The organism is Bifidobacterium sp. LH_426, from assembly GCF_056356875.1.
Map to the genome: position 1 here is coordinate 57,672 of NZ_JBKEVB010000002.1, position 375,664 is coordinate 433,335.

General features: G+C 65.9%; 270 protein-coding genes, 9 tRNA genes, 2 pseudogenes and 2 riboswitches (1 of these 283 running past the window's edge). Of the genes and pseudogenes, 201 read left to right on the forward strand and 80 right to left on the reverse strand.

What is annotated here, in order from left to right; all coding sequences use genetic code 11:
• Nucleotides 1-60: the 3' portion of a serine--tRNA ligase gene (serS, locus tag AC1AYD_RS02600; protein WP_476544645.1), read on the forward strand. Its footprint begins 1,227 nt before the window's first position; the window shows 60 of its 1,287 coding nt (coding positions 1,228-1,287); its start codon lies beyond the left edge, outside the window; the stop codon is at nt 58-60.
• A 247-nt stretch (nt 61-307) separates the two neighbouring features.
• Nucleotides 308-392: transfer RNA gene (locus AC1AYD_RS02605), tRNA-Ser, on the forward strand.
• 154 nt (nt 393-546) lie between these two features.
• Here AC1AYD_RS02605 and AC1AYD_RS02610 read toward each other — a convergent pair.
• The 4 genes from AC1AYD_RS02610 to AC1AYD_RS02625 form a co-directional block, all read right to left on the reverse strand.
• Entirely contained in the window at nt 547-2,739 is a 2,193-nt protein-coding gene (locus tag AC1AYD_RS02610; protein ID WP_476544646.1) for a DUF6541 family protein, read from the reverse strand.
• 52 nt (nt 2,740-2,791) lie between these two features.
• Nucleotides 2,792-4,045 carry an acyltransferase family protein gene (locus AC1AYD_RS02615; RefSeq protein ID WP_476544647.1) on the reverse strand — a complete coding sequence of 418 codons (1,254 nt, stop codon included), beginning with the start codon at nt 4,043-4,045 and terminating at the stop codon, nt 2,792-2,794.
• The gene (locus AC1AYD_RS02620) at nt 4,046-4,744 is read right to left on the reverse strand and encodes a LuxR C-terminal-related transcriptional regulator (protein ID WP_476544693.1); all 699 of its coding nucleotides are present in this window, start codon (nt 4,742-4,744) and stop codon (nt 4,046-4,048) included.
• A 92-nt stretch (nt 4,745-4,836) separates the two neighbouring features.
• Nucleotides 4,837-6,186, reverse strand: coding sequence for an ATP-binding protein (locus tag AC1AYD_RS02625; RefSeq protein WP_476544648.1), 1,350 nt, complete (start codon nt 6,184-6,186; stop codon nt 4,837-4,839).
• Nucleotides 6,187-6,299: 113 nt separating this feature from the next.
• On the opposite strand from AC1AYD_RS02625, the gene AC1AYD_RS02630 reads away from it, so the two are divergent.
• The 3 genes from AC1AYD_RS02630 (at nt 6,300) to AC1AYD_RS02640 (ending at nt 11,212) form a co-directional block, all read left to right on the forward strand.
• Nucleotides 6,300-8,204, forward strand: coding sequence for a PspC domain-containing protein (locus AC1AYD_RS02630; RefSeq protein ID WP_476544649.1), 1,905 nt, complete (start codon nt 6,300-6,302; stop codon nt 8,202-8,204).
• Nucleotides 8,197-9,069, forward strand: a complete 873-nt coding sequence (locus AC1AYD_RS02635) for a hypothetical protein (RefSeq protein ID WP_476544650.1) — start codon at nt 8,197-8,199, stop codon at nt 9,067-9,069. The genes AC1AYD_RS02630 and AC1AYD_RS02635 overlap by 8 nt, the downstream gene beginning before the upstream one ends.
• Nucleotides 9,070-9,346: 277 nt before the next feature.
• The gene (locus AC1AYD_RS02640) at nt 9,347-11,212 is read left to right on the forward strand and encodes an alpha/beta hydrolase family protein (RefSeq protein WP_476544651.1); all 1,866 of its coding nucleotides are present in this window, start codon (nt 9,347-9,349) and stop codon (nt 11,210-11,212) included.
• A 394-nt stretch (nt 11,213-11,606) separates the two neighbouring features.
• Here AC1AYD_RS02640 and AC1AYD_RS02645 read toward each other — a convergent pair whose 3' ends face one another.
• From AC1AYD_RS02645 to AC1AYD_RS02665, 5 genes are all read right to left on the reverse strand, one after another.
• Nucleotides 11,607-12,362 carry a DUF4125 family protein gene (locus tag AC1AYD_RS02645; RefSeq protein ID WP_476544652.1) on the reverse strand — a complete coding sequence of 252 codons (756 nt, stop codon included), beginning with the start codon at nt 12,360-12,362 and terminating at the stop codon, nt 11,607-11,609.
• Between the two features lie 21 nt (nt 12,363-12,383).
• Nucleotides 12,384-14,711 (reverse strand): DUF4037 domain-containing protein, encoded by a 2,328-nt coding sequence (locus tag AC1AYD_RS02650; protein WP_476544694.1) that lies wholly within the window; start codon nt 14,709-14,711, stop codon nt 12,384-12,386.
• Nucleotides 14,712-15,134: 423 nt separating this feature from the next.
• Complete coding sequence (locus tag AC1AYD_RS02655) at nt 15,135-18,779, reverse strand: 5'-nucleotidase C-terminal domain-containing protein (protein ID WP_476544653.1); 3,645 nt, start codon at nt 18,777-18,779, stop codon at nt 15,135-15,137.
• A gap of 169 nt (nt 18,780-18,948) precedes the next feature.
• On the reverse strand, nt 18,949-20,136 hold the full coding sequence (locus tag AC1AYD_RS02660) for an MFS transporter (protein WP_476544654.1): 1,188 nt from the start codon (nt 20,134-20,136) through the stop codon (nt 18,949-18,951).
• 206 nt (nt 20,137-20,342) lie between these two features.
• Nucleotides 20,343-20,416, reverse strand: a tRNA-Pro gene (locus AC1AYD_RS02665).
• Nucleotides 20,417-20,631: 215 nt separating this feature from the next.
• Between AC1AYD_RS02665 and lysS the strand changes: the two genes are divergently transcribed.
• From lysS to AC1AYD_RS02680, 3 genes are all read left to right on the forward strand, one after another.
• Complete coding sequence (lysS, locus tag AC1AYD_RS02670) at nt 20,632-22,317, forward strand: lysine--tRNA ligase (RefSeq protein ID WP_476503087.1); 1,686 nt, start codon at nt 20,632-20,634, stop codon at nt 22,315-22,317.
• 244 nt (nt 22,318-22,561) lie between these two features.
• Nucleotides 22,562-23,626 carry a 1,4-dihydroxy-2-naphthoate octaprenyltransferase gene (menA, locus tag AC1AYD_RS02675; RefSeq protein WP_476544695.1) on the forward strand — a complete coding sequence of 355 codons (1,065 nt, stop codon included), beginning with the start codon at nt 22,562-22,564 and terminating at the stop codon, nt 23,624-23,626.
• Nucleotides 23,627-23,875: 249 nt separating this feature from the next.
• Nucleotides 23,876-24,616, forward strand: a complete 741-nt coding sequence (locus tag AC1AYD_RS02680) for a phosphoglyceromutase (protein ID WP_034525883.1) — start codon at nt 23,876-23,878, stop codon at nt 24,614-24,616.
• Nucleotides 24,617-24,924: 308 nt separating this feature from the next.
• Here the strand turns inward: AC1AYD_RS02680 and phoU are convergent, their stop codons facing one another.
• Nucleotides 24,925-25,605, reverse strand: a complete 681-nt coding sequence (gene phoU / locus AC1AYD_RS02685) for a phosphate signaling complex protein PhoU (protein WP_034525951.1) — start codon at nt 25,603-25,605, stop codon at nt 24,925-24,927.
• A 225-nt stretch (nt 25,606-25,830) separates the two neighbouring features.
• Between phoU and AC1AYD_RS02690 the strand changes: the two genes are divergently transcribed.
• Nucleotides 25,831-27,141 (forward strand): sensor histidine kinase, encoded by a 1,311-nt coding sequence (locus AC1AYD_RS02690; RefSeq protein WP_476544655.1) that lies wholly within the window; start codon nt 25,831-25,833, stop codon nt 27,139-27,141.
• A 4-nt stretch (nt 27,142-27,145) separates the two neighbouring features.
• On the opposite strand, the gene AC1AYD_RS02695 is transcribed toward AC1AYD_RS02690, so the two are convergent.
• Both AC1AYD_RS02695 and serC read right to left on the reverse strand, forming a co-directional pair.
• Nucleotides 27,146-27,400 carry a DUF2530 domain-containing protein gene (locus AC1AYD_RS02695; protein WP_476503128.1) on the reverse strand — a complete coding sequence of 85 codons (255 nt, stop codon included), beginning with the start codon at nt 27,398-27,400 and terminating at the stop codon, nt 27,146-27,148.
• 85 nt (nt 27,401-27,485) lie between these two features.
• Complete coding sequence (gene serC / locus AC1AYD_RS02700) at nt 27,486-28,628, reverse strand: phosphoserine transaminase (RefSeq protein WP_476544656.1); 1,143 nt, start codon at nt 28,626-28,628, stop codon at nt 27,486-27,488.
• 244 nt (nt 28,629-28,872) lie between these two features.
• Between serC and AC1AYD_RS02705 the strand changes: the two genes are divergently transcribed.
• From AC1AYD_RS02705 to AC1AYD_RS02715, 3 genes are all read left to right on the forward strand, one after another.
• On the forward strand, nt 28,873-29,883 hold the full coding sequence (locus AC1AYD_RS02705; RefSeq protein ID WP_476503090.1) for a CHAP domain-containing protein: 1,011 nt from the start codon (nt 28,873-28,875) through the stop codon (nt 29,881-29,883).
• 134 nt (nt 29,884-30,017) lie between these two features.
• Nucleotides 30,018-30,779 carry a C40 family peptidase gene (locus AC1AYD_RS02710; protein WP_476544657.1) on the forward strand — a complete coding sequence of 254 codons (762 nt, stop codon included), beginning with the start codon at nt 30,018-30,020 and terminating at the stop codon, nt 30,777-30,779.
• A 349-nt stretch (nt 30,780-31,128) separates the two neighbouring features.
• The gene (locus AC1AYD_RS02715) at nt 31,129-32,157 is read left to right on the forward strand and encodes a universal stress protein (RefSeq protein WP_476503092.1); all 1,029 of its coding nucleotides are present in this window, start codon (nt 31,129-31,131) and stop codon (nt 32,155-32,157) included.
• 202 nt (nt 32,158-32,359) lie between these two features.
• Here the strand turns inward: AC1AYD_RS02715 and AC1AYD_RS02720 are convergent, their stop codons facing one another.
• Nucleotides 32,360-32,773, reverse strand: a complete 414-nt coding sequence (locus tag AC1AYD_RS02720) for an OsmC family protein (protein WP_034525863.1) — start codon at nt 32,771-32,773, stop codon at nt 32,360-32,362.
• 281 nt (nt 32,774-33,054) lie between these two features.
• On the opposite strand from AC1AYD_RS02720, the gene AC1AYD_RS02725 reads away from it, so the two are divergent.
• The 5 genes from AC1AYD_RS02725 (at nt 33,055) to AC1AYD_RS02745 (ending at nt 42,120) form a co-directional block, all read left to right on the forward strand.
• The gene (locus AC1AYD_RS02725; RefSeq protein ID WP_476503093.1) at nt 33,055-33,930 is read left to right on the forward strand and encodes a thymidylate synthase; all 876 of its coding nucleotides are present in this window, start codon (nt 33,055-33,057) and stop codon (nt 33,928-33,930) included.
• 44 nt (nt 33,931-33,974) lie between these two features.
• Nucleotides 33,975-34,640, forward strand: a complete 666-nt coding sequence (locus AC1AYD_RS02730) for a dihydrofolate reductase (protein ID WP_476503094.1) — start codon at nt 33,975-33,977, stop codon at nt 34,638-34,640.
• Between the two features lie 13 nt (nt 34,641-34,653).
• Entirely contained in the window at nt 34,654-35,187 is a 534-nt protein-coding gene (locus AC1AYD_RS02735) for a low molecular weight protein-tyrosine-phosphatase (protein ID WP_476503095.1), read from the forward strand.
• Nucleotides 35,188-35,460: 273 nt separating this feature from the next.
• On the forward strand, nt 35,461-35,892 hold the full coding sequence (locus AC1AYD_RS02740) for a hypothetical protein (RefSeq protein ID WP_476503096.1): 432 nt from the start codon (nt 35,461-35,463) through the stop codon (nt 35,890-35,892).
• A 45-nt stretch (nt 35,893-35,937) separates the two neighbouring features.
• The gene (locus AC1AYD_RS02745) at nt 35,938-42,120 is read left to right on the forward strand and encodes an Ig-like domain-containing protein (protein WP_476544658.1); all 6,183 of its coding nucleotides are present in this window, start codon (nt 35,938-35,940) and stop codon (nt 42,118-42,120) included.
• A gap of 194 nt (nt 42,121-42,314) precedes the next feature.
• Here AC1AYD_RS02745 and nagA read toward each other — a convergent pair whose 3' ends face one another.
• From nagA to trmB, 3 genes are all read right to left on the reverse strand, one after another.
• Nucleotides 42,315-43,724 carry an N-acetylglucosamine-6-phosphate deacetylase gene (nagA, locus tag AC1AYD_RS02750; protein WP_476503098.1) on the reverse strand — a complete coding sequence of 470 codons (1,410 nt, stop codon included), beginning with the start codon at nt 43,722-43,724 and terminating at the stop codon, nt 42,315-42,317.
• A 530-nt stretch (nt 43,725-44,254) separates the two neighbouring features.
• A tRNA-Glu gene (locus tag AC1AYD_RS02755) sits at nt 44,255-44,326 on the reverse strand.
• A gap of 78 nt (nt 44,327-44,404) precedes the next feature.
• Nucleotides 44,405-45,181 (reverse strand): tRNA (guanosine(46)-N7)-methyltransferase TrmB, encoded by a 777-nt coding sequence (gene trmB / locus AC1AYD_RS02760; RefSeq protein WP_476503129.1) that lies wholly within the window; start codon nt 45,179-45,181, stop codon nt 44,405-44,407.
• 342 nt (nt 45,182-45,523) lie between these two features.
• On the opposite strand from trmB, the gene galE reads away from it, so the two are divergent.
• The 4 genes from galE to AC1AYD_RS02780 all read left to right on the forward strand — a co-directional run bounded on the left by galE (nt 45,524) and on the right by AC1AYD_RS02780 (nt 47,653).
• Entirely contained in the window at nt 45,524-46,537 is a 1,014-nt protein-coding gene (gene galE, locus AC1AYD_RS02765) for a UDP-glucose 4-epimerase GalE (RefSeq protein WP_476503099.1), read from the forward strand.
• 219 nt (nt 46,538-46,756) lie between these two features.
• Nucleotides 46,757-46,830 (forward strand) — tRNA-Asp (locus AC1AYD_RS02770).
• Between the two features lie 45 nt (nt 46,831-46,875).
• A tRNA-Phe gene (locus AC1AYD_RS02775) sits at nt 46,876-46,951 on the forward strand.
• A 261-nt stretch (nt 46,952-47,212) separates the two neighbouring features.
• Nucleotides 47,213-47,653, forward strand: coding sequence for a nucleoside 2-deoxyribosyltransferase (locus tag AC1AYD_RS02780; RefSeq protein ID WP_476503100.1), 441 nt, complete (start codon nt 47,213-47,215; stop codon nt 47,651-47,653).
• 75 nt (nt 47,654-47,728) lie between these two features.
• Here the strand turns inward: AC1AYD_RS02780 and AC1AYD_RS02785 are convergent, their stop codons facing one another.
• On the reverse strand, nt 47,729-49,033 hold the full coding sequence (locus AC1AYD_RS02785) for a class I SAM-dependent methyltransferase (protein ID WP_476503101.1): 1,305 nt from the start codon (nt 49,031-49,033) through the stop codon (nt 47,729-47,731).
• A gap of 319 nt (nt 49,034-49,352) precedes the next feature.
• Between AC1AYD_RS02785 and fucO the strand changes: the two genes are divergently transcribed.
• A complete protein-coding gene (gene fucO / locus AC1AYD_RS02790; RefSeq protein WP_476503102.1) occupies nt 49,353-50,504 on the forward strand; it encodes a lactaldehyde reductase in 1,152 nt (383 codons plus the stop codon).
• A gap of 292 nt (nt 50,505-50,796) precedes the next feature.
• Here the strand turns inward: fucO and AC1AYD_RS02795 are convergent, their stop codons facing one another.
• Nucleotides 50,797-51,720: a glycosyltransferase family 2 protein gene (locus AC1AYD_RS02795; RefSeq protein ID WP_476503103.1), complete on the reverse strand. Its 924-nt coding sequence runs from the start codon at nt 51,718-51,720 to the stop codon at nt 50,797-50,799.
• 123 nt (nt 51,721-51,843) lie between these two features.
• Here AC1AYD_RS02795 and AC1AYD_RS02800 point away from each other — a divergent pair, with 123 nt between their 5' ends.
• From AC1AYD_RS02800 to AC1AYD_RS02880, 17 genes are all read left to right on the forward strand, one after another.
• A complete protein-coding gene (locus AC1AYD_RS02800; protein WP_476503104.1) occupies nt 51,844-53,307 on the forward strand; it encodes an AI-2E family transporter in 1,464 nt (487 codons plus the stop codon).
• Nucleotides 53,307-54,530: a glycosyltransferase family 2 protein gene (locus tag AC1AYD_RS02805; protein ID WP_476503105.1), complete on the forward strand. Its 1,224-nt coding sequence runs from the start codon at nt 53,307-53,309 to the stop codon at nt 54,528-54,530. Before AC1AYD_RS02800 ends, AC1AYD_RS02805 begins: the two co-directional genes overlap by 1 nt.
• Nucleotides 54,531-54,646: 116 nt before the next feature.
• Nucleotides 54,647-56,086 carry a D-alanyl-D-alanine carboxypeptidase/D-alanyl-D-alanine-endopeptidase gene (locus AC1AYD_RS02810; RefSeq protein ID WP_476503106.1) on the forward strand — a complete coding sequence of 480 codons (1,440 nt, stop codon included), beginning with the start codon at nt 54,647-54,649 and terminating at the stop codon, nt 56,084-56,086.
• 55 nt (nt 56,087-56,141) lie between these two features.
• Nucleotides 56,142-56,705 carry a hypoxanthine phosphoribosyltransferase gene (gene hpt, locus AC1AYD_RS02815; RefSeq protein ID WP_476503107.1) on the forward strand — a complete coding sequence of 188 codons (564 nt, stop codon included), beginning with the start codon at nt 56,142-56,144 and terminating at the stop codon, nt 56,703-56,705.
• Nucleotides 56,702-58,798: an ATP-dependent zinc metalloprotease FtsH gene (ftsH, locus tag AC1AYD_RS02820; RefSeq protein WP_476503108.1), complete on the forward strand. Its 2,097-nt coding sequence runs from the start codon at nt 56,702-56,704 to the stop codon at nt 58,796-58,798. The genes hpt and ftsH overlap by 4 nt, the downstream gene beginning before the upstream one ends.
• A 231-nt stretch (nt 58,799-59,029) precedes the next feature.
• Entirely contained in the window at nt 59,030-59,635 is a 606-nt protein-coding gene (folE, locus tag AC1AYD_RS02825; RefSeq protein WP_476503130.1) for a GTP cyclohydrolase I FolE, read from the forward strand.
• Between the two features lie 142 nt (nt 59,636-59,777).
• Nucleotides 59,778-60,650 carry a dihydropteroate synthase gene (folP, locus tag AC1AYD_RS02830; RefSeq protein WP_476503109.1) on the forward strand — a complete coding sequence of 291 codons (873 nt, stop codon included), beginning with the start codon at nt 59,778-59,780 and terminating at the stop codon, nt 60,648-60,650.
• 185 nt (nt 60,651-60,835) lie between these two features.
• Nucleotides 60,836-62,368 carry a 2-amino-4-hydroxy-6-hydroxymethyldihydropteridine diphosphokinase gene (gene folK / locus AC1AYD_RS02835; RefSeq protein ID WP_476503110.1) on the forward strand — a complete coding sequence of 511 codons (1,533 nt, stop codon included), beginning with the start codon at nt 60,836-60,838 and terminating at the stop codon, nt 62,366-62,368.
• A 66-nt stretch (nt 62,369-62,434) separates the two neighbouring features.
• On the forward strand, nt 62,435-63,001 hold the full coding sequence (locus AC1AYD_RS02840) for a DUF3180 domain-containing protein (protein ID WP_476503111.1): 567 nt from the start codon (nt 62,435-62,437) through the stop codon (nt 62,999-63,001).
• A 654-nt stretch (nt 63,002-63,655) separates the two neighbouring features.
• A complete protein-coding gene (locus AC1AYD_RS02845) occupies nt 63,656-65,128 on the forward strand; it encodes a DHA2 family efflux MFS transporter permease subunit (protein ID WP_476503131.1) in 1,473 nt (490 codons plus the stop codon).
• 272 nt (nt 65,129-65,400) lie between these two features.
• Nucleotides 65,401-65,673 (forward strand): ACT domain-containing protein, encoded by a 273-nt coding sequence (locus AC1AYD_RS02850; RefSeq protein ID WP_034525826.1) that lies wholly within the window; start codon nt 65,401-65,403, stop codon nt 65,671-65,673.
• 30 nt (nt 65,674-65,703) lie between these two features.
• The gene (locus tag AC1AYD_RS02855) at nt 65,704-67,068 is read left to right on the forward strand and encodes a DUF711 family protein (RefSeq protein ID WP_476503112.1); all 1,365 of its coding nucleotides are present in this window, start codon (nt 65,704-65,706) and stop codon (nt 67,066-67,068) included.
• A 676-nt stretch (nt 67,069-67,744) separates the two neighbouring features.
• Nucleotides 67,745-68,416 (forward strand): tRNA (cytidine(34)-2'-O)-methyltransferase, encoded by a 672-nt coding sequence (locus AC1AYD_RS02860; RefSeq protein ID WP_476503113.1) that lies wholly within the window; start codon nt 67,745-67,747, stop codon nt 68,414-68,416.
• Nucleotides 68,417-68,459: 43 nt separating this feature from the next.
• Nucleotides 68,460-69,461: an HhH-GPD family protein gene (locus AC1AYD_RS02865; protein WP_476544696.1), complete on the forward strand. Its 1,002-nt coding sequence runs from the start codon at nt 68,460-68,462 to the stop codon at nt 69,459-69,461.
• A 40-nt stretch (nt 69,462-69,501) separates the two neighbouring features.
• Nucleotides 69,502-70,149 carry a hypothetical protein gene (locus AC1AYD_RS02870; RefSeq protein ID WP_476503114.1) on the forward strand — a complete coding sequence of 216 codons (648 nt, stop codon included), beginning with the start codon at nt 69,502-69,504 and terminating at the stop codon, nt 70,147-70,149.
• Between the two features lie 162 nt (nt 70,150-70,311).
• Nucleotides 70,312-73,875 (forward strand): DNA-directed RNA polymerase subunit beta, encoded by a 3,564-nt coding sequence (rpoB, locus tag AC1AYD_RS02875; protein ID WP_476503115.1) that lies wholly within the window; start codon nt 70,312-70,314, stop codon nt 73,873-73,875.
• Nucleotides 73,876-73,922: 47 nt separating this feature from the next.
• The gene (locus tag AC1AYD_RS02880) at nt 73,923-78,059 is read left to right on the forward strand and encodes a DNA-directed RNA polymerase subunit beta' (RefSeq protein WP_476503116.1); all 4,137 of its coding nucleotides are present in this window, start codon (nt 73,923-73,925) and stop codon (nt 78,057-78,059) included.
• A gap of 163 nt (nt 78,060-78,222) precedes the next feature.
• On the opposite strand, the gene AC1AYD_RS02885 is transcribed toward AC1AYD_RS02880, so the two are convergent.
• The gene (locus AC1AYD_RS02885) at nt 78,223-79,614 is read right to left on the reverse strand and encodes a hypothetical protein (protein ID WP_476503117.1); all 1,392 of its coding nucleotides are present in this window, start codon (nt 79,612-79,614) and stop codon (nt 78,223-78,225) included.
• A 266-nt stretch (nt 79,615-79,880) separates the two neighbouring features.
• On the opposite strand from AC1AYD_RS02885, the gene AC1AYD_RS02890 reads away from it, so the two are divergent.
• From AC1AYD_RS02890 to galK, 9 genes are all read left to right on the forward strand, one after another.
• Nucleotides 79,881-80,927 (forward strand): 3-isopropylmalate dehydrogenase, encoded by a 1,047-nt coding sequence (locus AC1AYD_RS02890; RefSeq protein WP_476503118.1) that lies wholly within the window; start codon nt 79,881-79,883, stop codon nt 80,925-80,927.
• A 92-nt stretch (nt 80,928-81,019) separates the two neighbouring features.
• Nucleotides 81,020-82,228, forward strand: coding sequence for a lipoate--protein ligase family protein (locus AC1AYD_RS02895; protein WP_476503119.1), 1,209 nt, complete (start codon nt 81,020-81,022; stop codon nt 82,226-82,228).
• A 191-nt stretch (nt 82,229-82,419) separates the two neighbouring features.
• Nucleotides 82,420-83,115 carry a Crp/Fnr family transcriptional regulator gene (locus AC1AYD_RS02900; protein WP_034526722.1) on the forward strand — a complete coding sequence of 232 codons (696 nt, stop codon included), beginning with the start codon at nt 82,420-82,422 and terminating at the stop codon, nt 83,113-83,115.
• A 106-nt stretch (nt 83,116-83,221) separates the two neighbouring features.
• A complete protein-coding gene (locus AC1AYD_RS02905) occupies nt 83,222-85,501 on the forward strand; it encodes a transglycosylase domain-containing protein (protein WP_476544659.1) in 2,280 nt (759 codons plus the stop codon).
• 487 nt (nt 85,502-85,988) lie between these two features.
• Nucleotides 85,989-87,050 (forward strand): NADH:flavin oxidoreductase/NADH oxidase, encoded by a 1,062-nt coding sequence (locus AC1AYD_RS02910; RefSeq protein ID WP_476503133.1) that lies wholly within the window; start codon nt 85,989-85,991, stop codon nt 87,048-87,050.
• A gap of 19 nt (nt 87,051-87,069) precedes the next feature.
• Entirely contained in the window at nt 87,070-88,221 is a 1,152-nt protein-coding gene (locus tag AC1AYD_RS02915) for a quinone-dependent dihydroorotate dehydrogenase (RefSeq protein ID WP_476503121.1), read from the forward strand.
• Between the two features lie 204 nt (nt 88,222-88,425).
• Nucleotides 88,426-89,235, forward strand: coding sequence for a DeoR/GlpR family DNA-binding transcription regulator (locus AC1AYD_RS02920; protein ID WP_476503122.1), 810 nt, complete (start codon nt 88,426-88,428; stop codon nt 89,233-89,235).
• A gap of 2 nt (nt 89,236-89,237) precedes the next feature.
• Nucleotides 89,238-90,488, forward strand: a complete 1,251-nt coding sequence (gene galT / locus AC1AYD_RS02925) for a galactose-1-phosphate uridylyltransferase (protein WP_476544660.1) — start codon at nt 89,238-89,240, stop codon at nt 90,486-90,488.
• A gap of 52 nt (nt 90,489-90,540) precedes the next feature.
• Entirely contained in the window at nt 90,541-91,791 is a 1,251-nt protein-coding gene (gene galK, locus AC1AYD_RS02930; protein ID WP_476503124.1) for a galactokinase, read from the forward strand.
• A 222-nt stretch (nt 91,792-92,013) separates the two neighbouring features.
• Here the strand turns inward: galK and AC1AYD_RS02935 are convergent, their stop codons facing one another.
• Entirely contained in the window at nt 92,014-92,916 is a 903-nt protein-coding gene (locus tag AC1AYD_RS02935; protein ID WP_476503125.1) for an acyl-CoA thioesterase, read from the reverse strand.
• Nucleotides 92,917-93,221: 305 nt separating this feature from the next.
• The gene (ettA, locus tag AC1AYD_RS02940; RefSeq protein WP_034526667.1) at nt 93,222-94,901 is read right to left on the reverse strand and encodes an energy-dependent translational throttle protein EttA; all 1,680 of its coding nucleotides are present in this window, start codon (nt 94,899-94,901) and stop codon (nt 93,222-93,224) included.
• Between the two features lie 271 nt (nt 94,902-95,172).
• Between ettA and AC1AYD_RS02945 the strand changes: the two genes are divergently transcribed.
• The 5 genes from AC1AYD_RS02945 (at nt 95,173) to AC1AYD_RS02965 (ending at nt 100,189) form a co-directional block, all read left to right on the forward strand.
• Nucleotides 95,173-96,021 carry an HAD family hydrolase gene (locus AC1AYD_RS02945; RefSeq protein WP_476502534.1) on the forward strand — a complete coding sequence of 283 codons (849 nt, stop codon included), beginning with the start codon at nt 95,173-95,175 and terminating at the stop codon, nt 96,019-96,021.
• On the forward strand, nt 96,018-97,298 hold the full coding sequence (locus tag AC1AYD_RS02950; RefSeq protein ID WP_476502533.1) for an MFS transporter: 1,281 nt from the start codon (nt 96,018-96,020) through the stop codon (nt 97,296-97,298). Before AC1AYD_RS02945 ends, AC1AYD_RS02950 begins: the two co-directional genes overlap by 4 nt.
• 71 nt (nt 97,299-97,369) lie before the next feature.
• The gene (locus AC1AYD_RS02955; RefSeq protein WP_476502532.1) at nt 97,370-98,887 is read left to right on the forward strand and encodes a DHA2 family efflux MFS transporter permease subunit; all 1,518 of its coding nucleotides are present in this window, start codon (nt 97,370-97,372) and stop codon (nt 98,885-98,887) included.
• Nucleotides 98,888-98,967: 80 nt separating this feature from the next.
• The gene (locus AC1AYD_RS02960) at nt 98,968-99,942 is read left to right on the forward strand and encodes a hypothetical protein (RefSeq protein ID WP_476502531.1); all 975 of its coding nucleotides are present in this window, start codon (nt 98,968-98,970) and stop codon (nt 99,940-99,942) included.
• Between the two features lie 170 nt (nt 99,943-100,112).
• A tRNA-Asp gene (locus tag AC1AYD_RS02965) sits at nt 100,113-100,189 on the forward strand.
• A gap of 156 nt (nt 100,190-100,345) precedes the next feature.
• Here the strand turns inward: AC1AYD_RS02965 and AC1AYD_RS02970 are convergent.
• Nucleotides 100,346-101,293, reverse strand: a complete 948-nt coding sequence (locus tag AC1AYD_RS02970) for an ROK family glucokinase (RefSeq protein ID WP_476502530.1) — start codon at nt 101,291-101,293, stop codon at nt 100,346-100,348.
• 520 nt (nt 101,294-101,813) lie between these two features.
• On the opposite strand from AC1AYD_RS02970, the gene AC1AYD_RS02975 reads away from it, so the two are divergent.
• The 20 genes from AC1AYD_RS02975 to AC1AYD_RS03070 all read left to right on the forward strand — a co-directional run bounded on the left by AC1AYD_RS02975 (nt 101,814) and on the right by AC1AYD_RS03070 (nt 131,650).
• A complete protein-coding gene (locus AC1AYD_RS02975; protein WP_476502529.1) occupies nt 101,814-102,824 on the forward strand; it encodes a sugar kinase in 1,011 nt (336 codons plus the stop codon).
• Between the two features lie 101 nt (nt 102,825-102,925).
• Complete coding sequence (gene eda / locus AC1AYD_RS02980) at nt 102,926-103,609, forward strand: bifunctional 4-hydroxy-2-oxoglutarate aldolase/2-dehydro-3-deoxy-phosphogluconate aldolase (RefSeq protein WP_476502528.1); 684 nt, start codon at nt 102,926-102,928, stop codon at nt 103,607-103,609.
• A 20-nt stretch (nt 103,610-103,629) separates the two neighbouring features.
• The gene (locus tag AC1AYD_RS02985; protein ID WP_476502527.1) at nt 103,630-104,469 is read left to right on the forward strand and encodes a sugar phosphate isomerase/epimerase family protein; all 840 of its coding nucleotides are present in this window, start codon (nt 103,630-103,632) and stop codon (nt 104,467-104,469) included.
• Between the two features lie 157 nt (nt 104,470-104,626).
• A complete protein-coding gene (gene bglB, locus AC1AYD_RS02990) occupies nt 104,627-105,730 on the forward strand; it encodes a beta-galactosidase BglB (protein WP_476502526.1) in 1,104 nt (367 codons plus the stop codon).
• Nucleotides 105,731-105,818: 88 nt separating this feature from the next.
• Nucleotides 105,819-106,625 (forward strand): gluconate 5-dehydrogenase, encoded by an 807-nt coding sequence (locus AC1AYD_RS02995; RefSeq protein WP_476502525.1) that lies wholly within the window; start codon nt 105,819-105,821, stop codon nt 106,623-106,625.
• A gap of 15 nt (nt 106,626-106,640) precedes the next feature.
• Nucleotides 106,641-107,279 (forward strand): RpiB/LacA/LacB family sugar-phosphate isomerase, encoded by a 639-nt coding sequence (locus tag AC1AYD_RS03000; RefSeq protein ID WP_476502524.1) that lies wholly within the window; start codon nt 106,641-106,643, stop codon nt 107,277-107,279.
• Nucleotides 107,280-107,408: 129 nt separating this feature from the next.
• Nucleotides 107,409-108,482, forward strand: a complete 1,074-nt coding sequence (locus AC1AYD_RS03005; protein WP_476502523.1) for a LacI family DNA-binding transcriptional regulator — start codon at nt 107,409-107,411, stop codon at nt 108,480-108,482.
• Between the two features lie 360 nt (nt 108,483-108,842).
• On the forward strand, nt 108,843-110,147 hold the full coding sequence (locus tag AC1AYD_RS03010; RefSeq protein ID WP_476502522.1) for an ABC transporter substrate-binding protein: 1,305 nt from the start codon (nt 108,843-108,845) through the stop codon (nt 110,145-110,147).
• Nucleotides 110,148-110,343: 196 nt separating this feature from the next.
• A complete protein-coding gene (locus tag AC1AYD_RS03015) occupies nt 110,344-111,324 on the forward strand; it encodes a carbohydrate ABC transporter permease (protein ID WP_476502521.1) in 981 nt (326 codons plus the stop codon).
• A 6-nt stretch (nt 111,325-111,330) separates the two neighbouring features.
• Nucleotides 111,331-112,236, forward strand: coding sequence for a carbohydrate ABC transporter permease (locus AC1AYD_RS03020; protein WP_476502520.1), 906 nt, complete (start codon nt 111,331-111,333; stop codon nt 112,234-112,236).
• Nucleotides 112,237-112,391: 155 nt separating this feature from the next.
• Nucleotides 112,392-113,039, forward strand: a complete 648-nt coding sequence (locus AC1AYD_RS03025; protein WP_476544697.1) for a DUF624 domain-containing protein — start codon at nt 112,392-112,394, stop codon at nt 113,037-113,039.
• Nucleotides 113,036-114,025: a LacI family DNA-binding transcriptional regulator gene (locus AC1AYD_RS03030; RefSeq protein WP_476502519.1), complete on the forward strand. Its 990-nt coding sequence runs from the start codon at nt 113,036-113,038 to the stop codon at nt 114,023-114,025. Before AC1AYD_RS03025 ends, AC1AYD_RS03030 begins: the two co-directional genes overlap by 4 nt.
• A gap of 201 nt (nt 114,026-114,226) precedes the next feature.
• Nucleotides 114,227-114,721 (forward strand): rhamnogalacturonan lyase family protein, encoded by a 495-nt coding sequence (locus tag AC1AYD_RS03035; RefSeq protein WP_476502518.1) that lies wholly within the window; start codon nt 114,227-114,229, stop codon nt 114,719-114,721.
• Nucleotides 114,682-115,098 (forward strand): rhamnogalacturonan lyase family protein, encoded by a 417-nt coding sequence (locus AC1AYD_RS03040; RefSeq protein ID WP_476502517.1) that lies wholly within the window; start codon nt 114,682-114,684, stop codon nt 115,096-115,098. The genes AC1AYD_RS03035 and AC1AYD_RS03040 overlap by 40 nt, the downstream gene beginning before the upstream one ends.
• Nucleotides 115,099-115,545: 447 nt before the next feature.
• A complete protein-coding gene (locus tag AC1AYD_RS03045) occupies nt 115,546-120,228 on the forward strand; it encodes a carboxypeptidase regulatory-like domain-containing protein (RefSeq protein ID WP_476502516.1) in 4,683 nt (1,560 codons plus the stop codon).
• Between the two features lie 103 nt (nt 120,229-120,331).
• Nucleotides 120,332-123,733: a rhamnogalacturonan lyase family protein gene (locus AC1AYD_RS03050; protein WP_476502515.1), complete on the forward strand. Its 3,402-nt coding sequence runs from the start codon at nt 120,332-120,334 to the stop codon at nt 123,731-123,733.
• Between the two features lie 102 nt (nt 123,734-123,835).
• Entirely contained in the window at nt 123,836-125,518 is a 1,683-nt protein-coding gene (locus tag AC1AYD_RS03055; protein ID WP_476502514.1) for an InlB B-repeat-containing protein, read from the forward strand.
• Between the two features lie 30 nt (nt 125,519-125,548).
• Entirely contained in the window at nt 125,549-130,309 is a 4,761-nt protein-coding gene (locus AC1AYD_RS03060) for an Ig-like domain-containing protein (RefSeq protein WP_476502513.1), read from the forward strand.
• 79 nt (nt 130,310-130,388) lie between these two features.
• Nucleotides 130,389-130,769, forward strand: coding sequence for a glycerophosphodiester phosphodiesterase (locus AC1AYD_RS03065; protein ID WP_476502512.1), 381 nt, complete (start codon nt 130,389-130,391; stop codon nt 130,767-130,769).
• A 161-nt stretch (nt 130,770-130,930) separates the two neighbouring features.
• Nucleotides 130,931-131,650: a hypothetical protein gene (locus AC1AYD_RS03070; RefSeq protein ID WP_476502511.1), complete on the forward strand. Its 720-nt coding sequence runs from the start codon at nt 130,931-130,933 to the stop codon at nt 131,648-131,650.
• A gap of 126 nt (nt 131,651-131,776) precedes the next feature.
• Here AC1AYD_RS03070 and AC1AYD_RS03075 read toward each other — a convergent pair whose 3' ends face one another.
• Complete coding sequence (locus tag AC1AYD_RS03075; RefSeq protein ID WP_476544661.1) at nt 131,777-132,199, reverse strand: glycerophosphodiester phosphodiesterase; 423 nt, start codon at nt 132,197-132,199, stop codon at nt 131,777-131,779.
• Nucleotides 132,200-132,572: 373 nt separating this feature from the next.
• Here AC1AYD_RS03075 and AC1AYD_RS03080 point away from each other — a divergent pair.
• The 9 genes from AC1AYD_RS03080 (at nt 132,573) to AC1AYD_RS03120 (ending at nt 140,605) form a co-directional block, all read left to right on the forward strand.
• Nucleotides 132,573-132,646 (forward strand) — tRNA-Ile (locus AC1AYD_RS03080).
• A gap of 150 nt (nt 132,647-132,796) precedes the next feature.
• Nucleotides 132,797-133,009 carry a 50S ribosomal protein L31 gene (gene rpmE, locus AC1AYD_RS03085; RefSeq protein ID WP_476544662.1) on the forward strand — a complete coding sequence of 71 codons (213 nt, stop codon included), beginning with the start codon at nt 132,797-132,799 and terminating at the stop codon, nt 133,007-133,009.
• A 138-nt stretch (nt 133,010-133,147) separates the two neighbouring features.
• Complete coding sequence (prfA, locus tag AC1AYD_RS03090) at nt 133,148-134,236, forward strand: peptide chain release factor 1 (protein WP_476544663.1); 1,089 nt, start codon at nt 133,148-133,150, stop codon at nt 134,234-134,236.
• Nucleotides 134,237-134,238: 2 nt separating this feature from the next.
• Nucleotides 134,239-135,156, forward strand: a complete 918-nt coding sequence (gene prmC, locus AC1AYD_RS03095; protein WP_476544698.1) for a peptide chain release factor N(5)-glutamine methyltransferase — start codon at nt 134,239-134,241, stop codon at nt 135,154-135,156.
• Nucleotides 135,157-135,586: 430 nt separating this feature from the next.
• Nucleotides 135,587-136,765: an ABC transporter substrate-binding protein gene (locus AC1AYD_RS03100; RefSeq protein WP_476502508.1), complete on the forward strand. Its 1,179-nt coding sequence runs from the start codon at nt 135,587-135,589 to the stop codon at nt 136,763-136,765.
• 236 nt (nt 136,766-137,001) lie between these two features.
• The gene (locus AC1AYD_RS03105; protein WP_476502507.1) at nt 137,002-137,928 is read left to right on the forward strand and encodes a branched-chain amino acid ABC transporter permease; all 927 of its coding nucleotides are present in this window, start codon (nt 137,002-137,004) and stop codon (nt 137,926-137,928) included.
• Nucleotide 137,929: 1 nt separating this feature from the next.
• The gene (locus AC1AYD_RS03110; RefSeq protein ID WP_476502506.1) at nt 137,930-139,030 is read left to right on the forward strand and encodes a branched-chain amino acid ABC transporter permease; all 1,101 of its coding nucleotides are present in this window, start codon (nt 137,930-137,932) and stop codon (nt 139,028-139,030) included.
• A gap of 1 nt (nt 139,031) precedes the next feature.
• Nucleotides 139,032-139,901 (forward strand): ABC transporter ATP-binding protein, encoded by an 870-nt coding sequence (locus AC1AYD_RS03115; RefSeq protein WP_476502505.1) that lies wholly within the window; start codon nt 139,032-139,034, stop codon nt 139,899-139,901.
• Nucleotides 139,901-140,605, forward strand: a complete 705-nt coding sequence (locus tag AC1AYD_RS03120) for an ABC transporter ATP-binding protein (RefSeq protein WP_476502504.1) — start codon at nt 139,901-139,903, stop codon at nt 140,603-140,605. Before AC1AYD_RS03115 ends, AC1AYD_RS03120 begins: the two co-directional genes overlap by 1 nt.
• Before the next feature lie 64 nt (nt 140,606-140,669).
• On the opposite strand, the gene AC1AYD_RS03125 is transcribed toward AC1AYD_RS03120, so the two are convergent.
• The gene (locus AC1AYD_RS03125) at nt 140,670-141,272 is read right to left on the reverse strand and encodes a sugar O-acetyltransferase (RefSeq protein WP_476502538.1); all 603 of its coding nucleotides are present in this window, start codon (nt 141,270-141,272) and stop codon (nt 140,670-140,672) included.
• Nucleotides 141,273-141,536: 264 nt separating this feature from the next.
• On the opposite strand from AC1AYD_RS03125, the gene AC1AYD_RS03130 reads away from it, so the two are divergent.
• From AC1AYD_RS03130 to guaB, 3 genes are all read left to right on the forward strand, one after another.
• Nucleotides 141,537-142,184: an L-threonylcarbamoyladenylate synthase gene (locus tag AC1AYD_RS03130; RefSeq protein ID WP_476502503.1), complete on the forward strand. Its 648-nt coding sequence runs from the start codon at nt 141,537-141,539 to the stop codon at nt 142,182-142,184.
• The gene (locus tag AC1AYD_RS03135) at nt 142,181-143,371 is read left to right on the forward strand and encodes an MraY family glycosyltransferase (protein ID WP_476502502.1); all 1,191 of its coding nucleotides are present in this window, start codon (nt 142,181-142,183) and stop codon (nt 143,369-143,371) included. The genes AC1AYD_RS03130 and AC1AYD_RS03135 overlap by 4 nt, the downstream gene beginning before the upstream one ends.
• Before the next feature lie 110 nt (nt 143,372-143,481).
• Nucleotides 143,482-145,032, forward strand: a complete 1,551-nt coding sequence (guaB, locus tag AC1AYD_RS03140; RefSeq protein WP_476502501.1) for an IMP dehydrogenase — start codon at nt 143,482-143,484, stop codon at nt 145,030-145,032.
• A 138-nt stretch (nt 145,033-145,170) separates the two neighbouring features.
• Here guaB and AC1AYD_RS03145 read toward each other — a convergent pair whose 3' ends face one another.
• Nucleotides 145,171-146,253 (reverse strand): LacI family DNA-binding transcriptional regulator, encoded by a 1,083-nt coding sequence (locus AC1AYD_RS03145; protein ID WP_476502500.1) that lies wholly within the window; start codon nt 146,251-146,253, stop codon nt 145,171-145,173.
• A 376-nt stretch (nt 146,254-146,629) separates the two neighbouring features.
• Between AC1AYD_RS03145 and AC1AYD_RS03150 the strand changes: the two genes are divergently transcribed.
• The 5 genes from AC1AYD_RS03150 (at nt 146,630) to AC1AYD_RS03170 (ending at nt 154,373) form a co-directional block, all read left to right on the forward strand.
• The gene (locus AC1AYD_RS03150; RefSeq protein ID WP_476502499.1) at nt 146,630-148,360 is read left to right on the forward strand and encodes a glycoside hydrolase family 13 protein; all 1,731 of its coding nucleotides are present in this window, start codon (nt 146,630-146,632) and stop codon (nt 148,358-148,360) included.
• A gap of 127 nt (nt 148,361-148,487) precedes the next feature.
• Nucleotides 148,488-149,753, forward strand: a complete 1,266-nt coding sequence (locus AC1AYD_RS03155) for an MFS transporter (RefSeq protein WP_476502498.1) — start codon at nt 148,488-148,490, stop codon at nt 149,751-149,753.
• A 418-nt stretch (nt 149,754-150,171) separates the two neighbouring features.
• Entirely contained in the window at nt 150,172-150,828 is a 657-nt protein-coding gene (gene orn / locus AC1AYD_RS03160) for an oligoribonuclease (RefSeq protein WP_476502537.1), read from the forward strand.
• Between the two features lie 22 nt (nt 150,829-150,850).
• Nucleotides 150,851-152,296, forward strand: coding sequence for a DEAD/DEAH box helicase (locus AC1AYD_RS03165; RefSeq protein WP_476502497.1), 1,446 nt, complete (start codon nt 150,851-150,853; stop codon nt 152,294-152,296).
• Between the two features lie 535 nt (nt 152,297-152,831).
• Nucleotides 152,832-154,373, forward strand: coding sequence for a polysaccharide deacetylase family protein (locus AC1AYD_RS03170; protein WP_476502496.1), 1,542 nt, complete (start codon nt 152,832-152,834; stop codon nt 154,371-154,373).
• A gap of 19 nt (nt 154,374-154,392) precedes the next feature.
• On the opposite strand, the gene amrS is transcribed toward AC1AYD_RS03170, so the two are convergent.
• The 3 genes from amrS to AC1AYD_RS03185 form a co-directional block, all read right to left on the reverse strand.
• Nucleotides 154,393-155,523 carry an AmmeMemoRadiSam system radical SAM enzyme gene (amrS, locus tag AC1AYD_RS03175; protein ID WP_476502495.1) on the reverse strand — a complete coding sequence of 377 codons (1,131 nt, stop codon included), beginning with the start codon at nt 155,521-155,523 and terminating at the stop codon, nt 154,393-154,395.
• Nucleotides 155,510-157,375, reverse strand: a complete 1,866-nt coding sequence (gene amrB / locus AC1AYD_RS03180) for an AmmeMemoRadiSam system protein B (RefSeq protein ID WP_476544664.1) — start codon at nt 157,373-157,375, stop codon at nt 155,510-155,512. The genes amrS and amrB overlap by 14 nt, the downstream gene beginning before the upstream one ends.
• Before the next feature lie 604 nt (nt 157,376-157,979).
• Nucleotides 157,980-160,475, reverse strand: coding sequence for an SCO7613 C-terminal domain-containing membrane protein (locus AC1AYD_RS03185; RefSeq protein WP_476502493.1), 2,496 nt, complete (start codon nt 160,473-160,475; stop codon nt 157,980-157,982).
• A gap of 751 nt (nt 160,476-161,226) precedes the next feature.
• On the opposite strand from AC1AYD_RS03185, the gene AC1AYD_RS03190 reads away from it, so the two are divergent.
• The 3 genes from AC1AYD_RS03190 to AC1AYD_RS03200 all read left to right on the forward strand — a co-directional run bounded on the left by AC1AYD_RS03190 (nt 161,227) and on the right by AC1AYD_RS03200 (nt 164,841).
• The gene (locus AC1AYD_RS03190) at nt 161,227-163,029 is read left to right on the forward strand and encodes a proline--tRNA ligase (RefSeq protein WP_476544665.1); all 1,803 of its coding nucleotides are present in this window, start codon (nt 161,227-161,229) and stop codon (nt 163,027-163,029) included.
• A gap of 166 nt (nt 163,030-163,195) precedes the next feature.
• On the forward strand, nt 163,196-164,086 hold the full coding sequence (locus AC1AYD_RS03195; protein ID WP_476544666.1) for an aldo/keto reductase: 891 nt from the start codon (nt 163,196-163,198) through the stop codon (nt 164,084-164,086).
• A complete protein-coding gene (locus tag AC1AYD_RS03200) occupies nt 164,083-164,841 on the forward strand; it encodes an HNH endonuclease family protein (protein ID WP_476544667.1) in 759 nt (252 codons plus the stop codon). Before AC1AYD_RS03195 ends, AC1AYD_RS03200 begins: the two co-directional genes overlap by 4 nt.
• 25 nt (nt 164,842-164,866) lie before the next feature.
• Here AC1AYD_RS03200 and AC1AYD_RS03205 read toward each other — a convergent pair whose 3' ends face one another.
• The gene (locus AC1AYD_RS03205; protein WP_476502489.1) at nt 164,867-166,240 is read right to left on the reverse strand and encodes an ATP-binding protein; all 1,374 of its coding nucleotides are present in this window, start codon (nt 166,238-166,240) and stop codon (nt 164,867-164,869) included.
• 552 nt (nt 166,241-166,792) lie between these two features.
• Here AC1AYD_RS03205 and AC1AYD_RS03210 point away from each other — a divergent pair.
• Complete coding sequence (locus tag AC1AYD_RS03210; protein ID WP_476544699.1) at nt 166,793-168,088, forward strand: Nramp family divalent metal transporter; 1,296 nt, start codon at nt 166,793-166,795, stop codon at nt 168,086-168,088.
• 582 nt (nt 168,089-168,670) lie between these two features.
• Here the strand turns inward: AC1AYD_RS03210 and AC1AYD_RS03215 are convergent.
• Nucleotides 168,671-169,594 (reverse strand): hypothetical protein, encoded by a 924-nt coding sequence (locus AC1AYD_RS03215; RefSeq protein WP_476544668.1) that lies wholly within the window; start codon nt 169,592-169,594, stop codon nt 168,671-168,673.
• Between the two features lie 418 nt (nt 169,595-170,012).
• Between AC1AYD_RS03215 and AC1AYD_RS03220 the strand changes: the two genes are divergently transcribed.
• The 11 genes from AC1AYD_RS03220 (at nt 170,013) to AC1AYD_RS03270 (ending at nt 182,592) form a co-directional block, all read left to right on the forward strand.
• Complete coding sequence (locus tag AC1AYD_RS03220; RefSeq protein ID WP_476544669.1) at nt 170,013-172,373, forward strand: autotransporter outer membrane beta-barrel domain-containing protein; 2,361 nt, start codon at nt 170,013-170,015, stop codon at nt 172,371-172,373.
• 58 nt (nt 172,374-172,431) lie between these two features.
• Nucleotides 172,432-172,599: a hypothetical protein gene (locus AC1AYD_RS03225; RefSeq protein WP_476502485.1), complete on the forward strand. Its 168-nt coding sequence runs from the start codon at nt 172,432-172,434 to the stop codon at nt 172,597-172,599.
• A 606-nt stretch (nt 172,600-173,205) separates the two neighbouring features.
• On the forward strand, nt 173,206-175,113 hold the full coding sequence (locus tag AC1AYD_RS03230) for a hypothetical protein (protein ID WP_476502484.1): 1,908 nt from the start codon (nt 173,206-173,208) through the stop codon (nt 175,111-175,113).
• 22 nt (nt 175,114-175,135) lie between these two features.
• The gene (locus AC1AYD_RS03235) at nt 175,136-175,309 is read left to right on the forward strand and encodes a hypothetical protein (RefSeq protein WP_476502483.1); all 174 of its coding nucleotides are present in this window, start codon (nt 175,136-175,138) and stop codon (nt 175,307-175,309) included.
• A 20-nt stretch (nt 175,310-175,329) separates the two neighbouring features.
• Nucleotides 175,330-175,737, forward strand: a complete 408-nt coding sequence (locus tag AC1AYD_RS03240) for a hypothetical protein (RefSeq protein WP_476502482.1) — start codon at nt 175,330-175,332, stop codon at nt 175,735-175,737.
• 223 nt (nt 175,738-175,960) lie between these two features.
• The gene (locus AC1AYD_RS03245) at nt 175,961-176,761 is read left to right on the forward strand and encodes a hypothetical protein (RefSeq protein WP_476531453.1); all 801 of its coding nucleotides are present in this window, start codon (nt 175,961-175,963) and stop codon (nt 176,759-176,761) included.
• A 211-nt stretch (nt 176,762-176,972) separates the two neighbouring features.
• Nucleotides 176,973-178,274 (forward strand): hypothetical protein, encoded by a 1,302-nt coding sequence (locus AC1AYD_RS03250; protein ID WP_476531455.1) that lies wholly within the window; start codon nt 176,973-176,975, stop codon nt 178,272-178,274.
• 9 nt (nt 178,275-178,283) lie between these two features.
• A complete protein-coding gene (locus tag AC1AYD_RS03255) occupies nt 178,284-178,457 on the forward strand; it encodes a hypothetical protein (protein WP_476531456.1) in 174 nt (57 codons plus the stop codon).
• A gap of 100 nt (nt 178,458-178,557) precedes the next feature.
• Complete coding sequence (locus AC1AYD_RS03260; RefSeq protein ID WP_476531458.1) at nt 178,558-179,070, forward strand: hypothetical protein; 513 nt, start codon at nt 178,558-178,560, stop codon at nt 179,068-179,070.
• An 8-nt stretch (nt 179,071-179,078) separates the two neighbouring features.
• A complete protein-coding gene (locus AC1AYD_RS03265; protein ID WP_476531460.1) occupies nt 179,079-180,863 on the forward strand; it encodes an ABC transporter ATP-binding protein in 1,785 nt (594 codons plus the stop codon).
• A 178-nt stretch (nt 180,864-181,041) separates the two neighbouring features.
• Nucleotides 181,042-182,592, forward strand: coding sequence for a sugar transferase (locus AC1AYD_RS03270; RefSeq protein WP_476531462.1), 1,551 nt, complete (start codon nt 181,042-181,044; stop codon nt 182,590-182,592).
• Between the two features lie 232 nt (nt 182,593-182,824).
• On the opposite strand, the gene AC1AYD_RS03275 is transcribed toward AC1AYD_RS03270, so the two are convergent.
• Nucleotides 182,825-184,015: an ATP-binding protein gene (locus AC1AYD_RS03275; RefSeq protein ID WP_476531464.1), complete on the reverse strand. Its 1,191-nt coding sequence runs from the start codon at nt 184,013-184,015 to the stop codon at nt 182,825-182,827.
• Nucleotides 184,016-184,634: 619 nt separating this feature from the next.
• Here AC1AYD_RS03275 and AC1AYD_RS03280 point away from each other — a divergent pair.
• From AC1AYD_RS03280 to AC1AYD_RS03335, 12 genes are all read left to right on the forward strand, one after another.
• A complete protein-coding gene (locus AC1AYD_RS03280; RefSeq protein WP_476532289.1) occupies nt 184,635-185,873 on the forward strand; it encodes a nucleotide sugar dehydrogenase in 1,239 nt (412 codons plus the stop codon).
• Between the two features lie 24 nt (nt 185,874-185,897).
• Entirely contained in the window at nt 185,898-186,368 is a 471-nt protein-coding gene (pssD, locus tag AC1AYD_RS03285) for a PssD/Cps14F family polysaccharide biosynthesis glycosyltransferase (RefSeq protein ID WP_476531466.1), read from the forward strand.
• A 25-nt stretch (nt 186,369-186,393) separates the two neighbouring features.
• A complete protein-coding gene (gene pssE / locus AC1AYD_RS03290; protein WP_476531468.1) occupies nt 186,394-188,016 on the forward strand; it encodes a PssE/Cps14G family polysaccharide biosynthesis glycosyltransferase in 1,623 nt (540 codons plus the stop codon).
• Nucleotides 188,003-188,533 carry an acyltransferase gene (locus tag AC1AYD_RS03295; RefSeq protein ID WP_476531470.1) on the forward strand — a complete coding sequence of 177 codons (531 nt, stop codon included), beginning with the start codon at nt 188,003-188,005 and terminating at the stop codon, nt 188,531-188,533. The genes pssE and AC1AYD_RS03295 overlap by 14 nt, the downstream gene beginning before the upstream one ends.
• Before the next feature lie 19 nt (nt 188,534-188,552).
• Entirely contained in the window at nt 188,553-189,608 is a 1,056-nt protein-coding gene (locus AC1AYD_RS03300) for a glycosyltransferase (RefSeq protein ID WP_476531471.1), read from the forward strand.
• A 513-nt stretch (nt 189,609-190,121) separates the two neighbouring features.
• Complete coding sequence (locus tag AC1AYD_RS03305) at nt 190,122-190,991, forward strand: hypothetical protein (protein WP_476531473.1); 870 nt, start codon at nt 190,122-190,124, stop codon at nt 190,989-190,991.
• 2 nt (nt 190,992-190,993) lie between these two features.
• Nucleotides 190,994-191,719 carry a glycosyltransferase family 32 protein gene (locus tag AC1AYD_RS03310; RefSeq protein WP_476531475.1) on the forward strand — a complete coding sequence of 242 codons (726 nt, stop codon included), beginning with the start codon at nt 190,994-190,996 and terminating at the stop codon, nt 191,717-191,719.
• A 5-nt stretch (nt 191,720-191,724) separates the two neighbouring features.
• Nucleotides 191,725-192,804, forward strand: coding sequence for a glycosyltransferase family 4 protein (locus AC1AYD_RS03315; RefSeq protein WP_476531476.1), 1,080 nt, complete (start codon nt 191,725-191,727; stop codon nt 192,802-192,804).
• Nucleotides 192,791-193,819 (forward strand): glycosyltransferase family 2 protein, encoded by a 1,029-nt coding sequence (locus AC1AYD_RS03320; protein ID WP_476531478.1) that lies wholly within the window; start codon nt 192,791-192,793, stop codon nt 193,817-193,819. Before AC1AYD_RS03315 ends, AC1AYD_RS03320 begins: the two co-directional genes overlap by 14 nt.
• On the forward strand, nt 193,819-194,448 hold the full coding sequence (locus AC1AYD_RS03325; RefSeq protein ID WP_476531480.1) for a serine O-acetyltransferase: 630 nt from the start codon (nt 193,819-193,821) through the stop codon (nt 194,446-194,448). Before AC1AYD_RS03320 ends, AC1AYD_RS03325 begins: the two co-directional genes overlap by 1 nt.
• A gap of 20 nt (nt 194,449-194,468) precedes the next feature.
• The gene (locus AC1AYD_RS03330; RefSeq protein ID WP_476531482.1) at nt 194,469-195,644 is read left to right on the forward strand and encodes a glycosyltransferase family 4 protein; all 1,176 of its coding nucleotides are present in this window, start codon (nt 194,469-194,471) and stop codon (nt 195,642-195,644) included.
• 15 nt (nt 195,645-195,659) lie between these two features.
• Entirely contained in the window at nt 195,660-196,757 is a 1,098-nt protein-coding gene (locus AC1AYD_RS03335; protein WP_476531484.1) for a polysaccharide pyruvyl transferase family protein, read from the forward strand.
• Here the strand turns inward: AC1AYD_RS03335 and AC1AYD_RS03340 are convergent.
• Nucleotides 196,724-198,103 carry a hypothetical protein gene (locus tag AC1AYD_RS03340; RefSeq protein WP_476544670.1) on the reverse strand — a complete coding sequence of 460 codons (1,380 nt, stop codon included), beginning with the start codon at nt 198,101-198,103 and terminating at the stop codon, nt 196,724-196,726. The genes AC1AYD_RS03335 and AC1AYD_RS03340 overlap by 34 nt on opposite strands.
• Nucleotides 198,104-198,116: 13 nt before the next feature.
• On the reverse strand, nt 198,117-199,658 hold the full coding sequence (locus AC1AYD_RS03345; RefSeq protein WP_476531488.1) for an oligosaccharide flippase family protein: 1,542 nt from the start codon (nt 199,656-199,658) through the stop codon (nt 198,117-198,119).
• A 152-nt stretch (nt 199,659-199,810) separates the two neighbouring features.
• Between AC1AYD_RS03345 and AC1AYD_RS03350 the strand changes: the two genes are divergently transcribed.
• The 4 genes from AC1AYD_RS03350 (at nt 199,811) to AC1AYD_RS03365 (ending at nt 204,946) form a co-directional block, all read left to right on the forward strand.
• The gene (locus tag AC1AYD_RS03350) at nt 199,811-200,851 is read left to right on the forward strand and encodes an acyltransferase family protein (RefSeq protein WP_476531490.1); all 1,041 of its coding nucleotides are present in this window, start codon (nt 199,811-199,813) and stop codon (nt 200,849-200,851) included.
• Nucleotides 200,852-200,943: 92 nt separating this feature from the next.
• A complete protein-coding gene (locus tag AC1AYD_RS03355) occupies nt 200,944-202,242 on the forward strand; it encodes a nucleotidyltransferase family protein (protein WP_476544671.1) in 1,299 nt (432 codons plus the stop codon).
• Between the two features lie 168 nt (nt 202,243-202,410).
• Complete coding sequence (locus AC1AYD_RS03360) at nt 202,411-203,592, forward strand: hypothetical protein (protein ID WP_476531495.1); 1,182 nt, start codon at nt 202,411-202,413, stop codon at nt 203,590-203,592.
• A gap of 115 nt (nt 203,593-203,707) precedes the next feature.
• A complete protein-coding gene (locus AC1AYD_RS03365; protein ID WP_476531497.1) occupies nt 203,708-204,946 on the forward strand; it encodes a Fic family protein in 1,239 nt (412 codons plus the stop codon).
• 141 nt (nt 204,947-205,087) lie between these two features.
• Here the strand turns inward: AC1AYD_RS03365 and AC1AYD_RS03370 are convergent, their stop codons facing one another.
• Nucleotides 205,088-205,522, reverse strand: a complete 435-nt coding sequence (locus AC1AYD_RS03370; RefSeq protein ID WP_476502456.1) for a hypothetical protein — start codon at nt 205,520-205,522, stop codon at nt 205,088-205,090.
• A 189-nt stretch (nt 205,523-205,711) separates the two neighbouring features.
• Between AC1AYD_RS03370 and AC1AYD_RS03375 the strand changes: the two genes are divergently transcribed.
• The 3 genes and pseudogenes from AC1AYD_RS03375 (at nt 205,712) to AC1AYD_RS03385 (ending at nt 208,759) form a co-directional block, all read left to right on the forward strand.
• Nucleotides 205,712-206,929: a nucleotidyltransferase family protein gene (locus tag AC1AYD_RS03375; protein ID WP_476544672.1), complete on the forward strand. Its 1,218-nt coding sequence runs from the start codon at nt 205,712-205,714 to the stop codon at nt 206,927-206,929.
• 216 nt (nt 206,930-207,145) lie between these two features.
• A pseudogene (locus AC1AYD_RS03380) lies at nt 207,146-207,436 on the forward strand (Wzz/FepE/Etk N-terminal domain-containing protein); the annotation flags it as partial.
• A gap of 339 nt (nt 207,437-207,775) precedes the next feature.
• Complete coding sequence (locus AC1AYD_RS03385; RefSeq protein WP_476532290.1) at nt 207,776-208,759, forward strand: CpsD/CapB family tyrosine-protein kinase; 984 nt, start codon at nt 207,776-207,778, stop codon at nt 208,757-208,759.
• A gap of 118 nt (nt 208,760-208,877) precedes the next feature.
• Here the strand turns inward: AC1AYD_RS03385 and AC1AYD_RS03390 are convergent, their stop codons facing one another.
• The gene (locus AC1AYD_RS03390) at nt 208,878-209,426 is read right to left on the reverse strand and encodes an arsenate reductase/protein-tyrosine-phosphatase family protein (protein WP_476531501.1); all 549 of its coding nucleotides are present in this window, start codon (nt 209,424-209,426) and stop codon (nt 208,878-208,880) included.
• An 87-nt stretch (nt 209,427-209,513) separates the two neighbouring features.
• On the opposite strand from AC1AYD_RS03390, the gene AC1AYD_RS03395 reads away from it, so the two are divergent.
• Entirely contained in the window at nt 209,514-211,409 is a 1,896-nt protein-coding gene (locus tag AC1AYD_RS03395) for a DUF4012 domain-containing protein (RefSeq protein WP_476531503.1), read from the forward strand.
• A gap of 24 nt (nt 211,410-211,433) precedes the next feature.
• Here the strand turns inward: AC1AYD_RS03395 and AC1AYD_RS03400 are convergent, their stop codons facing one another.
• Complete coding sequence (locus AC1AYD_RS03400; protein WP_476531505.1) at nt 211,434-211,724, reverse strand: hypothetical protein; 291 nt, start codon at nt 211,722-211,724, stop codon at nt 211,434-211,436.
• A 292-nt stretch (nt 211,725-212,016) separates the two neighbouring features.
• Between AC1AYD_RS03400 and AC1AYD_RS03405 the strand changes: the two genes are divergently transcribed.
• The 3 genes from AC1AYD_RS03405 (at nt 212,017) to AC1AYD_RS03415 (ending at nt 213,482) form a co-directional block, all read left to right on the forward strand.
• Nucleotides 212,017-212,598 (forward strand): hypothetical protein, encoded by a 582-nt coding sequence (locus AC1AYD_RS03405; RefSeq protein ID WP_476531507.1) that lies wholly within the window; start codon nt 212,017-212,019, stop codon nt 212,596-212,598.
• A gap of 129 nt (nt 212,599-212,727) precedes the next feature.
• Nucleotides 212,728-212,994 (forward strand): PqqD family protein, encoded by a 267-nt coding sequence (locus AC1AYD_RS03410; protein ID WP_476502450.1) that lies wholly within the window; start codon nt 212,728-212,730, stop codon nt 212,992-212,994.
• Nucleotides 212,995-212,999: 5 nt separating this feature from the next.
• Nucleotides 213,000-213,482, forward strand: coding sequence for a S24/S26 family peptidase (locus AC1AYD_RS03415; protein WP_476531509.1), 483 nt, complete (start codon nt 213,000-213,002; stop codon nt 213,480-213,482).
• Nucleotides 213,483-213,526: 44 nt separating this feature from the next.
• Here the strand turns inward: AC1AYD_RS03415 and AC1AYD_RS03420 are convergent, their stop codons facing one another.
• On the reverse strand, nt 213,527-214,534 hold the full coding sequence (locus AC1AYD_RS03420) for an aggregation-promoting factor C-terminal-like domain-containing protein (RefSeq protein ID WP_476531511.1): 1,008 nt from the start codon (nt 214,532-214,534) through the stop codon (nt 213,527-213,529).
• A gap of 220 nt (nt 214,535-214,754) precedes the next feature.
• Between AC1AYD_RS03420 and AC1AYD_RS03425 the strand changes: the two genes are divergently transcribed.
• Nucleotides 214,755-215,525: an HdeD family acid-resistance protein gene (locus tag AC1AYD_RS03425; protein ID WP_476531513.1), complete on the forward strand. Its 771-nt coding sequence runs from the start codon at nt 214,755-214,757 to the stop codon at nt 215,523-215,525.
• Nucleotides 215,526-215,577: 52 nt separating this feature from the next.
• On the opposite strand, the gene AC1AYD_RS03430 is transcribed toward AC1AYD_RS03425, so the two are convergent.
• The 3 genes from AC1AYD_RS03430 to AC1AYD_RS03440 are packed head-to-tail and all read right to left on the reverse strand — an operon-like array spanning nt 215,578 to nt 216,308.
• Nucleotides 215,578-215,799 carry a hypothetical protein gene (locus AC1AYD_RS03430; RefSeq protein ID WP_476544673.1) on the reverse strand — a complete coding sequence of 74 codons (222 nt, stop codon included), beginning with the start codon at nt 215,797-215,799 and terminating at the stop codon, nt 215,578-215,580.
• Nucleotides 215,792-216,064 (reverse strand): DUF4160 domain-containing protein, encoded by a 273-nt coding sequence (locus AC1AYD_RS03435; RefSeq protein WP_476502445.1) that lies wholly within the window; start codon nt 216,062-216,064, stop codon nt 215,792-215,794. The genes AC1AYD_RS03430 and AC1AYD_RS03435 overlap by 8 nt, the downstream gene beginning before the upstream one ends.
• Nucleotides 216,048-216,308 carry a hypothetical protein gene (locus AC1AYD_RS03440; RefSeq protein ID WP_476502444.1) on the reverse strand — a complete coding sequence of 87 codons (261 nt, stop codon included), beginning with the start codon at nt 216,306-216,308 and terminating at the stop codon, nt 216,048-216,050. The genes AC1AYD_RS03435 and AC1AYD_RS03440 overlap by 17 nt, the downstream gene beginning before the upstream one ends.
• Nucleotides 216,309-216,558: 250 nt before the next feature.
• Here AC1AYD_RS03440 and map point away from each other — a divergent pair, with 250 nt between their 5' ends.
• A complete protein-coding gene (map, locus tag AC1AYD_RS03445) occupies nt 216,559-217,335 on the forward strand; it encodes a type I methionyl aminopeptidase (protein ID WP_476531517.1) in 777 nt (258 codons plus the stop codon).
• 264 nt (nt 217,336-217,599) lie between these two features.
• A complete protein-coding gene (locus AC1AYD_RS03450) occupies nt 217,600-218,892 on the forward strand; it encodes a citrate synthase (RefSeq protein WP_476531519.1) in 1,293 nt (430 codons plus the stop codon).
• Between the two features lie 395 nt (nt 218,893-219,287).
• Here AC1AYD_RS03450 and dapD read toward each other — a convergent pair whose 3' ends face one another.
• The gene (gene dapD / locus AC1AYD_RS03455; RefSeq protein WP_476502441.1) at nt 219,288-220,307 is read right to left on the reverse strand and encodes a 2,3,4,5-tetrahydropyridine-2,6-dicarboxylate N-succinyltransferase; all 1,020 of its coding nucleotides are present in this window, start codon (nt 220,305-220,307) and stop codon (nt 219,288-219,290) included.
• Between the two features lie 188 nt (nt 220,308-220,495).
• Here dapD and AC1AYD_RS03460 point away from each other — a divergent pair, with 188 nt between their 5' ends.
• The 14 genes from AC1AYD_RS03460 (at nt 220,496) to garR (ending at nt 235,604) form a co-directional block, all read left to right on the forward strand.
• Nucleotides 220,496-220,630, forward strand: a complete 135-nt coding sequence (locus AC1AYD_RS03460) for a hypothetical protein (protein WP_476502440.1) — start codon at nt 220,496-220,498, stop codon at nt 220,628-220,630.
• Nucleotides 220,631-220,813: 183 nt separating this feature from the next.
• On the forward strand, nt 220,814-221,944 hold the full coding sequence (prfB, locus tag AC1AYD_RS03465; protein WP_476531521.1) for a peptide chain release factor 2: 1,131 nt from the start codon (nt 220,814-220,816) through the stop codon (nt 221,942-221,944).
• A gap of 79 nt (nt 221,945-222,023) precedes the next feature.
• Nucleotides 222,024-223,478 (forward strand): cell division ATP-binding protein FtsE, encoded by a 1,455-nt coding sequence (ftsE, locus tag AC1AYD_RS03470; protein WP_476531523.1) that lies wholly within the window; start codon nt 222,024-222,026, stop codon nt 223,476-223,478.
• Nucleotides 223,475-224,398: a permease-like cell division protein FtsX gene (ftsX, locus tag AC1AYD_RS03475; protein WP_476531525.1), complete on the forward strand. Its 924-nt coding sequence runs from the start codon at nt 223,475-223,477 to the stop codon at nt 224,396-224,398. The genes ftsE and ftsX overlap by 4 nt, the downstream gene beginning before the upstream one ends.
• Nucleotides 224,399-224,541: 143 nt before the next feature.
• Complete coding sequence (locus AC1AYD_RS03480; protein WP_476532291.1) at nt 224,542-225,924, forward strand: CHAP domain-containing protein; 1,383 nt, start codon at nt 224,542-224,544, stop codon at nt 225,922-225,924.
• Nucleotides 225,925-226,076: 152 nt separating this feature from the next.
• Complete coding sequence (smpB, locus tag AC1AYD_RS03485; RefSeq protein ID WP_476531527.1) at nt 226,077-226,556, forward strand: SsrA-binding protein SmpB; 480 nt, start codon at nt 226,077-226,079, stop codon at nt 226,554-226,556.
• A 126-nt stretch (nt 226,557-226,682) separates the two neighbouring features.
• Complete coding sequence (locus AC1AYD_RS03490; RefSeq protein ID WP_476531529.1) at nt 226,683-227,630, forward strand: ABC transporter substrate-binding protein; 948 nt, start codon at nt 226,683-226,685, stop codon at nt 227,628-227,630.
• 228 nt (nt 227,631-227,858) lie between these two features.
• Complete coding sequence (locus AC1AYD_RS03495) at nt 227,859-228,797, forward strand: ABC transporter substrate-binding protein (protein ID WP_476502434.1); 939 nt, start codon at nt 227,859-227,861, stop codon at nt 228,795-228,797.
• A 25-nt stretch (nt 228,798-228,822) separates the two neighbouring features.
• Nucleotides 228,823-229,806, forward strand: coding sequence for an amino acid ABC transporter permease (locus AC1AYD_RS03500; RefSeq protein ID WP_476502433.1), 984 nt, complete (start codon nt 228,823-228,825; stop codon nt 229,804-229,806).
• A 19-nt stretch (nt 229,807-229,825) separates the two neighbouring features.
• A complete protein-coding gene (locus AC1AYD_RS03505; RefSeq protein ID WP_476502432.1) occupies nt 229,826-230,644 on the forward strand; it encodes an amino acid ABC transporter ATP-binding protein in 819 nt (272 codons plus the stop codon).
• Nucleotides 230,645-230,839: 195 nt separating this feature from the next.
• Entirely contained in the window at nt 230,840-232,732 is a 1,893-nt protein-coding gene (gene glmS / locus AC1AYD_RS03510) for a glutamine--fructose-6-phosphate transaminase (isomerizing) (protein WP_476502431.1), read from the forward strand.
• Nucleotides 232,732-233,481, forward strand: coding sequence for a pseudouridine synthase (locus tag AC1AYD_RS03515; RefSeq protein ID WP_476531531.1), 750 nt, complete (start codon nt 232,732-232,734; stop codon nt 233,479-233,481). Before glmS ends, AC1AYD_RS03515 begins: the two co-directional genes overlap by 1 nt.
• A 20-nt stretch (nt 233,482-233,501) precedes the next feature.
• Nucleotides 233,502-234,644, forward strand: coding sequence for a glycerate kinase (locus AC1AYD_RS03520; RefSeq protein ID WP_476531533.1), 1,143 nt, complete (start codon nt 233,502-233,504; stop codon nt 234,642-234,644).
• A gap of 66 nt (nt 234,645-234,710) precedes the next feature.
• Complete coding sequence (gene garR, locus AC1AYD_RS03525) at nt 234,711-235,604, forward strand: 2-hydroxy-3-oxopropionate reductase (RefSeq protein ID WP_476532292.1); 894 nt, start codon at nt 234,711-234,713, stop codon at nt 235,602-235,604.
• 198 nt (nt 235,605-235,802) lie between these two features.
• Here the strand turns inward: garR and AC1AYD_RS03530 are convergent, their stop codons facing one another.
• Nucleotides 235,803-236,792: a LacI family DNA-binding transcriptional regulator gene (locus AC1AYD_RS03530; protein WP_476502535.1), complete on the reverse strand. Its 990-nt coding sequence runs from the start codon at nt 236,790-236,792 to the stop codon at nt 235,803-235,805.
• Nucleotides 236,793-237,005: 213 nt separating this feature from the next.
• Here AC1AYD_RS03530 and AC1AYD_RS03535 point away from each other — a divergent pair, with 213 nt between their 5' ends.
• From AC1AYD_RS03535 to AC1AYD_RS03555, 5 genes are all read left to right on the forward strand, one after another.
• Nucleotides 237,006-237,938 carry a carbohydrate ABC transporter permease gene (locus AC1AYD_RS03535; RefSeq protein WP_476531535.1) on the forward strand — a complete coding sequence of 311 codons (933 nt, stop codon included), beginning with the start codon at nt 237,006-237,008 and terminating at the stop codon, nt 237,936-237,938.
• On the forward strand, nt 237,935-238,936 hold the full coding sequence (locus AC1AYD_RS03540) for a carbohydrate ABC transporter permease (RefSeq protein WP_476531537.1): 1,002 nt from the start codon (nt 237,935-237,937) through the stop codon (nt 238,934-238,936). The genes AC1AYD_RS03535 and AC1AYD_RS03540 overlap by 4 nt, the downstream gene beginning before the upstream one ends.
• 415 nt (nt 238,937-239,351) lie before the next feature.
• Nucleotides 239,352-241,430: a beta-galactosidase gene (locus AC1AYD_RS03545; protein WP_476502541.1), complete on the forward strand. Its 2,079-nt coding sequence runs from the start codon at nt 239,352-239,354 to the stop codon at nt 241,428-241,430.
• A 276-nt stretch (nt 241,431-241,706) separates the two neighbouring features.
• The gene (locus tag AC1AYD_RS03550; protein ID WP_476531539.1) at nt 241,707-243,047 is read left to right on the forward strand and encodes an ABC transporter substrate-binding protein; all 1,341 of its coding nucleotides are present in this window, start codon (nt 241,707-241,709) and stop codon (nt 243,045-243,047) included.
• Nucleotides 243,048-243,180: 133 nt separating this feature from the next.
• Nucleotides 243,181-244,608, forward strand: a complete 1,428-nt coding sequence (locus tag AC1AYD_RS03555; protein ID WP_476531540.1) for an ABC transporter substrate-binding protein — start codon at nt 243,181-243,183, stop codon at nt 244,606-244,608.
• A 55-nt stretch (nt 244,609-244,663) separates the two neighbouring features.
• On the opposite strand, the gene AC1AYD_RS03560 is transcribed toward AC1AYD_RS03555, so the two are convergent.
• Nucleotides 244,664-245,428, reverse strand: coding sequence for a type III pantothenate kinase (locus AC1AYD_RS03560; RefSeq protein WP_476502544.1), 765 nt, complete (start codon nt 245,426-245,428; stop codon nt 244,664-244,666).
• 68 nt (nt 245,429-245,496) lie between these two features.
• Nucleotides 245,497-246,855, reverse strand: coding sequence for a bifunctional phosphopantothenoylcysteine decarboxylase/phosphopantothenate synthase (locus tag AC1AYD_RS03565; RefSeq protein WP_476531542.1), 1,359 nt, complete (start codon nt 246,853-246,855; stop codon nt 245,497-245,499).
• Nucleotides 246,856-247,013: 158 nt separating this feature from the next.
• Between AC1AYD_RS03565 and AC1AYD_RS03570 the strand changes: the two genes are divergently transcribed.
• From AC1AYD_RS03570 to AC1AYD_RS03605, 8 genes are all read left to right on the forward strand, one after another.
• Nucleotides 247,014-250,910: an SNF2-related protein gene (locus tag AC1AYD_RS03570; protein ID WP_476531543.1), complete on the forward strand. Its 3,897-nt coding sequence runs from the start codon at nt 247,014-247,016 to the stop codon at nt 250,908-250,910.
• Between the two features lie 185 nt (nt 250,911-251,095).
• Entirely contained in the window at nt 251,096-251,851 is a 756-nt protein-coding gene (dapB, locus tag AC1AYD_RS03575) for a 4-hydroxy-tetrahydrodipicolinate reductase (protein WP_476502547.1), read from the forward strand.
• Between the two features lie 58 nt (nt 251,852-251,909).
• A complete protein-coding gene (dapA, locus tag AC1AYD_RS03580) occupies nt 251,910-252,815 on the forward strand; it encodes a 4-hydroxy-tetrahydrodipicolinate synthase (protein WP_476531545.1) in 906 nt (301 codons plus the stop codon).
• Nucleotides 252,816-253,008: 193 nt separating this feature from the next.
• Nucleotides 253,009-254,874, forward strand: coding sequence for a ribonuclease J (locus AC1AYD_RS03585; RefSeq protein WP_476502549.1), 1,866 nt, complete (start codon nt 253,009-253,011; stop codon nt 254,872-254,874).
• A 103-nt stretch (nt 254,875-254,977) separates the two neighbouring features.
• On the forward strand, nt 254,978-257,587 hold the full coding sequence (gene pepN / locus AC1AYD_RS03590) for an aminopeptidase N (protein ID WP_476544674.1): 2,610 nt from the start codon (nt 254,978-254,980) through the stop codon (nt 257,585-257,587).
• A 109-nt stretch (nt 257,588-257,696) separates the two neighbouring features.
• Nucleotides 257,697-258,566: a sulfite exporter TauE/SafE family protein gene (locus AC1AYD_RS03595; protein WP_476544700.1), complete on the forward strand. Its 870-nt coding sequence runs from the start codon at nt 257,697-257,699 to the stop codon at nt 258,564-258,566.
• 265 nt (nt 258,567-258,831) lie between these two features.
• Nucleotides 258,832-260,220 carry a phosphoglucosamine mutase gene (glmM, locus tag AC1AYD_RS03600; protein ID WP_476502551.1) on the forward strand — a complete coding sequence of 463 codons (1,389 nt, stop codon included), beginning with the start codon at nt 258,832-258,834 and terminating at the stop codon, nt 260,218-260,220.
• Nucleotides 260,221-260,263: 43 nt separating this feature from the next.
• The gene (locus AC1AYD_RS03605) at nt 260,264-260,917 is read left to right on the forward strand and encodes a peptide deformylase (protein WP_476531548.1); all 654 of its coding nucleotides are present in this window, start codon (nt 260,264-260,266) and stop codon (nt 260,915-260,917) included.
• A 111-nt stretch (nt 260,918-261,028) separates the two neighbouring features.
• Here the strand turns inward: AC1AYD_RS03605 and AC1AYD_RS03610 are convergent, their stop codons facing one another.
• Both AC1AYD_RS03610 and trxA read right to left on the reverse strand, forming a co-directional pair.
• On the reverse strand, nt 261,029-262,564 hold the full coding sequence (locus AC1AYD_RS03610; RefSeq protein WP_476531550.1) for a hypothetical protein: 1,536 nt from the start codon (nt 262,562-262,564) through the stop codon (nt 261,029-261,031).
• Nucleotides 262,565-262,699: 135 nt separating this feature from the next.
• Entirely contained in the window at nt 262,700-263,062 is a 363-nt protein-coding gene (trxA, locus tag AC1AYD_RS03615; RefSeq protein WP_476502554.1) for a thioredoxin, read from the reverse strand.
• Between the two features lie 220 nt (nt 263,063-263,282).
• Here trxA and AC1AYD_RS03620 point away from each other — a divergent pair, with 220 nt between their 5' ends.
• From AC1AYD_RS03620 to AC1AYD_RS03650, 7 genes are all read left to right on the forward strand, one after another.
• The gene (locus AC1AYD_RS03620; protein WP_476502555.1) at nt 263,283-263,909 is read left to right on the forward strand and encodes an NUDIX hydrolase family protein; all 627 of its coding nucleotides are present in this window, start codon (nt 263,283-263,285) and stop codon (nt 263,907-263,909) included.
• Between the two features lie 17 nt (nt 263,910-263,926).
• Nucleotides 263,927-264,772 (forward strand): alpha/beta fold hydrolase, encoded by an 846-nt coding sequence (locus AC1AYD_RS03625; protein WP_476531552.1) that lies wholly within the window; start codon nt 263,927-263,929, stop codon nt 264,770-264,772.
• A complete protein-coding gene (nudC, locus tag AC1AYD_RS03630) occupies nt 264,769-265,899 on the forward strand; it encodes an NAD(+) diphosphatase (protein ID WP_476531554.1) in 1,131 nt (376 codons plus the stop codon). The genes AC1AYD_RS03625 and nudC overlap by 4 nt, the downstream gene beginning before the upstream one ends.
• 198 nt (nt 265,900-266,097) lie before the next feature.
• Nucleotides 266,098-267,735 carry a L,D-transpeptidase gene (locus tag AC1AYD_RS03635; protein ID WP_476531556.1) on the forward strand — a complete coding sequence of 546 codons (1,638 nt, stop codon included), beginning with the start codon at nt 266,098-266,100 and terminating at the stop codon, nt 267,733-267,735.
• A 111-nt stretch (nt 267,736-267,846) separates the two neighbouring features.
• Nucleotides 267,847-268,251 carry a glycine cleavage system protein GcvH gene (gene gcvH / locus AC1AYD_RS03640; RefSeq protein WP_476502559.1) on the forward strand — a complete coding sequence of 135 codons (405 nt, stop codon included), beginning with the start codon at nt 267,847-267,849 and terminating at the stop codon, nt 268,249-268,251.
• A gap of 68 nt (nt 268,252-268,319) precedes the next feature.
• Entirely contained in the window at nt 268,320-269,570 is a 1,251-nt protein-coding gene (locus AC1AYD_RS03645) for an App1 family protein (RefSeq protein WP_476532294.1), read from the forward strand.
• A gap of 108 nt (nt 269,571-269,678) precedes the next feature.
• Nucleotides 269,679-272,201, forward strand: coding sequence for a S9 family peptidase (locus tag AC1AYD_RS03650; RefSeq protein ID WP_476531557.1), 2,523 nt, complete (start codon nt 269,679-269,681; stop codon nt 272,199-272,201).
• A 102-nt stretch (nt 272,202-272,303) separates the two neighbouring features.
• On the opposite strand, the gene AC1AYD_RS03655 is transcribed toward AC1AYD_RS03650, so the two are convergent.
• The 8 genes from AC1AYD_RS03655 to AC1AYD_RS03690 all read right to left on the reverse strand — a co-directional run bounded on the left by AC1AYD_RS03655 (nt 272,304) and on the right by AC1AYD_RS03690 (nt 286,706).
• Nucleotides 272,304-272,846 (reverse strand): FHA domain-containing protein, encoded by a 543-nt coding sequence (locus tag AC1AYD_RS03655; RefSeq protein ID WP_476531559.1) that lies wholly within the window; start codon nt 272,844-272,846, stop codon nt 272,304-272,306.
• 14 nt (nt 272,847-272,860) lie between these two features.
• A complete protein-coding gene (locus AC1AYD_RS03660) occupies nt 272,861-273,439 on the reverse strand; it encodes a variant leucine-rich repeat-containing protein (protein ID WP_476532295.1) in 579 nt (192 codons plus the stop codon).
• Nucleotides 273,432-274,358 carry a PP2C family protein-serine/threonine phosphatase gene (locus tag AC1AYD_RS03665; RefSeq protein ID WP_476532327.1) on the reverse strand — a complete coding sequence of 309 codons (927 nt, stop codon included), beginning with the start codon at nt 274,356-274,358 and terminating at the stop codon, nt 273,432-273,434. The genes AC1AYD_RS03660 and AC1AYD_RS03665 overlap by 8 nt, the downstream gene beginning before the upstream one ends.
• Nucleotides 274,355-276,793: a transglutaminase TgpA family protein gene (locus AC1AYD_RS03670; protein ID WP_476531561.1), complete on the reverse strand. Its 2,439-nt coding sequence runs from the start codon at nt 276,791-276,793 to the stop codon at nt 274,355-274,357. Before AC1AYD_RS03670 ends, AC1AYD_RS03665 begins: the two co-directional genes overlap by 4 nt.
• Nucleotides 276,790-278,001 (reverse strand): DUF58 domain-containing protein, encoded by a 1,212-nt coding sequence (locus AC1AYD_RS03675; RefSeq protein ID WP_476531562.1) that lies wholly within the window; start codon nt 277,999-278,001, stop codon nt 276,790-276,792. The genes AC1AYD_RS03670 and AC1AYD_RS03675 overlap by 4 nt, the downstream gene beginning before the upstream one ends.
• 91 nt (nt 278,002-278,092) lie before the next feature.
• Nucleotides 278,093-279,235, reverse strand: coding sequence for an AAA family ATPase (locus AC1AYD_RS03680; protein WP_476544675.1), 1,143 nt, complete (start codon nt 279,233-279,235; stop codon nt 278,093-278,095).
• Complete coding sequence (locus AC1AYD_RS03685; RefSeq protein WP_476544676.1) at nt 279,232-285,165, reverse strand: Ig-like domain-containing protein; 5,934 nt, start codon at nt 285,163-285,165, stop codon at nt 279,232-279,234. The genes AC1AYD_RS03680 and AC1AYD_RS03685 overlap by 4 nt, the downstream gene beginning before the upstream one ends.
• A 119-nt stretch (nt 285,166-285,284) precedes the next feature.
• Nucleotides 285,285-286,706, reverse strand: a complete 1,422-nt coding sequence (locus AC1AYD_RS03690; protein WP_476502566.1) for a serine/threonine-protein kinase — start codon at nt 286,704-286,706, stop codon at nt 285,285-285,287.
• A 233-nt stretch (nt 286,707-286,939) separates the two neighbouring features.
• Here AC1AYD_RS03690 and AC1AYD_RS03695 point away from each other — a divergent pair, with 233 nt between their 5' ends.
• From AC1AYD_RS03695 to AC1AYD_RS03720, 6 genes are all read left to right on the forward strand, one after another.
• Nucleotides 286,940-291,178, forward strand: coding sequence for a PD-(D/E)XK nuclease family protein (locus AC1AYD_RS03695; protein WP_476502621.1), 4,239 nt, complete (start codon nt 286,940-286,942; stop codon nt 291,176-291,178).
• Nucleotides 291,175-295,317 (forward strand): ATP-dependent DNA helicase, encoded by a 4,143-nt coding sequence (locus AC1AYD_RS03700; protein ID WP_476502567.1) that lies wholly within the window; start codon nt 291,175-291,177, stop codon nt 295,315-295,317. Before AC1AYD_RS03695 ends, AC1AYD_RS03700 begins: the two co-directional genes overlap by 4 nt.
• 201 nt (nt 295,318-295,518) lie before the next feature.
• Entirely contained in the window at nt 295,519-296,247 is a 729-nt protein-coding gene (locus AC1AYD_RS03705) for a GNAT family N-acetyltransferase (protein ID WP_476544677.1), read from the forward strand.
• Nucleotides 296,248-296,354: 107 nt separating this feature from the next.
• On the forward strand, nt 296,355-297,590 hold the full coding sequence (locus AC1AYD_RS03710; protein WP_476544701.1) for an MFS transporter: 1,236 nt from the start codon (nt 296,355-296,357) through the stop codon (nt 297,588-297,590).
• Between the two features lie 70 nt (nt 297,591-297,660).
• Nucleotides 297,661-298,890 carry an aminotransferase class I/II-fold pyridoxal phosphate-dependent enzyme gene (locus AC1AYD_RS03715; RefSeq protein WP_476502569.1) on the forward strand — a complete coding sequence of 410 codons (1,230 nt, stop codon included), beginning with the start codon at nt 297,661-297,663 and terminating at the stop codon, nt 298,888-298,890.
• A gap of 100 nt (nt 298,891-298,990) precedes the next feature.
• Complete coding sequence (locus AC1AYD_RS03720) at nt 298,991-299,959, forward strand: Ppx/GppA phosphatase family protein (protein WP_476502570.1); 969 nt, start codon at nt 298,991-298,993, stop codon at nt 299,957-299,959.
• A 117-nt stretch (nt 299,960-300,076) separates the two neighbouring features.
• Here AC1AYD_RS03720 and AC1AYD_RS03725 read toward each other — a convergent pair whose 3' ends face one another.
• Nucleotides 300,077-300,874, reverse strand: coding sequence for a DUF4391 domain-containing protein (locus AC1AYD_RS03725; RefSeq protein ID WP_476502571.1), 798 nt, complete (start codon nt 300,872-300,874; stop codon nt 300,077-300,079).
• Nucleotides 300,875-301,095: 221 nt separating this feature from the next.
• Between AC1AYD_RS03725 and AC1AYD_RS03730 the strand changes: the two genes are divergently transcribed.
• Nucleotides 301,096-301,266: a hypothetical protein gene (locus AC1AYD_RS03730; RefSeq protein WP_476502572.1), complete on the forward strand. Its 171-nt coding sequence runs from the start codon at nt 301,096-301,098 to the stop codon at nt 301,264-301,266.
• A 76-nt stretch (nt 301,267-301,342) separates the two neighbouring features.
• On the opposite strand, the gene AC1AYD_RS03735 is transcribed toward AC1AYD_RS03730, so the two are convergent.
• Nucleotides 301,343-301,415: transfer RNA gene (locus tag AC1AYD_RS03735), tRNA-Arg, on the reverse strand.
• 579 nt (nt 301,416-301,994) lie between these two features.
• On the opposite strand from AC1AYD_RS03735, the gene AC1AYD_RS03740 reads away from it, so the two are divergent.
• The 8 genes from AC1AYD_RS03740 to AC1AYD_RS03775 all read left to right on the forward strand — a co-directional run bounded on the left by AC1AYD_RS03740 (nt 301,995) and on the right by AC1AYD_RS03775 (nt 316,530).
• Nucleotides 301,995-302,984: an endonuclease/exonuclease/phosphatase family protein gene (locus tag AC1AYD_RS03740; protein ID WP_476502623.1), complete on the forward strand. Its 990-nt coding sequence runs from the start codon at nt 301,995-301,997 to the stop codon at nt 302,982-302,984.
• Nucleotides 302,985-303,033: 49 nt separating this feature from the next.
• The gene (gene xseA, locus AC1AYD_RS03745) at nt 303,034-304,392 is read left to right on the forward strand and encodes an exodeoxyribonuclease VII large subunit (protein ID WP_476502573.1); all 1,359 of its coding nucleotides are present in this window, start codon (nt 303,034-303,036) and stop codon (nt 304,390-304,392) included.
• A gap of 115 nt (nt 304,393-304,507) precedes the next feature.
• Nucleotides 304,508-304,879, forward strand: a complete 372-nt coding sequence (locus AC1AYD_RS03750) for an exodeoxyribonuclease VII small subunit (RefSeq protein ID WP_476502574.1) — start codon at nt 304,508-304,510, stop codon at nt 304,877-304,879.
• A 428-nt stretch (nt 304,880-305,307) separates the two neighbouring features.
• Nucleotides 305,308-307,707, forward strand: coding sequence for an anaerobic ribonucleoside-triphosphate reductase (gene nrdD, locus AC1AYD_RS03755; RefSeq protein ID WP_476502575.1), 2,400 nt, complete (start codon nt 305,308-305,310; stop codon nt 307,705-307,707).
• On the forward strand, nt 307,707-308,438 hold the full coding sequence (gene nrdG / locus AC1AYD_RS03760; RefSeq protein ID WP_476502576.1) for an anaerobic ribonucleoside-triphosphate reductase activating protein: 732 nt from the start codon (nt 307,707-307,709) through the stop codon (nt 308,436-308,438). Before nrdD ends, nrdG begins: the two co-directional genes overlap by 1 nt.
• Before the next feature lie 348 nt (nt 308,439-308,786).
• Complete coding sequence (locus tag AC1AYD_RS03765; protein WP_476502577.1) at nt 308,787-313,784, forward strand: acyl-CoA dehydratase activase-related protein; 4,998 nt, start codon at nt 308,787-308,789, stop codon at nt 313,782-313,784.
• A gap of 129 nt (nt 313,785-313,913) precedes the next feature.
• Nucleotides 313,914-315,191, forward strand: coding sequence for a glutamate-cysteine ligase family protein (locus AC1AYD_RS03770; RefSeq protein ID WP_476502578.1), 1,278 nt, complete (start codon nt 313,914-313,916; stop codon nt 315,189-315,191).
• Between the two features lie 103 nt (nt 315,192-315,294).
• Nucleotides 315,295-316,530, forward strand: a complete 1,236-nt coding sequence (locus AC1AYD_RS03775; protein WP_476502579.1) for a glycoside hydrolase family 5 protein — start codon at nt 315,295-315,297, stop codon at nt 316,528-316,530.
• 53 nt (nt 316,531-316,583) lie between these two features.
• Here AC1AYD_RS03775 and AC1AYD_RS03780 read toward each other — a convergent pair whose 3' ends face one another.
• Complete coding sequence (locus AC1AYD_RS03780) at nt 316,584-317,174, reverse strand: TetR/AcrR family transcriptional regulator (RefSeq protein WP_476502580.1); 591 nt, start codon at nt 317,172-317,174, stop codon at nt 316,584-316,586.
• Between the two features lie 205 nt (nt 317,175-317,379).
• Here AC1AYD_RS03780 and AC1AYD_RS03785 point away from each other — a divergent pair, with 205 nt between their 5' ends.
• The 4 genes from AC1AYD_RS03785 (at nt 317,380) to AC1AYD_RS03800 (ending at nt 324,515) form a co-directional block, all read left to right on the forward strand.
• Nucleotides 317,380-319,626 carry an exo-alpha-(1->6)-L-arabinopyranosidase gene (locus tag AC1AYD_RS03785; protein WP_476544678.1) on the forward strand — a complete coding sequence of 749 codons (2,247 nt, stop codon included), beginning with the start codon at nt 317,380-317,382 and terminating at the stop codon, nt 319,624-319,626.
• 367 nt (nt 319,627-319,993) lie between these two features.
• Nucleotides 319,994-320,578: a MarR family winged helix-turn-helix transcriptional regulator gene (locus AC1AYD_RS03790; protein ID WP_476544679.1), complete on the forward strand. Its 585-nt coding sequence runs from the start codon at nt 319,994-319,996 to the stop codon at nt 320,576-320,578.
• Nucleotides 320,579-320,637: 59 nt separating this feature from the next.
• Nucleotides 320,638-322,503: an ABC transporter ATP-binding protein gene (locus AC1AYD_RS03795; RefSeq protein WP_476544702.1), complete on the forward strand. Its 1,866-nt coding sequence runs from the start codon at nt 320,638-320,640 to the stop codon at nt 322,501-322,503.
• Nucleotides 322,500-324,515 carry an ABC transporter ATP-binding protein gene (locus AC1AYD_RS03800; protein ID WP_476544680.1) on the forward strand — a complete coding sequence of 672 codons (2,016 nt, stop codon included), beginning with the start codon at nt 322,500-322,502 and terminating at the stop codon, nt 324,513-324,515. The genes AC1AYD_RS03795 and AC1AYD_RS03800 overlap by 4 nt, the downstream gene beginning before the upstream one ends.
• A 301-nt stretch (nt 324,516-324,816) precedes the next feature.
• Here AC1AYD_RS03800 and AC1AYD_RS03805 read toward each other — a convergent pair whose 3' ends face one another.
• Both AC1AYD_RS03805 and dapF read right to left on the reverse strand, forming a co-directional pair.
• On the reverse strand, nt 324,817-325,533 hold the full coding sequence (locus AC1AYD_RS03805; protein WP_476544703.1) for a vitamin K epoxide reductase family protein: 717 nt from the start codon (nt 325,531-325,533) through the stop codon (nt 324,817-324,819).
• A gap of 130 nt (nt 325,534-325,663) precedes the next feature.
• A complete protein-coding gene (gene dapF, locus AC1AYD_RS03810) occupies nt 325,664-326,560 on the reverse strand; it encodes a diaminopimelate epimerase (protein WP_476544681.1) in 897 nt (298 codons plus the stop codon).
• A gap of 165 nt (nt 326,561-326,725) precedes the next feature.
• On the opposite strand from dapF, the gene murI reads away from it, so the two are divergent.
• The gene (murI, locus tag AC1AYD_RS03815; protein WP_476531591.1) at nt 326,726-327,520 is read left to right on the forward strand and encodes a glutamate racemase; all 795 of its coding nucleotides are present in this window, start codon (nt 326,726-326,728) and stop codon (nt 327,518-327,520) included.
• A gap of 140 nt (nt 327,521-327,660) precedes the next feature.
• The gene (locus tag AC1AYD_RS03820; protein WP_476544682.1) at nt 327,661-328,512 is read left to right on the forward strand and encodes a patatin-like phospholipase family protein; all 852 of its coding nucleotides are present in this window, start codon (nt 327,661-327,663) and stop codon (nt 328,510-328,512) included.
• 112 nt (nt 328,513-328,624) lie between these two features.
• Here AC1AYD_RS03820 and AC1AYD_RS03825 read toward each other — a convergent pair whose 3' ends face one another.
• Both AC1AYD_RS03825 and AC1AYD_RS03830 read right to left on the reverse strand, forming a co-directional pair.
• The gene (locus AC1AYD_RS03825) at nt 328,625-329,611 is read right to left on the reverse strand and encodes a D-2-hydroxyacid dehydrogenase (RefSeq protein WP_476544683.1); all 987 of its coding nucleotides are present in this window, start codon (nt 329,609-329,611) and stop codon (nt 328,625-328,627) included.
• 35 nt (nt 329,612-329,646) lie between these two features.
• A complete protein-coding gene (locus tag AC1AYD_RS03830) occupies nt 329,647-330,558 on the reverse strand; it encodes an SPFH domain-containing protein (protein ID WP_476502588.1) in 912 nt (303 codons plus the stop codon).
• A 128-nt stretch (nt 330,559-330,686) separates the two neighbouring features.
• Between AC1AYD_RS03830 and AC1AYD_RS03835 the strand changes: the two genes are divergently transcribed.
• Nucleotides 330,687-331,571: a PHP domain-containing protein gene (locus AC1AYD_RS03835; RefSeq protein ID WP_476502589.1), complete on the forward strand. Its 885-nt coding sequence runs from the start codon at nt 330,687-330,689 to the stop codon at nt 331,569-331,571.
• 18 nt (nt 331,572-331,589) lie between these two features.
• On the opposite strand, the gene AC1AYD_RS03840 is transcribed toward AC1AYD_RS03835, so the two are convergent.
• Nucleotides 331,590-331,814, reverse strand: coding sequence for a DUF3107 domain-containing protein (locus tag AC1AYD_RS03840; RefSeq protein ID WP_034530082.1), 225 nt, complete (start codon nt 331,812-331,814; stop codon nt 331,590-331,592).
• A gap of 90 nt (nt 331,815-331,904) precedes the next feature.
• Nucleotides 331,905-333,929, reverse strand: a complete 2,025-nt coding sequence (locus AC1AYD_RS03845; RefSeq protein ID WP_476544704.1) for a phosphotransferase — start codon at nt 333,927-333,929, stop codon at nt 331,905-331,907.
• An 87-nt stretch (nt 333,930-334,016) separates the two neighbouring features.
• Between AC1AYD_RS03845 and AC1AYD_RS03850 the strand changes: the two genes are divergently transcribed.
• Nucleotides 334,017-335,540 carry an ATP-dependent helicase gene (locus AC1AYD_RS03850; RefSeq protein ID WP_476544684.1) on the forward strand — a complete coding sequence of 508 codons (1,524 nt, stop codon included), beginning with the start codon at nt 334,017-334,019 and terminating at the stop codon, nt 335,538-335,540.
• Here AC1AYD_RS03850 and AC1AYD_RS03855 read toward each other — a convergent pair whose 3' ends face one another.
• Nucleotides 335,541-337,214: a zinc-dependent metalloprotease gene (locus AC1AYD_RS03855; protein WP_476544685.1), complete on the reverse strand. Its 1,674-nt coding sequence runs from the start codon at nt 337,212-337,214 to the stop codon at nt 335,541-335,543.
• Nucleotides 337,215-337,323: 109 nt separating this feature from the next.
• On the opposite strand from AC1AYD_RS03855, the gene AC1AYD_RS03860 reads away from it, so the two are divergent.
• A complete protein-coding gene (locus AC1AYD_RS03860; RefSeq protein ID WP_476544705.1) occupies nt 337,324-338,211 on the forward strand; it encodes a YlbL family protein in 888 nt (295 codons plus the stop codon).
• A 124-nt stretch (nt 338,212-338,335) separates the two neighbouring features.
• Complete coding sequence (locus AC1AYD_RS03865) at nt 338,336-338,752, forward strand: DUF3052 domain-containing protein (protein ID WP_476502592.1); 417 nt, start codon at nt 338,336-338,338, stop codon at nt 338,750-338,752.
• 60 nt (nt 338,753-338,812) lie between these two features.
• Here AC1AYD_RS03865 and AC1AYD_RS03870 read toward each other — a convergent pair.
• Nucleotides 338,813-338,886 (reverse strand) — tRNA-Val (locus AC1AYD_RS03870).
• A 139-nt stretch (nt 338,887-339,025) separates the two neighbouring features.
• Here AC1AYD_RS03870 and AC1AYD_RS03875 point away from each other — a divergent pair.
• The 6 genes from AC1AYD_RS03875 (at nt 339,026) to AC1AYD_RS03900 (ending at nt 346,854) form a co-directional block, all read left to right on the forward strand.
• The gene (locus AC1AYD_RS03875) at nt 339,026-340,891 is read left to right on the forward strand and encodes a DivIVA domain-containing protein (protein WP_476544686.1); all 1,866 of its coding nucleotides are present in this window, start codon (nt 339,026-339,028) and stop codon (nt 340,889-340,891) included.
• Nucleotides 340,891-342,072 (forward strand): 1-deoxy-D-xylulose-5-phosphate reductoisomerase, encoded by a 1,182-nt coding sequence (gene dxr, locus AC1AYD_RS03880; RefSeq protein WP_476544706.1) that lies wholly within the window; start codon nt 340,891-340,893, stop codon nt 342,070-342,072. Before AC1AYD_RS03875 ends, dxr begins: the two co-directional genes overlap by 1 nt.
• The gene (gene ispG, locus AC1AYD_RS03885) at nt 342,072-343,292 is read left to right on the forward strand and encodes a flavodoxin-dependent (E)-4-hydroxy-3-methylbut-2-enyl-diphosphate synthase (RefSeq protein WP_476502594.1); all 1,221 of its coding nucleotides are present in this window, start codon (nt 342,072-342,074) and stop codon (nt 343,290-343,292) included. Before dxr ends, ispG begins: the two co-directional genes overlap by 1 nt.
• A gap of 68 nt (nt 343,293-343,360) precedes the next feature.
• On the forward strand, nt 343,361-345,121 hold the full coding sequence (locus AC1AYD_RS03890) for an alpha/beta hydrolase family protein (protein ID WP_476544707.1): 1,761 nt from the start codon (nt 343,361-343,363) through the stop codon (nt 345,119-345,121).
• Nucleotides 345,122-345,241: 120 nt separating this feature from the next.
• A complete protein-coding gene (gene recO, locus AC1AYD_RS03895; RefSeq protein WP_476502595.1) occupies nt 345,242-346,057 on the forward strand; it encodes a DNA repair protein RecO in 816 nt (271 codons plus the stop codon).
• A 5-nt stretch (nt 346,058-346,062) separates the two neighbouring features.
• A complete protein-coding gene (locus AC1AYD_RS03900; protein ID WP_476502596.1) occupies nt 346,063-346,854 on the forward strand; it encodes an isoprenyl transferase in 792 nt (263 codons plus the stop codon).
• Between the two features lie 12 nt (nt 346,855-346,866).
• On the opposite strand, the gene AC1AYD_RS03905 is transcribed toward AC1AYD_RS03900, so the two are convergent.
• The 3 genes from AC1AYD_RS03905 to AC1AYD_RS03915 form a co-directional block, all read right to left on the reverse strand.
• On the reverse strand, nt 346,867-348,063 hold the full coding sequence (locus AC1AYD_RS03905; RefSeq protein ID WP_476544687.1) for a nucleoside hydrolase: 1,197 nt from the start codon (nt 348,061-348,063) through the stop codon (nt 346,867-346,869).
• Between the two features lie 187 nt (nt 348,064-348,250).
• A complete protein-coding gene (locus AC1AYD_RS03910; RefSeq protein ID WP_476531606.1) occupies nt 348,251-349,309 on the reverse strand; it encodes an ABC transporter substrate-binding protein in 1,059 nt (352 codons plus the stop codon).
• A 316-nt stretch (nt 349,310-349,625) separates the two neighbouring features.
• Nucleotides 349,626-350,465: an ABC transporter permease gene (locus AC1AYD_RS03915; protein ID WP_476502601.1), complete on the reverse strand. Its 840-nt coding sequence runs from the start codon at nt 350,463-350,465 to the stop codon at nt 349,626-349,628.
• 377 nt (nt 350,466-350,842) lie between these two features.
• On the opposite strand from AC1AYD_RS03915, the gene AC1AYD_RS03920 reads away from it, so the two are divergent.
• Nucleotides 350,843-354,937 (forward strand): bacterial Ig-like domain-containing protein, encoded by a 4,095-nt coding sequence (locus AC1AYD_RS03920; protein WP_476544688.1) that lies wholly within the window; start codon nt 350,843-350,845, stop codon nt 354,935-354,937.
• Between the two features lie 118 nt (nt 354,938-355,055).
• A complete protein-coding gene (locus AC1AYD_RS03925) occupies nt 355,056-358,778 on the forward strand; it encodes a glycoside hydrolase family protein (RefSeq protein WP_476502603.1) in 3,723 nt (1,240 codons plus the stop codon).
• Nucleotides 358,779-358,941: 163 nt separating this feature from the next.
• Here the strand turns inward: AC1AYD_RS03925 and AC1AYD_RS03930 are convergent, their stop codons facing one another.
• The 5 genes and pseudogenes from AC1AYD_RS03930 to AC1AYD_RS03950 form a co-directional block, all read right to left on the reverse strand.
• Nucleotides 358,942-360,519, reverse strand: a complete 1,578-nt coding sequence (locus tag AC1AYD_RS03930) for a glycoside hydrolase family 32 protein (RefSeq protein ID WP_476502604.1) — start codon at nt 360,517-360,519, stop codon at nt 358,942-358,944.
• Between the two features lie 176 nt (nt 360,520-360,695).
• A pseudogene (locus tag AC1AYD_RS03935) lies at nt 360,696-362,062 on the reverse strand (oligosaccharide MFS transporter).
• A gap of 592 nt (nt 362,063-362,654) precedes the next feature.
• Complete coding sequence (locus AC1AYD_RS03940; RefSeq protein WP_476502606.1) at nt 362,655-363,701, reverse strand: LacI family DNA-binding transcriptional regulator; 1,047 nt, start codon at nt 363,699-363,701, stop codon at nt 362,655-362,657.
• Nucleotides 363,702-363,737: 36 nt separating this feature from the next.
• Entirely contained in the window at nt 363,738-365,507 is a 1,770-nt protein-coding gene (locus tag AC1AYD_RS03945) for a pentapeptide repeat-containing protein (protein WP_476502607.1), read from the reverse strand.
• Between the two features lie 372 nt (nt 365,508-365,879).
• Nucleotides 365,880-366,029 (reverse strand): hypothetical protein, encoded by a 150-nt coding sequence (locus AC1AYD_RS03950; protein ID WP_476502608.1) that lies wholly within the window; start codon nt 366,027-366,029, stop codon nt 365,880-365,882.
• 25 nt (nt 366,030-366,054) lie between these two features.
• Between AC1AYD_RS03950 and AC1AYD_RS03955 the strand changes: the two genes are divergently transcribed.
• Nucleotides 366,055-366,420, forward strand: coding sequence for a phage holin family protein (locus AC1AYD_RS03955; protein WP_476502609.1), 366 nt, complete (start codon nt 366,055-366,057; stop codon nt 366,418-366,420).
• 66 nt (nt 366,421-366,486) lie between these two features.
• Here AC1AYD_RS03955 and ribH read toward each other — a convergent pair whose 3' ends face one another.
• The 7 genes from ribH to AC1AYD_RS03990 form a co-directional block, all read right to left on the reverse strand.
• Complete coding sequence (ribH, locus tag AC1AYD_RS03960; RefSeq protein ID WP_476502610.1) at nt 366,487-366,996, reverse strand: 6,7-dimethyl-8-ribityllumazine synthase; 510 nt, start codon at nt 366,994-366,996, stop codon at nt 366,487-366,489.
• Nucleotide 366,997: 1 nt separating this feature from the next.
• Entirely contained in the window at nt 366,998-368,311 is a 1,314-nt protein-coding gene (locus tag AC1AYD_RS03965) for a bifunctional 3,4-dihydroxy-2-butanone-4-phosphate synthase/GTP cyclohydrolase II (RefSeq protein WP_476544689.1), read from the reverse strand.
• A gap of 57 nt (nt 368,312-368,368) precedes the next feature.
• Nucleotides 368,369-369,055: a riboflavin synthase gene (locus AC1AYD_RS03970; protein ID WP_476544690.1), complete on the reverse strand. Its 687-nt coding sequence runs from the start codon at nt 369,053-369,055 to the stop codon at nt 368,369-368,371.
• Nucleotides 369,036-370,151: a bifunctional diaminohydroxyphosphoribosylaminopyrimidine deaminase/5-amino-6-(5-phosphoribosylamino)uracil reductase RibD gene (gene ribD / locus AC1AYD_RS03975; protein ID WP_476544691.1), complete on the reverse strand. Its 1,116-nt coding sequence runs from the start codon at nt 370,149-370,151 to the stop codon at nt 369,036-369,038. The genes AC1AYD_RS03970 and ribD overlap by 20 nt, the downstream gene beginning before the upstream one ends.
• A gap of 246 nt (nt 370,152-370,397) precedes the next feature.
• Nucleotides 370,398-370,527: riboswitch (FMN riboswitch) on the reverse strand.
• A 138-nt stretch (nt 370,528-370,665) separates the two neighbouring features.
• The gene (gene ilvD / locus AC1AYD_RS03980; RefSeq protein WP_476531638.1) at nt 370,666-372,531 is read right to left on the reverse strand and encodes a dihydroxy-acid dehydratase; all 1,866 of its coding nucleotides are present in this window, start codon (nt 372,529-372,531) and stop codon (nt 370,666-370,668) included.
• A gap of 261 nt (nt 372,532-372,792) precedes the next feature.
• Complete coding sequence (locus AC1AYD_RS03985; protein ID WP_476502615.1) at nt 372,793-372,921, reverse strand: hypothetical protein; 129 nt, start codon at nt 372,919-372,921, stop codon at nt 372,793-372,795.
• Nucleotides 372,922-373,055: 134 nt separating this feature from the next.
• Nucleotides 373,056-373,181 carry a hypothetical protein gene (locus AC1AYD_RS03990; protein WP_476502616.1) on the reverse strand — a complete coding sequence of 42 codons (126 nt, stop codon included), beginning with the start codon at nt 373,179-373,181 and terminating at the stop codon, nt 373,056-373,058.
• A 412-nt stretch (nt 373,182-373,593) separates the two neighbouring features.
• On the opposite strand from AC1AYD_RS03990, the gene rpoZ reads away from it, so the two are divergent.
• On the forward strand, nt 373,594-373,923 hold the full coding sequence (gene rpoZ / locus AC1AYD_RS03995; RefSeq protein WP_101622037.1) for a DNA-directed RNA polymerase subunit omega: 330 nt from the start codon (nt 373,594-373,596) through the stop codon (nt 373,921-373,923).
• Between the two features lie 181 nt (nt 373,924-374,104).
• A riboswitch (SAM riboswitch) is annotated at nt 374,105-374,174 on the forward strand.
• A complete protein-coding gene (gene metK / locus AC1AYD_RS04000; protein ID WP_476502617.1) occupies nt 374,170-375,396 on the forward strand; it encodes a methionine adenosyltransferase in 1,227 nt (408 codons plus the stop codon). Its footprint overlaps the riboswitch before it by 5 nt.
• Nucleotides 375,397-375,664 lie beyond the last annotated feature (268 nt).

A 375,664-nucleotide genomic window follows, 5' to 3' on the forward strand; every position in this document is an offset into this window, starting at 1 on the left:
GCCATGCGTCCCTACATGGGCGGCAAGGAAGTCATCGAACCCACCAAGTGGGAGGCGTGACGCCCTCGCAGGCGTGACGCCCGCCTAGCCCGCCCCACACCCCCATGGTGCGGTAACACACAATCTCCATAACGTTGGAAAATGGCCGTTTTGGCCTACCGCACCATGGGGATTTCACCGCACCATGGGATGTCGGGGGCGGTTTATTGGTGCGGGGCGCGCCGCCGTGAAGGCGGAAGGACGTGTTCCGCACCTTCTGTATAATGAATCGTCGTGCATGCGGCCGAAACGGGGTGTGCGCGTATACGGGTAGATGTCTGAGCGGTCTAAAGAGACGGTCTTGAAAACCGTTGAAGGGCAACCTTCCGCGAGTTCGAATCTCGCTCTGCCCGCCGTAACGAAACGGGGCTTCGGGAATGTCCGAAGCCCCGTTTCGCGTATCCGCCGACTTCCTGTCGCCCGTCGCCTATGTCGCCCGTCGCCTATGTCGCCCGTCGCCTATGTCGCCCGTCGCCCCGCGTCTACGTCGCCCCGCACCTACTTCCCCTACTTCGCCGGGCAGGCGAGCTGATAAAGCGCCCAGTCCTTGGCGTGCGGGCCGTATGTGGTGAGGTCGAGGCCGGAGACCGGCTTCAGCGCGCCCGCCTTCACGTAGGCGTCGATCAGCTTCTCGTCGTGGAACTGGTAGAACTGCGCCCGGTAGGTGAACATCTGCAGGCTCGGCGCCTGCGGCCCCATCGTGAGGAAGTACACCGGTTTCCCGGGCGTGACCGAGCATGGCGAGGCGAGCATCGTCGCCGGGTCGCCGGACGCGAAGTCGAGCTCCACCTGCTTGAAGATCGCGCCGTTGAGCGTGTCCTGCGGGTTGTAGACCGGGTACAGCATGTTCGCGTCGAGCAGCGCCGTCGCGTACATCGACCCGTTGAGCGGGTCGGAGATGATGAGCGAGTCGGTGCCGACCTTGTCCACCACGCGGGTGAGCGCGTCGAGCTTGTCGCCGGTCAGCTGTTCGGTCGGGTCGACCTTGTCGAGCCGGGCCGCGTCGGTCAGCGCCGCGCGCATCTCGGTCTTGACCGGGCTGTCCGCCTGGGCGGCGACCATCGCGACGGCCAGCAGCACGGCGCCCGCCGCTGCGACGCCGCGCGTCAGGCGGTTTCGGCGTCGCGTCTTCGCCGCGCCGGAACCGGCCTCGCGCGCGTCGGCGGCCTCGTCTTGCGTACCGGCGTCGGTCGCGGTCGTGTCCGTCGTTTCGGTTTCGGTTCCGGCGCCTGCCGCCGCTCCGTCCGACCCGTCGATTGTGGTCGTATCGGCATCCGGCGCGATGATCGCGGCGGCCACCTTGGCTTCGGCATCGTCCGCATCGTCCGCGCCGATCCACGCGTCGAGCCGCGCGGCGGCGAACGCGATGAGCGGGAGGATGACGTAGGGCAGGAACGTCATCGTGCGCACTTCGTTGCGGTACCAGACCGCGGTGACGATGTTCGGAATCGCGCCGGTGAACGTCGCGCTGCATTCGAAGACGAACAGGACGAACAGGAACGACAGGATCAGCGACAACGCGATTTTGCCGGTGCGACGATCGTCGACGACGACGTGCCCGTGCCCGCGACCGTACCCGCGCCACCAGCGCGCCACCGCGACGCCCGCGACCGCGATCGATCCGATGAGCAGGATCATCATCGCCCAGCCGGCCACGGTCGGCACGTCGAACGAGACCAGTCCGTTCGCCGGATCGCCGGAGACCATGCCGTCGGTGAACGCGTAGGTGAGCGACGTCTTGAGGCTCATGTCCGGCTTGTGCGTGTGGAACCAGCGTTCCGGATGGAAGTACTTGTCCGATTTGATGAACGTGAACGCGTAGACGAAGAACGCGACCGCTCCCACGGCGAGCGCCGCGAACACGCCGGCGATCAGCCTCCACGGCATGCGCACCAGCACGAACGGCAGCATGATGAGGATGTACGTGAAAATCAGCTTCGGCTGCGTGGCCGCGACGAGGAATCCGGCCAGCGCGGTCAGGGCGAGCGTGCGCAGCAGCCGCGCGCGAAGCGCCGCCGGCAGCCGCCGCTTCGCGCCCTTGCCCGCGTTGCCCAGACCGGCGCCGCCCGCGGCAGCCGCCGCCCGTGCCTCGAACACGTCCACCAGTGCATCCAGCAGATGCAGCGTGGCGAGCAGCAGGAAGGGCAGCAGGTTGCTGCCCAATCCGTAGGCGAGCAGCGGCCCCGCGTACAGCATCTGGTACGGGTTCGTGCCGGACGAGACCGCGAGGATCGGCATGACGAGGTTCAACGCGCATCGCGTGCCGAGCGACGCGTCGCGCAGGAAATAGCCGCACAGCAGCGTCATGCCGAGCGGCCACAGGAGCCCCGCGCCGAGGATCCACACGCAGTTCACCGCGACGACGACCGCCAGGTTCCCGGTGAGCGCGGGGATGCCGAGCGCCCCGCCGACCTTCACGATCAGCGCGGCGAGCGTGTGGAACAGCGGCGGGTAGAAGCCGTCATGCGGCTGCAGCGTGAGCAGCACGCTCGGCCCGCGGTTGAGCAGTTTGCGGATGAAGTAGTAGTGCGACGGCGCGTCGATGCCCTGGATCGGCTTGTCCCACACGGCCGTCGGGAACCAGGCGAGCACGATGCAGAACGCGGCGATCACGCCCAGCAGTCCCGCCACGGCCGGCGCCCATCGGATGATGCGGTCGCGTTGGCGGATCCGCTGGTGGATCATCGAAATCTGAGTCATGGAAACCAATCCCCGATCGTCTTTGGAATCGTCGTCTCAATCGCGCAACAGTCTATCGCAGCAACCGCATCACACGCAGCAGCGGCTGGCGCGTGAACCGGTCCACCACCGTCACCACGAGCACGAACGCCGCCGAGAACGCGACGCCGAACGCAATCGCGCCGGCGACGCCCGCGCCGCCGTGCGCGGCGAGCGACGTCATGAACGACGTGCACGCGTCATGCCACAGGCCGTTCATCAGCGATTGCGCGATGTAGAAGCCGAGGATGCCGGACGCGAGGGCGGCCGCGAAACGCACGGCCGGACGCGGCCGCGCCGGACCGTCGCCGTCCGCGCGACCGGCGTCGCGACGCGCGTCGCCGCCGGTCGCCGCCGCCATCAGCGCGAACCATGCGGCGAGGAACGAGACGAGCGACGTCGATTTGAACGACATCGCCATCAGCAGCCCGCGCGCGCCGGTCACGGCGAACGCGGCCTCGAGCGCCGCCGTCACGGCGACGACCACGACCAGCGCGCGCCGCCAGAACCGCGGCGACGGCGCGCGGCCTGCACGCACGTCCATGCCGAGGATGCCGGCGAACAGGAACGTCGCCAGATACGTGACGGCGCTCATCAGCTTGCGCCAGTCGGTCAGTCCGCGGCCGCCCTCCGGCGCGACGAACGCGATGTACGCGTTCAGCGCGAACACGGCCACGAGCGCGAGCGCGGCGAGCGCGTGGCGGGTTCGCGCGTCCATGCGCGCGAACAGCCACGCCGCGGCCGGCGCGACGACGACGAACACGAGATACAGCCAGACGAATTCGAGACCCATGCCCCACCATCCCGCGGTGCCGAAGCCGGCGACCGGCGTGAACAGGTTGATCACGGCGCATATGGCGACGTAGAACAGCACGGACAGGACGATGATCGCGGCACGTCGCGCCGTCGCCGCGGCCTGCGCGCGCAGCGGCTTCGTCGCCGCGGACGGGATGAGATAGAACCCGGAGATCATGTAGAAGATGTGGTTGCCGCATGCGCCGAGCAGCGCGGTCATGCCGAGCACCCACATCGCCGCCGGACTCGCCGCGACCGGCTGCAGTTCCGCCGGCAGCCGGTCGATCGGCGTGGACGCGGCGACCACGGTGAACCACGGCTGGAACGTGTGGAACACGGCGATGCCGACGATTGCGGCGACGCGCAGCATCTCCACGCGCATGTTGCGCATGTTGCGCGCGCGGCGAGGGCGCGGGGATACGGGGGAAGCGGGAGATGCGGGGGATTGCGCGATCCCCCGCGTGGTCATCTGGACGGATTCGTCATCGGTCATTCACACGATTCTACGGTCGGCCGCCCACCGGGTCAGCTCGGTGCGGTTCGACAGCTGGAGCTTGCGCAGCACGGCGCTCATATGCGTCTCCACGGTCTTCACGGAGATGAACAGCTCGGCGGCGACCTCCTTGTACGTGTAGCCGCGCGCAATCAGGCGCATCACGTCCTGTTCGCGGCGGGAGAGGCGGTCGAGCTCCTCGTCGTGCGGAGGGTAGCCGTTCGTGCCGTTCGTGCCGAAGCCCGACCCCGCGGCGTCCATTCCGTCCGCGCCGGCACCGGCGCCGCCGCCGAACCCGCCGGCCGGCCCCGCGCCTTGGAACGCGGACAGCACGAATCCGGCGAGCTTCGGCGAGAACACCGCGTACCCCTCGTGCACCTGCTTGATCGACGAGATGAGGTCCGCGCCGGTGATCGTCTTGGTCACGTAGCCGCGCGCGCCGGCGCGGATCACCGCGCCCACGTCCTGCGGCGCGTCGGACACCGACAGCGCGAGGAACGCCGAGGCGGGGGAGTACGCCTTCGATTTGAGCAGAATCTCCGCGCCTCCGCCGCCCGCGCCGCCCGGCACGTGCACGTCGAGCAGCACCACGTCCGGCTTGGTCCGCGCGATCATCGCGATCGAGCCGTCCACGTCCGCGCCCTGGCCGACGATGTCGAATTCGGTGCGCAGCGTGGCGGTCACGCCCGCGCGGAACATCTCATGGTCGTCGACCACGGCCACGCGGATCCGCGCGCCGCCGCCCGTCGCGTTCGCCTCGCCGCCGCCCGTCGTCGCGTCGTCCTGTCCGGTCATCGTTCCTCCTTCTCCGTCGCGTGCGCGCCGCCGGTCGCGCCGTCGCCTCCCGGCGCGGCCGCGACCGGCATGCGCATGCGCACTTCCGTGCCCCACCCGGGCCGCGACACGATCTCCACTGTACCGCCGCGGCGACGCACGCGACCGACGATCGACTCGCGGATGCCGAGACGGTCCGGTGGGATCGCGTCCACGTCGAAACCGTCGCCATGGTCGCGCACGTACACCTCGACCGCCCGCGCGCCCGCCTCGCAGTAGACGGACACCGGCTCGCCGCCGTGCGTGACCGCGTTGACGAGCGCCTGCCGCGTCGCGTCGAGCAGCGCGTCCGTCGCGGCGCTCGGACGCGCGTCGCCGACGGTCACGACGTCGATCGGACGGCCGTGACCGTCCTCCACCTCGGCGGCGATCGCCTTCACGCCCGCGCTCACCGAACGATCCGACGTGACGCGCTCCTGATACAGCCACGCGCGCAACTCGCGCTCCTGCGCGCGGGCGAGCGTGAACACCATGTCCGGTTCCGCGCTGTGCAGTTGGATGAGGGCGAGCGTCTGCAGCACGCCGTCATGCAGGTGGGCGGTCATGTCGGCGCGCTCCTCCTCGCGCTCCTTCATCGCGCGCTCGGCGGTCAGCGTGCGCAGCGTCGCGCCCGCCCACGGCAGGATCGCGAGCACGACGCCGACGAGCATGAGAAAACCGGCGACGATGATGCGGCGGGGGAACGGTGTGCCCGAATACATGACGGTCGTCACGTACGCCACATAGGCGAGGAAGATGAGGATGAGGCCGACGACCATCGTCGGGATGCGGCCCTGCTTCGCGTCGAACCGCGACCACGCGGCGATGAGCCCGCACGCGGCGAGCAGCAGCGGCATGATGAGGTCGGCGTGGTCCGTACCGCCCAACGCGACGCTCATCGCGACGAGCGCGCTGCCGACGCACGCGACGAGCGTCGGCAGCGGGATGCGGCGGATCGCGGCGGCCACGTTCTCCGTCGAACCGTGCATCGCCTCGGCGGCCGATTCGGCGCGCGTGCGGCCGGTTGCCGTGTCGCGGTTGCCGGCGGCGAGCGGCGCGCTCGCGACCGGCGTGGCCTGCGCCTGGGCGGCCGCCGCGGCCGCGGCGAACGGATCGCCCACGGGGACGAACATCCACAGGAACAGGTAGGCGGCGACGCCCGCGCCCCACAGGAACGTGAGCGCGACGAACGCGAGCCGCACCCAGACGACGGGCACACCCAGATGCAGGGCGACGCCCCGGCAGACGCCGGCGAGCATGCGGCCGCGGGGCGGGCGCATGAGCGGGAGATTCGCCGGGCGCAGGGGCGGGAGATTCGGTGAGGTCATGCTTCCATTGTGCCCGCTTCGGGGTGCGGAATCAGGATTCCTAGCCGGGGTTCAGGGAAGAATCAGGGGTTTCCCCGACGGCCGTGCAAGCGCACGGCTGCTGTAATGGAGGCATGAACGAAAACAACAAGATTCTTTCCAAGGTGTTCGCCTGGTTCCGCGCCTCCGGCGTGGTGCGCGGCGACGACCGCTGGATCGGCGGCGTGTGCAGCGGCATCGCCGCCCGCCTCGGATGGAGCCCGACGCTCGTGCGGGCCCTGATGATCGTCTTCACCTTCCTGTTCGGCTTCGGCATGGCCCTGTACGCGTTCGCGTGGCTGATGCTGCCGGATGCGCGCGACGGGCGCATCCTCGCCGAGGAGCTCGTCGCCGGCAGGTGGGATTGGAACTGTCTGGGCGCGTTCGTGATGCTCGGCGTCACCGTGCTCATCGTCGGCACCGGATGGGTGGCGATCGGCGTCGCTGCCGTCGCACTGTGGGCCATCTGCCAGAGCGGCATGCGCCAGCAGCACGGCTACGGGTACGGCTATCGCAAGGAAGGGCCGAACGGGCCGTACACGCCGGTGCCGCCGCGCGGGTATCCGGGCGGACCTGCGGCCGGTGGCGCGTACCCGGGCGGGCCTGGACCCGCGTATCCGGGAGGATATGCGTACTCCGGCGGTCCCGCGGCCGGTCCCGTCCTCGGTACGGTGAACGGCCAGATGCCTCCCCAAGGCGCGCCGCACGCCCCCTTTCCGGCGGACTCCGGTAGCCCGGTGAATCCGGGGCCGGTGCCGGCGGGTACCGGTCCGGTCTATGCCGCGCCGGCAATGGCCGCTCCCGTCGCGCCTCCCGCGCCTGTTCCGGTCGCTCCCAAGCCGCGCCGCGTGCGCCGCAAGCCGGCCGGGCCGCTGCTCGTCCTGCTCGTCATGGGATTGTCGCTCGTCTCCGGCGCGGCCGTGATGCTCGCCATGGAGCACGGGTACGCCGACAGCCACACCGGCGAGAGCATCGTCAACGCGGTCACGATGATGACCGTGTGGATCTCCGCCGTGTGCATCGCGATGGGCGTGCTGCTCGTCATCCTCGGCGCCGTGGGACGTCGCTCCGGCGGACTCATCCCGCTCGCGCTCATCGCCGGATTCGTCGCCTGCTGCATGATCGTCGCGACCGGCGTCGCCGGCTACTCGACCTACGACATCAACAACGTCCGCAACGGCTACACCGAGGTGCGTCTGGGGGCCGGATTGAGCGCCGGATCCGAGAACGCATACGGGATGGTCGCCGTGCAGGCGCGTCTCGACGAGAACGCCGAGCACGACTACTGGTCCGCCACCAGCGGCCTCAACGCGAACATGAACTACTGGGTCGCCGATTCCAGTCCGCGGAACTTCCGCCGGCTCGAGCAAGGCGTCCACTTCCAAGGCGTCGACTACGACCTGAGCGTCGCGAACATCGACCTGAGCGAATACGGCAACTGGAACTACGGCGGCGGGCAGGTGAACAAGTACAAGGCCGGATGCCCGGCCGGGCAGATCGACCTGTCCGTGCGCAACGCGCACGTGTACGTGACGCTGCCCGACGGCTGCCCGTACGCGTTCGGCTCCGGCGGATTCGTCTTCATGCAGTCCGATTCGATGGGCGGCTACAGCCAGGTCGTGCGCAACAACGGCGCGACGACGCTGGAGGTCCCGTTCCTCGAGCGCATGGCCGGAGTCCGCGACAACCATGACGACAGCATGATGAACTCGGACGGCTACCAGCCGGACAACTACGACTGGCAGGGCAACGGCAAGACCGACGAAAGCTCGTTCCTCATCAACTTCACCTCCGGCGTCTCCGGCAAGGTGACCGTGCGCTACGCCTCCGAGACCGTGCTGCCCAGCTACGCCGACTTCGTCAAGCAGATCTCGAAGGGCGACGTCGCCTCGCTCGACCTCACGACCCGCGAACACTACGCCGTGCAGAACGGCACCACGACCGCCTCCAGCGATAACGGTTCCGGTGCGGCCGGCAAGAAGGAGCATTCCGATGACTGACGACAAGACTCTGGACACGACCACGAACATCCGGACGATGGACACGCAGGCCATGCCCGCGGGGCAGGCCGCCGATGACAAGGGATTCGACGACTCGCGCAACCACTCCCTGCAGGACATCGTCGACACGCAGGCCATGCCCGCGCCCGCCGGCGTCAAGCCGGACGTCGCCCCGCCCACCGAACAGGTCCTCGACAAGCCGATTCCCGCCGTCGACCAGACCGCCGACACCGCAGTCCTCGCCGAGACTGAGGCGACGGCCGGTACCGCGGCGACGGCGAAATCCGATGCGACGGCGAAGGACGACTCGGCCGCGAAGGATGACGCCACGCAGCCGGTCACCACGCCGTTCGTCGACCTCAACACCCCGCTCAGCCGCCTGATGGGCGTCTCCGACGACGAACCGGAACCCGAAACGAAGCCCGGATCGGCCCCGCGGAACGGCACAGCCTCCTCCGCGTCGGCTCGGCAGGATTCCACCTCCGCCGAGCCCTCGGCGGACGACTTCTCCGCGCGGTCCGCCCCGACGGACGCGACGGACCTCCATGCCGACGGCTTCCCGTCGAATGGGGCGGTGCCTGCTGCTGGGGTGACGCCTCCCGTCGGGGCGGTGCCACCCGCATCCGCGACGCTCGCCCCGACCGGGCCGAGCGTGCCGACCATCCTGTTCGGCGTCATCGGCATCCTCGTCGGCGCGTTCGGCGTGCTGCTCGGTCTGCGGCTGCCCGACGTCACCACCTGGATGGTCGCCATCGACCCGCAGACCCTGACCGCCCTGTTCTTCGGCGGCGTCGGCGTGGTCCTCATCCTCGTCGCCATCATCTGGGCCATCGCCAAAGCCGTAACCGGCCGCAACAAGCAGTAGCGCTGGTTTGGCCCCCTCAGTCGCGCTTCGCGCGCCAGCTCCCCCTAAAGGGGGCGCAAGATAGCGAAACGACCCATGGCGCTCGGCTCCTTGCGCCCCCGTCAGGGGGAGCTGTCAGCCGTAGGCTGACTGAGGGGGTCGCCATCCCACCCATGAAGGCGTGTCCTGCGGGGGAGGGAACTAGAGTGACGCACAGTGAAACCGGTGCAATCCGCGCCGGTGCAACCATGAGGTATCGCGGAGCAGCCAGTAGAGGATTAGAGGAAAGGAGCGGGCGATGGACGCGTGGCGCACGGTGGGTCGGATCGCCGGCGTCGCCGTCGTCCTGATCGCCGTCCTCGCCGCGCTCGGCATGCTGATGATGCCGCAGTGGCGGCCCGAACCCTACACCGACCACATCACGGTCGCATCCGCGGACACATCCATCATCGCGAATCCCTCTTCCATCCCCGCCGACAACGTCACCGCCGCCGCGAACTCGGCCGCACCCAACCCATCCCCGTCATCCTTCCTCGCCGACCACCAGGGCGCCTACCGCACGCGCACACGCGAACTCACCATCCACCTGGATGACGGCGACAGCGTGCCCGCCATCCTGCGCGAACCGGTCGACGCGCCCGGCAGGCGACCCGCGTGCCTGTTCATCCACGGCTCCGGCACCGGCACGGCCGACGACTTCGGCGACATCGCCAACGCGATGGCCTCCGCCGGCATCGTCACGCTCGTTCCCGCCAAACGCACCGCCGACTACACGCCGCTCCACCGCGACTACCAGCGATTCGCGCGCGACTACACGACCGCGCTCGACCTGCTCGAACTCATCCCCGGCGTCGACGCCGCGAAAACCGGACTGTACGCCGAATCCGAAGGCACGTGGATCTCCATGCTCATGACGTCGCAACGCCGCGACATTGCCTTCAGCATCCTCGCCTCCGCACCTGTCTACAAAGGCCGCGAACAGATGGCGATGGCCGTGAGCGCCTACGTGCGGCAGGCCGGCGCGCCACAGCCGATCGTCAAGGACGTCGCCAAACTCCTCTCCCTCGACTTCGCGCCGTTCGACCTGCGCTACGCCGACTTCGACGCCGACGCGGTGCGCGGGTCGCTCACCATGCCCGTGCTCGTCGACTACGGCGTCTACGACACCGCCATGCCGATCGAACAGGGCGCGCGCACCATCATCCACGACGCCGCGCGCCACGGCAACCGCAACGTGACCGTCCGCTACTACGCCGCCAACCATCAGATGCGCGCCGGCCGAGGCCTCTTCACCGCCGGCCTCCCGCTCGCCGACGGCTACACGCGCGACCTCGCCGACTGGGTGAACGGCGTCGCGGCGGGAACGCCGGCCGACGGCTGGACCACGCCGCGGATCGCCGGCGCGACACCGCACCAGCAGTACGTCGCGCCGCGCGACACATCGTCCGGCATCATCGGCTCGCTCGGCGTGCTCGTCGCGCTTACCGCCGCCTCGGTGCTCTGCTTCGCGGCCGTCATCGTCATGACGATCGGCTTCGGCTGCTTCGAGATCGCGCGTCGCCGCCGGCTCGCCGCACTGCGCGCGCAAGGCGCGGCGAACGTGGCCGGCGGCCTGCGAGGCAGGTTCCCCGCAATCGGACGGCGACGGGCGAACGAATCGCGCGCGCGTGACGGACGCGACTGGCGTGACGGACGTGACGGCCGCGGAATCCGGGACGGCCGCAGGACGGACGCCGCGCGGTCGTGGCCCGGCACAAGCCGTGCGTACGTGCGCAACGTCGGGTACTCGCGCGCATTGCGGCGGATCCTCGGCTGGGGAATCGCCGCGACGACGCTGACGCTCGTCGCGCTCGCCGCATATCTCTCCTACGTGGGCGTGAGCGCGTTGACCGTGAGCCGCGACTCGACGCTCATGGAGGCCGGATTCATCGCGCTGCGGGTCGGCGGCGTGATCTGCGCCGTGATGTGCGCATGGCTCATCGTGCGGCTGTGGGACGCGTGGCGCGTCCGCCGCGCCTACCTCGCGCACGGCCTCTACCCGACGGCGGGGCTCCACTCCACGTGGCTCGTCGGCCGCTGGCACTGGCTCGCCGCGTTCCTCGCGCTCGCCGGCATGCTGCTCGCGCTCGTCGTCATGGCCTTCTGGGGCCTGTTCACCCCGTGACGCCGGCGGGGCGTCCTTCGGTGCCTCTCGCGTCGCCCCGATTCGGGACGGCTGGCTTGTCTTTGGGGCCGATTGGACGGGATGGACCTGTTTGGACGCGTTCAGGCCGGCTCGGATGCGGCTATCTTCATCGAGAGGGGTACATCTCGCTCCGTCACGAAGGGCAACTGGCTTGAGAGGGGTACCGAGTGTGGTTGTTACGGGGTATTCGTGGCGGAACGACGTTGGTTATTGCCCGGATACGCCATTCGAGATACCCCTCGTAACGCGGATAGGTGTCTGCGGTAGGACGCGTGTACCCCCTGCAACGCAGATAGACCTTTGCGGGGTGATGCCTGGACGCACTGCCGCGCGCTCGCGATGGGTCGGGGCCAGCTGGCTCGCGGTGGGTGATTCATGCCGAGGCCTGCGCGGCCTCCGCCTCGTCGAGGCCCGAGAATCCGCCGAGCCGCACGGTGTGCAGCAGCGTCTCCTCGGTGATGTTCGCGATATGTTCGCCGCCGTCCGCCGCACTGGCCCCCTCTGACGAGGGGGCTGTCGGCGAAGCCGACTGGGGGAGAGACCCCGCCAGGGGCCAGTCACGGCCGCTGTCCGCCGCGCGTCCCGCGATCATCGCCTCGTACAGCGCGAACGTGCGGTCCGAATACGTGCCGAGCTCGCCGCGAAGATACGTCTCGAACGAAGTCGCCATGGGCGTGTCCTCGCTGGTGGTGAGCACGCGCATCGCCTCGCCGAGCCTCGGGTAGCGTGCGCGGAAGTCGCGCGCCCACGCGACCTGCGTCGCGATGACGCGCTCCTGCCGTGCGATGCGCCCCTCGGATAGCCGCGGAATGTACGGTTCGATGTTCCGCGCGTACTCGTCCGGCGCGGTCGAGACCATCATGCGCCCGTATTTCTCGGTGACGAGATTGCGTCCGATGCGGTCCGCCTCGACGAGGTCGTCCGCATAGGATTCGAGCAGCGGCCGGTCCCACGTGAGGAACTGGGCGAGGCGCATCTGGTGGAACACCGGCCAGTTGCCTTGGCATGCGGCGCGTCCGCCCTCGTTGTTCGTGCGTTGGAACTGGTCCCACTCCAATCGCACGATCCGCTCGCGCAGCACGGTGGTTTCGGTGGTGTCGGTTTCGGTGGTGTCGTTCGATTCGCTCATCGCTGATGCTCCTTACAGACCTCACAGACTATGCAGGCATGCGGCGCTGGATTCGATATGCTCCTCGACGTACGGCCGTTGCCATTCGAGGAAGGTCTCATCCGAGCGGGTGAGCCCGTCACGTCTGAGCTCCTTGACGATGGATGCCGCCACCTCCTCGACGAGGCGTTCGATGGACTCGGCCGCCGGCGCGGAGCCCTTGCCGCCTTCGCCGAAGCCCGCGCCGCCGTAGCAGGCGGCGGAAGCGAGACGCATCACCGATTCCAGATTGCCGCACACGTCGCCGAGGCGTGCGAACATGCCGCCGGACAGTTTGCGCAGCGCGGCGAACCGCCACTTGTAGTACGGCAGGTAGCCGGCGACCATCGGCTTGTTGACGAGGAACACGAGCGAAGCGGCCGCATCCACGAACTCGGCGATCGCAAGCCAGGCGGCCGCGCCGTCGCCGCGCTTGAGATTGCGCGGCAGATTGTATTGCCCCGCCTGCGCGATCATGCCGAGCCGCTTGGAAATCAGCGCGAGACGCACGTCCTCCGGCATGTCCTTGAACCCCTGACGTGCCTGCGAGAACGCGCCGAGCGGGTCGGCGAACACCTGGCCGTTCGTCGCGGCGGCGAGCGTCGCCTCGTCGAGCATCAGCCACTCGTGCGGCGCATCGGCCGCCGGGGCCTCGCGGTATCCGGTGATCGACTCGAAGAAATCGCCGATGCGGAACACGCCGTCACGCCGGAACGCGCCCTGCGCGCGCGGCGTGAGCGGCGAGGATTCGGCCGGATTGACCGTCGCGTCGGTGGTGGTGGCATCGTCGATGGTGGCGTTTGCCGTGTCCGTCGGCTCGTCCGCGGCGGCGGACGGACGCACGTAGCCACGGAAGTCGCGGGGGAGCGCATCGTAGTCGGCCTGCAATCGCGCGCCGATCGCCGCGTAGTCGTCGTCGGTGAGCCACAGGCAGAATCGCGGGCCGAAATCGTGGTCGTGCGAATACGTGTCGTCGAAGCCGTAACATTCCGATCCGTGCCCGACGAGACCGGCGGCGATGCGGTCCGCATACTCCGGGTATTTCGCCCGCACCATCGGACGCCCGATCTCCTCCCAGTACGCTTTCGCGAGTTTGAGGCCGGAGATGGGTGATTGCGACTCAGTATGTGGTGTGGTCGACGTTGCGGTTTGCGCCGTGATTGGCGTTGCGGTCGGCGTTGCGGTGGCTGCGTGGTCTCTTCCCCAGTCGCCTCCGGCGACAGCCCCCTCGTCAGAGGGGGCCACATCCCCGCTCCCGCCGGCGGAAGGCAGGGAAGAGGCTCCGTCTTGTTCCGCCTTGGCCCCCTCTGACGAGGGGGCTCCCGGCGTAGCCGGGTGGGGGAGAGACTCCGCCCCCGCCTTCGCCGCGGCCTCGTTGAGGTTCGCTTCGGTGATCCGGTAGTAGTCCGTGTCCGTGCCGTAACATTCCGCGATCACGGCGAGTGCGTGACGGTAGTACGCGACCGCGTCCGCGTACCGTTCCTGCGTGTACCGTACCTGCGCGAGTCCGGCCAGCGCGGACGCGTAGTGCGCCGAATGTTCGAGATGCCCGGCCGCGTAGATCTCCAGCGCCTTCGACGCGTGCCGGTCCGCCTCCTCCAGTTTGTGCTCCTCCAGCAGCACGAGCGCGAGATTCGTGTGTGACGAGGCCACGTCGATGTCCGCGTCCGGGTTCACGCTCGACGATTCGATGATGCGCAGCGCCTCGCGCAGTTCGGCTTCCGCCTTGTCGATGCGGCCGGTCTCGCTGTACAGCATCGACAGATTGTTGTGCAGCGCGGCGAGCCGCCGGTCGGTCGGATCGTAGTTGCGTTCCGCGCATGCCAGCGCCTGCCGGTACAGGTCCTCCGACTGGTCGTAATGTTTCGCGGCGCGCATCGCGGTCGCGCAGTTGATGAGCGTCGTCGCCCACGCTTCGGTGCCTTCGAGCCCCATGTGCAGGGCGAGCTCGATGGCCCGCTGCACAATCCACTGGTTCTCCTCGTGCCGGCCCTGCGACCGGTAGAAGCCCATCGTCTCGTTGAGCACGGTGAGCAGTCCCGCCTCGTCGCCCGCGTTCTCCGCGTCGATTGCCGCCTGTTCGAGGTACGGCCCGGCCTTCTCCGCCGCGTCGTGCGCCGCGAAGATCGCGTCCAGACCCTTGAGGAACCCGTTCACGTCGAACGGACGGGCGGCGGTGTCCTCGTCGCGCGCGTCATCGGATGCGTTGCCGCCTTCGTTCTGTGTGTTCTGCGTGTTCTGTGTGTTCTGCGTGTTGTCCTGCGGTGCGTCGAAATCGTGCGCGTGCTTCGCCGCCATCTGCTCCAGCGCCGCCTCCAGATCCGTGTTCATCGCGGCATTGTCTGCAAACGATTCCATCCCGTCGATCGCGTCGGCGTCCACTGCATCATCGGCCATCGATTTGTTCCCTCCATCGCGAATGTCGTCCATCACTGACTTCCAGCGTACTGTGACCGTTCCCGCCGCACGCTGTGAGTGTCGTTACACCGGGAGATTCCGGGCGGTCTTGCCATCCTACGGCGATACCGTTGCCGTCCTACCGCGATACCGTTGCCGTCTTGCCATGATGCGCCGCCGTGGTGTCCCGTTGTCGGGAAACAAGGCCATTGCTCCCGAATCGGGGACGCAAGAACGGGAAGAGCCCCGTATCTGCGGGGCTCTCCGGGAGATCGTGGTCCGGGCCTTGGAAGGTCCCGGCCAGCGGATTCGATTTCCGATTCAGTTTCGATGGAAACCGAATCACCGAAACCAGTGTCAGCGCTGCTGACGGCGACGCGCGGCGACGGTCACGCCGCCGGCGGTGGCCAGCAGCACGACCACCGCGGCGACGACCGCCACGGACGCGCCGGTGTTGGACAGGCCATTGCCCTTGGCGGTGTTGCCCTTGGCGGCGCCGTTCGCGCCGGTGCCGCCGTTGCCCTTGCCGGGCGTCGGGTTCTGCGGCGTATTGTCGCCTTGGCCGCCTTGGCCGCCCTGGCCACCGGGCTGGCCGCCTTGGCCACCGTTGGCGTGCGCCTTCTTGGCGGCGTCGATCTCGTCCTGCGTGTAGAGCAGCTGCGGGTTCACCGAAGCGACCGCGGTGCCGAACTTCGCCTGCTCATCGGCGGTCAGCGTCTTCGTCACCGTGAACTCGGAGGGCTTCGCCGAGCCGAGCTCGTTGACGCCGAAGTCCACGCCGTTGACGTACAGGCCGAGTGCGAGCGGCTTCGGGCCGTTCGCGTACACCGGCAGGGCGAACGTGAGCTTCGCGGTGTTCCCTTCGACGGACGAGGCCGTCAGCTCCACGCCGGCGGGCGACTCGTCGCCCTTGACGCCCGGATGGGCGCCCAGGTAGTCGATGAGCCCCTGCACGTCGACCGTGCCGGTCAGGCGCGGCGCGCCCTGCGCGGTGAATCCGGTGAACCCGTCGCCGCCGGAAAGCAGGAACGAGTTGGCGGCCACGGTGACCGTGTCGTCGTCCTTGATCGGCTTGCCGTCGACGAACACGTCGGTGACGGTCGCGACCGGCGCCTTGGTGTTCGCGTCGGGCGCGAGCGTGTAGACGAACGTCACGTTCGACGAGATGCCGAGGCGCGTCACGCTGGACTTGCCGTCCTTGATCTGCCACTGCTGGGCGAGCACCGTCTTGAGCTGCTTGCCGGTCAGGTCGACCACGCTGTTGTCGTTGCCGAACGGGAGCATGCTGTACGCCTCCTTGACGGTGATCTGCTTGTTGCCGTCAAGATCGAGGTTGTCGGTGCGCAGGCCGCCCGGGTTAATGAAGCCGATGGTCGCGTTCTTGCCGACTTCCGTCTTCTTCGCGGATTCGAGCGCCGCATCCGCGTTCAGCGTGCCGAGCTGGGTCTCGGCCGACCAGTCGCCCTTCGCGAAGTCCGCGGACTTGTCGATGGTGCCGATGACCTGCTCGCCGGCCGCGGCGGAATCCGCCTGGGCCTGCTTGTAGACCTTCGCGGCCGGACCGTTGTCGTCGCCCTCGAAGCCCTTGGACGGCGCGGTGCCGTCCTTGTTCGTCACGTACGTGACGGCGTACTGCGAGGCGTTCTGCACGGTGACCTTCGCATCCTTGCCGGAGCCGTCGATGTAGAGGTCCTGCGCGGCCGCGTCACGGCCGTAGCTGCCGGCCTCGATGATCGGCGCGCCGGACTTCGTGGTGGCGCCGGACTCGTTGCGATGGCTGTGGCCCGCGTAGACGAGGTCCACGTTCGCGTCGAACCCGTCGCCGTCGGAGGCGAGCGTGTCGCCGTCCTCGTGGACGAGCGCCACGACCGCGTCCGCCTCGCCGTTGGACTCGTCGCCGTCGGACAGCTGGTCGGCGACCTTGTTGACCGCCTGGACCGGGTCGGTCACGGTCACGCCCTGCATGACGCTGGGGGAGACCACGTTCTTGAGGTCGGCGGTGATGGCGCCGACGAACGCGACCTTCTTGCCGTTGATCGTCTTGATCGTGTACGGCTTGAGACGATCGGAGGTGAGCTTGCCGCCGGAGATGTTCGCGGCCACCCAGTCGACGCCGTACTGCGGGTCGGCGATGCGGTCGTTGAAGTCGCCCGTGCCCTTGTCGAGCTCGTGGTTGCCCAGCGCGCTCACGCTCAGACCCCACGCCTTCGCCATCTCAAGGGTCGGCTTGTCCTGGAAGTAGGAGGATTCGAACGGGGAGGCGCCCACGAGGTCGCCGCTGGAGACGAACACGCTGTTGCCCGGGTTGTGGTCGACGGCGAGCTTCTTGTACGCCGCCTCGATCCACTGGCCCGTCTCGATGTGGCCGTGGAAGTCGGTGATGTCGAACACGGTCACCTGCTTGGCGTCCTTGCCCGGCTGGTCGGGCTTGTCGGAACCGGAGCCGCCGTTGCCGTCGGAATCCGGGTGGCCGCCGTTGTCGGCGTACTGTTCGCCGATCACGCTCGGCGCGCTCGCGCCCGGCTCGACCTTGACGACGTCGCCGTTCTCGTTCAGCGTGACCTTCGCGCTCAGTGCGGCGGCCAGGTTGAGGCGCTGCCAGCCGTCGGACGTGGAGTCGAGCGGGTAGCCGCCGTCGATCGCGGTCTTCGTGAGGATCGCCTCACGCTGGTCGCGGTGCAGCTTCGGGTACGCGATCTTCAGCAGGTCGGCGGAGCCTTCCGGTGCCTTGAACTCGGTGCCGGCGGTGGTCTTCGCGAAGCCGTAGGTCAGTCGGTTCGTGTAGACACGCAGCGCGGAGGCGCGGTCGGTGACCGGCTCCTTGCTCACCACGTCGACGAACGCGTTCGTGTAGCCGTTCGAGGCGTTCGCGCCGAGGTTGCCGACGCACTCACTCACGGTCGCGTAGTCGGAGTCCTGCTTGGTGGCGTGTCCGTCCGCCACGCACTTGGCGGCGAGATACGACTGCAGCTGGTCGGAGGCCGGCTTCACGTACTTGTCGTAGTAGGTGCTCCAGTAGTAGCCGTTCGCGACCTCGCCGTCGATGCGGCCGCCCATGATGTCGAGCGGGTAGTGCACGCCGAGCACGATGCGGTTGTTGCCCGCCTCGGACGTGCGGGCGAGGATCTCAGGCGCGAGCTGCGGGAACATGCCGGCCAGCGCGACGCCCCACGAGTAGGCGCCGGTCGTGTGGCCGGACGGGAACGAGCCGGATCCGGCGAGGCCGTCGTATTCGGCGGAGTGCGTGTCGCCCTGCGCGTCGGTCCAGTCGGGCACGCGCTTGATGCCGGCGGAGATGTCGGTGATCTCGTTCCTGCCGCCGTCGGTGCGGTCCTCGAACGGACGCGGGTGCTGGAAATGCTTCTTCGCGGTCGAGGTGGAGATCGTGTCGTACTTGAAGATGTCGGACACCTTGTTCAGGCTGCCGTCGGCGAGTCCGTCGGAGAAGTACTTGCCGAGGACCGGTCCGAGCGAGTCGGGCAGCGTCTCGGCGGCGCTCATGTCGGCGTCGACGAGCGCGCGCTGCTGCTGCGGCGTAGCGGTCTTGCCGTCGCCGCCTTCCGCCGCCGCGTTGTTGATCTTCTGGACGAAATCGTCGTCGTGGTCGAGCACGGTCTTGTTCAGGACCTTGCCGCCGGCGTTTTCGGTGGCCGGCTGCCAGTATGCATCGTATTCGCCGAGCAGCTGGACGAGATTCGGCTTGACGGCGGCGCGCGTGGCACCGTCGGAGTAGACGGTCGCGTCGTCGCCGGCTGCGGCGGCGTCGTAGCGGCCTTCGCTGGTGGCCGCGTACTTCGCGGCGTCGAACGCGGCCGTCGCGCCGGCGACGTCGCTCGCGTTCGTCGCGGTCTCGCCCGCGGCGGCGGTCGCGACGCCGACGCCGGACAGCGTCGCCGCGGCGACCATCGCGGCGAACAGTCTCGTCGCGATATGCGTGTTCCTCTTCACTTGCTTCACTATGATGATTCCCTTCGTCATGTCCGTCGGGTTCCGTGCGGTCATGGAGCCCGATTCATCCGGACACGGCCCACGCTACGGCCGCGACATGGCCGGGGTGGGCGACGGGGAAGAACGGGAGGTGAACTTCCGTGAAGTGTGAGCAAGCGCACGCCGTCCACGCGCGGTGCGCGGGCGGCGTGACGTGTGTGAGTGGCGTGCGCGACGGCCGCTCTCACACGTGGACTTCGCGCAGACGGTGGATGGCGTCGGTGTCGGTCTCGTAGCGCCACGAGTAGATGGCGAGCAGGGCGACGCCGAGGATGCCGAGCGGCAGGCCGGCGAGACCGGTGAACCGGTAGTTCATCGCCAACGCGTTGAGCGTCATGCCGCCGACCGCGGAACCGACGGCGTTGCCGAAGTTGAACGCGATCTGCGCGGCGGCGCCGGCGATGAGCTCGCCGCCGCCCTGACCGGCTTCGGCCATGAGCAGCAGCTGGGGCGCGTTGACGAAGAACAGGCCGAACGCGATCCAGAAGGTGAGGATGGTGGTCGAGACGTGGTTGCCCGGCACGACGAGCACCATGAGCAGACCGAGGCAGGAGACCGACTGGCCGAGCGCGGCGGTGCCGGCGTGACGCCAGTGGTCGGTGACCCATCCGCCGGCCAGTCCGCCGAGGACCATGCCGAAACCGGCGAGCATCATGAACATCGGGACCAGGGAGGACTGCCAGCCGCCGGACTTCTGCAGCCACGGGGAGACATAGCTCCACCAGCAGAACACGCCCGCGTTGCCGGTGAAGATGGCCGCGATGATGAACCACGGGCCGGGCTTGGCGAGGAAGCGGAACTGCCCCTTGATGCCGGTGTCCTTGACCGGTGCGACGGCCGGGACCCAGGCGGCCACGAGGACGACCGTCATCGCGGCCCATGCGGCGAGGAAGCCGAACGTGAGACGCCACGAGAGGAATTCGGCCAGCAGCGTGCCGGCTGGCACGCCGAGCATGTTCGCGATGGTCTGTCCGGCCACCATCAGCGAGACGGATTGCGCCTCCTTGCCCTTGTCGGCCAGCGTCTTGGCGACGAATGTGGCGGTGCCGAAGAACGCGCCGTGCGGGAGCCCTGCGATGAAGCGCGTGACGAGCAGCATGGGCGCGTTGACGGCGAACGCGGAGAGCAGGTTGCCGGCGAACGCGATGACCATGAACAGGATGATGAGCCGCTTCGGCGGGGTCTTGCGGCCGACGACGAGCATCAGCGTGCCGAAGCACACGCCGAGCGCGTAGGAGGAGATGTAGTGGCCGGCGGTCGGGATATCCACGTTGGTGGCGGCCGCGGCCTGCGGCAGGATGCCCATCATCACGAATTCGGCGGCGCCGAGGATGAACGACCCGGCTGCCAGCGCGAGCAGACTTCTCTTCATGATTCCCCTTGGTGTACGAATAAGTTTGATAAACACGTTTTCTGAATACGTTTGCATCAAACGTTATACGCAACGCTACTCCTCACCCCATACCGGATTTGCGTATTTGGAGCGGCGGGCCTTCGGGGGCAGTGACAGTCAGGGAGGGAACCATGGCCAAAGAGAATAAAAAAGGAACCGCTGATTTCTCAGCGGTTCCTCAGTTGTCGGGCTGGCGGGATTTGAACCCGCGGCCTCTTCGTCCCGAACGAAGCGCGCTACCAAGCTGCGCTACAGCCCGTTTGGCAACGGGTGATATATTACATGTTTGGGCGAGCGATGCAAACGTCGGCGTGTCGCGCCGTTTTCCGCGCTTTTCCCTGCGCCCCCTCAGGGGGGAGCTGGCGCGCGGAGCGCGACTGAGGGGGTGATTCCGTGCGACCCCGTCGCACCCGCCCCATCCATTCATCCCCCTGCTCCCCGCCGTGTATCGCCTTCTCGCTAGACTGTGTGCCTATGTGTGAAACCCAAGAATCCCAAGCAAACGAGGACGAGAACGTCGAGAACGCCGTCCCCCAGATGACCACGGTGGAACGCGCGGAGATGCTGCTCAAGCAGGATGAGACCATCCGCGAGAAGATCAAGGGCGGCGCCACCCTGGACGAGGCCGTCGACCCGTCCAACAAGGAGTTCGGTCCGCTGGCCCACCCCGAGCAGGTGCAGATGCGCGTCGCCAAGCGCGCGATGATGCTCGAGTCCGGCGTCAACCCGTACCCGGTCCACCTCGATGTGACCGACACCATCGAATCCGTGCGCGCCAAGTACGACGGCAAGCTCGAACCCGGCCAGGAGACCGAGGACATGGTGGGCATCGCCGGCCGCGTCCTGTTCATCCGCAACGCGGGCGGCCTCAACTTCGTGCAGCTGTCCGCCGGCGACGGCACGAAGATCCAGGGCATGATCTCCAAGAAGGAGATCGGCGCCGATTCCCTCAAGCAGTTCAAGCAGCTCGTCGACCTCGGCGACCACCTGTACTTGAAGGGCCGCGTCATCTCCTCGAAGACCGGCGAGCTCTCCGTCTTCGCCACCGAGTGGGCGATCGCCGCCAAGGCGCTCCAGCCGCTGCCCGCCCTCCACAAGGAGCTCAACGAGGACACCCGCACCCGCAAGCCGTACATCGGCATGATCGCGGACGAGAAGATCCGCAACATGGTGCGCAACCGTTCCAAGGCGGTCGCCTCGCTGCGCCACACGTTCGCGAACCACGACTTCATCGAGGTCGAGACCCCGATGCTGCAGACCGTGCACGGCGGCGCCGCGGCCCGCCCGTTCACCACGCACATGAACGCGTTCGACCTGGACCTCTACCTCCGCATCGCGCCGGAACTGTTCCTCAAGCGCTGCCTCGTCGGCGGCATCGACCGCGTGTTCGAGATCAACCGCGACTTCCGCAACGAGGGCGTCGACGCCACGCACGCTCCCGAGTTCACGATGGTCGAGGCCTACCAGGCGTACGGCACGTACAACACGATCGGCCAGCTCGTCAAGGAGCTCGTGCAGAAGACCGCGATGGACGTGTACGGTTCGCACAAGGTGACGCTGCTCGACGGCACCGAATACGACTTCGGCGGCGAATGGCGCACGATCAGCATGTACGACTCCCTGTCCGAGGCGCTCGGCGAGGAGATCGTCCCGAACGGCGGCCCCGAGCATCCGGGCACCTCCGTCGAACATCTCGGCGCCATCGCCGACAAGCTCGGCGTCGAGCGCGACGAGGTCGAGAACCACGGCAAGCTCGTCGAGCACCTGTGGGAGCACTTCTACGAGGACAAGCTCTACGAGCCGACCTTCGTGCGCGACTTCCCGGTCGAGACCTCCCCGCTCGTCAAGGGCCACCGCTCCAAGCCGGGCGTGGTCGAGAAGTGGGACCTCTACGTGCGCGGCTTCGAGCTGGCCACCGGCTACTCCGAGCTCAACGACCCGATCGTGCAGCGCGAGCGTTTCGTCGCCCAGGCGAAGGACGCGCTCGCCGGCGACGAGGAGGCGTGCGACATCGACGAGGACTTCCTCGAGGCGCTCGGCGTCGGCATGCCGCCGGCCGGCGGCATGGGCATGGGCATCGACCGACTGCTCATCGCCCTGACCGGCGCGACGATCCGCGAGACCATCACCTTCCCGCTCGTCAAGCCCCTCGTCGCCTGATAGCATCACTTTCGGCCCCCTCGTCAGAGGGGGCCAATTCATAGATGGAGGAAACATCATGAATCGGGAATCATCGAACAGCGCGCACGCGTCACTGCGCCTCTGGCTGTCCGGTATCCGTCCGAAGACGCTGCCCGCGTCAATCGCGCCGGTGCTGGTCGGCGCGGCCTGCGCGTGGCAGATGCTCGGTTCGTCCGCCCGCAGCTGCATCTCGACCGACGAGGGCGTCTGGGCCGATATGGAGATGGCCAAAGGCCCGTGCTTCGACCCTTGGTACGCCTACGACGATGCGCTCGTCCGGTTCATCGGCATGACGCTGCTGTGCGTCGGCGTCGCCCTGTTCCTCCAGATCGCCGTCAATTTCGCGAACGACTACTCCGACGGCGTCCGCGGCACGGACGCGTCGCGCGGCGGCAGTGAGGCGGCGAGCGGCAAGCCGCGCCGCCTCGTCGCGTCCGGTCTGGTGCCGCCGAGACGCGTGCTCGCCGCGGCTGGCTGCGCCGCCGCGCTCGCCTGCGTGTGCGGTCTCGCCGTCGCCGTGTTGTCCGGGCAGTACTGTCTGATCGGCGTCGGCGCGTTGTGCGTCATCGCCGGGTGGTTCTATACCGGCGGCCGTCACCCTTACGGGTACGCGGGACTCGGCGAGCCGTTCGTGTTCGTGTTCTTCGGCCTCGTCGCCACGCTCGGCACGCAATTCGCGGTCGCGTGGAGTTTCGACGGTTTCGGCATGCCCGGCACGTGGCGGATCGCGTTCGAGACGCCGCTCACGGTGCCCGGTCCGATGGCCGCCGCCGGCTGGACCGTGGGTGCGATGCTGTGGACCGGCGACTACGGCGTCGACGGGACGGGGATCACCGCCGCCGTCTGCTGCGGCGTCAACGCGATGATGTTGCTCATGGTCAACAATCTGCGTGACATCGACGATGACCGCGTGCACGGCAAACGCACGTTGGCCGTGCGATTGGGTGCGAGGGGCGCGAGGATTCTGCTCGTCGTATGCGCGGCGGGGGAGTGGATCCTGTCGATGATCCTGTATCTGGGCCCGTGCATCGGCGCCTCCGACTGGGTGTCGTACGTTGCGACCGGGCATATCGGGCGTATGCGGGGGTTGGGATTGCTGTTCCTGACGGTCGTGGCCGTACTGGGGGCGGCGTTCCTCGCCGGCGTGGTGACGAACGTGTTCCGTGGCCGGTACGGCGCCGCGCTGCGGTTCGCCGGCATCAACGCGCTCTGGTTCGCCGTCGCGTTCGCCCTGCTCATGTTCCCCGCCGCCATCGCTCCCGACGGGAGCATCACCGCCGTCACCTGATCGGTGGGCCTTCGTATCCGTTACCCCCTCAGTCCGGCAAAGCCGGACAGCTCCCCCTGAAAGGGGGAGCAGAAAAAGGTCCGCGTTCGCGGGGTCCTCTCTCTTGCGCCCCCTTCAGGGGGAGCTGGCGGCCGGAGGCCGACTGAGGGGGTGTCCGCCCGACCATCCGCGCGATTGTTTACCCAAACGTTGCCGAGAAACGTGGGATTATTGTTCGTGTCTGGGCCGGACTGGCGGTAGACTGGCCGTATGTCTTACAAACTGGTACTGCTCCGTCACGGACAGAGCGCATGGAACAAAACCAATCAGTTCACCGGCTGGGTCGACGTCCCGCTGACCGAGCAGGGTGAAGCCGAAGCCAAGCGTGGCGGCGAGCTGCTCAAGGAGAAGAACGTCCTCCCGGACATCGTGTTCACCTCCCTGCTGCGTCGCGCCATCAACACCGCCAACATCGCGCTGGACGCCGCGGATCGCCTGTGGATCCCGGTCGAGCGCAACTGGCGTCTCAACGAGCGTCACTACGGCGCTCTGCAGGGCAAGAACAAGACGGAGATCCGTCAGGAGTACGGCGACGAGAAGTTCATGCTGTGGCGCCGCTCCTACGCGACCCCGCCGCCCGAGATCGATCCGAACGACGAGTACGCGCAGAACCACGATCCGCGCTACACCGGCGATCCGGTTCCGGAAGCCGAGTGCCTGGCCGATGTCGTCAAGCGCGTCGAGCCGTACTTCAAGTCCGCCATCGAGCCTGAGCTCAAGGCCGGCAAGACCGTCCTGATCGCCGCCCACGGCAACTCGCTGCGTGCCATCGTCAAGATGCTCGACAACCTGTCCGAGGAGGAGATCGCCAAGGTCAACATCCCGACCGCCATCCCGCTGCTGTACGAGCTGGACGAGGACTTCAAGCCGATCAAGCCGCGTGGCGAGTACCTGGACCCGGAGGCCGCCGCCGCCGGTGCCGCCGCCGTCGCCGCCCAGGGCCAGAAGTGAGCCCGACGATTCGTCACTGAATCACGGTAACGAGAGGGGACGCTCCGAGAAGGAGCGTCCCCTCTTCGCGTATGGGGAGATACCCCCTCAGTCGCGCTTCGCGCGCCAGCTCCCCCTGAAAGGGGGCGCATATGACGTGGCCTGCGCCCCCTTTCAGGGGGAGCTGTCCGGCTTCGCCGGACTGAGGGGGTGCTGAACCAGCCATCCGCATATAACAAAACGACGCAAGACCAATCAAGGCCATTGCGCCGTTCCGGGTCCTCCCTAGGGAGGAAATTCGTTATCCGTCCGGACAGCCGGACGGAACCTTACTCGATCGAGCCTTCCTCGTCACGGCTCGGCTCCTTCGACGGATCGAAACCGGAGACGATGAACACGACGCGACGCGCGGCCGAGACCGCGTGGTCGCCGAGGCGCTCGAGGAAGCGGCCGAGCAGCACGACGTCGATGAGCTGCTGACGGCTGATCTCCACGCTTTCGTCAAGCGCGAACTCGAAAGTCTTGTGGTGCAGGGCGTCGAGCTTGTCATCGTTGGCGATGATGCGCTCGGCGGTCTTGGCGTCGCGGTCGGCGAGCATGCTCACCACGTCGTCGGAGGTCTCGTCCAGGAAGTCCTGCATCTGCTGGAACGTCTCCTTCGCGCCTTCCGGCAGCGCGGAGGCGGGGTAGGCGCGGCGCGCGGTCTCGGCCACGTGCTTGGCGAGATCGCCCATGCGCTCGAACGTGGTGGCCAGACGCATCGTGGAGACCACGACGCGCAGATCGGTGGCGACCGGGTTCTGCTTGGCCAGCAGCTTCACGCACTGGTCGACGACGCTCTCCTCGAGGGCGTCCAGCTCGATGTCACCGTCGATCACGGTCTGGGCGGCCTCCACGTCCTGCTTGAGCAGGGCGTCGCCGGCGCCGCGGATGGACTTGCGCACACCCTGCGCCATGCGGTCAAGGTCGTCGGCCACGGCCTTGAGCTCTTCATTAAAGATAACGCGCATTGTCTTCAGCCTTTCATCTTTCTTCGGCCATGGACGGGCGACGGTCAGGCGTAGCCCGTACCTCACGGCAACCTCTCCCATTTTATGCGAGTACTCCCGCTTTCGCGACAACGTAGCGCAATCGCCATCTGCTGTTGGCTGCATGTTCACCACTACGTTCACCGGATATTCAACTACACGGCATGTCGCCGCTTCCGACACGCCCGGTGTGGGAGAATGGAGCGCATGTATGATTCCCCGGTGCCGTCGATCATCGTGTCGTCGGTCTTCGGCGTGATGGGTCTCGCCATCGCGCTCGCCGTCCTGTTGTTCATCATCGACCATGTCGAACCGATTGTGGAGCGTCTGCTGGGAGGTGCGTCGTTCACGGAATGGCTCGGCAACCTCATCGGACGCAAAACGCGCGGTCTGCGCAAACGCCGCGACGCCGCGGACGGCGACGACGATCTCGACGCGTCGACGGAGGCGCTGCTGTCGATCCTGCCGAGCGCGTCGCTGATCGTCGACCGCGACGGCGACGTGGTGCGCGCGAACCCGCAATCGTACCGTCTCGGCATCGTCCAGGACGACAGCATCGTCAACGAGAAGGTGGTGGAGACGGTGCGCGAGGTGTTCGCCACCGGCGGCAGGCGCCGTTTCGACCTGGAGACGGAAACGCCGGAACGGTTCGTCGCGTCGGGCGACGACGACGCGACGAACCGCTCCGGTGCGGGCGTCGCGCCGGGCGCGCGGCCCGGCGTGCGGCGCCCGAACTGGCTGAAGGTGACGGTCGGGCGCGTGGGGGAGCGATACGTCGTCGTCCTCATCGACGACGTGAGCGAGACGGTGCGGTTCGCGCAGATCCGCGACTCGTTCATCATCAACGTGTCCGAACAGCTGCTGGGGCCGACCGAGGCGCTGTCGCGTCTCGCCGACGATCTCGAGCACGACGGCGAGGACGGGAAGGGGCTCGACCGCGCCCGCATCGAGGCGGACGCGCGCGAGGTGCGCACGACCAGCAACCATCTCAACCACATGGTCTCCGACCTGCTGCTGCTCATCAAGGCGCAGGAGCCGATCGTGCCGTCCGCCGCGAACCGTCTCAATGTGATGGACGAGGTGCGTGCGGTGAAGGTGTCGCTTGCGCATGAGATCGCCGATTTCGGCGTGGACGTGAACGTGGAGGGCGACGATTCGCTCGTCGTCAACGGCGATTCCGGCCAGATCCGCACGGCCCTGACCAAGCTCGTCGAGAACGCGATCGAGTATTCGCCGTCAGGCGGGTACGTGGGCGTGTCCGTGGAGGCGGACGAGATGCGCCGTCACGCGGTGATCCGCGTGATCGACCAGGGCAAGGGCATTCCGAAGCGGGAGCAGTCGCGCATCTTCGAACGGTTCTACCGCGGCGCCGACCAGAGCGCGCGCACCGCCGACGGCGTGGGATTGGGATTGTCGATCGTCAAGCATGTGGCGCTCACCCACCACGGCACCGTCGCCGTATGGTCCGCGCCCGGCCAGGGCAGCACGTTCACCCTCACCCTGCCCGTCGCCCGCTGAGGCGTTACTGGCCGAGACGCCGGTAGTCCCAGCGGTCGAAATGCTCCCAGATGAGCATGAGCACGCCGACGACGACGCCAGCCGCGCAGATGATCAGCGGCGTGGCGACGTCGAATCCGAGCGCGTCGAGGACGAAGCATGCGATCAACGCCACGGACCACAGGCCGGTGCCGATGAGGAACACGGTGCGCAGATCCACACGCACCGGTTTGGGCGCCGGCCTGCGCACCGCGGGGTCGAGTATCGGGGCGAATCGCAATTTCACAGCGACCACCTTACCGCACGCCGCCGAGCATGCGCCGCGTGCGGTTCCGCCCCGGTCGCGCGGTTCCGGCCCGATTCGGCTACAGGTGTTCGACAACGTAGTCGATGCATCCGGTGAGCGCGGCGACGTCCGACGGTTCGACCGACGGGAACACGCCGACGCGCAGCTGGTTGCGTCCCAGCTTGCGGTATCCGGACGTGTCGACGATGCCGTTCTCGCGCAGCGCGGCCACGACGTCGGAGGCGGCGATCGCGTCGTCCAGGTCGATGGTGACGACCGAGTGGGAGCGTGCGCCCTCGTCGGAGACGAACGGTTTCGCGTAGTCGGAGCGTTCCGCCCAGGAGTACAGCAGCGACGCGGACTTGGCGCACCGCGCGGCCGCCCAGTCCATGCCGCCGTTGTCGTTGAGCCAGCGCACCTGGTTCTCCATCATGATGAGCGTGGCGACGGCGGGCGTGTTGAGCGTCTGGTCCTTGCGCGAGTTCTCCAGCGCCTTCGTGAGCGACAGGAACGGCGGCACCCAGCGGCTCGCGCCGGGAAGGCTCACGTTCGCCTCGACGCGTGCGGCGCGTTCGACGGCGGCGGGGGAGAGGACCGCGACCCACAGGCCGCCGTCCGAGCCGAACGCCTTCTGCGGGGAGAAGTAATAGGCGTCGGTCTGGCTGACGTCGACGGGCAGCGCGCCGGCGGCCGACGTGCCGTCGACCAGCGTGATCGAGCCCTGCTCGACGCTGCCTTCGACGCGGCGCACCGGGGCGGCGACGCCGGTGGAGGTCTCGTTGTGCGCCCAGCAGTAGGCGTCCACGTCCTCGGTGGGCTCCGGCAGGCGGTACGTGCCCGGCTCTCCCTGATAGGTGACCGGATCCTCGAGGAACGGCGCGGCCGCGGCGGAGGCGGCGAATTTCGCGCTGAACGATCCGTACGTGCCGAACGCGGCCTGACGGGTGATGAGCGAGGCGCAGGCGATCTCCCAGAAGCAGCTGGCGCCGCCGTTGCCGAGCGCGATCTCGTAGCCGTCCGGCACGTGGAAGAAGGATTCGAGGCCTTCGCGAATCGAGCCGACGAGCTGGCGCACCGGGGTCTGACGGTGGGAGGTGCCCAGTAGCGTGGTGGCGCCGGCGTCGAGCGCGGCGACCTGTTCGGGGCGGATCTTGCTGGGCCCGGAGCCGAATCGGCCGTCCTCGGGCAGCATGTCGGAGGGGATGTTCACTGTATTGGCCATGCGCACCACCCTAGCCAATCCTTCGGTGCTCAGGTCGCGTGCTCCATATATCGACCGCGCGGCGGCCGATGGGCGGACGCGGGGGGAGACGAGGGAGAGGTGCGGGAGGGGAGGGCTCGAACCGGTTCGACACCCCCTAGGGGATTTGCCTGAGGGCGGGGGTCGTTGTAGGGTGGCGAATTGTGACGGTGAAGGGTGCCGTCTGCAGAGGTGCCCTCCCAACCCACCAAGGAGCTGATACTGTATGAGGCATGCGGCACATAAGGCGGCCGGAACTTCCGCCAAGGGCAACGGATCGAACAGCCTGATGGGTCTGTTCTCCGGTTCCCGCGGCACCCACACGCGTGGCACCGTGATTGCCATGCAGATGGCGGGGAACAACGGCGCCGTGCTCGGTCTCGACGAGGCGGTGGCCGATAAGCTCAACGAACTCGCGCCGATGTCGCGCCGCGCCATCCGCGAGGCGGCCCGTGCGGCCGAACGTCGCAACTTCATCGTCGGCTCCGCGTCCCTCGCGGCCCTGGCCGGCACCGCGGCCACCGCGGTCGCCTTCGCCAGCCCCGCCGACGAAGGCCTGTCCGTCGCCGAGGACGCCGCGACGACCACCACGCAGATTCAGGCGGTCAAGGGCGCGGCCTCCCGTTCCGACGTGCGCACCCCGCTCACCGGCACCGGCGACACGGTCTCCAGCACCGTGGCCGGCAGTGACGCCACGCAGCAGTCCGACGCCGACGCGCAGACCCAGCAGACCTCCAACGAGGGCACCTGGTCGCTCGGCGACGCCAGCACCTCGATTGACCTCAAGCAGATGTCCAAGTCCCTCGCGAACAACGAGAACGTCGCCAAGCTCATGGACGAGGATTCCAACCTGCTGCCTGCCGGCTTCGACCCGAACCACGCCACCGGCGATGTCGGCAACGCCTATGAATTCAGCCAGTGCACCTGGTGGGTGTACGTGCGTCGTCATGAGCTCGGCCTGCCGGTCGGCTCGCACATGGGCAACGGCAACATGTGGGCCAACTCCGCGCGCGCCCTCGGCTACTGGGTCGACAACACGCCGCGCCACGTGGGCGACATCATGGTCTTCCGCGCCGGCCAGGAGGGCACCGACTCCACGTACGGCCACGTCGCCATCGTCGAGAAGATCAACGCCGACGGCTCCATCGTCACGTCCGAGTGCGGCTCCGTGATGAACGGCAAGACCTACTCGAAGACCTACACGAACGTCTCCGACTTCGAGTACATCCACTACTGATACGTCTGACTACTACTGATACGTCTGACCACTGATACGTCCGGTCTCCGATGCATCCGATGCATCGCCGGAGATTCCGCTTACCGATTCGCTTTCCGCTCCCCGGGCACCCCGGGTGCTACCGTAAGGTTCCGATGAAGAATTTGAAGCAAACCGTAATCGCATTCACCGCGGCCGTCGCAGCCTGCGCGACGTTCATCGCCGTCGCTCCGGCCGCCACCGCCGCCGATCAGACCTCCGGTGTGGTCACCTCCGAGCGCTCGTTCCCGAAGACCACGACCGCACGCAAGAACCTGCTCAAGGAATCCACCTCCACCGATGTGGAGTCCGATTCCAACTGGGGCGGCATCGAGTCCCTGAACGTGCCGCAGACCAAGTCCCAGGCCGAAAAGGACGCCGAGGCCAAGGCCGAAGCCGAGAAGAAGGCCGCCGAAGAGGCCGCCCAGGCCGCGGCCACCGCGCAGGCCCAGTCCCAGGCTGCCAGCCGTTCCGCCAGCCGCGACGCCTCCGTCGACACCTCCAGCCTGCCGACGCCGACCGGCAACGCGCAGGGCGTCATCTCGCTCGCCTTGGCCATCGCCGCCGACGACCGTTACGTCTACGGCGGATGCAACCCGCCGTACAACATGGACTGCTCCTGCTTCGTGCAGTACGTCTTCGCCCAGAACGGCATCTCCCTGCCGCGCACTTCCGGCGCGCAGGCCACCGTCGGCACCCCCGTGGCGAGCCTCGCCGAAGCCCAGCCGGGCGACATCCTCGCCAATGCGAACCATTCCGGCATCTACCTCGGCAACGGCATGATCGTCGACGCCGAGACCTACGCGGACGGCATCCGCACCAACGCCGTCGCCTACGTGTTCGCCGGTGCCAGCTACTCCATCCGCCGAGTCCTGTAATACCGACACCCGGCGGTTCGGTTACGGATCGCTTCGTTTCTTGGGAAAACGCGCCTCCCCCCGGGAAGGCGCGTTTTCCGTTTTCCTGGGCCTGTGGGGATCCCCTTGATGAGGGAGCTGGCCGCCATAGGTGGTCCGGGGGAGAGCCCGTGCGACGGATCCGGCTGTGTGGCTCCCTCTGATGAGGGAGCTGGCCGCCGCAGGCGGTCTGAGGGAGAGACCCGCGACACGAGTGAACTATTTCACTCGGATGACACGCGATATACGCCCATAACGGGGTATTGTGGAACGCACAGGGGGCGATGTCGCCACGGCATGACGGCATCGCGTATAACTCAAGGAGGTCGTCATGATCAACGACAAGGCCATACTCGTCGGCGTTGACGGGTCGAATGCCAGCTACAAGGCCGCTTGGTGGGCAGCGAACTATGCCAAGCATGCGGGACTGACGCTGCAGATCGTCTGCGCATACTCCCTGCCCAGCTACGCAGCCGTCAGCTTCGACGCCACGTACACCGCGATGGGCGACGACAACGCGGCTCATTCCGACGCGCAGGAGATTCTGTCCAAGGCGAAGGCCATCGCCGACGAGCAGGGCGTCCAGGCGGCCACACTGATCGTGACCGGCGACCCGGCGTCCGTGTTCGTCGAACTGTCGCGCAACTACAACCTCATCGTCATCGGCAACCGCGGCAAGGGCGGCCTCGCCGAGCGCCTGCTCGGCACCACGTCCTCCTCGCTGCCCGCCTACGCGTACTGCCCGATCGTCGTCGTGCCCTACACCGACGACGACGGCAACCTCATGCACCTCAACAACACGATCACCAAGGTGGCGGTCGGCTCCGACGAATCCAAGTGGGGTCTGAAGGCTCTCGACATCGCCGCCTCCTTCGCGCACGCGTGGGGTGCCGAGCTCGACGTCATCTCCGCGGCGGCGCAGGTCAAGGGCGCCGACGACGAGGTGTACGCCTCCTTCATGGACGATCTGGAGACGCGCGTCAAGCCGCTCGAGGAGCAGTACCCGGATTTGAAGATCGAGAAGCGCATCGTGCCCGGCTCCGCCGTGGACGCGCTCACCAAGGCCAGCTACGACCATGACGTCGTCGTCGTGGGCTCCCGCGGACGCGGCGGCTTCACCGGCCTGCTGCTCGGCTCCACCAGCCAGGGCCTGCTGCAGCACTCGGTCGGCCCCGTCTACGTCGTGCCGCGCAAGTACGTGGAGGCCGCCGAAAGCCGCCTCGACACCGTGCCGAGCTCGCCGGCCGAAGTGCCGACGAAGCCGCTCGACGACATCAGCGGCGTCAAGGAGGTCCCGGTCGAGCCGGCCAAGCCCGAGGTCGTCCAGCAGATCGAAAAGACCATCGATCCCGAACACTGATCCGATTGAGGTCGGCCGTAGGCCGTCCGTGATTGCGGCCGGGCTGTCCGCTCCTTCTTTGGCCCCCTCTGACGAGGGGGCTGTCCGCGTAAGCGGACTGGGGGAGAGATACCGGGAACCGTTACGTTCCAGCTATCTCTCCCCCAGTCTCACTGCGTTCGACAGCCCCCTCGTCAGAGGGGGCCGATTGCGTGCGATTGGTTTACTTCTTGATCGTCACTTCCATGCGGACGGGGGTCTCCTGCACGTAGGTGTGCTTGACCGTGCAGCCCTTGTCGATGTGACGGGTGATGCGCTCCTTGAGCTTGGCCGCGTCCTCGTCGCTCAGATCGGAGCCGGTGGCGTCCACGACGACCTGCTCGTCGAAGTTGATGTACGCGTCGTTGTCCGCGTCATAGGTGCCGCCGACGACGATCTTCGCGCCCTTGCCCTCGCCCAGCGTATGCTCGATCGCGAACTGGCTGGACAGCGCCGCGCAGCCCGCCAGCGCGATCTTCATCAGATCGCCCGGCGTGAACTGGCCGCGGTCCTTGCCGAACTTGATGTGCGCGCCGTCTTCGCTGAACGCGTCCCACGAACCGTCCTTGTTGCGTTCCACCCACAGTCGCTTGGCCATGATGACTCCTCGTCTATCCGTGCGGCGCGCCTGTCGCGTCGCGACCATCTCCAATCTAGCCGAAAACCGCCGCCTTCGCCGCAAATCGCCATCCGCCGAAGCGAACCCCCCTCAGCCGGCTTCGCCGCCAGCTCCCCCTAAAGGGGGAGCAAAGAGATGATATGCGCCCTTTCCGGGGAGCAGGAAGACGGCATGCGCCCCCTTCAGGGGGAGCTGGCCGGCCGGAGGCCGGACTGAGGGGGGCACGGGCTGACCGAGGGGGTCACGCTACACTGGTGCCCATGGCTTTGACCCCGGAACAACTCGCTGACATCCGCACCCGCATTCCCGCCCGTCCCGAGACGGACGTGCCCACCCCGTACGAGGATCTCGTGCGCACGATCCTCACCGAGGGCACGCTCAAGTCGGACCGCACCGGTACGGGCACGATCTCCCTGTTCGGCCGCCAGATCCGCTTCGACCTGTCCGACGGCACGTTCCCGCTGCTCACCACGAAGACAGTGTTCTTCAAGGGCCTCGCCTACGAGCTGCTGTGGTTCCTCAAAGGCTCCTCGAACGTGCGCTGGCTGCAGGAGCGCGGCGTGCACATCTGGGACGAGTGGGCGGACGAGAACGGCGACCTCGGTCCGGTCTACGGCGTGCAGTGGCGCAGCTGGCCGGCCCCGACCCCGGACGACCCGAACCGCACGATCGACCAGATCGCCAACGTGATGGACCTCATCAAGCATCACCCGGATTCGCGCCGCATGATCGTCTCCGCGTGGAACCCGGCCGAGGTCGAGCACATGGCCCTGCCGCCCTGCCACGCCCTCTTCCAGTTCTACGTGGCCGACGGCAAGCTCAGCTGCCAGCTCTACCAGCGCAGCTGCGACATGTTCCTCGGCGTGCCGTTCAACATCGCCTCCTACTCGCTGCTCACCCTGATGATGGCGCAGCAGGCGGGCCTCGAGCCCGGCGAGTTCGTGTGGACCGGCGGCGACTGCCACGTGTACGACAACCACATCGAGCAGGTCCTCGAACAGCTGTCGCGCGAGCCTTACCCGTACCCGAAGATCGCGATCGACAAGGCCGACTCGATCTTCGACTACGAATACGAGGACTTCCATATCCTCGACTACCGTCACCACCCCACCATCAAGGCGCCCGTCGCCGTCTGACATTACACTTCTGTTCCAGTCCAATCCCACTCAAGGAGTCCGAAATGGAGCATGACAGTAGCCGAAGCGGCTATCACGAACCCGAGCCCGGGGATGCCGGGCTCGACGAGACCGAGGACTGGGGCGACGATTTCCCCAAGACGTTCTCGGTGAACCTCATCTGGGCCGAAGCCCGCGACAAGGAAGGTCGTACGGGGGCCATCGGTCTGGAGGGCGGCATGCCGTGGCATCTCGCCGAGGATATGAAGCATTTCAAGGAGCTCACCGTCTCGCACCCGGTGATCATGGGTCGTCGCACTTGGGAGTCGCTGGACCTGCGTTACAGGCCCCTGCCCAACCGCGACAACATCGTCGTCTCCCATGACCACCAGTACCGTGCACCCGGCGCGACCGTGGTCGACAGTCTGGAGGACGCGCTCGACCTGGCCCGCCAGGAGGCGATTCCGGACGACGGTCTCGACCGTTCCGAGATCTGGGTGATCGGCGGTGCGCAGCTGTTCGAGGAGGCCCTGCCGCAGGCGAACAAGGTGTTCGTCACCCTGCTCGACGCGGCCGTGGACGCCGACACGTACGCGCCCGACATCGCCGCGCTCGCGGACGACGACCACGCCGGCTGGCAGGTCGCCGACCGTTCGCCGTGGCTGAAGCCGAAGAAGCCGGAATCCGGTATCGCCCGGTACCGTTTCATCAAGTATGTGCGTTCCCGTTAGCCGAAAGAGAAGTATGACCGACGAGAAGAAGTACACCGTCATGACCGTGTGCACCGGCAACATCTGCCGGTCGCCGATGGGCGAGATCATCCTGCGCCACTATTTCGACGAGCGCGGCCTGTCCGGTCGCGTGGACGTCGAGTCCAGCGGCGTCTCCGATGAGGAGTGGAGCCACCCGATCGACCCGCGCGCCGTGCATGTGCTGCGCGAGCGCGGCTATGGCGACGAGATCCCGCGCGACCATTTCGCGCATCGGATCAGCCGTGACGAGATCAACCGCACCGACCTGTTCCTGCCGATGACCGCCTCGCACATGCGCGCCCTGCTGCGCATGCTGCCGCCGGCGAAGCGCGCCGAGGTGCACATGTACCGCAGCTTCGACCCGAATCTGCCGAAGCCGCCGGCCGGCCGTGAAAGCGAGATCGACCTGGTCGATCCGTGGTACGGCGGTCCCCACGAGTTCGAGGTCGCCATCGACCAGATCGAGGAAGTCGCCCCCTACATCGTCGACTGGGTGGCCCAGCGCCTCACCGCCGCCGAACACTAACCCCCGTTCCCGCGCATATCCCGCGCACTCTCCCATGGTGCGGTAACACACAATCTCCATAACGGCGGAATCAAGCCGTTTTCGGCGACCGCACCATGGGGGTTTTACCGCACCATGGGATGGAGTGCGTGAGTGCGAGGGGGTGAGGTGTGGTGATACACCGGTTGACCAAGAGTCGGTTTCCATGCTATCCTGCGATGTTGTATGGTACACAGCTGTACCACTTGACGAGGGAGAGAGCCCGTCAGGTGTCGTAGAAGGATCGACAGGCCAATGAACGGAACACACCAGCAGAATCGTCCCGATGCCGGGCATCACGGTATCGGGCATCACAGTACCGGGCAACATGGTACCGGGCAGCACGCGCAACCGCGCACGGGGCATCGTGTCGCCAACATCGTCGGCATCACCCATCGCATCGTCGCCGGCATCGTCGCCCGCGTCACCCGCCGTGCGCGCGCCGCGGTGGCCGGCGTCGCCGCCGCGGCCATCGCGCTCGCGATGATCGCGACCGGCACGGCGGTCACCGCCACCGCCGACGTGACCAACACCTCGGCCGACGCGACCGTCCGCCCGGTGAGCAACATGGGCTTCGAATCGGGGCTGGACGGCTGGACCGCCAAAGGCGACGTCGCGACCGTCACCGGCGGCGCCTCGGAAGGCGACCGGTACGCGGACCTGCCCGCGGGCGCATCCATCACCTGAACCATCACCGGCATCCCGCAGGGCAGCTACTCGCTCAACCTGAACGTGAAGGGCGCGGCTGGCGGCAACACCGCCAACCTCACCGTCTCCGGCACGGGCGGCCCCGACTCCGTGCTGAAGCTCGACGCCTATCTCAAGACGGGCCAGTGGACCGCCACATCGCACCGCAACGTGCTCGTCTACAACGGGCGGATGACCGTCACCATCACCGCCGGAACGAACGCCCTCGCCGTCGACGGCCTCAACCTCCAACTCGACTCCGACGACGCCAACGCGCTCGCCAACTGGGACTTCGAACAGGGGACGGACGGCTGGACCACCACCGGCGACGTCGCCGTGGACGGCGCCAACGCCGACACCGGATCCAAGGCGCTCCGCCTCGCCGCCGGAGCCGCCGTGGCGCAGACCGTCACGGTCAAGCCGAACACGAAATACGTGCTCACCGCGCGCACTAAGGTCGACCGCCAGGACACGTTCTCCACCGAGACGCACAACAACTGGCGCGGTCAGGACGGTCTGCTCGTCAACCGCGAATCGACCGGCGACCGCATCAATATCGGCGTCAGGGGCGCCGACGGCACGGTGCTGCGGCAGGCGCCGTCCGGCACCACCGGATACTCGCTCGTCAGCGTCGTGTTCACCACCGGCGCGACCGGCGAGATCACCGTATACGCGAACACCGTGCACGACGAGGCCTATACGAAATCCGTCACGCTGCACCGGACCGACGGGACGTATGTGGAGGACCCGTGGACCGGCAACGGCCAGGACCACGCGTGGGTGGACGACGTCGACCTGTTCGAGATGCACGACGCCGGCGTCGCCAAGGGCGCGGACGTCTCGTTCCTGCCGCTCATCGAGGACAACGGCGGCAAGTATTTCGCCAACGGCGTCCAGCAGGATTGCCTGAACATCCTCGCCAATCACGGCGTCAACTCGATCACGAACATGATCTTCGTGCAGGCCGGCAACGACACCTACTATCCGAAGAGCCTGGCCAAGGTCTACCAGAGCTTCGACGACGCGAACGGCGATCCGATGCCCTACCGCATGCCCCAGGGCGGCTACTTCGACAAGGAACATTCCGCCGAACTCGGCGTGCGCGCCACCGAACTCGGCATGAGCTACCTGCCAAGCTTCCACTACTCGGACTCGTGGATCAGCGCCGCGAAGGCCTACACGCCGCTCGAATGGCTCAACAAGGCGTACGACGGCACGCTTTCCGAATCCGACCTGAGCCACATGAAGGCCATCGTGTACCACTACGTGCATGATTTCATGACCGAACTGGTGGACCGGCACGTGAACCTCGCCGGCGTGAAGACCGGCAACGAGCAGGACGGCGGCCTCATCCGCCCGATCGGCCAGGGCGCCACCAGCGTGGGCCATGCGGCCATCGTCGCCGCCTCCTACGACGCGATCAAGGACGTGGCCCCCGGCATCCCCACCTACGTGCACACCAACAACGGCTACGACGTGGACTACGCGTTCAACATGTTTGAGGGGCTGTCCGCCAACGGCGCCGAATACGACGGCGAGGCGCACTCCCTGTACGGCGGCCGCTCCAGCGGCAACATCATCAAGTTCGCGAACGCGATGAACGCGAGCGGGGAACACCGTTGGCGCGACTACGTGAACGTGGAGGCCGGCTACAGCTTCACCCGCTACAAAGCCACGTTCGACCAGCAGACCAGCCAGATGACCCAGGCCGCCTACGCGGGCAGCCCGAACGGCCAGTACAACTGGCTGCTCGACTACATGCAGGCGCCGCTCGACACCCCCGATCCGTACGGGCGCACGCGCGGCTTTTACTACTGGGAGACCGACTGGATCCCCACGCCGGGCGCGGCCAGCACCGAAGGCGGCTCCGCGGACGTCAACCAGCGCATCATGTTCAACAACGGCGACCCGGCCATCAAGGAGATGGGCAGCACCGAGGCCGGCAAGGCCGGCGACATGATGGATTCCATGTACGCGTACCTCATCCGCGGCGTCGCCAAGACGAAGACCGCGGACGTCGTCACGCCGCTGGGCAACGACAACGGCATCGCCGACGGCCGCTACGAGGTCGCCCCCGCCAAGCCCACCGCCATCGGATTCGAGGACGCGGACCTCACGCTCACCGCGGGCGGTATGTCCCGGCGGCTCAGGCCTACCGTCCAGCCCACCGACGCCGTGCTGTCCGACAGCGCGATCACGTACACGTCCAGCGATCCGGATGTCGCGACCGTCTCCGCGCAGGGCTTCGTGACCGGTGTGAAGGCCGGTACCGCGACGATCACCGCGCGTGTGGGCGGCGTGGATGGCGTGGATGGCGAAGGCGGCGTGTCCGCCACCGCGCGCGTCACCGTCAAGGCCCCGACGCAGGCCGCCGACGGCGACCTCGCCGTGACCGTCGGCGGCAAGCGGGTGCACGACGGCGACGTCATCGCCGCCAAGGCGCTCGACTCGGTGGACATGACCGCCACGTTGCCCAAGACCGTGAGCGACCAGCATGCCGTGTTCACCTCCTCCGACACCGGCGTCGCCACGTTCTTCGGCGAGACCTGGCAGACCGCCAAAGGCCGCATGGAACAGCGCACCGACGACGGTTCCGTCGTGCAGCTCGACGTGAAGCAGGCCGGCCGGACCGTCGTCACCGTCGCCTCCGCCGACGGCAAGGCGACGCTCACGTTCACCGTGGACGCCACCAAGACGCCCGTCGCCTCGGTCACGCTCGACAAGACCGACCCGATCACGCTCAGCCACGGCCGTTCCACGCAGCTCACGGCCACCGTGAACCCGAAGGACGCCACCCTGTACAAGGTCACGTGGAGCTCGTCGAATCCGGACGCGGTCAGCGTCGACCAGACCGGCAAGGTCACCGCCGTCGGCCGGGGCGACGCCGTCGTCACCGTCACCTCCGACGACAATCCCGCCGCCTCGGCCAGCGTGACCGTCCACGCCGTACCCGTGCAGGTGGAGGGCGTCTCGCTCGGCCGCGACAGACTCACCATCCAGAAGGGAAGCGTGAAGCGGCTCGACGTGCTCGTCACGCCGTCCGACGCCGACGACAAGTCCGTCACGTGGACGTCCGCGGACCCCGCCGTCGCCGGCGTGGACGCGGACGGCAACGTGACCGGCAACGCGATCGGCGAGACCACCGTCACCGTCACCACGGTGAACGGCGGGTACAGCGCGAGCGTCGCCGTCAAGGTGCAGAAGGACGCGATCGCGGCCACCGGCGTCACGCTCGACCGGCATGAGGTGTGGATCAAGTCCGATACGCTCGGCGCGCAGGGCGGCGACGGCGCGACGGTGCGGCTCAACGCCGCCGTCACGCCCGACGACGCCACCGAAACCGACGTCGACTGGAGTTCCGGCGACGAATCCGTGGCGACCGTCGACGCGTTCGGCACCGTCACCGCGCTGAAGCCCGGCGTCGCCGTCATCACCGCCGCCACCAAGGACGGACGATTCAGCGACAAGGCGACCGTGTACGTGCCGACCATCTCCGAAAGCTTCGACGGCATCGACGTCGGCGGCAACGGCGGATTCGGCAAGTACGCCAACTACGCCGGCCAGCTGGGCGCGAAGGTCGTCGACGGCGACGCGGGCGGCGGTTCCGGTTCCGGCCACGTGCTCGAGATTTCCGGCGGCGGCTCCGGCGGCCGCGCCACGGCCAGGACCTTCGCCCCGGCCGTCGCCAACGGCAAGGTCGTGTTCGACGTCGACTGGAACGTGGGCGCGCCCGCCGGCTCCAAAGGCGCGTTCCTCACGCTCGTGGACGGTTCCGACAACCGCTATCTGAGCCTGCAGACCAACGCGGACGCCGAACTCGTCTACAACACCGGCGGACGATCGTCCACCAAGGACACGAACAGCGCCCTGACCGGCACCACCGCCGTCGGCGACGGATTCAATCGGAACAACGCATGGTACAACGTGCACGTCGCGCTCGACTTCACCGCACGGAAGATCACGTTCACCATCACGTCCAAAACCGACGCGAAACTCACCGCCACCCACACCGTGCCGTTCGCCGACGGCGTCGACTACGACGGCACCCTCGCCGGCATCCAACTGTGGGGCACCCGCGGCACGGGCACGCTGAACTGGACCACCCGACTCGACAACCTCGCCGTCTACGCGGCCGAACCCTCCGCCAGCGCGGTCAAGGTCGACGCGACCAGCGTCAGACTCGTCCCCATCAAGGGCACGCTGAGCGCCACGCACCGGATCGCCGCGTCCGTGGAACCCGCCGGCTACAGCCAGGACGTGACCTACACCTCGCTCGACCCGGACACGGTCGCCGTGAACGATGACGGCGTGATCGCGCCCGTCGCCTACTACGACGACCTCGACGCGATCGTGCCCGCCAAGGGCACGGTGCGCGTCGCCTCGAAGCAATCGCCGAATGTGTACACGGACATCGCCGTGGACATCACCAAGACGCCGGGAGCCTCCGAGTTCTTCACCGTCACCGACGCGACGACGGGCGACGACCTGACCGGCGGCAAGACGACGCTCGACGCCGGCGGCACGCTGCGCCTCGCCGCGCGCAGCACCGGCGGCGACGGCGACGTGCTGCTCAAATCCGTCGCATGGACGTCCAACGCGCCCAAGGTCGCCACGGTGGGCGAGACCAGCGGCGTCGTCACCGCGCTCGCCGGCGGCACCGCCGTCATCCACGTGACCGCCATGCTGTACAACAGCGACACGCCGCTGGAAGCCGACGTGACCGTCACCGTGAACGGCGACGCGCCGGTCGCCGCCGACGCGATCGCCGTGACGAAGACGCCCGCGAAGACCTCCTACGTGATCGGCGACCGACTCGACACGACCGGACTCGAAGTCAGCGAAACGGCGGGCGGCAAGACCGTCGGCACGCTGGACGCGAGCCGGTACGAGCTGAGCGGCTTCGACGCCGACCTGCCCGGCGAGAAGACCGTCACCGTCACCTCCAAGAGCGACGACACGGCCGGCAAGACCGCCACGTTCGCCGTGACCGTGAACGACCCGGACCTGCCGAGCGGGAACCTCCTCGCCAACGGCGGTTTCGAAGACGGATTCGACTCTTGGACCGCCACGTGGAACAAGCCGCAGGGCTCGGTCGGCGTCAAGACCCAGAAGAAGGAATCCGACCTGCACGAAGGCAACAAGAGCCTCAACGCGTGGAACGCCGCCGCCATGGACTTCACTGTGGAACAGCAGGTGACCGGACTGGCCGAAGGCTGGTACGTGTTCTCCGGCTGGCTCACCGGCGACAGCGGCAAGAACGACGACATCCGCCTGTACGCGAAGGATGCGGGCGGTGCGGAGCTCGACGCGGCGGGGGAGAAGCTGCCGGGGGCGGGGTCGGCCGGTGCCGACGGTTCGGCTGGTGCCGGTGCCGCCGGCTATAAGTGGCTGAATCCGACGCTCAAGCCGGTGCACGTGGGCGCGGACGGCGTCATCACCGTCGGCTTCAGCGTCAAACAGGACGCGGGCGGCTGGGCCGTGCTCGACGACTTCAGCCTCGTGCGCGTCGCCGCCCCGGATTCCGCCGTCACCGGTCTCACGCTGGTCTCCGGTCCGTCCAAGACCGCATACGCCAAAGGCGAGGCGCTCGACACGGACGGTCTTGCCGTGCGCCGCCTCCTCGACGGCGGCACCACCGCGCCGTTGAACGAGACAGATGGCGAACTCGCGTTCACCGGCTACGACGCCTCCGCGCCCGGCCGCCAGACAGTCACCGTCTCCATGACCGTCGGCGGCGACACGTCCCACGTCGTCTCCACGACGTTCGACGTGACCGTCAAGGACGATGTGGAGCCGGAGCCGGATCCCGACCCGGAACCCACGCCGGATCCGGACAAGCCGGATAAGCCGGACAAGCCGGGGAACGGCTCGGACGGAGATGGCGGTGACGGCGGTAACAACGGTGGCAACGGTAACGGGAACGGCGGTTCCGATGGTTCCGGCGATAGCAGCGATACCGGTGGAAACAACGGCAACGGTTCCGGCGGCGATACCGATTCCAACGGTTCCGGTGACTCCGCCGGTTCCGGCTCTGGTGCTGGTTCTGGCTCTGGTACTGGCACCGCGCAGCGTCCGACCGGACAGTCGCCCGCGCAGACCAACGCCTCCGCCAAGTCGCCGCTCCCGGCGACCGGCACAGCCGTGGCCAGAGCGCTCGCGGTGACCATCCTCGCGCTCGCCGTCTGCGCCGTCGCCCTGGCCCTGCGCCGCCACCACATCCGCCGCTGACACGTGTTGTCGGTTCATTGACGGATTGACCTACCCCTACCTTCCCATTTCCCATGGTGCGGTAACACAAACTCTCCACAACGGCGGAATCAAGCCGTTTTGGGTGACCGCACCATGGGAGTTTTACTGCACCATGGGATGTGTGAGGGGCGCAGGGGAGTGTGGCGCAGTCGTTGGCGCGCAGTATTGCTTTCTCACCGCAGTCGGCGGCCGGCGCACCAGGTGTGACGGACGGTCCAGTCCGTCGCGTCGATCAGGTTGAAATCGGCGGCGTAGCCGGGGGAGAGCAGGCCGAGCGGCGCGCCGGTGATGGGATTGGGCCGGTCGAAGCCGAACGCGCGCGCCGGGGTGAGCGTGGAGGCCTCGACGACGTCGACCGGGCCGAGACCGAGCGCAACGACCGCGCGCCGGACGGCGGCTTCCATCGTGAGCGTGGAGCCGGCGATCGCGCCGCCGTCGGCGAGGCGCGCTCGGCTGGCGACCACGCTCACGTCGAGGCCGCCGAGACGGTACACGCCGTCCGGGCAGCCGGTGGCGGCCATCGCGTCGGTGACGAGCGCGATCCGGTGCGGCGCGAGCGTGAAGCCGAATCGCACCATCGGATCGTCCACGTGGAAGCCGTCATTGATGAGTTCGATGATGACGCGCGGGTTCTCGATCGCGGCCGGAATCGGACCGGGATCGCGGTGATGCAGACCGTTCATCGCGTTGAACATATGCGTCATGATGCCGGCGCCCGCGGCGAAGGCGGCTTCGGCGGTCGTGTAGTCGGCGTCGGTGTGGCCGATTGCGGGGACGACGCCGGCGGCGTGCAACCTGCTGATGGCGTCGAGGGCGTGCGGGAGTTCCGGGGCGATGGTGATCTGGCGGATACAGCCGGGGTGGTTCGCGGCGGAGGAGGCGGGTGCGCTGGGGCTGGTGGTGCTGGGGTCGGCGGCGTCGGTAGCGTCGGTACTGGCGGTGCTGGCGGTGCCGCGGTCGCCACCAGCCGCGTCGAGCAGTGCGTCGATGAGTTCGGGCGTCGGGTTCCGTAGGTGTTCCAGCGCGTGCGCGCCCTTGCGTTCCGGCGCGAGGAACGGGCCTTCCAGATGGCAGCCGAGGATGTCCGGTCGTCCGGAGCCCATTGCGGTGCGCACGATGCGGATGTTGCGTAGAATCACGTCCATCGGATTGGTGACGAGCGACAGCACCTGGCGCGTCGTGCCGTGCATCGCGTGACCGGCGCGCGCCGTGTCGATGCCGTCCGGCCCGTCGTCGAACGACGCTCCCCACGCGCCATGGGAGTGGATGTCCACGAATCCGGGCGTGAGGATCAGCCCGTCCGCGTCGATGATCGCGTCCGGCTCGGGGGAGTCCGGGGCGATGCCGACCGCGCGGCAGGCGCATCGGAACGCTGCTGTTCCGGAACCATCCGAATCGTCGTCATTCGAACCGCATGCCGCGATTACGCCGTGCGCATCCGCGACCACCCAATAGCCGCGCCGCTCGCCACGAGCATCCACTTTGTGCGCGCCGCGGATTGCGACCGGTCTCGACGTGTCCCTCAATGCCGCCGTCACCCGCGCGACGGTCTCCCGTCTGGTCTCGTCCGCCAAGTCCCTCATGTCTCCTCATGATAGATGCGACCTCGCTGCGACCGTGGCGCGGTTGCGCTGTAACCGTGGTGCGGCTACGTTACGGCCGCCATCGTGTAACCGTGGCGCAAATCGCGGTGCAAACCGCGTTCCCCCGGCGGCGGGTGCCCTCGTCGGCGGATGCCTCGGCGACAGATGCCTTCGGCGCAAGAAATCCCGGAAATCCGCCCTATCATCCGGGATTATTCGCACTGAGGCGGCGTCAACGCAAGAAATCCCGGAAACTCCTCCCATTTCCCGGGATTTCTTGTGCTGTGACGACGTCAGTGCAAGGAATCCCGGGCGGCGCGGTTCTTTTCCGGGATTTCTTGCGCTGGGACGGAATCAGTGCAACTTTTCCCGGATGACACGGTTCTTTGACCCCTTTGAGTCCTTATAGGGCGGCATTGGCCTAGATCCCCTGATGGTTCATTTCTGGGGGCCACCCGCGTGTGTCGCCCGTGTGGCCGGAAACGAAAAAATCCTTGGAAACTCGCGGTTTCCAAGGATTCCTGTGTGAGTACCCCCAGAGAGAGTCGAACTCTCGTTGTCAGATTGAAAGTCTGGTGTCCTAACCGTTAGACGATGGGGGCGTGACAACTTGCATAACGATACGCAAGTCGTCGGTGCTGCGCAAATCCGGCGTGTCGGCGTGTCGCGTGGCGGGCGTCTCACACCTTGCGGTAGGTGAAGTCGTGGATCACGCGGCCGGCGGCGAGGCCCTTCTTCTCGAAGTTGGTGAGCACGCGGCCGTCGTATCGCTCCGACTCGGTGAAGTCGGCGTGCGGCATGTCGGCCGCGAGGTCGGCGTTGCCTTTGCCCACGTGGCCGGTCGGCAGGCTCACGGTCACGTCGCCCGCGTTCTGCCAGCCGTCGAGCCCGTCCATCACCTCGTGCACGTGCAGCGCGTAGTCCTCGATGTCGGTGGCGATGCGCCACACGCCGCCGTCCGCCAGCACGCGGCGCACCTCGCCGGCCAGCTCCGGCTGTACGATGCGGCGCTTGTGGTGCTTCTTCTTCGGCCACGGGTCGGGGAAGAACGTCCAGACCTCGGCGGCCACGCCGTCGGCGGCCGCCTTGAACAGCTCCGGCGCGTTCACCTGTGCCACGCGGATGTTCTTCAGTCCGCGCTTGCCGGCGAGCAGCAGCGTGTGCGCGACGCCGGGATCGTAGACCTCGAGCGCGAGGAAGTTCGTGTCCGGATTCGCCTTGGCGGCCGCGACGATGTTCTCGCCCTGGCCGGAGCCGATCTCGATGACGAGCGGATTCGCATCGCCCCACGTGCCGCGCACGTAGTCCGCGTCGAACGCGAATCCGTCGCGCACGTCGAGCGAGCCCTCGCCGGCGTTGATGTCGAGCAGATAGTCGCCGGCGTAGTTGTCCCACGCGCGCTGGAGTCGCGCGTCGAGGCGGCCGGAGCGGCGCACGAACGAGAGCACGCGGTGCATCGGGTGCGTCGGCGCGGCCGCGGCCTGCGGCGTCGCGGCCGTCGCCTCCGTCGTTCCGTTCACGGCGTCCGTGTCCGTGATGTCGCCGTTGGTGATGTCGCCGTTCGCGGCGTGGTCGTCCGTCATGTGCGTTCCTTCCGGTGTCGTCTTGCGTTGTTCCATTATTCACCATGATTCCGTATGATTGGACCGTGCCGATTCGTGGAAACGCGTGTGTTCGTTCGTGTGCCGTGTTATACTCAAATTGTTCGAAAATATAACAAATGTGAGCAGAAGCGAACAGCGGCTCGCGCAGTCGAACCGCACGCCGCAAGGCTCTACAAGGCAATCGAAAGGCCAGATATGACAGTTCTCGTCACTGGTGGGTGCGGCTACATCGGCGCCCATGTCGTCCACGCTCTGCATGAGGCCGGTGAGAAGGTCGTCGTCGTCGACGATCTGAGCTACGGCAAGCCCACCCGCATCGAAGGCTCCCGCCTCTACGGCATGGACATCTCCGCGCCGGGCGCCGGCGAGCGTCTCGCCGAGATCCTCGACGCCGAAGACGTCGAGGCCGTCATCCACTTCGCCGCCCGCAAGCAGGTCGGCGAGTCCGTCGAGAAGCCGCTGTGGTACTACCAGCAGAACATCGGCGGCATGCTCAACGTGCTCACCGGCATGACCAAGTCCAAGAAGGCGAAGAAGCTCGTCTTCTCCTCCTCCGCCGCCACCTACGGCGTCCCGCCGGTCGACGTGGTCCCCGAGGACGTCGTCCCGATGCTCCCGATCAACCCGTACGGCCAGACCAAGCTGTTCGGCGAGTGGATGGCCCGCGCCTGCGAAGGCACCTACGGCATCCGCTTCTGCGCGCTGCGCTACTTCAACGTGGCCGGCTGCGGCCCCGTCGAGCTTGAGGATCCGGCCATCCTCAACCTCATCCCGATGCTGCTCGACCGCCTGAAGAAGGGCAAGGCCCCGCTGATCTTCGGCGACGACTACCCGACCCCGGACGGCACCTGCGTGCGCGACTACATCCACGTCTCCGACCTGGCCGACGCGCACCTCGCCGCCCTCAAGTACCTCGACCGCGACGAGCGCAAGTACGACGCCTTCAACGTCGGCACCGGCGAAGGCACCTCCGTGCGCCAGATCGTCGACGAGCTCAAGAAGGTCACCGGCCTTCCGTTCGAGGAGCACGTCCAGGGCCGTCGCGCCGGCGATCCGCCGCACCTCATCGGCTCCCCGAAGCGCATCAACGAGGAGATGGGCTGGCACGCCAAGTACAACGTGGAGGACATCGTCGAATCCGCGTGGCGTGCATGGCAGGCCAACCCGGAGCACCACATCGACGTCGAGAACTGGAAGCAGACCGACTGAGTCGCATGTGGCCGTATCGCGCCATCGTGTGGGGCGTGTCCGTTCGTCGGGCGCGCCCCACACGCGTTTCCGGGGCGGTTGCGTGTGCATTCGCCTGCGTGGGCGTCGTGTGCGGGTGGTTGAAATCGTTGCAATATAAGGCGACACGCCGTGATTTGCGCGATGCTTCGTTTCGAGTAATATATTCACTCGTTGCCTCACGGAAACGCGAGAAACAACGGCCGCGTAGCTCAGTTGGTTAGAGCGCCGCCCTGTCACGGCGGAGGTCGCCGGTTCAAGTCCGGTCGTGGTCGCTAGGATGATTAGGAGTCCGGTTTCGGGTTCATTGATTATCCAATGGCTCTGTAGCTCAGTTGGTAGAGCGAGCGACTGAAAATCGCTAGGTCAACGGATCGACGCCGTTCGGAGCCACCACGGAAACCCCGCAAGCACTGCTTGCGGGGTTTCGTTTATTTCTGTCTGAGGTTCCAGGGGTAGGCCTGGAATCCCCCTCAGTCGCGCTGCACGCGACAGCTCCCCCTGAAGGGGGAGCAAGGGGTTGGGGATGCGGGGAGCTTGATGACCGACGGGCGCTGCGGCGCGCCTGATTCCACATAGTGACCATATCGCGGTCGCTCGTCCGAAACGTGAACCGCATGGTGGTCGCTTGAACCGCCCCGCGTTTCAATGGTGGGCATGAGTGATACGAACAACGACGACGAACATATCGACTTCTATGTGGCGGGGCCGTTCTTCGACCCGGAACAGGCCCACAGCATGGAACGTCTCGAAGGCGTGCTGGAAAGCCACGGCAAGACGCTGTTCAAGCCGCGCTTCGCCAGTCAGATCGAGGAGGTCGGGCCGGAAGGCTGCTTCGCCGACGACATCAGGGGCATCGACGCCGCGGACGCCGTCATCGCGAACCTCATGGACGAGGACGCGGGCACGATGTTCGAAATCGGATACGCCTACGCATCGGGCAAGCCGGTGTACGGCTACCGTGACGAGCTGACGCCGATGGACCGCGTGAACCTGATGGTCGCGCAGGCCGTCAAGGCCGTGTTCAACGGCCCCGAGGATCTGGCGAAATACCTCGAGACCGGAGAACACGAGGAAGTGGACTACATCCAGTTCTGACGGGGCCGTTCTCTCCCTCAGTCAGCCTGCGGCTGACAGCTCCCTCATCAGAGGGAGCCAAGGGGAGGCCGAAGGTCACGCCTTCCACCAGGGGCGCAGCGGGTACCACTTGCCGTCCGGGTGGCCGGCGCGGTCCGGCCGCACGGCGAGGAACTGGTGGATCTGGATGCCGTCGAGCTCGAAGTTGAGCGCGCAGGCCGCCATGTACAGGCCCCACACCTTCGCCCGCTCGAAGCCGACCTGCTTCACCGCGTCCTCCCAATGCTCGGAGAGATTGCGGTTCCAATGGTGCAGCGTCAGCGCGTAGTGCTGGCGCAGGTTCTCCTGATGCACCACGTTGAACCCGGCGTCGTGGATGCACGATTCGATGAATCCGGGCGCGCCCAAGTCGCCGTCGGGGAAGATGTAGCGGTCGAGGAACTCGTCGGTGCCCGGCTTGCCGTCCGGCTTGTCGTGGCTGATGGTGATCTGATGGTTGAGCAGGCGTCCCATCGGCTTCAGGAGCTTGAACATCTCCTCGAAGTAGCTGCGGTAGTTCTTCACGCCCACATGCTCCATCATGCCGATCGAGCTGATGCCGTCGAAGTCGCGTTCGGGCACCTCGCGGTAGTCCTGCACGCGCACCTCGGCGAGGTCGGACAGGCCTTCGCGCTCGATCCATTCGTTCGCGTACGCCGCCTGCTCCTTGGAGAGCGTGACGCCGAGCGCCTTGATGCCGCGGCGTGCGGCCGCGATGACCATCGAGCCCCAGCCGCAGCCGATGTCGAGCAGACGCTGGCCGGGCTCCAGTCCGAGCTTGTCGAGGATCAGGCGCAGCTTGTTGGCCTGCGCGTCCTCGAGGCTCATGTCCTCGTTCTCGAACACCGCGCAGGTGTACGTCATCGAAGGCCCGAGGAAGTCCGCGTAGAACTCGTTGGACATGTCGTAGTGGAAGCTCACCGTCTTGGAATCGGCCTTCTCGGTGTGGGGGAGCAGCCCCTCTTTGATGCGGGCGAACTTGCTCGGCCCCTCGGTGGCCGGCACCGGCGGCCGCCTGAATCCGTGGCTCAGGATCCCGGCCGTCACGCGCGCCATCGAGACCGGCGTGATCGGCTTGACGTATTTCGCCATCGACACCATCGCGCGCATCGCCGGGTACGGGTCGGCGTAGTCGATGCCCTCCACGTCGAAGTCGCCGAGCACGTACGCGCGCACGACGCCGATCTCGTTCGGGTGTGCGAGCAGCTGGTACATGCAGTTCGGGCTGGCGATGCGCACCTTGAGCGCCGCATCGGCCGCGCCGAAATGCGAACCGTCGAACGCGTCCACCCTCACGGGCGCGTCGTCCCTCAGGAACAGTCCCACCATCTCGCCGACCGTCATCGATTTCCCGTTCGCCATGATTCACCTCCGGTACCGTGGCGGGAGATGGCGTCTCCCGCACGCGCGCTTGCGTCCGCGTGCACGCATAGTCGTGTGTCCGCGCGTCCTCGTGTGTCATTGCCGCACCATTCGAACCCCATGATGCAGCGCCCATGATAGTCCCGTGCGATGTGGCGGAAACGCCGGGGGAATGCATGGTTTCCGACGATGATGAGGAATCGTGCCCGGCAATGGTTGGGAACGCTCCCATCGGCGAGTACACTGGATGTCGTCGGGCGGTGCAGCGATGTACCGACCCACGGTAGTAAGGCAAAGACACAGCTTAAAGGAGAGCCTTATGGTCTATCGCATGATTTTCAACCAGACCGCGTACTTCGGTCGTGGCGCGATCAAGGAGATCCCGACCGTCGCGAAGCAGCACGGCTTCACGAAGGCGTTCATCGTCACCGATCCGGTCCTGCTCGAGACCGGCACCGCCGAGAAGGTCACCAAGGTCCTCGACGAGGCCGGCCTGCCGTACGAGGTGTTCTCCAACGTCAAGCCGAACCCGCCGGTCGAGTGCATCAAGGACGGCGTCGAGAAGTTCGCCGCCTCCGGCGCCGACTTCCTGATCGGCCTGGGCGGTGGTTCCCCGCAGGACACCTGCAAGGGCATCGGCATCATCACCGCCAACCCGGAGTTCTCCGACGTGCTGTCGCTCGAGGGCGTCGCCGACACGAAGAACCCGTCCGTGCCGATCTTCGGCGTGCCGACCACCGCCGGCACCGCCTCCGAGACCACCATCAACTACGTGATCACCGATACGGCCAACAAGCGCAAGTTCGTGGCCGTCGACCCGCACGACATCCCGATCGTCGCGTTCGTCGACCCGGATCTGACCGATTCGATGCCGCGCGGCCTCAAGGTCGCCACCGGCCTCGACGCCCTGACCCACGCGATCGAGGGCTACATCACGCCGGGCGCGTGGTCGCTGTCCGATTGCCTGTCGATGCAGACGATCCGCATGATCGCGAAGAACCTCGCCAAGTCCGCCGACGGCGACGTGCCGGCCGGCGAGCAGATGGCGTACGCCTCGTACATCACCGGCATGGCCTACTCGAACGTCGGCCTCGGCCTGGTGCACGGCATGGCCCACCCGCTGGGCGGCCGCCTGGGCGTCGCGCACGGCGTCGCCAACGGCATCCTGCTGGCCCCGGTCATGGAGTACAACAAAGACTACACGGGCGAGAAGTACCGCGACATCGCCGATGCGTTCGGCATCGAGGACGCCTACACGGGCGACCTCGAGAAGGTGCGCGAGGAGGCCGTGCAGGCCGTCCACAAGCTCACCGTGGATCTGAAGAACCCGACCAAGATCTCCGAGGTCGGCGCCACCGAGGCGGATCTCGCCCCGCTCGCCCATGACGCGTTCAACGACGTGTGCACCCCGGGCAACCCGCGCAAGGCCACCGAAGAGGAGATCCTCGCCATCTACAAGTCCCTGATGTGATGCGGCGCATAGGCCCCCTCTGACGAGGGGGCTCCCGGCGCAGCCGGGTGGGGGAGAGACAGCGGCCGCAGGCCGCGGGGAAACGGAATCGGCCTTCGGCCGATGCAATGTTCCCGCGGCCTGCGGCCGCTCTGCTTCTCTCCCTCCGTCATCGCTTCGCGATGACACCTCCCTCGTCAGAGGGAGGCAACACGGCTGGCCTCATATCGGCTCGCCTGTCGGCTCGCACATCGTCTGCAAACGCCTCAGGCGTTTGCTTCACGGCGATGCCCCGTCAGAGGGAGGGCCGGGACTACTCGTGCTTCTCGTCCCACTCCTCGTCGGTGGGGGTCTCGTCGTAGAGTTCGCGACCCTCCTTCTCGGCGAGCTCCATCTGCTCGTTGATCCACGCGGCTTCGGCCGGGTTGATGTCGGCCGAGTCGAGCACCTTCTGCCACACCGGGTAGAACAGGTGCATCGCCGGGTAGAGCGCGGTGAACAGGATCTCCGGCTTGTGCTTGCGCCAATGCTGCGGATGCGCGTCGAACGTGTTGCGGAACCGCTTCATGTAATTGCGGAACGACGAGAGCGACGTGTCCATGCGGCGCGCGCTCATGCCGGCGATCATGCGCGGCGAGTACACGGTCTTCAGGCCCTTGCCCATCAGATGCAGGGAGATGTCGATGTCCTCGTGCATCACGTCCGCCTTGTCGCGGCACACCTCGCCGGAGATCGCGCGCCAGGCGGAGGCGCGCAGCGCCATGTTCGAGCCGAACAGCAGCGGCTGGCCGCCGTCCGCCTTGTAGATGCGCCTGCGCAGCGAATTGTCGCCCTTCAATCCGAAATGGCGCGACGGCATGTCGTAGTACATGACCGGTCCGGTCGCGCCCATCGCCTCGGGGTCTTCGGTGAAGATGCCGGAGACGACCTCCACCCAGTCGGGCTTGATCATGCAGTCCGCGTCGAAACGGCCGAGCACGTCGCCGGTGGCATGGTCGAGGCCGTAGTCGCGCGTGGGGATGAGCCCCTGTTCGGCGTCCTGATGCATGAGCTTGATCGGCGCCTCGGGATGCTCCTTGATGAACCGTTCGACGATCTCGCAGGTGTTGTCGGTGGAACGGTTGTCCACGACGATGACTTCGTAGGGCATCACGGTCTGCCGGATCGTGTTGAGCAGGCAGTCGGCGATGCGTTCGGCCTCGTTCCAGGCCGGGATGACGATCGAGACGTTCAGCATGAAGCCCAAGGATAATGTCGCGGGCGTACACGGGCGGCGGCCGACGCGGCCATACACGCCGCCCGAAAGCGAACATCGGGTGAACGGTTCCGCCTATCGCACCCGACGCTACAATGGGGAGCCATGAATCAAAGCGTGCGTGACCATACCTCAGACGAGGACGCCGAACAGCGGTGGGATTTCGGTACCCTCTTCCCGTCGAAGGGGGACCCGCGCAAGCCTCCGGAATGGTTCAGCCGCGCGCTGCTCTACGTGGCCATCGCCGTCATCGCGTTCAACTTCTGCTTCCAGTCGTGGGGCAAGATCTCCTATCTCGTGCTCGACATCGTCATCTCGTTCTTCCTGGCGCTCGCCATCGAGCCGATGGTCGTCGCGCTCGTCAAGCACGGGTGGAAGCGCTCCGTCGCCTCGCTGGCCGGCCTGCTCACGGTGGCGCTCGTCATCGGCGTGCTGTTCTCCCTGTTCGGCAGCATGTTCCTCCAGCAGATGATCGCCATGATCTACGGCATCCCGGCCACCTACGAGCAGATCCGCTCGTTCGTCGTCGACCAGTTCTCGGTCGACATCCCGGACATGAACAATCTGGGCGCCGAACTGATGAAATCCGATCTGCTCAAGAGCTTCCAGACCTCGTGGGTGAGCGATTTCGCCGGCACCGCGATCAGCACGGTCGGCGGCCTGTTCTCGTTCCTGCTGCAGCTGCTCACCGTCGTGATGACCACCTACTACATCTCCGCCGCCGGCCCGAAGCTGCGCCGCTCGTTCTGCCAGTGGATGGCCCCCGGCATGCAGAAGCGGTTCCTGCTCGTGTGGACGGTCGCGCAGGACCAGATTTCCTCGTTCCTGTTCTCCCGTTCGATTCTCGCCCTGATCAACGCCACGTGCACGGCGATCTTCCTCGAAGTGCTCAACGTGCCCTACTGGCTGCCGCTCGCCCTGTTCTGCGGCGTGGTCTCCCAGTTCATCCCGACGGTCGGCACGTACATCGGCGGCGCGCTGCCCGTCCTGTTCGCCTGGGGCAACCGCGGGTGGACGTACGCGGTCGCGGTGCTCGTGTTCATCATTGTGTACCAGCAGATTGAGAACCTGATTCTCTCGCCGGTCATCTCCCGCCGCACGATGGACATCAACGAGGCGGTCGCGTTCCTCGCCGTGCTCGCGTTCGGCTCGCTGTTCGGCGCGCTCGGCGCGTTCCTCGCGCTGCCGGTCACCGCTTCGCTGCAGACCATCTTCCGCGTGTACACGCGCCGGTACGATCTGGTCGATTCGCCGTTGATGAACGATCCGGTGGGGCGTAAGTCGAAGGTGGTCGAGGCGTCCGAGGCGTTCAACGAGCACGTGCTGCACCCGATCGGCGAGCATATGCCGCGCGCCGCGAAGGGATCGACGAGCCGCGTGCCGATGAACGACGAGATCCGTCGCCTCCAGGAGCAGATCTACGCGATTCCGCACGACGGCGAGGACGGCGGCGACGGTCACGCGCGCACCGCCGACGAGGACGACTCCGCCACCGTGGCGATTCCGCAGGGCGTGCTGAAACCCGATGAACCCGATACCCCCGACAACCCCCGTGCGAGGTGGCGCTGATGGTCCTGCTCACCGTACTCGATATCCTGCTCGTCATCGTCGGCGGCGCCGGCATGGTCTACCAGGGGGCGTGCATCCTCATCTCCCTGTTCTCCAAGCCGGTCCGCTTCCCGGACGCCCCGATGGACAAACGCTACGCGGTGCTGATCTCCGCGCGCAACGAGTCGAAGGTCATCGGCAACCTCATCGACTGCATCCACGGGCAGACGTACCCGCGCGAGCTCATCGACATCTGGCTCGTCGCCGACAACTGCACCGACGACACGGCCGACGTGGTGCGCGCGATGGGATGCCACGTGGTCGAACGCCACAACGACAAGCTCATCGGCAAGGGCTACGCCCTGACCTACCTGCTCGACCACATGGTCGACGAGGGGCTGTCCGACACGTACGACGCGTACTTCGTGTTCGACGCGGACAACAAGCTCGACAAGCACTACTTCGAGGAGATGAACAAGGCGTTCCAGTCGGGCTTCCGCATCCTCACCTCCTACCGCAACTCGGTGAACCTCAACGACAACTGGGTCTCCTCCGGTTCGGCGCTGTGGTTCATCCGCGAATCGCGCTTCCTCAACAACTCGCGCATGCTGTTCGGCTCCAGCTGCCACGTGGGCGGCACCGGATTCATGTTCTCCAAGGAGGTCATGAAACGCAACAAGGGCTGGAAGTTCCACCTGCTCACCGAGGACCTCGAGTTCACGATGGACTCGGTGCTGCACGGCGACCGCGTCGGCTACTGCGGCACCGCCGTCCTCTACGACGAGCAGCCGGTCACGTTCGCGCAGAGCTGGCGTCAGCGCCTGCGCTGGAGCAAGGGCTTCCTGCAGGTGTTCCGGTACTACGGTCCGTCGCTGATCCGCCGCGCGGTGCGCGAACGCGACTTCTCCGCCGTCGACTTCACGCTGCTGCTGTGCCCGTTCACCGTGCTCGGCGTGGCCCGCGTGATCCTCGGCGCGCTGTTCGCCGCGTTCGGGTTCGTCTCGTGGTCGAGTCAGCTGGGCGCGCTCACCGGATGGGTGAACGGCATCGTCCTGTCCGTCCTCGGCATGATGGCGCTCGCCGGCCTGACGATCGTGGCCGAGCGCGGCCAGATCGGCGCGACCAACAAGGAGCTGTTCGCCTACGTGCTCGCGTTCCCGATCTACATACTCTCCTACGTCCCCATCTCCTTCCAGGCCATCTTCTCCAAAGCCCAATGGAAACCGATCCAGCACAAAGGCTGAGCCGTTAAGAAAACAGTCCGGTGGACTGTTTTTAGGCTCAGCCGAGCGGCGGCAGCCGCGAGGTGATGATGAGTCCGGCCGTAGGCCGGTCCATAATTGCTAATAAAAGGTGAGGTATGAACACGAACCCAGTCCGCAAGTCCCATCGCGTCGCCGTGTGCGCGACCTGCGTCGCGCTCACGCTCGCCGCGTGCGTCGGCTACACGGCCGCCGACGTGGCCGACGTCGCGCCGGGCCTGCTCACCTTCGCGCCCGTCGAGACGCGCACGTACCCCGACCCCGCCGCGACCGTCGCCGCCGGCACGGTCGTCGGCGACGTGGCCGTCGGCGCGACGATCGACAAGACGAAGGCCGAGGCGCTCATCAGGACGCTCGGCGAGGCGGACGGTGTCGGCGACGACTATTCGGTCGTGATCGCCGATGCGAAGGGGAACGTGGTCGCCGAGCATGAGGCGTCGACGCCGCGCCAGCCGGCGTCGACGACGAAGACGCTCACCGCGTTCGCCGCCGCAAGCACGCTGGAGATGGGGTCGACGCTCGACACCACGACCTACCTCACCCACGGATCCGACGATCCCACCGTCGTGCTCAAGGGCGGCGGCGACATGCTGCTCGGCGCGGGGGAGAGCGACGACACCCACGTCAACGGCCGCGCCGGTCTCGCGACGCTCGCGCGCGAGACCGCGGCCGCGTTGAAGGCGAAGGGCGTGACCTCGGTCGCGCTCGTCGCCGACGACACGTTGTTCGGCGACGACCGCACGCCGGACGGCATCGAGGAGAACAACGACGAGAACCGCTACTACACGCCGATCTCGTCGATGGCGATCGACGGAGGACGCGACTGGAGCGGCCTCAACGAGGAGGACGCCGACGATTTCGAGGAGTATCCGATGCTCTCCCAGGACACGGCGGCGGACGTGGCGGACACGTTCGAGACGCTCCTCGCCGGCGACGGCATCCAGGTCTCCGAATCGTCCGCCGCGACCGAATCGTCCGACCTGTCCGGCGCCACGCGTCTCGCCAAGGTGAGCTCGGCGCCGCTCAACGAGGTCATGGCGTTCATGATGCGCCATTCCGACAACACGCTCGCCGAGCTGTTCGCCCGTCTCACCGCGCTGAAGCTCGGCACCGGCGATTCGATCGACGGCGACGTCAAGGCCGTCACGAAGGTGCTCGCCGAACAGGGCGTCTCCACCGACGGCCTGCACATGACCAGCTGCTCCGGCCTCGCGCCCGGCACGACGCTCACCGTGAAGACGCTCGCCCAGGTGCAGTCGAAGTACGTCGATCCGGACGGCGGCGCGGCGGCCGCGTCCGAGGGCCTGGCGCTGCCCGGGCTCGTCGGCACCGTGAGGAACCGCATCGCCGATGATTCCGCGCTCGGGCTGCTGCGCGTGAAGACCGGTGCGCTGGGCGACGTGCGCGCGCTCGCCGGCAACGTGTCGCGCGTCGGCGGCGGCGTGCTCACGTTCGCGGCGATCGTCAACGATCCCGATGACGGCGCGGCCGCGAACAGCGCGCTCGACACGTTCGCCGCCTCCCTGACGAAACTCTGAATTCTCCCAGTTACCGCCAAGAAACACGTCACTCTCGTGTGCCAAGATGGGGTGCATGCGAATCGCTGACGTACAAGAAGACATCGACCACGAGCTGGTCAGTGCAGAGAAGATCCACGCCATCATCGAGCATGCCGCGGCGCAGGCGAGCGAGGACTACCAGGGGAAGGACCCGCTGCTCGTCGCCGTGCTCAAGGGGGCGGTGAACACGCTTGCCGCGTTCTCGCAGGCGCTCTCCATCCCCTGCCAGATCGACTTCATGAGCCTGTCCAGCTACGGTTCGGGCACCGTCTCCAGCGGCACCGTGACGATCCGCCAGGATCTGTCGACCGATGTTCGCGGTCGGCACATTCTCATCGTCGAGGATATCGTTGACTCAGGTCGTACGCTGGCTTGGCTGGTCGAGGAGCTGAAGCGGCGCGGGGCCGCCTCGGTGGAGATCTTCGCCCTGCTGGAGAAGCCCGCCCGCCGCGAGGTGGACGTGGACGTGAAGTACAAGGGGCTGGAGATCCCGGACGAATTCGTCGTCGGATTCGGCCTGGACTATGACGAGCGGTACCGCAATCTCGACTCGATCGCCGTGCTCAAGCCGGCAGTGTATCAAGGAGAACAGGCATGAGTTTCCCCCAGGGGCCCGGGCAGCCGAACAACGGCGGCAACGGCAACCCGTTCAACAATCCGTTCCGCCGCAACAACGATAACGGCAACAACGGCAACAAGCCGAACCGCAAGGGCGACAAGAACGGCGGCGACAAGCCGTTCTGGCAGTCCCCGTGGCTGTGGGGCGCCGTCGTGGTCGTGCTCGTCGCCATGATGTTCCAGATGTTCGCCGGCACCGGCGCGCAGACCATCGACACCAAGGACGGCCTGCAGCTGCTCAACGGCGGCCAGGTGACCTACGCGAAGATCGTCGACAACAAGCAGAAGGTCACGCTTGAACTCAAGAGCGACTTCAACAAGCAGGACCCGGACACCGGCAAGAACCACAACTACGGCGACAAGGTCCAGTTCTACTACACGTTCGCGCAGGGGCAGGATATCCTCAAGGCCGTCCAGAAGGCCGACCCGTCGAAGGGCTGGAGCGCCGACATCGAGCAGACCAGCATGATGAGCTACCTCATCACCTCGATCCTGCCGTTCGTGATCTTCTTCGCGCTGTTCTGGTGGCTGATGAGCCGCATGGGCGGCGCCTCCGGCATGCTCGGCATGGGCGGCAAGAAGAACAACGGCAAGCTGCTCGAAGGCCAGACCCCGACCACGAAGTTCTCCGACGTGGCCGGCGAGGACGAGGCGCTCGCCGAGGTCGAGGAGATCAAGGACTTCCTCAAGGACCCGTCCAAGTACAAGGCGCTCGGCGCGCGCATCCCGCGCGGCGTGCTCCTGTACGGCCCTCCCGGCACCGGCAAGACGCTGCTCGCGCGCGCCATCGCCGGTGAGGCGGGCGTGCCGTTCTACGCGATGGCCGGCTCCGACTTCGTCGAGATGTTCGTCGGTCTCGGCGCCTCCCGTGTGCGCGACCTGTTCGACGAGGCGAAGAAGAACGCCCCGGCGATCATCTTCATCGACGAGATCGACGCCGTCGGCCGCAAGCGCGGCTCCGGCATGTCCGGCGGGCACGACGAGCGCGAGCAGACGCTCAACCAGCTGCTCGTCGAGATGGACGGCTTCGACAACGACACGAACCTCATCATCATCGCCGCGACGAACCGTCCCGACGTGCTCGACCCGGCCCTGCTGCGCCCGGGCCGCTTCGACCGCCAGGTGGGCGTCGCCGCGCCGGACCTCGAAGGCCGCGAGGCGATTCTCAAGGTGCATGCGAAGGGCAAGCCGTTCGTCCCCGACGTCGACCTGCACATGGTCGCCGTGCGCACGCCGGGCTTCACCGGCGCCGACCTGGCCAACGTGCTCAACGAGGCGGCCCTGCTGTGCGCCCGCGCCGGCGCCCAGCTCATCGACAACCGCGCCATCGACGAGGCCATCGACCGCGTCCAGGCCGGTCCGAAGCGCAAGTCGAAGGGCATGGCCCTCGACGAGCTGCGCAACACCGCCTACCACGAGGGCGGCCACGCGCTCGTCGCCGCCGCGCTGCACAACACGGACCCGGTCACCAAGGTGACGATCCTGCCGCGAGGCCGCGCGCTCGGCTACACCGCCGTGATGCCCACCTCCGACCGCTACTCGCAGTCGCGCAACCAGCTGCTCGACCAGATGGCGTACGCGATGGGCGGCCGCACCGCCGAGGAGATCGTCTTCCACGATCCGACCACCGGCGCCTCCAACGACATCGAGAAGGCGACGAACATCGCCCGCACGATGATCACCCAGTACGGCTTCTCTTCGAAGCTCGGTGCGATCAAGTGGGCGGACGACGAGGACCAGAGCGGCGATCTGGGCAGCCTCGCGCCGCACAACTACTCGAACCGCACCGCCGAGGTCATCGACGAGGAGGTGCTCAAGCTCGTCGAGACCGCGCACACCGAGGCGTGGAACATCATCAACGAGAACCGTGACATCCTCGACGAACTCGTGCGCCAGCTGCTCGTCAAGGAGACGCTGAACGAGAAGGAGCTCGCCGCGATCTTCGCGCCGATCCGCAAGGCGCCGGTCCGCCAGGTGTGGCTGTCCGACGAACGTCGCCCCGACTCCGACCTGCCGCCCGTCGAGATCCCCGAATCGCTCAAGCGCTCGGTCGGCATGAAGCCGGGGGAGTGACGCATGGCCAGGCACGCGCAGAACATCTCCCTGCCGGACTCGCCGTCACCGGTCCGCGAGGTCTCCGACGCCAAGCCGTCCGGTGACGTCTCCCGCAAGCCCGGCATGGTGCAGGCGAGGCCGCACCACGCCGGCCACGGCGGACCGGGCGCCCCGGCGCAGGCGCAGTCCCGCGCCGCGCAGGACGGCTCCGCCCTGCAGGTCTCCCTGCCGCAGTCTCCCCGCGGGCATATCGCCGCGAGCCAGCCGCGCGGCGAGGCCGCGGCCGACGGTCCCGCCTACGACGAGGACGGCGTGCGCAAGGCCGTGCGCATGTTCCTCAAGGCGATCGGCGAGGATCCGGACCGCGAGGGGCTGGTCGAGACGCCGGACCGCATCGCGCGCGCCGGCCGCGAACTGTTCGCCGGACTCGGCGCGTCGCCGGAGCATGTGCTCGAGAAGCATTTCGACGTGGACACCGACGAGCTCGTGCTCGTCAAGAACATCGAACTGTATTCGGTATGCGAGCATCATCTGCTGCCGTTCCACGGCGTCGCCCACGTCGGCTACATCCCCGCCAAAGACGGGGTCATGGGGCTGAGCAAGCTCGCCCGGCTCGTCGAGGTGTACGCGCGTCGGCCGCAGGTCCAGGAGCGCCTCACCCAGCAGATCGCCGACGCGCTCGTCGAATACGCGGGCGCGCGCGGCGTGATCGTCGTCACCGAATGTGAACACCTGTGCATGTCGATGCGCGGCGTGAAGAAGTCCGAGGCGCGCACGGTCACGTCCGCGGTGCGGGGCCTCCTGCGCAACCCCGCCACCCGCGCCGAGGCCATGAGCCTCATCATGAGCCGCTAGGCGGTTCCGGGGGCGGCGGTACACCCCCTCAGTCGGCCTGCGGCCGCCAGCTCCCCCTCAAGGGGGAGCAGAATATTTTGTATATTGCTCCCCCCTTTGAGGGGGAGCTGTCCCGCGGGGCGGGACTGAGGGGGTAATCGCGATGACCATCGATCTCAAGGCGCTGCACGACGCCACGCACACGCTCGTCATGGGCGTGCTCAACATCACCGAGGACTCGTTCTCCGACGGCGGCCTCTGGCTCGACCCGCGCGCCGCCGCCGACCACGGCCGTGCGATGATGGCCGCCGGCGCGGACATCATCGACATCGGCGCCGAATCGACGCGTCCCGGCGCGAAGCGCGTGAGCGAGGAGAACGAGCTCGCGCGCATCACCGGTGCGGTCGAGGCGCTCATCCCGGCCGGTGCGACGCTGTCCATCGACACGACGCGCGCGACCGTCGCCGCCGCGGCGCTCGACGGCGGCGCGCAGATCATCAACGACGTGTCCGGCGGCACGCTCGACACGGAACTACCGCACGTCGTCGCCGACCACGACTGCCTGTACATCGTCCAGCATTGGCGCGGCTGGCTCGCCGGCTCCAAGACCGGCGCCCCCGACGCCGACACCTCGCATTACGAGCATGGCGTGCTCAAGGACGTACACGACGAGCTCATGCGCCAGGTCGACGCGGTGCTCGCCGCCGGCGTCGCCCCCGAACGCATCATCATCGATCCGGGTCTCGGATTCTCGAAGCCCGGCATCGCGCACAATCTGCCGCTGCTCGCCGGACTCGACCGGTTCCGCGCGACCGGCTACCCGGTGCTCATCGGGCAATCACGCAAACGCTTCGTCACCGCGATCCTCGACAATGCCGGATTCACGGACGTCACGATGGACGCGCGCGACGACGCCACCGCCGCGTTCAGCGCCCTGTGCGCGGAACACGGCGCGTGGGCGGTGCGCGTCCACGACGTCGTCCGCAGCCGCGCCGCCGTCGCCGTCGGCGACACGTGGCGCGAATACGCGAGGTGACCTATGCCCCCTCAGTCGGCCTGCGGCCGCCAGCTCCCCCCCCTGGAAGGGGGAGCAAAAGTATGTAACGACATGCTCCCCCTCAGAGGGAGCGAACGGCGCAACGATATGCTCCCCCTGAAGGGGGAGCTGTCCGACGGAGTCGGACTGAGGGGGTGCCGGAAGACGAGATGGAAGGAACTGACATGGACACGATCACTTTGACCGGTGTGCGGGCGAACGGGACGCACGGCGTGCTCGACTTCGAGCACGAGCGTGCGCAGCCGTTCGTCGTCGACGCGACCCTCCACCTCGACCTCGCCGCCGCAGGCCGCTCCGACGCGCTCGGCGACACCGTCGACTACGGCCGCGCCGCCAAGACGATCGTCGATGTCATCGAAGGCGACCACGTCGACCTCATCGAGAAACTCGCGCAGGATATCGCCGACAGACTGCTCGCCATCGATCCGATCCGCACGGTCGACGTGACCGTGCACAAGCCGCACGCGCCAATCACCGTGCCGTTCGACGACGTCGCCGTGAGCATCACGCGCACGCGCGACGCGGCAGATGCCGGCGTCGACGTGGCGGACGGTGCCGGCGCGGCGGCCGCCGCGGCCGCCGGCACCGACGCCGCAACGTCCGGCGCGGCCGCGTCGCATCGCGTCGTCATCGCGCTCGGCGGCAACCAGGGCGACGTCGAAGCGACGTTGCGTGACGCGGTGCGCCGCATCGACGCGCTCGACGGCACGCAGGTCACCGGCGTCTCGCCGCTCTACCGCACCGCCGCGTGGGGCATGGCCGACGGCACCCCCGACTTCCTCAACGCCGTGGTCGAGGCGACGACCACGCTCGACGCGCGCACGCTGCTCGACGCGCTCCAGCGCATCGAACGCGACCACGGGCGCACGCGCGAAACCCACTGGGCGAGCCGCACGCTCGACCTTGACATCATCGACTACGACGGCGTCGAATCCGACGCGCCCGACCTGACGCTGCCGCATCCGCGCGCATGGCAGCGGGCGTTCGTGCTCGTGCCGTGGGCGGTGCTCGACCCGCACGCCGACCTTCCCGGCCTGCACGGCGGCCCGGTGAACGAACTCGCCGAAGGGCTGCTCGCCGAGGCGGACGGCGACGAGCCGCCGGTCGAGCGCGTCACCAGCGACTGGATGAGCGGGACGCGGGACGGTGATTCCGGTGATGCCGGCGCATCCGACGCGGGCACGGGTGCCGATGACGCCGGAACCGGCTCCTCGGACGGCGCGACGGTGCCGCTCAAGGCCGTCATCTCGATGGACTCGACCTCCACCGACGCGGAACACCTGTTCCGCGAGGCGATCGTCGCCATCGACGGACTGCCCGGCAGCCAGGTCGACGGCATCTCGCCGCTCTACCACGTGAGCAGCTTCGACGGACCGGACGCGATGAGCGCCGTCATCCAGATCGAGACGAAGCTCGGCGCACGCGCGCTGATCGCCGCGCTCGGCACCATCGAAGGCACGCACGACGGCGCGATCGACCTCGACCTCGTCGACATGGAGCACGTGACCGCGGACGAGCCGGACTGCCGCGTGCCATGGCCGTCAGCCAAAACCCACGCCTCCGTGCTCGCGCCGTGGATGGACATGGACCCGAACGCCACGCTCGGTGGCGACCCGGTCTCGTTCCTGCTCGCGATGGCGCCCGACGCGGGCATGGTCGGTCAGCTGAGCGACAACTGGATCATCGGCGCGAAATGACGGGAAACGCCGGGGCGCGTGGATACGCGGGAACTCCCCGGTGACGGACGAACGGAAGGACACGAGATGAAGGCGCATAGGACACCATGGTGGCAGCCGGCGCTCGGATTGGCGCTGGGACTGGCCGCCGGCGCGGGCGTCGCCGTATTGGGCGAACGGTACGGGCTTACGCTGATCGGCGCGCCCTGGTTCGTCGCGGCGCTGCTCGTCGCCATCGGCGTGCTCGTGCTCGTGCTCGCCATCAACGTGCACAAGTACGCGACCACCGATCCGCGCAAACGGCCGCACACGTTCATCAACCCGACGATCGCGTTCCACACGCTCGTGCTCGCCAAGGCGCTGGCGTTGGCGGGGGCGGCGCTCGCCGGGTGGTATTTCGGCCAGATCATCCCGTCCATCGGGCACATGGAGGCCGAGTTCTACGCGCAGGCGGTGACCGAGTGCGCGGTGACCGGCGTGATCTGCCTCGCGGACATGATCGTCGGACTCGTGGGGGAGTGGCTATGCCAGCTGCCGCCCAACGAGGGACCGGAGAACCCGAAGATGAAGCAGGCCGCGCGCGAACGCGGCATCACCCCCGCCGCCGCGAAGACCGCGGAGAACACGGTGCGTGACGCCGGGCGCAGGCGGTGAGCGCGACGTTCTTCGGCCCCCTCTGACGAGGGGGTGTCAGCCGAAGGCTGACTGGGGGAGAGACAGCGGCCGCAGGGCGCGGGAAAAAACGAATCGGCCTTCGGCCGATACCGTATCTTCCGCGGCCTGCGGCCGCTCCGGTCTCTCCCTCCGTCATCGCTTCGCGATGACACCTCCCTCGTCAGAGGGAGGCGAAACGTCGGCGGACTGGGGGAGGTTCCCGCACGCGGGATTTTCCGCGACACGCCCGGCTCGCTTACGAAAAAACGGAAAACGTACTACGGTCACATCTCGACTTGATAACCGCATGCCTCCGGCGCATTCTCCGCCTTGGGGCATGCGGTTTTTCGTTGCCGTCGGGACCCGGACGTTAGGGGTTCTCGATTCCCCGCCGATGATGCCGCCGCCGTGCGTTTCCCGCGAAACGCGCGGCGTACGCGGTCATGTCTGCGGCATGCCGCCCATGTGTGGGAATCGCCCGGCGGCGACGTGTGGATACAGACAAGAAGAGGTTTTCCGTTGTCCGATCAGACAACCGTCCGCAATGATTCCGTTTCCGGTGGCCAGGCCGCCGGCTCCGTGGCTGGTTCCGTGGCTGGTTCCGCGACCGCCAAGCCGCATCTCGACCACGTCTCCTACGAGGTCGCGACCCCCGTGCCCGGCGGCGCCCCCGCCCCGCGCTTCGCGCATCCGCACCGCGTGATGCTCGGCCTGTACTTCGGCGCGTTCCTCGGCATGCTGTCCGAGACATCGATGAACATCGCCATCCCCGATCTGATGGACGAGTTCTCCGTCTCCTCCGGCACCGCGCAGTGGATGGTCGTCGGCTACATGCTCGCCATCGGCATCGTGCTGCCGTGCGTCGGCTTCCTGCTCAAGTGGGTCAAGGCGAAGACGCTCGTGCTGTTCGCGCTCGCCTGCTTCCTCGTCGGCGCGCTCGTGTGCACCGTGGCGACCACGTTCCCGGTGCTGCTCGCCGGCCGCATCGTGCAGGGCGTGAGCACCGGCATCGTGCTGCCCACCCTGTACGCCGCGATCATGCGCGTGTTCCCGCCGTCGAAGATCGGCGCCGCCAACGGCGTGGCCGGCCTCGTCGTCATGTTCGCGCCGGTCGTCGGCCCGACCGTCGCCGGCGCGCTCATCGGCGCTATCTCCTGGCGTGCAATCTTCGCCCTGTTCGCCGTGATCGCCGCCATCGCGATTGCCTGCACCGCGCTGTTCTTCGTCACGCCGATCGAACGCACCCGTCCGGCCGTCGACGTGCTCTCCATCCTCGCGTCCGCGCTCGGCTTCGGCTGCCTCGTCGCCGGCGTGAGCCTCGTGAGCGACATGGGCTTCTCGCCGGCCGTCATCGGACTGCTCGTCGTCGGCGTCGTCGTCCTCGCCTTCTACGCGCACCGCCAGCTCACCATCGCCACGCCGCTGCTCGACCTGCGCGCGCTCGGCATCGCGGCGTTCCGCACGCCGGCCATCATGGTCTCCTGCTCGTTCGCCTGCACGCTCGCGTTCATGTACCTCGTGCCGCAGGAGCTGCAGCGCGGCCTCGGCCTGAGCTCCACCGTCGCCGGCCTGCTCATGCTGCCCGGCGGCATCGTCAACGCGCTGTGCACGCTCGGCGCCGGCCGACTGTTCGACCGCCACGGCGCGCGTCGTCTCGTCTGGATCGGCGTGGCGATGACCGCGGTCGGCGGCGCGCTGTTCTTCGCGATTGGCGCCGGTTCGCCCGTCGCCCTGTTCCTCGCCGCGCATATCATCGTGATGGTCGGCATCCCGTTCATCCAGCAGTCCACGCAGTCCGCCGCGCTGAAGGCGCTGCCGGGCCGCATGGCCGCCGACGGCAGCACGATCCTCAACACGATGCAGCAGGTGTGCGGCGCCATCTCCACCGCCGTCGCCACCTGCCTGCTCGGCCTCGGCCAGGCGACCTACACGGCCGGCGGCGGCACCGATCCGGCGCAGGGCTTCGTGGACGGCTCCCGCTACGGCTACCTGTTCGGGCTCGCGCTCATCGTGCTCGTGCTCGTCTTCTCGTTCGCGCTGAAGGAGCGCGCCCGCCGCGAACCGGAGATGACCCCGGTCGAGGTCGACGAGGCCGTCGAAACCGGCGAGAAGAAGCTCGCCGCGTAGCGTCCTTGTTATGGCTCCCTCTGACGAGGGAGCTGGCCGCGAAGCGGACTGAGGGAGAGAAACCGTGGACTTCGTGCCGGGGTCTCTCCCTCCGCCGGCCCGACGGCCGGCACCTCCCTCGTCAGAGGGAGGCGATTCCGTCGTGGACGTTCCATGACGCACCAACGGGTGTTCACCTATACTGGTGAACACCCGTTTTTCGTATTCTCCGAGCCAATCCCCAAACCGGACCGGCATCACCGGACATCACACCAAACCATTCAGGGAGCGCCATGAACAAGGCAATCATCACCGTCGTCGGCCAGGATACGGTCGGCATCATCGCACGCGTGTGCACCTACCTCTCGCAGCACAACGTCAACGTGCTCGACATCTCCCAGACCATCATCGACGGCTACTTCAACATGATGATGATCGTCGACTACGCGAACTCCGATAAGGAGTTCAGCGCCATGGTCGGCAACCTCGAGGACCTCGGCGACGACATCGGCGTGCGCATCCGCTGCCAGCGCGAGGAGATCTTCACCAAGATGCACCGCATCTAGCCTCGCCGGACCGAGCCGAAAGGAAGAACCATGCTGAATATCATGGAGGTCCACGAGACCAATCAGATGATCGAGCAGGAGAAGCTCGACGTGCGCACCATCACGATGGGCATCTCGCTGCTCGACTGCGCGAGCGACGACGTCGACGAGACCTGCGACAACATCTACCGCAAGATCACCACGTACGCGAAGGACCTCGTCTCCACCGGCGAGGACATCGAACGCGACTACGGCATTCCGATCGTCAACAAGCGCATCACCGTCACCCCGATCTCGCTGGTCGGCGCGAGCTGCTGCAAGACCTCCGGGGACTTCGTCAAGATCGCCCACGCGCTCGACCGCGCGGCCAAGGAGGTCGGCGTCAACCTGATCGGCGGTTACTCGGCGCTCGTCTCGAAGGCGATGACCCCGGCCGAGGAGCTGCTCATCCGCTCCCTGCCGCAGGCGCTCTCCGAAACCGAGGTGGTCTGCTCGTCCGTCAACGTCGGCTCCACGAAGACCGGCATCGACATGAACGCGGTCGAGCTGCTCGGCCACATCGTCAAGGACATCGCGCACGCCACCGCCGACATCGACTCCTACGGCTGCGTGAAGTTCGTCGCGTTCTGCAACGTGCCCGACGACAATCCGTTCATGGCGGGCGGCTTCCACGGCGTGACCGAGGGCGACGCGGTCATCAACGTGGGCGTCTCCGGCCCCGGCGTCGTCTCGCGCGCGCTGGACGCCGCGAAGGGCAAGGACTTCGAGTTCCTGTGCGAGACGATCAAGCGCACCGCGTTCAAGATCACGCGCGTCGGCCAGCTGGTCGCGCAGGAGGCGTCGCGACGGCTGGGCGTGCCGTTCGGCATCATCGACCTGTCGCTCGCGCCGACCCCGGCCGTGGGCGATTCCGTCGGCGAAGTGCTCGAGAAGATCGGTCTCGAACAGGTGGGCGCGCCCGGCACGACCGCCGCGCTCGCGATGCTCAACGACCAGGTGAAGAAGGGCGGCATCATGGCGTCCTCCTACGTGGGTGGCCTGTCCGGCGCGTTCATCCCGGTCTCCGAGGACAAGAACATGATTGACGCGGCCGGCAATGGCTGCCTCACGATCGAGAAGCTCGAGGCGATGACCTGCGTGTGCTCGGTCGGTCTCGACATGATTGCGATTCCGGGCGACACGTCTGCCGCGACGATCTCGGGTATCATCGCCGACGAGGCGGCCATCGGCATGGTCAACCAGAAGACCACCGCCGTGCGCGTCATCCCGGTCGAGGGCAAGGGCGTCGGCGAGATGGCGAACTTCGGCGGACTCATGGGCTACGCGCCGATCATCCCGGTCAACCAGACCTCGTGCGAGGCGTTCGTCACCCGCGGCGGCCGCATCCCCGCCCCGATCCACTCGTTCAAGAACTGATCCGTACACGGGGAGACCGATTCGTTCGGGAACCGAAGTCATCCCCGCGAACGTACCGCCAGTCCTCCGTCTCCCCTTCCGGCGCAAGGAATCCCGGAAAACAACCGCTTCATCCGGGTTTTCTTGCGCCGGGGCCTGTCCCGGCAAGGCGGATTCTCTGGGCGGATTCCTCGGGGGTGGGGCGTCCGGTGTGAAAGCTATCTGCATTGGAAGGGGTGCTTCCGTCATGGCGCGGATCGCCATTTCTCTTACGAGGGGTACCCGCTGCGGCGTGAGGACGGGTATCGACAGTACAATTCCCCGGGATCGTGCCATTTTGGTAGTCCCTTCGCATGATCGGGTACCCCTCGTAAGCGAGATGTCTGTCGGTGGACGTCGCAAAGCACCCCTCGTAACGCAGTTTGATGCTGATTAGGTGCCGTTTCGATGCTGATTAGGTGCCGATATGCAAGCATCTCCGCAACGTCTGACGCACGCGTTTCCCGTAGCGTCCGGTTCCTTCGTCATGTGCAGTCATCCGTATCCGGCATGGCTCCGCCGGGGCCATGCCCGGCCTTCCGCCCGCCCGGCATCCGTGTCGGGCAGAGCATGCCCTATGCTCGATTGTCGGTCGCGATCCGCTAGGAGCGGCGCGTACGATCCGCAATCACGATGAACAAGGGATGACGGTGGCGATATGAGTGAAAACGGAAACCCGGAGGGAATTGCACCGGCCGCTTCGGAAAACCCGGAAGACAAAGTCGAGAAGATGTTCGAATACGGCTACCGCAAGTCGAACTACGGGCCGGACGAGCTCGTGACCGACGCGCACGGCAACCCGATCAGCGTGGTCGACGCGATGCTCACCGCGGAGAAGGCGGCCGAGGCGGAGACCGTCACCCCGCACCTGTGCTACTACAGCCCGCGCATCCCCGGCAACACCGGTTCCGCGATCCGCCTGTGCGCGGTGACCGGCACGATCCTGCACCTCGTGGAGCCGCTCGGCTTCAACCTGCGCGACACGAAGCTGCGCCGCGCCGGCCTCGACTACCACGACATGGCGCATGTGGTGCTGCATCCGAACTTCGAGAACCTCGTCGAGTCGATGCCGAACTCGCGCATCATCGCGTTCACCGCGCACGCCACGAAGCTGTACACGGAGATCGAATACAAGCCGACCGACATCCTGCTGTTCGGGCCGGAGCCGGGCAACATCCCCGATCCGATGGACATCATGGCCGGGCCGCACGTCGCCGAGCAGGTCAGGCTGCCGATGCGCCCGTCGCTGCGCAGCCTCAACCTCACGAACTGCGCGTCGATTGCGATCTACGAGGCCTGGCGCCAGCTGAACTTCGCCGGCGGCCGGTGACCTCGGCATGACCGATACTGTTGCCGTGGACTCGCCAGCCGGCATGTCCGCGTCCGCCCGTGCCGCGCGCGTCCGCCTGCGTCTCGCCGCATGGTGGGAGGCGAACGCCCGCGACCTGCCGTGGCGCTTCGGCCGCACGACGCCGTGGGGGATCCTCGTGTCGGAGGTGATGAGCCAGCAGACGCAGATGAGCCGCGTCGTGCCGTACTGGACCGCGTGGATGGCGAAGTGGCCGGATGCGGCCGCGCTCGCCGCCGCGCCGAAATCCGACGTGATCACCGCGTGGGGCCGTCTCGGCTACCCCCGCCGCGCCCTGCGCCTGCAGGAGTGCGCGCGCGTCGTCGCCGGTGAGTGCGGCGACGACCTGCCGCGCACGTACGACGCGTTGGTCGCGTTGCCCGGCGTCGGCGACTACACGGCGAGCGCGGTGATGAGTTTCGCGTACGGCGAGCGGATCGCCGTCGTCGATACGAACATCCGTCGCGTCCTCGCGCGCGTGTTCGCGGGGGAGGAGTCGCGTGGCGGCGCGGCGAGTGCGGCGGAACGCGCGCTCGCCGCCGCCGTCCTTCCGCGCGATGACGGAGGCGATCGTGCCGGAACCGATGATGATGACGGTGATGTTCCACGCGATGTTCCACGGGATTCCGGTGATGTTTCACATGACGTTTCACGCGACGTCCCGCGCATCCCCTCCGTCACGTGGAACCAGTCGGTGATGGAGCTGGGCGCGCTCGTGTGCACGGCGAAGAACCCGCTGTGCGACCATTGCCCGGTGCGCGACGACTGCGCGTTCCTCGCCGCGGGCCGGCCCGGGCTGGGGGAGCGGCGCACGCGGCCCCGGCAGCGGTTCCGGGGCACGGACCGCCAGGTGCGCGGCATCGTCCTCGACGCGTTGCGCAGGCTGCCGGCCGAGTCCATGTTGGAGCGTGCGACGGTCGAGACGTTGTGGAAGGACCGCGCGCAGCTCGACACCTGCGTGGCGGGCCTCGACGAGGACGGTCTCATCGAGATCCTCCCCGGCGGCGCGATCCGGCTGCCACGATAGACGCGATGGACGCAATGGACGCGATAGACTGAAAGGCACTATGGCACAAGGTGGAACGGGTATGGGCAAGCAGCGCAAACGCAAGCTGAACAAGCGGCAGCGTGCGATCTATCGTCGTCGTCGCATCGTCGTCGGCATCGTGCTGCTGCTCGCGCTCGCGCTCATCGTGTTCTGCGGGTACAGCCTGTCGCGCGGCGTCGGCGCGGTGTGGGGTGCGACGTACGGCAGCGTGAGCCGCGTCGCGCTGGAACGCGACGGGGCTCCCACGCCGCACCGCAGCACCGGCGTGCGGAACTGCTCCACGAAGGACACGCGTCTGACGCTCACCGCGAAGGCCGCGACCGTGGCGGTCGGCGGTTCGATCGACTTCGTCGCGACGATCGAGCATGAGGGCGCGGACTCCTGCCTCGTCGACGCCTCCGATTCGGGGCGCGTGCTCACGATCTCGTCGAACGGACAGACCGTGTGGAGGTCCGATTCGTGCCCGGCGGACGCGAGGATGCTGCTCATGGCGAAGGGCGACAAGGACGTGCAGACGCTCACGTGGGGCGCGAACCGCACGGGCTCGGAATGCGCGGAGAGCCAGGACGACCTGCCGAAGGTGGACCGCGGCGCGTACACCGCCCAATTGAGCCTCAAGGACGCCCCCAAGGTCGTCAGCGAGAAGGTCAACATCGAAGTGCGATGACGGTGCGATGAAAGTCCTTACATACCGCTATTCTTTGTAATTTGCATACGGTGTGTCATATTGCGGGCATGCCTCCACACAACGAAGCTCGCATAGGCATATGGTGGCCATGCGCGCTTCGACGGGGAAAACGAACACATAGCGAGCGATAAGGAACGTCCATTGGCTACTGAAGCTACGACGAACACCACCACCATCACCGCACGCGCCGACCAGCACGACATCGACCTGCACAAGGCGTCGGATCGCGTGAACTTCGGTTCCATCAAGGAACCCATCGACGTGCCCTACCTCCTGGGCGTCCAGACCGACAGCTTCGACTGGCTGATCGGCAACGAACGCTGGAAGGCGCGCGTCGCGAAGGACGAGGAGAACGGCACGGTCACCACGCCGCACGTCTCCGGCCTCGACGAGGTCTTCAACGAGATCTCCCCGATTGAGAACTTCGCGCAGACCATGTCCCTCACCTTCTCCGACCCGTACTTCGAGGAGCCGCGCCATACGGTCCAGGAGTGCAAGGAGAAGGACTACACCTACTCCGCCCCGCTGTACGTGAACGCCGAGTTCGAGAACGGCGAAACCGGCGAGATCAAGTCCCAGACCGTGTTCATGGGCGACTTCCCGCTGCAGACCGCGCACGGCACGTTCATCATCGGCGGCACCGAGCGCGTCATCGTCTCCCAGCTCGTGCGCTCCCCGGGCGTCTACTTCGACCGCCAGCAGGACCGCACCTCCGACAAGGAGGTCTTCGGCGCGAAGATCATCCCGTCGCGCGGCGCGTGGCTCGAGTTCGAGATCGACAAGAAGGACCAGCCGCAGGTGCGCGTGGACCGCAAGCGCAAGCAGTCCGCAATCGTGTTCCTCATGGCCATCGGCATGACCAAGCAGGAGATCCGCGAGGCGTTCAAGGACTACCCGCTGGTGCTCGACGCCCTGGAGAAGGAGACCCTCCAGACCCAGGACGAGGCCCTCGTCGACCTGTACCGCAAGATCCGCCCGGCCGACACCCCGACCCCGGACGCGGGCAAGAACCTGCTCGACTCCTTCTACTTCAACACGAAGCGCTACGATCTGGCCCGCGTCGGCCGCTACAAGATCGACCGCAAGCTGGGCCTGGAGAACGAGGTCAACGACCGTTCCCTGCACCGCGAGGACATCATCGCGACGATCAAGTACCTGTGCACGCTGCACGACGGCAAGGACACCTTCCCGGGCAAGCGCAACGGCGAGGACGTCGACCTGCGCGTCGACGTCGACGACATCGACCACTTCGGCAACCGTCGTATCCGCCAGGTCGGCGAGCTGATCCAGAACCAGCTGCGCACCGGCCTGTCCCGCATGGAGCGCGTCGTGCGCGAGCGTATGACCACGCAGGACGCCGAGGCGATCACCCCGCAGTCCCTGATCAACATCCGCCCGGTGAACGCCACCATCAAGGAGTTCTTCGGCACCTCGCAGCTGTCGCAGTTCATGGACCAGAACAACCCGCTGTCCGGCGTGACGAACAAGCGTCGTCTCTCCGCGCTGGGCCCCGGCGGCCTGTCCCGCGACCGCGCCTCCATGGAGGTGCGCGACGTGCACCCGTCCCACTTCGGCCGCATGTGCCCGATCGAGTCCCCTGAAGGCCCGAACATCGGCCTCATCGGCTCGCTGGCGACCTTCGGCCGCGTCAACCCGTTCGGCTTCATCGAGACCCCGTACCGCAAGGTCGTCGACGGCCACGTCACCGACGAGGTCGAGTACATGACCGCCGACCGCGATCTCGACCACGTGATCGCCCAGGCCAACCAGGAGCTCGACAAGAACGGCAACTTCGTCCAGAAGTCCGCCCTCGCCCGAGTCGGCGAGGAGGAGGCGGTCGATGTGCCCGTCAGCCAGGTCGACTACATGGACGTCTCCCCGCGTCAGATGGTCTCCCTCGGCGCCTCGCTGATCCCGTTCCTCGAGCACGACGAGGGCCACCGAGCGCTCATGGGCACCAACATGCAGCGCCAGGCCGTCCCGCTGATCGAGTCCGAGCGCCCGCTCGTCGGCACCGGCTCCGAGTGGCGCGCCGCCAACGACTCCGGCGACGTCATCAAGTCGGAGAAGGACGGCGTGGTCACCTACGTCTCCGCCGACATGATCCGCGTGATGAACGACGACGGCACGACCAGCTCCTACAAGCTGGCCAAGTTCCAGCGTTCCAACCAGACCACCTGCTACAACCAGCGTCCGATCGTCCACGACGGCGAGCGCGTCGAGGCCGGCACCGTGATGGCCGACGGCCCGGCGATCGAGAAGGGCGAGCTGGCCCTCGGCAAGAACCTGCTCATCGCGTTCATGCCGTGGAACGGCTACAACTACGAGGACGCCGTGATCATCTCCCAGCGTCTCGTCCAGGACGACACGCTCTCCTCCATCCACATCGAGGAGTACGAGATCGACGCCCGCGAGACCAAGCTGGGCGCCGAGGAGATCACCCGCGACCTGCCGAACGTCGGCGAGGACGCGGTCGCGAACCTCGACGAGCGCGGCATCATCCGCATCGGCGCCGAGGTCGAGGCCGGCGACATCCTCGTCGGCAAGGTCACGCCGAAGGGCGAGACCGAGCTGACCCCGGAGGAGCGCCTGCTGCGCGCCATCTTCGGCGAGAAGTCCCGCGAGGTGCGCGACACCTCGCTGCGCGTGCCCCACGGCGAGACCGGCACGGTCATCGGCGTCAAGGAGATCACCCGCGAGGACGCCGAGGAGGACGGCGACGAGCTGCCCAACGGCGTGAACCAGATGATCCGCGTCTACATCGCCCAGCACCGCAAGATCACGGTGGGCGACAAGCTCTCCGGCCGCCACGGCAACAAGGGCTGCATCTCCCGCATCCTGCCCGAGGAGGACATGCCGTTCCTCGCCGACGGCACCCCGGTCGACATCATGCTGAACCCGCTCGGCGTGCCGTCCCGAATGAACCTCGGCCAGGTGCTCGAGCTGCACCTCGGCTGGATCGCGCATTCCGGCTGGGACATCTCCCTCGACCCGGACCTCGAGGCCGAGTGGAAGAAGCTCGTCCCCTCCGGCGCCGAGAAGGCCGAGCCGGGCACCCCGGTCGCGACCCCGGTGTTCGACGGCGTCAAGCCGGACGTGCTCAAGGGCCTGCTGTCCACCACGCTGCCGAACCGCGACGGCGACCGTCTGGTCGGCCCGGACGGCAAGGCCACGCTGTTCGACGGCCGCACCGGCGAGCCGTTCGCGCGTCCGATCTCCGTGGGCTACATGTACATGCTGAAGCTCCACCACCTGGTCGACGACAAGATCCACGCCCGCTCCACCGGCCCGTACTCGATGATCACCCAGCAGCCGCTGGGCGGCAAGGCGCAGTTCGGCGGCCAGCGCTTCGGCGAGATGGAGGTGTGGGCCCTCGAGGCCTACGGCGCCGCGTACACGCTGCACGAGATGATGACCACCAAGTCCGACGACGTGGACGGCCGCGTGCGCGTCTACGGCGCGATCGTCAAGGGCGAGAACCTGCCGCCGGCGGGCATCCCCGAGTCCTTCAAGGTGCTCCTCAAGGAAATGCAGTCCCTGTCCCTGAACGTCGAGGTGCTCAACGCCGAAGGCCAGGCCATCGACATGAAGGACGAGGACGACGATCCGGCCGGCTCCTCCGACGACCTCGGCTTCAACATCGGCGCCCGCCCCGACGCGGCCGCGAAGGAAGACCAGGCCGCCGCTCAGCCCGAGTACCAGTGAGACCCATCGAGAACCGTAAGCAAGCGTAAGTAAGGACGAAAACAACAGTGCTGGACGTCAACGCATTCGACAAGCTTCGCATCGGCCTGGCCACCGCGGACGATATCCGCGGCTGGAGCCACGGCGAGGTCAAGAAGCCCGAAACCATCAACTACCGCACCCTGAAGCCGGAGAAGGACGGTCTGTTCGGCGAGCAGATCTTCGGACCGACCCGCGACTGGGAGTGCGCCTGTGGCAAGTACAAGCGCGTGCGCTTCAAGGGCATCGTGTGCGAGCGATGCGGCGTGGAGGTCACCCGCTCCCGCGTCCGCCGCGAGCGCATGGGCCACATCGAGCTGGCCGCCCCGGTCACCCACATCTGGTTCTTCAAGGGCGTTCCGTCCCGTCTGGGCTACATGCTCAACGTGACCCCGAAGGACCTGGAGAAGGTCATCTACTTCGCCTCCTACATGGTCACCGCCGTGAACGAGGAGCAGCGTCACCAGGACCTGCCGGACCTGCAGGACGAGTTCGACCACGAGATCGCGAACTTCGAGAAGCGCCGCAACGTCGAGATCGAGGACCGCGCCAAGAAGGTCGAGGCCGATCTGCACGAGCTCGAGGAGGCCGGCGAGGCCAAGGGCGCCGCGAAGGCCAAGCTGCGCAACGGCGCCGAGCGCGACATGGCGGCCATCCGCCAGCGCTACGACGACCAGATCGCGCGTCTGAACGCCGTGTTCGACAAGTTCAAGAAGCTCAAGGCCGGCGACATCATCGACGACGTGGACCTGTGGCGCGAGATGCAGGACCGCTACGAGGACTACTTCGAGGGCTCCATGGGCGCCGAGGCGGTCAAGAAGCGCCTGCAGTCCCTCGACCTCGAGGCCATCGCCGCCGAGCTGCGCGAGGAGATCAAGGACGCGTCCGAGCAGCGCAAGACTAAGGCCCTGAAGCGCCTCAAGGTCGTCAACGCGTTCCTGTCCACCGGCAACAAGCCGGAGGCCATGGTGCTCGACGTGATTCCGGTCATCCCGCCGGACCTGCGTCCGATGGTCCAGCTGGACGGCGGCCGCTTCGCGACCTCCGACCTCAACGACCTGTACCGTCGCGTCATCAACCGCAACAACCGTCTGAAGCGCCTCATCGAGCTCGGCGCCCCGGAGATCATGCTCAACAACGAGAAGCGCATGCTCCAGGAGGCCGTCGACTCCCTGTTCGACAACGGCCGCCGCGGCCGTCCGGTCACCGGCGCCTCGAACCGCCCGCTCAAGTCCCTGTCCGACATGCTCAAGGGCAAGCAGGGCCGCTTCCGCCAGAACCTGCTCGGCAAGCGCGTCGACTACTCCGGCCGTTCCGTGATCGTCGTCGGCCCGTCGCTGCGCATGCACCAGTGCGGCCTGCCGAAGCCGATGGCGCTCGAGCTGTTCAAGCCGTTCGTCATCAAGCGTCTCGTCGACATGAACTACGCGCAGAACATGAAGAGCGCGAAGCGCATGGTCGACCGCGGCGACACCGAGGTGTACGGCGTGCTCGAGGAGGTCATCTCCGAGCATCCGGTGCTCCTCAACCGTGCGCCTACGCTGCACCGTCTGGGCATCCAGGCGTTCGAGCCGATCCTGGTCGAGGGCAAGGCCATCCACCTGCCGCCGCTCGCCTGCGCCGCGTTCAACGCCGACTTCGACGGCGACCAGATGGCCGTTCATCTTCCGCTGTCCGCCGAGGCCCAGGCCGAGGCCCGCTCGCTGATGATGGCCTCCGACAACATCCTGAAGCCGGCCGACGGCCACACCGTGACCATGCCGTCCCAGGACATGATCCTCGGCCTGTACTACCTGTCCACCGTGGTGGAGGGCGTCAAGGGCCAGGGTCGCGTGTTCTCCTCGCTGGCCGAGGCCGAGATGGCGCTCGACCTGCACGAGATCGACATGCAGGCCAAGGTGCTCATCCGCGTGCCGAAGGACTTCGTCCTGCCGGCCAACTGGGAGCCGGGCGAGCTCAAGGTCGCCGATCCGGACGCCCAGAACGGCGAGACCGTCGTCAAGGAGGAGCGTTTCCAGGACGGCACCGCCCTGTTCGCCACCTCCTACGGCCGCGTCCTGTTCAACCAGACCCTGCCGGTCGACTACCCGTTCGTCAACGAGCAGGTCGGCAAGAAGCGTCTGGCGAAGATCGTCGACGACATCGCGACCCGCTACTCCACCGCCCAGGTGGCCGCCTCGCTGGACGCCCTGAAGGATCTCGGCTTCACCCGCGCGCCGTGGTCCGGCGTGTCCTTCGCGTTCTCCGACGTCATCGAGCCGGGCGAGCGCAACACCCTCGTCGCCAAGTACGAGGACGAGGCCGCCCAGGTCAACGACAACTTCGAGATGGGTCTTCTGACCGAGGAGGAGCGCCGCCAGGAGCTCATCGACCTGTGGACGAAGTGCACCGCCGAGGTGTCGAAGGCCGTCGAGCACGACTTCGATCCGCTCAACAACCTCGCCATCATCGTTCAGTCGGGCGCGCGAGGCAACATGATGCAGATCAACCAGATCGCCGGCATGCGTGGCCTCGTGGCCAACCCGAAGGGCGAGATCATCCCCCGTCCGGTGAAGTCCAACTACCGCGACGGCCTGTCCGTGCTGGAGTACTTCATCTCCCAGCACGGCGCCCGCAAGGGTCTGGCCGATACCGCACTGCGTACCGCCGAGTCGGGCTACCTGACCCGTCGTCTGGTCGACGTCTCCCAGGACGTGATCGTCCGCGAGGAGGACTGCGGCACCAAGCAGGGTATCGACATCCGCGTGGCCGACCGCGACGCCGACGGCAACCTCGTGCTCGTCAAGAACGCGGACGGCGGCCCGTACTCCCGTCTGCTCGCGGCCGACGTCATCGACCCGGCCGACGGCAAGACCGTGCTGTACAAGCGCGACGACGCCCTGTCGATGGACGTGCTCAACGATCTCGTCGCCCACGGCGTCGAGTTCGTCAAGTGCCGTTCCGTGCTCTCCTGCGCCTCCAAGCGCGGCGTGTGCGCGAAGTGCTACGGCTGGTCGATGGCCACCAACAAGCTGGTCGACGTCGGCGAGACCGTCGGCATCGTCGCGGCCCAGTCCATCGGCGAGCCGGGTACCCAGCTGACGCTGCGTTCCTTCCACTCCGGCGGCGTCGCCTCGGCCTCCGATATCACCCAGGGTCTTCCGCGTGTCACCGAGCTTTTCGAAGCCCGTACGCCGAAGGGCGAGTCCCCGATCGCCGAGTTCGCCGGCACCATCAAGGTGGTGGACGGCGACCGCGGCCGCCAGGTCATCCTCACCCCGGACGCCGACTCCGGCGCCCCGGTCGAGGACGGCGAGATCAAGCCGATCACGTACAACGTGTCGCGCCGCGTCCCGCTGCTGGTGAAGGACGGCGAGCACGTCGCCACCGGCACGCAGCTCATCGAGGGTTCCGTCGATCCGAAGAAGATCCTGCGCATTCTCAACAAGCGCGCCGCCCAGATGAACATCGTGGAGGAGGTGCACAACGTGTACCGCTCCCAGGGCGTGGACATCCACGACAAGCACATCGAGGTCATCGTCCACCAGATGAGCCGTCGCATCACCGTGATCGACTCCGGCGAGACCGACTTGCTGCCCGGCGAGCTGGTCGACCAGCAGCGCTTCCGCGAGGTCAACAAGGCCGCCGTGCAGGCGGGCAAGAAGCCGGCCTCCGGCCGTCCGGAGCTCATGGGCATCACGAAGGCCTCGCTGGCCACCGATTCGTGGCTGTCCGCCGCCTCCTTCCAGGAGACGACCCGCGTGCTCACCGACGCCGCCCTGAACCAGAAGGTCGACGACCTGAAGGGTCTCAAGGAGAACGTCATCATCGGTAAGCTCATCCCGGCCGGCACCGGCCTGGCCCGCTACCGCAACGCGGTGGTCGAGCCGGACAAGGCGATCCGCGACACCATCTACCCGAACTTCGGTCTGGGCGGTGGCGACGACGGCGAGGGCCTCGACTTCACCGACGGCGACATCAACGATGTGGACTTCTCCAACATCGATTTCGGCGACCTGAAGCTCGGCGAGGACTTCAACCCGGACGACTTCCTGGACGACCAGGGCGGCACCGCCGACTTCGGCGGCGACGCGGACGGCTCCGACCTGAAGCTCCCCGGTGACGACGGCGATGCCGCCGGCACCGACGCCGCGGGTTCGGACGACGATCCGACCGCCATCGTCTGATGATCGGCCGGTCGGCCTGCTCGATTGAGCGGGTCGGCCGGCGCATATGGCCGCATATGAATGACCCCCTCCGCGGATTGCGGAGGGGGTCATTCATATGCGGCGTGGGCGGCCGGGCGTCACGCGCGAACGGAAGCCGCGCGCGACAGGCCGCCGGAAGCCGTTACTTCAGCTTCTCGTTGAAGCCGTCCTGGATGACGTCGTTCAAGTCGTTCAGCTCGTCGGACGGGTTGGCCTCCTTCTCGATGTCGTCCAGTCCGTCGTTCAGGTCGGACGAGGCGTTGTACGGGCTGTCCAGATCGTACAGCTGCTCCGTCAGGTCGCGGTACTGCTGGTACTTGCCGTCGTCGCTGTAGATGTCGTCGCCGTTGCCGAGCGCCTCCAACTGCGTCATGATGTCGCCCAGCTTGGTCAGGTAGTCCTTCATCGTGGTGGCGTATTCGGCGATCGGCTTGATCTTGGAGCCGCTGAGGTCGCCGAGCGCCGTCGTGCAGCCCTTGATGTAGTCGTTGTACTCGCTGAAGTAGTCGTTGTCGGTGTAGGACGCGGTCGGTGTGGAGTCGCACGCCTTGGTGACGGCGCTCATCGTGACGGCCGTGTCGGCGAGGTTGTTGGAGAACGTGACGAACTTCTTCGCCTTCTTCTCGTACTTGTCGTACGCCTCCTTCACCTTGTCGTCCTTCTGGTAGATCTTGAGGTCGGTGAACTCCTTGTTCGAATCCTCGTAGGCCTTCACGTACTCCTTGATCTTTGCGGCGTCCTCCTTGTCGAAGGTGGACTTGCTGTCGTACGTGGTGGCCATGGCCTTCGACAGCTTCGTCGAGATGTTGCCGTACTTCGTGAGCATCACGCCCGTCTGGTGCTGGCCGTCCAGATAGTCGTCGGAGGTGAGCGAGCCGGGCTTGACCACCGCGAACACGACGACGAGCGCAATCACCGCGACCACGGCGATCGCACCGACGATGATGCCGATCAGCGCGCCGGTGGAGCGCTTCTTCTTCGGCGCGGGGGCACCCGGGTAGGCGGGCGGCTGGCCCGGCTGTCCCGGCTGACCGGGCTGCCCCGGAGCGGGTGCACCCGGGTAGGCGGGGGCGGCGGGCGCACCCGGCGCGCCAGGCTGTCCATACGGCGGCTGCTGGCCCTGTCCGAACGGCGGCTGTCCCGGCTGCCCGGGCTGTCCCGGCACCGCCGGCGTGTACGGCGGCGCCGAGAACTGCTGCTGGGACGCCGCGGCATCCGGGGCGCCGAACGCCGGCGCCGCCGGAGCTTCGGGCTGGCCGTACTGCGGCGCCTGGATCGGCTGCGTCGGCGCATCCGGCTGCGGTGCCGAGAACTGCTGCGTCGGCACATCGGCCTGCGGGACCTCCCACGGTGCGGGCGTGGCCGGGGCGGGCTGCTGCTCATATGATTGTCCGAACGCCGGTGCCGGCGAATCCGGTGCCGGGGTGCCGGCCTGCGCCGTGTCCGGCGTCTGGTCGAAGGGGATCTGTCCGTTGTCCGTGAACTTGGGGTCCGGGGCTCCGGAGCCGCCTCCATTGGCGTTTGCGTCGTTCATACGCATTCCTTTCATTACCCTCCTTACCACGTCACCGTCATCGATGACGTTCCAACCGCTCGGAGGCTGCTTCCAGCCTATCACCGGCGAACACGCAGGGCGAACATCACCATGCGCATCGTCCGGTCGGCGGACCGGGATCTACGGACCGGGATTGACGGACCGTCCCCGCGCCCGCCGTCCGCATCCGGCCCATGTCCGGAATCGTGTCCATTTGATGAACGGCCGCCGTGGGCGCCGTGCGGCCGCGAGTAACGTCTCGTGCCATGAGCGAAAACACCGCAACGAAGAAGTACACGATCGCCGTGATTCCCGGCGACGGCATCGGCAAGGAAGTGACCCCGTGGGCGCAGAAGGCGCTCGAGAAGGCGGCCGAAGGCGTGGCCGAATTCGACTACGAGCCCTTCGACCTGGGCGCCGAGCGCTACCTGCGCGACGGCTCCATCCTGCCCGAGGACGAGGAGGAGCGCATCAAGAAGACCGACGCGATCCTGCTCGGCGCCGTCGGCGACCCGCGCATCAAGGCCGGCATCCTGGAGCGCGGCCTGCTGCTCAAGCTCCGCTTCGATCTCGACCAGTACGTGAACCTGCGCCCGTCCAAGCTGTACAAGGGCGTCACCTCGCCGCTCGCGAACCCCGGCGACATCGACTTCGTCGTCGTGCGCGAGGGCACCGAGGGCCTGTACTGCGGCGCCGGCGGCGCGGTCCGCCGCAACACCCCGAACGAGGTGGCCACCGAGGTCTCCATCAACACCGCGTACGGCGTGGAGCGCGTCGTGCGCTACGCGTTCAAGCTCGCCATGAAGCGCCGCAAGCACGTCACGCTCGTCCACAAGAAGAACGTGCTCGTCAACGCGGGCGACATGTGGCAGCGCATCGTCGACAAGGTCGGCGAGGAGTACCCGGAGGTCACGCACGACTACTCGCACATCGACGCGGCCACGATCTTCCTCGTGTCCGATCCGTCGAAGTTCGACGTGATCCTCACCGACAACCTCTTCGGCGACATCCTCACCGACGAGGCCGGCGCCGTCGTGGGCGGCGTGGGCTACTCCGCCTCCGGCTGCATCAACGCCTCCGACGAATACCCGTCGATGTTCGAGCCGATCCACGGCTCCGCGCCGGACATCGCCGGCCAGAACAAGGCCAACCCGACCGCCGCGATCCTCTCCGCCGCCATGCTGCTCGAGCATCTCGGCTTCGACGAGGCCGCGCAGAAGATCCACAAGGCCGTCGAGGCGGACATCGAGGAGCTCGGCTCCACCGTCCGCACCACCGACCAGGTCGGCAAGGACATCCTCGCCCGCATGTGACGCGTCCGTGACGCGCGGCATGCGGCGCGCGTCCGTCGCACGTTTCCGAAGGCCCCGGCATCACGCCGAGGGCCTTTTGCTATGGTGGCGGCATGGATATGGAGAACGCGATGCGTGGGGAATGCAAGACGCCGGGCGGCAAACTCGTCGCCGTGACCGTGGAGCCGGACGGCACGGACGCGCCGCGCGTGCGCATCGACGGCGATTTCTTCGTCGAAGCCGATTCCGACGGGACCGCCGACGCCCTCCTGCGCGGCGTCGAACGTGCGCTCGCCGCGGTCATCGCCGCGTCTCCCGCGACCGGCGCCGATTCTGCGACAATCGATTCTGCGACGATCGATTCTGCGACGATCGCGGCCGCGGTGCGCGAGGCGATCGCCCGCCATCCGCACGCCCGTCTCGTCGGCACCGACGCCGACGCCATCGCCATCGCCGCCGTCCGCGCGATCGCCCCGTCCGCCACCGATACCGCGTCCTCCCTCACTCCGCCCCCGCCGGCGGGGGCTCCCGCGCAGCGGGTGGGGGTGGTCACGACGCCCGACCCCGACTTTGCCTCCCGCTGGGCTTCCCTCTGGCCGTGGCTCGCCATCGTCCACGACGAACCGCGCAGCCCCGCCGACCAGATGGCGGTCGACGAGCGATGGGCGCGCGAGGTCGCGGCCGGCACGCGCCGACCCACCCTGCGCATCTGGGAGTGGAACGCGCCGTGCGTCGTCGTCGGCCGGTTCCAGTCCATCCCCGACGAGGTCCACGAAAGCGTCGCGCGCGCGGAGGGCATCACCGTCGTGCGCCGGTGCACGGGCGGCGGCGCGATGTTCATCGAACCCGGCAACACCATCACCTACTCCTTATATACTCCGCTCGATTTCGTCGCCGGCATCGACGTCGCATCGTCGTATCGTCTGTGCGACCGGTGGCTCGTCGAGGCGCTGCGCGGGCTGGGACTCGACGTGCGGTTCGCCGGTCTCAACGACATCGCCTCGCAGCACGGCAAGATCGGCGGCGCGGCGCAACGCCGCTTCCCCGCGCCGCACGCGCGTGCGGCGGCGCGCGGGGAAGCTGCCGCGCCCGCCGCGACGCACGCTCCCGGCGCGGTCCTGCACCACGTGACGATGGCGTACGACATCGACGCGGTGAAGATGACGCGCGTGCTCAACGTGAGCGGCGAGAAGACGAGCGACAAGGCGGTCAAGTCCGCCGTGAAGCGCGTCGACCCGCTCAGAAGCCAGACCGGGCTGTCCCGCGCCGAGGTCGTCGCGCACCTGCTCGCGTACTGCCGCGCGCAGGCGTCCCGCGCGTGACGGCGGCGCCGCCCGCCGCCCGCGCGTGCGCCGACGCGCGCCCGTGAACGCTTACGGTACGTTCACGGCGGCTCCGGTGGGCGTGCGGTACAATGTTGCGGACGATGGTCGAGGATGTCCGCGGACCGACGATGGAATACGGCGACGTGATGATGGGATGGTGATGTGAGTTGGCGGAAAAGCCGAACGCGATGCCCGAAGAGGAGAACGTGCTCCTGCATACCGCGCTGTTCAAGCAGGTGTCGCCGGAGCAGGCGGAGGAGCTGATCCCCCATCTCAACCAGGCCGTGTACGACAAGGGCGAGGCCATCTTCGAACAGGGCGGCACCGACCACCGCATGTACCTGCTGGAGCACGGGCGCGTCAAACTCGTGCGCGAATCGAACGACCATCGCATCCAGCTGCTGTCCATCCACGCGCCGGGCGAGGTGCTCGGCGAGATCCCCGTCTTCGACCCGACCGGCGGCCCGCGCACCGCGTCCGCGCTGGCGATGAACCACGGCACGCGCGTCGTCTGGCTCGAACATGATGCGCTGTTCCACTGGCTCGACCAGCATCCTCGCGTCGCCATCGACATGCTGCAGGTGATGGCCGGGCGCATGCGCTCCAACAACGAGCACATCTCCGACCTCGTGTTCATGGACGTGCCCGCCCGCCTCGCCAAGACGCTCATCAACCTCGCGTCCCGCTTCGGCGAGCCGGTCGAGGAGGGGCTCAAGGTGCCGCACGACCTGACGCAGGAGGAGATGGCGCAGCTCGTCGGCTCCAGCCGCGAGACCGTGAACAAGGCGCTGATGGACTTCGCGAACCGCGGGTGGATAGCGCGCGAGGGCCGTTCGATCATCATCTACCAGCCCGGCATGCTCATCCGCAGGTCGCGCCGCTGACCGCGTTCACCGGATTTCCGGGAGACGTTCAGGGAGTGGGGTTCCTGTGAATGATTCCCCGCGCGCCGTGGCACGCCATCGGTTCCGGTAGACCCACCCACTTAGAATGGGGCGCATGCCGAAAAAGAACTCCCTTACCGCTCGACGTGTGCTTACTTTGCTGTTGGCCTATCTCATGCTGTGCGTCGGCGGCGGCGTGGTGATGGCCACGCTGGTTTCCCCCGCCGTATTCGCCGCGAATTCGGTGGCCAAGGCCGTGGTGCCGTCGCTCAAGGTCGAGGGCGTCGATTTCGACGTGACCTCCCTTCCCCAGAAATCCGTGATGTACGCCTCGGACGGCACGACGAAGATCGCGGAGTTCTACGCCGACAACCGTACCGTCGTGCCGCTGAAGAACATCTCCAAGGTCATGCAGCAGGCCGTCGTCGCCCGTGAGGACCGCCGATTCTTCAAACACCACGGCATCGACGTGCAGGGCGTCATGCGCGCCTTCTTCCAGACGTTCGTGAAGAAGGGCGATACGCAGGGCGGCTCCACGCTGACCCAGCAGTACGTGAAGAACGTGCTCGCCATGCAGGCCCGCGAGGACGACGACCCGATCGCCGAATACCATGCCTCCGAACAGACCGTCGCGCGCAAGGTGCGCGAGATGCTCATCGCCGTGCAGATGGAGAAGCAGTACTCGAAGCTCGAGATCCTGCAGGGCTACCTCAACATCGCCCAGTTCGGCAACCACAATCTCTACGGCGTGGAGAGCGCCGCGAAGCGCTACTTCAACACCTCCGCCAAGGACCTGACCGTGGTGCAGGCCGCGACCATCGCCGCCATCACGAAGAACCCGGCCAGGTACGATCCGACCAGCGACGAGAACCTCAAGGAGTCGCAGAAGCAGCGCAACATCGTGCTCGACCTCATGCTGCAGGAGGGGTACATCACCCAGAAGCAGCATGACGAGGCCTACAAGACGTCGCTCAAGGACACGCTCAACGTGCAGTCCATCGAATCCGGCTGCCAGGTGGCTGGCGACGCCGCGTTCTTCTGCGACTACGTGACCCGCCAGATCCTCAAGAACAAGGAGTTCGGCAAGACCGAGGAGGAGCGCAACAAGCTGCTCAAGGAGGGCGGCCTGTCGATCGTCACCACGATGGACGTGAACGCGAACAACTCCGCCATGCAGGCGGCGCGCGACGCCATCCCGCCGGCCGATCCGACCGGCTTCGAGGTCGCTATCGCCGCGATTAGGCCCGGCACCGGCGAAGTGCTCGGCTTCGGCATCAACCGCACCTACGACGCCACCGATCTGGCGAAGCTCGATTCGACGCGAACGGCCGTCAACTACGCGGTCGACGAGTCCGACGGCGGCGGCTGGGGCTTCCAGCCCGGCTCCACCTGGAAGCCGATCAACCTCGTCGCGTGGATGCAGGCGGGCAAGTCCATCAACCAGTACCTGCGCACGTCCACCGCGTACAACACGGCGAGCTTCAGCTGCAACGGCTACGCGTTCGCCGGCACGTGGAGCGTGCAGAACTCCGGCGGCGGCACCTCGAACGAAAGCCCGCTGCAGGGCCTCGTGCTCTCGCACAACACCACCCAGGCCTCGATGACCCAGCAGATCGGCCTGTGCGCGATCGCGGACGCCGCCAAGCAGGTCGGCTACCACAACTCGATCCAGGGCCATGAGGACGTGTACGACTCCAACTCGTTCCAGCCGCCGATGGTGATCGGCACCGTGCAGGCCTCGCCGCTCACGATGGCGAACGTGTACGCGACGATCGCCGCCAAGGGCGTCGAATGCACCCCGATCGCCATCACCAAGATGACCGACCGCGCCGGCAAGAACTACAAGGTGCCGTCCGCGAACTGCCATCAGGCCATCGACCCGGAGATCGCGGAGACCGCCGCCTACGCGATCAACCAGGGCGTCGTCCGCTCCAACGGCAACGCCGTGGACGCCCAGCTGGCCAACGGCCGCAAGACCTTCGCGAAGACCGGCACCAACGAGGACACGTACATGCTCACCGCTGGCTTCATCCCGCAGGTGGCCGCGTTCGTGGCCGTCGGCAACGCCGAGTCGCCGCAGTCGTTCAACTACAAGACGATCAACGGCGTGTACCGTCCGACCTGGTACGGCATGTACATCGCCGAACCCGCGTGGAAGCAGTTCATGCAGAGCTACGTCGACGCCGCGGGCATTCCGATCGACAACAGCTACGGCAACCCGAGCGCGAAGTACACGGGCGGAGGCACCACCACGTACAGCGGCACCAGCTCGGGCACGACCGGCACGACCACCCAGGGGACCACCGGCACGACCACGCAGCAGGGCACGACTACGGAAGGCACGACCGGTACGACCACCCAGCAGGGCACCACGACCGGCCAGTGATCCTTCTCCCGTAAGTCCCGCGTGACGCCATCGCGGGCTCGTGCCACTGGCGGCCGCGCCATCGCGGCATCGCAACCGAACGCCCACCGTATTCCCACATACGGTGGGCGTTCGGCGTACTTTCAGCTTGGACGTTAGAATTGTCGAGGACGATCATCGCCGGACATCCGGCGTAAGGGGGAACATCATGGCGGAAGACACCACGGCATACGGAAGCACGGCAGGCGTGACGGCGAACGTCGAAGGCCCGAGCGGATTCGACTTCCGCGGCCTCGACGTGACGAACACCGTCGAGGCGGGAGGCAAAGGCAAGTCCGGGAAACCGGGCAAGGCCGCGAAATCCTCGAAAACGGCGAAGTCCGCGAAATCGGTGAAATCGGGCAAGGCCGCCGGCAAGGCGACGAAACCGGGCAAAACGGGCAAGACCGGCACGCCTCTGAGGGGGGAGAACCCCGCCAAGGACGCCGGCCCGCTGCTGTTCCGGCCGATGACGCTGCGCGGCCTGACCATCCGCAACCGCATCTGGCTGCCGCCGATGGACACCTACTCGGCGTTCGCGCAGGACGGCCGACCGACGCCGTTCCACTACCAGCACTACGTGTCGCGTGCGATGGGCGGCTTCGGCATGATCATCGCCGAGGCGACCGCCGTCGCGCCCGAAGGCCGCATCTCGCCGAATGACGTGGGCCTGTGGGCCGACTGGCAGATCGACTCGTGGAAGTGGATCGTCGAAGGCATCAAGGCGACGGGCGCCGTGGCCGCCATCCAGCTCAATCACGCGGGACGCAAGGGGTCGACCGGCTCGTTCACCGTCGGCTACGAGCGCGAGACCGTGCCCGGTGAGGCCGGCGGCTGGCAGACCGTCGCGCCGAGCGCCATCCCGTTCGGCGGCTACGCGACGCCGCGCGCGCTGAGCGTCGATGAGATCCACGGACTGGTCGGCGCGTTCGCCGCGGCGGCCGGTCGCGCCGTGGCCGCCGGATTCCAGGCGATTGAGATCCACGCCGCCCACGGCTACCTGATCTCGCAGTTCCTCGACCCGCTGAGCAACGAACGCGACGACGAATACGGCGGCGGCTTCGAGGGGCGCATCCGCTTCCTGCTGGAGGTCGCCGACGCGATCCGCGGCGTGATTCCGGATGACATGCCGCTGCTTGTGCGCGTCTCCGCCACCGACTGGGCGGCGGGCGGCTGGGACCTCGACCAGACGGTCGCGCTCGCGCAGATCCTCAAGGCGCACGGCGTGGACCTGGTCGACGTGTCCACCGGCGGCATCGTCGCCGGCGTGACGGTCCCGGTCAAGCCCGACTACCAGGTGCCGTTCTCCGCGCAGGTGCGCAAGCGCGCCGAAGTGCCGGTCACCGCGGTCGGCCTCATCACCAAGCCGAAGCAGGCGGAGAAGGTGCTCGCCAAGGGCAAGGCCGACGTGGTCGAGATCGGCCGCGCCGCTCTGCGCGACCCGTACTGGCCGCTGCGCGCCGCCGCCAAGCTCGGCGTGCCCGTCACCGAGGCCCCCTACCAGCCCCAGTATGTGCGCGGCGCCTACTGATTGACTAGACTGGGTGCCCATGAGTTACGTTTCGGACAGCTTCTGGCATGACGCGGTCAACAAGGCGACCTGCGACCTGTTCACCTTCGGCTACAAGCACGTCATCAAACCCAATTTCGTCTTCAACGTGCCGCCGGACGAGGCGCACGACCGCATGATCGCGTTCTGCCGCGTGGTCAAGCACATCCCGCCGCTGTTGTGGGCGGAGCGCACGATGCTCGACTACACCGATCCGATCCTCGAGACCACGGTGATGGGCGTCGACTTCGCGAACCCGTTCGGCCTGTCCGCCGGACTTGACAAGAACTGCGACATGCCGGTGCTGCTCGACAACGCCGGCTTCGGACTCGAGACGGTCGGCTCCACCACGTCCCGCCCGTGCCCCGGCAATCCGAAGCCGTGGTTCCACCGTCTGCCCGAATACGATTCGATGATGGTGCACGTGGGCCTCGCGAACATCGGCTCCGACAAGGTCATCGACCGTGCGGAGAAGGCGTGGACGCACGCGCACGACATGCAGGTGTCCGTCTCGATCGCGCGTACGAACGACGCACTGTGCGGCGACCTCGACGAGGGCATCGAGGACTACTGCGTCTCGATGCGCCGCGCCGCCGGCCGCACCGCGATGGTCGAAGTGAACGTGTCCTGCCCGAACACGCATGTGGGCGAGCCGTTCACCGCCTCGCCCGAGGCGCTCGACAAGCTGTTCACCGCGCTCGACGCGATCGACCGCCCGCAGCCGACGCTCGTCAAGATGCCGCTCAACAAGCCGTGGGAGGAGTTCCGCGATCTGCTCGACGTGCTCGCCGAACACAACGTGCAGGGCGTCTCGCTCGCCAACCTCAACAAGGACCGCACCGGCCTCGCCATCCCGCACGAGTGGGAGGGCGGCCTGTCCGGCGGCCCGTGCACGGACGCCAGCACGGCGCTGGTCGCGCGTGTGCGCCGTCAGTACGGCGACCGGTTCGCGATCGCCGGCATCGGCGGCGTGTTCACGCCCGAGCAGGCGTACGCGAAGATTCGCGCCGGCGCCGACCTGGTCATGTTCATCTCGTCGCTCATGTACCGCGGCCCCCAGCAGATCACGGTCCTGAAGCGCGGCCTCGCCGAGCTGCTGCGCCGCGACGGGTTCTCGTCCGTCTCCGAAGCCGTCGGCGTCGACGCCGAGTGATTGTGTCTCCGGCCCCCTCTGACGAGGGGGGGCTCCCGGCGGAGCCGGGTGGGGGAGAGATACCCGGAAACCGTCCGGAGAATTCCGATAGACAATCGCGCCTATGTTGTTTTTTGTTCGCTAACGTTTGCAAAACTACAAAAAGGGTACGCGAAACGCACAACTCGGTTTGAACCATGGGTGATTGTGTGCGATAATGTTCATATGATATCGTCACAACGTCAACACCTGATACTGAGCAGGCTTCGCACCCGGGGTGCCGTGCGCATCACGGCACTCAGCAAGGAACTCGGCGTTTCCGCGATGACCATCCGCCGCGATATCGCCGAACTCGCCGACAAAGGGCTCCTCAAGCGGGTCCACGGCGGCGCAGTCACCACCAGCACGCTGCTGAGCGAGCCGTTGTTCTCCGTAAAGTCGCAGATGGACATCGGGCTCAAGGACGCGATCGCGCAGGAGGCCGTCAAATACGTGGCCCCCGGCGACGTGATCGCCATCGGCGGCGGCACCACCGCCTACGTCTTCGCACAGCATCTGCTGGAAAGCCAGCAGGCCGCGGGCGTCACCATCCTCACCAATTCGATCCCGGTCGCCGAACTCGTGCAGGCCCTCGAATCGAAGGACGTGGAGGTGATCGTCACCGGCGGCGTCATCACCCGATCGAACTCGCTCGTCGGCCCGATCGCCGACAAGGTCGTCGCCTCGCTGCGCGTCAACACCGTCTTCCTCGGCACGCACTCCGTGTCGATTCCCCGCGGCTTCCTCATGCCCAATTCGCTGGAGGCCGCCACCGATATGGCGATGATGGACATCGCCGATCGCACCATCATCTTGACCGACCACACCAAGTGGAGCTGCACATCGCTGTCGCTGTTCGCGCGGTTCGACCAGGTGGACACGGTCATCACCGACGACGGTCTCGACCCCGATACCGCCGCCAAAACGAAGGAACTGGTCAAGGAGCTCGTGCTGGCCGAACAGACCGAGCCCGTACAGGAAAGTGAGCAGGAATAACCATGACCGAATTCGCAGCCTACGAGCCGGGTGCGTACGCGAAGGAGCACATCCGCATCACGCCGACGACGCTCGCCGACGGACGTGACTTCTTCTACCTCGACGACGATCCGGAATACGTCTCCGGCGCGAAGACCCGCGAGCTCAAGGACCCGCGTCATCTCGCCTACCGTTTCGCCAACCAGCTGAATGCCGCCGGCGAGGAGGTGCCGTACGCGGCCCCCGAGATGCGCCGCGACCCGCTGACCGGCGATTGGATCCCGATGGCGACCGCGCGCATGAACCGCCCGATCACCGCCGGCCCCGGCGCCACCGCCAAGGGCAACCCGCTGGCCGCCCGCAAGCCCGGCGACCCGTACCAGGACGGCGAGGTGCCGGACACCGACTACAACGTCGTCGTGTTCGAGAACCGCTTCCCGTCGATGGTGCGCGTGCCTGGCCGTTCCGAGGACGTCACCTACGTGGACGGCAACCCGCTGTGGGAGAAGAAGATGGCCGCCGGCCGCTGCGAGGTCATCTGCTTCGACCCGAACGAGCACGGCCTGCCCGCCGACCTGCCGGTGAGCCGTCTGCGCACCGTCGTCGAGGCGTGGGCGTTCCGCACCGCCGAGATCTCGAAGATGGACGGCATCGAGCAGATCTTCCCGTTCGAGAACCACGGCGCCGAGATCGGCGTCTCTCTCGCCCACCCGCACGGCCAGGTCTACTGCTACCCGTTCATCGCCTCGAAGATGGAGCAGGAGCTCAAGCACACCGAGGCCTACCACGAGAAGACCGGCGGCAACCTGCTCAAGGACCTGATGAACGCCGAGCTCGAGGCCAAGGAGCGCGTCATCATGCGCAACCACAGCTGGGTCGCCTACGTGCCGGCCGCCGCCCGCTGGCCCCTCGAGGTGCATGTGGCGCCGGTGCGCGACGTGCTCACCATCGACCAGCTCGACGACCAGGAGCGCTGGGACCTCGCCTCCATGTACTCGCACCTGCTCAAGCGCGGCAACGCGTTCTTCGACAAGGGCGACGGCAAGGGCATGGACCTGCCGTACATCGCCGCCTGGCACCAGGCCCCGATCCACGATCCGCGCCGCGAGAACTACCGTCTCAACCTGCAGTTCTTCTCGTTCCGCCGCGCCGCCAACAAGATCAAGTACCTCGCCGGCTCCGAATCCGGCATGGCCGCCTGGATCTCCGACACGACCCCGGAGCTCATCGCGAAGCGCTTCCACGAGCTCGGCGACGTCGACATCGCCGACTGACGCCGTCTTCTCAACAAGGATGTTCCACAAACCAAGGAAGGATAAAACACCAATGGCTGCTGTTGAATTCATCGAGCCGATCTCCCATGAGGAGGGCGTCTCCGAGGCGACGAAACTGTTCGTCGACACCTACGGTTTCGCGCCGGAAGGCGTGTGGGCCGCTCCGGGCCGCGTCAACCTGATCGGCGAGCACACCGACTACAACGCGGGCCTGTGCCTGCCGATCGCGCTGCCGCAGCGCACGTTCATCGCGCTCAAGCCGCGCGAGGACACCAAGGTGCGCGTCGTCTCGTCCATCTCCCCGGACAAGGTCGCCGAGGCCGATCTCGACGGGCTCAAGACCCGCGGCGTGGACGGCTGGGCCGCCTACCCGGTGGGCGTGGCGTGGGCGCTGCGCGAGGCCGGCTTCTCCAAGGTGAAGGGCTTTGACGCCGCGTTCGTCTCCTGCGTGCCGCTGGGCTCTGGTCTGAGCTCCTCCGCCGCGATGACCTGCTCGACCGCGCTCGCCCTCGACGACGTGTACGGTCTCGGCTACGGCGACTCCGACGCCGGCCGCGTCACCCTCATCAACGCCGCCATCAAGTCCGAGAACGAGATGGCCGGTGCCTCCACCGGCGGCCTCGACCAGAACGCCTCGATGCGCTGCACGCCCGGCCACGCGCTGCTGCTCGACTGCCGCCCGGAGCTCACCCCGCTGGAGAACGTCTCCCAGCAGGAGTTCGACCTCGACAAGTACGGCCTCGAGCTGCTCGTCGTCGACACCCAGGCCCCGCACCAGCTCAACGACGGCCAGTACGCCCAGCGCCGCGCCACCTGCGAGGAGGCCGCGAAGATCCTCGGCGTCGCCAACCTGCGCGTCGCCGCCGACGGCATCTCCAAGGCCGACGACCAGCTCCAGGCTTTGAAGGAGACGCTCGACGCGCTGCCCGACGAGACGATGAAGAAGCGCGTGCGTCACGTCGTCACCGAGATCGAACGCGTGCGCTCCTTCGTGCGCGCCTTCGCCCAGGGCGACATCGAATCCGCCGGACGCCTGTTCAACGCGTCCCACGATTCGCTTGCCGCGGACTACGAGGTCACCGTGCCGGAGCTCGACGTGGCCGTGGACGTGGCCCGCCACAACGGCGCCTACGGCGCCCGCATGACCGGCGGCGGCTTCGGCGGCTCCATCATCGCGCTCGTCGACAAGGGCCGCTCCCAGGAGGTCGCCCAGAAGATCGCCGACGAGTTCGAGAAGCAGGGCTTCCACGCCCCGCGCGCCCTCGCCGCCTACGCCGCGGCGAGCGCCTCTCGCGAAGCGTAAGCCTCACTTCGGCTCCCTCTGACGAGGGAGCTGTCGCGGCATAGCCGCGACTGAGGGAGAGACAGGAGCGGCCGCAGGCCGCGGGAGATACGGCATCGGCCGAAAGCCGATTCGATTTCCCCGCGGCCTACGGCCGCTCTTCTTCTCTCTTCTCTCCCTCCGTCATCGCTTCGCGATGACACATCCCTCATCAGAGGGAGGCAACGCCACGGCACCGAGTCATCACCCGCGCGGCACGCGAATCATCGCCTCCTGGGCGATGGCGGCGACCAGCTCGCCGTCCTGCGAATACACCTTCGCCGTGCCGAGTCCGCGGCCGTGCGCGGCGGTCGGCGTGTCCTGCACGTACAGGTGCCACTGGCAGATGTCCACGTCGCGGTACCACCACATCGAATGGTCGATCGACGCGTAGGCGATGCCCGGCGTGGAGATCGACAGTCCGGCGCGACGCAGCACCGGCTCCATCATCACCTGGTCGCAGCCGAGCGCCAGCATCGCACGATGCATGAGCTGCGGCGCCTCGACCTCGCCGTCGGCCCTCATCCACACCATCTGCCTGCCGGAGTCGGCGGCCGCGGACTCCTTGTCCGGTCCGAGCATGATCGTCGGCGTGATATGGCGGATGTCGAACGGCGACTTCTCCGCGTAGTAGTTCGCGAACGGCGACCTGCCGGCGTACGGCGCCATCAGCTCCTTCGCGCTGGTGAGCGATTCCGGGTCGGGCAGGTCGGCCGGCATCGGGTCGGCGAACTCCACGCCCTCCTGTCCGGTCACCTGGAACGAGGCGATCGCGGTGAGAATCGATCCCTCGGCCTGCGTGACGTTCACGCGCCGCGCCGAGAACGAACGCCCGTCGCGCAGCTTCTCCACGTCGAACAGCAGGTCCTGGCGGATGTCGCCGGGCGCGATGAAATAGCCGTGAATCGAATGCGGCAGACGGTTCGGCGCCACGGTCTTCGCGGCCGCCATCAGCGACTGGGCGATCACCTGGCCGCCGTACACGCGGCCGGTGGGGAAGTAGAGGCTTTCGCCGTTCACGTACGTGTGGTTGCGGTAGTCGGAGGGCTTGCCCAGTTTGAGCACCTTCACCAGATGTTCCAGCGGTGTGATGGTGTCGTCGGTCATGCTCGTCTCCCTAGATTGTCGTGTTCGATGTTCGATTATGTGATGCCTCGACTGTAACGGTCGGTCGTTACTGGCATCAGAGACGATTGTAACGAGCATGTGAGCCGTGTGAACGGCGGGTTATGGCCCGCATACGAATAAGGCACCCTCGCCCGCTACGACTTGGCCCCCTCTGACGAGGGGGCTGTCCGCGGTAGCGGACTGGGGGAGAGATAGCGGGAACCGTTACGTTCCAGCTATCTCTCCCCCAGTCTCACTGCGTTCGACAGCCCCCTCGTCAGAGGGGGCCGAATGAGGACTGATGCTCAGACCCTGGTCAGCTTGCGGTGCAGGCGGTGCGGGCGGGCCGCGTCCTCGCCGAGGCGGGCGACGCGGTTCTCCTGGTAGGCCTGGAAGTTGCCTTCGAACCAGTACCACTTGGCCGGGTTCTCGTCATCGCCCTCCCACGCGAGGATGTGCGTGGCGACGCGGTCGAGGAACCAACGGTCGTGGGAGATCACGACGGCGCAGCCCGGGAAGCCGAGCAGCGCGTTCTCGAGCGATTCCAGCGTCTCGACGTCGAGGTCGTTCGTGGGCTCGTCGAGCAGCAGCAGGTTGCCGCCCTGCTTCAGGGTCAGCGCCAGGTTGAGTCGGTTGCGCTCGCCGCCGGAGAGCACGCCGGTCAGCTTCTGCTGGTCGGAGCCCTTGAAGCCGAAGCTCGCCACGTAGGCGCGGGTCGGCACCTCGACGCCCGCCACCTCGATGAAGTCGAGGCCGCCGGAGACCGCCTCCCACAGGTTCTTGTTCGGATCGAGGCCGGCGCGGTTCTGGTCGACGTAGCTGATCTTCACCGTGTCGCCGATCTTGAGCTCGCCGCTGGTCAGCGGCTCGAGGCCGACGATCGTCTTGAACAGCGTGGACTTGCCGACGCCGTTCGGGCCGATCACGCCGACGATGCCGTTGCGCGGCAGCGTGAAGGACAGGTCGTCGATGAGCACGCGGTCGCCGAACGCCTTGTGGATGTGCTTCGCCTCGAGCACCGTGGAGCCCAGGCGCGGGCCGGCCGGGATCTGGATCTCGGAGAAGTCGAGCTTCTTGTTGTTGCGCGCCTCCTGCTCCATCTGGTCGTAACGCTCCAGACGGGCCTTGTTCTTGGCCTGACGGGCCTTCGGCGAGGAGCGCACCCAGTCGAGCTCGTTCTTCAGGCGCTTGGCGAGCTTCGCGTCCTTCGCGCCCTGGATCTCCATACGCTTCGCCTTGGTCTCAAGGTACGTGGAGTAGTTGCCCTTGTACGGGTACAGGTGGCCGCGGTCCACCTCGCAGATCCACTCGGCCACGTTGTCCATGAAGTAACGGTCGTGGGTGACGGCGATGACGGCGCCCTTGTACTGGTGCAGGAACTGCTCCAGCCACAGGATCGACTCGGCGTCGAGGTGGTTGGTGGGCTCGTCGAGCAGCAGCAGGTCGGGGGCTTCGAGCAGGAGCTTGCACAGGGCCACGCGGCGGCGCTCGCCGCCGGAGCACACGTTCACCGGCGTGTCCGGGTCCGGGCACTGCAGGGCGTCCATCGCCTGGTCGAGCTGCGAGTCGAGATCCCAGCCGTTCGCCGCGTCGATCTCGGTTTGGAGCTTGCCCATCTCCTCCATGAGGGCGTCGAAGTCGGCGTCCGGGTTCGCCATCTCCTCGCCGATCTTGTTGAAGCGGTCGACCTTCTGCGCGATGTCGCCGAACGCCATCTTGATGTTCTCGCCCACGGTCTTCGTGTCGTCCAGCGGCGGCTCCTGCTGCAGGATGCCGACCGTGAAGCCCGGGGTGAGCGTGGCCTCGCCGTTGGACACGGTTTCAAGGCCGGCCATGATCTTGAGCAGCGTGGACTTGCCCATGCCGTTCGGGCCCACCACGCCGATCTTCGCGCCCGGCAGGAAGCTCAGGGTCACGTCGTCGAGGATGACGCGGTCGCCGAACGCCTTGCGCGCCTTGATCATCTGATACACGAATTCTGCCATTGGTTGCAGCTTCTCCTTAAGTAAGGTCGAATTCCAGCCGTTTCCAGTCTGTCTGGCCCGCCCGCATGATATCCGCGTATGATGCGGACGCAGGATGTCCGCATGCTGGTCGGATACGGGCCGAACCACCGCCCACCATGCTATCGGAAGGGCTGGAATGCCGGCGTTTATCATGGCCGCCCTGCGCTACAGTGGTGCGGGTCGAAACACGGACGTCCGCTCGCGGAACGTCCGTGACGAGTGAGAGACGAGAGACGAAGGAGTGGCGCACATGCCGCAGAATCCGCAGAACCTGCCCGATTTCACCGAAGACGCCGGACTGAAGGACATCAGGGTCGTCGCCAGCGACATGGACTGCACGCTGCTCGCCGACGACGGCACGATGCCGCCGCGCATGGCCGAGCGCATCCTCGCGCTGGACGCCGCCGGACTCACGTTCTGCGCGGCGAGCGGCCGGCCGAACTACACGCTGGCCGAGATGTTCCCCGATCTCGCGGACCACATGGCGTTGATGTCCGACAACGGCGCCGCGATCTACTGCCGCGGCGAGCTCGTCTACGAGAGCCTCATCCCCGTCGAGGAGTACCGCCGGCTGATCGACTTCACGCTTGCCGACGGCCGCGGATGCCCCACCGTCTGCGGTCTCGAGGCGTGCTTCATCCGTTCGTGCGACAGGAAGTACGACGACTACTTCCGCACGTTCTACAAGAAGATCGTGTACATGGACGACATCACGACGCTCGACGCCGACGTCAACAAGTACACGGTGTTCTTCCCCGGCAACGACTCCGAGGAGGTGTACCGCGAGACCTACCGCGACGCCTGGTCCGACCGCTACACGGTGACGAACGCCGGCAAGATGTGGATCGACATGATGAATCCCGGCGTCGACAAGGGCACCGGCCTCGCCCGCCTGTGCGAACACCTCGGCGTGCGGCTCGAGGACGCCTGCGCGCTCGGCGACACCTACAACGACATCCAGATGCTCGAAGCCGCCGGCCACGGCTACGTGGTGGCGAACGCCGAGGAGCACATGCGCGCCCACGCCGGCTGGATCGCCCCGAGCAACAACGACCGCGGCGTCGCCACCGTGATCGACGCCGTGCTCGCCGCCCGATGAGCACCGCCAATCCCGCGCCACCGGCAATCCGCCCGACGGACGCCGCGAAGGCGACCCCCGCCCTGCTGGCGGCCCTCATCTTCCTGGTCGCGCTGAACCTGCGTCCCGCGATCGCCGGCGTCGGACCGGTGCTTACGCGCATCGGCGACGATCTCGGCTGGGGCGAGAGCGTGCTCGGCGTGCTCGGCGCGATGCCGTTGTGGGCGTTCGCCGCCGTCAGCCCGCTGGTCCGGTTCGCGGAACGACGTCTCGGCGCGGACGGCACCGTCCTCGCCGCGCTGCTCGTCCTCGCCGCCGGCGACCTCGTCCGGTCGTTCGGCGGTCCGGCAGGCGTATGGCTGGGCACGTTCGCCGTCGGCGCGGGCATCGCCGCCGGCAACGTGCTCGTGCCGGTCATCGCGAAACGCGACTACGCCCGTCATATCGCCGTCGCCACGGGCGTGTACTCCGGCTGCATCACCGCCGGCTCCGCCATCGCCGGCCTTACCGCCGCGCCGCTCGCCGCCGCGCTCGGCGGCTGGCGGCCGGCGCTCGCCGTCTGGGCCGTGCCGCCGCTCGTCGTCGCCGCATTGTGGTCGATCCGTGTGGCGCGCGGGTCGCGGGGAAACGGAAACGGCGTCGCCGCCAGTTCCGCCGCGAACGTCACCGACGTCACCGCCGGTACCGCCGGTACCGTCACGGACGCCGCCGTCGCCGTCGCCACGGACGCACGTCCGCTGTGGCGACGCCCGATGACGTGGTGGGTGACGCTGTTCATGGGATTGCAGTCGGCCGCGTTCTACACGATGTCGAACTGGCTGCCCTCGCTCGCCGCGGCCGCCGGATTCTCCGAATCGCAGGCCGGCGTCCAACTGTTCGTCTTCCAATCGCTCGGCATCCTCTCCGGCCTCCTGATTCCCGCGCTGATGCACGTGCGCGGCAACCAGGTGTGCGCGGCGCTCGTCGCCAGCGTGCCGATGGTCGTCGCCGGATGCGGCTGGCTGCTGGCGCCCGCGGCGTCGATGCTGTGGAGCGTGATCGGCGGCATGGGGCAGGGCGCGTCGCTGGTCGTCGCGCTCACGCTGATCGCCCTGCGCGGCCGCACCCCGGCCGACACGGTCGCATTGTCCGGCATGGCGCAGTCGCTCGGCTATCTGGTCGCCTCCGTCGGCCCGCTCGCCTTCGGCACGCTGGCCGAACTATCCGGCGCATGGGTCGCGCCGCTCGTCCTGTTCACCGCGCTCGCCGCCGCGCAGTGCGTGGTCGCGGTGCTGGCCGGCAAGGTGCGTTTCGCGTAACATTCGCCCGTACGATGACATTGTTTGATATGCAACAATCATGGTCATGACGGGAACGGAGGCACGGTCGCATGAACGGACACGACACCCAGAACGCACGGGCGGCACGCGCGGGGGAGTCGGTGGAATCCGCGCGAACCGGCCGTGACGGCGGCGGCGCTACGGACGCCGCCAAACGGCCCGTCGCGCCGAAGCTCGTCGTCACCGTCGTCGCGCTCGCCATCCTCACGTTCCTCGGCATCCTGTCCGAAACGTCGCTCAACATCGCCTATTCGACGCTGATGGCCGAGTTCGCGATCGACGCGTCCACCGTGCAATGGCTCACCACCGGTTACCTGCTGCTGTTGTCCGTCGCGATTCCGAGCTCGCCGTTCATGGTGCGCCGGTTCGCCACGAAGACGCTGTTCGTCGTCGCCGTCGCGATCTTCACGCTCGGCACGCTGATCGGCGCGCTCGCCGCGAGCTTCCCGATGCTGCTCGCCGCGCGTCTCGTCATGGCGCTCGGCACCGGCATCTCCCTGCCGCTCATCACCACCATCATCCTGGAGAAGGCGCCGCTCGAACAGCGTGGCGCGATGCTCGGCATCGTGAGCCTCGTCACCTGCGCCGCGCCCGCCATCGGCCCGGTGTTCGGCGGCGTCGTGATGGAATGGCTCGACTGGCATTGGATCTTCTACGCGATGCTGCCGTTCCTCGTGGTCTCCTTCGCGCTCGGCGTCGCCACCGTGCCGGAGATCCGGCATCCGGGCGACGCGGAGCAGGCGCGCATCAGCGTGCCGTCGCTGCTGCTGGTCGCGCTCGGACTCGCGGGCCTGATTGTCGCGGTCAGCTTCTTCGCCGCATGGAACGGCGACTGGCGGTTCTGGGCGACGCTCGCCGGTGCCGTCGCCGTGCTCGCCGTGTTCGCCGCCGCGCAGCTGAGGATGGGCCGTCCGCTCGTCGAGGTGCGCGTGTTCGGCTACCCCGGGTTCACGCTCGGCATGCTCATCCTGCTCATGGCCTCGGGCGGCGTGCTCGGCCTCAACTTCATGCTGCCGATCCTGCTGCAGCGCGGCTTCGGATTCGGCTCGCTCGTCGCCGCGCTGATCCTCCTGCCCGGCGCGGTGGTCGGCGCGATCGCCGCGCCGATGATCGGCGGCGCGCTGAAGGGCCATTTCCCGCCGAAATTCATCCTGTGCGGGTTCCTCGGCGTCACCGTGATGGACGCGGCGATCATCGTCGCCTACCGCAACGTGGTCGCGGTGGCCGTCGCCTACGCGCTGTTCATGGCATGCTCCGGATTCGTGCTCGTGCCCGACCAGACGCACGCGCTCAACCAGCTGCCCGCGCGGCTCAACGCGGACGGTTCCGCCGTGATGAACACGGTCCAGCAGCTCGCCGGTGCGATCGGCACCGCCGTCGCGAGCGCGCTGATCACCGAGTTCTCGGCCGCCGCCGCGCGCTCCGGCGCCTCGACCGCCGCATCGTATCTGCTCGGCTTCGCATCGAGCATGTGGCCGCTCGCCGACATGGCCGTGTGCGGGGCCGTGCTCGCCGCGCTCATGTTCCGTTTCTCCACGCGCCGCCCGCCGGAGTTGGTCGAGGCGTGAGTTTCGCGCGTTTCGCGCGTTCATCGACTGTTCATGTCGCGTGACGTCAGGTCCGACGGATTCGATGCGATGATGAGGGCATGGATGATGGATTCGACGGCGATGGCGCGCGGAACGATGGCGGTGCGGTGACGCCCGCCGACCGAGCGGCGTTGCGGCGCATCCGCGTCAGGGCGGCGGTCTGGCTGGCGGCGTTCCTCGCGCTGCTGGCGTGCGCAATCGTGGCGGGCATGGACCGTGCCGGCGTGACCCCGCTCGGCCGCGTCTATCCGTGGCTCGCCATCGCGGCATTTGTCGCCAGCGTGGGCACATTGACGTATGTGATCGGGTGGCGGCGCGCGGCCGCCCTGATCCGCGACGCGGAGGACGGCGACCAGGTGGCCGCCGCATACCTGCGTCGCGGCCCGCGGTTGGGGACGGTCGACTGGTGGTGGACGCAGCCGCCGGTGCGCCCGTCGTCGGAACGTCGGCGCGTGCTCGCGATCGGTGTGATCCAGCTTGTCGCGGCCATGCTGTTCCTTGGCGTCGACGTGGCGTTGAGCGTATCGGGCGTGTTCGCGGACGCCGGCATGGACGGTTTCCCGCTCGCCATCGCGCTGGCGTGCGTGCCGTTGATCGCCGTCGGCGCGTGGTGCGTGACGTTCCGGTTCCATCCGACCGAGCGGTGCATCCGCACGCTGCGACGCATGCAATGGGTGTTGTTCGCGTACGGATTGGCCGGGTTGGCGGTCGTGGGGTTGCTTTCGCGCGGCGTCGCGGCCTGTGCGGCGTATACGTCGGTGGTCGTGCTCGCGGGGAGTCTGTCGCGCGCGGTGACGCCGATCGCGCGGATGGCGCTGCCGGACCATGTGGTCGTCGCCGACGCGCGCGCCGCCATCGACGAGGACGTCGCGCGCCGCGCCCGCGCCGAAGCGCAGATCCCTTCCGAAGGATGGGGATTGGATATGGTCCGGGCGAAGCGCGAACGCCGCCTGATGCTGTGGTACACGCTGGTGGTCGTCGGATTCCTGGTGATGTTGGGTGTTGCGGTCGCGGTGAAGATGGTGCTGGGGTAGGGGAGCTCCGGAATGTTTTGGACTGTTTGAAACCGCTTGGAATCACTGGGTTTTTCGGTGATGGGCGCGGGGTGCCGCTGAGGAATCGCAAGCGCGACACGCCGAGAGTTGCATGGGTCGCGGATATCGGTAATATATCTACTCGTGCTTGCACAGCGCAAGTGCGAAACGGCCGCGTAGCTCAGTTGGTTAGAGCGCCGCCCTGTCACGGCGGAGGTCGCCGGTTCAAGTCCGGTCGTGGTCGCCAAAGAAAGCCCCGTCATTGCGACGGGGCTTTCGCGTTTCGTGCGTTTTCGCGCGTCCAAACTCCCATGGTGCGGTAAATCCGCCATGGTGCGGTGGCGGAAAATGGCCATTTTCCGCCGATATGGAGATTATGTGTTACCGCACCATGGGAATCTGCTTACCGCAGGGCGAGGTTGGCGGCGCCGATGAGGCCGGCGTCCTGGCCGGCGGTGGCGGCGACGATCTTCGCGTGGCTGCGGTAGGCGCTGCCTTCGAGGAAACGCGCGTAGTTGTAACGGGCCGGTTCAAGCAGGATGTCGCCGACGGCCACCACGCCGCCGCCGATCACGAAGATGTCCGGGTCGAGCACGGCGGCGACGGCGGCCATCGTGCGGCCCAGCCATTCGCCGATCTTGCCGAACGCGTACAGACCGAGCTCGTCGCCCTCCTGCGCGGCCTGGGAGACCATCGGGCCCTCCAGCTTCGTGATGTCGCCGCCGCACAGTTCCATCAGGCGCTTGCCGTCCTGCGGACGGCGGCGCACGGCCGACTTGGCGAAGTTCTCGAGCGAGGTACCGGAGGTGTAGCGCTCGGCGCAGCCGCGCAGGCCGCAGCCGCAGTGGTCGCCGTCCGGGACCATCGGCAGGTGGCCGAGCTCGGCGGCCATGCCGAACGAGCCGCGGTACAGCTCGCCGTTGATGACGATCGCGCCGCCGAGGCCGGTGCCGACGGTGAGCGCCACCATGTTGCGGTGCCCCTGGCCGGCACCGTGCACGTATTCGCCCCAGCCGGCGCAGTTCGCGTCGTTCTCGACGATGACCGGTACGGCGTGGCCGATGAGCCGGCCGACGTGGGCGGACAGATCGTAGTTGATCCATGCGGGGATGTTCGCCGCGAAGGTCAGGGTCCTGCGGTCTGCGCCTACGTTGCCGGCTGCGGAGATGCCGATGGCCTTGACGTCGTGGCCGGCCGCGACGGCCTCGTGGTAGATCTCGGCGATGTGCTGGTTGATGGCGTCGGCGTCCATCGGCGTGGGCACGCGCCAACGCTGGATGATGCTATCGTTTTCATCGCAAACGGCGCCTGCGATCTTCGTTCCTCCGATGTCGATGGCCAGCGTGGTCATGTGCTCTCCTTTGATTGGTTACGAACGTTGTAGACACTGGAATCATAACGTTTGCTGGTGACGTTGCGGGGCTGTGAAACGCACATTCTGTCCGCATGATGGCATGTTCTGTTGCCTTGTGATGACTGGGAGCGCTCACACAAAATATGTCCGCACAAGAAAAAATCCGCAAACGATTGCATGCGTGAGCCGCTCCATCGGAGAGAGCGGAGAGCGGAGCGGTTTGCAGGATTTGCGGTGGGGATTGCAGGGCGGGTTGCATCGGGGCGCAATCGTCCTTGATCCCTCGGGAGGCGTTGCGATTGCTGGGCTGGGGCGGGTCGCACGCTCGCGACCTGATGGAACCGACGGCGTGCCGGGTGAAACGGATGGCAACTTATTCCGCGGATCGGCCATGCTCCCATACCCTGAAACCACAACGACGACGAAGGCCCCGGACGAAGCGGTCGGAGCCCGCCAACGATGACGGCCATAACCACGGCCATAACGATAACCAATCAGACAGGAAACGAGGTGTGCGATGGAGAACGGCGATGATTTCCGCGTCCCGGGCATACGGCCAGGCGGTGTTCTCCTCGCCGGCGAGGCGATGGGACTGTTCACCGCAGGGCAGGAGGGCCCATGCAGCAGCGTCGGCATGTTCCAGGCCTCCGTGGCCGGCGCCGAGCTCAACGTGGCCATCGGCCTCAAGCGGCTCGGCCAGGATCCGCGTTATCTGACCCGCGTGGGCGACGACCCGCTCGGCACCCGCATCCGCCTGCTCATGGAGACCGAACGGCTCGACACCTCCCTGCTGAGCGTCGATCCCGACCGCCACACCGGCTTCATGATGAAGACGCGCGAACACGCGGGCGACCCGAAGACCTACTACTACCGCAAGGGTTCCGCCGCCTCCACCCTCGACGGCGACGACGTCAACGACGTCGATCCGACCGGCCTGTCCATCGTCCATCTGACCGGCATCCTGCCGCCGCTCTCCCCGTCGACGATGGACGCCGCCGAAGCGCTCGTCGTCTACGCGAGACGTCACAACCTGTTCCTCTCCTTCGACCCGAACCTGCGCCCCGCGCTGTGGATGAGCGAGACCCTGATGAAGTCCACGCTGCGCCGTATCGCCGCGCAATCCGACCTCGTCCTGCCCGGCATCGGCGAAGGCCACGAACTGTTCGGCGTCGACGACGTCGAATCGATCGGCAAGGCGTTCATCGACAACGGCGCGCGCTGCGTCGTCGTCAAGGACGGCCCGCGCGGCGCCTACGCGACCGACGGCAGAGGCGGCGTCTACGTGCCCGGCTTCGTCGTCGACCACGTGGTCGACACGGTCGGCGCAGGCGACGGCTTCGCCGCGGGACTCCTCTCCGCCCTGCTCGAAGGCCACACCATCGCCACCGCGATGGAACGCGCCTGCGCGGTCGGCGCGATGCAGACGCAGGTCGTCTCCGACAACGAAGGCCTGCCGACCATCGCCGAACTCGACGAATTCATGATGCTGCACGACCGCGCGCCGCTGCGCGAGACCGTCCTCGCGTGACGGGCGCGCACGCGCCCGCCCGCCGTCCACCATCCACCAATACGAACCGCAATCACCGAAAACCAATCACCATCCCGCATCTTCCAGCAAAGGAGCCAACCATGAGCACCGCGATCCTCGAGCCCACCCTCACCACCTTGTCCGACAAGCAGGCCACCATCGGCACGATGGAGCGCCTCGGCGTCGTCCCGCTCGTCACCCTGAACGACGCGGACGAGGCCATCCCGCTCGCCCACGCCCTCGCCGACGGCGGCGTGCCGATCGCCGAGGTCACGTTCCGTTCCGAAGCAGCCCTCGCCGGCATGGCCCGCATCCACGACTACGTGCCCGAGGTCATGCTCATCGCCGGCACCGTGCACAGCGTCGAACAGGCGCGCCAGGCCGTCGCCGCCGGCTGCATCGGCATCGTCACCCCGTCCTTCGACGAGCGCGTCGTCGACTGGTGCCTCGACAGCGACGTGCTCGTCCTGCCCGGCACCGCCGTCCCCTCCGACATCGAGAAGGCGTACGACCGCGGCCTGCGTTACGCGAAGTTCTTCCCGGCCGAGGCGTACGGCGGCGTGAAGACGCTCAAGGCGCTCGCCGGCCCGTTCGCCGAGATGAAGTTCCTGCCCACTGGCGGCGTGAACCTCACGAACGTGGCCGACTACGCGGCATTGAAGAACGTGTTCGCCGTCGGCGGCAGCTTCCCGGTGCCATCCGCCGCGCAGAAGGTCGGCGACTGGGCGGCCGTCGCGCAGGCGTGCCGCGCCGCGCGCGAGGCCGTCGCCGCCGCCCGCTCCTAGCGGTGAGAGGAGACGATACGATGATCGATTTCGGAGTCCGCGGCCATGACGTGCCGTTCGACGGCACACCCGAGGACCTGGCGCGCGGCATCGCGGCCACAGGCGCGCACAACGTGCAGTTCGCGCTCAACGCGCTCTTCCCGGACCTGAAGTCCGGGGCGCGCGAGATCAATCCCGGCATGGGCACGTATTTCCGCCGCGTGCTCGCCGGGCAGGGCGTGCAGATCGCCGTGCTCAGCTGCTACATCAACATGATTCACCCGGATCCCGCCACGCGCGAGGCGCTGCTCGAGAAGTTCGAGGCGTACCTGCGCCACGCGAAGTACTTCGGCGCGCCGATGGTCGCCAGCGAAACCGGATCCGTGCTCGAGACGCTCGGCGTATACACCGAACGCAACTTCACCGAGGACGTGTACCTCGACACGGTCGGCGTGATCCGCCGGCTCGTCGCGGCGGGCGAGCAGTACTCGACGCTCGTCGGCATCGAACCGGGCCGCAACCACCCGATCCACGACCTCGATACGATCGAACGGCTGATCCGCGACATCGACTCGCCGTGGATGGGCATCGTGCTCGACCCGTCCGTGCTCATCGACGGCGAGACGTACGACAGCCAGATCGACGTGATCGAGGAGGCGTTCTCCCGTTTCGGCGACCACATCGTCGCCATGCACCTCAAGGATTTCCACCCGGTGCCCGGACGGCTGGAACTCGACATGGTGAACATCGGCGAGGGCGTGATGCGCATCGCCGACGCGCTCGCCGTCGTCGAGCGGTACCGGCCGTATCTGCCGGTCATCACCGAGGAGACCAAGGGCGAGGCGATCACGCGCGCCATCGCACGGTATCAGGGCGTGTGATGGAAATTATGCAACACGCTGGAAACTGATTTCCATGTTTGCTGGAAATGTTGTACAGTATTCCATGAAAGCGAAAACCTCCAATCTCCATCGCTTTCCCGCCGGACGGTCACCGCAGATCGGTCCCGGCGCAACCATCCACCAGAAACGAGGATCCATGGAACCACCACAGATGCCGGTCACCAGGGAACGGCTGCTGCGATCGATCGACGCCATGACGGACAACCTCGTCTCCATCGCGTCCAACGATGGCGAGGGGCTGTGGAAGGTCGGCGACGTCGTCATCGACGACAAAAGCTGGAACGTATGGAACTGGCCGCAGGGCATCGGACTGTACGGGCTGTACCGCAACTATGAGGTGACCGGAAGCGCCAAGGCGTTCAACGCCGTCACCGCATGGTTCGACGGCCGTCTCGCCGAAGACAGCCCGGACAAGAACGTCAACACGATGTGCCCGCTGCTCACCATGGCCTACCTGTACGAACGCACCGGCGACAGCCGATTCCGCCCCTACCTCGAGCAATGGGCGCGTTGGGCGTACGAGAGCATGCCCCGCACCGACCTGGACGGCATGCAGCACATCACGCTCGGAGAACCCCACCACAATCAGCTGTGGGCCGACACGCTCGTCATGACCGTGCTCCCGCTCGCCAAGATCGGCCGGCTGCTCGGCGTCGGCCGCTACGTCGAAGAGGCGAAATACCAGTTCCAGATCCACATCAAGTACCTGATGGACGACGCCAGCGGACTGTGGTTCCATGGTTGGACCTTCGACGGGCGCCACAACTTCGTCGGCGCCCACTGGGCGCGCGGCAACTGCTGGGCCACCATCGCGATCCCCGAGATCATCGGCATCCTCGGGCTCAAGGAAGGCGACGCGCTCTACCGCTGGCTCGTCTCCGTGCTCAAGGCGCAGGTCGACGCCCTTGCCGCGCACCAGAGCGACGGCGGCCTGTGGCACACGCTCATCGACGACGAGACCTCCTACCTCGAATCCTCCGGCACCGCGGGCATCGCCTACGGCATCCTCAAGGCCGTGCACCAGGGACATCTCGACGAGCGATACCTCGACGTCGCGTACCGCGCCGTCGCGGGCCTGCTCGACCGGATCGACGAACACGGATCGGTCGCCGGCGTCTCCGTCGGCACCGGCATGGGAACGGACCTCGACTACTACCGCGGCATCGACATCTCGCCGATGCCCTACGGGCAGTCGCTCACCATCCTCGCGTTCACCGAGATGCTCGTCTCCTACTGCTGACGGGCGTCGACCACCGACCATACAACCAACCACACATCAACCAACCACACCACCCATCGGGAAGAGGGGAACCTCGGAAAGGACCATCATGGGTTACGACATGAGCAAGTTCTCGCTCGAAGGCAAGGTCGCGCTCGTCACCGGCGCCAGCTACGGCATCGGCTTCGCCATCGCCACCGCATTCGCCGCCGCCGGCGCGAAGATCGCCTTCAACGACCGCAACCAGGAGGCCGTCGACCGCGGCCTCGCCTCCTACAAGGAGGCCGGCATCGACGCCCACGGCTACGTCGCCGACGTCACCGACGAACAGGCCGTCGCCGGCCTCGTCGAGAACATCGAGAAGGACCTCGGCACCATCGACATCCTCGTCAACAACGCCGGCATCATCAAGCGCATCCCCATGCTCGAGATGTCCGCCGCCGACTTCCGCCAGGTCATCGACGTCGACCTCAACGGCCCGTTCATCGTCTCCAAAGCCGTCATCCCCGGCATGATCAGGAAGGGCCACGGCAAGATCATCAACATCTGCTCGATGATGAGCGAACTCGGCCGCGAGACCGTCTCCGCCTACGCCGCCGCCAAGGGCGGACTGAAGATGCTCACCCGCAACATCTGCTCCGAATACGGCGAAGCCAACATCCAGTGCAACGCCATCGGCCCCGGCTACATCGCCACCCCGCAGACCGCCCCGCTGCGCGAACGCCAGGCCGACGGCTCCCGCCACCCCTTCGACGCGTTCATCGTCGCCAAGACGCCCGCCGCCCGCTGGGGCACCCCCGAGGATCTCCAGGGCCCCGCCATCTTCCTCGCCTCCGACGCCTCCGACTTCGTCAACGGCCACGTCCTCTACGTCGACGGCGGCATCCTGGCATACATCGGCAAGCAACCTCAGTGAAAGGAGTCCACGCATATGAAGATCGCACTGATCAATGAGAACTCGCAGGCGGCCAAGAACGGCCTCGTCGAGAAGGCGCTCGCGAAGGTCGCCGCCGCCCACGGCCACGAGGTGTTCAACTACGGCATGTACGCGGCCGACGACGCCGCCCAGCTCACCTACGTGCAGAACGGCATCCTCGCCGCCGCCCTCCTCAACGCGAAGGCCGCCGACTACGTCGTCACCGGCTGCGGCACCGGCGAAGGCGCGATGCTCGCCCTCAACAGCTTCCCCGGCGTGATCTGCGGGCACGTCGAGGACCCGCTCGACGCGTACACGTTCTCCCAGATCAACGACGGCAACGCCATCGCCATCCCGTTCGCGCTCAAGAACGGCTGGGGGCAGGAGCTCAACCTCGAATACATCTTCGAGAAGCTGTGGGTCGAACAGCCGGGGGCCGGCTACCCGAAGGAGCGCGTCGTGCCCGAGCAGCGCAACAAGAGGATCCTCGACGGTGTGCGCGCCGCCGCCTACCGCCCGCTCGTCGACATCTACCAGGCGCTCGACCCGGAGCTTGTCAAGGGCGCGTTCGCAGGGGAGCGGTTCAAGGAGTACTTCACCGCCAACGCCGAAGACGGCGACGTGAAGGACTACGTGCTCTCGCTCCTCGACTGAGCCGGACTGAGGGGGGCGGGTTAGGCGATGCGGCCGTCTCATGTTGCGCAAAACGATGCAATTCTTTTGGCAAACAACGTGTAGCATGGAAACCACGACGAAGTGTTTCCATGCAGGAGGTCAATCATCATGGCGGAAGCGACCATCACCGATGTGGCGAAGGCCGCTGGCGTCGCGGCATCGACGGTGTCCCGCGCGCTGAACGGCGGCAATGTCAAGGCGGAGACGCGTGAGCGCATCATGCGGATCGCACGCCAGATGGGCTACCGCGGCACGTCGGCGGCGTCCGTCGCGCCCGCGCGCGAACCCGCCGACGGCGGCGCGCGCGGCAACCTCGGCGTCATCGTCTCCGGCATCGGCAACTTCTACTTCACCGACATCTTCAAGGGGCTGTTCTCCGTCGCCCAGAACGCGAAATACCGCCTGTTCGTCGCCGACCTGGACGCCTCCGGCGACCGCGTCGACACGCTGCAGAGCGTGATCGGCGCCTCCGAAGGCCAGATCCTCGTCTCCCCGCGGCTGAGCGACGCCGAACTGAAACGCTACTGCGATCCGACCACCACCGTGTTCACCAACCGTCAGGTCGAGGGCTTCTCCACCGTCGGCATCGACGACGCGTCCGGCATCCTCCAGGCTGTGCGCCACCTCGCCTCCCTCGGGCACAGACACATCGCCTACATCTCCGGCACGGGCAGCTCCTACGCCAACCAGGTGCGCTGCCGGACCTGCATCGACGCCGCCAAGTCCTACGGGATGGACTGCATCGTCATCGGACCGTTCGAACCGACCTACGCTGGCGGCGTCAACGCGGGCGACGCCCTACTGCTCGAACCCGGCGTCACCGGCGTCGTCGCGTTCAACGATCTCGTCGCCACCGGGCTCATCGGACGCCTTGCCGAGCGTGGCGTCGACATCCCCGGCGAGGTGAGCGTGATCGGCGTCGACGATTCCGTGCTCTCGCGCGTCGTGCGCCCGCAGCTCACGACGATCGACGTGCGCCAGGAACGCATGGGCGCGCTCGCCATGCAGATGCTCATCAACAAGATCGAATCCGCCGCGTTCCCCGAGGATGCGGCCGCGGCCGGGGAACCGCAGGTGGAACTCGTGCCCGAGATTCTCGTCACGAGGGAGTCCACCGGCGTCGCGCCCAAGTCCGCGGAGGACGATGAGGAGGACGATACGGAGGTCTATGCGGCGGAGTGAACCCCCTCAGTCGCGCTTCGCACGACGGCTTCTCCTGAAGGGGAGCGGAAGGCTTGTTTCCCCCACGTCCCCTTCAGGGGAAGCAAGGGAACTGGCCGGTCGTAGTCCGGACTGAGGGGGAACGCCCGCAACGCACGGAAGGTCCCGTTCCGATGAGGAACGGGACCTTTTCCTATGCCCGGCAAGAGCTCTGGAAATTATTTGCGGAAACAAGTGGAAACTGTTGCGTGTCTTTGGAAATATTTGCTATAGTGATTCATGTCACGGAAGACATCGGTGATGATGGTTTCCAATCACATACATACTCGGGCCGGTGGTCGAGGACGATCAACCTACGGCACATCAAGAAAGGTTGCAGTAATGAAGTTCGGCAAGACAATCATCGCGGCGGTCGCGGCCGGTGCGGCGATGCTCTCCATGGCTGCGTGCGGCAGCGGCTCCAGCTCCTCCGATGGCAAGGACGCCAACACCCTGACGGTCGCATGGTGGGGCAACCAGCAGCGCAACGAGCGTCAGGCCAAGGTCAACAAGCTGTTCGAGCAGGCCAACAAGGGCGTCACCGTCAACGGACAGTTCTCCGAATGGGACGACTACTGGAAGAAGCTGTCCACCAACGCGGCCGGCAAGCAGATGCCCGACGTGATCGCCATGGACTACTCCTACCTCCAGCAGTACGTCGACAACGGCCTGCTGCTCGACCTCGACGACTACCTCGGCACGACCATCAAGACCGACGACATCGACAAGAACGTGCTCGAGGCCGGCAAGATCGACGGCAAGACCTACGCGCTGAGCCTCGGCAACACCGCCCCGGCGCTCATCTACAACAAGACGCTGCTCGACAAGGCCGGCATCGAGGTCCCGGACAACATGACCATCGACGACTTCATCGACATCTCCAAGCAGGTGTACGAGAAGACCGGCGTCAAGACCAACTACCGCTACTACGAGGCCTCCGAGCTGCTCGAGTACCAGCTGCGCGGCGAGGGCAAGACCCTGTTCGCCGACGGCAAGCTCGGCGCCAGCGCCAAGGACGTGGAGAAGTACCTCGACGTCTACCAGACCGGCATCGAGGACGGCTGGCACATCTCCCCGGAGATCTTCGCGCAGATCAAGGCCGGCTCCGTCGAGCAGGACCCGCTGGTCTACGGCTCCGACCCCGCCGCCCGCTCCTGGTGCTCCTTCAAGTTCACCTCCCACTTCACCTCGATGCAGTCCGTGCTCACCGACGGCACCCAGCTGGCCATGACCACCTGGCCCGCCAAGAACGTGAAGAAGGCCGACTACGTCAAGCCCGCCATGTTCTTCGCGATCTCCAAGACCGCCAAGAACCCGGAGCTGGCCGCCAAGTACATCGACTTCTACACGAACAACGAGAAGGCCGTGAAGGCCATGTCCACCGACCGCGGCCTGCCGATCAACTCCAAGATGATGGACGCCCTCGAGCCGAGCCTCGCCGACACCGACAAGCAGTCCGTCGCGTTCCTCAACGAGAAGGTCATCCCGAACAGCTCGAAGATCAACCCGCCGGCCCCGAAGGAAGCCACCGAGTTCAACTCCACGATGCTGCCGACCGCCGAGGAGAACGTCCTGTACAAGAAGAACACCGCCGCCGAAGCCGCCAAGACGCTGGTCGACGAGGCCAACGACGCCCTGGCGAAGTAAGGAGGCCCCATCGACACCAGACCATGACGCCGCCGCCGGTCCTTCCACTCAACCGACAATCGACGACCGGCGGTGACGGAATCTCCTTTCCTTCCAACTACTCCTCCTCCTTCAGACGAAAGCCGGGCATGGCTTGACGCGCAAGCGACGTCCGGCTTTCGTCGTCCCCACACTTCATATCCCGAAAGGCATGGCAATGTCCCAAGCAACCGCAGCGGCGCCCGTCTCGGCACGCAACGCGAACAAGGCAAGGAAGACCGCCGGGGTGACGTTCCACAAGGAAGGCGCGCTACGCCGGTTCCTCAACAAGGAGAGCGTCGCCGGATACGTCTGCGCCTCACCGTTCATCTTCGGCTTCCTGATGTTCATGATCGTCCCGATGGTGCTGTCGCTCTACTACTCGTTCACCGACTACAGCATCATCGGCGAGGCCTCCTGGATCGGCTTCGACAACTACATCGAGATGTTCACCCAGGACGACCTGTTCTGGAAGTCCCTCGGCGTGACCTTCCTGTTCGCCCTCATCTCCGTGCCGCTCAAGCTGATCTTCGCCCTGTTCGTGGCCATGCTGCTGCTCAGGAACTCCAAGGCCTCCGGCTTCTACCGCGCCGCCTACTACCTGCCGTCCATCCTCGGCGGCTCCGTCGCCATCGCCGTCCTGTGGAAGCAGATGTTCGCCTCCGACGGCACCATCAACCAGGTGCTCGGCCTGTTCGGCGTCAAGTCCGACTTCGCGTGGCTCGGCAACACGAAGACCGCCATCTGGACGCTCATCATCCTGGCCGTCTGGCAGTTCGGCTCCTCGATGCTGATCTTCCTCGCCTCCCTCAAGCAGATCCCCGCCGAACTCTACGAGGCCGCCAGCGTCGACGGCGCCTCCAAGTGGACGCAGTTCTGGAAGATCACCCTGCCCCTGCTCACCCCGACCATCTTCTTCAACCTGGTCATGCAGATGATCAACGGCTTCCTGGCCTTCACCCAGTGCTACATCATCACGCAGGGCAAGCCGATGAACTCCACCCTGTTCTACATGGTCCACATGTACGACGAATCCTTCACCAACTACCACGCGGGATACGGCGCCGCGATGGCCTGGGTCATGCTGATCCTGGTCGGCGCATTCACCCTGTTCCTGTTCGCCACCAAGCGTTTCTGGGTCTACGACGAGGAGGCCTGATCCATCATGACCACAGCGATTCCCACCACCCCGGGCCGCAAGTCCGCCACGGTCCCCGTCCACAAGGCACCGCGCGTCAAGCCGGGCCGCATCGTCTACCACGTGCTCGTCTTCGCGTTCGCGCTGCTCATGCTCTACCCGATCGCATGGATGGTGTTCAGCTCCTTCAAGCCCACGAAGACCGTATTCACCACCGCCGGCCAGCTGTTCCCGACCACGTGGACGTTCGACAACTACGTCAACGGCTTCCGCGGATTCGAGCCCGGCATCCCGTTCTTCCGCTACATCGGCAACTCGCTGTTCATCGCCGTGACCGCCACGATCGGCACCGTGTTCTCCTCCGCGATCGTCGCCTACGCGCTGAGCCGCCTCAAGTTCAAGGGCAACAAGACGCTGTTCGTCGCGATGATGATCTCGATGATGCTGCCCGCCCAGGTGCTCATGGTCCCGCAGTACCTGTGGTACCAGAAGCTCCATTGGACGAATTCCTACCTGCCGCTCATCGTGCCCTACTGCTTCGCCATCCAGGGATTCTTCATCTACCTGATGATGAACTTCATCGACGGCATCCCGAAGAGCCTCGACGAGGCCGCGAAGATCGACGGCTGCTCCTTCTACGGCATCTTCGCCCGCGTGATCTTCCCGCTGCTCACCCCGGCGCTCGTCACCGGCTGCATCTTCTCCTTCATGTGGCGCTGGGACGACTTCCTCGGAGCCCTGCTGTACGTGTCCGACACCGAGAAGTACCCGGTGGCCCTCGCGCTCAAGCTCTTCTCCGACCCCGGCTCCTCCTCCGACTACGGCGCCCTGTTCGCCATGGCGTCCGTCTCCATCCTTCCCTCGGTGCTCATCTTCCTCTTCTTCCAGAAGTATCTGGTCGAAGGCGTGAGCACCTCGGGACTCAAGGGCTGAGCGCTTCCTCCTCCTTCGGCTCCAGCCCGCATCGCCGCCGCGCACCCGCCGCCATGGACTTGCTACCTCCTTCCTTCCCCATGGCGGCGGAGGCCGGCACTTCGCGTATCCACCACCATCCACACCATCCACCACCAGAAAGCCGGTTGACCACCATGAGCCTGTTCTCGCTGTTCTACAACGGTCGGAGCCATGAATCCGAGCGCGAGGCCAACCCGCAGGGCATCCACCTGTTCTTCGCCGTCATCAAGTGGCATTGGGGCCGCCTGATCGGCCTCAACATCATGTTCATCCTCTCCTGCGTGCCGATCGTCACCATCCCCTGCGCGATGACCGCGATGAGCGACGTCCTCGGGCGCATGGTCCAGCGTCGCGTCTGCTATCCGGTCCACGACTACTGGCGCGGGTTCGCGCGCGAATGGAAACGTTCCACGGCGTGCGGCGCGGTCGTGTTCGCCGCGCTCGTCGACGTCATGGTGATGATGATCGTCTTCCCGCTCGTCGCGTTCACCGACCTGCCCGTCTCCGCCGTGCTGAGGAACGCGGTCTTGCTCACCCAGATGCGGTTCGGCCAGATGGCCGGCGCGCTCGCCGCGCTCGCCGGCCTCGTGGCCGTCACCTACCGCGGCATGCCGTTCACCGTGCTCGTCCCGCCGCTGTTCGGGTGTTCGCTCGCCGGCCTGATCGGCGTGTACGCCGCGTGGGAGGGGATGCGACGCTACGTGATCGTCGACATGGCCGATCACGTCACGGCGGGACGTGACGTCGCGTCCGCCGCCGGCGGCAAGGAGGTCTCGCGATGAGCGACAAGGTCACGATATACGACGTCGCGAAGGTCGCCGGCGTCTCGCCGTCCACCGTCTCGCGCACGTTCGCCGCGCCCGGCCGCGTGAGCGCCGAGACGGCGAGGAAGGTCCAGGACGCCGCCGACGCGATCGGCTACCATTCCGATCCGATCGCGTCCGGCCGTCGCCGCGTCAACGGCAAGGGACTGGTCGCGGTGATCGTGCCCGACCTCGCCAACCCGTTCTTCGCCGCGATCTGCCGCAGCGTGCAGGACGAATGCTCGTCGCGCGGATTCGGCATGGTCGTCAGCGAATCGCGCGAGGTCGTCGCCCGCGAACGCATCATCTTCGACGAGGTGCTGCCGTACGTGCGCGGCGTGCTGCTCGTCTCGCCGCGCATGCCCGACGTGATGATCCGCAAATGCGCGCAATTGTGCCCGACCGTCGTCGTCAACCGCAACGTGCGCGGCGTGCCCAACGTGGTCATCGACATCGCCGACGCGGTCAAGCAGGCGGTGCGGTACTTCGCGCTCATGGGCTACCATCGGCTCACCTACATCGACGGGCCGTCGACCTCGTGGGTGGGCGGCGTCAAATGGCGCACGATCTCCGACGAATGCAACGCGCGCAACATCTCGCTCAAACGCTCCCATCCGTGCGCGCCCACCGTGGACGGCGGCAACGTGTTCGTCGACGAGTACCTGCTCAACCCCACCGGCGCGGTCATCGCATACAACGACCTGATGGCGCTCGGCTTCGTCGCCGGCATGCGCAAGCGCGGCTACGACTGCCCGGAACGGTTCTCGGTGATCGGCTTCGACAACGACAAGCTCGCCGCGCTGTCCAACCCGTCGCTCACCACGATCCACATGCCGGCCGCGGCGCTCGGATCGGATGCGGCGGCCGCGCTGCTGAGCCGCATCTGCGGCGGCGACGTGCCGGGGACCGCCGTCACCGTCCCCGCCCGTCTCGTCATGCGCCACAGCGTAGGCAAAGCGGCGTGAATGGCTCGGACGTCCACCCCCTCAGTCGCGCTTCGCGCGCCAGCTCCCCCTCAAGGGGGAGCAAGGAAACGAGGACGCGCTCTTGCTTCCCCTCAGTGGGGAGCAAGAAGCGGACGACATGCTCTTGCTCCCCCTTTCAGGGGGAGCTGGCCGGCCGTAGGCCGGACTGAGGGGGCGCAACGGAACGATGACGGAAAAAGAGTGGTCGATGAGGACTCACGAGGTCGCCGCGCGGATGCGGCGGATGGGTGCCGCACTGTGCGCGGCGGCGATGACGGCGACGCGCGGCAGGCCATCTCCGTGATCGACGGCGAGACCGGCGCGATGAGGGCCGTCGCACCCGTACTGGAGACGTATCTCGCCGACGGACCCATGTACGCGCGCTTCGGCGTCGGCCATCTCGACGGGCGCACGCCCAGCCTCATCGCCGCGTTGAAGAACCGGCAGGACGGCGCGAACGGCAAGCACAACGCCGGCGACTGGGACGGCGTCACCGAGGACGTGGGGCGCGGCATGGTCGGCGACATCGACCCCGACGTGCCCGGCGCGGAGGTCTGGTCGAGCAGCATCGGACTCAAGAACGCGGCCACCGGCGAGACCATCGCGCCACGGCAGGACGGCGTCAACGGCGCGATCTGGCCCGACATGGGCGTGCTGTGGACGGCGACCTCGGTCGCGAACTGCTCAACTCGATGACCTTCAACGAGTGGGATCCGGCCACGCGCAGGCTCAGGTGCATCACGACGGCCTCCGGTACCGGGATCAACGCGAAGACGTTCGGGGCGGTCGCCTCGCGCGGCGGGTACGAGTCCTCCGGCACGCGCACGTTCCGGCCGCTGTTCTACGGCGACCTGTTCGGCGACTGGCGCGAGGAGATCGTCTACACGAACGCCACGTTCGACGAGCTGACGATATTCACCACCGATCAGCCGACCGATTACCAGGTGACGACGCTCGCGCAGAACCCCGCCTACCGCGATGACATGACGGTGAAGGGCTACATGCAGGACCACGAACCCGACTACTACCTCGGATTCGGCATCGCGCTGGCGGTCAGCCGCAGACGGCGGTAGCGTATTGCCTCCCTCTGACGAGGGAGGTGGCCGCCGGAGGCGGTCGGAGGGAGAGACAGCGGCCGCAGGCCGCAGGAAAACGGCATCGGCCGAAGGCCGATTCGATATTCCCGCGGCCTGCGGCCGCTCTTCTATTGGCTCGCCTGTCGGCGAGCACATCGCCTACAAACGCCTCTGGCGTTTGCTTTACGGCGATGTCCCGTCAGAGGGAGGCGATGTGCCATCAGAGGAGGGCGAGTCGGGGAAGCAACAATTGCGGGTGGTTGCCAAATGGAAGGCGATTGGCCGTGATTTTTTTGTATTTCCGTGTTATGGTAATCGAAAGCAAATTTTATGGAAAGTTTGCAGAAGATATGCAAGAGCATGGCAGCTCTTGTGGAAACGGCCGGAATCCGCATGGCGACGACGTCATCGCGCACGGTCGATCATCCCGATGAAAGGAAACGCATGGGTGCCTTGAGAACATGGGCCGCACGCGCGGTGGCCATATCGGCGGCAGCCGCGATGGTCGCGGCGTTCATGCCCGCCACCTCGGCCATGGCGGCCGACGCCTCGGCGACATTCTCCGGTTACACCGACAAGACGGCGCTGAAGGCCGCCGGACGCGACGTCGTCAAGGCGGGAGGCCTGTCCGTCGCCGACGACTCCGCCCCCGCCGCGAGCGGCACCACGTACTACGTCGACTCCGCGGGCGGCGACGACGTCGCGGCCGGCACCAGCGAGGCGACCGCGTGGAAGACGTTCGCGAACGTGAACGCCAAGGAGTTCCAGCCCGGCGACCGCATCCTGCTCAAGGCGGGAAGCACGTGGACCGCCGAAGGCGACACGGTCGCCAAGGAGGCCTACGACTACACCACGTGGAAGAACGGCGTCGGCACCGACGTGGACGGCCAGGCCCCTACCGCCCTGCTCGCGCCCAAGGGCTCCGGCACCGCCGAGCAGCCGATCGTGTTGTCCAGCTACGGCGACGGCGACGCGGAGGCGGACGCCGCCCCGAAGCTCGAAGGCCGTGGCGTCGTCAACGACGTGCTGCAGCTGACCAACCAACAGCACTGGGACATCTCCAACCTCGACATCTCCAACCTCACCGACGGCTTCGACCCGTCGAGGTTCACCAAGGACGACGAGCCGAAGGCCGGCGACCTGAGGGGCGTGCACATCCAGGGCGAGAACGCGGGCGCGCTCGCCGGCTACGACATCCACGACCTGTACGTGCACGACGTGTCCGGACAGAAGTGGGCCATCGGCGCGTGGGGGCTCGACCGATCCAAGCGCACCGGCGGCATCATGTTCGAGGGCCTCAAGGGCGACGCAAAGACCGCCTCCACGTTCACCGACGTGACCGTGCGCGACAACGTGATCGCCAACACCTCGTTCGGCAACCTCGTGTTCAAGCAGTTCTCCGGCATGGGCACCGACAAGTACAAGGACCACGCCCCCGGCTGGGGCGACCGCGCGGTCGGCAAGGCCGCCGTGAACGGCACCGTCTCCGAGGATCCGGACTGGGCGCCGCACACCGGCGTCACCATCTCCGGCAACTACATGACCAACCGCGACACGCAGTTCGGCTGGGACTCCATGTACCTGACGTCCGTCAAGGGCGCGACCGTCGAGAACAACGTGGTCGACGGCGCCGGCGTCTCCGGCATCGAGATGTACTACGCGGCCGACATCGTCGTGCAGAACAACGAGGTCGCCGAACTTGCCGCCCGCCCGAACGCCGCCGACTCCAACGGCATCGACCCGGACCGCGGCACCTCCGACATCATCATCCAGGGCAACTACGTGCACGACTCCGGCGAAGGCATCCTGCTGTGCGGCTTCGGCTTCGGCACCTCGGTCGTGCGCTACAACATCATCCAGGACGTCGAACGCTACTACGTGAACGGCCATGGCTCCACCGGCGTGAACGCCATCACCAACAACCTGATGGTCAACACGATCGAACCGTGGAGCAAGTCCAACGGCAACGTCGGCTTCTTCGGCTCCTCCGGCTCCAGCTACTTCAACAAAAAGAACCTCCACTACGTGTTCAACAACACGTTCGTCAACCTCAACGCCAAGGACACGAAGGGCGTCACCTTCTCCGACTCCAAGACCGGCGTCACCTTCTCCAACAACGCCTACTGGGGCGAGCACATGACCCCGGCCGCCACCGACCAGGCCGCCGTCACCGCCGATCCGAAGATCGGCAACCCGGCCGACGGCCTCAACGGCGCGAAGCCCGGCGAGGGCTCGCCGCTCATCGGCGCCGGCAGGACCGTCGACCTCGACGCGATCATGCCAGGATTCAACGCCGCCGGCGCCGACGGCGTGAACGACGACGCGATCGGCGTCGACTTCTTCGGCAACCCGATCGCCGTGCCGCCCGCCATCGGCGCGGCCGGCGCACAGGTCGCCGCCGACTCCGGCACCGTGACCGGCGTCGTGAAGACCGCGGACGGCGCGCCGGTCGAAGGCGCGACCGTCACCGCCGACGGCGACGCCGGCGCGGCCGCCTCCACCGACGAGGCCGGCGCGTACACGCTGAGCCTTAAGGCCGGCGACCACACGCTCATCGCCGCCGCCCCCGGCTACAAGGACTCCGCCGCCGCGACCGTCACCGTCGCCGAGGGACAGGTCGCCACCGTCGACCTCGCGCTCGGCGAGGCCACCGCCACCACCGGCGCCATTGCCGGCACGACCAAGGTGAACGGCACCGCCGTCGGCGGCATCACCGTGACGCTCACCGACAAGGACGGCAGGAAGGTCGCCTCCACGACCTCCGTCCTCGGTTCCGTCGACGCCGACCGCGCCGGCGCGTACGCCTTCGACGTCGCGCCCGGCGCCGGCTACACCGTCACCGCCTCCCGCAAGAACTACGCGACCCGCGTCACACGCGACGTGACCGTGAAGCTCGCGCAGACCACCACCGTCGACTTCGACCTCGTCAAGACCGCCGACGACGCCACGCTCGGCTCGCTCACCGCCACCTCCGCCTACGGCGACCTCACGTTCGCCCGATCCGAGGACGGCACGCTCACGGCGAACGTCGGCCCGTACGCGGACAAGGCGACGCTCACCGCCAAGGCGAACAGCGCCGGCGCGAAGGCCTCCATCAACGGCGGCGACGCGGCGGCCACCGCCGTGGCCGACGTCGCGCTCGCCGTCGGACCGAACAACGTCACGATCGACATCACGTCGAAGAGCGGCAGGAAGGCGACCGTCACGGCCGTCATCACCCGCGACGACCCGCAACAGACGGCCGCATTGAAGTCGCTCGCCGTGGACGGCTTCGAACTCACGCCCACCTTCGACTACACGCGCGTCGGCACCGACAACCCGTACGCCGTCACCGTGCCCGCCTCCGCGACCCACGTCACGCTCGCCTTCACGCGCGGCTGGGACAAGCAGACCGTGCTCGTCAACGGCGCCAAGACGACCGGCGACACCGCCGACGTGGCGCTCGCGGACGGCGAGACCACCATCGACGTGAACGTCGACGAGTTCGCCGGCGGCGTCGAGGACTACATCATCAAGGTCACGCGCTCCGGCTCCGGCGAAGTCGCGCCGAACCCGCCGACCACCGACCTGAACCCGCTACTCTCCGCCGACTTCACGCAGCAGAGCGACCCGGAGAACCTCGGCTTCACCGGCGACGCCGCCGTCGCCGACGGCAGGCTGACCGTCGGCAAGGACCTCGCCGCCGGCAAGGCCGTCAAGTCGACGCTACCGATTGCCGTGCGCGCCCAGAAGACCGCCGAAGCGCAGTTCACGTGGAAGGCGGACGCCACCGCCAGGTCCGGCATCGAACTGCGCGACGCCTACGGGCGCCTCCTGTTCGCCATCGCCGCCGGCGACGACGGCTCCAAGCAGACTGTGAGGTACGCGACCGCCGCGCCGCGCGACATCGAATGGACCGCCTCCACCGTCGGCGCCAAGCAGTTCAGGAACGGCGAACCCACGTGGACCGCCACCGAAGCCGACGCCACCGCCGCCTGGCAGATCAAGGTGCGCGCCGACTTCGCGAACGGCAAGGTGACGTACTCGATCACGCCGCTCGTGGGCGGCGACCCGATCGCCTCCGGCGAGACGGCCACGCGCGCCACGTCGATGGCCGCCCTGTTCGCCGTCAACTACGAGGGCACCGCCGTCCACACGATCGACGACGTGCTGTTCGCCGGCGCGACGAAGGCCGCCGACCTCGACCTGCCGCTCAGCGGCAGGACCGCCTACGCGTTCGGCGACTCGATCATCGCCGGACACAAGTACCCGGACGCGAGCTTCGCCACCTTCGCCGGCTCCGAGGAGGGCATGACCGTCCGCCGCTACGCGCAGAACGGCGCGACCGTCATCAAGGGCGCGGCCATGTGGTCCACCCGCTACCTCGCCACGCAGATCGACAAGGCCCCGGCCGAATCCCCGGACATGGTGATCTTCGACGGCGGCACCAACGACATCGCGTCCATCGCCAAGGACGGGACGAAGTGGACCACCGCCATGTATGAGGAACAGCTGGGCGGCGTCATCGACCAGATGAAGACCAAGTGGCCGGACGCGAAGATCGTGTTCGTCCAGGTCGCCAAGCTCAACGGCCGCGACTCCGCCCTGCAGGACGAGGTCCACGCGATCCAGGACAAGGTGTGCGCCGCCAAGGGCGTGACCGTGGCCGACGTGTACGACGCCTTCGAGGTGACCGACGCCAACCAGGACCAGTACTCGTTCACCGCGCTCGGCTCCACCGGCCTGCCGCAGACCAGCGGCTCGACCTCCGGCACCCACCCGAACTTCCCGGCCGTCGAACGGTACTACGTGCCCGTCGTCCGCGCCGCTATGCGCGCCGCGTTCGACGGCGACACTCCGGTCACGCCGGATCCCGACCCGACGCCCGATCCCGACCCGACGCCGGACCCGGACCCGGACCAGCCGGGCACCGACCAGCCGGGCCGGCCGGGCGACGGCGACGGACAGCAGAACGGTGACGGCGGCCAGAACGGCCAGAACGGTGAGACCGGGAAAGATGCGCAGGACGCCGCCGACGGCGGGCTCGTCGCCACCGGCTCGCCGGTCACGCCGATCGCCGCGATCGCCGCGATTGCGCTGATCGCCGGCGTCACGGTGCTCGCCCTCGGCCACCGCAGGCGCGACTGAGGCCGTCCGCTCCCGCCGGCGCGGCATCGTCGTGCGCCGGCGGGACGGAACCCGCACATCGTCACAACAACCAACCATCGAACATCCAAAGGATGGCCATGCAATGAGGAACAACACCATCGGCAAGGACACCGGGCGCAAAACGCCATGGCTCAAGCGCGCCGTCGCCGCGTTCGTCGGCGCCGCGACGCTCGGCACCGTCGCACTCACCGGCGTGCCCGCCGCATACGCCTACGACGGCTCGCTCGACACGGCCGACAACGGCACGTCATGGACCGCCGAGAAGTACGCCGACCGCGCGCTCACCGTCGTGCCCACCGACCAGGGCGTGCTCGCCACGTGGCGACTCTACGCGAACGACGCGGACGGCACCACGTTCACGCTCAAGCGCAACGGCGCGACCGTGTACACCGGCACCACCACCAACTACACCGACAAGGACGGCAAACCCGGCGACACCTACACGCTGAGCGCCTCCGCCGGCCAATACGGCGAGGAGACCGCCACCGCCTGGGCCTCGAAGTCACTCACCCTGAAGCTCGACCCGCCGGCCGATCAGAAGATGCCCGCCGGCCAGACCACTGGCGTCGACCAGATTGCCACGTACACCGCCAACGACATGAGTCCCGCCGACCTCGACGGCGACGGCGTACTCGACCTCGTCGTCAAATGGGATCCGAGCAACTGGCAGGACAACTACTACGCGGGCTTCACCGGCACCACGTTCCTCGACGGCTACACGTTCGACCGTTCCACCGGCGCCACCAAGCGCCTGTGGCGCATCAACCTGGGCGTGAACATCCGCTCCGGCGCGCACTACACGCAGTTCCAGGTGTGGGACTACGACGGCGACGGCAAGGCCGAGGTGCTCGTCAAGACCGCCGACGGCACGTCTACCTACAAGGACGAGGCCGGCAAGCTCGTCGAGACCGGCCACGTGGGCGCCGCCAGCGCCGAGGACCTGCCCACCGACACGGTCGGCGGCGCCGCCAAACACGACTACCGCATGACCGGCAAGGCGTCCGACCCGAAGGACAAGAAGAACGGCAAGATCAACTCCGGCCCGGAGTACCTGACCGCCTTCGCCGGAGACGACGGCCACATCATCGACACCACGCAGTTCGAGCCGAGCCGCGACGACGGCATGTGGCACTGGGGCCCCACCGACGCGAACATCGTCGACCGCTTCCTCGCCGGCACCGCCTACCTGGACGGCGAGAACGGCAGGCCGTACGCCGTGTTCTCGCGCGGCTACTACTTCCGCACCGAGATCGCCACCTACTCGCTCCAAGGCGGCAAGCTCAAGCTCAACTGGCACTTCCGCGCCAACAGGGACACCTCGTCCGGCAAGGACCCGAGCTGGGTGGAGAACCCAGACTTCGCGCAGCAGGGCTTCCACAACCTGTCCATCAACGACGTGGACGGCGACGGCAAGGACGACATCGTCTTCGGCTCCATGACCGTCAAAAGCGACGGCACCGGCCTGGCCAGCTCCAAGCTCGGCCACGGCGACGCCCAGCACATCGGCGACTGGAACGACGACGGCGTGCTCGACACGTGGAACGTGCACGAAGGCAAGCGCGACGCCACGCTCACCAACCCGGCCACCGGCCAGGTGATGTTCCGCCAATCCGTGAGCGGCGACAACGGCCGCGGCATGGCCGCCGACATCGACGCCCGCTACCCCGGCGCCGAACTGTGGAGCGCGATGGACGCCAACACCTACAACGCCGTCACCCCGGCCCCCGCGGACAAGACCGCCTGCACCGCCAAGAGCCCTACGCCGTGCGTCAAGAAGATCTACGACAAGACCAAGCCGGCCAGCGCCAACTTCTCCCTCCACTGGGACGGCGACCTGCTGGACGAGCTGTTCGAATACAGCGGCACGCAGGATCCGTCCATCACCACCGCGCACCAGGACCGCGTCGCCCCGCAGGTCCAGAAGTGGAACCCCGAGACCATGACCACCGATGTGATCTGGGAGGACGCGGCCGCGTCCACCAACAACGGCTCCAAGGGCAACGCGGGCCTGATCGGCGACATCATGGGCGACTGGCGCGACGAGATCATCGTGCGCGACACCAAGGACCCGTCCGTGGTGCGCCTGTACTCGACGGACATCGCCACGCCGTACAGCATCGCCACATCCCTCCAGTCCCGCTCCTACCGTGAGGGCCTCGCCTGGCAGAACACCGCCTACAACCAGCCGGCCCATCGCCAGACCATGCTCTCCGCCGGTGTGACCGCGCCGACCGTCACCGCGAAGAAGAACGGGGCGAACGCCTCCGTCACCTGGACCGCCGCCGCCGACGGCCGCGTCTGGGGCGTCGGCGTGGGTGGCTACCGCGTCTACCGCGCCGTCAAGGGCTCCACCGAGTTCACCGCCGTCGCCGACGTGACCGCCGACAAGCTCGCCTACACCGACACCGGCCTCGACAAGGCCAAGGACTACACGTACCGCGTGGCCGCGCTCATCGCCGGCCAGCCCTACTACGCCAGCTTCGACGCGGACACCGTCGCCTCCACCGACCCGGTCGAGCCGTCCGCCGACAAGACCAAGCTCGACGCGGCGATCGCCGCCTACTCCGACCCGGCCAACCTCAAGGAGAGCGACTACACGCCCGAAAGCTGGAAGCCGTTCGCCGCCAAGCTCGAGGAAGCCAAGGCCGTCTCCGCCGACGCGAACGCCACGCAGGACCAGGTCGACGCCGTCCTCGCCGAACTGTTCGCCGCGAAGAAGGCCCTCGTCAAGGCGACCGTCACGCCGCCCGCGCCCGAGAACAAGGCCCCGGTCGTCACGCTCAACACGGGCGTGGACGCGGCCGTGACCCTCGACTACGGCGCCGATCTCACGCAGCCGTCCGCCGACGACGTCACCGTCACCGACGACACGGACACCGGCCTCAAGGCCGTCGTGACAATCGCCCTCGACGGCAAGGCCGTCGACAAAGTCGACACCACCGTGCCCGGCACGTACACGATCACCTACACGGCCACCGATTCCGGCAACCTCACCGGCAGCGCGACCCGCACCGTGACCGTCGGCGAGAAGCCCACGCCTGAAATCGACACCGCCAAGCTGGAACTCGCCATCGACGAGGCCAAAGCCAAGGCCGCGGCCGGCGAAGGCGCCTACACGGCCGAGACATGGAAGCCGTTCGCCACCGCGCTCACCGAAGCAGAGAAGGTGCTCGCCGCGCCGACCGACCAGGAGGCCGTGGACGCGGCCGCCGAGGAACTCGCCGCGAGAACCGCCGCGCTCAAGGCCAAGCCGGCCATCGAACCGGCCCCGGAACCGGGCGACGGTGACGGCACCGGCGACGGCGGCTCGGCCGGCGACGATGCCGGTGATGCCGGCGATGCCGCGGACGACGCTGCCGGCGACGGCGACGCCGCAGCGGGCAAGCTGTCCGCCACCGGCGCGGGCGTGGCCGGACTCGCCGCCGTCGTCACGCTGATGCTGGCCGCCGCCGGCATCACTCTCACCCTGCGCAGGCGCGGCTGACGCCGCCCGCTCCCGCTCCCGTCGACGCGAATCGGCGGGAGCGGATCGCCCCATCTCCATTCCCGTTCCCATCCCATCAACGACGATCAAGGAAACCCCACCATGCATACCCGCAACCACTGGCGTCCCATCGCCGCGGCCGCATTGTCGCTGACGACCGCCCTCGCCTGCGCCGTCCCCGCCGCCTTCGCAGCCGACACGACCGCACCCGCTCCAGCCGCCACCGCTCCGACCGCACAGACCGCGGCGGCCGCCGACTACGACCCCGCGTATCCGGACAATCATCAGGGCGAGAACACCACCGACTATCTGATGGCGTACTTCGTGACGGCGGCCGACTACAACCTGTGGGAGGAGCAGGTCTACTTCGCGACCAGCCATGACAGCCGCGAATGGACCGACCTGCACAAGGCCACGCTGCCCGTGCTCACCTCCACCGTGGGCTGCGGCGGCATCCGCGACCCGTTCCTGCTGCGCTCGCCCGACGGCTCGAAGTTCTACATCCTCGCCACTGACCAGAACCAGGTGAACAAGGACACCGTCCCCGGGTGCGGATGGAACGTGGACGGCAGTCGGAAGATCATCATCTGGGAGTCCACCGACCTGGTGGACTGGAGCCAGCCGCGCGCCGTGGACGTCGGCTCCAAGATCCCCTCCAGCGAGAAGAAGGAGGGCATGGTATGGGCCTCCGAAGCCGTGTGGGACGAGGAGAACCAGCAGTACTTCGTGTACTGGTCCACCAACTCCGGACCCGACGACCAGTACGGCCGCTCCGACTCGCCGAACCAGTACTACGCCACCACGAAGGACTTCGTGACCTTCTCCGACCCGGTCAAGTGGATCGACCGCCGCGGCTACACGCTCGACTCCACGATGATGAAGGCCGATGACGGCTACTGGTACCGCGTGCACAACGCCGGCATCATCGAACGCACGAAGAACCTGTACGCCACCTCCTTCAAGGAGAAGACCCGCAACGCCGACGACGCCAAGGAATGGAAGTACCTCACGCAGGTGCAGTCCGCGCTCTCGGTGAACAACAAGCAGGTCGAAGGCAACGAGTTCCTCGTCACCAACAAGGACGACATCGACGAACTCGGCTACAGGTACGCCATCGTGGCCGACCAGTTCAAGGAGGAGAAGGGCTTCGGCATCGTGAGGACCAATGACCTCGCCGCCACGACCCCGGCCGCATGGCATCGCGACGACCTCGTCGACTTCCACCAGGACCCGGCCAAGGGCGAGACCATCAAGAAGCACGGCAGCTTCCTCAACATCACCTCCGAGGAATACGACCGCATCCACGCCGCCTTCGACGGCGACAAGTGGCCGGTCACATTCGACTCCGCCGGCGGCTCCGCCGCGGCGATGGAGACGTTCGCCAAGGGGGAGAAGGTCATGAAGCCCGCCGATCCGACCCGCGAGGGCTACACGTTCAAGGGCTGGACGCTCGACGCCGCCGGCACGCAGGCCTTCGATTTCGACCAGGCCGTCGAGAACCCGACCGGGCCGATCAACCTCGTCGCCCAGTGGGAGAAGAGCGAGCAGCCGGTCGACCCGACGCCCGACCCGGACCCGGCTCCGAATCCGGAACCGACGCCCGATCCGGACAAGCCCGGCACGACCGACGGCGACAATCCCGGAGCGACCGATCAAGTCGGGAACGCCGCCGCCAAGCATCCGCGGGCACTGTCCCGCACCGGTGCCGACGTGACCGGAATCACGACAGTCACCATGCTGACGGCTCTCGCCGGTATCGCTCTCACCCTGCGCAAACGCTGCTGACCGCCGGTCATGGAAAGAAGGGAACAATCGATGGGATTCAGGAACAGGGCAATCGCGTTCGGCGTCGCCGCGGCGATGGCCGGCACGCTGTTCGCCGGCGTGCCGGCCGCGACCGCCGCCGAAACGCCGGCATCGTCGGAAACGCCGGCATCGTCCGGAACGGCGTCGCCCGCGGCAGGAACCGCGGACGCGACCGGACGTACCGTCGACTTCGACGCCGGCTGGAAGTTCGTCACAGGCAATCCGTCCGGCGCGCAGAACGACGATTTCGACGATTCCGGCTGGCAGGACGTCGACCTGCCGCACGACTGGCGCATCTATGAGGACTTCACCGGGGTCGGCTCGTCGAAGGCGGCCGCGAAGGCCGCGCGCGGCTACCTGCCGTACGGCACGGTCTGGTACCGCAAGACCTTCAGCTTCACCGACGCGATGAAGGGGCGGCGCATCGTCATCAACTTCGACGGCGTGCAGTCGAGCTCCACGCTGTACGTCAACGGCAAGGCCGTCGGCGTCAAATCCACCGACGGGTACACGCAGCTCGTCGGCTACGGCCCGTTCAGCGAGGACATCACCGACTATCTGGACCAGGACGGCCCGAACGTCGTCGCCGTCAAGGCGGTCGTCAACGAGCCCACCTCACGCTGGTACGAGGGCGGCGGCATCTACCGCGACGTGACGCTCAGCGTCATCGACGACGTGCACGTGGGCCTCTACGGCACCGACATCACGACGCCGATCCCCACCGCCGCGACGTACGGCGACGGCGACGTCACCAACGATTTCAGCTATGACAAGGACACGGTCCTCGCCTATATCGCCGGCGGCAAGGCGCGGCTCGACATCGCCACCGACGTGGACAACGACGGCGGCGAGGACGCCGAGGCCACCGTGACGACGACGATCCTCGACGGCGGCACGCCCGTCGCATCCGTCACCGCCGACCCGGTCACCGTGAAGGCCGGCACGAGCGCCACCGTCAAACAGGCCGCCGACATCGCGAATCCGAAACTGTGGAGCACCGACGCGCCGAACCTGTACACGGCGAAGACCATCGTCGCCGTCGGAGGCAGGACCGTCGACGAAACCGAGACGACGGTGGGCGTGCGCTACCTGACGTTCACCGCGAACGACGGCTTCTACCTCAACGGCCGGTACATGAAGATCAAAGGCATGTGCCTGCACTCCGACCTGGGCGCGCTCGGCATGGCGTTCAACGAACGCGCCGCCGCACGCCAGCTCGAGATCCTCAAGGCGGCGGGCGTCAACGCGATCCGCACCGCGCACAACCCCGCCGCGCGCAAGTTCATCGAACTCGCGAACCGCATGGGCATGATGGTGCTCGAGGAGGTCGGCGAGGAATGGACCGGCCCGAAGATGGGCGGCAAGGGCCTCGGCACCGCCGCGCAGAAGACCGTGACCGGCGACGGCGAATGGGCGGGGAGGATCTGGCTCGAGAAGGAGCTCAAGACCATGGTGGACCGCGACAAGAACGATCCCGCCGTGATCATGTGGTCCATCGGCAACGAGATCACCGCCTCCCAGCTCGGCGAGGTCGCCTCCACGACCGGCCAGTACAAGGACCTCGACGAGAACCTCAACGCGTGGGTCAAGGAGGTCGACGCCACGCGCCCCACCACGATGAACAACTACCGTGAGATGGGCGCCGCGCAGACCGTGCTCGACAACGTGGACGTGGCCGGCTACAGCTACCTCGGCGGCCGCGTGATGAGCGAATGGCACAAGGCGCACCCCGACTGGATCAACCTCGCCTCCGAATCCGGCTCCCACCTGGAGTCTCGCGGCAAGTACTACGACCTCGACGACCCGATCATGGGCGACATCAAGTCCGTACGCGACGACTCCGCGCTGCAGCTGTCCGCCTACGACGCCTACCAGAACGGCAAGGAGGTGGACCTCACCTGGAACCAGGAGCTGACCGCCGACTACTCGCTCGGCGAGTTCAACTGGACCGGATTCGACTACATCGGCGAGCCCACCCCGTACGCGGGCGACTCCGGCACGAACGCGAAAGGCGAGACCATCGCCTCGAAATCCTCGTACTTCGGCATCGTCGACACCGCCGGCCTGCCCAAGGACTCGTACTACCTGTACAAGAGCTTGTGGACCGACCGCGCCACCGATCCGATGGTGCATCTCGTGCCCTCCAGCTGGAACTGGAAGAAGGGGCAGAAGATCGACGTGCAGGCGTACTCCAACGCCAAAAGCGTCGAACTGTTCCTCAACGGCAAGTCGCTCGGCGTGCGCAACTTCGACGAACAGACCACCCGGCTCGGTCTCATCTACCGCACCGCCGCCGACCGCAACACGATCGATGTGGACGACAGCAAGGACCGCAACGATTTCTACCTCACGTGGGACGACGTCGCCTACGAGCCCGGCGAGCTCAAGGCCGTCGCCTACGCGGGGAATGACGCCACGGGCGGCGTGATCGCCGAGGACACGCTCAAGACCGCCGGCAAGGCCGCCGCGTTGAAGCTCACCCCGGACCGCCGCCTCATCGACAACTCCGGATATTCGGGCGACGACCTGTCGTTCATCACCGTCGAAGCCACCGACCTCGACGGCACGCCCGTGCCCGACGCCGACGACACCGTCACCTTCGACGTGAGGAATGGCTATATCGCCGGCGTCGACAACGGCGACGGCGCCAGCCTCGAGAAATGGCAGACCGCCACCGGCGACTACACGACCAGCCATCGCAGCCTGTTCTCCGGCAAGGCGATGCTCATCGTCCGTTCCGACGGCAGCGGCAAGCCGATCGAGGTGAACGCGCAGTCGGACGGCCTCGCCGACGGCACCACCACCGTACGCACCGTGAAGGGCGACGCGAATACCGTCGTCGAAGTGCTCGGCGAACGCCGCGCCACCGACGTCGGCGTCGATCCGGGCGCGAAACTGCCCACCACCGTCACCGCCGTATACGGCGATGGCCATACCGCCCAGCTGCCGGTCACCTGGAACGCAATCGCACCCGCCGACTACGCGAAGACGGGCGTCGTGACCGTGGAAGGCATGGTCGACGGCACCACGATCAAGGCGACACTCACCCTCTCCGTCGGCGACGTCAAACCGGGCGAACCGTCGACGCTCGCCGGCCTCACGGCAGGCCTCGATGGTCTGAAGGCCGACGGTTCCGGCGCATACACGCTCAAGGACGGCGACGACGCCCGCATCACCGTCACCGCGACCGGCAAGAACGGCGAGAAGATCGGCTTCGGCGTGGACTACACCTATGCATGCGACGACGAGACCGTCGTCGACGTGAAGGCGGACGGGGCGAGCGGGACCCTGACCGCGATCGGCAAGGGCACGGCCACCGTCACCGTGACCGGCTCCTATCGTGGGAAGACCGCGACCACCGTCATCACCGTGAACGTCGTCGATTCCGGCCGCGACGTCACCGCCGTCGAACCGGTGAGGACGACGGTCATGGTCGGCGCGGCCAAGGTCACGCTGCCGGACTCGGTCAAGGTGACGTATGCGACCGGACCGGAAGGCACGCGCGCCGTCAGGTGGGATCCGGCCGCCGTGGCCGGACTCGACCTGACGCGCGTCGGCGTCGCCAAGGTGACCGGCGCGGTGGACGGCACGCCGTTGCCCGCCGAGGCCGTCGTGACCGTGCGCGACGTGGCAGCCGTCGAGAACATCGCCGTCGCCACGCCGGTCGGCGCCGTGCCGACGCTGCCCGAAACCGCCGTCGTCTACTACACGGATGGCACGGACGCCGAACAACCGGTCGCCTGGAATCCGATCGACCCCGCATCCGTCGCGAAGCTCGGCTTCGCCGACGCCACCGGCGCCGTCTCCTTCGAGGAGGACGGCGTGACGGTGACGCGCAAGGTGAGGGCGCGCATCCGCGCCGGCGAGGAGAAGACCGGCGAGAACCGCATCCTCTACCAGACCAACGCGTTCCCGCAGGTGAGCTCCACGCCCGCCTCGCCGGCCGAATCGGTGGGGCAGGTCAACGACGGCATCGTCAGCTTCAAACGCAGCAGCGGCAAGAACCGCTGGACCACGTACAAGCTGGACGACGGCGCGACCCCCAAGGACGCGAAGCTGGACTTCATCCTCGGACTCGCCAACGAGACCGCGTACGACTTCAACAGGCTGCGCGTGTACTGGTACAAGTCCGGCATCGACGGCCCCGCAGACACGATCGCCATCACCGAGATCGAGGCGTATGAACGTGATGTGGCCGCCGGCACCTCGACGGCGCTCACCGGGCTCAAGGTCGGGGGAGCGGCGCTCGACGGATTCTCCACCGACAAGACCGACTACACGGTCAAGATCGAAGGAACGGCGATGGACGGGACCGTGGCGGACGGGGAATATCCGGCCGTCGAACCCGAGTACGACGTGGCCGACAACCCCGGCGTCACCGTCGTGCCCGCCTCGACGACCTATCCGACCGCGCGCGTCGTCGTGCGCAGCGAGGACCGGGAGAGTTCCGCCACGTACACGGTCGTGTTCGTCGGGGATGGACAGCCGGACCCGGAGCCCGAACCGACACCGGACCCGGACAGGCCGGGCAACGGTGACGGCGGTGGTTCCGGCGATATCGGCGGTACCGGCAACGTCGGTGGTTCCGGTGACGACGGTGGTGACGGTGACGGCGGTGGTGCCGGCGGCAAGACCGGTGCCGGCGGCAAGACTGGCGGTCTGAGCGCCACCGGTTCGGCGGTCGCGCTCGCCGTCCTGGCGACGGCCGTGTGCGGCGCGGCCGGCGCGGCGCTGACGGCCGGACGCCGGCGCAGGGGACGCCGCAGCTGAGGAATCCGGTCCATGGCCGCCGAATCATGGCGGCCATGGACCTGTCAAGACCATGGACCCGTCAATCAAGGAGGACATCATGTCATTGCCCGTTCCGCCGCGAGACTGCGGCTATGACCACGACCACGCCGTCGCACTGGCGCGCCGCGCAGGCGTGACCGACGCCGAGTTCGCCGAAGCCGCCGATTACGCGCGGCGACTCGACGCGCACCGGGCGTGGGGACTGCCGTTCAACGGCTACTGCAACGCCGCCGGATACGGCTACGTGCAGGAACCGACGTTCGCCGTGGCCCAGGACGGGTGGAACGCCTACGCGGCGTTCGCCGGCCTCTCCCGCGGCGCGCAGACCGCCGTCGTCTACGAGAGCCTCACCGACGCGCACGACGTCGACCATGAGTCCGCCCGCCAGTTCCTCAAACACGAACGTGGCATCATCATCCACGCCAACCAGCCGTACTGACCGGCGGCGGCGATGCGGACGCCGGGCCGCTCGTCCACCGGGTTTTCCACCGTCCCGCACCGCGGGGCGGCCGGGGTTGCCCGGGCCGTGACGCGGGCCTTATGGTGGGCCGCACATGGAGGGCGACGGCGCCTTCCGCAGGACCCTGAAGGGGGAGGACCATGACGATGTGCGATGTAGTGACGGTGGACGGGTGCGAGCGCGGCGATCCGGGATTCTCGACGATTCCGACCGACAAGGTGGTGTCCCTGTTCCGGGAGAACGACCTGGTGACGTACGGGGACGCGCGACGCGAGTTCTTCATCCAGCTGAATCTGAACCCGTTCCGTACGCGTTCGCGCTCCTTCCACGAGCATGTGGAGGACGCGTTCGCCCAATGGTTCGCGTTCGACTACCATCTTGACGTCTCCGGGCTGACGCCGTTCGTCGTGGCCGCCGCGCGCGAAAGCGAGGACGGCGGCGACGTGAAGGAGCGCGGTTACCAGGACCTGTGCGAGACGGCGGTCTCGAACTTCGCCTCGTGGTTCTGGGTGCACGCCGCCAACGCCGCCGACGGCGTCGTGACGGTGGAGGACCTGGCGCGCGGCGGCATGATCGAGATCCATGACCGTGCGGCGGCCGGCCGGTTCGACGGCGCGGCCGGCGGTTCGATCATCGGGCGCGTCGCCCAGGTGCGCGGCGTGTGGCGCATGCCGTGGACGCCGTTGTATGAGGCGCATACGCCGAACGACGACACGTTCCGCGTGCATGTGGCGGCCTCGCTACATGAGTGGGAGCCGGGGTACGTCGACTACGCGCGCATGCTGTTCGGCCGGGACCGTCGACTCAAGATCGATTGGGAGGAGATGGCGCGTGCGGGCGCGCCGCGGGTGCGTCGTTAGCCGGCGGATGCCGGTGCTGGCTCGCCGGAACGCACAGGGCCGTGGGACGGACGACGTCCGGCCCACGGCCCTTCGGTGTTGTCTGTGCGGACGCCCCGTTGCGTCGCATCGGTGAAGCGGTGCGGATCAGTACTTGTTGGCGCCGGTGCCGACGAAGTTCACCTTGAAGCCGCGCTGGTAGTGCAGGAACATGCTGGCGCCGTAGCGGTCGACCGGACGGTGGGTGAACAGCATGCGGATCGCGAACGCGGTCTGCACGTCCTCCGGCAGCGCGAGGAACGCCTTGTGGGCGTCCCAGTAGGGCTCACGCACGATGGCGGCGTCCGGCACGTAGGCGTAGCCGTAGCCGTCGTCGTTCACGTAGCCCATGAACGGCAGATCCCACGCGTTGTAGCGGGTGAGCTTGGCCTTGTACTCCTCGACCTCGGCGATGGCCTCGTCGCTGATGCCGAACGACTTGGCGACCTTGTTGGCCTCGGCGGTCTTCTCCTCCGGGGTCTTGTCGAACATGTCGAAGTTGACGGTGATTTCCTTGGCTTGCTCTGCCATGTTTGCTCCCTTCCACCGTGAATCGAACAATATTGATGTTCGATTCAGTGGTGAGAAAATGTACGTTTTTTCTGTAACGTTTGTCTGCTGTTGGGGATGCCCTTGCGAACATCTGCGATATAGGTTAGCACGTTGTGAGCGCTAAACATATTGAAAATACGTGATTTTTGACCTTGTTAACGCGAGCTTTACCTGAGTGCGCGGTATTGTGCGGCTCCTTCGCTTTGTGTGCGAATGACTACGTAATCTATCATCTGCAATGGTAGATTTTTCATTGAAACGAACATTGATGTTCGTTTTGGTTGAGCGCTCCGGCGTGTTGCGCGACGGTGCGCCGCGCGCCGTCCTCGCCGCCGGTACAATCGTGTGGGTCGCCCCCGTAGCTCAGTCGGTTAGAGCAGCACCCTTATAAGGTGTTTGTCCTGGGTTCAAGTCCCAGCGGGGGCACTGTCCGTTCGTCGGCCCCCTCGGGGTCAGAGGGGCCGAGCTCGGCGTGTCCCAAGTGTCGGCGGTGGGGACTATCATTCACTAGGTTCCGGTTCACGCCAGCCATAGGGGCATGGCGACCCGGGTCACCTGAATTCCTTAGGAGACATCATGAAGCAGGGTATCCATCCCGATTACCATGCCGTCGAGGTCCTGTGCTCGTGCGGCAGCACCTTCGTCACCCGTTCCACCTACAAGGGCGACCACATGACGGTCGACGTGTGCTCGAAGTGCCACCCCTTCTACACCGGCAAGCAGAAGATCCTCGACACCGGTGGCCGCGTCGCCCGCTTCGAGCGTCGCTACGGCAAGAAGACCAAGTAGCATACTTGACGCCAGTCCCGCGAGACGGGTCGGCGCGCTTCGGCGTACCGTCCCGTCGTCCATCGCAGGACTGGCGTTTTTGTATGCCCGCGCACCGCGAAACCGAACACCATACCGATTCCAAGGAAGACAGCGACCATGGCAGATGAACAGTTCCCCGCGGCGGCGACCGCGCTGGAGGAATACCAGAACATCGAACAGGAGATGGCCAGCCCCGAGGTGGTGACGAACCCGGACAAGATGCGCAAGCTGGGCCGTCGTCACGCCGAACTCGGCGCGATCGTCTCCGCATACAAGACCTATCTCTCCCTGCGCGACGACCTCGAGGCCGCCCGCGAGATGGCCGGCGAGGACCCCGACTTCGCGGCCGAGGCGAAGCGGCTCGAAGCCGAGCTGCCCGCCGCCGAGGAGAAGCTCCGCACCGCGCTCATCCCGCGCGACCCGGACGACGCGCGCGACGTGATCATGGAGATCAAGGCCGGCACCGGCGGTGAGGAGGCCGCGCTGTTCGCCGGCGACCTGCTGCGCATGTACACCCGATACGCGGAGAAGCGCGGCTGGACCGTCACCATCCAGTCGGAGAACGGCACCGAGCTCGGCGGCGTCAAGGACGTGCAGGTCGCGATCCGCGCCAAGGGCACGCCCGCTCCGGAGGAGGGCGTGTGGGCGTCCCTCAAGTACGAGGGCGGCGTGCACCGCGTGCAGCGCATCCCCGTCACCGAATCGCAGGGCCGCATCCAGACGTCCGCGGCCGGCGTGCTCGTCTTCCCGGAGGCCGACGAGGACGACGACGAGATCGAGATCGATCCGAAGGACCTCAAGATCGACATCTTCATGAGCTCCGGCCCTGGCGGCCAGTCCGTGAACACCACGTACTCCGCGGTGCGCATGACCCACCTGCCCACCGGCATCACCGTGAACATGCAGGACGAGAAGTCGCAGATCCAGAACCGCGCCGCCGCGCTGCGCGTGCTCAAGAGCCGCCTGCTCGCCATGAAGCACGAGCAGGAGGCCGCGGAGGCCGCCGACATGCGCCACTCGCAGGTACGTTCCCTCGACCGTTCCGAGCGCATCCGCACGTACAACTTCCCGGAGAACCGCATCGTCGACCATCGCACCAACTACAAGGCGTACAACCTCGACCAGGTGCTCGACGGCGACCTGCAGGCCGTGATCGACTCCGACATCCAGGCCGACGAGGCCGAGCGTCTCGCCAACCAGAAGTGATGATGGATATCGACGATATGATCCGCGCCGCGGCTGCGCGGCTGCGCGAGGCGGGCGTCGACACGCCCGAGCATGACGCGAAGCTCCTGCTCGCCGAGGCGGCGGGCGTTCAGCTGCGCGACGTCGACAAGGCGCTGCTCATGGGCGATCCGCTCGACGCCATCGGTGATGCCGCCGACGACGCGGACGGCCGCGACGCCGTCGTCGCCCGCTTCGACGCGATGGTCGCGCGCCGCGCCAAGCGCGAGCCGCTGCAGCATATCACCGGCCATGCGCCGTTCCGCTATCTCGATCTGAAGGTCGGCCCGGGCGTGTTCATCCCGCGGCCGGAGACCGAGACCGTCGTGCAGGCGGGACTCGACTGGATCACGCGCAACGGGCTGTACCATCCGATCGTCGTCGACCTGTGCGCCGGCTCGGGCGCGATCGGCCTCGCCGTCGCGACCGAGGTGCCCGGCGCCGAGGTGTGGGCCGTCGAGAAGTCGCCGGAAGCCTACGTGTGGACGGAACGCAACCGCGACCTCGTCGCGCGCGCGAACCCGACCGCCGGCTACAACTACCATCTCGAACTGGGCGACGCGACCAGCGCGCTCACCCTCCCGCAGCTCGACGGGCGCGTCGACGCCGTCATCACGAACCCGCCGTACGTGCCGCTCGACCAGATCCCCGAACAGCCCGAGGTGCGCGACCACGATCCCGCGCTCGCGCTGTACGGCGGCTCGGCGGACGGCGCGCTCATCCCCGAGCGGATCGTGCTGCGCGCCTCGCGCCTGCTGCGTGCCGGCGGCGTGCTCGTCATGGAGCATGACGTGACGCAGGGGGAGCGTCTCGTCGCCTACGCGCGCGCGAACGGCTTCGCCTCCGCGCGCACCGAGAACGACTGGACCGGCCGCCCCCGCTTCCTCTTCGCCGAGAGATAGGATTTCGGCCCCCTCTGCTGAGGGGGCTCCCGGCGTAGCCGGGTGGGGGAGAGACAGCCGGCGCGTAACGATTCCGGTATCTCTCCCTCCGTCAGCCTGACGGCTGACACCTCCCTCGTCAGAGGGAGGCTGATATGTCCGGGATGCGGAAGATGACCGCATCCCGGACGTGAATGTGACTCGTCTCACAATAAGAAACGGCACTGCGGCCGGTACGGGCGTACCTGTATAACAGTCGGCGGCAAGCATCGTGAGAGAAGAGACACGGGTGCCGTACGCATGGCCACAAGCCGTGCGGGCCGCACACCGCCAGGATGTCCCGCGCGCACATCATGCGCGTCACCGCACGAGCCGGCGATCCCGGAAGGACCGGGTGGAGGCTTGTGGCCGCGATGCGTAATTCACGAAGAAGAAAGAAGGCAGAACAGTCATGTTCTCCAAGAAGATGATCGCGGCCGGCGCGGCCGCCGTCATGGCCATGTCCCTCGCCGGATGCTCCGGCGGCAGCATGGACGACTCCTCCAGCTCCAGCTCCGCGGCTTCGGGCGACACCATCACCATCGGCTCCGTGACCACCAACTCCGGCACCGCCGCCGCGTACGGCGAGGCCGAGCTCAAGGGCTTCGAGCTGGCCGTCTCCGAGATCAACGCCAAGGGCGGCATCAATGGCAAGAAGGTCAAGCTGGAGTCCCTCGACGACAAGGGCGACGCCACCGAGGCGTCCAACGCCTACAACAAGCTCGCCGCCGACGGCAACGTGCTCGCCGTGGCCGGCCCGACCATCTCCTCCACCACCGCCGCCGTCGCGCCGCTGGCCGACCAGACCAAGCTGGTCACCATCGCCCCGGCCGCCACCGCCGACTCCATCGAGACCGGCAACTACCTGTTCCGCACCTGCTTCAAGGACTCCTACCAGGGTGAGGTGGCCGCCCGCTTCGCCGCCGAGAACCTGAAGGTCAAGAAGGTCGCCGTGCTCTACGGCACCGGCGATCCGTACTCCTCCGGCGTGGGCGAGGCCTTCGCCAAGGCCGCCGAGAAGCTCGGCATGCAGGTGGTCGACAAGGAGAGCTCCTCCTCCGCCGACGACACCGAGTACTCCGCCCAGCTGCAGAAGATCCAGGCTTCCGGCGCCGAGCTGCTGTACGCCCCGTACTACTACTCCGTGGCCGGCCCGTACATCATCCCGCAGGCCCGCTCCGTCGGCTTCGAGGGCTACGTGATGGGCCCCGACGGCTACGACGGCCTCAAGCTCACCGGCGACAAGTCCCAGTACGACAAGACCTTCTACACCACCCACTACTCGGCCGACGACACCTCCAACACCAAGGTGCAGGACTTCATCAAGTCCTACAAGGCCAAGAACAACGCCGATCCGAACACCTTCGCCGCCCTCGGCTACGACACGATCTACATGATCAAGCAGGCCGTCGAGAAGGCCGGCAAGAACGCCACCCGCGAGGACGTGCGCAACGCCGTCGCCGGCATGAGCTTCGAAGGCGTCACCGGCAAGTTCACGATGGACAAGTCCGGCTCGCCGACCAAGTCCGTGATCGTGCTCGAGCTCAAGGACGGCAAGCCCGTCTACAACACCACCGTCCAGCCCAAGTGAGCCACGCTCCAGTGAGTTCCGCCCACCAGGGTCGCGGCGTGTGACGCGACGCAAACGAGGAGAGCGGCCGGTTTCGCCGGCCCTCTCCGTTTTTGCGTTTTTCCGATCGATTTCTTTGTCGATTACCCGTTACCTGTTTCCGTTTTCGATTTTCGATTCATCCATCCATAACCATCCGTTCATGACGTCCCTGATTCGTGGGGACGTCCACGACTACCAGAAAGAAAGGGGGAGCGATGACCGATCAGATCATCATGTTCATCAGCCAGCTGTTCAGCGGTCTCAAGATCGGCAGCGTCTACGCGCTCGTGGCGCTCGGCTACACCATGGTCTACGGCATCATCCGACTGATCAACTTCGCCCACGGCGATTTCATCATGGTCGGCGCCTACGTGCTGATGCTCACCATTCCCGCCATCGTCGCCATGGGCCTGCCCGCCTGGGTGGCGATCGTCCCGGCCGTCCTCGTGTGCGTGGCCGTCGGCATCATCGTCGAGAAGGCCGCCTACAAGCCGGTGCGTGAGAAGGGCAATTCGATGACCGCCCTCATCACCGCCATCGCCATGTCGCTGCTGCTGGAGAACGGCGCCCAGGCCATCTTCGGCGCCGACTTCCAGACCGTCCCGACGATCTTCCACCTGCCGTCCATCGCATTCGGCAAGCTCAAGCTGCCCGGCGACACGCTCCTGACGATCGTGCTCGGCCTGGTCATCATGGTCGGCCTGCAGCTGTTCGTCAAGTTCACCAAGCAGGGCAAGGCCATGCGCGCCGTCTCCGAGGACAAGGAGGCCGCCGTGCTCATGGGCATCAACGTGAACTCCACGATCGCCCTCACCTTCGCGATCGGCTCCGGCCTCGCCGCCGTCGCCTCGCTCATGTACTGCGCCGCCTACCCGCAGGTCTCCCCGATGATGGGCGCCATGCTCGGCCTCAAGGCGTTCGTCGCCGCCGTGCTCGGCGGCATCGGCTCGATCCCGGGCGCCATGATCGGCGGCATCGCCATCGGCCTCGTCGAGAGCCTCACCAAGGCGTACATCGGCACGATCACCGGCGGCGTCATCACCTCGGCGTTCTCCGACGCCATCGTGTTCGCCATCCTGATCGTCGTGCTGCTGGTCAAGCCGTCCGGCATCATGGGCAAGAACGAGGGAGAGAAGGTCTGATATGAAGAAGTCCATGCTTTCCACGAGGCAGTCGTACCTCGTCTGCTTCCTCGGCATCCTCGCCTCGTTCGGCGTCGTCATGGCGCTGTGCGAGTCCGGCATCGCCAACTCCTACATCAAGGGCATCATGATGACCGCCTGCATCGCCATCATCATGACCACCTCGCTGAACCTCACGATCGGCGTGCTCGGCCAGCTGACGCTCGGCTGCTGTGGCTTCGAGGCGATCGGCGCGTACGTGGCGGCCCTCGCCTCCAAGTACATGGTCGCCAACGGCATGCTCGCCGACCCGACGCTGCGCTTCCTCGTCACCACGCTGCTCGGCGGCATCGTGGCCTGCGTGTTCGGCATCCTCATCGGCATCCCGGCGCTGCGCCTGCATGGCGACTACCTCGCCATCATCACGCTCGGCTTCGGCGAGATCATCCGCGTGGTCATCCAGAACCTCAAGGTGGCCGGCGGCATGGGCCTCGACAAGGGCGCGGCCGGCCAGGCGCTCATCGGCATCGAGCGCACCGCCAACCTGTACATCGTGTTCTGGATCATGATCATCACCGTCGTGGTGCTGTTCATGTTCGGCCGCTCCCGTTACGGCCGCGCCGTCAAGGCCATCCGCGACGACGAGATCGCCGCCGGCGCCTCCGGCCTCAACACCACGTACCTCAAGGTGCTCGTCTTCGCGATCTCCGCGTTCTTCGCCGGCATCGCGGGCGGCATCTTCGCCCAGTACATCGGCTCGCTCAACCCGACGATGGCCGGCTGGCTCAACTCCATCAACTACGTGATCATGGTCGTCTTCGGCGGCATGGGCTCGATCACCGGCTCGATTGTCTCCGCGGTCGGTCTGACGATCCTGCCGGAGCTGCTGCGCGCGTTCGCCGACTACCGCATGCTCGCGTACTCGGTGGTGCTCGTGCTCGTCATGATCTTCCGCCCGCAGGGCATCTTCGGCTCCTGGGAGTTCTCGCTGCCGCGCCTCGTGAACCGCCTGCTGTTCCGCAACCCGAAGGCCGAGGCCGAGGAGAAGGCGGAAGCCGCCGGGAAGGCCGCGACCGGAACCGCCGCGACCGCCGCAACCGCCACGGACACGAAGGAGGCGTGAGATGACCGACGCGAAGAACAACGGACAGCCCATCCTCAAGGCCGAGCATCTCGGCATCACCTTCGGCGGCCTCAAGGCCGTCTCCGACTTCAACATGACGATCCGCAAGGGCGAGCTCATCGGCCTGATCGGCCCGAACGGCGCCGGCAAGACCACCGTGTTCAACCTGCTGACCGGCGTGTACAAGCCAACGGAAGGCGACTTCTGGCTCGACGGGCAGCACATGAACGGCAAGAAGACCTATCAGGTCGTGCGCGCCGGCATCGCCCGCACCTTCCAGAACATCCGCCTGTTCAAGCAGCTCACGGTCGAACAGAACGTGCTCGTCGCCTTCGACGAATCGTTCAGCTACCGTCTGGGCGGCGCCATCTTCCGCACCCCGCGCTTCTGGAAGCAGGAGAACGAGATGCACGCCAAGGCGATGGACCTGCTGAAGATCTTCGACCTCGACGGCCTCGCCTCCACGCAGGCCGCGAACCTGCCGTACGGCCAGCAGCGCAAGCTCGAGATTGCGCGCGCCCTCGCCACCGGCATGAAGCTGCTGCTCCTCGACGAGCCGGCCGCCGGCATGAACCCGACCGAGACCGAGGACCTGCTGCGCTGCATCAACACGATCCGCGACCGCTTCGGCATCGCGATCCTGCTCATCGAGCACGACATGAGCCTCGTGATGAGCGTGTGCCAGCGCATCCAGGTGCTCGACTACGGCCGCACGATCGCCTCCGGCACCCCGGAGGAGATCGCGAACAACCCGCAGGTCATCTCCGCCTACCTGGGCGCCGACGACTCCGACGACGCCGAAGGCGACTCCACCGACCACGCGACGCCCGAACCGAGCATCGCCAAGACCATGCAGGAAGGGGCACGCTGATGCTGGAAATCAAGGATCTGTGCGTCTCCTACGGCGCGATCGAGGCGGTCAAGGGCATCAGCCTGACCGTGAACGACGGCGAGATCGTCTCGCTGATCGGCGCGAACGGCGCCGGCAAGACCACGACGCTGCACACGATCACCGGCCTCGTGCCGGCGAAGTCCGGCTCGATCGTCTACGACGGCCACGACCTGCTCAAGACGCATGCGAACAAGATCGTGACCCTCGGCATGGCGCACGTGCCGGAAGGCCGCCACGTGTTCACCCGCATGACCGTGCAGGAGAACCTGGAGATGGGTGCGTTCAGCCTCAAGGACCAGTCCGGCATGGCCAAGGACCTCGAGATGGTGTTCGACTACTTCCCGCGCCTGAAGGAGCGTCGCCGCCAGCTGGCCGGCACGCTCTCCGGCGGCGAGCAGCAGATGGTCGCCATGGGCCGCGCCCTGATGAGCCATCCGAAGACCATCCTCATGGACGAACCGTCGATGGGTCTGTCGCCGCTGCTCGTCAAGGAGATTTTCAACATCATCGTGGCGCTGCGCGAGAAGGGCATCACCGTGCTCCTCGTCGAGCAGAACGCGAAGATGGCCCTGTCCATCGCCGACCGCGCCTACGTGCTCGAGACGGGCCGCATCACGATGGAGGGCAAGGCCTCCGACCTCCTCCACGACGAAAAGGTCCGCAAGGCCTACCTCGGCGCGTGAGCGCTCGGTAGCGCCGAAAGACGACGTGGCCCCCTCCGTCAATCGCGGAGGGGGCCACGTCGTCTCACGCCCGGCAGTAGTCCTGGTACACGCTGGCGTCCTTGTCGGTGATCGTCTTGATCACGCGGGCCGGGTTGCCGACGGCGACCGAGTTCGCGGGGATGTCCTTGGTGACGACCGCACCGGCGCCGATCACGCAGCCGTCGCCGATCGTCACGCCGCCGAGCACGGTCACGTTGCCGCCGAACCAGCAGTTCGAGCCGATCCGAATCGGCTCGCCGTATTCGTAGTCGTAGCTGGAGCCGTCCTCGCGCGTGCGCACGTTGCGGTCCTGCCAGCGAAGCGGGTGCATCGGCGGCAGCAGGGAGACGTTCGGGCCGAACAGCACGTCGTCGCCGATCGTGACCGGCGCGCAGTCGAGCACGGTGAAGTTGAAGTTCGCGAACACGCGGTCGCCGATTCGTGTGTGGCAACCGTAGTCGAAGAAGACGGGGCCCATCACGTCGAGGTTCGCGCCGTGGCCGGGCAGCAGTTCGTCGAGGATCGCGGCGCGCGTCGCGTCGTCGTGGCGGGAGGTCGCGTTGAAGCGGGTGCACAGGTCGCCGGCCTTGCGGCGCAGTTCGTCGAGTTCCGGGTCGGAGGCATCGTACAGTCTGCCGTCGAGCATCTCCTCGCGTTCGGAGCGGCGCGGCGTCGGCAGTTCGACGGGCGGGACCGCGAAGACGGGGGAGTCGGATGCGGCGGATGTCGCGGAATCGTTGGAAACGTTGTCATCGGTGGTGACGTCGGTCATGATGCTCCTTTGCGTTACGGATGTCGCGTGGTTGCGATTCAGCTTAGATGTACGACCGTACATAACGGGTCATATGTGGCGGTCGAGGTGCGATGGTGCAATGATGGATTGTGTCAGACAGGTTTCAGGAGGCGTTCGATGAGTGAGATTCGTGCGATCGACGACGATGCGCTGCGCGAGGCGGCGGCCATCGTGAAGGACGGCGGACTGGTGGTCATCCCCACGGACACGGTGTACGGGATCGCCGGCGATCCGCGTTCGACCCGTGCCATCGACCGCATCTACGAGCTCAAGCGCCGTCCGCGCTTCAAGGCCCTGCAGGTGCTGCTCGCCGGCACCGACCAGCTCGACGAGATCGGCCTCGACCTGCCCGCCCCGCTCAACCGTCTGTCCGCTCGTTTCCTGCCCGGCGCGTTCTCGCCGATCGCCGTCGCGCGCGAAGGCTGCACGCTGAAGACCGTCGCCAAGGACGGCACGCAGGGCATCCGCGTGCCGAACTCGGCGCTCACGCTGCGCATCCTCAAGGCCACCGGCCCGCTCGCCGCGTCCAGCGCGAACCTGTCCGGCGACGAAAGCGCGCAGAGCGTGCACGAGGCCGTCGAGGCGTTCGGCGACGCCGTCGCCCTGTATCTCGACGGCGGTTCGACGCCCGGCCACGTCTCCAGCACCGTCGTCGCCGCCGATCCGCACGAGCGCGACGGCATCGCCATCCTGCGCGAGGGCGTGATCGGCCAGTCCGAGATCCGCGCCGCGCTGCACGTCAACGGGGGAGGACTCGGCGCATGAGGATCTACCTGTTCATCGCCGCCATCGCCGGCGGCGCCACGTACCTGCTCACCCCGCTGATCCGCCATGTGGCGATCGAGATCGGCGCGGTCGGCGAGGTGCGCGCCCGCGATGTCCACACGATCCCGACGCCGCGCATGGGCGGCCTCGGCATGATGCTCGGCTTCGCCGTCGCCATGCTGTTCGCCAGCCACATCAGCTTCATCCAGGGCCTGTTCCAGGGCAGCCACCTGCCGTGGGTCGTGCTCGCCGGCGCGGTCATGATCTGCCTGCTCGGCATGGCCGACGACCTGTGGGACCTCGACTGGATGCTCAAACTCGCCGGTCAGCTGCTCATCTCCGTGTTCGTCGCGTGGGGCGGCCTGCAGATCATCTCCCTGCCGCTCGGCTCGCTCGTCACCGCCTCGCCGAGCCTGTCGATGGCGATCACCGCGTTCCTCATCGTCGCGTCGATCAACGCGGTCAACTTCGTCGACGGCCTCGACGGTCTCGCCTCCGGCATCGTCGCGATCGGCGGCATCGCGTTCGCGATCTACTCGTACATCCTCGCGCGCACGTCGCCCTCCTACGCCTCGATGGCGACGCTCATCGACGTGGCGCTCGTCGGCATCTGCGTCGGATTCATCCTGCACAACTGGCATCCGGCGAAGCTGTTCATGGGCGATTCCGGTTCGATGCTGCTCGGCTATCTCATCACCTGCGCGTCGATCGTGATGACCGGCCGCATCGACCCGGCCTCCGTGCACACGAGCATGTACCTGCCCGTGTTCATGCCGATCCTGCTGCCGATCCTCGTGCTGTTCCTGCCCGTGCTCGACATGTGTCTGGCGATCGTGCGCAGGCTCGCGAAGGGGCAGTCGCCGATGCACCCCGACCGCATGCACCTGCACCACCGCATGCTGCGCATCGGGCACAGCGTGCGCGGCGCCGTCGCGATCCTGTGGTCGTGGGCCGCGCTCATCTCGTTCGGCTCGCTGATGATCCTGTTCTTCAAGGCGTGGCACGTGTTCATCGGCATGGCGGTCGTGGGCGCGGTGCTCGCCGTCGCCACGATGTACCCGTACCTGAAACGCCGCCTGCCGGAGATCATGGAGGAGAACGCGCGCGACGCGGTCGCCAGGGCCGAGCACGCCTCCGGGCGCATCGCCATCGGCGACCCGGACGAGGACGGGGAATCCGGCAAGTGAGGCGTCCCCACGCCTCGCCGGGCCTCCGCCCACTTTGCCTACGGCGTGGCGGAACGCCCGCATAACGCAGGATTGTGTATTACGTCACCCCACGTTCTTATAGTGGACGCATGGCTACAAACCCCGATATGAACGCGCAGTCCGCGTACGCTCCGCTCCCTCCGATCTTCGCCAAGCTCGGCCTCGCCTATGACGATGTCCTGCTGCTGCCGAACGAGACGGACGTCATTCCCTCCGAGGTGGACACCACCACCCATCTGACCCGCAAGATTACGATGAAGGCCCCGGTCCTCTCCGCCGCCATGGACACCGTGACCGAGTCCGAGATGGCCATCGCCATGGCCCGCAACGGCGGCATCGGCGTGCTGCACCGCAACCTCTCCATCGACGACCAGGCCGCCCAGGTCGACGTCGTCAAGCGCTCCGAGTCCGGCATGATCACCGACCCGCTGACCGTCAACCCGGACGTCACCCTCGCCGACCTCGACAAGCTGTGCGGCAAGTTCCACATCTCCGGCCTGCCGGTCGTCGACAAGGACAACAAGCTCGTCGGCATCATCACCAACCGCGACATGCGCTTCATCGCGTCCGAGGACTACGACCACCTCAAGGTCAAGGACGTCATGACCCGCGAGAACCTCATCACCGGCCCGTCCAACATCTCCAAGGAGGACGCGCACGACCTGCTCGCCAAGCACAAGGTCGAGAAGCTGCCGCTCGTCGACGCCGAAGGCCACCTGACCGGCCTGATCACCGTGAAGGACTTCGTCAAGACCGAGCAGTACCCGGACGCCACCAAGGACGAGCAGGGCCGCCTGCGCGTCGCCGCCGGCGTCGGCTTCCTCGGCGACGCCTGGCAGCGCGCCTCCGCCCTGATGGAGGCCGGCGTCGACGTGCTCGTCGTCGACACCGCGAACGGCGAGGCCCGTCTCGCCCTCGACATGATCTCCCGCCTCAAGCATGATTCCGCCTTCGACGGCGTGCAGATCATCGGCGGCAACGTCGGCACCCGTTCCGGCGCGCAGGCGATGATCGACGCCGGCGCCGACGCTGTCAAGGTCGGTATCGGACCGGGCTCCATCTGCACCACGCGCGTGGTCGCCGGCGTCGGCGTCCCGCAGCTCACCGCCGTGTACGAGGCCGCCCAGGCCTGCCGTGCGGCCGGCGTGCCCTGCATCGCCGACGGCGGCATCCACTACTCCGGCGACATCGCCAAGGCCCTCGTGGCCGGCGCGTCCTCCGTGATGCTCGGCGGCACCCTCGCCGGCTGCGAGGAGGCCCCGGGCGAGAAGGTGCTCCTGCACGGCAAGCAGTACAAGCTGTACCGCGGCATGGGCTCCCTCGGCGCGATGGCCCCGCGCGGCAAGAAGTCCTACTCCAAGGACCGCTACTTCCAGGCCGACGTCACCTCCAACGACAAGGTCGTGCCGGAGGGCGTCGAGGGCGAGGTCCCGTACCGCGGACCGCTCAACGCCGTGCTCTACCAGATGCTCGGCGGCCTGCACCAGTCGATGTTCTACATCGGCGCCCACAACATCGGCGAGATGGCCGAGAAGGGCCGCTTCATCCGCATCACCGACGCCGGCCTGCGCGAGTCGCACCCGCACGACATCGTGATGACGGCCGAGGCGCCGAACTACTCCGGCTTCCACGCCAACTGATCGGCGCGTTCAGTCGGGTAGCGTATAACGCATGACGTGGGGTCCCACCGTTTCGGGTGGGACCCCACGTCGCGTTTCGGGGGAGCGGCGTCGTCGCGCCGTCCATGCGTCGTCGCGTCACGCGCGACGGCCGCGCGCTCACGCCGTGAGCCGCGCCGTGGTCGCGCGCATGAGCAGCGACGTCGGCGCCACCGTGTGCGCCTCGTCCGGCTCGTCGCCGCGCATGAGCGCGAGCGCCTTGCCGGCGGCGGCGCGTCCCAGCTGCACCGGATTCTGGCGCACGGTGGTCAGGTCGACGACGTCGCCGACGTTGTCGCCGTCGAAGCCGACGAGCGACACCTCCTCGGGGATGCGCCAGCCGAGCCGTCGCAGCTCCTTGAGCAGCAGGACCGCGCACCGGTCGTTCTCGACGCAGATGCCGGTGGGACGGCTCATCGCGCCGACGAGCTGCGCGGCGATGCCGGAGATCGCGGCCGTCTCGCCGCCGATCGACTCCTGCGCCTCCTCGTCGCCGTCGTCACCGAGACGGGAGAGCGAGGGGATCGTGAGGATGTGCTCCTCGTCGTAGCCCTGCTGTTCGGCGGCGTCGAGGAATCCGTCCATGCGCACCGAGTCGCTGCACGTGAACGGCGAGGGCTGCACCGGCTGCTCGACGTAGGCGATGGATTCGTGGCCGAGGGAGCGCAGCAGCCGCACGACGGCGTGCATGGCCGCGTCGTCGTCGATGCGGATGGACGCGTCGAAGCCTTCGGTGGAGGGCACGTTGATGCCGACCATCGGGATGGTGAGCGTGTCGAGGAACTCGCGCTGGCGCTCGTCGAGGATGAACGAGGTGATGATGACCGCGTCGAAGTTCTGCGTGCCGGGCAGCGTGTGGAAGAAGCGGTTGAGGTCGGCCTCCTCCCACATCACGTAGGGGACCACGTCGTAGCCTTCGGTCGACAGCACCTCGTACACGCCTTCGAAGGTGTTCGAGTTGAACCAGCTGTTGATCTCGTTGGGCAGCAGCACGGCCACGCGCATCGACTTGCCGCTCGCCAGCGACGAGGCGGTCTTCGAGAAGGTGAAGCGGAGCTTCTCGGCGGCGGCCTCGACGCGGGCGCGCGTGTCCGGATTGACCTTGTCGAGGCCTCTGAGCGCGCGTGACACGGTGGATACGGAGACGCCCGCCTCCTTCGCCACGTCCGCGATCGTCGTCCTCGCCGTCTGTTGGCCGGGCATAGCCGTCCCTCCTTGTCGTGTGATCGTCCGTATCGTCGGGCGTCGTCGGCCATCCCGCGGTCCCACCGCATACCGTATTGATGTTCGACTGCGAATCCATCGACGGTGCGCCGGTACCGCGGCCACGCCGTCGTCCACCTTCGGATTGACGCCGTTACTACGATACTCCACGCGTTTCAAGCGCTTTTACCGGAATTATATAAAAGCGCTTGCAGTATTGCAAACCGGCCATTTCGCGTCAATGTCGAACCCGTTCGACACGCCGATTGCAGGCCGTTTTGCATTTCGTTGTGCAAGCGTTATCATGCAATAGTCACGAAAACGAAGAACATGTTGAAACGCTTGCATGCAAGCGTTTGTATTCAAGGAGGAACACATGGTCGAAGCCACCGATCCCGCCCTGTGGTGGAAGCAGGCGGTCGTATATCAGGTCTATCCGCGCTCCTTCAAGGACACCAAGGGCGAGGGCCTCGGTCAGATCGCCGGCGTGACCGAGAAGATCGATTATCTGGCCGACCTTGGCGTCGACGCCATCTGGCTCAGCCCGTTCTACCCCTCCCAGCTCGCCGACGGCGGCTATGACGTGGACGACTACCGCAACGTCGACCCGAAGCTCGGCACCATGGACGACTTCGACGCGCTCGCCAAGGCCGCACATGAACGGAACATCAAGGTCGTCGTCGACATCGTCCCCAACCACAGCTCCAACCTGCACCCGTGGTTCCAGGAGGCGCTCGCCGCAGCTCCCGGCTCCCCGGAGCGCGACCGCTACATCTTCCGCGACGGCAAGGGCCCGAACGGCGACATCCCTCCCAGCAACTGGGAGAACCACTTCGGCGGCCCGGCCTGGACCCGCGTGCCCGACGGCCAGTGGTACCTGCACATGTTCACCAAGGAGCAGCCCGACTGGAACTGGAACAACCGCGAGGTGCGCGAGGACTTCCTCAAGACCCTGCGCTTCTGGCTCGACCACGGCGCCGACGGCTTCCGCGTGGACGTCGCCCACGGCCTCGCCAAGGACCTCGACCGCGACGACCTCGACAACTACGTCGTGTGGTGCACCTCCGACCAGCCGGACGACGGCTCCCACCCGGTCATCGACCGCGACGAGGTCCACGAGATCTACCACGAGTGGCGCAAGGTCTTCAACGAGTACAACCCGCCGGCGTTCGCCGTCGCCGAGGCGTGGGTGCAGCCCAACCGCCAGTACCTGTACGCCAGCCCGGACGACCTCGGCCAGATTTTCAACTTCGAGTTCGCCAAGAAGGACTGGATCCGCGACAACATGCACCAGGCCATCGAGGAGGGCATCGAAAGCGCCGAACGCTCCGGCTCCTCCGCCACGTGGGTGATGAGCAACCACGACGTGGTGCGCCACGCCACCCGCTACGGACTGCCGCAGGTGCCGACCAGCGAATACCACCAGCTCGCCAAGGACTGGGTGCTGCGCGACGGCACCACCTATCCGCTTGACAAGGCGCTTGGCACCAAGCGCGCCCGCGCCGCGATCCTCATGGAGATGGCGCTGCCCGGCTCCGCCTACGTCTACCAGGGCGAGGAGCTCGGCCTGTTCGAAGTGGCCGACATCCCGTGGGACCGCGTCGAGGACCCGTCCGGCCACCGCACCTCGCAGGCCGCGTCCACCAAGGGCCGCGACGGCTGCCGCGTGCCGCTGCCGTGGACGGCCGATCCGGTGAACTCCTACGGCTTCACGCCGGCCACCAAGGCCGACGGCACCCCGGCCGAGGAAGCCCACCTGCCCCAGCCGGCGTGGTACAAGGACTTCGCCGCCGACGCCGAGGCCGCCGATCCGGACTCGATGCTCAACCTGTACCGCCGCACGCTGGCCCTGCGCCACAAGCTGCAGACCAACGACCTGAGCCTCGAATGGCTGCCCGAGGACCGTTCCACGGGCAAGCCGGACGGCGCGAACGGCTTCACCGGCGGCACGATCGCCTACAAGCGCGCCAACGGCTGGGCGTCGATCACCAACTTCGGCGCCGACCCGGTCGACCTGCCCGCCGGCGAGGTGCTCCTCACCTCCGGCCCGCTGACCGACGACGGCAAGCTCCCCCAGGACACCTCCGCCTGGATCCAGCTCGCCTGATTTCCATCCGCCCTGGCTCCTCCTTTCTTGGCCCCCTCTGACGAGGGGGCTCCCGGCGGAGCCGGGTGGGGGAGAGACCACTCAAAAGACTTACCCAAAACTCAACGCAGAGAAAAAGGAAAGAACAATGACAACAGCAAGCGCGGCCCCGATCCGCAACACCCCGGCCGAGAAGTGGCGTTACGTCGCCGGCTTCATGGCCTTCGCCGTCCTCTCCGGCGTCGCCTTCTTCGGCACGATGTCCGTGCTGGTCCCGCAGCGACTGCGCGCGGACCTCGGCATGGGCGCCGTCGAGTCGACCGCCGCCCTCGGCGCGATCAACTCCGCCGGCTCCATCGCCTCAATCTTCATCGCCCTGTTCATCGGCGCGCTGTCCGACCGTACCCGCAGCAAGTGGGGCAAGCGCACCCCGTGGATCTTCACCGGCGCGTTCATCTACGGCGTCTGCTTCTGGTCGCTGAGCCGCCCGTCCACCGCCGTCCTCATCGGCATCTTCTACGTGCTCGCCCTCGTCGGCCTCAACATGGTGCAGGCCCCGATCTACGCCCTCATCTCCGACCGCGTCGAGGAATCCAACCGTGCGACCGTCTCCGCGGCCATCGGCGGCGGCGGCGTGATCGGCCAGGGCATCGGCACGCTCATCGGCTCCCGCTTCATGGAGAACGTCGAGGTCGGCTTCATCTGCACCGGCCTGTGCGCCCTCGCCGCCGGCCTGCTCGCCGTGTTCCTCACCCCGAAGGAGCCGTCCAGCAAGGACGCCCCGAAGGACACCTCCAAGTCCATGGGCAAGGTCATCCTCGAGTCCCTCACCCCGCCGCTCAAGAACTGCGGCGACTTCTACCGCGCGTTCATCTGCCGCACCTGCCTCATCGTCGCCTATCAGATGATCTTCAGCTACCAGCTGTACATCCTGACCGACCACATCGGCGACTCCGACAAGCAGGCCGCCAACGCCATGGTGGTCATCTCCACGCTCACCATGGTCGCCTCCCTCATCGCATCCCTGATCTCCGGCCCGATCGCCGACGCGCTCCACCGCCGCAAGGCCCCGATCGCCGTCGCCTGCGCCGTGTTCGCCATCGGTCTGGCCATGCCGTGGATCTTCCCGACCGAGATGGGCATGTTCCTCTTCGGCGGCATCGCCTCCTTCGGCTACGGCATGTACCTGTCCGTCGACCAGGCGCTGAACGTGGACGTCCTGCCGAACAAGGAGACCGCCGGCAAGGACCTCGGCTTCATGAACATCGCCACCTGCGCCGGCCAGGCCATCGGCGTGGCGATCACCTCCAGCATCGTCGCCGCCACCCACTCCTACAACATCGTGTTCCCGACCGCCATCGCCATGGCCGCGATCGCCGCGATCGCCGTCCTCGGCATCAAGCGCGTCAAGTAACACGCATCGACTTCCGTGGTCCGCTCCGGCGGACTGCGGAAGAGAATCCCCGCACTTCTCCTACGGCCCGTCAGGAACGGGCCGCGGGAGAGACCACACTTCCCTTCATTCCCTTTCCAACAGTGGGCCCCGCCGTTTCCAACCGGCGGGGCCCACGCCTTTTTGCCTGTCGTCCGTGATTTCGTGTGCTGGGAGGCGGCCAGCGCAAGTATTCCCGGAGATTAACCCACTCGTCCGGGAATGATTGTGCTGCCGCCACGTCAGCGCAACTATTCCCGGATGATGGGGATGATTTCCGGGATTTCTTGTGCCGAGACGGGGGGCTATGGGCGATGGGCGACGACGGCCGGCCGTCCGTTGCGCGGTATAGTCTGTACTGTTCTGCTCAGGCATAGGCTAACTAGGAAAGAGGCACATGATGGTGGACGCGCATGACGCGGAGACGTACACGGCGGAAGGTTCCCGCCTCATCTGGATCGACTGCGAGATGACCGGACTCGACATCTTCGGCGGCGACGAGCTCGTCGAAGTGTCCGTCGTCCCCACCGACTTCGACCTCAACGTGCTCGACGAGGGCGTCGACTACGTCATCAAGCCGAGCGACAAGGCCGTGGCGCACATGAACGACTTCGTACGCCAGATGCACACCCGCTCCGGCCTCATCAACGAGTGGGAGCACGGCCTCAGTCTCGAAGAGGCCGAGAAGAAGGTCACCGAATACGTGCTGCGCTTCACGCCGGACGGCGTCAAGCCGCTGCTCGCCGGCAACACGATCGGAAGCGACAAGAAGTTCCTCGACCATTACATGCCGAACCTGATGAGCCACCTGCACTACCGCAGCATCGACGTGAGCACGTTCAAGGAGCTCGCCCGCCGCTGGTATCCGGCCGTGTACGAGAACCGTCCGCCGAAGAACGGCGGCCACCGCGCCCTCGCGGACATCATCGAATCGCTCGACGAGCTGCGCTACTACCGCGCCGCCGTCATGGCCGCCGCCCCCGGCCCGGACGCCGCCGAAGCCGCGCGCATCCGCGACGAGATCGTCGCCACCAGCCTCAACGCCAAGGCCGAATAGCCGCATAGGGGCATCACGGGGCATGAGACAATCCGAGGCGCTCGCGATCCTCAACGCCGGGGCGAACGTGTTCCTGACGGGCGCGCCCGGCGCGGGCAAGACGTACGCGTTGAACGAGTTCATCCGCCAAGCCCGCGCGGACGGCGCGAGCGTCGCCGTGACCGCTTCGACCGGCATCGCCGCCACGCACGTCGACGGACAGACCATCCACTCGTGGAGCGGTGTGGGACTCGCCAACGTGCTCGACGCGAAACTGCTCAAAACCATCAAGACGCGTCGCAGACGCAAGATCCAGGCGACCGACGTGCTCGTCATCGACGAGGTGTCGATGCTGCACGCGTGGCTGTTCGACATGGTCGACCAGGTGTGCCGCGAGATACGCCACGACCCGCGCCCGTTCGGCGGCCTGCAGGTCGTGCTCTCCGGCGATTTCTTCCAGCTGCCGCCCGTTTCCGTGTCCGGCCGCAACCGCGACGTGATCCCGCCCACCCCCGAGTTCACGGCGTCGCGCGAACGCTACGCGCGCGCCGGACTCAACCCGGAGGGCTTCGTCACCGAATCATTGGTCTGGCCGGAACTCGATCCGGTCGTCTGCTATCTGACCGAACAGCATCGCCAGGATGACGGCCGACTGCTCACCGTGCTCACGCACATCCGCGAAAGCCGCGTCGACGACGCCGACCGTGACGCGCTCGTCACGCGGCTCGGCGTCGCGCCCGAACCCGGCGTCGTCGCCACGCACCTGTTCCCCGTGAACCGGCAGGCCGACAACCTCAACGACCTCAGGCTCGCGAGCATCATGCTCGACAGCCACGAGTTCCACGCCGAGCAGGCGGGACCGGCGAACCTCGTCGAACGGCTCAAACGCAACATGCTCGCCCCCGAACGGCTCGTGCTCAAGGAAGGCGCGGCCGTCATGGCCCTGCGCAACGACGCCGACCGCCAGTTCGTGAACGGCTCGCTCGGCACCGTGCGCGGCTTCGCGAACGAGAACAAGGGCGGCTGGCCGATCGTCGCATTCGAGAATGGCAACATCGTCACGATGAAACCCGCCACATGGGAGATGATGGACGGCGACACCGTGCTCGCATCCGTCTCGCAGGTGCCGTTGCGCTGCGCGTGGGGCATCACGATCCACAAGTCGCAGGGCATGACGCTCGACCGAGCCGTCATGGACCTCAAACGCACGTTCGCGCCCGGCATGGGCTACGTGGCGCTCTCCCGCGTCGAATCGCTCGACGGACTGTATCTCGAAGGCGTCAACAACCGCATGTTCACGGTCTCGCCCGACGCGGTCGCCTTGGACGGCGACCTCAGGGAGGCGTCCGCCGCCGCCTCCGACCTGCTCGCCGGGCAGGGTGCCGCCGCGTTCAAGCCGGGCGCCGGCTCCGACGACGGATTCGGGCTGGACGGCGTGCCCGGGGGAGCCGCCCCCGGCGACGAATTCGCCCAAGCCGCGCTCTTCTGACCGCCTTCGGCTGCCGTGCCCGTAACGGGTTCTTCGCATTTCGGCGTGCAGGGGTGGGTTTGGAGGACATGTCTGGAGCCGGGCTTCTCTTTCTCGCTTGACAGGGGTGCATTCTCACTGTTCCGGACTGCCATCTGCGTTACGAGGGGTACTTGATCAAGGTTTATCCGGGGCGCAGGTGCCGCAATGGTCGTAATGCACCTCGATGAGGCACCCTCAGGTACCCCTCATACGCAAGCTGTCTCCGGAGAACGATGGGGAAGCACCCCTGCCAAACGAGAATGCGGCGGAATGGCGACCGCTCGCTTCCAATCTGCCACGGCACCCTCCGGATTGGTCGCGGTTCCCTCCCGGACTGCCGCGGTTCCCTCCGCATCCGTCCGTGTTTTCCCGTGGAAAACCGTGGAACGAGTCATGATGACAGGGGAACGAACCTGTGTCGTCCACGTTCGTTGACGCGGGCGGGGTACCAATCCGCCCGCCTCGCGCATCGTGTGGGACAATGGGATGAGAAATCATCGCGGAGGAGGGTGTCATGGCGGACGACAAGCACATCGACGACGCGGATGACGTACGAATCGACATCGAACACGGCGACGTCACGGACGATGAAGCGGACGACGATGCGGACGATATGTTCCGCGAGCTCGGTGACGACGCCGCGGAACCGTATGACGACGGCACGACTCCGGACGCGACCGACTCGCCGGGCGCAAACGGTACGGGTACGGACGCACCCGTGACGGGCATCGGTGACGGCGGAACCGCGGCGGCGCGGCGTCGGCCGAAGCTGCTCGTCGCCGCGCTCGTCGCCGTGTTCGCGGCGGGCGTCGTGTTCGCCGGCGTGGCCGTCACCCGCTCAATCCTCGACCTCAACGCGCGCAACCACGCGTCCGCGCTCGCCTACTGCCGCCGGGAACGCGCGCAATACACGGAGACGCTCACCGGCTACACGCCCGTCGCACGGCAGGCCGCCGCGCTGCTCAAGGACACGGCGTCGATCACCGGCAGCGAGTCACGCGACCGGCTCCAACAGCAGATGGACAACATGCACGACGCCGACGTGACCGCTCCCGCCAAACAGGACTGCGCGGCGGACGCGCACACCGCCGACATCGCCGCGCTCGGCGACCGGTACGCGGCCGCGGCGAGCGCCATGGCCGACGGGCTCATCTCCATCCGCTACGACGCGGACACGCTCGAACAGATGAAGGACGGATTGAACGCGCAGGACGCGCGCGAACAGCTGACCACGCTCATCGCGCGCGGAAAACTCGCCTACGACCGGTCCGCGGGCAAGGCGGACGAGACGGCGCGCGGCACGCTCAAGAACGCGATCGACACGGCGCAGGCCGTGCTCGACACGACGCCGTCCGACCAGAGCGACGCCGTGAACGAGCAGATCCAACCGTTGAGCGAGGCGACGGCCAAGGTGATCGCGCTGATGCCGCTCGACTGCCATTTCGCCGACTGCGTGGCCCTCACCTTCGACGATGGACCGAACAAGCAGACCACGCCGAAAGTGCTCGACGCCTTGAAGGCGGCCGGCGTGCCCGCCACGTTCTTTCTGCAGGGGCAGTTCGTCAGCGGGTCGAACGTGAAGCTCGTGGGGCGCATGGCCGCCGAAGGGCATAGCGTCGGATCGATGTCATGGCGGCACACGCAGATGCACGCGATGCCCGCCAGCCAGCTCGCCAAATGGTTCAAGGACACTGATTCGGTGATCTCGTCGGCTTCCGGCAAGCCGGTCACGCTGTTCCGGCCGCCGGACGGCGCGTGGAGCGACACGCTGCGCGACCAAGCCAAGGCGAACGGGCAGGCGATGATTCTGTGGGGCGTGGACTCGGGCGACTGGGGCAAGCTCGACGCCGCCGAGATCGAGAAGCGCACGCTCGACGGCGTCTACTCCGGCTCGATCATCTCGCTGCGCGACGGGAACCCCGAAACCGTGAAGGCGCTGCCGGGAATCATCAAGGAGTTGCAGGCAAAGGGATACCACATCGTCACCGTGGACACGTTGCTCGCCGGCGACATCCAACCGGGCTCCGTCGCCTACGGCCTCAACGACGTGCAGTAAGCGCCGGCGCCCGTCGGGTTCACCAACGGCCGGCGATCGGGGTGCCGCAGTCGGGGCAGCGGGCGGTGACGGTAGTGTCGGTGGTATCGCCCGTATCGCTCATACGGTTCTCGATGATGCGGTACCAGTCGCGGACCACGAGCGGGGCGCGGCAATCCGGATTCGGGCAGAACGTGGTGTCGCCCTCACGGTCGTGCACGTTGCCGGTGTACACGTACCGCAATCCCTCATCCATCGCGATGCGCCGCGCGCGCGTGAGCGTCGCGTGCGGCGTGGGCGGCACGTCGGTCATCTTCCACGCCGGGTGGAACGCCGAGAAATGCAACGGGACGTCCGGGCCGAGCGTTTCGCGGATCCACGCGCATTCCGCATGCAACTGCGCGTCGTCGTCGTTGAGACCGGGGATGAGCAGCGTCGTCAACTCCACCCACACGTGACGGCCGTCCGGCGTGCGCGCCTCGTTCACCGCATAGTCGATCGTGTCGAGCACGTCCTTCAGGTGCGTGCCGGTCACCTTCCAATAGAACTCCTCGGTGAAGCCCTTCAGATCGATGTTCGCCGCATCCATCGCCGCGTAGAAGTCGGGGCGGGCCGGCGCGGCCATATAGCCGGCGGTCACCGCGATCGGGTGGACGCCGCGCTCCCGGCACGCCCACGCCGTGTCGATCACGTACTCGGCGAACACGATCGGATCGTTGTAGGTGAACGCCACCGAACCGATGCCGCGGTCGGCCGCGACGGCCGCGATCCTCTCCGGCGACGCCTCCACGCCCAGACGGTCGAAGTCGCGCGCACGCGAGATATCCCAGTTCTGGCAGAACCGGCACGCCGAATTGCAGCCGGCCGTGCCGAAACTCAGGACGCTCGAACCCGGGTGGAAATGGTTGAGCGGCTTCTTCTCCACCGGGTCCACGGCGAACCCGGAACTGCGGCCGTACGTGTCCGAATAGATCGCGCCGCCGTGATTCGAGCGCACGAAGCAGAATCCACGCTGGCCGGGCTTCAGCACGCACCGGCGCGGGCACAGCTCGCAACGCGCGCGGTCGGTGCCGTCGGCGAAGCGGGTCTGCCAACGACCGAGGGCGGGATCGGTTGTGGCGGGGGATGTGGGGGATTCGGAGGTGCCCCGGACTTGGTCAGTGGTCGGCATAGGCGGTCACCTCGTAGCGCTCGCAGACGATCTCGCCGTCGCGCCAGTCGAGCGCGGCGTCGAGGCCGGCCTTGGCGAGCAGATGCGTGACGAAATCATGCGGATTCGGCAGCTGCTCCCACACCTGCGGCAGGAACGTGGCGCGACGTCGCTCATCCCGTTCGGCGAGGACGAGACCGTCCTTGCCGGGACGCAGCGCGCGCTCCAACTCGTTGCGCGAGCGCACCGGGTGCTCAGACGGGACGGCGACCATGCGGCCGTCGTCGCCGCGCCGCCATTCGGGCGTCACGACGAGAATCGGCTCCGGCTTCGAAAGCACCGACACCTCCACGTCGAGCAGCGGATACTCCTCCGCGACGACCGGGAAGAAGCGCGGATCATGGATCGCCGCATCCACCGCGTGCTCGGCGACGTCGCGGCCGAGCGGCTGATGCGCCTCCAACGCGCCGATGCACCCGCGCAACTCGCCGCCCTCAGTCAACGTGACGAAGCTCGCGCCCGGCTCGTCCAACCACGGGTGCGCGGCGATGATCGACGTTACGGAATCCTCCGAAGCGGTGGCCATGTCCGGTTCTCCATCCAATCCGAGATGCTCGCGGATCGCCGCCCGTGCCAACCGCAACAGCACGTTGCCGCGCGGTTCGTCGGTATGGGCGTCGTCGGCATGGACGGTGGCGGAGTCGCCCACGTCGGCGATGGCGGCATCATCGGTGTCGGCGTGAGTGTCGCCGCGCGGTTCGTCGTCCTCCCACACGGCGAACGACGCGTAGCCGACCACCGCCTCGTCCGGATTGCGCATCGCCGGGCGTTCCTCGCCCGCGATCGCGACCACGCCGTCATCGCCGGATGTGGACCGGCCAAGCAGCCGCAACGTGAACGGCGAAGACGTCTTGGCGGTACCGGCCGGACCGCCTGCCGAAGAACCAGCCGGACTGTCGGGCGCCGGAGCCAGCCCGCGCGTCAGCACATCCAACAGGCCGTTGACCGGATACGCGCCGCATGCGCGGTCCGGGCGGATCGGTCCGTCAAGCCGCCCGATTGCGTCGATGGTCGCGTCATCCAACGCCCGCGCGTACTCCTGCGGATGGTAATGCGACAAATCGGAGCTGATCACGATCACCGTCTCCGGGCCGCCCCACAGGGCGCGCAGCACGTCGCCCACCTCGCGCGGGCTCGCATCGCCTGCGTTCAGGGGCACGATCTCGATGTCCGGGCCGAGCACGGTCTGCAGGAACGGGATCTGCACTTCGACCGCATGCTCGCGCGCATGCGTCGGATCGTTCACAATCAGGGCCGGAGCGGGGGCGCCAGGCGCGGCACGCATGCCGGAGGTCAGCGGCTCGGCGGATGCATCGTCTTGCGTGAGCCCCAACGCGCGCTTCTCCGACGCGGTATCGATGGGGACCACGCCGAGGGGCGTGGCGAACGCATCGGCGCTCGGGGCCGCGACGCCGCGCACCGCCACACGATGCGTCGGCCCGACGATCACCGCGCGCGTGATGCGACCACGCCCACGTTCGAGCAGCGCATAGGCGAGCGCCGCCGTCGTACCAGAATACACGTAGCCGGCGTGCGGTACAATCACCGCCTTCGGCGTGCCATGCGGCAACGGGGTCGCTTCCTGCGGCAACGAGGCCGAGGCTGTCGCTCCTGCGTCCGTGCCCGTGACCGGGGATTTTGCCGCGCTCGCCGTCACAGGCGCGCCGGCATCCGCGCCGGCGAGCTTCGCGATGAGTTCGCGCCCGTACTCGAGTTGACGGTCGAGCATCCGCTTCAGCACCACGCGGTCGGCCGGGTAGAACGCGCCCGCCACCGCCGCCGGACGGATACGATTCGCTTGTGCTTTCGACACTTTCGGCTGTGTCATATCGACCACCCCCATCCCATTCTATGTTCGTCGGGGTGGTTTTTCTCCGGACAGTGCGTCCGGGCGCTTCGTGCCGAAGCCGCCGCGGAGTATATCGCTTCCTCGACCGCCATGGTCGCAACGGGAGGAGCGAAGAGGAATCGGAAGAATCTTCGGTGCGGGCCGAGAGGGGGCAGGTATCGTGCATGGTTCTGCTGTGTACGTGCATGGTTCTGCTGTGTACGTGCATGGTTTTGCTACGAACGTGCATGGTGCTGCGACGAATGTGCATGGTTCATAGCCGAACCTGTAGGATTCCGGGATGAACCTGTGCGGCATGGCCCTGAAGATCCGACGAAAGGTCTGATGAGCCGACACCTATTTCGGCGGAATTCCGGGCTTTTCCGTTGCTCATTCCGTGCCGGGAACGGCGGTCTTCAGCACCACACCCTACACGTTGGCACATGCGAGCTACACATCACCGGCTGAATCATGCACATTGATGCTCGAACCATACACATTCGCCTCTCGACCATGCACATCACCACCTCGACCATGCACATTCGCGTGATGCATTCACGTGACGATTGGCGCTTGGCCCCGTCGGTCCCTACCGCAGCTGGCTGATGCGGACGGCGAGGGTCCGCATCGTCCGCAGGCTCGCCTCGTAGCGGGCGGCCGCCACGATGAGCACCACGCCGCCGATCAGCAGCCACACCCACCAGAACTGGCGGGAGAACACGGCCAGCCACGGCCACAGCACGGTGATCATGTGCACCACCAGCACCGCCGTGCCATAAATGAGCGGTGCCTGAAGCCCGCGCAGCGCACCCCACAGCAGCATGCCCAGCGCGATGCCGAACAGGATGAGCGCCCTCGGGAACGACAGCGGCGAAGTCCAGCTCACCAGCAGCGACGGCACCGTGAGCAGGGTGAGCGCCGGCCACAGGGCCGTCCAACTGCGTATGCGCGGCCACACCATCAGCCAGCGGACTCCGACGGCCAACGCTCCCATGCCGATCGCCCCGCAGATGAGGTCGGCCGGCATGTACGGCCGTGGCGCAATCAGCGTGTTGAGGAGCAGGAACACGGTCGCCAGCGCGGCGAACGCCGTGACGATCGCGCCGGCCACGTCCACGCCCCGCGCCTTCGTCACGATCACTGGCTGCTGGGGTTGCGGGGGTTGCGGGGGTATCACCGGCGTGCGCGGTGCGGGCATCTGCGGCTGTGGAGCCGGCATCGGAGGCGTATTCGGCATCGGGACCGGCGCCTGAACCGGCATCGGAGCCACCGGTGCCGTCGAAGACGGGGATGGTGCCGGTTGCGGTGATGCCATCGGTTGCGCCGGTGCAGCCGGTCGTCCATATCCGGGATGATTCGCGGAAGCGAAGCCGGATTCGACCGGATACGGTTCGACCGGATACGGTCCGACCGGATACGGTTCTGTCGGATATGAGCCCGCCGGATACGGTGCCGCCTGATATGGCCCGACCGGATGCGGCTGTACCGGATAAGGCTGTACCGGATAAGGCTGCACCGGATAAGGCCCCGCCGGATGTACGGCCGCCGGATAGTGGTTTGTCGGATAGGGATTCGCCGGATACACGGGGTATCGCGAAGCGGGAACCCCAGCGCCGGGAACCCCCGGAACAGGAGGCGCCGCGACCGGAGGCGCCGTCACCGCGCCGGCCGTCGGTCCTGGGGCCGGAATCCCCGTCATCGCACCAACCGCCGGTCCCGCAACCGCCGGTCCCGCCGTCGGCGCGGGCCCGACCGGCCTCGCCCCGATCATCTCCAGACCGCCTGTCACTATCTCCCTCCGCACCCGTTCGAGCCTGCGCGTCGGCCGGGCCGCACGCATCCACGCGCATCCCGTCGCGGCCAGCAGCCCCACGAACGCCGCCATCGCCGTCACAAGCGCCGGAATCCCGTCGCGTCCGAATTCGCCGCACACCATGATGAGCAGCACGATCGCGCCGTTCAACGCGGCCGCCACCCGTTCCGCCAGACTCACGACCGGCCTGCCGCCAGCCTTCTCGGCAGTTGCGCCTTTCCCGGTCGTATCCTTCCCGGTCGCGTCAGTCCCGTTCACATCCTTCCCGGCCGCCGGCAGACCCGCCCCAGCCGCTTCCGTCCCGGCGCTCGCGCCCGCCTCAAGCGCGCCCGCCTCAAGCTCAGACGTATCCTCCTCCCGCGGCCCCGGCATCACGCACGCGGCGATCGCCGCCGCCGAGGCCACGAGGATCGCCGGCAGATACGCCCACATGCGCCGGGTCTCCGACGGCATGGTCAGCGGGAACAAGCGCAGGACCAGCGTGGTCGAGACCGCCAGCACCCAGATGATCGCGCTGACCGGCACGAACCGCAGTCCGGTCGGCAGTGGACGCCCGTCGCGCACCGACGGACGGACGTACGTGACGGCGAGCACGCCCATCCACGCGCCGACCATGACGGGCAGCAGCGCGGCCGACACCCACAGCAGGTGCCCGTAGTCGGTGGCCATCGCGAATTCGATCGACCCGAAGACGAGAATCACCGTGGCGACGACGAGCGCGGCGATCGCCTCGAAGTCGGGGATGGCCCGTCGCGCGTCGGCGGGCAACGTGACGGCGAGCAGCGTCGCCGTCACGCCCGCGAGCGCGCATTGGACGACGATGCGTTGCGGATCGTCGTCGATGGGCAGCGCGTACGCCATCATCAGCGCGGCGAACGGCATCGCGAACACGGCGTACAGCGAGTACGCGCGCAGCGGCGGCATTCCGCCGGGCAGCGGAATGCGCCGCAGTCCGAGCCCCGCCGCCGCGACGACGAACAGCATCGCGCCGCAGATGAACGATGCGGGTTTGCCGGCGATGTGCGGTTCGTTGATCGTGGAGACGAGGATCGCGCCGATGGCGAGCGCGATGAGTCCCGCCCATGCGAGGCCTTCCGCGGTGACGCGTAGCCGCGGCGTGAGCGCGACGGCCACGCCGACGGCGATCGCGCCTACCGCGCTCACGCACGCGGCGCGACCCACGTCGCCGAGCAGTCCGTAGGCGAACCATGCGAACGCGAACACGGCGATGACGACGAGTGCGACGCCGAGCGCGAGCAGCAGCGTCTGCACGGTGGACCGGTGCGGCGGTTGCGCGGTGGACCGGTGCGGCGGTTGCGCGGTGGACCGGTGCGGCGGTTGCGCGGTCGCGCCCGTTCGCGCGGTTGATTGCGGTGATTGCGACGATTGTGGTGATTGTGGTGGCTGCGTCGATGTCGGAGTCGATGATGCCGGTGATTGCGGTGATGCCGGTTGTGGTGGTTGCTGTTGCGTCATTGCTCGTCCCCTTCGTATGTCCCCGTCCATTCTCCCACGTGGCTGACGAAATTCCAAGATTCGTCACGGCCCGCTGCCAGCCCTATGCCGCATGGTGCCAATGCCGATGCCGGTATCGCTGCTGCTGCCAGTGTTGGTGCCAGTGTTGGTGCCGCTGCCGGTCCGGCCCCCGGAATCGACCGCTCCTATCGTTTCGGCGCAACTTTTCCCGGAGATATGCGGCTTCGTCCGGGAATAGTTGTGCTGAGCCCGTGTCAGTGCAAGGATTCCCGGCCGACGCGGTGATTTTCCGGGATTCTTTGCGCTGGGACGTCGTCAGCGCGAGGATTCCCGGATGAGTGGGCTGATTTCCGGGAATAGTCGCGCTGAAGGGTGGTGGGACATGAGGTGCCGGGGCTGCATCGGGTGGTTTGGCGTTGTTGGATGATTCGGAGTTGCGGTCGAACCGGTGTCATCGGTTGGTTTGGTGTTATCGGTCGAATCGGTGCCGTCGGCTGGTTCGGTGTTGTCGTCGGTGTTGTCGGTTGATTTGAATATCGTGGAGCGCATGACTTCCAATACCCTTCGTATGTCCACCCTGTTCCTGCGCACGTTGCGCGAGGACCCCGCCGACGCCGACGTCGATTCGGCGAAGCTGTTGCAGCGCGCCGGCTACATCCGCAAGGCCGCCCCCGGCATCTGGACCTGGCTGCCGCTGGGCCTGAAGGTCCTCAACAAGATCGAGGAGATCATCCGCGAGGAGATGGCCGGCATCGGTGCCCAGGAGGTGCACTTCCCGGCCCTGCTGCCGCGCGAACCGTACGAGGCCACCCACCGCTGGGAGGAGTACGGCGACAACATCTTCCGTCTCAAGGACCGCCACAAGGCCGACTACCTGCTGGCCCCCACGCACGAGGAGATGTTCACGCTCCTCGTCAAGGACATGTACTCGTCCTACAAGGATCTGCCGGTCACGCTCTACCAGATCCAGACCAAGTACCGCGACGAGTTCCGTCCGCGCGCGGGCCTGATTCGCGGCCGTGAGTTCGTCATGAAGGACGCCTACTCGTTCAGCATCGACGAGGAGGGCCTGAAGAAGGCGTACTACGACGAGCGCGGCGCCTACGAGCGCGTCTTCCAGCGTCTCGACCTGAAGTACGTGCCGGTGTTCGCGATGTCCGGCCCGATGGGCGGCTCCGCGTCCGAGGAGTTCCTTGCGCCGATGCCGATCGGCGAGGACACGTTCGCGCTCGCCCCGTCCGGCAAGGCGTGGAACGTGGAGGCGCTGCACACGCCCGAACTGCCCGAGATTGACGCGTCCGACACTCCGGCCGCGCACAAGGAGGCCACGCCGGACGCGAAGACCATCGACAAGATGATCGAGCGCGCCGACGCCGACCATCCGCGCGCCGACGGCCGCGGTTGGGCCGCCTCCGACATCCTCAAGAACGTGGCGATCACCGTCAAGCACCCCGAGGACGAGGAGCACGACGAGCCGTGGCGCGAGGTCGTCGTCGTCGGCGTGCCCGGCGATCGCACGGTCGACATGAAGCGTCTCGAAGCGCAGTTCGCGCCCGCCGAGATCGAGGAGGCCACCGAGGACGATCTCAAGAAGCACCCGGAGCTGGTGCTCGGCTACATCGGGCCGATGGTGCTCGGCCCGCAGGCCGAGAAGGCCGGTGTCGAGAACCCGTGCCGCTACTTCGTGGACGCCCACGTGGTCAAGGGCTCCGCCTGGTTCACGGGCGCCGACGAGCATGAGGTCGACTACTACGATCTCGTCTACGGCCGTGACTTCGAGGCCGACGGCACCGTCGAGGCCGTCGAGGTCCGCCACGGCGACATGAGCCCGGACGGCTCCGGCCCGTTGAGCTTCGAGCGCGGCGTCGAGATCGGCCAGGTCTTCCAGCTCGGTCTCAAGTATTCGAAGGCGCTGGACCTGAAGGTCCTCGACCAGAACGGCAAGGCCGTTCCCGTGTGGATGGGCTGCTACGGCATCGGCGTCTCCCGCGTGCTCGCCTGCATCGCCGAAACGCATCACGACGAGCGTGGCCTCGCCTGGCCGAAGGTCTGCGCCCCCGCCCAGGTGCACGTGGTCGCCACCGGCAAGAACGCCGAGGCGTTCGACGGCGCGGAGAAGCTGGTCGAGGAGCTCGAGGCGAACGGCGTCGAGGTCATCTACGACGACCGCAAGAAGGTCTCCCCGGGCGTCAAGTTCAAGGACGCCGAGCTCATCGGCGTGCCCGTCATCGCCGTGGTCGGCCGCGACTTCGTCAACGACGGCACCATCGAGATCCGCGATCGCGACGGCGGGAACAAGGTGGTCGTCCCGGCCGCCGACGCCGTCAAGGAACTGCTCGAGCGCCTGTAAGCCGCGATCGTCGCGATTCATCGCAATCGTCGTGACGTCGATCACGTGACAGTGATCCGCCAAGTGCCGTGTGCCCGCCTCCCGCGGGCCACGGCACTTGTGATTAACGACGGTAACGGCGACGATGGCACCTATGATGAGGAAGACGGATAAGGAGACAACCATCATGACGAACACCCCCGGCACCCCCGCGGCCAACCCCGCGAAGACCTTCCACACGCCCCTCGTCACCCTGAACGACGGGCATCTCATCCCGCAGATCGGCCTCGGCGTCCTGCGCATCGACGACGAAGGCGTCGTGCCCGTCGTCGAAAGCGCGCTCGAAGCCGGCTACCGCCACATCGACGGCGCCGCCGGCTACAACAACGAGGCGGGCGTGGGCCGCGCGCTCGCCGCCACCGGCTACAACACGGGCGAGCAGCGCAAGAGCCTGTGGCTCACCACCAAGCTGCGCGACTCCCAGCAGGGCTACGATTCCGCGCTCAAGGCGTTCGACGACTCCCTCGCCAAACTCCAGGTCGACTACGTCGACATGTACATGATTCACTGGCCCACGCCGTTCGACTGGCGCAGCGGCGAGACGTGGAAGGCGTTCACGAAGCTGCGCGAGGAAGGCCGCGTCAAGACGCTCGGCGTGTGCAACTTCCTGCCCGAGCACCTGGAGAGGCTGCACGAGGAGACCGGCGAATGGCCGGCCATCGACCAGATCGAACTGCACCCCACGTGGCAGCAGCGCGAGGTCGTCGCCTTCTGCAAGGCGCACGGCATCGCCGTCGAAGCGTATTCGCCGATGGCCCGCGGCGCCGACCTCAATGCCGGCGACGGCACGATCGAGCGCATCGCCGAAGCGCACGGCGTCACGCCCGCTCAGGTGATCCTGCGCTGGCACATCGAGAACGGCACGATCATCATCCCCAAGTCCGTGCACGCGGACCGTCAGCGCCAGAACCTCGACCTGTTCGGCTTCGTGCTCGAACCGGCCGAGCATGCTGCGATCGACGCGCTCGACGGTCCCACCCGCGCCGGTCACGACCCCCTCACCTTCACCTACGCGTGAGCCGCCGTCATCATTCGCGCTTCCGTCGTCGCCGCTTCAGCGCGGAACGGCTCGTCGAACGCGTGCTGATCCTCGTCATCCTCGCGGCGCTCGCCGGTGCGGCGGTCGGTCTCGGCCTGCCGGAGATCAGCCCGACCGTCGCGAAGATCACGGGCGAGCGCGCGGCGACCGGACAGGCCGCCGACGTGCTCGCCACGCTCGCCGTCGACGACGATCCGAACGCGTCCGGCTACAGCCGTGACGCGTTCGGCTACCGTGAGACCGACGATGACGGCGACGGCTGCGACATCCGCGAGGACATTCTCGCCCGCGATCTGAAGGATGTCACGTTCAAGGGCTCGACCGGCCGGTACGCGTGCACGGTCGCGTCCGGCACGCTCGACGACCCGTACACCGGCAGGACGATCCGGTTCACGCGCGGCGCGACGACGTCCGCCGCCGTGCAGATCGACCATGTGGTCGCGTTGGAGAACGCGTGGCAGTCGGGCGCGCGCGGCTGGGACACGGCGAAACGATACCGCTACGGCAACGACCCGTACAATCTGCTCGCGGTCGACGGCCCCGCCAATCAGGAGAAGGGATCCGCGTCCGCCGCATACTGGCTGCCGACGAACGGCGCGTACCGCTGCGACTACGTGGCGCGGCAGATCGGCGTCAAATCGAAATACGGCCTCACCGTCACGTCCGCCGAAAAGGACGCGATGCTCGCCGTCCTCCACGCCTGCCCCGGCCAGGCAGTCCCCGCCGACCAGTGAGACGTGACTCCGGCCGGCGGGCGGTTCAGCGTTCCGGATCGTCCAGCAGCGGTGCGCGCCCCGCATCGTATTCGCGCAGCAGCCGACGCAGCAGGAACGTGGTGAAATACGGCGCGGTGAACACGTGTTCGCTGCTGCCGACATTGCCGGCGTGCAGTTTGACGCCGAACCGGATCTCCGGGTATGAATCCGAGGCGATGAGTGTGCGCATCGACTTCGCCGTGCCCTTGCGCGCCTTCACCTCGACCGGCACCAGCCATTCGTGGGTGCGTACGAAGAAGTCCTGTTCCAGCGTGGAGTCCTCCTTCTTGTAGTAGTAGAGTCCATAGCCGGATTTGCGCAATGCCTCGGCGGCGATGCTCTCGTACAACGCGCCCTTGTAGACGCCGAGGTTGCGGTTGGCGCGAAGGTCGTCGCTCGCCTCGTCGTCCAGCATGGCGACGAACAGGCCGGTGTCTCCGAAATAGAGCTTGAACTTGTTCTCGTCGTAGTTGCCTTTGAGCGGCAGTTCCGGGTAGGACAGGCAGTGACAGACGTTCACCATGCCGGATGATTCCAGCCATTCGACGCATCCACGGTAGTCCTTGAACCGGGCGCCACGCGCCACTTTGCTGATTTGGAACTTCTTGTTCTCCTTGGCAAGCTGCACGGGGATGTGGTTGAACACGTTGAGGATGCGCGCCTGGTCGAGACCGTCGGCGTATTTGCGGATGTCCTCCTGATAGTCGCCGATGAGCTGCCGTTGCATCTGCAACGTGCCTTCGAAAGTCCCGGTGCGGATGGACGAGGCGACGACCGCGGGCATGCCACCGAGCACGCAGTAGTCGAGGAACAGCGAGGAGAAGGTGTTCATCTCCACCTGGCTGAACGGCCGTGCCTCGCACAGATGGGCGAGCATGCCGTCCGCGGTGTCGTCGCCGTATCCGCGCGCCCACAGATATTCCTCGAAATCCATCGAATACATCTCGTAGTCGGTCTTGTACCCGACGCTGTTGCTTTCGATCTGCCGATACCCGATGCCGAGCATCGAACCGCTGCAGATCACGTCGAAACGCCCGTCGATCGCGAAGAACTTGAGCGTGGTCGCGATGTCCGGATGCGCCTGGATCTCATCGAAGAACAGGAGCGTTTCTCCGGGGATGAAGCGTTTCGACGGGTCGATGAGGGAGATGGCGCGGACGACGGCGTCCGCGGCGTAGCCGTCCGCCGTGATCGCGCGGTATTTCGGTTCCTCCACGAAGTTGATCTCCACGACGTTCGCGTAGTGGCTGCGTGCGAAACGACGGATCGTCTCGGTCTTGCCGACCTGACGCGGGCCTTTGATGATGAGGGGAAGCCGATGCGGATCGGATTTCCACGATTCGAGGAAACCGTCCGCGTTGCGCTTGAGATACGTCATGTTCCCCACCTTCCATGAATCGTTGCGATATGGCCGATTTTACACTTTTATGAGCGAGTTTTCTATGGTGAACAACATTTCCTGAGTGAGTTTTGCGATGATTTCACGATTTTATGAGGGATACTCCTGCGATGTATCGCATTTTATGAGGAAGATTGGTTTGGCGTGGGGCGGCAGGCGGGATGGTGGGCGGGTTGCGGCGCGCAACATGGGTGCGCTATACCGGTGTGCGGTGATTATGCGGTGACCATACGGTAATCGCGAGGGGGAGTGCGGCAAGTGCAGGATACCGGTGTTGAGAATGATGAGAATAATGATGAAGCGCGTGGCGATATGGTGCGTGGTGACGCGGTGCGTGGTGACGCTTCGCGCAAGGCGCTGAACGACGATCGCGTGGTGAGCGGCGCGGCGGCGACGAACGATCCGACCGTCGCGAACGCGCGGCGTCAGGGGCGCGGCTACGGACGCGGGCATGCGGTGCGCGCCACGCCCGACACCGCGGCCGGCAAAGGCTACGGCCGTCGGCACAGCGTCGACAAGCATCGCGACTACGTGAAGGCCGGCGGGCCGGAACGCGTCGCCTCCGAACTCGAGAAGGAACGCCAGCGGGCGCGCCACGAGGCCGGCGTCGTACGGCACGGGCACTCGCTGGCGAGCATCCTCGGCCCCGCGTTCGTGGCGGCCGTCGCCTACGTGGACCCGGGCAACGTGGCCGCGAACGTGACCTCCGGCGCGCGCTATGGGTACATGCTCATGTGGGTGCTGGTCGTCGCGAACGCGATGAGCGTGCTCATCCAATACCAGTCCGCGAAGCTCGGCATCGTCACCGGGCGCTCGCTGCCCGAACTGCTCGGCTCGCGCATGAGCGACGCCGGGCGCTTCATGTTCTTTATGCAGGCGGAGGTCATCGCCATCGCCACCGATCTGGCCGAGCTGATTGGCGGCGCCATCGCGTTGAACCTGCTGTTCGGCTTGCCGCTGTTCGCGGGAGGCGTGGTGATCGGCGCGGTGTCCACCGTGCTGCTCATGTTCGAAGGCGGTCGCACGCACCGCCTGTTCGAGAAGATGGTGATCGCGCTGCTGCTGGTCATCACGTTCGGGTTCATCGCGGGACTGTTCATCGCGCCTCCCGCGCCGGCCGACGTGCTCGGCGGCCTGATCCCGCGCTTCTCGAACCGTGATTCCGTGCTGATGGCCGCCTCGATGCTGGGCGCGACCGTCATGCCGCACGCGATCTACCTGCATTCGACATTGGTCAACGACCATTACGCGGGCGGCGAGGAACGTCCGACCACGCGCGAGCTGCTGCACGGGTCGAAGATCGACGTGTTCTGGGCGCTCGTGCTCGCCGGTACCGTGAACCTCGCGCTGCTGATCCTCGCCGCGAACTCGCTGCACGGCATGACCGGCACCGATTCGATCGAAGGCGCGCAGCATGCGATCGTGAGCGTGCTCGGCCCGGTGATCGGCACGATCTTCTCGATCGGACTGCTCGCCTCGTCGCTGAGCTCCACGTCGGTCGGCACCTACGCGGGTTCGGAGATCATGCACGGATTGCTGCGCATCAAGGCGCCGATGTGGGCGTGCCGCGTGGTCACGCTCGTGCCGGGCCTGATCGTGCTGTGGTTCGCGCCGAATCCCACCGAGGCGCTGGTCATCGGCCAGGTGATCCTCTCGATCGGCATCCCGTTCGCGATCATCCCGCTCCTGCGCTACACGCACGACCGCAAGCTGATGGGCGAGTACGTGGACGGCACGGTCAAGCACGTGATCTTCATCGCCGTGGCCGCGCTGATCGTGGCGCTCAACGTGCTGCTCATCGTGCTCACGCTGTTGGGCGTGGCGTAGCGGGGTGGGCTGGCCCCTTTCATGAGCCCCTCGGCTTGGAATTATTCGGGAATCGCATCGAGGGGCAAGATTCGGATGGCGATTCGTGCCCCTCGGTGAGGAATGGAGGATCATCCGCGCCGAGGGACAAGGATTCTTGCCTCTCGACGTCGAATTGAGCCCCATGTGTATCGAGGGACAAGAAATCCTGCCCCTCGACGAGAAATCAGGCATATTCCGCGTCGAGGGGCATGGATTTCGCGAGGCCTGCGGAATCGTGATTTCAAAAACCGCCATTTTCCAACGGTTCTTGGCTCTCCTTCACAGGCCATGGTGTTTGGGGCTTGCCCCTCGATGCCGAATCATCCGTAATCTCCATCGAGGGGCAGGAATCGTTGTCCCTCGACGACGGATCATGGCTATTCTGCGCCGAAGGGCAAGCCGAGCCTGGCCGGATGCTCGATAGGTCCTCATTCGAAAAGCAGGTCATAGCCCCAGCCATCATTCATGCCCACTCATCTCAGCACACCCGCTCACCTCAGCACTTCACTCTCACCCCACGCCAGCCCTCACCCCACACCAGCATCCACCTGCACCGGCACCTCACCGCAGCGGCTGCTCCACCGGGTGAAACGTGAACTCGGCTCCGCGCAGCATCAGCGATCGCGCGACACCGAACGCGTGTTCCGCCCGCGCATCGGCGTTGGCCATCGTCGCTCCCGTAGCGATGCGGATGATCCACCCGTGGCTGAGCAGCCGGTCGCGTTTCTCGCTGTCGCGCCGCCATTGGACTTTATCGGTGCGATGCTGGTCGCCGTCGTATTCGACGGCCACGCGCTGTTCCGGCCATGCCATGTCGAGCGTCATCGGAGCGCCGTTGGCGAACACCATGCCGGGCACCGTGTATCCCGTGACCGGGCGCGGGATGCCGTGCCGTATCAGGGCGAGCCGGTTGCGGGTCTCCATCGGCGAATCCACGCCGGCCATGATGTGTCGGCCTGCCGCGATGCACGCGCGTTTGCCTCGGAACGTCGGCAGTTCCGCGGCGAACGTGGCGAGGCCGTCGCGTATCTGGGTTGCGGTGCGTCCGTGATGTAATGAGGATTGCCGTGCGATCGCGGTGACGATCGCGTCGCCGAGCGCGATCAGTTCCTCGAACGGCAGGTGCGACGCGAGCTGCGCCCACGTGTGCGTCAGGTCCAATGCGTAGACGTGTCGGTTGACGCGTACCGGTTCGGCGTCGCCGAGCGCCCGCCAGACGTGTGGTTGCGTCGGGATGCCGCGTTTGCGTGTGCGGCGTTGTTTGGTGCTGGACACGGTGTGGAGGAGTGACGTGTCGAGGTCGCATGTGGCGGGAATCGGCACGGATTGGAGCATGAGCGAGGTGGTCATGCCGAACATCAGTTGGCGGCCGGCCGCCGTCGCCGCTTCGGTGCAGCGGCGTACGGCGTCGCGCCGCCGTTGCGCGAGATCGTCCGTCATGGTCGTCGCCGTGCCGCCTGCAATGGTGTGGTCCGTTCCGTTCATGGGTTCGACGGTAACGATGCGGGGGAGTGCGGCGCAAGCGTGCTCGGCAATGTGGTCGGAGCCCCCGTGAATCTTCACATTTGTGGGATTGCCAAAGGGGTCGGCGTTTCGCGCTTGGCCGGGTGGGTTCGCGATGGGTGCGATGATGTGTGGGGAACGTCGGTATTGCAACGGTTCGATATGTGATTGTCTGATTATGTGAGATGACGTCCGATGGATGGCAGCGTTGCCAAAAAGTGGACCTACGCGGGCGGCATTTCGTGCGGATGCGTTATTTTCGGTCGTCATGGAACGCCACGGTGATTGTGAAACCGGTTGCGGCTGGAAATCACCGTGACGGTGCCATGACGCGGTGCGTCCACCAATGAAGTATCCAGGTGCGGGCGGTTTGCATGGTCCGCGCCATGAGGAGGAAAACATGAAGAACCTACGAACAAGGGGCAGCGTCGCCGCGGCGATCGTAGCCGCCGCCGCGATGGTCCTATCGACCTTCGCCATCGCCCCGGCCTATGCCGCGGATAGCGTGTGCGACGTTTCTACGCAGAAGTCGTTTGAAAAAGCTCTCAACGGCACGTGCTCGACCATCGTCATTGCCGGCGATCATGGTACCGACAATGAGGTGCTGGCTTTCAATTATGGTCCGGAATTGATTACAGCCGGTGTGTTGTGGGGCAACACTCTTACTGGTTATGGCAAAGTTGCTACGGAGAAAGTAACGCGTGACGTCACTATCACGACCGCAGAAGATGGCAACGATGTAATCATGCGCAATGTGCAGTTCGATGTGCAATCGGGAGCGCACCTTACTTTTGCGGGCAAAGTGGTGTTGGACGATGCGGAACTTGCGGGAATCAGTATTGGGGGCCTTATCGGTCTCGGAACCAGCGGTACTCCTGCGGGTATTGATTACGGTGTCAGGGTTGCAGGTAACGCCACGTTCACCATGAACGACTTCTCCCGTATGGCGGTCGGTGCCGGCAACAGGACCAGTCAGGCGAATCGTGGTATCGTGCTTACCGGCAGTGGCGCTACTGTGAATCTCAACAGCACTGGCACCTACACGCAGAAGGGTCGTGCCGGCTTGGCCGCTATTGACCTTTCGGGGTTGGGTTTCCTAGGTGATCTCGTAGACACGCTCCTGAACCCGGTTCTTGGATTGCTCTCCTTTGACCGTACCGTCGACTACCCCACCGTGTGGGGCCGTGACGCAGCTGTGTACTCCGTGCCAGGTGCTGACACCACCATCAACATCACCAACGGCTCCTACTCGAACCAGAAGGACACCGAGGTGACCGGCACTCACGTGCTCAATGGTGCCGTTTCTACCTCCGGCACCGTCAACATCGGCGGTGAAGGCAATGCCGTGCAAATCAGCAGCACCAAGATCGGCAATGCCGTCGACAGCGAGCATAACGGTGTGTACACCGGCGGTACGCTCAACATCGACAATTCCGCGGCGCTGCTCAATCCCGGCACCGAGACGGACTCCAGTGCTCGCAAGAGCACTGACAGCTATGCTGTGGAACTTCGTGGCTCTGCCGTGATGAACCTTGTCAAGGGTACGGTCACGGACACCATTGACCGTTCCACTCTCACCACCAAGGGTACTCCGAAGGTCATCGAGTCCGAGCAGAATTCCAAGGTGAACATCCTTGCTTCCAAGCAGGGTGACGCGAACATCACCGCGAACGGCAGCTATTGGATCGAGCAGGTGCAGAAGCAGGGCGACAACACGTTTGCCGCTCAGGTGAACTCTACTGCGTCCACCACGCTGAACGATCCGGCTGGCGCCGACAACTATGAGTTGTGGACCAGCGGCGCGCAGTCCAGCGACAACGCGCTCACCCAGCTTGGGAACCTGCTGACCGCCGAGACCGCGGGCTCCACTCCGGCCGCTGCCAAGCTGAATGATTCCACCTACAAGGACGGCAAGCTCACCGCCGACTATGCCGACGCCACCAACCAGGCGATTTACGGGCGTAAGGTCATCTCCGACGGTTCCACGAGCGTCAGCCCGTTCCAGACGGTGAACATCTCCAAGGATAAGACCAAGGTCGGCGGCACCGTCACCCTGTATGGTGCGCCGTGGACCGGCACCTACACGCCGGGTGACTCCGCGCCGACCAAGGATGGCCAGCTGTTCGCCGGCTGGTATACCAGCCAGTCCCAGTGGGAGGCCGAGGACACCATTCAGGGTGAGTCGCTGAACAGCGGTACCACCGTTGATGCCGACGGCAACCAGCCGAAGCATCACGTGTGGGATGCGGGCTCCAAGTCTTGGAACGACACGATCGTTCTGGACAAGAGCAGCTACTCCGGTTCTCTCTACCCGCACTTCGTCGGGTCCAAGACCATCAAGGTGACTGGTCAGACTGCGTCCGCCAGCAAGGGTGACGGCTATCGCAATGTGCGTCTGCTGGCCGGCTTGGACAGCTACAACTTCAAGGGCGTCACGTTCGCGGTGATCTACAAGGGTTCGATCAAGGGCCTGTACAGTCACACCGCCTACGACTATGTGACGGAGAACGGCGAGAAGAAGGCGTTCGCTCTGAACCCGGCGTATATCGACGACCATAAAGACACGTCGAAGACGCCGACGTACACGGCGAAGGCCGCTCAGGACCAGGCCCGCTATCTGGCGACCGGCGTCATTTCGAATGTGCCGCTTGGTTCGACGTTCACCGTCGCTCCGAAGTGGACGACGCTTGACGGCACGGTCGTCAAGGGCGCCCGTCAGACGGTCACCCTGAGCCAGGACGGCAAGCTCACCATCGAGTGAGTCATAATCCGACAACTGCAAACAAGCAAAGTAGAAATACCGACAAAAGGAAACGAATATGAAGCCTTATGAGAAGCCGGAACTGGAGATTATCCAGCTGGTCGGTACTGACATCGTGTGCGAGTCGAACATGGGCGGCGGCGGTGACGCCGGCGGCGATAACGGCGGCATCGACTGGGGTGATGGCGACGGCAGCGGCGACCTCGACTGGGGCGACCTGTCCTGAGCCCATGCGTCCACGCCCGTGAGTTGACGGGCGTAGCGCGGTGGTCGGCTTCAGTGCCGTAAGCGGGGTGCGGCGACGTGAGTGGTCACGTCGCCGCGCCCCGCGTTTGTTGTATCAGCGATGATGCCGTTCGCGTGTGATGACGCGGGACGATGGCCGTCGGCGTTTCTCTCGCGGTTAATTCTTGATGAATATCGAACGTTCGCGTGCGATATGGTCGAGAATGCCCGGTATTGCAACGATTTCGGAGTGATTGACCAAATACGCGGAGCACGCTTTCGGGCGGATTTCGGCATGATGACGTGCGATATCCGACCAAATTTGTGGACGATGTCCCATTATGCGGTGAGGGGGAGGGCTACGTTGAATAGCAGGGGATGCCGCAGGGGACACGTGTAGGAAGTAAGGAGCGCGGCCACCGTACCGGCATCCGCCGATGAAGTTGCAGACGCGGCGGATTAGGCCGCGTCGGGAAGAGAGCAATCATGAGGAATCTACATATGAGGGGTGGCGCAGCAGCAGCCATCGTGGCCGCCGCCGCGATGGTCCTCTCCACCATCGCCATAGCCCCCGCCAACGCCGCGGATACAAATTCGTGCCCGGCATATGACCAAAAGTCTTTTTAACACTTGCATCACAAATGGCAATTCAGAAATATTTATAACTGATTCAAATGTCATTAAGTTTAACGAGACAAGTGAGCATACTCTATTAAGCGCTGGTGTAACAAGCTATGACGGATATGCGGAACCGGCATCGTACAAACTGGGGCATGATGGAGTTTCGACGTCGTTAACGATTACGGCTGCTGATACTGCTATTTTGCGTAATGTTGTTTTTTCGATTCCTGATGGCACTTCTTTGACCTTGGCTGGAAAAGTCGTTCTTGACGATGTCAATCTTGCTGGAATCAACCTCTTGAATGTGGCTGGTCTTACTGGTCTTCGTAATTACGCTGGTATCCCTAGTGCGATTACGGTTGATGGTGGAGATTTTGACTTGACCGGTAACTCTCATGTGGTATCTGGGGCTAGTGGAGCGAACACGAAGCAGTATGCAATTCGTGTCACGCAAGGCGGTTTTACCGTTAATCTGAATAGCTCGGGATATTATGAACGTACGGATAACTTGGGTCTTGATATTAAAATCAATTTAACTCGTACAGGCATTTGGCTTGTTGATGAATTGATCAACGCAGTCGATGAGGTTATTAAGGACCTTTTGACAACAGAGCGTAGTACCACTTATCCGACCATATGGGGTCGCGACGCCGCCGTCTACTCCGATTCCGGCGTTGCTTCGACCATCAATATCTCGAACGGCTCCTATTCCGCCAATGGGAGCAACAATGCTCTGGTCTTGGGCAAGGGTGCTACGGCGAATATCGTTGGTGGCAGCATCAGCGATGACAACAAGAACGGCAATGCCATTGCTTCGGAGTCCGGTTCCGCGGTGAACATCCTCGCTCAGGAGCAGGGAAGCTTGCAGATTGGTGAAGGCAGCAGCAAGGAGTACTACATCGGGCAGGCGCAGCAGAGTGGCAACACCTTCTCCGCGAATGTGAATCCGGCTGCCACTGCCACGTCTTCCGCGGATGAGAGTGAATACAACTTGTGGCTCGGCGATGCTTCTCAGAGTGATAATCTGCTGGAGCAGCTTGGCAATCTCGTCAACGATTCCAAGCGCACCAAGCTGGACACCACCTACACGAACAATGGCGAGACGATGACCGCGCTCGCTTCGGCCGCCACCACCAAGGCCATCTACGGCCGGAAGGTCCTCACCTCCGGTACGAGCGCGGCTCCGTTCACGGCTGCAAACGGCACCACCACCGGTACCGTCACCCTGTATGGCAGGCCGTGGGTCGGTACTCGACAGCTTGATAGCACCGCGCCGACCGTGACCGGCAAGCTGTTCGCCGGCTGGTACACCAGCCAGTCCGCGTTTAAGACGGAAGATAAAGTCCAGAATTCTGTGGACGGTACGAACCACCACGTGTGGGATCCCACGGCCGCTGGTTTTGAGGGCGTGGTGCCTGGCACCGGCATCGTCGTGAGTAGAACCGCCTATTCGGGTTCCCTGTATTCGCACTTCGTCGGGGATGGTACAATCACCACCCACGCGCAGTTCTCCAAGCCTGTTGACGGCAAGCGTGATGTCCGTCTGATTTCCGGTCTCGACAGTTACAATTACGGATCCTTCCTCTTCATCATCAAGTCGGGCAAGAAGAGCATCGTGCTTGATACGAAGAAGAAGGTCTACAACTACGTGAAGGGAACGGACGCGGCAGGTGAGGATGTCTCGTACACGACTGCTGGTAATCCTAAGTATGGAAGCGATAGCGGTTATACGAAACTCAATCAGGGTGACGCAAGGTATCTCACCACCGCTGTCATTACAGGTGTTCCGGCCGGTACCACGTTTACTGTGATTCCGCAGTGGCGTACGCTTGACGGTACTGCCGTCAGAGGCGCCGCCCAAACGGTGACCGTGCCCACTGCCACTGCCGAATGATTGATGAGGAAAGAAGAAGATCATGAAGGAATATGAGAAGCCTGAACTGGAAGCCATTCTGGTGTCCGGCACCGATATCGTCTGCGACTCCAACATGACTGGTTGCGAAAGCCCGGATGATCCCGAGTGCAGCACTGATAACGGTGGCGGCGACATCGACTTCGGTGACCTCTCCGGTGCCAGCACCCTCAACTGAGGCGGTAGGAGTTCGGTAGTATGCCTCAGCATGACGGACACGGCGCTTCTGCGTCGTCCTCTGCCTTCCCGCGCAAGCGGGTCATCGCGATCGTCGCGGCCATCGTCATCATCGTCGTGGTCGCGGCGATCGCCGCGTTCGCCGTCTCCTCCGGGAACAAGACGAACGGCAACACCGGTACCTCCGGTACGAGCACCAGCGTCAACAAGGAGTCCACGTCGAAGTCGAAATCCGGCTCCGGCAACTCCGACAGCGGCGAACCCACGTTGGACTTCTCCGAACTGGAGAACTCCGACGGGTCCGATTCGCAGGATTCCAGCGGGGATTCGTCCGGTGACGGCTCCTCCTCGCAGGGGATGACGCCGGCCGAGCATCCGGATTCGGATTCGGATAATTATGGGCCGATTTATGAGCTGAGTGGGAATTAAGAGGCGGCTGACGTAGCGGTTTGAAAATGTTGCGTTCCAGCTAGCTTGTCTTGGGTTTCTCTCCCTCAGTCGGCTTCGCCGACAGCTCCCTCATCAGAGGGAGCCGAATTTGGCGAAGGCTCGTATCTGCATGAATGTGCGGATACGAGCCTTTTTGTTTTAGAATGCGGGGGTGAGTGAATTTTGTATGCGGGTGGCTGGGGTGACGGTGGCGGTGCGGTCGATGCATGATCGGATCCGCCGTCAGGCCGCCGACTATCTCATCGAATCGCACGGGTTCGCACGCGACGCCGCGTCGGCCGACCTCGCCATCGTCACCACGCAATCGGATATCGACCATGAGCGCACCGTCGGTGATCCCGGCGACTGGCGCGACGACTATCTCGAAACCCTCGCCGTATTCCGCAGGATCGCCGAATACGCGCCCCTGCACGACCGGCTCGTCTTCCATGGCGCGACCATCGCGATGGACGGACGCGCATACATCTTCACCGCGCCCAGCGGCACCGGCAAAAGCACGCACATCAGTCTGTGGCGACGCGTGTTCGGCGACCGCGTGCAGATCATCAACGGCGACAAACCGATCCTGCGCATCGAACGCGGCGGCGACGCTGGCACCGCGACGCCGCGCGTCATCGCGTATGGCACGCCGTGGGCGGGCAAGGAAGGCTGGCAGCGCAACGTGGGTGCGCCTCTCGCCGGCATCTGCGTCGTGACGCGCGCCACCGGCGGCGGCCCGGTGAACGAGGCGGACCGCGGCGCGGCGGCGATGCCCGCCGACGCCGCGCCGGTCCGTTTCCTCGACGACGACGGCGTGGCGAACACGTGCGTGCGTCTCGACACCGCCACGTCGCTGCCGTACGTCGCGCGGCAGACCTACATGCCCGCCGACCCGGCGGCCGCGCTCGGCACGCTCGGTCTACTCGACGTGCTGCTCGCCGCCGTGCCCGTCTACCGTCTCTCCTGCACGATCAGCGATGCCGCCGTCCGCGCCAGTTCCGGCGCGCTCCTCGGCGGCGAGTGACGGTCGGCGCGCGGCGTAGCCGACGGACGACACAGATTGGCGAACGATGTCAGCCTGTGGACGATTCGGGTGCATGGCTGTTCCCTTGTTAACGGGTGGGTGTTAGACTCCCCGGTAGAGGAAGAACGATGGACGCCCGTGCAGTGTAGGACATGCACCGTGATTCCCACGATGAATCGGCAGAATGACTGACCGAGAACGAAGGTGAAAGATGACAGTGAAGAACATGAAGAAGGGAATCGGCGCGGTAGCCGGCCTCGCCATGGTGGCGGCCCTGTTCGCCGCCGCCCCGGCCGCCTACGCCGCGGATGGTGACAATACTGCTGAACCTGTGGCTACGGTCACCCGCAACGACAACGGTGACGAGATCGGCAGCTACGGTACGTTGCAGGAAGCCGTCTCCGCGGCATGGGGTGGCAACTCCACCGTTACGTTGCAGAAGAGCGTCGAGACGGACCAAGTCTACCTGAACAACAAGGCCATCGACCTGAACCTGAACGGATACAACATCACCGCGTCCGCGGGGACCCCGGCGCTCGCCGTCGGCGGTGCGAACGGCGCCTTGACCATCAAGGACACGTCCGCCAACGAGAAGGGCACCGTCACCGGTGGCCCGGCGGTCCAGGTGAACGATACCGCGAAGCTGACCATCGAAAGCGGCAACTTCGACGGTCTGACGACGTGGAAGAGCGCCACCAAGGCCGATGAGAGCGTCGCCTACGCCATCAAGGTCGACGATGCCACCGAAGGCAACAGCGATGTCCAGGTGACCATCAACGGCGGTACCTTCAAGAGCACTGGTGATGCGAGCTCCAAGCGTCTGCTCGACCAGAACGATGCGGATACCGCCAAGGGCATCGTCCGCTACTCCGTTTCCGGCGGTACGTTCGACGGCACCGACTGGGTCAACAACGCGTACGCCAACCCGGCGAACGGCGACAAGTGGGGCACGAAGTCCTACGTGAAGGACGGCTACCAGTCCGTCAATGCCGTGACCGATGCCGGCAGCGTCAACGCCTCCAAGTTCGTGGTCGTCCCGCAGACGTCCGACTTCTTCGCGTTCAACGGCACCTCCCTGCGCAACTCGAACAACGGCAACGCCGCGACCACCGATCTCCGCTTCCGTTACCGTCTGAACGAGCTGAAGAGCTTCAGCGATTACGCGTGGGGCTGGGACTACGGCACCGGCGAGACGTACGATGCTTCGAAGCGTCTCCCGCTGACCTTGGCCGGCAAGAACTACACCGTTTCCGCTGACGGTTCGTACTCCACGAGCCTGGTGCTTCCCTCCATCGCGGCGAAGAACTACGACCGTCAGGTGGTGTCGCGGTTCTATGTCCAGTTCAAGACCGTGGAAGGCACCACCGCCCGTGTGGAGGACGGCGTCCAGTACCGTTCGGTCAACCAGGTGGCCAACGCCATCCTCGCTGACCAGAGCGCCTCCCAGAAGGACAAGGACTACGCTCAGGCCCTTCAGGATGCGTACAAGAAAGCTACCAACACGACCAAGTGAGGCATGATCATGGAAAAGATGCAATACGAGAAGCCGTGGCTGCACGCCACGATGTTCACCGGCCTTGATGTCATCACCACGAGCGACAACCAGGGCTGCGATCCGTTCAATCCGGCCCCCGGCTGCCCGACGACGCAGACCGATCCGACGGCCGTCGACCCGTCCGTCACGCCCACCGCGTGACGACTGACGTCCCCTGAGGCGGGGAGCGCGAGCGAGGCTTGTGCTCCCCGCCTTTCGCATGTCCCGCGCTAATCGCCATCAATCATCAAGGAGAGCAACGATGACGCAACCCGAATCCGGAACGTATGATTCCGGGAATTCCCACGAGAAAGCGGAGCACGCCACGCACGGCTCCCGCAAACGTGTGATCGTGCTGGCGATCGTCGCCGTCTGCGCCGTCGCCATCGCGGCGGGACTGTTCGCCTTCGCGACCTCGCACACCGGTCGCCCCGGCGACGTGACCACCGTCTCGAACGGCACGAGCCAGCAGTCCGGCACTGATTCCACGTCGAAGTCCAAGAACACCACCACTACCGATGGCTCCGGCAACACCAGCAGTACCGATGGCGGCGCCGGTTCCAGCAGCACTGGTTCCGGCAACGGCAGCTCCACCACGGGCGGCAACGGTTCCACCGCCGACCCGGACGCGGGGGAGGATAACTCCGCCGACACGTCCCAGCTGTTCGGCGACAACGGCAGCAGCACCAGCGGCAGCGGCAATACGAACAACGGCACCTCCGGCTCGTCCGGCACCACCGACGGCGGAGACGGCGGATGGACCGGCGACTACTGATCCCGCACATGGCCCGTCACAAGGCGACCTCCGCCACCCCCACGTGGCGCGTCTACCGCTGGCTGCTCGGCGTCTACGGCCGTTCGTCGCTTCTCGTCGCCGCGCTGTGCGTGCTTCAGGCCGCGATGGCGGCCATCGCCGTCGGATACGCGCTGATGATGCGCGGCGCGATCGATGCGGCCGTCGCCCATGACGAATCCGCGTTCATCCGCGAGGCGCTGACGTTCGGCGTCGCCATCATCATCCAGATCACGTTGCGTGCCGCCAACGTCATGGTCGCCGAACGCGCCCGCGCCACGATGGACAACCGCATGCGCGCGCACGTGTTCGCCGGCATCCTCGACGCGCCGCTCGCCCGCACGCAGCGGTACCATTCCGGCGAACTCATGAACCGCCTCACCTCCGACGTGACCGTCGTCTCCGGTGCGGTCACATCGCTTGTGCCCAACGCCGTGTCGATGGCGATCCGCATCGTCGGCGTCGTCGCCGTGATGATCGTGCTCGCGCCGCTGCTCACCGCGCTGTTCCTCGTCGCCGGATGCGTGATGGCGTCCGCGTCCTTCCTGCTTCGCGGCCTGCTCAAACGCCTCCACAAGCGCGTGCAGGAGGCGGGCGGCCGCGTCCGCTCGTACATGCAGGAGGCGCTCGAATCCCTGCTCGTGATCCGCGCGTTCGGCGTCGGCGGCAAGGTGGAGACGCTCGCCGGGCGGCGCATGGACGCGCATCGGCGTGCGCGCATGCGCCGCGTCACCGTCACCGCCGTGGCGAGCACCGGCCTGTCATCCGCGATGAACCTCGGTTATCTCATCGGATTCGTCTGGTGCGGTTTCGGCATCCTGCACGGCACGCTGAGCTACGGCACGATGATGGCCGTCATCCAGCTCATCGGGCAGATCCAATCGCCGTTCGCGATGATGGGCGGCATGTTCCCGCAGCACGCGGCGATGCTCGCCAGCGCGGAACGGCTCATCGAAGTCGGCGACGATGCGACGCGCGACGTGACGGACCTCACGACGCGCGACGCGCACGGTGCGCACGCACCGGCGCCGCGCGAGGCCGGCGACGCGCGCGACCTGTACGCGCGCGCACGCGGCCTCAGCTTCGACCACGTCGACTTCACGTACGGACGCAACCAGGTGCTCCGCGACTTCTCCTGTCTCATCCGCAAAGGCGACTTCGTGGCGTTCACCGGACGTTCCGGCATCGGCAAAAGCACGGTGATGAAGCTCCTGCTCGGCGCCTACGCGCCGCAGCAGGGCGCAATCGGCGTGCGCGACGATACGGGCGGCCTCGTCGCGCCCGGCGACGTGCCGCACGGCTTCTTCGCGTACGTGCCGCAAGGCAACAATCTGATGTCCGGAACGATCCGCGAGGTCGTCGCGTTCGCCGACCGCGACCCCGACCCGGCGCACATCGACGACGACCGCGTGCGCGAGGCGTGCCGGATCGCCGACGCCGCAGGATTCGTCGAGAACCTGCCGGACGGCTACGCGACCCTGCTCGGCGAACACGGCACGGGACTGTCCGAAGGGCAGATGCAGCGCATCGCCGTCGCACGCGCGCTCTACAGCGGCGCGCCCGTGCTGCTCCTCGACGAATCCACGTCCGCGTTGGACGTCGCCACCGAGCACGCGATGCTCGAACGCATCCGCGCGCTGCGCGACCGCACCGTGCTCATCGTCACGCATAGAGCCGAGGTGCTGGAGTACTGCGACGCGGTGGTGGAACTCGGAGCGGGAGACGCCGGGAATACCGAGAGCACCGGGAACACAGGGAACATTGCCGGAAAGTGAACTCGTCGCGAACACTTGGCACCGGCGTTTCCCAGCCACCGCCCGCAATACGGGATGTGTGGAAACTGGGTAGATGGTGCTGCTAAGCTGAGCCTCAGTGGCATCTCCTGACGGAGTCATGCCGGGAGAGAACAAGGAAAACGAGGTTCGGACAGTGGTGTTGTCAGGTCAAACAGGTGTGGGAACCAGTGCCGCCCCAGCGGCCGGAGGTCCGGTACAGCTCGCCGATACCCGCCAGCTGCAGCTGACGCGCGTCCTGTACTGGCGTTTCTTCGTCAACCTGGCGTTGGCGCTCGTCGACGCGGCCGTGTTCCTCGTCGTCGCCACCACCGTGATCATGCTGTGGCAGCCGACCGACGGGTTCGTCTCCGACCGTTTCGGCTTCGACCTCAACCTGACCGTGTACCTCATCATCGCGGCGATCGTCTACGTCGGCTGCCTCAACACGATGGGCGTCTACCACCGCCACGTGATGGGCGACGGATACCAGCTCAACTCGCTGCTGTTCCTCGGCACCATCCAGGCATGGGTGATTCTGTGCGCAATCAACTACGTGCTTGACGTGGATGTGTGGTTCAGCACCACGGTCGTGCTGCTCCTGCCCGTGTGGGTGTTCGCGATGATCGAACGCTACATCGCGCGACTGGTCATCACGCGCAGCAGGCAGAAGGGCGGATACGCGTACGGCACCGTGATCGTCGGTTCGCCGCACGGCATCGGCCGCATGCTGCGGTTCCTCGCCCGAAGGGAACAGCTCAACTACAGGCCCGTCGCCGTGTGCCCGATCCTCCTCGACAAGGAGACCGGCACCATCCACCCCGACCATGACCGCGAGGCGATCGACCGCGAGGTGTTCGCCAACTGGGGTTCCCGTCTGCCCGTGCTCGAATACGACGACCATTCGCTCGCCGAGCGCGTGGTCGGCATGAACGCGCAGACCGTGATGGTGACCGATGTGCTGCGCCGCTTCTCCGACAACTTCAACATCTTCTCCGTACGCATGGAGTCGCTCGGCCTCGAGACCGCGCTCGTCGCCTCCGCCGCCGACACCACCAACCATGAGATCCAGGTGCGCTCCATCCAGGGCACGACGATCATCACGCAGCGCCTCGCCCAGTACGGGCCCGCCACCACGATCGTCAAGCGCGCGTTCGACCTGATCGTCTCGACGCTTGCGATCCTGTGCTCGCTCATCATCACGCTGCCCGTCGCGATCGCCATCAAGGTGACCGATGGCGGTCCCGTGTTCTACTCGCAGGAGCGCATCGGCCTGCGCGGCAAGCCGTTCCGCATGCTCAAGTTCCGCTCCATGGTGACCAACGCCGACGAGCTCAAGGCGAAGCTCGCCGAGGAAAGCGGCCAGGAGGACCGCTTCATCTTCAAGATGAAGGACGATCCGCGCATCACCAAGGTGGGCCATTTCATCCGCCGCTTCTCCATCGACGAGCTGCCGCAGTTCCTCAACGTGTTCAGGGGCGACATGTCCGTCGTGGGCCCGCGCCCGCCGCTGCCCGAGGAGTACGAGCGCTACAACAAGCTGTACGCGACGCGCATGCTCGTCAAGCCCGGCATCACCGGCCCGTGGCAGGTGTCCGGCCGTTCCGACCTGACCGCCGAGGAGAGCGAGGCGCTCGACGTGGCGTACGTGCAGAACTGGTCGATTCTGGGCGACATCGTGCTCATGTTCCGCACGGTGGGCGCCGTGTTGAGCCACAAGGGCGCGTACTGAGTCAGTCGCGTGCGTGCGTGCGTTGGTTGTGCGTGGGGCGGTCCGTTCGGGCCGCCCCACGTTCGTTTATGTGCGGGTGTGGTGCGGCGTGTGTGCGCATGGGGCGCGGTATGCGCGTGCGTATGAGGTCGGCCCCCTCTGCCGAGGGGGCCGACCGCGAAGCGGACTGGGGGAGAGTCTCGTTGGCCCGTCGCGACCCGTACGACAATGTGGACGGAGCCCCGGTTTGTGCCTACCGGAACAGAGGGATTGACCCGAGAAGGAAATCCTCCAACGGTGTCTCGTATGAACCGACGACAATGGTGTGAGTGCCGGGATATCGGCTACAGAATGCGTCAAGGCCATCGAGCTTACGGATACGGCCGCTTTTCACTTCGATGGCGGTGCGGCTTGCTCCGCTGGTGATGACGAAATCGACCTCACGGTTGCTGGTGTCGCGCCACCAGTTGACCTCGAAACCTTCCCGTGCGGCACGTCTCAGCAGGTATGCGCCAATGGCGCTTTCGACGAGGTGCCCCCGTCTAGTGTGATCCGACAGCAACAGACTGCGATTCGGCCCATAGGATGCAGTCATCAATGAGGTGTCGTGCACGGCCAAACGCGGTGACGATGCTCGCTTTCGGATGGCCTGGTCGCTGTATTTCTGAATACCGCTGAGTAGCCCTGCGTCGGACAGGACATCAAGGTAGTGGGCGATGGTGGTGGTGTTGCCGGCATCGTCGAGTTGACCCATGATTTTGCGATAGGAAATCTCCTGCGCGGAATACGCCGCCCCCAATGAGAACAATGCCTTCATCAGGGCGGGCTTGGTGATTCGTTCGAGACCTATCACGTCATTGAGGATGCTGGGGTTGATGATCGAATCGGTCATGTACAACAGCCATCGTTCTTGGTCGTCGCGCAACGGCAGGGCTCCCGGGTACCCGCCGAAATACAGATACTCGTCCAGACTCATGCCGAACGCGTCACGGACTTCCTCGTAATCCCATTGCTGTGAGCGGAGCAGCTCAAACCGTCCTGTAAGGGTCTCGCGCAGCCCCTTTTGCAGAAGCAATGCGGATGAACCGGTCAAAATGACATGTATATCGGTGCCGTTGTCCGTGTCTTCATCCCATAGGGATTTGACGATGGATGACCACTGGGGAATCATTTGAATCTCATCCACCACCAGCACGACGGGTTTGCGGTCCCGCATGGCGAGCAATCTGGCCTCGTCCCATTCCCTGCGCAGCCATTCTCTGGACATGGTCAGTTCCTGAGATGCGCGGGAGAAGCGATATGGCAGATCGTTTTTTTTCAAAGCTTGGCGTACTGCGGTGGTTTTCCCGGTTTGCCGGGGTCCGACTACCACCTGTATGAATCGTCTCGGTTCGTTCATCCGACTGACGAGGCTGTTGACGAGGCCGCGTTCGTACTGTCGCATAGCGTTCCTTTCCTGTTGGTAGCTGTAATTGTATGGCTGTTGAGTATTTTTGCTCAGTCACTGAGCAAAAATACTCAACAGCCATACAATCCCGTGATTTCGGCCCGCTTGCCGTGAATCGCAGGATTGTTGGTGTCCATGGGTCCACCGTATGGATTCTCGCCGCCGCGCCGCAACCCGTACCGGCAATGTGGACAGAGCCTCTTTCGGGAATCTTCAATCGCGGTTTTGTCGGAATTCGGCGGCTTCGCATGTTCGGCAAGCTTGACGTGGACATGATTATGCGTGGAAATGCACATGACGGGCAAAGGGGATGCCGGAGTCGGCATGTGGCTTGAGGTGGCAGGGCGGAGATGAGACGGCAGGGTGGAGATGGGTTCCCCCTTGCGATATAGTTTGAAATAGTTTGTGATGCCACACACCTGTACGGGTGCGTTCACAAGCAGGAGGAGAGCAGTGAGGAAGATGCGCCAAGCCGTTGCCGACCGTTGCGCCGGATTCCTCGGGGATGCTTTCGGCGCTGCTCTCACGCACCGGAGTGTGCTTCGCCCGCGCCTCGGTTTGCGTTCATCGGAACAGTAGGGAAGAAGGATACGTAGGGATGAATGATTTCGACTCTCTGAAGATCGCGGTTGCAGGTACCGGTTATGTGGGTCTGAGCTTGGCCACGTTGCTGTCGCAGCATCATCAGGTGACCGCGGTGGACATCGTGCCGGCGAAGGTCGATATGATCAACAACCGCAAGTCCCCGATCCAGGACGATTACATCGAGAAGTATTTCGCGGAGAAGAAGCTGAACCTCACCGCCACGCTCGATGGAGAAGCGGCCTACAAGGATGCCGACTTCGTGATCATCGCCACTCCGACGAACTACGACAGCAAGAAGAACTTCTTCGACACCTCCGCGGTGGAGGCCGTCATCGATCTGGTGATGAAGGTCAACCCGGAAGCGATCATGGTCATCAAGTCCACGATTCCGGTCGGCTATACGAAGGCCATCCGCGAGAAGACCGGTTCGAAGAACATCATCTTCAGCCCTGAGTTCCTGCGTGAGTCCAAGGCCCTGTACGACAACCTGTACCCGAGCCGCATCGTGGTCGGCACCGATCCGGAGGACCAGCATCTCGTCGAGGCGGCCGAGACGTTCGCCAAGCTGCTGCAGCAGGGCGCCATCGAGGAGAACATCCACACGTTGCTCATGGGCTTCACGGAGGCCGAGGCCGTGAAGCTGTTCGCCAACACGTACTTGGCGCTGCGCGTCTCCTACTTCAACGAGCTCGACACCTACGCCGAGTCGAAGGGGCTGAACACCCGTGAGATCATCGACGGCGTGTGCCTTGACCCGCGCATCGGCACGCACTACAACAACCCGAGCTTCGGTTACGGCGGCTACTGCCTGCCGAAGGACACGAAGCAGCTGCTCGCCAACTACCAGGATGTGCCGGAGAACCTCATCCAAGCCATCGTGGATTCGAACACCACCCGCAAGGACTTCATCGCCGACAGCGTGCTCAAGAAGGCCGGATACTACGGCTACAGCGACAACAACGAGTACGATTCCAGCGATGAGAAGCCGATTACCGTGGGCGTGTACCGTCTCACCATGAAGTCCAACTCCGACAACTTCCGTCAGTCCGCCATCCAGGGTGTGATGAAGCGCATCAAGGCGAAGGGTGCCACCGTCATTGTCTACGAGCCCACGCTCGAGAATGGCTCCACGTTCTTCGGTTCCGAAGTCGTCAACGATCTGGACGAGTTCAAGCGCCGTAGCGATTCCATCCTCGCGAACCGCTACAACAGTGTGCTTGATGACGTGAAGGACAAGGTCTACACGCGCGACCTGTTCCGCAGGGACTGAGGTTAGTCGGAGGATCGGTACGGCATGAGCAGGAAGAACCCCAAGCTGTGTTTCGCCGCGTCATCCGGCGGCCATTATGAGCAACTGATGATGCTGAAACCGTTGATGCAGCGGTACGACAGTTTCGTATTGACTGAGCAGACGCAGTACAAGTCGAAGGCCAAGGGAGAGAAGACCTACTATGTGGGCCAGATCAACCGCAAGGAGAAGACCGTGCTGCTGAAGCTCATCGTCAACGCGTTCCACTGTCTCGGCATCTTCATCAAAGAGCGCCCTGACGTGATTATCTGCACGGGGGTTCTTGCCATGCTGCCGATGTGCCTGCTGATGAAGCTGTTCGGCAGGAAGCTCATCTACATCGAGTCGTTCGCGAAGGTGACTTCCGCGACGGAGTCCGGCAAGCTGCTGTACCGTTTCGCCGACCGGTTCTATGTGCAGTGGGAGAGCATGAAGAGCATCTACCCGAACGCCATCTATCTCGGCAGCATCTACTGAGCCGATTGGACGGGAGACGGACCACATGATTTTCATCACCTTGGGATCTCAGAAATTCCAGTTCAATCGTCTGCTCAAGGCCGTGGACGAGCTGGTCGCGGACGGTACGATCACCGAACCGGTGTTCGCACAGAGCGGATACAGCGACTATCAGCCGAAGCATTACGAGTTCAAGCAGTTCCTTGACCGCGACGAGTTCGCCAAACGCATGGGCGAAGCCGATCTCGTCATCACGCATGGCGGCACTGGTGCGATCATCGGCGCGGTGAAGAAAGGCAAGAAGGTCATCGCCGTGCCGCGTCTCGCCAAGTACGGCGAACACGTGGACGACCACCAGCTGCAGCTGCTCAAGGAATTCAAGCAGATGGACATCATCTGCGTGTGCGATGACTGCTCCCAGCTCGCCCAGGCGCTGGATGAGGTACGGCATACCGAATACAAGCCATTCCACTCCAATACGACGACTATCATCGACTCGATCGATGGGTTCATCCGTTCCGAGGTGATGGGGGAGAAGCCGGCCGGCGGGAACAGTGGCAAGGGCAACCTGCGTGTGCTCATGGTCGGTAACGACCCGTCCGTCAAGGGCGGCATCACCAGCGTCATCAGTCAGCTGCTCGCCCATGATTGGGTCGCTGACGGTGTGTCGATGAAATTCATCCCCACCTACATCGCCGCGAATCCGGTGAAGAAGATCCTGTTCTTCGAAAAGGCTTTGCACCGTATCCACAAGCTGCTTGCCGATTCGACGACCCGACCGGATGTGGTGCATATCCATATGTCGTACAAGGGCAGCTTCGTGCGCAAGTATCAGGTGCATAAGCTGTGCCGTAAGTATGGCGTGCCGGATGTCATCCACATGCATGGCTCCGAGTTCAAGAAATGGTATGACGGCTGCAAGCCCGCGGAGCAGGGTCGTATCCGCGCCATGCTGCGTGAGGCCTCGGCCGTGATTGTGCTCGGTGAGCAGTGGGACGAGCGCATCAAGGCGATCGAGCCGGCCGCGCATACGGTGGTGGTGAGCAACACCGTGCACATTCCCGAGACGACCGTGAGTTGGGCTGCCGATGCCCGGCGTTTCCAGGTGTTGTTCATGGGCGTGCTGATTCAGCGTAAGGGCGTGGGCGACCTGCTGGATGCGGTGGCCAAGCTGCGCGATACGGGTCGCTTGGGTGACATGCATGTGGTCATCGCCGGCACCGGGTCGCAGGAGGAAGAGCTCAAAGGCAGGGCCCGCGAGCTTGGGCTCGCGGATGGTGCCGTGGAGTTCGCCGGCTGGACCGCCGGCAACAAGAAGCGTGAGCTGTTCGAGCACAGTCAGGCGTTGGTACTGCCCTCGTATAACGAAGGACTGCCTGTGGCCGTGCTCGAGGCCATCAGCTACGGCATGCCCGTGGTCGCCACGAATGTGGGCGATATGGCCGCGGCCGTGCACGATGGTGAGAACGGTCATCTCGTCAAGCCGGGTGACGTGAGCGCGTTGGCGGATGCGCTGGCGGATATCCATGATCATGATCGCTATGAGGCGTTCTCGCATGCGTCACGTAAGCTGGCGGAACGTAAGTTCGACGATGGGAATTACTTCCACCTTTTGAAGGAAATGTATATGCAAGCACTTTCAGTGGGAGGATCGAATGCTTCTCGATAGAAAAGTCACAGAGCTGAGAATCAAGCGATGGAAGGCTCAGGGAGCCATCATCGGAGCGCATTTTCAGCTGGAACGTGGGGCATTCCTCGACTCGTCATTCCCGTGGCTCGTCACGATTGGCGACAATGTGACATTAGCTCCCGATTCGCTAGTACTCTGTCACGACGGAAGTACTAAGAAAGCTATTGGATATTCGAAAGTCGGTAGAGTAAGTATCGGTAACAACGTGTTTATCGGTGCAAAGAGCATTATTCTACCGAATACAACAATTGGCGATAATGTAGTTATTGGTGCCGGCAGTATAGTTCATGGTGATATACCTGCGAATGTGGTTGTCGCGGGAGTGCCGGCTCATATCATCTGTACCATCGATGAGTTCTCGCTGAAGAATAGTAAGCGCATGAATCAAGGACACGTGTTTGACGTGTCATATACCAATCGAGGGAATATAACAGATGATAAAAAAGAAGAAATGAAGGCATTGCTGTCACAAACAAAGCACGGATATATAGTGTGAATGTAATGAAGGTGTAACTATGAATCCACTGATTAGTATTATCGTCCCAGTCTACAATGTAGAGAAGTACCTTGAATATTGTTTCAATACATTGATTAATCAATCGTACACCAATATTGAAATTGTATTAGTAGATGATGGATCTACAGATTCCTCAGGTGCTTTGTGCGACAAGTTGAGAGACAGGGATTCTCGCGTTCGTGTGATTCATAAGAGCAATGCAGGTCTTGGAATGGCGCGCAATAGTGGACTTGAGGTTGCTTCCGGACAATATGTAATGTTTGTTGACTCTGACGATTTTGTCGATAACGATATGGTATCGGCCTTGTTGTCGCAGATGTTGAACAGAGATGCAGACACAAGCTATTGCGGTTACTATGAGTATTATGGCGAGGGTGATTCCAAGCCCGTCCCCGCTGCCTACGATGATCAGACGTTCAAAGGGCAGGAAGTGATTAACGACGTACTGCTTGAAATGATTGCCAGCAGGCCGGAGTGCAAAAAAGAAGCTTTGCTGTCCATGTCTGTATGGCATGCACTGTATTCAATGAAGATTATTAATGAATTTGGTCTTCGTTTCCCATCGGAACGAGAATTTATATCAGAAGACATAATTTTTGATATCGCTTATTTAAGTCATGCTTCATGTGTAACTTATATAGCAAAGCCTCTTTATTACTATCGATGCGATAATTCAACGTCGCTTACGCATACATTCAAGCCTGATTTTTTCAAAAAACAGAAGATTCAGATTCAACGAATGGAAAGAGATCTTGCTTCTGTCGCCCAGGAAAGTGAGTATAGACTAAGACTGGATCGATATTTTCTAGGGCGAACAAGGTTCTTCATAGGAATGCTTGTCTCGTATTGGAAAGGCAATAAGAGATTTAAGCTCTATCGTGAAGTTAAACGAATCATCAATGATGATTACGTGCAATCGATTATTGCGGCGTACCCGTACCGTGCTAATCCATTGCAATTGCGGTTAATTAATATGTGTGTTGCGCATAAATGCACTTTGGGTGTTATTGTCCTAGTCTATCTCAAGCAACTGAAAGATAAAAGATTCCGATGAATATCATCGCGTTCGAATTATGATTATAAAGGACAATATTACATGTCGTCATCAATAGGACAGAATATAGCGAGATTTTCCTTCAGTAATCTGAGGAATATGTTTAGGCCCTCATCAACTTTGGCGGGATGGGTTCTGATTGCCCAAGCTTACTTCTTTTTCTCATTTGCCTTGGTGTATACTTTGCACTTCCCCCGTGTGCTGTTGTACGTAGATGATGTATTGAATTGCATTTTATTCATTTTTGCACTCTATGAGAAGAGAAAAGTATCCCAGTATTGTGGTCCAATAATCACAATCATGGTTTTATACTGCGTTTTCGGAGCAATCGGAGCTGTTCTTACTGGTGAGAAGTTGTTAATTCTTGCATGGGGATATAGAAACGTAGTTCGTTACTTTATTTATTTTTATACATGTGTTGTTTGTTTGAAGAAGAGTGACATCTTTGTCGTACTGCGAGTCGTGCAGATAATTTTTTGGATTTCACTTCCTTTATGCATTTACGAAAGATTCATGGTTACGTATTCAGCTGCAACGATTATCGGTGATATGGTTGGCGGCTTGTTCTGGAACTTTTCTGGAAGCAATTTACCGTTGAATCTTGTTCTGTGTCTTACATTAATATATGTGTCTAATAAATACTTCTCAGGCGAGAGTGGCATACTATCGTTTATTCTGACTCTTTCAGCGGCGATTTTTATGTCTGCTGCAGCTGAGTTGAAAGTTTTCATTTTCGAAATCGTTATCATCCTTCTGGGATGTATGTTTGGTAATAAGATTTCGTTAAAGAATTTCTTGATAGTTGTGATTGGTGCCGCTGCATTGATGTTTTCCTCGAGTTACTTTGTTGCGCTTAACGCAAGAGGATCGGGCTATGCTGACAACTATACATTGCAGGGTTATATCGATTATGCCACAAGGACCACAGGTTATGATGGTGTTGGTGATTTGAATCGTTTTGGCGGAATCGGAGTAATCTCAGATACAATATTCCATAATGATCCGCTCAAACTTTTGTTCGGCATTGGCTTAGGGAATGCTGATTATACTAGCTTCTTCACTAGTCAGTTTTATTCTATCTATGCCTGGATGCATTATCAATGGTTCCACTCGGTCTGGATTTTCATTGAAAATGGATATGTCGGAGTGATTTTGTATCTTGCTATAATTTTTGTCACATGGCTTCATGCAGGACGCTATATTGAAAAAGGATCATTGAGAACGTTGATTCGTGTCATTGACATCGTTGCGTTCGTGATGTTCTTTTATAATATTACGTTACGAGTGGAACCTTCGGCATATCTGTATATGATGTTCTTCGCAGTTCCATATATCGTTGCGCTAGATAATGAGTCAATATATAAATATCAAGTAAAGGATTGAAAATGATTCCTAAGGTTATTCACTATTGCTGGTTTGGCGGCGCTCCGCTTCCTGAGAAAGAAAAAAAATGCATGGAAAGTTGGAAGAAGTTCGCTCCTGACTATCAGATCATTCAGTGGGATGAAACAAATTATGATGTTTCTTCCAATAAATATATGTATGATGCATATAAAATGAAGAAATGGGGTTTTGTCCCTGATTATGCTCGTTTTGACATTATCTACCAGCATGGTGGAATCTATCTTGATACCGATGTCGAACTAGTCAGGCCACTTGACGAACTACTCGAAAATCATGCGTATATGGGATTTGAAAGTGGGAAACAAGTCAACGGAGGTATTGGGTTTGGCGCCGAACCTCATAATCCTGTTATTAAGGGACTCCGAGATATGTATGATAATCTTTCGTTCATCAAAGATGACGGTGAAATTAATTTAGTTCCTAGTCCTCATTACATTACCGAGTATCTCATGAAGCTAGGTTTGCGTGATGACGATTCGATGCAAATGATTCAAGGAATGAAGATTTATCCCACTGAATATTTCGCGCCTAAGGATTATTATTCGAATAAACTTCATCTTACGGAAAATACTTTTAGCATTCACCAGTATTCTGCATCTTGGCTCTCTCCAAAGAAAAAGTTCCTCACCAAAGTGCGGAGGGTCATAGGCGAAAAGAATTACTTCCGTCTTGTCGATATCAAAAATTATCTTCTTCGTCGAAAGTGACTGATATGGCACGTATATGCTTTCTTGAGCCTGTAATCTCTCATTCCGGAGGTACTGAACGTGTCGGTATTATGATTGCTAATGAGCTTGCAAAGCGTGGGCATGAGGTCACGATTCTTAGTTTTTGGGATTACGGAGCCCCTTTTTTCACTGTAGATGAGAGCATTACAGTTGATTGCTTATTGAATCCAAAAAAGGAAGGTAAATTATTTCGAACTTATATATATCCGGTACTGAAACTTAGGGATTATATAGTTAAGCATAATTTTAACGTGCTTATCGATATAGATTCAGTTTTAGCCTATTGGTCTGTTCGATCGTTGTATGGTTTGTCTTGTAAGCATATAGTATGGGATCATTTTAATTATGTGCATGCACAGACAGAGCGTCGACGGGTGAAGGCTCTTCATCTCATCAGGCATCATGCTGATAGACTTGTTCTTCTGACGAAACAGGACGAATCAATGTACATTGATGCTGGTTTTCCTGGGAATATGGTTGAAGTGATCAATAATCCGACTCCATTCGAGAATGTTTCTCCTTCCCCGAGATCCGAGCATATCGTTCTCGCTGTCGGTCGTCTTACCAATCAGAAGGGCTGTGACAGACTTATTTCTGCGTGGTCTCGGATTTGTAACAACGTTGGTGACTGGAAATTGGTTTTTGTGGGTTCTGGTGAGTTGCATCAGCAGCTCGTAGAGCAAGCTTCAAACGCTGGAATCAGGAATATCCAATTTATCGGTACAACCCAGAATGTAGAGGCTTGGTACGATAAAGCTTCTATTTATGCCTTGACATCTCGTTATGAAGGTTTTCCTATGGTATTGCTCGAGGCAATGTCCAAAGGATTGCCGATTGTGGCTAATGACTGTCTAACCGGTCCGCGCGAATTGGTGCTTGACGGTAAAAATGGTTATCTTGTCAGCGATGGAGACATTGATAACTTTGCCAACAAACTACTGTCTCTTATCAATGATCGTGCAAAGCAGGACGTATTTTCCCAAAATGCTCTAGTCATGATTAACGATTATCATATTAAACCTATAGTTGATCATTGGGAGGCTCTGATTGATGGTCTCTTGTGAAAAAGACAGCTCCCAGCCGTTATTATCATTTGTCATTCCCGTGTATAATGCTCATTTTTCAATTGAGCATTGTCTTGATAGCATTATTTCTCAGGTCGACGTCCCTTATGAAATTATCTGTGTAGATGACGGATCAACAGATGAGAGTGCAGATATGCTCGATGCATACGTCTCGCGCTATGCGAATATTTCAGTGCTTCACATCGTCAACAGTGGACCATCTGTTGCTCGGACCCGTGGCATCCAAGCCGCGAGCGGACGCTATTTGTTGTTTGTTGACAGTGACGACTACTTTGCTGAAGGACAACTGAAATATCTTATCGCTCAGTTATGTGCACATGAGGGATATGGTGTTTATGTTTTTGGTTTTATGGAATGCCAACAAGCGGGGATGGTTCCTGAACACCGTCTTCCCTATGGATGTTCTGATGGTGTAATGGCGTTGAAGGATTTTCTCGATGTTTTTTCACGCCCTGAGAACATTTCTTTGATGAATTATCTGTTCAATAAAGTATATCGCGCAGACATCGCTAAGTCTATCGGTTTCGATTACACTGTGACATTGGGAGAGGATGCGCTTTATAATTATGAATGTTACAAGAATTGTGATTGCATATATGTAAGTCGGACTGCTGCATATGTCTACGAGAATTATTCTGATAATTCGCTTTCTCGGGGTAAAAATCTTGATTGCGTCTGGACTGCATATCAGAGGATTCTTGAAGCTATCAAGCCATTGCTAGTATCATCTGCACTTGACAATCGGTATAGTTTATTACAATTATCCTATGCTATTAGCGCATTACATGATTATGTTCGGCAGGATGATGTTGTTCTACAAGATAAATATGTTGTCAAGAATATCCTGACGTATGTTCATACGAACGGGAGATTATGGCGATTGGATGGTATCGGAAAGTTTGATGTTCTATTAATGATGTTAGCACGTATTGGCTGCGTTTCTTTGGGATTATTTGTATGCGATGCAAAAAGGATTATTAGAAAGGTGAGGTAATGAAACATATTGCTGTTTGGCTCAATATATGGCGCCTCATTATTCCGGTGTGCGTATATCTGTGTGATAAGAAATTTCGTCGATTAATACAAGCTGATCTTAAAAGATTCCTGTATTACGCTCCTCCACAGACAAAGCCCGGCTTGTATTGGATGATGCATACTCTTGTTTTTAAGAATCCCTTCCGTGCAGTATTCTATTATCGTATGCGCGTGAATCATAATTTGGGTCGTGTTGTTCAAAGTGTCTTATTGCCCGACAGGCGCGAAACGGAGATCACGGGAGATATCGGTCCTGGTTTGCTTATTTTTCACGGTCAGGCGACAATTCTCCATTGTGCCAGTGCCGGTAAGAATCTCGAGGTTTACCAGTCTGTCACCATCGGACGGAACCCATCTCATAATCGTGACGGTCGGGACATACCTGTTTTCGGTGACAATGTGACTGTGTATACGGGTAGTGTCATCTCTGGAGGAATTAACATTGGCAACAATGTTCAAATCGGGGCAGGCTCTGTAGTAATGAAAGATGTTCCTGATAATTGTGTGGTCGTTGGTAATCCTGCGCGTATTATCAAGCGAGATGGGATTCGTGTGAACGAGCCGTTAACCTGGAAGCGAGAACAATAATGCCTAGGAAGACTTTATTGATGATTCCCCCACAGTATCTTCCCGTGCCTGCCGTTCATGGTGGGGCAGTGGAACAGCTGTGCACACGTCTGATAGAGGGGAATGAACATGCTCCGAAGTTCGACATCGAAGTGTTGTCATGTCGAGACGAGCGGCTTGATGACTTTTCCTATGCCCATACGCGCATCACACAGGTATCGCCGAGTATTACGGATCGGATTCGTTCCCGTGTTCACAACAAAATTGCGTATATTACGGGTTCAAAAAGATATGTGTCTCCATCGGATTTATGGATTATGCGTAAAGCCATTCGTGGACATTATGATGTTCTTCTTGTTGAGAACGACATGCTAGCCTGTGATTGGATTACTAAGTGCAAAAGACAATCTCGTCTTATCTATCACATGCATAATGGATATGACGGGTCTAGCAAATCTCCCGAACTTGTTCGTCGCATTATGCCACATGTCGATTCATTCCTCGTCATCAGCGAGTATCTGAAAAACATAGTTACCAATGCAGCTCCCTCCGATAAAGTTCATGTCCTGCCCAACGCAATCGATGTTCGTAGTTTCCGCGATGGCGGTGACCGATTGGGCCAAAGGGAACGTCTCGGGATTGGTTCCGATGACGTCGTATTCGTGTATTCCGGGCGTATCACCAAGGAGAAAGGCGTACGTGAACTCATCGAGGCATACACTGCGCTTGCCGACGCGACGGATGTTCGCACCAAGCTGCTCATTGTAGGCAAATCGTGGTTTGGCACCGCGCAGGAATCCGACCCTTATACCACCGCTCTTACATCATTGTGCGATGGACGTGATGACATCATCTTCACCGGTTTCGTCGATCCGTCGGACATGCCGCGAGTGCTGTCCGCCGCCGACGTGGCGGTCATTCCCTCACGATGGGAGGAGCCGTTCGGATTGGTTGTGCTTGAGGCCATGTCAGCCGGGCTTACTATCATCGCCACTCGTTCCGGTGCTATACCGGAAATCGTGTCGGATGAATCAGCCTTGCTGGTCGACAACGACGACAAGACTATTGTGGAAGATCTCAAGGTTGCGATGGCCCAGTCGCTGAATCTTGACACGCGTATGTTGAAGACTGAAGCTGCACGGCATGTTCTTGATTCGTCTCCGGATTATGATGTGTCTCGTTACTTCGATAATTTCTGTAGAAAAGCGTTCCTGTAAGGATGGATCCGACTCATGCGCATACTGCTTATCAACCAAGGCCATACCGATAATATCGGTGATCGTGCCATCTCCGAGACGATGATTGAGCTGGTTCGTCGGGAATGGCCGGATGCGGAAACCGTCACTATGCCTTATATCCCTGATGAACAGCCGACGGATCTTGTGACATCGAAGAACCGCCCGGTAGAATATATCCCGGAGGAACGGATTTCAAAACCACGGAAAATCATACGCAGTGTGAAACGGGCTATCCGCAATCGCGGAAGCGAGCCAATGCGTCATCGTTATGAGCGTGTGATTCGTGAGAAACTAGGCGAACAGTCCTTCGATTTGGCTGTTATCGGTGGCGGTGAGCTCATCAAGGGGAACAAGCACCCCTTCTACTACAGTCTGCTGGCGTGGATTACCGTGCTTGCCGAGCGGCGGTGTCCCGTCGCTGTTCTAGGCGTGAGCTCCGATACTCGATTCACACGGCACGAAACCAGTGAACTCCACGATGCATTGGCTGAATGTGATCGGTTGCTGGTGAGGGATAAGCGGACTGAGGATGTATTGACGAACATGATTCATGTAGCATGTCGTTATGCTCCGGATGTTGTGTTCTCCTATAGGTTTCTGCACCAGCAGAACTATCAGGGTATCGTAGGCAGAAAACATGATGCCGTGTGCGTGTATTCTTACCATGAGCTGACTGAAATGCTCAAAAACAAGTACACGCTTCAGGAGTATTACGAAATGTGGTACCAGCTTATTCGCGAACATGCGAAGCATCCGGTAAAACTGTTGTATACCACATACTCCGATTACTGCGAATCCATCCGGTTCCAGCAGTGGATGCACGACGAAAAGCATATTAGATGTGAATTAGCTGCAATCGATAATGTGACAGATTATCTGACGGAATTGTTGGATTGTGAATCCCTGATTTCGGGTCGCATGCATTCGATGATTTTCGCTCTGCAATATGGTGTCCGCATTGTTCCCATTCCAATCAAATCGAAGCTCTCGACATTCAAGCATGAATGGCAGAATTCCGATTTTGATTGGAAGGAAATCGGTGGTCAAGTGTGCGAAGCCTATTCGCGAGAGCTGAACGCGTCGGCGGAGTGAGGCTTCGACATTGTTAGGGTGTGCCCGTTCAGCACACTCCACAGGAACAGCGGCAATGCGTAGAAGGCATATCCCTCAAACTGCAGGTAGAGGTATGCAATCAAAAACAGCCACGCCACGGTCATCGGATTCCATGCGCGCCTGCTGGTGACGATTGCCAGAATGGCCGTCACCAGCAGGATGATACCCAGCACTCCGAATTCTGCCAGAAGGCTGCTATAGACACTCATAGTGAACATGTTATGTGGTGTCGATAGATGTTGTACATCCGTCCACGTGCGGTACTCAGGGTATGGAACACCATGGTTGAGCGCTTTGAAAGCCCTGAGTCCGTTCGATATGCCTGCGCCGAATGAATCGTAGATGTTCCCTGCTCCAAAGCCGAACAGTAGGTGCGGTGGATTGTGGAGGCCGGCTTCGATGGGGATAAGGAAGCGCAGTAACCTCGCTGCCATCGACTTATCTGCTGAAAATAATCCATCGCCAAGCATTGCCTGTACGCGTGGATTGAATATGCCTGCAACTGTCAGTATGCCGATGGCGGATATCGATGAGATAGTTGCGATGAGACGTGAGCTGAATTTACGCCAATCAGTCAGCACAACGCAAGACGCCAACGCCGCAACCATACAGTCCAGCACTATCCTCACCCCGGAACCCATGACAATGGAGCCGGATGCATATATCAGAATGAGGGCGATGACCCGTCGTTTCCTCGTAAGCCAATATAGGGGCAGCAGCACACCAAACAAATGCATACCTATATAAGAGGGCTCAGCGAAAAGAAATTGTGGCCTTCCATACTTGTTGCCGACGGATTCAGTGATGTATTGCCTATTGAGCAGCATTTTGAAGAAATCGATAAGCGGTTCGACTCGGCCATGTATAGCGATGAATTCCACTATGCCAATCACAAAGGAGATGCAATATCCGGCTATCAGGATGTTAAAGGCTTTATCGAAGGAGACTTTTTTCATCGAAAAACCGATATACAGGGACAACAAACATGCTGACGCGCCGGCCAAACCGGTAACCGTCAGCCAGACCGTATCTGGTCTGAACCCGATGGTCACCCATCCGTAGACTGAGATAATCAGTAGGATGGCAGGAGCGGCGGCAGTGATAAGACCACGGCGATCAATGACCTGTAGCTCCTGCCAGTTGACTGCGACGTACAGCATGAACAACCATGGTGAAATCGGGGTCCAGAACGGCATATACCCTCCTAGGACCGTACCGTCCACGGGGAGCATAGCTATGGCGAGATATAGAATCCAAGGATAACGAGGGCGTAGCTTGTCCCGAATCAATACGCCGAGCGATTCGATATGAAGTTCCTTCAACATGATTGTAGATGTTCTATGCTTTTTGCGATTTCATGTGGAGGAATGGCAGCTTGGACAACAACGACTTTCGTTCCTCTTTGTTGAACACGATAAGCATGTTGATCGTCATCGCGATGATTGAGCATACAATGCCGGCGATGATCATCGCAATCCAGCCGTGGACATCGACAGCCATCTGATACAGTAGGCAGGCTGCGACCATGGTGACGGTGCACATAGCTCCCAATCCGATGGTCTTGTAGAACGTGTACCACGGGAGATTCAGGCATCGCGCGGCATAGATGGGCTGGAAACCGACGTAGTAGGTCAGCTGTGTGATCATGCCCACGATGGGGACCGTCCATATGCCCAGATTGGTGAATTTGAGGAGTGTCACCACGAGCGTGAGGTTGATAATGCCGACACCGAGAAGTACCAAGGCGGGGACGCGAAGCTTGTTCGTGGTGATGTAGACATTGACGATTACAGTGATGATACCAGATGCGATGAGTGGGAACAGCGTCAAGAGCGACAATGACTGCAGAAGATGGTTGTCTTGCGTGGGTACCCACGCTTCATAGAACACCCCGCCGAACACCATCAGGAAGCCGATAGGCACGGTGACGAGGAAGCCCATGACGCGAACGGAAAACAACACCTCGCGAAGCAGTTCGTCTTTCTTGCCCTGGGCGTAGAGGATGTTGATGTTCGGTACGAACACCTTCACCAGAATGGCGATGAGCTGGTTCAGGAAGTTGGGGACGGTCTTGACGAGCGCGTAGATACCACTGAAGGCCGCTCCGAGGAATAGATTGGTGATGAGAATATCGAGGGTGTTCAGCAGCGTCGTGCTCAAGCTGTTGACGGAATTCCAGATTCCGGACGATAGCAGCTTCTTCACCGAGGCAAACCGGAAATTGTGCGGATTGATTGGAATCTCCGGCATCAACTTATGCTTGTAATACAAGTTCGCCGCGCAGTTGTATATCGTGACGATCAACACAGTTCCTGTGATGAAGTAGATTTTCGCCGGCAGTAGGACGAACAGGGCGATAAGGGCAGCGGCACGGATGATGTTGCCCTCAATGTTGCGTCGCGCTTCAAGATCGAGACGGTTCTTGACATAATAGGTGCAGCCGAAAGACGCGAAGATGAGATTGATTAGAGTACCCAGGAACGCGAAGGCGAAGGCCAGCTGTACATCGACGATCAGACGTGTGGGAATGCTTAGGAAATCGGAGGCGAAAACGACGATGACGCCGAAAGGTACGGACAACACGATTGCCAGCACGGTATCGGTGACCAAGGCGGAATTGAAGTACTTGGTGGCGACGTCGTCATTGCCCTTTGCGTCCTCCATGAGAACGAAACGCGCAACCATCGAATCGAATGCCGCCGTGATGATGCTGGCAAAACCAGCGATATTGAAGGATAGTGTTACGAAGCCGTACGCTTCGCTGCCAAGTTGCTTGACGATATAAGGGGTGAGGAAGAAGTTGACGCCGAATTGGACGCAGAACGCGACCAAATTGGCAATCATATTGATTGCGAGCTGTCTTTTTGTGGCTTTAGCCATTGTTATACCTCTAACGAATGAGCTTTAAGAAAGTGCAGGACGGTTCCCTGATGCACGAATCCGCTGAATGCGTATTGCATGGAACCGTTGTCTGCTGTCCGCGTGTAAGCATAGCCTTACCGTAGGATGAAGCGACATCTGGGGGGGATGAAGTGGAAGAGGGACAGCTCGACAAAACGCTGGCGGAGGGGTGGTCCAGAGCCTATGACGCCGGGAAGGCCGTGGCCATTGTGCTTGTTGTCTTGGCGCATGTGACCAGATGGTATACGGGAGAGGGGGTTACCGTGCCATTGCGGCCGTCACATTCTTTGTCGATGTTGACGGAGTACATATATATGTTCCACATGCCGTTGTTCATCTTCGTGTCTGGATGCGTGTATGGGATTTGTATCGATCGAGGGAAATACAAGGATAATTTCCGGTTTCTGGTCAACAAGGCAAAACGACTGCTCATACCGTATTATCTGTGGGGGCTGCTGGTTGTCAGCCCTCTCATGGTAGGGCTTGGATTTGCTTATTCCTCTTACCTTCATTACGTTTTGAAATCAATTATCTTGGCTCAGGATGGACGTCATCTATGGTTCATCTTCACATTGTTCATGCTGTTTGTGATTGTAATGGTCATCAGACCTGTTATCTTGCATTATGACGGCATGATATCGACGTCTATATTGATTATAGGGGTTTTACTGTTCTTCGTTTCGCCTTATGTCGGATATACGCTGCAGCTTGCCAATATATGCAAATACTTTATCTTTTTCATGGCAGGCGTATATGTTAACCATTATCTATCAAATTATCTTTTTGATAAAAGACTTATATTTTGGATGGGAATGGTCGGTTTTGTTATTCTGAGCGGGTCTTATGTGATGCATTATCGAGTCATTGCTTTGAATGTGTTTATGCTCACTGGTGCCTTTGGCGGGATTGCAGCCATGATGGCTTTGGCATGGTGCATCCAATCGCATGCCGTGGTGTTTGATTCATGGTTGTTGCGAAACATTAGGAAGAACGCATACGGCATCTTTTTCATTCATGTTGAAATCATATACTTGGCTTTCAAACTGTTCGAACACCGCCCGGTCAATCCTTTGCTGTTCACCATTCTGGTATTCTTCGGGGCATTCGTGGTGTCCGATGCGCTTTCCGTTGTGTTAAGGAAAGCCCACCTTGGATTCATGATGGGCGAGTAGCTGGGAGTCCGAAGTTCCAGTAGAGGGGAAGGAGACAACAGCGTGGGGTTTCTTGGTGGCCCTCGTCCGTCGTTGGACGATAGACTGAGGAGATGAGCGAAACGTCAACATCGAATATGCGGAGTTGGCCTGAGGGGGTCGTCGACCATGTCGTCTCCCTGATGTCGGCGGCGTTACGAGGGCGCAAAGCGCCGAACAAGCCGGAGGACGTCACATGGGGTGATGTCTATCGTGTGGTGTCGGTTCATGCGATTCAGGCATTGACATTTGCCGCACTTTCATCTGATGATTTGAACAGCATGCCGTCGGAGATTCTCTCGCATTGGCGGCGGGATGCCGACATGACGTTGTTCCAGCAGGTGAGCTATGACATTGATCGTGAGATGATTATCGCCGATTTAGCCGAAGCTGGTCTATCGTGGATGGCGCTTAAAGGCATCATCGTCGCCACGTACTATCCGCACCCCGGCATGCGCTCCATGGGCGACCAAGATTTGTTGGTCGCCTTTGTCGAAAAAGACAATTGCGGACGATACAGGGCGAGGGGGGGAACGGCTCAGGAGCAACGGCTATGGTCGCGCCGGGCAAGCGATGTGCAGAATGCGATTATGAAGAATCATGGTTATGAGGAATTGCGTGACGTGGGGAGGGAACATTCCTTCGCGAAAGCCCCGTTACACTTTGAATTCCATAAATCACTCGTATCCGCCGCCGAAGTGTCGAACAGACGCGCCTACACGACGGAAATGGAATACTATGCTAATCCTTGGGGTCTCGCATCACCGGTCGACGGAATTCCCGGTGAGTTCCGTTTCAGCTACGAGGATGAATACGTATTCCATATTGATCACATGTCGAAGCACTACCGTGCCTCTGGGTTCGGTCTGAGGTTTCTTGCGGACGAATACCTGTATTGCATGAAATACCCTGAAATCGTTCAGTCGGAATCAGTGCGAAACCTCTTGGAGATGTTGCGTCTGGACCATTTCGAACAGGCGGTACGTGAATTGTCGTTGACGTTGATCGACCATCCGGAGGATTGGCGCTGCCGGCTTGACGATGGGCTGGCATCGTTGTTGGACGATGTGCTGTCAGGTGGAACCTATGGTTCATTGGAGCATGCGGTGGCAAGAAGACTGGTGAATGATGATTCACGGACCGGTGAAGGTCCCTTGATGCTTACGGCAGATTCATCAAGAAAGCGGTCGGTATGGCGCTATGCGTGGGAAAGGATGTTCCCGCCACGGGATTGGGTTGAGACATATTATCCCCGATGGTCACGCAACCGTCTTACACGGTTCGCTTTGTTGTTCTACAGGGCCTTGGCCGGCATACGCATGCACCCACGGCATATGTGGGATGAGATGCGTGCGCTGTGGAGAAGACGTTGACGCATAAATAGCGGAAATTTATGAAATACGAGCGTCTCTGCATGTGCGTTGCATAGTATCTATTCGAGGCCAGGAGGCCTGCAGCGCAATGAAGCGGCGGTACTCCGGATGGACTCCCATATCATTTCGTTAGGATAAGACCATATTTGTGATGAATGGAGGCGCGACATGGCGGACAGGTATCGGGTGCTGATGTGCCGCGACCATCCGGTCCTGGAATACGAGTATTTCGAGACCGGCGGCTACGCGTTGCGCGCGGTGAAGGTGTTCGACGAACGGCGTATTCCCTTGGGCATGTACGTCGACGGCAAGCCGGAACCGGACGGTGAATCGATTACCTCGTGGTGGCGCGGGCGCGGCATTCCCGTGACGCGTGACGGTCTTCGCTCCCTGCTGGCCGTCGGCGGCATCGAGCCCACGGGTGACATGCTGGACCGTTCGATGGGACTGAGCCTGTCCGACCAATACTGGGTACGTCCCGCCGGACGCGACGATCTCGCATGGTCGGACGTGAACTTCTTCCACAACGATTTCGACGAACAGCTCGGCAAAGCCCTGTTCCTTGGTCATTCGTCGCGCATCGGCGACGTGAACACGCCGGACATCACCAGCGCCGGCGACCTGCCGAAACGATGGATCATCGGCGACGGCGGTGTTAGGCAGCTGGTCAAGGCTGGGCGTACCGGGCAGGAGCCGGACAACGAGCGCATCGCATACGAGGTGTCGTCGCTGTTGGGCATCGACCACATCGAATATCGTGTCGGACGCGCGGAAGGCAGACGCGTGTCAGTCTGCGACGAAATGCTCTCCGACAGTGAGGAGCTGATCGCCGGCGGACAGATCAGGAGTATCTTCCGCGAAGGACGCAACGACGAACGGAAGACCATCTGGCTCGACGCATGCGAACGACTCGGGATATCGCGTGAGATCGAAGAACACGCCACCGATGACTTCCTGTTTCTCGATTTTCTGTTGCGCAACACCGATCGGCACTACAACAATTTCGGCCTCATCCGCGACGTCGAGACGTTTGCGATACGGCCGGCTCCCATCTTCGACAGCGGCGACAGCCTCTGGAACGGCATGGAACCGGAGGCGATGACGAACGACGACTACGTCGCGAAACCATTCTGGATCGACGATTGGGGTGACAAGCCCAACGCATACCGGCAACTGGAATCGATTCGCAATTGGGATAGATACGATTTGAGCGCGCTAGGCACGGTGCCGGACCTCATCCGTGACCAGCTCGTCACGAACGCGAGACTATCGCCAGCCGTCATCGACGCGATCTGCAAGACGATGGAGAAGAGAACCCGACTCATCCGTAATGTCCCGTTGGGACAATAGACGGTGTTTCCGACGCGGATTCCGGAGTGCTATTGTCCCAAAACGCGGTTTTGGGACAATAGCACATGGTTTACTGTCTGTATAAATGTTCTTTTCGGCGGATTGGAACAATAGCATGGAATACAAGAGCATTCGGCAGACGGTGCACATGAGCCGGTCGGGAGAACGTCCCGATGACCTTGCCGAGCAGGAGTACCTGCGGCGTCTCGAAGGGTGGAGCACGTTCCGTTCGGGAATCACGCTGCGTGGGCATGAACTGTTCGTCATGAACTTCCGTGAACTCGCCACCATCGCCGATGACGTCCGCGAACGTGAAAACGATGTGGCGGCATTATGGAATATGCTGCCGCCCATCGCGCGCCGCGCCTACCTGTTCGACCTTATCGGCGCCGAGATGCAGAGCACCAACAGCATCGAAGGCGTGCGTTCCACGCGCAGGGAGATCAGTGAGGCACTGGAAGCCGCGGCCGGGGACGAACCCCACAAACGGTTCACTGAATTCGCGAAACTATTCCTCGCACTGAGCGACGACGATCCTGAACGCTACGCCATGCCCGGAACCCTTCAGGATATCCGGGACATCTATGACAGAGTCACCGCAGGCGAGCTTGATGACGAGGACAAGCCGGATGGTGAACTGTTCCGCGAAGGACCGGTCTACATCGATGATCAGGCGACCGGAAGACGCATCCATACGGGCGTCACCCCGGAATCCGAGATCAAGGTACTGCTCACCCAATGGCTTACGCTTACCCGCAACCGTGACGTGCCTCCGTTGATTCGATCAGCGATGTGCCATTTCGCGTTCGAATACATCCATCCGTTCTACGACGGCAACGGGCGTACCGGCAGGTTCCTGTTCGCGCTTCAACTGCGACAGCATCTGAGCGTGCCCACCGCGATCAGTCTCAGCCCGGTCATCTCCGACGGGAAGGACCGCTACTACAAGGCGTTCGAGGACGCGCAGCATCCGTTGAACTGCATGGACGGGAGTCTGTTCGCATATCGGATGATGAAATTCGTGGCCGATGCGCAGACGCGCATCATCGACGATCTGTCCGAAAAACGAAGCCGTCTCGCGCATGCGCTCGCCAATCTTGAAACCACGCGGAAGAACAACGGATGGTCGGAAGACGAGGCGGCCGTCGTGGCCGTTCTCGTGCAGGAGGAATTATTCGGCGTCGCGCCGCATGTCAGTACGAGAACGCGGCTGGGTGAGGATCTCGGGCTGGGGCGCAAACGTGTCGCCCAAGCGGTCGAAGGCCTTGAAAAGGCCGGAGCCATATCCCATGAGGGAGTACGGCCGGCGAAGTATTCGCTGGTGGGGAATATGCGTGATGTTTTGCTGGGGTGAGTTTCGGCAAACCCCCTCAGTCAGGCTGTCGCCTGACAGCTCCCCCCCCTGAAGGGGGAGCAAAAAAGGGCGGCAGGATGACCCCCCTCAGTCAGGCTGTCGCCTGACGGCTCCCCCTGAAGGGGGAGCAAAGGCGTAGGATCAGGCGGCCTTTTTGCGGCCGCGGCGCTTCATCGTGCCGGCGACGGCCTTGGCGGCGTCGAAGACGGCGGCCTTGTCGTTCGGGTAGAACTCGCCGACGACCTGCTGGTAGGCGACCTCGCCCTCCGGGGCCTCGGGCAGTTCGAAGAACGCGGAGACCGCGGCGAGCGGGGCCTTGTCCTTCACGTTCACGGACGCGGTCTGCTTGCCTTCTGGCTTGCTGAACTTCACCGCGTTGTCCGCCTTGGCGGTGGTGGGGACGATCGCCACCTGCTTCGTCTTCTCGTTGACGAGCACCTTGACGTGCGCGGGGAAGCCGAGCACCTGGGCGGTGGCCTTGTTGAAGCGCACCGCGTTGGCGGTGACGGTCATCGTGATCTTGCCGACCGGCTTGACCAGCTGGACTTCCTCGAATCCCTGAAGAACGGATGCCATGATGTAACTCCTTAGACGCGATAGGAATATATTTTGATTATCAACGACTATTGTAACAATAGCATTTTAAAAACCCGGATGGTACGACGATAGGTATTGACGATGAGTAGTACAGAGGAAATGCATAGCGGGCAGAGCAAACAGATGAATCCACGGCTGAATCTTGTCGCAGATTACCTAATCGATCTTATGGCAGCGGCACTGCATGCGGAACAGGGGGATGCCAAGCCCGAAGATATTTCCTGGGAACAGGTATACAGGCTCGCTGCCAACCACTCAATCCAATCGATGATTTTTCCCGCGCTACCTGAAGGGGTATTGAAGGACATGCCTGCATCGTTATCTTCGCAATGGAAGCATGATGCAGATATGACGTTATTCCAGCAGGTGAGCTATGACATGGAGCGGGAGACGATTCTCGCCGATTTCCGTGAGGCGGGATTGTCTTGGATGCCATTGAAGGGAATTCTGGTCGCCGGATATTATCCCCGGCCGGGCATGCGATCGATGAGCGATCAGGATCTCGTTATCGGATTCGTCGATCGTGACGGCAAAGGCAAGTGGAATAATAGTGGCAGCGATGAAAGCGAGCGTCGGCAGCGAAGCAAGGAGGCCAATGCAAAGTCGCGTTCCATCATGGCCGCGCATGGTTACAAGGAATTGACCGTGGGCAGGCGGGAATTGTCTTTCGGCAAAGCGCCGCTGCATTTCGAGCTGCATCCGAAGCTGATGTCCGTGGCGGACGAGATTGAAGAGCGAGTATCGAGTCGGGAAACGGAGTATTACTCGAATCCATGGCGTCTTGCAGAACCAATGGAGAAACCTCCTTGCGAGTTCCGCATGACCAGCGAGGAGGAGTACATATTCCATGTCCATCATATGGCCAAGCATTATCGTGCAGGTGGCTTCGGACTCCGGTTCCTGGCCGATGAACATCTGTATCTGACGAAGTTTCCCGATATGATTCAATCAGAACGGGTTCTCGATAAACTGAAGCAGCTCGGACTAAGCCGTTTCGAGCAGGCTGTCCGCGGTCTGTCCGAGCTGTTGTTCACGTCGCCGCATGATTGGCGTTCCCGTGCCGATGAACGGATTACAGCCTTGTTCGAGGAGATTCTCGTCAGTGGCACCTATGGATCCGTGGAACGCTTCGTCGACCGGCGTATGGAGCATCATTCGTCCGATGCGGCGGAGGCGTTCTTCGAGAATCATCAGGCTGGGATGACGTCTTGGCGGTATATAAGGAATCGACTGTTTCCTCCGGCGGCGTGGATACGGGATCGCTATCCCGATTTGCCCGGCAACCGGCTTGCACGGCTTGGCGTGAGATTCGCCCGTCTGTTCAGGTCGCTACGGAAACCGTCTGACCTGTGGCGTGAGCTGATGTTGGTATGGAGGCGGCGTTAGACGGGTGCGGTTGTGGCCTGTGGCTATACTGCCAAGCAAGGTCCATATGAATGTGATGCCAGTCCGCGTGATTCGCGGTCTGAGCAGTCCTCTGGAAGAGAAGTAGGAGAGACCGTGACATCGGATACCCTCGAACAGAATAAAGTGGCCGGGGCGGACCCTCGTATGGGGTCGGAAGATACTACCGGTCGTGGGAATGCGACTCAGAATTCCGGTATGACCGTCCTTGACTTGCTTTTGGTGATTCGTAAGCACTGGTTCACAGCGGTCGTCATGTTCGTCGTGGTGTTTGCAGCTATGGCTGGATACACCTTCACACAGACAAAAATGTATACCGCGACCGCACAGTTGTTTGCAAGCTATAACGCGATGAGCGACAGTGAGTCGGTCGAGGGGTCGACGGTCAGCAACTATACCCAGGTGGGTACGCAGAGCGTGGCCGGTACGTATATCGCGAACCAGCTCAAGAGCTATCCGAACTTGGTGAAAACCAGTGCGGTACTGGAACCAGTTGTAAAGGCGCAGCATGATGATTCGCTGACTACGGGGAGCCTGTCGGGCATGGTCTCGGCTGAGAATCCGGAGAATACCTACATGCTGAACGTGTCTGTCGTCAGTGCTGATCCTAAGCAGTCCGCTGACTTGGCTAATGGCGTGGCCAAGTCTTTGTCCGAGGTGGTCGCTTCCGAATTGTATTCCTCCGGTGACCGATCCATCGTCAAATTGTCGGTCGTTCAACGCGCCAGTGTACCGGGTACGCCGAGTTCCCCGAATACCAAACGAAATCTTGCGGCCGGTGCGGCATTGGGACTTATTTTTGCGTTTATCGGTGCCGTACTGCGTGATATGCTCTCCCGCCGCATCCAGGACATCGCCGATCTTCAGGCCGTCGCGCAGAACGCGACCATCGTCGGCGTCATCCCGAAGGATGATTCTCTCGACGATACCAAGCCGATCGTTGTGACCAAGCCTGACGGCGCAATCGCCGAGGAATTCCGTCGCATCCGCACCAACCTCTCGTTCACCACGTCCAAGGATGGCGACAAAGGCCGCCTCATCGTCGTCACCTCGTCGATGCCGGCCGAAGGCAAGACGACCGTCTCCTGCAACCTCGCCGCCACGCTCGCCGAGAACGGAGCCGCCGTGCTGCTCATCGACGCCGACCTGCGCCGTCCGACCGTCGCCAAGCGACTCGGCCTCGAAGGCAACGTGGGCCTTGCGCACGTGCTCTCCAACCAGGCGACCGTCAAGGACGTGGTGCAGCGCTACTGGAAGCCGAACCTGCACGTCCTGCCCGCCGGCCCGCGTATCCAGAACGCCTCCGTGCTGCTCAACTCCGTCATCATGCACAACCTCATCAAGCAGGCCGTGCAGCAGTACGATTACGTGATCATCGACACCTCGCCGATGAGCGTCGCCAACGACGCCGCCGTGTTCGGCCAGCAGGGCAACGGCGTCGTGCTCGTCTCCGGCAAGGGCGTCGCCGTCAAGCGCGCCCTGCGAGGCACCATCACCGAGCTCGGCGAGCTCGACGTGCCGATCCTCGGCTTCGTCTTCAACCTCGCCGACCGCAAGAAGAACGGCGGCTACGGCACGTACTACTACTACGGCTCCTACTACCGCTACGGCCAGTACGGCTACGGCTACGGCGACGACGGGAAGAAGGGCCGGAAGCACAGGAAGGGCAAGAAGGAATCGGCCGAATCCAAGCCGATTCTCGTGCAGCCGCTGTCCGAGCCGCTCGCCGACCAGCAGCCGGAAGCCAAGCCCGCCGCCTCGGCCGACAAGCAGGGCCACGACAGGCAGGCGCGCCAGCCGAAGCGCAAGTGAGCGGTTCGAGCCGATAAAGGCTGATAACGACTGAGGGGTTGGAATCCAAATCAGGATTCCAACCCCTCAGTCATATTGATATTTGAATCGCACGGCCGCGTGAGATGGCCGGATGATATCAGTCCAACGCGGCGGCGATACGCTTCAACAGGCGCACGATCATGTTGTGCGCCTCCACGAACGCCGCAAGGCCCTGCCCCTGCGGATCGGCGACATCGCCGGCCTTCGGCAGCTGCGGGCGCAGCAGGCCCGCGTTGGAGACCACTGAATCGACGCGCTCCTCGAACGTGTCGCCCTCGATCCAGCCCTCTTTCCGGGCCGCCTCGCACAGGTTCGCGAAATCGGTGATCAGGAACGTGCGGCGCGCCTTCACCGGCGCCTCCAGCGCGATGTCGCCGCGTTGGCGCTCCTCGAAGCACAGGATCAGGTCGGCAGCACCCGCGATCTGCGGCGAGATGCGGCGGGAACGGAACGCGGCGATTCGATCCTCGTCGATATGGTCGCGACGCATCAGGTCGGCCGCGTCACGCGACAACACGTGATCGTGCAGACCACGCGTGCCGGCCGATGCGAACTCGAGCGAAGGGTCGGTGAGGAAATGCGGCGCGAGCAGTTCGGCCATCGCCGAACGCGAGACATTGCCGGTGCAGACGAACAGAATACGCATGGAATCCATCGTAGGAGCGTAGTCGGGACAATGCCGTGGCAATGAGTACGTACCCGCCACGGGTGAGCCTCACGATACAGTGGCGTTGTGACTGAAATCGACGAACTGAGCATCGACCCGGAGCATGGGCGCGACGATGAGGCGCGCGACGCCGAACACCATAATCCCCGCTATCTGAAGCACCGCGAGAAGCGCATCCTGCGTGACACACTGCTCGTCGTCGTGGCGGTGGTGCTGTCCGCGATCATTCTCGTCGGCGCGTATTTCGCCGTCTCCGCGGCCATCGTCGCCAAGGAAGTGAAGTCGGCCGCCGCCAGCGTGTCCGACGTGCGCGGCCTGAACATCGCCGAGGACGGCGCTGCGTCGAAGCTCGACGGCGCCGTCGACGGACTGCAACGGCACGTGGACGCCGCCTACGCGCACACGTCGAACCCGATCTGGGCGATGATGGCACACCTGCCGCGGTACGGCGGCGACGTCCAGGCCATCCGCTCCACCGTGGACGCGCTGCACACCGTCGCCGACGACGCGCTGCCGCTCCTCGCCGATGCGGCGGACGACATGAACCCGGACACGATCAGCGTGGCCGACGGCAAGATCAGCGTGCCCGGACTCGGCACGGCCGCGCCGAAGCTCGCCAAGGCGAACGGCTACATGCTCAAAGCGAACAGCGAGCTCCAGTCCATCGACGGCGTGACGCTAGGCGCGCTGCAGCGCCAGCTGGACCCGGCGCGCGAGTCGTTCCTCTCGTTCGCGAAGATCAGTGATTCCCTGGCTCGCGGCGCGCAGGTCCTGTCCGGCATGCTGGGCTCCGGCTCCGGTTCCGGCGATGGCGGCTCGCACAACTATCTGATTCTCGCCCAGAACAACGCGGAGATCCGCGCCACCGGCGGCATCGCAGGCTCGTTGGGCCTCGTGACCGTGCATGACGGCACCATCACGATGCATGACTTCGTGCCCGCCTCCGAATTCGATTCGCGTGACGACCCGATCGCGAGCCTCACCGACGACGAGAAGAAGATCTACGGCGACCGTCTCGGCGAATTCATGCAGGACGTGAACTTCACCCCCGACTTCGCGCGCGTGGGCGAACTCTCGGCCGCCATGTGGACGGACAAGTACGGCGACCAGGTGGACGGCGTCATCGCCGTAGACCCGGTGCTCCTGCAGAAGCTGCTCTCCGTCACCGGCTCGGTGGAGGTCTCGCATGGCGACTACAAGGCCACGCTTGACGGGACGCACACCGTGTCCACCCTTCTGAATGACGTCTACCGTGACCTGCCCGACAACGCCGACCAGGACGTGTTCTTCTCCGACGCCGCCAAGGCCGCGTTCGACAAGGTGATGCACTCGTCCGGTACGAACGCCCTCGCCCTCGCCAAGCAGGCCGTCACGGCGGCGAGCGACGGGCATCTGTACGTGTGGAGCGCGGACAAGGACGAACAGAAGCTGCTCGCCGGGACCACGGTGGGCGGCACGCTCGTCACCAAGGACTCCGGTTCGTACCTCGGCATCGAGGGCGCGGCGCCGAAACAGGTGATCGGCGTGTACTACAACGACGCGATGGCCTCGAAGATGGACTGGTATCTCCGCCGCGACGTGAAGGACAAGCTCGTGAAGACCTACGAGGACGGCAGCGAGGAGCATGAGATCACAATCACGATGACCAACACGCTCGACGCCTCGCAGGTGGATTCGCTGCCCTCCTACGTGATCGGCTCGCTGGAGAATGGCGCCGAGAAGGGGCACATCCAGTTCATCACCTACCTGTACGCGCCGGCCGGCGGCGGCATCCCGTCCTATGCGGCCGGTTCCGACAAGGCCAAGGGCGACGTCTACGCGCTGCACGACGGGCTCACCGTGATCGGCAAGCAGGTGAGCCTCGCGCCGGGGGAGAGCACCACGATCACGGCGACCGTGGTCACCGCGCCGGGGTCGGTTCCGGGCCAGACCGTGGTGCGGCAGACGCCGCTGGTGAAGTAGCGGCGTCTGCCGGCGCGGGGCCGCTTACTGGAGCGCCTGCAGGGCGAGGAGCGTGCCCGCGCCGCCGAGGCAGACGATGATGAGCAGGATCATGTCCAGACGGAACAGGAACCGTTCGCGACGGTGACGGCGCTTGATCCGCTGGATATGCTCCTTGCTCATGCGCTTGCCGTGGTGGTGCTCCTTCGGGGCTTCGACGGCCGTCAGCGGCACGCTTTCGTCGATGGCCTCGAGGTCGATGATGCTGGATGTCTGGGGTGTCGTGGTGCCTGTAGGGCTTGTCGCATTCGCGGAGGATTTCGTTTCGTCGGACATCGATGCTCCTTGCCGAATTATCGGTGGTTCCGGTCTCCGTTTCGGCATCGGCTGAAACCGGTATCAAAAATCTCATTATTCGGAAACCCTGTGCAGACGTTGTGCTGACGCGCCTGCGGGGCTCGCTTCCATCATGTTACCCGGTTGTTAACCTGAACCCATACCGTTTTGTCAACCCGCGTGCTAGGGTGGCAACCAGTGGGAGAAGGAACGAGACGATCTCCCATCCGATAACAGAAGACTTGAAGATGTAATGCGCAAAGGGGATTTGCGCACTGGAAGGAAAACAGAGATGAAGAAGATTACCGCCATCGTCGCGGCGTTCGCCGCAATGCTGCTCTCCGTGTTCGCCCTCGCACCGACCGCCATGGCCGCCGACTACTCCGCGACCATCACCCCGGGCACCTCCGAAGGCGTCGCCACCATCACCGTGGCCATCGACGAGGCCACCGCCGAGGAGTACCCGTACGTCGCCATCGCCTACGACGATACGCAGATTTCCTCCGTGACCGCCGCCGCCTACGTGCACACGCCGTGGGAGCAGGTCACGTCCACGTTCTCCAAGGACGGCTCCAACTTCGTCAAGACCTACAAGGTCGCCACGCTGAACTGCAAGGACGCCAAGATTTCCGTGCTCGGCTTCAAGGATGCCCAGGACGGCGATGATGTGACGCTCCAGACCAAGACCGTGTCCTTCGCGAACACCTGCACCACCGGCTCCAACGAGAACGTCGCCGTCTCCGGTACCGCCGGCTCCTCCCGTCGCACCACCGCCCAGACCGGCACCGTCGTCATGCCGTACGTCATCGCCCTCGGCCTGATGGTCGCCGCCGGCGTCGCCCTGTTCGCCGTGCGCAAGGGCAACGCCCGCTGAATCGGGTAGATGGACGGGCTGCGGCCCGCCGCAATCATTGAGAATCCTCCGCTCCTCACGGGGCGGGGGATTTTTCGTATAATGAGGGCGTTGCACTACGGGTGTCAGGCGTCGAAAGGAACAAATCATATGCGCATCAAACAAGGATTCGTCATGCGTGACGTGGCCGGACAGACCGTCATCATCGCGACGGGGGAGGCCTCGAAGACGTTCCAGGGCATGATTCGCGTGAACGGGACCGGCAAGACCGTCTGGCAGGGGCTCGCGGACGGACTCGACGTCGCCGGCATCGTCGACAAGGTGACGGGCGAATACGCAATTGACCGCGAGACCGCCACCGCCGACGTGAATGCGTTCGTCGACCAGATGCGCGCCAACGGCTTCCTCGACGAGTGATGCGGATGACGGATATGGCGGGCGTGGCCGTCGATACGGACATCGAGGGTGTACTGCGGCGCGAGGGCGTGTTCGTGAGTACCACGGTGGGCGTGAGCATGCTGCCGATGCTGCGCAACCGGCGCGACACCATCGTCGTGCGGCCCTTGGCGGCCGGTGAGCGGCTGCGCGTCGGCGACGTGCCGCTCTACCGGGCGGGCGGACGGTACGTGCTGCACCGCGTGGTCGGCGTGCACGACGGCTGGTACGCGATTCGCGGCGACAACTGCATCACCACCGAACACGTGCGCGACGAGCAGGTGCTCGGGCGGCTGGAGGAGTTCTACAGGGGCGCATGGCACGTGGTGTGCGATGGAGCTCGCGAGTCGCGCTGGTATGGCGTGTATTGGCGCACGTGGCTGGCCCTGTGGCCGCTACGGCACTGCTGGAAGGCGCTGCGCTGGCGCGCAGGACGCGTGGCGCGTGCGCTCGGGTGGAAGAAGGCGTAACGTAATAGGCCCCCTCGTCAGAGGGGGCCAAGGCGCTTGCGCGATCAGTAGCTGTGGTGGGACTGCCAGTAGGTGTAGGCGCCGGTGATGCCGCCGTAGCGGCCGTTGCAGTAGCTCACGAACCACTTGAACTGGGTCTGGTAGTTGTCGGCCCAGTCGGAGCCGGCGGAGGCCATCTTCGAGCCGGGCAGGGCCTGCGGCAGGCCGTACGCGCCGGAGGAGGCGTTCGTGGCGTGCGGGTTCCAGCCGGACTCGTGGTTGATGATGTACACGGCGGCCGTGAAGTCGGCCTCGGTGTAGCCGTTCGACAGCAGCCAGTCATGCGCCCAAGTCTGCATCTCCGAAGCGGGCACGGTGGTGCCGAGCGAGTTGGAGGAGGAATCGCCGGAGCTCGACGAGGAGCCGGTGCTGGTGGAGCCGGTGCCGACGAGCACGATCTTGTCGGTCGGGGCCTCCTTCACATAGGAGGCGAACACGTTCGAGGAGACGATCTTGCCGCCCGCGCGGGTGACGAGGCTTGTGGTCTCCATCGTGCCGACCTTGCCTTCCTGCTGGACCTTCTCCTGGCCCTTCGGCAGCGCGTCGGTCTCCTTCTTCACCGTGTTGAACGCAATGTCGCTGTCGCTGGTCTCCAGCGTGGCGCCCGCGCGTTCGATGGTGATGACGGTGGATTCGGTGACCTTCGTGTTCAGCGAGGGGGAGACCGTGTCATCCGGGTCGAGCACGATGTCGCCAGCTTCGAGCACGGACTTCACGTCGGTGAAATCGTCGCCGAGGACGGTGCGCGACTTGCCGTTGATCTTGACGGTCACATAGGACGTGTTGCCGTTGAGGTCGCCACGTGCGCCTCCACGGGACACGCCGAGCGCGTTGTTGTCCGTGGCGGAGAATTCGGTGACGGCGGCGGGCTTGTTCGCCTGCTGGTAGAAGTTCCTGGACACGACGCCGGCACCCGCAAGCATGCCCACCGCCGCGACGATGGCCGCGATACGCGTCCACTGGCGCTTGCTCAGGGACTTCAGGGTGGGCGTCTTCTTGCGATGATTCGCCATATTGCTCCTTAAATATTCGAGGCGCCACGCGGTGGTCGGCACAGCGTGCGCGGCGCTCACTAATCCACCAGTCTAGCGTCCAATCCGAACATTGGACAGTGGTCGGGTGAACGGCCGGTGGCGTCGTGGCGTTTTATTGGACAACATGACCAATTGTGATGGTGGTGGGAATTAGACAGATTGTCTAGCATGAAGTCAGCGTCATCGCAAGGAGGTCATCATGACGAACGACAACCGGAATCCGGATCCGAACGCGAATGTGAACGCGGGCGACGGCCCCTACGGCGCGCCGCGCGCGGGACAGGGCGGCGACCCGTACGCCAATCCGTATGCGGACCAGTCGAACAATCCCTACGCGGGGCAGGGTGGGCCCGCCGGCGGCACAGGCTCGGCTGGCGGCTGGAACGGGCGGCCGGTCGATCCGTTCAAACTCATCGAAACCATGCTGCCGCAGCACGCGAAGAACTGGGTGCGCGGATTCTACGGCGTGATCGGCGTGGCCGCCATCGTGCTCGGCGCGGCCCTGCTGCTCTGGCCCGGCATCACGCTGAAAGTCGCGGCCGTCCTGCTCGGCGTCTACCTCGTGGTCTCCGGACTCGTGCGCGTCGTCGTCGCCATCGTCGAACTCGGACTGCCGAGCGGATGGCGCGTGCTCGACATCCTCGTCGGCGTGCTGCTCACCATCGGCGGCCTGCTCATGCTCAAGAACGCGGCCGTCTCCGGGCAGGCGCTCGCCCTGCTCGCCACGATGACCGTCGGCATCGGCTGGATGCTCGAAGGCTTCATGGCGCTCGTCGAATCGTGGAGGCTCCCCAGCTCCGGATGGGCCGTGCTCTACGCGATCGTCTCCATCATCGCCGGCTTCGTCGTGCTCATGTCCCCGGTGAGCTCCACCGTCTGGCTCGTCGTCTTCGCCGGCTGCGCCTTGGTGGTCATGGGCGTCTCCGCCCTGGTGCGTGCCTTCACCTTCGGCCGCCTCCCGAAGCGGTGAGGTGATAGTTCGATGACTCCCGTAGTCTTGGCCATGCTTTGTACGGCCAAGACTACGCGATCGCGAGTTGCTTGTGGGCGATTGTTTCCAGATGGTCCGTCAACGCCCGGACGTCATCGGCGGAGCACCCCCATTGATGGACCAAGGCAAATGGTTCGCAGTCGAACAACACTGTGGCGAGGTCCGTTTTCCTTTCGGCGATGATTCTGCGGTTGCATGGATTGAACAGCAGTGTATAGCCGCGATAGTCGCCGATATTTCGCAATTCAGTCATGGAATCGGACATATCCGAACATCTCCTGCCAAGCCACGATGATTTCCGGAGCGACCGATTCAAGGAACTCGATGATTCCCTGCTGCTCCTTCGTCGTCATATCAGGACTTTGCTTGGCGATTCGTACCGTGCCGTCCTGCAGAATCCAGAATTTCGCGGATGATGGCGACTGCTTGCCTCTGGCGACGTGGACGTGAATCGGCTCGTTGCTTTCATTCGCCCAGAAGTAGACAAGGAATCCTCGGATTCTATACAGCCCAGGCATGTTGGATACCGCCTTCGCGTGCATAGCGCATGATTGATTTCATGCCGCGGACGGTGCTGACGAGAAATCCGTTGGTCTCCCGCTGACTGAATCCCGTATTGGCTGGAATCGTGCCGTCCGGAATCTTGATTTCGGCGTGCTTGTCCCCGTTGTCGAAGAATACGAGCACGCTGCCGTCGGGCTGGACATCGGAATGTGTGACGCGCGTGCCATCGCCCGTCTCATAATAATCGTATATCCGCATGATGAGCTCCCGTCTTTCTTCATTGTAAATCGTGTGCTGGGTAATGGGGAGGCGCGTGAACCCCCTCAGTCGCGCTTTGCGCGACAGCTCCCCCTGAAGGGGGAGCAGAGGGAGAGGGGTGTGAACAGCTCCCCTGAAGGGGGCGCAAGGGGAAGGGTTGTGGATTGACGAGGCGGCGCACTATCGTGAGAGCCATTGACGACAGGGCGTTCCGCCCATCGGACATAGGTAGAAAGATTCTGGAAGTCTCATGATCGAACTGAAGACCCCTCGCGAAATCGAGGAGATGAAGCCCGCCGGCCGCTTCGTCGGCTCCATCCTGCGCGAACTCAAGGAATACACGAAGGTCGGCACCAACCTGCTCGACATCGACGAATTCGTGCACAAGAAGATCGTCGACCGCAAGGGCGCCGAATCCTGCTACGTGGACTACGCGCCCGACTTCGGCACCGGCCCGTTCGCCCACTACATCTGCACCTCCGTCAACGACGCGGTGCTCCACGGCGTGCCCTACGACTACAACCTCAAGGACGGCGACCTCGTCTCCCTCGACCTCGCGATCAGCGTCGACGGCTGGGTGGGCGACTCGGCCATCAGCTTCGTGGTCGGCAAGGACAAGGACCCGGAGGACCTGCGCCTCATCAAGTGCACCGAGGAGGCGCTCGCCGCCGGCATCGAAGCGGCCCAGCCGGGCAACCGACTCGGCGACGTGTCCAGCACGATCGGCGACATCGCGCGCGAATACGGCTACCCGATCAACCTCGAGTTCGGCGGCCACGGCGTCGGGCACATCATGCACGGCGATCCGCACGTGCCGAACGACGGCAAGGCGCGCCACGGCTACAAGCTGCGTCCGGGCCTCGTCATCGCCATCGAGCCGTGGTTCCTCAAGAGCACCGACGAGATCTACCAGGACCCGAAGGACGGCTGGACCCTGCGCTCCGAGGACGGCTCCCGCGGCGCCCACAGCGAGCACACCATCGCCATCACCGAGAACGGCCCGGTGATCCTCACCACGAGGGAGTAGGGCGATACGGGTCTTCCGCGGTACGCGCCCCCTTTAGGGGGAGCTGGTCCGCGGAGCGGGCCTGAGGGGGTGCTGCGTCTGGTTGTGGACGGGGTACCCCCCTCAGTCGGCTTTTGGCCGACAGCTCCCCCTGAGGGGGGGGCAAAGAAAGTGGTATGCGCCGGCAGGTGCATTCCTTTTGTGTTCCGGGTATTGGGCAATGGGGCCTTGTGGAAACATGGGGCGGCTATGGTGGCCGGCAACATCGAACAGGAAGGGTCACCCATGGCAACAGCACAGCTGAACGTCGACGATAGCAAGTACACGCTGCCGGTCGTCGAGGCCACCGCCGGGCCGGACGGCATCGTCGTGTCCAAACTGCGCAACGACGGCTGGGTGACGCTCGACCCCGGCTTCCTCACCACCGCGCAATGCGAATCGAAGATCACGTACATCGACGGGCAGCACTCGATTCTGCGCTACCGCGGCTACCCGATCGAGCAACTGTGCGAGAACTCCGACTTCCTCGAGGTCGCGTGGCTGCTGCGCCACGGCGAGCTGCCCAACAAGGAGCAGTACGAGAAGTTCGTCTCCGCGATCAACCATCGCACGATGGTGGGGGAGGACTTCCGCACGTTCATGGGCTCGTTCCCGCGCACCGCGCATCCGATGAGCGTGCTCGCCTCCGCGATCAACGCGCTCGCCACGTTCTACCCGGACACGACCGACATCACCGACTCCGACCAGCTCGACGAGTCGGCGATCATCATCATGGCGAAGGTGCGCACCATCGTGTCGTACATCTTCCGCCGCCGCCGTGACGAGCCGATGCTGTACCCGGACTACGCGCGCGGCTACGTGGACGACTTCCTGCGCATGTGCTTCGCCGTGCCGTACGAGCCGTTCGAATCCGACCCGCTGTACGTGCACGCGCTCGGCCGCCTGCTCATCATCCACGCCGACCACGAGCAGAACTGCTCCACGTCGGTCGTGCGCATCGCCGGCAGCGCGCACGCCAACCTGTATTCGGCGGTCGCGGCCGGCGTCAACGCGCTGTCCGGACCGTTGCACGGCGGCGCGAACGAGGCCGTCCTGCGTCAGTTGAAGGCGATCCGCGATTCCGGTAAGTCGGTGCGCGAGTTCGTCGAGGACGCCAAGCGCGACGGCCACCGCATCTCCGGACTCGGCCACCGCGTCTACAAGTCGTACGATCCGCGTGCGGCCATCGCCAAGACGTATCTCGAGAAGATCATGGACCGCGAGGACACGTCGAAGCTGCCGGCCGACGAACGCGCCCTGTTCGACGTGGCCACCGAGCTCGAGGACATCGCGCTGCACGACGACTACTTCGTCTCGCGCCACCTCTACCCGAACGTCGACTTCTACACGGGACTGATCTACCGGGCGATCGGATTCGACCCGGCCATGTTCACCACGCTGTTCGCGCTGGGCCGCATCCCCGGATGGATCGCCCAGTACCGCGAGATGCTCGCCGACCCGGCCACCAAGATCGGCCGCCCGCGCCAGGTGTACACCGGCGCCGTCAAGCGTGATTACATTCCGCTGGAAGAGCGGTAGGCGACGCGGTTTGCCTCCCTCTGACGGGACATCGTCGTGAAGCAAACGCCGGAGGCGTTTGTAGGCGATGTACGAGCCGGCAGGCGAGCCGATGTGAGGTCGGCGGTATTGCCTCCCTCTGCGAGGGAGGTGTCATCGCGAAGCGATGACGGAGGGAGAGAAGAGGAGCGGCCGCAGGCCGCGGGAACATTGCATCGGCCGAAGGCCGATTCCTTTCCTCGCGGCCTGCGGCCGCTGTCTCTCCCCCAGTCCGCTGACGCGGACAGCCCGACCGCAATCAAGGACAGCCTTCGGCTGACCTCACATAAGCTCGCTGTCGCTCGCCTTCGCCTACGGAGAGCCCACCGGGCTCTCCGCTTCACGGCTCAGCCCGTCAGAGGGGGCCGAGCAAGGCGTCAGTTCTTGTGGAGTTTGGCGTTGAGTTCGATGCCGGTCTTGCGGTAGCGGGCTTCGATGCGGCCGTTCACCGAGTTGCGGATGAACAGGATGTTGTCCTTGCCGGACAGGTCCGCGCCCTTGACGACCTCAAGCGGTTCGCCGGCGGCGGCCTTCGCCTTGTCCCAGATGGTGACTTTGGTGCCGGCGGTCACGTACAGGCCCGCCTCGACGACGCAGTTGTCACCCAGGGAGATGCCGATGCCCGCGTTCGCGCCGAGCAGCGAGTGTTCGCCGATCGAATTGCGCAGCTTGCCGCCGCCGGACAGGGTGCCCATGATCGAGGCACCGCCGCCGATGTCGGAGCCGTTTCCGACGACCACGCCCTGCGAGACGCGTCCCTCGACCATCGAGACGCCGAGCGTGCCGGCGTTGAAGTTCACGAAGCCGGCGTGCATGACGGTGGTGCCCTCGGACAGGTGGGCGCCCAGGCGCACGCGGTCGGCGTCGCCGATGCGCACGCCGGACGGCACGACGTAGTCGATCATGCGCGGGAACTTGTCGACGCCCAGCACGTTGACCGAGGCGGCCGGGGCGGCGGCCGGCAGACCGGCGTTCGCGGCGAACGACTGGGCGGCCGCGGTGGCGGCGGCCTCGACGTCGGCCTTGCGGGCGTTGAAGTCCTCGACGGCGAACGGGCCGTAGTTGGTCCACACGACGTTGTTGAGCGCGCCGAAGATGCCGTCCAGGTTGAGCGTGTTCGGCTTGGCGAGGCGCATGCTCAGCAGGTGCAGCTTCAGGTAGGCGTCCTCGGCGTTGGCGATCGGGGCGTCCAGGTCGCTCACGGTGAACACCGGCACGCGGCGCACGCCGCGCGCGTCGGCCTCGTCGTGGGCGAGCACGCCGAAATCATGGTTCGGACGGTCCGCCTCGGCGGGGGCGGCGCCGAGCGCGAGGCTCGGATACCACACGTCCAGGGTGTTGCCGGCGGCGTCGATGCTCGCCAGGCCCCAGCCGTACGCGGTGCGTTCATCAGTCATCTGCAATGCTCCTTACATACATCGGGATACAGGTTGCTTCCATGTCCACCTTAGCCTGCGCGCTCGTCGGGCGCGTGCCGTGCCCACGTGATGTTCCACGGGGTGTTTCACGCGCGCGCCGCATCCCGTTACGCCCGCGGCCGAGAGCGCCGGGCCGTTGACCAAGCGATGGGGTACAATCGCGCACCGTGAATGACTATCGGCAGGATGAACGCGGCGATCGCGAGCGTCGCCGCCGCACCATGGTGCGCGCGGTGTGCATCGTCATAGCCGCCGCCATGCTGATCTCCTTGGTGGTTCCCGCCATCTACGCCGGTCTTTGACGTCCCGTCACGCGTGTTCCCCGCGTGACGTCCAGCCTCGCACACCCTCGGCAGGTTCGCGGCCGCGGGGCATGCGGCGAAAGGCGCGTCGCGCATCCGACGGACGGGGGAGGGGAGCACGAGGCCCGAGGACGGGCGGCACCCCAAGGTTTTTCAAAGGTACGAAACATAAGGTAGACAACGATGGCTGAATTTGACTATTCCCAGGCGATCGCCGACGTGCGCGCCAAGTACGACTCCATCGCCAAGGCGCTGGACGTGGACCGCATGAAGGCGGACATCGCTGAGCTCGAGCAGCAGGCGGCCGCCCCCGGTCTGTGGGACGATCCCGAGAACGCGCAGAAGGTGACGAGCAAGCTCTCCGCCGCCGAATCGCAGCTGAAGCGCCTCACCTCCGCGGCCTCGCGCATCGACGACGTCGAGACGCTCGTCGAGCTCGGCCGCGAGGAGGAGGACCAGGAGTCGCTCGACGAGGCGAAGACCGAGCTCGGCTCGATCGCCGACGACCTCGCCGCGATGGAGATCCAGACCCTGCTCGACGGCGAATACGACGAGCGTTCCGCCGTGGTGACGATCCGCTCCGGCGCGGGCGGCGTGGACGCGGCCGACTTCGCGCAGATGCTGCTGCGCATGTACCTGCGCTACTGCGAGCGCATGGGCTTCAAGGCGAAGGTGATGGACACCTCGTACGCCGAGGAGGCGGGCATCAAGTCCGCGACCTTCCAGGTGGACGCGCCGTACGCGTACGGCCGTCTGAGCGTCGAGGGCGGCACGCACCGCCTCGTGCGCATCTCTCCGTTCGACAACCAGGGCCGCCGTCAGACCAGCTTCGCCGCCGTCGAGGTGGTGCCGCTCGTCGAGGCGACCGACCACATCGACATCCCGGACACCGACATTCGCGTCGACACGTACTGCTCCTCCGGCCCCGGCGGCCAGGGCGTGAACACGACCTACTCGGCCGTGCGCATCACCCACCTTCCCACCGGTCTCGTCGTGACGATGCAGGACGAGCGCTCGCAGATCCAGAACCGCGCCGCCGCCATGGCCGTGCTCCAGTCCCGACTGCTCGTGCTGCGCCACGAGGAGGAGGCGAAGAAGAAGAAGGAGCTCGCCGGCGACATCAAGGCCAGCTGGGGCGACCAGATGCGCTCCTACGTGCTGCACCCGTACCAGATGGTCAAGGACCTGCGCACCGGCTACGAGACCAGCCAGACCCAGGCCGTCTTCGACGGCGACCTCGACGGCTTCATCCAGGCGGGCATCCGCTGGCGCCACGAGCAGCGCCGCGCCGCCAAGGAGGAGGCCGAGGCCTAACCCGGCCCCGGCCCCGCAGGGCCGCACCGGCCATACAGGCCGTACAAGGCTTACCAGGCTTCACAAGGAAAGCGAATCAATGGCACTCATCTCATTGGAGCATGTCAGCAAGATCTACCCGAAGGGCACCCGTCCCGCGCTCGACGACATCAACCTCGACATCGACCGCGGCGACTTCGTGTTCCTCGTGGGCGCGTCCGGCTCCGGCAAGACCACGCTGCTGAGCCTGCTGCTGCGCGAGGAGGAGGCCACGGACGGCGAGATCCGCGTGGCCGGAAACGACCTGCGCCGCATCTCCGACCGTCAGGTTCCGCAGTACCGTCGTTCGATCGGCTTCGTGTTCCAGGACTACAAGCTGCTCAACAACAAGACCGTGTGGCAGAACGTGGCGTTCGCGCTCGAGGTGATCGGCACGCGTCGGTCCGCCATCAAGTCGATGGTGCCGAAGGTGCTGGAGACGGTCGGCCTCACCGGCAAGGAGGACAGCTACCCGCACGAGCTGTCCGGCGGCGAGCAGCAGCGTGTGGCCATCGCCCGCGCCTACGTGAACCATCCGCAGATCCTGCTCGCCGACGAGCCGACCGGCAACCTCGATCCGACCACGTCGCTCGGCATCATGGAGGTGCTCGATGCGATCAACCGCACCGGCACCACCGTCGTCATGGCGACGCACAACGAGGAGATCGTCAATTCGATGCGCAAACGCGTCGTCGAACTGCATACCGGCCGCATCGTGCGCGACGAGGAACACGGATCATACGATTCGTCCACCTACTTCCCGGACGCGGAAGTCACGTCGAAGGCGCATCGCGCCATCGGCGCGGACGAACGGTTCCGTGCGGACAGCGCGGACGCGACCGAACGCATGGACGCGCACGCCGCCATCGAGGCGGGCGCGCTCGCGGCCGGCGCGATGGACGGCGACGAGGGCATCGCCCGTCTCGCCCAGTCCGTGCATTCCGGCCGCACCGGACGTTACGGCGAGGCGTTCGCCCCCGTCGAGACGACGCTCACGTGGGGCAAGGGACTGAATCTCGAGGAGGAGGCCGAGCGGGAACGCCGCGAGCGGGAGGCGGCGAAACCCGCCCCCGCCGCGCAGGCCGCCGCGGCCGCGCCGGCGGACGACGCGGCGACCGCGGTGGTCGCGCCCGTCGACGCGACCGACGACGTGACGGACGATCCGGACGCGAAGTTCAAACCCAAGGCGGCCGCGGCGCAGGCCGGCGGCAGCCTGCTGACGCCGCCCGCGCCGCCCGCCGCGAAGGCCGGGCACGGGCGGACAGAACAGGCGGAGGCGACGGACCGGACCGGACAGACCGGACAGACCGGACAGACCGAACCGCCGGCGCCGCCCGCCGGATCCGCGCCGCTGACGCCGCCCGCGCCGCCGGTCCCGCCGACGGCGCAGGCCGCGGCGGACGCAACGGCGGAGAACGGCGACGACGCGACCGGTGACGTGACCGACGACGCCGGAACCGCGGCCGACGGCCGAAACGATGACGACGAGAAGACGAACGAGGAGGAGACCCGATGAGGGCGCGATTCATCCTTTCCGAGACCTGGACGAGCCTCAAGCGCAACGTGCCGATGATCGTCTCGGTCATGCTCGTCACCTTCATCTCCTTCGTGTTCATCGGCGCGTCCGCGCTCATGCAGGCGCAGGTGACGCGCGCGAAGGGCGAATGGTACGACAAGGTCGAGGTGATCGTGTGGCTCTGCCCGGACGGGACCAGCCAGGCGGCCAGCTGCGCGACCGGCAAGGCCCCCACGCAGCAGGAGATCGTCGAACTGGAGGACTTCATCCACCAGGAGCTGCGCGACAACGTCTCGAAGATCTCCTACGTGAGCCGTGAGGACTTCTTCAAGAACACGTTCCTCAAGCAGTACCCGAACGGCGAATACCAGGGCCGCACGCTCACCGCCGCCGACATGCAGGACTCGCTGCAGCTGAAGCTCAAGGATCCGACCAAGTACAAGATGGTCGCCGAAGTGCTCAACGGCAAGACCGGCGTGGAGGAGGTCGTCGACCAGAAGCAGATCTTCGACCCCGTCTTCGCCGTGCTCAACCGCGCGACCGTCGTCACCGTGGTGCTTGCCGTCGTGATGGTCGTCGTCGCGATCCTCCTGACCGGCACGACGATCCGCATGTCCGCCGCGTCGCGCAAGAACGAGACGGAGATCATGCGACTGGTCGGCGCGTCCAACTGGACGATCCGGCTGCCGTTCATCCTCGAAGGCGTGGTTGCCTCGCTCGTCGGCTCGCTGCTCGCCGCCGGCGCGCTCGCCGCGATCGTGCAGGTGTTCATCACCGACGGCGTCGCCAAGTCCGTCAGCTGGATGCCGTTCGTCACGCAGGGCACCGTGTGGCTCGTCGCGCCCGCGCTCGTCGCCGGCGCCGTGCTGCTGTCCGTCGTGGCCTCGGCGATCTCGCTGAGCCGCTATCTCAAGGCGTAGCCGGGCATAGCTCAAGGCGTAGGCGGGTTGCCGTCTCAGCAACCTCCGTTACAATGTGCGGAAGCAATCCGGAAGGAAGGACCGAAGTGTCGAAGCGTTCCAAGACGTTGCAAGCAGGACTCGGACTCATCGTGTCGGCCGCGATGACCGCGGTGTGCGGCATCGCCATGACCGCGGCGTACGCGCCCGAGGCGAAGGCCGTTTCCGTCCAGGAGTACCAGCAGAAGGTCGCCAGCCACGCGGACATCAAGTCCAAGCTCGCCGGCGTGAACGCCGACCTCGCCAACCAGATCCTCGAACTGGACTCGCTCGCCAACGAGCAGATCCCGGCCGCCCAGGAGGCGGCCACGAAGGCGCAGCAGGCCGCGCAGCAGGCGCAGGACCTCGCCGACGCCACCACCGAGCGCCTCAACGCGGCCAAGAAGGACAAGGCCGACCTCGAGCAGAAGATCAAGGACACCGGCATCGAATACGACGACGCGAAAGACTCCGTCGCCGAATCGGCGCGCGACAGCTTCCACGGCTCGCAGGCCTCCACGGTGATGAGCGTCGTCACCAACGCGACCACCACCGACGATTTCGTCAACCAGATGCAGTCCGACGCTGCGGCCACGCGTTCCGCGGCCAACGCCGCCAACGACGCCGCCGTCTCGATGAACACGTCGATGAACCGCAAGGAGCGTCTGGCCGCCATCGAGGACCAGATCAGCCAGCTCAAGGACCAGGCCGACAAGCAGGCCGCCAGCGCCCAATCCGCCGCCAAGGACGCCGCCGCCAAGCAGGCGTCGCTCGAGGCGCTGCAGGAGAAGGGCACGGCCGCCCGCAAGTCGCTTGAGGAGCAGAAGAGCAGCCTGACCACGCAGGAATCCAAGGAGGCGGCCGAGATCGTCTCCATGCAGGCCGACCTGGCGGCGCAGGCCGCGGCCAACGCCGCAGCCAGCAACAACAACAGCAACGCCGGCTATACGCCGGGCACCGGCTCGCAGCAGCAGACCGGCGGCTCGACCGGTGGCACCACGACCGGCGGCACCACCAACAACGGCGGCGGCTCGAGCAACAGCGGCTCCAACTCAGGCGGCAGCACCGCCAACGGCATGGACTACGCCGTGCCCGGCAACTGCCCTGAAGGCTCCAGCTACTGCTACGGCCACAACACCGGCAACACAGTGGGCGGCTCCGCCTACCCGGCCCGCCAGTGCACGCTGTGGGCGTACATCCGCCGTTCGCAGCTGAGCCTGCCGGTCGGCTCGTACATGGGCAACGGCGGCCAGTGGGCGGCCACCGGCGCGAGCCTCGGCTACTACGTGAACAACACGCCGCACGTCGGCGCCGCGATGGTGTTCCTGCCCGGCCAGAGCGTCGGCGGCCACTGGACGGCCGACTGGCAGTACGGCCACGTCGCCGTCGTCGAACGCGTCAACTCCGACGGCTCCGTGCTCATCTCCGAAGGCGGCACCGGCTTTGCCACCTTCCCCGCATGGGAGACCATCTCCAATGCGGGCGCCTACCAGTACGTGCACTACTGATTGGTGGGGCCGTATCGCATCCGCGCGCATGCGGGGAGCGAACGGGCTACGCGCTGCGCGATAGGGGAGCGCCGCCAGGCTTCGGCCGGCGGCGCTTCGTGCTATCGTGTTGTGGTTCGCGGGGCAACGACGACAAGGAAGGGAGGTCCCCGATGGCCAAGGAGGAAGGGACGAAGCTCATCGTCCAGAACAAGAAGGCGCGTCACGACTACGTCATCGAGGACAAATACGAGGCCGGCGTCGTGCTCACCGGCACCGAGGTGAAGTCGCTGCGCGAGGGACGCGCCTCGCTCGCCGAGGCGTTCGTCAGTATCGACCGGCGCAACGAGATCTGGCTGGAAGGCGCGAACATCCCCGAATACCTGAACGGCACGTGGAACAACCACGCGCCCAAGCGCAAGCGCAAACTGCTGCTGCACGAACGCGAGATCCTGAAACTCGCCCGCCAGATCGAGGCGAAGGGCTACACGATCGTGCCGATCAGCCTGTACTTCAAGGACGGACGCGTCAAGGCGGAGATCGCGCTGGCGCGAGGCAAGCGCGAATTCGACAAGCGCCAGGCGCTGCGCGAGGCGCAGGACAAGCGCGAGGCCCTGCGCGCCATGCGCTACGCCAACAAGCGCTCGCACTGAGCCCGCATGTCCACGTTGTGGGACGTGGGGGTGAGATTTACGGGTTCGTAGCATGGGGGACCTACTCTCGCGAATCAGTCGGGAAACATACCCGCCCGACCGACATTCTCTGAGAGAGGAAATCCAATGTCATCCAGCATGGGAATCAAGACCTTCACGGCCGCCGCGTTGTGCGCGGCGATGCTGTTCGCCACCGCCGCCTGCGGCACCTCCGACGCGTCCGACTCGTCCGCGTCCGGCTCCGGCTCGTCCGATTCGTCGTCCAAGATCGAAAGCTTCGACGTCTCCGGCATCCAGAAGGACGAGGCGATCGCCAAGCTGCTGCCCGAATCCGTCACCAAGGACGGCGTGCTCACCGTCGGCACCGACACCTCCTACGCCCCGGCCGAGTTCCTCGCCGAGGATGGCAAGACCCCGGTCGGCTACGACGTCGACCTCACCAAGGCCCTGGGCAAGGTCTTCGGCCTCAAGACCGAGAACGTGACCAGCACGTTCGACTCGATCATCCCGTCCGTCGGCTCCAAGTACGACCTCGGCATCAGCTCGTTCACGATCACGCCGGAACGCGCCCAGGCCGTCGACTTCGTCAGCTACTACAAGGCCGGCTCCACGTGGGTCGTCAAGAAGGGCAACCCCGAGAAGTTCGACTCCTCGAACCTGTGCGGCCTCAAGATCGCCGTCCAGACCGGCACCACGCAGGAGGAGGAGGTCACCGCCGCCGACAAGAAGTGCCCGGCCGACAAGAAGATCGACATCCTCTCCAACAAGCTGCAGACCGACGTGACCACCAACGTCGTCACCGGCAAGGCCGTCGCCTTCTACGCCGACTCGCCCGTCGCCGGCTACGCGATCAGCCAGACCGGCGACCAGCTGGAATCCTACGGCGAGGACGTCGGCGTCGCCAAGCAGGGCGTCGCCATCAAGAAGGGCGACACCGCCACCGCCGAAGCCGTGCAGAAGGCCATCCAGAAGCTGATGGACGACGGCACGTATGAGAAGCTGCTCGACCACTGGGGCGTCAAGTCCGGCGCCATCGACAAGGCCGAGATCAACCCGACCGACGTCGAAGGCTGATTCCCGCCGTCGCATTCCCGCCGTTAACCGGTTCGTAGTAGCCGCCCGGTATCATCGCGACTCAGCGAGACGACATCATATTGCATATCTATACGTGATTATGTATACTTATGCATATGTGGCGGGGCGGAGAGTGGCCGCCGTGATGAACGCATCATCGCGGCGGCCGCCGTTTTTCCGTTCCGAGGACCGAAACGCCAGAAGAAGTACCAAGAGAAGAAGGACATCATGTCGTTCACCACCAGGATGAAGACCATCACGGCCGCCGCGCTCGGCGTCGCCATGCTGCTGCCGCTCGCCGCATGCGGCACCACCGACGAAGGCGACGGCTCGACCGGCGGCTCCAGCTCCGCCGCCATCGGCAGCTACGACGTCTCCGGCGTCAAGAAGGACGAGGCGATCGCCAAGCTGCTGCCCGAATCCGTCACCAAGGACGGCGTGCTCACCATCGGCACCAATCCGTCCTACGCCCCGGCCGAGTTCCTCGACGCCGACGGCAAGACGCAGATCGGCTACGACATGGACCTCGCCCGCGCGCTCGGCAACGTCTTCGGCCTCAAGACCGAGGTCGTCTCCTCCAACTTCGACACGATCATCCCCGCCATCGGCTCCAAGTACGATCTCGGCATGGCCGCGTTCACCATCACCCCCGAGCGCATGAAGTCCGTCGACTTCGTCTCCTACTTCACCTCCGGCATGGCCTACGCCGTCAAGACCGGCAACCCGAACAAGGTCGACGAGAAGGACCTGTGCGGCCTCAAGGTCGCCGTCGAGACCGGCACCGTCGAGGAGACCGCCATCAACGAGACCGCCAAGCAGTGCAAGGCCGACGGCAAGAAGGACATCGAGATCCAGTCCTCCAAGCAGCAGACCGACGCCACCACCGCCGTCGTCACCGGCAAGGCCGACGTGTTCTTCGCCGACTCCCCGGTCGTCGGCTATGCGATCGCCCAGACCGACGGCCAGCTTGAACAGCTCGGCAAGGACTTCGACTCCGTGCCGAACGCCATCGCCATCAAGAAGGGCGACACGGGCACCGTCGAAGCCGTGCAGAAGGCCATGCAGAAGCTGATGGACGACGGCACCTACGACAAGATCCTCAAGCACTGGGGCGTCGAATCCGGCGCACTGAAGACCGCCGAGGTCAACCCGGACGTCGAAGGCTGAGCGAAGCACCACTAAGGAGCCGAACATGGCAAAGAAACAAGTCGATGGCGAAGGACTGAACATCCCGAACCGCATCAAGGCGCTGCCCGTCAAGAGCCCGGGGCCCGTCGTGGCCGCCGTGATCGTCGTGCTGCTCGCCGCGATGCTCATCCAAGGACTCGTCACCAATCCGCGACTGGACTGGCCGACCGTCTGGAAGTACCTGTTCAACGAGAACGTGCTCGAAGGCATCGGCTACACGCTGATCCTCACCGTGCTCTCGATGGTCGTCGCGATCATCCTCTCGGTGATCCTCGCGATCATGCGCAAATCCATCAACCCGGTGCTGCGCGGCGTGAGCTGGTTCTTCATCTGGTTCTTCCGCGGCACCCCTGTGTACACGCAGCTCGTGTTCTGGGGCCTGTTCTCCGTGCTCATCCCGAAGATCAGCCTCGGCGTGCCCTTCACCGACATCTCGTTCTGGAGCATCGACTCCTCGGTGGTCATCACCGCGTTCAACGCCGCATGGATCGGCCTCGCCCTCAACGAGGCCGCCTACCTGTCCGAGATCGTGCGCGCCGGCCTCGAAGCCGTCGACCCCGGCCAGACCGAGGCGGCGCAGGCGCTCGGCATGAACCGCACGCTCATCATGCGCCGCATCATCCTGCCGCAGGCCATGCGCATCATCATCCCGCCCACCGGCAACGAGACCATCGGCATGCTCAAGACCACGTCCCTCGTGCTCGCCGTGCCGTTCACGCTGGAACTGCAGTTCGCGACCAACGCGATCGCCAACCGCATCTACAAGCCGATCCCGCTGCTCATCGTGGCCTGCATCTGGTACCTGCTCATCACGTCCATCCTGATGGTCATCCAGTCCCGTCTCGAAAAGCACTTCGGCAAGGGCTTCGACGCCCGCCCGGCCGGCGCGCGCGGCAAGCAGCCGCCGCTGCCCGGCAAGACCGAAGGCGAGCCGAAGGACAATGTCGACAAGCTCAATGACGCCACGTTCAGCGGGCTCACGGCGTGAGCGGGAAGGAAGAGACACGATGACACAGACCAGCATCCCCGCGAACATCCCCGCCACGCCGACCGCCGCCGTGCCGGCCGTCAAGGCCACGCAGGTGCACAAGGCGTTCGGCTCGCTGCACGTGCTCAAAGGCATCGACCTGACCGTCCAGCCCGGCACCGTGACCGTGATCCTCGGACCCTCCGGCTCCGGCAAGTCCACGTTCCTGCGTCTCATCAACCAGCTCGAGACGATCACCGGCGGCTCCATCGAAGTCGACGGCGAGCTCATCGGCTACAAGCACGTGACCAGGAACGGCCAGGACATGCTCCAGACCCTCAACGACAAGGAGATCGCCGCACAGCGCTCCAAGCTCGGCATGGTCTTCCAGCGCTTCAACCTGTTCCCGCACATGACCGCGCTGGAGAACGTGATGGAGGCGCCCGTCCACGTCAAGCACATGAACAAGGCGCAGGCCAAGCAGCTCGCCATCCAGGAGCTGGAGCGCGTCGGCCTCGGCGAACGCCTCAACTACTATCCGGCCGAACTCTCCGGCGGTCAGCAGCAGCGCGTCGCCATCGCGCGCGCCCTCGCCATGCAGCCGGAGATCATGCTGTTCGACGAGCCCACGTCCGCGCTCGACCCCGAGCTCGTCGGCGAGGTCCTCAACGTCATGCTTTCGCTCGCCAAGGCGGGCATGACGATGGTCGTCGTCACGCACGAAATCGGATTCGCGCGCGAGGTCGCCGACCAGGTCGTGTTCATGGACGGCGGCGTGGTCGTCGAGGCTGGCGGCCCCGAAATCATCGACCATCCGACCGAACCGAGGTTCAAGGACTTCCTGCAGCACGTGCTGTAGTTGTAAGCATTCCGTGCAGTTCAGGTGTCCGCGATGGGCGCCGATATCCGCTTAGTGACACGCTCCGGGCCGCTCTGGCCAAGTCTTTACGGTCATACAGCGGATATCGGCGCCCATCGCTCGTTTCGCGGCTGCCTTGCGTTATATGCGCGAAGTGGTCCGTCGCGTTGCCGTCTCTTGGTAAGGTAGAGAGCTATGTGTGGAATCGTTGGATATGCAGGACATGTCGAAACCGCGTGCGGCAAACCGCTGGAGGTCTGCCTCCAAGGTCTGAAGCGACTCGAATACCGTGGCTATGATTCGGCCGGCGTGGCCCTGACCGCGCCCGGCATGGACCACGTCGAGGTGCGCAAGAAGGCGGGCCGCCTCGCCAACCTCGTCGAAAGCATCGAGAAGAAGCCGATGCCGCTGGCGACCGTCGGCATCGGGCACACGCGCTGGGCCACGAACGGCGTGCCGAGCGACGTGAACGCCCACCCGCACACCAGCATGGACGGCAAGGTCGCCATCATCCACAACGGCATCATCGAGAACGCCTCCCAGCTGCGCCTCGACCTGCAGGCCGAAGGTTACCGCTTCGCCTCCGCCACCGACACCGAGGTCGCCGCCAAGCTGCTCGGCAAGATCGTCGACACCATCATCCGCGAGGAAGGCAAGCCGGACCTGTTCAAGGCGGTGCGGCGCATGGCGCGCATGCTCAAGGGCGCGTTCACGATCCTCGCCACCGACTGCCGCCAGCCGGACATCGTCGTCGGCGCACGCCACGACTCCCCGCTCGTCGTCGGCCTCGGCGACGGCGAGAACTTCCTCGGCTCCGACGTGGCCGCGTTCGTCGCGTACACGAAGCGCGCCATGGAGGTCGATCAGGACCAGGCCGTGTGCGTGAGCGCCGACAAGGTCATCGTCACCGACTTCATGGGCAACGTGGTCGAGAACCCGAAGACCTACACCATCGACTGGGACGCCTCCGCCGCCGAGAAGGGCGGATGGGACTCGTTCATGGACAAGGAGATCCACGAGGATCCCGCCGCCGTGCAGCGCACGCTCCTCGGCCGCTACGACAAGAACGGCGACGTCACGCTCGACGAGATCCACATCGACGAACACGACTTCAAGGCCATCGACAAGATCATCGTCATCGCATGCGGCACCGCCGCCTACGCGGGCATGGTCGCCAAGTACGCGATCGAGCATTGGGTGCGCATCCCCGTCGAGGTGGAGCTCGCGCACGAGTTCCGCTACCGCGACCCGATCCTCACCCCGCGCACGCTCGTCGTCGCCATCTCCCAGTCCGGCGAGACGATGGACACGCTCATGGCGCTGCGCCACGCGCGCGAACAGGGCTCCAAGGTGCTCGCCATCTGCAACACGCAGGGCGCGTCCATCCCGCGCGAATCCGACGCCGTGCTGTACACGCACGCCGGCCCGGAGGTCGCCGTCGCCTCCACCAAGGCGTTCGTCGCGCAGATCACCGCCGCCTACGTGCTCGGCCTGTACCTCGCGCAGGTGAAGGGCGCGATGTTCCGCGACGAGATCCAGCAGACCATCGACTCGCTCAAGGACATGCCGCGCAAGATCCAGTGGGTGCTCGACACGCAGACCGGCGCGATCGAGAAGGCCGCGAAGCAGATGCTCAACGCGCAGTCGTTCCTGTTCCTCGGCCGCCACGTCGGCTACCCGGTCGCCATGGAAGGCGCGTTGAAGCTCAAGGAGATCGCGTACACGTTCACCGAGGGCTTCGCCGCCGGCGAGCTCAAGCACGGCCCGATCGCGCTCGTCGACGAAGGCGAGCCGGTCGTGTTCATCGTGCCGCCGGAACGCGGCCGCAACGTGCTGCACGCCAAGGTGCTCTCCGGCATCGAAGAGGTGAAGGCGCGCGGCGCGTACATCATCGCCGTGGCCGAAGAGGGCGACAAGGACGTCGAGCATTATGCGGACGTCGTGTTCTGGCGTCCGAAGTGCCCGACGCTGATGAGCCCGCTCGTCGACGTGGTCCCGCTGCAGCTGTTCGCCATGGACATGGCCAAGCTCAAGGGCTACGACGTCGACAAGCCGCGCAACCTCGCCAAGTCCGTCACCGTGGAGTGATGACGAAGCGACATCGGTATGTGATCGAGGAGCCGCGGATTCCGTTCGAACTGGACGTGGTGTATGAGGATGCGGGGATCGTCGTCGTCGACAAGCCGCATTTCCTCGCCACCACGCCGCGCGGCATGTGGTACCGCGAGACCGCGCTGATGCGCCTGCGTGAGGCGTACGGCGACGACGCGATCGTGCCGGCGCACCGTCTTGACCGGATGACCGCCGGCATCGTCGTGTTCGTAAGGGACCCTGCGTTGCGCGGCGCATACCAGATGCTGTTCCAGGAGCGGCGCGCGGAGAAGACGTATGAATGTCTCGCGCCGTGCGCGCCGGTCGCGCGGCCGCAGTACGGGACGATCGAACGGTTGGAGCCGCCGCGCGTGTTCCCGCTGCGGCGGCGCTCCCGCATCGTCAAGGACCGCGGGGTGCTGCAGGCGTACGAGACGCCGGGCGCGGTGAACGCGGAGACCGTGGTGGAGCTGGGGGTACCGGAGGCGCGCTCACAGAGCACGTCGTCGGCGCGCCCTGCGTTGCGCACGTATACGCTGCATCCGCGGACCGGCAAGACGCATCAGTTGCGCGTGCATATGAATTCGATCGGATTGCCGATCGCCGGCGACGACTTCTACCCGCGCATCCGGCAACGCGCCTACGACGATTTCAGCGAGCCGCTCGCGCTCGTGGCGAAACGCCTCGCATTCACGGACCCGGTCACAGGGGAGCGGCGCGAATTCGTCTCCCGCGTGCCGCTCTAAGCGAGGGAGAGGAGGACATCATGCGTGTGCTGCTGGCATCCGACTCGTTCAAGGGTTCGGCGTCGAGCCTTGAGGTCGAGACGCTGCTCGAGGAGGGCGTGCTCCGCGTCATGCCGGACTGCGATGTCGTGAAGTACCCGATCGCCGACGGCGGCGAAGGCACGGTGGACGCCGTAATCGCCGGCCGTGGCGGCGAGATCCGCGAGGTGCGCGTCTCCGGGCCGCTCGGCGACCCGGTCACCGCCCGCTACGGGCTGTTCGACTCCGGTCGTTCCGCCATCATCGAAATGGCCGAATCGAGCGGCATCACCCTGATCGAACAGAACATGCCGAACGCGCTCGGCGCATGCACGGAAGGTGTCGGACAGCTCATGCTCGACGCGCTCGACGCCGGTGCGCGACGTCTCGTCATCGGCCTCGGCGGCTCCGCCACCAGCGACGGCGGCGCCGGCATGGCGCGTGCGCTCGGCGCGCGCCTGCTCGACGCCGACGGCGCGCCGGTGCCGTGCGGACTCGCCGGACTGCGCCGACTGAAGACCATCGACGTGACCGGCATGGACCCGCGTCTCGCGCACGTCGAGATCGTCGCGCTCACCGACGTGACGAACCCGCTTACCGGACCCGACGGCGCCGTGCGCGTCTACGGGCGGCAGAAGGGCATCGACGCGGCGCGCATGCCGGAACTCGACGGATGGATGCACGACTACGCGCGGCTGCTCGCCGACGCGACCGGGCGCGACCCGGAGCGCGTGCCCGGCGCGGGCGCGGCCGGCGGGCTCGGCGCGGCGCTCGTCGCCTTCTGCTCGGCGCGCATCGTCAGCGGCATCGACGCGGTGCTTGACATCATCGGCCTCGACGACGTGCTCGACGGCGTCGATCTCGTCATCACCGGCGAGGGGCGCATGGACTCCCAGTCCGCGAACGGCAAGGCGCCGATCGGCGTCGCGCGGCTCGCCAAACGGCACGGCAAACCCGTCGTCGCCGTGGTCGGCTCGCGTGCCGACGACCTGGGGCGCGTCTATGAGATGGGCGTCGACCTGGTCGTGCCCGCCGTGACCGCGCCCGCCACGCTCGGCGAGTGCATCGCACGCACCAGCATCTCCATCCCGATCGCCGGCGAAAGCGCGATGCGCGCCTTCCTGCTCGGCGCGGGACGGGCATAACATTTTCCATAGGAAGTTTTTCATACCGGATACGGCCGCGCATCGCGGCCAGAACGAAAGGAACACATCATGAAGGTCGGATTCGTCGGACTCGGAATCATGGGCAAGCCGATGGCGCTCAACGTCATCAAGGCGGGCTACGAGGTGACCGCCTACGACTTCAACAAGGCCCCGCTCGAGGCGATCGAGGCCGCCGGCGGCAAGGCCGCGGCCAACGGCAAGGAGGTCGCCGAAGCCTCCGACGTGGTCATCACCATGCTGCCGAACTCCCCGCACGTGCGCAGCGCGCTGTTCGACGAGAACGGCATCGCCGAAGGCCTGTCCGCCGGCAAGGCCGTGATCGACATGAGCTCGATCGCCCCGCTCGCCAGCCGCGACTTCGCCGAGCGTCTCGCCAAGCTCGACGTCGACTTCCTCGACGCGCCGGTCTCCGGCGGCGAGCCGAAGGCCATCGACGGCACCATCGCCGTGATGGTCGGCGGCGAGCAGAGCGTGTTCGACAAGTACGAGCCGCTGCTCAAGACCATGGCCTCCACCGTCACGCTCGTCGGCGGCGTCGGCGCGGGCAACATCACCAAGCTCGCCAACCAGATGATCGTCGCCGTGAACATCGCCGCCGTCTCCGAGGCGTACTCGCTCGCCAAGAAGGCCGGCGTCTCCCCGGAGAACGTGTACAAGGCGATCCGCTCCGGCCTGGCCGGCAGCGTGGTCATGGACCAGAAGTCGCAGAAGATCTTCGACGGCGACTTCACCCCGGGCTTCCGCATCGACCTGCACATCAAGGACCTGCAGAACGCGCTCGACACCTCGCACGGCGTCAACGTGTCCGCACCGTTCACCTCGCTGGCCATGGAGATCCTCCAGTCGCTCAAGGTGCACGGCCACGGTTCCGACGACCACAGCGGCATCGCCGAGTGGTACGAGATGGTGAACAACTTCAAGCTGCAGAGCGGGGAGTGAGGGGATGACGCGCTTCGCGTGACGTCTTGATGCTGTGAGGGGCCTGCGCCGGTTCGGATGGACGGTGCAGGCCCTTTGTCGTGCTCATGTGTGGGCTGTGGGGTCTACCCCTCAGTCATGCTGCGCATGACAGCTCCCCTGTCAAGGGGAGCCTGAGGGAGGAGAGGGGTGCCTTGACAGGGGAGCCTGAGGGAGGGGCTATTCGGTGAGGTCGCGGACGGAGCCGCGTTCGACGAGTTCGGTGGGGATGACGGTCTTCACGCCGGCGGGGACGCGACCGCCCTCGCACTGGCGCTTGAGCATCGAGAACGCCTCCAGGCCGATCTCGTCGAACTTCATGCGCATCGTGGTCAGGTCGAGGCGCGGCACCATGCCGTCCAGCGAATCGTCGACGCCGACGACGCTCACGTCCTCCGGGACGCGGCGGCCGCCCGCGCGCAGGCCGAGGATCGCGCCGTACGCCATCTGGTCGTTCGCCGCGTAGATGGCCGTGCACTCGGGGTCGTGGGAGAGGGCGAGTCCGGCCTGATAGCCGCTGTCCGCATCCCAGTCGCCCACATAGGTGGGCGGGATGCGCAGGCCCATCTGCTCGAGCGCGTCGCGCCACCCCTGCGCACGGCTCTGCGCCGCACGGGAGGCGGAGGGGCCGGCGATGTGGTAGACGGTCTTGTGTCCCTTGCTCAGCAGGTAGTCGACGATGGCGGTCGAGCAGCCATGCTGGTCGGCGTCGATCGTGGCGCAGGTGTCCGAGGGGTCCTCGCTGATGAGCACGACCGGCAGGTCTCGTGGCGGCGTGAACGAGTTGAAGTCGGGCAAGTTCTCCTCCATGACGATGATCACGCCGTCCACCGGCAGCTGCTTCATGCGCTCCACCGCCGCGGTGAGCGTGCGTTCCTTGTCCTTGCCCAGCATGTGGATGGTGACCGCGTAGCCGCTGGCGTCCGCAGCCATCGCGATGCCCTTGAGGATGCGGGAGTTGCCGAAGCTCGCGATGTTGAACATGACGACGCCGATATCCTGGAAACGCCCGTGCTTCAGGGCGCGGGCCGCGTAGTTCGGGCGGTAGCCGAGCTTGGTCATCGCGGCTTCGACGCGTCGGCGCGTCTCGGGCTTCACGGCGTCGCTGCCGTTGGCCACGCGGGATACGGTCTGCGGTGAGACGCCGGCTTCCTTGGCGACATCCTGCATCGACACCGTTGATGTGCGTTCCATTGCGCTTCTTCTCCATGACAGTTTTATGTTTTCGTTATCAATATAACATAGCGGCTGTGAGCTAAGGCGCGCCGGCGATTGGCGGAAGTTGGATGTGGTGATAACATGATTGCGTAAACATTTTACAGGGTGTTCGGTTCCTCCGATGGGACCGGTCACTCGGACGATCCTTCGAAGGAGAGGGTTGGCATGGCCTCTAGTGATGTGACCGCCGCCGCGACGGCGCGTCATTCTGCTGTTGCCCGGGAGAACCGGCATAAGGCGGATTGGCGTGGTTGGAAGTTCATGGGTCCGTTTGCGGTGGTGTTCGTGTTCGTGTTCATCATCCCGATTGTGTATGCGATCTACATTTCGTTCTTTAAGAAGCAGATGATCGGTGGGACGCAGTTCGTGGGGTTGCAGAACTATGCGCGTCTGTTGGGTGATCAGCAGTTCTGGAGTTCTGTGGGTCGTGTGGCGTTGTTCACGGTGGTGCAGGTGCCGATCATGTTGTTCCTGGCGGCTGCGATGGCGTTGGCGATCGACAGCATGAAGTTGCATGGGACGAAGTTCTTCCGTATCTCGACGTTCCTGCCGTATGCGGTGCCGGCGGTGGTGTCCACCCTGATTTGGGGTTTCGTGTATGGCGCGAAGTACGGTCTGGTGGGTTCGCTGAACGACGTGTTGGGCACGCATATCGACATGTTCGCGCCGAACGTGTTGTTGGCGTCGATCGGGAACATCAACACGTGGGAGTTCACGGGCTATAACATGCTGATCTTCTACAGCTCGCTGTCGACGATCCCGCATTCGCTGTATGAGGCGGCTTCCATTGATGGCGCGTCGGAGTGGCAGATCGTGAAGTCGATCAAGCTGCCGGAGCTGAGGGGTTCGTTGGCGATCACGGTGATCTTCTCGATCATCGGTTCGTTCCAGTTGTTCAACGAGCCGAGCATTTTGCAGAACATGGTGCCGGGCAATGCGATCACGACGTACTACACGCCGAACATGTACGCGTACAACCTGTCGTTCTCGGGTAACCAGTCGAATTATGCGGCCGCGTTGGCGATCGTGATGGCGGTGATCACGATGGCGATCGCGTATGCGGTGCAGTTGAACAGCATGAAGGAGCAGATGAAGTGAGTGCGACGACGGGTATCGAGACGTTGACTCCGGCCGAGCTCAAGGCGCAGGAGAAGGCCGCGAGGGCGGCGGAGAAGGCCAGGCAGAAGCGGGTCGCCAAAGACGAGGCCGCGGAGCGGCGCCGCGCGGAGAGGAGCGGGTTCGCGAACGTGAACAATCCGCGTCGCAGCACTCTGATGACGGTGTTGTGCGCGATCTTCGCGGTGTACTGCCTGTTCCCGTTCGTGTATCTGATGATCAACGCGACGAAGACGCAGGCCGACTTCACGAGTACGTTCGGCCTCGGGTTCGGCAAGTCGTTCGCCCTGTGGGACAACATCGTGACGGTGTTCACGTACCAGGATGGTATCTTCGGCCGTTGGCTGGTGAACACGCTCCTGTATGTGGTGGTGGGCGCGGGCGGCGCGACCCTGTTGGCGATCATGGGCGGCTACGCGTTGGCGAAGTTCCGGTTCCCGGGCAGGAAGGCCGTGTTCGCGGTGATCATCGGTTCGATCTCGGTGCCGGGCATCGCGTTGGCGGTCCCGCAGTTCCTCCTGTTCGCCAAGCTGGGCCTGACGAACACGCCGTGGGCCATGATCATCCCGTCGCTGATCAGCCCGTTCGGCTTGTATCTGATGTGGATCTTCTCGGAGCAGGCCGTGCCGACCGAGCTTCTTGAGGCGGCGCGCGTGGATGGTGCGAGCGAGTTCCGCACGTTCTGGCAGATCAGCCTGCCGTTGCTCGCGCCGGGTATCGTGACGACGGCGTTGTTCACGATCGTGGCGACGTGGAACAACTATTTCCTGCCGTTGATCATGTTGAAGGACGCGGACTGGTATCCGTTGACGATCGGCTTGAACCAGTGGAAGGACCAGGCTTCCACGGCGGGCGGCCAGGCGATCCAGAACCTGGTGATCACGGGTTCGCTGATCACGATCATCCCGTTGGTGGTCGCGTTCCTGTGCCTGCAGAAGTACTGGCAGTCCGGCCTGGCCGCCGGCGCCGTCAAGGAGTGACACGGTCGGCCCCCTCTGACGAGGGGGCTCCCGGCGGAGCCGGGTGGGGGAGAGACCGCGGCCGTAGGCCGCGGGGAACGGTATCGGTCTTGCGGCCGATGTGGCTTCCTGCCTCCCTCTGACGAGGGAGGTGCCGGCCATGGGCTGGCGGAGGGAGAGAAGGAGAGCGGCCATAAGGCCGCGGGGAGATCGCATCGGCCGAAGGCCGATCCTGTTTCCTGCGGCCTGCGGCCGCTGTCTCTCCCTCAGTCCGCCTGCGGCGGACAGCTCCCTCGTCAGAGGGAGCCCACCCCCTCAGCCGCGCTTCGCGCGCCAGCTCCCCCTAAAGGGGGCGCAGAAATACCGAATCGGGCTCACGCCCGATTCCGCGGCGATTCCGAAGCCGATTCCGAAGCTTGATACTAAGGATTTTGTTATGAGTGAACATAGGACGTTCCAGTGGCCGCAGCCGTTGGGCGGCGGCAAGCCGCGCATCTGGTATGGCGGCGACTACAACCCCGACCAGTGGCCCGAAGAGGTGTGGGACGAGGACATCACCCTGATGAAGGAGGCCGGCGTCAACCTCGTGTCCGTCGCCATCTTCAGTTGGGCGAAGCTCGAACCGCGTGAGGGCGAATACGATTTCGACTGGCTCGACCGCGTGATCGACAAACTCGGCAAGGCCGGCATCGCCGTCGACCTCGCCTCCGGCACCGCCTCGCCGCCGATGTGGATGACGCAGGCGCACCCGGAGATCCTCTGGGTCGACTACCGCGGCGACGTGTGCCAGCCCGGCGCCCGCCAGCATTGGCGCGCCACCAGCCCGGTCTTCCTCGACTACGCGCTGAAGCTGTGCCGCAAGATGGCCGAGCACTACAAGGACAACCCGTATGTGGTCGCCTGGCATGTGAGCAACGAGTACGGCTGCCACAACCGCTTCGACTACTCGGACGACGCCGCGCGCGCCTTCCGTGACTGGTGCGAGAAGCGCTACGGCACGATCGAGGCCGTCAACGAGGCGTGGGGCACCGCGTTCTGGGCGCAGCACATGAACGACTTCTCCGAGATCATCCCGCCGCGCTTCATCGGCGACGGCAACTTCATGAACCCGGGCAAGCTGCTCGACTGGAAGCGTTTCAGCTCCGACGCGCTGCTCGACTTCTACAAGGCCGAACGCGACACGCTGCTCGAGATCGCACCCAAGCCGCAGACCACGAACTTCATGGTCTCCGCCGGCGGCACCGGCCTCGACTACGACAAGTGGGGCTACGACGTCGACTTCGTGTCCAACGACCACTACTTCACGCCCGGCGAGGCGCATCTCGACGAGCTCGCCTACTCGGCGTCCCTCACCGACGGCATCGCGCGCAAGCATCCGTGGTTCCTCATGGAGCACTCCACGTCGTCCGTGAACTGGCGTCCGATCAACTACCGCAACGAGCCGGGTGAGCTCGTGCGCGACTCGCTCGCGCATCTCGCCATGGGCGCGGACGCGATCTGCTACTTCCAGTGGCGCCAGTCCAAGGCAGGCGCCGAGAAGTGGCACTCCGCGATGGTTCCCCACGCGGGCCCCGACTCGCAGGTGTTCCGCGACGTGTGCGAACTCGGCGACGACCTGAACCTGCTCGCCGACGAAGGCCTTCTCGGCACCACGCTCGTCAAGTCCAAGGTGGCCGTGGTCTTCGACTACGAGTCGCAGTGGGCCACCGAGCACACCGCGACGCCCACCCAGAACGTGCGCCACTGGACCGAGCCGCTCGACTGGTTCCGCGCCCTCGCCGACGTCGGCGTCACCGCCGACGTGGTGCCGGTGCGCGGCGACTGGGACGGCTACGACACCGTCGTGCTGCCCGCCGTCTACATCCTCTCCGAGGAGACGTCGCGCCGCGTGCGCGAGTACGTGGCGAACGGCGGCAAGGTCATCGTCACCTACTACACGGGACTGTCCGACGAACGCGACCACATCTGGCTCGGCGGCTACCCCGGCTCGATCCGCGACGTCGTCGGCGTGCGCGTCGAGGAGCACGCGCCGATGGGCGACGACTTCCCCGGCACGATGGACCATCTGGACCTCTCGAACGGCGCCGTCGCGCACGACATCGCCGACGTGATCGGCTCCGTGGCCGAGACGACCCGCGTGCTCGAGACCTTCAAGGCCGACAAGTGGACCGGCTTCGACGGCGCGCCCGCCATCACCGTCAACGATTTCGGCGACGGCAAGGCCGTGTACGTCGGCGCGAAGCTCGGGCGCGAGGGGCTGGCGACGAGCCTGCCGGAGATCCTCGACGTGCTCGGCGTCGAGATCCCGGCCGAGGACGACCGCGGCGAGGTGCTGCGCATCGAACGCGCGGACGTGACGGACGAGAACCACTTCGTGTTCCTGTTCAACCGCACGCACGACGTGGCCGTCGTGGACGTGGAGGGCAAGCCGCTCGTCGCCTCGCTCGCCCAGGTCAACGACAGCGAGCATACGGCCGCCATCCAGCCGAACGGCGTCCTCGTCGTCAAGCTGTGACGGAACGGGACCGCGCCCATCCCGGTCGCGGCCCCGTCCGGTCCGTCGTGGCCGCGACCGGTGTGGTTGCGATAACACGCCGGACCGGGTGGCGGAATATCGCGTTATATGTATAATTGATGTTATCGCAACCATCAATGACGAAGAAGGTAGGAACCACAACGGATTCCCACGGCCGGGAGTTCAGGATCGTACGAATCCCGGAGTCGTCGATGGAAGTGGTAGACAACAGGTCTTCGGCCGGACGGACGGTCGAAGGGAAGGAGCACAAGGACGATGAAGTTCACCAATGCGAAGAAGGCCATCGCGCTGACCGGCGCGATCGCGATGCTCGCCAGCGTCGCGGCCTGCGGTTCCGATACCAACTCGCAGCCGGCTCAGGAGAAGGACGCCAAGGAGATCACCGTGTGGGCCTGGGAGCCCACGCTGACCCAGGTGGCGAAGGACTTCACGAAGAAGACCGGCATCAAGGTCAACCTCAAGAACGTCGGTACCAACACCAAGGAGTACACGCAGCTCGACAACGCGATCGAGGCCGGCTCCGGCGCCCCGGACGTCGCCCAGATCGAGTACTACGCGATCCCGCAGTACGCCATCAAGGGCAACCTGCTCGACATCACCGACAAGACCTCCGGCTACAAGGACTTCTACACGCCCGGCCCGTGGGCCTCCGTGCAGTTCGCCGGCAAGGTCTACGGCCTGCCGATGGATTCCGGCCCGATGGCGTTCTTCTACAACAAGGACGTCTTCGACAAGGCCGGCGTCGACGCCACCCAGATCAAGACCTGGGACGACTACTACCAGGCCGCCAAGAAGATCCACGCCCTCGGCGACAACTACTACATCACCTCCGACACCGGTGACGCCGGCTTCTACGATTCGATGACCTGGCTGGCGGGCGCCACCCCGTTCAAGACCTCCTCCGACGGCTCCGAGGTGACCATCAACCTCACCGGCGACGAGAAGGTCAAGGAGTTCAACGACTTCTGGCAGAAGATGCTCGACGAGGGCCTGCTCGACACCAAGACCACCGGCTGGTCCGAGGACTGGTTCAAGGGCATGACCGACGGCACCATCGCCTCCCTGCTCACCGGCGCGTGGATGCCGGCCAACCTGGCCAACTCCGCGGCCGCGGGCGCCGGCAAGTGGCGCGTCGCCCCGATGCCGACCGCCGACGGCTCCGCCACCAACTCCGAGAACGGCGGCTCCTCGCTGGCCGTGCTGAAGTCCTCCACCAAGTCCGACGCCGCGTACAAGTTCATCGAGTACGCGAACCACGGAGACGGCGTGGCCACCCGTGTGGCCGGCGGCGCCTTCCCGGCCGACAAGAAGTCGATGGAGTCCGATTCCTTCAAGAACGCCACCACGGTGAAGAACTCCGAAGGCCAGGACGTCGACTACTTCGGCGGCCAGAAGTACAACGAGGTCCTCGCCCAGGCGGCCGAGGACGTCTCCTCCGACTACCAGTTCCTGCCCTTCGAGGTCAAGGCCCGCACCATCTTCGGTGACTACATGGGCAAGTCCTACACCGGCGACCAGAAGCTCTCCGACGGCATCGCCGCCTGGCAGAAGGCCCTGCAGGACTACGGCAAGGACCAGGGCTTCACCGTCAAGTGAGCCTCCGAGCCTTGATTCGGCGGCATCCCATGACGGGATGAGCCGATGGAATCCCAAGCCCCGTCGTTCCCCGCGACCGACGGGGCTTTCCCATGCCCGGAACAGCGCGGCCCCGGTGTGTAGACTGGTCGGCATGGCATCACGAATCGTCGCACGGATCAGACGCGCCGCCGCCGTGGCGTGCGCCTCGCTCGCCGTCGTCGCGGCCGCCGCATGCGGCGCCGCGACGGACACGCGCACGCACATCACCGTGTGGAGCTGGGAGCCGAGCATGGAGGAGGTCGTCGACCGCTTCGAACAGGACAATCCGGACGTCGTCGTCGAACTGCGGAACATCTCCGGCTACGAGGACCTCAACACCGCCATCCAGGACGGCTACGGCATGCCCGACGTGGCGCAGATCGAATACTTCGCGCTCCTGCAGTACGCCGTGTCCGGCCAGCTGCTCGACATCTCCGACTACGTGGGCGACGACTACGTGAACTTCTACACGCCCGGCACCTGGTCGAGCGTCCAGCTCGCCGGGCGCGTCTACGGCCTGCCGATGGATTCCGGCCCGATGGCGTTCTTCTACAACAAATCCGTGTTCGACCAGGTCGGTGTCGACGCCTCGCAGATCAGGACCTGGGACGACTACTACGAGGCGGCGAAGAAACTCAAGCAGATCGGCGTGTACATCGCCGCCGACGCGGGCGACGCCAGCTTCTACGACGCGATGATCTGGCTCGCCGGCGGACAGCCGTTCCACACCAGTCCGGACGGCAAGACCGTCACCGTGAACCTGACCGGCGACGACGGCACGAAACGGTTCACCGCGTTCTGGCAGAAGATGATCGACGAAGGACTCATCGACACGCACCGCACCACATGGTCGGACAGCTGGAAGCGCGCGCTCGGCACCGGCGACATCGCCTCCGTGTTCTCCGGCGCGTGGATGCCGTCGATGCTGCTGTCGAACGTGCTCGGCGCCGCCGGACTGTGGCGCGTCGCGCCGATGCCCACGCCCGACGGGCAGCCCACCAACGCGGAGAACGGCGGATCGGCGATGACCGTCCTCCAATCCACGCGCAAGCCGGAGGCCGCCTACCGCTTCGTCGACTTCGTCACGCACGACCGGCAGGGCATCGAGGCGCGCGTCGCCGGCGGCTCGTTCCCCGCCGACCTCGCCACGCTGTCCAGCCGCGAATTCCTTACCAAGACCACCGTGCGCGCCTCCAACGGCATCGACATCCCGTACTTCGGCGGACAGCAGTTCAACCGGGTGCTCGCCGACGCGGCCGAGAACGTGTCCGTCGGCTACCAGTACCTGCCGTTCGAGGTGTACGCGCGATCCGACTTCCGCGCCACCGTCGGCAAATCCTACCGGTGGTCGAGCGCCTGGCAGTCGTATGTCAAACGCCGCCATGAGATCCGCCTCGGCATGACCGACGAGGACGGCAACCCGCTGCAGCCGCGCGAGAACCCGGGCGAGAAGATCACCCTCAGGAAGGGCATCGCCGCCTGGCAGGCCGACGTGCGCGAATACGGCGTGAACCAGGGCTTCAACGTGCTCAGCCGCTGACGGGCCGAAGCCGGCCCCCACCCGGCTTCGGCTCCGGCCCCGGCTCCGGCCCCGCTCACGCGTTGCGCGAGTAGATGTACGCCATGCCCTTGAAGATCAGGTCCGGATCGTAGATGTCGATCATGTCCGTGTCGTCCTTGAAGATGCGGCTCAACCCGCCCGTCGCCACCACCTGGAACGGCTCGTCGATCTCCCTGCGGAACTGGTCGATCGTGCGTTCGATGCCGCCGAGGAACGTGTAGTAGAGACCCGCCTGCATGGCGGTGCGTGTGTTCGTCGCCAGAATCGACTTCGGACGCGTGATCTCCACCTCCGGCAGCTGCGCGGTCTGGCCCCACAGCGCCTCGGCGCCGGTGCGGATGCCCGTCGTGATGAATCCGGAGACGATCGTGCCGGTCCCGTCCACGTAGTTGAACGTCGTCGCCGTGCCGAAGTCGGCCACCAGGATCGGCCCGCCGTACGTGTGGTAGGCGCCCGCGCAGTCGGCGATGCAGTCCGAGCCGAGCGTCTTCGGATCGTCGAGACGGATGTTCATGCCGGTCTTGATGCCCGGTCCGACGATCATCGGCTCCATGCCGAGGAACTTGATGATCGACGAACGGAACGAGTACATGACCTTCGGCACCACCGAGCAGACGATCACGTCGTCCACGTCGCGGGCCGTGTAGTGGCTCAGCGCGAGGTACTGCGTGATCATGAGCCCGTACTCGTCCGACGTGTGCGTCGCCTTCGTGGTGATGCGGTAGGAGCCGACGATGCGGTCGCCCTCCAGAAAACCGATCACGATGTTCGTGTTGCCGATATCGACGGCCATCAGCATGATGCGTATCTCCTTTGATTCGTCAGAGGGAGGTGATGGATGGTATCGGCCCGGGGCCGATGCCGTGGTTACTTGCGCAGGGCGGCGAGACGGAGGAGCAGGCGCTTGGCGAGGGCGGTCTTGTCCATCAGGTCCCAGTGCTCGATGTGCGGGGTCTGCTCGTCCTTGCCGCCCGGCGTGAGTACGGTCACCACGTTCGTGTCCGTCGCGAATCCGGCGCCAGGCTCGCGCAGATCGTTCGCCACGAGCATGTCGCAATGCTTGCCGGCGAGCTTCCTGGCCGCGTTGCGCACCAGATGCTCGGTCTCCATCGCGAACCCGCACAGCACCTGCGAGCCGTCGTCGCGCTTGCGTCCGCCCGCCCACGCGAGGATGTCCGGATTCGCCACGAGCGTCAGCGTGATCGACTCGCGCCCCGCCTTCTTGATCTTCTCCGGGGCGACGTCGTCGACGCGGAAGTCGCCGACCGCCGCCGCCATCACCGTGATGTCCGCCGCGGCGAACGAATCCGACACCGCCTCGAACATGTCGCGCGCCGTGGTCACGTGCACGACGTCCACGCCCTCCGGCTCCGCCAGCGAGACCGGGCCGGAGACCAGCGTGACGTGCGCGCCCAGCTCGGCCGCCGACGCGGCCAGCGCGTAGCCCATCTTGCCGGTCGAATGGTTCGTCAGGTACCGCACCGGGTCGAGCGGCTCCTGCGTCGGTCCCGCCGTGACCAGCACGTTGAGGCCCCTGAGCGGCAGGGATGCGGTCGCGCCATGGGAATCCGCCCCGTCGATGCGCTCGGTCGGCGTATCGTCCGCGTCGGCGTGTCCGTCGTGATCGTCGCGCGCGTCCGCGGCGTCATGCCCGTCGCCGCCCGCCAGCAGCGCGGCGGCCGCCCGTTCGATTTCCTCCGGCTCGGGCATGCGGCCGCGGCCCGTGTCGCCGCAGGCGAGCGTGCCGGACGCCGGATCGAGCACCGTCCAGCCGAAATCACGGCAGACGCCGATGTTGCGTTGCGTGGCCGGATTGTCGTACATGTGTACGTTCATCGCCGGGCACAGGAGCTTCGGGCCCTCGTAGGCGAGGATCGTGGAGGTGAGTGTGTCGTCGGCCATCCCGGCGGCGATGCGCGCGATCACGTCGGCGCTCGCCGGCGCCACGACCAGCAGGTCCGCCCAGGCGGCGTCCTTCACATGGTTGATGGTCGCCGGGGCCGGATTCGCGGCCACATCGCCGGGGACGGCGGGGGAGTCGGGGAACATCGCGGTGCGCGTCGGTTCGCCGGTCAGCGAGGTGAAGGTGAGCGGCGTGACGAACCGTTCCGCCGCCGCCGTCTCGACCACGCGGACCGTGTGCCCCGCCTTCGTCCAGTCGGACGCGAGATGGCAGGCCTTGAACGCGGCGATGCTGCCGGTGACCCCCAGAAGAATACGTGCCATGGTTGTGAAAAGCCTCCCGGCCGGGAATCCCGGTCGAACCTATGCCGATGCCGCCGTGCACTGCGGTCGCCGCGGACCACCCGTCGACGCCGCACACCAGTATAGCGGCCGCGCGTGGGAATCCCCTTAGAATGGCAGGGAATGAAAGGAGCCGCGGCATGGGGTTCAGCGTGTTCGGTCATGTGGACGACGACTATGACGACGGCTACGCCGGTGCCGGTGCCGATGACGTCAGCGGTGCCGACGCCGGCGCGTTCGGCGGATTCGGTTACGGCGCGTGGGACGCGGACGGGGATCAGGGCGACGCGGGCTACGGCGTCCCCCTGAACGCCCTGCGCCGTTCGCTGTCGGACGACGCCTCGCCCGTGGTGCTCATGCGCGCCCATACGATCGCCGCGGCGCGCAGCCGCATGATTGACGGCTGCGCCTACGAACTGGACGCGCGCACCGGACTCGCGACGATCTCCGGGCGGATCCGCGGCAGCTCCAGCCCGTCCAGCCGCTACACGGTCAACGTGTACTTCCACACGGACACCGGCGACGTGACCGGCGGCGGATGCACCTGCCCCGCCTACGCGCGCGGCTACGACATCTGCAAGCACATGGCCGCGCTCGTGCTCGCGTTCGTCGCCGACCCGGAGGGGTTCGCCGGGTACGGCGCGAAGTCGGCGGTGCGTTCGTCGCGCGGCCTGCTCGCCGCGATGCAGCGCATCGACGAGCAGGAGGAGACGACGCGTCAGGCGAAACGCCGCGCCGCCATGATCGCCGCCGGCACATCGGACGGCATGGGCGGTCGCGCGTCCGGCGCCCGGCGCGGCGCGGGAGCCGACCCCCGCGCGCCGCGCCCCGGCGAGGTGGAGCTCACGCCGACCCTCACTTACCTGTCCGACCGGTGGAGCGTCCAGTTCCGCATCGGCGCGCGCAGCGGCGCCTCCTACGTGCTCAAATCGATCGACGACCTGCTCGACGACGTGCGGTTCCACCGGTACCGGGAGTACGGGAAGAAACTCGCGTTCACGCACACGCGCGGCATGTTCGACGACCGGTCGCGCGCGCTGCTCGGCTTCCTCGACCGCGTCGCGGACGTGCGCCGCGCCGTCGACGTGCAGGACGTGCGCTACGGCCGTTTCGGCGGCGTGGAACTCGGTCGGCATCTCACGCTCGCCACCTCGGAGGTCGCGCGTCTGCTCGACCTGGTCGCGGGGAGCGAGATCGGGCTCGTGCTCGATTCATGGTACGAGTCGTCGCCATCCACCGTGCGCGTAGAGGGGATGCCCGGCGGCTCCGGCGGAACGGACGGCGGGCCGGCCGAGTTCGCGCCGATCGTGACGATGACGCGCATCGGCGGCGACGGCGGCGTCGACGGGTACGCGCTCGCCGGCACGCCCCCGGTCGCGGCCGTGATCGCGGGGGAGCGGGGCATGTGGCTGATGCTGCCGCCCGCGGACGGGAACGGACGCGCGGTGCGCCCCGGCGGCACGGCGCTCTCCCGGCGCGGGCGCGAGACTCTGCACGTGAGCGCCGCCGGATACCGGTTCGTGCGCTGTCCGAAGGCGTTGGAGCCGGTCGCCGACCTGCTGCCCGTCGTGTGCGCCGCGCCGGACGCGCGGGATGCGCTGGCGGGTGTGGGGCACGCCGGCGGCGCGGGCGCTCCGGAGGGCGAGCGCATCGCCTTCGACGACGCGCCCCTGTTCGCGCGCACGCTGCTGCCGCGTCTGCTCGACAGCGGCCTCATGCCCGCGGGCAACGTGCCGAAGGAGATCTCGCTGATGCGGCCCGTCGAGTGCGAACCCGAGTTCTACCTCGACCGCGATGAGAAGGGCGTCACCTGCGAGGCGAAGGCCCGGTACGGTTCGCGCGTGATGACGGTCGTGCCGCAGCGCGGCGGCGATTTCGCGCCGGGACTCACGCCTGAGGTCGGCGCGGGACGTGACTTCGGCGCCGAGAGGGCCATGCTCGACCTCGTGCGCACGTATTTCTCGGTGGACGACCCCGCGCGGCCGGCGCGCATCGGCCGCGACGAGACGACGCGCATCGTCGCCCTGTTCGACGAGGGCCTCGACGCGTTGCGCGCGCAGGGCAAGGTGTTCACCACGCCCGCGTTCGACCGCATGCTCGCGCCGAAGCCGCCGAGCGTGAAGGTCGGCCTGTCCGTCACGTCGAACCTCGTGGAGATCTCGCCGATCGCCGACGAGGTGCCGCCCGACGAGGTCGGCTCGCTGCTCGCCGCCTACCGCCGCCGCCAACGCTTCCACCGGCTCAAGGACGGCACGTTCGTCGACCTGCGCGGCGCCGACCTGGACGCGCTCGACCGGTTCGCCGGCGACTTCGACCTGTCCGAGAACGAACTCGACGCGGGGCCGGTCACGCTGCCCGGTATGCAGGCGTTCCTGCTCGACGGCGAACTCGCCGGCGGTGACGTCGTCAAGGAGCCCTCGTTCATGGCGTACGTGGACGAGCTCAAGACCATCGACCCCGCGCGCTACCAGGTGCCGGCGTCGCTCGCCCGGGTGCTCAGGCCGTATCAGGTGGACGGCTACCGGTGGCTGCGCACGCTATGCGACAAGGGATTCGGCGGCATCCTCGCCGACGAGATGGGACTCGGCAAATCCGTGCAGCTCATCACCCTGCTCGTCGCGCTCGCCGAGGCGCGCCGGAACGCCGGAACGCCGCCGGAACGCGCCCTGCCGTCGCTCATCGTCTGCCCGGCGTCGCTCGTCTACAACTGGGCCGCCGAGTTCGCGAAATTCGCGCCCGGCGTGCGCGCCGTCACGGTCGCCGGGACGAAGGCGGAACGCCGCGCCGCCATCGCGCGGTGCGCGGGCGGCGCGGCGGACGGCGAGGACGGCGGCGGCGACGTGACGGATGCGGCGGGCGACGCCGCGGCCACCGTGCTCATCACCTCCTACGACCTGCTGCGCCGCGACGTGGACGACTACCGCGGCGTGCGGTTCGACGTGATGGCGCTCGACGAGGCGCAGGTCATCAAGAACCACACGACGAAGATCGCCAAAGCCGTCAAGACCGTGGACGCCGCGCACCGGTTCGCGCTGACCGGCACGCCGATCGAGAACCGGCTGAGCGAACTGTGGAGCATCTTCGACTTCCTCATGCCGGGGCTGCTCGGCTCGTACAAGCGGTTCCACGAGCGCTACGAACTGCCGATCTCCAACGCGCGCGCCGCCGACGCGTCGAGCCCCGAAGGGCGCGCCGCCGCGCAGGTCAACCCGGAAGGGCTACGCGTGGCACGGCGTCTCCAGGCGCTCGTCGGCGTGTTCATCAAACGACGGCTCAAGTCGCAGGTGCTCACCGACCTGCCCGACAAGATCGAGACCACCGTCACCGTGCAATTGGAGGGCGAACAGCGCAAGCTGTACGCGGCGCACGAGCAGCGCCTGCGCAAACAGCTCGAACACGAGGAGGACGACGACTTCAACACGTCGAAGATCCGCATCCTCGCCGAACTGACCGGACTGCGCCAGATCTGCTGCGACCCGCGGCTCCTCTACGCGAACGCGAAGGACCGGTCCGCGAAGCTCGCCGCCATCGCCGAACTCGTCTCCAGCTGCATGTCCGAAGGCAAGAAGGCGCTCGTCTTCTCGCAGTTCACCGGATTCCTCGACCTGATCGGCGAACGGCTCGACGCGCAGGGCGTCGCCTGGTACCGGATCGACGGCTCCACGCCGAAGAAACGCCGCCTCGAACTCGTCGACCGGTTCAACGCCGATGCGACCCCCGTGTTCCTCATCTCGCTCAAAGCGGGCAACACGGGTTTGAACCTCGTGGGCGCGAGCGTCGTCATCCACGCCGACCCGTGGTGGAACGCGGCCGCGCAGGACCAGGCCACCGACCGCGCGCACCGCATCGGCCAACGCCATGACGTGGACGTGTACCGGATCGTCGCCAAGGACACGATCGAGGAGCGCATCCTCGAACTGCAGCACGCGAAAAGCGCGCTCGCACGGCAATTCACCGACGCGTCCGCGCTCGCCGGGGCCGCGCCCGCGTCCATCGCCTCGCTCACCCGCGACGACCTGCTGGGTCTGCTGGAATAGCCGCCGGGACCGCCGGAAACGGCTGTCTGACAGGTGGTGTCTGACAGGTGGGCGAAACGGCGGCCGGCGCGACGGCGGTGATAGTCTCGTGACGGATACGACAGCATGGTTCCGCGGGGCCCGCATCCCGCGGTCCTGCAGGGAACGCACTGACGCAAGGAATACAGAAAGACAAGGAGCACAACATGATCAGGGTTTCGGTGGTCGGCGCCAAGGGACGCATGGGATCGCACGTCGTCGACGCGGTGAACGGCGCGGCCGACACGCAGCTCGCGCTCGCGCTCGACGCGGGCGACGACCTCACCGCCATCACGCCGGACAACACGGACGTCGTCGTCGAGTTCACCGTGCCCGCCGTGAGCCTGACGAACGTGCTCGCGCTCGTCGCGCAGGGCGTCGACGTGGTCGTCGGCACCACCGGCTGGACCGAGGAGAAGCTCGCCGAGGTGCGCGAGGCCATCGCCGCCGGTCCGCGCCCGGACACGCAGAAGGTGTTCATCGCGCCGAACTTCGCGATCTCCGCCGTGCTCGCCGACCACTTCTCCACGCAGGCCGCCAAGTACTTCGAATCGGTGGAGGTCATCGAACTGCACCACCCGGACAAGGTGGACGCCCCCTCCGGCACCGCCATCCACACCGCGGCCGGCATCGCCGCCGCGCGCAAGGCCGCCGGACTCGGCCCCGTGCCGGACAACACCCAGACCGACGGCGGCTCGCGCGGCCAGGTCGTCGACGGCGTCCACGTGCACGCCGTGCGCCTGCGCGGCCTCAACGCGCACGAGGAGGTGCTCTTCGGCAACGCCGGCGAGCAGCTCGTCATCCGCGCCGACAGCTTCGACCGCGGCTCGTTCATGCCCGGCGTCCTGCTCGCCGTGCGCAAGCTCGCCGGCGACGCCCCCGCGGGACTCACCGTCGGCCTCGACAAGTTCCTCGACCTGTGATCGCGCCCCGTGATCGCACGTTACAGAAGAGTCCACAACGCGAAGTACGGTGAACACTATGACTGAGAGCGCTATGCATCTGCTGAATCCTGCCCCGTTCGGGCGTATCCTGCCCGCGATGGTCACCCCGATGAAGTCCAACGGCGACGTCGATTACGCGGCGGCGCAGAAGCTCGCCAAGCAGCTCGTCGCCGACGGCGCCGACGGCCTCGTCGTCAACGGCACCACCGGCGAATCGCCCGTCACCCACATGGACGAGAAGGTCGACCTCGTCCGTGCGGTCAAGGAGGTCGTCGACGTGCCGGTCATCTCCGGCGCCGGCTCCAACGACACCGCGCACACCGTGCGCATGGTCGAACAGACCCAGGAGGCGGGCGCCGACGCGGTGCTCGTCGTCATGCCCTACTACTCCCGCCCGTCCCAGGACGGCGTCTTCGGCCACTACAAGGCCGTCGACGAAAGCACCGACAAGCCGATCATCGTCTACGACGTGCCCGGCCGCACCGGCCTCAAGGTGACGGTCGACACCTACGACCGTCTCGCCGAACTCGAGCACGTCGTGGCCGTCAAGGACGCCACCGGCGACCTCGCCGCCGCCGTCGAGAAGCAGCAGCGCACCGGCCTCGCCTGGTATTCGGGCGACGACGGCCTGTTCCTGCCGTTCCTCTCCATCGGCGCCGTCGGCATCATCTCCGTCATCGCGCATGCGGCCGCGAACCCCATGCGTCAGCTCGTCGAGGCCTTCGACCGCGGCGACATCCACGAGGCGCAGCGCCTCGCCAACCAGCTCGCACCGCTCGTCCACGCGCTCAACGGCGACGGCTACCAGGCCGTCATGGCCAAGGCCGCGCTGAAGGTCCGCGGCGTGCTCGACTCCACGTTCATGCGTCTGCCGAACGTCGGCCCGGACGCCACCCAGCTCGAGAAGGCCGAGATGGGCATGCGGGCCGCAGGCCTGCTGTAACGGGCGACGAGGCCCCGGCGCCCCCGGCGCGCGCGTCATGACGACGCCGACGCGCGGGGGAGCCGGGGCCGTTCGCGTTCACACGCATACGCGCATACGTGGGTTCCCGCGTGCATGGGCCGGCCGCGAGCCGACACATCTGTCGCCTTCGTGAGAGCACGAAGGCAAGAATTACAGGAAACACAAGAAAGCAATGGCACAAGACAAAGACAAGAACACCAAGAACTCCTCCAAGAACTCGGGCGCATCGCGCCGCCGCGGCTCCTCGACCCGCGGCAAGGGCACCGGCCGCGGCCGCGGCGGGGCCTCCCGCGCCCGCCACCAGAACGTCGGCACGCAGGCCACCGCGCCCCAGCAGGACGCCGTGCTCATCGCCCCGCCGAAGTACCGCAAGGGCTCGATGCGCATCACGCCGCTCGGCGGCCTCGGCGAGATCGGCCGCAACATGAACGTCATCGAATACAACGGCCACCTGCTGCTCATCGACTGCGGCGTGCTCTTCCCCGAGGAGGAGCAGCCGGGCGTCGACCTCATCCTGCCCGATTTCCACTACATCAAGGACCGTCTCGACAAGGTCGAGGCGCTCGTGCTCACCCACGGCCACGAGGACCACATCGGCGGCGTGCCCTACCTGCTCAAGCTGCGCGAGGACATCCCGCTGATCGGCTCCAAGCTCACCCTCGCCTTCGTCGACGCGAAGTGCAAGGAGCACCACATCAACCCCACCAAGGTGGAGGTCGAAGGCCGCGACAAGCTCAAGGTCGGCCCGTTCGACCTCGAGTTCATCACCGTGACCCACTCCATCCCGGACGCGCTCGCCGTGCACGTGAAGACCCCGGCCGGCTCCCTGATCGACACCGGCGACATCAAGCTCGACCAGCTGCCGCTCGACCACAAGATCACCGACCTCGTCGAGTTCGGCAAGATCGGCGAGAAGGGCGTGGACCTGCTCATGATGGACTCCACGAACGCCGAGGTGCCGGGCTTCGTCAAGCCGGAGACCTCCATCGGCCCGGCGCTCGACCAGGCGTTCGCGCAGGCCACCCGCAAGATCATCGTCGCGAGCTTCTCCTCGCACGTGCACCGCGTGCAGCAGGTCGTCGACACCGCCCACAAGTACGGCCGCAAGGTCGTGTTCGTCGGCCGTTCGATGGTGCGCAACATGTCCATCGCCGCCGACCTCGGCTACCTGCACATCCCCGAAGGCACCGTCGTGGACCTCAAGCAGGCCAACGACATCCAGGACGACAAGCTCGTCTACATGTGCACCGGCTCCCAGGGCGAGCCGATGGCCGCCCTCGGCCGCATCGCCGACGGCAACCACCGCGACATCCACATCAACGAGTTCGACACCGTGATCCTCGCCAGCTCGCTCATCCCGGGCAACGAGCACGGCGTGTACAAGGTCATCAACAAGCTCGTCCAGCTCGGCGCGAAGGTCGTCAACCGCGACAACGCGGCCGTGCACGTCTCCGGCCACTGCAACGAGGGCGAGCTGCTGTACATGTACAACATCGTCAAGCCGAAGTGCGCGATGCCGATCCACGGCGAGAACCGCCACCTCGTCGCCAACGGCCTGATCGCCGTGAAGACCGGCGTCGACCCGCAGAACGTCGTGCTCGCCGAGGACGGCGACGTCGTCGACCTGTACCACGGCAAGGCCGCGGTCGTCGGCTCCGTGCCGTGCGGCTACGTGTACGTCGACGGCGACTCGGTCGGCGAGCTCACCGACGAGGAGCTGGAGAAGCGCCGCATCCTCGGCACCGAAGGCTTCGTCTCCGCGTTCGTCGTGGTCGACTCCGAGGCCCGCGAGGTCGTCTCCGGCCCGAAGATCTACCTGAACGCCGTGGCCGAGGACGAGAGCGAGTTCGACAAGGTGCGCCACCAGATCGTCGAGCAGCTGAACGACGCGCTCATGGCCGGCACCACCGACACGTACAAGCTGCAGCAGATCATGCGCCGCACGCTCGGCGGCTGGATCGCCCGCCAGCTGCGCCGCAAGCCGATGATCGTGCCCGTCGTGGCCGACATCGCCACCGACGTCACCGAACAGCACTGACCGGAACCCCGGCACACCCCCCCCTCAGTCCGGCCCGACGGCCGGCCAGCTCCCCCTGGTTCCAGGGGGAGCATGTTCATAGGAAAGGAACAGTAGGAACACCATGCCCGGATCGAACCTGACCCGCATCGAGGCCGAGGAACGCAAGTCCATCGTCGAGGCGCCCATCCACTACCACGTGGACCTCGACCTGACCGTCGGCGCCAAGACCTTCGGCTCCCACACCCTGATCTGCTTCAACGCGAAGCCCGGCTCGTCCACCTTCCTCGACCTCATCGCCGACGAGGTGAGCGCGATCACGCTCAACGGCCGCGCGCTCGACCCGGCCGAGGCGTTCGCCGACGACCGCATCGAGCTCGCCGGCCTCGAGGAGAAGAACGAAGTCGTCGTCGAGGCCAAGTGCCGCTACTCCAACACCGGCGAGGGCCTGCACCGCTCCGTCGACCCGTCCGACGGCAACGTGTACCTGTACTCCCAGTTCGAGGTGCCGGACGCCCGCCGCGTGTACGCCGTGTTCGACCAGCCCGATCTCAAGGCCACCTTCGACTTCAAGGTGCTCGCCCCGAAGAGCTGGATCGTCACCTCCAACATGCCGGTCAGGACCGTCGAGGACTTCGCGCGTGAGACCGCCGACGGCACGCTCGAGGCGAAGCCGAACGAGACGACGAAGCTGTGGAGCTTCGAGCCGACCCCGGTGATGAGCTCCTACCTGACCGCCATCTGCGCCGGCCCGTACGCCGAATGGCACACCGAATACGCGAACGAGGACGGCCGCATCGTGCCGATGGCGCAGTACTGCCGCCAGTCGCTCGCCGAGGCGTTCGCCAAGGACGTCGACTACCTGTTCGACATCACCAAGAAGGGCTTCGCCTTCTACGCGAAGACCTGGGGCGTGCCCTACCCGTACGCCAAGTACGACCAGATCTACGTGCCGGAATACAACGCGGGCGCGATGGAGAACATCGGCATGGTCACCATCCGCGACTCCTACGTGTTCGAATCCAAGGTGACCGACGCGCTCGCCGAGCGCCGCGTCGTCACCGTGCTGCACGAGCTCGCCCACATGTGGTTCGGCGACTACGTGACGATGAAGTGGTGGAACGACCTGTGGCTCAACGAGTCCTTCGCCGAGTTCACCTCCACGCTCGCCACCGCCGAGGCCACCGAATGGCACGACGCCTGGGCCACGTTCTGCTCCGGCGAGAAGAGCTGGGCGCTGCGCCAGGACCAGCTGCCCACCACGCATCCGATCGTCGCGCCGATTAACGACCTCAACGACACGTACGTGAACTTCGACGGCATCACCTACGCGAAGGGCGCCTCCGTGTTGAAGCAGCTCGTGTTCTACGTGGGCCGCACGAAGTTCTTCCAGGGCATCCACAACTACCTCGACAAGCACGCGTACGCGAACGCGACGCTCGCCGACCTGCTCGGCGAGCTGGAGGCGACCTCCGGCCGCGACCTCAAGGCGTGGAGCGCGAAGTGGCTGGAGGAATCCGGCATCAACACGATCCTCCCCGCCATCGAGGAGGGCAAGGACGGCGCGATCGCGAAGCTCACGCTCACGCAGACCGCCCCGGCCGAGCACGCCGTGCTCCGCCCGCACCGTCTCGCCGTCGGCTTCTACGATCTCGACGAGGCCACCGGCAAGGTCGTACGCACCGACCGCGTCGAACTCGACGTGGACGGCGAGACCACGATCGTCGAGGCGGCCGCCGGCAAGCGCCGCCCCGCGCTGCTGCTCGTCAACGACGAGGACCTCACCTACACGAAGATCCGCTTCGACGCCGCCTCGCTCGCCTTCGCCGAGGAGCACCTGCAGGACGTTGACGACGCGCTCGCCCGCGCCGTCATCTGGCTCGCCTTCTGGGACATGACCCGCGACGGCGAGTTCCCGGCCGAGCGCTTCGTCGACATGACGTTGCGCCTGCTCGCGCACGAGACCGAATCCACCACGTTCCGCTACGCGCTCGCCTGCATGAGCACCACCGCGCACCACTACGTGGCCGCCTCGCGCCGCGACGAGGTGCTGAAGCACGTGGCCGCCGAGCTGTTCGAGCTCGTGCGCGCCGCCGAACCCGGCTCCGACGCGCAGTTCCAGCTCGCCACTGCCTACCTCGGCTACGGCGAGGAGGGCGACGCCGCGTTCGCCGCCAACGCCCGCGGCCTGCTTTCCGGCGATGTGCGGTTCGACGGCCTCGAGATCGACAACAACTTCACGTGGACGATCGTGAACGCGCTCGCCTCCGTGAACGAGTACTCCGACGACGACATCGACGCGCAGCTCAAGCGCAAGGAGACCACCGAGAACCGCGAGTTCGCCTACGGCGCGCACGCGGTCAAGGGCACCGCCGAGGCGAAGGCCTGGGCGTGGGACCAGGCGCTCCACAACGCGGAGCTCACCAACAGCCAGCTGGAGGCCGTGGCCCGCGGGTTCGCCGCCACGCCGCGCCCCGACCTGGCCGAGCCGTACGCCGCGAAGTACTTCGAGACGATCGACTGGATCTGGTCGAACAAGACCTACCACATGGCCGAGGCGCTGCTCAACGGCCTCTACCCGGGCTACGCCGATCCGGCCACGCTGGTCTCGCTCGGCGACGCCTGGCTCGCCGCCCACGCCGACGCCGACGACGCCCTGAAGCGTCTCGTCGTCGAGAACGTCGCCTCCTCGCGCCGTACCCTCGCCGTCCGCCGGTACAACGAGAGCCTGTGACGCAGTCCGCATAGCAAGAGAAAACCCGCGCCCGTCCCCCAACGGCGTATTCTCCCTACAAGGTCATGGGCCTTCGCCCATGGAGCCTTGCATGAGAGGAGCCGAAGGGATGGTCGCGGGTTTTTCCGTCGTCACGCTGCTGTTGATCCTGCTCGCCGGGGTGGGCGCGGGATTCGTCGGGTACGCGGTGGGCGCGTCGTCGCTCGTGTCGTATCCGGCGCTGCTCGCCTGCGGCATCCCGCCGGTGCTCGCGAACGCGTCGAACACGGTGGGCGTGGTCGGCACCGGCATCGGCGGCGTGATGGGTGCGCACCGCGAGCTCAAGGGGCAGGCGCTGCGTGTCGCCGTCTACGTGGCCATCGGCGCGGTGGGCGGCGTGGCCGGCGCGTACCTGCTGCTCGAACTCGACCCGAAGGTGTTCGAATTCGCCGCGCCCGCGCTGATCCTGTTCTCGTCGCTCATCATCGCCGTCAACCCGCGCGGGCGCATGCAGGCCAAGCAGGCGGCCGCCGACGCGCACGCGCAGCTCGCGCGCATGCAGGACGGTGCATCCGGTGCTACCGACGTGGCCGGAGCATCCGGCGCGGATTCCCTCGAACGGCCCGTGCAGCCGCTGAAGCAGGATTCCTGGTGGGTGTGGATCGGCGTCGTCGCGGTCGCCGTCTATTCCGGGTACTTCGGCGCCGGCGCGGGCACGCTCGCGCTCGCCGTGCTCGACGCGGCGAAGATCGGCCCGTTCCACAAGATCAACGCGTTGAAGACGCTGATCGGCACGGGCGCGAACATCACCGCGTCCGTTGTGTTCATCGTGCGCGGCGCGGTCGACTGGCCGGCCGCGATCATGCTGTGCATCGGATGCTTCATCGGCGGCTACATCGCCCCGCCCATCACCCGCCGCATCCCCGCGAACGTCATGCGCGCCGCCGCCGTGATCGCCGGTGTCGTCCTCACCATCGACCTCGCGCTGAAGACCTACTGAACGCCGCCTACCGAACGCCGCCGCGGAAGTCGGCACGGACTCCCGCATCGTGCGTCACCGTGCGTGCGTCGCCGTGCGCGCGTCGCCGTGCGCGCGGCGCACGATTGTGGCCGATTTGGGCGGCAATCGGGCGAGCCGGGTGATTTGCCGGCCCACGCCGATTACCATGGGGCAAGGTAACGGGGACGCGCCGGCGTGCGCCATGCGGCGCGCGGCGCGCGGCTCCCCGACGATGTCCGGATATTCGAATGAAGGATGCAGAACAATGCCGAAGATGTTTGGAACCGATGGTGTCCGCGGATTGGCGAACCGTGATCTGACCGCGCGTCTCGCGCTCGACCTGGGCGACGCCGCCGTGCGCGTGCTGGGCAAGGCCGGACAGAAGGACGAGACGCAGCCCGAGGGCCGCCGTCGCGCGCTCGTCGGCCGCGACACGCGCGTGTCCGGCGACTTCCTCGCCTCCGCGCTGTCCGCGGGCATGGCCGCCGGCGGCTTCGACGTGATCGACGCCGGCATCATCCCGACGCCGGGCGTCGCGTTCCTCACCTCCGTGCTCAACGTGGAGATGGGCGCCGTGATCTCCGCCTCCCACAACCCGATGCCCGACAACGGCATCAAGTTCTTCGCGCGCGGCGGCTACAAGCTGCCCGACGCGAAGGAGGACGAGATCGAGGCGGTGCTCGGCCAGGACTGGGAGCGTCCGACCGGCGCCGGCGTGGGCCGCGTCAGCCACGACACGGTGACCGCCACCAACCTGTACATCGACCATCTCGTCTCGTCGATCGCCCCGCTCAACCCGGACAAGACGCAGCCGAAGCCGTTGCGCGGCCTCAAGATCGTCGCCGACTGCGCGAACGGTGCCACCTCCGTCGTCGCCCCCGAGGCGCTGCGCCGCGCCGGCGCCGACGTGATCGTCATCAACGCCTCCCCGGACGGCTACAACATCAACAAGCACGCCGGCTCCACCCACCCGGAGCAGCTGCAGGCCATGGTCAAGGCCACCGACGCGGTCATGGGCGTCGCGTTCGACGGCGACGCCGACCGCTGCCTCGCCGTGGACGAGGACGGCAACATGGTCAACGGCGATCAGATCATGGGCATCCTCGCGCGCGCCAAGAAGGAGGCGGGCAAGCTCGCCGACAACACGCTCGTCGTCACCGTGATGAGCAACCTGGGCCTGAAGCTCGCCCTGAAGGACATGGGCATCAAGACCGTGCAGACCGCCGTCGGCGACCGCTACGTGCTCGAGGAGATGCTGCGCGGCGGCTACACGCTGGGCGGCGAGCAGTCCGGCCACGTCATCAACCGCGAGTTCGCGACCACCGGCGACGGCACGCTGACCGCCCTCACCCTGTGCAACGAGGTCGTCCGCTCCGGCAAGAGCCTCAAGGAGCTGGCCGCCGACTTCCCGCAGCTGCCGCAGACGCTCGTCAACGTCCCGAACGTCGACAAGATGGCCGCCACGACCAACGCCAAGGTGCAGGCCGCCGTCGAACGCGAGGAGAAGCTGCTCGGCGAGACCGGCCGCGTGCTGCTGCGCCCCTCCGGCACCGAGCCGCTCGTGCGCGTCATGGCCGAGGCCGCCACGCAGGAGCAGGCCGACGAGGTGTGCGACCGCCTCGCCAAGGTCGTCGCCGAGGAACTCGCCCTGTAGGCCACGTCCCGGTCACCCCGCCCACCCCTATAAGGAGTCACGCATGTTCGGCAAGAACACGAAGGTCGACCTCGCGCTCAACCGCGACGTCGAGAAACTCATCAAATCCGGCGGCAAGGAGGGCATCCTGCCGATCGTCGAGGCCGGCGAGCCGGTGCTGCGCATCCAGTGCGCCGCCTACGACGGCCAGCTGTCCAAGCGCACGCTCGCCAAGCTCATCGACGTGATGCGCGCGACGATGCTCGACGCGCCCGGCGTGGGCCTCGCCGGCCCGCAGATCGGGCTCGGCCTCGCGCTCGCCGTCGTCGAGGACCATGTGCGCGACGACGAGGACGATCCGCGCGAGATCGCCGAATTCCCGTTTCATGTGATCATCAACCCGAAGTACACGCCGGTGGGGGAGAAGACCGCCAGCTTCTACGAGGGCTGCCTGAGCTTCGAAGGCTACCAGGCGGTGCGCCGCCGTTGGCTCGACATCGAGGCCGAATGGGACGACGAGGACGGTGCCCATCACAAGGAGCGGCTGCACGGCTGGCCGGCGCGCATCTTCCAGCATGAGACCGACCATCTGAGCGGCGAGCTGTACATCGACCAGGCGGAGATCCGGTCCCTGACGACCACGGAGAACCTCGAGGACTTCTGGTGCGAGGATCCGGTGCCCACCGCGGCCGCCGAGGAGCTCGGCTTCGAGCTGTGACGCGGCGCGGCGGCCCGGCCGCCGATATGGCGAACGCCCCTGCGGCCGATGTGGTCGCAGGGGCGTTCGCCGTCGTTTCCGGTTCTTTTATCTACGCCTGGTTATGCCTGGCTACTCCTCGGTGCTGCCGGTCCCGGTGCCCGTTCCCGTGCCCGATCCGGTTCCGCCGTTGGAACCCGAGCCGCTGGTGCTTCCGGAGCTGTTGCTGCCGGTCCCGGTCCCGGTCCCGGTGCCCGTTCCCGTACCGGTCCCGCCGTTCTGCGTGCCGCTCTGGCTCTGGTCCGTGCCGCCGGTGGTGCCGCTGTCGTACCCATTGCCGTAGTTGTAGCTGCCGTAGCCGTAGTTCGAGTAGCCGTACCCGTTGTTGCCGTTGTTGTAGCTGTTGTTGTCGTAGCCGCTGTTGCCGTAGTTGTAGCTGTTGCCCGTGCCGGTGGAGCCGCTCGTGGAGCCGCTGGTGGTGTACCGCGAGCTCATCGACTCGTTGACCGCGGCGGTGGCGTTCTGGATGTCGGTGAGCGCCTGCTGGAGGTCGGCGGCCTTCGGCTTCTTCTCCTTGAGAAGGCTGTTCGCCTTGTCGACGGCGGACTGGAGGGTCTGGCGGGTCGAATCGTCGGCGACCGCGCCCTCGCTGTCCGTCAGCAGGGTCTGCGCATCGGTCACCGCCTGCTGGAGGTTCTGCTTGATCGTCTCGGCCTCGGCCTCGGATTTCTTGTCCTGGCTGTCGGTCACGGCCTTCACCGCCGAATTCAGCGACTTCGTGGAGGCGGCGAGAGTGCTCGCGAGCTTCGTGTTCTGTTCGGCGTGCGCGTTCAGTTCGGCGGTGGTGAGCGTGGCCGAGCAGGCGTGCGTCGCGTCCGTGGACTGCACGTCGTCGATCGCGTTGGAGAGCTTCGTGAGCGTCTGCGCGTCGGCGAGCTTGTCAGCGGTGATGTTCTGCGCGTCCTTCGCCTTCTTCAGGGCGGCGGCCAGCGCGTCGTTCGCCTCCGTCGCGTCGTTCGCCGAGGTTTTGCACGCGGCGAGGGCGGTGTCGAACCGCGCCTGCTCGCCGGATTGCTGGACGTAGTGGAACGCGGCGACTCCGGCCGCGATGGCGACGACGGCGACCACGCCGATGCCGATGAACAGCTTCCTGCGCGACGGGGCGGACCTGCGCGCCGTCGCACCGCCTCCCGCCGCGCAGGAAGCGACGGGCGGGACGGCGGCGGCACCGGCGTCCGGTTCGCCGTGACCGTCGGTGCCTTCGATGATGCCGCGCAGGCCGGTGGCCTCCGGACGCGCCGGATCCGCCACGGCGTCGATACCGCCGGGCGTGAGCACGGTGGTCGCCTCGGATCCGACCGCGTCGTGGGCCGCGGGGGCCGTCGGACCGTCGCCCACCGGCGGCAGCACGGTGGTCTCGCTGGTCGACGTGGCCTGCGGCAGCGGGACGGCGGGCATGGCCGTATGGCCGGCCGCCACCGTCGTCTCGCCGTCGACCTGCGGGAACGACAGGGAGGGCTTCCCCGCCTTGTGGATTCCCGTCTCGTCCACGGACGGGAACGTGAGCGACGGGATGTCCCAATCGCCGTCGTCCTGCGCGTCGAGCAGCGCCTTCGGCGAGCCGAAGTCCGGCTCGTCCACGGTTCCGTCAGTATGCTTGTTCACCATATCCTCAACTCCTCAACCCCCATGCCTATCGCTGCCCAACATCATAGCGTGCCGGGCGACCCGCGACGAGGGGTCGCCCGGCACGCATGCACGCCGCCGAACGTGCGGAACCAGGTCCGCGACCGGCCACCGGAATCAGGCCTGGCCGGACTCCGCCTTCGCGGCGGCCACATCCAGCTTCTTCGCCTGGGCGATGAGGTCGTCGAGGTCCTCGGCGCGCAGCGCGCCGGCCTGCTGGAACACGACCGAGCCGTCCTTGACGATCATCAGCGTCGGCACCGCCTGGATGCCGGCGGCCGCCGCCAGATCCTGGTTCTGGTCGATGTCGACCTTCGCGAACACGATGTCCTTGTTCTCCGGCTTGTCGCTCGCCTCCTCGTAGATCGGGCCGAACGCGCGGCACGGTCCGCACCACGTCGCCCAGAAATCGACGAATACGATCTCGTTGCCGGTGATGGTCTTCTCGAACTCCGCCGAGGTGATCTGCGTGGTGGCCATGATGACTCCTTCTTATATGTGTCGCTACCGGTACCCAGTAAACCGTCACGGGGGAACAACGGGAAGGGGATTGGGCTGAAGGCTGAGGGGATAGGGCGGGGCGCGTGCGGGCACCCCCTCAGCCCGCCGCGCGGCCAGCTCCCCCTGAAGGGGGCGCAGAGCAAAGGCGAATGTGGGCATGCGGGGGCGCATGTCAGTTCGGCGCGTGATAATGGGGAGCATGCCAGTGATGAATGATGAGGTGCCGGACGAGGGCGACTTCGACGCCGACCGTCCGCGCGGTGAATTCGACCACGTCACCCCGGAGGACTTCATCCGCGGCTCCGGCCACGGCAATCCCCCCGGATGGCTCGACCCCGCGGACATCAACCGCGCCCGAGGCCAGATGCCCATCGCATACGTGGAGATCGTGCCGGTGCGCACCGACGAGTTCGGCCGCGTCGCGCAGGTCGGCTCGCTGCTGCGCGTCACCGACGACGGTTCGGTCGAACGCGCGCTGATCTCCGGCCGCGTGCTCTTCCACGAGACGTTGCGCGAGGCGATCGCCCGCAACGTGGCCAAGGACCTGGGCGACATCGCCCTGCCCATGCTGCCCGTCAACCTGCAGCCGTTCACCGTCGCCGAGTTCTTCCCGACGCCGGGCCTGAGCGAATACTACGATCCGCGCCAGCACGCGATCGCGCTGTGCTACGTGGTGCCGATCGCCGGCGACTGCCATCCGCAGGACGAGACGCTCGACGTGGAATGGGTGGACCCGCATTCGGACCTGCTCGACACGTTCCTCGACCAGATGCCCAACGGCCACGCCCGCATCGTGCGCAAGGCGCTGGAATACTGCGGCGCATAGAAAAAGGAAGTATTGCCATGACGTTTGAAATCCATAACCGGGTGCTGCGCGAGGGGGAGGGGACCCCGCTCGTGCTCGCCAACGCGTATCCGGTCGACGGACGCATGTGGGAGACATGCGCCGCCCGCATCGCCGAGCTCGCCGACGAGGCAGGCCTTCCCGCCTTCCCGATCTGGGCGCCCGACATGCCCGGCTCCGGCCAATCGCCCACGCCAGACGACAAGGCGTCGGGACGCCGCGCCGCGAACGGCTCCTACCCGGACGCGCTCGACCGCATGGCCGAATCCTACGTGGACCTGCTCTACCGGAACGGCTTCGAGAAGGCCGTGTGGGTGGGCCTGTCGATGGGCGGCTACCTCGTGACCGACCTGTACCGCCTCCACCCGGAGTCCGTGGCCGGCGTCGCCCTGTGCGACACGATGGCCTCGTCCGACGGCGTCGGCGGCGAGCCGCGTCTCGAGACCTCCGACGCGTGCGAGCGCACCGGCTCCGTCGAGCCGGTCATGCATTTCGCCCAGCCCGCGGACGGCGACTCCACGATCAAGAAGTCACCGGAATTCATCGCGACGATGACCGCGTGGATCCGCGACCAGAAGCCCGCCGGACTCGCCTGGCGCCAGCGCATGACCTACGGCAGGCCGGAACTCGCCGGCGTGCCCGAGACGATGGACGTGCCGGTCGCCGTCGTCTCCGGCGAACTCGACCCCACGTCGAATCCGGGCGTGATGCGCCCGCTCGCCGAACGCATCGGCGCGAACGCCACGTTCACCGCGATCCCCGATTGCGGTCATTTCAGCGCCGTCGAGCACCCCGACACGGTGGCCGCCGCGCTCGTCGACCTGATGAAGCGGGTGATCGCATGAGCGTGTCGTTCAGTCCGCTGGCGTTGACGCGGGCGCTGCCGTTCCTGCCGCTCGCGCAGGGCGACATCGACTATCAGACCGAGCGCCGCGCCGAACCGCATCTCATCTCGGACACGCTCGCCGAGCCGGCGACCAAGGTGATCCTCACGCGCGACGGCAAGATCGCCGTGCCGCGCGGCCAGGGCGAACTCGCCGACTACGAGAACGTGAAGATGCGCCTCGCCACCATCCCCGGCGCATACGTGTCGCGCGAACTCGAGACGCATCCGCAGGCCGTCGCCATGTTCCTCGGCAGCTACGGCGGCCGGCGCGACGAGCACGTCGTCGCCGTGGACGTCACGCGCGTGGCGCGCATCGCCGACGGCGGCGAACGCGGCGCCGACGACGCGTTCGACGAGCCGGAGGACGGCACGAACGGCGGCGTGGTCGCGGCGGGCGGTGCGTTCGGCTTCGGCGCCGGCGCCGGCCGCGGCGCGCACGCGAGTCTGCTCGAACAGGCCGTCGACCGCTTCGACTGGGTGGACCTGCGCGGTTTCGCGCCGCACGCCTCCGCACGCGAGGCGGGGCAGGCGACCAGCGCGATCACGCTGAGCATCTGGCACAACCGCCAGCGCCACTGCCCGACCTGCGGCGCTCCTGTCGAGGCCGCGAACGGCGGCTGGGCGCAGCGCTGCACGAACGACGCGGACGGCCGCCGTCTGCTGTTCCCGCGCGTCGAACCCGCCGTGATCACCATCATCGTGGATTCCGAGGGGCGTGCGCTCCTGCAGCACAACGCGGCGTGGCGCAACCCCACGCTGTATTCGGTGTCCGCCGGATTCGTGGAGGCCGGCGAGAACCTCGAGCATGCGGCCCGCCGCGAGGCGCTTGAGGAGGTCGGCATCCGGCTCGGCGAGGTCAAGTACCTCGGCTCCCAGCCGTGGCCGTTCCCCGCCTCCCTGATGATGGCGTTCAAGGCGCACGCCCTGACCACCGACGTCCATGTGGACGGCGTCGAGACCGTCGAGGCGAAATGGGTCACGCCGGACGAGTACACGGCGGCGCTGGTCTCCGGGCGCATGAGCGCGCCCGGCAAGGCGACGATCGCACGCTACATGATCGAGGAGTGGCTCGGCCGCGAGCTGTGACGTGGGTGGTGCCACGGAAGCCTGACGAAACGACATATCTCGAATAGTGATATATGCCACAAACCGTTGCGCCGACGGCCCAAACGGGGTGTCGCGCACGGTTCCGGGCCGTGCGCTGGGGTGGTGTTGATGTACAGTCGGACGCAGTCCGCGAGGCAATGCGGACATGAAAGCGTAGCAACAGACTAAGGATCGCGAATGACCGACCAACGCAATCAGCAGCCGGCGGAACGCCCGGAATACGGCGCTATGCGTGAGGATTTCGAGGCCACGCAGGCCATGCCGTCGCTGCCCGGCGCCGCGCCCGCCCCGCTCGCCGGCGTGATGGACTCCGCCGCGCGTCCGGAGGACTTGAACATCGGCACCGTCGCGGCCAAGCGCAGGTCGCGCAAGCCGCTCATCATCACCCTCGCCGTCGTGGCCGTCCTGCTGGTGGCGCTCGTCGCGGCGTTCTTCGGCGCCCGCGCGTACTACCAGGACAAGGTTGCGCCCGGCGTGCGGTTCGGCTCGGTCAGCCTCGCCGGCCAGACCCGCGACGAGGTGAAGGCCACCGTCGAGCAGGCGGTCAAGGACACCTCGATCACCGTGAAGGACACGGACGGCAACACCAGCGCCACCGCCTCCCTCACCGATCTGGGCGTGGACATCGACGTCGACCAGACCGTCGACGACATCATGGACGCGAAGTCCTCCTCCAACATCGGCGAGGACATCCTGCGCGTCAACCCGTTCGCCCATCAGGACGTGGCGCTCTCCGCCACCCCGGACAACGCGACGCTCGACGAATACCTGTCCGCCAAGCTCGTCACCGATGCCGAGCGCGCGGTGCCGTCCGCCGTGACCTACGACGGGAACGCGCACGCGTTCGTCGCCTCCGAAGGCCGCCCGGGCAAGGCCCCGAAGCTCGGCGCCGTCGTCAAGGCCGTCAAGCAGGCCATCGCCACGCCCGGCTCGGCCGCGACGGTGAGCGTCACCGACGAGACCATCGACGCCCCGATCGCGCTCGACGCCGCCCAGAAGGCCGCCGACGCCGCGAACCAGCGCCTCGCCAACCCGATCGTCATGACCAACGGCGACGCGAAGCAGTTCGAGCTGCCGGTCGACACCGTGGCCTCGTGGATCAAGACCGAGACCCACCTCGACCAGGGCGCCATCACCATCTCCTACGACGAGACCGCCGTCAAGAAGTTCATGTCCGAGCAGCTGCCCGGACAGCTCAACCAGGACATGGTCTCCCAGGAGGACATCGTCGACGCCAACGGCACGGTGCTCGTCGCCGCGCAGGTCAAGGGCGTGGACGGCGTCACCGTCAAGGACACCGACCAGGCCGCCGACCAGGTCCTCGACGCGCTCAAGGCCGGCAACGGCGGCACCGTGCAGGTCGCCTCCGACGTCAAGAAGTTCGACGTCAAGCAGAAGCAGAGCGAATGGCGCATCGTCATCGACAAGAGCTCGCAGACCGCCGTCGTCTACCACAACGGCCAGCAGGTCAAGAGCTTCCTCGTGTGCACCGGCGGCCCCGGCGGCAACGAGACCGACAGCGGCAACTGGTACATCTACCTCAAGTACCGCGTGCAGGACATGACCGGCCTGAACGACGACGGCAGCCGCTACCTGTCCAAGGGCGTGAAGTGGGTCAGCTACTTCAACGGCGGCGAGGGCTTCCACACCGCCACGTGGAACTACAACGGCATCGCCCGCGGCGACGCCGCCAACCACGGCTCCCACGGCTGCGTGAACATGTACGAGCAGGACGCCGAGTGGGTCTACGAGAACTGCCCGAACGGCACGCTCGTCCAGGTCGTCGGCACCCAGCCGACCGGCCCGGTGCGCTGAACCGTCGGCGCCGAACGGCATCCGACCACGAGGACCCCGTCTTGCGTCATCCGCAAGACGGGGTCCTCCCGTATCCGGGCGTGTTCGCAACAGGTTGGTAGGCTGGTGGCTATGAGCGAAGAACCTGACGACCAGCCGCTGAACCTCGACGTGCCCGAGCACCTCGAATACTCCGACGACCACGTGTGGGTGGACACCACCCTCGACCCGGCCGTGGTCGGCATCACCGAGTACGCCGCCGGCAAGCTCGGCGAACTCGTCTACGTGGACCTGCCCGAAGTCGGCGTGCGCGTCGAGGCGGGCGACGAAGTCCTCGAACTCGAATCGGCGAAGGCGGTCGAACCGCTGATCGCCCCCGTCTCCGGCACGATCCGCTACGTGAACCAGGCCGTCGCCGACGATCCCAGCGTCATCGACTCGGATCCCTACGGCGAAGGCTGGATCCTCAAGATCGAGCTGGAAGACGACGAACCGGACCTGCTGACCGCCGAACAGTACCTGAAGGTCATACGATGACACGCATCGTGCGACCGGTGGAATGCGACGGACGCGGCACGGCGCGCGCGCTCGGCGACATGCGCCGCATGCGCGACGGCGACGGCGGCGACGCGCGCACCGCGCGCGGGACCGCCGCGTCCGCCGCGAGCGGCGACGACATGCCCACCGTGCCGATTCCCGCGCGACGCGCCGTCACCACGTTCGACGCCGCGTCGCGGCGCGAACGCTTCGAGGCGCAGCCGCTGCCGGAACGCATCCTCCGCCGCGCCGTCACGCACGGGTTCAACGCGTGGGTGACGGCGGCGACGCGCACGGCGAAACGGCTCGACTGGTTCCCGCGCGTCGACCCGTACGTCGGGTACGGCACCGGCGACTACTCACGACTCATCTGCCGCACCGTGTACGCGGGGGAGGGCAGCGAGTACGGGCGCGCCACACGCGGCATCCGCGGCATGCTCGCCATCCCCTCGCCGCACACGCAGGTGAAGATCCGCATCGACGACGTCCCGCTCGAAACGGTGCAGATCGGCGATTCCGAACGTTACGACGCGTTGGACGCGCGGCCGGAGCTCGACAGCGAATACGCGATCTCCGACACGTCCGGCTACCTCGACCTCGTCGCCGAACAGCGGCTCGAACCGGGCGTGCACGACGTCTCCTACCGGGTCAACGGGCGCAAACCCGTGCACGCGAAGCTGTTCACGATTCCGAAGGGCGCGAAGGTCGGCATCATCTCCGACGTGGACGACACCGTCATGATCACACAGGCGCCCATATTGTGGAAGGCCGCGTGGAACCTGCTGTTCCTCAACCCGGACAAGAAGGCCTCCGTGCCCGGCATGAGCGTGCTGTTCACCAAGCTCGCCGACCTGTTCCCGGACGCGCCGTTCTTCTACCTGTCCACCTCGCCGTGGAACGTGGAGGGCGCGATCCGCCACTTCCTCGAGAACCACGGGTTCCCGGAAGGCCCGCTGCTGCTGCGCGACCTCGACCCGCGGCCTAAGACGTTCATCCCCTCCGGGCCGCAGCACAAGCTCGAATTCGCCGAACAGCTCATGGCCGACTTCCCCGACATGAAGTTCATCCTCGTCGGCGACGACGGCCAGAAGGACCCCACCACCTACGCGACCATCGTCAGGCGGTACCCCGGCCGCGTGCTCGCCATCGCGATCCGCCAGCTGAGCCCGCGCGAGCTCATGCCGTTCGGCCTCAGGAACCCGGCCGGCATGACCGCCACGCAGCCGATGCCCGACACCGACGTGCCCGTGTTCACCGGCACGACCGGCGCGAACATCATGAAGACGATGCTGCCGTACCTGAAGGCGCATCTGGGGTAGGGGCTTCGCGGGATTCGGTTCCGCGGGGCGACGGTTCCGCGGAGCGACGGTTCCGCGGGTGGGATATGCGCGTACGAAACCGGTTCGAGCGTGCGTATAATCACCCGTATGACCGAAGAGAAGCAACTGGCCGGCAGCGACGACGGCACCTGTATCTGTCCCGAAGTCCCCGTCGCGCACCGTGAGCCGACCCGACGCGAACACCATGGCGACGTGTTCGTCGACCCGTACGAATGGATGCGCGACAAGGACTCGCCGCGCACGCGCGACTACGTGGCCGCGCAGAACCGCCTGTGCGAGGCGCGCAACGCGCATCTCGACGGACTGCGGCATACCCTGTTCGACGAACTCAAGTCGCATGTGCAGGAGACCGACATGTCCGTGCCCGTGCGCATCAACGACTACTGGTACTACGCGCGCACGCAGGAGGGCCGCCAATACGCGGTGCAGTGCCGCATGCGCGTGCGCGGCGCCGACGACTGGAACCCGCCCGAGATCGACCCGTTCGGCGCGCCCGGTTCACTGCCCGGCGAATCGATCGTGTTCGACGCGAACGCGGAGGCGGAAGGACACGACTTCTTCCGGCTCGGCGGCATGGACCTGAGCCGCGACGGCCGATGGATGCTCTACGGCGTCGATACGGCCGGCGACGAACGTTACGACTACCGGATCCGCGATCTTCAGACCGGCGAGGAGCTGCCCGAACTGTTCCACGGCGTCGGCGGCGCCTGCTTCACGCCCGACGCGCGCTACGTGTTCTGGGTGGAACTCGACGACGCGTGGCGCCCGTGCGCGGTCTGGCGGCACAAGGTCGGCACCCCGGTCGAGACGGACGTATGCGTGTACCGCGAGGAGGACGAACGCTTCTGGGTGGGCATCGGCCTGAGCTTCGACGAGCGCAACCTCGTGCTCGGCACCGGCTCCAAGACCACCACCGAAGTGCTCATGCTGCCCGTGACCGACCCGGAAGGCGAATTCCGGGCGTTCATCCCGCGCAAGACCGACGTCGAATACGACGTGAGCTTCGCCTGCTTCGAGAACGCGGGGGAGGACGGCGCCGACATCCCGCTCGCCGTCGTCTACCACAACGCGAAGAACCCGAACTTCGAGATCGACGTGATCGACATGCGTCGGCACGAGCCGCCGTACACGCTCGGCGAAGGCGTGTGCGTCGCCGAAGGCTCGCCGTACGGCTGCGAGCATGCCGCATCGGCCGAGGACCGCGCGAAGGCGATCACCGCGCCGTACTTCAACGCGCACAACCCGGCCATCCTGCAGGGACTGCACGGCCTCGGCATCGAAGGCATCGCCATCCACCGCCACTTCGTCACGCTCGCCTACCGCGCCGACGGCCTGCCGCACGTCGCGATGATGCCGAAGCGCGCCGCCGTCGAGGACTTCCTCGCCGGGCGGCCGTGGCGGTTCGTCGAACTGCTGCCGCCCGCGCTCGAGGACGATTGGGACACGGTGGCCGACGACCGCGACGAGACCGGCGACCACGGCGAGACGCTGTGGGCGGAGGACTGGGACGCGGGGCACGCGGGTGCTGGTGCTGGTGCTGGTGCTGGAGCTGGACGCGTCGGCGTGACCGACCGCACGTCGTCGTCGGACGGCGCGAGCGACGACCACCTGCCCGGCGAGACGCGACGCCTCTACTCGATCGGCACCGGTGGCAACCCGTCCTACGACGCGCCGCGCATGCGCTACTCGTTCACCAGCTACACGCGCCCCGGCGAACTCCACGAGATCGACCCGGTGACCGGCGAGGACCGGCTGCTCAAACGCGCCACCGTGCTCGGCGGCTTCGACCCGCGCGACTACATGGAACGCCGTGTGTGGATCCGCGCCCGCGACGGTGAGCGCATCCCCGTCTCGCTCGTCTGGCGGCGCGACTTCCCCGCGCAGGATTCGCCGATGTTCATCACCGGCTACGGCGCATACGAGATCTCCTCCGACCCGAACTTCTCCGTCGCGAGGCTCAGCATGCTCGACCGCGGCGTGCTGTACGCGGTGCCGCACATCCGCGGCGGCGGCGAGCTTGGACGCGCCTGGTACGAGCAGGGACGCCGGCTGAACAAGAAGCATTCGTTCGAGGACTTCGTCGACGCGACGGCCGCGCTCCAGCGTGCGCATCTGGCCGACCCGCGCCGCACCGTCGCCAACGGCGGCTCGGCGGGCGGCCTGCTGATGGGCGCGGTCGCGAACCTCGCGCCGGAACTGTACGCGGGCGTCGAGGCGGATGTGCCGTTCGTCGACGCGTTGACCTCGATCCTCGACCCGTCGCTGCCGCTCACCGTCACCGAGTGGGACGAGTGGGGCGACCCGCTGCACGACGAGGACGTGTACCGGTACATGAAGTCGTACACGCCGTACGAGAACCTGCCCGCCGCGGATTCGGACGCCGGCCGTGCGTTTCCGCGCGTGTTCGTCACCACGTCGATGAACGACACGCGCGTGCTGTACGTCGAGCCGCTCAAATGGGTGGCCGCCATGCAGTCGCGCGGATTCGACGCAATCGCCAAGATCGAGGTGGAGGCCGGCCACGGCGGCACCTCCGGGCGCTATAAGCAGTGGGAGGAGGTCTCCTACGAGAACGCCTGGTGCCTGGACGTGATGAACCTCAAGTACTGAAACGGATTGAGCCCCTTGGCCGTGAAGGCCAAGGGGCTCAATCATAGGGTTGCCTCCCTCTGACGAGGGAGGTGGCCGCCGCAGGCGGACGGAGGGAGAGACCTACCGCTGCTCCTCGAGGGTGAGGAACTGGTCGCCGACGCGCAGGGTGGCCGGGGCCTCCAGCGGCACGGGCGTGCCTTCGACGACCTGTCGCTCCTCGCCGTCGCGGATGATGAACGTGCCGTTCAACGAGCCGTAGTCCTCGATCCACAGCCGACCGTCCTGGTCGATGCTGATCGCCGCATGGTTGCGGGAGATGGTGCGTGTGGGGTCCTCGATCCGCACGGCCTTCGAACCTTCCGGAATCGCCTCGGACGGGCGACGGCCGAGCAGGACGCTCCTGTCGAGGACGATCGTCTGACCGGTCGCCTCGTTGTGCAGCGTGTAGGTCTTGCGGCCGGGGGCCTGGCCGGCGGCGTTCGCGTCGGAGAGGACCGTGTCGTCCAGACTGCCGTCGTTCGGTTGTGCGGCGGGCTGGACGGTGGGTTGTGTTGGCTGTGCCGCGGGCCGGGCCGCGGGCCGGGCCGCGGCCCGGGCGTCCACTGGATCGTCGGCGTACCAGCCGGGTTCCGGTGCCGGTGGGAATGGAATCGCGTTGCTCATCCGTCTCGCCCCTTTCAGCGGCGACCGGCGAGCGCCGCGTCGACGGCCGGGTCTCCCAGTCGGGACAGCCAGTCGGCGAGCGCCGGGTACAGGTTCGGGTTCTGCGCGAGGGCGGCGTACAGTTCCGGCGCCTTCTGCGCGATTTCGGCCATCTGCATCTGGTCGGTGGTGGTGCGCGCGATCTGTGCGGTGAAGCCGTGCGGGTTCACCGGGGCCTGCGGTTCGGACGCGGCGGTCCGGGGCTCCTGCGTCGTCGTCTGCGATGCCTGTGCCTGCGCGGTCCGCCTGGGCTGCAAGGTCGCGGCCGTGGGGGTGCCGGCCGCGGCGGAGGTGTGCTGCCGCACGGCCACGGTCTCGTCGGACTGTCCGGCGCCGGCCGCATCGTCGGAGACGGCATAGCCCATCTGGCGCACGGTCTCGCGGGCGCGATCGTCGCCGAATTCGGCGAGCCAGCGCAGCAGACCGGGGTAGGCGCGCGGATTCACCGCCACGTTCGCGCCGAACTCCGGATTCTCATAGGCGATCTTCGCGAGAAGGATCGGATCCGCGTTCCGATCCTGAACCGCCGCGACCGCGGCATCGTAATCAACCATCATGCCTCCTAGGTGCTATGGTCCGCAAAGTCTGCAAAGTCACATCGGCGATGTTGCCGATATCCTCCTCATCGCCCAGCTTAGTCACCGACCATGCGTGCCGGGGCGGCGCGAGCACGGGCATGTCCGCGACGATGACGGTGACGTTGTCGCCGCCGCCGGCGTCGAGCGCGGCGCGCAGCAGGGCGTCCGCCGCCTCCTGCGGATCGTCGTGGCGCGCGGCGATCGCGGCGATCTCGTCGTCGCCCGACACCTCGGCGTACAGGCCGTCCGAGCAGATGATGAAGCGGCCGGTCGCATCGGTGAGGAACAGGTCCGGTCTGATGCCGTCCGGATCGCCGACGCACTGGGTGATGATGTTGCGCGGGATGAGCGATTCGGCCATGTCGGGCAGCAGCTCGCCCGTGTCGATCGCCTCCTGGCGCTGGGAATGGTCGCGTGTGATGCGCACGAGCGTCGAGGGATCCCAGCCCGCGCCGTCCCGCGCGGCATCCATATGATAGGTGCGCGAGTCGCCGACGTTGACCACGTAGGCTAGGTTCTCCGTGCTGAACGGCGTCGCGGACGTCCGTTCGCCGGTCTGGGAGCCGTCGTCGATGTCGGGGGCGTCGCCGTGCACGAGGATGAGGCCGGTCACCGTGGTGCCGGCCACGCCGCCGAGCTCGTGGCCGAGCGCGAGCACGTCGGCCTGCGCGTCGGCGAGCACCGTCTCGATGTCCGCGCGGTTGCGCACGGGCAATGCGGCGAGCGCGCGCAGATGATCGGCCGCACGGGCGCTCGCATGCTCGCCGCCCATGCCGCCGCCCATGCCGTCGCACACCACGTACACGCCGTGGCCGGCGTAGCCCGCATCCTGGTTGTTCCTGCGCTTGAGCCCCACATCGGTGGCGAATCCCGCCGCGAGATGTCCGATGGTCATGAACGCTTCCCCTCTGTCCGTGCGCCCGGTTCCCCGGCGGCGGTCGTCTCGCCCATGCCGCGTTCGGCGGCCCAGGCACACATACTCGCCACTATACCTGCTGCACGGTGGGCGCGCCGGGGTCTTCCTCGGCGTGTGAACACTCCGGCGAGGCTGAGCCGTGCACGCCAGCGGCGCGGACGGGGCAACGACGCGAGCATGGCCGCACGCATGGCGTCCACGTCCTCCCAGTACCGGCGGGCCCGATCATCGTCGATGCGTTCGCCGGAGAACGCGGCGTAGTCGGCTTCGCGCGCCAACGTCGCGAGCGTCGAAGCGTCGACGTCCATCCGTCCGCCCATCGCCCGCCCTTCCTCGCGTCGGGTGCCGTGCACGTCGACGCCGCTCTGCCGGGCGAGCGCCGTGACGGCCCGCCATCCGGCGGCGATCCGCATGCGGGGACTGCCGGACCGTCGCGCATGACGCAGCAGAAGCGCCTTCATGAGCAGGATGATTCCGCAGACGGCCGTCATCGCCCATACCGGGCTGCCGTAGACCGCGACGTTCCGAACGGCGCGGCCGAGCGCCGTCCTCAACGGGTCCGCGCCGGTCGCGTCCGCCTCCTCGCCGCCGAGCGTGGAACGACCCCGCATCTGCCGTTCGTCGCGCAGCGGGTCCTGCAGCGGCACCGGAGGCTGGCGCACCAGCTTCCGCGGGTTCGGCGGAGTGGGCTCCTCCTCTGGGTCCGGGACCTTCGTCTCCTCCGGGGTCGGATGGAACGCGGTCCAGCCGTAGCCGTCGAGCTTGATCTCCACCCAGGCCTCGACGTCATCGCCCGTGAACCTGGTGACGGTGTAGGCGCCACGCCGTTCGGAGCGCGCCGTGCCGATCGAGCCGTCGTCGTTCTTCGGGACGAGACCGAGCACCACGCGGCTGGGCAGGCCGAGTTCGCGGGCCATGAGCGCCATCGCGGAGGCGTACTGCTCCGAATCGCCCACCATCCGCGTGCCGTCGAGCAGTCTCCCGATGCGGTAGTTGCCATGGCCGGGCGGCGACGGATAGTCGCCCGCCAAGCCATGTGAGAACCAGCCGGAATCCTTCAGCCCCTCGGCGATCCTGCGCGCCGCGGCGCCACCCGTGGCCTCGCCTCCCGCCATGGCGGTGGCGAGCCGGCCGGCGGCGTCGGGGGAGTCCACCGTTGCGGGCTGGAGGGTCTTCGCCGCCTCGGCGTCGTCGATCTGGCTATCGGAGGGCGTGCGGGGGATGACGCCGCTCTCCGTGTAGGTCAGCCCTTCCGCCATGCCGTCCGGGTAGATCGCCGAATCGGTGTCCGAGTTGTAGTAGAGGTCGCCCCGCCCGTCGGCTGAATCCTCGACGGTGATTTCGGTGGCCGAACCGGCCAACGGCAGCCATCGGTCCGTGAGTCCCTCGCCCACGGTGAACGTGGCCGTGAAACGGGTCCCCTCGGCGTCGTCGGCGATCGTCGTACCCACACGCCGGTAGTTCGACGAGCCGGAGACCGTTGCTGAATCGGACAGGTTCCACACGTTGCCATCGAAACGGTCCATCACCGCGAGACGCACCGATGTGCCCGCGGGAAGACCACGCACGGTGAGCACCGTATCGTCCTTATGGTCCTTGATGTACGCGCGCATGCCGGACAGCGGGCTCGTATAGTCGTACGGGGTCAGCGGCGGCTCGTAGCGGTCGCGCAGGATCAGACGGTGCTGGGGCGTGACGAGGCACACACCCGCGGCGAGACCGGCGGCGATGGCGATGACGGCGAGGGCGCCCGGCAGGCGTCCGGTCTCCAACAGGCCCCATCGGACGGACAGCCAGACTACGAACGTGAGCATGGCGGCGAGGCCGGCGGCGGTCCGCCACCAGCCGGCGGACGTGCCGAGCAGCGCGGCGGTGAACGCGGCGGCCGCGGGCAGGCCGGACGCCGCGGCCAGGCGCGCGTCGTCGGCGAGCGCCGGCAGGCCGGCGAGGAACGCCGTCCACAGCGTCAGCGTCCAGACGGCCATCAGCGAACCCGACGCCGTGCCCACGGGCGGCGTGATGGAGATCAGGTATTTGAACGAGCCGAACATGTCCCACCATCCCTGCGACAGGGTGGCGGCCGTCGGGATTACATGGCCGATCGTCGTGCCGTTCAGGGCGATGACCGGTCCGACGACGGACTGGGCGAACACGAGGGACACGAGCTGCCACCACAGGCGCAGCCGGCGCGTCACTCCGACCAGGGCGATGAGACAGCCGAGCAGCGCGGCAGGCGCGGCGGCCGAGGCCCATGCGGCCGCGTCTCCGTAGACATCGATGAGATTCGACGCGGCGAGCAGCGTGAGCGCCGCGGCCACGGCGAGACCGCCCAAGCGCCGCCCCCATGGGCCGCGGGTGGAGAGGGAAGCTGAAATGGTGTCGTTCCGCCAGTCGGCGTGCCGTCGGCTGGTCATGCGAGCACCCCCATGATGATCGGCAGGTCGTCGAGTCCGCCGACCGTGGCGAGCGTGAAGCCGGGGAACCGGCGGATCGCCCGGGGCATGCCCTCCGCGACCTGCAGCACGAGCGTGGACGCGGACTCCGGCAGCGCGGACGCCATGCGTCCGATGTCGTCCGCGTCGCGCAGCGAACCGACGGTGAGGACGTAGAAGGAGGCGTCCGGGGCGTGCGCGAGCGTGCCGCGCGCGAGGTTCGGATCGTCGGAGCGGTCCGGGACGATCCTGCTGCACGAGTCGAGGAAGTCCGTCGCGCGGCGCGGCGCGGCGTGCGCGGCGCCCGCATGCGTGGACAGCGGCCGACGCCGTGCGAGGCATCGTGCGCCGACCGAGGCGTGGACGGACACGGCGAGCTCGAACTCGCCGGGGCCTGCGTACTCGTCCGGGTCGACGGACATGGTGAGCGCCGTGTCCGTGCGTCGCGTCGCCTCGTATCGGCGGATCATCAACGCGCCCGTCTTCGCGGTGCTCGGCCAGTGCACGTTGCGCACGTCGTCGCCCGGCGCGTATTCGCGCAGACCGTGGAAGTCGAGGTCGTCGTCGACGGTGTCGCCGCTCGGACTCCCCTCGAGATCGCGGACCGATCCCGCGTCGAGCGTCTCCAACGGCACGATGGCGGGGTGGACGAACAGGTCGATTCCGTCGGTGAGCCGCCGCTCGCGGCGGATCAGACCGAACGGGTCGCCCTTGCGGATGCGCAGCGGGCCGACGGCGATCACGGTCCGTCGCGGCGCGCGGAACTCGATGTCGGTCCGCCGGGATTCTCCCGGGGCGAGCGGGGGAACGGCGAACCGCTCGCGCCTGGAGCCGATCGGCAGGTCGCCGCGCGCGGCCGTGGTGGGCTTCCGCCCTGGATTCCGGACATCGATGCGGACGCTCGCCGTATCCCCCACGGTGACGCGGCGTCGCCGCAGGTCGATCGCCGCCCGGAACGAGGTGTTGCCGAGCGACATGACGACGGAGACAAGCATCATCGACAGGGCCGCCACGCCGTATGCCAGCAGCTCGTGCCATCCGAGGGGGACGAAGGCGACGAGCGCCGCCGCGCCCGAGCCGGTCACGGCCCACCCCAGCGGGGAGACGAAGGACGCGAGCGGGGAGACGAAGGGCGCGAGCGGCCGGCGTATCCGGCGCGGCGTCCGTGCGGCGCGTATGGGACGGGGCATGATGTCGGTCTTTCGGTTCGTGGGTTTGGTCCGTGGGTTTGGTTCGGGGCGGTTCGTGGGGGGCGTGGGGAGAGGCTTGGCGATGGGCGCGTCAGCCGCCGAGTGCCGGCGCGGGCACGTCCTCGAGGATGCGCGTGACGACGGCCTGCGGCGTCTCTCCGGCGAACGCGGCTTCGGCGGTGAGATTCAGCCGGTGGGCGAGCACCGGTGTGGCGAGGTCCTTCACATCATCGGGGACGACGTAGCCGCGTCCGTCCGCCGCGGCCCAGATGCGTGCGCAGCGCGCCAGGGCGAGGGCGCCTCGCGTCGAGGAGCCGACCCGGACGCCGTCGTCATGGCGTGTGCGTTCGACGAGTCTGACGATGTATTCGAGGATCGACTCGTCGACGTGGACCGTGTGCGCGACACGCCCCATCGCGATGACGTCGCCGCCGGCCAGCACGGGGGCGACGTCGCCGGCGCGGTCGGCGACGTCGAGCTGGCGCAGCAGTTCCACGGACACGTCGTGGCCCGGGTATCCGAGGGACGTCCTGATGAGGAACCGGTCCATCTGCGCCTCGGGCAGCCGGTACGTGCCGAGCTGCTCCACCGGGTTCTGCGTGGCGATCACGATGAACGGCCGCGGCACGTCATGCGTGACGCCGTCCACGGTGACCTTCCGCTCCTCCATGACCTCGAGCAGCGCGGACTGGGTCTTCGGCGAGGCGCGGTTGATCTCGTCGGCGAGCACGATGGACGCGAAGACCGGTCCCTCGCGGAACGTGAAATCGCCGGTCTTCCGGTCGTAGAAGGTGAGTCCCACCACGTCCGAGGGCAGCAGGTCGGGGGTGAACTGGATGCGTTTGAAGCCGGCGTCGACCGAGTTGGCGAGGGCGCGCGCCAACTGCGTCTTGCCGGTGCCCGGATTGTCCTCGAGCAGCACATGGCCGCCGACCATGAGCGCGGTGAGCACCTCGCGGACCGGGCGGGTCTTGCCTACCACCGCCTGGGAGACGTTCTTCACGAGCAGGTCGAACATGTCCCGGAACCGTTCGATTTCGGGCGTGGCGGCACCGGGGATGGTGCCGGTGGCGGGGACTGTGCCGGTGTCGGGGATGGGGGTGCCCGTCGTGGCGGGAGCGGTGGCGGTGGCGCGGTGCGCGGGCGTCCGCCGCCGCGTGCCGGCCCTGCTGGCTCCCGCGTCCCTGGACAGCAGGGTCCGGTCGTCGACGGACCCGTTGGCGTTCTCGTTCATGATCGCTCCTTGATCGTGTCGTCCCGTTGCCGGGAGATCCTTCCCGGCAACGCCACCGATGCGCCGTCGGCCGTCGGGCGAGATTCCCGTACCGTCCCGGTTTTCTCCACGCCTTCGACGAGCTCGTCCGGCCCGTCGGCCAACGTGATGCGCCACGTCACGTCGCCGTCGAGCCCGGAACCCCTCATATCGAGGGTCCGCGGCTGTCCGCCGACCGCCCATTTGCGCCGCCATGCGGTGCCATCCCCGTCGGTGAGGGTCAGGATGACCGTGGCGCCCTGACCGTAGGTCTCCACATCGCCAGCGATGCGGAGCGTGTCGCGGCCGCTCCACTCCAGTGCGTAGTCGCCGATGCCGGCCTTCGGCCTGTCCGGCATGTCCTGGCTGGAGGCGGTGACGTCGGCGCTGGCGGCGCCGCGGAACGTCTTGCGCACGCTCACCGAGCCGCAGACACGCCAGCCGCCGGGCTCATAGGAGAACGAGGTCCGCGTGGTGGATCCGAACGAGCCGTTCCCGGCCGTGTACTCGAACCGGCCCTCCTTGCCGTCGCCGTCCGTCCACGAGACCACGCAGCGGCCGTCCTCCGCCCGGATGGAGAGACCGGACGGCGCGGCCGGACGGTGGACCGGGACGACGGGGATGCCTTCGCCTCGCACCTCGTCGCCATGCACCGTGACGATGGCGTACCCGGGCGTGAGGGCGTCGCCGAAATCGGAATCCGCGATGTCGAAGGTGTGCGACGTCTGCCCGCACGCGACGTTCCCGGTGTGATCGCCGAGCGTGACGACGACGGAGGCGCACGCGTTGTTGCGCATGTCGCCGATCTCGGCGGACACCGTCACCTCGTCGCCATCGTCCGACTGCGACGTGGAGACGATCGGAGCGTCCGGCACGCCGTACGGCCTGGCGGACTCCGCCGATGCGGCCGCCGCGCCGTCGCCCGCCCGGTTGTGAGGCACGACGGTGGCGGTCACGGCGAACCCGTCCGTGATGTCCGACGATCTGAAGCCGAAGTCGACGGACGAGGCCCCCTCGACGACGGCTCGCATGCCGTTGCTCAGGGTCACGGTGTAGTAGTCGGCCGGCGACCCCGCGTAGACGGGCATCGACCACGAGACGGTCACGACCTGCCTGCCGCCCTCCACCGAGACCCTCGACGGGGCCGGCGGCACTGTGTCGGGCATGCCGGTCACCGTGCCGGAGTCCTCCGACCATCCGATTTCGTTCCTCGCGCGCACACGGAACGAGTACGGTCTGCCGTTCTCCAACCCCGCGATCCGGCAGACCGTCGCGGCGCCGCACGACTTCGAGGAGACACGGTCCCCGTCGCTCCAGCGCACCTCATAGTCGGTGATCGGGCTGCCGTTCGCCGAGCCGGGCGTCCATGTCAGATCCACCGCGCCGTCCTGTGGCTTCGCGTCGACGGGGGAGAGCAGCGGGGCTTCGGGCCTGTCGACCACGGCGACGGTGATCGTGCCCGTGACCCTGCGCTCGGCCATTCCCGTGCCGTCCTCGACGGTGACGAGCACACGGTTCGTGCCGCCTCCGGCGCCCGGGGCGGCGGCGACGTCGACGGACCCCGAGACATCGCATCGGACGGCGACCCCGGATGGGTCGTCCGCCGCGCACCGGATCAGGGTGAGAGGGGATGACGGGAACGGATTGTAGGCGTCGGCGAGCGCGTCCACCGTCCCGTCTCCTCCCGCTTCGAGCTTGAGCGTCCTATCGGGCACGCGCGCCAGCGGACGTGTCGAGGGGACGACGCGGACGGTCATGCCGGCGTCCACCGTGCCACCGTCGTATCCGATCCGCACGGGGACGCCGATCGTCGTCCCCGGCACGGCCGTCTTGTCCGCCTTCACCTCCAGACGGCCGGAACCCGAGACGGAGGCGGTCACCTTGCCGGTGTCCGAACCGCCGGAATACGTGTATCGCTCTTCGTCCCCACTGGGGCCTTCCGGCGCGTGCGTGAGCGCCTTCAGATCGATGGTCGTCGTCCCGTCGCCCGCCGCCACGTCGATCGTGGACGAGGAGAACGTGGGCGGCCTCACGCCGCGTCCGACCACCGTGATCGGCAAGGTGATCACCGCCGAGTTGATGATTCTCGTCCTGCCGGATTCTCTTCTGCCGTCCACCGCGGTGAACGTGATCGAAGCCGGTCCGGCGTAGTCGCCGGGGGCGGTGAACCTGAGCGTCCTGTCGTTCACGTACAGCCGTCCGTCGGCGGCCTTCGTGGCGCTCACCGAATCCTCGCCGCCCACATACGCCTCCTTGCCGGCGCCCACGCGCACGTGGTCGGCGACGTCGATCCTGATGGTCTCATTCGCGTTCACCCTGAGCGCGGGCGCCTTCGGCCGCACGGTCGGCGGGAAGACGCCGTATGCGGGTACCTGGATGAACGCCGTGGAGGTCACGCCGTATCTCGTGTTGGTCACCGTGTAGGGGACGGCCCGGGCGTTCCGCGTCAGATCCACGCTGATGACGGTCGAGCCGTCATCGCCTTTGACGCGTGCATGGGCGTGTGCCGATCCGTGCACGTCGACCCTGAGATCCGAATCCGGGCCGGAGGGGTTCGCGATCCATCGGCCCACGTCCACGTCGACGCTCTTCCTGTCGATGGTGGCCGACGCGGGCACGCGGTAGTCGTAGGCGTCCGGCGGTTCGATCGGCGCGTCCGGGTCGACGTTCACGGTCAATACGGCCGTATCCGACAGTCCCGCCTTGTCCTTCACCGTGTAGACGACGTAGCTCGTCCCCGCCTGACGGGGCGTGGTGAAGCCGATCGCGCCGGCGCTCGCCTTCGCATCGGGTATGGCGGGGGCGTCGAGTCTTCCGTCAAGCGTCAGGTCGGCGTCGTCGCCGGAGACGTCGTTCCGGGTGACCGGCACGGTGGCGGGGGTGCCCGGACGGAGCGTGACCTCGTCGTCGCGCGCGTATACGCCGGAATCGGAGGCTCCCCGGAACACGCCCACGCGGATTCGCGCCTGAGCCCGCTGGCCGGTCCAGTCCTCCACCGCGTAGGAGAAGACGTCGGTGCCGGAGGAGTCGGCGTAGGCCTCGTAGACGAGGTGGTTCGCGCCCACCTCGGTGACGCGGCCCAGCTGCGGCGTCGTGTTGCCCAGGCCGAGCAGCTGGTCGTCGTCGCCGTCCACGTCGATGCCGGTGAGCGCGATCGGGATGCGCACCTTCCGGCCCGCGGCCACCTGCGCCTCCGTGTCGTGCGGCGTGGGCGCGGGCTTGTCCCCCGCGTCGCTCCGATGCACGGCGATGGTGATCGTCCCCGACACCGAGGCGCCGAGACCGTTCTCCACGGTGTAGACGATGGGGAACGTGCCGGTCTCGTCCGACGCCTGATACCGTACGGTGTCGCCGGAGACGAACGCGACCCCCTTGAACGTGGATGCATCGGTCCTCAGCTCGTTCCGCAGTCTGACCGTCGTGCCGTCCGGTTGGCCGGCACGGTCGAGCACATCGATGGATACGATGCCGCCGGTGCGTACCTGGGCGGCCATGTCCGGCGCCTTCGGAGCCGAGTCGGCGTTCGACGACGTCGGCGGATGCAGCACGATCGTGCCCGTCGACGTGCCGGCCGCGTTCGCCACCGTGTAGGTGACGTCGACCGGTTCGGTCGGTATCCGCCGCGCCGTCAGATAGACCCGCCTGTGGCCTACGAGACCGGTCTTGATGCCGGAGGCCGGATCGGCCGTGACCGAAGTGACGGACAGCACGCCGCCCATCGGGTCGACGTCGTTGGACAGCGGTTCCACGATGGCCGTGTTCCCCGCGCCGAGCATCGCCACGTCGTTCGCGGCCACCGGTTTGGCGGCTTGGCCGGATACGGGCTGCACCTCCACCCGGACCAGCCCGGTCGCGGGCACGGTCCCCTGCGTGATCGTGTACGACACGTAGTAGGTGCCCGGGGCGTCCGCCCTGAACCGGAGGGTGAGATCGGCGGCGTTCATCGTCACGGAGGCTCCATCGGGCGCGTCCGCCGCGGACAGACGCGCCGGGCTCGCGCCGGTGGCGTGGACGTACGGCTTCAGGTCGATGGACGCGTCCGTGGCCGGCGAGACGGATTCGGCCACGGGGTCGATGTCGGCGGGCAGGGTGCCTGAGGGCTTGACGGAGAAGTACACCATGCCGGTGCCGGTGCGCTCGCCGTCGGAGACCGCGAGCTCGATGCCGACTCGTCCGGAGGCCATCGAACCGGCGTCGAACGTGAGCAGACCGTCCGCGCGCGTGGAGGCCGTCACCTGATCGGAGCCCTGCGGCGCCGCGGAGACGAGCGTCATCGGATCGCCGTCCGGGTCGGTGAAACCACCCAGCGCGTTGAACTCGTAGGAAGCGCCCTGCTCGACCTCCAGCTCCTGCGGCGTATCGGTCTGGGCGGGGGCGGCGTTCCCGGAACCGGTGAGCGTCAGCCTCACCGTGGCGGAGGACGTCTGGCCGTGCCCGTCGGATATCTCGTAGGAGAAGCCCACCGCGCCGGGGCCCGCCTTCGTGGCGTCGAGTTGGAGGTAGCGACCGTCGTAGACCGGGAAGACCTCGATCACGGCCCCGTCGGGGGCGTTCGCGCGCGTGATCCGCAGCACCGAGCAGTCGGTCTGCCGGTCGTTGCGCAGCACGTCGAGGATCCGTTCGCCGCCGGCCCGCGCCCCGAACTCGTCGTTCTCCGCCTGGATCCCGTCCGAGCCGTGCGAACAGGTCTTGTCGAACTCGCGCCGGTTGTTCGCCGTCTCGTCCCCCTCGCGCCGGTTCTCCTCGGAACGCTCGGTCCGGATCGTGTTCCATTGGAGTCTGATGACGTCGGTCGATGCACGCGGGTCCCACACGTTGCCATCGACCACGTCGTTGAGCACCACCTGCCGGTGGTTCGCGCGAAACACCAGTTCGGAGGTGACATCCACCGAACCGAGGGAACGGAACGTCGCCCCTCCGTCCTCCGCGGAGCATACGGAGACGTAGTTGTCGGCCCGCTGGCTCCACGCGGCGAACACGCAGCCGCCCGAGGAGACCGGGCGAGCCGGCTCCCCGTGCCCGCCGGAACGCAGCGGCACAGGTTCCGGATCCGGCGATGAGAGGGATATGAGGTCCAAGCCGTCCCGGCCGGCCACGACGACCCAACCGGATTGGAGCCCATCCACCGGCGGCGACTGCAGGCTCAGCCTTCCATCCATGCCGGAAGCGGCGCCTCCTCCTCTGAAGAGCACCCGGTTCCCGGCCGTGATGACCGGGACCCCGTCGATCACCGTGAACGAGGAGGCGTCCGTCCTCACCCCGTCGGTGATCGATCCGACCGACGAAGGCGAACGGCTTTGCGGCGAGTCGAGTCTGAACACCATGCCGTCGGAAGGACGGTATCCCCATACCGCGCCGTCGGCGTCGACCACGATCCTGCCTCCCGCACCGAGCCTCAGCCGGGGATCCTCGTGCATGGGGGACGCCGAGCCGACATCGTCGGCGTATCCCGTCCAGACGTCGCCGGTCCCCTCATCGAGGAACGCGATGGTGCCGCCGCCTGCCGCCGATATGGTCCCGTCCCCCGTCTCGGCGCTGGAATCCACTTCTACCGTCGACGCCTTGATCGACGACGCCCGGCCGCCTTCGTCGAGCACGGTGTCGGCGTCATGCTGGAGGACGTCGAAGCGCGGCGCGGACGACGCGACGGCCGCATCCGCCTGCCCGACGCGCACGTTGAACCGGGCCGCCTTACGGTCCTTCAACGAGGTGACCCATACGGATCCGTCGTCGAACCGCACATGACGCTGTGTGACGGAGCTGATGACGATCGCGCCGGCGACCACGCCGAGCAGCAGCATCAGGGCGACGGCCGGGACGGCCCATCCACGCCTGTCCGACGGCGCCGGACGGCGCGTCGGCGCGTCGGTTCCGCGTATCCGCCCGTATGCCGGGGAAGATCTCTTCGCCATGCCGGCTCCCGTCGTAGTTCCGAGCCCGGCCGGTCGGCCGGTACGCCAAATGTAGACCCCGTCGCTGGGTACCGCCTCGGATGCACCGGAGATCGGGGAGACGGCGTGTCGCGTGCGGATCAGCGCCGCGTCGCGCAGACGACCGCGGGCCGGGGCGACATGCGTCGGTCCGCCCTCACGACCGACACCGCGATGCATGTCCGGGCCGTGTCCTTGGAGACGTCGAATGTCACCCGTTCACCCCTCACGATCGACGTGTTCCCCTCGTCCTGCGGGTCCTGGCCGTCGATCGGCCTCCACGCGTACGCGTCACCACTCTTCGGATCGGGGTTGCTCCACGTGAACGTCACCGTGCCGTCGTCGCCGTATTCCCCGTGCAGGTCCGTCGGGGAGGGGACATCGTCGCCGACGACGCCGTCCGGTGTGACATCCGCATCCCGCCCGGCCTCCGTCCCACGACGCGTCGTCGCGTCTCCGACGGATGCGCGGTCGGCGACGGCGCCGGAATCGAGATTCGGCATGACGGCGATCGCGAATACGAGCGCCACGGCGATGACAAAGACGGCGACGGCCAGACCGGCGACGGCTTGACCGGCGACTGCCGGCGTCGCCGCCCTGGCCGGGGCTCCGGTCTGCGGCGTGCCGAAGCGGCGGCGCGCCGCGCGACGATTCGGCGGATACGGATCCCGGCCTTCGGCGACCACGGCGGTCATATGACCGAAATGCTCCTGCTGGACATGCTGCAGGTCACGTGCGAACCGCAACGCGGAATGCTGACGGTCCTCCGGGTCCTTCGACATCGCCCTGCGCAGCACCCGTTCCACGTCCTCCGGCACGTCCGGGCGGTCGATCGGAGGCAGCGGCTTGGTGAGGATGAGCTCCTTCAGCCGCGCGGCCGTGTCCGGCCGGTAGCCGCATTCGAACGGCGAACCGCCCGCCAACGTCGCATACAGCGTCGCCGCCAGCGAATAGATGTCGGCCTCCTCGGCACCGGAACGGCCGTTCAGCACTTCGGGAGGCGCCCACGGCAGCGAATAGCCGGTGAACGTCCTGTCGTAGATGTTCGTCGAGATGCCGAAGTCGGCGAGGACCGGCAGCCCCTGGGCGTCGACGAGCACGTTGCTCGTCTTGATGTCGTGGTGGATGACGCCGGCCCGGTGCGCGGCGGACAGGGCGCCGGCCAGCCTGATCCCGAGATCGAGCATCTGGTCGCAGGTGAGCGGCCGGCGCCGTGCGATCTCCTTATAGGTGCCGTTCGGCGCGTATTCGAACACGATGTAGGCCAATCCGTCCGGCGTCACGCCCGCGCCGTGGACCTGCATGATGTACGGGTGGCTCGACAGACGGGCCATCATATCGGCCTCCCGTGCGAACCTCGCCGCGGCCCGCGGGTCGAGCGGCGTCCTGGACACCTTCACCGCCACATCCCGGTCCGGGACACGTTGCCGGTACAGGTACACGTCGGCCGTGGAACCCGAGCCGAGCGTCCGGACGAACGAATACCCGGGCAGCTCCGGCGGCGCTGTGATCGTGGTGCGCATGATGCCCCCTTCCCCCGAAGGCGTCCCCCTGGGGACTTGCGCCGTCCCCTCGGCACAATGGTACCGCCACGGACGGCGGCGCCTCACCCGCCCATCCGATATGGGCGCGTGAACGGCGGCGTGCCGCCCGTGGCGGGTGCCGGAACCATTGGAACACGCGAGAAAAGGGGAAGTTCCGGTAGATATGCACCGGCGTGGTCGTCACGGTTTAGGCTGGAGCCATGACTGGATACATGGATGCCCACGAGGCGTTGGACGAACTGATCCGCGGCGGCGGAGACGGCGGGAGCGCGCTGCTGGTCGCCGGCGCGCCGCAGACCGGCAAGACGCGATTCGCCTATGACGCGCTCCTGCGCGGCCTGGACGCGTACGGCGACACCCGCGCGGTGATGGCCGTGGCGAACCGCGTCGTCGCCGACGGTCTCGGCGACGAAGTCATCCGCCGCATCGGCGCGTCCGCGCAGGTGCGTCCGGTCACCACGCTCGCCGCATTGGCGTTTCGCGTCATCGCCGACGAGCGGTTCGCCTCCGGTGCTCCCGCACCGAGGCTGCTCAACGGCGCCGAGCAGGACGCGTTGCTGCGCGGGGTGCTCGCCGGGCATGTCGGGCACTCCGAAGCCGGTGATGTGTGCGACGTATGCATGATGCTCCGCGACTATTTCGCGACCGAGGAGTGGTCGTCGTCCATGGGGGTGTTCCCCGACGACGGTTCGGAGGACGGGCGGGACGGTCGTGCCGCCACGGCCGCATTGCTCGAACGTGGCGTGTCGGCGGAATTCGTCGCCCAGCTACGCGACATGCTGGCGCGCATGGACGAACTGGGAGTTTCCCCCGACGGTGAGGAGAAGCTGCTCGGCGTGTTGGAGGAATCCGCCCGCGACGGACGGGACGTGCGCGTGGAACGGCTGCGCGTGCAGTGGCGGCTGGCGTTCGCGCTGCGTCGTGAGTATGCCGCGGCCGTCGAGGCGGCGTATCCGGGCGAATACCGTCTCGATTCCTCACGTCTGCTGGTGGAGGCGGCCACCGTGCTGCGGGGCGGCGGAGGAACGGTCCCCGCGCTGCTGGTCGTCGATGATTTCCAGGATTCCACTCTCGCCGCCATGAGGTTCCTGGAGGAGATCGTACGGCGGGGCACGCGGCTCGTACTCGTGGGGGACCCGGACGAGGCGGTGCAGACCTTCCGTGGGTCCTACCCCGAATATCTGTTCGCCAGGGCCGCGGACGGGCCCATCGCCGCCCGTCGCTGCGTCCTGGACGCACGGCCGCGGGGCGGCCGGGAGTCCGAGACGGCCCCCACGTATCGCGACGTCGTGGTGGCGAGGATCTCCCTGTCGATTCCCTCGCCGCTGGAGGATTCCACGCCGCTGCCCGATCGCCCGTGGAAGCTGCCCCGGCATGAGGGCGCGTGGCCGATCCGCCGGCTCGACGGCGCGTCCCCGTTGCCTGCGGACGGTTCCCTTCGCTGCGCGCTCTACCGCAGTCCCCGGGAGGAGCTTGACGATGTGGTGTGGCGCATCAAGCACGAGCGGCTCGACGGGCACACCCAGTGGAACGACATGGCGGTCATCGCGCACGATAACGGCACCGTGCGCCTGTTCGGCGAACGGCTGCGCCGGGACGGCGTGCCCGTGCGCTATTCGTCCGTCACCCGTCCCCTCGGGGAGGAGCCGTTCGTGCGCGGTCTGTTCGCCCTGATCGAACTGGCGCGTCTGCGTGGGCGCGGCATCGCGGGAGCGGAGTCGGATCCGCGTGCGCTGGCGGCCTATGTGCGTTCCCGCGTCGTCACGCTGATGGCCGGCCCGCTGATCACCGTCGGCTCCATGCCGGGCGAAGGCGCGCCGGGACGCGTGGAACCGGTCGAGGCCGCGATGCGTTCGCTGGAATCCCTCGCGGGGATCGTCGGACAGGCGGTCGCTGCGGATGACGTGGACGATGCGGGTGATGCGGACGACGTGGATGGCGCGTTGGGCGGATTGATGAGGGCGTGGCGTACGTTGGGCGAGGCCTGGCCCGCGGGCGGCGACGTCCGGATCGATGATTCCCTGCTGCGCGGGCGAGACGATGCGACGTCGGAGACCGGGCGGCCCGTCCCGTCCGACGGCGGGGACCGGATCCCGCCGTTCGGAACGGACGCCCAGTACGTGATGCTCGCGCTGGACGATCCCCGGGCTCCCGCATCGCACGTGCTCGCCGTGATCAACCAGGTACTGGGAGGAGACCCGCAGGCCCGGGCCTTCATCCGTCTCTGGACGCTCGTCGGCAAGGTCGCCGCCGCCTTGGGCCGTCTGGAATCCGACGAGCCGCAGTTCGCGCTCGCCGCCGCATGGGACGCCGCGGGCGTGGCGTCGGCATGGCAGCGGCGCGCGCTCGACAACACGTCCGAGGGCAGGGCGGCCAACGACCGGCTGGATGCCGCCATGCGGCTGTTCCAATATGCGGAGGGCGGTGCCGCCGGGCATGACATCGTCACGTTCATCGCCCAGGTGCGCTCCATGCGGATTGAAGCCGATTCACTCGCCCGTGTGAAGCCGATGGAGCAGGCCGTCACCCTCACCACCCCGGCGGGCGCGGCCGGCCGCCACTGGCGTCATGTGTGGCTGCCCGCCGTGCAGCAGGACGTATGGCCCAACCTCGCCGAGCGCAACACCATGTTCGGCGGCGAGGACCTAGCGGATATCATCCTGCGTGGCCCGGAGGCGCATGCCGTCTGGGCCGCCGCCCCCTCCTACGGCGCACGACTGGGCGAGGTGCTCTCCGGAGAGAAGAAGAGCTTCCTGTATGCGCTCACCCGCGCCGAATCGGATGCGCGGGGAACGGGCACGGTGACGATCAGCGCTGTGAGCGACGACGACCTGACCCCGTCCGATTTCCTCTACGGGTATCTGCCAGAATGCTTCGGCCGCGGAGCCGAGGCGAGGTTCGTCGAGGTGGGGGAGCCGTACGGGAACGGTCAGACGGCGGAACGCGCCTCGTCGGACGTGGAGGAGATCTCGCTCGCCGGCCTGGACTGCGATCCCCGCGGACTCGTGGCCGCAGCGCGCCTCATCCTGGCACGGCACCCGTCCGACGACCCGCAGGCGCGGGATGCGGCCGCCGCGCTCGCCCTGCTTGCCGGGAACGGCGTCGCCGCCGCCGATCCGGACGAATGGGCGTACCTGCATACGGCGGAACGTGGCGGCCATGGGACGGCGGACGCATCGGATACGCCGAGCGCGACGGATACGTCGAGCGCGCGGGCGCAGGACGCCGAACCGTGCGTGGTGACGTTGTCCCCATCGGCGGTGGACCGCCTGTGGGAATGCCCGGTGTGCTGGATGCTGGAGAACCGATTCGCCGGGCCACGCCCCGGCAGTGCGGCGACGGGCTTCGGCACGCTGATCCATGCGGTCGCCCAGCAGGGCAGCGGGGAAGGCCTGGACCTGCCCGGCTTCATGCCCGGAGCCGGCGACGAGGAACGTCTGACGGCCGTGACGCGTCGGCTCGTCGAACTCTACGACGGGATGAAGCCCGACCCCGCCGACATCGACGATCCGTCGGCGCGCTATGCGGCGATTCGCAAGGACGAGCAGGCGGGCGCCACGCTCGCCAATCTCGCCTCGTACTTCGTGGCCTCCAACACGTCCGGCTATCTTGGGGAGAACACGGGCAAATTCGACGTGGGCGTGCTCGAACACGCCTCATGCGAGGAGGAGTTCGCCGCGCGGTTCGGGCTCGACGACATCCTCGCCGCATACGACGCCGTGCCCGGTGCCGGTCCGGTCGGACGGCGCGATCTCATGGCGATGATGGGTACGCTCGTCGGAGGCTGGCCGGAGGGCATGGACGAGAACCTGACCATCAGGCTCTCCGGCCGCATCGACCGTAAGGAGACCCGTATCATGGCCGATGGGAGCCGCGCCATACGGCTCATTGACTACAAGACCGGCCAGGTGCCCACCACCCCGCAGCGGTTCAACGACCTGCAGCTCGTGTGCTACCAGCTGGGACTCGCCTTCCCCGAGACGGCCGATGGAAGCGCCGCGCGCGGCGGCCGGCGCCCCGTCGACGCGCCGCCCATCGTGCAGAGCGCGTTGTTCCATGTCGAAGCCCACGAGGCGCCGGCGCAGAGCTACGCCCCCGAAGGCCTGTTCCAGCCGCCCCTGTTCACCGGAGGCTCGCTGAACGCGGAACCGTTCACGCCACGATCCCACTACCGTGACCCGGCGAAGCTCATGGATATCCCCGGCGTTCCCGCCGAACCGCCGCAGGACGTCGACCCGCGCGCATGGGAGCGGTTCGCCGCGCTGCAGGGCACGCAGGCGATGTGGGCGCTCGCCATGATCGCGCGGGTGTTCTATGCGGCGGCGGCGAGCCGTTCGGAGCGTCTGATCGCCCATCCCACCGCGCAGCATCTCGCATACTGTCGCATGCGCACCGTATGCCCGGCCTGCGCCGGCCGGGTCGACACCGTATTCGAAACGAGGCAGGCATGAGCAGCACACCGAAACCCACCGACAGCCCGGAACAGGCCGCCGTCATCAACGCGCCCGTGGCGGACGACGTGCTCGTCGTCGCCGGCGCCGGCTCGGGCAAGACCTACACGATGACGCGCCGCATCATCGAACTCATCCGCCGGGGCGTCGCCCCCGAACGGATCCTCGGCCTCACGTTCACGCGCAAGGCTGCCGGCGAGCTGCTGTCACGCGTGTCCCAGGCCGTGGCCGAGGACGGGACGCGCGGGACGGGACGGGACGACATGCCGGCATCCCCGGAAGGGGTGGGCGGGCACGCCGAGGCGATCCGCGCAGCGGGGGACCGCATGTTCCTCAAGCCCGTCGTCTACACGTACGACGCGTTCTTCCAATCCATCGTGCGCCAGTACGGTCTGCTCGTCGGATTCGACCAGAACACGCAGCCGTTGAGCGAGGCGGGCGCGCTCCAGCTCGCCGCGAACGTCATCGACCGGAACATGGACCGGCTGCGCGGGCGCGACCTCGGCGCGTTCCGCACGCTCGCCTCGAAGGTCCTCGCGCTCTCCGGCGCGATCGGCAGCGCGATGATCGGCCACGGCGTGACCGACATGGAGACCGCCATCGCCCGCGTGCGCGCATGGGACGACGCCTTCGCCGCGCAGGTACGCGACGCCATCGGCTCCGAGCCGATTCCCGACGATGAACCCAAGCTCACCAAGCCGCGACGGTTCAAGAAGGACAGCGACGCCGCATGGACGGCGAAACTCGACGAATACCATGAACGTCTGCGCACGGCCTGCGTGTTCCACTGCGCCAGACTCGTCGACACCGCCGGGCAACGTGACGCGCTGCTCGACCTGGTCGAGGCGTACGCCCAGGAGAAACGACGGCTCAACCTGGCCGAATTCGGCGATTTCACCATCGCCGCCTACCAGCTGGTCACCCGGTTCCCCTCCATCGGCGAACGCTACCGGCAACGGTTCAGCCACGTGCTGCTCGACGAGTACCAGGACACATCCACCACGCAGGCGGCGCTGCTCGCCACCCTGTTCCACGGAGGCGACACGGCCGTCAACGCCGTCGGCGACCCGTTCCAGTCGATCTACGCATGGCGAGGCGCCAGCCCAGGCGCGTTCCGCCTGTTCCAGCAGGACTTCGGCATGCGGGAGAACGATCGTCCCTACGAGCTGAGCGTCACCCGCCGCAACTCACGACTCGTGCTGGAGGCCGCCAACGACCTGACCCTGCCGCTGCGCGGGACTCCCCGCCGTGCAGGCAGCTCGACGATGCGGGAGGTCGACGTCGCGCCGCTCGACGCCCTGCCCGAAGCCGCCGCTGGCACGGTCGGCGTGCTCGGGTACGACACGCTCGGCCAGGAGATCGACGGCATCGTACGATTCTGCCGGCATGCCCTCGCCGTCAACGACCACGGCAATCCGAAGCATCCCCCCACCGCGGCGGTGCTGTTCCGGTCGAAGAAGCACATGGCCGAATACCAGCAGGCGTTGGAGCAGGCCGGATTGAGCACGCTCGTCGTCGGCTATTCGGCGATGCTCGACCGCCCCGAGATCCGTGACATACTCGCCCTGCTGCACGTCGCCTCCGACCACACCGACTCCGGTTCGCTCATGCGGCTGCTCGCCACGCCACGGTTCGGACTCGACGCGTTGACGCTCGCCGCGCTCGCCGCGCTCGCCGACGCGGCCAACACCGAGGTGCGGTACCAGGCGCTCGTCGCCGCCGGTCTGGCGCCGGCCGACGCACCGCGCCAGGACTGTGCCGGCATCGTCCGGGAGCACCGTGACGGCGTCGCCAACGCCGTGTTCCTGCCCGACCTGCTGGAGGATCCCGATCTGCCCGGCCTGCTCGAACGCGATGACCGGTTCGACGAGGCCTCTACGAGAGAGATCCTGCATGCCTCCCGCATGCTGCGCATGGTGCGCGGCACGGTCGGCAGACCCCTGCCCGATGTGGTGCGTGCGGCCGTGCAGGCGCTCGACCTCGACATCGACACCATCGTGGCGCAGGCCATGCGTGCTCGCGGGAACGCGCCCGACCCGACGGTGGCCCGCATCCCCATGGAGACGGTCATCGATCTGGTCGACACGTACGCCAGCGAGATCGCGGCCGATGCCACGCCCACATTGCGCGGATTCATGGCATGGGTGGACGCGTTGCGCAGCATCGAGGACGAGACCGCCGCATTGGACTCCGAACGGCACGTCGACGTGGAGCTGATGACCGTCCACCAGTCCAAGGGACTCGAATGGGATGCGGTCGCCGTGGTGGGCCTCGCCGAAGGCGTGTTCCCCAGCAGCCAGGGCGATCACCTCTCCGTCACACTCGACGACGCCCACCCGGGCGGTGTCGAGAACGGCGTCTGGACGGCACCCGAATACCGCGAGCGCGCCTCCACATGGCTGGACGATCCGACCGCCGTGCCGGTGCCGGTGCGCGCCGACGCGGGCATCCTGCCGCGTTTCCCGCATGACGCGCCAGTCGGTGCGGACCCGCTGGACGCGTTGCGGGCGTTGGACGACGTGGAACTCATCGACGACGAGGTCTACGGGTCGCTGCGCGCCGTCGGCGACGGCGTGAACGACGTCGATCCGGACGGCTGGTACCTCACCCAGGAGGAGGAATACGGCAGGCGACTGCACGCCGACGAACGCCGGCTCATGTACGTGGCCCTGACCCGCGCCCGGTGCGACGTGCTGCTCACCTACAGCCGCAACGGCGAAACGGGCCGCGACCCGTCGGTGCTCGGTGCGAAGCCCCGCATGGCGAAACCCTCCAACTTCTGGTCGGAGGTCCACGACGCCCTGCACTCGCACGACGGGACCGTCATGGCCGGGTCGTCCGGCTCCACCGGGGTGTCCGGCTCCACCGGGGTGTCCGGCTCCACCGGGTCCACCGGGTCGTCCGATACGGCGGCCGATGCCGGGGAACAGCACCGCACGCCGGCGACGACGGGCGCGCCCCGACCCGACGGGTTCTTCACCGGCGATCACGCCGCCGGATACGTGCACGCCGTCATCGACGAGGCATGGGACACGCCTCTTGAGGAACGGGCGGAAGACACCCTGCCTTGGCCGTCCGCGTTGGGAGCAACGACGGCGTCCTCGCTCGTCGGGGCGGCGCGGGCCGTCCGAGCCGCGATGCGCGCCCGAACCGAGGCGAATGGTGCGAATGAGGTGGATGGGGTGGATGATTCCGCGGTGCCAAGTGAGTCCTCGCCGGTCGCCCCGGCACGTGGCACGCTGCTCGACAAGGCCCGGCTGCTCATCGCCGACGACGACCTCATGTCGGGAACGCTCGACGGGGCGGCCCTCGACGAGCGGACCAAGGAGCAGGCGCAGCGCATCCTCGCCGGATCGCGTCAGAGCGTCACCCGTCTGCAGGCCCGCGCGACGGACATGGGGGAGCGCGAGGAACGACGCTACTGGCGCGGCATCGTGCGCCCCATCCCGTCCATCGCCTCGCCCGCGGCCTCCGCCGGCACCAGGTTCCACGCGTGGGCGGAGCGTTTCATCGACGCGGGACTCGACGCGGGAGACGGCACGAGTGCCGAATCGGGTGCCGTCACGGTCATGGACCGCCACGCGATACTCGCCGATCTGGAACGCCGGGAGAAGGCCATCGCCGACGGCACCGCCGGTATGGACGATGCATCCGGCGCGGACGGCGGCGGTCGACGCGCCGCACGCCGGAACACCCGTGTCGAAGCGGAGCTCGTCGCCTGGCAGCGGCGTCTCGCCGAATCGCCATGGGCACGGCGCACGCCGGTCTGGGCGGAGCGGCAGCTCGTCGTCGCCCTGCCCGAACTCGACGGCATCATCGCCAACGGCAAACTCGACGCCGTGTTCCTCGGCGGCCTCGACCCGGTCGACGCGACAAAACGGTACACCGTCATCGACTGGAAGACCGGCCATCGTCCCCGCAAGCCGAAGGACGTGGCCGACAAGCTCGTGCAGCTCGACCTGTACCGGCTTCTGCTTTCGGCGATGGAAGGCGTGCCGTTGGACAGCATCGACGCCGCTCTCTACTATGTGAGTGAACCCGACGCGAAGCTCCGCGAGCTGCGCGCCGAAGAGAAAACCGAACAAGAGATCATTGCCGAGTTGAGCTCCGGAATCCCCGAGCACACCGACGACGATTAGACCCATCGCCGATCCGCGGCACGACCGCGGACGGTGCCGTGCGGCGCGCAGACGCCACGCACGGCACCCGGCGACAGCGGGTCCCGCGGCTGGAACGCGCCGTGAATGTCTCGCCGGCGGGAGACCGCTACCCTCGTGCAGGCATGTGTGGGCGGGCGCACGTGCTCCACGACACCACCGACATGAAGGAGTGAACCACCCATGGCTGCGACCAGCAACGCAACCACCAGCACCGCAACACACGGCACCACGGGCGCAGACACCGCACGCCGCGCCGCCGTCGCCCCCGGCACCGCCATCACCTACCGCGCCGTCACCTGGGACGACCTCGACGCCATCGTCGACGCGTTCTATGACACGTGGGGCGTGGACGAGCCCGGCGACCCCCACATCGCCCGGCTCACCTCACGCCACTTCGTCCTCCACTACCTCGAACCCGCAACGCGCGGCGAACTCGCCGAAACCGCGGACGGCACGTTCCTCGGCGTCACCCTGTCGCGCGTGGCCGGCAGACCCGTGCTCTTCCCCCAGGTGACCGGCGAACTCGCCCGCGTCAACGCGGAACTCGACGCCACTCCCGCCGGAGCGGACGCGCTCGCCCGCACCGAGGCCTGGCATGCGCTCGAGGAACGCATGGAAGCCGACATCGCCATCAACGACCGCGCCCCCGCCGAACTCGAGCTGTTCGTCGTCGCCCCCGCCGCACGCGGCCACGGCGTCGGCGGCACCCTGTGGCGCAACCTGCTCGTCTCGTTCGCCGAAGCCGGCGCCTCCCGCTACTACCTGCACACCGACTCCAGCTGCGACGTCGGCTTCTACGAGCACAAGGGCCTCGCCCGCGTCGCCGAACGCTACGCCAAAGACCACCCCGACGAACACGTGGGAGACGGGGAGGACATCTATATCTACGAGGGCGAGGTGACCGCGTGAGCGGGGTCGCGGCCGCGAAGCCGCGTTCCCCGTACGCGCGCCTCTTCTCCATCCCCGGCACGAAGGCGTTCTGCGTCTCCGGCGCGGTGGCGCGACTGCCGATCTCCATGATGAGCCTCGGCATCGTGCTCGCCCTGAACCACCTGTACGACAATTGGACGGTCGCCGGCACGATGAGCGCCACCTACGTGTTCGCGCTCTCCTGCGTCACCCCGTTCTACGCGCGCCTGTTCGACCGGTTTGGGCAGCGTCGCGTCGGCCGCGTCGCGCTCGCCGTGCAGGTCGCGGCGATGCTCGCGTTCGCGTTCGCCGCCCTGTTCCGCGTGCCGATCCCGCTGCTGTTCGCGCTCGCCGTCGTGATGGGTCTCACCCAGTTCTCGTTCGGCGCGCTCGTACGCACCCGTTGGGCGTACGCGCTGCGCGGGCGCGACGACGGCGAGACGCTGCTCAACACCGCGTACGCGATGGAGGCGGCCATCGACGAGGTCGTGTTCATCCTGGGCCCGATTCTCGCCGCATGGCTCGCCACCAGCGTGCATCCGGTCAGCCAGCTGTTCGTGCCCACCATCGCCTGCGGCGTGGGCGGCGCGGTCTTCTTCTCGTTGAAATCCACGCAGCCGCCCGCCATCGTCGAGATCATCGAGGTCATGGCGTCTGATGCGGTCCCGCACGTCGCGGGCGGCGCTCCCGACACATCCGAGGCCGCCTCCGGTGCTTCCGCCCCTCCTGCCGACGGCCTGTCCCTCGACCGGCTGCGCCGTCAGGGCGCCAAGCCGAAGAGCGCGCTCCTCTACGGCGGCGTGCTGCCGCTGCTCGTCGTGTTCCTCGTGTTCAACATGAGCTTCACCTCGTTCGACGTGTCGGTCACCGCCACCATGAAGGGCATGGGGCTCGAACGGTTCCTCGGCCTCCAGCTCGCCATGTTCGCCGTCGGCTCGTGCATCGGCGCGATCGTGTTCGGATCACGCACGTTCCGCGGCTCGCATTGGGCGCATATGGTCGTCTTCCTGAGTCTGCTCGTCGTCGGCTACGTGGGCTTCCGCCTCGCGATGGACAACCTCATCCTCCTCGGTGCCATCGAGATCGTGTCCGGACTCGTCGTCTCGCCGCTGTTCACCACCGGCAACCTCATCGTCAAGGACCTGGTGCCGGCGGAAAGCCTCACCGAGGGCCTGAGCTGGGTGACCACCGCCGGCACGGTCGGAACGTCGTTCGGATCGTCGGTCGCCGGCGTCGTGCTCGACGCGTCCAGTCCGCACATCGGCATGCTCCTACCCGCGCTGTTCACCGCATGCGCCGTGCCGCTCGCCCTGCTCGGCTGGGCGCTGGCGCGCCGCCGCTGACCGACGCCCCGCGTCCCACCACTCGGGACGCGGGGCGCGCGTGTCGCGTCTTGCCGATACAACGGGCGGTATGACTGGAGAAGCAAAGCAGCCCGAACAGACGACCCCCGCATCCCCCGTGATGTCCCGCCGCGCCCGCGAGGCGCAGCCGTTCCGCGCCATGGTGTTCGGCGAGAAGGCCGACCGCATGATCGCCAACGGCGTGAGCGTGATCAAACTCTCCCTCGGCGAGCCCGACTTCGGTGCGCCGCCCGCCGTGCGCGACGCGATGCGCGAACAGTACGACGGCCGCGCCCTGCCGTACACGGCCGCCATGGGCCTGCCCGAACTGCGCGAGGCCATCGCCCGCTTCTACCGGGAACGCCACGACCTCGACATCGACCCGAGGCGCATCATCATCACCTCCGGCGGCTCGGCGGCGCTTCTGCTCGCCACCGCGCTCACCGTCGACCCGGGCGACGACGTGATCGTCGCCGACCCCTCCTATCCGTGCAACCGCGAACTCATCAACAGCTTCGAAGGCAACGTCATCGACGTGCCCACCTCCGCGGCCACGCGCTTCCACCTCAACCGCGACCTCGTCGCCGTCCACTGGACCGACCGCACGAAGGCCGTGATGATCACCTCGCCGTCCAACCCGACCGGCACGACCATCGACTTCGACGTGCTGAGGGACGTATGCGACTATGCGCGCGACCACGGCGCGTGGCGCATCGTCGACGAGACGTACATCGACCTCGCCGACCGCGAACCCGACGGCACCGAGATCCGCTCCGTGCTCGCCTGCGACGACGACGCGATCGTGTGCAACAGCTTCTCCAAGTTCTTCGGCATGACCGGCTGGCGACTCGGCTGGGCCGTCATCCCCGACGACGACGCCATCCTCAAGGCCGTCGACGACCTCGCCACGAACTATTACCTGTGCGCGCACACGCCCACCCAGCACGCGGCGCTCGCCTGCTTCACCGAAAGCAGCCTCGCCGAATGCGAACGCCGCCGCCAGGAGCTGCTCGCACGCCGCCGCATCGTCATCGACGGGCTCAAGCGCATCGGCCTGCCCGTCGAAGTCGAACCGAACGGCGCGTTCTACGCGTACTTCAATATCACGTCCACCGGGCTCGACGCGTGGACGTTCTGCGAACGCGCCCTCGACGAGGCCCACGTCGCGCTCACGCCGGGACGCGACTTCGGCGCCGCCACGGCGGACACGCATGTGCGCCTCAGCTACGCGGCGTCGCGCGAGGCGCTCGCCGAAGGACTTGATCGGCTCGGCCGCTGGCTGCCCACGCTACACGCGTGACGGCACACACGTGACGGCACACACGTGACGACGACACGGCAGAACACGATACGAAACGACACATCGACAACCATCGATATATAAAGGAACGACACCGCACATGGTCAACCTGCGCTCGCACACCACCCGACTCGGCGTGCTCGACATCGGCTCGAACACGATCCACATGCTCATCGTCGACGCCGCACCCGGCGCCCGCCCCGACCCGGAGGCCAGCACGAAGACCACCGTGCGCCTCATGCAATACCTGAAGGACGACGGTTCGATCAAAAAGGCCGGCATCGAGGCGATCCTCGAAGCGGTCGACGAGGGCATGAAGCTCGCCGAGGAATATGAGATTACGCAGTTGCTCGCCATGGCCACCAGCGCCATCCGCGAGGCGCCGAACGGCAACAAGGTGCTGCGCAAGATCGAGGAGCGCATCGGCCAGGGCGTGACGGTCCTGTCCGGAACCGACGAGGCGCGGCTCACGTTCCTCGCCGCCCGCCGCTGGTACGGCTGGGACGCGGGCCGACTGCTCATGCTCGACATCGGCGGCGGTTCGTTGGAGGTCGCGATGGGCTCCGACGAGGAGCCGACGGTCGCGCTGTCCGTGCCGGCTGGTGCCGGCCGCGTCACCAAGGAGTTCCTGCCGGAAGGCGTCGCCACGCCCGACGAGCTGGATGAGGCGCGCAAGCAGGTGCGTCGGATCCTCGAACCGATGATCGAGGCGTTCCCCAAGTCGAAGCATCCGAATCACGCGGTCGGCACGTCGAAGACGTTCCGCTCGCTCGCCCGCCTCGCCGGCGCGGTATTGCGCCAGCCGGGCCGCGAGGACACGATGATCATGACGCGCGAGCAGCTGGAGGATTGGATCCCGCGCCTCGCCGCCATCGAACCGGACCAGCGCGTCGCCCTGCCGGGCATCACGCCGGAGCGCACGCTGCAGATCGTGGGCGGCGGCATCGTGGCGGACGAGATCATGAAGGCGCTCGACATCCAGGAGATCGAGATCTGCCCGTGGGCGCTGCGCGAGGGCGCGATCCTGCGCTGGCTCGACCAGTTCGGCCGCACCCGCCTCGGCTTCTGAGCCGGTTTCGCCGTCTTGTCGTGGTTCGCTCCGTGATTTGCCATGGAAAAACGTTGAGGAACGTGGAGCGAACCGTGACGGGGGAGGAGCGAACCGTGACGGGGGAGGAGCGAACCGTCACCCCTCCAACTGCTTGAGCTCCGCGCGCACCTTGGCGAGTTTCGCGAACGCCTCGTTGCGCTGTGCGGGGTTCTTCGCGCGGCCGTGGTCGCGCACGAGCTTCGCCTCCTGCGCCCGCAGCGCGACGACGCGGTCGCGGCGCAACAGGCGTGCGTCCAGATCCGTGTGGTCGGCGGTGCCGAGGATCGCCTGCGAACACAGCGACTCCCACGCGTCATCCATCGAAGCCCCTGTGATCTCCAACAGCAGGTCGCGCGGGTCCGCCCAGTCGGAGACGTGCACGGCGTATTGCGCCGTATGGCCGGGGCGTCCCGGCACCTTGCGCCGCACGGCGAGCGCGCACTGCTCGACGGTCACGTCCGTATCCGCGTCCGTGCCGTCCGTGCCGCCGGCGCCGCCAGCCGTCGCCGCGTGCCCGTCGCGCACGCAGACGAACAGCACGCCGCTGCCCGGCCGCTGCGCCGCGATATGCTCGACCACGTCGGCGGGAACCGCGGTGTCCACGCCGTTGAGCCGCAGCCCGAGCACGAGGATTTCCCTCACCCGCGTTCCCTCGGCGACGCCCGCATTGGCGGGGCGCAGTAGCGCGAGCATGTGGATCGAGGCGACCGCGTGCACGAGATGCTGCTTCAACGTGTTGGAGATCGGCCCCTTCCCGGCGAACAATGCTTTGGGCAGCGTCCCCTTCGCCGCCGGTATCGCCGACCTGTCCGGCAATCCCAGTTCCAGCGCGGTCACCGTGCCGCAGCTCGCCACTCCTCGCGTCGCCTTGCCGGCACCCGTCCCATCGGCCATCGTCGGCCTCCCTTCCTTCGCGCCGCGCATATACGCCGCGACGCCCGCGGATATTGCTACGACACTACACCAGATGCCGGCGCGATGGCGGAGCATGACCGCGCGGGGCCATGCATGGCTGGGGAGATGCTGGTATCCTGAAGATAGGTTGCGAACGGACGGGGCGCGCGTCACAACGAGGTGTCGTGGTCTTGGTCCCTCCCCCGAAGGAGGAGATGGCCATGAGGGCGATTCTCAAACGGTTGCTGTTGGCGGTCGTGGCGCTGTCGTTGCTGCTGGTTTTCTGCAACGTCGTCTATCAAATGGTGACGGGGAATCCGCCGCCGGGGGAGACGTGGCCGTTCGTATCCAATGCGATCCTCTGCCTGGTGCTCTACAAGTTCGTGCTGTGATCGGTCCTGCGCCCGGCATTGCGGCTGGGCGAAAACGAAACCCCTTGGAATCACTGCGATTCCAAGGGGTGACTTGTGCCCCGGATCAGATTCGAACTGACGACACCCGCTTTAGGAGAGCGGTGCTCTATCCCCTGAGCTACCGAGGCGACGGCAATTCATTGTACACGGTTCCCGGCCGGCGGCGCGCATGACGTGTTGCGGCCCGGCTCCACGTCTTTTCTCCGGCTGGCCGCGCATGCCGCGCGCACGGTACAGTGTTGTGGGACGAAGGGAGGTCTGAAGTGGCGAAACGGACGCGGGACGGCTATCTCACCCCCGAGGAGGCGAAGGCCGACGCCCGGCGCGAACTGCTGAGGCGCGCGGCGACGCCGCAGGACGGCGGACGCAAACGCGCGGCGGGGAAGTCCAGCGCGTCATCATCGTCGAAGTCGTCGAAGAAGTCGTCGCAATCGTCGAAATCCGCGAAGTCGTCGTCGAAATCCCCGCATCCACGCACATCATCGAAAACGAAATCCCCGTCGAAATCCTCCACACCATCGTCTCGCGCGGGTACGGCCGGAACCCGTGGCGGGAAGCGCGGCGGCCGTCGTCCCGGCGTGTCCGCGCGCACGCGGCCGGCGGCACGTTCCGGCGTGTCCCGCGGCCGTGCGCCGTCACGCGGAGGCGCGTCCGGCGGCGGGCGTGGTCGCGCCGGCGTCGCCGCGGCGCTCCCGCCCCACCGTCGCGTGTTCGGCGCGCTCGCGGTCGTATGCGCGGCGCTCGCGGCATGCGCCGTCGCCGCCCGCGCGCTGCCGGCCGGGCTCCAGGCGCTCCCGTTCGTGCCAATCGTCGTCTCCGCCACGCCGTGGTTCGCGATCCTGTCCGTCGTCGCGCTGATGTTCGCGCTCGCGTCGCGCCGGTTCGTCGTCGCGCTCGTCGCGGTCGCCACGTTCGCCGTGAACGTGTGGTGGCAGTATCCGTTCCTCCACACGACCGAGCCGTTGACGCGTGCCGCCGACGCCGCGACCGGACAGGCGCACGCGGTCGTCGGCGACGCCTATGCGCGCGTGATGACCTGCAACGTGTACAAGGGGCGCGCCGACGCGCGGCAGATCGTCGATACGGTGCGCGACGAGCGGGTCGAGGTGCTGGCGTTGCAGGAGACGACGGACGCGTTCGTCGCCGCGCTCGAGGAGGCGGGGATTGGCGACTATCTGCCGTACAGCAAGGTCGCGAGCTCCGACGGCGTGTACGGCAACGGACTGTGGTCGGCCTCGCCGCTCATCAGTCCGGCGAACGACGACGTGAACTCGAGCGCCTCGTTCATGCCCGGCGGCACGGTCGCGTTCGCCGGCGGCGTCAAGGTACGGTTCGTGTCCGTGCACACGACCGCCCCCGTGCCCGGCTATTGGGGGCAGTGGAGGCGGGCGCTCGACGAGCTGGGCGCGATGAAGGCGCATACGGACACGCGATACGTGTTCATGGGGGATTTCAACGCGACCTACGATCATGCGCCGTTCCGTGACTTCCTGGGCGACCGGTTCCGCGACGGGGCGCGGATGGCGGGACGCGGGTTCACGTTCACGTGGCCGGCGGACCGGGGGCTGCTGCCGCCGCGGTTCGCCGGCATCGACCATGTGGTCGTCGACAGGGGGATCGTGGCCGGGCGGATGAAGGTGGTGCCGATCGACGGTTCGGACCATGCCGCGCTGCTCGCCACGCTGGCGGTCGGATGAACGACGGTGCATATGCACCGGCCGTGGAACCCGGCGTTATAGTGAGGGCATGAGTTACGACATGAACGCCAACATGCGGGGAACGGCCCCCGGAACCGGGTACGGCGCCGGTGCGGGCTTCGGCGCGCGCGCGGGTGCCGCCGCGGGCACCGGCGCGTCGGCGGCGCCGGACCTGAGCCGGCCGCGCCCGCTCGACCAGCTGCCGCGTATGGCCGCCGACACCACCGCCGAGAACCCCTGGCCGGTGAGCGTGCTGAGCCAGAAGTTCCACAACGCCGTCGCGAAATGGCCGGCCGCGTGGATCTGCGGGCAGATCACCGAGATCAACACGCGGCGCGCCGGATCCGCCTATCTCACGGTGCGCGACGATTTCGAGGACATCGCGATCTCCGTCTCCGGCTGGCGCGCGTTCGCGGCCGCCGCCGCGCAGTTCCGCCAGGGCGACCGGGTCGTCATCCACGGCCGTGCCGACATCTGGGTCAAGCAGACCCGATTGAGCTTCATCGGCGACGAGATCCGCAAGATCGGCGCCGGCGGCCTCAAGGAACAGATTGACGAGCTGCGCAAGAAACTCAAGGGCGAGGGGCTGTTCGACGCGGAGAACAAGGTGCCGCTGCCCGAGTTCCCCAAGTGCATCGGCCTGATCTGCGCCCCGCAGGCGCGCGCCGAAGGCGACGTGGTCACCAACGTGAACCTGAGGTGGCCGGTCGTGCGGTTCAAGATCGTGCACGCGCACGTGCAGGGCGCGCAGTGCCCGCCCGACATCATCGAGGCGATCCGGCGGCTCGACGCCGATCCGGAGGTGGACGTGATCATCGTGGCGCGCGGCGGCGGCGCGTTCGAGGATCTCATCGGATTCTCCGACGAGGGCGTGGTGCGCGCGACCGCCGCGTGCAGGACGCCGATCGTCTCCGCCATCGGCCATGAGGACGACTGGACGCTCATCGACCTGGCCGCCGACCTGCGCGCCTCCACGCCCACCGACGCGGCGAAGAAGGTCGTGCCGGACGTGCGCGAGCAATGGCAGTTGATCGACAACGCGGTGGGACGGATGCGCATGCGCATCTCCTCGCGCGTGGACAACGAGATCCGGCTCGTCGAAGGCTATGCGAACCGGCCGAGCCTCACTCGGCCGCTCACGATGCTCGAACCGCACCAGCGGTTCCTCGACGACGCGCGCGGCCGGCTCGACATCGGCCTGCGGCGTCTCGTCGACGACGCCTCGCTCACCATCGAGAAGGCGCACGCCTCGCTCACCGCGCTGAGCCCACAATCCACGCTGAACCGCGGATACGCCGTCGTGCAGACCGCCGACGGGCATGTGCTCGACGACGCCGCGAAGGTCTCCTCCGGCGACGAGCTCACCCTGACGCTGCGCAGGGGCGTCGTCACCGCCAAGGCGGACTGATCGGCGCGCGGGCGTGACGGCGCCGGCTGCGGCGCCTGCTGGGTGCCGGCATGGACGGCGCCGGCGCGAACGAACCGATACGAACGATCCGACGAACAAACGAAAAGGAATGAACATGACCGACAAGAACACGAACACGACGGAACAGGCCGCGGACGAGACCGTGGAGGCCGGTGCCACGCATGCCGGAACCGCGCAGGCCGGGGCGGAAGGCGCCGCGCCCGCCTCGACGCTCACCGACAAGGAACGCGCCGCCATCGCGCGGATGCCCTACGAGGAGGCGCGCGACAAGCTCATCCAGGCCGTGCAGGCGCTGGAGGCCGGCGGGCTCGACCTCGACCAGTCGATGCGCCAGTGGGAGATCGGCGAGGCGCTCGCCCAGCGGGCGCAGAGCCTGCTGAACGACGTGCGCGCCCGTCTCGACGCCGCGCAGAACGCCCAGGCCGCCACGGCCGATACCGCCGGCACGCAATCCAATCTGGACTAAGCCACCCCGCGGCGCATTCCGGCCCCGGACGAGGGGCCGTCCGCCTCGGCGGACCGGGGGCGCGAAGCCCGATCCGATCCGATCCGATCGCGCCGCCGGGGTGGAAACGCCCTCCGTGCCATTGTCCGGGCGGGTTGGCAACATGCTTTCCGGCCCGCCCTCGGACATGGCCCGCGCGTGCCTGCCATGGCCGGTGCACGACACGCGGAGCCGGGGGATTGTTACGTTAATCACACAGATGTGATTCCGCGAGATTCCGCCGAAAACCACTACCGCTAGTGTTTTGGCGGCGTGCCGCAACTAGATATAGGGGTGGGGATGCCGTACAGTATCTGAGGCTCCGGAAAACGCAGGGTGCTGGACCGCCCGCGGAACCCCGGAAAGAAGATGTACGACTAGGCCCGGAAGGGCCGGGATGGAGATGTGAGATGGAGACAGCAGTCATCAGTCCGACGACCACCACCGTCAGGGCCGCCGGCCGTCCGGTGCAGGTCGAGAAGCGTGACGGCCGCGTCGTCGACTTCGATCCGATCAACATCATCTCCGCCGTCAAGGCCGCGTTCGGCGACCTCGACAAGCAGGTCGGCCCGGAGGAGGAGAAGCTCATCCGCGGTTTCGCCGACCAGGTCGAGGGCGAGATCAAGGAACGCTACGCCGGTCCCGCCAAGATCGAGGACATCCAGAACCTCGTCGAGCACGCGCTCATCGATGCGCACCTGTACGACGTGGCCCGCGCCTACACCACCTACCGCCTCGACAAGGACATCGAGCGCGCGAAGGCCACCGACGTGAACGAGGCCGTGTCCCGCTTCATCAACCAGGACCCGACCCTCATCCACGAGAACGCCAACAAGGACGCCAACGTCTACGCCACCCAGCGCGACCTGCTGGCCGGCGCCGTCTCCAAGGCCGCCGCGTTCAACATGCTGCCGCCGGCCGTGTCCAACGCACACATGAAGGGCGACATCCACTTCCACGACGCCGACTACTCGCCGTTCACCGCGCAGTCCAACTGCTCGCTGCCCAACTTCTGGGACATGCTCGCCAACGGCTTCACCCTCGGCAACGCGCCGATGGCCTCCCCGAAGTCCATCGCCATCGCCGCCACGCAGATCACCCAGATCATGAAGGACGTGGCCTCCAGCCAGTACGGCGGCCAGACCGCCAACCGCGCCGACGAGCATCTCGCCCGCTACGCGAAGCTCGACTACGACAAGTTCCTCGAAGAGGCGCGCGAGATGATCCCGGACGACATGCCGATCGAGTTCGCGCGACGCCAGGTCGCCAACGCGAAGGCCAACGAGCCGGCCAAGCTCCACTTCGAGAAGGGCCGCGAGCCGCTGCCGATGGACACCCCGTTCCACACGGACGTCGACGAGCTCGAGCAGGAGCGCGAGATCCTCGCGAAGATCCGCACCCGCAAGGCCATCTACGACGCCATGCAGACCATGGAGTACCAGATCAACTCCAACCGCGTGTCCAACGGCCAGACCCCGTTCGTCACCGTCGGCTTCGGTCTCGGCGTCGACTGGTTCGCCCGCGAGATCCAGCGCGCCATCCTGCTCAACCGCATCCGTGGCCTCGGCCGCGAGCACCACACCGCGATCTTCCCGAAGCTCGTGTTCACCGTCAAGCACGGCGTGAACGCCGACCCGGGCGACCCGAACTACGACCTCAAGCAGCTGGCCCTCGAATCCGCCACCAAGCGCATGTACCCGGACGTCGTCTTCTACGACAACATCGTCAAGATCACCGGCTCCTTCAAGGCGCCGATGGGCTGCCGCTCCTTCCTGCAGGGCTGGATCAACCCCGCCACCGGCAAGGACGAGGAGGACGGCCGCATGAACCTCGGCGTCGTCTCCGTGAACGTGCCGCGCATCGCCCTCGAATCCCACGGCGACAAGGAACGCTTCTGGAAGCTGTTCGAGGAGCGCATGGAGATCGCCCACCAGGCCCTGCAGTTCCGCATCATGCGCTGCAAGCAGGCCACCCCGGTGAACGCGCCCACCCTGTTCCGCTTCGGCGCTTTCGGCCGCCTCGGCGCGAACGACAGCGTCGACGCCCTGTTCAAGAACGAGCGCGCCACCGTCTCCCTCGGCTACATCGGCCTCGCGGAGACCACCGCCGTGTTCTACGGCAAGAACTGGATCCGCGACCACGGCTGGGATCCGGAAGGCAAGGAGTTCGCGCTGTCCATCGTCAAGCGCATGAGCGAGCTGTGCAAGCAGTGGAGCAAGGCGGAGGGCTACCACTATTCCGTGTACTCCACGCCGGCCGAATCCCTCACCGACCGCTTCAACCGCATGGACCGCGAGAAGTTCGGCCGCGTCGACGGCGTGACCGACCACGACTTCTACACCAACTCCTTCCACTACCCGGTGTGGCTCCAGCCCACCCCGATGGAGAAGCTCAATTACGAGAAGGACTTCCCGTACTACGCGTCCGGCGGCTTCATCAACTACTGCGAGTACCCGTGCCTGCAGGACAACCCGAAGGCGCTCGAGGCCGTGTGGGACTACGCGTACAACGTGGGCATCGGCTACCTCGGCACCAACACGCCGATCGACCACTGCTTCGTGTGCGGTTTCCAGGGCGACTTCGAGCCCACCGACGAGGGCTTCAAGTGCCCCGAGTGCGGCAACTCCGATCCTGACAAGTGCAACGTGACCAAGCGTACCTGCGGCTACCTCGGCAACCCGGTGCAGCGCCCGATGGTGCACGGCCGCCACGAGGAGATCTCCCACCGCGTCAAGCACATGAGCGGCGAGACCGGCCACGTCACCCTCGGCGACGGCTCCACCCGCGAATGGTTCGAAGAGGCCAAGTAGTGAGCGGATTCCAGCAGGCCGCGCTCCGGGAGCCCAAGCGCCGCGACTTCGCGGCGGGGGAGACCGGGCGCGGCCCTTCCGTACCATCCGGCGGACTCGCCAACGATCCGCGGGCCGGGCAATGGGACGGCCGGCGCATGTCCCATCGCATGATCGCCGACTACAAGACCTTCGTCGTCACCGACGGCGAGGGCGTGCGCAACTCCCTGTACGTCTCCGGCTGCCCGTTCCACTGCGTCGACTGCTTCAACTCGTCCATCTGGGATTTCCAGGCCGGCCACGAGTACACGCAGCGGCTCGAAGACAAAATCATCGAGGACCTGAACGCCCCGTGGGTGCAGGGCATCACGTTCCTCGGCGGCGAACCGCTGCTCAACACCCCCGTCCTGTTGCCGCTCGCGCACCGCATCCGCGCCGAATTCGGCGATTCCAAGGACATCTGGTGTTGGACCGGCTACACGTGGGAGGAGCTCGCACGCCCCGGCGAGACCCCGGACAAGCGCGAACTCCTCGGACTCATCGACGTGCTCGTCGACGGGCGGTACTTGAAGACCCAGAAGGACTCGCTCCTGCAGTTCCGCGGCTCCAAGAACCAGCGCATCCTCGACGTGCCCGCCTCCCTCGCGCAAGGCCGCCCCGTCATCTGGGGCAAGCTCCACGACCAGGAACGCGACATCCCCGAGATCTATCTCAAGGACCGCGTCGCCGGCGAAGCCCAGCAGGCCTCGTGACACGCCACTCCCCTCCTTCCCCCCCTCCTTTCTCTCCCATGGTGCGGTGAATCTCCCATGGTGCGGTCGGCCAAAACGGCTTGATTCCGGGGTTGTGGAGGAAGTGTGTTGCCGCACCATGGGAGTTGGCGGGGTAATAGGGAGGGGATTCCCGCGGTATTCCGACAGGACACGCGAAGGCGTTGCGTTTACGGCTTTTCCTGTTAGATGAATCACGCCCGCGCCCCGCGTGACCTGCCTTCCTTGGGCAGGGCTTCGGACTAGAGTATGGGATTTGAGTGGCCGGGCCATACGCGATTTGCTTGCGACTCGCAAGACGCGTCCCGGAAATCGGTTGAAGAGGTTTACATGGTGAACGAAGCACATACCGTGGCGTCGAACCACGATACGAAGCCGTTGCGCGTGGGTTTGGACATCGGCTCCACCACCGTCAAGGCGGTGGTGCTCGACCAGTCCGACTCCCTGAAAGACACGCTGTTCTCCGACTACCGCCGCCATCACGCCAACGTGCGCGCCACCGTCGCCGGCCTGCTCGTCGACATCCACGCGGAGCTCGAGAAGCTCGGCCGCGGCGACGAGCCGATCCGACTCGCCATCACCGGTTCCGGCGGCCTCGCGCTCGCCGACAACCTGCACGTGCCGTTCGTCCAGGAGGTCATCGCCGAGACCGAGGCGATCGACAAGGAATACCCGCAGGCGGACGTCATCATCGAGCTCGGCGGCGAGGACGCCAAGATCACGTACCTGAAGCCCACGCCGGAACAGCGCATGAACGGCTCGTGCGCGGGCGGCACCGGCGCGTTCATCGACCAGATGGCCACCCTGCTCGACACCGACGCGGCCGGCCTCAACGAGATGGCGAAAAGCTACGAGAACCTGTACCCGATCGCGTCCCGATGCGGCGTGTTCGCCAAGACCGATCTCCAGCCGCTCATCAACGACGGCGCCGCCAAGCCGGACCTCGCCGCCTCCATCTTCACCGCCGTGGCCACGCAGACCATCGCCGGACTCGCCTCCGGCCGCCCGATTCACGGCACCGTCATCTTCCTCGGCGGCCCGCTGTTCTTCATGAGCGAGCTTCGCGCCGCGTTCCAGCGCGCGCTCGACGGCAAGGTCGACGAGTTCATCGTCCCCACCGACGCCCACCTGTACGTCGCCTACGGTTCCGCGCTCCAGGCGGACATGGACGTCGACGACGAAGGCCACCATTTCGAGGCGCACACCTGCGACGAGATCCTCAAGCGTCTCGACGAGCTCAAGAACCTGCCCAGCAACACGCCCACCATGCCGCCGCTGTTCCCCACCGAGGCGGACCGCGAGGCATTCAACAAGCGCCACCACCGCGAGCACGTGCACATCGGCACGCTGGAGGGCGCGCACGGCCCGCACTTCCTCGGCATCGACGCGGGCTCCACCACCATCAAGGCGACGCTCGTCAACGACGACCGCGAGATCGTGTGGTCGAGCTACGCGAACAACGAAGGCAGCCCGCTGACCGCCGCCATCAACATCGTCAAGAAAATCCAGTCCGAACTGCCGCCCGAAGCGTGGATCGCCCGCTCCTGCGCCACCGGCTACGGCGAGGGCCTCATCACCACCGGCCTGCACCTCGACGAGGGCGTCGTCGAGACGATGGCCCACTACCGCGGCGCCGAGATGGTCAGCCCCGGCGTCACCGCCGTCATCGACATCGGCGGCCAGGATATGAAGTACCTGGCCATCACCGACGGCGTCATCGACTCGATCGCCGTCAACGAGGCCTGCTCGTCCGGCTGCGGCTCGTTCCTCCAGACCTTCGCCATGTCGATGGGACTGACGATCCAGGAGTTCACGCAGAAGGCGCTCGCCTCCACGCACCCGGTGGACCTCGGCTCGCGCTGCACCGTGTTCATGAACTCGTCCGTCAAGCAGGCGCAGAAGGAGGGCGCGTCCATCGAGGACATCGCCGCCGGCCTGTGCTATTCGGTCGTGCGCAACGCCCTGTACAAGGTCATCAAGCTGCGCGACTCCGGCGAACTCGGCGACACGGTCGTCGTGCAGGGCGGCACGTTCCTCAACGACGCCGTGCTGCGCGCGTTCGAACTGCTCACCGAGCGCGAGGTGACGCGCCCGAACATCGCCGGCCTCATGGGCGCGTTCGGCGCCGCCCTCACCGCCCGCATGCACTACGAGGACGCCGCGGACGGCGACGACACCGGCACGGTCGAGCACACGCGCTCGTCGATCCTCACCGGCGACGCGCTCGACGACATGTCGATGACCACCGAACGCGACGTGTGCAAGCTGTGCCAGAACCACTGCAAGCTCACCATCACCACGTTCTCCGACGGCTCCCGCTTCGTGACCGGCAACCGCTGCGAGCGCGGCGGCGATGCGAAGAAGAAGCGCTCCGACCGTCCGAACCTGTACGACTACAAGTACAAGCGCTGCTTCGCCTACCGCCGCCTGACCGACAAGAAGGCCACGCGCGGCGAGATCGGCATCCCGCGCGCGCTCAACATGTACGAGAACTACCCGTTCTGGTTCACGCTGCTTACCTCGCTCGGCTTCAAGGTGATGATCTCCGGCCGCAGCTCCCACGAACTGTTCGAGACCGGCATCGAATCGATCGCCTCCGAGAACATCTGCTACCCGGCCAAGCTCGTGCACGGCCACATCAAGTGGCTGCTCAACAAAGGCGTCAAGACGATTTTCTACCCGTGCGTGAGCTACGAGGACAATCTCGTGCCCAACACGGACAACCACTACAACTGCCCGGTCGTCGCCAACTACCCGCTCGTCGTCGGCGCGAACATGCCCGAACTGCGTGGGCCCGGCATCCGCTACATGCACCCGTACTTCAACCTCGCCAACCACGAGCTCATGGTCGACCGCATCGTCGAGGAGTTCGCGTGGGCGAACGTGACGCGCGAGGAGGCCGAGACCGCCGTCAAGGCCGCCTACGCGGAGGACAAGGTCTTCAAGCACGACGTGCAGCAGGAGGGTCTCAAGGCGCTCGCCTATATGAAGGAGCACGGTTGCCGTGGCATCGTGCTCGCCGGCCGCCCCTACCACATCGATCCGGAGATCAACCACGGTATTCCCGAGACGATCTGCTCGCTCGGCATGGTCGTGCTCTCCGAGGATTCGATCTGCGAACTGCAGCCGGGGGAGAGGCTCAACCTCACCGAATTCCTCGCCAAGGGTGAGGAGGACCCGCGCAAGAAGAACGCGAACGGCTTCCGCCACGTCGGCGACCGCAAGCTCACCGTCAAGCGCATGCCGCTGCGCGTCACCAACCAGTGGGCCTACCATTCCCGCCTGTACGCGGCCGCCCACTTCGTCGCCTCCTATCCGGGCCTTGAACTCGTCCAGCTCAACTCGTTCGGCTGCGGCCTCGACGCCATCACCACCGACCAGGTCGCCGAGATCCTCGCCGACAAGGCCGACGTCTACACGCTGCTCAAGATCGACGAGGTCTCCAACCTGGGCGCGGCGAAGATCCGTCTGCGCTCGCTCAAGGCCGCCGTCGAGGAGCGTGAGGCGAACAAGGCGCGTCTCGCCGCGGCCGCGTCGACCGCCGCCGGCGCGTCGGTCGCGTCCGGCGCCGTCGACAAGCACGACCAGGTCGTGGACGTCACCGACGAGGCCTCCCGCAAGGCGCAGGAACAGGCGGAAGCCGATCTCGCGGCCGCGAAGGCGGCGCTCGCCGCGGCGCAGGCCGCCGTCGACGCCGCCGAGGCGAAGGTGAAGGCGACCGGCGCGGGCGGCGACGTCCCGGCGGACGCGCCGAAGTCCACCGGATTCCGCAGGACCGGCACGAAGGCGCCGACCGCGGGCCGCCAGATCCTGCTCGACACGACGATGGCCGCCAACCCGAAGCTCACCGAGGCGATGCGCAAGGCGTCGAAGCGCGCCGCGAAGCGCGACGTCGAGAACGCGCGTCTCGCCGCGCTCGGCGACGGCACCACGGCGAACGCGACCGGCGCGAACGCCAAGGCCGCGAAGAAGTCCGGACACAACAACGCGACGATGTCCCGCTACGCGAAGCGCGAGAAGTTCGTCAAGGACATGAAGAAGGACTACACGATCGTCGCCCCGCAGATGAGCCCGATCCACATGTCCCTCGTCGAGGCGGTCATCCGCTCCGGCGGCTACAAGTTCGACATCCTGAAGCACGCCTCCCGCGGCGACGTGGAGACCGGCCTCAAATACGTGAACAACGACGCCTGCTATCCGGCGATCATGGTCATCGGCCAGCTCATCGACGCGATCATCGAAGGCAAGTACGATCCGGACCACGTGGCGCTCGCGATTACGCAGACCGGCGGCATGTGCCGCGCGACCAACTACTTCGGCCTGATCCGCAAGGCGCTGGTCGACGCCGGCTACCCGCAGATCCCGGTCATCGCGATCTCGACGCAGGGCCTGGAGGACAATCCGGGCTTCAAGGCGACGCCGACGCTGCTGCACCGCGCCGTCAAGGCCCTGATTCTCGGCGACCTGCTCATGAAGTGCCTGTACCGCGTGCGCCCGTACGAGGTCGAGAAGGGCTCGGCGAACCGCCTCTACGAGCAGTGGGACACGATCGTGCGCGAGACGATCGAACACCACGGCTACTCGAAGACGGCCGCGAAGACCCCGTGGCTGAGGAAGGGCTACCTGCCGTACGGCCGCCTCGCCAAGGAGATCGTCAAGTCGTTCGACGCGCTGCCGTTGAAGGACGAGCCGCGCAAGGTGCGCGTCGGCGTGGTCGGCGAGATTCTCGTCAAGTACCAGCCGGACGCGAACAACCACGTGGTCGACGTCATCGAATCGCAGGACTGCGAGGCCGTGGTGCCCGGCATCATGGAGTTCATGACGACCCGTCCGTACATCACCGACTGGAACGAGAAGCATCTCGGCACCGGCGGCAACAAGACCCTGTACGCGCTCATGCGCTGGGGCCTCGACCGCTACAACGCGCCGATCAAGGCGGCGATCGCCTCCTCGCACGGCAAGTTCAAACAGGACGACCCGATGCCCGAACTCGTCGAGAAGGCCGCCGAGGTCACGTCGATCGGCGTGCAGGCCGGCGAAGGCTGGCTGCTCACCGCGGAGATCCTGGAGCTCATCGAACAGGGATGTCCGAACGTGATCTGCGCGCAGCCGTTCGCCTGCCTGCCGAACCACGTGACCGGACGCGGCATGTTCGGCAAGATCCGCCGTCTGCACCCGGAGGCCAACATCGTCTCCATCGACTACGATCCGGGCGCCTCCGAGGCGAACCAGCTCAACCGCATCAAGCTGATGATCGCCGCCGCCAAGAAGGCGCACAAGGCGAAGTTCGGCGACGACGAGCCGCAGGGCTTCGTCACCGCCGACTGACGGCGGCCGGGGCCGACGGTCGGTTCGGCCGCCGTCCGCCCACGCAGCGCGCCCGCTATCGGTTTTTCATATAGCCGAATCACGGGCGCGCGGCGGCGCGTGTAGGGCGGCTCGCCTACGATACCCCTTATGGTTACTCCCAGAATCAGCTATGCGCATCTGCTCGCCAAGCCCAATCCGAAGCATGTCGAGAGCCTCCTGAAGTTCTTCGAGGCCGGATGCTCCAAGCGAGGCACCGGTGGTTTCGGCGTCGAGATCGAGCACCTGCCGGTGCATAATTCCGACGACACCGCCGTGACCTACTACGAGGAGAACGGCATCGAGGCGCTGCTCAAACGTCTCGCCCCGTACTACGACGAAAGCAAGGAGTACTGGGAGAACGGGCATCTGGTGGGGCTCGGCCGCAAGGGCGTCTCCGTCTCGCTTGAACCGGGCGGCCAGGTCGAGACCTCGATCGGCATCCTCAAGGAGCCCGCCGACCTCAACCAGCTGTACGGCCAGTTCCGCCGCGAGGCCGATCCGATCCTCGACGAGCTGGGCTTCCGCCTCGTCAACTACGGCTACCAGCCGAAGTCGAGCTATGCGGACGTCCCCGTCAACCCGAAGGACCGCTACGACGCGATGACCGACTATCTCGGCCGCGTCGGCCAGTTCGGCCCGTGCATGATGCGCTGCTCCGCCTCCACGCAGGTGAGCATCGACTTCGTCGACGAGCAGGACGCCATCGACAAGATGCGCGTCGGCACCGCCATCGGTCCGATCCTCGCTTGGTTCTTCCGCAACACCCCGTACTTCGAGGGCCGCGTCAACCCGTACCCGCTGCTGCGCCAGCGCATGTGGGACTACCTCGACTTCCAGCGCACCAACGTGATCCCCGGCCTGTATGACCGCCGGTTCACGTGGGAGGACTACGCGGTGGACGTGCTGTCCACGCCGCTCATGTTCGCCGATCTGACGCACACGCCCGAGGCGGTCGAATCCGGTCTGAGCCGCAAGGAGCTGCACCGCGCCGCCTTCCGCGAGAACGCGGGCGACGTGTACCCGGACCGCGAGCTCAACGCGTACGAGATCAACCACATCATCTCCACGCACTTCAACGACGTGCGCCTCAAGAACTTCATCGAGTTCCGCCATTGGGATTCGCTGCCGATCGAGCGCGCCGAACGCCTCACGGAGATCATCGCCTCCCTGTACTACGTGCCGGCCAACCGCATCCGCATCGAAAGCTACTTCGACGGGCTCACCGAGGAGGACGTGTTCGAGGCCAAGGCCAACATCCAGGCGCACGGCCGCGAATCCGCACCGTACGGCCAGCCGCTCGACTTCTGGCGCGAGTTCCTCGGCCTCGAAGGCCTGCTCGAGGACATCCCCGGCGACCCGAAGCATCCGGATGTCTTCCAGCGCTGATCCATTCGCCGTTTTCCGCCCGTTCCGGCCCATGCCGGGGCGGGCGGCGGCGTTTTCGGCGGATTCGGCGGGACGGGATGGGAGAACGCGCAACGGTGACGGGATGACACGTATCGGGCGCATCGACGGCGTGAACCTCGGCGGCTGGCTGGTGCTGGAGCGGTGGATGACGCCCGGCCTGTTCCGCTCGAGCGGCGAGGAGGACGAGATCTGGCTGCATCGGACGGCCGATCGGTCCGAACTGGAGCGTCTGCTGCGCCGTCATCGCGACACGTACGTCACCGAAGCCGATTTCCACGCCATCGCCTCGCATGGCCTGAACCTCGTGCGCATCCCCGTGCCGTATTTCATCTTCGGCGACGTGCCCGGTCATCCCGGCTGCATCGACTATCTCGACCGCGCGTTCGACTGGGCGGAGACGATCGGGCTTAAGGTGCTCATCGACCTGCACACCGTACCCGGCTCGCAGAACGGATTCGACAACGGCGGCCTGACCGGCGTCGTCCGCTGGCACAGGAGCGCGCGGCAGGTCGCGTTCGCGCTGGACGTGCTCGCGCGTCTCGCGCGCCGTTACCGCGACCGTCCCGCGCTGTACGGCATCGAAGTGCTCAACGAGCCGGTCGATTGGCTCACCTACCTCACGTCGCCGTCGAGCTCACGCGCGAAGGACCCGCGTGAGGCGCGGGGAAGCGGGCACATCCCGATGCGCTTCCTCAAACGGTTCTATCGTGCGGCGTACCGGCGTCTGCGCCCGATACTCGGCGACGGTCCCGTCATCGTGTTCCACGACGGGTTCCGGCTCGGCCGGTGGCGCGGCTGGTTCGCGCGTGAGGGCATGCGGGGCGTCTGCCTCGACACGCACGTCTATCTCGTCATGTCGGAACGGCCCGAGGCGCTGTTCCGCAGGTTGCCGGCCGCGTGGCTCATACGCTGGTACCGGCTGTTCACGGCGTGGCACGAGCGCCGCATCCGCCGCGCCGCGCGGTTCACGCCGGTCATGGTCGGCGAATGGTGCGTCGCTAACCGGCTCGCGGCGCGCGTGGGGGAGCGGGGGAGGTGCGGCGCGTCCGGTGGCGGCGTTTCGCGCGTGGACGACGGCGTTTCGTCGCCCGCCGCGCGGCGCCGCGACGTCTACCGCGCGGTCGCCGCGATGCAGCGTGACGCATGGAACGTCTCCGCCGGTCAGGTCTACTGGAGTTATCGTCTGCGCGGCGGCCGCGACGCGACCGGCCGGCTTGATCGTCTCGCGCCGGTCGGCGGCGACGGCACGGTGACGGACGACTCGCGTCTCGACCCGTGGGACCTGACGCACGTGTGGCACGCGGGATGGATGGAGTGACGCGCGATGATGCTGTGGTGATGGCGGGTGATGGCGGGTGATGGTGGGCCGGCTCAGCGGTAACCGTCCCAGAGGGGCGAGGGGAGCAGGGCGTCCTCGCAGTCGGCCCACATCGCGTTGAGGTCGCGGTCGGGGGAGCGCAGCCAACGCAGCTGGACGCCGTCCATCATCGCGAAGCCGGCTTCGAGCACATGCGCGACGTCCACGCCGTCCGGCACCGACCAGCGGATGTTGAGCGCGTTCGCCACGGTGCGGCGCTCGCGGTCGGCGAAATAATCGTGCGCCGGATGCTTCGGATCGAGGGCCTCGGCGCTCAGCGTGGAGAACATGTGCACCTGATCGGGGCGGGTGCTGTTGAGCGCGACGATACGCCGCCACATCTCGGCGATGAGCGGGCGGTCCATGGCGATCATGTCGGCCATGATCAGGTCTCCCGCACGGTCGTACTCGTCGGTGAGCGCGAGATGGAGCAGTCCCTCCTTGCTGCCCACGTAGTGCAGCACGCCGGCCTTGGTGAGTCCGACGGCGGTGGCGATGCGCTGAATCGACGTGCCGTAGTAGCCGAAGCGCCCGAAGGACAGCGTGGTCGCTTCGAGGATGGAATGACGGCGGTCGGTGTCGTCGGTGAGGTCGTTGGTGGTCATGGTATGTACCATACGGTCGGTTGGTTGGTATTTCAAATGATTCCGGCGTGTTGTGGGCGGTGTTTTGATAATCTACCTACCAACCGGTTGGTTGTGAGTGGTTTGCCTGGGGTTCATGGATGAGGGCCGGGGGACCGCACCGGAACGGGCCGGCCGCATGACTCAACGGAACACGCAAAGGAACTCAAGGAAAGAGGCACACGTCATGAGCGAGCACACCCACCCGTCCGTCAAGGATCTGACGCTGGAGGAGAGGGCCTCCCTCACCTCCGGCGGCGACGCCTGGCATCTGCAGGGCGTCGAGGCCAAGGGCATCCCCGGCTACATGATCACCGACGGTCCGCACGGATTGCGCAAATCCCTCGCCACCAGCACCGGCGAGACCGATCTCGACGACTCCGTGCCCGCCACCTGCTTCCCGCCGGCCGCCGGCCTGTCCAGCTCGTGGAACCCCTCGCTTGTGCGCAAGGTCGGCGAGGCCATGGGCGAGGAGTGCATCCAGGAGAAGGTCGCCGTGATCCTCGGACCCGGCGTCAACATCAAGCGCAACCCGCTCGGCGGCCGCTGCTTCGAATACTGGAGCGAAGACCCGTACCTCGCCGGCCATGAGGCCGTCGGCATCGTCGAAGGCGTGCAATCCAAGGGCGTGGGCACATCGCTCAAGCACTTCGCCGTCAACAACCAGGAGACCGACCGGTTGCGCGTCGACGCGCGCGTCTCCCAGCGCGCCCTGCGCGAAATCTACCTGCCGGCCTTCGAGCACATCGTCAAGACCGCCCAGCCGTGGACCATCATGTGCTCCTACAACCGCGTCAACGGCGTCCACTCCGCCCAGAATGGCTGGCTGCTCACCGACGTGCTGCGCGACGAATGGGGATTCAAGGGCATCGTCATGTCCGACTGGGGCGCCGACCACGACCGCGTCGCCTCCCTCAACGCCGGCCTCAACCTCGAAATGCCGCCGAGCGGCACCGACGACGAGATCGTCTACGCGGCCCGCGACGGCCGCATCGACTCCGCCCAGCTCGACCGCATGGCCCAGGGCATGATCGACCTGACCGACAAAGCCCGCGCGGCCATGAGCGCCGACGGCTACCGCTTCGACGTCGACGCCCACGACGAGGTGGCCCACCAGGCCGCCGTCGAATCGATGGTCCTGCTCAGGAACGAGGATGCGATCCTGCCGCTGGACAGGCGCGCGAAGATCGCCGTCATCGGCGAATTCGCCCGCACCCCGCGCTATCAGGGCGGCGGCTCCTCCCACATCACCCCCACGAAGATGACCTCGTTCCTCGACACGCTCGCCGCACGCGGCATCGAAGCCGACTTCGCCCCCGGCTTCACGCTCGACCTCGAACCCGCCGACTCCGCGCTCGAACTCGAGGCCGTCGAAACCGCCCGTGACGCCGACGTGGCGCTCCTGTTCCTGGGTCTGCCCGAGGCCGCCGAGTCCGAAGGCTTCGACCGCGAGACCCTCGACCTGCCCGCCAAGCAGACCGAACTGCTCGCCAAAATCGCCGCCGTCAACCCGAACGTGGCCATCGTGTTGTCCAACGGATCCGTCGTCTCCGTCGCCCCGTGGGCCGGCCATGCCAAGGGCATCCTCGAATCCTGGCTGCTCGGCCAGGCCGGCGGTCCCGCGCTCGCCGACGTGATCTTCGGCGAGACGAGCCCCTCCGGCAAGCTCGCCCAATCCATTCCGCTGGATATCAACGACGACCCGAGCATGCTCAACTGGCCGGGCGAGGAAGGCCACGTCGACTACGGCGAGGGCGTGTTCGTCGGCTACCGCTACTACGACACCTACGATGTCGCCGTCGACTACCCGTTCGGCTACGGCCTGAGCTACGCCAAATTCGAGATCTCCGACGTCCACGCGGAGAAGACCGGCGCCAACACCGCGTCCGTCACCGCCGCCGTCGCCAACGTCTCCGACGTGGACGGCGCCGAGACCGTGCAGGTGTACGTTGCCCCCGGCAAGGCCGACGTGGCCCGCCCAGCCCACGAACTCAAGGGCTTCGCCAAGGTGTTCCTCAAGGCGGGCGAGTCGAAGACCGTGACGTTCGACCTCGACGAGCGCGCCTTCGCCTACTGGTCCGAGAAATACGGCGACTGGCACATCGAAGCCGGCGCATACGGCATCGAGGTCGGTACGTCCAGCCGCGACATCGCCGCCACTGTCGCGGTCGACCTGGAGGGCGACGGCAAGTCACTGCCGCTCGACGAATGGTCCACCTACGGCGAATGGGAGGCGGACCCGGTCGGCGCGAAGGTCGTCGCGGCGGTCGAGGCCGCCGGTGAATCGGGTACGCTGCCGAAGCTGCCCGACAATGCCATGATGCGCATCTTCCTCAAGTCCATGCCCATCAACTCGATGCCGATGCTGATGAGCGACGGTGGTAGGCGCATCACCGCCTTCATGCTCGCCGAATACGCCAAGCTCACGAAGTAGCCGTCGGCCTCTCCGTGGCCTCTCCGTGGCCCCTCCGGCACGGAGTCGCCGGCCTGTTCATGGCCCCCCTCTGACGAGGGGGCTGTCGGCGAAGCCGACTGGGGGAGAGACCAGTGAAGCGCGGTCATCCCGACTGGGGAGATATGTGAAGCCCACCCTTCCGTGCTCACCTCGAGTCGACTGCCGTCCGAAAGCCCCCACGACCTTACGACCAAGGGGGCTTTCGCCATCATGTGACATACGACACGCCGATTGTTGCATCTGCAACTGTTGTATGCGGGACGTATTACTATCGCACCATGCAAGATGGTTGCATATGCAACAAAACGCATGTCCGACCATGTCCGGAAACGAAGGTGGATGAGTTATGGACAGTCACATCCTCAGCTTCGAGCTGAGGGCGCTGGTCAAGGCGATCAACCGCCATCTCGGCGAGACGATGCCCGAATCGGCGCGCATCGCCACGGGCGGCAACGCCCGCATCATCATGTTCCTCGCCCGCAACCGCGACAAGGACATCTACCAGCACACCATCGAACGCAAGTTCTGCATCACGCGGTCCACCGCTTCGCGCGTGCTCGCGCTGATGGAGAAAAAGGGCCTCATCGCTCGCGAGTCGGTGGCGCATGACGCACGACTCAAGAAGATCGTGCTCACCGCCAAGGCCGACTCCATCGTCGCCTGCCTCTCGGCGAACGGCGAAAGGATGGAACACCGACTGGTGGAGGGATTCACCGACGAGGAGCGGGCCGCCCTCATGGACTACGTGCTGCGCATGCGCGCGAACGTGGACGCGGCGCAACGCGAGTTCGAGGAACGGTCGGCCGCCGGCGCCCCGGTCGGTGATCCATGCGGGGACCTCGCCGGCGACCCCGGCGATCCCGATGACGTCCCGGTCGAGGGGACCGGTGACGCGAACGACACGGACGATACGAAGGAGGAGAACGCATGAGCGACAACACGACCGCGACACGCGACGCGGACGGCCTGACCGCCACCGAGGCGGCCATCATGGCATCGCGCAAGACCGTCGAACCCGACCGGCCGAAACACATCATCCGCACGCTGGCCGGATCGATGCGCGAATACACGAAAGAAAGCTGGCTGGCACCGCTGTTCGTGTTCATCGAAGCCATCCTGGAGATCGTCATCCCCACCGTCATGGCCTCCCTGATCGACCAGGGCATCACCGGCGGGAATATGAACGCCATAGTCAAGTTCGGCCTCATCCTGCTGCTGTGCTCGCTGGTGTCGCTCGCCTGCGGCTTCCTCGCCGGCAAGTACGCGGCCATCGCCGCCGCCGGATTCGCGAAGAACCTGCGCCGCGACCAGTTCGAGAAGGTGCAGGCGTTCAGCTTCACCAACATCGACCGGTTCTCCACCGGCTCGATCATCACGCGTCTGACCACCGACGTGACCAACCTGCAGATGGCCTACGGCATGATGGTCCGCATGGGCGTGCGCGCTCCGATCATGGTCGTCGTCGCGTGGATCTTCTCGTTCCGCATCTCACCGTCCATCTCGCTCGTGTTCCTCGCCTGCGTGCCGATCCTCGCGATCGGCCTGTGCGGCCTCGCGGTGCTCGTCCACCCGGTGTTCGAGCGCGTGTTCCACACGTACGACGCGCTCAACAACGTCGTCGACGAGAACCTGCAGGGCATCCGCGTCGTCAAGTCGTACGACCGCGAATCCTACGAGATCGGCAAGTTCGGCCGCATCTCCCAGCGCATCTTCAAGGACTTCACCAAGGCCGAGCGCATCATGAGCTTCAACAGCCCGATCATGATGTTCTGCATCTACGCCTCGATGATCATGATCTCCTGGATGGGCGCGCAGCAGATCGTCGCCTCCGGCAACAACGCGGCGCTGGGACTCACCACCGGCGACCTCACCGCCCTCGTCACCTACGCGATGCAGATCCTCATGGCCATGATGATGCTCTCCATGATCTTCGTCATGTGCATCATCTCCCAGGCCTCCGCCGAACGCATCTGCCAGGTGCTGCAGGAGGAGAGCACCGTCACCGACCCGGAGCATCCGGTCATGGACGTCAAGGACGGCTCCGTCGAATTCGACCACGTCACCTTCCGCTACTCCGCGTCCTCCGAGAAGCCCGTGCTCGACGACATCGACCTGAAGATCGCCTCCGGCATGACCGTCGGCATCGTCGGCGGCACCGGCTCCGCCAAGTCGAGCCTCGTGCAGCTCGTGCCCCGCCTCTACGACGTGAGTCAGGGCTCGCTCAAGGTCGGCGGCCGCGACGTGCGCGACTACGACCTCGTCACCCTGCGCGACCAGGTCGCCATGGTGCTCCAGAAGAACGTGCTGTTCTCCGGCACCATCGCCGAGAACCTGCGCTGGGGCGACCCCGACGCCACCGACGACCAGATTCGCCACGCCTGCAAGCTCGCGCAGGCCGACGGCTTCATCCAGGAATTCCCCGACAAATACGACACGCACATCGAACAGGGCGGCACCAACGTGTCCGGCGGCCAGAGGCAGCGCCTGTGCATCGCCCGCGCGTTGCTCAAGAAGCCGAAGATCCTCATCCTCGACGACTCCACCAGCGCCGTCGACACGAAGACCGACAAGCTGATCCGCGAGGCGTTCCACCACGAGATCCCCGACACCACGAAGATCATCATCGCCCAGCGCATCGCCTCCGTGCAGGAATCCGACGTGATCCTCGTCATGGACAACGGCCGCATCATGGCCAAGGGCACGCACGACGAACTGCTCGAAACCTGCGACGAATACCGGTCCATCTACGAATCGCAGACCCGCAACACCGCCGCCGGCCAGGCCGAGCTCGAACGCGAGGCGGCTCAACGCGCCGAGCACATGCAGCAGGCCGAACAGGAAGGAGAGAACCGATGAGCGACAAGCAGACCGCGCAGAACCGCAAGCCCGCGATGCGTAAGCCCGCCCCCGGCACCACCAAGCGCATCTTCGGCTACATCATGGCCTACCGGTGGCGCGTCATCGCCATCGTCGCATGCATCCTCGTCGGCGCCGCCGCCCAGGCCGGCTCCGCCCTCTTCCTCCAGTCCCTCATCGACACGTACATCCTGCCGATGGTCGGCGCGACCGACCCCGACTGGGGACCGCTGATCCGCGCCATCACCCTCATGGGATGCCTGTACGTGGCCGGCATCGCCGCCAGCTGGCTGTGGCAGTGGCTCATCGTCACCGTCGAACAGGGCGTGCTCAAGAAGATCCGCGACGACATGTTCGCCCACCAGCAGTGGCTGCCGATCCGCTACTTCGACACCAACGAGCATGGCGACATCATGAGCCACTACACGAACGACACCGACACGCTGCGCCAGGCCATCAGCCAGTCGTTCCCGCAGATGTTCGCCGCCGGCATCTCCGCGCTCGCCGCGATCGTCTCCATGCTGTGGCTGAGCGTGCCGATCACCGCGTTCGTGCTGCTGTTCACCGTCGGACTCTACTTCGTCGTGCGCAAGATCGTCGGCCGCGCAGGCCGCTACTTCGTCAAGCAGCAGTACTGGATCGGCGACGTCAACGCGTTCGTCGAGGAATCCGTCAACGGCCAGAAGGTCATCAAGGTCTTCAACCACGAGCCCGACACCCAGAAGACCTTCGACGAGAAGAACGAGGAGCTGTTCGAAGCGTCCGCCGAGGCGAACACGTGGGGCAATGTCACCATGCCCGTCGTCGGCAACATGGGCTACATGCTCTACATCCTCCTCGCCATCGTCGGCGGCGCCATGGCGCTCGCCGGAGTCGGCAACTTCGGCCTCGCCGGCGCCGGTCCGCTCACGCTCGGCACGCTCATCTCCCTGCTCACCCTGTCCCGCTCGTTCATCAACCCGCTCGGCCAGGTGTCCATGCAGCTCAACATGGTGATGATGGCGCTCGCCGGTGCCTCCCGCATCTTCCAGCTGATGGACGAGCCGGTCGAGGCCGACTCCGGCACCGTCACGCTCGTCAACGTCGAACTCGGCGAGGACGGCCGCACGATGCGCGAAGTCGACCACGAGACCGGCCACTGGGCGTGGAAGCGCGAGGAGGGCGACGACGGCACCCGCTCGCTCAAGGCCGCGGAGAAGCTGCACGGTGCCGCCCGCGAGGTCGCGCTCAAGGCCAAGGAGCAGGCCGTCACCTCGCCCGACGGGCGCTACACGCTGCTCAGGGGCGACGTGCGCTTCACCAACGTGACCTTCGGCTACGATCCGGCCAAGCCGGTCCTGCACGACATCACCTGGTTCGCCAAGCCGGGCCAGAAGATGGCGCTCGTCGGCGCGACCGGCGCCGGCAAGACCACGGTGACCAACCTCATCAACCGCTTCTACGACATCCAGGAAGGCCAGATCCTCTACGACGGCATCGATGTGAAGAACATCAGGAAGCCGGACCTGCGCCGCTCCCTCGGCATCGTGCTGCAGGACGTCAACCTGTTCACCGGCACCGTGATGGACAACATCCGCTACGGCCGTCTCGACGCCACCGACGAGGAGTGCATCGAAGCCGCGAAGCTCGTGAACGCGGACGGCTTCATCCGCATGCTGCCGCAGGGCTACCAGACCGTGCTCGAAGGCGACGGCTCCGGCCTGTCACAGGGCCAGCGCCAGCTCATCTCCATCGCGCGCGCCGCCGTGGCCGACTCCCCGGCGCTGATCCTCGACGAGGCCACATCGTCGATCGACACGCGCACCGAGGAGGTCGTGCAGGCCGGCATGGACGCGCTGATGAAGGGACGCACGGTCTTCGTGATCGCCCACCGCCTCTCCACCGTGCGCAACTCCGACGTGATCATGGTGCTCGACCATGGCAACATCATCGAGCGCGGCTCCCACGACGAGCTCATCGCCCAAAAGGGCGAGTACTACCAGCTCTACACCGGAGCCGTGGAACTCGAGTAAGTTATATATGCCGATGCCCGGGTGCTGGGATGAGACCGCATGCTCATCCCAGCACCCGGGCATCGGCATATTCATCTCCGTTTGACCGGGGTTCGGTGGGATTTCTCGCTTGGAAGGGGTACTTCCACGTCGTTGACCAGCTGTAACCAGCTTCCGAGGGGTATTCAATCCGCGTTACACCGGGTACGGACGGCATCATATCGGCGACGATATCCGGGATGACACTCGTCAGGCACCCCTTGCAATGCAGATGGATGTCCGGGCTTTGAAAGGTGTACCCCTCCCAAGGGAGAAAGCTCCGTCACATGAACAGGGCGGCGCCGTCCTTGACGACGATCAGGACGACGATCGCGAGAATCCACACGAAATCGACCATGAGATCGTAGTTGAGCCGGTAGTACGTGTCGAGGCCGCGCGGCTTCGACATCGCGCCGGACTTGTCGGACTCGTCGGCAGCGACGGCACCGGCGTCATCGGCCCGCACGCCACCGGGCAGCCCCTGCACGACGGCGGTCGCATGGCTCAGCGCCATGAACTGGATCGTCGTGGAGAACATGAGCGCCAGGCACCACGGGCACAGCGCGTTGATCACGAACAGCGACTGCGAAGTCAGCCAGTACGAGTACAGCAACGCCGCCAGCCCGCCGAGCCACGTGCATGCGGCGAACCAGCGCGGCACCCTGACCCGCGCGAGGCCAATCACGGCGATCGTCACGAACACGGATTCCGCGGCGATGCCGAAGAACGCGTTCGGGAAGCTCAGTCCGGCGAACTTCACGATCTCCGACTGCCAGGATTGCGCGACTGTCGAGCAGGAGAGCACCGCGTTCACGTCGCAGCCGAGCTGCTCCTTGGGGTGCCTCGCCAGCTGGAGCGTCTCCGCGCTCAGCACGAACGAGACGATCAGCGCCGCCGCCGAGGCGAGCAGCACGACCAGATACGTCCAGGTCGCGCCATGCCGCCATCCGTGCGGCCTCAGGTCGCGGGTGCCAAGCGTCCGCACCTCCTCGGTCGTCATATCGTCCTCCACGCTCTCGTTCGTCGTCGTGTCATCGGCCATCCGTCATCGTCCCCTTCCGTCGTCGACTATCAAATGCCTTATCGAACGTATCGTATCGTCGCGCGTATCGCGCCGTGCGTGGCGCGACTCACCGCGCCAGCGTCACGTCTCCGACGATCGTCGCGTCGCCGGTGAGCGTCACGTCCGTGTCGCTCACGTCGACGCGCAACGTGCCGCCGCGTACGGTGATGAGCCAGTGGTCGACGCCGGTCTTCGCGCGCAGCGTGATCGCCGTCGCGCACAGTCCGGTGCCGCACGACAGCGTCTCGCCGCAGCCACGCTCGTTGACGCGCATCGTCGCCTCGCCGAAGTCGTCCGCGTCGTCGTCGATGTCGTCGATACGCACGAATTCGACGTTCTGGTCGGATTCGATCACGGGCGCGACGACCGGCTTCGTGACGAGGTCGAGCGCCTCGACGGTCGGCAGCGTGGAGAACGCGTCCTCGATGACGGCGACGACGTGCGGATTGCCCATGTCGACGAACGTGCCGCGGGCCGCGCCCGGCGTGCCGGGAATCGTGACCTCGTACGCGTCGGTCTCGCCGCGCCGCCACGCGCCCATGTCGACGCGGAACACGTGTTCGCCGAGGCCTTCGACCTTCCCGAGCGAGGTGAGGGTCTTGACGCCGGCGCGCGTGCCGAGACGGAACACGTCGCCGTCGAACAGGCCCTCGCGCTGCGCGAACAGGGTGATGGCGCGCGTGCCGTTGCCGCACATCTCCGCCAGCGAGCCGTCGGCGTTGCGGTAGTCCATGAACCATTCGGCGCCGTGCGCCTCGCAGTCGGCGATCTGCTCGCCGCTCAGATCGGACACGTCGCGCGGATGGGCGAGACGGATGAGACCGTCGCCGCCGATGCCGAAATGACGGTCCGTGAGGAAGCGCACCTCCTCCTCGGTGGGTTCGAACCGCCCCTCGCGGTCGAGGTAGACGACGAAATCGTTGCCGGTGGCGTGCGCTTTGGTGACATGCTGCGGAATGCTCATGCACGCCAGCATACCCGTCGCGCCGGCCCCGGGCCCCGCGCTGTTCGCCATGCGCGAGTACGCTGGGACGGCAGTGGACGCGTCGCGGACGCCGACGGGAAACGACCGGCGGGAACGACCGCGGAACGCCTTACGGGAACCATGGGAACGGCAAGGAGGATGGCGATGAGTTCGACGGCGCCGATCGGCGTGTTCGATTCCGGATTGGGCGGCATCTCGGTGGTGCGCCAGCTCGTGCGCGACATGCCGCGCGAGCGGGTCCTCTACTTCGGCGACTCCGCGAACGCGCCGTACGGCGTGAAATCGCCGGAACAGGTGAAGGCGTTGAGCTTCGCGATCGTGGAACGCTTCGTGAAACAAGGCGTCAAGGCGGTGGTGATCGCGTGCAACACGGCCACGTCCGCGGCGGTGAACGATCTGCGTGAGGCGTACGACATCCCGATCATCGGCATGGAGCCGGCGTTGAAGATCGCCTGCGACCGCGGCGACGTGCCCTCCGACCCGCATCACATCCCGCAGCGCGTGATCGTGGCGGCCACGCCGCTGACGCTGCGCGAGCGCAAGTTCGCGAAGCTGATGGAGCGTTTCGACTCGGACAACGAGATCTATAAGGAGCCGTGCCCCGATCTGGTGGAGATCGTCGAATCGGGGCGGCTCGGCGACCATGATCTGGTGATGCGCACGCTGCACGGCTACTTCGACCAGTACGATCTCGACCGCATCGACTCGGTGGTGCTCGGCTGCACGCATTTCGTGTTCTACCGCGACTACTTCCGCGAGCTTCTGCCCGAGCGCGCGGCCGTCATCGATGGCAACGAGGGCACGGTGCGGCACTTGGGCGTCGTGCTCGAATCGCTCGGCCATCTCGCGCCGGAATCGGCGGAGGGCGGCGTGGAGCTCGCGAACTCCGACCCGTCGGAGCGCATCGCCGCGCTGTCGCGCGAGCTGCTGCACGCGTGAATCGCGTGAATCACGTGAGACGGAGCGGAACCATCCCGCGTTGCGACGGTTCCGCTCCGCCTGTCCAATAACCACGGGGATGTCCCGGCTTGTGGCGTAGTGTCGGCCTGACGGATCACGGAACGCAAGGGGGAAATGACATGGCGAACAGGACGGCGATGATCGACGTGGGCGGCGGCTTCCGCGCGATCTTCGGATGCGGCGTGATGGACTACATGCTCGAGGAGGGCATCGACGTGGATATGTGCTACGGCGTCTCCGCGGGCGCTGCGAACATGACCTCGTTCATCGCGCGCCAGCACGGCCGCAACCACACGTTCTATACGAAGTTCGCGTTCCGCAAGGAGTATGCGAGCGCGGAGAGCTTCTTCAAGAACCATAATTTCGCGAACCTCGACTACATCTACGGCACGCTGAGCAACCACGACGGCGAGTATCCGGTGGACTTCGACGCGTTCGAGGCGAATCCGACCGGCTTCACCGTGGTCGCCTGCAACGCGGAGGACGGTTCGACCAAGTACTTCGACAAGTCGCGCATCCGCTTCGACGATTTCGACGCGGTGAAGGCGTCGTCCGCGGTGCCGGTGGCGTGCGAGCCGTACGTGGTGGACGGCGTGCCGTACTACGACGGCGGCATCGCCGATCCGGTGCCGGTCCAGAAGGCGCTGGACGACGGCTACGACCGCGTGATCCTCATCCTGTCGCGTCTGCGCGACGCGGTGCGCCAGCAGCGCAAGGACCTCGCGCCGGCGCGCATCCTCGAGCGCACGTATCCGGCGGCGGCCGAGCGTCTGCGCATGCGCTACAAGACGTACAACGACGAGATCGAACTGGCGAAGCGCTACGAGGCGGAGGGCCGCGTGCTCATCCTCGCGCCGGAGGACCTGTATGGCCTCAACACCCTGAGGAAGAGTTTCGAAGGCCTGGAGATGATGTACCGCAAGGGGTACGCGGCGGCGGAGTCGTCGGTGAAGACGTTCCTCGAAAGCTGAGCGCGGTTCGCGACGTGTGCGATGTGTGTGGTCGGGGTGCCGGCGGAATCATCCGCTGCCGGCACCCCGACCACGTCGTATAGGGCGTTTCTCGTTTCCCGGTTTATTCCGCCTACCGCCGCACGTTGGCGAGCGGTTCGCCGGCCGCGTAGCGTCGCACGTTCTCCAATGCGATGGCGATGATGCGTCGTTCGGTGGCTTCCAGATGGTTGCCGCCGGCCACGTGCGGGGTGATGAGGCAGTGCGGCTCGTCCCACAGCGGACTCGAGGCCGGCAGCGGTTCGGGCTCGGTCACGTCGAGTCCGGCGCCGTGCAGCTGGTCCTCGGCGAGCGCGGCGGCGAGCGCGCGCGGGTCGACGGCGTTGCCGCGTCCCGCGTTGAGCAGCACGCATGTGGATTTGAGTAGGTGGAGCCGGCGTGCGTCGATGAGATGGTCCGTGTCGGGCGAGGCGGGCACGGCGAGCGCGACCACGTCCGCGTCGGGCAGGAGCGCGTCGAGTTCGTCGAAGCCGTGCATCTCGTCGATGCCGTCGGCCGGTTTCGTACGATCGCGGCGCACGCCGACCGTGTGCGCGCCGACCGCCTTGGCGAGCGTCGCGAAATGCGAGCCGATGTCGCCGGTGCCGACGACGAGCACGGTCGCGCCTTCCGGGGTGAGCGCGCGGCCGAGGTCGTGCCAGCGGTGCTCGTCCTGCTGGCGTGCGTAGGCGGGGATGTTGCGCATGAGCGCCCACATCATCGCGAACAGGTGTTCGCCGACGGTCTGCCCGTAGGCGCCGGTCGCGTTGGTGACGGTGACGCCGTCGGCGAGGACGCCGGGCGCGACGTATTTGTCGACGCCGGCGCTCCACGTCTGGAGCCATTCGAGCCGCGGGTAGTCGCGGGCGTCGGCGGGCGGGATGTTGCCGATGACGGCGGTGGCGGCGTGGCGCAGTTCGGCCGGGACACGCGCCTTCCACGTCATCGTGCCGCGTTCGATCGGATTGCCGACGAACTCCTGGCGCACGCCGGGCGCGGCGGATACGAAAGCCTGCCGCTCGGCGTCGCTGAGCGGCAGGCAGTTGATGATGGTCTTCGCGGATTCGGTGCTTTCGCTCATACCGTCATTGTAGGCATCGCAGGTCCGCGGGCTCCCTACTTGCCTTGCGTTTCGGAGGCGGTGAGCATGGCCTTGGTGACCTGCTCGTAGAGGTCCTGGTAGCCGCCCGGCGTGGAGGCGGGCAGCACCACGGTCTTCGCGTTGCTGGATTCGGAGAGCGAACGCATCACGTCGAGATACTGGTTGAACAGCACCACGTTGTTCACGTCGTTGATGTTCATGCCCACGGCCTGCAGGCTCTTGATCTGGTCGACGATGCCGTTGGCGATCTCGCGGCGGTAGTTCGCCTGGCCTTCGCCCTGCAGTCGCGTCTTCTCGGCTTCGGCGGCGGCCTGCGTCTCGATCTGGATGCGCTGCGCCTCGGCGCGCTGGCGTGTCGCCTCCTTCTCGCGCTGGGCGGCGTTGATCGAATCCATCGCGTTCTTCACCTGCGGCGAGGGGTCGATGGCGGTGATGAGCGTCTTGACGACGGTGAAGCCGAAGCGGCTCATCTCGTTGCCGACGGTCTTCTGCACGTCGAACGCGACGTCGTCCTTGCGGGCGAACGCGTCGTCGAGGGTCAACGCGGGGATGGCGGAACGCAGCGCATCCTCCATGTAGGAGCGCAGCTGGCCGGCCGGGTCGCGCAGCTCGTAGTAGGCGGTGGCCACGTTCTGCGCGTTGACGCGGAACTGCGTGGAGGCGACGACGGTGACGAACACGTTGTCGAGCGTCTTGGTCTCCAGTTGCACGTTGAGCTGGTTGACGCGCATGTTCGTCTTCATCGCGATGCGGTCGACGAACGGGATGCGGATGTGGATGCCGGCGAACTGCACCGACTGGAATTTGCCGAACCGTTCGATGATGTACGCCTGCTGCTGCGGAACGATGAAGATGGACGAGAACACGAGGACGAGTACGACCACCACGATGGGGATGATCACGCCTCCCAATACCGCGCCTATCATTTTCTGTTTTCCCTTCCGTTGTGCCGTGACCTTCGTTAGTCACATGGCCCAGTACCGTCGATTCTACCAGCGCGGCGCGGGCACGTCGATGTGCGGGAGGCCTCCGGGCCCGGGTTACGATAGAACGTATGACTGGATACGTTGCGCCCACCGAACCACCGAAGCAGGGATGGGATCTTCACTGCCACACCGTGTTCTCCGACGGCACGCGCACGCCCGCCGAGATGCTCGCCGAGGCGGGGGAGCGGGGGCTTGTCGGCGTCGCCATCACCGATCACGACACGACGGCGGGTTGGGAGAGCGCCCAGAAGGCGGCGAAGGCGCAGGGGCTGCCGCTGCTGCGCGGCAGCGAGATCACCGCGTGCGACGAGGACGTGTCGGTGCACATGCTCGCCTACCAGTACGACCCGCGCAACCTGCACATCACGCGCCTGTTCGCGGCGACGCGCGAGGCCAGGCTCAAGCGCACCGAACGCATGGTCGCGCGTCTCGCCGAGGACTATCCGATCAGCTGGGAGTCGGTGATGGCGCAGGTCAAGGAGGGCGGCAGGACGACGGTGGGACGCCCGCACATCGCCGACGCGCTGGTGGCGGCCGGCGTGTACGCGAACCGTTCGGAGGCGTTCGCCGACGCGGTGAGCGCCGATTCGAAGTACTACATACCCACGCCCTCGCCGACCACGCACGAGGTGGTGCGTGCGGTGAACGAGGCGGGCGGCGTGGTCGTCATCGCGCATGCGGGCGATTTGAGCCGCAATCGCCGGTTGCTCTCCGACGAGCAGATCGAACGGCTGATCGGAGAGGGACTCGACGGGCTCGAGGTGTGGCATCGCGGCAACCCGCCCGAACAGCGCGCACGCCTGCTCGCCATCGCGAACGCGCACGGGCTGCTCGTCACGGGCGGTTCGGACTGGCACGGCGCCGGCAAGCCGAACCTGCTGGGGGAGAACCTCACCGACGAGGCGACGGTGCGCCGCATCGTCGAACGCGGCGCGATCCCCCTGTGGCGGTAAGGACCGCGCCGCGTCCGGTCACAGCGCGCCGAAACCGACGGCGTGCTTGGTCTCCGAGCCGACGATCGCGTAGCCGAGCGCGTCGGCCGGCACGATGATGCGGCGGCCCTTGTCGTCGGTGAGGACGACCGGCTGATGCGCGTCCAGCGCCTTGGCGATGGTCTCGTTCACCTGGTCGGCGGAATCCTCGGTGCTGAAGGTGACGGTGCGCGCCACGTTGCGGATGCCCAGTTCGATATCCATGTTGCTCCTTTGTGTGATTCGTGTGCGATTGTGGTCGTCGATGTTCCATTGTGCCCGTCCGCCGCGTCATGCCGCGGCGGACGGGCGTGATTACGCCGTCGGCGTGGCGTCCCGCGCCTCGTCGGGCACGGTGACGGCCTCGCCGGTGTCATCGTCCGGTTCGTCATTCGGCTCGCCGGCGGCTTCGGATGATTCGGCTTCGGATGATTCGGCTTCGGGCGTCTCGGCTTCGTCCGTTTCGCCGTTGCCTGGTTCGGCTTCGTCTGTTTCGCCCGTCGGCTCGGCGTTCCGCGCCTCGCCGGCGGCCACCATGCCGGTGGAGGCGACCATCGCGACCGACGGCGCAGCCACGACCATCGGCGTCACCGACGGCGTGTCGTCGATCGCCTCGTCGGCGTCCTCGCCGTCGCCGGTGCCGGAACCGAGGCCGGCGTCGTCCGTCTCCTCCGGCTCCGCCACGATCCGCGGCGTCCCGTCGGCCGCGGGCGGGACGTAGTCGCCATCCGCCTGCGGCGCGTCGTCGGAGGTCGCATCCTCGAGCTCGAGTCCCGCGCGCGCGTCGCGCAGCGCACGCTCCTCGCGTTCGAGCAGCGGGATCACGACGGTCGCGGACGTGTCCGCCGGCGGCTCATACGCTCCGTCAGCGGGAGCCTCGTCGTGGGGCCCGTCCACGTGCACGGCGGCCGCCCCCGACGTCGCCGTGCGGGAGAGCGGATTGATCGGCGCGATCGTGGGGGGCATCTGCATGCCGCCCACGGTGCGGCGTCCGTCGTTCGAGGTCTCGGTCGCCGTGGAGTCCGCATCCGTCACATTCGCGCTCGCGTCCGCGTTTCCGCTCACGGGACCCTGAGACCCCTGCCGCAGCGCGATCGTGGCCGACGAGTCGGAGCCGTCCGCGCCGGCCGGCGCATACGCCCCCGCCGACCTGATCGGCGTGCGCGACGTGTCGTCCGCGTCCGCGCCGCCCGGCGCGTATTCGCCGGCGGCGACGATATCGGCCGAACCGGTGCTGTCCGTCTCGCCCGCCGTGGCGCGCGTCGCGGCCGCGGCCGTCTCGGCGGCGGCTCGGCGGCGCTCTCCGGCCTCGAGCAGCGTGCCCACGGTGATCGTCGACGGCGGCTTCTCCCGTCCCTCGTCCACCGCCGGCGCGCCGGCGCGGCGGGCGCCCGGACGGTACGACGCCGGCTTCGGCTCGGCGGCGCGCGCGGCGAGCGACAGCTGGTGCGCGAGACGGTCCACCTGCGCCTTGAACCGGATGATCTGCTGCGAGTCGGCGCGCTTGACCGCCTGGATGAAGTCGCCGACCTGCTCCATCTGCACCCACAGGTTCGCGCGCAGCATGATGAGCCCGTCGAGACGGTTGCCCATCATGCGGCCGTACGCGGTGAGCACCGCGTTGCGGTGGGCCTCGTCGAGCTTGGAGAAGATCCACGCCAGGTCGCGCGCCGGATCGTTCACCTGCATGTTCTGCCAGTTGTTGATCGCGGTGATCGTCGACCCGCTGAAGCGCACGTCGCCGTCCTCGAAGCCGCCGTGCACCATGCACGTGTTGAACGACCACAGGCCTTCGGTCTCCATGATCTTCGACCAGCTGGAGGTGATCTCCGGCGGCACATGGCCCGCGTTCTTCAGGCGTGCGATCCACGCGGTCAGCTGCGCGCGGATCTGCCCGGTGGCATACGCCGGGTACCCGGCGGGGCCGAGGAACGACGGGTTGAGCCGGTGGATCGCGCCGATCGCCGTGCCCATCGCGGCGCAGTCGTCCAAGGTGAGGAAGTTGAGGTCGCGTTCGACGCCGTCCTGATGCATCGCCACCATGACGGCCGTGTCGCCGGTGGCGCCCTGCGGGTCCGTGCCGGGCGCGAAGCCGAGCACGCGGTCGAGCGCGAAGCCCAGTCCGCCCGGATCGCGGGCCTCGGCCAGCGTCCTCGCCGCCTTGACCCTCGCCGCGAGCTTCCGCCGCCCCTCCTCGGTGTTGGAGGCGTAGACGTCGTACGTCTTGCCGGTCACGTCACGCACCTGCGCCTGGTCGACGCCGTCCGCATGCGTCATCCCCGGGAAGACGCCGGCCACGACGACGGACGGCAGGGCGGCGGAGGTGAGGGCCGCCAGCATCAGTTCATTACGTTCTGTCACACTCCCACATTAGTACACGCCGACCGCGTCGCGCCCGCCCGCCGCGCGGTGTGCCACAATGAGGGCATGGACAGGCTGCTCGACGGGTTGGATGAGGCGCAGACGGCGGCGGCGACCGCGCTGGACGGTCCGGTGCGGATCGTCGCGGGCGCCGGCGCGGGCAAGACGCGCACGGTGACGCGCCGCATCGCGCACGCGTGCGCGACCGGCGCGTGGGATCCGTCGCGCACGCTCGCCGTCACGTTCTCGGTCAAGGCGGCCGCCGAGATGCGCGTGCGTCTCGCGTCGCTCGGCGTGGGTGAGCAGGTCACGGCGTCCACGTTCCACGCGACGGCGCTGCGCCAGCTGCGCCGCGTGTGGACCGACGTGTGCGACGCGCCGTTCCCGCGGCTCGTCGAGGACGCGCGCGACATCACGGCGCGCGCCCTGCGCCGCGTCGACGCGGGCGTGGACGAGGACGACGCGACGGTGCGCGCGGTGCGTGACGAGATCAACTGGGCGAAGATCTCGCTCGTCGCGCCGGACCAGGCGACGCGCGTCGCCGCCGTCACCGGCCGCTGCCGTCCCGCCGGCCTCGAACCGGACCGGTTCGCCGACGTGTACGACGCGTACGAGCGGGAGAAGACGTCGCGCGGCGAGATGGATTTCGACGACATCCTGCTGATGGCGTGCCATGTGATCGAGGATTTCGACGAGGCGGCCGCCGCGATTCGACGCTCGGTCAGATGGCTCACTGTCGACGAGTACCAGGACGTCTCGCCGCTGCAGCACCGTCTGATGCGATTGTGGCTGGGCGACAACCGCAACGTGTGCGTGGTGGGCGATCCGGCGCAGACGATTTACTCGTTCGCCGGCGCGTCCAGCTACGACCTGCTCGCCTTCGCCGACGAGTTCAAACCGCTTTCGGCCGACATCTCCCTCAACACGGACTACCGTTCCACGCCGCAGATCGTCTCCTACGCGAACCGGGTGCTCGCCGCCTCGCCGGTGAGGCACGAGTATCTGAAATTGGTCTCGGCGCGCGAAGGCGGCCGGCGCATCGAACGCACCGTGTACGAGACGGACGACGAGGAGGCGCGCGGCGTGGCCATGCGCCTCCGCCGGCTCATCGACCAGGGGGAGGACCCGGCCGACTGCGCGATCCTCACGCGCATCAACGCGCAGCAGGCCGTATGCTGCGCGGCGCTGCGGCATGCGGGGATCGGCTACCGGGTGAAGCGCGACAACGGCTGGGCGTCCGCTTCGCCGGTGGCGGACATGGACATGGCCGCGCGGCTCGCGATGGCGGAGACGCTGCGCGAGCACGACGAGGCCCAGGACGCCCGCCGGCTCGCGGCGAAGCTGGGGCGCGTGACCGTGTCCACCGTGCACGCCTCGAAGGGCCTCGAGTTCAAACACGTGTTCGTGATCGGCTGTTCGGAGGGCCTCATGCCCTACGGCTCGCCCCAGCCGGGGGATGAACTGGAGGAGGAGCGCCGCCTCATGTACGTGGCGATCACGCGCGCCGAGGACACGCTCCATGTCTCCTACGCCCGGTCCAAGGACGGCATGGGCTCCCAGTACCGTCGCTTGAGCCGTTTCCTCAGCTGATCATTCGGCCGAGGAAACGTCCGAGGGACCGTCGCCTTCCTCGCCGAGCAGCTTCGAGAGCTCCGCATCCCAGTCGGTGCCGGTGGAACCGGATCCGCCCTTGCCATCGGAAGCATCGCCCTTGCCGTCGCCGTCCTTGCCGGAATCCGCGTCGGCCGTGGCCCCCGTGGCCCCCGGCTGCGCGGCCGTGCCGTCGTCGCCGGCGAGCACGGGCAGCAGATCCGGGTGCGACCATTTCGCGTCACGCGCCTCGACGCCCTCCGCGGAGGTGATCATCTCCCACATGCCGGCCGCCTCGCGCATGCGCTTCGGGCGCAGCTCCAGGCCCAGCAGGCTTTCGAACGTGCGCTCGGCCGGGCCGCCGGTCGCGCGTTCGCGGCGCATCATCTCGCGCAACTGCTCGATATGCGGGATGTGCGCCATGCCGGCACGCCACACCACGCAGTCCACCCAGCCCTCGACCATCGCGAGCAGGGATTCGAGCGCGGCCAGCGCCTCCCGCTGCTCCGGCGTGTCCGGGATGCCGACCTTGGTGAGGTTCACCGCGCCGGAGATCGAATCCGGGTCGAGCGCGCCCGCGTCGCGCAGCTGCTCCTCCATCGCGTCCAGGTCGATGGAGATGCCGCGCGCGTACTTGCCGATCAGGGCCTCGAAGCGCGGCATCAGCCACGGCACCGCCGAATAGAGGCGCGCGTGCGCCACCTCGCGCAGGGCGAGGAACGCCATGACCTCCTCGGCGGGAATCGGGTCGGGGCGCACGATGTCGTCGAACAGGGCCTCGGTCTCGGGGTCGGAGGCCGGGTGATCGGCGGGCTTCGCCGACGTGAAGCCGATCGGGTTGGACGCGGTGCCCGCGCCGGTGCCGTTGCTGTCCGCGGTTCCGGCATCGGCGGAGCCGCCCTCGCCGTTGAGCTGCTTCGTGTACTCCTCGACGTTCTGCGCGACCAGCGCGCCCGCCGGGTTCGACAGCAGCGCAATGCCCTGGTCGAAGCCGCCGTGCACCTCGCGGCTCAGCGAGCCGGCCGCATGACCCAGCTGCATCGCGAACGACGTGTTGCCGAGCAGCTTGACCAGCTGCTTCGGGTCCTTCATGCCGTCTGGAATCGGAATCGGCACCGGGCCGGCGAACATGCCGGCGATCTCGCCGTCGAACGCGCCGCCGAGACGTTCGGAGATCACCGAGGCGAGCGCCTCGCCCATCGAGGAGGCGACCGGCGCGGCGAACTTCGCCCACGCGTCGAGCGTGTCCTCCACCCAGCCGGCGCGGGTGAGCGCCTGCGGCTCGCCGGGTGCCGGATCGAACTCGCACGCCGTGTCCAGCCACAGGTTCGCCTCGCTCATCGCACGGCGCACCGCCGCGCCCTCGGCGGCGGTGACGCTCGTGCGCGAGCCGTCCGCGTTCGCCTGCTGGAGGGCGAGCGATCGGGCGAGCTTCACGTTGATCGGCCCCTCCTCGACCACCTGGTTCATGTCGCCCATCGTGTTGAGGCCGCCCGCGGTGAACGCGGCCATCATCTGCTGCACCTCCGCCGGGTTCGGCAGGGTGCTCGGATCCTGGCTCATCAGCTGTTCGCGGATCGAATCGGGCAGCTGGGAGATCTGCTGCCACGCCATCTCGCCCTGCACCGGGCCGAAGCATTTGATCAGCCACTCGTGGATTGCGTTCTCGTCCATATGGATCCTCTTGTCTGTCGCCGTCGGGTTGCGTTTCCTGCCGTCCATATTAGGGTGTCCCGGGCATGTTTCGCGCAAAGCGTGCGCTGGTATGATGCGCGGTATGCCCATGCCTTTCCCCGATTCCCCGAACGCCGGTTCCCCGCGTGCCGGCTCCCTGCGCGCCGCGCCCGCGCGCCTCGTCCGCTACGTCCGCTCCCGCTCGCCCCGGTGGTTCGCCGGCGCGGCGGCCGTCATCCTGTGCGCGGTGACGCTGTGCCTGCCGAGCGCGTATGCGACCGAATGGCCCGGACCCACCCGCGACGTGCTCGGCGCCGTCCCGTCCGGGAAAGGCGACGCCTCCCAGGTGATCGGCGTGACCGGCATCGCCACGCACAAGGATTCCGGCAGGCTCCTGCTCGTCACGATCTCCGCGAACGGCGTGCCCGGCTATCCGCTGACCAACGCCGAAGTGATCTGGTCGTGGCTCGACCCGCAGCGCGTCGTCACGCCGCGCGAGGCGGTTGTGCCGGCCGGCCAGACCACCGACGAGTACCGCAAGGAGACGAGCAAGGAGATGACCTCCTCGCAGGATGACGCCGTGAAGGCGGCGAAGCGCTTCCTGAAGAAGAAGGGCGTCGACGTGTCCGGCATGAAGGTCGCGATGCACGTCGACGACATCGGCGGCCCGTCCGCCGGCATGATGTACACGCTCGGCCTCATCGACAAGGTCACCCCCGAAAACGAGACCGGCGGCAGGACGATCGCCGGCACCGGCACCATCGACGCGAAGGGGAAGGTCGGGCGCATCGGCGGCATCCGGCTCAAGATGATCGGCGCGAAACGTGACGGCGCCACCTGGTTCCTCGCGCCGAAGTCCAACTGCGACGAGGTCGTCGGCCACGTGCCGGCGGGGCTGCGCGACGTGAGCGTGTCCACGCTCGACGAGGCGTACGCGGCGCTCGTCGCCATCGGCGAGGGCAAGGGGGAGTCCCTGCCGCACTGCGTGGCGAAGTGAGGCGGCGGGGCGGGCGCGCGCGGCGTCGCGCCGACCGCCGCCATGCGCGCCTCGCCGCGCGTCCGTCTCATTTTTCCCCGTTTGTTAACGCTCCTGTTCGCCGTGTGTTGGTATTGTGGTCTGCGTGAATCAAACCGCATCACAGAACGCTGAGGAATTTGGGTTTAAACCCGGCGACATCGTGCAGGAATGGCTGTGGGATGACGACGTGGACGATACGATCCGTGAGAAGATCGAGAATCTGACCGGGCAGGATCTCGTCGACGAGGACTACGACTCCGCCGTGGACGGCGTGATTCTGTGGTGGCGGGACGGCGACGACGAGGACGAGCTGTCCGACACGATCGTCGACGCGTACGCCGTGCTCGGCGACGACGGCCCGCTGTGGGTGCTCACCCCGAAGCCCGGACGCGACGGCGCCGCGAGCTCCAGCACCGTGCAGTCCGCCGCGAAGACCGCGGGCATGAACGCGGCCACGCCGATTACCGTGAGCCCCGACTGGAACGGCATCCATCTGCGCGCCTACGGCAAGGGCCGCTGACGGCCTGATACGACGAAGAGGCTTGGAATCCGCATGATTCCAAGCCTCTTCGGTCGATTGTGGGCGATGAGGGGCTCGAACCCCCGACATCCACCGTGTAAAGGTGGCGCTCTAGCCGACTGAGCTAATCGCCCGCACCGCAACACCATAGCGTAACCCCCGGCGAAACACGCGAAGACGGCCGCACGCGGGGGTCCGGGCGCCCGGCCGCGTCCCAACAATCACGTAAGGTGACTGACAGTACCGTTCGTTCCTCTAGGAGGTTGATAGCCCATGGCGCAGCAATCCGAAGCCGGAATCCCCAGGGCAGGCAAGCGCAAGTGGGGCTACGACCCCGCCCAGGTGGACGCGTTTCTGGAGCGGGCGCACGCGTTGTACGACAGCGACGGCGCCCAGCTGACGCAGCGGGACATCCAGAACGTGTCCTTCGATCTGACCCGCGGCGGCTATGAGGTCGCACAGGTGGACGCGGCGCTCGCCCGCCTCGAACGCGCCGTGGTCGACAAGCAGACCACGTGGGAGATCTCCCAGCACGGGCGCATCGCGTGGAAGGCGAAGACGGAGGAGCTGTACCGCGAGATCGTCAAGCACCTCGACCGCGCCGAAGGCGAACGCTTCGGCTCCGGCAAGCCGCGCACCCCCTCCTACGACCGCAAGCAGGTCGACAGGCTCTCCGACCAGATCGCCGACAAGGCGGCCTCCGAGCTCGGGCTCGACGGCGTATCCAAGAAGGACGTGGGCGATCTCGACAAGATCACCGCGGACTTCGTCTCCAACTCCGTGTTCACGCAGCGCAAGGGCAAGAAGGGCTACGACGAGCGCCAGGTCGACTACTTCCTCAACACGTGCGCGCAGCTGCTGAGCCGTCTCGAATCCTTCGCCCGCATCGCCGACTACATCACCACCGGCGACGATGACGCCTCCGCTTCCGTGTCCGCGCAGTCGGCGTCGTCCGACGCCGCGCCGGTCGACGGCGTCGCCCCGCTGTTCTCCCCGGACGCCCAGTACCAGCGTCCGGCCGCGCCGCAGGCCGACGTCTCCGATGCACCGCAGAGCTACGCGCCGCCGGCCGTCGCGCCCGCCCCGCCCGTCGCCGCGGCCCCGGCCGTGTCCGCGCCCGTTGCGCCGGCCCGGGACGCCGCGGCCCGCGCCGAGAGCTTCGACGCGTTGAGCCAGGCCGAGCAGAGCCTGTTCACCCCGTCGCCCGAGCCGCCGGTCGCCTCGCCGTCCGTCGTGCTCGCCGGCAACGCCGCCGCGGCGTCCGTCGCGTCCACGCCGGTCGCGCCGGTCGCGTCCACGCCGGCGGTCGCCCCCGCGGTCACGCCGGTCGTGACGCCCGCCCCGGCCGCGGCTCCCGCGCAGACGATGCCGGTGCAGCCGGTGGCCGCCGCTCAGGCCACGGTCCCGGTCCAGACGGCTCCCGTACAGACGATGCCGGTGCAGACGGCTCCGGTCGAGCCGGCGGCCCCTGTCGCCCAGCCTGTCTCCTTTACGCCGTCCGCGCAGCCGGTGCATGCGGCGCAACCGGTGACTCCGGCTCCGGTCATGACGCCCGCTCCGGTGCAGACTGTTCCGGTGCAGGCCGCACCGTCCTTTGCGCCTGCCCAGACCGCCACGGCTCCTACGGCCGCGCCCGTCGAGGCTCCCGCGCAGCCGGTGCAGCCGGCGCCGTCGACGTACCCGACCCAGCCGATCAGCGTCGCGGCTGCCGCGCAGCCGGTCGCGCAGCCCGCTCCCGTGGCCTCCGCTCCCGCGACCCACGAGACGACCGCCCCGGCCCCCGCCGCGGCCGCCGAAACCGAGCCCACCACCGGCTCCTTGGCCGCCTTGGCCCATATGGCCGCGGTCTCGCAGGAGTTCCCGGCCATCGACGCGCCGTCGTTCACGCCGCAGATGCCGCGCCTCGACATCCCGTCCGTGACGTCCTCGCAGGCTCCGGTCGCGGCCCCCGCGCCGGCGCCCACCCGTGCGTCGCACGCGGCGCATGCGGCCCACGCCGCGCCGGCCCAGACCAATCCGGCCCCGGCCCCCGCGGTCCAGGCCAACCCGTTCTCGTTGCTGTCCACCGACGACGGCAACCTCGAAATCCCCAACCTGTCGTTCCCGGGTCTCGGCAACGACGAAAAGAAGCAGCAGTGATCCACAGCAACACCGTCGTCATCCTGGGCTCCACCGGCTCCATCGGCACCCAGGGACTGGACGTCATCTCCCGTCACCCCGAACGTTTCACCGTCGTCGGACTCGCCGCCGGCGGCGCGCACATCGACCTGCTCGCGCGGCAGGCCGCCGAGTTCCACGTGCCGCAGGTCGCCGTCTTCGACGAGACGAAGGCGGCCGCGCTGCGCGAGGCGCTCGAGCAGGCCGGCGCGAAGCACACGCAGGTGCAGGCCGGACCGGACGCGGTCATCGCGATGGCCGGCTCCGGCGCGAACGTCGTGCTCAACGGCATCACCGGCTCGATCGGCCTCGAACCGTCGATCGCCGCGCTGAGGGCCGGCTCGCAGCTCGCCCTCGCCAACAAGGAGTCCGTCGTCGCCGGCGGCCACCTGCTGTTCGGCGCGCAGACGCGCGAGGACCAGATCAACCCGGTCGATTCCGAACATTCCGCGATCTGGCAGTCGCTGCGCTCCGGCACGCACGCCGAGGTGGCGCGCCTCGTCGTCACCGCGTCCGGCGGCCCGTTCCGCGGCATGAAGCGCGACCAGATGACCGATATCACGCCCGAGCAGGCGCTCAACCACCCGACGTGGAACATGGGCCCGGTCGTCACCATCAACTCGTCCACGCTGATGAACAAGGGACTCGAGGTCATCGAGGCGTCCCGGCTGTTCAACATCCCGCCCGAACGCGTCGCCGTGACCGTGCACCCGCAGTCCATCGTCCATTCGATGGTCGAATTCGTCGACGGCGCGACCATCTGCCAGGCCTCCCCGCCGGACATGCGCCTGCCGATCGCGCTCGGCCTGTCCGCGCCGGCGCGCATGCCGAACGTGGCCGCCGCGTGCGACTGGACGAAGGCCGCCTCGTGGACGTTCGAGCCGCTCGACGACGAGGCGTTCCCCGCCGTCTCCCTCGCGCGCCACTGCCTCAACGCCTCCGAGAAGCACACGGCGGTCCTCAACGCCGCCAACGAGCAGGCCGTGCACGCGTTCCTCGAACATCGCCTGCCCTACCTCGGCATCGTCGACACGGTCAGGGCCGTGCTCGACCTGATGGACGCCGAGCTGCGCGGCGACCCGCTGTTCCGTGACGTGGAGGAAATGGAACAGCTCGAACGCGAGGCCCGCGCCAAGGCCGACGAGCTGATAGACAAGCAGTGATGAATACGTTGAATACCGTGAACCCCGTCAACAAACCGTTCCGCAAGACCGGCGACCCGGTCGAGCTGACCAGCGAGTCGCCGCTCCACCCGCGCCGCAAATCCCGCCGCATCATGGTCGGCCCGGTGCCGGTCGGCGGCGGCGCGCCCATCTCCGTGCAGTCGATGACCAACACGCTCACCGCGGACGTGCCCGCCACGCTCCAGCAGATCGCCGAGCTCACGGCCGCCGGCTGCGACATCGTGCGCGTCGCCGTCCCGAGCCAGGACGACGCTGACGCGCTGCCCGAGATCTGCCGCAAGTCGCCGATTCCGGTCATCGCCGACATCCACTTCCAGTCGAAGTACGTGTTCCAGGCGATCGACGCCGGCTGTGCGGCCGTGCGCGTCAACCCGGGCAACATCCGCAAGTTCGACCAGGTCGGCCCCGACATCTGCAAGGCCGCGACCGACGCGGGCATCTCCCTGCGCATCGGCGTGAACGCCGGCTCGCTCGACAAGGAGCTGTACGCCAAGTACGGCGGGCCGACCCCCGAAGCGCTCGTCGCCTCCGCGTTGAAGGAGGCCCACATGTTCGAGGACGTCGGCTTCCACGACTTCAAGATCTCCGTCAAGCACCACGACGTGATCACGATGGTCCAGACCTACCGCCTGCTCGCCTCCAAGGGCGACTGGCCGCTGCACCTCGGCGTCACCGAGGCCGGCCCGCAATGGCAGGGCACCATCAAGTCGTGCCTCGCGTTCGGCGCCCTGCTCGCCGAAGGCATCGGCGACACGATCCGCGTCTCCCTCTCCGCCCCGCCCGTCGAAGAGGTGAAGGTCGGCTGCAAGCTGCTCGAATACATGGGCCTGCGCCCGCGCAAGTTCGACATCATCTCCTGCCCGAGCTGCGGCCGCGCCCAAGTGGACGTCATCCAGCTCGCCTCCGCCGTGACCGACGGCCTCAAGAACGTTACCGCGCCGATTCGCGTGGCCGTCATGGGCTGCATCGTCAACGGCCCGGGCGAGGCGCGCGAGGCCGACCTCGGCGTCGCCTCCGGCAACGGCAAGGGCCAGATCTTCATCAAGGGCAAGGTCATCAAGACCGTGCCCGAGGACCAGATCGTCGAAACGCTGCTCGAGATCGCCAACGACATGGCCGCGAAGATGGAGGCCGCGGGCCAGGTGCCCGACGGCTCCACCGGCCCGGTCGTCGTGCCGATCCAGCATCCCGGCCACTGAGCCGGACGCGGGGGAGCGGCGTGACGCGCGACGAGCATGCATCGGACAGCACTGACGCGACACGGGAGATGCCGTGGTCGCGATGGCGCAGGCTGTCCGTCAGCCTGCCGATTTTCATCATCCTGATCGGCCTGCTCGTCTCCGTGTCGAACCTCACCACCGTGCCGTGGGACAACGAACCGACCGGACGCACTGTCGCGACGCTCACCGACGACACGTCCGTCACGTTCGACGGCGCGTCGGGCGGCGCCGCGACAGGCGCCGCGACGACCGCCGGCGAAGGCGCGTACGACGTGAGGGAGTCGGCGGTCTCCATCACCGTGCGCCGCGACGGCACGCAGGTCGGCGGCGCACGCCGGGTGAAGGTCGACGCCGCCGCGGACTCGACGTGGCGCGTGCACGGCGACGGCGACGGCGAGACACAGGACGTGACCGTGCTCATCCGCCGACCGGCCGGCGCGGCCGGCAAACGCCCCGGCATCGTGTTCATGCACGGCGCCGGCTTCGGCACCGCCTACAACTCGTTCGGTGACATGGCCACGGCGCTCGCCTCGGCCGGTTTCGTCACCGCCGTCATCGACAAGCCCGTCTGGTCCACCACCGACATCACGCGCGACTATCCGGCCTCCGCGCGCGTCTACGACGCCGCGATCGGCCTGCTGCGCGCGCGGAGCGACGTGGACGCGGCCAAGGTCGGCATCTACGCGACCAGCGAATCGACGTGGATCTCGCAGTACCTGCTCGCCGACGATCCGGACGTCGCGTTCCAGATCCTCCTGTCGCCGATGGTGTTCACGCCGCGCCGCTCGCTCGGCTTCTTCGTCTCCCAGGACTTCGCGCTTGTCGGCGCGAACGACGGCTACCAGTCGATCGTGCGTCGCGTGTTCAACGCGGACACGGCGCTGTTCGGCCTGCACAACTTCGACCTCGACCTGCCCGAGACATCCGCGTACGCCATACCCACGCTCATCGCCTACGGGTCGAAGGACGTGATGACCGCGCAGGTCGACGGCGTCACGCACATGCTCGCCCTCGCCCACGCGGCCGGCAACAAGGACGTGACCGTACGCAGCTACCCGGTCGCCAACCACGTGCTGCGGCTCGGCGACGAGGCGGAGACCGGCACCAAATTCGCCGACGCCTACGTGGACGACGTGATCGCCTGGGCGTCCGGCACCGCCGCGGGACTTCGCCAGACATCGGAACGCGTCGCCGGCGACACGATCTACCAGTCGATCGCCGTGCCCGACGACCTCACGCCGCGACGCTCGCTCACCATCTACGGTACGGTGCTGCACGCGGGCATGCTCGTGCTGCTGCTGGCGACGCTCGTCGCCTGGCTTATCGCGCTGGGCCGGCGCATCGCGTTCCGATTGCGGCGGCGCAACCGGGGCGTGCGCTACCCGGGGCTCGGATTCCGGCACGGATTCGGCAACGCGCTCGTCACGCTCACCGTCACCACGATGGCGACGCTCCTCCTGTTCGCCGCCGGCCTCGGCCAGGTGGTCATGGCCGTGGTCAGACTCGCCTGGGGTGCCGCGCCCGACGAGGAGCCGGGCATGATCTGGTGGAGCTGGCCGGTCATCGAGATCGTGTGCACGCTCGTCGTCTGGGCGTGGTCGCGCGTGTTCGCGCGGCTCATCGAAGTCGCCTCCCGGCGCGGCGTGCTGCGCTGGCCGCCCCGGCGCGACGCCATCCACGGCATCGTGACCGGACGCGAACCGGTGCTCGCCGACACGCGCTTTGGACGCGTCCTGTTCTGGCTCACCGCCGTCGCCATGCTCCACGTCCTCTTCTTCTTCGCCTTCTGGGGCCTCTTCGTCTACTGATGTGTTTCTTTCTCTGGTTTCTCTCTGGCTCCCCCTTGAGGGGGAGCTGTCGGTGAAGCCGACTGAGGGGGTGTCCCGGCCGTACGTCGCCGGTCACACGTCGCACCATAATGGGGAACCATGCCGCTGTATCGAGACGAAGGGGTGGTGCTGCGCACCGCGAAACTCGGCGAGGCCGACCGGATCATCACCCTGCTCACCCGCAACCACGGGAAGATCCGCGCCGTCGCCAAAGGCGTGCGCCGCGTCAAATCACGCTTCGGCGCACGCCTCGAACCGTTCATGCGCGCCGACCTGCTCATCGCGCAGGGCCGTTCGCTCGACGTCGTCTCCCAGGCCGAATCCGTCGCCGCCTACGCCGAACCGATCTGCGCCGACTACGACGCGTACACGGCCGCCAACGTGATCGTCGAGACCGCCGACAAGATCGTCGGCGCGGAGGAGGAGCGCGTGGCCGGCCAATACCGGCTGCTCATCGGCGCGCTGAACGCGCTCGCCAAGCACGCGCACGCCTCCGACCAGATCTCCGCCTCCTACGTGATGCGCGCGCTCGCGCTCGCCGGCTGGTCGCCGCGCCTGCACGCGTGCGTCGTCTGCGGGCAACGGCGTTTCACAGATGGTTTCACAGGCGGTTCCACGGAAGGCGGCACGGCGGAAACCCAGCAGCCGCAACGTTTCACGGACGGTTTCACGGGCGGCCTTTCCGCCGGCGTGTACCTGTCCATCCCCGCCGGTGGCCTCATGTGCGCGAAGGACCACACGCCCGAGGCGAAGTGCATCACGCCGCTCGCGCTCGCCCAGCTCGAGGCGCTGACCGACGGCGACTGGACGGAGCTCGACGGCCGCGGGCTCCTGCCCGAGACCGCGCGTCTCGTGGAGGATTGGGCCGAGTACTATCTCGAGCGCCCGCTACGTTCCATGCGACTGCTAGATTGACAGACATGGCTTTCGAAAACGTGGACTACACGTCGCTGAACATCCCGGCGGCCCCCTTCTCCGACCCCTCCCGCATCCCCGACTTCCCCAAGGGCAAGGTGCCCCGCCACGTGGGCGTCATCATGGACGGCAACGGGCGTTGGGCCAAGGAGCGCGGCATGATCCGCACCAACGGCCACCAGGCCGCCGAACCGGTCGTGTTCGACACGATCGCCGGCGCGATCGAGGCGGGCGTGCGCTACCTGTCGCTGTACACGTTCTCCACCGAGAACTGGAAGCGCAGCCCGCAGGAGGTGCGCTTCCTCATGGGCTTCTCGCGTGAGATCATCCACCGCCGCGTCGCGCAGATGGACGAGTGGGGCGTGCGTGTGCGCTGGTCCGGCCGCCGCCCGAAGCTGTGGAAGTCCGTCATCGACGAGCTCGAGGTCGCGCAGGAGCGCACGAAGCACAACAAGGTCATCGACGTGGTGTTCTGCATCAACTACGGCGGCCGCGCCGAGATCGCCGACGCCTGCGCCGCCATCGCGAAGGACGTGCGCGATGGGAAGATCAGCGGCGACCGCGTCACCGAGAAGATGATCGCCGACCACCTCTACCTGCCCGACGTGCCCGACTGCGATCTGGTGATCCGCACCTCCGGCGAGCAGCGCACCTCGAACTTCCTGCCCTGGCAGGCCGCCTATGCCGAGCTCGACTTCGTGCCCGAGCTGTTCCCCGACTGCGGCCGCGAGGTCCTGTGGCGCTCCATCGACCACTACATCCACCGCGATCGCAGGTTCGGCGGCGTGAAGAAGTGAGTCGGGGAGGCGTCAGAGATACCTCAGCAGCGGCCGGGCGTCGCACATCATGGCGAGACGGTCGGTGAACTCGCCGACGAAACGGTCCGCGTCCACGCCGAGGGCGACGTGGACGCGCGGCACGTCCGGCGTGACGAGCCCCACGGGGTCGCCGGTGGTGCGTCCGCGCACGCCGGTGAAGTCGCCGGTCGCCGTCTCGGCGCGCAGGGCGACGTCGAACGTGGAGACCAGCGTCGGGTCGAGGGCGACCGCCGCGGCCAGCGGGTCGTGCAACGGCATGCCGGCCGCGAAGAGCTTCGGATCGGCGTTGCGGTTCGCGGCGATGGAGAATCCGGCGATCCGCGCGAGGAACCGGCCGCGGTCGGTGCCGGCGTCGAGCCATCGGGCGACCGCGCGCCGCGGCAGCAGGCACTGGTGCGTCACGTCGAGGCCGACCATCGTCACGTCCGCGCCGGAATGGAACACGCGGTCCGCGGCCTCCGGATCCTGGATGATGTTCGTTTCGGCCACCGCGTCCCAGCAGTTGCCCGGCTGGGTGAGCGTGCCGCCCATCATCACGAGCCTGAGCCTCGGGGCGATGTCCGGCGCGCGTCGGATCGCCGCGTCCACGTCGGTGAGCGGTCCGGTGGAGAGCACCGTCACGCGGCGGCCGAACATGCGCACCGCGTCGATGAGGAAGTCGATGCCGTCCCCGTCCGCGTCCAGACCGGCGTAGGCCGTGGACGTGGGCCGGTGGGGGCAGCCGTACGATAATCCGGCGACGGGACGGGAGGCTGCCGGCGAGGCCGGAGCCGCCGGATTCGCATGCGGGTCGTCCGTCCGGTATCCGCCCACGGACACGATCGCGCCTTCCGGTACCGACGGGTCGGACGGGTCGGACGGTTCGGCCGCCGCCGCGCCGACGGTCCCGCCCAGCCCATCGGCCCCATGGAACTGCGCGCATCCCGCGTCGGGGATGAACGCGTCCGCCCATGAGGGATGCGTCGAGGAACGGAACACGGGGACGTCGTGCCCGCCGAACAGGTCGAGCACGATCCGCGTGTTCCGTTCGGCCGTGGCCACGTCCACGTTCCCGTAGCCGGCGAGCACGCCGAGCAGTTCGCATTCGCCCGCCGAGGCGAGCAGATACGCGAGCGCCATCGCGTCGTCGACGCCCGTGTCCACGCACGCGACGACGCGGGTCCTGCAGGCCGTATGGTCGATGTCCATATAATCGTCCCCTCCCATGATGGCTATGCCGACCAGTCTACCGAACGACAAAGCCCCCTCGTCAGAGGGGGCTGTAAGGGGAGCCGACTGGGGGAGAGCACGCCGTCGTATATACGCGGTCGACTACCCCTCAGTCCCGCTTCGCGGGCCAGCTCCCCTGACAAGGGGAGCCGTTACAGAGTCGGCGTTACTTGCCGAGGAACTCGTTGGTGGCGAAGTCCTTCGTGTTCGGGGCCTGGTGGATCACCTTGTCGTGGGAATCCGTGTAGGCGTCCTCCTGGGCGAGGAAGTCGAAGTACTTCTGCGGCTCGACGAAGTCGTTGGTGCCGAGCACGAAGGAGCCGTCCTTGATCTTGGCCGGGTCGCCCCAGTACTGGCCGTCGACGATGGTCTGCATGCTCTTGCGCACGAACTTCGTCTCGAGGTTCGCGTCCGGGGCCTCCTTGACGAGGATGTCCGCCGCGTCGTCCGGGTGGGAGTACGCGTACTCGTAGCCCTTCTGGGTGGCCTGCGTGAACTTCTTCACGAGGTCCGGGTTCTCCTTGATGGTCTTGTCGCTGGTGATCACGCCGATCGCGTCCGCGTTGCCGGGCACGCCGTAGTCGGGCTCGGTGAAGCAGTTGAGCTTCGGGCCGTACATGTCGGCCTGCACGCCCTCCCAGGTGGCGTAGAAGCCGCCGAAGTCGGCCTTGCCGGATTCGAGCGTCTTGAACGTGGAGGTGCCGACGGTCACCTTGTCGAACTCGCCCTTGCCGCCGTCGGTCTGGATCATGCGGCGCACCACCGCGTCGGACTCGTTGGAGCCGAACGTGGCGAACGTCTTGCCGTCCAGGTCCTTCGGGGACTTGATGGCGGTGTTCGAGGCGAGCGCGCACCAGATGGCGCTCGGCTTCTGCTGGACCTGCAGCACCTGCTTGAGGTGCGCGCCCTTGAGGTTGTACATGCCCACGTTGGTGAGGTTGGACAGCGCGAAGTCGGCGTTGCCGTTGTTCACGGCCTGCTCGGCGCCGGCCTGCGCGACGGCCACGATGTCCACGTCGAGGCCCTGGTCCTTGAACCAACCCTTGTTCTTGGCCACGTAGACGCCGATGTGGTTCGTGTCCGGTGCCCAGGACAGCATGAACGTGACCTTCTTGAGGCCGTCGGTGGAGGAGGAGTCGTTGCTCTGGCCGCACGCGGCGACGCCGATCGTCATGGCGATCGCGCCCACGAGGGCGATGGCCTTGGTCACAAGGCTGTGCTTCATGATGAATCCCTAGTTCGTTGTCTCTCAACCGTTCTCTGGGTGTCGCTCCGGACGGACGATCGGCAGAGAACGGCATGGAGGGCCTGACAGTCCGCCCGACCGGCGCCCCGGCCGCCCTCCCATGCGAAGCGAAAAGGGGAGAGGGGGCCGTTTGCCACACGCCGGACAAGCGCTTGCCATTATAGAGGGGAGGGTAGAGGGGTGATGGCGGCGATGCCGGGGCCAGTTCGCGGCAGGGTACCCCCTCAGTCAGGCGGGGCCTGACAGCTCCCCCTGGAAGGGGGAGCAGCGGGGGGAACGAGGCGTATGGGGAGCGTCACTGGTCCGCGTCGGGATCGGCGTCGTCGCCGACCGGGCCGAGCAGCAGGCGCTCGCTCAGGTTCACGGCGATGAGCAGCAGGCAGGTCATCGCGATGATCGTGAACGTGGCGGAGAAGATGAGCGGCGTGCGGAACGAGTTGTACGCGGCCTGCAGCCAGATGCCGAGGCCCTTGCGCGCGCCCAGGTATTCGGCGGTGGAGGCGGTGGCGAAGATGTATGCGGCGGTCACACGGATGCCGCCGTAGATCTGGCGGGCCGCGACGCGGAGCTTCACGTGCCACAGGGTCCACCAGCGGGTCGCCCCGCAGGTCAGGGCCACGTCCGAATAGAATTCGGGCACCGCCTCGAGCCCGCGCACGGTCTGCACGGCCACCGGGAAGAGACCGAACACGGCGGTGATGACGATCTTGCCGGACGTCTCGAAGCCGAACCAGATGAGGAACAGCGGCGCGATGGAGATGAGCGGCATGGTCTGCGCGGCGGCGAGCAGCGGGTAGAACGCGGCGTTGAACACGCGCGAGCAGTACAGTCCGATGCCGACGAGCACGCCCAGCAGCACGGCGAACAGGAATCCGACGACGCCCTCGTATGTGGTCACGGCCGCCGCCGGTCCGAGCGTCGGCCATACCTCGATCGTCGCCTGGAGAATCTCGCTCGGCGCGGGGATCATCGTGGAGGGCACGTGGCCGATGCGCACCCACGCCTCCCAGACGCCGAACAGCGCGACCACGGCGATGATGGTGGGGATGCGGCGCGAGACCGCCGCGATGACGCGCGTCCACGCGGACGGTTCCGTCGGTCCCGCGTGCGGGGTCGTGTGCGTCGTTCCTGTCATGAGGGTCACCTTGCTTCCTTCTCGCGGCCGGGACGTGGGACAGTAAGGTGAGGAGCCTGCGCGTCGTCCGGTCGCATCGTGTCGTTCGCGCGCCGCCGTTCCCGGCCGGCGCGCGTCTGCCGCACACAGTATAGGCCGTGACGGGGCCGTCCGCGGACCGTCGCCGCCGCGCCGCCGCGCGCGGGGCGGCGACGGCCTCGACGGCGCCTCGGCGACGCTCTTGTGGTATGATGGGACGCAATCGGGATGTTTGCGCAAACATTCCGGGCGTCGGGTGAAGGAGCCGACGCGGACGCCGGAACCGGTGGAACGGCCCACATGCGAAGACGCGGTGCCGCATCGATGGCGACGGCGGAACGACAAGGCAAGGAGAATCAATGAAATCACTGGGAAGGTCGCTCGCGGCGCTGGTAGCCGCGGCGACGCTCACGACGGGCGGCGCGTTCGCGGCCGTCGGCACGGCGAACGCCGCCGACGCCGGCGCCACGGCCGTCACCGTGACGCCGAACCCGTGGTACGCCAACGAGTTCGACGGCTGGGGGACCTCGCTCGCATGGTTCGCGAACGCGACCGGCAGCCTCGGCGAGGAATCGTCCATCACCACCAACCTCGGCGACGAGGCGTCCAAGCAGAAGGCCGTCGCATACGGCAAGCAGCTGCGCGAGCAGTTCTACCAGTCCATCTTCGGCTCGGACGGCCTCGACCTCAACATGGCCCGCTACAACGTGGGCGGCGGCAACGCCTCCGACGTGGCGTACGGCTACCCGTTCATGCGCCAGGGCGCCGCCGTGCCCGGCACGTGGAAGGACGACGCCGACGGCTCCAAGAACGTCTACGGCGGCGTCACCACGAAGCAGGCCGACAAGGACAAGCTCGCCGCCGCGTTCGACCCGACCGACGACAGCCAGTACGACTTCAGCAAGTCCGCCGCCCAGGACTGGTGGATCAAGCGCGGCGCCGAAGGCACGAACGGCAAGGCCGACATCACCGACATCGAGGCGTTCGCCAACTCCGCCCCGTGGTTCCTCACCAGCAGCGGCTACGCGACCGGCGGATACAACTCCGGCTCCAACAACCTCAAGGACCCGCAGAAGTTCGCCCAGTACATGGCCAAGAACGTCGAGCACCTGGAAAGCCTCGGCGCGAACGTGAACGTCGACACCGTCGAGCCGTTCAACGAGTCCGAGACCAACTATTGGGGCACCCCGTCCCAGAAGGCCTCCGACTACGACGGCAAGGGCGACTCCAACGAGAACCTCATCAACAACTACTGGAGCAAGTACTACTCCGACAAGGACAAGACCGTCACGCCGTACTCCAACGCGCTGAAGAAGCCGCAGGAGGGCATGCACGTCAACAACGCCGAGCAGCAGGCCACCATCAAGGCCCTGTCCGAGGCGCTCAAGGGCAACGCGGACACGATCATCTCCGCCACCGACGCCACCAACTCCGCCGACTTCGTCAAGTCGTACAACGCCTACCCGCAGGAGGTCAAGGACCTCGTCGGCCAGTACAACGTGCACGCCTACTCCACCGGCAGCCAGATGCTCGCCCGCGACATCGCGCAGGCCGACGGCAAGAAGCTCTCGATGAGCGAGGTGGACGGCTCCTGGCAGTCCGGCTCGTACAACCCGTACGGCTTCGACAACGCGCTCGGCATGATGAGCTACATCAGCTCCAACGTGCCCCGCCTGCAGTCCAAGGACTTCACGTTCTGGCAGGTCGTCGAGGACCTCTACAACATGCAGATGGGTTCGAACGTCAACCCGGCCGGCGAGAACACCAACTGGGGCACCGTGCTCATCGACTTCGACTGCACCGTGGCCGGCAAGGACGGCAAGCTGTACTCGGAGCGCCGCGTCAACAACAACGGCGGCACGACCGACGGCCTCGCCCCGTGCACCGTCATCGCGAACGCGAAGTACAACGGCGTCAAGGCCATCACCCGCTTCATCCACGCCGGCGACAAGGTCATCGCCAACAACGACACCGACAACACGATGACCGCCACCTCCGCCGACGGCGCGACCCAGACGATCGTGCACCGCAACTCCGGCACCAACGCCCAGACGTTCGTCATCGACCTGTCCAAGTACGGCCAGATCGCCGACGACGCGTCCGGCGACCTCTACCTGACGACCGAGACCGCCCAGTCCGACAAGGACAAGGGCGTCGACTCCGCCACCCCCGAGGTGTTCGCCAAGACCAGCAACGTCAAGCAGGCCGCGGGCTCCGTCGTGATCGACAAGGCCGCGAAGACCGCCACCGTGACGGTCCCCGCCCGCTCGATCGCCTCCATCCAGTTGAAGGGCGTCACCGGCCACTCCGACTCCGCCGTCGCCGCCGCGACCGGCCGCACGTACCAGCTCGTCGGCAAGCAGTCCGGCAAGGCCGTCGCCGAGGTCGCCAAGGACGACTCCGCGCTCTCCCTCGCCGACGTGGCCTCCACCGCCGCCGACGCGAAGAAGCAGACCTGGACGTTCACCCAGATCGACCAGTCCGGCACCGAGCGCCCCGACCTCAAGGCGTACGTGATCACCGACGCCGACGGCAAGGTGCTCGTCTCCAAGGACGGCACCAACGCCCTGTCCGACGAATCCGTCGAACAGGCGAAGACCGACCCGGCCGCCAAGTGGATCCTCAACACCGGCGACGGGTCCGGCTACCAGCTGCTCAACGCCGCCGCCAAGCGGAACCTCGACGTGAACGGCTCGGGCACCGCCGCCGGCACAAAGGTCGGCCTGTGGACCTCCTCCACCGCGAACACGCCCGCGAACAACCAGACGTGGACGCTGCGCGACGTCACCCCGACCGGCGCCAAGGCCGTGAACGTGCAGACCGCCGTGAACGCGGCCGCCGCGCTGCCGAAGACCGTCACCCTCTACTACACGTGGGGCGAGGGCAAGGCCGACGTCACCGCCGCCGGCTGGGACGTCTCCAAGGTGGACGTCACCAAGGAAGGCACCTATGAGGCGACCGCCGTCGCCAAGGACGTCTACGGCAACGAGTTCCCGGTCACCGCGACCGTGACCGTCGGCGCGTTCACCGCGACCGACCCGGCGTCCGTCACCGTCGCCGCCGGCTCCACCGTCGACGACGTCAAGGCCGCCGCCCCCGCCACCGCCGACGCGCATGTGCGCGCCTCCGGAGCGTTCGCGCGCGACGTGACGTGGGACTGGTCCGCTCTTTCCGATGACAAGCTCGCCTCGACCGGCACCGTGACCATCAAGGGCACCGTCGACGACGGCAGCGGCACCGGCGCGACCATCCCCGCCACGCTCACCGTGTACGTGACCAAGGGCGAGACCGTCAACGGCGAGAACCTCGCCAAGACGTTCTGCGCCAACGCGCAGGCCTCCTCCACCGAAGGCTCGAACGTCATCGGCAACACCTGCGACGGCGCGACCGACGGCAAGGCGTGGTCGAACTGGAAGAGCGAATCCTCCGCCGACGACAAGGACCCGTGGGTGAGCTACACGTTCGACAAGGCGCGCACGCTCCACTCGCTCGACTTCGTCTCGTTCGGCGAAGCCACCCCGAAGTCGTTCGCCGTGCAGGTCCTCGACGCGGACGGCACGACCTGGAAGGACTCCGGCGTCACCGCCGAAACCGGCCCGCGCATCAACCAGGGCGACGTGACCACCGTCTCGCTCGACAAGCTGCCCGCCACCAGGGGCGTGCGCCTGAAGCTCACCTACGCGGACAACGCGAACTACTACGCGAAGATCTCCGAGGTGCGCATCTACGAGGCGAAGCAGGTCGCGGCCCCCGCCGCCGACGCGACGCTCGGCGACCTGCGTCTCGACGGCGCGACCGTCAGCGGCTTCGACCCGGCCAAGACCGACTACACGGTCGCGCTGCCGATCGACGCCGAAGCGAACCCGGTCCTGCAGGCCTACGCCAAGGACAACGCGGCCACCGTCAAGGTGACCGGCGACGCGGTCAAGACCGGCGCGCTCGGCGGCAAGGCCGAGATCGCCGTGACCTCCGCCGACGGCTCGAAGACGACCACCTACACGGTCACGTTCGACGCGGCCACGCTCGCCTCGCTCGACGTGACCGCCCCGACGAAGACCGACTACACGGTCGGCGACAAGCTCGACCTCGCCGGACTCAAGGTCGCCGCCGTCTACCAGCGCGACGGCAAGACGGAACGCAAGGCGCTCGCCGACGGCGAGTACACCGTCTCCGGCTTCGATTCCGCCACCGCCGGCGAGAAGACCGTCACCGTCTCCTACCGCGGCGTGTCCGCCACGTTCACGGTGACCGTGAAGGCCGCGTCCGTCACGCCCGGTCCGGAGCAGCAGCCCGCGCCGGGCAACGGCGCGGCCGGCGGCAACGGCCAGACGACGGCCAAGCCGAACAAGGGACTGTCCGCGACCGGCTCCTCGGTGGCCGGCGTGGTCGGCGTCGTCGCGCTGCTCGTCGCGGCGGCCGGCGTGCTGGTCATCACGCGCAGGCGCCGGCAGTAGCCGGTAGCCCGGCCGCCGGTCCGCCGGCGGCATGATGATCGAGGCCGCCGCTCCGATTGCGTTCGGGGCGGCGGCCTTCACCAAAGAAGGAAACAGAAGGAAATTCAAGGAGGAATACATGCAACGAGGAACACGGTTCATCGGTGCGATAGCGGCGGCGACGCTGCTGTGCACGTCGATGACGATTCCCGCCAACGCCGAGGAGGGCACGGACGCATCCACGCCGTCCACCGGCGACCTGTCCAGCCTGATCGGCGGCGACGCGGCGAAGTCCGCGCAATCCACGACGGACGCCGACGGCGCGCAGGACGGCACGCAACAGGCGAAGAAGGCGCTCGACGCGTCGGCCGACATCGCCGACAAACTGGCGACGGACGGAATCGCCAAGAGCGACGCGACCGACGCGACGGACGGCGGCGACGCGGCCGCGCCCACGGCGCAGGCCGACGCGCCGACGACGGACAAGACCACGCTGAAGACGTTGCTCGGCAAGACCACCGAAAAGGATCTGAAGCCGCTCGCCTCCGGCTACCGTTCGGACGACTCCGGAACCGCCCCCTACGACACGTGGAAGGCGAACCCGGACGACCTCAAGGCGCTGAACGAGGCGCGCGACGCCGCGCAGAATGTCGTCGACGACGCGAACGCCACCGCCGACGACGTGACCAAGGCCGCCGACACGTTGCAGACGGCGTTCAAGGCCGTCCGCTTCATCTACCACTACACGGGCATCACCGGCACCAACGGCGCCCGCATGTTCGACGATAAGGGCGACCTGATCCAGGCGCACGGCGCCGGCATCGTCAAGGCGAAGACCTCGACGCTCGCCAAGGAGGACCAGAAGCTCGACGCCAACGGCGACGGCTACGTGTACATCTGGTGCGGCGAGGACAAGACCGACCGTCTCGTCGCCCACGGCGTGCGCATCTACTACTCCGACGACCTGCTCAACTGGACGGACAAGGGGCTCGGCTTCCAGACCTACCTCGGCGACGCCGACCTCAAGAACAAGCTCGCCGGCGGCGACAAGGTGTACCAGAAGTACTACAACGTCGAGAACATCGCCAAGGACCCGGACTACACGAACATCTACGGCAAGGACTTCAGCACCTTCGCGAACGACGCCTCCAACTACAACATCTCCAGCCCGCAGGAGGCCCTCGACAAGCTGCTGTGGGATCTGAAGGCGCTCTACGGCGACGGCTCCAACCCGACGAAGACCAGCTGCGTGTTCGAACGCCCGAAGATGGCGTACAACGCCTCCACCAAGCGCTGGGTGATCTGGTTCCACGCCGACGGCCCCAAGTACGGCAACGAGGACACCGCCACCTACTCGAAGGCCAAGGCGGGCGTCGCCGTGAGCACCACGTCGAACCCGGCCGGCCCGTACAAGTACCTCGGCTCGTTCCGCATGAGCCCCGGCAACAACACGTCGAACCCCGGCATGGCCCGCGACATGAACCTGTACATCGACCAGGGCAAGGACGAGAACAACGACGGCGTCGACGACGCGTACCTGATCTACGCGAGCAACGAGAACCGCGACCTGACGATCTCCCTGCTCGACTCCACGTACACCAAGCTCGCCAAGCCCGTCGCCGAGCAGAAGCAGGGCACCTCCGTCAAGGACGGCGACACGTATGCGATCATCGCCACCAACTCGAAGGAGTCGCCGGCACCCGTCAAGTGGAAGGGCCACTACTACTTCATCTACTCGCACACCACCGGCTGGGCGCCGAACGAGAACGAGTACACGAAGAGCGAGGGCGACAACATCATGGGCCCGTACCATGAGATCGGCACCCCGTTCGTGGACGGCGACGGCTACGAGCAGAGCCACACCAACTCGTTCTACACGCAGTCCAGCTCCATCATCCCCGTGGACGAGAAGAAGGGCCTGTTCATCTACTGGGGCGACCGCTGGTTCAACCCGGACACCGGCAACGACATCAGCCAGTCGCGCTACGTGATGACGCCGATGCAGATGGTCAACGGCACGATGCGCGTCCTGCCGTACGCCGACTGGACGCTCGACCAGTTGAACAAGTACGAGGCCGTCGACGTGGTCACCAAGCTGCCCGCCACCGCCACCTCGGTCAGCGGACTGCTCAAGTCGCTGCCCACCAAGCTGGAGATCCAGCGCGGCGGCGAGAACGGCACCATCACCACGCCCGTCACGTGGGACACGTACTTCGGCGAGGACCAGCCCTCCGGCGACGTCACCATCACCGGCAGACTGCCTGAGCTCAACGACGTCGAAGTGTCGTTCACCGCGACGATCTACCCGAAGAACACGTACCTGTACATCGACGCCGGATCGAACCCGGACAACGAGTCCGACTACTTCAAGGCGCTTCAGGCCGCGTCCGAGGGCATCGCCTCCCGCCAGAAGCACAGCGACCAGGCCTATGACGCCACCTCCGGCTGGGGCCGCGTGAGCACGCTCGGCGCCGACGGCGACGCGCAGGTCTACGGCACCGACTCCAACGACGCCTACGAGACCGGCCTCTACGCGAACAAGGGCAAGTCGATCGTCTACCAGGCCGATCTCAAGCCCGGCGTGTACACCGTGCAGGCCGGCATGAAGGACTGGTGGGCGCAGTGGAACGACCGCACCGTCAAGTTCTCCGTCACCAATGGCGACACCGAGCTCGGCTCCGCGTCGGTGAACCTGAAGAACGGCCAGAAGGCCACGGACGCGATCACGTTCACGCTCGACAAGGCCGCGTCGATCCGCTTCACCGCATCCAACGCGGGCACGGACCTCGACCCGGTGCTCAGCTGGATCAGCGTGTCCAAGGCCGACGCCGACGACATCCAGTCCGTCAAGCCGGTCGACGGCACCGTCGCCTTCCTCGACGGCGCGACGCCGAAGCTGCCCAAGCAGGTGACGGTCGTCACCGTGGGCGGCAAGGAGGAGTCGCGTGACGTCACGTGGCTGACCGACTCCGCCGCCAAGGCGAAGTACTACGCGCCGACCACGGTGCGCGGCGCGGTCGACGGCACGACGCTGCCCGCCACCGCCACCGTGCAGCGCGTCGAGAAGAACCTCGAATACTTCGTCGACGTGAACGGCGGCGACTCCTCCGCCACGTACGAGTCGGCGAAGAAGCTCACCGAAGGCGGTTTGGCCAATGCGAAGGCCGACCAGGCGTTCGACGAGGCTACGGGCTGGGGCAACGCGTCCGCCAACTACGGCGCGCAGAGCGCCGGCGACGCCGACCCGTACGCCTCCGGCATCTATGCGGGCGCGAACGGCACGGCGGACACGCTGAGCTACAAGCTCACGCTCGCCCCCGGCACGCACACCGTCTCCTTCGGCATGCACGACTGGTGGAACCAGACGCGCCCGACGACCGTCACCTACACCTATGACGGTCTCGACGGCGCGCAGGAGCTCGCTTCCGCGTCCGTCAACAGCGGGAACGTCATCGCCTCCGGCGAGGTGACGATTCCCGAGGGCGAGGCCAAGGTCGTCACGTTCACGCTGTCGTCCGCGACCGGCACCGGCCCGGTGCTCAGCTGGGTCTCCGCCGCCAAGGTCGTCAAGAACGACGGCGGTTCCGGCGACAACGGCGGGAACAACAACGGTGGTGACAACAACGGTGGTTCCGACAACAACGGCGGCAACGCCGGTGACAACGGGAACGGTTCCGGCAATGGTTCCGGCAACGGCTCCGCCGACGGGAACAAGCCCGGCGCCGGCAAGCCCTCCGCGAAGCCGAACGGCGGCAACGCCGGCAGGCTGACCGCGACCGGCGCCTCCGTGGCCGCCGTGGCGGGCGTCGCCGCACTGCTGGCGCTCGCCGCCGCGATGACCGTCATCAAGCGCCGCGACTGATAGCGCATCATCGCAAATAAACGGAAGGCCGTCGTCCCGAACATTCGGGACGACGGCCTTCCGTCATGTTATGTGGTCTTTCTGGTCTCTTTGGCCCCCTCTGACGAGGGGGCTGTCGGCCGAAGGCTGACTGGGGGAGAGACTACCAAGACCAAAAGTGACCTCACTCCAGTCCGATGGACTTCATGTGATGAACCTTCAGCGACGTGACCTTGAGCGAGCCGGATTCCGCGGAGAGGCGGATCGCGCGCGGGCCCTCGGAGGCGTAGGAGTAGGAGCTGAGCACCTGGTGGCCGCCGTTGACGTACACCTCGACGGAGCCGCGGTCCACGAACACGCGCAGGTCCAGCGTGCCGGCGGCGAGCTCGGCCTCGGTGAGCGGGGCGGCGCGGTAGCCGCGGTCACCGTGCTTCATGGCCTGACGGTCCACGACCACGCGACCGATCTGGTCGTCGTAGGCGACGTACGTGTAGCCGCCGTCCTCGGTGGCGTGGACCTTGAGGCCGGCGCGCTCGGCGGTGGAGTGCGCGAGGTCGATGGTCATCTCGATCTCGACCGCTTCGGCGTCGTCGCAGATCGTCTTCTCGCCGTCGATGTCGAGCGTGATCTCGCCGTGGTCGAAGGTGTCGGCGCGCAGGCCCTCCATCTCCTTGACCGGGGCGGTGACGACGTCGCCGTCATCGCCGAGCGTGATCTCGCGCGGCAGGGTGAGGTGGCCGCACCAGCCGTCCTCCTGCATCGGGACCGGGTCGACGAACGGGCTCAGCCAGCCGTAGACGATCTGGCGGCCGTCGCCGTCGTGCTCCGGGCCGTCCACGTGGAACGACTGCGGCGCGTAGTAGTTGTGGCCGCAATCCCACAGGCGGAACTCGGTCTCCGGCTTGAACTCGCCGCCCGGCTCCCAGGTGCCGATCATGTAGCCGGCGTTGTTGACGTTGCGGTTCATGAAGCCCTTCGGCTTCGAGCCCATGGCGGAGAAGCCGATGACCCACTTCTCGTTGCCGTCCTTGTCCTTGATGGGGAAGAAGTCGGGGCATTCGAGCATGAACACGTCCGGGTCCGGGTGCTGGAAGAGCACGCGCTCGTAGGTCCAGCGCACCATGTCGTCGGAGGAGAACAGCCACATCTGGCCGCGCTTCTCCTTGGAGGAGACGCCGAAGGTCATGTACCACGTGTCGCCGGTCTTCCACACCTTCGGATCGCGGTAGTGGTGGTCGACCTGGTCGGTCGGGCAGTCGATGATCATGCCCTGCTTGGTGGCGGAGGTGAGTTCGTCGTTGTCCGGGGTGGCGAGCATCTGGACCTGCCAGTCGCCGCCGGTGTTGTCGTGGCCGTTGGCCCAGCGGTGGCCGGTGTAGTAGAAGCGCAGTGCGCCGTCGTCGCCGATGACGGCGGAGCCGGAGAACACGCCGTCCTTCTCCTGCTCGAGCGAGGGGGCGAACATGATCGGCTCTCGCTTCCAGGTGAGCATGTCGGCGGAGGAGACGTGGCCCCAGTGCATCGGGCCCCACTGGGTGCCGTACGGGTGCAGCTGGTAGAAGACGTGCCAGCGGCCCTTGTAGTAGCACAGTCCGTTCGGGTCGTTGATCCAGCCGCCGTTGGAGGCGATGTGGAACTTCGGGTACCAGCGGTCGTTGCGCTTGGCGGCGAGGGCGGCGACGCCGGCCTCGGCCTTGGCGAGCTCCTCGGCGTGGTCGCGGATGGGGGTGAGGACCGGGTTGGCGGGGGTGAAATCGGTCATGGCACTTCCTTGTGTGATGTGGGTGGGGTGGGTGGATTGGGTGGATTTGATGGGAGTCGGTTGGGGTGGGGCGGTTTCAAGTGTAAGGTGCGGCGGTCGCAACGGGGAAAAAGGGGAAAGCCGTTGCGACCGCCACAGGTGTTGGTTGGAGGGTTGGTCGGGGGAGAGGCGTCGGATCAGGCCTTGGCGGCTTCCATCTGACGCAGCTGCTTGTCGGTGTAGAACGGGTCGCCGCCGACGTCCTGGTCGTCCTTCTTGATGACGAAGATGCCGTAGATCAGGGCCGCGAGCACGATCGCCGAGATGGTGAAGAAGGTCGGACGGTCGCCCATCTGGTCATGCAGCATGCCGAGCGGCGTGGAGAAGATGACCTGGCCGACCTGCGAGGCGATCTGGAAGCCGACCATGTACAGCGTGGCGGACAGCTTCGTGTCGAAGTGCAGGGTGAAGTAGCGGAACGCCGGCAGGCAGAACAGCGGGACCTCGATGGAGTGGAACAGCTTGACGATGGAGACGGAGATCGGATCGTGGAACACGCCGCACAGGCCGATGCGCAGGAACATGACGGTGGCGCCGAGCAGCAGGGCGTTGCGCACGCCGATCTTCTTCATGATGATCGGGACGACGCCCATCATCGCGGACTCGAGGAAGACCTGGAAGCCGTTGAGCGTGCCGTAGGTGGCGTTGCCGATTTCCATGGTCGGGAACAGGGAGGCGTAGTAGGTCGGGAACATCTGCTGGTCGAACACGGTGTAGAAGGTGTTGGTGAGCAGCATGAAGACGATGAGCACCCACAGGGTCGGCATCTTGAGGACGGAGACCATCTCCTTGAAGGAGGGGTTGGTCGGGGCCGCGTTCGGATCGGCCTCCTTCTTGAGCTCGTCCTTCTGCTCGGCCGGGATCCAGAAGGCGTAGACGAGCAGCATGCCGAGGCCGAAGGCGGAGCCGACCCAGAAGTTGATCAGCGGGTTGATGTTGAACAGGAAGCCGGCGCACAGGGCGACGATGGCGTAGCCGAAGGAGCCCCAGGCGCGGGACTGGCCGTACTCGAAGCCGAAGTGGCGGGAGTAGCGCTCGGTGATGGCCTCGAACAGGGAGCAGCCGGACATGAAGCCCGCGGAGAGCACGACGGAGCCGATGAGGGCGCCGATGAAGCGGGTGGTGCCGCCGGCGTTGAGCATCGGGGCGTAACGAACTGGACGAACGGTCCGACGAGCATGGCGATGAAGGACACGAAGATGACGAGCTTGCGCTTGATGCCGAGCTGGTCCTGGATGACGCCGTAGACGAACATGATGATCAGCGTGGCCAGCGAGTTGATCGAGTAGATCTGGCCCTGCTCGGCAGCGGTCATGCCGACGCCGTCGATGAGGTACCTGGAGAAGAAGGACCACCAGATGCCCCAGGAGCAGAAGAACATGAAGATGCCGAAGGAGCTCTGCAGGTAGGAGGGGTTCCTCCACGGAGACTTCTTTGCCGTGTTTGCCATTTGTTGTATTCCCTTGTCTCTCGCGTCCGCTGCGACGCGGGCGCTTCCTTCCATATGGCTTTGTGGTTGTGGGCCGGGCCTTCGTGGTCTCGGCGGGGTTCCTCCCGCGGCTGCCGCGCCGTGGTGGGGAATCGTGTTCGTTGTGGTATTCACTATAAACCGTCAAACGATTTACGTCAAACGTTAAACGAAACACCGGCGTGTCTCACTATTTCCAACACGTCAAACGTTTGATACAACACCTTGCCAAACCGGTTCGAATTGCCATGCGGCCCCCTCTGACGGGACATCGCCGTAAGGCAAACACCGGAGGTGTTTGTAGGCGATGTGTGAGCCGACAGGCGAGCTGATGCAAGGTCAGCCGTAGGCTGTCCGTGATTGCGGTCGGGCTGTCAGCCGCAGGCTGACTGGGGGAGAGAAGAAGAGCGGCCGCAGGTCGCGGGGGAATCGAATCGGCCTACGGCCGATGCCGTTTTTCGCGGCTGACGCCGCATGTCTCTCCCTCCGTCCGCCTTCGGCGGCCACCTCCCTCGTCAGAGGGAGGCAAGAAAACGGACATGCGCCATAAGCGCATGACGATTTCCTTGCGCCCCCTTCAGGGGGAGCTGCCGGCCTACGGCCGACTGAGGGGGCTGAGAGAGGGCCCTTACCCCTTCTTTACCGACTCCTTCTCAATCAGGGTGCAGTGGATCTTCGCCGGGATCTCCGCGTCGAGCGGCGGCATCGGTGCCGTCGTCTCCGGCCATTCGAGATCGTCGAGAGCGCGCTGCTCGATCATCGAGATCACCTTCGCGGCCGCCCAGTATCCCATTTCGAAATGCGGCAGCGCGACCGTCGTGAGCTGCGGCGAGAACGTCTCCGCGAACACGCGGTGGTTGTCGACGCCGACGACCGACACGTCGCGGCCGACGGTGAGACCGCGTCGGGCCGCGCACTCGTACACGTACCAGGCGCGCGCGTCGTTGAAGCAGAAGAACCCGTCCGGCCGCTCCCAGTCGAACAGGTCGGAGACGGCCTCCAACGCGGGGCCGTTGTTGAGCACGCTGATGATGAGACGGTCGTCGATCTTGCGCCCCGCCTCCTCCAACGCGGCGCGGTAGCCGGCGAGACGCCCCTCCTGCGCGATCATCGGCTCGGAGCATCCGACGTAGGCGATGCGTTCGCATCCCGCGTCGATGAGCCGTTTGGTCGCGTCGTAGCCGATCCGGTATTCGTCCGGTTCGACGCTGGGAATCATGCCGGCCGTATCAGTCGCGTCGACGAGCACGACCGGACTGTGCTTGAGGCGGTCCGGCAGGCCGGTCACGCGGTTCGACATCTTCGCGTAGAGGAAGCCGTCCGCACCGTAGCGTTGGAGGGCGTCGATCTCCTCGCCCTCGTCCATGCCGCCGTCCGTGCTGACGGTGATGAGCAGATACCCGAGCTGGCTGGCCGCCGACTGCGCGCCGAGGATCATGCCGCCGGCGTACGGGGTGGTGGCGACTTCCTCGCTGATGAAGCCGATCGTGCGCGTGCGGTTCGTGCGCAGGGAGCTCGCCATCGGATTGACCTGATAGCCGAGCTCGTCGGCGACCTCGCGCACATGCGCCGCGATCGCCGGTTTGACGCGCCCCGCGTCGCGGTGGTTCATCACCAACGACACCGTCGAAATGGATACCCCCGTACGCTTCGCGATCTCCTTCATCGTCACCATACGTCAAACGATACACCCATTGGTGCGGGGTAGGGGCTATTCGTCGGCTTCATGCTTTTCATTGGTGTCTGTATCCGTGTCATTCTTGGTGGCCCACCGTGCTCCTTCTGGTAATCCCTCCTTAGTGAGTGTTATAGAGTTTGGGAATTCCAGAATGTTTCCACGTGTAAACTGAGCTGCATCGCATAAAAAAGTTTTGTGTTGGAATATGAAATCAAAATCAGGATTTATGATAGGTCCTCGCTTTTCAATTTCAGCTTTTGTTTTTGTCGTCGCTCCGTTAAAGCGCACATTCATATTGAAGAATGTGTAGGCAAAATTTGCAATGAACTCGAAGTGTGTTCTTGTGAACATTGCTGTTTCGCTAAAGCGAGCTCCATAGAATTGCGCAGTGTTTCCAAAGGTTGTGTCATTGAAATAAGTGGTTTCGTAAAAATGTGCGCTGCTAAAAAGTGCTTTTGAATTTTCTTCGAAAGTGCTTTTGGTGAAATGTGACTCTCCATAAAAATGAGTAGATTGAAAATGCGCGTCAAATATGAATTTTGTGTAACTAAAATCAGCTTTCGTTCTAAAAACAGTGCTGTCAAACTGCGCGGTTGAGTTGAAACGCACATCATTGAAATAAGCGTCAGAATTGAAATTTGACTCACTAAACCATATGTCTTCATCGAATTGCGTTTGTGAAAATGCTACAGGCATATTGAAAGTTGACTCATCGAATCTTGCAGTTTTGCTGAAGGTTGTTTGCGTGAGATTGATTGTTTCTGTAAAGGTTGCTCCGTGGAGATCGAAATTGCAGTCGCACCAGAGTTGGTCATAGGGGAGTTGCTGCTCAACGGTGATTGTGCCGTCTTTGTCGTGGCGCTCTTTGAGGAGGTGGGTACGCATGACGGAGAAAATTGTGGATTCTACGGGGCGGTCGTCGAAGGTTGGTATTGGAATACCCGGTGTGATTGTCTTACCTGCTTCGTTACCGGAAACGGTATCGTTTCCCTTCGGCTCTGCTGCAGAATCCGTGTTGCTATCAGAAGTGATTGGCGTGCCGCGGTCGTTGGAGCGCAGGTAGCCGCAGAGGATGTCGACAACGCGTTGGCGATAGTCTCCGCGCTCACGGTCCGCGATTTCGGTCAACGCGTAGACGCCGGCGATTCGCACCGATGATTTCTCATTGCCCAACTGGTCGATGGCGTTCTTCATGCGCGCATTGATCTCATCGCGCTTGCTTCGCTGCCCATCCTGATATTTCATCACGAGGAATGCGACACCGCCGATGCCGCCGACGGTGGTCAATGCAATCTTCAGTACGTCGTACATAATGCCAGAAGAATTAGCGGTGTTACTGGAACTAGTCGTCGGTATGCGTGCGAACGGAACTTGCCCGGTCCATAGCCACACCAATCCGACCAACAGTGCTACTGCCAGAATCACCCAGACTGTGATGCTCGCGAACAGTGGCCATCCTCTGAGCCAATCCATGAACTTCTGTGCCGAAGCTTTCAGCCAAGGCCACCAGTTGGGGCAAAGCAGTGCCAAGGTGAGAAGCCCCAACAGAACCGCGGTCGTAATTGACCAATGACGTATCAAAAAGGCAATTGTCGTCGGCAGAATCGTTTTGATGGCATAACCGCCGAAGTGGACGCCGAGAAGGATGAGAAGAAAAATTACGGTTACTACCAGCGATACAATTCCAGAGACGGTACGTACCCTGATGCGTCGATTGGAACGAGGTTTGCTTTTGCCTTTCGCGGCATTCACCGCATCGGCATCCTGAGTCGTTGCCCCCGTCTTCTCCGGTGCTGCTGCCATAGCCTATTCCCTTCAACCGTGACGACCTCGTCGTGCCGTGCGTTGCGGCAGCCGGGCTTCTCCTGCCGCCGATTCCATGATATGCCCATGCGTGTTGTCCAGGCATTGCGGCGGAATCAGGAATGTGCATGGTTTCGATGGATACGTGTGCGGTTCGGAAGCGAACGTGTAGGATTCCGGGGCGAGCGTGCTTGGTTTTGAGGGAAACGTGTAGTTGGCGGAGCCGAACGTGCGCGGTGGGGGTCTGAAACCCCGGTGAATCCTGTTGCCCGCCAAATCGAAGTACCCTGGAATTCCGGGCTTTTCATCCCTGATATATTCCGCCATGAGCTTTGTCTTCAGCACCCCACTATGCAGGTTCGCGCCGAAAGCCTACAGGTTCGTTCCCGAATCATGCACGTTCGGACGGAAACCATGCACGTTCGCCTCCAAACCATGCAGGTATGTCATCAGACCGTGCAGGTTCGCCTCGCCGTGGGTGAAGATGCCGTTGATGTGCCGCCGCCCCCGTGCCGAGCCCACGGAATACGCCGTTACGATGGGCGCTATGAGAAGCTTTCTGATCGAATGGCTGGTGCTGACGATCGCGGCGGCGGTGATGGTGGTGCTGCTGCCCGGCATGACGACGGTGGGGGAGCCGCCGATCCTCGGCGTGGCCGCATTCTCCCTGTTCCTGGCGTTGATCAACGCGTCCGTCAAACCGGTGGTGCAGGCGATCGCCCTGCCGTTCACAATCCTCTCGTTCGGCGTGCTGTACCTGGTCATCAACTGGCTGTTCATGCGCCTCGCCTCGTGGCTCGCACTGGGCCTGTTCGGCGTCGGCGTCTATGTGCACGGCTTCTGGTGGGCGACGATCGGCTCGATCATCATGGCCGTCGTCTCCGCCATCGTCAACTCCATCATCGGCGACTGACGGGAAGCGGATGCGGTCGGTCGACCAGCCAATGGCCGGCCAGCCGACCGCACAGTCGCCCCGCGTCTACTCCCCGGCGCTGATGGCGCGCAGCACGTTGACCATCTCGATGGCGCCGAGCGCGCAGTCGAAGCCCTTGTTGCCGGCCTTCGTGCCGGCGCGTTCGATGGCCTGCTCGATGTTCTCGGTGGTGATCACGCCGAACAGCACGGGCACGTCCGAGTTCAGCGACACCTGGGCGATGCCCTTTGCGGTCTCGTTGCACACGAGGTCGTAGTGGGAGGTGCTGCCGCGGATGATCGCGCCGAGGCAGATCACCGCGTCGTAGCGTCCGGTGGACACCATGCGCTTGGCCGCGATCGGAATCTCGAACGATCCGGGCACCCACGCCACGTCCACGTCCTCGTCGGCCACGCCGTGGCGGCGCAGGCCGTCCTGCGCGCCGGACAGCAGCTTCGAGGTGATGAACTCGTTGAACCTCGCCGCCACGATGCCGATGCGGATCGGCTTGGCGGCGGAATCGTCACCGGCGGCGGAAGCGGCGCCGGCTACCAGTTGTCCTTCGAATACGGTCATTTCAGTTCTCCTTTGTCATGGTGGACAGGTTTGTCGTGGTCGCCATGTTCGTCGTGGTGGACAGATTCGTCATGCCCGACAGGGCTCCCAGCAGGTGCCCCATCCGGTGTTCCTTGGTGGACAGGTAGTTCGCGTCGTACGCGTTCGCGGGGATGACGATCGGCACGCGCGAGGCGATGGCGATCCCCGCCTGCTCCAGCTGGCCGATCTTGTCCGGGTTGTTGGTCATCAGGTCGACCGACGCGACGCCGAGGTCGCGCAGCATGGCCGCCGCGGTCTCGTATTCGCGCGCGTCGGCGGGGAATCCGAGTTCCAGGTTCGCGTCGAGCGTGTCGAACCCGCGCTCCTGCAGCTCGTAGGCGCGCAGCTTGTTGAGCAGCCCGATGCCCCGTCCCTCCTGGCTCAGGTACAGGATGACGCCGCGTCCCGCCTCGGCGACGCGCCGCATCGCCTCGCGCAGCTGCGGCCCGCAGTCGCAGCGCTGCGAGCCGAACACGTCGCCGGTCAGGCACTGCGAGTGGATGCGGCACAGGACGGGTTCGCCGGAGACGATGTCGTCGCCCATCACCAGCGCCACGTGCTCGCCGCCGTCGTCCGACTCGTAGCCGACCATCGTGAACCGCCCGTATTCGGTGGGCAGGTTCACGCGCGCCACGCGGCGCACCGTGTGCGGGAACGCGTGCGTGCGGCGGTAGTCCTGCAGCTGCGCGATGGTGATGTAGGCCAGTCCGTGCTCGGCGGCGAAGCGCTTGAGGTCGTCGCGCCGCATCATCGTGCCGTCGGCCTTCATCATCTCGCAGCACAGTCCGCACGGCTCGAGTCCGGCCAGCCGCGCCAGGTCGATGGTCGCCTCCGTGTGCCCGTTGCGTTCCAGCACGCCGCCGGGGCGCGCGACGAGCGGGAACATGTGTCCGGGGCGTCGGAAGTCCTGCGGCCGCGTGTCCGGGTCGACGCACGCCAGCGCGGTGAGCGAGCGGTCGCGCGCGCTGATGCCGGTGGAGGTGGTCACGTGGTCGATTGACACGGTGAACGCCGTGTGGTGGTTGTCCGTGTTCGCCGTGCACATCGGCGGCAGGTCGAGCCGCGTCGCCAGTTCCGGGCTCATCGGCGTGCAGATCAGGCCCCTGCCGTGCGTGGCCATGAACGCGATGTTGCTCGGCGTCGCGTGGCGGGCCGCGCAGATGAGGTCGCCTTCGTTCTCGCGGCTTTCGTCGTCCGCCACGACGACGATGCGCCCGGCCGCGATGTCCCGGATGGCGCGCGCCACCGGGTCGTCCGAGTTCATATGGTCCGTGCGCCGCGTCTGTTCCGTCATTTCCGTTTCCGTCCTTTACGTGTACGTGTATGTGGTTCTTCTCCGTGCGCTCGCCGCTCAGAATCCGTGCGCGGCGAGGAAGTCCGCCGTGATCGCGCCCGTTCCGGCGTCTCCGGCCGTTCCGGCCGTCACGCCGTCCGTGCCGCCGTCCGCCGGCATCTCCAGCAGTCGCGCCGTGTATTTCGCGATCGGGTCGGTTTCGAGGTTGACCACGTCGCCGATGCGGCGTTCGTCCAGCACCGTGTGCGCGGCGGTGTGCGGGATGATCGACACGCCGAACGAGTCACGTCCGGCGTGCGTCACCGTCAGGCTGATCCCTTCGACGGCGATCGATCCCTTCTCGGCGATGAACCGCATGAGCGCGTACGGCGCGCGGATCGTGTACACGACTGCGATGCCGTCGCGCGCGATCGACGTGATCACGCCGGTGCCGTCGATGTGCCCGGAGACGATGTGTCCCGAGAAGCGCCCGTCGGCGGGCATCGCGCGTTCCACGTCCACATGGTCGCTGCGGCGGAGCGAGCCGAGGGAGGAGCGTCGCAGCGTCTCGTGCATCACGTCGGCGGTGAACGTCGTGCCGCGCACGGACGTGACGGTCAGGCACACGCCGTTGACGGCGATGCTTTCGCCGATCGCCGTGCGGTCGGTCACCACCGTCGGCGAGTCGACGGACAGTCGCGCGAAGTCGGCGCCGTTCTCCAATCCGACGACCGTGCCGAGGTCCTCAACGATTCCGGTGAACATAGTCGACGCCTCCTTCGATGACGATGTCGTCGCCCACCGCGGCGACGGTGCGGTGCGTGAGGAGGAAGGCGTCGTCCGGCGCGCCGACGCCCGCGCCGCCCACCGGGCCGGGCGCGGTGCGGCCGCCGAACAGTTTCGGCGCGACGTAGGCGCTCACTTTGGTCACGACCTGGTCGCGCAGCGCGGACCAGGCGAGTTCGCCGCCGCCCTCGATCATCACGCTGTCGACGCCGCGCCCGCCGAGCGTTCCGACGATGGCGGCGACGTCGGCGTGCCCGTCGGCGTCGGCCGGTACGTGGAGGATCTCGCATCCCGCGTCGCGGTAGGCCTGCGCACGGGTTTCGTCGGTCGAGCAGGTGGCGATGATCGTGGGCGTCTCGCGCGCGGTGGCGACGACCGCCGCGTCGCGAGGTGTGCGCAAATCGGTGTCGCATATCACGCGGATTGGGTCATGACCGCCGTCGATGCGGCAGGTGAGTTGCGGGTCGTCGGCGATGACCGTGCCCACGCCCACCATGATCGAGGAGAACCGGCCGCGGTCCTCGTGCACGCGGCGGCGCGCGGCCTCGCCGGTGATCCAGCGCGACAGGCCCGATGCGGTGGCGATGCGGCCGTCGAGCGTCATCGCGTATTTGAGCATGACGAACGGCGTGCGCGTGGTGATGTAGTGCAGGAAGATTTCGTTGAGCGCGTCGCATTCCTCGCGCAGCACGCCCTGCGTGACCTCGATACCCGCGTCCGTGAGCCGGCGCACGCCTTTGCCGGCGACCAGCGGGTTCGGGTCGGGGGAGCCGACCACCACGCGGGCGATTCCGGCGTCGATGAGCGCCTGCGTGCACGGCGGCTGCTTGCCCGTGTGACAGCAGGGTTCCAACGTGACGTAGATCGTGGCGCCGCGCACGTCGACGCCGTCGCGTTTCGCCGCTTCGAGCGCGGCGCGTTCGGCGTGCCATCCGCCGAAATGGTCGTGATGTCCGGTGGCGATGATCGCGCCGTCGCGCGCGATGACCGTCCCCACCATCGGATTCGGGTTGACCTTGCCCGCTCCGAGTCGTGCGTGGCGCAATGCCACGGACATGAGGTCCCTATCGTCCATGAAATCCCCTTTCTTTGCGATAGGGCATGTCCAGGGTGCTTCATGATGGCGGTGGGGCCGTGCGCCGGTTTGGTTCCGGCTGCCCGGGCATCGGGCGAGACGCGCCATGTTTCGCGGCCCCGAAACGCGAACACCCTGGATTCCGTTCGAAATCCAAGGTGCTCGAGATGGGCCGCATGATGCGCATCGCCCGATGCGCGCACGCGACGGTATGCGGTCGCGCGCGCGGGCCGATGGTCCACGCCGCCGCAGCTTCTTTCATCCAGACTATGACTGTCGGTACCGGAATCTCACCGGTTCGGCATCGCGACCGTTGATCGCGATGCTCGCGGACTGAACCGCCGATCGGGAATTTCACCCTGCCCTGAAGATGCGTATTGAATTGTCGGTTCGACAGTATAGGGGACGGGCCGACGACGAGGGGGTGACGTCCACTTGATGGACGTCACCCCCTCCCATGAGCGGCCTTCCTATTGGGGCCTGACGGAACCGGCTCAATCCGGTCGAACGCCGATCAGGCGAGGCCGGAGAGCTTGTTGATGAGCTCCGGGTCGCGCGTCGCGCCCTTGTCGGCGGAGCGGGCGAAGGCGGCGTAGGCCTTGAGGGCCTGCGAGACCTTGCGGTCGCGGTGCGCCACGTAGCCGTCGCCGGCCTCGAGCTCGCGGCGGCGCTCCGCCAGCTGCTCGTCGGTCAGCTCGACGTTCACGGAACGGGCCTCGATGTCGATGTCGATGATGTCGCCGTTCTTGATGAGCGCCACTGGTCCCTTGTTCGCGGCCTCCGGGGCCATGTGGCCGATGGCCAGGCCCGAGGAGCCGCCGGAGTAACGGCCGTCGGTGAGCATGGCGACCTGCTTGCCGATGCCCTTGCCCTTGACGAAGGAGGTCGGGTACAGCATCTCCTGCATGCCCGGGCCACCCTTCGGGCCCTCGTAGCGGATGACCAGCGCCATGCCGGGCTTCAACGTGTCGTCGAGGATGACCTTTATGGCCTCCTCCTGGGATTCGACGACGAGCGCCGGTCCGCGGAACTTCCAGATCTCCTGCGGCACGCCGGCGGTCTTGACGACGCAGCCGTCGGGGGCGAGGTTGCCGCGCAGCACGGCGAGGCCGCCCTCGTGGATCTCCGGGTGGTCGATGTCGTGGATCGCGCCGTGCTCGCGGTCGGTGTCGAGCGAGTCGAACAGCGTCTCGTGCGTCCACGGTTCGGGGGAGATGATGTGGCCCGGCGCCGCGTGGTAGAGGGTCTTGGCCTCCTCGGTGCAGGTGTCGCGCATGATGTCCCAGTCGTCGAGCTTGGCCTCGAGCGACGGATAGTCGATGGAATGGACGTCCTTGTGCAGCTTGCCGGCGCGGTCGAGCTCGCCGAGGATGCCGCAGATGCCGCCGGCGCGGTGCACGTCGGAGATCTCCCACTTGCCGGACGGGGCGGCCTTGCAGATGCACGGCACGGTGTGCGAGATGCGCTCGATGTCGTCGAGCGTGAAGTCCACGTCCGCGGACTGGGCCATCGCGAGGATGTGCAGCACGGTGTTGGTGGAGCCGCCCATCGCGACGTCCATCGTCATCGCGTTCTCGAACGCGTGCTTGGTGGCGATGGAGCGAGGCAGCACGGAGTCGTCGGAATCCTTGTAGTACTGGTTCGCGATCTTGACGACCTGGCGGGCCGCCTTGCGGAACAGCTCCTTGCGGAAGCCGTGGGAGGCGAGGATCGTGCCGTTGCCGGGCAGGGCGAGGCCGATGGCCTCGGTCAGGCAGTTCATCGAATTGGCGGTGAACATGCCGGCGCAGGAGCCGCAGGTCGGGCAGACGGTCTTCTCGTAGTTGAGCAGGTCCTCCTCGGAGACGTTGTCGTCGGCGGAGGCGTACATCACGGAGATGAGGTCGGTGTTCTTCTTCACGGTGCCGTCGGCGAGGACGGTGGTGCCGGCCTCCATCGGGCCGCCGGAGACGAACACGGTCGGGATGTTGAGGCGCAGGGCGGCCATCAGCATGCCGGGGACGACCTTGTCGCAGTTCGGGATGCAGATCAGGGCGTCGGCGCAGTGCGCGTTGCACTGGTATTCGACGGTGTCCGCGATGATGTCGCGGGAGGGCAGGGAATAGAGCATGCCGGTGTGGCCCATCGCGATGCCGTCGTCGACGGCCATCGTGTTGAACTCGCGCGGGATGCCGCCCGCCTCCTTGATGGCCTCGGAGACGATGCGGCCGACCTTGTTGAGGTGGACGTGGCCGGGGAGGAACTCGTCGAAGGAGTTGGCGATGGCGATGATGGGCTTCTTGCCCATATCGTCGCCGCTGACGCCTGCGGCACGGTAGAGGGCGCGCGCGCCTGCGAAGACGCGGCCGGACATGAGTTTTGCGGATCGCATTTCGGTCATGATTCCATTCAAGTCCTTAATCGGGACACGCGTTTTGTCAAGAGTCAATATGTGGAATTCACGAGGATGTTACGTCGGTAACGCTCACGCCGCGTGCGTCGTCACCGCACCGTGAGCGGTTTTCGCGGTGCCGCGCTGATCCGTCGCCATGTGCGTCGGTGCCCACGCATATGAAAGACGGGGTTCCGGAATCATCCGGAACCCCGTCTTCTCTTCTCTCTCACACGGCAGTCGGCTCATGCCCGAGCCGACAAGTCAGTTTCAGCGGGCGATCTTCTGCGCGTCGTTGACGATGTCGGAGAGGACCTTGGTGTTGCCCATGGTGTTCTGGGCCATCGTGCTGGCACCGTACATGGCGAGACCGCGAATCATGGAATCCTTGAACGACATAATGTTTTCCTTTCAGGTTCGGTCATGGCGTTGGGCCGATGACCACGTTTGCAATTTTCGGTGTGCGACGCCCGTTTCTTGTTGTCTTGTTTGCGGTGACGTGCGTCGCGAAGTCTTATGCGTTATGCGCTTGTTCAGCGGCCGAGCTTGTTGGACTCGACGAGGTCGGAGAGGACCTTGGTGTTGCCCATGGAGTGCTGGGCCATCGCGTTGGCACCGTACATGGCGAGACCGCGAATCATGGAATCCTTGAACGACATGATAATTCCTTTCGTTGGTCAAAGCCCCTTGGTGGCTTTGCTTGTTTTTCTCGGCTTCGTTTGAAACCGGTTTCAGAATAGCGCGCCATCGTGACCTGCGCAAGGGGGAGTTTCGGATTCCGGCGTGTTGGACGATGATTCGCGAGCGCAATCGCCGCAGGTATCGAACCGGTTCGATGCAAACGTTGGCAATCACGGTGTCCGTGAATCGTTGGCATCATTGGGATTTGACATGCCGTCCATTCCGACGGCGCCGGCGTCGTCCGCCCGTCGCCGGCCGTCGGAACGGATTCCCGGATTCTCCGGCCCATCGGCGTGTCGCGCGGCCGATCGTCGCGATGCCGGGGGAGTCCCCGCACCTGTCTATACTTGTTGCGGTTGAGATAGATTTTCCATGGTTTGGAGCATGAATATGGCAGAAGAAACCGAGACCGAGACCACCGAGGTCAAGGGCAACGAGGAGTTCGGCACCAGCCCCACCCCCGACGGTCTGGCCAGCCCGACGATCGACGATCTCATGGAGCACGCGGACTCCAAGTACGCGCTGGCGATCTTCGCCGCCAAGCGCGCCCGTCAGATCAACTCCTACTTCACCCAGCTCAACGAGGGCCTGCTGCAGAACGTCGGCCCGCTCGTCGAGTACCAGAACAACGAGAAGCCGCTGTCCATCGCCTTCCGCGAGATCAACGAGGGCCTGCTCGAGGAGACCCTCGGCGAGGACGACCTGACCGAAGGCAACTGATCTTCCGACACACGCTTGCCCAGAAACGGCGTGTCGTGTAGAACTGGACGACAGGAGCGAACGACCTGAGGCTCGCGCCGACCATCATCCGATGGTTTGGTGCGGGCCTTTTTCGTAGCTGCGAAGCTGCGTCATGGCGCCAGGCGCCAATCCCGTGCGGTCCCGACAACAACAACCACAACGTATCATTGTGCCCTTGCCCCGCGTGCCGCGGAGCCGGGGCGATAAGTCCGAAAGAGGGATGATATGACCAACCAGGAGCGCAAGCTCATCTCCGCCGAATCCGTCACCGAAGGCCACCCGGACAAGGTGTGCGACCAGATCTCCGACGAGATTCTCGACGAACTGCTCCGCCAGGACCCGCAGTCCCACGTCGCCGTCGAAACCTCCGCCGCCACCGGCGTGTTCCTCGTGTTCGGCGAGGTGACCTCCGAAGGCTACGTCGACGTCCAGTCCAAGGTGCGCGAGACGCTGCGCCGCATCGGCTACACGTCCTCCGAAGTCGGCCTCGACGCCGACTCCTGCGGCGTGATCGTCGCCATCACCGGCCAGAGCGCCGAGATCAACCAGGGCGTCGCCCGTCTGAGCGGCGAGAAGGAGTCCGCCGCCAGCCGCGAGGAACGCTACGAGGCGCAGGGCGCCGGCGACCAGGGCGTGATGTTCGGCTACGCCACCGACGAGACCGACGTGCTCATGCCGCTGCCCATCTACCTCGCGCATCGTCTCGCCTACCGCCTGACCGAGGTGCGCAAGAGCGGCGAGGTGCCGCACCTGCGCCCGGACGGCAAGACGCAGGTCACCATCGAATACGACGAGAACGACCATCCGCTGCGCGTCGACACCGTGCTCATCTCCACCCAGCATGATCCGGAGGTCACGCAGGAATGGCTGCGCGACCAGCTGAAGGCGCATGTCATCGACCCGATCCTCGACGAGGTGCTCGGCTCCGACGTGGCGCATGACGACTACCGTCAGCTCGTCAACCCGACCGGCTCGTTCGTGCTCGGCGGTCCGGCCGCCGACGCGGGTCTCACCGGCCGCAAGATCATCGTCGACACGTACGGCGGCGCCGCCCACCACGGCGGTGGCGCGTTCAGCGGCAAGGACCCGTCCAAGGTGGACCGTTCCGCCGCCTACGCGACCCGCTGGGTGGCGAAGAACATCGTCGCCGCCGGCCTCGCGCACCGCGTCGAGGTCCAGGTCGCCTACGCGATCGGCGTGGCCGACCCGGTCTCCGTGAACGTCGAGACCTACGGTACCGAGGAGGGCGTGACCCGCGCCCAGATCGCCGCCGCCGTGCGCAAGGTGTTCGACCTGCGCCCCGCCGCGATCATCGACGAGCTCGACCTGAAGCGCCCGATCTACGCGAAGACCGCCGCCTACGGCCACTTCGGCCGCGTCGACGTCGACTTCCCGTGGGAGCGCACCGACAAGGTCGACGAGCTCAAGGCCGCCGTCGCCTCCCTCGCCTGACCACCCCATTTACCCCGCCCGCACTCCCATGGTGCGGTAAAACCCCCATGGTGCGGTAGGTGGAAACGGCTTGTTTCCGCGGTTTTACAAAACCTTCAAACCGCACCATGGGGTGAGGGGCGTGTGCGACACGCTTGGGCGATGAAGGGCCGGTACGTAGGGTTATAGGAACCAAACGTGGTGTTTTAGAAATCCCGGGCGTGGTGTGGATGCTGTCGCAGGATTTCCGTTGTCTTCCTTTCCTTTTGCATCCAGGCCGAAGCTCGAT

Bases quoted from the DNA above. Each gene is read 5' to 3' on its own strand.
- AC1AYD_RS03765 (WP_476502577.1), top strand. From the start codon at position 308,787: ATGGTGAACGAAGCACATACCGTGGCGTCGAACCACGATACGAAGCCG.
- AC1AYD_RS03795 (WP_476544702.1), top strand. From the start codon at position 320,638: ATGGCATCGCGCAAGACCGTCGAACCCGACCGGCCGAAACACATCATC.
- AC1AYD_RS03840 (WP_034530082.1), bottom strand. From the start codon at position 331,814: ATGGATATCGAACTGGGCATCCGCAACGTGGCGCGCACCGTCACCTTC.
- AC1AYD_RS03700 (WP_476502567.1), top strand. From the start codon at position 291,175: ATGAGCAGCACACCGAAACCCACCGACAGCCCGGAACAGGCCGCCGTC.
- orn (WP_476502537.1), top strand. From the start codon at position 150,172: ATGGTGGACGCGCATGACGCGGAGACGTACACGGCGGAAGGTTCCCGC.
- AC1AYD_RS02850 (WP_034525826.1), top strand. From the start codon at position 65,401: ATGAACAAGGCAATCATCACCGTCGTCGGCCAGGATACGGTCGGCATC.
- AC1AYD_RS03365 (WP_476531497.1), top strand. From the start codon at position 203,708: ATGGAATACAAGAGCATTCGGCAGACGGTGCACATGAGCCGGTCGGGA.
- AC1AYD_RS03240 (WP_476502482.1), top strand. From the start codon at position 175,330: ATGCCTCAGCATGACGGACACGGCGCTTCTGCGTCGTCCTCTGCCTTC.
- AC1AYD_RS03490 (WP_476531529.1), top strand. From the start codon at position 226,683: ATGTCATCCAGCATGGGAATCAAGACCTTCACGGCCGCCGCGTTGTGC.
- AC1AYD_RS02720 (WP_034525863.1), bottom strand. From the start codon at position 32,773: ATGGCCAAGCGACTGTGGGTGGAACGCAACAAGGACGGTTCGTGGGAC.
- AC1AYD_RS03940 (WP_476502606.1), bottom strand. From the start codon at position 363,701: ATGGTGACGATGAAGGAGATCGCGAAGCGTACGGGGGTATCCATTTCG.
- AC1AYD_RS03705 (WP_476544677.1), top strand. From the start codon at position 295,519: ATGGCTGCGACCAGCAACGCAACCACCAGCACCGCAACACACGGCACC.
- dapD (WP_476502441.1), bottom strand. From the start codon at position 220,307: ATGACTGATGAACGCACCGCGTACGGCTGGGGCCTGGCGAGCATCGAC.
- AC1AYD_RS03965 (WP_476544689.1), bottom strand. From the start codon at position 368,311: ATGACGGAACAGACGCGGCGCACGGACCATATGAACTCGGACGACCCG.
- AC1AYD_RS03215 (WP_476544668.1), bottom strand. From the start codon at position 169,594: ATGAACGGAACGGACCACACCATTGCAGGCGGCACGGCGACGACCATG.
- AC1AYD_RS02975 (WP_476502529.1), top strand. From the start codon at position 101,814: ATGGAGAACGGCGATGATTTCCGCGTCCCGGGCATACGGCCAGGCGGT.
- AC1AYD_RS03915 (WP_476502601.1), bottom strand. From the start codon at position 350,465: ATGACAGGAACGACGCACACGACCCCGCACGCGGGACCGACGGAACCG.
- ispG (WP_476502594.1), top strand. From the start codon at position 342,072: ATGAATACGTTGAATACCGTGAACCCCGTCAACAAACCGTTCCGCAAG.
- AC1AYD_RS03320 (WP_476531478.1), top strand. From the start codon at position 192,791: ATGGTCTCTTGTGAAAAAGACAGCTCCCAGCCGTTATTATCATTTGTC.
- AC1AYD_RS02890 (WP_476503118.1), top strand. From the start codon at position 79,881: ATGAGCGAAAACACCGCAACGAAGAAGTACACGATCGCCGTGATTCCC.
- AC1AYD_RS03165 (WP_476502497.1), top strand. From the start codon at position 150,851: ATGAGACAATCCGAGGCGCTCGCGATCCTCAACGCCGGGGCGAACGTG.
- folP (WP_476503109.1), top strand. From the start codon at position 59,778: ATGACCATCGATCTCAAGGCGCTGCACGACGCCACGCACACGCTCGTC.
- AC1AYD_RS03430 (WP_476544673.1), bottom strand. From the start codon at position 215,799: ATGACTGAATTGCGAAATATCGGCGACTATCGCGGCTATACACTGCTG.
- AC1AYD_RS03875 (WP_476544686.1), top strand. From the start codon at position 339,026: ATGGCGCAGCAATCCGAAGCCGGAATCCCCAGGGCAGGCAAGCGCAAG.
- AC1AYD_RS03495 (WP_476502434.1), top strand. From the start codon at position 227,859: ATGTCGTTCACCACCAGGATGAAGACCATCACGGCCGCCGCGCTCGGC.
- pssE (WP_476531468.1), top strand. From the start codon at position 186,394: ATGATTTTCATCACCTTGGGATCTCAGAAATTCCAGTTCAATCGTCTG.
- prfB (WP_476531521.1), top strand. From the start codon at position 220,814: ATGGCTGAATTTGACTATTCCCAGGCGATCGCCGACGTGCGCGCCAAG.
- AC1AYD_RS03310 (WP_476531475.1), top strand. From the start codon at position 190,994: ATGATTCCTAAGGTTATTCACTATTGCTGGTTTGGCGGCGCTCCGCTT.
- recO (WP_476502595.1), top strand. From the start codon at position 345,242: ATGCCGCTGTATCGAGACGAAGGGGTGGTGCTGCGCACCGCGAAACTC.
- AC1AYD_RS02945 (WP_476502534.1), top strand. From the start codon at position 95,173: ATGCCGCAGAATCCGCAGAACCTGCCCGATTTCACCGAAGACGCCGGA.
- AC1AYD_RS03780 (WP_476502580.1), bottom strand. From the start codon at position 317,174: ATGACCACCAACGACCTCACCGACGACACCGACCGCCGTCATTCCATC.
- AC1AYD_RS03830 (WP_476502588.1), bottom strand. From the start codon at position 330,558: ATGATAGGCGCGGTATTGGGAGGCGTGATCATCCCCATCGTGGTGGTC.
- lysS (WP_476503087.1), top strand. From the start codon at position 20,632: ATGTGTGAAACCCAAGAATCCCAAGCAAACGAGGACGAGAACGTCGAG.
- trxA (WP_476502554.1), bottom strand. From the start codon at position 263,062: ATGGCCACCACGCAGATCACCTCGGCGGAGTTCGAGAAGACCATCACC.
- AC1AYD_RS03680 (WP_476544675.1), bottom strand. From the start codon at position 279,235: ATGAACGAGAACGCCAACGGGTCCGTCGACGACCGGACCCTGCTGTCC.
- AC1AYD_RS02985 (WP_476502527.1), top strand. From the start codon at position 103,630: ATGATCGATTTCGGAGTCCGCGGCCATGACGTGCCGTTCGACGGCACA.
- AC1AYD_RS03075 (WP_476544661.1), bottom strand. From the start codon at position 132,199: ATGGCAGAGCAAGCCAAGGAAATCACCGTCAACTTCGACATGTTCGAC.
- AC1AYD_RS02935 (WP_476503125.1), bottom strand. From the start codon at position 92,916: ATGACCGACGACACCATCACACCGCTGGAACATCTGGTGAAGGTGCTC.
- galK (WP_476503124.1), top strand. From the start codon at position 90,541: ATGGCTGCTGTTGAATTCATCGAGCCGATCTCCCATGAGGAGGGCGTC.
- AC1AYD_RS03325 (WP_476531480.1), top strand. From the start codon at position 193,819: ATGAAACATATTGCTGTTTGGCTCAATATATGGCGCCTCATTATTCCG.
- AC1AYD_RS03835 (WP_476502589.1), top strand. From the start codon at position 330,687: ATGACTGGATACGTTGCGCCCACCGAACCACCGAAGCAGGGATGGGAT.
- AC1AYD_RS03825 (WP_476544683.1), bottom strand. From the start codon at position 329,611: ATGAGCGAAAGCACCGAATCCGCGAAGACCATCATCAACTGCCTGCCG.
- AC1AYD_RS02860 (WP_476503113.1), top strand. From the start codon at position 67,745: ATGAGTGAAAACGGAAACCCGGAGGGAATTGCACCGGCCGCTTCGGAA.
- rpoZ (WP_101622037.1), top strand. From the start codon at position 373,594: ATGGCAGAAGAAACCGAGACCGAGACCACCGAGGTCAAGGGCAACGAG.
- AC1AYD_RS03265 (WP_476531460.1), top strand. From the start codon at position 179,079: ATGGCCCGTCACAAGGCGACCTCCGCCACCCCCACGTGGCGCGTCTAC.
- AC1AYD_RS02610 (WP_476544646.1), bottom strand. From the start codon at position 2,739: ATGACTCAGATTTCGATGATCCACCAGCGGATCCGCCAACGCGACCGC.
- AC1AYD_RS03530 (WP_476502535.1), bottom strand. From the start codon at position 236,792: ATGCAGGATGTCGCCAAGGAAGCCGGCGTCTCACCGCAGACCGTATCC.
- AC1AYD_RS02630 (WP_476544649.1), top strand. From the start codon at position 6,300: ATGAACGAAAACAACAAGATTCTTTCCAAGGTGTTCGCCTGGTTCCGC.
- AC1AYD_RS02920 (WP_476503122.1), top strand. From the start codon at position 88,426: ATGATATCGTCACAACGTCAACACCTGATACTGAGCAGGCTTCGCACC.
- AC1AYD_RS02900 (WP_034526722.1), top strand. From the start codon at position 82,420: ATGCCCGAAGAGGAGAACGTGCTCCTGCATACCGCGCTGTTCAAGCAG.
- AC1AYD_RS03900 (WP_476502596.1), top strand. From the start codon at position 346,063: ATGGCTTTCGAAAACGTGGACTACACGTCGCTGAACATCCCGGCGGCC.
- AC1AYD_RS03105 (WP_476502507.1), top strand. From the start codon at position 137,002: ATGACCGATCAGATCATCATGTTCATCAGCCAGCTGTTCAGCGGTCTC.
- glmM (WP_476502551.1), top strand. From the start codon at position 258,832: ATGCCGAAGATGTTTGGAACCGATGGTGTCCGCGGATTGGCGAACCGT.
- AC1AYD_RS03770 (WP_476502578.1), top strand. From the start codon at position 313,914: ATGGTTACTCCCAGAATCAGCTATGCGCATCTGCTCGCCAAGCCCAAT.
- nudC (WP_476531554.1), top strand. From the start codon at position 264,769: ATGAGCGTGTCGTTCAGTCCGCTGGCGTTGACGCGGGCGCTGCCGTTC.
- prmC (WP_476544698.1), top strand. From the start codon at position 134,239: ATGGATATCGACGATATGATCCGCGCCGCGGCTGCGCGGCTGCGCGAG.
- map (WP_476531517.1), top strand. From the start codon at position 216,559: ATGATCGAACTGAAGACCCCTCGCGAAATCGAGGAGATGAAGCCCGCC.
- AC1AYD_RS03945 (WP_476502607.1), bottom strand. From the start codon at position 365,507: ATGGCAGCAGCACCGGAGAAGACGGGGGCAACGACTCAGGATGCCGAT.
- AC1AYD_RS03005 (WP_476502523.1), top strand. From the start codon at position 107,409: ATGGCGGAAGCGACCATCACCGATGTGGCGAAGGCCGCTGGCGTCGCG.
- AC1AYD_RS02885 (WP_476503117.1), bottom strand. From the start codon at position 79,614: ATGAACGACGCAAACGCCAATGGAGGCGGCTCCGGAGCCCCGGACCCC.
- AC1AYD_RS03730 (WP_476502572.1), top strand. From the start codon at position 301,096: ATGAGGGCGATTCTCAAACGGTTGCTGTTGGCGGTCGTGGCGCTGTCG.
- bglB (WP_476502526.1), top strand. From the start codon at position 104,627: ATGGAACCACCACAGATGCCGGTCACCAGGGAACGGCTGCTGCGATCG.
- AC1AYD_RS03190 (WP_476544665.1), top strand. From the start codon at position 161,227: ATGACTTCCAATACCCTTCGTATGTCCACCCTGTTCCTGCGCACGTTG.
- AC1AYD_RS03570 (WP_476531543.1), top strand. From the start codon at position 247,014: ATGGGGTTCAGCGTGTTCGGTCATGTGGACGACGACTATGACGACGGC.
- AC1AYD_RS02910 (WP_476503133.1), top strand. From the start codon at position 85,989: ATGACGCTGCGCGGCCTGACCATCCGCAACCGCATCTGGCTGCCGCCG.
- eda (WP_476502528.1), top strand. From the start codon at position 102,926: ATGAGCACCGCGATCCTCGAGCCCACCCTCACCACCTTGTCCGACAAG.
- AC1AYD_RS03405 (WP_476531507.1), top strand. From the start codon at position 212,017: ATGAAGAAGATTACCGCCATCGTCGCGGCGTTCGCCGCAATGCTGCTC.
- ftsH (WP_476503108.1), top strand. From the start codon at position 56,702: ATGAGTTTCCCCCAGGGGCCCGGGCAGCCGAACAACGGCGGCAACGGC.
- AC1AYD_RS03330 (WP_476531482.1), top strand. From the start codon at position 194,469: ATGATTCCCCCACAGTATCTTCCCGTGCCTGCCGTTCATGGTGGGGCA.
- AC1AYD_RS03890 (WP_476544707.1), top strand. From the start codon at position 343,361: ATGCCGTGGTCGCGATGGCGCAGGCTGTCCGTCAGCCTGCCGATTTTC.
- AC1AYD_RS03450 (WP_476531519.1), top strand. From the start codon at position 217,600: ATGGCAACAGCACAGCTGAACGTCGACGATAGCAAGTACACGCTGCCG.
- AC1AYD_RS03990 (WP_476502616.1), bottom strand. From the start codon at position 373,181: ATGTCGTTCAAGGATTCCATGATTCGCGGTCTCGCCATGTACGGTGCC.
- AC1AYD_RS02725 (WP_476503093.1), top strand. From the start codon at position 33,055: ATGGCTTTGACCCCGGAACAACTCGCTGACATCCGCACCCGCATTCCC.
- serC (WP_476544656.1), bottom strand. From the start codon at position 28,628: ATGGCCAATACAGTGAACATCCCCTCCGACATGCTGCCCGAGGACGGC.
- AC1AYD_RS03850 (WP_476544684.1), top strand. From the start codon at position 334,017: ATGGACAGGCTGCTCGACGGGTTGGATGAGGCGCAGACGGCGGCGGCG.
- AC1AYD_RS02660 (WP_476544654.1), bottom strand. From the start codon at position 20,136: ATGAAGAGAAGTCTGCTCGCGCTGGCAGCCGGGTCGTTCATCCTCGGC.
- smpB (WP_476531527.1), top strand. From the start codon at position 226,077: ATGGCCAAGGAGGAAGGGACGAAGCTCATCGTCCAGAACAAGAAGGCG.
- AC1AYD_RS03930 (WP_476502604.1), bottom strand. From the start codon at position 360,519: ATGACCGATTTCACCCCCGCCAACCCGGTCCTCACCCCCATCCGCGAC.
- AC1AYD_RS03195 (WP_476544666.1), top strand. From the start codon at position 163,196: ATGACGAACACCCCCGGCACCCCCGCGGCCAACCCCGCGAAGACCTTC.
- AC1AYD_RS03345 (WP_476531488.1), bottom strand. From the start codon at position 199,658: ATGGCTAAAGCCACAAAAAGACAGCTCGCAATCAATATGATTGCCAAT.
- AC1AYD_RS03685 (WP_476544676.1), bottom strand. From the start codon at position 285,165: ATGGCGAAGAGATCTTCCCCGGCATACGGGCGGATACGCGGAACCGAC.
- pssD (WP_476531466.1), top strand. From the start codon at position 185,898: ATGAGCAGGAAGAACCCCAAGCTGTGTTTCGCCGCGTCATCCGGCGGC.
- AC1AYD_RS02615 (WP_476544647.1), bottom strand. From the start codon at position 4,045: ATGACCGATGACGAATCCGTCCAGATGACCACGCGGGGGATCGCGCAA.
- AC1AYD_RS03805 (WP_476544703.1), bottom strand. From the start codon at position 325,533: ATGACGACCGAGGAGGTGCGGACGCTTGGCACCCGCGACCTGAGGCCG.
- AC1AYD_RS03130 (WP_476502503.1), top strand. From the start codon at position 141,537: ATGAGTGAGATTCGTGCGATCGACGACGATGCGCTGCGCGAGGCGGCG.
- nagA (WP_476503098.1), bottom strand. From the start codon at position 43,724: ATGAGGGACTTGGCGGACGAGACCAGACGGGAGACCGTCGCGCGGGTG.
- AC1AYD_RS03650 (WP_476531557.1), top strand. From the start codon at position 269,679: ATGACCGAAGAGAAGCAACTGGCCGGCAGCGACGACGGCACCTGTATC.
- gcvH (WP_476502559.1), top strand. From the start codon at position 267,847: ATGAGCGAAGAACCTGACGACCAGCCGCTGAACCTCGACGTGCCCGAG.
- AC1AYD_RS03440 (WP_476502444.1), bottom strand. From the start codon at position 216,308: ATGCGGATATACGATTATTATGAGACGGGCGATGGCACGCGCGTCACA.
- menA (WP_476544695.1), top strand. From the start codon at position 22,562: ATGGCCAAAGGCCCGTGCTTCGACCCTTGGTACGCCTACGACGATGCG.
- AC1AYD_RS03695 (WP_476502621.1), top strand. From the start codon at position 286,940: ATGGATGCCCACGAGGCGTTGGACGAACTGATCCGCGGCGGCGGAGAC.
- AC1AYD_RS03275 (WP_476531464.1), bottom strand. From the start codon at position 184,015: ATGCGACAGTACGAACGCGGCCTCGTCAACAGCCTCGTCAGTCGGATG.
- AC1AYD_RS03790 (WP_476544679.1), top strand. From the start codon at position 319,994: ATGGACAGTCACATCCTCAGCTTCGAGCTGAGGGCGCTGGTCAAGGCG.
- AC1AYD_RS03480 (WP_476532291.1), top strand. From the start codon at position 224,542: ATGACCGCGGTGTGCGGCATCGCCATGACCGCGGCGTACGCGCCCGAG.
- AC1AYD_RS03520 (WP_476531533.1), top strand. From the start codon at position 233,502: ATGCGTGTGCTGCTGGCATCCGACTCGTTCAAGGGTTCGGCGTCGAGC.
- dapF (WP_476544681.1), bottom strand. From the start codon at position 326,560: ATGAGCATTCCGCAGCATGTCACCAAAGCGCACGCCACCGGCAACGAT.
- AC1AYD_RS03845 (WP_476544704.1), bottom strand. From the start codon at position 333,929: ATGCTGGCGGCCCTCACCTCCGCCGCCCTGCCGTCCGTCGTCGTGGCC.
- AC1AYD_RS03715 (WP_476502569.1), top strand. From the start codon at position 297,661: ATGACTGGAGAAGCAAAGCAGCCCGAACAGACGACCCCCGCATCCCCC.
- AC1AYD_RS03545 (WP_476502541.1), top strand. From the start codon at position 239,352: ATGAGTGAACATAGGACGTTCCAGTGGCCGCAGCCGTTGGGCGGCGGC.
- AC1AYD_RS03585 (WP_476502549.1), top strand. From the start codon at position 253,009: ATGGCACAAGACAAAGACAAGAACACCAAGAACTCCTCCAAGAACTCG.
- AC1AYD_RS03250 (WP_476531455.1), top strand. From the start codon at position 176,973: ATGACAGTGAAGAACATGAAGAAGGGAATCGGCGCGGTAGCCGGCCTC.
- AC1AYD_RS02780 (WP_476503100.1), top strand. From the start codon at position 47,213: ATGAGTGATACGAACAACGACGACGAACATATCGACTTCTATGTGGCG.
- AC1AYD_RS02635 (WP_476544650.1), top strand. From the start codon at position 8,197: ATGACTGACGACAAGACTCTGGACACGACCACGAACATCCGGACGATG.
- AC1AYD_RS03230 (WP_476502484.1), top strand. From the start codon at position 173,206: ATGACCAAAAGTCTTTTTAACACTTGCATCACAAATGGCAATTCAGAA.
- AC1AYD_RS03635 (WP_476531556.1), top strand. From the start codon at position 266,098: ATGACCGACCAACGCAATCAGCAGCCGGCGGAACGCCCGGAATACGGC.
- AC1AYD_RS03560 (WP_476502544.1), bottom strand. From the start codon at position 245,428: ATGCTGATGGCCGTCGATATCGGCAACACGAACATCGTGATCGGTTTT.
- AC1AYD_RS03620 (WP_476502555.1), top strand. From the start codon at position 263,283: ATGCCAGTGATGAATGATGAGGTGCCGGACGAGGGCGACTTCGACGCC.
- AC1AYD_RS02735 (WP_476503095.1), top strand. From the start codon at position 34,654: ATGACCGACGAGAAGAAGTACACCGTCATGACCGTGTGCACCGGCAAC.
- AC1AYD_RS02800 (WP_476503104.1), top strand. From the start codon at position 51,844: ATGAATCAAAGCGTGCGTGACCATACCTCAGACGAGGACGCCGAACAG.
- AC1AYD_RS03955 (WP_476502609.1), top strand. From the start codon at position 366,055: ATGAGAAGCTTTCTGATCGAATGGCTGGTGCTGACGATCGCGGCGGCG.
- AC1AYD_RS03050 (WP_476502515.1), top strand. From the start codon at position 120,332: ATGAGGAACAACACCATCGGCAAGGACACCGGGCGCAAAACGCCATGG.
- AC1AYD_RS03135 (WP_476502502.1), top strand. From the start codon at position 142,181: ATGAGGATCTACCTGTTCATCGCCGCCATCGCCGGCGGCGCCACGTAC.
- AC1AYD_RS03535 (WP_476531535.1), top strand. From the start codon at position 237,006: ATGGCCTCTAGTGATGTGACCGCCGCCGCGACGGCGCGTCATTCTGCT.
- AC1AYD_RS03565 (WP_476531542.1), bottom strand. From the start codon at position 246,855: ATGGCACGTATTCTTCTGGGGGTCACCGGCAGCATCGCCGCGTTCAAG.
- prfA (WP_476544663.1), top strand. From the start codon at position 133,148: ATGGCAGATGAACAGTTCCCCGCGGCGGCGACCGCGCTGGAGGAATAC.
- dapA (WP_476531545.1), top strand. From the start codon at position 251,910: ATGACTGAGAGCGCTATGCATCTGCTGAATCCTGCCCCGTTCGGGCGT.
- AC1AYD_RS02905 (WP_476544659.1), top strand. From the start codon at position 83,222: ATGGGGCGCATGCCGAAAAAGAACTCCCTTACCGCTCGACGTGTGCTT.
- metK (WP_476502617.1), top strand. From the start codon at position 374,170: ATGACCAACCAGGAGCGCAAGCTCATCTCCGCCGAATCCGTCACCGAA.
- AC1AYD_RS03710 (WP_476544701.1), top strand. From the start codon at position 296,355: ATGATGAGCCTCGGCATCGTGCTCGCCCTGAACCACCTGTACGACAAT.
- AC1AYD_RS03205 (WP_476502489.1), bottom strand. From the start codon at position 166,240: ATGACGTATCTCAAGCGCAACGCGGACGGTTTCCTCGAATCGTGGAAA.
- AC1AYD_RS03855 (WP_476544685.1), bottom strand. From the start codon at position 337,214: ATGGACGAGAACGCAATCCACGAGTGGCTGATCAAATGCTTCGGCCCG.
- AC1AYD_RS03010 (WP_476502522.1), top strand. From the start codon at position 108,843: ATGAAGTTCGGCAAGACAATCATCGCGGCGGTCGCGGCCGGTGCGGCG.
- hpt (WP_476503107.1), top strand. From the start codon at position 56,142: ATGCGAATCGCTGACGTACAAGAAGACATCGACCACGAGCTGGTCAGT.
- AC1AYD_RS03145 (WP_476502500.1), bottom strand. From the start codon at position 146,253: ATGCCCGGCCAACAGACGGCGAGGACGACGATCGCGGACGTGGCGAAG.
- AC1AYD_RS02855 (WP_476503112.1), top strand. From the start codon at position 65,704: ATGCTGAATATCATGGAGGTCCACGAGACCAATCAGATGATCGAGCAG.
- AC1AYD_RS03970 (WP_476544690.1), bottom strand. From the start codon at position 369,055: ATGTTCACCGGAATCGTTGAGGACCTCGGCACGGTCGTCGGATTGGAG.
- AC1AYD_RS03920 (WP_476544688.1), top strand. From the start codon at position 350,843: ATGAAATCACTGGGAAGGTCGCTCGCGGCGCTGGTAGCCGCGGCGACG.
- AC1AYD_RS03255 (WP_476531456.1), top strand. From the start codon at position 178,284: ATGGAAAAGATGCAATACGAGAAGCCGTGGCTGCACGCCACGATGTTC.
- AC1AYD_RS03550 (WP_476531539.1), top strand. From the start codon at position 241,707: ATGAAGTTCACCAATGCGAAGAAGGCCATCGCGCTGACCGGCGCGATC.
- xseA (WP_476502573.1), top strand. From the start codon at position 303,034: ATGAGTTACGACATGAACGCCAACATGCGGGGAACGGCCCCCGGAACC.
- AC1AYD_RS02710 (WP_476544657.1), top strand. From the start codon at position 30,018: ATGAAGAATTTGAAGCAAACCGTAATCGCATTCACCGCGGCCGTCGCA.
- AC1AYD_RS03000 (WP_476502524.1), top strand. From the start codon at position 106,641: ATGAAGATCGCACTGATCAATGAGAACTCGCAGGCGGCCAAGAACGGC.
- AC1AYD_RS03065 (WP_476502512.1), top strand. From the start codon at position 130,389: ATGTCATTGCCCGTTCCGCCGCGAGACTGCGGCTATGACCACGACCAC.
- AC1AYD_RS02645 (WP_476544652.1), bottom strand. From the start codon at position 12,362: ATGAGCGAATCGAACGACACCACCGAAACCGACACCACCGAAACCACC.
- AC1AYD_RS03170 (WP_476502496.1), top strand. From the start codon at position 152,832: ATGGCGGACGACAAGCACATCGACGACGCGGATGACGTACGAATCGAC.
- AC1AYD_RS02950 (WP_476502533.1), top strand. From the start codon at position 96,018: ATGAGCACCGCCAATCCCGCGCCACCGGCAATCCGCCCGACGGACGCC.
- ribH (WP_476502610.1), bottom strand. From the start codon at position 366,996: ATGACCGTATTCGAAGGACAACTGGTAGCCGGCGCCGCTTCCGCCGCC.
- AC1AYD_RS03015 (WP_476502521.1), top strand. From the start codon at position 110,344: ATGTCCCAAGCAACCGCAGCGGCGCCCGTCTCGGCACGCAACGCGAAC.
- AC1AYD_RS02895 (WP_476503119.1), top strand. From the start codon at position 81,020: ATGGATATGGAGAACGCGATGCGTGGGGAATGCAAGACGCCGGGCGGC.
- AC1AYD_RS03375 (WP_476544672.1), top strand. From the start codon at position 205,712: ATGGCAGCGGCACTGCATGCGGAACAGGGGGATGCCAAGCCCGAAGAT.
- AC1AYD_RS02715 (WP_476503092.1), top strand. From the start codon at position 31,129: ATGATCAACGACAAGGCCATACTCGTCGGCGTTGACGGGTCGAATGCC.
- AC1AYD_RS03045 (WP_476502516.1), top strand. From the start codon at position 115,546: ATGGGTGCCTTGAGAACATGGGCCGCACGCGCGGTGGCCATATCGGCG.
- AC1AYD_RS03750 (WP_476502574.1), top strand. From the start codon at position 304,508: ATGACCGACAAGAACACGAACACGACGGAACAGGCCGCGGACGAGACC.
- AC1AYD_RS02680 (WP_034525883.1), top strand. From the start codon at position 23,876: ATGTCTTACAAACTGGTACTGCTCCGTCACGGACAGAGCGCATGGAAC.
- phoU (WP_034525951.1), bottom strand. From the start codon at position 25,605: ATGCGCGTTATCTTTAATGAAGAGCTCAAGGCCGTGGCCGACGACCTT.
- AC1AYD_RS03300 (WP_476531471.1), top strand. From the start codon at position 188,553: ATGAATCCACTGATTAGTATTATCGTCCCAGTCTACAATGTAGAGAAG.
- AC1AYD_RS03425 (WP_476531513.1), top strand. From the start codon at position 214,755: ATGACGAACGACAACCGGAATCCGGATCCGAACGCGAATGTGAACGCG.
- AC1AYD_RS03665 (WP_476532327.1), bottom strand. From the start codon at position 274,358: ATGACCATCGGACATCTCGCGGCGGGATTCGCCACCGATGTGGGGCTC.
- AC1AYD_RS02960 (WP_476502531.1), top strand. From the start codon at position 98,968: ATGGATGATGGATTCGACGGCGATGGCGCGCGGAACGATGGCGGTGCG.
- nrdD (WP_476502575.1), top strand. From the start codon at position 305,308: ATGGAGACAGCAGTCATCAGTCCGACGACCACCACCGTCAGGGCCGCC.
- AC1AYD_RS02730 (WP_476503094.1), top strand. From the start codon at position 33,975: ATGGAGCATGACAGTAGCCGAAGCGGCTATCACGAACCCGAGCCCGGG.
- AC1AYD_RS02620 (WP_476544693.1), bottom strand. From the start codon at position 4,744: ATGTTCCGCGCGGGCGTGACCGCCACGCTGCGCACCGAATTCGACATC.
- galE (WP_476503099.1), top strand. From the start codon at position 45,524: ATGACAGTTCTCGTCACTGGTGGGTGCGGCTACATCGGCGCCCATGTC.
- AC1AYD_RS03025 (WP_476544697.1), top strand. From the start codon at position 112,392: ATGAGCCTGTTCTCGCTGTTCTACAACGGTCGGAGCCATGAATCCGAG.
- galT (WP_476544660.1), top strand. From the start codon at position 89,238: ATGACCGAATTCGCAGCCTACGAGCCGGGTGCGTACGCGAAGGAGCAC.
- AC1AYD_RS03985 (WP_476502615.1), bottom strand. From the start codon at position 372,921: ATGTCGTTCAAGGATTCCATGATTCGCGGTCTCGCCATGTACGGTGCC.
- fucO (WP_476503102.1), top strand. From the start codon at position 49,353: ATGGTCTATCGCATGATTTTCAACCAGACCGCGTACTTCGGTCGTGGC.
- AC1AYD_RS02865 (WP_476544696.1), top strand. From the start codon at position 68,460: ATGTCCGCGTCCGCCCGTGCCGCGCGCGTCCGCCTGCGTCTCGCCGCA.
- AC1AYD_RS02655 (WP_476544653.1), bottom strand. From the start codon at position 18,779: ATGACCGCACGGAACCCGACGGACATGACGAAGGGAATCATCATAGTG.
- AC1AYD_RS03030 (WP_476502519.1), top strand. From the start codon at position 113,036: ATGAGCGACAAGGTCACGATATACGACGTCGCGAAGGTCGCCGGCGTC.
- AC1AYD_RS03370 (WP_476502456.1), bottom strand. From the start codon at position 205,522: ATGGCATCCGTTCTTCAGGGATTCGAGGAAGTCCAGCTGGTCAAGCCG.
- AC1AYD_RS03060 (WP_476502513.1), top strand. From the start codon at position 125,549: ATGGGATTCAGGAACAGGGCAATCGCGTTCGGCGTCGCCGCGGCGATG.
- AC1AYD_RS03660 (WP_476532295.1), bottom strand. From the start codon at position 273,439: ATGGTTGATTACGATGCCGCGGTCGCGGCGGTTCAGGATCGGAACGCG.
- AC1AYD_RS03100 (WP_476502508.1), top strand. From the start codon at position 135,587: ATGTTCTCCAAGAAGATGATCGCGGCCGGCGCGGCCGCCGTCATGGCC.
- AC1AYD_RS02870 (WP_476503114.1), top strand. From the start codon at position 69,502: ATGGCACAAGGTGGAACGGGTATGGGCAAGCAGCGCAAACGCAAGCTG.
- AC1AYD_RS03360 (WP_476531495.1), top strand. From the start codon at position 202,411: ATGGCGGACAGGTATCGGGTGCTGATGTGCCGCGACCATCCGGTCCTG.
- AC1AYD_RS03720 (WP_476502570.1), top strand. From the start codon at position 298,991: ATGGTCAACCTGCGCTCGCACACCACCCGACTCGGCGTGCTCGACATC.
- dapB (WP_476502547.1), top strand. From the start codon at position 251,096: ATGATCAGGGTTTCGGTGGTCGGCGCCAAGGGACGCATGGGATCGCAC.
- AC1AYD_RS02705 (WP_476503090.1), top strand. From the start codon at position 28,873: ATGAGGCATGCGGCACATAAGGCGGCCGGAACTTCCGCCAAGGGCAAC.
- AC1AYD_RS03515 (WP_476531531.1), top strand. From the start codon at position 232,732: ATGACGAAGCGACATCGGTATGTGATCGAGGAGCCGCGGATTCCGTTC.
- AC1AYD_RS03150 (WP_476502499.1), top strand. From the start codon at position 146,630: ATGGTCGAAGCCACCGATCCCGCCCTGTGGTGGAAGCAGGCGGTCGTA.
- AC1AYD_RS03355 (WP_476544671.1), top strand. From the start codon at position 200,944: ATGAGCGAAACGTCAACATCGAATATGCGGAGTTGGCCTGAGGGGGTC.
- AC1AYD_RS03295 (WP_476531470.1), top strand. From the start codon at position 188,003: ATGCTTCTCGATAGAAAAGTCACAGAGCTGAGAATCAAGCGATGGAAG.
- folK (WP_476503110.1), top strand. From the start codon at position 60,836: ATGGACACGATCACTTTGACCGGTGTGCGGGCGAACGGGACGCACGGC.
- trmB (WP_476503129.1), bottom strand. From the start codon at position 45,181: ATGCACCGCGTGCTCTCGTTCGTGCGCCGCTCCGGCCGCCTCGACGCG.
- AC1AYD_RS02690 (WP_476544655.1), top strand. From the start codon at position 25,831: ATGTATGATTCCCCGGTGCCGTCGATCATCGTGTCGTCGGTCTTCGGC.
- murI (WP_476531591.1), top strand. From the start codon at position 326,726: ATGAGTTCGACGGCGCCGATCGGCGTGTTCGATTCCGGATTGGGCGGC.
- AC1AYD_RS02785 (WP_476503101.1), bottom strand. From the start codon at position 49,033: ATGGCGAACGGGAAATCGATGACGGTCGGCGAGATGGTGGGACTGTTC.
- AC1AYD_RS03225 (WP_476502485.1), top strand. From the start codon at position 172,432: ATGAAGCCTTATGAGAAGCCGGAACTGGAGATTATCCAGCTGGTCGGT.
- AC1AYD_RS02995 (WP_476502525.1), top strand. From the start codon at position 105,819: ATGGGTTACGACATGAGCAAGTTCTCGCTCGAAGGCAAGGTCGCGCTC.
- AC1AYD_RS03670 (WP_476531561.1), bottom strand. From the start codon at position 276,793: ATGACCAGCCGACGGCACGCCGACTGGCGGAACGACACCATTTCAGCT.
- AC1AYD_RS03390 (WP_476531501.1), bottom strand. From the start codon at position 209,426: ATGCGTATTCTGTTCGTCTGCACCGGCAATGTCTCGCGTTCGGCGATG.
- AC1AYD_RS03400 (WP_476531505.1), bottom strand. From the start codon at position 211,724: ATGTCCGACGAAACGAAATCCTCCGCGAATGCGACAAGCCCTACAGGC.
- pepN (WP_476544674.1), top strand. From the start codon at position 254,978: ATGCCCGGATCGAACCTGACCCGCATCGAGGCCGAGGAACGCAAGTCC.
- AC1AYD_RS03110 (WP_476502506.1), top strand. From the start codon at position 137,930: ATGAAGAAGTCCATGCTTTCCACGAGGCAGTCGTACCTCGTCTGCTTC.
- ilvD (WP_476531638.1), bottom strand. From the start codon at position 372,531: ATGACCGAAATGCGATCCGCAAAACTCATGTCCGGCCGCGTCTTCGCA.
- AC1AYD_RS03335 (WP_476531484.1), top strand. From the start codon at position 195,660: ATGCGCATACTGCTTATCAACCAAGGCCATACCGATAATATCGGTGAT.
- AC1AYD_RS03925 (WP_476502603.1), top strand. From the start codon at position 355,056: ATGCAACGAGGAACACGGTTCATCGGTGCGATAGCGGCGGCGACGCTG.
- AC1AYD_RS03385 (WP_476532290.1), top strand. From the start codon at position 207,776: ATGCTCTCCCGCCGCATCCAGGACATCGCCGATCTTCAGGCCGTCGCG.
- AC1AYD_RS03820 (WP_476544682.1), top strand. From the start codon at position 327,661: ATGGCGAACAGGACGGCGATGATCGACGTGGGCGGCGGCTTCCGCGCG.
- AC1AYD_RS03690 (WP_476502566.1), bottom strand. From the start codon at position 286,706: ATGCGCACCACGATCACAGCGCCGCCGGAGCTGCCCGGGTATTCGTTC.
- AC1AYD_RS03055 (WP_476502514.1), top strand. From the start codon at position 123,836: ATGCATACCCGCAACCACTGGCGTCCCATCGCCGCGGCCGCATTGTCG.
- AC1AYD_RS03860 (WP_476544705.1), top strand. From the start codon at position 337,324: ATGCCTTTCCCCGATTCCCCGAACGCCGGTTCCCCGCGTGCCGGCTCC.
- AC1AYD_RS03235 (WP_476502483.1), top strand. From the start codon at position 175,136: ATGAAGGAATATGAGAAGCCTGAACTGGAAGCCATTCTGGTGTCCGGC.
- AC1AYD_RS03420 (WP_476531511.1), bottom strand. From the start codon at position 214,534: ATGGCGAATCATCGCAAGAAGACGCCCACCCTGAAGTCCCTGAGCAAG.
- AC1AYD_RS02810 (WP_476503106.1), top strand. From the start codon at position 54,647: ATGAACACGAACCCAGTCCGCAAGTCCCATCGCGTCGCCGTGTGCGCG.
- AC1AYD_RS02795 (WP_476503103.1), bottom strand. From the start codon at position 51,720: ATGCTGAACGTCTCGATCGTCATCCCGGCCTGGAACGAGGCCGAACGC.
- AC1AYD_RS03435 (WP_476502445.1), bottom strand. From the start codon at position 216,064: ATGCCTGGGCTGTATAGAATCCGAGGATTCCTTGTCTACTTCTGGGCG.
- AC1AYD_RS02970 (WP_476502530.1), bottom strand. From the start codon at position 101,293: ATGACCACGCTGGCCATCGACATCGGAGGAACGAAGATCGCAGGCGCC.
- AC1AYD_RS03675 (WP_476531562.1), bottom strand. From the start codon at position 278,001: ATGCCCCGTCCCATACGCGCCGCACGGACGCCGCGCCGGATACGCCGG.
- AC1AYD_RS03785 (WP_476544678.1), top strand. From the start codon at position 317,380: ATGAGCGAGCACACCCACCCGTCCGTCAAGGATCTGACGCTGGAGGAG.
- AC1AYD_RS03910 (WP_476531606.1), bottom strand. From the start codon at position 349,309: ATGAAGCACAGCCTTGTGACCAAGGCCATCGCCCTCGTGGGCGCGATC.
- AC1AYD_RS03070 (WP_476502511.1), top strand. From the start codon at position 130,931: ATGACGATGTGCGATGTAGTGACGGTGGACGGGTGCGAGCGCGGCGAT.
- ftsX (WP_476531525.1), top strand. From the start codon at position 223,475: ATGAGGGCGCGATTCATCCTTTCCGAGACCTGGACGAGCCTCAAGCGC.
- AC1AYD_RS02740 (WP_476503096.1), top strand. From the start codon at position 35,461: ATGAACGGAACACACCAGCAGAATCGTCCCGATGCCGGGCATCACGGT.
- AC1AYD_RS02650 (WP_476544694.1), bottom strand. From the start codon at position 14,711: ATGAACACGGATCTGGAGGCGGCGCTGGAGCAGATGGCGGCGAAGCAC.
- AC1AYD_RS03305 (WP_476531473.1), top strand. From the start codon at position 190,122: ATGGTTACGTATTCAGCTGCAACGATTATCGGTGATATGGTTGGCGGC.
- AC1AYD_RS03605 (WP_476531548.1), top strand. From the start codon at position 260,264: ATGTTCGGCAAGAACACGAAGGTCGACCTCGCGCTCAACCGCGACGTC.
- AC1AYD_RS03500 (WP_476502433.1), top strand. From the start codon at position 228,823: ATGGCAAAGAAACAAGTCGATGGCGAAGGACTGAACATCCCGAACCGC.
- AC1AYD_RS03125 (WP_476502538.1), bottom strand. From the start codon at position 141,272: ATGCTCGACGGCAGACTGTACGATGCCTCCGACCCGGAACTCGACGAA.
- ribD (WP_476544691.1), bottom strand. From the start codon at position 370,151: ATGGACGATAGGGACCTCATGTCCGTGGCATTGCGCCACGCACGACTC.
- AC1AYD_RS03555 (WP_476531540.1), top strand. From the start codon at position 243,181: ATGGCATCACGAATCGTCGCACGGATCAGACGCGCCGCCGCCGTGGCG.
- AC1AYD_RS03115 (WP_476502505.1), top strand. From the start codon at position 139,032: ATGACCGACGCGAAGAACAACGGACAGCCCATCCTCAAGGCCGAGCAT.
- AC1AYD_RS03505 (WP_476502432.1), top strand. From the start codon at position 229,826: ATGACACAGACCAGCATCCCCGCGAACATCCCCGCCACGCCGACCGCC.
- guaB (WP_476502501.1), top strand. From the start codon at position 143,482: ATGGCTACAAACCCCGATATGAACGCGCAGTCCGCGTACGCTCCGCTC.
- AC1AYD_RS03725 (WP_476502571.1), bottom strand. From the start codon at position 300,874: ATGGCCGATGGGACGGGTGCCGGCAAGGCGACGCGAGGAGTGGCGAGC.
- AC1AYD_RS02805 (WP_476503105.1), top strand. From the start codon at position 53,307: ATGGTCCTGCTCACCGTACTCGATATCCTGCTCGTCATCGTCGGCGGC.
- AC1AYD_RS03800 (WP_476544680.1), top strand. From the start codon at position 322,500: ATGAGCGACAAGCAGACCGCGCAGAACCGCAAGCCCGCGATGCGTAAG.
- amrS (WP_476502495.1), bottom strand. From the start codon at position 155,523: ATGCCGACCACTGACCAAGTCCGGGGCACCTCCGAATCCCCCACATCC.
- AC1AYD_RS02840 (WP_476503111.1), top strand. From the start codon at position 62,435: ATGAAGGCGCATAGGACACCATGGTGGCAGCCGGCGCTCGGATTGGCG.
- ettA (WP_034526667.1), bottom strand. From the start codon at position 94,901: ATGGCAGAATTCGTGTATCAGATGATCAAGGCGCGCAAGGCGTTCGGC.
- AC1AYD_RS03905 (WP_476544687.1), bottom strand. From the start codon at position 348,063: ATGGACATCGACCATACGGCCTGCAGGACCCGCGTCGTCGCGTGCGTG.
- AC1AYD_RS02955 (WP_476502532.1), top strand. From the start codon at position 97,370: ATGAACGGACACGACACCCAGAACGCACGGGCGGCACGCGCGGGGGAG.
- AC1AYD_RS02625 (WP_476544648.1), bottom strand. From the start codon at position 6,186: ATGACCTCACCGAATCTCCCGCCCCTGCGCCCGGCGAATCTCCCGCTC.
- AC1AYD_RS03610 (WP_476531550.1), bottom strand. From the start codon at position 262,564: ATGGTGAACAAGCATACTGACGGAACCGTGGACGAGCCGGACTTCGGC.
- AC1AYD_RS03120 (WP_476502504.1), top strand. From the start codon at position 139,901: ATGCTGGAAATCAAGGATCTGTGCGTCTCCTACGGCGCGATCGAGGCG.
- AC1AYD_RS03020 (WP_476502520.1), top strand. From the start codon at position 111,331: ATGACCACAGCGATTCCCACCACCCCGGGCCGCAAGTCCGCCACGGTC.
- AC1AYD_RS03410 (WP_476502450.1), top strand. From the start codon at position 212,728: ATGCGCATCAAACAAGGATTCGTCATGCGTGACGTGGCCGGACAGACC.
- AC1AYD_RS03645 (WP_476532294.1), top strand. From the start codon at position 268,320: ATGCGCGACGGCGACGGCGGCGACGCGCGCACCGCGCGCGGGACCGCC.
- AC1AYD_RS03415 (WP_476531509.1), top strand. From the start codon at position 213,000: ATGACGGATATGGCGGGCGTGGCCGTCGATACGGACATCGAGGGTGTA.
- ftsE (WP_476531523.1), top strand. From the start codon at position 222,024: ATGGCACTCATCTCATTGGAGCATGTCAGCAAGATCTACCCGAAGGGC.
- AC1AYD_RS02640 (WP_476544651.1), top strand. From the start codon at position 9,347: ATGGACGCGTGGCGCACGGTGGGTCGGATCGCCGGCGTCGCCGTCGTC.
- rpmE (WP_476544662.1), top strand. From the start codon at position 132,797: ATGAAGCAGGGTATCCATCCCGATTACCATGCCGTCGAGGTCCTGTGC.
- AC1AYD_RS03625 (WP_476531552.1), top strand. From the start codon at position 263,927: ATGACGTTTGAAATCCATAACCGGGTGCTGCGCGAGGGGGAGGGGACC.
- glmS (WP_476502431.1), top strand. From the start codon at position 230,840: ATGTGTGGAATCGTTGGATATGCAGGACATGTCGAAACCGCGTGCGGC.
- AC1AYD_RS03220 (WP_476544669.1), top strand. From the start codon at position 170,013: ATGAAGAACCTACGAACAAGGGGCAGCGTCGCCGCGGCGATCGTAGCC.
- AC1AYD_RS03155 (WP_476502498.1), top strand. From the start codon at position 148,488: ATGACAACAGCAAGCGCGGCCCCGATCCGCAACACCCCGGCCGAGAAG.
- AC1AYD_RS03315 (WP_476531476.1), top strand. From the start codon at position 191,725: ATGGCACGTATATGCTTTCTTGAGCCTGTAATCTCTCATTCCGGAGGT.
- AC1AYD_RS03245 (WP_476531453.1), top strand. From the start codon at position 175,961: ATGCATGATCGGATCCGCCGTCAGGCCGCCGACTATCTCATCGAATCG.
- AC1AYD_RS03260 (WP_476531458.1), top strand. From the start codon at position 178,558: ATGACGCAACCCGAATCCGGAACGTATGATTCCGGGAATTCCCACGAG.
- AC1AYD_RS03655 (WP_476531559.1), bottom strand. From the start codon at position 272,846: ATGAGCAACGCGATTCCATTCCCACCGGCACCGGAACCCGGCTGGTAC.
- AC1AYD_RS02915 (WP_476503121.1), top strand. From the start codon at position 87,070: ATGAGTTACGTTTCGGACAGCTTCTGGCATGACGCGGTCAACAAGGCG.
- AC1AYD_RS03340 (WP_476544670.1), bottom strand. From the start codon at position 198,103: ATGTTGAAGGAACTTCATATCGAATCGCTCGGCGTATTGATTCGGGAC.
- AC1AYD_RS03595 (WP_476544700.1), top strand. From the start codon at position 257,697: ATGGTCGCGGGTTTTTCCGTCGTCACGCTGCTGTTGATCCTGCTCGCC.
- AC1AYD_RS03775 (WP_476502579.1), top strand. From the start codon at position 315,295: ATGACACGTATCGGGCGCATCGACGGCGTGAACCTCGGCGGCTGGCTG.